At 39.6% G+C, this 461,373-nt stretch carries 423 protein-coding genes, 18 tRNA genes, 3 rRNA genes, 11 pseudogenes and 5 riboswitches (2 of these 460 running past the window's edge); of the genes and pseudogenes, 274 read left to right on the top strand and 181 right to left on the bottom strand.

The annotated features are described in order from the left end of the window. The 3 genes in view from pstB to LG336_RS11875 are tightly spaced (at most 49 nt apart) and all read left to right on the top strand, a layout consistent with a single transcriptional unit that may run on beyond the window. Positions 1-457, top strand: partial view of a phosphate ABC transporter ATP-binding protein PstB gene (gene pstB / locus LG336_RS11865; RefSeq protein ID WP_404332731.1) — the 3' portion only. The gene continues 374 nt to the left of window position 1, outside the view; 457 of the gene's 831 nt are visible here — the last part of the coding sequence; the start codon falls outside the window, past its left edge; it ends in the stop codon at positions 455-457. Between the two features lie 17 nt (positions 458-474). Continuing rightward, on the top strand, positions 475-1,134 hold the full coding sequence (phoU, locus tag LG336_RS11870; RefSeq protein ID WP_404332732.1) for a phosphate signaling complex protein PhoU: 660 nt from the start codon (positions 475-477) through the stop codon (positions 1,132-1,134). Between the two features lie 49 nt (positions 1,135-1,183). Beyond that, complete coding sequence (locus LG336_RS11875; RefSeq protein WP_404332733.1) at positions 1,184-1,342, top strand: hypothetical protein; 159 nt, start codon at positions 1,184-1,186, stop codon at positions 1,340-1,342. Positions 1,343-1,449: 107 nt separating this feature from the next. Here LG336_RS11875 and LG336_RS11880 read toward each other — a convergent pair whose 3' ends face one another. Then, positions 1,450-2,268, bottom strand: a complete 819-nt coding sequence (locus tag LG336_RS11880) for a GDSL-type esterase/lipase family protein (protein WP_404332734.1) — start codon at positions 2,266-2,268, stop codon at positions 1,450-1,452. A gap of 408 nt (positions 2,269-2,676) precedes the next feature. Between LG336_RS11880 and LG336_RS11885 the strand changes: the two genes are divergently transcribed. Further along, positions 2,677-3,090 carry an acyl-CoA thioesterase gene (locus LG336_RS11885; protein ID WP_404332735.1) on the top strand — a complete coding sequence of 138 codons (414 nt, stop codon included), beginning with the start codon at positions 2,677-2,679 and terminating at the stop codon, positions 3,088-3,090. A gap of 259 nt (positions 3,091-3,349) precedes the next feature. Continuing rightward, entirely contained in the window at positions 3,350-4,063 is a 714-nt protein-coding gene (sigH, locus tag LG336_RS11890; RefSeq protein WP_404332736.1) for an RNA polymerase sporulation sigma factor SigH, read from the top strand. A gap of 71 nt (positions 4,064-4,134) precedes the next feature. Here sigH and LG336_RS11895 read toward each other — a convergent pair whose 3' ends face one another. The 4 genes from LG336_RS11895 to LG336_RS11910 all read right to left on the bottom strand — a co-directional run bounded on the left by LG336_RS11895 (position 4,135) and on the right by LG336_RS11910 (position 7,848). Further along, positions 4,135-4,371, bottom strand: coding sequence for a helix-turn-helix domain-containing protein (locus LG336_RS11895; RefSeq protein WP_404332737.1), 237 nt, complete (start codon positions 4,369-4,371; stop codon positions 4,135-4,137). A 269-nt stretch (positions 4,372-4,640) separates the two neighbouring features. Further along, entirely contained in the window at positions 4,641-6,311 is a 1,671-nt protein-coding gene (locus LG336_RS11900) for a glycosyl hydrolase family 28-related protein (RefSeq protein WP_404332738.1), read from the bottom strand. A gap of 313 nt (positions 6,312-6,624) precedes the next feature. Beyond that, positions 6,625-6,738: a protein YhfH gene (gene yhfH / locus LG336_RS11905; protein WP_404332739.1), complete on the bottom strand. Its 114-nt coding sequence runs from the start codon at positions 6,736-6,738 to the stop codon at positions 6,625-6,627. 225 nt (positions 6,739-6,963) lie between these two features. Further along, positions 6,964-7,848 (bottom strand): YitT family protein, encoded by an 885-nt coding sequence (locus LG336_RS11910; RefSeq protein WP_404332740.1) that lies wholly within the window; start codon positions 7,846-7,848, stop codon positions 6,964-6,966. Positions 7,849-8,107: 259 nt separating this feature from the next. On the opposite strand from LG336_RS11910, the gene LG336_RS11915 reads away from it, so the two are divergent. The 3 genes from LG336_RS11915 to ppc all read left to right on the top strand — a co-directional run bounded on the left by LG336_RS11915 (position 8,108) and on the right by ppc (position 13,397). After that, entirely contained in the window at positions 8,108-9,859 is a 1,752-nt protein-coding gene (locus tag LG336_RS11915) for a SulP family inorganic anion transporter (protein ID WP_404332741.1), read from the top strand. 233 nt (positions 9,860-10,092) lie between these two features. Continuing rightward, on the top strand, positions 10,093-10,431 hold the full coding sequence (locus LG336_RS11920; protein WP_404332742.1) for an ArsR/SmtB family transcription factor: 339 nt from the start codon (positions 10,093-10,095) through the stop codon (positions 10,429-10,431). 203 nt (positions 10,432-10,634) lie between these two features. Continuing rightward, the gene (gene ppc, locus LG336_RS11925) at positions 10,635-13,397 is read left to right on the top strand and encodes a phosphoenolpyruvate carboxylase (RefSeq protein WP_404332743.1); all 2,763 of its coding nucleotides are present in this window, start codon (positions 10,635-10,637) and stop codon (positions 13,395-13,397) included. 66 nt (positions 13,398-13,463) lie between these two features. On the opposite strand, the gene LG336_RS11930 is transcribed toward ppc, so the two are convergent. The 4 genes from LG336_RS11930 to LG336_RS11945 all read right to left on the bottom strand — a co-directional run bounded on the left by LG336_RS11930 (position 13,464) and on the right by LG336_RS11945 (position 16,446). Further along, positions 13,464-14,420, bottom strand: coding sequence for a multidrug resistance efflux transporter family protein (locus tag LG336_RS11930; protein ID WP_404332744.1), 957 nt, complete (start codon positions 14,418-14,420; stop codon positions 13,464-13,466). A 140-nt stretch (positions 14,421-14,560) separates the two neighbouring features. After that, positions 14,561-14,695: a DUF6254 family protein gene (locus LG336_RS11935; protein ID WP_404332745.1), complete on the bottom strand. Its 135-nt coding sequence runs from the start codon at positions 14,693-14,695 to the stop codon at positions 14,561-14,563. A gap of 116 nt (positions 14,696-14,811) precedes the next feature. After that, positions 14,812-15,339: a UGSC family (seleno)protein gene (locus tag LG336_RS11940; protein ID WP_404332746.1), complete on the bottom strand. Its 528-nt coding sequence runs from the start codon at positions 15,337-15,339 to the stop codon at positions 14,812-14,814. Between the two features lie 60 nt (positions 15,340-15,399). Further along, positions 15,400-16,446 (bottom strand): hypothetical protein, encoded by a 1,047-nt coding sequence (locus LG336_RS11945; protein ID WP_404332747.1) that lies wholly within the window; start codon positions 16,444-16,446, stop codon positions 15,400-15,402. A 182-nt stretch (positions 16,447-16,628) separates the two neighbouring features. Between LG336_RS11945 and LG336_RS11950 the strand changes: the two genes are divergently transcribed. From LG336_RS11950 to LG336_RS11960, 3 genes are read left to right on the top strand one after another with little or no spacing between them, the layout of a single operon-like run. Continuing rightward, on the top strand, positions 16,629-16,877 hold the full coding sequence (locus LG336_RS11950) for a spore coat associated protein CotJA (RefSeq protein WP_404332748.1): 249 nt from the start codon (positions 16,629-16,631) through the stop codon (positions 16,875-16,877). Further along, positions 16,877-17,143 (top strand): spore coat protein CotJB, encoded by a 267-nt coding sequence (locus LG336_RS11955; protein ID WP_404332749.1) that lies wholly within the window; start codon positions 16,877-16,879, stop codon positions 17,141-17,143. Before LG336_RS11950 ends, LG336_RS11955 begins: the two co-directional genes overlap by 1 nt. Before the next feature lie 53 nt (positions 17,144-17,196). Then, on the top strand, positions 17,197-17,766 hold the full coding sequence (locus LG336_RS11960; protein ID WP_404332750.1) for a manganese catalase family protein: 570 nt from the start codon (positions 17,197-17,199) through the stop codon (positions 17,764-17,766). Between the two features lie 50 nt (positions 17,767-17,816). Here the strand turns inward: LG336_RS11960 and LG336_RS11965 are convergent, their stop codons facing one another. Then, the gene (locus LG336_RS11965) at positions 17,817-18,104 is read right to left on the bottom strand and encodes a hypothetical protein (RefSeq protein ID WP_404332751.1); all 288 of its coding nucleotides are present in this window, start codon (positions 18,102-18,104) and stop codon (positions 17,817-17,819) included. A gap of 154 nt (positions 18,105-18,258) precedes the next feature. Between LG336_RS11965 and LG336_RS11970 the strand changes: the two genes are divergently transcribed. After that, complete coding sequence (locus LG336_RS11970; protein WP_404332752.1) at positions 18,259-19,368, top strand: CAP domain-containing protein; 1,110 nt, start codon at positions 18,259-18,261, stop codon at positions 19,366-19,368. A 53-nt stretch (positions 19,369-19,421) separates the two neighbouring features. On the opposite strand, the gene LG336_RS11975 is transcribed toward LG336_RS11970, so the two are convergent. The 3 genes and pseudogenes from LG336_RS11975 to LG336_RS11985 form a co-directional block, all read right to left on the bottom strand. Further along, complete coding sequence (locus LG336_RS11975) at positions 19,422-19,616, bottom strand: hypothetical protein (RefSeq protein ID WP_404332753.1); 195 nt, start codon at positions 19,614-19,616, stop codon at positions 19,422-19,424. Between the two features lie 118 nt (positions 19,617-19,734). Continuing rightward, positions 19,735-20,648 (bottom strand): annotated as a pseudogene (locus tag LG336_RS11980) (aldo/keto reductase). Positions 20,649-20,771: 123 nt separating this feature from the next. Then, positions 20,772-22,256: a potassium/proton antiporter gene (locus tag LG336_RS11985; RefSeq protein ID WP_404332754.1), complete on the bottom strand. Its 1,485-nt coding sequence runs from the start codon at positions 22,254-22,256 to the stop codon at positions 20,772-20,774. Between the two features lie 582 nt (positions 22,257-22,838). On the opposite strand from LG336_RS11985, the gene LG336_RS11990 reads away from it, so the two are divergent. The 36 genes from LG336_RS11990 to LG336_RS12165 all read left to right on the top strand — a co-directional run bounded on the left by LG336_RS11990 (position 22,839) and on the right by LG336_RS12165 (position 44,917). Next, positions 22,839-24,418, top strand: a 16S ribosomal RNA gene (locus tag LG336_RS11990). Between the two features lie 259 nt (positions 24,419-24,677). Further along, positions 24,678-27,634, top strand: a 23S ribosomal RNA gene (locus tag LG336_RS11995). 100 nt (positions 27,635-27,734) lie between these two features. Next, positions 27,735-27,850: ribosomal RNA gene (gene rrf / locus LG336_RS12000) — 5S ribosomal RNA — on the top strand. The 16S, 23S and 5S rRNA genes sit together here with 18 tRNA genes alongside, the layout of an rRNA operon. Positions 27,851-27,886: 36 nt before the next feature. After that, positions 27,887-27,961: transfer RNA gene (locus tag LG336_RS12005), tRNA-Glu, on the top strand. Positions 27,962-28,030: 69 nt separating this feature from the next. Continuing rightward, positions 28,031-28,106 (top strand) — tRNA-Val (locus LG336_RS12010). Between the two features lie 37 nt (positions 28,107-28,143). Next, positions 28,144-28,219, top strand: a tRNA-Thr gene (locus LG336_RS12015). Between the two features lie 22 nt (positions 28,220-28,241). Continuing rightward, a tRNA-Lys gene (locus LG336_RS12020) sits at positions 28,242-28,314 on the top strand. A gap of 38 nt (positions 28,315-28,352) precedes the next feature. Next, positions 28,353-28,437 (top strand) — tRNA-Leu (locus LG336_RS12025). A gap of 28 nt (positions 28,438-28,465) precedes the next feature. Further along, positions 28,466-28,540 (top strand) — tRNA-Gly (locus tag LG336_RS12030). An 18-nt stretch (positions 28,541-28,558) separates the two neighbouring features. Beyond that, positions 28,559-28,635 (top strand) — tRNA-Arg (locus LG336_RS12035). Between the two features lie 17 nt (positions 28,636-28,652). Continuing rightward, positions 28,653-28,728, top strand: a tRNA-Ala gene (locus tag LG336_RS12040). A gap of 22 nt (positions 28,729-28,750) precedes the next feature. Next, a tRNA-Met gene (locus tag LG336_RS12045) sits at positions 28,751-28,824 on the top strand. A 10-nt stretch (positions 28,825-28,834) separates the two neighbouring features. Then, a tRNA-Ser gene (locus LG336_RS12050) sits at positions 28,835-28,927 on the top strand. Positions 28,928-28,948: 21 nt separating this feature from the next. Beyond that, positions 28,949-29,025, top strand: a tRNA-Met gene (locus LG336_RS12055). A gap of 23 nt (positions 29,026-29,048) precedes the next feature. Then, a tRNA-Asp gene (locus LG336_RS12060) sits at positions 29,049-29,125 on the top strand. 25 nt (positions 29,126-29,150) lie between these two features. Further along, positions 29,151-29,223 (top strand) — tRNA-Phe (locus LG336_RS12065). A gap of 9 nt (positions 29,224-29,232) precedes the next feature. Further along, a tRNA-Tyr gene (locus tag LG336_RS12070) sits at positions 29,233-29,316 on the top strand. 24 nt (positions 29,317-29,340) lie between these two features. Further along, positions 29,341-29,416: transfer RNA gene (locus tag LG336_RS12075), tRNA-His, on the top strand. A 14-nt stretch (positions 29,417-29,430) separates the two neighbouring features. Further along, positions 29,431-29,505, top strand: a tRNA-Gln gene (locus LG336_RS12080). 18 nt (positions 29,506-29,523) lie between these two features. Further along, a tRNA-Gly gene (locus tag LG336_RS12085) sits at positions 29,524-29,597 on the top strand. A 20-nt stretch (positions 29,598-29,617) separates the two neighbouring features. Continuing rightward, a tRNA-Ile gene (locus LG336_RS12090) sits at positions 29,618-29,691 on the top strand. A 170-nt stretch (positions 29,692-29,861) separates the two neighbouring features. Continuing rightward, positions 29,862-30,060, top strand: a riboswitch (cobalamin riboswitch). A 146-nt stretch (positions 30,061-30,206) separates the two neighbouring features. After that, positions 30,207-31,184: an ABC transporter substrate-binding protein gene (locus LG336_RS12095; RefSeq protein WP_404332755.1), complete on the top strand. Its 978-nt coding sequence runs from the start codon at positions 30,207-30,209 to the stop codon at positions 31,182-31,184. Next, positions 31,147-32,205 (top strand): FecCD family ABC transporter permease, encoded by a 1,059-nt coding sequence (locus tag LG336_RS12100; protein ID WP_404332756.1) that lies wholly within the window; start codon positions 31,147-31,149, stop codon positions 32,203-32,205. The genes LG336_RS12095 and LG336_RS12100 overlap by 38 nt, the downstream gene beginning before the upstream one ends. A 3-nt stretch (positions 32,206-32,208) precedes the next feature. Next, the gene (locus LG336_RS12105; RefSeq protein WP_404332757.1) at positions 32,209-33,678 is read left to right on the top strand and encodes an adenosylcobinamide amidohydrolase; all 1,470 of its coding nucleotides are present in this window, start codon (positions 32,209-32,211) and stop codon (positions 33,676-33,678) included. After that, on the top strand, positions 33,675-34,658 hold the full coding sequence (gene cbiB, locus LG336_RS12110; RefSeq protein ID WP_404332758.1) for an adenosylcobinamide-phosphate synthase CbiB: 984 nt from the start codon (positions 33,675-33,677) through the stop codon (positions 34,656-34,658). Before LG336_RS12105 ends, cbiB begins: the two co-directional genes overlap by 4 nt. Then, positions 34,615-35,703: a threonine-phosphate decarboxylase CobD gene (gene cobD, locus LG336_RS12115; protein WP_404332759.1), complete on the top strand. Its 1,089-nt coding sequence runs from the start codon at positions 34,615-34,617 to the stop codon at positions 35,701-35,703. The genes cbiB and cobD overlap by 44 nt, the downstream gene beginning before the upstream one ends. Further along, positions 35,673-36,275: a bifunctional adenosylcobinamide kinase/adenosylcobinamide-phosphate guanylyltransferase gene (locus LG336_RS12120; protein WP_404332760.1), complete on the top strand. Its 603-nt coding sequence runs from the start codon at positions 35,673-35,675 to the stop codon at positions 36,273-36,275. Before cobD ends, LG336_RS12120 begins: the two co-directional genes overlap by 31 nt. A 1-nt stretch (position 36,276) precedes the next feature. Continuing rightward, a complete protein-coding gene (locus LG336_RS12125) occupies positions 36,277-37,770 on the top strand; it encodes a cobyric acid synthase (protein WP_404333144.1) in 1,494 nt (497 codons plus the stop codon). Next, positions 37,767-38,561: an adenosylcobinamide-GDP ribazoletransferase gene (cobS, locus tag LG336_RS12130; RefSeq protein WP_404332761.1), complete on the top strand. Its 795-nt coding sequence runs from the start codon at positions 37,767-37,769 to the stop codon at positions 38,559-38,561. Before LG336_RS12125 ends, cobS begins: the two co-directional genes overlap by 4 nt. Then, the gene (locus LG336_RS12135) at positions 38,531-39,136 is read left to right on the top strand and encodes a histidine phosphatase family protein (RefSeq protein WP_404332762.1); all 606 of its coding nucleotides are present in this window, start codon (positions 38,531-38,533) and stop codon (positions 39,134-39,136) included. The genes cobS and LG336_RS12135 overlap by 31 nt, the downstream gene beginning before the upstream one ends. After that, positions 39,088-39,534, top strand: a complete 447-nt coding sequence (locus LG336_RS12140; protein WP_404332763.1) for a bifunctional adenosylcobinamide kinase/adenosylcobinamide-phosphate guanylyltransferase — start codon at positions 39,088-39,090, stop codon at positions 39,532-39,534. The genes LG336_RS12135 and LG336_RS12140 overlap by 49 nt, the downstream gene beginning before the upstream one ends. Positions 39,535-39,576: 42 nt before the next feature. Continuing rightward, positions 39,577-40,161 carry a cob(I)yrinic acid a,c-diamide adenosyltransferase gene (locus LG336_RS12145; protein ID WP_404332764.1) on the top strand — a complete coding sequence of 195 codons (585 nt, stop codon included), beginning with the start codon at positions 39,577-39,579 and terminating at the stop codon, positions 40,159-40,161. A gap of 1 nt (position 40,162) precedes the next feature. Beyond that, positions 40,163-40,654: an ECF transporter S component gene (locus tag LG336_RS12150; RefSeq protein ID WP_404332765.1), complete on the top strand. Its 492-nt coding sequence runs from the start codon at positions 40,163-40,165 to the stop codon at positions 40,652-40,654. Beyond that, positions 40,651-41,382, top strand: coding sequence for an ATP-binding protein (locus LG336_RS12155; RefSeq protein ID WP_404332766.1), 732 nt, complete (start codon positions 40,651-40,653; stop codon positions 41,380-41,382). The genes LG336_RS12150 and LG336_RS12155 overlap by 4 nt, the downstream gene beginning before the upstream one ends. Continuing rightward, positions 41,375-41,983 (top strand): histidine phosphatase family protein, encoded by a 609-nt coding sequence (locus tag LG336_RS12160; RefSeq protein WP_404332767.1) that lies wholly within the window; start codon positions 41,375-41,377, stop codon positions 41,981-41,983. Before LG336_RS12155 ends, LG336_RS12160 begins: the two co-directional genes overlap by 8 nt. Before the next feature lie 201 nt (positions 41,984-42,184). Further along, on the top strand, positions 42,185-44,917 hold the full coding sequence (locus LG336_RS12165; protein ID WP_404332768.1) for a PAS domain S-box protein: 2,733 nt from the start codon (positions 42,185-42,187) through the stop codon (positions 44,915-44,917). A gap of 121 nt (positions 44,918-45,038) precedes the next feature. Here LG336_RS12165 and LG336_RS12170 read toward each other — a convergent pair whose 3' ends face one another. Continuing rightward, the gene (locus LG336_RS12170) at positions 45,039-45,620 is read right to left on the bottom strand and encodes a hypothetical protein (protein ID WP_404332769.1); all 582 of its coding nucleotides are present in this window, start codon (positions 45,618-45,620) and stop codon (positions 45,039-45,041) included. A gap of 112 nt (positions 45,621-45,732) precedes the next feature. Between LG336_RS12170 and LG336_RS12175 the strand changes: the two genes are divergently transcribed. Both LG336_RS12175 and LG336_RS12180 read left to right on the top strand, forming a co-directional pair. Next, a complete protein-coding gene (locus tag LG336_RS12175; RefSeq protein ID WP_404332770.1) occupies positions 45,733-46,275 on the top strand; it encodes an HD domain-containing protein in 543 nt (180 codons plus the stop codon). 9 nt (positions 46,276-46,284) lie between these two features. Next, positions 46,285-47,310: an ADP-ribosylglycohydrolase family protein gene (locus LG336_RS12180; RefSeq protein WP_404332771.1), complete on the top strand. Its 1,026-nt coding sequence runs from the start codon at positions 46,285-46,287 to the stop codon at positions 47,308-47,310. Between the two features lie 87 nt (positions 47,311-47,397). On the opposite strand, the gene LG336_RS12185 is transcribed toward LG336_RS12180, so the two are convergent. The 7 genes from LG336_RS12185 to LG336_RS12215 all read right to left on the bottom strand — a co-directional run bounded on the left by LG336_RS12185 (position 47,398) and on the right by LG336_RS12215 (position 50,857). Beyond that, the gene (locus tag LG336_RS12185) at positions 47,398-47,577 is read right to left on the bottom strand and encodes an H-type small acid-soluble spore protein (RefSeq protein ID WP_404332772.1); all 180 of its coding nucleotides are present in this window, start codon (positions 47,575-47,577) and stop codon (positions 47,398-47,400) included. A 175-nt stretch (positions 47,578-47,752) separates the two neighbouring features. Then, positions 47,753-48,193 carry a hypothetical protein gene (locus LG336_RS12190; protein ID WP_404332773.1) on the bottom strand — a complete coding sequence of 147 codons (441 nt, stop codon included), beginning with the start codon at positions 48,191-48,193 and terminating at the stop codon, positions 47,753-47,755. Between the two features lie 11 nt (positions 48,194-48,204). Next, on the bottom strand, positions 48,205-48,558 hold the full coding sequence (locus LG336_RS12195; RefSeq protein WP_404332774.1) for an ASCH domain-containing protein: 354 nt from the start codon (positions 48,556-48,558) through the stop codon (positions 48,205-48,207). A gap of 174 nt (positions 48,559-48,732) precedes the next feature. Then, a complete protein-coding gene (locus LG336_RS12200) occupies positions 48,733-49,578 on the bottom strand; it encodes a manganese catalase family protein (RefSeq protein ID WP_404332775.1) in 846 nt (281 codons plus the stop codon). Between the two features lie 158 nt (positions 49,579-49,736). Next, the gene (locus tag LG336_RS12205) at positions 49,737-50,036 is read right to left on the bottom strand and encodes a YetF domain-containing protein (protein WP_404332776.1); all 300 of its coding nucleotides are present in this window, start codon (positions 50,034-50,036) and stop codon (positions 49,737-49,739) included. 169 nt (positions 50,037-50,205) lie between these two features. Continuing rightward, positions 50,206-50,553: a spore coat protein gene (locus tag LG336_RS12210; RefSeq protein ID WP_404332777.1), complete on the bottom strand. Its 348-nt coding sequence runs from the start codon at positions 50,551-50,553 to the stop codon at positions 50,206-50,208. 19 nt (positions 50,554-50,572) lie between these two features. After that, positions 50,573-50,857 carry a ferritin-like domain-containing protein gene (locus tag LG336_RS12215; protein WP_404333145.1) on the bottom strand — a complete coding sequence of 95 codons (285 nt, stop codon included), beginning with the start codon at positions 50,855-50,857 and terminating at the stop codon, positions 50,573-50,575. Between the two features lie 302 nt (positions 50,858-51,159). On the opposite strand from LG336_RS12215, the gene LG336_RS12220 reads away from it, so the two are divergent. From LG336_RS12220 to LG336_RS12235, 4 genes are all read left to right on the top strand, one after another. Further along, on the top strand, positions 51,160-51,444 hold the full coding sequence (locus LG336_RS12220) for a YhdT family protein (RefSeq protein WP_404332778.1): 285 nt from the start codon (positions 51,160-51,162) through the stop codon (positions 51,442-51,444). Then, positions 51,441-52,886, top strand: coding sequence for a sodium/pantothenate symporter (gene panF, locus LG336_RS12225; RefSeq protein WP_404332779.1), 1,446 nt, complete (start codon positions 51,441-51,443; stop codon positions 52,884-52,886). The genes LG336_RS12220 and panF overlap by 4 nt, the downstream gene beginning before the upstream one ends. A gap of 85 nt (positions 52,887-52,971) precedes the next feature. Continuing rightward, the gene (locus LG336_RS12230; protein WP_404332780.1) at positions 52,972-53,349 is read left to right on the top strand and encodes a hypothetical protein; all 378 of its coding nucleotides are present in this window, start codon (positions 52,972-52,974) and stop codon (positions 53,347-53,349) included. 72 nt (positions 53,350-53,421) lie between these two features. Further along, positions 53,422-53,853, top strand: a complete 432-nt coding sequence (locus tag LG336_RS12235) for a DMT family transporter (protein WP_404332781.1) — start codon at positions 53,422-53,424, stop codon at positions 53,851-53,853. 43 nt (positions 53,854-53,896) lie between these two features. Here the strand turns inward: LG336_RS12235 and LG336_RS12240 are convergent, their stop codons facing one another. Then, on the bottom strand, positions 53,897-54,073 hold the full coding sequence (locus LG336_RS12240; RefSeq protein WP_404332782.1) for an H-type small acid-soluble spore protein: 177 nt from the start codon (positions 54,071-54,073) through the stop codon (positions 53,897-53,899). Positions 54,074-54,323: 250 nt separating this feature from the next. On the opposite strand from LG336_RS12240, the gene LG336_RS12245 reads away from it, so the two are divergent. The 6 genes from LG336_RS12245 (at position 54,324) to LG336_RS12270 (ending at position 62,623) form a co-directional block, all read left to right on the top strand. Next, on the top strand, positions 54,324-56,030 hold the full coding sequence (locus LG336_RS12245) for a PucR family transcriptional regulator (protein WP_404332783.1): 1,707 nt from the start codon (positions 54,324-54,326) through the stop codon (positions 56,028-56,030). Positions 56,031-56,309: 279 nt separating this feature from the next. Continuing rightward, positions 56,310-57,500, top strand: coding sequence for a M24 family metallopeptidase (locus LG336_RS12250; RefSeq protein WP_404332784.1), 1,191 nt, complete (start codon positions 56,310-56,312; stop codon positions 57,498-57,500). A 61-nt stretch (positions 57,501-57,561) separates the two neighbouring features. Further along, entirely contained in the window at positions 57,562-58,746 is a 1,185-nt protein-coding gene (locus tag LG336_RS12255) for a cystathionine gamma-synthase family protein (protein ID WP_404333146.1), read from the top strand. A gap of 130 nt (positions 58,747-58,876) precedes the next feature. Continuing rightward, positions 58,877-60,085, top strand: coding sequence for a M20 family metallopeptidase (locus LG336_RS12260; RefSeq protein ID WP_404332785.1), 1,209 nt, complete (start codon positions 58,877-58,879; stop codon positions 60,083-60,085). A gap of 27 nt (positions 60,086-60,112) precedes the next feature. Continuing rightward, positions 60,113-61,159, top strand: coding sequence for a homoserine dehydrogenase (locus LG336_RS12265; protein WP_404332786.1), 1,047 nt, complete (start codon positions 60,113-60,115; stop codon positions 61,157-61,159). A 30-nt stretch (positions 61,160-61,189) separates the two neighbouring features. Next, the gene (locus LG336_RS12270) at positions 61,190-62,623 is read left to right on the top strand and encodes an aldehyde dehydrogenase family protein (RefSeq protein ID WP_404332787.1); all 1,434 of its coding nucleotides are present in this window, start codon (positions 61,190-61,192) and stop codon (positions 62,621-62,623) included. A gap of 36 nt (positions 62,624-62,659) precedes the next feature. Here LG336_RS12270 and LG336_RS12275 read toward each other — a convergent pair whose 3' ends face one another. Together LG336_RS12275 and LG336_RS12280 are read right to left on the bottom strand one after the other, a co-directional pair. Then, positions 62,660-62,965 (bottom strand): spore coat protein, encoded by a 306-nt coding sequence (locus LG336_RS12275; protein ID WP_404332788.1) that lies wholly within the window; start codon positions 62,963-62,965, stop codon positions 62,660-62,662. Next, on the bottom strand, positions 62,962-63,168 hold the full coding sequence (locus LG336_RS12280) for a hypothetical protein (RefSeq protein WP_404332789.1): 207 nt from the start codon (positions 63,166-63,168) through the stop codon (positions 62,962-62,964). Before LG336_RS12280 ends, LG336_RS12275 begins: the two co-directional genes overlap by 4 nt. 150 nt (positions 63,169-63,318) lie before the next feature. Here LG336_RS12280 and LG336_RS12285 point away from each other — a divergent pair, with 150 nt between their 5' ends. The 4 genes from LG336_RS12285 to LG336_RS12300 all read left to right on the top strand — a co-directional run bounded on the left by LG336_RS12285 (position 63,319) and on the right by LG336_RS12300 (position 65,373). Then, complete coding sequence (locus LG336_RS12285) at positions 63,319-63,528, top strand: spore coat protein (protein ID WP_404332790.1); 210 nt, start codon at positions 63,319-63,321, stop codon at positions 63,526-63,528. A 15-nt stretch (positions 63,529-63,543) separates the two neighbouring features. Next, entirely contained in the window at positions 63,544-63,903 is a 360-nt protein-coding gene (locus LG336_RS12290; RefSeq protein ID WP_404332791.1) for a spore coat protein, read from the top strand. Between the two features lie 19 nt (positions 63,904-63,922). Next, on the top strand, positions 63,923-65,062 hold the full coding sequence (locus LG336_RS12295; protein WP_404332792.1) for a zinc-dependent alcohol dehydrogenase: 1,140 nt from the start codon (positions 63,923-63,925) through the stop codon (positions 65,060-65,062). A 191-nt stretch (positions 65,063-65,253) separates the two neighbouring features. Next, positions 65,254-65,373 (top strand): YjcZ family sporulation protein, encoded by a 120-nt coding sequence (locus LG336_RS12300; protein WP_404332793.1) that lies wholly within the window; start codon positions 65,254-65,256, stop codon positions 65,371-65,373. Between the two features lie 65 nt (positions 65,374-65,438). Here LG336_RS12300 and LG336_RS12305 read toward each other — a convergent pair whose 3' ends face one another. From LG336_RS12305 to LG336_RS12340, 8 genes are all read right to left on the bottom strand, one after another. Next, positions 65,439-66,134, bottom strand: a complete 696-nt coding sequence (locus LG336_RS12305) for a YetF domain-containing protein (protein ID WP_404332794.1) — start codon at positions 66,132-66,134, stop codon at positions 65,439-65,441. 104 nt (positions 66,135-66,238) lie between these two features. Then, a complete protein-coding gene (locus LG336_RS12310; RefSeq protein WP_404332795.1) occupies positions 66,239-66,535 on the bottom strand; it encodes a hypothetical protein in 297 nt (98 codons plus the stop codon). Positions 66,536-66,556: 21 nt separating this feature from the next. Next, positions 66,557-66,973, bottom strand: coding sequence for a hypothetical protein (locus LG336_RS12315; RefSeq protein ID WP_404332797.1), 417 nt, complete (start codon positions 66,971-66,973; stop codon positions 66,557-66,559). 59 nt (positions 66,974-67,032) lie between these two features. Then, positions 67,033-67,218, bottom strand: a complete 186-nt coding sequence (locus LG336_RS12320; RefSeq protein ID WP_404332798.1) for a hypothetical protein — start codon at positions 67,216-67,218, stop codon at positions 67,033-67,035. A 16-nt stretch (positions 67,219-67,234) separates the two neighbouring features. Continuing rightward, complete coding sequence (locus LG336_RS12325) at positions 67,235-67,669, bottom strand: Hsp20/alpha crystallin family protein (RefSeq protein WP_404332799.1); 435 nt, start codon at positions 67,667-67,669, stop codon at positions 67,235-67,237. Between the two features lie 190 nt (positions 67,670-67,859). Further along, positions 67,860-68,078 carry a hypothetical protein gene (locus LG336_RS12330; protein WP_404332800.1) on the bottom strand — a complete coding sequence of 73 codons (219 nt, stop codon included), beginning with the start codon at positions 68,076-68,078 and terminating at the stop codon, positions 67,860-67,862. A 12-nt stretch (positions 68,079-68,090) separates the two neighbouring features. Further along, on the bottom strand, positions 68,091-68,336 hold the full coding sequence (locus tag LG336_RS12335; RefSeq protein WP_404332801.1) for a hypothetical protein: 246 nt from the start codon (positions 68,334-68,336) through the stop codon (positions 68,091-68,093). Between the two features lie 85 nt (positions 68,337-68,421). Further along, positions 68,422-69,270, bottom strand: coding sequence for an STAS domain-containing protein (locus tag LG336_RS12340; RefSeq protein ID WP_404332802.1), 849 nt, complete (start codon positions 69,268-69,270; stop codon positions 68,422-68,424). A 375-nt stretch (positions 69,271-69,645) separates the two neighbouring features. On the opposite strand from LG336_RS12340, the gene LG336_RS12345 reads away from it, so the two are divergent. After that, a complete protein-coding gene (locus LG336_RS12345; RefSeq protein WP_404332803.1) occupies positions 69,646-70,218 on the top strand; it encodes a TetR/AcrR family transcriptional regulator in 573 nt (190 codons plus the stop codon). Between the two features lie 95 nt (positions 70,219-70,313). Continuing rightward, positions 70,314-72,803, top strand: a pseudogene (locus LG336_RS12350) (cytochrome P450); the annotation flags it as partial. Positions 72,804-73,161: 358 nt separating this feature from the next. Here LG336_RS12350 and LG336_RS12355 read toward each other — a convergent pair. After that, positions 73,162-74,370 (bottom strand): dicarboxylate/amino acid:cation symporter, encoded by a 1,209-nt coding sequence (locus LG336_RS12355; protein WP_404332804.1) that lies wholly within the window; start codon positions 74,368-74,370, stop codon positions 73,162-73,164. Between the two features lie 12 nt (positions 74,371-74,382). Then, positions 74,383-75,600 (bottom strand): threonine synthase, encoded by a 1,218-nt coding sequence (locus LG336_RS12360; protein WP_404332805.1) that lies wholly within the window; start codon positions 75,598-75,600, stop codon positions 74,383-74,385. Positions 75,601-76,001: 401 nt separating this feature from the next. Between LG336_RS12360 and LG336_RS12365 the strand changes: the two genes are divergently transcribed. The 4 genes from LG336_RS12365 to LG336_RS12380 all read left to right on the top strand — a co-directional run bounded on the left by LG336_RS12365 (position 76,002) and on the right by LG336_RS12380 (position 81,800). Beyond that, entirely contained in the window at positions 76,002-77,852 is a 1,851-nt protein-coding gene (locus tag LG336_RS12365) for an assimilatory sulfite reductase (NADPH) flavoprotein subunit (RefSeq protein WP_404332806.1), read from the top strand. 24 nt (positions 77,853-77,876) lie between these two features. Next, on the top strand, positions 77,877-79,595 hold the full coding sequence (cysI, locus tag LG336_RS12370) for an assimilatory sulfite reductase (NADPH) hemoprotein subunit (protein WP_404332807.1): 1,719 nt from the start codon (positions 77,877-77,879) through the stop codon (positions 79,593-79,595). Between the two features lie 522 nt (positions 79,596-80,117). Beyond that, on the top strand, positions 80,118-80,726 hold the full coding sequence (locus LG336_RS12375) for a polyhydroxyalkanoate biosynthesis repressor PhaR (RefSeq protein WP_404332808.1): 609 nt from the start codon (positions 80,118-80,120) through the stop codon (positions 80,724-80,726). 21 nt (positions 80,727-80,747) lie between these two features. After that, positions 80,748-81,800 (top strand): alpha/beta fold hydrolase, encoded by a 1,053-nt coding sequence (locus tag LG336_RS12380; RefSeq protein ID WP_404332809.1) that lies wholly within the window; start codon positions 80,748-80,750, stop codon positions 81,798-81,800. A gap of 108 nt (positions 81,801-81,908) precedes the next feature. Here LG336_RS12380 and LG336_RS12385 read toward each other — a convergent pair whose 3' ends face one another. Then, a complete protein-coding gene (locus LG336_RS12385; RefSeq protein WP_404332810.1) occupies positions 81,909-82,073 on the bottom strand; it encodes a Spo0E family sporulation regulatory protein-aspartic acid phosphatase in 165 nt (54 codons plus the stop codon). Positions 82,074-82,499: 426 nt separating this feature from the next. On the opposite strand from LG336_RS12385, the gene LG336_RS12390 reads away from it, so the two are divergent. The 4 genes from LG336_RS12390 to LG336_RS12405 all read left to right on the top strand — a co-directional run bounded on the left by LG336_RS12390 (position 82,500) and on the right by LG336_RS12405 (position 83,499). Beyond that, complete coding sequence (locus LG336_RS12390; RefSeq protein ID WP_404332811.1) at positions 82,500-82,688, top strand: DUF2187 family protein; 189 nt, start codon at positions 82,500-82,502, stop codon at positions 82,686-82,688. A gap of 105 nt (positions 82,689-82,793) precedes the next feature. Beyond that, positions 82,794-82,946, top strand: a complete 153-nt coding sequence (locus tag LG336_RS12395; RefSeq protein ID WP_404332812.1) for a hypothetical protein — start codon at positions 82,794-82,796, stop codon at positions 82,944-82,946. 52 nt (positions 82,947-82,998) lie between these two features. Next, positions 82,999-83,169, top strand: a complete 171-nt coding sequence (locus tag LG336_RS12400) for a hypothetical protein (protein WP_404332813.1) — start codon at positions 82,999-83,001, stop codon at positions 83,167-83,169. Between the two features lie 129 nt (positions 83,170-83,298). Further along, a complete protein-coding gene (locus tag LG336_RS12405) occupies positions 83,299-83,499 on the top strand; it encodes a hypothetical protein (protein WP_404332814.1) in 201 nt (66 codons plus the stop codon). A 138-nt stretch (positions 83,500-83,637) separates the two neighbouring features. Here LG336_RS12405 and LG336_RS12410 read toward each other — a convergent pair whose 3' ends face one another. After that, the gene (locus LG336_RS12410; protein ID WP_404332815.1) at positions 83,638-84,126 is read right to left on the bottom strand and encodes an HIT family protein; all 489 of its coding nucleotides are present in this window, start codon (positions 84,124-84,126) and stop codon (positions 83,638-83,640) included. 324 nt (positions 84,127-84,450) lie between these two features. On the opposite strand from LG336_RS12410, the gene LG336_RS12415 reads away from it, so the two are divergent. Further along, complete coding sequence (locus LG336_RS12415; RefSeq protein WP_404332816.1) at positions 84,451-85,494, top strand: hypothetical protein; 1,044 nt, start codon at positions 84,451-84,453, stop codon at positions 85,492-85,494. Positions 85,495-85,594: 100 nt separating this feature from the next. On the opposite strand, the gene LG336_RS12420 is transcribed toward LG336_RS12415, so the two are convergent. The 3 genes from LG336_RS12420 to LG336_RS12430 are packed head-to-tail and all read right to left on the bottom strand — an operon-like array spanning position 85,595 to position 88,872. Next, positions 85,595-86,965: an aldehyde dehydrogenase gene (locus tag LG336_RS12420; RefSeq protein WP_404332817.1), complete on the bottom strand. Its 1,371-nt coding sequence runs from the start codon at positions 86,963-86,965 to the stop codon at positions 85,595-85,597. 50 nt (positions 86,966-87,015) lie between these two features. Next, positions 87,016-88,215, bottom strand: coding sequence for an iron-containing alcohol dehydrogenase (locus LG336_RS12425; RefSeq protein WP_404332818.1), 1,200 nt, complete (start codon positions 88,213-88,215; stop codon positions 87,016-87,018). A gap of 39 nt (positions 88,216-88,254) precedes the next feature. Then, a complete protein-coding gene (locus LG336_RS12430; protein WP_404332819.1) occupies positions 88,255-88,872 on the bottom strand; it encodes a TetR/AcrR family transcriptional regulator in 618 nt (205 codons plus the stop codon). A gap of 184 nt (positions 88,873-89,056) precedes the next feature. Here LG336_RS12430 and pdhA point away from each other — a divergent pair, with 184 nt between their 5' ends. From pdhA to LG336_RS12450, 4 genes are read left to right on the top strand one after another with little or no spacing between them, the layout of a single operon-like run. Continuing rightward, entirely contained in the window at positions 89,057-90,124 is a 1,068-nt protein-coding gene (gene pdhA / locus LG336_RS12435) for a pyruvate dehydrogenase (acetyl-transferring) E1 component subunit alpha (RefSeq protein ID WP_404332820.1), read from the top strand. Continuing rightward, positions 90,121-91,101 carry an alpha-ketoacid dehydrogenase subunit beta gene (locus LG336_RS12440; protein WP_404332821.1) on the top strand — a complete coding sequence of 327 codons (981 nt, stop codon included), beginning with the start codon at positions 90,121-90,123 and terminating at the stop codon, positions 91,099-91,101. The genes pdhA and LG336_RS12440 overlap by 4 nt, the downstream gene beginning before the upstream one ends. A gap of 21 nt (positions 91,102-91,122) precedes the next feature. Next, the gene (locus LG336_RS12445; protein WP_404332822.1) at positions 91,123-92,532 is read left to right on the top strand and encodes a dihydrolipoamide acetyltransferase family protein; all 1,410 of its coding nucleotides are present in this window, start codon (positions 91,123-91,125) and stop codon (positions 92,530-92,532) included. A gap of 57 nt (positions 92,533-92,589) precedes the next feature. Then, the gene (locus tag LG336_RS12450) at positions 92,590-93,954 is read left to right on the top strand and encodes an FAD-binding oxidoreductase (protein WP_404332823.1); all 1,365 of its coding nucleotides are present in this window, start codon (positions 92,590-92,592) and stop codon (positions 93,952-93,954) included. A gap of 117 nt (positions 93,955-94,071) precedes the next feature. Here LG336_RS12450 and LG336_RS12455 read toward each other — a convergent pair whose 3' ends face one another. Further along, positions 94,072-94,329, bottom strand: a complete 258-nt coding sequence (locus tag LG336_RS12455; protein ID WP_404332824.1) for a hypothetical protein — start codon at positions 94,327-94,329, stop codon at positions 94,072-94,074. A gap of 219 nt (positions 94,330-94,548) precedes the next feature. Here LG336_RS12455 and msrA point away from each other — a divergent pair, with 219 nt between their 5' ends. The 5 genes from msrA to LG336_RS12480 all read left to right on the top strand — a co-directional run bounded on the left by msrA (position 94,549) and on the right by LG336_RS12480 (position 98,036). Further along, positions 94,549-95,505: a peptide-methionine (S)-S-oxide reductase MsrA gene (gene msrA, locus LG336_RS12460; protein ID WP_404332825.1), complete on the top strand. Its 957-nt coding sequence runs from the start codon at positions 94,549-94,551 to the stop codon at positions 95,503-95,505. 183 nt (positions 95,506-95,688) lie between these two features. Further along, positions 95,689-95,952 carry a hypothetical protein gene (locus LG336_RS12465; RefSeq protein ID WP_404332826.1) on the top strand — a complete coding sequence of 88 codons (264 nt, stop codon included), beginning with the start codon at positions 95,689-95,691 and terminating at the stop codon, positions 95,950-95,952. A gap of 139 nt (positions 95,953-96,091) precedes the next feature. Next, positions 96,092-96,523 (top strand): SRPBCC domain-containing protein, encoded by a 432-nt coding sequence (locus LG336_RS12470; protein ID WP_404332827.1) that lies wholly within the window; start codon positions 96,092-96,094, stop codon positions 96,521-96,523. Further along, positions 96,524-96,880 carry an ArsR/SmtB family transcription factor gene (locus tag LG336_RS12475; protein ID WP_404332828.1) on the top strand — a complete coding sequence of 119 codons (357 nt, stop codon included), beginning with the start codon at positions 96,524-96,526 and terminating at the stop codon, positions 96,878-96,880. 151 nt (positions 96,881-97,031) lie between these two features. Then, positions 97,032-98,036 (top strand): DUF3231 family protein, encoded by a 1,005-nt coding sequence (locus tag LG336_RS12480; RefSeq protein ID WP_404332829.1) that lies wholly within the window; start codon positions 97,032-97,034, stop codon positions 98,034-98,036. Between the two features lie 117 nt (positions 98,037-98,153). On the opposite strand, the gene LG336_RS12485 is transcribed toward LG336_RS12480, so the two are convergent. The 3 genes from LG336_RS12485 to LG336_RS12495 all read right to left on the bottom strand — a co-directional run bounded on the left by LG336_RS12485 (position 98,154) and on the right by LG336_RS12495 (position 100,744). Next, the gene (locus LG336_RS12485) at positions 98,154-99,521 is read right to left on the bottom strand and encodes an MATE family efflux transporter (protein ID WP_404332830.1); all 1,368 of its coding nucleotides are present in this window, start codon (positions 99,519-99,521) and stop codon (positions 98,154-98,156) included. A 376-nt stretch (positions 99,522-99,897) separates the two neighbouring features. Next, on the bottom strand, positions 99,898-100,293 hold the full coding sequence (locus tag LG336_RS12490; RefSeq protein WP_404332831.1) for a GNAT family N-acetyltransferase: 396 nt from the start codon (positions 100,291-100,293) through the stop codon (positions 99,898-99,900). A 265-nt stretch (positions 100,294-100,558) separates the two neighbouring features. After that, positions 100,559-100,744, bottom strand: a complete 186-nt coding sequence (locus LG336_RS12495; RefSeq protein ID WP_404332832.1) for a hypothetical protein — start codon at positions 100,742-100,744, stop codon at positions 100,559-100,561. A gap of 298 nt (positions 100,745-101,042) precedes the next feature. Here LG336_RS12495 and LG336_RS12500 point away from each other — a divergent pair, with 298 nt between their 5' ends. Both LG336_RS12500 and LG336_RS12505 read left to right on the top strand, forming a co-directional pair. Beyond that, positions 101,043-101,435 (top strand): hypothetical protein, encoded by a 393-nt coding sequence (locus LG336_RS12500; RefSeq protein ID WP_404332833.1) that lies wholly within the window; start codon positions 101,043-101,045, stop codon positions 101,433-101,435. Between the two features lie 123 nt (positions 101,436-101,558). Next, entirely contained in the window at positions 101,559-102,569 is a 1,011-nt protein-coding gene (locus LG336_RS12505) for a DUF3231 family protein (RefSeq protein ID WP_404332834.1), read from the top strand. Between the two features lie 358 nt (positions 102,570-102,927). Here LG336_RS12505 and LG336_RS12510 read toward each other — a convergent pair whose 3' ends face one another. Continuing rightward, complete coding sequence (locus LG336_RS12510) at positions 102,928-104,064, bottom strand: S1C family serine protease (protein WP_404332835.1); 1,137 nt, start codon at positions 104,062-104,064, stop codon at positions 102,928-102,930. 16 nt (positions 104,065-104,080) lie between these two features. Then, positions 104,081-105,301 carry a zinc-ribbon domain-containing protein gene (locus LG336_RS12515; protein ID WP_404332836.1) on the bottom strand — a complete coding sequence of 407 codons (1,221 nt, stop codon included), beginning with the start codon at positions 105,299-105,301 and terminating at the stop codon, positions 104,081-104,083. A gap of 302 nt (positions 105,302-105,603) precedes the next feature. Between LG336_RS12515 and LG336_RS12520 the strand changes: the two genes are divergently transcribed. After that, positions 105,604-106,062: a hypothetical protein gene (locus LG336_RS12520; protein WP_404332837.1), complete on the top strand. Its 459-nt coding sequence runs from the start codon at positions 105,604-105,606 to the stop codon at positions 106,060-106,062. 113 nt (positions 106,063-106,175) lie between these two features. Here the strand turns inward: LG336_RS12520 and LG336_RS12525 are convergent, their stop codons facing one another. Then, positions 106,176-106,766, bottom strand: coding sequence for a polysaccharide deacetylase family protein (locus LG336_RS12525; RefSeq protein ID WP_404332838.1), 591 nt, complete (start codon positions 106,764-106,766; stop codon positions 106,176-106,178). Positions 106,767-106,832: 66 nt separating this feature from the next. Further along, positions 106,833-107,840, bottom strand: a complete 1,008-nt coding sequence (locus LG336_RS12530) for a glycosyltransferase family 4 protein (protein WP_404332839.1) — start codon at positions 107,838-107,840, stop codon at positions 106,833-106,835. 454 nt (positions 107,841-108,294) lie between these two features. Here LG336_RS12530 and LG336_RS12535 point away from each other — a divergent pair, with 454 nt between their 5' ends. Next, positions 108,295-109,158, top strand: coding sequence for a mechanosensitive ion channel family protein (locus tag LG336_RS12535; RefSeq protein WP_404332840.1), 864 nt, complete (start codon positions 108,295-108,297; stop codon positions 109,156-109,158). A 73-nt stretch (positions 109,159-109,231) separates the two neighbouring features. Here LG336_RS12535 and LG336_RS12540 read toward each other — a convergent pair whose 3' ends face one another. Beyond that, positions 109,232-110,404: an MFS transporter gene (locus LG336_RS12540; protein WP_404332841.1), complete on the bottom strand. Its 1,173-nt coding sequence runs from the start codon at positions 110,402-110,404 to the stop codon at positions 109,232-109,234. Positions 110,405-110,672: 268 nt separating this feature from the next. On the opposite strand from LG336_RS12540, the gene dacB reads away from it, so the two are divergent. The 3 genes from dacB to LG336_RS12555 all read left to right on the top strand — a co-directional run bounded on the left by dacB (position 110,673) and on the right by LG336_RS12555 (position 113,514). After that, a complete protein-coding gene (dacB, locus tag LG336_RS12545) occupies positions 110,673-112,106 on the top strand; it encodes a D-alanyl-D-alanine carboxypeptidase/D-alanyl-D-alanine-endopeptidase (RefSeq protein WP_404333147.1) in 1,434 nt (477 codons plus the stop codon). Positions 112,107-112,241: 135 nt separating this feature from the next. Next, the gene (locus LG336_RS12550; protein WP_404332842.1) at positions 112,242-112,868 is read left to right on the top strand and encodes a cyclase family protein; all 627 of its coding nucleotides are present in this window, start codon (positions 112,242-112,244) and stop codon (positions 112,866-112,868) included. A 370-nt stretch (positions 112,869-113,238) separates the two neighbouring features. Next, a complete protein-coding gene (locus LG336_RS12555; protein WP_404332843.1) occupies positions 113,239-113,514 on the top strand; it encodes a DUF4282 domain-containing protein in 276 nt (91 codons plus the stop codon). 78 nt (positions 113,515-113,592) lie between these two features. On the opposite strand, the gene LG336_RS12560 is transcribed toward LG336_RS12555, so the two are convergent. Continuing rightward, entirely contained in the window at positions 113,593-114,978 is a 1,386-nt protein-coding gene (locus LG336_RS12560) for a class II fumarate hydratase (protein WP_404332844.1), read from the bottom strand. A 227-nt stretch (positions 114,979-115,205) separates the two neighbouring features. On the opposite strand from LG336_RS12560, the gene LG336_RS12565 reads away from it, so the two are divergent. From LG336_RS12565 to LG336_RS12655, 19 genes are all read left to right on the top strand, one after another. Next, positions 115,206-120,569, top strand: a complete 5,364-nt coding sequence (locus tag LG336_RS12565; RefSeq protein WP_404332845.1) for a LysM peptidoglycan-binding domain-containing protein — start codon at positions 115,206-115,208, stop codon at positions 120,567-120,569. 390 nt (positions 120,570-120,959) lie between these two features. Beyond that, a complete protein-coding gene (locus LG336_RS12570) occupies positions 120,960-122,636 on the top strand; it encodes an ABC1 kinase family protein (RefSeq protein ID WP_404332846.1) in 1,677 nt (558 codons plus the stop codon). 114 nt (positions 122,637-122,750) lie between these two features. Next, the gene (locus tag LG336_RS12575; RefSeq protein ID WP_404332848.1) at positions 122,751-123,176 is read left to right on the top strand and encodes an EamA family transporter; all 426 of its coding nucleotides are present in this window, start codon (positions 122,751-122,753) and stop codon (positions 123,174-123,176) included. Between the two features lie 18 nt (positions 123,177-123,194). After that, the gene (gene glsA / locus LG336_RS12580; protein ID WP_404333148.1) at positions 123,195-124,124 is read left to right on the top strand and encodes a glutaminase A; all 930 of its coding nucleotides are present in this window, start codon (positions 123,195-123,197) and stop codon (positions 124,122-124,124) included. Between the two features lie 206 nt (positions 124,125-124,330). Beyond that, positions 124,331-124,666, top strand: coding sequence for a hypothetical protein (locus tag LG336_RS12585; RefSeq protein ID WP_404332849.1), 336 nt, complete (start codon positions 124,331-124,333; stop codon positions 124,664-124,666). A gap of 350 nt (positions 124,667-125,016) precedes the next feature. Then, a complete protein-coding gene (locus LG336_RS12590; protein ID WP_404332850.1) occupies positions 125,017-125,322 on the top strand; it encodes an iron-sulfur cluster assembly accessory protein in 306 nt (101 codons plus the stop codon). A gap of 131 nt (positions 125,323-125,453) precedes the next feature. Further along, the gene (locus tag LG336_RS12595; protein ID WP_404332851.1) at positions 125,454-127,052 is read left to right on the top strand and encodes a DEAD/DEAH box helicase; all 1,599 of its coding nucleotides are present in this window, start codon (positions 125,454-125,456) and stop codon (positions 127,050-127,052) included. A 2-nt stretch (positions 127,053-127,054) separates the two neighbouring features. After that, positions 127,055-127,648, top strand: coding sequence for a branched-chain amino acid aminotransferase (locus tag LG336_RS12600; RefSeq protein WP_404332852.1), 594 nt, complete (start codon positions 127,055-127,057; stop codon positions 127,646-127,648). Positions 127,649-127,786: 138 nt separating this feature from the next. Next, the gene (locus LG336_RS12605; RefSeq protein WP_404333149.1) at positions 127,787-128,182 is read left to right on the top strand and encodes an acyl-CoA thioesterase; all 396 of its coding nucleotides are present in this window, start codon (positions 127,787-127,789) and stop codon (positions 128,180-128,182) included. 93 nt (positions 128,183-128,275) lie between these two features. Further along, a complete protein-coding gene (locus LG336_RS12610) occupies positions 128,276-129,028 on the top strand; it encodes an SDR family NAD(P)-dependent oxidoreductase (RefSeq protein ID WP_404332853.1) in 753 nt (250 codons plus the stop codon). Positions 129,029-129,275: 247 nt separating this feature from the next. Continuing rightward, a complete protein-coding gene (gene hutP, locus LG336_RS12615) occupies positions 129,276-129,713 on the top strand; it encodes a hut operon transcriptional regulator HutP (RefSeq protein ID WP_404332854.1) in 438 nt (145 codons plus the stop codon). Positions 129,714-129,816: 103 nt separating this feature from the next. Then, positions 129,817-131,352, top strand: coding sequence for a histidine ammonia-lyase (hutH, locus tag LG336_RS12620; RefSeq protein ID WP_404332855.1), 1,536 nt, complete (start codon positions 129,817-129,819; stop codon positions 131,350-131,352). Between the two features lie 28 nt (positions 131,353-131,380). Then, positions 131,381-133,045 (top strand): urocanate hydratase, encoded by a 1,665-nt coding sequence (gene hutU / locus LG336_RS12625; protein ID WP_404332856.1) that lies wholly within the window; start codon positions 131,381-131,383, stop codon positions 133,043-133,045. Positions 133,046-133,166: 121 nt separating this feature from the next. Continuing rightward, positions 133,167-134,435 (top strand): imidazolonepropionase, encoded by a 1,269-nt coding sequence (gene hutI / locus LG336_RS12630; RefSeq protein WP_404332857.1) that lies wholly within the window; start codon positions 133,167-133,169, stop codon positions 134,433-134,435. Between the two features lie 450 nt (positions 134,436-134,885). Then, positions 134,886-135,971 (top strand): glutamate 5-kinase, encoded by a 1,086-nt coding sequence (gene proB / locus LG336_RS12635; RefSeq protein WP_404332858.1) that lies wholly within the window; start codon positions 134,886-134,888, stop codon positions 135,969-135,971. 16 nt (positions 135,972-135,987) lie between these two features. Next, a complete protein-coding gene (locus LG336_RS12640) occupies positions 135,988-137,235 on the top strand; it encodes a glutamate-5-semialdehyde dehydrogenase (RefSeq protein ID WP_404332859.1) in 1,248 nt (415 codons plus the stop codon). Between the two features lie 49 nt (positions 137,236-137,284). Then, positions 137,285-138,382, top strand: coding sequence for a branched-chain amino acid aminotransferase (locus tag LG336_RS12645; protein WP_404332860.1), 1,098 nt, complete (start codon positions 137,285-137,287; stop codon positions 138,380-138,382). Positions 138,383-138,473: 91 nt separating this feature from the next. After that, positions 138,474-138,734: a hypothetical protein gene (locus LG336_RS12650; RefSeq protein ID WP_404332861.1), complete on the top strand. Its 261-nt coding sequence runs from the start codon at positions 138,474-138,476 to the stop codon at positions 138,732-138,734. Between the two features lie 89 nt (positions 138,735-138,823). After that, positions 138,824-139,735 (top strand): CBASS cGAMP-activated phospholipase, encoded by a 912-nt coding sequence (locus LG336_RS12655; protein WP_404332862.1) that lies wholly within the window; start codon positions 138,824-138,826, stop codon positions 139,733-139,735. A gap of 107 nt (positions 139,736-139,842) precedes the next feature. Here the strand turns inward: LG336_RS12655 and LG336_RS12660 are convergent, their stop codons facing one another. Then, on the bottom strand, positions 139,843-140,658 hold the full coding sequence (locus LG336_RS12660) for an aminoglycoside N(3)-acetyltransferase (RefSeq protein WP_404332863.1): 816 nt from the start codon (positions 140,656-140,658) through the stop codon (positions 139,843-139,845). Positions 140,659-140,854: 196 nt separating this feature from the next. On the opposite strand from LG336_RS12660, the gene LG336_RS12665 reads away from it, so the two are divergent. The 6 genes from LG336_RS12665 to LG336_RS12690 all read left to right on the top strand — a co-directional run bounded on the left by LG336_RS12665 (position 140,855) and on the right by LG336_RS12690 (position 146,632). Next, entirely contained in the window at positions 140,855-142,054 is a 1,200-nt protein-coding gene (locus LG336_RS12665; protein ID WP_404332864.1) for an iron-containing alcohol dehydrogenase, read from the top strand. Between the two features lie 34 nt (positions 142,055-142,088). Beyond that, positions 142,089-143,546 carry a CoA-acylating methylmalonate-semialdehyde dehydrogenase gene (locus LG336_RS12670; RefSeq protein WP_404332865.1) on the top strand — a complete coding sequence of 486 codons (1,458 nt, stop codon included), beginning with the start codon at positions 142,089-142,091 and terminating at the stop codon, positions 143,544-143,546. A 184-nt stretch (positions 143,547-143,730) separates the two neighbouring features. Next, positions 143,731-144,594, top strand: a complete 864-nt coding sequence (locus LG336_RS12675; RefSeq protein ID WP_404332866.1) for a dimethylarginine dimethylaminohydrolase family protein — start codon at positions 143,731-143,733, stop codon at positions 144,592-144,594. A 219-nt stretch (positions 144,595-144,813) separates the two neighbouring features. After that, positions 144,814-145,410 (top strand): class I SAM-dependent methyltransferase, encoded by a 597-nt coding sequence (locus tag LG336_RS12680; RefSeq protein ID WP_404332867.1) that lies wholly within the window; start codon positions 144,814-144,816, stop codon positions 145,408-145,410. 56 nt (positions 145,411-145,466) lie between these two features. Next, positions 145,467-146,240 carry a class I SAM-dependent methyltransferase gene (locus LG336_RS12685; protein WP_404332868.1) on the top strand — a complete coding sequence of 258 codons (774 nt, stop codon included), beginning with the start codon at positions 145,467-145,469 and terminating at the stop codon, positions 146,238-146,240. Positions 146,241-146,326: 86 nt separating this feature from the next. Continuing rightward, positions 146,327-146,632, top strand: a complete 306-nt coding sequence (locus tag LG336_RS12690) for a hypothetical protein (RefSeq protein ID WP_404332869.1) — start codon at positions 146,327-146,329, stop codon at positions 146,630-146,632. A 79-nt stretch (positions 146,633-146,711) separates the two neighbouring features. On the opposite strand, the gene LG336_RS12695 is transcribed toward LG336_RS12690, so the two are convergent. After that, the gene (locus tag LG336_RS12695; protein ID WP_404332870.1) at positions 146,712-147,869 is read right to left on the bottom strand and encodes a glycoside hydrolase family 18 protein; all 1,158 of its coding nucleotides are present in this window, start codon (positions 147,867-147,869) and stop codon (positions 146,712-146,714) included. A 256-nt stretch (positions 147,870-148,125) separates the two neighbouring features. Between LG336_RS12695 and LG336_RS12700 the strand changes: the two genes are divergently transcribed. The 9 genes and pseudogenes from LG336_RS12700 (at position 148,126) to LG336_RS12740 (ending at position 156,757) form a co-directional block, all read left to right on the top strand. Continuing rightward, positions 148,126-148,980: a MurR/RpiR family transcriptional regulator gene (locus LG336_RS12700; RefSeq protein ID WP_404332871.1), complete on the top strand. Its 855-nt coding sequence runs from the start codon at positions 148,126-148,128 to the stop codon at positions 148,978-148,980. A gap of 39 nt (positions 148,981-149,019) precedes the next feature. Beyond that, a complete protein-coding gene (locus LG336_RS12705; RefSeq protein WP_404332872.1) occupies positions 149,020-150,405 on the top strand; it encodes a YjiH family protein in 1,386 nt (461 codons plus the stop codon). A 36-nt stretch (positions 150,406-150,441) separates the two neighbouring features. Next, a complete protein-coding gene (locus tag LG336_RS12710) occupies positions 150,442-151,578 on the top strand; it encodes an amidohydrolase (protein WP_404332873.1) in 1,137 nt (378 codons plus the stop codon). 22 nt (positions 151,579-151,600) lie between these two features. Continuing rightward, positions 151,601-152,431: a GNAT family N-acetyltransferase gene (locus LG336_RS12715; RefSeq protein ID WP_404332874.1), complete on the top strand. Its 831-nt coding sequence runs from the start codon at positions 151,601-151,603 to the stop codon at positions 152,429-152,431. Between the two features lie 2 nt (positions 152,432-152,433). Beyond that, positions 152,434-153,543, top strand: coding sequence for an o-succinylbenzoate synthase (gene menC, locus LG336_RS12720; RefSeq protein ID WP_404332875.1), 1,110 nt, complete (start codon positions 152,434-152,436; stop codon positions 153,541-153,543). A gap of 236 nt (positions 153,544-153,779) precedes the next feature. Beyond that, positions 153,780-154,673, top strand: coding sequence for an MBL fold metallo-hydrolase (locus tag LG336_RS12725; RefSeq protein ID WP_404332876.1), 894 nt, complete (start codon positions 153,780-153,782; stop codon positions 154,671-154,673). A 102-nt stretch (positions 154,674-154,775) separates the two neighbouring features. Continuing rightward, entirely contained in the window at positions 154,776-155,621 is an 846-nt protein-coding gene (locus tag LG336_RS12730) for an MBL fold metallo-hydrolase (protein ID WP_404332877.1), read from the top strand. A gap of 588 nt (positions 155,622-156,209) precedes the next feature. Beyond that, positions 156,210-156,341 (top strand): hypothetical protein, encoded by a 132-nt coding sequence (locus LG336_RS12735; RefSeq protein ID WP_404333302.1) that lies wholly within the window; start codon positions 156,210-156,212, stop codon positions 156,339-156,341. Then, a pseudogene (locus LG336_RS12740) lies at positions 156,316-156,757 on the top strand (nuclease-related domain-containing protein). Before LG336_RS12735 ends, LG336_RS12740 begins: the two are co-directional and overlap by 26 nt. 402 nt (positions 156,758-157,159) lie before the next feature. Here LG336_RS12740 and LG336_RS12745 read toward each other — a convergent pair. Continuing rightward, a complete protein-coding gene (locus tag LG336_RS12745; RefSeq protein WP_404332878.1) occupies positions 157,160-157,651 on the bottom strand; it encodes a CBO0543 family protein in 492 nt (163 codons plus the stop codon). Continuing rightward, entirely contained in the window at positions 157,533-158,678 is a 1,146-nt protein-coding gene (locus LG336_RS12750; RefSeq protein WP_404332879.1) for a DUF2515 domain-containing protein, read from the bottom strand. The genes LG336_RS12745 and LG336_RS12750 overlap by 119 nt, the downstream gene beginning before the upstream one ends. Positions 158,679-158,758: 80 nt before the next feature. Here LG336_RS12750 and shc point away from each other — a divergent pair, with 80 nt between their 5' ends. Continuing rightward, the gene (shc, locus tag LG336_RS12755; RefSeq protein WP_404333150.1) at positions 158,759-160,639 is read left to right on the top strand and encodes a squalene--hopene cyclase; all 1,881 of its coding nucleotides are present in this window, start codon (positions 158,759-158,761) and stop codon (positions 160,637-160,639) included. Between the two features lie 83 nt (positions 160,640-160,722). After that, the gene (trpB, locus tag LG336_RS12760; protein ID WP_404332880.1) at positions 160,723-161,892 is read left to right on the top strand and encodes a tryptophan synthase subunit beta; all 1,170 of its coding nucleotides are present in this window, start codon (positions 160,723-160,725) and stop codon (positions 161,890-161,892) included. Positions 161,893-161,953: 61 nt separating this feature from the next. Here trpB and LG336_RS12765 read toward each other — a convergent pair whose 3' ends face one another. The 3 genes from LG336_RS12765 to LG336_RS12775 all read right to left on the bottom strand — a co-directional run bounded on the left by LG336_RS12765 (position 161,954) and on the right by LG336_RS12775 (position 165,043). Next, positions 161,954-162,424, bottom strand: coding sequence for a YndM family protein (locus LG336_RS12765; protein ID WP_404332881.1), 471 nt, complete (start codon positions 162,422-162,424; stop codon positions 161,954-161,956). Positions 162,425-162,549: 125 nt separating this feature from the next. Then, a complete protein-coding gene (locus LG336_RS12770) occupies positions 162,550-163,986 on the bottom strand; it encodes a carbon starvation protein A (protein ID WP_404332882.1) in 1,437 nt (478 codons plus the stop codon). Between the two features lie 268 nt (positions 163,987-164,254). Beyond that, positions 164,255-165,043, bottom strand: a complete 789-nt coding sequence (locus LG336_RS12775) for a hypothetical protein (RefSeq protein ID WP_404332883.1) — start codon at positions 165,041-165,043, stop codon at positions 164,255-164,257. A gap of 120 nt (positions 165,044-165,163) precedes the next feature. Here LG336_RS12775 and pepF point away from each other — a divergent pair, with 120 nt between their 5' ends. Continuing rightward, positions 165,164-166,951, top strand: coding sequence for an oligoendopeptidase F (gene pepF / locus LG336_RS12780; RefSeq protein ID WP_404332884.1), 1,788 nt, complete (start codon positions 165,164-165,166; stop codon positions 166,949-166,951). Positions 166,952-167,134: 183 nt separating this feature from the next. On the opposite strand, the gene LG336_RS12785 is transcribed toward pepF, so the two are convergent. Next, a complete protein-coding gene (locus tag LG336_RS12785) occupies positions 167,135-167,272 on the bottom strand; it encodes a hypothetical protein (protein ID WP_404332885.1) in 138 nt (45 codons plus the stop codon). Positions 167,273-167,401: 129 nt separating this feature from the next. Then, a riboswitch (cyclic di-GMP riboswitch) is annotated at positions 167,402-167,487 on the bottom strand. 171 nt (positions 167,488-167,658) lie between these two features. Between LG336_RS12785 and LG336_RS12790 the strand changes: the two genes are divergently transcribed. From LG336_RS12790 to LG336_RS12800, 3 genes are all read left to right on the top strand, one after another. Beyond that, positions 167,659-168,666 (top strand): NADP-dependent oxidoreductase, encoded by a 1,008-nt coding sequence (locus LG336_RS12790; protein ID WP_404332886.1) that lies wholly within the window; start codon positions 167,659-167,661, stop codon positions 168,664-168,666. A gap of 158 nt (positions 168,667-168,824) precedes the next feature. Next, positions 168,825-171,182 carry a penicillin acylase family protein gene (locus LG336_RS12795; RefSeq protein WP_404333151.1) on the top strand — a complete coding sequence of 786 codons (2,358 nt, stop codon included), beginning with the start codon at positions 168,825-168,827 and terminating at the stop codon, positions 171,180-171,182. 177 nt (positions 171,183-171,359) lie between these two features. Beyond that, positions 171,360-171,983 carry a DUF421 domain-containing protein gene (locus LG336_RS12800; RefSeq protein WP_404333152.1) on the top strand — a complete coding sequence of 208 codons (624 nt, stop codon included), beginning with the start codon at positions 171,360-171,362 and terminating at the stop codon, positions 171,981-171,983. A gap of 62 nt (positions 171,984-172,045) precedes the next feature. Here the strand turns inward: LG336_RS12800 and LG336_RS12805 are convergent, their stop codons facing one another. Continuing rightward, a complete protein-coding gene (locus LG336_RS12805) occupies positions 172,046-173,515 on the bottom strand; it encodes a c-type cytochrome (protein ID WP_404332887.1) in 1,470 nt (489 codons plus the stop codon). 149 nt (positions 173,516-173,664) lie between these two features. Between LG336_RS12805 and LG336_RS12810 the strand changes: the two genes are divergently transcribed. Beyond that, positions 173,665-174,219, top strand: a complete 555-nt coding sequence (locus tag LG336_RS12810) for a TVP38/TMEM64 family protein (RefSeq protein WP_404332888.1) — start codon at positions 173,665-173,667, stop codon at positions 174,217-174,219. Positions 174,220-174,302: 83 nt separating this feature from the next. On the opposite strand, the gene LG336_RS12815 is transcribed toward LG336_RS12810, so the two are convergent. Beyond that, complete coding sequence (locus tag LG336_RS12815; RefSeq protein WP_404332889.1) at positions 174,303-174,824, bottom strand: hypothetical protein; 522 nt, start codon at positions 174,822-174,824, stop codon at positions 174,303-174,305. Positions 174,825-175,031: 207 nt separating this feature from the next. Between LG336_RS12815 and LG336_RS12820 the strand changes: the two genes are divergently transcribed. The 7 genes from LG336_RS12820 to LG336_RS12850 all read left to right on the top strand — a co-directional run bounded on the left by LG336_RS12820 (position 175,032) and on the right by LG336_RS12850 (position 181,011). Then, positions 175,032-175,295, top strand: a complete 264-nt coding sequence (locus tag LG336_RS12820) for a hypothetical protein (RefSeq protein ID WP_404332890.1) — start codon at positions 175,032-175,034, stop codon at positions 175,293-175,295. 182 nt (positions 175,296-175,477) lie between these two features. Beyond that, entirely contained in the window at positions 175,478-175,825 is a 348-nt protein-coding gene (locus LG336_RS12825; RefSeq protein ID WP_404332891.1) for a metal-sensitive transcriptional regulator, read from the top strand. A gap of 22 nt (positions 175,826-175,847) precedes the next feature. Then, entirely contained in the window at positions 175,848-176,054 is a 207-nt protein-coding gene (copZ, locus tag LG336_RS12830) for a copper chaperone CopZ (RefSeq protein ID WP_404332892.1), read from the top strand. 88 nt (positions 176,055-176,142) lie between these two features. Continuing rightward, on the top strand, positions 176,143-178,563 hold the full coding sequence (locus LG336_RS12835) for a heavy metal translocating P-type ATPase (RefSeq protein ID WP_404333153.1): 2,421 nt from the start codon (positions 176,143-176,145) through the stop codon (positions 178,561-178,563). 12 nt (positions 178,564-178,575) lie between these two features. Continuing rightward, a complete protein-coding gene (locus LG336_RS12840; RefSeq protein ID WP_404332893.1) occupies positions 178,576-178,701 on the top strand; it encodes a hypothetical protein in 126 nt (41 codons plus the stop codon). A 233-nt stretch (positions 178,702-178,934) separates the two neighbouring features. Then, positions 178,935-180,302: a sensor histidine kinase gene (locus LG336_RS12845; protein ID WP_404332894.1), complete on the top strand. Its 1,368-nt coding sequence runs from the start codon at positions 178,935-178,937 to the stop codon at positions 180,300-180,302. 22 nt (positions 180,303-180,324) lie between these two features. Further along, positions 180,325-181,011: a response regulator transcription factor gene (locus LG336_RS12850; protein WP_404332895.1), complete on the top strand. Its 687-nt coding sequence runs from the start codon at positions 180,325-180,327 to the stop codon at positions 181,009-181,011. Positions 181,012-181,284: 273 nt separating this feature from the next. Here the strand turns inward: LG336_RS12850 and LG336_RS12855 are convergent, their stop codons facing one another. Continuing rightward, a complete protein-coding gene (locus LG336_RS12855; protein ID WP_404332896.1) occupies positions 181,285-181,440 on the bottom strand; it encodes a hypothetical protein in 156 nt (51 codons plus the stop codon). A 228-nt stretch (positions 181,441-181,668) separates the two neighbouring features. On the opposite strand from LG336_RS12855, the gene LG336_RS12860 reads away from it, so the two are divergent. Further along, the gene (locus tag LG336_RS12860) at positions 181,669-182,622 is read left to right on the top strand and encodes a nucleoside hydrolase (protein WP_404332897.1); all 954 of its coding nucleotides are present in this window, start codon (positions 181,669-181,671) and stop codon (positions 182,620-182,622) included. Positions 182,623-182,694: 72 nt separating this feature from the next. Here LG336_RS12860 and LG336_RS12865 read toward each other — a convergent pair whose 3' ends face one another. Further along, positions 182,695-183,333: a hemolysin III family protein gene (locus tag LG336_RS12865; protein WP_404332898.1), complete on the bottom strand. Its 639-nt coding sequence runs from the start codon at positions 183,331-183,333 to the stop codon at positions 182,695-182,697. A gap of 276 nt (positions 183,334-183,609) precedes the next feature. Further along, the gene (gene dapA / locus LG336_RS12870) at positions 183,610-184,506 is read right to left on the bottom strand and encodes a 4-hydroxy-tetrahydrodipicolinate synthase (RefSeq protein WP_404333154.1); all 897 of its coding nucleotides are present in this window, start codon (positions 184,504-184,506) and stop codon (positions 183,610-183,612) included. A gap of 127 nt (positions 184,507-184,633) precedes the next feature. Further along, a riboswitch (Lysine riboswitch) is annotated at positions 184,634-184,813 on the bottom strand. 193 nt (positions 184,814-185,006) lie between these two features. Between dapA and LG336_RS12875 the strand changes: the two genes are divergently transcribed. From LG336_RS12875 to LG336_RS12895, 5 genes are all read left to right on the top strand, one after another. Beyond that, a complete protein-coding gene (locus LG336_RS12875) occupies positions 185,007-186,752 on the top strand; it encodes a sensor histidine kinase (protein ID WP_404332899.1) in 1,746 nt (581 codons plus the stop codon). A gap of 1 nt (position 186,753) precedes the next feature. Continuing rightward, a complete protein-coding gene (locus LG336_RS12880; RefSeq protein WP_404332900.1) occupies positions 186,754-187,539 on the top strand; it encodes a response regulator in 786 nt (261 codons plus the stop codon). Between the two features lie 169 nt (positions 187,540-187,708). Beyond that, entirely contained in the window at positions 187,709-189,031 is a 1,323-nt protein-coding gene (locus LG336_RS12885) for an extracellular solute-binding protein (RefSeq protein WP_404333155.1), read from the top strand. A 66-nt stretch (positions 189,032-189,097) separates the two neighbouring features. Then, entirely contained in the window at positions 189,098-189,979 is an 882-nt protein-coding gene (locus LG336_RS12890) for a carbohydrate ABC transporter permease (protein WP_404332901.1), read from the top strand. 16 nt (positions 189,980-189,995) lie between these two features. Further along, positions 189,996-190,892, top strand: coding sequence for a carbohydrate ABC transporter permease (locus LG336_RS12895; RefSeq protein ID WP_404332902.1), 897 nt, complete (start codon positions 189,996-189,998; stop codon positions 190,890-190,892). A 92-nt stretch (positions 190,893-190,984) separates the two neighbouring features. Here LG336_RS12895 and LG336_RS12900 read toward each other — a convergent pair whose 3' ends face one another. Together LG336_RS12900 and LG336_RS12905 are read right to left on the bottom strand one after the other, a co-directional pair. After that, positions 190,985-191,617, bottom strand: coding sequence for a YesL family protein (locus LG336_RS12900; RefSeq protein ID WP_404332903.1), 633 nt, complete (start codon positions 191,615-191,617; stop codon positions 190,985-190,987). Positions 191,618-191,798: 181 nt separating this feature from the next. Then, entirely contained in the window at positions 191,799-192,134 is a 336-nt protein-coding gene (locus LG336_RS12905) for a hypothetical protein (protein WP_404332904.1), read from the bottom strand. A 618-nt stretch (positions 192,135-192,752) separates the two neighbouring features. Here LG336_RS12905 and LG336_RS12910 point away from each other — a divergent pair. The 4 genes from LG336_RS12910 (at position 192,753) to LG336_RS12925 (ending at position 198,183) form a co-directional block, all read left to right on the top strand. Next, positions 192,753-193,301 (top strand): DJ-1/PfpI family protein, encoded by a 549-nt coding sequence (locus LG336_RS12910; RefSeq protein WP_404332905.1) that lies wholly within the window; start codon positions 192,753-192,755, stop codon positions 193,299-193,301. A 178-nt stretch (positions 193,302-193,479) separates the two neighbouring features. Next, positions 193,480-193,872, top strand: a complete 393-nt coding sequence (locus tag LG336_RS12915) for a globin (protein ID WP_404332906.1) — start codon at positions 193,480-193,482, stop codon at positions 193,870-193,872. Between the two features lie 224 nt (positions 193,873-194,096). Continuing rightward, positions 194,097-195,767, top strand: coding sequence for a ribonuclease J (locus LG336_RS12920; protein ID WP_404332907.1), 1,671 nt, complete (start codon positions 194,097-194,099; stop codon positions 195,765-195,767). Positions 195,768-196,239: 472 nt separating this feature from the next. Continuing rightward, positions 196,240-198,183 carry an LTA synthase family protein gene (locus LG336_RS12925; protein WP_404332908.1) on the top strand — a complete coding sequence of 648 codons (1,944 nt, stop codon included), beginning with the start codon at positions 196,240-196,242 and terminating at the stop codon, positions 198,181-198,183. A 71-nt stretch (positions 198,184-198,254) separates the two neighbouring features. Here the strand turns inward: LG336_RS12925 and LG336_RS12930 are convergent, their stop codons facing one another. Continuing rightward, the gene (locus LG336_RS12930; RefSeq protein ID WP_404332909.1) at positions 198,255-198,476 is read right to left on the bottom strand and encodes a hypothetical protein; all 222 of its coding nucleotides are present in this window, start codon (positions 198,474-198,476) and stop codon (positions 198,255-198,257) included. Between the two features lie 122 nt (positions 198,477-198,598). On the opposite strand from LG336_RS12930, the gene LG336_RS12935 reads away from it, so the two are divergent. From LG336_RS12935 to LG336_RS12955, 5 genes are all read left to right on the top strand, one after another. Next, positions 198,599-200,230: a spore germination protein gene (locus LG336_RS12935; RefSeq protein WP_404333156.1), complete on the top strand. Its 1,632-nt coding sequence runs from the start codon at positions 198,599-198,601 to the stop codon at positions 200,228-200,230. Continuing rightward, on the top strand, positions 200,227-201,435 hold the full coding sequence (locus LG336_RS12940) for a Ger(x)C family spore germination protein (RefSeq protein WP_404332910.1): 1,209 nt from the start codon (positions 200,227-200,229) through the stop codon (positions 201,433-201,435). The genes LG336_RS12935 and LG336_RS12940 overlap by 4 nt, the downstream gene beginning before the upstream one ends. 35 nt (positions 201,436-201,470) lie before the next feature. Then, a complete protein-coding gene (locus tag LG336_RS12945) occupies positions 201,471-202,619 on the top strand; it encodes a GerAB/ArcD/ProY family transporter (protein ID WP_404332911.1) in 1,149 nt (382 codons plus the stop codon). A 30-nt stretch (positions 202,620-202,649) separates the two neighbouring features. Next, the gene (locus tag LG336_RS12950; protein WP_404332912.1) at positions 202,650-203,114 is read left to right on the top strand and encodes a hypothetical protein; all 465 of its coding nucleotides are present in this window, start codon (positions 202,650-202,652) and stop codon (positions 203,112-203,114) included. Between the two features lie 241 nt (positions 203,115-203,355). Next, entirely contained in the window at positions 203,356-204,357 is a 1,002-nt protein-coding gene (locus tag LG336_RS12955) for an LLM class flavin-dependent oxidoreductase (RefSeq protein ID WP_404332913.1), read from the top strand. 101 nt (positions 204,358-204,458) lie between these two features. On the opposite strand, the gene LG336_RS12960 is transcribed toward LG336_RS12955, so the two are convergent. After that, the gene (locus LG336_RS12960) at positions 204,459-204,806 is read right to left on the bottom strand and encodes a lipopolysaccharide assembly LapA domain-containing protein (protein WP_404332914.1); all 348 of its coding nucleotides are present in this window, start codon (positions 204,804-204,806) and stop codon (positions 204,459-204,461) included. A gap of 383 nt (positions 204,807-205,189) precedes the next feature. Between LG336_RS12960 and LG336_RS12965 the strand changes: the two genes are divergently transcribed. The 4 genes from LG336_RS12965 (at position 205,190) to LG336_RS12980 (ending at position 208,090) form a co-directional block, all read left to right on the top strand. Then, the gene (locus LG336_RS12965) at positions 205,190-205,546 is read left to right on the top strand and encodes a cytochrome C oxidase subunit II (protein WP_404332915.1); all 357 of its coding nucleotides are present in this window, start codon (positions 205,190-205,192) and stop codon (positions 205,544-205,546) included. A gap of 278 nt (positions 205,547-205,824) precedes the next feature. Beyond that, positions 205,825-206,445, top strand: a complete 621-nt coding sequence (locus LG336_RS12970; RefSeq protein WP_404332916.1) for a histidine phosphatase family protein — start codon at positions 205,825-205,827, stop codon at positions 206,443-206,445. Between the two features lie 123 nt (positions 206,446-206,568). Then, entirely contained in the window at positions 206,569-207,036 is a 468-nt protein-coding gene (locus tag LG336_RS12975) for a redoxin domain-containing protein (RefSeq protein WP_404332917.1), read from the top strand. Between the two features lie 232 nt (positions 207,037-207,268). Beyond that, on the top strand, positions 207,269-208,090 hold the full coding sequence (locus LG336_RS12980) for a DUF368 domain-containing protein (protein ID WP_404332918.1): 822 nt from the start codon (positions 207,269-207,271) through the stop codon (positions 208,088-208,090). A 102-nt stretch (positions 208,091-208,192) separates the two neighbouring features. On the opposite strand, the gene LG336_RS12985 is transcribed toward LG336_RS12980, so the two are convergent. Next, entirely contained in the window at positions 208,193-208,651 is a 459-nt protein-coding gene (locus LG336_RS12985; RefSeq protein ID WP_404332919.1) for an NUDIX hydrolase, read from the bottom strand. 234 nt (positions 208,652-208,885) lie between these two features. Here LG336_RS12985 and LG336_RS12990 point away from each other — a divergent pair, with 234 nt between their 5' ends. Together LG336_RS12990 and LG336_RS12995 are read left to right on the top strand one after the other, a co-directional pair. Then, a complete protein-coding gene (locus tag LG336_RS12990; RefSeq protein WP_404332920.1) occupies positions 208,886-209,668 on the top strand; it encodes a hydroxypyruvate isomerase family protein in 783 nt (260 codons plus the stop codon). Position 209,669: 1 nt separating this feature from the next. Continuing rightward, complete coding sequence (locus LG336_RS12995) at positions 209,670-210,575, top strand: NAD(P)-dependent oxidoreductase (RefSeq protein WP_404332921.1); 906 nt, start codon at positions 209,670-209,672, stop codon at positions 210,573-210,575. Positions 210,576-210,660: 85 nt separating this feature from the next. Here the strand turns inward: LG336_RS12995 and LG336_RS13000 are convergent, their stop codons facing one another. Then, positions 210,661-211,056, bottom strand: a complete 396-nt coding sequence (locus LG336_RS13000; RefSeq protein ID WP_404332922.1) for a secondary thiamine-phosphate synthase enzyme YjbQ — start codon at positions 211,054-211,056, stop codon at positions 210,661-210,663. Positions 211,057-211,271: 215 nt separating this feature from the next. Between LG336_RS13000 and LG336_RS13005 the strand changes: the two genes are divergently transcribed. Further along, a complete protein-coding gene (locus LG336_RS13005; RefSeq protein WP_404332923.1) occupies positions 211,272-211,763 on the top strand; it encodes an acyl-CoA thioesterase in 492 nt (163 codons plus the stop codon). A gap of 555 nt (positions 211,764-212,318) precedes the next feature. Next, the gene (locus LG336_RS13010) at positions 212,319-213,458 is read left to right on the top strand and encodes a M20 family metallopeptidase (RefSeq protein WP_404332924.1); all 1,140 of its coding nucleotides are present in this window, start codon (positions 212,319-212,321) and stop codon (positions 213,456-213,458) included. A gap of 182 nt (positions 213,459-213,640) precedes the next feature. Here LG336_RS13010 and LG336_RS13015 read toward each other — a convergent pair whose 3' ends face one another. Continuing rightward, positions 213,641-214,012, bottom strand: coding sequence for a hypothetical protein (locus tag LG336_RS13015; protein ID WP_404332925.1), 372 nt, complete (start codon positions 214,010-214,012; stop codon positions 213,641-213,643). A 250-nt stretch (positions 214,013-214,262) separates the two neighbouring features. Further along, entirely contained in the window at positions 214,263-215,171 is a 909-nt protein-coding gene (cidR, locus tag LG336_RS13020; protein ID WP_404332926.1) for a cidABC operon transcriptional activator CidR, read from the bottom strand. 253 nt (positions 215,172-215,424) lie between these two features. Between cidR and LG336_RS13025 the strand changes: the two genes are divergently transcribed. The 7 genes from LG336_RS13025 (at position 215,425) to LG336_RS13055 (ending at position 221,378) form a co-directional block, all read left to right on the top strand. Further along, the gene (locus LG336_RS13025; protein ID WP_404332927.1) at positions 215,425-216,414 is read left to right on the top strand and encodes an NADPH:quinone oxidoreductase family protein; all 990 of its coding nucleotides are present in this window, start codon (positions 215,425-215,427) and stop codon (positions 216,412-216,414) included. 89 nt (positions 216,415-216,503) lie between these two features. Beyond that, entirely contained in the window at positions 216,504-217,277 is a 774-nt protein-coding gene (locus LG336_RS13030; protein ID WP_404332928.1) for an SDR family oxidoreductase, read from the top strand. 112 nt (positions 217,278-217,389) lie between these two features. After that, positions 217,390-218,448, top strand: a complete 1,059-nt coding sequence (locus LG336_RS13035) for a tartrate dehydrogenase (RefSeq protein WP_404332929.1) — start codon at positions 217,390-217,392, stop codon at positions 218,446-218,448. Between the two features lie 84 nt (positions 218,449-218,532). After that, positions 218,533-219,420: a proline iminopeptidase-family hydrolase gene (locus LG336_RS13040; protein WP_404333157.1), complete on the top strand. Its 888-nt coding sequence runs from the start codon at positions 218,533-218,535 to the stop codon at positions 219,418-219,420. 45 nt (positions 219,421-219,465) lie between these two features. Next, a complete protein-coding gene (locus LG336_RS13045; protein WP_404332930.1) occupies positions 219,466-220,281 on the top strand; it encodes a hypothetical protein in 816 nt (271 codons plus the stop codon). A gap of 168 nt (positions 220,282-220,449) precedes the next feature. Beyond that, positions 220,450-221,121 carry a lysozyme family protein gene (locus tag LG336_RS13050; RefSeq protein ID WP_404332931.1) on the top strand — a complete coding sequence of 224 codons (672 nt, stop codon included), beginning with the start codon at positions 220,450-220,452 and terminating at the stop codon, positions 221,119-221,121. Positions 221,122-221,231: 110 nt separating this feature from the next. Continuing rightward, entirely contained in the window at positions 221,232-221,378 is a 147-nt protein-coding gene (locus LG336_RS13055) for a hypothetical protein (RefSeq protein WP_404332932.1), read from the top strand. Positions 221,379-222,114: 736 nt separating this feature from the next. On the opposite strand, the gene LG336_RS13060 is transcribed toward LG336_RS13055, so the two are convergent. Then, complete coding sequence (locus LG336_RS13060) at positions 222,115-222,642, bottom strand: CBO0543 family protein (RefSeq protein ID WP_404332933.1); 528 nt, start codon at positions 222,640-222,642, stop codon at positions 222,115-222,117. Positions 222,643-222,850: 208 nt separating this feature from the next. Here LG336_RS13060 and LG336_RS13065 point away from each other — a divergent pair, with 208 nt between their 5' ends. The 8 genes from LG336_RS13065 to LG336_RS13100 all read left to right on the top strand — a co-directional run bounded on the left by LG336_RS13065 (position 222,851) and on the right by LG336_RS13100 (position 232,004). Then, positions 222,851-223,240: a YidH family protein gene (locus LG336_RS13065; RefSeq protein WP_404332934.1), complete on the top strand. Its 390-nt coding sequence runs from the start codon at positions 222,851-222,853 to the stop codon at positions 223,238-223,240. Positions 223,241-223,374: 134 nt separating this feature from the next. Continuing rightward, positions 223,375-223,881: a hypothetical protein gene (locus LG336_RS13070; RefSeq protein WP_404332935.1), complete on the top strand. Its 507-nt coding sequence runs from the start codon at positions 223,375-223,377 to the stop codon at positions 223,879-223,881. Between the two features lie 305 nt (positions 223,882-224,186). Then, positions 224,187-225,539: a short-chain fatty acid transporter gene (locus LG336_RS13075; RefSeq protein ID WP_404332936.1), complete on the top strand. Its 1,353-nt coding sequence runs from the start codon at positions 224,187-224,189 to the stop codon at positions 225,537-225,539. 328 nt (positions 225,540-225,867) lie between these two features. Next, positions 225,868-227,553, top strand: coding sequence for an ABC transporter substrate-binding protein (locus LG336_RS13080; RefSeq protein ID WP_404332937.1), 1,686 nt, complete (start codon positions 225,868-225,870; stop codon positions 227,551-227,553). A gap of 252 nt (positions 227,554-227,805) precedes the next feature. Next, a complete protein-coding gene (nirB, locus tag LG336_RS13085; RefSeq protein WP_404332938.1) occupies positions 227,806-230,214 on the top strand; it encodes a nitrite reductase large subunit NirB in 2,409 nt (802 codons plus the stop codon). A 20-nt stretch (positions 230,215-230,234) separates the two neighbouring features. Beyond that, a complete protein-coding gene (gene nirD, locus LG336_RS13090) occupies positions 230,235-230,558 on the top strand; it encodes a nitrite reductase small subunit NirD (RefSeq protein WP_404332939.1) in 324 nt (107 codons plus the stop codon). 61 nt (positions 230,559-230,619) lie between these two features. Further along, positions 230,620-231,474, top strand: a complete 855-nt coding sequence (locus tag LG336_RS13095; protein WP_404332940.1) for a formate/nitrite transporter family protein — start codon at positions 230,620-230,622, stop codon at positions 231,472-231,474. A gap of 245 nt (positions 231,475-231,719) precedes the next feature. Next, positions 231,720-232,004: an HNH endonuclease gene (locus LG336_RS13100; protein ID WP_404332941.1), complete on the top strand. Its 285-nt coding sequence runs from the start codon at positions 231,720-231,722 to the stop codon at positions 232,002-232,004. Positions 232,005-232,152: 148 nt separating this feature from the next. Here the strand turns inward: LG336_RS13100 and LG336_RS13105 are convergent, their stop codons facing one another. Then, complete coding sequence (locus LG336_RS13105; RefSeq protein WP_404332942.1) at positions 232,153-232,443, bottom strand: hypothetical protein; 291 nt, start codon at positions 232,441-232,443, stop codon at positions 232,153-232,155. 590 nt (positions 232,444-233,033) lie between these two features. Between LG336_RS13105 and LG336_RS13110 the strand changes: the two genes are divergently transcribed. The 7 genes from LG336_RS13110 to LG336_RS13140 all read left to right on the top strand — a co-directional run bounded on the left by LG336_RS13110 (position 233,034) and on the right by LG336_RS13140 (position 239,608). Next, the gene (locus LG336_RS13110; RefSeq protein ID WP_404332943.1) at positions 233,034-234,194 is read left to right on the top strand and encodes an ABC transporter substrate-binding protein; all 1,161 of its coding nucleotides are present in this window, start codon (positions 233,034-233,036) and stop codon (positions 234,192-234,194) included. Positions 234,195-234,394: 200 nt separating this feature from the next. After that, complete coding sequence (locus LG336_RS13115; RefSeq protein ID WP_404332944.1) at positions 234,395-235,270, top strand: branched-chain amino acid ABC transporter permease; 876 nt, start codon at positions 234,395-234,397, stop codon at positions 235,268-235,270. A 12-nt stretch (positions 235,271-235,282) separates the two neighbouring features. Beyond that, positions 235,283-236,260 carry a branched-chain amino acid ABC transporter permease gene (locus LG336_RS13120; RefSeq protein ID WP_404332945.1) on the top strand — a complete coding sequence of 326 codons (978 nt, stop codon included), beginning with the start codon at positions 235,283-235,285 and terminating at the stop codon, positions 236,258-236,260. Beyond that, positions 236,232-237,005 (top strand): ABC transporter ATP-binding protein, encoded by a 774-nt coding sequence (locus LG336_RS13125; RefSeq protein ID WP_404332946.1) that lies wholly within the window; start codon positions 236,232-236,234, stop codon positions 237,003-237,005. The genes LG336_RS13120 and LG336_RS13125 overlap by 29 nt, the downstream gene beginning before the upstream one ends. Beyond that, positions 236,998-237,708 (top strand): ABC transporter ATP-binding protein, encoded by a 711-nt coding sequence (locus LG336_RS13130; RefSeq protein WP_404332947.1) that lies wholly within the window; start codon positions 236,998-237,000, stop codon positions 237,706-237,708. Before LG336_RS13125 ends, LG336_RS13130 begins: the two co-directional genes overlap by 8 nt. A 71-nt stretch (positions 237,709-237,779) precedes the next feature. Further along, positions 237,780-238,784 (top strand): ABC transporter ATP-binding protein, encoded by a 1,005-nt coding sequence (locus LG336_RS13135; RefSeq protein WP_404332948.1) that lies wholly within the window; start codon positions 237,780-237,782, stop codon positions 238,782-238,784. Then, positions 238,781-239,608 (top strand): ABC transporter permease, encoded by an 828-nt coding sequence (locus LG336_RS13140; RefSeq protein WP_404332949.1) that lies wholly within the window; start codon positions 238,781-238,783, stop codon positions 239,606-239,608. Before LG336_RS13135 ends, LG336_RS13140 begins: the two co-directional genes overlap by 4 nt. A 101-nt stretch (positions 239,609-239,709) precedes the next feature. Here the strand turns inward: LG336_RS13140 and LG336_RS13145 are convergent, their stop codons facing one another. From LG336_RS13145 to LG336_RS13155, 3 genes are all read right to left on the bottom strand, one after another. Beyond that, complete coding sequence (locus LG336_RS13145) at positions 239,710-240,399, bottom strand: LrgB family protein (RefSeq protein WP_404332950.1); 690 nt, start codon at positions 240,397-240,399, stop codon at positions 239,710-239,712. After that, entirely contained in the window at positions 240,396-240,761 is a 366-nt protein-coding gene (locus LG336_RS13150) for a CidA/LrgA family protein (RefSeq protein ID WP_404332951.1), read from the bottom strand. Before LG336_RS13150 ends, LG336_RS13145 begins: the two co-directional genes overlap by 4 nt. 219 nt (positions 240,762-240,980) lie before the next feature. After that, positions 240,981-241,484: a hypothetical protein gene (locus LG336_RS13155; protein WP_404332952.1), complete on the bottom strand. Its 504-nt coding sequence runs from the start codon at positions 241,482-241,484 to the stop codon at positions 240,981-240,983. Between the two features lie 379 nt (positions 241,485-241,863). Here LG336_RS13155 and LG336_RS13160 point away from each other — a divergent pair, with 379 nt between their 5' ends. The 3 genes from LG336_RS13160 (at position 241,864) to LG336_RS13170 (ending at position 244,937) form a co-directional block, all read left to right on the top strand. Further along, positions 241,864-243,231, top strand: a complete 1,368-nt coding sequence (locus LG336_RS13160; RefSeq protein WP_404332953.1) for an MFS transporter — start codon at positions 241,864-241,866, stop codon at positions 243,229-243,231. A 149-nt stretch (positions 243,232-243,380) separates the two neighbouring features. Then, positions 243,381-244,643, top strand: coding sequence for a flavin-dependent oxidoreductase (locus LG336_RS13165; RefSeq protein ID WP_404332954.1), 1,263 nt, complete (start codon positions 243,381-243,383; stop codon positions 244,641-244,643). Beyond that, complete coding sequence (locus LG336_RS13170) at positions 244,644-244,937, top strand: Dabb family protein (protein WP_404332955.1); 294 nt, start codon at positions 244,644-244,646, stop codon at positions 244,935-244,937. Between the two features lie 66 nt (positions 244,938-245,003). Here the strand turns inward: LG336_RS13170 and LG336_RS13175 are convergent, their stop codons facing one another. Beyond that, positions 245,004-247,544: an EAL domain-containing protein gene (locus tag LG336_RS13175; RefSeq protein WP_404332956.1), complete on the bottom strand. Its 2,541-nt coding sequence runs from the start codon at positions 247,542-247,544 to the stop codon at positions 245,004-245,006. Positions 247,545-247,840: 296 nt separating this feature from the next. Between LG336_RS13175 and LG336_RS13180 the strand changes: the two genes are divergently transcribed. Both LG336_RS13180 and LG336_RS13185 read left to right on the top strand, forming a co-directional pair. Continuing rightward, positions 247,841-248,338 carry a DUF2243 domain-containing protein gene (locus tag LG336_RS13180; RefSeq protein WP_404332957.1) on the top strand — a complete coding sequence of 166 codons (498 nt, stop codon included), beginning with the start codon at positions 247,841-247,843 and terminating at the stop codon, positions 248,336-248,338. Then, complete coding sequence (locus LG336_RS13185; protein WP_404332958.1) at positions 248,335-249,105, top strand: cytochrome c oxidase assembly protein; 771 nt, start codon at positions 248,335-248,337, stop codon at positions 249,103-249,105. Before LG336_RS13180 ends, LG336_RS13185 begins: the two co-directional genes overlap by 4 nt. 265 nt (positions 249,106-249,370) lie before the next feature. Here LG336_RS13185 and ade read toward each other — a convergent pair whose 3' ends face one another. Together ade and LG336_RS13195 are read right to left on the bottom strand one after the other, a co-directional pair. Next, positions 249,371-251,134 (bottom strand): adenine deaminase, encoded by a 1,764-nt coding sequence (gene ade, locus LG336_RS13190; RefSeq protein WP_404332959.1) that lies wholly within the window; start codon positions 251,132-251,134, stop codon positions 249,371-249,373. Between the two features lie 21 nt (positions 251,135-251,155). Further along, on the bottom strand, positions 251,156-251,620 hold the full coding sequence (locus LG336_RS13195; protein ID WP_404332960.1) for a nucleoside deaminase: 465 nt from the start codon (positions 251,618-251,620) through the stop codon (positions 251,156-251,158). A gap of 298 nt (positions 251,621-251,918) precedes the next feature. Between LG336_RS13195 and LG336_RS13200 the strand changes: the two genes are divergently transcribed. Continuing rightward, positions 251,919-252,689: an alpha/beta hydrolase gene (locus LG336_RS13200; protein ID WP_404332961.1), complete on the top strand. Its 771-nt coding sequence runs from the start codon at positions 251,919-251,921 to the stop codon at positions 252,687-252,689. Between the two features lie 49 nt (positions 252,690-252,738). On the opposite strand, the gene LG336_RS13205 is transcribed toward LG336_RS13200, so the two are convergent. Both LG336_RS13205 and LG336_RS13210 read right to left on the bottom strand, forming a co-directional pair. Then, positions 252,739-253,644 (bottom strand): AEC family transporter, encoded by a 906-nt coding sequence (locus tag LG336_RS13205; RefSeq protein ID WP_404332962.1) that lies wholly within the window; start codon positions 253,642-253,644, stop codon positions 252,739-252,741. 150 nt (positions 253,645-253,794) lie between these two features. Beyond that, the gene (locus tag LG336_RS13210; RefSeq protein WP_404332963.1) at positions 253,795-254,223 is read right to left on the bottom strand and encodes a cell wall hydrolase; all 429 of its coding nucleotides are present in this window, start codon (positions 254,221-254,223) and stop codon (positions 253,795-253,797) included. Positions 254,224-254,531: 308 nt separating this feature from the next. Between LG336_RS13210 and LG336_RS13215 the strand changes: the two genes are divergently transcribed. Then, positions 254,532-255,866, top strand: coding sequence for a sodium-dependent transporter (locus LG336_RS13215; protein WP_404332964.1), 1,335 nt, complete (start codon positions 254,532-254,534; stop codon positions 255,864-255,866). A gap of 103 nt (positions 255,867-255,969) precedes the next feature. Further along, positions 255,970-256,404, top strand: a complete 435-nt coding sequence (locus LG336_RS13220; RefSeq protein WP_404332965.1) for an SRPBCC domain-containing protein — start codon at positions 255,970-255,972, stop codon at positions 256,402-256,404. 54 nt (positions 256,405-256,458) lie between these two features. On the opposite strand, the gene LG336_RS13225 is transcribed toward LG336_RS13220, so the two are convergent. After that, positions 256,459-257,151 carry a molecular chaperone gene (locus LG336_RS13225; protein ID WP_404332966.1) on the bottom strand — a complete coding sequence of 231 codons (693 nt, stop codon included), beginning with the start codon at positions 257,149-257,151 and terminating at the stop codon, positions 256,459-256,461. A gap of 306 nt (positions 257,152-257,457) precedes the next feature. Between LG336_RS13225 and LG336_RS13230 the strand changes: the two genes are divergently transcribed. The 4 genes from LG336_RS13230 (at position 257,458) to LG336_RS13245 (ending at position 262,315) form a co-directional block, all read left to right on the top strand. After that, a complete protein-coding gene (locus LG336_RS13230) occupies positions 257,458-258,489 on the top strand; it encodes a fatty acid desaturase (RefSeq protein ID WP_404332967.1) in 1,032 nt (343 codons plus the stop codon). A 594-nt stretch (positions 258,490-259,083) separates the two neighbouring features. After that, the gene (gene ltrA / locus LG336_RS13235; RefSeq protein ID WP_404333086.1) at positions 259,084-260,340 is read left to right on the top strand and encodes a group II intron reverse transcriptase/maturase; all 1,257 of its coding nucleotides are present in this window, start codon (positions 259,084-259,086) and stop codon (positions 260,338-260,340) included. 240 nt (positions 260,341-260,580) lie between these two features. Then, positions 260,581-261,702: a histidine kinase gene (locus tag LG336_RS13240; RefSeq protein ID WP_404332968.1), complete on the top strand. Its 1,122-nt coding sequence runs from the start codon at positions 260,581-260,583 to the stop codon at positions 261,700-261,702. A 13-nt stretch (positions 261,703-261,715) separates the two neighbouring features. Further along, positions 261,716-262,315 carry a response regulator gene (locus tag LG336_RS13245; protein ID WP_404332969.1) on the top strand — a complete coding sequence of 200 codons (600 nt, stop codon included), beginning with the start codon at positions 261,716-261,718 and terminating at the stop codon, positions 262,313-262,315. Between the two features lie 46 nt (positions 262,316-262,361). On the opposite strand, the gene LG336_RS13250 is transcribed toward LG336_RS13245, so the two are convergent. Continuing rightward, the gene (locus tag LG336_RS13250; protein WP_404332970.1) at positions 262,362-263,195 is read right to left on the bottom strand and encodes an SDR family oxidoreductase; all 834 of its coding nucleotides are present in this window, start codon (positions 263,193-263,195) and stop codon (positions 262,362-262,364) included. A 227-nt stretch (positions 263,196-263,422) separates the two neighbouring features. Here LG336_RS13250 and LG336_RS13255 point away from each other — a divergent pair, with 227 nt between their 5' ends. The 5 genes from LG336_RS13255 (at position 263,423) to LG336_RS13275 (ending at position 268,247) form a co-directional block, all read left to right on the top strand. Next, on the top strand, positions 263,423-265,084 hold the full coding sequence (locus tag LG336_RS13255; RefSeq protein ID WP_404333158.1) for an AMP-binding protein: 1,662 nt from the start codon (positions 263,423-263,425) through the stop codon (positions 265,082-265,084). Positions 265,085-265,410: 326 nt separating this feature from the next. Further along, entirely contained in the window at positions 265,411-266,154 is a 744-nt protein-coding gene (locus LG336_RS13260; RefSeq protein WP_404333159.1) for an SDR family NAD(P)-dependent oxidoreductase, read from the top strand. Continuing rightward, positions 266,132-267,163 carry an S-adenosylmethionine:tRNA ribosyltransferase-isomerase gene (locus LG336_RS13265; protein WP_404332971.1) on the top strand — a complete coding sequence of 344 codons (1,032 nt, stop codon included), beginning with the start codon at positions 266,132-266,134 and terminating at the stop codon, positions 267,161-267,163. The genes LG336_RS13260 and LG336_RS13265 overlap by 23 nt, the downstream gene beginning before the upstream one ends. Before the next feature lie 11 nt (positions 267,164-267,174). After that, on the top strand, positions 267,175-267,519 hold the full coding sequence (locus LG336_RS13270; protein WP_404332972.1) for a VOC family protein: 345 nt from the start codon (positions 267,175-267,177) through the stop codon (positions 267,517-267,519). Between the two features lie 137 nt (positions 267,520-267,656). Continuing rightward, on the top strand, positions 267,657-268,247 hold the full coding sequence (locus LG336_RS13275; protein ID WP_404332973.1) for a molybdopterin-dependent oxidoreductase: 591 nt from the start codon (positions 267,657-267,659) through the stop codon (positions 268,245-268,247). Positions 268,248-268,362: 115 nt separating this feature from the next. On the opposite strand, the gene LG336_RS13280 is transcribed toward LG336_RS13275, so the two are convergent. After that, positions 268,363-268,518, bottom strand: coding sequence for a hypothetical protein (locus LG336_RS13280; RefSeq protein ID WP_404332974.1), 156 nt, complete (start codon positions 268,516-268,518; stop codon positions 268,363-268,365). 203 nt (positions 268,519-268,721) lie between these two features. On the opposite strand from LG336_RS13280, the gene LG336_RS13285 reads away from it, so the two are divergent. The 3 genes from LG336_RS13285 to LG336_RS13295 all read left to right on the top strand — a co-directional run bounded on the left by LG336_RS13285 (position 268,722) and on the right by LG336_RS13295 (position 271,301). Continuing rightward, the gene (locus LG336_RS13285) at positions 268,722-269,840 is read left to right on the top strand and encodes a GAF domain-containing sensor histidine kinase (protein WP_404332975.1); all 1,119 of its coding nucleotides are present in this window, start codon (positions 268,722-268,724) and stop codon (positions 269,838-269,840) included. A 12-nt stretch (positions 269,841-269,852) separates the two neighbouring features. After that, positions 269,853-270,494, top strand: a complete 642-nt coding sequence (locus tag LG336_RS13290) for a response regulator (RefSeq protein WP_404332976.1) — start codon at positions 269,853-269,855, stop codon at positions 270,492-270,494. Between the two features lie 108 nt (positions 270,495-270,602). Further along, entirely contained in the window at positions 270,603-271,301 is a 699-nt protein-coding gene (locus tag LG336_RS13295) for a thermonuclease family protein (RefSeq protein WP_404332977.1), read from the top strand. 449 nt (positions 271,302-271,750) lie between these two features. On the opposite strand, the gene LG336_RS13300 is transcribed toward LG336_RS13295, so the two are convergent. Beyond that, positions 271,751-271,903, bottom strand: coding sequence for a hypothetical protein (locus tag LG336_RS13300; protein ID WP_404332978.1), 153 nt, complete (start codon positions 271,901-271,903; stop codon positions 271,751-271,753). 260 nt (positions 271,904-272,163) lie between these two features. Here LG336_RS13300 and LG336_RS13305 point away from each other — a divergent pair, with 260 nt between their 5' ends. Together LG336_RS13305 and LG336_RS13310 are read left to right on the top strand one after the other, a co-directional pair. Next, positions 272,164-273,108 carry a dipeptidase gene (locus tag LG336_RS13305; protein ID WP_404332979.1) on the top strand — a complete coding sequence of 315 codons (945 nt, stop codon included), beginning with the start codon at positions 272,164-272,166 and terminating at the stop codon, positions 273,106-273,108. A gap of 266 nt (positions 273,109-273,374) precedes the next feature. After that, positions 273,375-275,024 (top strand): catalase, encoded by a 1,650-nt coding sequence (locus LG336_RS13310; RefSeq protein WP_404332980.1) that lies wholly within the window; start codon positions 273,375-273,377, stop codon positions 275,022-275,024. Between the two features lie 88 nt (positions 275,025-275,112). Here the strand turns inward: LG336_RS13310 and LG336_RS13315 are convergent, their stop codons facing one another. Continuing rightward, the gene (locus LG336_RS13315) at positions 275,113-276,228 is read right to left on the bottom strand and encodes an AbrB family transcriptional regulator (protein WP_404332981.1); all 1,116 of its coding nucleotides are present in this window, start codon (positions 276,226-276,228) and stop codon (positions 275,113-275,115) included. 142 nt (positions 276,229-276,370) lie between these two features. Then, the gene (locus LG336_RS13320; RefSeq protein ID WP_404332982.1) at positions 276,371-277,552 is read right to left on the bottom strand and encodes a MerR family transcriptional regulator; all 1,182 of its coding nucleotides are present in this window, start codon (positions 277,550-277,552) and stop codon (positions 276,371-276,373) included. Between the two features lie 276 nt (positions 277,553-277,828). Between LG336_RS13320 and aspA the strand changes: the two genes are divergently transcribed. Further along, on the top strand, positions 277,829-279,253 hold the full coding sequence (gene aspA, locus LG336_RS13325; protein WP_404332983.1) for an aspartate ammonia-lyase: 1,425 nt from the start codon (positions 277,829-277,831) through the stop codon (positions 279,251-279,253). Between the two features lie 163 nt (positions 279,254-279,416). Continuing rightward, on the top strand, positions 279,417-280,568 hold the full coding sequence (locus LG336_RS13330; protein WP_404332984.1) for a lactate 2-monooxygenase: 1,152 nt from the start codon (positions 279,417-279,419) through the stop codon (positions 280,566-280,568). 100 nt (positions 280,569-280,668) lie between these two features. Here LG336_RS13330 and LG336_RS13335 read toward each other — a convergent pair whose 3' ends face one another. Beyond that, positions 280,669-281,457: an HAD family hydrolase gene (locus LG336_RS13335; RefSeq protein WP_404332985.1), complete on the bottom strand. Its 789-nt coding sequence runs from the start codon at positions 281,455-281,457 to the stop codon at positions 280,669-280,671. Positions 281,458-281,617: 160 nt separating this feature from the next. Between LG336_RS13335 and LG336_RS13340 the strand changes: the two genes are divergently transcribed. Next, positions 281,618-282,238, top strand: a complete 621-nt coding sequence (locus LG336_RS13340; protein ID WP_404332986.1) for an NUDIX hydrolase — start codon at positions 281,618-281,620, stop codon at positions 282,236-282,238. A gap of 218 nt (positions 282,239-282,456) precedes the next feature. Then, positions 282,457-283,818, top strand: coding sequence for an aspartate kinase (locus LG336_RS13345; RefSeq protein ID WP_404332987.1), 1,362 nt, complete (start codon positions 282,457-282,459; stop codon positions 283,816-283,818). 56 nt (positions 283,819-283,874) lie between these two features. Here LG336_RS13345 and LG336_RS13350 read toward each other — a convergent pair whose 3' ends face one another. Continuing rightward, on the bottom strand, positions 283,875-284,177 hold the full coding sequence (locus tag LG336_RS13350) for a hypothetical protein (protein ID WP_404332988.1): 303 nt from the start codon (positions 284,175-284,177) through the stop codon (positions 283,875-283,877). A 514-nt stretch (positions 284,178-284,691) separates the two neighbouring features. Between LG336_RS13350 and LG336_RS13355 the strand changes: the two genes are divergently transcribed. The 5 genes from LG336_RS13355 (at position 284,692) to LG336_RS13375 (ending at position 292,717) form a co-directional block, all read left to right on the top strand. Continuing rightward, positions 284,692-285,591 (top strand): carbon-nitrogen hydrolase family protein, encoded by a 900-nt coding sequence (locus LG336_RS13355; protein ID WP_404332989.1) that lies wholly within the window; start codon positions 284,692-284,694, stop codon positions 285,589-285,591. A gap of 301 nt (positions 285,592-285,892) precedes the next feature. Next, entirely contained in the window at positions 285,893-286,609 is a 717-nt protein-coding gene (locus tag LG336_RS13360; protein ID WP_404332990.1) for a 3-ketoacyl-ACP reductase, read from the top strand. 827 nt (positions 286,610-287,436) lie between these two features. Continuing rightward, positions 287,437-290,850, top strand: coding sequence for a DUF2157 domain-containing protein (locus LG336_RS13365; protein ID WP_404332991.1), 3,414 nt, complete (start codon positions 287,437-287,439; stop codon positions 290,848-290,850). Positions 290,851-291,455: 605 nt separating this feature from the next. Beyond that, positions 291,456-291,995 carry an HD domain-containing protein gene (locus LG336_RS13370; RefSeq protein ID WP_404332992.1) on the top strand — a complete coding sequence of 180 codons (540 nt, stop codon included), beginning with the start codon at positions 291,456-291,458 and terminating at the stop codon, positions 291,993-291,995. A 194-nt stretch (positions 291,996-292,189) separates the two neighbouring features. Beyond that, on the top strand, positions 292,190-292,717 hold the full coding sequence (locus LG336_RS13375; RefSeq protein ID WP_404332993.1) for a nitroreductase family protein: 528 nt from the start codon (positions 292,190-292,192) through the stop codon (positions 292,715-292,717). A gap of 79 nt (positions 292,718-292,796) precedes the next feature. On the opposite strand, the gene LG336_RS13380 is transcribed toward LG336_RS13375, so the two are convergent. From LG336_RS13380 to LG336_RS13400, 5 genes are all read right to left on the bottom strand, one after another. Continuing rightward, the gene (locus tag LG336_RS13380) at positions 292,797-293,633 is read right to left on the bottom strand and encodes a PhnE/PtxC family ABC transporter permease (RefSeq protein WP_404332994.1); all 837 of its coding nucleotides are present in this window, start codon (positions 293,631-293,633) and stop codon (positions 292,797-292,799) included. Next, positions 293,630-294,418, bottom strand: coding sequence for a PhnE/PtxC family ABC transporter permease (locus LG336_RS13385; RefSeq protein ID WP_404332995.1), 789 nt, complete (start codon positions 294,416-294,418; stop codon positions 293,630-293,632). The genes LG336_RS13380 and LG336_RS13385 overlap by 4 nt, the downstream gene beginning before the upstream one ends. A 2-nt stretch (positions 294,419-294,420) precedes the next feature. Next, positions 294,421-295,173, bottom strand: a complete 753-nt coding sequence (phnC, locus tag LG336_RS13390) for a phosphonate ABC transporter ATP-binding protein (RefSeq protein ID WP_404332996.1) — start codon at positions 295,171-295,173, stop codon at positions 294,421-294,423. A gap of 10 nt (positions 295,174-295,183) precedes the next feature. Continuing rightward, the gene (locus tag LG336_RS13395; RefSeq protein WP_404332997.1) at positions 295,184-296,074 is read right to left on the bottom strand and encodes a putative selenate ABC transporter substrate-binding protein; all 891 of its coding nucleotides are present in this window, start codon (positions 296,072-296,074) and stop codon (positions 295,184-295,186) included. 219 nt (positions 296,075-296,293) lie between these two features. Further along, positions 296,294-297,844, bottom strand: coding sequence for an ABC-F family ATP-binding cassette domain-containing protein (locus LG336_RS13400; protein WP_404332998.1), 1,551 nt, complete (start codon positions 297,842-297,844; stop codon positions 296,294-296,296). Positions 297,845-298,034: 190 nt separating this feature from the next. Between LG336_RS13400 and LG336_RS13405 the strand changes: the two genes are divergently transcribed. The 5 genes from LG336_RS13405 (at position 298,035) to LG336_RS13425 (ending at position 302,636) form a co-directional block, all read left to right on the top strand. Next, entirely contained in the window at positions 298,035-298,322 is a 288-nt protein-coding gene (locus tag LG336_RS13405; RefSeq protein ID WP_404332999.1) for an AbrB/MazE/SpoVT family DNA-binding domain-containing protein, read from the top strand. Between the two features lie 213 nt (positions 298,323-298,535). Beyond that, positions 298,536-299,273 (top strand): CDP-diacylglycerol--serine O-phosphatidyltransferase, encoded by a 738-nt coding sequence (gene pssA, locus LG336_RS13410; protein WP_404333000.1) that lies wholly within the window; start codon positions 298,536-298,538, stop codon positions 299,271-299,273. A 179-nt stretch (positions 299,274-299,452) separates the two neighbouring features. Continuing rightward, positions 299,453-300,643 carry a glycine C-acetyltransferase gene (locus tag LG336_RS13415; protein ID WP_404333001.1) on the top strand — a complete coding sequence of 397 codons (1,191 nt, stop codon included), beginning with the start codon at positions 299,453-299,455 and terminating at the stop codon, positions 300,641-300,643. A 74-nt stretch (positions 300,644-300,717) separates the two neighbouring features. Beyond that, positions 300,718-301,665, top strand: coding sequence for an L-threonine 3-dehydrogenase (locus LG336_RS13420; protein ID WP_404333002.1), 948 nt, complete (start codon positions 300,718-300,720; stop codon positions 301,663-301,665). Positions 301,666-301,823: 158 nt separating this feature from the next. Continuing rightward, positions 301,824-302,636 carry a YitT family protein gene (locus tag LG336_RS13425; RefSeq protein ID WP_404333003.1) on the top strand — a complete coding sequence of 271 codons (813 nt, stop codon included), beginning with the start codon at positions 301,824-301,826 and terminating at the stop codon, positions 302,634-302,636. 73 nt (positions 302,637-302,709) lie between these two features. Here the strand turns inward: LG336_RS13425 and selD are convergent, their stop codons facing one another. After that, on the bottom strand, positions 302,710-303,762 hold the full coding sequence (selD, locus tag LG336_RS13430) for a selenide, water dikinase SelD (RefSeq protein WP_404333004.1): 1,053 nt from the start codon (positions 303,760-303,762) through the stop codon (positions 302,710-302,712). A gap of 190 nt (positions 303,763-303,952) precedes the next feature. Between selD and LG336_RS13435 the strand changes: the two are divergent. Next, positions 303,953-304,135, top strand: a pseudogene (locus tag LG336_RS13435) (Rdx family protein); the annotation flags it as partial. Between the two features lie 36 nt (positions 304,136-304,171). On the opposite strand, the gene LG336_RS13440 reads toward LG336_RS13435, so the two are convergent. Then, complete coding sequence (locus LG336_RS13440; protein ID WP_404333005.1) at positions 304,172-304,675, bottom strand: DUF3231 family protein; 504 nt, start codon at positions 304,673-304,675, stop codon at positions 304,172-304,174. 95 nt (positions 304,676-304,770) lie between these two features. Beyond that, positions 304,771-305,046: a YqhV family protein gene (locus LG336_RS13445; RefSeq protein WP_404333006.1), complete on the bottom strand. Its 276-nt coding sequence runs from the start codon at positions 305,044-305,046 to the stop codon at positions 304,771-304,773. Between the two features lie 142 nt (positions 305,047-305,188). On the opposite strand from LG336_RS13445, the gene selA reads away from it, so the two are divergent. After that, positions 305,189-306,595 carry an L-seryl-tRNA(Sec) selenium transferase gene (gene selA, locus LG336_RS13450; protein WP_404333160.1) on the top strand — a complete coding sequence of 469 codons (1,407 nt, stop codon included), beginning with the start codon at positions 305,189-305,191 and terminating at the stop codon, positions 306,593-306,595. 62 nt (positions 306,596-306,657) lie between these two features. Here selA and LG336_RS13455 read toward each other — a convergent pair whose 3' ends face one another. Further along, positions 306,658-306,804: a small acid-soluble spore protein P gene (locus LG336_RS13455; RefSeq protein ID WP_404333007.1), complete on the bottom strand. Its 147-nt coding sequence runs from the start codon at positions 306,802-306,804 to the stop codon at positions 306,658-306,660. Between the two features lie 142 nt (positions 306,805-306,946). Between LG336_RS13455 and LG336_RS13460 the strand changes: the two genes are divergently transcribed. After that, positions 306,947-307,204 (top strand): hypothetical protein, encoded by a 258-nt coding sequence (locus tag LG336_RS13460; RefSeq protein WP_404333008.1) that lies wholly within the window; start codon positions 306,947-306,949, stop codon positions 307,202-307,204. Positions 307,205-307,264: 60 nt separating this feature from the next. Here LG336_RS13460 and sspO read toward each other — a convergent pair whose 3' ends face one another. Next, positions 307,265-307,414 carry a small acid-soluble spore protein O gene (sspO, locus tag LG336_RS13465; RefSeq protein WP_404333009.1) on the bottom strand — a complete coding sequence of 50 codons (150 nt, stop codon included), beginning with the start codon at positions 307,412-307,414 and terminating at the stop codon, positions 307,265-307,267. 332 nt (positions 307,415-307,746) lie between these two features. Between sspO and acnA the strand changes: the two genes are divergently transcribed. Both acnA and LG336_RS13475 read left to right on the top strand, forming a co-directional pair. Continuing rightward, on the top strand, positions 307,747-310,467 hold the full coding sequence (gene acnA, locus LG336_RS13470) for an aconitate hydratase AcnA (RefSeq protein ID WP_404333010.1): 2,721 nt from the start codon (positions 307,747-307,749) through the stop codon (positions 310,465-310,467). Between the two features lie 151 nt (positions 310,468-310,618). Then, positions 310,619-311,182 (top strand): hypothetical protein, encoded by a 564-nt coding sequence (locus LG336_RS13475; protein ID WP_404333011.1) that lies wholly within the window; start codon positions 310,619-310,621, stop codon positions 311,180-311,182. A 78-nt stretch (positions 311,183-311,260) separates the two neighbouring features. Here the strand turns inward: LG336_RS13475 and LG336_RS13480 are convergent, their stop codons facing one another. Next, positions 311,261-312,547, bottom strand: coding sequence for an NCS2 family permease (locus LG336_RS13480; RefSeq protein ID WP_404333012.1), 1,287 nt, complete (start codon positions 312,545-312,547; stop codon positions 311,261-311,263). 125 nt (positions 312,548-312,672) lie between these two features. On the opposite strand from LG336_RS13480, the gene LG336_RS13485 reads away from it, so the two are divergent. From LG336_RS13485 to LG336_RS13525, 9 genes are all read left to right on the top strand, one after another. Then, a complete protein-coding gene (locus tag LG336_RS13485; RefSeq protein ID WP_404333013.1) occupies positions 312,673-313,545 on the top strand; it encodes a LysR family transcriptional regulator in 873 nt (290 codons plus the stop codon). Positions 313,546-313,627: 82 nt separating this feature from the next. Continuing rightward, entirely contained in the window at positions 313,628-314,044 is a 417-nt protein-coding gene (locus LG336_RS13490; RefSeq protein ID WP_404333014.1) for a hypothetical protein, read from the top strand. Between the two features lie 40 nt (positions 314,045-314,084). Next, complete coding sequence (locus LG336_RS13495) at positions 314,085-314,612, top strand: redoxin domain-containing protein (protein ID WP_404333015.1); 528 nt, start codon at positions 314,085-314,087, stop codon at positions 314,610-314,612. Between the two features lie 212 nt (positions 314,613-314,824). Beyond that, the gene (locus tag LG336_RS13500) at positions 314,825-314,956 is read left to right on the top strand and encodes an FbpB family small basic protein (RefSeq protein ID WP_221871904.1); all 132 of its coding nucleotides are present in this window, start codon (positions 314,825-314,827) and stop codon (positions 314,954-314,956) included. A gap of 68 nt (positions 314,957-315,024) precedes the next feature. After that, positions 315,025-315,168, top strand: coding sequence for an acid-soluble spore protein N (locus tag LG336_RS13505; RefSeq protein ID WP_404333016.1), 144 nt, complete (start codon positions 315,025-315,027; stop codon positions 315,166-315,168). A 143-nt stretch (positions 315,169-315,311) separates the two neighbouring features. Then, positions 315,312-315,539, top strand: coding sequence for a small acid-soluble spore protein Tlp (gene tlp / locus LG336_RS13510; protein ID WP_221871629.1), 228 nt, complete (start codon positions 315,312-315,314; stop codon positions 315,537-315,539). A 101-nt stretch (positions 315,540-315,640) separates the two neighbouring features. Further along, positions 315,641-317,962, top strand: coding sequence for an AAA family ATPase (locus LG336_RS13515; protein ID WP_404333017.1), 2,322 nt, complete (start codon positions 315,641-315,643; stop codon positions 317,960-317,962). Positions 317,963-317,965: 3 nt separating this feature from the next. Continuing rightward, positions 317,966-318,406 carry an acyl-CoA thioesterase gene (locus LG336_RS13520; protein ID WP_404333018.1) on the top strand — a complete coding sequence of 147 codons (441 nt, stop codon included), beginning with the start codon at positions 317,966-317,968 and terminating at the stop codon, positions 318,404-318,406. Between the two features lie 4 nt (positions 318,407-318,410). Then, a complete protein-coding gene (locus tag LG336_RS13525) occupies positions 318,411-318,701 on the top strand; it encodes a hypothetical protein (protein ID WP_404333019.1) in 291 nt (96 codons plus the stop codon). Positions 318,702-319,334: 633 nt separating this feature from the next. Here the strand turns inward: LG336_RS13525 and LG336_RS13530 are convergent. Continuing rightward, positions 319,335-319,625: a HesB/YadR/YfhF family protein gene (locus tag LG336_RS13530; protein ID WP_404333020.1), complete on the bottom strand. Its 291-nt coding sequence runs from the start codon at positions 319,623-319,625 to the stop codon at positions 319,335-319,337. Between the two features lie 138 nt (positions 319,626-319,763). Beyond that, a complete protein-coding gene (locus tag LG336_RS13535) occupies positions 319,764-320,927 on the bottom strand; it encodes a CapA family protein (RefSeq protein WP_404333021.1) in 1,164 nt (387 codons plus the stop codon). A 298-nt stretch (positions 320,928-321,225) separates the two neighbouring features. Here LG336_RS13535 and LG336_RS13540 point away from each other — a divergent pair, with 298 nt between their 5' ends. After that, positions 321,226-321,387, top strand: coding sequence for a hypothetical protein (locus tag LG336_RS13540; RefSeq protein ID WP_404333022.1), 162 nt, complete (start codon positions 321,226-321,228; stop codon positions 321,385-321,387). Between the two features lie 116 nt (positions 321,388-321,503). Here the strand turns inward: LG336_RS13540 and plsY are convergent, their stop codons facing one another. Beyond that, positions 321,504-322,100, bottom strand: coding sequence for a glycerol-3-phosphate 1-O-acyltransferase PlsY (gene plsY, locus LG336_RS13545; RefSeq protein ID WP_404333023.1), 597 nt, complete (start codon positions 322,098-322,100; stop codon positions 321,504-321,506). Between the two features lie 195 nt (positions 322,101-322,295). Between plsY and LG336_RS13550 the strand changes: the two genes are divergently transcribed. Both LG336_RS13550 and helD read left to right on the top strand, forming a co-directional pair. Beyond that, entirely contained in the window at positions 322,296-322,709 is a 414-nt protein-coding gene (locus tag LG336_RS13550) for a CoA-binding protein (RefSeq protein ID WP_404333024.1), read from the top strand. 323 nt (positions 322,710-323,032) lie between these two features. Continuing rightward, positions 323,033-325,351 carry an RNA polymerase recycling motor HelD gene (gene helD / locus LG336_RS13555; RefSeq protein WP_404333025.1) on the top strand — a complete coding sequence of 773 codons (2,319 nt, stop codon included), beginning with the start codon at positions 323,033-323,035 and terminating at the stop codon, positions 325,349-325,351. A gap of 77 nt (positions 325,352-325,428) precedes the next feature. Here the strand turns inward: helD and LG336_RS13560 are convergent, their stop codons facing one another. Next, positions 325,429-326,847 (bottom strand): S8 family peptidase, encoded by a 1,419-nt coding sequence (locus tag LG336_RS13560; RefSeq protein ID WP_404333026.1) that lies wholly within the window; start codon positions 326,845-326,847, stop codon positions 325,429-325,431. Positions 326,848-327,232: 385 nt separating this feature from the next. On the opposite strand from LG336_RS13560, the gene parE reads away from it, so the two are divergent. The 5 genes from parE (at position 327,233) to LG336_RS13585 (ending at position 334,737) form a co-directional block, all read left to right on the top strand. Beyond that, positions 327,233-329,212, top strand: a complete 1,980-nt coding sequence (gene parE, locus LG336_RS13565; protein ID WP_404333027.1) for a DNA topoisomerase IV subunit B — start codon at positions 327,233-327,235, stop codon at positions 329,210-329,212. Continuing rightward, positions 329,209-331,656, top strand: coding sequence for a DNA topoisomerase IV subunit A (gene parC, locus LG336_RS13570; protein ID WP_404333028.1), 2,448 nt, complete (start codon positions 329,209-329,211; stop codon positions 331,654-331,656). Before parE ends, parC begins: the two co-directional genes overlap by 4 nt. 201 nt (positions 331,657-331,857) lie before the next feature. Further along, complete coding sequence (locus LG336_RS13575; RefSeq protein ID WP_404333029.1) at positions 331,858-333,291, top strand: alanine/glycine:cation symporter family protein; 1,434 nt, start codon at positions 331,858-331,860, stop codon at positions 333,289-333,291. A gap of 110 nt (positions 333,292-333,401) precedes the next feature. Then, positions 333,402-334,166 carry a hypothetical protein gene (locus LG336_RS13580; protein ID WP_404333030.1) on the top strand — a complete coding sequence of 255 codons (765 nt, stop codon included), beginning with the start codon at positions 333,402-333,404 and terminating at the stop codon, positions 334,164-334,166. 79 nt (positions 334,167-334,245) lie between these two features. Further along, on the top strand, positions 334,246-334,737 hold the full coding sequence (locus LG336_RS13585; protein WP_404333031.1) for a staygreen family protein: 492 nt from the start codon (positions 334,246-334,248) through the stop codon (positions 334,735-334,737). A 657-nt stretch (positions 334,738-335,394) separates the two neighbouring features. Here the strand turns inward: LG336_RS13585 and LG336_RS13590 are convergent. The 5 genes from LG336_RS13590 to LG336_RS13610 form a co-directional block, all read right to left on the bottom strand. Then, positions 335,395-335,763: a hypothetical protein gene (locus LG336_RS13590; protein ID WP_404333032.1), complete on the bottom strand. Its 369-nt coding sequence runs from the start codon at positions 335,761-335,763 to the stop codon at positions 335,395-335,397. A gap of 413 nt (positions 335,764-336,176) precedes the next feature. Then, the gene (locus tag LG336_RS13595; protein ID WP_404333033.1) at positions 336,177-336,884 is read right to left on the bottom strand and encodes an isochorismatase family protein; all 708 of its coding nucleotides are present in this window, start codon (positions 336,882-336,884) and stop codon (positions 336,177-336,179) included. 59 nt (positions 336,885-336,943) lie between these two features. Next, positions 336,944-338,713, bottom strand: coding sequence for a hydantoinase B/oxoprolinase family protein (locus LG336_RS13600; RefSeq protein ID WP_404333034.1), 1,770 nt, complete (start codon positions 338,711-338,713; stop codon positions 336,944-336,946). Beyond that, complete coding sequence (locus tag LG336_RS13605; RefSeq protein ID WP_404333035.1) at positions 338,706-340,856, bottom strand: hydantoinase/oxoprolinase family protein; 2,151 nt, start codon at positions 340,854-340,856, stop codon at positions 338,706-338,708. Before LG336_RS13605 ends, LG336_RS13600 begins: the two co-directional genes overlap by 8 nt. A 258-nt stretch (positions 340,857-341,114) precedes the next feature. Continuing rightward, entirely contained in the window at positions 341,115-342,605 is a 1,491-nt protein-coding gene (locus LG336_RS13610) for an NCS1 family transporter (RefSeq protein WP_404333036.1), read from the bottom strand. 295 nt (positions 342,606-342,900) lie between these two features. On the opposite strand from LG336_RS13610, the gene LG336_RS13615 reads away from it, so the two are divergent. From LG336_RS13615 to codB, 3 genes are all read left to right on the top strand, one after another. After that, positions 342,901-343,794, top strand: a complete 894-nt coding sequence (locus tag LG336_RS13615; RefSeq protein WP_404333037.1) for a LysR family transcriptional regulator — start codon at positions 342,901-342,903, stop codon at positions 343,792-343,794. Positions 343,795-343,915: 121 nt separating this feature from the next. Next, the gene (gene solA / locus LG336_RS13620) at positions 343,916-345,073 is read left to right on the top strand and encodes an N-methyl-L-tryptophan oxidase (protein WP_404333038.1); all 1,158 of its coding nucleotides are present in this window, start codon (positions 343,916-343,918) and stop codon (positions 345,071-345,073) included. A gap of 287 nt (positions 345,074-345,360) precedes the next feature. Continuing rightward, positions 345,361-346,629, top strand: coding sequence for a cytosine permease (gene codB, locus LG336_RS13625; protein ID WP_404333039.1), 1,269 nt, complete (start codon positions 345,361-345,363; stop codon positions 346,627-346,629). A 53-nt stretch (positions 346,630-346,682) separates the two neighbouring features. Here codB and LG336_RS13630 read toward each other — a convergent pair whose 3' ends face one another. Beyond that, positions 346,683-347,339, bottom strand: coding sequence for a transcriptional regulator (locus LG336_RS13630; protein ID WP_404333040.1), 657 nt, complete (start codon positions 347,337-347,339; stop codon positions 346,683-346,685). Between the two features lie 313 nt (positions 347,340-347,652). Here LG336_RS13630 and codA point away from each other — a divergent pair, with 313 nt between their 5' ends. Next, positions 347,653-348,930 carry a cytosine deaminase gene (gene codA / locus LG336_RS13635; RefSeq protein ID WP_404333041.1) on the top strand — a complete coding sequence of 426 codons (1,278 nt, stop codon included), beginning with the start codon at positions 347,653-347,655 and terminating at the stop codon, positions 348,928-348,930. A gap of 192 nt (positions 348,931-349,122) precedes the next feature. Here codA and LG336_RS13640 read toward each other — a convergent pair whose 3' ends face one another. From LG336_RS13640 to LG336_RS13665, 6 genes are all read right to left on the bottom strand, one after another. Further along, positions 349,123-349,752 (bottom strand): YdhK family protein, encoded by a 630-nt coding sequence (locus LG336_RS13640; protein WP_404333042.1) that lies wholly within the window; start codon positions 349,750-349,752, stop codon positions 349,123-349,125. 180 nt (positions 349,753-349,932) lie between these two features. Continuing rightward, entirely contained in the window at positions 349,933-351,030 is a 1,098-nt protein-coding gene (locus LG336_RS13645) for a YncE family protein (RefSeq protein ID WP_404333043.1), read from the bottom strand. Positions 351,031-351,371: 341 nt separating this feature from the next. After that, the gene (gene tatC / locus LG336_RS13650) at positions 351,372-352,088 is read right to left on the bottom strand and encodes a twin-arginine translocase subunit TatC (protein WP_404333044.1); all 717 of its coding nucleotides are present in this window, start codon (positions 352,086-352,088) and stop codon (positions 351,372-351,374) included. Positions 352,089-352,157: 69 nt separating this feature from the next. Then, on the bottom strand, positions 352,158-352,349 hold the full coding sequence (locus tag LG336_RS13655) for a twin-arginine translocase TatA/TatE family subunit (protein ID WP_404333045.1): 192 nt from the start codon (positions 352,347-352,349) through the stop codon (positions 352,158-352,160). A gap of 18 nt (positions 352,350-352,367) precedes the next feature. After that, positions 352,368-352,892 (bottom strand): Rid family hydrolase, encoded by a 525-nt coding sequence (locus LG336_RS13660; RefSeq protein ID WP_404333046.1) that lies wholly within the window; start codon positions 352,890-352,892, stop codon positions 352,368-352,370. Positions 352,893-352,918: 26 nt separating this feature from the next. Then, entirely contained in the window at positions 352,919-354,550 is a 1,632-nt protein-coding gene (locus LG336_RS13665; protein ID WP_404333047.1) for a flavin monoamine oxidase family protein, read from the bottom strand. A gap of 445 nt (positions 354,551-354,995) precedes the next feature. Here LG336_RS13665 and LG336_RS13670 point away from each other — a divergent pair, with 445 nt between their 5' ends. Beyond that, the gene (locus LG336_RS13670; RefSeq protein WP_404333048.1) at positions 354,996-356,303 is read left to right on the top strand and encodes a M14 family zinc carboxypeptidase; all 1,308 of its coding nucleotides are present in this window, start codon (positions 354,996-354,998) and stop codon (positions 356,301-356,303) included. A gap of 139 nt (positions 356,304-356,442) precedes the next feature. Here the strand turns inward: LG336_RS13670 and LG336_RS13675 are convergent, their stop codons facing one another. The 7 genes from LG336_RS13675 to LG336_RS13705 all read right to left on the bottom strand — a co-directional run bounded on the left by LG336_RS13675 (position 356,443) and on the right by LG336_RS13705 (position 363,418). After that, positions 356,443-357,123, bottom strand: coding sequence for an LrgB family protein (locus tag LG336_RS13675; RefSeq protein ID WP_404333049.1), 681 nt, complete (start codon positions 357,121-357,123; stop codon positions 356,443-356,445). Next, positions 357,101-357,499: a CidA/LrgA family protein gene (locus LG336_RS13680; protein ID WP_404333050.1), complete on the bottom strand. Its 399-nt coding sequence runs from the start codon at positions 357,497-357,499 to the stop codon at positions 357,101-357,103. The genes LG336_RS13675 and LG336_RS13680 overlap by 23 nt, the downstream gene beginning before the upstream one ends. 220 nt (positions 357,500-357,719) lie before the next feature. Further along, positions 357,720-359,231 (bottom strand): tripartite tricarboxylate transporter permease, encoded by a 1,512-nt coding sequence (locus LG336_RS13685; RefSeq protein ID WP_404333051.1) that lies wholly within the window; start codon positions 359,229-359,231, stop codon positions 357,720-357,722. Between the two features lie 15 nt (positions 359,232-359,246). Then, positions 359,247-359,705, bottom strand: coding sequence for a tripartite tricarboxylate transporter TctB family protein (locus LG336_RS13690; protein WP_404333052.1), 459 nt, complete (start codon positions 359,703-359,705; stop codon positions 359,247-359,249). Positions 359,706-359,788: 83 nt separating this feature from the next. Further along, positions 359,789-360,796 (bottom strand): tripartite tricarboxylate transporter substrate binding protein, encoded by a 1,008-nt coding sequence (locus tag LG336_RS13695; protein WP_404333053.1) that lies wholly within the window; start codon positions 360,794-360,796, stop codon positions 359,789-359,791. A gap of 331 nt (positions 360,797-361,127) precedes the next feature. Continuing rightward, entirely contained in the window at positions 361,128-361,799 is a 672-nt protein-coding gene (locus LG336_RS13700; protein WP_404333054.1) for a response regulator, read from the bottom strand. Between the two features lie 32 nt (positions 361,800-361,831). Continuing rightward, a complete protein-coding gene (locus LG336_RS13705; protein ID WP_404333055.1) occupies positions 361,832-363,418 on the bottom strand; it encodes an ATP-binding protein in 1,587 nt (528 codons plus the stop codon). A gap of 662 nt (positions 363,419-364,080) precedes the next feature. Here LG336_RS13705 and LG336_RS13710 point away from each other — a divergent pair. Further along, positions 364,081-365,535, top strand: coding sequence for a multicopper oxidase family protein (locus tag LG336_RS13710; RefSeq protein WP_404333161.1), 1,455 nt, complete (start codon positions 364,081-364,083; stop codon positions 365,533-365,535). A gap of 200 nt (positions 365,536-365,735) precedes the next feature. Here LG336_RS13710 and LG336_RS13715 read toward each other — a convergent pair whose 3' ends face one another. From LG336_RS13715 to LG336_RS13735, 5 genes are all read right to left on the bottom strand, one after another. Beyond that, positions 365,736-370,202, bottom strand: coding sequence for a hypothetical protein (locus LG336_RS13715; RefSeq protein ID WP_404333056.1), 4,467 nt, complete (start codon positions 370,200-370,202; stop codon positions 365,736-365,738). After that, positions 370,180-370,926 carry a DUF6063 family protein gene (locus tag LG336_RS13720; RefSeq protein ID WP_404333057.1) on the bottom strand — a complete coding sequence of 249 codons (747 nt, stop codon included), beginning with the start codon at positions 370,924-370,926 and terminating at the stop codon, positions 370,180-370,182. Before LG336_RS13720 ends, LG336_RS13715 begins: the two co-directional genes overlap by 23 nt. Then, positions 370,923-372,431, bottom strand: coding sequence for a hypothetical protein (locus tag LG336_RS13725; RefSeq protein ID WP_404333058.1), 1,509 nt, complete (start codon positions 372,429-372,431; stop codon positions 370,923-370,925). Before LG336_RS13725 ends, LG336_RS13720 begins: the two co-directional genes overlap by 4 nt. Beyond that, positions 372,424-373,503 carry a Wadjet anti-phage system protein JetD domain-containing protein gene (locus tag LG336_RS13730; RefSeq protein WP_404328080.1) on the bottom strand — a complete coding sequence of 360 codons (1,080 nt, stop codon included), beginning with the start codon at positions 373,501-373,503 and terminating at the stop codon, positions 372,424-372,426. Before LG336_RS13730 ends, LG336_RS13725 begins: the two co-directional genes overlap by 8 nt. A gap of 402 nt (positions 373,504-373,905) precedes the next feature. Beyond that, positions 373,906-374,586, bottom strand: a complete 681-nt coding sequence (locus LG336_RS13735) for a hypothetical protein (protein ID WP_404328081.1) — start codon at positions 374,584-374,586, stop codon at positions 373,906-373,908. A gap of 91 nt (positions 374,587-374,677) precedes the next feature. Here LG336_RS13735 and LG336_RS13740 point away from each other — a divergent pair. Continuing rightward, positions 374,678-375,836, top strand: a pseudogene (locus LG336_RS13740) (IS3 family transposase). Between the two features lie 349 nt (positions 375,837-376,185). Here the strand turns inward: LG336_RS13740 and LG336_RS13745 are convergent. From LG336_RS13745 to LG336_RS13775, 7 genes and pseudogenes are all read right to left on the bottom strand, one after another. Next, entirely contained in the window at positions 376,186-376,500 is a 315-nt protein-coding gene (locus tag LG336_RS13745) for a hypothetical protein (RefSeq protein WP_404328082.1), read from the bottom strand. A gap of 192 nt (positions 376,501-376,692) precedes the next feature. Beyond that, positions 376,693-376,971: a hypothetical protein gene (locus tag LG336_RS13750; RefSeq protein WP_404328083.1), complete on the bottom strand. Its 279-nt coding sequence runs from the start codon at positions 376,969-376,971 to the stop codon at positions 376,693-376,695. Positions 376,972-377,074: 103 nt separating this feature from the next. Beyond that, a complete protein-coding gene (locus tag LG336_RS13755; RefSeq protein ID WP_404328084.1) occupies positions 377,075-377,926 on the bottom strand; it encodes a hypothetical protein in 852 nt (283 codons plus the stop codon). 241 nt (positions 377,927-378,167) lie between these two features. After that, positions 378,168-378,899 (bottom strand): FAD-dependent oxidoreductase, encoded by a 732-nt coding sequence (locus LG336_RS13760; RefSeq protein ID WP_404328085.1) that lies wholly within the window; start codon positions 378,897-378,899, stop codon positions 378,168-378,170. A 39-nt stretch (positions 378,900-378,938) separates the two neighbouring features. After that, complete coding sequence (locus LG336_RS13765) at positions 378,939-379,220, bottom strand: DUF4062 domain-containing protein (RefSeq protein ID WP_404328086.1); 282 nt, start codon at positions 379,218-379,220, stop codon at positions 378,939-378,941. A gap of 504 nt (positions 379,221-379,724) precedes the next feature. Then, on the bottom strand, positions 379,725-381,170 hold the full coding sequence (locus tag LG336_RS13770) for a beta-propeller fold lactonase family protein (protein ID WP_404328087.1): 1,446 nt from the start codon (positions 381,168-381,170) through the stop codon (positions 379,725-379,727). Positions 381,171-381,540: 370 nt separating this feature from the next. Then, a pseudogene (locus LG336_RS13775) lies at positions 381,541-382,812 on the bottom strand (mechanosensitive ion channel family protein). A gap of 447 nt (positions 382,813-383,259) precedes the next feature. Here LG336_RS13775 and LG336_RS13780 point away from each other — a divergent pair. Continuing rightward, positions 383,260-383,928 (top strand): hypothetical protein, encoded by a 669-nt coding sequence (locus LG336_RS13780; RefSeq protein ID WP_404328089.1) that lies wholly within the window; start codon positions 383,260-383,262, stop codon positions 383,926-383,928. Between the two features lie 114 nt (positions 383,929-384,042). Here the strand turns inward: LG336_RS13780 and LG336_RS13785 are convergent, their stop codons facing one another. The 3 genes from LG336_RS13785 to LG336_RS13795 all read right to left on the bottom strand — a co-directional run bounded on the left by LG336_RS13785 (position 384,043) and on the right by LG336_RS13795 (position 386,523). Next, entirely contained in the window at positions 384,043-385,164 is a 1,122-nt protein-coding gene (locus LG336_RS13785) for an alpha/beta hydrolase (protein WP_404328090.1), read from the bottom strand. Positions 385,165-385,512: 348 nt separating this feature from the next. Further along, entirely contained in the window at positions 385,513-386,268 is a 756-nt protein-coding gene (locus LG336_RS13790; protein ID WP_404328091.1) for a GTP cyclohydrolase II, read from the bottom strand. Positions 386,269-386,373: 105 nt separating this feature from the next. Continuing rightward, positions 386,374-386,523, bottom strand: coding sequence for a hypothetical protein (locus LG336_RS13795; RefSeq protein ID WP_404328092.1), 150 nt, complete (start codon positions 386,521-386,523; stop codon positions 386,374-386,376). A 570-nt stretch (positions 386,524-387,093) separates the two neighbouring features. Here LG336_RS13795 and LG336_RS13800 point away from each other — a divergent pair. Next, a complete protein-coding gene (locus LG336_RS13800) occupies positions 387,094-387,738 on the top strand; it encodes a glycosyltransferase (protein WP_404328093.1) in 645 nt (214 codons plus the stop codon). 191 nt (positions 387,739-387,929) lie between these two features. Here the strand turns inward: LG336_RS13800 and LG336_RS13805 are convergent, their stop codons facing one another. Then, a complete protein-coding gene (locus LG336_RS13805; protein WP_404328094.1) occupies positions 387,930-388,523 on the bottom strand; it encodes a peroxiredoxin in 594 nt (197 codons plus the stop codon). Between the two features lie 355 nt (positions 388,524-388,878). On the opposite strand from LG336_RS13805, the gene LG336_RS13810 reads away from it, so the two are divergent. The 3 genes from LG336_RS13810 (at position 388,879) to LG336_RS13820 (ending at position 390,809) form a co-directional block, all read left to right on the top strand. Next, positions 388,879-389,610, top strand: coding sequence for a TIGR02206 family membrane protein (locus LG336_RS13810; RefSeq protein WP_404328095.1), 732 nt, complete (start codon positions 388,879-388,881; stop codon positions 389,608-389,610). 450 nt (positions 389,611-390,060) lie between these two features. After that, entirely contained in the window at positions 390,061-390,315 is a 255-nt protein-coding gene (locus LG336_RS13815; RefSeq protein ID WP_404328096.1) for a hypothetical protein, read from the top strand. Positions 390,316-390,662: 347 nt separating this feature from the next. Further along, the gene (locus LG336_RS13820) at positions 390,663-390,809 is read left to right on the top strand and encodes a LysM peptidoglycan-binding domain-containing protein (RefSeq protein ID WP_404333162.1); all 147 of its coding nucleotides are present in this window, start codon (positions 390,663-390,665) and stop codon (positions 390,807-390,809) included. A 293-nt stretch (positions 390,810-391,102) separates the two neighbouring features. Here the strand turns inward: LG336_RS13820 and LG336_RS13825 are convergent, their stop codons facing one another. The 3 genes from LG336_RS13825 to LG336_RS13835 all read right to left on the bottom strand — a co-directional run bounded on the left by LG336_RS13825 (position 391,103) and on the right by LG336_RS13835 (position 394,285). Then, complete coding sequence (locus LG336_RS13825; protein ID WP_404328097.1) at positions 391,103-391,651, bottom strand: hypothetical protein; 549 nt, start codon at positions 391,649-391,651, stop codon at positions 391,103-391,105. Between the two features lie 263 nt (positions 391,652-391,914). Next, a complete protein-coding gene (locus LG336_RS13830; protein ID WP_404328098.1) occupies positions 391,915-392,889 on the bottom strand; it encodes a bile acid:sodium symporter family protein in 975 nt (324 codons plus the stop codon). A gap of 4 nt (positions 392,890-392,893) precedes the next feature. Further along, on the bottom strand, positions 392,894-394,285 hold the full coding sequence (locus tag LG336_RS13835; RefSeq protein ID WP_404328099.1) for an FAD-binding oxidoreductase: 1,392 nt from the start codon (positions 394,283-394,285) through the stop codon (positions 392,894-392,896). Positions 394,286-394,487: 202 nt separating this feature from the next. Here LG336_RS13835 and LG336_RS13840 point away from each other — a divergent pair, with 202 nt between their 5' ends. Next, positions 394,488-395,210 (top strand): FadR/GntR family transcriptional regulator, encoded by a 723-nt coding sequence (locus LG336_RS13840; RefSeq protein WP_404328100.1) that lies wholly within the window; start codon positions 394,488-394,490, stop codon positions 395,208-395,210. Between the two features lie 196 nt (positions 395,211-395,406). Here LG336_RS13840 and LG336_RS13845 read toward each other — a convergent pair whose 3' ends face one another. The 3 genes from LG336_RS13845 to LG336_RS13855 form a co-directional block, all read right to left on the bottom strand. Beyond that, entirely contained in the window at positions 395,407-396,351 is a 945-nt protein-coding gene (locus LG336_RS13845; protein ID WP_404328101.1) for an SDR family NAD(P)-dependent oxidoreductase, read from the bottom strand. Positions 396,352-396,389: 38 nt separating this feature from the next. Continuing rightward, positions 396,390-396,737 carry a DUF4260 domain-containing protein gene (locus tag LG336_RS13850; protein WP_404328102.1) on the bottom strand — a complete coding sequence of 116 codons (348 nt, stop codon included), beginning with the start codon at positions 396,735-396,737 and terminating at the stop codon, positions 396,390-396,392. A gap of 539 nt (positions 396,738-397,276) precedes the next feature. Continuing rightward, a complete protein-coding gene (locus LG336_RS13855; RefSeq protein ID WP_404328103.1) occupies positions 397,277-398,317 on the bottom strand; it encodes an NAD(P)-dependent alcohol dehydrogenase in 1,041 nt (346 codons plus the stop codon). A gap of 342 nt (positions 398,318-398,659) precedes the next feature. Here LG336_RS13855 and LG336_RS13860 point away from each other — a divergent pair, with 342 nt between their 5' ends. The 9 genes and pseudogenes from LG336_RS13860 (at position 398,660) to LG336_RS13900 (ending at position 409,419) form a co-directional block, all read left to right on the top strand. Then, the gene (locus LG336_RS13860) at positions 398,660-399,070 is read left to right on the top strand and encodes a MerR family transcriptional regulator (RefSeq protein ID WP_404328104.1); all 411 of its coding nucleotides are present in this window, start codon (positions 398,660-398,662) and stop codon (positions 399,068-399,070) included. Between the two features lie 215 nt (positions 399,071-399,285). After that, a pseudogene (locus LG336_RS13865) lies at positions 399,286-399,540 on the top strand (MFS transporter); the annotation flags it as partial. A 336-nt stretch (positions 399,541-399,876) separates the two neighbouring features. Continuing rightward, on the top strand, positions 399,877-400,698 hold the full coding sequence (locus tag LG336_RS13870; protein WP_404328105.1) for a 5'-methylthioadenosine/adenosylhomocysteine nucleosidase: 822 nt from the start codon (positions 399,877-399,879) through the stop codon (positions 400,696-400,698). A 640-nt stretch (positions 400,699-401,338) separates the two neighbouring features. Next, positions 401,339-402,331: a thiamine pyrophosphate-dependent dehydrogenase E1 component subunit alpha gene (locus LG336_RS13875; RefSeq protein WP_404328106.1), complete on the top strand. Its 993-nt coding sequence runs from the start codon at positions 401,339-401,341 to the stop codon at positions 402,329-402,331. A 65-nt stretch (positions 402,332-402,396) separates the two neighbouring features. After that, positions 402,397-403,428: an alpha-ketoacid dehydrogenase subunit beta gene (locus tag LG336_RS13880; RefSeq protein WP_404333163.1), complete on the top strand. Its 1,032-nt coding sequence runs from the start codon at positions 402,397-402,399 to the stop codon at positions 403,426-403,428. A 158-nt stretch (positions 403,429-403,586) separates the two neighbouring features. Continuing rightward, positions 403,587-404,855, top strand: a complete 1,269-nt coding sequence (locus LG336_RS13885) for a dihydrolipoamide acetyltransferase family protein (protein ID WP_404328107.1) — start codon at positions 403,587-403,589, stop codon at positions 404,853-404,855. 15 nt (positions 404,856-404,870) lie between these two features. Further along, complete coding sequence (gene lpdA / locus LG336_RS13890) at positions 404,871-406,250, top strand: dihydrolipoyl dehydrogenase (RefSeq protein WP_404328108.1); 1,380 nt, start codon at positions 404,871-404,873, stop codon at positions 406,248-406,250. A 17-nt stretch (positions 406,251-406,267) separates the two neighbouring features. After that, positions 406,268-407,320 carry a 2,3-butanediol dehydrogenase gene (locus LG336_RS13895; protein ID WP_404328109.1) on the top strand — a complete coding sequence of 351 codons (1,053 nt, stop codon included), beginning with the start codon at positions 406,268-406,270 and terminating at the stop codon, positions 407,318-407,320. A gap of 236 nt (positions 407,321-407,556) precedes the next feature. Further along, complete coding sequence (locus LG336_RS13900; RefSeq protein WP_404328110.1) at positions 407,557-409,419, top strand: sigma-54-dependent Fis family transcriptional regulator; 1,863 nt, start codon at positions 407,557-407,559, stop codon at positions 409,417-409,419. A gap of 99 nt (positions 409,420-409,518) precedes the next feature. On the opposite strand, the gene LG336_RS13905 is transcribed toward LG336_RS13900, so the two are convergent. Further along, positions 409,519-409,722 (bottom strand): hypothetical protein, encoded by a 204-nt coding sequence (locus LG336_RS13905; RefSeq protein ID WP_404328111.1) that lies wholly within the window; start codon positions 409,720-409,722, stop codon positions 409,519-409,521. Between the two features lie 41 nt (positions 409,723-409,763). Next, positions 409,764-410,132, bottom strand: coding sequence for a DnaD domain protein (locus LG336_RS13910; protein ID WP_404328112.1), 369 nt, complete (start codon positions 410,130-410,132; stop codon positions 409,764-409,766). A gap of 268 nt (positions 410,133-410,400) precedes the next feature. Here LG336_RS13910 and LG336_RS13915 point away from each other — a divergent pair. From LG336_RS13915 to LG336_RS13925, 3 genes and pseudogenes are all read left to right on the top strand, one after another. Further along, positions 410,401-411,945: pseudogene (locus tag LG336_RS13915) on the top strand (spore germination protein). Between the two features lie 25 nt (positions 411,946-411,970). Next, positions 411,971-412,833 (top strand): annotated as a pseudogene (locus tag LG336_RS13920) (GerAB/ArcD/ProY family transporter). A gap of 164 nt (positions 412,834-412,997) precedes the next feature. After that, complete coding sequence (locus LG336_RS13925; protein ID WP_404328113.1) at positions 412,998-413,675, top strand: hypothetical protein; 678 nt, start codon at positions 412,998-413,000, stop codon at positions 413,673-413,675. 191 nt (positions 413,676-413,866) lie between these two features. Here LG336_RS13925 and LG336_RS13930 read toward each other — a convergent pair whose 3' ends face one another. The 3 genes from LG336_RS13930 to LG336_RS13940 form a co-directional block, all read right to left on the bottom strand. Beyond that, complete coding sequence (locus tag LG336_RS13930; protein WP_404328114.1) at positions 413,867-414,268, bottom strand: hypothetical protein; 402 nt, start codon at positions 414,266-414,268, stop codon at positions 413,867-413,869. Positions 414,269-414,310: 42 nt separating this feature from the next. After that, positions 414,311-415,093, bottom strand: coding sequence for a PD-(D/E)XK nuclease family protein (locus LG336_RS13935; protein ID WP_404328115.1), 783 nt, complete (start codon positions 415,091-415,093; stop codon positions 414,311-414,313). Between the two features lie 85 nt (positions 415,094-415,178). After that, on the bottom strand, positions 415,179-415,457 hold the full coding sequence (locus LG336_RS13940) for a DUF2325 domain-containing protein (protein ID WP_404328116.1): 279 nt from the start codon (positions 415,455-415,457) through the stop codon (positions 415,179-415,181). A gap of 358 nt (positions 415,458-415,815) precedes the next feature. Here LG336_RS13940 and LG336_RS13945 point away from each other — a divergent pair, with 358 nt between their 5' ends. Continuing rightward, complete coding sequence (locus LG336_RS13945) at positions 415,816-416,613, top strand: LysM peptidoglycan-binding domain-containing protein (RefSeq protein ID WP_404328117.1); 798 nt, start codon at positions 415,816-415,818, stop codon at positions 416,611-416,613. Between the two features lie 480 nt (positions 416,614-417,093). On the opposite strand, the gene LG336_RS13950 is transcribed toward LG336_RS13945, so the two are convergent. From LG336_RS13950 to LG336_RS13965, 4 genes are all read right to left on the bottom strand, one after another. Beyond that, complete coding sequence (locus LG336_RS13950; RefSeq protein ID WP_404328118.1) at positions 417,094-421,614, bottom strand: pectinesterase family protein; 4,521 nt, start codon at positions 421,612-421,614, stop codon at positions 417,094-417,096. A gap of 577 nt (positions 421,615-422,191) precedes the next feature. Continuing rightward, positions 422,192-422,953, bottom strand: a complete 762-nt coding sequence (locus LG336_RS13955) for a polysaccharide deacetylase family protein (protein ID WP_404328119.1) — start codon at positions 422,951-422,953, stop codon at positions 422,192-422,194. A 112-nt stretch (positions 422,954-423,065) separates the two neighbouring features. After that, on the bottom strand, positions 423,066-423,545 hold the full coding sequence (locus LG336_RS13960; RefSeq protein WP_404333164.1) for a GDSL-type esterase/lipase family protein: 480 nt from the start codon (positions 423,543-423,545) through the stop codon (positions 423,066-423,068). Further along, positions 423,546-424,346, bottom strand: a complete 801-nt coding sequence (locus LG336_RS13965) for a hypothetical protein (protein WP_404328120.1) — start codon at positions 424,344-424,346, stop codon at positions 423,546-423,548. A 383-nt stretch (positions 424,347-424,729) separates the two neighbouring features. Between LG336_RS13965 and LG336_RS13970 the strand changes: the two genes are divergently transcribed. Continuing rightward, positions 424,730-425,596, top strand: a complete 867-nt coding sequence (locus LG336_RS13970) for a metal-dependent hydrolase (protein ID WP_404328121.1) — start codon at positions 424,730-424,732, stop codon at positions 425,594-425,596. A 61-nt stretch (positions 425,597-425,657) separates the two neighbouring features. Here the strand turns inward: LG336_RS13970 and LG336_RS13975 are convergent, their stop codons facing one another. Then, complete coding sequence (locus LG336_RS13975) at positions 425,658-426,542, bottom strand: peptidylprolyl isomerase (RefSeq protein ID WP_404328122.1); 885 nt, start codon at positions 426,540-426,542, stop codon at positions 425,658-425,660. Positions 426,543-426,800: 258 nt separating this feature from the next. Here LG336_RS13975 and LG336_RS13980 point away from each other — a divergent pair, with 258 nt between their 5' ends. After that, complete coding sequence (locus LG336_RS13980; RefSeq protein WP_404328123.1) at positions 426,801-427,457, top strand: YitT family protein; 657 nt, start codon at positions 426,801-426,803, stop codon at positions 427,455-427,457. 164 nt (positions 427,458-427,621) lie between these two features. Here LG336_RS13980 and LG336_RS13985 read toward each other — a convergent pair whose 3' ends face one another. The 4 genes and pseudogenes from LG336_RS13985 to LG336_RS14000 form a co-directional block, all read right to left on the bottom strand. After that, positions 427,622-429,037 carry a hypothetical protein gene (locus LG336_RS13985; protein ID WP_404328124.1) on the bottom strand — a complete coding sequence of 472 codons (1,416 nt, stop codon included), beginning with the start codon at positions 429,035-429,037 and terminating at the stop codon, positions 427,622-427,624. Positions 429,038-429,086: 49 nt separating this feature from the next. Then, on the bottom strand, positions 429,087-429,431 hold the full coding sequence (locus tag LG336_RS13990) for a LysM peptidoglycan-binding domain-containing protein (RefSeq protein ID WP_404328125.1): 345 nt from the start codon (positions 429,429-429,431) through the stop codon (positions 429,087-429,089). 263 nt (positions 429,432-429,694) lie between these two features. Continuing rightward, positions 429,695-430,105, bottom strand: coding sequence for a DoxX family protein (locus tag LG336_RS13995; protein ID WP_404328126.1), 411 nt, complete (start codon positions 430,103-430,105; stop codon positions 429,695-429,697). A gap of 41 nt (positions 430,106-430,146) precedes the next feature. Then, positions 430,147-430,927: pseudogene (locus LG336_RS14000) on the bottom strand (DODA-type extradiol aromatic ring-opening family dioxygenase). 285 nt (positions 430,928-431,212) lie between these two features. Here LG336_RS14000 and LG336_RS14005 point away from each other — a divergent pair. Further along, on the top strand, positions 431,213-431,755 hold the full coding sequence (locus tag LG336_RS14005) for a helix-turn-helix domain-containing protein (protein WP_404328127.1): 543 nt from the start codon (positions 431,213-431,215) through the stop codon (positions 431,753-431,755). Positions 431,756-432,003: 248 nt separating this feature from the next. On the opposite strand, the gene LG336_RS14010 is transcribed toward LG336_RS14005, so the two are convergent. The 7 genes from LG336_RS14010 to LG336_RS14040 all read right to left on the bottom strand — a co-directional run bounded on the left by LG336_RS14010 (position 432,004) and on the right by LG336_RS14040 (position 438,929). Continuing rightward, positions 432,004-432,546 (bottom strand): hypothetical protein, encoded by a 543-nt coding sequence (locus LG336_RS14010; RefSeq protein ID WP_404328128.1) that lies wholly within the window; start codon positions 432,544-432,546, stop codon positions 432,004-432,006. Between the two features lie 232 nt (positions 432,547-432,778). Continuing rightward, the gene (locus LG336_RS14015; protein ID WP_404328129.1) at positions 432,779-435,205 is read right to left on the bottom strand and encodes a heavy metal translocating P-type ATPase; all 2,427 of its coding nucleotides are present in this window, start codon (positions 435,203-435,205) and stop codon (positions 432,779-432,781) included. 132 nt (positions 435,206-435,337) lie between these two features. Then, positions 435,338-435,544 (bottom strand): copper chaperone CopZ, encoded by a 207-nt coding sequence (gene copZ, locus LG336_RS14020; protein WP_404328130.1) that lies wholly within the window; start codon positions 435,542-435,544, stop codon positions 435,338-435,340. A gap of 16 nt (positions 435,545-435,560) precedes the next feature. Then, positions 435,561-435,902 carry a metal-sensitive transcriptional regulator gene (locus LG336_RS14025; RefSeq protein WP_404328131.1) on the bottom strand — a complete coding sequence of 114 codons (342 nt, stop codon included), beginning with the start codon at positions 435,900-435,902 and terminating at the stop codon, positions 435,561-435,563. Between the two features lie 132 nt (positions 435,903-436,034). Beyond that, a complete protein-coding gene (locus LG336_RS14030) occupies positions 436,035-437,045 on the bottom strand; it encodes a cytochrome D1 domain-containing protein (RefSeq protein ID WP_404328132.1) in 1,011 nt (336 codons plus the stop codon). Positions 437,046-437,154: 109 nt separating this feature from the next. Next, positions 437,155-437,982, bottom strand: coding sequence for a prolipoprotein diacylglyceryl transferase (gene lgt, locus LG336_RS14035; RefSeq protein ID WP_404328133.1), 828 nt, complete (start codon positions 437,980-437,982; stop codon positions 437,155-437,157). A 596-nt stretch (positions 437,983-438,578) separates the two neighbouring features. Continuing rightward, positions 438,579-438,929, bottom strand: coding sequence for a hypothetical protein (locus LG336_RS14040; RefSeq protein WP_404328134.1), 351 nt, complete (start codon positions 438,927-438,929; stop codon positions 438,579-438,581). Positions 438,930-439,413: 484 nt separating this feature from the next. On the opposite strand from LG336_RS14040, the gene LG336_RS14045 reads away from it, so the two are divergent. Next, positions 439,414-440,517: an NAD(P)-binding protein gene (locus LG336_RS14045; RefSeq protein WP_404328135.1), complete on the top strand. Its 1,104-nt coding sequence runs from the start codon at positions 439,414-439,416 to the stop codon at positions 440,515-440,517. Then, positions 440,517-441,509 (top strand): DUF3231 family protein, encoded by a 993-nt coding sequence (locus LG336_RS14050; RefSeq protein ID WP_404328136.1) that lies wholly within the window; start codon positions 440,517-440,519, stop codon positions 441,507-441,509. The genes LG336_RS14045 and LG336_RS14050 overlap by 1 nt, the downstream gene beginning before the upstream one ends. A gap of 129 nt (positions 441,510-441,638) precedes the next feature. Here the strand turns inward: LG336_RS14050 and hprK are convergent, their stop codons facing one another. From hprK to LG336_RS14130, 16 genes and pseudogenes are all read right to left on the bottom strand, one after another. Next, the gene (hprK, locus tag LG336_RS14055; protein WP_404328137.1) at positions 441,639-442,559 is read right to left on the bottom strand and encodes an HPr(Ser) kinase/phosphatase; all 921 of its coding nucleotides are present in this window, start codon (positions 442,557-442,559) and stop codon (positions 441,639-441,641) included. 395 nt (positions 442,560-442,954) lie between these two features. Continuing rightward, a complete protein-coding gene (locus tag LG336_RS14060) occupies positions 442,955-444,130 on the bottom strand; it encodes a M20 family metallopeptidase (RefSeq protein ID WP_404328138.1) in 1,176 nt (391 codons plus the stop codon). Beyond that, positions 444,130-445,362: a Zn-dependent hydrolase gene (locus LG336_RS14065; protein WP_404328139.1), complete on the bottom strand. Its 1,233-nt coding sequence runs from the start codon at positions 445,360-445,362 to the stop codon at positions 444,130-444,132. The genes LG336_RS14060 and LG336_RS14065 overlap by 1 nt, the downstream gene beginning before the upstream one ends. A gap of 77 nt (positions 445,363-445,439) precedes the next feature. Beyond that, a complete protein-coding gene (locus tag LG336_RS14070) occupies positions 445,440-446,636 on the bottom strand; it encodes a hypothetical protein (RefSeq protein WP_404328140.1) in 1,197 nt (398 codons plus the stop codon). A 507-nt stretch (positions 446,637-447,143) separates the two neighbouring features. Next, positions 447,144-447,291, bottom strand: a riboswitch (cyclic di-AMP (ydaO/yuaA leader). A gap of 51 nt (positions 447,292-447,342) precedes the next feature. After that, positions 447,343-447,525, bottom strand: a complete 183-nt coding sequence (locus tag LG336_RS14075) for a hypothetical protein (protein WP_404328141.1) — start codon at positions 447,523-447,525, stop codon at positions 447,343-447,345. A gap of 446 nt (positions 447,526-447,971) precedes the next feature. Further along, positions 447,972-448,709 carry an ABC transporter ATP-binding protein gene (locus LG336_RS14080; RefSeq protein ID WP_404328142.1) on the bottom strand — a complete coding sequence of 246 codons (738 nt, stop codon included), beginning with the start codon at positions 448,707-448,709 and terminating at the stop codon, positions 447,972-447,974. Then, complete coding sequence (locus LG336_RS14085; RefSeq protein WP_404328143.1) at positions 448,706-449,476, bottom strand: ABC transporter permease; 771 nt, start codon at positions 449,474-449,476, stop codon at positions 448,706-448,708. The genes LG336_RS14080 and LG336_RS14085 overlap by 4 nt, the downstream gene beginning before the upstream one ends. Further along, positions 449,476-449,766 carry an MTH1187 family thiamine-binding protein gene (locus LG336_RS14090; protein ID WP_404328144.1) on the bottom strand — a complete coding sequence of 97 codons (291 nt, stop codon included), beginning with the start codon at positions 449,764-449,766 and terminating at the stop codon, positions 449,476-449,478. Before LG336_RS14090 ends, LG336_RS14085 begins: the two co-directional genes overlap by 1 nt. A gap of 12 nt (positions 449,767-449,778) precedes the next feature. Beyond that, positions 449,779-450,783 (bottom strand): ABC transporter substrate-binding protein, encoded by a 1,005-nt coding sequence (locus LG336_RS14095; protein ID WP_404328145.1) that lies wholly within the window; start codon positions 450,781-450,783, stop codon positions 449,779-449,781. A 145-nt stretch (positions 450,784-450,928) separates the two neighbouring features. Continuing rightward, positions 450,929-451,038: riboswitch (TPP riboswitch) on the bottom strand. Positions 451,039-451,409: 371 nt separating this feature from the next. Then, positions 451,410-452,423, bottom strand: a complete 1,014-nt coding sequence (locus LG336_RS14100; protein ID WP_404328146.1) for a DUF3231 family protein — start codon at positions 452,421-452,423, stop codon at positions 451,410-451,412. A gap of 100 nt (positions 452,424-452,523) precedes the next feature. Beyond that, positions 452,524-453,667 (bottom strand): annotated as a pseudogene (locus LG336_RS14105) (NAD(P)/FAD-dependent oxidoreductase). A 369-nt stretch (positions 453,668-454,036) separates the two neighbouring features. Beyond that, complete coding sequence (locus tag LG336_RS14110; RefSeq protein WP_404328147.1) at positions 454,037-456,637, bottom strand: Ig-like domain-containing protein; 2,601 nt, start codon at positions 456,635-456,637, stop codon at positions 454,037-454,039. An 806-nt stretch (positions 456,638-457,443) separates the two neighbouring features. Continuing rightward, entirely contained in the window at positions 457,444-458,139 is a 696-nt protein-coding gene (locus tag LG336_RS14115) for an ABC transporter ATP-binding protein (RefSeq protein ID WP_404328148.1), read from the bottom strand. Next, a complete protein-coding gene (locus LG336_RS14120) occupies positions 458,136-458,948 on the bottom strand; it encodes an ABC transporter permease (RefSeq protein ID WP_404328149.1) in 813 nt (270 codons plus the stop codon). Before LG336_RS14120 ends, LG336_RS14115 begins: the two co-directional genes overlap by 4 nt. 99 nt (positions 458,949-459,047) lie before the next feature. After that, positions 459,048-459,635, bottom strand: coding sequence for a nitrous oxide reductase accessory protein NosL (locus tag LG336_RS14125; RefSeq protein ID WP_404328150.1), 588 nt, complete (start codon positions 459,633-459,635; stop codon positions 459,048-459,050). Beyond that, positions 459,632-460,909: a nitrous oxide reductase family maturation protein NosD gene (locus LG336_RS14130; protein ID WP_404328151.1), complete on the bottom strand. Its 1,278-nt coding sequence runs from the start codon at positions 460,907-460,909 to the stop codon at positions 459,632-459,634. Before LG336_RS14130 ends, LG336_RS14125 begins: the two co-directional genes overlap by 4 nt. 256 nt (positions 460,910-461,165) lie before the next feature. Between LG336_RS14130 and LG336_RS14135 the strand changes: the two genes are divergently transcribed. After that, on the top strand, positions 461,166-461,373 hold the 5' end (the start) of the coding sequence (locus tag LG336_RS14135) for a sensor histidine kinase (RefSeq protein WP_404328152.1). It continues 620 nt past the right edge of the window; only the first 208 of its 828 coding nucleotides appear in the window; it begins with the start codon at positions 461,166-461,168; its stop codon lies beyond the right edge, outside the window.

Raw genomic sequence — 461,373 nt, forward strand, 5'->3', positions numbered from 1 at the left:
GATTTATGATAATATCGCCTATGGTCCGAGAGTGCATGGAATTCGTGATAAAAAAATTTTAGATGAAATTGTGGAAAAAAGTTTGCGTGGGGCCGCTATTTGGAATGAAGTCAAAGATCGTTTGAAGGAAAATGCTTACGGGATGTCGGGGGGGCAACAGCAACGTCTATGTATTGCAAGATGTTTAGCAATCGAACCTGATGTTATTTTAATGGATGAACCAACCTCAGCACTTGATCCGATTTCGACCTTAAAGGTTGAGGAACTCATTCAAGAATTAAAGAAAAATTACAGTATCATCATTGTGACCCATAATATGCAACAGGCAGCGAGAATCTCAGACAAAACAGCTTTTTTCTTAAGTGGAGAAGTCATTGAGTTTACCAATACTAGCAAGATGTTTTCAAATCCAGACAAAAAGGAAACAGAAGATTATATTACAGGTCGATTCGGGTAGAAGAGGGGGCGTTAAAGATGTCAATACGAGCAACATTTCAAGGAGAGCTTAACCAGCTTAAACAAATGATTTTGGAATTAGGAGATAAAGCGCTAGAGGCAGTAGAACGGTCCATTGATGCATTAAAAAACCAAGATGTGGATAAGGCATTAAAAATCATTGAAGATGACGGTCAAATTAATTTAATGGAAGAAGAAATCAATGACAAAGCGATTTTATTAATTGCCCAGCAAGCCCCGGTTGCCATTGACTTAAGAAGAGTCATCGTCGCCATTAAAATTTCTTCAGACCTAGAACGAGTAGGGGATTTAGCCGTAAACATCGCAAAATCCGTCATCCGGATTGGATCAAATCAACTCATCAAACCAATTGAGGAAATTCCACGAATGGCAGAAATGGCGAACAAGATGGTTGCTGATTCTCTTAAAGCTTACGACGATGAGGATGTGAGCTTCGCAAAAAAGGTAGCCCAGCTTGATGACCAAGTCGATGAAACTTATGGTCGATTGATTCAAGAACTACTAGAGTTGATGACACAAAAACCAGAGTATACTGCACAAATTACCCAATTGTCTTTTATTTGCAGACATGTTGAAAGAGTGGCAGACCACTCGACAAACATCTCCGAACACCTCCTTTATCTAGTAAAAGGGAGAAGATATGACTTAAATGACTAGTTCTAGGACCAACCAATAACCGGTGGAAACTAACATAGGAGGATCAAGTATGGAAGACAAGAAATCAGAAGCCGAAGCCGCAAATATAAAAATAAATCAAATTCTTAATGGAGAAAGCGATCAAAATGAATTTGATGTCGACCCACTCATAAATAACAATAACATTTCACTTGTCATTAAAGAAAAACAAACAAAGGACAAAACTTGAGAAATGCTCGTGTTTTACAAAACCATTTTCTAAATAGTTCCCCAAACTAATAATAAAGAACCTCTATAAAAAAACACAGCCCAACTATCCTTGGGCTGTGTTTTTTCCTATACTGCTTCCTTTCGATACTCTCTCGAAAACTGTTTAAGTATCTGTGCAGTAATGGCAGTATATCCATTGGAGTTGGGGTGTACGCCATCTGGAGATAGGTTCTGTGGATTATCACTATTAATTACTTTTGTGGTCTGAACAACAATTGAAGCTGGTATTTGATGTGCCACCTCATAAATGTTCACATTCCATTTCGGAAGCAAACTGTCAGCTAGCTCTGAAAACTGATGATCAGCCGGCAGTGGATTGTATAATTCCAAGAATACAATGGTGGCATCTGGGTTAATTTCCTTTATTTTTGATGAAATCTCACCCAGGTTTTTGGTGAAGGTTGCCTGTAGCGAATCAAAGGACTTAACAGCACCATAATAATCCTGCTTTTTTGCTGTTTTAAGAACATCATTGCCCCCAATATTAACCGTTATTATATCGGACTTCCTTATCGCATCATCTAATAAACCAGCTTTAATCATTTCATTCAATTCAGTGCTGGTCATGCCGTTTTTTCCTTTATTTGTATAGTGCACGGTTTTATTAATCACTTGACCTAATTGATCGGAAAATTTGTACACTAAATTCTCCGTTTCATCGACACCGAAACCATGAATAATGGAATCTCCAATTGCAAGATGTTGGATATCTTTTTTATTAGATTGACGGTAATAATCCAAATAGGTCTCTCTGCTCGTATCCTTTCCTACCTCCGTGGCTTCATTTTTCATTTTATGGATTTGGTATTGTGGATAATAAATCCAAGCAGTAGCCCCCACACCTAGGAACAGGGTTAGAGTTAAAAAGTACTTTAATATCTTCATGATGAAATCTCTCCTTCAGACTTCAATATTATATCAAGAGAAAATTTATAAATACCTAGGTAGTATTTTCCTTACATAGCTAATTATGCAGGAATATTTTAATTTTTGGCGAAATGAATATAGAGCAAAGATGATTTTCTTTAAAAAAGCTGTTTTCGTAAGGATTGTTGTTAAAATCCTAAAGCCGATTTTAACGCAAGATAAGCGATTTTGAACGTTATAGTAAGTTTGCAAGCTCTTTTCTCATGGTTAAAAGCTATTTGCAACGAACAAAGCTTAATCGATTCTATTTTGTATCCAAAAAGCAACAAAGTTTGAGAAAAGAGCCTTAAAAAAAGAAAAAAGAAGGTTTTTAAATATAAATTATGGAATAAAAATATATAGAAAAATTAACATGGGGGAAACGCAGTGGCTTATACCGAAATGAAAATTGTCGCAGAAACGGGCAAAGCGCATGTTAACAATGTTGCCTTATTTGGGTACTTAGACCAAGCGAGGCAAGAATGGTACCACTATAGTATTATGAATGGTGTGGAATCTGTCGTCGTACATGTTGGAGTAAGTTATAAAAAAGAAGTGTTCAACCAAAATAAACTGAGTATCCTAACAACATTAGAACGTATTGGAAACACCAGCTATACATTAAAACAGGACATTGTGAATCACTTAGAGGAGCTAGTGGTTTCTGCGGAGGTTGTTTTAACGACCATTAACCGTCAGACGAGAATGAAGGTGCCTGTCCCAGAAGCAATCCGTAAACTACTAGAAAAAGATATGATATTAAATGCGAGCCGAATAAAAGAAAATAACCAAGCGAAATAGCTCTCGTCTACAACAGAATTCCCTATTCTTTGTTACCAAAACTAACAATAACCTAGTTTATATGCGAAAAAATAAAAAAACTTTTTTATAATACATAAAGAAAATTCGACAAAATGAATAATAACCTTACAGGCAAATGTAGCTTTTTTGCCTGTTTTCTGCGTTTCTTTCTTGTTACTACCGATTTCGTGTAAGAAAAAGTCGATAAGTTTAAATTTCTTTTATGTCCACACTAGGTTACTATTAAAATATATGTCAGGTGTTCATACTTTTAGGAATAGTTTGGAACATCAAATCTAATAATATTGTCGGAGGTAACAGTGTGAATGTGCTCATCAAAGATAAGCTGATGCAAAATTATGCCGAAATGAATGATGAATTTCTAGTCCAACTGTTCCAAGACGGTGATGGGGAGGCCTCAGAATTTCTAATGAGGAAATACCGAAGCTTTGTCCGTGCTAAGGCAAGTCGATATTTTTTAATTGGCGGCGAAAGAGAAGATATTGTTCAAGAAGGAATGATAGGGCTCTACAAAGCAATTAGAGACTTCAGGGTGGACAAGTTGTCTTCTTTTAAGGCTTTTGCTGAACTGTGTATTACTAGACAAATTATTACTGCTGTTAAATCAGCAACACGGCAAAAGCATGGGCCATTAAATTCCTATGTATCTCTGAACAAACCTATTTATGAAGAGGAATCAAATCACACATTGATGGATGTAATTACTGGTCCAACCAATATGGATCCAATCCAAATGCTAATTGATCAGGAAAAGGCAAGTGATTTGGAACGTAAAATGTCAGAAAAGTTGAGTGATTTAGAAAAAAGAGTTTTAGAATTGCATATCGCTGGTCATTCTTACGTGGAAATCTCCCAAAATGTAAATACTCATGTCAAATCAATCGACAATGCCTTACAACGGATTAAAAGAAAAATGGAACGGTACTTAGAAAGAAAAGAAGCGGTGCTCTAGTAGCATGGTTGACAGAGGCGAAGGGTTGCTTACATGCAGCTCCTTTTTTTTGCATAAAAAATACCGCTGCATCACATAAATGGCGGTACACCTTCTCCGAAGCTTTTGACAATTGCCGTAATGGATTGGATCTGGCTTTCATCTAAATCAAAAGCATCTTTTACCTTCTTCTCGAGATCTTCGGTCACTCTACGTTTTCCGACCTCTACTAAGGCAATCAAGGCAAAGCTACAATTTACTATCCTAGCAAAGTCGCGTTGATTTAAGTTATGACTTTTCCTTAGGAATTTAATGATTTCCTTGTTCAAGCATACCCCCCCTTTATAATATATTAAAAGTAACGTATAGAAGCGAGGTTGTCAAAGTGTTTTTAGTAGAAATAGAGATTAGAACGAAACGAGTTATAGGCTCCGACCGTTCCTAGAGAACGACTAATAAATGGTCCGCTTTAAAAATCAACCGCCCGGACCTCAGGTGTTTTTTCCCACTGCGAGAAATATAAAAGAGTCAATCTATTTATATGAAACACTTCAATGGTCTTAAATAGGTGCCCATATATGGACACCTACTTGTTACTTTAACTTTTTATCTTAATAGGAGGGGAATAACCTTTAATCTCTAGCTCAGTATATTTTAAAGATTTTTTATCTGATTTTATGCCGAATTTCCCATTCTTTGATAATGCTTTGAGGGTATGAATACTCACATCTGTTACATTCTTACCGATATCAATAGCAACTGGTGAGGAGTGCTCGACTTTTATGTTTTGTAACGTAATTTGGTCTGCGTGTTGTTCACCCCCATAAATTCGAATGTCAGTACTAGCGGTTTGAAAGTCTCGAATATAGACGTTTTTAAACCATATACTACGAGCTTTATACTGTATGGCAATCACAGGATTATTGCGGTATGGATAATTTGGATCTCCAATTAAAGTAAAATGGTTTACAGCCACATGAACATAAGCAGAAATAACCATTCCTCTAGGTGTGGAGCCTTCGTATAAATCAGTAAAAACTGGGGCAATGGAAATAATGTTCGTTGCCTGGATATGATAGGCCGTTTTTGAATTAGGGTCGGTATTTTTATGGTGGCCAATATGACGGAAGTTGTAACTGCGGTTATCATTTACAGATAAATGGCCAAGGATATGAACATTGTTGCCAGCAGAAGAGTTATGGTGAGCTTTAACTTCTACGCCGCCAAAGCATCTTGTTGTCGAATTGTTTTTCAACCAGACATTTCTTGAACCATCATCCACTTCTATCCCGTTCGAATTGGAAACCCCCTTTTTATGGGCACGGCCACTCGGATCTGAAAGATGGCAGTTCGATATGAATATATTCTCACTATGATGAGTAGTGATTCCATCGTCACCAAATCCATAGGCGTTTAACTGGTCGAGCCATATAAATCGACTGCTACCACGAGCTTTATTTCCGTCACCTGAATAATCATAAAATGAAGCAGAAACATCAAAACCATGTAAACCAGCATTAATCGCTTCTACATTTTTCATCCAACCGAAGGTGACGTTTGCAAATGTTAAACAACTAGAATGATTTCCCCATGTACAGGTTTTGGCTACATCCCCTAGGCGCTCAACATTCCAATCTAGGCTCAGTCCTTCAACAAGGATATGATGATTTCCTAGCCAGTGGTTTGAATTGGTCACTAGCCTAGTTCCTTTAGATGAGCAGTCACTCAGCTTTACAATCGATTTTCCTTTTCCAAAACCGATTAGACACGTCCAGGATGGAAGTCTTATGCCCTTTGTTATAAAGACCCCTTCAGGAACAAGTACCTTTACCTGGCCATTACCAATCGCTTTTTTAAATGCTTCAGTGTTATCTGTTATCCCATCCCCAATGGCACCGAAGTCAGTGAGGTTTACTACTCTTTTAATTTGGTTAGATAAAGCTTGGTATTCTTTATCAAGGTTTTTTTTCCATTCTGGAGAACCCAGCATTTCATCATTCTCAATAAGTGTCTTATATTCGGAAATATTTGCGTCGGTCTTTGTTGCAAGACAACTAAGGCGTACCAAGGCTGAGCCTAGCTTTTTCATATAAGAAAAAGTAGATGGTTTTGGTTCAGAGCGAGGAACTATATCTGATTGTTTGAGTAGTCTTTGGTGAATTTCGATTGTTTCTTTTATTGCTGAATTGAGTTTGGGTTTGTAATGGGAGAATCTGTCAATTAAAGAACTATTTTTTAGTGGATTGTGCTTGTTGCTTAAATAAAGCATTCATCATCCCCCTTTATACACTGTATTAAACATTGACTCCATCTTACAGATACGTTGTTTATAGCTATGATAAAATAAAATCAATAAGAACACTACTGAAGGCAGGGTACCAAAATGGACTCTAGCTTTACATATGTAACAACCGAACGTTATAAGAAGAAAGAATAGGTGGCCATGCTCGAAAGAAATAAGGGGAGTTAATTGTATGCAAAGGCTACATAATATAATTCTTGTAAACTAATATAAAATCTATATAAATAGCCTAACAACAGTAGAAGACCTTCTCGAATGAGAAGGTCTTCTTGACATATTTTTAATCGTCATGGCTGCAGATACAACGCTCACATTCATAAAGATAAGACTCTTGTTTCTCTTCGAATTTACAACCACATTCACGGCATTCTTTTACAGTTGGATTCATCATCATTTTTTAATTCCCCCAGTCGGTTTGTTGTTAAATTCATTGTACTATAACAGAGTGGTAAAAATCAACACTGTTATATAATTATTTTTCAAAAAAATTCAGAAACTTTTCTTATCCCTTCCTGGAGGTTTTACATTAAGAATTAAAAAGCAGTATTCCCCTCAGAAGGGACACTGCTGTTGGTTTAAAGATATTTTTTAATCTATGTTCAATCCCTGTGCCTACTCATTAGTGAATATCCTTCTTTTTGAATTGACCTCCACGCACTTCCGCAATATCCCCGATTGCAAGAAATGCATTTGGATCCCAGTATTGGACAATTCGAGTAAGTTTTGATTCCTCAATCCGGTTAATTACGACAAAGATGACGCGTTTGTCATCACCTGTATAGGCTCCTGCTCCGTGTAAAAACGTGACTCCGCGACCTAGGCGGGCATTGATACTGTCGGCAATTTCTTTTGAAAAATCACTAATAATCCAGACTGATTTCGTCTGTTCAAATCCTTCGACAACAGCGTCAATTGCTTTTGAGGCAATATAATATGTAAGCAGGGAGTACATCGCTCTGTCCCAAGTAAAGACAAAACCTGCTGTACCCAAGATAAAAAAATTAAAGAACATGACGATATTCCCCACTGTAAGGGGAACTTTTTTACTAATCAGGATGGCAAGAATCTCCGTTCCATCTAAAGCACCACCACTACGAATAACAATCCCAACACCAATTCCGAGGAGCATCCCACCAAATACGGTTGCGAGTAACACATCATCTGTGAACGCTTCAGCATGATGCAAAAGCACAGTGAAAATAGATAACAAGGTGATCCCGTATATGGTTGATAAAGCAAAGGTTTTTCCGATTTGTTTATATCCTAAATAAACGAATGGAAGGTTTAATAGGAAGAGGAACACACCGAGACGCCATCCTGTTATATGGGCAAGCATAATCGAAATACCAGTAATCCCACCATCGACAACGTTATTTGGCACTAGAAAGATTTCTAACCCTATGGCCATTAACAAGGCTCCTAAAGTAATTAAAAAAGTACGGGCTATGATTGTAATGACGGATAATCTAGGATGGTCAATTTTTCCTTCAATACTGTTTGTCATAATATTCCTCCCAGATGCTCAGTATTGACAAAATGGGTAACAATCATAACTGTTAAAGGGGAACTCAAGTACTAATATTGTTAAGTCTATAATGAGGGGAAGAGGGGTTCATTTATTGGAAGGATGACAAAGCGAATACAAAATTTTTACGAATAACCCTTTGACATAAGCCGAAAATAGGTGTAGATTCATATAATAGTATATTCAAATAATCAGATATACGAATACTAAGCAATAAGGAGAAACGGAGGCCATTTCAGTGTTACCAAAAGGTTTTTTTCGTGGGAGGTATCAAGGTTACTCCCTTCAGGCGCTTCAAAAGGATTTGATTTCTGGAATTGTTGTTGGTGTTATTGCGATTCCTTTAGGAATGGCATTTGCCATTGCTTCAGGTGTTAAACCGGAGTATGGAATTTACACGACGATTATCGCGGGGATTCTAATTTCTTTATTCGGTGGTTCCAAATACCAAATAGGGGGACCGACAGGAGCGTTTATTCCAATCTTATTTGGTATCGTTATGACTTACGGGTTTGAAAACCTCTTAATTGCAGGGTTTTTAGCAGGAATTATCCTTGTTTTAATGGGACTTTTTAAACTAGGGTCTTTAATAAAGTTTATTCCAAGGCCGGTTACAATTGGATTTACAGCTGGAATTGCGGTCATTATTTTTACAGGTCAGATTCCGAATTTTCTCGGACTATCAGGAGTCGAAAAACACGAGCTATTTATTGATAATATGAAAGAAATTTCTTTCCATATTGATACCATTAATGTTTACAGTATTTTGACTGCAATTATTTGTTTGATCACTGTAATTCTAACACCTAAATTCTTTCCAAAGGTTCCTGGCCCATTAATTGGGTTAATTGTTTCAACTTTACTAGCTACTTTATTGTATCCAAATCAAGTTGCGACAATTGGTTCGACATATGGGGAAATCAGCAACACCTTACCTCAATTTTCATTCCCGGATATTACGCTGGATAAAATCCAACAGTTAATTCGCCCAGCTTTTGTCATTGCGATTCTTGGAGCGATTGAATCCTTACTATCCGCAGTTGTTGCAGATGGAATGTCAAATAGCAAGCACAATAGCAATCGAGAGCTAATCGGGCAGGGGATTGCTAATATGGTAACACCTTTATTTGGGGGGATTCCAGCAACTGGGGCAATTGCTAGAACGGCGACCAATATTAAAAACGGGGCTGTATCTCCCTTGTCTGGAATCATCCATGGTGTGGTCGTCTTACTGGTTTTGTTACTGTTCGCTCCATATGCATCGAAAATTCCACTTGCTAGCATGGCGCCAATACTTATGGTTGTCGCATGGAATATGAGTGAAAGACATGTTTTTTATCATTTATTAAAAACAAAAACAGCTGACTCTCTTATTCTCAGTGTTACCTTTTTACTTACAGTGTTTGTGAATTTAACAGCCGCAGTGGAAGTAGGATTAGTGCTAGCTGTTATCTTATTCACCAAACGAATGAGTGATATAATGGTCACCACAAAGGTCTTACCGAACCCAAAACATAAAAAAGTTGAAAGTCAGATGGTTTCCCATAACCACGATTGTCCACAAATTAGCATTTATAATGTTGCAGGCCCCTTATTTTTTGGAGTAGCTCAAACGTTTGAACATTCGATTATGAATACCATTCACCTTCGCCCCAAGGTCTTACTGTTAAGAATGGGTAAGGTACCTTTTATGGATATGACAGGGGAGTCAAACTTTGCGAGCATTGTCAACCATTTTTCTCAGCATGGGATTGTGATCATTTCGGGTATTCAACAGCAACCTAAGGAATTGCTACAAAAAACAGGGTTGTATGCTACTATAGGAGAAGATCACTTTTTTGAACATACAGGAGAAGCTATCAACTATGCACTTAATGAAATCAATCAGAATAAATGCTTAGGCTGTAAGCATTTTGCTTTTAGAGAATGCGGTAGGCTTTCAGGAGCAAAGCATGATGAGATTGAGAAACGACCAGCTTTTTCTAGTTAATAGTTGAAGGCTGTTTTCTAAAGATTGTTGTTAAAATTGTAAAAATCTTAAAGCCCATTTTTACTACCTAAAGCCGATTTTAACGAGGAAAGCTATTCTGTACGTTAAAAGTAAATTTGCAAGCTCTTTTCTCATAATGGGGCTGTTTACAGTATAAAGATAGCCCCCTTAGTTTCTTCCTAAAAAGCAACTAAGTGCGAGAAAAGAGTCTAGTTGAAAGAGAGGAAGAAAGATTGGATCTTGAAATGCAGCGGTTTAAAGCGGATTTTTTTAAAGCACTTGCCCATCCTCTCCGTATTCGGATTCTTGAATTACTTTCAGAAGGGGATAAAAATGTAAATGAGATGAAGCTCCTTATTGGTAGTGAGGGGTCAGCCGTTTCCCAGCAGCTTACCGTTCTACGAAATAAAAATATTGTGACAGGGAGAAAAGAGGGCAATCAAGTCATCTATTCTTTAAGAGATCCGATGATTGTAGAATTATTAAAGGTAGCCAAACAAATTTTTAATAATCATTTAGTTAATACCATTTCTATGCTTGACAAAATGAATGATAAACAAGAGGATGAATAAAAAGCGGAACTCTCAAGAGTGCCGCTTTTTTACACTTGCTTTAACAAAAAAGGTAATCAAAATTTATAGGGAAAAAGACTTGTTTTTGACCTATTCAAAGAAAAAATTACTATCGAAATAATACTTTTTTCTACACCTTTTTTGAAAGTTATGTTATATTATTTAAAAATTCGAAGAACTGTAACAGTAGGAAGGTGAAGATAATGACAACAGGATTAGTGACAAATGATAGTAGTCTTCCATTGCGCCGTGACGTGAAAATGTTAGGTGGAATGCTTGGTGAAATCTTAGTCTACCAAGGCGGGATTGAACTTTTAGAAAAGGTAGAAAAGATACGAACAATGTGTAAGGACCTTCGGAATGATTTTAAAACAGAAATTTATGATGCAATAAAACAGGAAATTGCAGAACTTACACCCTCGATGAGGAAGCAAGTAATTCGTGCTTTTGCAGTATACTTTCATCTCGTTAATATTGCTGAGCAAAATCACCGGATAAGAAGACGACGCGAATACCAACTTCAAGCTGATGTTCAAGCACAGCCAGGTTCTATAGACCATGCGATTCAAGCACTAAAGGATAATCAAATTAGCTCAGAAATTATTCAAAATGTTCTTGAGAAAATTTCTTTGGAATTAATCATAACGGCCCATCCTACAGAGGCAACCAAAAGGTCAATTTTAGAGCTTCAAAAACGGATTGCTGATATTTTAAAAACGTTCGAAAACCCGATGCTCTCTGCAAAGGAGCGCAAAAAATTAAAAGAAAGCCTTTATAATGAAATGATGGCTCTCTGGCAAACTGATGAGCTTCGTCATCGTAAACCAACGGTTATTGATGAAGTACGCAATGGGTTATATTATTTCGACCAAACTCTATTTGATGTGCTTCCAGAAATCCATCAAGAAGTAGAAGAGAGCTTAGAGGAACATTTCCCTCAACAGAAGTGGGATGTACCAAATTTCTTACATTTCGGCTCCTGGATTGGTGGGGACCGAGATGGAAATCCTCATGTTACGCCTGATGTTACCTGGGAAACATTAAATAAGCAAAAACGGCTTGTATTGAAAAAGTATAAAAACGTGCTTATTGAATTAATGAAAAGAATGAGTCATTCAACAACAAGAGTGAAAGTAAGTAATGAATTATTAGAATCCCTTCCGCAAGATGAGGAGACATATTTAGAAGAGAACAGAAGATGGCCAATTGAAAATGAGGTTTATCGTCGTAAATTTGCAGTTATTTTGCAACGATTAAAGGAAGTTGGCGAGTCTGAAATTGGTTACAAATCTGCAGAAGAATTTCTAGAAGATTTAAACCAGGTTAAGCGGAGTATTTACCAGCATCATCCAACGAATCATGAATTGAAAATGCTTCAAAAGCTAATTCGCCAGGTACAACTATTTGGCTTTCACCTTGCCACACTTGATATCCGGAACCATAGTGGGGAACATGAAGCGGCAATTACTGAAATTCTCCGGAAAGCAAGGCTCTCTGAAAATTATCAAGCATTATCAGAAGAGAAAAAAATCGAAATACTACAAGGAATTCTTGGTGATCCTCGTTCACTCTTATTGTTGCATGAGGATTATTCACAAGAAACCCAACAAATGCTTGATGTGTTTAACCTAGTTAAAAAAGCCCATAAAACATTTGGGAAAAGATCCATATCAGTTTATCTGATTTCGATGACCCAATCACCTAGCGATATTCTCGAGGTTCTTGTATTAGCTAAAGAAGCGGGGATTTATCGCTTACATGCAGATGGAACGGTGGAGAGTGACTTAAATGTGGCTCCATTGTTAGAGACCATTGATGACTTAACTGCCGGTCGAGAAATTATGGAGACACTGTTCCAAATGCCTCTATATCGAGAACATTTGCAAAAATTGAATAACCAACAAGAAATCATGCTGGGATATTCAGATGGAAGTAAAGACGGTGGAACCTTAACGGCAAACTGGAAACTATATAAAGCGCAGGTTGAAATCCATGAAATGGCGAAAAAATATCAGATTGGCTTAAAGTTTTTCCATGGTCGTGGTGGTTCACTTGGACGTGGAGGCGGCCCATTGCATCGCAGTCTAATGTCGCAGCCGTTAGAGACTCTTGGCGAAGGCATTAAAATTACAGAGCAAGGAGAAGTTCTTTCTTCTAGATACTTAATTAAAGATATTGCCTACCGCAGTCTTGAGCAAGCCACTTCAACATTGGTGCGTGCAGCTGCCCATGTCTTAAAAGAGTCTGAACAGGCGCATCACCGTGATGCAAGGTGGGTAGAGGCAATTGAGAAAATGTCTGAGGTTTCATTAAGAAAATATCAGGATCTTGTATTTGCGGATTCCGACTTTATTACCTACTTTAATGAAGCGACGCCATTACAAGAAATCGGTGGTTTAAATATTGGCTCCCGTCCGATGAGTCGGAAAAATAGCGCTCAGTTTGAAAATCTAAGGGCCATTCCATGGGTATTTGCATGGACACAAAGTCGTCAGCTTTTACCTGGTTGGTATGCAGCAGGTTCTGGCCTTGAAAGCTTCGCTAGAGAAAGTGAAGAGAACTTAAAACTTCTGCAAGAAATGTATGAGGAGTGGCCATTCTTCCGCTCGACCATTGACAACTTGCAAATGGCTTTAATGAAGGCCGACATTACCACGGCCAAAGAGTATAGCCAATTAGTGAAGGATAAAGAAGTAGCCGACCGGATTTTCTCTAATATTGTTGAAGAGTATAACAAAACAAAAGCTATCCTTTTGAAAATCGTTGAGGATGAAGAGTTGCTTGATCATACTCCAAACATTAAAGAATCTGTCCATCGAAGAAATCCGTATGTTGATCCACTGAACTTTATTCAAGTGGAACTAATTAAAGAAATTCGTGAAACTGAAGAACCTGATGAAGAACTCGTAACACAAGTATTGTTAACCATCAGCGGTGTAGCTGCTGGTTTAAGAAATACTGGGTGATGGAGTAAAGAATATCCAATTAACAGTAAGAGGCCTACTTCAATGTAGGCCTCTTTTGATGTTAAACTAGGCATTAATTGTTGAGGTTACAGGCTCTTTTTTATTTCTAGAGAAATAGCTATGAATGACCATACCTAGAATCACCACTATCATACCCACCCAGGAAAGTGGAGTAGGAATCGGAAGGGAAAGAATGATGATTTCCCCAGCTAGTGCAAATAGGACTTCGATGGATTGTGTTGCTTCTACGGCAGCTAACTTCTGCATATTTCCTCTTACCAAATCAGTAGCCATAAAGAATAGTATGGTTGCAATAACCCCAGAGGAAATCGCAACAATTAGTGACTGTATGCTTTGTTGCAGTGAAGGAGCTCCAACGGTAAATAACCCATAAATTGATAATAGAAACCAAAACGGCAGGCTAGCTAGGGTCATCCCAAGAACACGTTGATAGGCATCCAAACGACCATCACAAATTTCCATCATTTTTCGATTTCCTAGTGGATAAGCAAAGGAAGCGATGAGAACTGGCAGTATTCCCATAATTACAATAGCGATAGGAATGGATTGAGCATGTTCAATTTGCATGAGGATGATTCCAAGAAGGATGATCATCGACATCAATAGCCCTTTAAGGGGAATTTTCCCTTTTACCCTTTTGCCCCCAATGCTGACCCAAAAGAGTGGGGCAAGGAGTGAGCCTGAAATGATTGTGATTTGCCACGTTCCTGCAATCAACCAGCCAGGAGAATAAGCAGCTGCAAAGCACAAGGGAGCATAAAATAACACAAATCCAACAAAGCTCCATACTAACCAGCTTTTAGGTTGTTCTTTCATAACCGATAACAGCTGCCGAAGGTTTTTACGTACTAATACAATGATGATTAGAAAAGGAACCATAAATATGTATCGGAGAGAAGCGCTCCAAATCCAACTACCTCCAGCCAGATCCATCGCCCGGTTTACAACAAACGTGACAGCAAAAAATAACGCTGCTAAGATTCCTAATAATATTGGCCGCATCAAGTCCACCTCACCCAGTTGAAAAGTCATATGGATACTATATCTAAGTTTGTGTGAATGTTCAATAAATTCTAGAAATAATTCTTCATAAAAATAACCCACCAAACTGGCGGGTTATAACTTCAGTGTTTAATTTTTCCTTATGACCGTTTGCTTTTTTCAGTTTTCCCTACTTCTTCTGCAAGCTGTTCAAAGGATTTTACTTTTCCATGCGGATTTTGTTCTTGTTTTCGTTCTCTCCAAAATCTTTCTCGCTGGCTTTGAGATTGAGTCATGTTGTAATCTCCTTTACTTAAAGTTTTTCACTACTAGATTATCCACGGTGCAGATTTTAATCCTTAGACTGATGAACAATAAACTGGCATTAATATCCTATGAGTTGTTAATTTAACTATCCATTTAAAAGAATCTTCTCAATTTCATCGGTTATTTTGTCAACCCACTCATGTAAGACAGTTACTTCAGTTGCTGCAATAGGATGAGGAATCGTTGTAAAAGGATAATCAGGGATTCCTTGAGAGACTGCCATTGCTTTACTTGAGGCAATGAATGGTGTAGTGACGATAACAGCTGTTGGGATACCGAGTTCCTCCATAATAATTCCGTCGAGCAAACTGCCCGAGCTACATGACCCTCAATCCCCAACCCCAGTGATGATAAAATCACATTTTTCGGCCAGCATCTTTGCTTCCTCTTGATTCAGTCCATGTGAGAAGGATTTTTTATTATGGATGTAAATATCTTTAACCTTATATTTTCTTTTTAATCCGAAAGCCGCTCGTTCAACAACAACATTAGAATTTTTTTTACCATTATCAATTAATCCAATCACACTGTTTTCTAAAGAATGGAGCCGCTTCGCCATGTTTTTACTCTTTACACTAGGGCCATTTGTAGGGTTATACACGATAATGCTCAATGTTTATATCTCCCTTCTCTTTTTAAAATCAATCACACGGATTGATTATTAACATTCACTTCAAGTGAATCCAGTTGCCGCTTTAATGGATTTTGTAACCGCTTTCGACTGTTTGTAACTAAACCATCCTGGCATGCAGGCGGAAAATCTCCCAGCTTCACCCCCAGCAACCATCAGCAAAATATGGTCAGGAGAGGGGACTGCATGTTTGTATACATTATCATCATTAGGTAAAATGGCTTCTTCAATGATTCCGCCTTTCTTCATTTCACTTACAGTTTTTACAGCATGTTCAAATAGAAATTGCTGGACGGTTTCTTTTGTCCATCCTTCTTTGTTTAGGTGCTGGTAATGTTCTGGACAAAGAATGACAGCCATTTCTGTTTCACTTGCAATATTAAAGCTACCTAGAGGCGACATTCGATCAGCCATCGTCCTTAGGATGCTTTGCCCTTTAAGAGCACTGTGATTTTGAATTTGATTTGGTCCTTCACAAGCAAAAACGGTCACCGTGCTTTCGTTTCTTTTATATCCTCGTTGTACATGAAGTGGTTCCCAATCGGTGTCTTTTTCCGCAAAACAGAAACTAAATTTTGCAGGTGTTCCAAGTGTCGACCTGTCGAAGTCGGGGGAGCCACCGGCATTGATCATTAAAAGTCGGAGGGCGCGACCTATTGTTGCGTTTGCGCGGTTACCTGGTCCTAGTGCATTTGCGCCGTCGTTTAAGCCAATTTGCTTGGCGATAGGACCATTCACAACAATCATAATAGCTGCGCCATGCGTACTCGCACTTGGTCCATGTAAACCAAAATCTGGTTCTGATATGGCTTGTGCGGCAGCCATGACTACTGGAAAGTATCCTGGTAAACAACCGGCCATGACAGCATTAATGGCAACCAGTTCAGCGGTGAAAACACGACCACGCTCTGGTATCGAACCCACGATGATATCGGGATCCATGTTTACGCTTGCTAACATTTCATAAATTCTTTCCTCAGTTGGGGGAACAATCGGAAGGCCATCTGTCCAACCTTTTTGAAAATAAAACTCTATGGCATCTAGCGGATTATTCCGCTCAATTTTCTCAGCCTGAAGCATCTGTTTCATCCACCTCCATAATCAGATTAAGGTTGTTATTTCATCTTATATTCGCTGAACCTTCCTTCTTTTCCTTTTGATTTCTGATTTTTCAAATAAAATAATAGTTGCTTCTTTTTTTATTTGGTCATATAGACAATCTGTCTGTGTGTATAATGCATTGATTGAGAAATAGGAAGGGGTGCCGCTTCGTGTCCGAGCAACAACCGAAGGCTCAGTTTACTAACATTAAGGCATATCAGCCTTTTCACAGCCCATTTGATCCTTGTCGACCGATTGGGGTTAAGTACTATTGGACACCACCGCAACTTTATATCGGATTTCAACCACCAAATATGCAGCAATTTTCTCCAAGAGAAGCGCTATATCGCGGAACGTTATGGCCAGCTTTTTATGAATATTACGAAAATCCATATGAAGCGAAAAGAGGGGGAAATTGATGAAACAAAAACAGCTTCCACAAGATTACTATCAGCGGCTAGAGGAAATTCAGGCCGTTGACTTTGCGATTCTTGAGTTGAATCTTTACTTAGACACCCATCCCCAAGACCAGGCAGCCATGCAGCAATTTAATCAATATACACAGTATTCAAAAAAGCTAAAATCGGAATTTGAAGCAAGATATGGCCCCCTTCAGCACTTCGGGAATAGTTATACTGATGCGAATTGGAGCTGGGGCTCAGCGCCGTGGCCATGGCAAATTTGAGGTAAATTTTATCGCAGGAATACTTAACACTTAATAGGTAAGGAGGCCATTCAATGTGGATTTATGAAAAAAAGTTACAATACCCCGTAAAAGTCAGTACATGTAATCCAACGCTTGCGAAATATTTGATTGAGCAATATGGAGGGGCAGACGGGGAATTGGCTGCTGCTTTAAGGTATCTAAATCAACGATACACGATACCAGATAAGGTCATTGGGCTCCTTAATGATATTGGGACAGAGGAGTTTGCTCATCTTGAGATGATTGCCACGATGATTTATAAATTAACGAAAGATGCAACTCCGGAACAGATGAAAGCAGCCGGTTTAGCTGAACACTATGTGAATCATGATAGTGCTTTATTTTATCAAAATGCCGGGGGGAATCCTTTTACGGCAGAGTATATCCAGGCTAAAGGCGACCCAATAGCGGATTTGTATGAGGATATTGCTGCAGAGGAGAAGGCGAGAGCAACCTATCAATGGATTATCGATATGTCAGATGATCCAGATTTAAATGATGGATTAAGATTCCTACGCGAACGAGAAATAGTTCACTCACAAAGGTTCCGTGAAGCAGTTGAGATTTTAAAGGAAGACAGAGGAAAAAAAAGGTTTTTTTAAATACTAACCACCCCATTCCATTGTGGAATGGGGTATTTATTTTCACGGAGTTAGCCCAATCCATGCTCTTTTAAATTTTTATAAGTATGGATAAAATTTTGGGGATTAGACTTAGTGTGAAAAGGGAAGACACCCCTAGTTGTATGGAGATATAAAAATCCACTATTGGTAGTTATTGATTTAAATGAAATATCTAAAATATCACAAAGACGGAAATAGTCTGATTCGCTTTCAACACTATCGTAATAAAGCGTTAAGTATTCTTCTGTTTCGATAAGGTGTTGAGCATTGTCCATGATTTTTCGTTGTATTTTTATATAGGGATGTGAGATGAGCAAGGACCGATCCACCTTTCAACAGTAATATGTATAATGTACAGGAAAAATAGTTCGAATAGCAATTATTAGTGCGCCTTTCATTATATTCCCACCTATATTTTCGGCGATATAAAGAAAAATAAGAGGGATAAATGTAAAAGGGGGTAAGACCAATTTGAAAAGTAAAAAGCTTGGACTAATAGCAACGAGTGTTTTGATGTTAGGTCTTGTTGGTTGTGGTGCTAATGATGCTAATCAGTCAACAGGAAACAATCAAAACAATCAAGTAGGAACATCGGGTACAGGAAGTCAGATGGGGATTCTGGGGAATAATGGGCGTGTCGATAACAGAAATTTTGGACAAGACCGAGATGGCATTGATAATAATGGTCCGCTAACAGAGGACTACGAAAAGGAACCGGGAGATTTAAATTTTACCGGAACGAGACGAAATGGGAATACAATTCAGTCAAATAACCGTGGAAATGGTATCGATAATTATCGAGCCGACGGGGAAAATGATGTTAATTTATATGGGGGAAACTCAAATAACAAGCCTAATAACAAGAATAACGAGATGAACATCTCCAGCTATAAGACAAATAAAACGAGTAAAAATTATCCTCATACAAGAGCCATCTTAGTAAGAGAGGCTAAGTATCAATATGTACCGATTGGTCGAGGTGAACGTCACCATGCCCATGGCGGTGATGAGAGAGCACAAAGAAACGACACTCAGCAGCAGCCGGCTACACCAAATAATGCGCAACAAGGGCAAACTGGGCAACAGGCTCCAATTAATCAACCGGAACCTGCTCAACCAGCACAACCAAAACAAGAACAACAAAATCAACCGGAACCAGCTCAACCAAAACAAGAACAACAACAACAGCAGGCGCCAGCAGGTATTAGTCAGGCTGCTCAACAGGTTATTGATTTAACAAATGAGCAGCGTAAACAAAATGGTTTGCCAGCTTTACAAGCAGATACTCAATTAAGTGGAGTAGCCCAAATGAAGTCGGAAGACATGCGCCAAAACGGATATTTTTCACACACAAGTCCAACGCATGGATCACCATTTGATATGATGCGTGACCAAGGTGTTAGCTATAAGACAGCGGGAGAAAATATTGCTCAAGGACAGCCAACTCCACAGGAGGTTGTCAAGGCTTGGATGGATAGCCCAGGACACCGTAAGAATATTCTTAGTTCAGACTTTACCCATATTGGGGTAGGATATGACTCTTCAGGACATCACTGGACGCAAATGTTTATAGGGAAATAACAAAATCCAAAAGCCGCAATCCAAATGGAATGCGGCCTCTTACTCGTCTTTTTTTAAAATCGAAAGGATAACCAATTCAAGAGTGGGTGTTTATTTTTATCAATGACCTTTACATCTTTCATTGATAGTCTATGCTCATGCTCAGCTAACCACTGTTTAACTTCTGCTTTATCTTTGCAATGGGTATAGTAGGTTTCTCCACCTTTGCCTAAAGCGTTAATTACATACCTACAAGTAGTCTTTCCCATAATGCCCACCTTTTACAATGAATTATTCAGTAAATCTTAAATCATTATAACAAGGATTTAAAAGAATACTAGTGGTTTTTTTTGTCGAAAAAAATTTTGTTTTATTTTATTGATATACCTAGAGATTTTGTGGATGCTCACTTGACACTAAATCTGCAGCTTTGGCATTAGCTATGACTTGCTCTGGGTTTTTACATCCAGGTATTACGCTAGTAACTGCAGGGTGTTTTAAGCACCACGCCAGAGCCCAGGCTGCCATCGGAACATCTTTTGGCACCTCAGTTTGAGAAATCTCCAGAACTTCCTTTAAGATTGCTTGTATTTTCGCATCCTCTTCTCTTGAACGGACATCATTTTTTTCAAAGGACGCTCCTGGCTTATATTTGCCACTTAGAAACCCACTCGCTAACGGGACGCGAGAAAGGACGCCTAAATCCTGAGCCTTAGCAGAAGGAAAGATTCCTTCCTCCGGCGCCTTGTCTAAACGGTTATAAACCACTTGAAGGGCCTTTATATTATATTCTGTGGCACGCTCCGTTTGAAAGGTCTCATGATTTGTTTTAAGAGATAACCCGAGATGACGAATTTTCCTGCTTGAATCTGTTTATCTAGCATTGTCCACAGGTCATCATTGTTAAATTCTTCATCGGAGCACGAGTGAGCTTGGTAAAGATCTATGTATTCAGTTTTCAATGCCATTAGAGAAGAGTCTAGCTGTTTGATTACCTCGTCTGGTTGCCAATGTCTTGAGCGATCTAAGTGCCCATGGAATTGGTGACCGAACTTTGTGGCTATAATCCAATCTTCGCGTTTTCTTCGACTAAGAAATTCGCCGATAAAACGCTCAGAAAGGTGATCCCCATAACATTCAGCGGTATCAATAAAGTTAATTCCTGATTCTTGTGCCTGATCTAAAATTTGATTCACTTCATTTTGTGTAAAATCTTTGCCCCATTCACCACCATATTGCCATGTCCCTATGCCCACTACTGAGACCTTCAAGCTAGTTTTACCTAATCTCCGATACTTCACCTTATCACCTCAACAATGTTTTCTATATTTTATCATTTTAAAGAATAGAAATAAAAAGGCCGACTAGTAATGGATAGCTATAATAAAAAACCAGCAACACTTTGGAAGTGTTACTGGCTTTAATTAACCAACTTGTTCTGTACTCACGTCTTTCTTTTTTGAAAGAAGTTCTTTAATGACTTTTTTCTGCTTTCGAGGGGCAAGGATATACAGAAAATCGCCACCCTCTAAAACTGTATTCCCGGTCGGGGGGATTAGCTTATCCTTTCTAATAATGGCATTGACAAGTGAGCCAGCTGGGAAAGGAATATCCAACAAACTCATGCCAACAATTTCAGCGTCTGTTTCCATTCGATATTCGAGCATTTCAGCGTCTGCTTTGCCTAATGAGATCAACTCTAAGGAATGTGTTGGCTCTGACAACTTTGGTCCAACTAAATGAAGTTTCTCTGCTAATTGAGTGATTGTGGATCCTTGAATTAAACAACTGATTAAGACAACGAAAAAGACGACATTAAAAATTTCGGAGCTTCCATCAATGTTGGCTAGTAACGGGAAAGTTGCCAACACAATTGGGACAGCACCTTTTAACCCAGCCCACGATAGAAAAATGCGTTCTCTATGATTGTAGTTCATCTTAATAGTTGAGAGATAAACAGCAACAGGTCTTGCTACAAGGATAAGGATTACAGAAATTAGAATGCCATTAAGTAAATTCCCGGCAGTAAATAATTCGTTTGGAAATACGAGTAGCCCTAGAATCACGAACATCGTAATTTGCATCATCCAAGCTAAACCCTCTGAAAAACGGAAAATGGAATGTCGAAATGCAATATCTGAATTTCCGATGATTATTGCAGAAATGTAGACGGCTAGTAAACCGCTTCCCTGGAAAAAGGCAGTAATTCCATAGGTGAGGAGGGCAAAGGCTGTCGCAAATACAGGATAAAGACCTCCAGCATCAAGATTAATACGATTCAATCCCCATACGGCTAATTTTCCGAAGGTTAAACCTAAAATGACACCGACAAACATCTGGACGAAAAATGATCCAATTAAAGAAAAAATGCTTAAGTCTGGGCTGGTAATCAACTCAATCATCGCGACAGTTAAAAATACTGCCATAGGATCGTTTGATCCAGATTCAGCTTCCAATGTTGCACCCAATCTTGGCTTAATATTTTGTCCTTTAAGGACCGCAAAAACTGCGGCGGCATCCGTTGAACCAATAATAGCACCAAAGAGAATCGATTCAAGCCATCCAAACCCAAGTATAAATTTCACTGCGATTGCTACAATACCTGAAGTAATTAAGACGCCAAATGTCGCTAATGAGAGAGAAGGGAAAATTACCGGTCGTAGGGAGGACCAGTTAGTTTGAATTCCACCTTCGAACAGGATAATAACTAGTGCTAGTACCCCAATCATTTGTGCTATTTTAGCGTTATCAAAATAAATAAAGCTTCCCATCGCCATACCAACCATCATGAAGAGAACAAGAGAGGGCACGCCGAGGCGTGAAGAAAATTTCGTGGTTAAGACGCCAACAATTAAAAGGATACCGGCAAGTAAAACAATCACATCTGTTGTAACAGCATTATCAATCAATAAGATCGTCCTCCATCTATATATTAAAATTAGGGCAATTTAATGTAACTAAACTAATTATATCATTTAATTATGTAACATAATAATGAAAAGTCTTATAATTTCAATATATGTGGTAGTGGTATAAAGGTTGGCTGCAATTTTCTTTTAACAATAAATAGTTTCCGATTATATCGAAAATGTATGTGTTAAATAAAAATATAAATGAACTTAGTTGCTTATATAAATTACCGATTATTTTACCGGTTATTCTATTGAAATAATTTATTCGGATAGTATTGACTGTTGCTGTTCTCGTGTTGTATATTAAATACCTCGTTGTTACCGACAACGGAACAGATAATGGTTAAAAAAGGGTTTCATCACTTGAAAAATTGGTCACTGAATTTTTTTAAATAAGTTGTTGATTTAATTTTGTGAGCATGGTAATATAACAAATGTCGCTTCTGAGTAGCGATATAAAGAATTGTTCTTTGAAAACTAAACAAACAAGCGTCAACAAACAATATTTATTATGTTTCTTCTATTAATATAGAAAAACATGAGCCAACGTTTTATTTTAAGAGCTAATCACTCTACATTTTATTGGAGAGTTTGATCCTGGCTCAGGACGAACGCTGGCGGCGTGCCTAATACATGCAAGTCGAGCGAATCTGAGGGAGCTTGCTCCCAAAGATTAGCGGCGGACGGGTGAGTAACACGTGGGCAACCTGCCTGTAAGACTGGGATAACTCCGGGAAACCGGGGCTAATACCGGATAATTCATTCCCCCGCGTGGGGGAATGCTGAAAGACGGTTTCGGCTGTCACTTACAGATGGGCCCGCGGCGCATTAGCTAGTTGGTGAGGTAACGGCTCACCAAGGCCACGATGCGTAGCCGACCTGAGAGGGTGATCGGCCACACTGGGACTGAGACACGGCCCAGACTCCTACGGGAGGCAGCAGTAGGGAATCTTCCGCAATGGACGAAAGTCTGACGGAGCAACGCCGCGTGAGCGATGAAGGCCTTCGGGTCGTAAAGCTCTGTTGTTAGGGAAGAACAAGTATCGGAGTAACTGCCGGTACCTTGACGGTACCTAACCAGAAAGCCACGGCTAACTACGTGCCAGCAGCCGCGGTAATACGTAGGTGGCAAGCGTTGTCCGGAATTATTGGGCGTAAAGCGCGCGCAGGCGGTCCTTTAAGTCTGATGTGAAAGCCCACGGCTCAACCGTGGAGGGTCATTGGAAACTGGGGGACTTGAGTGCAGAAGAGGAGAGTGGAATTCCACGTGTAGCGGTGAAATGCGTAGAGATGTGGAGGAACACCAGTGGCGAAGGCGACTCTCTGGTCTGTAACTGACGCTGAGGCGCGAAAGCGTGGGGAGCGAACAGGATTAGATACCCTGGTAGTCCACGCCGTAAACGATGAGTGCTAAGTGTTAGAGGGTTTCCGCCCTTTAGTGCTGCAGCAAACGCATTAAGCACTCCGCCTGGGGAGTACGGCCGCAAGGCTGAAACTCAAAGGAATTGACGGGGGCCCGCACAAGCGGTGGAGCATGTGGTTTAATTCGAAGCAACGCGAAGAACCTTACCAGGTCTTGACATCCTCTGACAACTCTGGAGACAGAGCGTTCCCCTTCGGGGGACAGAGTGACAGGTGGTGCATGGTTGTCGTCAGCTCGTGTCGTGAGATGTTGGGTTAAGTCCCGCAACGAGCGCAACCCTTGTCCTTAGTTGCCAGCATTCAGTTGGGCACTCTAAGGAGACTGCCGGTGACAAACCGGAGGAAGGTGGGGATGACGTCAAATCATCATGCCCCTTATGACCTGGGCTACACACGTGCTACAATGGATAGAACAAAGGGCAGCGAAGCCGCGAGGTCAAGCAAATCCCATAAATCTATTCTCAGTTCGGATTGCAGGCTGCAACTCGCCTGCATGAAGCCGGAATCGCTAGTAATCGCGGATCAGCATGCCGCGGTGAATACGTTCCCGGGCCTTGTACACACCGCCCGTCACACCACGAGAGTTTGTAACACCCGAAGTCGGTGGGGTAACTAAGAGTTTGCGGAGCAAACTTGCTTCGTAAGCATAGAGCCAGCCGCCTAAGGTGGGACAGATGATTGGGGTGAAGTCGTAACAAGGTAGCCGTATCGGAAGGTGCGGCTGGATCACCTCCTTTCTAAGGATAATGCCGTAAGGGCATTCGGAATGCGAATCTTACGATTCGTACTAAGCGGATTTAAAATCCGCACTGTTGAACGCTTGTTTGTTTAGTTTTGAGGGAGCAATACACCTCAAAACATTGTTCCTTGAAAACTAGATAATCGTAAGTAAGAAGGCAAAAGTAAAACACACATTTGTATCGCTTTTTTCTCTCTTTTATTAAAAAGAGAAACCATAGACTTTATGTCTAATAGAGACGAATAAATTCGTCCATAGGTTAAGTTAGAAAGGGCGCACGGTGGATGCCTTGGCACTAGGAGCCGATGAAGGACGGGACTAACACCGATATGCTTCGGGGAGCTGTAAGTAAGCTTTGATCCGGAGATTTCCGAATGGGGAAACCCACTGTTCGTAATGGAACAGTATCTTTACCTGAATCCATAGGGTATTGAAGGCAGACCCGGGGAACTGAAACATCTAAGTACCCGGAGGAAGAGAAAGCAAATGCGATTCCCTGAGTAGCGGCGAGCGAAACGGGATTAGCCCAAACCAGAAGGCTTGCCTTCTGGGGTTGTAGGACACTCAACATGGAGTTACAAAGGAACGGGGTAAATGAAGTGGTCTGGAAAGGCCCGTCAGAGAAGGTAAAAACCCTGTAGTTGAAACTTCGTTCCCTCCTGAGTGGATCCTGAGTACGGCGGGACACGTGAAATCCCGTCGGAAGCTGGGAGGACCATCTCCCAAGGCTAAATACTCCCTAGTGACCGATAGTGAACCAGTACCGTGAGGGAAAGGTGAAAAGCACCCCGGAAGGGGAGTGAAAGAGATCCTGAAACCGTGTGCCTACAAGTAGTTAGAGCCCTGTGCATATTTCCTTCGGAAAATGCCGGGTGATAGCGTGCCTTTTGTAGAATGAACCGGCGAGTTACGATTACATGCAAGGTTAAGTCGAGAAGACGGAGCCGCAGCGAAAGCGAGTCTGAATAGGGCGAATAAGTATGTGGTTGTAGACCCGAAACCAGGTGATCTACCCATGTCCAGGGTGAAGGTAGGGTAACACCTACTGGAGGCCCGAACCCACGCACGTTGAAAAGTGCGGGGATGAGGTGTGGGTAGCGGAGAAATTCCAATCGAACCTGGAGATAGCTGGTTCTCTCCGAAATAGCTTTAGGGCTAGCCTCACGAAGTGAGAGTCTTGGAGGTAGAGCACTGTTTGGACTAGGGGCCCTCATCGGGTTACCGAATTCAGACAAACTCCGAATGCCAATGACTTATCCGTGGGAGTCAGACTGCGAGTGATAAGATCCGTAGTCAAGAGGGAAACAGCCCAGACCACCAGCTAAGGTCCCAAAGTATACGTTAAGTGGAAAAGGATGTGGAGTTGCTTAGACAACCAGGATGTTGGCTTAGAAGCAGCCACCATTTAAAGAGTGCGTAATAGCTCACTGGTCGAGTGACTCTGCGCCGAAAATGTACCGGGGCTAAACGTATCACCGAAGCTGTGGGTGGACATCTTACGATGTCCGCGGTAGGAGAGCGTTCTAAGGGCGTTGAAGCTAGACCGTAAGGACTGGTGGAGCGCTTAGAAGTGAGAATGCCGGTATGAGTAGCGAAAGATGGGTGAGAATCCCATCCACCGTATGCCTAAGGTTTCCTGAGGAAGGCTCGTCCTCTCAGGGTTAGTCGGGACCTAAGCCGAGGCCGAAAGGCGTAGGCGATGGACAACAGGTTGATATTCCTGTACCACCTCTTTATCGTTTGAGCAATGGGGGGACGCAGGAGGATAGGGTAAGCGCACTGCTGGATATGTGCGTCTAAGCAGTTAGGCTGGTAACGAGGCAAATCCCGTTACCGTGAAGGCTGAGCTGTGATAGCGAGGGAAATATAGTACCGAAGTTCCTGATTCCACACTGCCAAGAAAAGCCTCTAGCGAGATAAAAGGTGCCCGTACCGCAAACCGACACAGGTAGGCGAGGAGAGAATCCTAAGGTGAGCGAGAGAACTCTCGTTAAGGAACTCGGCAAAATGACCCCGTAACTTCGGGAGAAGGGGTGCTTTTTAGGGTGTTAAAGCCTTGAAAAGCCGCAGTGAATAGGCCCAGGCGACTGTTTAGCAAAAACACAGGTCTCTGCGAAGCCGCAAGGCGAAGTATAGGGGCTGACGCCTGCCCGGTGCTGGAAGGTTAAGAGGAGAGGTTAGCTCACGCGAAGCTTTGAATCGAAGCCCCAGTAAACGGCGGCCGTAACTATAACGGTCCTAAGGTAGCGAAATTCCTTGTCGGGTAAGTTCCGACCCGCACGAAAGGCGTAACGATCTGGGCACTGTCTCAACGAGAGACTCGGTGAAATTATAGTACCTGTGAAGATGCAGGTTACCCGCGACAGGACGGAAAGACCCCGTGGAGCTTTACTGCAGCCTGATATTGAATTTTGGTACAGCTTGTACAGGATAGGTAGGAGCCTTGGAAGCCGGAGCGCCAGCTTCGGTGGAGGCGTCGGTGGGATACTACCCTGGCTGTATTGAAATTCTAACCCGCACCCCTGATCGGGGTGGGAGACAGTGTCAGGTGGGCAGTTTGACTGGGGCGGTCGCCTCCTAAAATGTAACGGAGGCGCCCAAAGGTTCCCTCAGAATGGTTGGAAATCATTCGCAGAGTGTAAAGGCACAAGGGAGCTTGACTGCGAGACCTACAAGTCGAGCAGGGACGAAAGTCGGGCTTAGTGATCCGGTGGTTCCGCATGGAAGGGCCATCGCTCAACGGATAAAAGCTACCCCGGGGATAACAGGCTTATCTCCCCCAAGAGTCCACATCGACGGGGAGGTTTGGCACCTCGATGTCGGCTCATCGCATCCTGGGGCTGTAGTCGGTCCCAAGGGTTGGGCTGTTCGCCCATTAAAGCGGTACGCGAGCTGGGTTCAGAACGTCGTGAGACAGTTCGGTCCCTATCCGTCGTGGGCGCAGGAAATTTGAGAGGAGCTGTCCTTAGTACGAGAGGACCGGGATGGACGCACCGCTGGTGTACCAGTTGTCTTGCCAAAGGCATCGCTGGGTAGCTATGTGCGGACGGGATAAGTGCTGAAAGCATCTAAGCATGAAGCCCCCCTCAAGATGAGATTTCCCATAGCGTCAAGCTAGTAAGATCCCTGAAAGATGATCAGGTTGATAGGTCAGAGGTGGAAGCGCGGTGACGTGTGGAGCTGACTGATACTAATCGATCGAGGACTTAACCAATTTATTGATACAAATAGTGTTGCTTTTACTTCTTACACATTATCTAGTTTTGAGGGAATAAAGTTTTGCGTAAGCAAAATATCTTTCCTTAATTAAATAGTCTGGTGGCGATAGCGAGAAGGTCACACCCGTTCCCATGCCGAACACGGAAGTTAAGCTTCTCAGCGCCGATGGTAGTTGGGGGATTCCCCCTGTGAGAGTAGGACGTTGCCAGGCTAGCCTGAAAAGGCTTATAGATTAATTAATAAATATGGCCCCTTGGTCAAGCGGTTAAGACACCGCCCTTTCACGGCGGTAACACGGGTTCGAATCCCGTAGGGGTCACCATAGTTTTTTCTCGATAGAGAAAATAACTTTCCTTATTATTAAACAAGTCAAAACCATTTACCTTATTTCGGAGGATTAGCTCAGCTGGGAGAGCATCTGCCTTACAAGCAGAGGGTCGGCGGTTCGATCCCGTCATCCTCCACCATAATTTTTTCGCGACAGCGAAAATAATTTACCATTATGCCGGCCTAGCTCAATTGGTAGAGCAACTGACTTGTAATCAGTAGGTTGGGGGTTCAAGTCCTCTGGCCGGCACCACTTTTCAATGAACAAATTTGAAGAGCCATTAGCTCAGTTGGTAGAGCATCTGACTTTTAATCAGAGGGTCGAAGGTTCGAGTCCTTCATGGCTCATAAAAGTTTTTCTCCCCTGGGAAAATAACTTTCAATATGCGGGTGTGGCGGAATTGGCAGACGCACTAGACTTAGGATCTAGCGCCGCAAGGCGTGGGGGTTCGACTCCCTTCACCCGCACCAAGTTCTTACTATTATGAAGTTCCTATTTGCGGAAGTAGTTCAGTGGTAGAATACAACCTTGCCAAGGTTGGGGTCGCGGGTTCGAATCCCGTCTTCCGCTCCATTGTAAGATATCATAGATGCGCCCGTAGCTCAATTGGATAGAGCGTTTGACTACGGATCAAAAGGTTAGGGGTTCGACTCCTCTCGGGCGCGCCATTTTTTAAACAATATTTGGGGCCTTAGCTCAGCTGGGAGAGCGCCTGCTTTGCACGCAGGAGGTCAGCGGTTCGATCCCGCTAGGCTCCACCAATTACTAAAATAATCAAAATATGGCGGTGTAGCTCAGCTGGCTAGAGCATTCGGTTCATACCCGAAAGGTCGTGGGTTCGACTCCCTCCGCCGCTATTGCATTTTTGGAGGAATACCCAAGTCCGGCTGAAGGGATCGGTCTTGAAAACCGACAGGCGGGTCAGACCGCGCAGGGGTTCGAATCCCCTTTCCTCCTCCATTATTTCATCTATACTATTATCGCGGGGTGGAGCAGTCCGGTAGCTCGTCGGGCTCATAACCCGAAGGTCGCAGGTTCAAATCCTGCCCCCGCAACCAATTTTTTTGTAAACAATTAATATGGTCCGGTAGTTCAGTTGGTTAGAATGCCTGCCTGTCACGCAGGAGGTCGCGGGTTCGAGTCCCGTCCGGACCGCCATTTATAATTATTTGTATGATATTAAGGCTCAGTAGCTCAGTCGGTAGAGCAATGGACTGAAAATCCATGTGTCGGCGGTTCGATTCCGTCCTGAGCCACCTTTATGCGGAGGGGTAGCGAAGTGGCTAAACGCGGCGGACTGTAAATCCGCTCCTTCGGGTTCGGCGGTTCGAATCCGTCCCCCTCCACCATTAATAACTAATAAAATGATTATGGCGGTTGTGGCGAAGTGGTTAACGCATCGGATTGTGGTTCCGACACTCGTGGGTTCGATTCCCATCAATCGCCCCATACATAATGATGATTGGGCTATAGCCAAGCGGTAAGGCAACGGACTTTGACTCCGTCATTCGTAGGTTCGAATCCTGCTAGCCCAGCCATTCATATATATATAAAATGCGGGTGTAGTTTACTGGTAAAACCTCAGCCTTCCAAGCTGATGTAGTGGGTTCGATTCCCATCACCCGCTCCATAGCCGAAGCTAGACATTAGGGGCCTATAGCTCAGCTGGTTAGAGCGCACGCCTGATAAGCGTGAGGTCGGTGGTTCGAGTCCACTTAGGCCCATTAAAATAACTACACTAAAACCTTAGGGTGATTGCTTTATTGCAATCACCCTATTTGTTTTAAATGCTGATTTTAGGTGTTTTTGAGGAATAATTAGGCACTTTTATATAAAAATAAAAAAAGTCTGTCCATTAAAGTCCTTATAGGTGTATAATTCTTTTTAGCGGAAAATTTCATATTGAAGAATGGGTGTCTTTCAAAAAGATTGTATCTTTTTAAGACTTAATAGGGAAGTTGGTGAAATTCCAACGCGGTCCCGCCACTGTAAATGGGAGCTTATTGCATTAGCCACTGTACCATTAAGTATGGGAAGGCGCAAACGAGCGATGACCATGAGCCAGGAGACCTGCCTGATTCTTTGCACCACAAACCTACGAGGATAGGAGGTGTTTGGCAGGATTACATACAAACGTAAGTACCTATACAAACATCTCCATGTCTCTAGTGGAGATGTTTTTTTTTTGTAAAAAGGGAAGAAATAGAGATTTCCCGACTACCAAATGGAGGAATGACAGATGAAGAAGCTTTACACATTATTATTTGCCTTATTATTGGCGGTGGGAATCCTCACTGGCTGCGGGGACAGCGCTGAGGAGCCAACAATCGAAACCCCAAATGAAGAGAATCAAGCTAGCGAACAAGAGGAAGCAACCTTTCCTCTTACAATAGCGGATGCCCTCGATAATGAGGTTGTAATTGAAGCGAAGCCAGAGAAAATTGTGTCTTTAATCCCTAGTAATACAGAGATTACATACGCTTTAGGTTTGGGAGAGAAAATTGTCGGGGTTACTGACTTTGATAATTTCCCTGTAGAAACGGCGGAAAAAGAAAAGATTGGCGGAATGGAGTTTAACATTGAAAAAATTATATCTTTATCCCCGGATCTTGTTCTTGCTCATGCATCGAGTGCTCATAACTCTGAAGCTGGTCTACAGCAGCTAAAAGATGCAGGAATTGCTGTTTTGGTTGTAAACGATGCACAAAACTTAGAGGATGTGTATGAAGGAATTCTGATGGTAGGAAGAGCGACAGGCGAGTTAGATAAGGCAGAAACACTCATTGCTGATATGAAGGAAAAGATAGAAGAAATTCAAACAAAAGTCCAAGATATAAAAGAAACAGATCGTAAGACAGTGTTTGTGGAAGTGTCACCAGCTCCTGAAATTTATTCAGTTGGCGCTAATACCTTTATGAATGAAATGCTCCAAATCATTAACGCTAAGAACGTAGTAAGCGAAGACGGCTGGCCCAAAATGGATCCAGAAGCAGTAATCGAAAGAAATCCGGATGTCATTATTACGACTCATGGATATTACACAGGAGATCCTGTAAGTGATGTAGTAAGTCGAGACGGCTGGCAGGATATTACAGCAGTTAAAAACGAGCAGGTTGTGGATGTCGATTCAGACATGGTTACCCGTACTGGGCCAAGGATTGCTCAAGGAGTAGAGGAAATTGCAAAAGCTGTTTACCCGGAAATTTTCAACCAATAAATATTTAGCTTATCTACTGGCTTCCGTATTTCTTTTGATCGCAATGTTAATGGGAATATCCATAGGGACGGTTTCTGTGCCTGCCTTGGATATTATCGGAATCATCGGTGCTGAAATTTTCCGCTACTCACTGAATGATAGTATTGATCCTATGCATAGCAATATCGTCATGAATATCCGGTTGCCACGGGTGATTTTGGCTGGGTTAGTAGGGGCGTCTCTCGCAATTGCGGGAGCCGCCTTTCAAGGTTTATTGAGAAACCCGCTAGCGGATCCCTATACCCTTGGAGTTTCCTCTGGTGCATCAGTTGGTGCGGTTATTACACTTTTCTTTGGAGTGACCATCCCATTCGCGGGAATGTTTACCCTACCAATACTAAGTATTGCTTTCGCCTTTTTAACGATTATGATGGTATTATTTTTTGCTCGTAGAATTGACAGAGGAATGAAGGTAGAAACAATTATTTTAACCGGAATTATTTTTAGCTCGTTTTTAGGGGCATTTATTTCCTTGATGATCGCGCTGACCGGCGATGAATTAAGACAGATTATTGGCTGGCTCATGGGGAGTGTCTCGATGCGAGGGTGGGAATACATTAACATCATCTTCCCATTCTTCTTAATTGGCTCATTCATTTTATTAATGAATGCTAAAGAAATAAATGCTATGTCTTTTGGAGAGGAAAGGGCCCAGCACATTGGTGTAAATGTCCAGAGGAGAAAAATGCTTGTCCTTATCGCGGGTTCCATATTAACTGGGGCTGCTGTTGCTGTTTCTGGGACGATCGGGTTTGTTGGACTCGTCATCCCACATTTAACACGGCTATTATGGGGACCAGACCATCGTCATTTATTACCGCTGTCTATTTTTACGGGAAGTGGATTTCTCATTTTAGCAGATTTAGTGGCTCGCACGATTATATCGCCAACGGAACTCCCAATTGGTGTGATTACATCAATGATAGGGGCTCCTGTTTTTGCGCTCATCTTAATGAATAGACGTAAGGAAAGAAGAGGATAAAGGATGCTTAAAATTCAACAACTAACAGGCGGTTATACTGGAGAGGCTATCCTAAAAAATATCTCTTTCGAAGTCGAAAAAGGAGAATTATTTGGGATTCTGGGGCCGAATGGGAGCGGGAAAACCACCTTGTTAAAAATGTTAAGCGGGGTGCTCCCTTTCTCTGATGGAAATATTCTTTTAAAAGATAAACCACTAAAACAGTATAGTGCAAGGGAACTAGCGAAAATTATTGCTGTCCTTCCACAACATTCTAGTCAGGCCTTTTCTTATACCGTCAAAGAAACGGTGTCCCTTGGAAGATATGCGCATCAACAAGGTTGGTTTCAAACATGGTCAGAAATGGATGAACAAATCGTTCGGCAGGTAATGGAACAAACGGGAGTTGCCCAGTTTGAAAATCAGGACATTCAACAGCTTTCAGGTGGGGAGAGGCAACGCGTTTTTCTTGCGCAGGCTCTTGCTCAAGAACCGGAGATTTTATTGTTGGATGAACCAACGAATCATCTTGACCTTTCGTTTCAAAAGGATTTACTTGACCGATTAAAAGGATGGACAAATGCACGCAACTTGACGGTGATTTCGATTTTTCATGATTTAAACTTGGCGGGGTTATATTGTGATCGTCTGCTTCTAATGGAAAACGGGAAAATTAACCTGGACGACCTCCCAAATGAAGTGCTTCGTGAAGAAAGGATTCGAACGGTTTATAAAACGAATATACAAAAGCACCCACATCCAAAAGTACCTGCTCCACAAATGGTGTTGTTACCTGAAATAACAGATAATCAAAATGACGAGGTCTCAATCGATGAATCGTTCTTACAAGCTTCAGGAGAGTACCTCACTCTAAAGTCCCCAATTCCTCTTCGGACGATGTCATCCGGGGTAGTTGGCTCTGGGACTGGTTGGCATAAAGTGTTTATCAACCGTCATGTCGACAAGAATTATCATTGTGATGATTATCGTGGTGAAATGGTTGCATTTTTAAAACAAAAGGGTTTCGAACCGGGAGAAACGGTCGGAATGATGACAGCGGTCATGATAGAGGATGCATACTATCAGTTATTATGTGAGGTAGACTTTTCCGTTTTAATTGTCGTAACGGCAGGGGTTGGCAATGCCATCGATGCTTCAAGAAGTATCGAACATGCCTTTCAGTTGTCCCCTGGGACAATCAATACGTGGGTGTTTGTTAACGGTCATTTGACCGAGGAAGCTTTTATCCAAAGTATTATGACTGCTACTGAAGCAAAAGCAAAAGCTCTACATGAGCTTGAAGTAAGAGATAAGGTTACAGGCTCAATTGCTACTGGTACTTCAACGGACAGCATTTCGATTGCGGCTACGCAAAGGGGGCGTCACCTTGAGTTTGCTGGTACAATTACTCCTCTAGGTAAGTTGATAGGCAAAGGCGTTTATGACTGTACGATTGAAGCCATTAAGAAAAGCCGAAAAAGGGTGAAGATATGATTCTATATCATTTGATTGCTCTTACTTGTGCCGTTTTAATTGATCTTGTAGTGGGGGATCCGCCAAATTGGCCTCATCCTGTAAAATGGTTTGGTTCCTTGATTGGTAAATTAGAGAATAGATGGAATAAAGGATTGTATCAAAAAGAAAAAGGCCTCATGATGGTGCTAACGGTTTTAGTTGTAGTAGGAGGTACGTCGTTCCTACTCGTGGTTGGTTCTTATTATATACATCCTTTGGTTGGGATAGGTATTGAAGCGATTTTAATTGCGACAACCATTGCACAAAAAGGTTTGAAAGAAGCGGCGTTAACCATCTATTGGCCACTGGAAAGAAACGACCTTGAGGAGGCACGCATGAAGCTTTCTTACATTGTTGGTCGAGATACACAACATTTAGTGGAAGAGGAAATCACAAGGGGTGCTGTTGAAACGGTTGCTGAAAATACGAGTGACGGAATTACCGCTCCTTTGTTTTGGGCGCTAATAGGTGGGGCTCCCTTTGCAATGATGTACCGAGTAATCAATACATGCGATTCGATGGTGGGCTATAAGAATGAAAGATTTCGTGATTTTGGCTGGGCGTCAGCAAGGTTTGATGATATCGTGAACTGGATTCCTAGCCGCCTGACATCCATAAGTATGCTAATAACCAATCGACCAGAGTTTATATCCCGCACGAGGGCTAGAAAAATAGTATGGCGGGATGCGAAAAAGCATCCTAGTCCCAATAGTGGTTGGGGAGAAGCAGCGGTTGCCGCGATTCTTGGGGTCCAGCTTGGGGGGATTAACTATTACAAAGGAGTCATTTCTAATCGAGCAATGATGGGCGATCCGCTAGTCCCATTAGAAAAGAATCATATTTTAAAAACCAACCAAATTGTGACAAAAACTTTACCATTCTATTTACTATTAATATGGACAGGAGGGGTATTGATTGAATTGGCCCGAACATGGATCAAATCCGCATTATTTATTTGAAGCATTAAACAAAGAGATTCCAGATAATAAGGTTGATTTCAGTGCCAACATTAACCCGCTTGGACCTCCACCACTAATCAAAGAAAATTGGAATTCTATGTTGAGCACCATTAGTGATTATCCTGATCCAAATGGAATCGAGCTAAAAAAAAGGATTGCAAAAACGGAAGGGTTGGATGAAAACCAGGTCCTTATTGGGAATGGTGGTGCCGAAATGATTTCACTTATTGGCCGGCTTCTTACTGGGAAACGAGCAATGATTGTGCAGCCCGCCTTTTCTGAATACGAGCAAGCCTGTCGGGTGAATGGGGCCATTGTAAATTATCACCAGTTAACACCAGGAAGCTGGGAACTAGATTTAGATAGTTTAAACAAAAAGCTGAGGGACACGGATGCAGTATTTTTTTGTAATCCTAGCAATCCAACAGGGGTTTATTATTCCAAACCAGTTTTGATGGAATTACTTTTCGCCTGTAGAGAAAATGATTGTCTCCTTATAATTGACGAGGCGTTTTACGATTTTATTTATTATTATGAATCTTTGGTTGAATACATAAAAGAGTTTCCTAACTTACTTATTATCCGTTCGATGACGAAAATGTTTGCTATGCCTGGTTTGAGACTTGGCTATTTGCTAGCAGATGTAAGAGTGATTGAGAGGATTGCGGAATTTCAGCCGCAATGGAGTATGAATGCGATTGCGCTGAAAGCAGGGGAATGGTGCCTAGAAAGTGAACTTTATAGAATGGAAACAATAAATCTTATCATACAGGAAAGAAAGCGACTTTTTGCTTTCTACCACGATTTACAATTCAATGTCTCACCGTCTGAGACAAATTTTTATTTGCTAAAGGATCCTGCTCTCGATAACCAGTTCCCCTTATTTCGATTTCTACTTGATAACGGAATTATTCCTAGACATACAATGAATTTCCCTGGCCTTGAGGGTAAATGGCTTCGGTTTGCGATTAAATCTCCGGTCGAAAATGACCGATTGATGGAGGCGATTGTAGAGTGGCGGAACAATCATCCCTCATCTTTATAAGCGGTGGCGTTCGGAGTGGGAAAAGTCAGTTTGCGGAAAAGCTTGCGGTTGATTTATCAGAATTAACTCGAGAACATGGAACCAGTGATTCTCCTTATCAGCTACATTACATCGCTGCAGGGCAGGCGAGTGATGAAGAAATGAAAACTAGGATCTTTCGACATCAAACAGATCGTCAACTTAGTGGTTTAAATTGGAAAACATGGGAACAGCCTATTAGGCTAACAGAGCTTTCAGATGTGTTTGGTGAAGATGATGTTGTGCTATTAGATTGTTTAACGACCTTATTAAACAATGAATTTTTTAAAGAGGAAAATCTGTGGAAAAACATCCGATTTCAAGAGCAGATAATGGCAGAGATTCTCGAAGCCATTGAAAAAATTACGAATTCATGCCGTGCTTTGATTGTTGTTAGCAATGAGGTTTTCTATGATACAAGCGGCGGGGGTCAAGAGCTCATTTATACATATAAAAAAATACTGGGAAAGCTTCATCAAAATGTGGTAGCAAGGGCAAGAACGGCCTATCTTGTTGAGTCCGGGATTCCTCTTTTAATGAAAGGGGGAGAGTGAAATAAAAGGTATTATGATACAAGGGACATCTTCTGACGTTGGTAAAAGCTTAATTGTGACAGCGATTTGTCGGGCATTTGCGAATGAAGGGGTTCGGGTTACCCCGTTCAAGTCCCAAAATATGTCTAATAACTCCTACGTAACTTATGACGGAAAAGAGATTGGCAGGGCACAAGGGATTCAAGCGGAAGCGGCGAAAACACCGGCGACTGTTTGGATGAATCCAATCCTCTTAAAGCCTAGGTCCAATCAGCAGTCCGAAATCGTGATGATGGGTAAAGCAGTTGAGACAATGTCAGGGCGTGGATACCGGGATTCTTTCTATAACAAGGGTCTTTTAACTATTTCCGGCGCCCTCGGAAAGCTAAAAGAAACTTTTGAAGTCGTCATCATGGAGGGGGCAGGAAGTCCAGTTGAAATCAATTTAAAGGATAGAGAATTGGTCAACATGAAGGTCGCGGAGTTGGCTGATGTTCCAGTACTTTTAGTTGCTGATATTGATAGAGGGGGCGTGTTTGCTAGTATTGTCGGCACGTTAGAACTATTAGCCGCAGAGGAGAGAAGCAGAGTTCAGGGAATCATCATTAATAAGTTTCGCGGCGACATAACGTTATTTGAAGACGGAATTGGTTGGTTGGAGCAGAAAACAGGTATTCCGGTACTCGGAGTCCTTCCTTTTTTAGAAAACCATATGATTGATGGTGAGGATTCGTTATCACTCCCTGCTTCTACCTATAAAAAAGGGATTGACCTGGTCGTTCTTAAACCTCCTTATATATCGAATTACAGCGACATCGAGCCTTTTTATTATGAACCAGATGTTTCGGTGCGTTGGGTAAGTGCGCTACAAGACATAGGAAATCCGGATGCTGTGATCTTACCTGGAACAAAAAGTACGATTCGCGACTTGCATTTTTTTAAAAAAGCAGGCTTCGATGAGTGGCTAAAGAATTTTGCTGATGAAGGCGGATATATTGTTGGTCTTTGTGGGGGCTATCAGATGCTAGGGAATCAGTTACTAGATATGACTGGCTCCGACACGGGTGCAGCTTTTACTGAAGAATCTGGGATTGGATTGATTCCTGCAGATACGACCTTTTTAAAAACGAAAAAAACCGTCAGTGTAGCGGGTAAGCTACATCCTAGGACAGGAAATAATCTGCCTGTCCATGGCTATGAAATTCACTTAGGGGTTACTAAAGTAGCAGAGGGAGACTCCCCTTTTTTACAATTAAATGATGGACAGGACGAAGGTTATTACGGCAAAGATGGTCGAATCATTGGTACGTATCTGCATCATTTGTTTCATAATGATGACTGGAGACACCATTGGCTAACTGGTTTACGGAATGCAAAAGGGATTAAGGAGCGAGAAATATTAATGCTCAGCAAGCTCAAAGAGCAAAAATATGATGAACTTGCTGCACATTTATGTAACCATTTGGATTGGAGTAAGTTAAAAGAGATTATATATAGTTGGAGAAACTCATCATGAAATGGCTTAAGGGTTTGTTAATTAATTTTCAGTTTTTTACAAGCATTCCAGTATCTTTTACGCTACCTATGGACCGTGAGCATTTGGAGAAGGCGATTAAAACCTTTCCTTTGCTTGGGTTGGTGCAGGGGGGGATTTATGCAGGTATTCTCTTTGCCCTGACCGAATGGACAATGTTTTCTAGTTTAACCGTGGCAATTGTACTTTGGTTAGCCGGAATTATTTTCACGGGTGGCATTCACCTTGATGGTTGGATGGATGCTAGCGATGCCTTTTTCTCGTACCGTGATCAAGAAAAACGATTAGAAATAATGTCTGATCCAAGGTCTGGTGCCTTTGCGGTCTTGTCGGTCATTGTCTTGCTAAGTACGAGGTTCTTTTTTATATATGAAATTGTTTTAATGCATGAGCCGTTAACTTATATATTAGTAGCATTCATTCCTATTTTAAGCAAAATGGTCATGGGGATTCTTTTATTAACGTTACCTTCAGTGAAAAAGGAAGGACTGGGGACGCTTTTTAAAGATGCAGCAACCGATAGGACGTTGCTTGTTTACCCCATTTATTTGGTTATATTTATTGCTGCTACTATCGGATTCATTGGTGATGGGGCCTTGTTTGGAATCTGTGCTATGATACTAGCCGCATTTCTACTTATTATCTATTTAAAGAAGAAAACAATCAGCTGGTTCGGAGGTATGACAGGGGATGTACTTGGAGCCAGTGTGGAAGGGACAGAACAGCTTTTATGGATGACATTGTGGTTATTACATTATTTCGCCATGGGTTAACCGAGGAAAATAAACGTCAAGCCTATTTAGGCTGGAATGATTCTCCGCTTCTCTTCGAAGAAAAGGAGAGGTTATCTAAATTGCAACTTAGAGATGAAATGGTTTTTTCAAGTGATTTAGGTAGATGCTTGACGACCGCTGCCATCCTATTTCCACGTAAAACACCAGAAATAATAACAGAATTGCGTGAACTGCATTTTGGGGAATGGGAAGGGAAGACCTATTCAGAGTTAGTTCAGGATGTTCTCTATGAACAATGGCTGAACGATTTTTATTCCGTAAGGCCACCTGAGGGTGAATCATTTCAGGAATTTGCTCAACGAGTAAATGATGGTTGGGAGAAGGTAAAGAACGCCTTGGAAGAGAATAATCAGATTAGAGCCACAATCATTACCCATGGGGGAGTAATTAAATATTTATTGTCGCAATTTGCTCCAGAAGAGAAGGAGTTTCACGATTGGAAGGTTCCCCATGGAAATGGATTTGAACTTATATGGAACAAAGACCGATGGAGGAGGGGAGAGCGTTGCATTTCGTTACAGGAGGTGCCTTTAATGGCAAATCCAAATGGGTGAAGGAATATTATCAATTAAACGATACACCTTATGAGTGGATTTCTGCCTATCAACGAAAGGCTGTTCCCGAAAACTTAGAGAAAACTGGGACCGGTGGCCTAAGCCTGATTGTTTTAGAGGGAATTGAGATGTGGATAAAGGTATGGGTGGAAATATTAGAGGTTCATGAAATCCGTGAAAAATGGCAGGATCTTTTAAGTCAATGGTTAGAGTGGGAACAGCAACACCCCTTGTGTAAGGTTGTTTTAATTGGAAATGACCTTTCCAAAGGGATTGTTCCAATTGATGCCAAACAACGGAAATGGCGGGATGTAACGGGATGGATTTACCAAGATACGGTATCTGCATCACAGCGTGTCGATTTGGTATGGTACGGGATCAATCAACAAATTGGATAGGCAAAAATAGCATCACAAATTTTAGGAAAAGGGGAGAATGGAATGAAATTATATACAAGAACAGGGGATAAAGGAAAAACGAGCTTGATTGGGGGCCGAGTCGATAAGGATGATGTTCGTGTTGAGGCCTATGGAACAGTGGATGAAGTGAATTGCTTTGTTGGCCAGGCTGTGACACAACTGAACTCGGATATTTTTCAAGATGTGTTAGCAGACCTTGAAAAAATTCAACATGAGCTTTTTGATTGCGGTGGGGATTTGGCCAATGTATCGAGTAAGCGTGAACTAAAACTGACAACAGAATCAATTGACTATCTTGAAAAACGGATTGATGAATTGATTGTTGAAGCCCCTGAACTTGAACGGTTTATTTTACCTGGCGGTGCTCCAGCAGCTGCATCCATTCATATTGCAAGAACAGTCACGCGAAGAGCCGAGAGATTAGTTGTTACATTAAGTAAGACAGATAGTGAAGTTCCTGATACAGCGCTCAAGTACTTAAATCGTTTATCTGATTATTTCTTTGCCTTAGCAAGGGTGATTAATTTTAGGTTGAATCAGAAGGATGTAGAGTATGTCCGTAGTGCGAAGGTTTTTCGTGATGGAAAGCGTAAGGAGGAAAAATAAAGTGAGTAAAAAAATCACTCTGACTTCCGTTCTTATCGCGCTAACGGTGGTCGGAGCAACAATCAAGGTTCCAGCCATTATTGGGAGCGTGGCTTTCGACTCGTTTCCCGCTCTCCTTGCCGCTGCACTGTTGGGTGGTCCTGCCGGCGCTGTCGTGGCTGGTATGGGACATTTGCTCTCCGCTTTGATGGGAGGGTTCCCTCTTGGTGGACTTCATGGACTGGTTGCCATTGAAATGGCCTTGCTCGCTTTTATCTTTTCGTTTTTTTACAGATCAGGGAGAAGTTGGGTTGCAGCGATTTTTTTTGTATTAGGTAACACCTTTGTTGCCCCGCTTCCCTTTATGTTTTTAATGGGAGAAGCCTTTTACTTAGCGTTACTACCAAGTCTTTTTGTAGGTTCCGTATTAAACATGGCTATTGCTTTGGTGGCAATTCCTAGGTTAATAAGTATTCTTGGTCCGAGGCTTTCGGAAGGTAAGGTTAACTTATGAGGGATGTTTTGTTTATTCCGTTTAATCAGGAAGAAGAACTTGTCATCGCTAGTGACAACAGTGGCGCAATCGGGATGAAAGTAGACGACCAAGTCAAGGTCCCATACGAAACGGTTGCTTATTTCTCGTTTCGGGTGGCGGCAATGGAGTGTATCTCAGCTGGAGGGGAACCATTTGCTGTAACGCTACAAAACTTTTGTGGGGAATTTGCATGGGAACATCTGAGGTCCGGAATTGAAGAAGGCCTAGAAGAGCTGGGACTAACCGAAGTGGAAATCACAGGTAGCACGGAAAGTAATTTTAGCTTAAAGCAGTCTGCGATAGGTGTAACAATCCTTGGAAAAAAGAAAATAAGCAAGCTAGACAAACGACTTAGTTATTCACCTCAATTAGAAATAGCCGTCATTGGCTCACCGCTAGTGGGCCATGAGGTGATTGAAAAGGGGGCGGAAGTTGTCCCATTATCGATGTTTAATGAGATCAACTCTCTAGCGAACGTGAGCACATTGCCTGTAGGTTCAAAAGGAATCCTGTTCGAACTTAATCAATTGTTTAGCAATCTGAAATTTTCCGAGTCTGATATAAACTCGAACATGGACCTTATGAAATCATCGGGACCATCGACGTGTTTTATCGCTGTTTATCCTATGGATAAACATGACAAGATTGAAGGGATAGCTGGCAGTCTATTTCATAAAGTTGTAGGAAGGGGGACCTCTCATGCTTAAGGTTTACGTAGTTCGTCACGGTGAGACAGAGTGGAATGCAGAGAAACGAACCCAAGGACGGTTGGATTCAAAGCTAACCGAAAAAGGGAAGAGAGATGCCGATTTATTAGGGGAGCGTTTAAAGGGGATCAACTTTACTCGGATATTCAGCTCCCCCAGTAAACGGACCATGGAAACAGCAAAACGTGTCAAAGGTACGCGGTCAACTCCAATTGAAACAGATGAAAGATTATATGAAATCGATTTAGGAGCCTGGCAAGGAAAAACAGAAGAAGAGATAAAAACACAGTTTCCGGAGCAGTTTCATTTTTATTGGAACGAGCCACAGCGGTTTGAAAATATCCACGGAGAAAACTTCTTGGACGTAACAAAAAGAATTAAGGACTTTTTTAATGAACTGGAGAGAAAGACCCCAACTGGTGATGTACTTGTAATCACCCATGGAGTAGTCATTAAGTCTTTATATAGCCTATGCCGAAATGCTGGTGTGGAAAAAATATGGGACCCGCCCTTTATTCATGGGACTAGTATGACAATTATAGAGATTCAAGATGGCATTCAAAAATTGGTGCTTGAAGGATGTATAGACCACTGTAACTAGACTTATTTTAAGTCTAGTTTTATTCATATTAAGAACCAAAATTATGCCTAATTAAGGTAGGTTTTACCATTATACGTTCTATAATTCTAATCAGAATCTCCTGAGAAAATGGTATAATATTTTAATAACATTAAAATAAGTCTATGTATTTAAATAAAATTAATAAACTTATAGATGAAAATCTTCCTGGAGAGAGGTACTATGGGAATCTTTAATGAGACAGCGTATGACGGTGTGCCGACAGATACCGTATCAAAAGATGAAATGAAGTCGATTTTAGAGTTGCAGTCATTTTTTATAGATAAAATTACCGCAGGGGATTCATTAGCAAACATTCTGGAGAACTTATCCACATCACTTGAAGAATATTTTCAACGGAAAATGTACTGTTCAATTCTGCTTCTTTCGAAAGAGAATACCCTTACCGTTGGAGCAGCGCCTAACGTTCCCGAGGGATTTATTAAGGCGATTCACCCTTTAAAAGTTGGACCGATGGCTGGATCATGTGGGACAGCGGTTTATCGAAATGAACCCGTTATTACCCCAGATATAGTGAGGGACTCTTTGTGGGGGGACCTTGCTGAAGTTGCCATTCGGTATGATATACAAGCTTGTTGGTCAATCCCCATTAAGAGTAGTGATGAAATCCTGGGTAGTTTCGCTATTTACCATACAAAAATTTGTGAACCAACTGCATTCGAGCTTGAAATATTGAAAACCTGTGCGAACTTGGCAGGGTTTGCGATTGAAAGGGATAAACGGGTAAGACTGGAGAAACAGCTTATCGAAAGTGAACAGCGCTTTAAGTCACTCTTTGATCATTTTCCAGAACCCATCCAGATTCTTTCGTTAGAAGGTGACTTTTCTGGGTTCAACAACAAGAATGAATCTGTATTTGGGTATAAGCAGGAGGAATTACTAGGTAGAAACTTTCTTCCATGCATCATTTCTGACAATAACGCGGAGGTTGAATTATATTTTAAAAAGGCGAGAGACCAGGGAACCGTTCAGCATATTGAATGCCAAGTTTACCACAAGAATGGAAATGAGCTTACTGTCAATCTAACCTTCCTGCCAATGGTAGTAAAAGGTAAGGTGGCGGGAATATACGTTATCTCACGGGACATAACTTATGAAAAACAGCTTGAAGAGGAGCTACGTGTTAGCCATAAAGAAATCGACCATATCTTAAATAATCATCAAGGGATGATTTTTAAATTTATAAAAACGGATGGCCAATTCATTCATACCTACGGAGCCGGTCAATTATTTGAACGCTTGGGCATGCCTCTACATGACTTTGTTGGAAAATCATTATATGATATCTTACCTGTGTCCGAAGCAAATCGAAAGGTTTTTCATTACCAACAAGCATGGGAGGGAAAACATAGTAGCTATGAGGCTAATGTGAATGGCATCGATTATGTAGCAACACTCCAGCCCATTTATGAAGACGGCCAAGTTGTAGAAGTTATCGTTTCATGTAGTGATATAACCGAACTAAAGAAAACGCATGATGATTTAAGGGAAATGCAAGAATTGCTTGAATCTTTTGTTCATAATACGGTTGATGCGATTGCGACTATGGATTATGAGGGAAACCTTACCTTTGTCAACAAAGCCTATGTAGACATGTTTGGAAGCCCAGAAGAAGAGTTAATTGGGAAAAAAGTTCAGAGCATCCCCGAGGGTTATGAAGAAGAGTTTTGGGGATTAGTCGATATGGTTTATTCAGGTGTTGAGGTAAAAGGCTTTGAGACGTATCGTAAGAGGGAGGATGGGAGCTTAATTCCAGTCAGTGTGACACACGCCCCACTTAAAGATAAATATGGAGTTATTAACGGATTCTCGGCGATTATCCGCGACATTACGAAACAAAAGCAAATAGAACAGGAGCTTGAAGAAAATAAACAGCGTTACCAATCACTTTTTTATTTTAATCCGGATTTAGTGTATAGTCTTGACTTAAATGGAGTCTTGACGAATATCAACCCATCTGTCCAAAGATTACTTGGGTACACGCCAGAACAAATTATTGGTAAGAGGTATACTGAATATATAGAGGATCAACATTTTTGTCATACAAAGAAAAGTTTTCAAAAGTCAATTCAAGGCATTCCGCAAACCTATGAAACGGGACTAAACCATAAAAATAACCATCCTGTAATTTTCCATGTAACGAATATCCCCATTATCGTAAATGGAGAAATTGTAGGGATTTACGGGATTGCCAAGGATGTTTCTGAGTTAAAAAGGGCAGAGGAATTTTTGCGGAAGTCTGATCGAATCTCTGCAATCGGACAGCTTGCAGCGGGAATTGCTCATGAAATTAGAAATCCACTTACTTCTGTTAAGGGCTTTTTACAGTTTATGCAGGAGCAAAGTACGGACCAGGATTACTTTGAAATTATGCGCCGTGAAATAGAGCGGATTGAATTAATAACGAATGAATTTCTTATCCTTGCTAAGCCACAAGCAAAGAGCTACAGTTATATATCAATTGAATCCATCCTTAGCGGGTTTATTCCTCTCGTAGAAACACAGGCCAAGATGAGTAATATCGATATTATTATGGAAATCGAGGAAGATCTCCCAGACATTTATTGTGATGGGAACCAGATTAAGCAGGTTTTTTTAAATGTGATAAAGAATGCAATGGAATCGATGCCTTCGGGTGGCCAAATTACATTTACCATTAAGAAAAATGAAGATCATGTTCAAATCTTAATTAAGGACCAGGGGTGTGGAATCCCTCCTGAGCGCCTCAAGAGAATTGGTGAACCATTCTATAGTACGAAAGAAAAGGGTACTGGCTTAGGGCTAATGATTATTTTTAATCTAATTAAAGAGCATAAAGGAAGCATAGATATACAAAGCGAGTTAAATAAGGGAACACAGGTTGAAATCTGTCTACCGTTGAAGCCTTCTAATTAAGAAGTTCCGTCCTAGGATGTATAGCCTAGGATTTTTTTATTACCTCTTTTTAAGGGTGCATAATATTCTTATGTAAACTTAGTTAAAGCAAATAAAAAAGGGGAATCAAAGATTCCCTAATCTAACGTGTACCTTTGCCACCTAAACTTACTGTTACACTAACTTCTCCTTGCTCGTTTTTATTTAGAAGGACAACAAAATTCCCAGGTTCGTCTCTTCTAAAGCTTTGAGAGGAAACGCTATTCCTTAATGAAGCACTATAATATTGGATAACTTCTTGGTCAGTATCCGCATTTGTTCGTTTTATTTCAACGGCGTCGATAGGAATACGATCTCTTATGTAAGCATCCATTTCTTCTTCACTCATGGATTCGCCAGGTTTATAAGCGAATTGATACTGGACGTTTACCGCGCGATGAGACTCAAAGGATACAATCATAAATTCTCCCTGGTACCTGGCAATCTCGAAATCGCCATCGTTTCTTCCATATGCCTGTTCAAATTGTTTACGCACTGCCCCAATTCCAACTTCTTTTGAAATAAGAGTAGCTGTCTCTGGTTGGTCTTGTGTCTTTGCTCTAATTTCTTCTCTTGAGGGATTATTTAAGTCTTCAAGTATGACAATTTCCTCATCATCTGCATTGCATGCCGTTAAAATACTGAAAAGGATGAACGAAATAGCCACGGGTAACATTCTTTTCATGCATCGATCTTCCTTTCTAAATATTGTATTTTCTATCATTCCCCAACCAAACAATTAGTATGAAAAGGTGATAAAATAAAGGGAGTAAGCTTTTTCAGAGGGGGCAAAATCAATGGATGTAATTGAAAAGGCAGTTCAAGTTGCTACTTTAGCGCACGATGGTCAATATAGGAAAAACTCGAAAATACCTTATATCTCCCACCCGGTCGCAGTTGGAATGATTTTAATGAAGGCAGGTTATCCTGATGAGTTAGTTGCTGCTGGAATTCTTCATGATACAGTCGAAGATACAACTTTAACATTAATTGAAATTAAGCAATGGTTTGGTGGCAATATAGCTGGAATTGTCGAAGGCTGTTCAGAACCAGACAAATCGTTATCTTGGGAAGAAAGAAAGGAACATTCTATTCAGTTTCTCAAAAATGCACCTGAAGATATTCGTATCGTTAGTTGTGCAGATAAATTACATAATATTCGTTCAATCTTAGACCGTTTTGTTCTCGAGGGAGAAGAGGTATGGTCCATTTTTAAGCGGGGCAGAGAGAAACAGGAGTGGTATTATCGAAGCATTCTCGATAGTCTAAGCCATCATTCAGATTTTGCTTTGCTGAAGGAACTACGTACGGAGATTGATAATTTATTCGGTTTGGAGTGAGTAAAGCCTATGATTAATTATTATCGTGGCTGTTTAATTGGCGGTGCGGTTGGTGATGCGCTTGGATGGCCAGTTGAGTTTATGCATATGAATGACATTAAGAGAAACTTTGGTAAACACGGGATAACTAATCTTGTGATTGCTAATAACGGTTATTCTGAAATTACGGATGACACGCAAATGACCATTTTTACAATAGAGGGTCTGTTAAGGGCAGAGAATCGCGGAAGGAGTCGAGGCGTTGTTCATACCCCATCCATGGTTCACAAGAGTTATTTACGATGGCTTGCTACACAGGGAGTAGAGAATCCGGTGAATCGGGATGGTTGGGTTTACGGTTTAGCTGAGCTCCACACAAGACGAGCACCCGGCAATACATGCTTAAGTGCGTTAGCAAGTGGTCAAATAGGAGAGGTCTCAAAGCCAATTAACGAAAGCAAAGGCTGTGGCGGCGTAATGAGAACGGCACCTGTCGGTTTATTTTATGATAAGAAAACAGCATTTCAATTTGGTTGTGACATTGCAGCGATTACTCACGGACATCCAAGTGGCTATTTATCCTCTGGTGCATTAAGTTATCTTATTGCTGCTGTTCTTGAAACATCGGATCTTAGCAATGCGGTTGAGTTGATGTTAGAAGAACTGAAAGCATGGCCTAATCATGAAGAGTGTAGTGAGGTCATTTCCAAGGCTGTTCAGTTGGCAGCAGAAAATCACCCTGATTCAAAAGCTATTGAAATATTGGGTGAGGGATGGGTCGGAGAGGAAGCTCTGGCAATCAGTATCTACTGTGCGTTAAAATATCAAAATGACTTTCGGGCAGCTTTAATTGCAGCTGTTAATCATAATGGGGATAGCGATAGTACTGGAGCCATTACAGGAAACATTTTAGGAGCTTTGTTAGGAATTGAATCCATTCCAGAGCAATGGGTTAAAGGAATGGAGCTTTCTAGAGAACTATTACAGCTAGCTGATGATTTGTTTCACCGTTATGATGAGACTGAAGCTTGGCAAAAAAAGTATCCAGGTTGGTAATGAATGGATGATGGAAAGGCACTTGAGCTGTTTGAAAGGCTCAGTGTGCCTTTATTTTTTAGAGAAGTTCTTAAATAAAAATCGAATTCATTCCTCAACCAACTCATCAATTGGTACAGGCATCGGTTCATCCCGAGTATCCCTACCAGTTACAGTTGCCATGTTGGTTGATTCGTCGACGGTTTCAATCCAGATTGGAACTCCATTATAATTCACTGGAATATCCGCACTTGAAGAAAGAATCTGTTTAGCACGATTTAAATCCATTATGTTCACCTCAGTTCATTATTTCATTTTACATTACAAAGGATTACCTTATTATTTGTTTTCTATGTAACCTTTAAAGCTCTGCTCGACAATGGAAAAGATACATCTTCTAAATCTATAAAAATAAGGTGCTGTCCCTATCCAGACCTGAATAGGGACAATCACCTAACTGTTTTTACCATAATACTGGTTTGACGACCATAAACCAAAGCATTGCTAATAAGAGCAGTATGTAATTCCATAGAGTTCGTTTTAGCTTTTCTGATAATTTGATCTTATCGTGACCTTCTTCCTCAAACTTTTTTAGTGTTGGAGAAAACGCCCGTGCGAGGAAAAAGATTGATAAGATCATTACTGCAAGCGTCATGATAATCCAAGGGGTTCTCCAAGTCCAAGGACCAAAGATGATTAACAAAACCCCAGACCCAACAAGGATGTGGCCCATATGTTTTGTAAGGCGAACAACGAACCGAAAAATACTTAAATAGGCAGCCAAAGCCTCTTCCGATGATTTTGGTAGTTGTTTAATGATCGGCAATAGAATGAAGAAAGGTCCAATTGAACCGATTGCACTAAAAACGTGAATAAAAATTAGTATGCGGTAGGGGCTATCCATTCTTATTCAATCTACTCATTTACTGAGCTGAATTCATGGACCCATACACGCATTTGTGGTAGCCAGGGCATACCAGGGTGGTAGGATAGAATAGAGTCGCGGTATTCTTCCACTGTATTGAACCCTTCTTGGCGAGCATGTTCGTCTGTTAATTCTCCTAATGACTGGGAATAGACACGGTTGACAACAAATTTCTTTCCTTCTAGGGTCATAACCTCGCCTACGTCAGCATACCGACCATTTCGACGAGTTGCTGTCTTTTTACCCTCAAGTACTTTTTGTACGTCACTCGGCATCGTTACGAGTCGTTCAATTGAACATGTTTTTGGGGGAAGTTGATTATTTTGCTCTTCTTGTTTTGTCATTTGTTTAACTCCTTTCAAATCGTAAATACTTTACTAATGTAACATATTATCTGGATATAGTTTGTACATATTTTTGTTTTGTTTACGGAAAGTAAAATGGAATGGTAAAAACGAATGCGAATTTGCAATAAAAAGGAAAGAAGTTTGCAGCATTTTGCAAACTTCTTTTCTTTATTATTGTGTCGGAGGTGGTGGTGGCATGTCGCCTGGTAACGTACCATGTACATACAATGGGGCTGGATTAAGGAAAGGAATTTGTCCCATTGCCTCAGGATTGGAAATATATTCAAAATCTCCTTTTCCATCAAAGGCCGGTCCAGATGCCCAACGGCCTTCCTTGCTCTCGGTACCCTTAGAGAAATCCAAGAATGAATGAGAGACCTCTAGCTTTTCATATTCCTGATTAAAAGTACTTGGTACGACAATACCTTCACGCTCTTCTAATTCATGAATGGCAGCTATCCATTGGTTCTGATGCATCGTGTCTCGAGCGATTAAGAAGGAAAGCATGTCACGAACCCCCGGGTCATCTGTAATTTCATAGAGGCGGACTGCTTGTAGTCTACCTTGAGATTCAGCATTGAGGTTGGCTCTAAAATCAGCTAGTAAATTCCCGCTAGCAATGGTATAACGTGCCGTCCAAGGATAACCGACACTATCATCTGGCTTTGCTCCTAGGCCACCAACAATCGCATGCTGAGGGTTCATTCCACCCATGACCGCACCAATAATAGGGTCTTTTGCTGCTTGTTCCTGCTCTTCAATTGGGGCATTATCAAGAAGTTGAGCAATCATGGTAGCAAGCATTTCAACATGAGCAATTTCCTCTGTTCCAATATCAAGAAGCATATCACGGTATTTTTGATCTGCACGGCAGTTCCAGCCTTGAAATAAATATTGCATCATGACAGAAATCTCACCAAACTGCCCGCCGAGAATTTCTTGTAGTTTTTTTGCGTAAACCGGATCTGGACGTTCGGGTTTAGCATTGTATTGTAGTTCCTTTATGTGATAGAACATGATATCCCTCCATTCAATTCCTTCGAAACTATTATTCCGTTAGATGGATGGAAATATGTAAAAAGCCCCTTGGAAAAGGAGGTAGAGGGAATTTATTCCGCCTCTGACTCTTTTCGATAAGGGGGTTGTTTTATTCATTCTCGAAGTAAAATTGTTGTCTAATGGACGAAATCATCATTATTCTGATTAATGTACAATGAGCCATCCTGTTGAACCTCGGCATATAGCACGTCTGAAGCCGAATGGACTCCTAGTTGTTGCAATTGTTGATGAAGCCAAGAATGGTCCAGTTTTAACTTTTCAAGGTTATTGGAATTTATCACACCATTTGAAATAACCTCGGTCCGGACTGGGTAATGGATGCTATCAAAATGACTCATATCCACCAAATGTTCTTCGTCGATTTTTGGTTGTAGCAAAGACTTTACCACTTGAAGGAATACATGTTGTAGCCCCACCCTAATTACCACCTTTAGTTTGTTCTTGATTAAAATATGTAAATATTTGTTTTGTCTACTGTATTATAAGGAGATTTTATAAAAATGCAAGTGGAATTTTATAATGGAATTATTTGGGTATGCAAAAAGGCTAAAGGATTGTTCTTTAGCCTTTTAGAATCTAATTTTTTTATTGATAAGGGAATTGAGAAGAATAGTTGCTAAACTGCTGATAGGCTTGATCAATTTTTTGTTGTTCTTCTGCTTCAAGCTTATAGACCCCATTTTTAAACATTAAGTTAAAAAGGACACGACAGCTATCATGGGTTTCCTGGAGAATTTGCGCCATATCGTTATATAGCTGTTCGTGACTCGCTTCGCGAACTGCTATGTTTAAACTATCTGTTAAATACTTGCAGGTACTTAGTCCGTCATTAATAAAATCACGATCATTCATTTCCGGACCTTTAACCTGTGGCAAATCAAGACCTTTCGGGTTCTTGATTGTATTGCCGTTTTGTGATTGTTGGTTTTGCATTCATTTCACCTCGTATTTTTTAATGCTGTTGGTTTTGACTTTGATTTGGACTAGGAACATTTGCCATTGCCGTATTATTGTTCACTTGGAGATGTGATAGTAGGCGCTGATAATGGTTCTGATGCATTTTCCCCGCATTATCAAGCGCTTGTTTCATTTCTGGATCATTTACCTGTTGAGCTAGGTGGTGAAACTTTTTTAACGCAAGAAGTTCCCAAGATAAAGCATCCTTCAAATAAAGCATATCCTTTGTCGTAATGACTTGGGGAGGTGTCGGCATCGGTGATTGTTGTGTATTATTCATCATTCCGCTCCTAACTTTAAGTTTTTCATCGGTTAGAATGAGCTAAACGTGAGATATTTATTCTAAGAAAAGCACTTATTAATCACGAGCGACAATGAAATTCTTTAATTAGAGGGAACGGATGGTGCGCTGTTCAAACTTTTACGTTAAATTTGAAGGCTGCAACAGTACTTAATTGGAATGTTTTGAAAAAAATATTACTATAATATGTAGGTTTATATTAAAATACAAGGGTGAACTGCTAGATTTGTTATGGGGATGCAATTTTAGTAGACGGTTGATTATCTGAAAGGAGACAAAGTATGAAACACGGAATCGACGAGCATGATTCGCGCTTTAAAATAGCCCGTAAAGAAGCTTGGATTGGAATTATTCTTGTCATTATTAACTTTGTTTGGTGGTATGGTTTTGCCTATGGGTTGGGTTCCGAATCCGTTGAAGGATACGGCTATGTTTTTGGTCTGCCAGCTTGGTTTTTCTACAGCTGTGTCGGCGGGTTTGTTTTAATGGTGATCCTGGTAATACTGGCCGTCAAATACCTCTTTAAAGAGGTCCCATTTGAGGATGAACAGGGGGATACGAAATGAACTGGTCAGTCATTTTCCCGTTAATTCTCTTTTTAGCCATTATTTTTATCATCGGATTTTGGGCAAGTACCTATTTGAAGTCCTCTGATTCTTTTTTACAAGAATATTTTCTTGGAGGACGTCAACTGGGTGGCTTTATTTTAGCGATGACGATGACCGCTACCTATGGGAGTGCGAGTAGCTTTATCGGTGGACCAGGCGCAGCATATACTCAAGGATTGGGATGGGTTTTGCTTTCTATGGCACAGCTTGCAACGGGGTACTTTGTCTTAATGGTCCTTGGTAAGAAGTTCGCCATCGTCACACGAAAATATAAAGCGGTCACATTGGTGGACTTTTTAAAAGAAAGGTATGAAAGCAAATGGGTCGTGCTATTATCGGCAGCTAGTATTATCATATTTTTGTTTTCGGCCATGGCGGCCCAATGGGTTGGTGGTGCTAGATTAATTGAATCGGTTACAGGTCTATCTTATACGAGTGCGCTGTTTCTCTTTGCCGCTTCTGTCATGATTTATGTCGTTATTGGTGGATTTAGAGCAGTTGCGCTTACAGATGCAGTTCAGGGAACGGTTATGTTTATTGGAACACTTATTTTGCTAATTGCCACAGTCATTGCTGGTGGAGGGATTCCGAATATCATTTCTGATTTAACTGCTGAAAACCCAAACCTGATCACTCCTTATGGATTTGACGGTGGATTAACTCCTTTATATGTATCATCCTTTTGGATATTAGTAGGTGTAGGAGTTGTCGGCTTACCACAAATCACTGTCAGGGCCATGTCTTATAAAAATGCAAAATCCTTGCATCGGGCGATTATTATCGGAACCATTGTGATTGGGTTTATTATGTTAGGAATGCATTTAATTGGTGTATTTGCTCGGTCGGTTCTTCCAGGGATAGAAGTAGCGGATACAGTGATGCCACTTTTAGCGATGGAAGTTCTTCCTGCGTGGCTAGCTGGACTCGTTCTTGCTGCCCCAATGGCGGCTATTATGTCGACGGTTGACTCGCTTTTACTCCTTGTTAGTTCTGCAGTTGTTAAGGATGTATATTTAAATTACATCCAGCCAAATGCAAGCAATCAGAGAGTCAAAAACTTAAGCTTTGGGGTAACAACGGTTCTAGGAGTTTTAGTGTTTCTTATTGCTCTGAGTCCTCCGGATTTGATTATTTGGCTGAACCTGTTTTCCTTTGGCGGCCTTGAAGCAGCCTTTATTTGGCCAGTTGTGATGGGACTTTATTGGCGAACAGGCAACAAATATGGAGCTATATCTTCAATGGTAGTAGGGGTAGGTTCTTATATGATTATTCACCTCTACTTTCCAAATCCTTTTGGGATTCATACCGTCGTTCTTCCAATATTATTGTCGTTGGTGGCTTTTGTCATTGGGAGCCTTATTGGGAAACAGCGTTTACAAGAATCAGTTCATATTGCTTAAATGATTAACCGGTAAAGTATGTCAAAGGGATGTCCTGAAAAGGATGTCCCTTTTCAGCAAATCTTTGATGTTGGAGGTTATTGAAATGAAAAAAGTACAAACGTTTTCTAAGGAATTTCAAGAAGAAATGGGTTGGGTAATAAGTGATGAATCATTTGAAAAAAGCAGGGCGTCATTATTAAACAACTATATGCTTTTGTCCACTGAGGTTGCCGAGGTTGCTGAAGAATTACGTAAAATGTTCAATCTTACTTACCGTTCGATTCAAGAGGGAGTAGAAGAGGATATCGCCTTTGAGCAAGCAAAGGCTCAGGTAAAAGAAGAGATTGGGAAAGAGCTTGCCGACTGCTTCGCTTATTTAATGAAGTTTTACAACTACTTTGAACTTGATGCGGAAGAAAGCTTCTATAAAAAAATGGATGAGGTTAAAAATCGTAAAAATAAAGATGCGACCAAAAGGTAGCAGGGTCACCTATTGTTTGATGGTTCCATTATTTCAAACAATGGAGACTTCCATGAGAAGGAGTTGTCGAAGGTGAAGTTGATATTTTCTCTACTAGCGTTAACTGGTGGGTTAGCAATGGGGATTCAAGCCGTTGTAAACGGTGGGTTAGGGAAAAGAGTTGGGGCAATTGAAGCGTCGTTTATATCGTTTCTAGTCGGAACGGCAGCTCTGTTTTTTCTTGTTCTCTTCTTTGGGAAAGGAAATATGCTAGCCATCTCGGAAGTTCCAAAAGGGCAATTGATTGGTGGGTTGTTAGGTGCTTTCTTTGTACTCGTGCTTGTGTTGGCGACACCTAAGATTGGTGTAACGGCAACTCTTATTTCCGTAATCGTAGGGCAACTACTTATTGGGTCCTTAATTGATCATTTTGGCTTGTTTGGCGGTGAGAGGTTTCCTTTAGATACGAAAAAAATACTTGCATTATTAATGATGCTAGCCTCCATTTACATATTCCAAAAATAGCAAAGAGCCAGTCACTTAACTTGTTGGGACTGGCTCCTCTTCATTATTCTTCTAGTCCGTCGATGCTGACGAGTTGTTTTTCTTCGTGGCTTCCTCTTGCTGTAATGATAGCCATGCTGGAAGTCTGGTCAACACTTTCAATCCAGACAGGGACTCCGTGGAAATGGACGGCAATTTCTTCTTCTGAAGTTAGAATTTCCTTTACCCGTTCTAAGTCCATATGTATCTCACCTCGCTAGTATTATTCCCGAAGTGAATGTTCGTTATGAGGCGATAGCACCTCTTTTGTGGAACCCTATAATCATATAGCTTTTAATGCTTTCGGTGAAAACAATGTCATTTGGTGTGCTTAGTGTAAAATTCATATTATATGCTCATAAATAATACATATGTACTATAGTCAATGTTTATAGGGGGAAAAGGCTACAAGGAATCTTCTGCATAGGGATCGTAGATCAAGGGGGGATCGTATGAGTTTGCAAATTGGTGATGTGTTAAACCTGGAGATTATGAAAAATGCGAGGTTACGTACAGGTGAAGAGCACATCAATAACCGTCATGTTCAGTGGATTTCCGTGATCGAGATGCCAGTGGAGAACTTTGTACGTAAAAGCGAGCTAGTATTAAGTACAGCCATAGGCTGTGGTCAAGATGTGAATATATTAAAAAAATTCGTTCAAGATATTATTGCCTCGGAGGCCTCTGCATTGATTATTGCATTAGGCAGACATCTTTTTGATATCCCCAAAGAGGTATTAGAGCTAGCTGAAAGGGAGAAATTTATTTTAATTGAAGTTCCTTGGGAAGTTCGTTTTGCTAATATTATTGAAGAGGTGATGGGGCAAATCAACCATCACCAATTTAAAGAACGAGAACAATCTGAAAAGGTTCAACAAGAGTTATTAAAATTAATCTTACAAGAGAAAGACCTTAGCTTTATATTACAATACATCGAAAGAAAAATTGGCTATCCGCTTGTGATAACAGACCGTGCTGGGAATATACAGGAAAAGCGTAATCAATCTAACGGTCTGATAAAAAACTGGGAACGGTATGTGACACAAGGAGTCATCCCCGCTAAGCAAGCTAGTTCACTACTGCCGCATGACCCTATGTTTAGGAAATTTCAATTTATAGAAATTGGAAATGTTTCGGTTCTACAACTTCCTATTATTCAAGTGTCTGGAGATGTCCAAGGATATCTCTTCCTAATTACGACGCAGCATATATCCAAAGATTCCTTCTTAACAAACTACGTTGTTGCTGTATTAGAGCACGCCACAACGACCATATCCCTTTGGTATTCTCGTAAAAATGCGATCGAGGAAACGAAAATGCGCCTTCGTAGTGATTTTGTCCTAGAGCTAGCAGAGGGAAACATACTGTCATGGGACCAAGCAAATTCAAGGGCAAGATTATTAGGATACAATTTAAGATTGCCATATTTTTGTATAGTAGGTTATCCAGAAAATTTACGAAAAGTTTTTGAGAAAAGAAAGAAACAGACGGGATCCTTTGAAGATTGGCTAGAGAGCATGATCCGCTATATTGAAGAAGAAATACTATATGCAGCCCAGTCGTTAAAACGGGAAATTATGATGACCTATCATGAAGGGCATTTGATTCTATTTATTGAGAATGCTCCAGGGCAAAAAAACGAGAATCCAACCGCATTCCTAGACCTTATTGAACGGCGTTTAAGGAATTTGCTTCCAGATGTTGTCCTTTCTTGGGGAATTGGAAACTATCATGAAAATCTAGGTGGATTTAAGCAAAGCTATTACAATGCAAACTTAGCCTTAAAGCTAGGAAGACAAAAAAATGGTCCAGGGAATCGGACGTTTCATGAACACACGCGCATCGACAGGATTCTTTTAAGCATTGCAAATAATCCTGAAATGAAAGAAATCATTTTTGCAACGATTGATCCACTGATCCAGTATGATAAGCAACGAAGCATGGATTTAATAGGGACGTTAAATATGTATAACCGCTGTCACGGAAATGTCAGTCAAACAGCCAGATTTTTAAATCTGCATAGACAGTCTTTACTATACCGGTTAAGAAAAATTGAATCTCTAACAGGTTTATCGATTGTTGACCCGGATGATTTATTTTTATTAGATTTGTGCATTAAAATTTGGAAACTAGGATATTTTGTGAAAACGGACGTTTGAATGAGTTTGATATTTTAATAAAATACCAGTTTAGTACGGTTCCCTTGAAGAGTTTCGAAGGACCGTTTTTTTGTGTGGGAAATGAACCACAAACCGCAAAGTTTTTCTTGATAGTAGGCGTCATTGGGGGCATTCCTTTTCAGATACTTTGACAAGAGTAGCGATTAAAACTTCATACATTTTGATGAATGACCAAACCTGTGCTTTTTCATTACGATAGGAGTAAGGAGATTGGTTCTTTTAGGTAGATACTTGGAGAAGGGTAGGAGGAATGTTCCTATGGAGTTTGGAACAGCGGAGTACCAGGAAAGAATTCGCAAGACAAAAGCGAAAATGACGGAAAAGGGAATAGAAGTTTTGCTCATTACGGACCCGGCAAATATGAATTATCTATCAGGTTATGATGCGTGGTCGTTCTATGTACATCAAATGCTTGTCATTATTGATGATGAGGATCAACCACTATGGATTGGGCGAGCTCAGGATGCAAATGGTGCGAAGTTAACAACATGGCTTTTTCATGAAAATATTTTTCCTTATCCAGATGATTATGTACAATCCACGACCAAACATCCAATGGATTATGTGGCCGAAATTTTAGAACAGATAGGTCAGGAAAAACGATCAATTGGGGTGGAAATGGAAAACTATTATTTTACTGCGAAATGCTATGAACGGTTACAAAAAGGATTACCAAATTCCACCTTTAAGGATGCCTCCCTACTCGTAAACTGGGTTCGTCTGATTAAATCTGATAAAGAGATAAAAATGATGAAACGGGCCGCTAAAATTGCAGAGCTGTCAATGATGAAAGGAATTGAACTTATCGATGTAGGAATTAGAGAATGTGACGTCGCCGCTGAAATTTTTCATACACAAATTAAGGGGACAAATGAATTTGGAGGAGATTATCCAGCGATTGTGCCATTATTACCTTCTGGCGAACGAACATCGACACCACATCTTACCTGGACGGACGATACCTATGAAACAGGAGATATTGTCACCCTTGAGCTTGCTGGCTGCTATAAGCGCTATCATTCACCATTAGCCCGTACAGTTAGCATTGGAAAACCAGCAGAAAAGGTTCAAACTCTTTCGGATATTGTTGTGGAAGGACTTAATAATTGTCTAAGTATGATCAAACCAGGCATTGCCTGTGAGGAAATTGAAGAGACCTTTAGAAAAACGATTGCTAAAATTGGAGCAACAAAGGAATCTCGTCTTGGGTATGCGATGGGTTTGAATTATCCGCCTGATTGGGGAGAGCATACGGCAAGTATCCGTAAAGGAGATAAAACCATTCTCCAGCCAAATATGACCTTCCACCTTATTCCGGGGATTTGGTTAGATCAATATGGGTTTGAAGCGAGTGAATCAATCGTTATTACCGAAAATGGCTGTGAAACATTGGCGTCACTACCTAGAGAATTATTTATAAAAGATGGGTTTGTAAAAATTATTAGTTAGCTTTTATAGAATTTCAATCGAACTGAAACAAAATGTGAGGAGTGATCTTGTGAAAAAAAATATGAACGCAGGAACACAGGCAGTATGGGCAGGAGAAAAGGATTATTTAGTTCATAGTGCCACGCAGGTACCTGTCGTACTTAGCGTTGCCTATGGCTATGATGATATGGATGAATGGTATGACGTAGCAACTGGAAAGAAGCAGGGGCATATTTATGGACGTAATACGAATCCAACCGTTCAATCCTTTGAAGATAAAGTGAAAATACTTGAGGGAGCCGAAGCGGCGACAAGCTTTTCTACCGGAATGGCAGCAGTCAGTAACACACTTGCAACCTTTTTAGTTCCAGGAGACCGAATCGTTTCAATCAAGGATACCTATGGTGGAACGAATAAAATTTTTACTGAGTTTCTTCCACGCCAACAGATAGAAGTTGTCCTATGTGATACTGGTGACCATGGGCAAATAGAGAAGGAAGTGGCAAAAGGCTGTAACATTCTTTACCTAGAATCACCGACAAATCCAACGGTAAAAATTACGGATATTGAAAGGATGGCGAAGGCTGGAAAAGAGGCAGGAGCACTAGTGGTTGTTGACAATACTTTTGCCACACCTTTGCTTCAAAATCCACTTTCCTTAGGGGCTGATTTAGTTATCCATAGTGCGACCAAGTTTTTAGGCGGGCATGCAGATGCCTTAGGTGGAGTGGTTTGCGGGTCTGAGGATTTGGTTGGGAAAATATATCATTTCCGAGAAATTAATGGGGCAACAATGGATCCAATGGCTGCTTATCTTATGCTACGGGGAATGAAAACGCTACATCTCCGAGTCCGTCAACAGTGTGAAAATGCGATGGCTCTTTCAAAGTATTTGCAAACAGAGGATTTGGTGGAAGGGGTCTATTATCCCGGGCTAATAACCCACCCAAACCATGAGATTGCCATAAAACAAATGAAGGATTTTGGCGGAATGTTGAGCTTTGCCGTCAAAGGTGGCATTGACACTGTAAGAGTTTTGCTTCCAAAACTAGAATTTGCGAACCGTGCTGCGAACCTTGGAGCTGTTGAAACAACGGTAGGTCCTGCACGCACGACGAGTCATATTGAATGCACCCCAGAAGAGCGTGCCGCAATGGGAATACCAGAAGGTCTCATTCGCGTCTCGTGTGGGATTGAAGAAATAGAGGACATTATTGCTGACTTTAAGCAAGCGTTTCTACATGTTAAGGATGTGTTAAAAGTTTAATAGCATTTATTCGATAGGGGGCCGTATTAGACATTATGATTTTATCAAATGGTTGATTGAGCAAAGTGCCAGGACATAAATTAACCATTACGTTTAAAGCAGACATTCTAAACAAGGTGGCGAGCGGTTGATGACTCAACATGAATCTGTGGTTGAAAAAGCAAATAAACTAGTAGATCAACTAGTTGAATGGCGTCGTTTGTTTCATCAATACCCTGAACTCAGTTTTCAAGAGTTCAGGACCTCCCGTTTTGTCGCAGAAGCATTAAGGGATATCGCAGGGGTAAAGGTTGAAGTCGGAATTGGTGTCGATACGAGTGTCATCGGAACTTTATCCTCAGGTGAAGGACCCACCATTGCGCTTCGAGCTGATATGGACGCTCTTCCGATAAAAGAAGAAAATTTGGTCCCCTATGCCTCTAAGAATGCTGGTGTGATGCATGCATGTGGGCATGATGCTCATACGTCCATACTGCTAGGAGTAGCTCATGTCCTAGGTGAAATGTTTCAAAAGGGAGATTTGCAGGGAACGGTTAAATTTATTTTTCAACCAGCAGAGGAAAATACCGATCAGCATGGTTTGACTGGATCACCGTATATGATTCAAGCAGGCGCTTATGAAGGCGTTGATGCAGCAATTGCCCTTCATATGTGTCCTTGGCTTCATGTAGGGGCTGTTCAAATCAATGACGGCTTTAGTATGGCAAATATTGATGTATTCCAAGGGAAAATTCAAGGAACCGGTGGGCATGCTGCTTATCCTGAGCTCGGTACTGACCCAGTATGGATGCTAGCCCCAGTCCTGCAAGCACTTTATGGAATGGTGTCGCGGAGAGTATCCGCCCTAGATGCAGGAGTTGTGAGCGTAGGGCAAGTCCATGCAGGAACTGCAAGCAATATTCTTCCTTCTGAGGTTTTAATTGAAGGGACGATTCGTAGTTATACTCCAGAAGTTCGCGAGTTGCTTTCCGTTGAATTAAATACGGCGTTTTCGATTGTAGAAAATTTTGGGGGCGGCTATTCACTCAATATTGAAAAAGGAGAACCGGCATTAAAGAATAGTCCAGTTATTAATACGTGGATCTCTCAAACGATTCAGGAGGAATTTTCAGACTTTTCAATCATTAAACGTCCCTTTGGCATGGGAGGAGAAGACTTTGGCTATGTAACCGCAAAGCTTCCGGGTGCGATGTTTTTCCTTGGGTGTGGTCAAAAAGACGGAGGCCGACGGGATTTGCATACTCCTATCTTTGACCTTGATGAAAACTGTCTGCCTACAGGGGTTGCAATTCTTTCGAAGACCGCAATGAAATTTCTAAAGGGGGAAGTTACGCTATAAAAGCCTTTTTTGGGGGTGCAACTAGATTTGAAACAGAAACTAGCGTTTATAGGTTTTGGCGTTGTCGGTCAAGGCTTGGCGGAAATTTTACGAGATAAGAAAGAGCTATTACAAAAAGAGGAAGATTTTGAAGCTGAGATTGTTGCGATTTCCGATTTAATGAAGGGTTCTATTTATCATCCAGACGGTCTAGATATTGATACATTGTTAACTGTGATAAGGGAAACGGGGGACTTAGAGAACTATCCGGAAACGACTGGCTTAGTAAAAGGATGGGATAGTCTTAGGACAATTCGAGAATCCAATGCTGACACTATTGTTGAAGTTTCATATACAGATGTAAAGACTGGTCAACCGGCGATTTCTCATTGTAAAGCTGCGTTTGAGAGTGGGAAAAATGTCGTTATGACGAATAAGGGACCTATCGCGCTTGCCTATAAAGAGTTAACTGAACTAGCAAAGAAACACAAGGTTAGCTGGGGCTTTGAGGGGACAGTGATGAGCGGTACACCTGCGTTGAGAATGCCGAAGACCACACTTGCAGGGAATGAAATTACTGAAGTTCGTGGGATATTAAATGGCACGACAAATTTCATCTTAACGAAGATGGAAGAAGATGGAGTTACGTATGAGGACGCCTTAAAGCAGGCACAAGAATTAGGGTATGCTGAGGCTAATCCGACTAGCGATGTGGAAGGCTATGATGCCCGGTATAAAATCGTTATCTTATCTAATTATGTCATGAATACCCCTTTAAAAGTAGAGGAAGTATCTTGTACGGGGATTTCAGGGATTACCTTGGAAGACATCCAAGAGGCAAAAGCCGAAGGAAAGCGTTGGAAGCTTTTGGCCACAGCCTATAAAGAAGGAGGGAAGGTAACCGCTTCAATATCCCCGGAAAAAGTAGAACTAACGGACCCACTTGCATCTATTAGCGGTCCGACGAACGCCATTAGCTATGAATGTGATCTATTAGGAACCGTAACCTTAAGTGGTGCAGGAGCAGGGAAAGTCGAAACGGGTTTTTCCTTGTTAATAGACCTTATTAGCATCCAGCGGGAGACGAAGCCATGAACGATCCAATCATTGAAGGGCGGGAAAGTGATGAGAGCGAAAGTGACTGGAAGAAGGATGTTTTTAGCTGGGAAGTGGGTAGCTCGGAGTAGAACCATCAATGTATACGACCCACAAGATAACAGCCTTATAGATACTGTACCGGCTGCTACTGTTGAAGATACTCTGCATTGTATCGATGAGGCAAAAGAAGGAGCAAAAATTGCTGCTAGTTTGCCAGTTCATCAACGGATGTCTATTCTTCAAAAGGCTGCAAGTTATATAGAGGGTAACCAAAAGACCTATGCCAATACAATTGCACGTGAGGGGAGCAAAACCATTCGCGAAGCAACAAAAGAGGTGGTTAGATGCATTGAAACGCTTAGAATTAGTGCAGAAGAGGCACGAAGGATACACGGAGAAACCATAACCTTTGACCAAATGCCAGGAAGTGAAAACCGATATGGGTATTATCAGCGTGTTCCCATTGGCATTGTCGGTGCGATTACCCCATTTAATGATCCACTTAATCTTGTAGCTCATAAAGTCGGCCCGGCAATTGCGGCTGGAAATGCAATCATTGTAAAACCTGCTACGGTTACGCCAATAAGTGCTTTGTTGCTTGCAGAAGCATTCGCGGAAGCAGGTCTCCCTGAGAAGGTTTTATCAGTAATCACCGGATACGGCAATGAAATTGGCGATGTACTTGTCACCCATCCTGCTGTAAGAATGATTTCCTTTACCGGAGGACTTAATGCGGGTGAAGAGATTGTACGAAAAGCAGGCTTGAAAAAGGTCAGTATGGAGCTTGGTTCAAATTCTCCTGTCATTGTGTTAGAAGATGCTAACCTAGAGGAAGCGGTTGAGGCTACCGTTTCTGGGGCTTTTTGGGCTGCAGGTCAAAATTGCCTCGGGGTTCAACGAGTGTTTATTCAAGAAGGAATAATGGGTCCGTTTCAAAAGGCATTTGTTCAGCTAACACGTCAATATCACATTGGGGATAAACTCTCTCAGCAAACGGATATGGGACCACTTATCAGTGAGCGGGAAGCCATTCGAGTTGAAACCATGGTGAACGAAGCAGTTGAAAAAGGAGCTTTGCTGTTAACTGGTGGAGTTCGTGACGGAGCGTATTATTTGCCTACTGTGTTAACGAATGTTCCTAAGGGATGCACGATTGCGAAAGAAGAAATCTTCGGACCAGTGGTTCTCCTATATTCTGTGAGAGACTTAGATATGGCCATTCAGAAAGCGAATGATGTGGATTATGGGTTACAAGCTGGGATCTTTACACAAGATATCCGCAAGGCACATGAAGCCATTGCACGCATGGATGTTGGGGGAATCATGATAAATGATAGTAGTGACTATCGGATTGATGCCATGCCATTCGGAGGTGTAAAAAATTCAGGTGTAGGGCGCGAGGGGATTAAATTTGCCATCCAGGAAATGACTGAGCCAAAGGTGGTATGCTTTAAAATATAGGGAGATAAGGCACCAGTGATGGTGCCTAATTTATTGTTAATCCATTTTCTCTGCAAGGTTTAGCGCGGTGTCTGATGCGGTCAAATCGACATTTAGTTGTTCTCCTAATAAGTGAGGATGGTAGTAGCCTTTTTCAATCATATAATTGGTCATTTTTTCATGTGTATCGATTGCAGCTCTTAGTTGTTCTCTTAGCGCTGCTCTAAGTTCTGGAGTGGCTGTTTCGGTAATCGCCGCTGAGTAATCCTTTATAGAAGCTTTTACTGATATTAAGAAATCCGTTGCGATAACTTGATCGGTCATGCCTCCCATTCCCATTAGGTTCTGGATTAAATGATTCATTGTAGTTCCTCCCGTTTCGTCAAAAACTGCTGTAACTCTTTTATATGCTGAGAACAGGTATGGGCATCTTGCTCAAGAATCGCCTTTAGTTCAGTGTCTTGTGCCAATTTGCTCATTGTACTTGTTTTTGTTAAGCTCAGGTTTTTTAATGTTAATATCTCATGGACATCCAGTGTCTCATGCAGACCCAAATATTTGACCATACACTTCACTCCATTATCGCTTTTTGCTCTTTTATCATCTCTATACAAGTAAAAATTATGCTAGACAAGAGATGTCAGAATCTCCCACGCCAAAGATAATAGATGTTGGGGAAAATAGGAATGTCGATAACTGAAACTGGAGGTAGTTGTATGACGAAAGAAACATTGGCACTACATGAAACCCTAGAAACCCATGAAATCCTAAACTTTAAAACAGTTTGTTTACTAAGATCAAAGTTAATGCAGGGGCTATGCTTTGATAATGAGTTAAAGCAATTAATGGAAAAGGATGTTCAACAATCCATTACAGCGATTAAGGAGCTTTCTGGATACTATAAACATAACGAATTATTACATTAATTCGGAGGTGAAAAGATGAAAGACTATTTAGATCCAAGAAATGCAGAGGGGATGCCCAATTTAGCTGATTCTGCATTTGCGATGGACTTTTTATTATCAGTGAAAAATGGCATTCGTAATTATGGATTTGCGATTGCGGAGACCGCTAGTCCAGAGCTTAGAACTATTTTAACTAAACAGATGGATACAGCGATGGATTTGCATGCTGAAATTGCTGACTTTATGATAAAAAAAGGTTGGCTGAATCCAAGTGATTTTAAAACGCAATATGAGGTAGATTTAAAAGCTGCAGAAACCGCCGTGCAGATTGCCCAAATGAATTTATTCCCAATCGATACAGACCGAAGAGGGATGTTCGCAACACCTAATAAATAAGGAAGGAGGGATAACTCCAATGAAAGCCGTAACATACCAGGGCATTAAAAACGTAGAAGTAAGAGAAGTCAAAACCCCAGATATTAAAAATTCAGATGACATCATCGTAAAAGTGACGACTTCGGCAATTTGCGGATCTGATTTACATTTAATCCATGGCATGATTCCGAATTCTCCAACAGACTTTGTCATTGGGCACGAACCACTTGGCATTGTCGAGGAGGTTGGTCCTGAAGTAACGAAGGTCAAAAAAGGAGACCGGGTTGTTATTCCATTCCAAGCTGCCTGTGGTCATTGTTGGTATTGTAATCATGACTTAACTAGCCAATGTGATAACTCGAATCCTCATGGCGAAATGGGTGGATTTTTTGGTTATTCAGAATTAACAGGCGGAATCGCAGGTGGACAAGCTGAGTATTTGCGTGTTCCTTATGGCAATTTCACTCCTTTTAAGATACCAGAGGATTGCGAAGTAGAGGATGAGAAATTAGTTTTACTTGCAGATGCTGCAGGCACCGCTTACTGGAGTGTTGATCATTCTGGGGTCAAAGAAGGAGACACTGTGGTGATTCTAGGTTGTGGACCTGTCGGGCTATTAGCCCAAAAGTTTGCTTGGTTAAAAGGGGCAAGCAGAGTCATCGCGGTAGATTACATTGATTATCGCCTCCAGCATGCAAAAAGAACTAATAAAGTAGAGACGATTAATTTTGAGCAACATCAAAACACTGGTGAGTATATTAAGGAAATTACTCAGGGCGGTGCGGACGTTGTCATTGATGCTGTTGGAATGGATGGGAAATTCACGCCAATGGAGTTTTTAGCAACTGGTTTGAAAATGCAAGGTGGGGCGATGGGCGCGTTAGTTATCGCTAGCCAAGCTGTCCGCAAGGGGGGAACTATCCAGGTAACAGGTGTTTATGGTGGTAGATACAATGCCTTCCCACTCGGAGATATTTTTCAGCGCAATGTCGACTTGAAAACAGGACAAGCACCCGTTATCCCTTATATGCCATTTCTTTACGATTTAGCCAATAAGGGAAAGGTGGACATGGCCGATATCATTACCCATGTTCTACCGCTTGAACAAGCAAAGCATGGTTATGAAGTGTTTGATACAAAGACCGATAATTGCATCAAGGTGGTTTTGAAACCTCATTAAAATAGGAACTGCTGACTAATTTTCATTAGTTTGGCAGTTTTTTTGTTGTCATTTGCTATAGGAAATATGTGCGCTCGAATTTGATTTGGAACATGGAGGAGGGAATCACCACTTATCCAATATAAAAGCCCAAACATAAAGAAGCTCCCGTGCATATTTTAGTACTGACCGAAAAAACTGGAGGTGGAAAAATGAGCGGTAAAGGCGGATATGGTGCAGGGTTTGCTTTGCTTGTCGTACTGTTTATCCTTTTGATTATTGTTGGTGCTGGTGGATACGGAAGAGGTTACGGTGGCGGATACGGTTGGTAATCCTCTAGCAGGAAAAAAGCAAGCTTTTAGGAAGCTTGCTTTTTTATTTGAAATTGCCTTTACAATTAATGGAGCATATTGTTCTTGCTGTCAATAAACAGGGTACCGTCCTGTTGGACTTGAGCGTAAAAAACATCAGAAGCGCTAGCTACTCCGGCATTTTGCAATTGCTGTTCTAACCACTTTTCATCAAGATTCAGTTTTGATAAGTTGTTCGTTAGAATTCTTCCATCGGTGATAACTTCAGTTGGCAGTGGAAATTGTTTTGTTTGAGTCATTATGTTCATGTCACTCTTAGTTAAAGGTTGTTTTGTTTCCTTAGGCATAACCGAAAGTTTCCCGTTGGATTCAAAAATTGCGTAATCTACATCGGCTAGAGAGAAGATATTTTTCTGTCTAAGCATCGCATTTAGAGCATCTACATCTAACCGACTCTTACGAAGCGCTCTTTCAACAATTTTCCCTTCTTTGATGACGATAATAGGGTCACCTGTTGTAACCTTCCTTCCTTCCTTTGACTTAATATCAATAAAATCCATAATTAGGGTAAACACAGTCCAACCAGCAAGTGCTAAAACCCCATTTATAATACTTGTATTTGGACTAACGACAAGGTTTGCTGCTATCGACCCAATGGCAATTGCTGAAGTGAAATTAAAGAACGTCATTTGACTTACTTCTTTTCGCCCCATAATTCTAGTCATTGTGAATAAAACAACAAAACCTATAGCAATCCGTAAAACTAATTCCAAAATGTTCATTATTCACCAGTCCTTTTTACTACTAATATGGGTTCATTATTTGCAATCACATTCTTATTTATGCAATCCCATATTAGTGAAACAAGAGGTGGTGAGTTAGGGCTCTAAGAGTCTTGCTGGATATCCACTTGCTGGTTTTTGATCATTTCTTCTAGCCATTCTGGGTTAGAATCAGTGGGGCTTTCTGTAAAGATTTCTGTTTTATCTTTCTCGGTTAAACGTGACAAAATATCATGAATATCGTTATGATCTCCACTAATATTCCCGAAGCCTTGATTTTGCTTTTTCTGACTAGTTAAGTCAGTAGGGAAGTTGTTTCCGAAGTTAACACATGATGCATCCTGAATCGTCCCAATTCGAATAGAGCCGATGAAAAAAGTAGGGCTTAAGGATTTCATCATTTCCCCCCTTTGTCGTCATTTTTAGGTTCCTATCGAGTAGTCTATATCCTTATCGCCAATTCGAACTGTTATGGAATCAACCGTCCTTAGTGATTCTGGAGTTTGTTTTTGATTAAGACCTTCTTTTTTTATTTCTTCTTGTTCTGTTTTTTTTACTTTAGTGGAGTCTTCACTTTTAAAGCTAGATTGATTTTTGGAGGATTGAATTTTGGGTGAAAAGGAGTTTCCTAAATTCAGCATTCCACTAAGCTCTTTTATGTCGATATTATCCAGATGATAACTTAGCTCATCTAAAGTTAATGAGTCAATTTGGACGTTGTGAATATGGAGGTGGATTTCATTTTCCACTTTCTTTTGGTGTCTTATCTCCTTTTCGTTTAATTGATTGAGTTTTTGTTGGATTTCGTCAATAATTCCCTTTAGTTCATCAACAGTCATATTATCTCCTCATAAAAAGTCGTGCATGAGATAGGGGGGTTAACTAAATCCAATCCAACCTACTTTCGTTTGTCAATCAGTGACACATTATTTCTCACCGTATTTGAATCACCATCAATTGTTCCAAAACCTGAAGAGGTTGTAGATTTCCGAATCCACTTATGTTGGACATTAACACCATAATAGATTCCCGAATTTGATTGAATAATATTGGCTTTCAATTTTTTTAAATGAATATTTGTCATTAGTCTCACCCTTTCTCTAGGAGTGAAAATGAATCTGAACTTTTTCATTTTGGCGGATTGTTTGATTTGTAAGAAATGGTACACGAACAATGAGTACCCCATTATAATAATCGGCTCTTATTGTATCAACCGCACAGTCTTTGGGGATACTTATGCTCCTCTTGAACGGGCCACTGAATCTCTCGTTTATTAGAAGCTTCTCTTCATTTTGAACATATTGTCGCTCGATATGACCTTCAACAATTAATGTGTAGCTTTGTATGGATAAATTCACAGCTTCTGCTGAGGTAATTCCGGGAAGTTCAATTACAACAATTAATTCTTTCTCATCACGATACATATCTACTCGTGGACCAACAAGAGGAAAAAGATCTGACATAATATCCCAGAAACCATCTCCTAACAGCCTACGCGCTTCTTCCATTGAATTAAAACTTTTATATGGTTTCATTATTTTCCCATGAACCCCCATTATGCTAATATTTCTTATATATATTTCTAGTACACCACAATTATTACAGGCATTATTTCATGATCAGTAAGGGTAACGTTAACCGAATTATAAATTACAATTATGGGTTTCGCAGATACCATTAGGGACGCAGATAAAACAAAAAGCACGCTCCTTTAGGGGAGCATGCTTAATTGGATTGTGTAGAAGTAATCTCTAATCCGTCATCATCTTTAACGATGTCGATATTGTTAATTAACTTATTCTCATGTCCGTTAATGGAGATACCATTATTTGCTTTACTCGCAGAGTGGAAATGAATTTGAACGTTTGAACCAAAAAAAACGCCTGACGAACCATTAATGGAGTTAACCTCTAAATGACCAAAATGGATGTGAATATTTTTCATGCTATGACCAACCTATATCGCTTGAGATTGATTTGTTGGTTGAACATCTGGATCAATATTAGGTTGATCGACGCCATCATTATCGCTAATCAAATGTAAATTTCCCAGATATAAATTTCCTTGTCCTGTCCCGAAAATGCCATTGTTTTGTTTAGTGGGTGAATTCCATCCTGTTTGAACATTCCCACCTATAAAAACGCCTGCATTACTTTGCATTGAATTAGAGTTAATTGCATTGAAAAAAAAGTTGATTGCCAATTGGATACCCCCTGTCAATACTACTGTATTCTGCCTTTAAAAATAGGTGAATAAATAGACATTTTAGAGGATGTAACGGTTCTGTCTACAATAATATATTTTCTGTGGACTCTAAGTTCAAATACTTTTTTAAGGTTTGCTGTAACGTGCCTCTAGTGTCTGCCTTGTCAAAGGAAATTCCAGAATGAATCATATTACGGACCAATTCTGGGCGAATACCTGTTATAACAGCTTCACAACCCATTAATGAAATACCGCTTAATACTTTTTGAAAATGATCGAGGATATCTTTTTCCATATTAACGATTCCTGAGAGATCAATAATCAATGTCTGTACTTTAAGGTCGGCAATATCAATCAAAACCTTTTCCTCAATCGTCTTGATTCGATAGGAATCAATCATCCCAATCAATGGTAAAACAGCTACCGTCGGGCTAACAGGAATAATCGGTACAGATAAATGCTCAACCAACATCCTTTGAGAACTAATCAACTCATCTTTATAGTTCGAATAGCTGAGAAAAAAACTATTTAGAAATTGATCTATCTGATCATTCATTTGCTTTTCTAAATCGTAGAATCGGTCTAGATCATTTGTGTTGTTACCCAACTGATCATATTTATAGAGAAAATGCCAAAGAGTTCGCCTAATTGCCTGTACCCATTCCAACTTAAAGGCCAAAGTTAAAGAATGCTTAGCCCAAACAACTCCTTCTTCCCTCGCAAAGTTAACAAGATCATCTTCTCTTTGATTAACAACATATAACACTAGCCTTTGGGCATTAACTAAAAGATCAATATTTCCCTTTTGCAAAATATCCTTTATCTTTGAAGCTACAGTAACAGCTTCTGATAAGAGTTTCTTTTCAAATTGTGGTTTATTCTCTGTTATAAAGTCAGCAATTGAGGTTCTTTCATTAAAAGTTAATTCCATAGTGATGCAACTCCTTTAATTCATGGTGATCTATTTGTCCTGATTTAAGAGTATTTCGACATAGTTCATGAAAAACCCTTTATAAAAAATGTGTTTTTTTACCACGACGGCAGTGTAAACATATATTGGAAAAAGTGATTAAAGAAAGGTATGCACGGAATCAATTCTTCTTGCCTGTCCAACCTTTATTGGAAGGTAATTCCTGTAACTAAAAAGCGAGCTTCCAATTAAAGGATTTAGGTGAATAAAAATGATTTGAGAGAAATTGTCGGAATTTGTAGACAATCTTTGTATGGGAAAGTATTGTTTTAATTTTTCTAATAATGTATAAATTTAGTTAGTAAGTATTTACTAACCATAGGTGAAAGTGGGGAAATGATGGGGGCTAAATCGGACACAAAGAAAAAAATCATTGAGAAAGCACGCAAATTATTTGCTGAACGTGGTTTTAACGGTGCTACAACTGCTGAGATTGCTCGACATGTGGGGGTATCGGAAGCAGCATTATATAAGCATTTTAAAAGTAAAAAGGAAATCTTTCTTGCTTGTATTACGCCATCTGTTGTTGTGAATATAAAAAATAACGAGGACCCAGATGTTCACGACATTATCCAAGCAAGAATGGAGTTAGTTCGAAGTAATCTTGACAGTTTTAATATCCTATTTCGGGAATATCCCTATCACCCAGAACTAGCAAAAATGTTTTTAGATCAAGTCTATACACAGGATAAACATATGAAACATCTAATGAAAAAGGTCTCAAATGAAAAACTTACCCCTGCTCAGTCCTTGATGTATGAAATTGGTATTACGAGTGCAATCTGGGCCATTCTCAATTTTGAAAAGGTTCAGGAGCAGGTTTTATTAGAGAAGATGCCTTTAGGAAATGTGGCGGATGAAATTGCTAAGTTTGTATTAAGTGGTGTATCGGGAAAAAAAGAGAATTAAACGATATCCTTGTTTGGCACACCATCAAAATCATAGATAGAGAGAGTCGTGGGCAAGTCAAACTTAAAAATTAATATTGTTTGGGGGAAAAATTTATGGAAAAGCTCGCTCAAATACCACAACCGAAAACTTATGGTCCACTAGGGAATGTTCCATTGATGGACAAAGATGCGCCAACCTTATCATTGATGAAAATGGCCGATGAGTATGGTCCAATTTTTAAAATGGAGTTTTTCGGTGGGTTTTCTACCATTGTTCTTTCCGGTCATGAATGGGTAGCAGAAGTATGTAATGATGCTAAGTTCGATAAGAGCCTAGCAGGGGGGCTGCATTTTGTTCGGGCATTTGCTGGAGATGGGTTATTTACTGGGAAAACACAGGAACCAAACTGGCAAAAAGCCCACAATATTCTCGTTCCTTCGTTTAGTCAACAAGCAATGAAGGGATACCACTCAATGATGGTAGATATTGCCCTCCAACTTGTGCAAAAATGGGCACGTCAAAATCCAAATGAGGGTATTGATGTACCAGATAATATGACAAGACTTACTCTTGATACAATCGGTTTATGTGGGTTTAACTATCGTTTTAATAGTTTTTATCAGAGGGAGCATAATCCGTTTATTATCAGTATGGTGAATTCTCTTGATGAGGCGATGCACCAAAGTATTCGCCTACCAATTCAGAACAAATTGGCAATTTCAAAGAAAAAGCAATTCGAAGCCGACATTAAATCGATGTTTTCGCTTGTAGACGAACTAGTTGCCGAACGTAGGGAACAGGGTGACCAAGGGGAGACCGATTTACTTGCGCGCATGTTAACTGCAAAGGATCCGCAAACAGGAGAACAGCTAGATGATGAAAATATTCGTTTTCAAATTATTACCTTCTTAATTGCCGGACATGAAACAACGAGTGGGCTACTCTCATTTGCTCTATACTTGTTACTAAAAAATCCTGATGTACTAAAAAAGGCTTACGAAGAAGTAGACCAAGTTTTAACTAGCCCAATTCCTTCTTATAAACAAGTTACTCAACTTAAATATATACGTATGATTTTAAATGAAGCATTGCGACTATATCCAACAGCACCGCAGTTTACCCTGTATGCTAAGGAAGATATGATGCTTGGTGGGAAATATCCAATTAAAAAGCGTCAAAATGTTGTGGTTCTTCTACCACAGCTTCATCGGGATAAAACTGCTTGGGGAGAAGATGCCGAGGAGTTCCGTCCAGAACGATTTGAAGATCCAAAAAAAGTTCCACATGATGCTTATAAACCATTTGGAAATGGACAGAGGGCATGTATCGGCATGCAGTTTGCCCTCCATGAAGCCACTTTGGTGTTAGGAATGATTTTGCAGCATTTTGATTTGGTTGACCATACCAATTATCAATTAAAAATTAAGCAAACGATGACGTTAAAACCGGATAATTTTACCATGAAGGTAAAATTAAGAGATAAGAAGATACTTGATCCATTTTTCGCTTCAACTATCGAAACAAAGGGAAGCAATTCGAAACCAGTGGCTACAAAGGGTACCCTTAGTGGCGTAAATAATCGTCCGCTTCTTGTTCTTTATGGTTCAAATATGGGAACAGCAGAGGGAGTAGCTAGGGAAATTGCTGATCTCGCAAGTTCTTATGGAGTTACAAGTGAAGTGGGTACTCTTGACGACCATGTGGGTAAATTGCCTACTGAGGGTGCTATTATTATTGTTACATCTTCTTATAATGGAAAGCCACCGAAGAATGCCCGTAAGTTTGTAAAATGGCTTGATACTGTTGAGGAAGGTCAGTTAGAAGGTGTTCATTATGCGGTGTTTGGCTGTGGAGATAAGAACTGGTCGAATACGTACCAAAATGTACCTACATTCATTGATGAACAACTTGCCCTTAAGGGTGCGACTCGTTTCTCAGCACGAGGTGAGGCGGATGCGAGTGGAGAATTTGAAAAACAGCTTGAGGATTGGAAGAGTCGATTGTTGTCTGAAGCGTTGAACGCCTTTGGATTAACACTTGAAGGTACAGATGATCACGAGGGAAGCGGACTAAGTCTTCAATATGTAACTGACTCTGTCAATGTAGAACAAGAAGAAAAGATGCATTTTACCGAGGAGGAACTAGATGCATCTAAGCTTTCATTCCCTGAAGGTGTGACGTATAAGGAGGGAGATAAGATTGGGGTGTTCCCAATCAATGACGCAGAATTGGTAAACCGTCTACTAGGGCGTTTTAAATTAAACGGAGATGATGTAGTTGTTCTAAATGGGCATAAAAACCGTGTGAACCTTCCCCTAAATCAACCAATCACTCTATTAAATCTTCTTACAAATTACGTGGATGTAAAGCAGCCTGTTACGCGTGAGCAACTAAAAGAACTCGCTGTGAATACTGTATGTCCTCCGCATAAATTCGAATTAGACGCGATGGCAGAAGAGGGGATTTACGAGCATCGAGTCTTGGAAAAGGGGATTACCATCGTTGACCTACTAGAAAAATATGAGGCATGTGAAATGTCGTTTGAGCGCTTTCTGGAGATTGTACCCACCCTAAAGCCCAAGTTTTATTCCGTTTCAAGTACCAAAGAATCAATCATAATTTAAAACTAAAACCATATCAAAAATGTCCCATGAGCCTTCATGGGACATTTTATTTTCTACAGGAAACCCCCGCTATGAATGAAGGTGTGAAATCTTCAGAAGGTGGTTCTGAAAACATGCACTACAGGTTGGCGAGTGGTTCGGAAGGAAATTCCGAACATTGATGTTCTTACGAGGGAAAGAAACTTTGTATCAATGGTTCCGAAGGCTTCGGAAGGGGTTCTGAAAACTTGAGGTTCCGAACGCCTCGAGTGGTATTCCGAATGAATGCGAAACTAGCTTGGAAAGTAATAAAGGACGAATCCTTTCGTACATAAGTACACAGGATTCGTCCTTTATTTTATGCAGCTTTCCTAAGATTTTTCTTATTCTCTGATTCTTGAACGACTACAGCAGCTGACGCATCACCCATGACATTAATGCTTGTTCTAAACATATCAAGTATCCGATCAATGGCCGCTACTAATGCAATTCCCTCAAGGGGGAGGTTCACAGATTGAAGGACCATCGTAAGCATGATTAGTCCTGCACCTGGTACGCCGGCAGCCCCGATAGAAACCAGCATTGCCATCACCATTACTGTAATAATCTGAGAGAATGATAGATCAACATTAAAGAATTGAGCGATAAAGATAACTGCAATCCCTTGGTAAATCGCGCCACCGTCCATATTAACGGTTGAGCCTAATGGTAGAACAAATGAGCTAATTTCCTTCGAAACCCCTAAGTTTTCTTCCGTGTTTTTTATCGAAACTGGTAAAGTGGCAGAACTACTTGCAGTCGTAAAAGCAACTAACCCTGCAGGTAGAATTCCTTTTATAAACTGAAATGGGCTCATTTTACCCAAAGTGCGCACGGCAATCGAATAAGTAACCAAAAGCTGAATGGCACAGGCAATCGCAACGGCAAGAATTACTTTTAAAAGTGGTAAGATAATCGCCAGACCATAATTCCCAACAATCGGTGCCATGATTCCGAATACCCCGATAGGGGCTAATTTCATGATGAAACCAGTAATTTTATACATGACTTGAGCAAGACTATCGAAAAAGTCAGCTAAGGGCTTTGCTTTTTCTCCTACAGCCGTTATCGCCATGCCAATGGCTATCGCAATAAAAATAATTTGTAGGATATTACCAGTACTTAGCGATTCAAATGGATTTGTCGGGATAATGTTTAAAAATGTATCGACGACGCTTGGCATCTCTTTTTGTTCTGCATTTTCTGTAGGTATGGCAATATCGAGGCCCTTTCCGGGTGCAATAACAGTACCAACTAACAACCCGATTGAAACAGCCATTAATGTGGTAACCATGAAATAAGCGATGGTTTTTCCACCAACAGATAAAAGTTTCTTAACATTGTTTAAGCTAGTAATTCCGGTAATTAATGAGGCCAACACTAATGGAACGACAATAAATTTAATTAAACGAAGAAATAAATCTCCTAACGGTTGGACTACCTCCATTTTGGGACCTAATACTGCTCCTAAAATGACCGCTAGTATAAAACCGATGAAGATTTGTGCAAGCATGCCAATTTTTTTCACGGTAAGCCTCCTCTATTGTTTAATCACATCTTCGGGCTGTAATAATGGAACATTTGAAAGGTCAACTGATTCCGGGTATTTAATTCCTTGCCCCGTATTTAAGCAGATGACTTTGTCATTTTCGTTAATCCAATTTTGTTTACGTAAGGTTCGTGCTGCTGCAAATGTGGCTGCTCCTTCAGGGCAGATGAAATTTCCTTCTAATTTAGCAACTTCTTTTTGCGCCTGTGAAAGATCGGCTTCTGAAACAGCAATTGCACAGCCATTTGTTTGGTAGATTGCTTCAAGGACTAGGAAATCTCCAAGTGCTTTTGGCACATTGATTCCAAAGGCACTTGTTTCTGAGTTTTCCCAGAACTCCGACTCAGTCTTTCCTTCTTGCCATGCCTTGACTATAGGGGCACAACCTTCTGCTTGAACGGCTACTAATCTAGGCAATTTTTCAGTTGAAATCCAGCCTAACTCCTGCAACTCGAGAAGAGCTTTATAGATGCCGATTAATCCAACACCACCACCTGTTGGATATAAAATGACATCTGGAACTTCCCAATTCAATTGCTCTAAAATTTCATAGCCCATTGTTTTCTTTCCTTCAATTCGATAAGGCTCTTTCAATGTGGATGCATCATAAATGCCTTTTTCCTTGACCAGTTTTCCAACGATTTGCCCCGCATCGCTTATTAATCCATTTACTAAATGAAGGTCACCCCCAGAGATGGCAACTTCCTTTCGAGTGATTGTTGGGGCATCCTCGGGCATTACAATGGTCGCTTTAATTCCTGCTTTAGCAGCATAAAGGGCCCATGCTGCACCAGCATTCCCGTTTGTTGGCATTGCTAGTTGATCTACACCTAGTTCTTTTGCTTTTGAAACTCCAACGCTAGCTCCACGTGTCTTAAAGGACCCTGTTGGAATAATGCCTTCATCCTTAATATACAAGTTTGGGATATTCATATTTAGCCCTAATTGCTTCATATGTACAAAAGGAGTCATTCCTTCTCCTAAGGAAATAACGTTTTGTTCCTGAGAAACCGGAAGTACCTCATGATATCTCCATAAGCTACTTTCACGTTTAGTTAAATCTTCTTTTTTCAGATTTTTTTTAACCTCATTTAGGTTATAGCGTACCAATAATGGCGATCCACACTGACAAAGTTGTTGGACTTCATGATTGGGATAAACCTCATGGCATTTTGGACATTCAAGATGGGAAACATAACTATAAGACATAATTTAATTCCTCCTAGGATAGCTGCTGGCGAATAGGGTATTTATGCCTTTGGCAACGTTCTAAAAACAAACGACATAAATTCTAACCACCATTTTTTGTATGGTGAATAACCTATGTTAAGATTAAATAATAGTATTCCTACTTGTCAACTTGTATTTATCATGAATATGGGGTTTAATTGGGATATAAAGGATAAGAAGGTGGGAACTCGATTCAATAAATCCCTGTTACGAACGGCTTTATGAAAATATTCTAATAAAACCGACTTGACTTATAGGAATAGTAAAATTATGATAAAACTAAATCATTTTTATCATTAAAATGTGGAAAGAAATTATGAATCTATTATTTATAATGACAAAATATGACAAGGTTAAATTCCTTTGTGAGGTGGATATTGTTGCAACTTCAGGTATTGAACAGTCCGTTTAATCAGGAGCAAGTAGAGCTCTTAAATCGTTTATTGCCAACCTTGACTGAATCACAAAAGGTTTGGTTGAGTGGCTTTCTGGCTGCATCTCAGTCAGTTTCACAAACATCTGTGCCGTTAGAAACGCCAATGGCACAAACCGCAGAAACTCCTATTCCTAACGCAGTCAAAAGTGTCCCTAAAGATGTAACCATTCTTTATGGTTCACAGACAGGAAATGCTCAAGGTATTGCCAAAAAAGCAGGAGAGACTCTTGAAGGAAGCGGTTTTCAAGTTACAGTCTCAGCGATGAGCGATTTTAAACCAAATAATCTAAAAAAGGTAAACAATCTCCTTATTATTGTGAGCACACATGGAGAAGGTGAACCACCGGATAATGCCTTATCTTTCCATGAATTTCTTCATGGAAGAAGAGCACCAAAGTTGGAAGAACTGCATTTTTCAGTGTTGTCACTGGGTGATAGTTCGTATGAATTTTTCTGTGAAACTGGCAAACAGTTTGATAAAAAGTTGGAAGAACTCGGTGGTACAAGACTTTATCCTCGTTTTGACTGTGATCTTGATTTTGATGAACCAGCCGCTGAATGGCTTGATGGTGTGCTAGCAAGCCTTAATGAGAATCAAGCGGGAAGCGAAGAACAAGATGAAGGTAGTCTCGGTTCTATGATTCCGACACCTCAAAAAGTGGAATCTGTGTATTCAAGAACCAATCCATTTAAAGCAGAGGTGCTTGAAAATATTAATCTAAATGGTCGTGGCTCAAATAAAGAAACACGTCATCTGGAATTATCGCTTGAAGGTTCTGGTCTTTCCTTTAAACCTGGGGATAGTTTAGGAATTTATCCTGAAAATGACCCTGCTTTAGTTGAAATGCTTCTTGAACACCTTAACTGGAGTCCAGATCAGACGGTAACGATTAATAAACAAGGGGATATTCGATCTCTTAAAGAGGCACTTGTTTCTTACTATGAAATTACCGTCTTAACAAAGCCGCTACTTCAGAAAGTTGCCGATCTTTCTAATCAAGAAGACTTAAGGAAGCTTTTAGTGCCTGGAAATGAAGAACAACTGAAAACGTATATAAATGGTCGTGATTTACTTGATTTAGTTCGAGACTTTGGTCCATGGGGTAACTCGGCTCAGGAGTTTGTATCAATTTTACGAAAAATGCCAGCGCGCTTATACTCGATTGCAAGCAGCTTAACAGCTAATCCCGATGAAGTTCATTTGACAATTGGTGCTGTCCGTTATGATGCCCATGGAAGAGAACGTAAAGGAGTAGCCTCTATTCTCTGTGCAGAGCGTTTGCAACCAGGTGACACTATACCTGTATACGTTCAACATAATGATAATTTTGCCCTTCCAGAAAACCCAGACACACCTATAATTATGGTAGGACCTGGAACTGGAGTAGCACCGTTCCGTTCGTTCATGCAAGAGCGTGAAGAAACTGGTGCCGCAGGAAAATCATGGATGTTCTTCGGGGATCAACACTTTGTGACGGATTTCCTCTACCAGACGGAGTGGCAACAATGGCTTAAGGACGGGGTCCTAACGAAAATGGATGTTGCGTTCTCACGTGATACTGACCAAAAAGTCTATGTACAGCACCGCATGCTTGAGCAAAGTAAAGAATTGTTTGCTTGGCTTCAAGAAGGGGCTGTGGTTTACATCTGTGGTGATGAAAAAAATATGGCCCACGATGTTCATCACACATTACTAAAAATTATCGAAACAGAAGGCGGTATGGACCACGAACAAGCGAAAGCATACTTAGCCGATATGCAACAGCAAAAACGATATCAGCGTGATGTATACTGATTGGATTGAAAGGAGTTTATCAACATGGTGAAACAAATGCTAAAGGCACCAGAAGGACCGCCAAGCGATGTTGAGGATATAAAAGAACGAAGTAATTTTCTGCGCGGGACATTGAAGGAAGTAATGCTTGATCGAATTAGCGCTGGAATTCCTGATGATGACAATCGTTTAATGAAGCATCATGGGAGCTATTTGCAGGATGACCGTGATCTTCGTAATGAGCGTCAAAAGCAGAAATTAGAGCCTGCCTATCAATTCATGTTACGTGTACGCATGCCAGGGGGAGTTTCAACCCCTTCGCAATGGCTTGTAATGGATGAATTAGCAGATAAATACGGGAACGGTACGTTGAAGCTAACAACCCGTGAGACGTTTCAGATGCATGGAATTTTGAAGTGGAATATGAAAAGCACCATCCAAGAAATAAATGGGGCGCTCTTAGATACAATCGCCGCTTGTGGAGATGTAAACCGGAATGTGATGTGTACTTCAAATCCATATCAATCTGAAATTCATGAAGAGGTTTATGAATGGTCAAAAAAACTTAGTGATGACTTACTCCCACGAACACGTGCCTATCATGAGGTTTGGCTAGATGAAGAAATGGTAGCAGGCACACCTGACGTGGAAGATGTGGAACCGATGTACGGACCACTGTATTTACCACGAAAATTTAAGATTGGGATCGCCGTCCCACCATCAAATGATATTGATGTGTTTTCACAAGACCTCGGTTTTATTGCTATTGTGGAAGAAGATAAACTAGTAGGATTTAATGTTGCTATTGGTGGTGGCATGGGGATGAGTCACGGTGATACAGCAACTTACCCTCAACTAGCCAAAGTGATTGGTTTCTGTACGCCAGATAAACTGTATGAAGTGGCTGAGAAAACCATTACGATTCAACGGGACTATGGGAACCGTTCTGTACGGAAAAATGCTCGTTTTAAATATACGGTGGACCGCCTTGGTCTTGACGCTGTGAAGGAAGAATTGGAAAATCGCCTTGGATGGAAATTGGATGAAGCGAGGCCATATCATTTCGACCATAATGGTGACCGCTATGGATGGGTAAAGGGTGTAAAAGGAAAGTGGCATTTAACGCTCTTTATTGAAGGTGGTAGGGTTGCCGATTTTGAAGATTACAAACTGAAGACTGGATTACGAGAGATTGCCAAAATTCATACTGGTGATTTCCGATTAACGGCCAATCAAAATTTAATTATTGGGAATGTGTCCAGTCAGAAAAAGAAGAAAATTACTGAATTGATTGAGCAATTTGGCTTAACCGAGGGCAATCACTATACCGCTCTCCGACGTAGTTCAATGGCTTGTGTTGCCCTTCCAACCTGCGGTTTGGCTATGGCAGAAGCGGAACGTTATTTGCCAGGGTTAATTGATAAAATCGATGAAATCGTTGAGGAAAACGGTTTGCGCAATAAAGAAATCACCATCCGTATGACTGGTTGTCCAAATGGATGTGCCCGCCACGCGCTAGGTGAAATTGGATTTATTGGGAAAGCCCCAGGGAAATACAATATGTATTTAGGTGCAGCATTTGACGGCAGTCGTTTAAGTAAAATGTACCGTGAAAACATTGGGGAAGAAGAAATCTTAAATGAGCTTCGTTCTATACTTCCGCGCTACGCGAAGGAACGAAAAGAAGGCGAACATTTTGGTGATTTTGTCATTCGAGCTGGGATTATTGGAGAAACAACGGATGGAACCAACTTCCACTCATAATATTTATTAAAGAGACAGGAAATTCCTGTCTCTTTTCTATTGTCTCTTTTCTCAACATTGTTGCTTTCGGAGCTTAAATAGAACTTTAATGCCATGATTTTCATTGAAAAATAGTTTAAACATATGAGAAAAGAGCAGCAAACTTAGTTATGACGTACTAATTAGCTTTTTCTGCGTTAAAATCGGCTTTAGGATTTTAACAACAATCTTTACGAAACCAGCCTTTCTATTAAAAACAAGGTTGGAAGCTGTTTAGGATATGAATATCTTCTTCAAAAATAGTTTGTTCAATGTTTTCAAAATATTCATATTTACAATAGAAAGGTTATTGTTTCATCGCGATTCTAGGTGTAAAATATTGGAGAAATGATAATTCTAGCAGTGTTTTTGGAATCTACGAAGAGGGTTGGTGGTCTCGGGTAATTAGATGGATTTATGTCAGGACTTTTATTTTTTTCAACAAATGAATGAGTATTCATTCAACCTATTAATACATTAAACTTCAATACAGGGGTGAAGGACATGTCAGAAGAACAAACATATAATCCTTATGATTCATTTAGACGTCTTAGCGAGATGTGGGAAAAAGGATTAAACGATATATTGCTAACATCAATCGATAATAAGGAATTGATCCGTATGACAAGTCTTGGAGTAGGGATGCATTCAAGGTATGTCCAAAGGCTTAAGCGAAATCAAGAATTGATGGCAACCATGATGAATATCCCGACGAAACATGATGTTGCCAATGTAGCGAAATTAACCGTGCAAGCGGAAGAAAAAGTCGATACACTCCAGCAGCAAATATGGGCTTTACAAGATAGTTTCGCATTAGCGAATACAGAGCAACAACAATTTATTAAAGAAATCATGAATTTTAATCAAAAGCTCAATAAAGAGTGGGAAAAATTATCGATTGACATAACTGAAACTAAGAAACTTAGTGGAGAGCTAAAGAAGCTAAAACAAGAGTTGGAGGCATCGCAAGAAATAAAGGCAACTCTAGAAGAGGTTAAAAACGAGTTGGTTCATTTAAGAGAAACAAAAGCTGAGGTAGAACAGTTAAAAGAGCTTTTAAAGAGAGAAGAAAAAGAGGAAGCAGCGCTTACCACTGCTGGTCTAGCAAAATAAGGTTGAAGGGAAGTAGGACAGATGGCAACAAAATTAAGATTACCAATAACGAATTTGGAAACTGAGAGGGACCGTTGGTGTAACCTTTATAAAGTTCTAAACGAACCAAAGCCTGAGATTGTTCCATCACCTAGACAAGCTGTTTGGAAGAAAAATAAATCCGTATTATGGTATTACCCTGCACAGGAAAAAAAGTATGATATCCCGCTTTTTTTGGTGTATTCGCTTTTAAATAAACCATATATCCTCGACATTTCGGAAAAAAACAGTGTTGTTGGCAACCTCAATAAACAAGGGTACGATGTTTATATGTATGATTGGGGTTCTCCAGGTTTAGAAGATAAAGATTTGACCTTGGATAATTATTTGTTGGATTATTTGGAAATGGCAATAAGAGTAGCGTTAAGACATGCAAATGCACCAGAAATCTCCTTAGTAGGTTACTGTATTGGTGGAACGTTATCAGCAATGTTAGCCTCGATTACAGATCTTCCAATAAAAAACCTAGTGCTAGCTGCTGTTCCTATTGATTATAGTAACTTTATTTTACCTGATAAATGGGTAGAGGCGATGCAAAATGGGAGTTTGAACCTTGACCGAATGATTGATGCGTATGAAGTCATCCCATCTGAATTTTTATATGCAACATTTTTAGCTTTACAAGGGTTCAATATTGGACCAAACGTCAATCTTGTGACACGAGGCCATGATTATACCTATGTGGATAAATGGCGCAGAATGGATAAATGGACGAAGGATGCAGTCACGTTTTCGGGTGCTGCATTTAAACAAATGCTAAATGATTTATACAAGGATAACAAGCTAGTAAAAGGTGAAATGGTCATTGGGGGCAAAAAAGTAGACTTAAGTAAAATTAAATGCAGTCTATTGGTCATTACTTCAACGAGGGATGAATTAGTTCTAGAAAGCCAGAGCCTCCCTGTTATGGATCTTGTTTCTAGTGAAGATAAGACATACCAGTTAGAAGAAGCAGGGCATGTCTCAATTTGCTTAACAGGGCAGTTTGCATTTGCGGTTGCACCATGGCTCGCAACCCGTTCTAATTTGGATTAAAAAAAACAGTAAAAAAAAGCGGGAGCATTGCTCTCGCTTTTTTACTAATTGCATGTGTAAAAGTTCCGTTAGATTTTTGACCCTGACTAATTTATCGTAGTAAAAAGCTTAGTGCTTAATTTTATATATCATTGCAAGCATGATCAATTTATCTAGATCCTGGCTTACCTTTACCGTTTCATCTGATGAAATTCCCGTTATCGAGGCTATATTGGTCATTTGAATTCTTTTCGCTTCAATGGTGTGTTGTAAGTTTTCATACATGGTTATCATTTTGAGACCACCTCCGAGTAATAATGCAAAAAATATTATAAACACTGTATAAAACTATACTACTAGGTAATTATGTGAAACTTTACCTTAATTATGAACGAATTATGACAGTTTGAGTATCACCAGAGTAGCATGTACAAAGAGATTGGTTTGTTGAACCCCTTCGATATCTGTGAGACCCCCATAAAATAATTCATAGGGCTGACGATTTCCTCTATTTACAATGAGTTCCCTTCTTTCACCTGAAAAATGCAACTTAAGAAATAGTGTGTGAGAAAAATTTACAAGAGTGATGAACAATGTAGGGGATTACTCTATATTTAAAATTAATCAGAATAAACAAAAGTATCTATAAAACCAGTCTAACTAGGCTAGATAGTGAGGAACTAGATGTTCTATAATTTTCTTAGATAAGGAGAGAGCGGTATGGGAACAAGAATAGCGGCTGTGGGGGATAAAATTATTTCAATCAAAGGTATAAAGGGAAAAGTAGAGAAGGTTAAGGAAAACTCCGTGATTGTTGAGATTATCGAGAATCTCTCCGAATCAGAATTTTTAAACAATCGAACGGTAGTATCTCATAAAAATTATAAGGTTATTAATTCTGTGCAGTAGTTCTCCCTTCCGAGGACTATTTAGTTAATTCCTCTGCTTGCTCATAAATTTTGTCCTTTGTGGAAAACTTTATGTATGGCGAATGAATTTATGTGGGGGGACGATATGGATAAAAAGGAAAAGTTAACTCAATTATTACAGGAGTACGGGTATCCTCAAGAAGCTATTCATCGATTTATGATGGATACAGAGGAGCTAAATTATGAAGAGGCAAGGAAACGTATCATGCCTTATAAAGATATCACGGCGGAAAGATAGTGCCCTTTTACAATCTTGGCCAGTATATTTTTATTGGGGAGGTCTCCTATGTATGAAAGAAGTAGGTATAAACAATAAACAGGACAGACAACACAAGGATAAAAAGAAACTAGAAAACGGTCAATACGGTATAGAAGCGGAAATGAGTCTGCAGTCGGTTAATTTTGCAACAACGGAAAATCCATATTTAAATGAACATTTTCAAGAGGAAGCTGATGAGTAAAATTAGATAACAATGAGCTTCTTAAGCGGTAGCTTGTAAGTTAAACTTGCAAGCTTTTTGTATTTTTACCATATTTATGACATTTTTGGTAGTGAAAGTGTTACAATGGAAGGAAAGAGGGGGGATTGTATGGTTATTCATTCGAATATGTCTTCAAAGGCGATTATCGAGATTTGGGGTAATACGCTAGATGTGTTTAAAAATTATTCTGTACCCATCTCTGGAAATCCATTAAATAGATTGGTCCATGAAGAAACGTTGCCGCAATTATTAAAGGAATTAAATCAAACAATAGGTAGCCCAGTCACAGCGCGTATGGAGGGCAACTAAATGATTATAAGTGGGGTCATGTCCGCTTTTAGGTATTAAAATAACGATATATTGGTGGAGGAAATTTAACACCCATCCATCTTACAGATAATATAAAGAAAGAAGCTTGAAAAAACTCAAGCTTCTTTTTTATGCGAATTAATCATGATTAACGGCCTGTGTTAGAGATGCAACGGCCTGCATTACAATTTTTTTATTTTCAGGTGTATTCATTTTTTCTCTAGCATGAAGGAGGACGGGACGAACAGATTCAATCGATCGTCCAAATTGATACATCCAATCGTATCGAGGAACCATCCATGTATGAAAGTGATGAGTTGTGTCTTCGTTGTAAAAATAATAAACATGTTTTATACCTAATATCTCTCTTTGAGCCCTACGAAGTTTTTGGAGGAGATTCATATAGTCCTTCATTTCGTAATCTGTTAATTCATCCAAACAGGCAAAATGTCGCTTTGAAGTGCGGATAATTAACCCTTCTATGGGGTAAGCAACATCTAGATGGGCATGGAAATAATCAGTTTCGATTATGGTACCTCCTTCTGGTTCAATGATCCCGCCTGTTATTGCACAGCTTAAACATTCAACCTCAATAGTTTCCCCATTGGCTAGTTTAATCGTTGGCATACAATCTTTCTCCTTAATTCACTTAAACTAGTTGTTACCTTTACACTATACCCAAGAAAAAGCATAGTGTTCTCTTAATTATTCAAGTGAAAATCGTTGCTTTAAAACATTCATAAAGACATTATTGTTAAATTTATCAGGAGATGGTAAAAAAATGTCAATCTAATAATAAGACCCCATTGGGTACTAGGTGTTATTCATATTCTGGATGGTGTATTTATTTGTGAAAATTCACACTTGCGTAAAAATATTTACTCTAAAACGTAATTAATAATTGCATTATGAAGTAAAACATATTACCTTTAAAAGTAAGGAGGGGATAAATTGGAAAATTTGAGATTAAATGTACCTCTATTACGAAAAAGGGTACCAAATCTAACGAGTGCGGCTCGGTCAGTAGGATTACGTCCGGCGACAGTTTCAAATCTATGTACGGGTAAAATACCTGTTGGTCGGTCAGAGGTACGTACTCTAGTTGCCCTTGCCTCATTGGCCCAATGTACTTTGGATGAGTTGATCTTAAGAGGGGAGACGGTCGAAATGATTGAAACGAAAATTAAAACGTTGGATTTGTTTGCACCTATTGTAAAAGGGGGAACGGTGGGGCTTGTTGCGCGACCAGGTATGGGTCAATTAGTGGTACTGGCTGAGTTGTTTTATAGATTAAAAAAAGTTGGATATAAAACCATAATGATTATGCCCGGGGAAAATCATCCAGAATTAAATGATCTGACTGGGGAATTAGATGTAGTAGTAGACTCCATTGACAAGGCGTATGAGGAAATGAAAACACTTGGTCCCACAACGGATGTGATTTTCACAGCAGATCGTACGCATGTTTTAACTGGAGAGATTTATGAGTTACAACAAAGGCTTGAGGTAACAGACGTGCAATCAGTAACGACGTTGCTTCTTGATTTAAAGGGAGCATCTGTGGATGAAGATTTACCTTATGGCCCACTTGAAACCTTATGGCAATTTGATGCCGATCTTGCTGCTAGGCATAAATTTCCTGCTGTTAATCCTATTTACTCGACATCATCCGTTCTTGAGGGTGCTCATCTGGAACAACCCCACCTCACAATCCAACAAAGAGCTCAAAAACTATTGCGTCGTTATCGTGAATTACGCTCGTTAGTAAATGTAAAAGGGATAGATGGAATCCCAACTTCTGAACTTCAGGTGTATAACAGAGGGGAACGTTTAGAAGCTTATCTTACACAACCGTTTTTCGTTGCGGAAGACTTTACGGGAATCAAGGGAGAAGATGTTGCCCTTGAAACGACCTTAAATGATATCCGGAAAATTATTGATGGTGGAGCAGACTCACTGTCAGTTGATTCACTAAACTTTATTGGTAAATTATAATTTTAGTGTTAGTAAAAAACCATTTTGATTGAATGTTGGCTCCAGTTATAAATGAACTAGGAGGATGGCTAGGCACCCTCAAAAATGAGCGTACCTAGCCTTATTTTATAAACTTTTTTATTTTGTTTAGACCGTCTTTTAAATTAGGATAACGAAAGGGAAGGTCAAATCGGGTTGTTTGCTTTAAAATGCTCTTTTCATGGGAGAAGGTGTCAAAGCTCCCTTTTCCATGATAAGATCCGATCCCGCTCGTCCCGACGCCTCCAAAGGGAAGGTGGGGGGATCCAAGATGATAGACCGTATCATTGATACATCCCCCTCCAAACGTAATCTGATTTAACACCTTTTTCTGAATGCTTTCACTTTCCGAGAACAGATAGAGAGCAAGGGGTTTTGGATGATTGTCAATTCCCACAATCGCATCTTCTATGGACTCGTATTCTAATACAGGGAGAATGGGACCAAAAATTTCATCCTGCATAATCGGATGCTCCCAGGTAATTTCGGTTAAGACTGTCGGTTCGATTATTAATCTTTCTTGATTCGTGTTGCCTCCAATTAAAAGCTCGCCATTATCAAGGAAAGAGCAAAGTCTTTGAAAGTGTCTTTCACTCACGATTCTCGTGAAATTTTGATTTTCGAGAGGTTTTTCTCCATATAATTCTTTTATTGCTTTTTGAAAAAACTGTAAAAACCGGGCTTTAATTCCTTTATGAAGATAAAGATAGTCAGGTGCGACACAGGTTTGACCAGCGTTGACAAATTTCCCCCAGGCAATCCGTTTTGCAGCCAATTTGAGATTAGCATCTTCGTGAACAATACAGGGACTTTTCCCACCTAATTCTAAGGTAACCGGTGTTAAATTTTTGGCTGCAGCTTCCATAATGACCTTTCCAACAGGAACGCTTCCTGTAAAAAAGATATAATCAAATTTTTCTTCTAATAGAGCCTGGCTAGTTTCCACGCCACCTTGAACAACGGCAATATACTCTTCAGGAAATATTTCCGGTATGAGCTTTGCAAACACTTCTGAAGTCGTTGGTGTTAACTCAGACGGCTTGATGACCGCACAGTTTCCTGCTGCAATGGCACCAATTAGGGGAGCAACAGCCAGTTGAAAAGGATAATTCCATGGAGCGATTATCAGAGTTACACCATATGGTTCAGGGTAAATATAACTTGAGGAACCTATATGAGTAATGGGTGTTTTGACTTTTCTTGGCTTGGCCCAAGACTGCAGGTGGTTGATGGTGAACTTAATTTCCTCTAAAACAATCATGATTTCGGTTGTATAGGCATCGAATTCAGATTTATTCAAGTCAGTCCTCAGGGCATCCATGAGTGGTTGTTCATTAGCTTTGATTTTACTCCGTAATTTCTCGAGCGCATCAATTCGAAAGCTTAGGTCCTTCGTCTTTTCTGTCCGAAAAAAAGACTGTTGCTTTTTTAGTATTGGGCTGTAGGTGACCATCTAATGAACGACTCCAATCTATTTAAAATATTTTAGTATACTAAATATACTTATTCTTTGATGATTTGGTAAAGAGTAAACAACTCTTTTTTCGATAAGATTTTTGGAACAGGATAGAGTGGGTTTGCTTCTCGGTAAGCTCTATCTACCATAAGTGGGAGATCATCCTCGTTGATACGAGTGACCTTTGGCGGAATATCCATCTCTTTATTTAGATTTTTAATGGCTTCAATAAATTTCTGAGCCTTCGTCTCAATAGGTTCTGTAGCGTTGCTTATATTAATCAAATCTGCTAGCTCAGCTAATGGTTCATGTACACTCTCCCCATAGTACTCAAGTACATGAGGCAAGATAATCGCATTTGCAAGCCCATGAGGAATAGAGTAAAATCCCCCTAGGGTATGGGCAATGGCATGAACATAGCCAACATAGGCACGGGTAAAAGCAACGCCAGCTAAATAGGCGGCTTTTTGCATATTCGTTCGTGCTTCGAGGTTTTTTCCATTACGATAGGCCTCCGGAAGGTAGTCAAATATCAATTTTACAGCATCCCGACTGCACTGTCTTGTTTCATCTGTATTGCTTTTCCCGATGTAGGCTTCAACAGCGTGGGTTAAAGCATCCATTCCCGTTGCGGCTGTAAGGTGTGGGGGGAGGTTGATGGTCAGATTCGGGTCTAAAACGGCATAATGGGGAATAAGGGCCATATCATTAATGGCATACTTTTCATGGGTTACATTGTTTGATATCACCGCCGCAACCGTTGCTTCACTTCCAGTACCTGCTGTCGTTGGAATGGCAAAGAGGGGTGGTATTTTTTTTCGTACCTTTAATTCACCTTTCATCTGAAGAATTATTTTTTCAGGTCTTGCTATGCGTGCTCCGACTCCTTTGGCACAATCCATTGGTGAACCTCCGCCAAAAGCGATAATTCCTTCACAATGTTTTGCGTGATATAGCTGAAGTGCATCCTCGATGTTGTCTATCGTTGGGTTCGGAACCGTCTTATCATAAATGGCAACGTCAAGGTTTTCTTCTTTTAGGTTTTCGAGCAAGCCGTTCATTAGTCCAATGGAAGTAATCCCCTCATCTGTAACAATTAAAACCCTTTCAATACCCAGGTCCTTAATCACTTTAGGAAGTTTATAAACAGCATTTTCTCCCTCAATTAATTGTGGTTTCCTCCAGGGGAGTAAGGGTGAGACAAGTTTGAAAGTTTGTTGATATAACCTGCAATAGGCTTTATACATTGATTTTCCTCACTTTCATAAAGAGTAGGATGGGGAGATTCACTTATATAATCCATTCACATACATTTGAGCGAGGCTTTTGCTAATCGTCCGGTAATCTTTATCAGTTTTATTTAAGGCGATTTTCCACAGGTATTTTTCTCCTGTGTAAAAAAGAACCCCAGCAACCACTTCAGGATCGAAGTCCCTATGATGAGTCAACCCCTTATCCATAGCTTGTTGAACATTTTCGGAAATGCGTTTAATGAATTTTTCGATGAAACTCTCCCATTTTTGATTGATTATATGCGAGACCCCTATTGCTTCATGAAAAACTTTCAGTTCTTGCTGATGTTTTATCGCTAGCTTGAGAAACCTTTCAATGTTCCCTTGAGTGAGAATAAGTGAGTCTTCCTTTGAATTTACCTTATAAGCAACACTAGCAATCTGATAAAATTGCTTCAAGATTTCGTCGATGATGATTTGGAAGATTTCTTCCTTTCCTCCGGGGAAATGTGTGTAGGCGGTTCCATATCCGGTTTTAGCATTTTTTGAAATCATCGATATCGTTGTTTCCTTATAGCCGTTTTCGATAAATAAAGTTTTGGATGCTTCAATAATCTTGGTCTTTGAACTTTCTCCTCTTATTTTTCTTTTATCTGTTTGCTTGGACTCCATGTTCATACACTCCTCAAAGTACTCAATTGAAGAAACCCATATTCTTTAATACCAAATAACCTGAAAAGTTTAAACTTTTAAAAAATAAATTGACTTGATCATAACATGAATACTATACTAAAATCAAAAGAAATTGACATCATATCAACTTCTTTTAAAAAGATTGCTTGAATGGAGGATGTTTATGTGGGGAGAGCCTAATGAAACAGTTGTGAATAGGGTTCAGGTTCTTAATGAAGCAGGAAAACTAGTAAGTACATACCCTGAAATTCACGATGAAGAGCTTTTAGGACTTTATAAATGGATGGTCCAAGCAAGGACGTTTGACCAACGTGCCTTAAAGCTTCAGCGCCAAGGAAGAATAGGTACTTATGCACCAATGATTGGGCAAGAGGCTGCACAAGTTGGAAGCGCTTACGCATTAAAAGAACAAGATTGGATTTACCCTAGCTATCGAGAAGTTGGTGCTTCCTTAGTTCATGGGGTGTCGATGGAAAACTTTTTCTTATATACAATGGGCAATCTTCTAGGTGGGACTTCTGCGCAAAATGCGAATGTTTTCCCAGTACAAATCATTATTGGTGCACAGTGTCTTCATGCAGTTGGCGGTGCATGGGCTGCAAAGTTACAACATGAAAATAGTGTAAGTGTTGCTTATATTGGGGATGGTGGGACATCACAAGGAGATTTCCATGAGGCATTAAACTTTGCAGGCGTTTATAAACTGCCGGTTGTCTTCTTTGTCCAAAATAACCAGTGGGCCATTAGTGTACCAAGATCAAAACAAACAGCAAGTAACACAATTGCACAAAAAGCTGCTGCCTATGGGATCACAGGGGTTCAAGTGGATGGGAACGATGTTCTGGCAGTTTATTCAACGATGCAAGAGGCTTTAAAGCGTGCACGTGAAGGGAAACCAGTACTGGTTGAGGCCGTAACCTATCGCCAAGGACCTCATACCACTGCAGATGATCCAACAAAATACCGTGAAAATACTGAGGTAGAAGCATGGCTTGAAAAAGATCCTCTTAAGCGGATGAAAGCTTTTATGATTGACCGCAACATCTGGGATGAGGAATTAGACCAGAGAGAATTTGAGATTGCTAACGAAAATGTTTCAAAGGCCTTTAAGCGTGCTGAGAATACTCCGAGTAGCAAAACCGAAGAGGTGTTTGATTTCGTTTTTGAACAAAAACCAAAACACTTAAAGGAGCAACAAAGTTCACTTGGGACAGAGGGGGTTTTGAAATGACGTCTATGACAATGATTGAAGCGATAAATCTAACACTAAGGAAAGAAATGGAACGAGAAAGCAAAGTGATTTGTTTAGGAGAAGATATTGGGAAAAACGGTGGTGTTTTCCGGGCAACCGATGGATTGCAAGCTATATTTGGCGAGGAACGAGTAGTTGATACGCCAATCGCCGAATCTGCGATTGTTGGTGCAGCAGTTGGCCTGGCCACACGAGGATTGCGGCCTGTTGCTGAAATTCAGTTTCTCGGCTTTATCTATGAGGCGATGGATCAGATGGCAGCGCAAGCAGCACGTATTCGTTTCAGATCAGCGGGAACCCTACAGGCGCCGATGGTTGTTCGTGCACCTTTTGGGGGTGGGGTAAGAACCCCTGAGTTACACTCTGATAGTTTAGAAGGGTTGTTTTTACATTCTCCAGGAATGAAGGTTGTAATGCCAAGCTCTCCTTACGACGCTAAAGGATTGCTCGCGGCTGCAATTCGCGACAATGATCCTGTGCTGTTCCTTGAACCAATGAAACTATATCGAGCGTTCAAGGAAGATGTCCCAGAAGAGGATTACCTTCTAGAAATCGGAAAGGCCAATGTTTTAAAAAAGGGGGAAGATTTGACGATTATTACCTATGGACCGACCGTTCCTCTTGTGAAAAATGTCGTAGAGCAAATTGAAACTTCTCAAAATCTATCAATCGAAATTATTGATTTACGGACCATATCACCAATAGATGAAGAAACGATTCTTGCTTCCGTCCAGAAAACAGGACGTGCGGTCATTGTGCATGAAGCCGTTAAAACGGGCGGACCAGGTGCAGAGATTTCAGCACTTATTAATGAAAAAGCCTTGTTCCATCTAACCGCACCGATTATTCGCGTCACAGGTTTTGACACCCCATATCCTGTTCCATCGGTTGAGGACGATTGGTTGCCAAATGCGACTAGAATTGGCGAGGGAATTAAAGAAGTATTATCCCATTAATTTTAAAAGGAGCTGCAGCAGATGGCATACGAATTTAAGCTTCCTGACATTGGGGAAGGATTACATGAAGCAGAGGTTGTTAGTTGGTTTGTTAAGGTTGGTGACTACGTAAAGGAAAATGACAATGTCGTTGAGGTTCAAACGGACAAAGCGGTAGTTGAAATTTCTTCACCAGTAACAGGGACCATTCATTCTTTAGGAGCTGAAGAGGGAGAGGTGGTAAAGGTAGGAAACACGTTAATCACCGTCCTTGAGGAACAAAAGTTGCAGAATGAACCACTGTCGAGTCAACAATATCAAGAATCAATACCTAATGCCTCTCAACAATCACATCAGAGATCCCTACAAAATGAAACAATAACTATGCAAAACCAGGAACCTTCAAAAACTACCCAAACGGAACCAGTAGAACAAAATACCGGAACTCAATTTAAGCAGCAAAGTATATCCATTCAAACCACTAGCTCAGCAAAACGACCACTTAAAAAGAGAGTGATTGCTGCTCCATCTGTTCGAAAACTTGCTCGAGAATTAGGAATTGATATTACAGAGGTAACTCCTACTGGAAAAGCAGGCAAGGTAACCGATGAAGATGTAAGAAACTTTCACAGGCAATCGCAAAATGAAGCAGCCGTTGCCCTCGCAACTGAAGTCGAGGAAGACGTTGACAAGGATAAGGCAAAAGAAACTCAGTTAGCGATTGAGATTAAACTAGATGACGACATTCATGGAGACCGCAGAGAGTCTATCCAAGGAATTAGACGGGTTATCTACGATAATATGAAAAAATCAACATCAACCGCCATTCACTGCACAGGGATGGACGAGGTGGTTATCACCAAACTCGTTGAAGTGAAAAAACAGCTGCAACCTTATGCTGAAACTATGGGCGTCAAACTTACTTATTTGCCGTTTTTTGTAAAGGCGTTGGCGAAGGCTTTAAAACATCACCCGATATTTAATGCATGTGTTGATGATGAAAGAATGGAGATTGTTTACAAAAAAGATATCCATATTGGGATTGCTACAGCAACGAACGAAGGACTTATCGTCCCAGTAATAAAGCATGCAGACCAGAAAACAGTGTTGGAAATTGCTCATGAAATTCAGGATCTTTCCAAACGGGCACGGGAACGTAAGCTAAAACCGGCAGAGCTGACAGGTAGTACGTTTACGATTTCGAATACAGGTGCTAGCGGGGGGTGGTTTGCAACACCAATCATCAATTATCCTGAGGTGGCGATTCTAGGTGTACATTCCATCAAAAAACGCCCAATTGTTGTGAATGATGAAATTGTCATCGGACATGTAATGGGAACGTCGTTAACCTTTGACCATCGCGTCATTGATGGGGAGCCTGCTAATAGCTTTATGGCGCGGGTCCATACGTATATCGAAAACCCTGAAAGGTTGATCTTAGAGAGCTATTAAAATGACCGTGGAAAGATGGGCTAGGAAACCTATTTAATAGATTCGGAGGTTGCCTTCATGACATTGATGTATGATCAATTATTAAACATCATCCAAGATGCGGACAGAATCTCTCGTAATGAAACTATTCTGGAGCAGCATAGCAAAGGAATGACCTACCATACTCCGCAAGTACCGGAACTAGTGGTGTATCCAAAATCGAAAGAGGAAGCAAGCCAAATTCTTACTTATGCAAATGAAAGGGAAATTCCAGTCACTCCATTTGGTGTGGGAAGCAGTCTAGAGGGGCACATCATCCCTGCTCTAGGTGGGATTACAGTCAATCTGTCGCTAATGAATAAGGTATTGGAAATTCGCCCAGAAGACTTTTTGGTGAAAGTTCAACCGGGTGTAACAAGAAGTCAGTTAAATAAGGAATTAAAAAAATATGGGCTATTCTTTCCGGTGGACCCTGGTGCCGATGCAACGATTGGTGGAATGGTTTCGACTAATGCGAGTGGCACAAATAGCGTAAAATATGGAACAATGAAGGATCAAGTATTAGGACTTGAAGCTGTTTTGGCCGATGGTCGTGTCGTGAGGACCGGTGGAATGGCGGTGAAATCATCTGCTGGATATAACTTGACTAGTTTGTTTGTCGGGTCTGAGGGGACATTAGGAATTTTTACGGAGATCACGTTACGCTTGCAAGGCATCCCTGAAGTAACATTGGCCGGCAGAGCCCTCTTTTCTTCCATTGATGAGACGGGTAGTGCTGCAGCCGCTATGTTGAAATCGGGCTTAGACTTAGGGAAGATTGAGTTAGTCGACCAAGCAACAATTCAGGCAGTAAATGCTTATAAAAACACGGATTATCAAGAGGTGCCAACCTTATTTATTGAAATAAGTGGCAGTGAGCATACAGTTAAAAAGGATATGGAGCTTGCTCAAGAAATAGCTATAGAGGAAGGCTGTCAATTGTTTGAATTCGAAAGTGACTCTTTAGCAAGAGCGAAACTTTGGGAGGCAAGACACCATGTGGCATTCGCCATTCAGGCGGCTAATCCTGGGAAAGGATTGTTATCAACTGATGTCTGTGTCCCGATTTCTGAACTTCCTAATGCCATCAAGGAAACAAGGAAATTGATTGAATTACACGGAGTGAAAGCTGCGATCTTCGGTCATGTTGGGGATGGGAATTATCATGCGGTGCTTTCGATTGATGCAGAGAATCCGGAACATGTAAAAAAGATTGAAGAAATTAACCAGCAGATTGTCGCCTATGCCTTAGAAAAAGGTGGGACTTGTACAGGAGAGCACGGAATCGGAAAGGGAAAAAAACAGTTTTTACGGTTAGAGCATGGTGGGACTGTTGACTTAATGAAAGAAATTAAGATGACATTGGATCCGAAGGGGATTTTGAATCCTGGAAAAATCTTTTGAGTACGGTTCTTGTTCCTATAAATATGGAATGGAGGGACCTTTCAATAGAGGAGGGCTCACACTGCAGACATACTCGATCAATCGAGCGTGCCTGCAGTCTTTTTTAATTTTTTCTTGTCAATCGATACTGTTGATTTCTCTTTCGCATTCAAGGTCAACATCATTAGCAAAAATGATTCCATCAATTTTATCACATTCTATCGAAATTATATTGTCATTTTCAGAGAAATAAACAAGTTGTTCATTATCTTCGTAATGAAGAAAAAATGATACATAGATCTCTGTTCCATTTGTAAGAATGGATTTTACGGGGTAGTTTGAAGAAAGTGATTTAAATAAACTAATAAAAACACGTTTTTCCTCTATAGTCTCCACTGAGTAACCCTCCTCCGTTTTTTTTATTAATATATGTGTTTAGGCAAATGACGTGATTTTTCTTTATAGAGGAAACTGTTTTATCCTCCTCATTACTTGCAGAATAGTTGCGAGAACAGGTGGAAAGGTGTAGCCTTTATAATTAATAGCATCTTCATGGTGTAATCCATCTGTTTTATTTTAAAATAAAAGTGACTTTATTATAAGGAGTGGGCGTTTATGTCTGAACATTTAGAGAAGGCGACATTTGCCGGGGGCTGTTTCTGGTGCATGGTCCAGCCGTTTGACGAACAGCCAGGGATTAAAGAAATCGTTTCAGGTTATACAGGGGGACATAAGGAAAACCCTACATACGAGGAGGTATGTTCCGATACAACAGGTCATTATGAAGCTGTTCAAATCACGTTTGATCCTGAAGTGTTTCCTTATAAAAAATTGCTAGAACTGTTCTGGCAGCAGATTGATCCAACTGATGAAGGTGGCCAATTTAATGATCGTGGACTTTCGTATCGGACAGCGATTTTTTACCACAATGAAACACAAAAAGAAATGGCAGAAGAATCTAAAGTCCAAGTAGCGTCAAGCGCGCGTTTCAGAAAACCAATTGTCACAGAGATTTTACCTGCGTCTACTTTTTATCGTGCAGAGGAAAAGCATCAAGATTATTATAAAAAGAATTCATTTCATTACAACCTGTACAAAGAAGGATCTGGGAGAGCGCGGTTTATCCGTGAGAATTGGAAAAAAACAAAAGGCGATGAGGAGCTGCGCAAGGAGTTGACCCCGATTCAATATGAGGTGACTCGAAATAATGCGACAGAACCTCCTTTCCGCAACGAATTTTGGAATCATACAGAAGAAGGAATTTATGTGGATATTATTTCAGGAGAGCCTCTGTTTAGTTCCAAGGATAAATATGATGCGGGTTGTGGCTGGCCGAGCTTTACTAAACCAATTCGTCGATCCGAAATTGACGAAAAGTTAGATACCTCACATGGAATGAGAAGAATAGAAGTTAGGGGGAAATCAGGAGATACCCACCTTGGTCATGTTTTCGATGATGGCCCCGGACCTGATGGGGCGAGGTACTGCATTAACTCTGCTGCCTTGAGATTTGTCCCGGTGGATAAATTAGAAGAAGAAGGGTACGGAGAATTTCTAGCGTTGTTTAGATAAGCTGACTTACTCCACTGGCAAGCCCACTTGGTTTTACGGGCAAAATCTATAACTAAGGTGAGAAGTACTATCCAAAAAGTGGATGTACTTCTTTTTTTATACATTAGAAACTTGTCACTTTAGTGATGAGAGGTTCATGAAGGGGAGAAATAAGGAAATACTGTATTCAGAGGTGATGAAGGAATGCAATCTATAGTAGGTGAGATTTTATCAGGTGAGTTTGATGACGCTGATAATATGTTTACACTTCAAACAATAAAAAGCTTCCAAACGGAAACAACCTTGAAGAAAAATCAGTTAGAAAGTTTGTATGGGTATTTAATAAAACATCAAGATGAAGATGGTCAAATAATCTCGCTTTTTGACCAAATGCTAATCAGGTTGTCCCAAGAGGAAGTAAAAACATTGTTAGCTGATTTAGAGAGTATTTCAAGGATGTATCATTAATATTGAATGCTTATCAAACACCAGAATGCATAACATTAATGTATTGACGTGATACCTAAAGGTGTTATATAGTAGGCTTTGTGATATGAAACCTATAGGTGTCATATTTGCAATAAAATATACATAAAGGAGTATTCTAATGGAAGATAGAAATCAAACTACAGTACCAGATATTAAGCAAACTATTATCATAAAAGCGCCAATTCAAAAGGTTTGGGAAGTGGTTTCAACTTCAAAAGGAATTGAAGCTTGGTTTATGCCCAATAATTTTGAGCCAAAGGTTGGATATGAATTTGAGATTCAATCACCCTTTGGTCCATCCCCATGCAAGGTATTGGAAATTGATGAACCGAATCACCTTTCGTTTTCTTGGGATACAGATGGCTGGGTTGTCTCGTTTATTTTAAAAGAGCTGGATAATAAGACTGAATTTACGCTTATACATGGTGGCTGGAAGCATCCTGATGAAATCATAGGAAAAGCTAATGAGACAAGTACTGTGATTCGTGATCGTATGGCACATGGTTGGGTAGGTATTGTCGAGAATCTTAAGAAGGTTGTTGAGGTGTAAGTGACGGCGGCGAAGCATGATGTTTTTCAGGCAATTGCGGACCCTACCCGTAGAGAGGTACTTAGGATACTTGCAAATGAAGAAATGCCTATTTCAAAAATAACCTCTTATTTTCCAATTAGCCGCACAGCAATTGTGAAGCATCTCCATATTCTTGCTGAAGCAGATTTAGTTCGGTCAACAAAACAAGGCAGGGAAAAACTATTTAGGCTACAACCAGATTCTCTTAAAGAAGTGAGAGAATGGCTTTCTTATTATGAAAAGTTTTGGAATAATAAACTGTCTGTGCTAAAACACCTTGTTGAAGAGGGAGAGATACAAGGTTTGTCTCTTATTGATACAAATAAAAAGAAATGAAAAAGTGCATCACTGTAAGACCGACAGAGTACTCTGTCGGTCTTTTTTGACGATAATAATTAGTCAAAGGCAAAGGAGCCACCGTATATTGAATAGTTAGGGAAGGGCGGGAAACGCTATAAGTAAAAAAATAATCTGAAGGAGTACTGTTATGGAAAAAAACAGCATCCGGTTAACTGCTACGGAGCTAGCTAGCCTTTGGACTCAGTTTATGTTTGATACGATGTCGATTGGCTTTATAAAATACGCCCTGGAACATATGGAAGATAACGATATCATTGAGGTTTATAGAGACGCCCTACAATATTCAGAATCTCATGTTGTGAAAATTAAGGAATTTTTTAAAGGTGAGGAGTATCCATTGCCTAAGGCATTTACCGAAGAAGATGTAAATGTCGAGGGTCCGAGATTGTTTCAAGATCCTTTCTACTTGAATTATATGTATATCATGTCCATACAAGGAATAACAGGTTATGCACTATCAGTTGGAACATCAATTCGTTCGGACCTTCGAAAATATTACATAGATTGTAATAATGAAGTCATGACTCTGTTTAATAAAACGATTGAAGTAATGCTTAGCAAAGGTCTTTATTCTCGTCCCCCTGTTCTCTCGCCCCCAAAATCAATTGATTTTGTTCAACAACAAAGCTTTTTAACAGGATGGTTTGGAGAACGACGACCATTAACAGCCATGGAAATTGGGGATATTACTTTTAACATGAACAAAATGCATTTGCATGTGGCGTTGAAGGTCGGCTTTAGCCAAGTAGCTGCCTCAGAGAAAGTGCGCAAATATATTCAAAGAGGAACTCAAATTTCTACTAAACATATAGGGGCATTTGATGCAATTTTTCGGGAAGAGAAGTTAAATTCGCCAATATCCTGGTCATCTTATGTTACAGACTCGAAAACTTCGCCATTTTCAGATAAGTTTATGATGTATCAAGTGCAATTATCTTCACAAATTGCCGTTGCCTTCTATGGTACAGCTTTGAGTGTAACATCAAGGAGAGATTTAGCACTTCAATACGTGATGTTTACTACAGAACTTGCAAAATATGCAGAGGATGGCGCAAATTTAATGATTGAAAACGGCTGGTTAGAGGAGCCACCTTTAGCACCTGACCGGAGAACCCTTACAAAAGGAGAATAGTGGTAGATGCTTTACTCTCCTATAGGGTAAGGCATTTTTTTCATTTGGTACTTGTTGGGGAATATTTAAAAAGGTGATGAGAGTACCCCATCACCTCTGAAAAATTATGTTGAAACTTTATACGATTCCTGATTGCTCCTTGACAATTCTACGCTGAACAAATCGTAGTCGAATTAAGAAACCAATGGCTGCGAAGGTAAGACCTAAAGAGATTCCAACCCAAAACCCAATCGGGCCTAGCTTTGTAAAGGCGGCAAGGAAATATCCAGATGGGATACCAATAATCCAGTAAGCAATAAACGTAATTAGGAAGGGAAGTCTCACATCTTTATAACCGCGCAATACTCCTTGCAGGCCAGCCTGGGCAGCATCAGAAAGCTGATAAATAATAGCAATCAAGAAGATTTGGCTAGCAAGCAGAACGACTTCACGATCCTGAGTATAAAGATAGGCAATCGGTTCTCTAAGATAATAGAGGAACACAGCTCCGACTGCTAAGAAAGCAATCCCACCCAAAACGCCCAAATAGGCATACTGTTTTGCTGTCTGGAACTTTTTTCCGCCAACTGAAAAACCAACGACAATGGTTAGTGCCATAGAGATACTAAGAGGAATCATGAACATCAAGGAAGTAAAGCTAAGAACAATTTGATTGGCCGCTATAGTTATCGTCGAGAACATTGTACCTATTAGCAATGTTACTACAGCAAAGATGCTTGCTTCGAAGAAAATCGATAGCCCAATCGGAATACCTATTGAAAGCTGTTCCTTCCAAGCCGTCCAAGAGGGCTTTACCCATTTTACAAAGAGAAGATAATTTCGTACAGTTTCCAATTTAAAAGTCATGACGATACTAAAAATAAGGATAATCCAGTATGTTAACGCAGTTGCATAACCAGCACCAACTCCACCTAGAGCTGGCAATCCAAAGTTCCCAAAAATAAATCCATAGTTTAGTAGAATATTAAAGGGAACAGCCAAGACAGTTATAAACATTGTAATTTGCGTATAACCTTGGCCGTCGAAAAAGTTCCTAAGGACGTTCGATAAAAATAGTGGGACAACCCCTATGGACAACCCGATCAAATAATGGAAGGCAATTCGATGAACTTCTGGATCCAAATTCATTAAAGTTAAGATTGGATCTAGCGCAAAAAAACCAGCAACAACGACCATAAAAGAAAGGATGATAGCTAAATAAAAAGCCTGTGTGACAGAGTAGTGTATTTTATCTTGTTGTTTATTCCCTATAAAATGGGCGACTATGGGGGTAACAGCTAGCAATATGCCATTTATCCCTGTAAACACTGGCATCCACAAGCTTGACCCCATTGCGACACCAGCTAGGTCATCTGTTCCAACACGACCAGACATCATCGTATCGACTAAATTCATCGCATATAAACTTATCTGCGTAACCATGATTGGCCAGAGTATGGAGACAAATAAGCTCAGTTTTTCCTTAGTTGTATTTGCATGATACATAAATGCCACCCCTAATATATCTAAAAATAATCTTTTTATTGTACGTAGTTTGATAAAAACAACTTGGCAACATCGGTAGCCAGGGTTATAGCCGGATTTATAAAAAAAGTATCAACAAGCAATTCTATCAAATGAGTTTCCTTCCATCAAGTTTAAGTAAAGCAGGGGGAGTTGTTGTCGTAAAGATGTAGAGTGTGGAGGGGAATAGGAGGCATCACTTACAGAACTGTAGAAAAACAAATAAGATATTGGCAGTGTATTTTAAAGAGGTATTGGATTATTTAGCATTTGTACAAGCTAAAAGGCAGTGAAGTTTTGACTTCAACTGCCTCAATTAAAAAATTTGAAAACGACCTTCTACGGATATAAGGGGAAATTAATAAACAGAAAGAGGGTGTTCTTTTTTATTTTCGTCTTCTAGAGATTGTTCCGTATCAAATTTTTCAACGAACGCTTCTGTTGTTTCAGTTGCTGTCAACTTCTTGTTTGGATAGAGTTCTAACAATTCCTTAATCATTAGTTTACCAAATCCTTTATCACGGTGGGACGGATTAACGGATAGATGTTGCAATTGAATTTCTAGGTCATCAATCTTCACACCAATCACACCAATCATTCCTTCTTCTTCTTTCCAGAGATACAGCTGACGGTTTGGTTCGGTTACATATTCATTTATCGTTTGTAAAAGCTTTTGCAGATCCTTTTCATCCGGATTAAATGATAAAAGCCCCATGGCGATTTTTTCGTGATTTTTATTATAACGAATCAACATCGATTTACCCCTCCCAGTAGCCCTTATCATACAGGGCGATTGAAACCTAACTGTTCGTAATAAAATATCGAACTTTCTCTCTACAGCAAATCCACACCGATACTTACATTATGACAGAAAATATAATGTATGTGCACCCATTTTGTTACAAACTTTATTCCAGTAAATGTAACTTTAGATAAAGAACTGTAATAAATTGGATTTTTCAAAGCGTTTGTGGCAAAACAAAAGGAAGGTGAAGGTTCACCTCCCATAATAATGAAGATTAAGAGCGTTGTATTTGAGATGAGGAGAAGTTCTTAATCATAACCTGTAAATTTCTTTGCCCCTCTCTTAATCTAATGGTTTCTTCAATGATTTTTTGGAAACCTTCCAATTCACGATCAGATGCGTTTAACAAGGATTTTGGTATGCCTTCGACGATCTGTTGTAGGGTTAAATCCATTGCCATGATTATAACCACCTTTCGATTTTTCGTTAGACATAACTTTCTCTTAGTTATTATTTTTTAACGAAGTAGGTTTTTCCTGCATACACAGTAAAAAACTTCTCAACAATTCTCCTCATTTTAAGGTAAATGTGGAGAAATTCTGGCTTTATCCACCAAATAACGACGGTATTCTGGGTAAATTCCTAATTATAGAAGAAAATAGAGAGTATAACTCCTAGGTGACATACCTTTATGAAGGTCTATTGTTATTAAGGATTTAAATGCTGTGTTCTACTCAAAATGAAAAGAAAGGGATTTGATGATGGATAAAAAGATTGTAGCAATAATGATGGCTCTCTTTTGTAGTTTTACCCTAAGTTGGGGAAATGCAAGTGCTTATGAACCCGAGAAGGAAGAATTAGAACATGTAGCCATGATTTTACTGCATCAGAAAATTGTTGATGCGATGAAAGAGCATTATGGGGGATTTACTCAATTCCAAGATTTAGAGATTGTTAAAATTGTCTCGAGGAACTTACCAGCTGATTTAAAGGATGATTCTGCATTTAAATCTCCTGGAACCGTCTATGATCTTATTGTCCAACTCCAAGCAATTATAGGGGAAGGAAAGAAAGAAAAGGTCACCATTGTACTTAGCAATGAATTTGCCAGTAGTGGGTTTGATGTTGTTTCTTTTGAAGTAGACAAATGAGTTATTAAGGAATGGGGGTCCTTTGAGGAAGGTGATGTAACCACTCCCTGAATAATTTCTGGTAATTTCTTTAAACTATTACCGATGTAATTTTTTGATGAAAATTTTGTTGGGGGGCCTTATATGGAGGAGATTAGCCATAAAGTTCGATTAACTTCTGCAGAGATTGCGAATTTATGGTCACAGTATGTAAACGACAGTATGTCATTGTGTGTGTTGAAATATTATTTAAAAACTGTTGAGGATAAAGATATAAAGGCTATCTTAGAATATGCAAAGAGCTTATCCGAGACTCATCTTAAGCAGATAGAGGATTTCTTGAAAAATGAACATTATCCTGTTCCGAAAGGCTTTACTAATGAAGATGTAAACTTGGAGGCTCCCAAATTATTTTCAGATATCTTTATTCTTGTTTATATGCAGATTATGACCATACACGGTTTAACTGGTTATGCTGGAGCTGTTAGCACCTCAATAAGAGAAGATCAGGTCAACTATTTTATAAAATGTAACACAGAAGCAATGGAATTATATAGAAGAATTCTTCATGTTATGGTTCATAAGGGGATAGTTAGTAGACCACCTAACCTGACTGCACCAGAGACCATCGATTTTGTCAAAAAGCAAAGCTTTTTGACGGGGTGGTTTGGTGACCGCAGACCTTTAAATGCAGTTGAATTTAGTGGGTTATTCTTTAATATGAAAAAAAATGTTGTGAAAATTGTTTTGGAAATTGGTTTTAGTCAGGTTGCTCAATCACAGGAGCTTCGCGAATATTTCCAAAGAGGAGAAAAACTTTGTAATAAGCACTATGATATTTTTAGCACGATTTTAGATGAGAGCAATTTGCCTGCACCTCCAAAATACGATGCAGAAATTTCAAGCTCGACTGTATCGCCTTTTTCTGACAAGCTTTTGTTATTCCATATTGTCGCGCTAATTTCAACGGCATCAGGTTATTATGGAGCGGCTTTTTCCTTATCGCAAAGGCGTGATTTGGCAACAAAATATGCCATCCTGATAGCTGAAATAACGAAATACGCTGAAGATGGGGTAAATATCATGATTGATAAAGGCTGGATGGAGCAGCCTCCTACATTCGTTGACAGAAAAGAGCTGGCGTCAGAAAAATAACTTAATAAATTGAATACAAAAAAGGAAGCACGCTAGGTGCTTCCTTTTTCATACATCAATGAGTTTAGAGACATTACTTAAAACATTCCCATTTTACACTAAAGCTGGCACCCTGATCAAACCTAGAACTTTGGAGAAAAAGTTTCTAATTGTGAATGATCCTCTTAATACCCTAAAAAATAGGGTCGGCAACAAGCGGAAAAGAATATTCAAAGTAAATCCCCCCACATTGAGTTTAGTGTTTAATTGAAAACACTAAGGCTATTTTGTCCCAAAGACTAAGGGATTATTAATCATAGACAACCGGAGGGTAACATAACAGGATGGTATTTGTATCCTATTCCGGGAGATAATAACCTTACTTTATTTCTTCTCCTTTTCCACTGAGAAGTTTTAATTGGTCGTTTTCATAGCCTAATTCATAAGTTACTTTATATCTTGCGGTTTTATTAGCTCCGTTATTTCTTTCATCGGCAACGATTGTGGCAACGGCTGTTACGGCCTCTTCCTCATTTGAGAGGATAATTTCCTCTACATAGACTGAAGTTGTATCAAGGTAGCCTTTACGGAAATCTGTGTAATTTGTTTTTGACTGCCAGGAACTTCCAAGCAGGGAATAGGCTGTAACATAGTCACCGAAATTAAGTGATTCATAAAAATAATTTACGACATACTGTGCATATTCCTCAATTGATCCACCGCCATCAAATAACGGTTGCTCACTTTGAAAAGACACATTGGGTAGTGAGGTCATCGGTGTTTCTGACCAACCTTCTATAAGTGGAAGAACATCCGTAATGGGAATGCTAAATCCAATCGTTCCTTGGTTGGACGCAGCCGAGTTAATGCCTAATACTTCACCTGTTTTTCTGTCAACAAGTGGACCGCCACTATTTCCAGGTGCTATCGGCGCGGAGATTTGATAAACATCCTCGTATTTAAAGTTGTCTATATTCAAATCTCGCTCAAGGCCACTGATAATTCCGGTTGTTACAGTATTTTGGAATCCTAATGGACTACCTAATGCTAATACCTCATCACCAATCTCCGCTGTTCGTGTCCGGGCAATTTTAAGAGGGGCTACCTCTTTTAAACCTTCTACACGGACTACCGCAATGTCCGTGTCATTGCTTATTCCAATAACCTCACCGGTGAACTCTTTTGAATCAGTGGTATTGACCTTAACTTCTTTCGCATTAGCCACTACATGAGCATTCGTAACAATATCGCCTTTATCGTTATAGAGAAAACCGGAGCCTAGTGAACCGTCCTCTAATTCAATTTTTACAACAAGCTTTTGAGTTTCATGAATGACTTCCTTTAAATCTTTTAGCTCTACCTGTGGTTCGGAAACATCTTCATCTGTAGCTTTTATTAGGTTTGAGCTTGCAGTCAACTGCATCGGTATGTTTTCCTTCATATATAAAAAATAGTAAGTACCGCCTCCTAGAATAAGGAAGGTCAGAACCCCGCTAATGATCCATTTATTTTTCATGAATTCTTAACCTCCTTTAATTGAGGTACCAAGTAATGTTATCAATTTCTACCGAAATATTTTGGTTAACTCCATAATAAGTATCTTCAAATGACCCAACAGCACTTGGGGCCAATTCGTATGGATATACGGAGGCATCGGCCGTATCTATAGCCACATCATTTTCGTCGAATATCGTATAGTAAACCGTAACCCCTGTAATGCCTTTTGTAGCCACATTTTTCACAGAGCCAGTTAAATAAAGATCGCCATATTCATCAACCTCAACTGAAAAGTCAGATACCTCTACTGCAGCGGTTCGATTCTTTAAGTCTTCTTGGGCCGCTGCCTCCATTGCTTGTTCAATTCTTTGCTGTTCTGCTAATTCAAATGCTGCTTTTTCTTGGCTAACACGTTCTTTCAAAGATAATAATTTTTCATTATTAATTGCGTATTGAAGTCCTTTATCGATAATTTTAACTGCGTCAGAGAATTGCTTATTGGCTAATTCAGCTTCAGCCTCATCAATGCTAAATTGGACGATTTTATTAATGATTTCTTCTTTAACTGCGCTAGCTTCTTTTTTAGGCATAGAAGCGAGAATGGAAAGCTTACTCGCTAATTGATCAACGGAATTTAAATTAGCAAGCTCTTGTTTAACTGTACCGACGGTAATGCCGATGTTTCTTTCGTCAAGTTGTTGGTAAAAGGGTGTAAATAACGGTCCGTGCTGACGATTCAACTTATCTTTCAAACTCGCTAGTTCTTTTGAAGCTTGGCTGAATTGAGTTTTTTTTATTTGCTCACTGATTAAGCTAAGTGTCTGCTCATATTGAATTGCCTCATTAATAGCGTTTAAATCTGTTTCAAGTACTGAGTAGTTTGGACGCTTAGTCTGCGCCTTTAGTAAATATTCTTTTGCTTTTTGATAGTTTCCTGAAAGAGCAGCTTCATCAGCTGAGTTTTTCAAATCAACAACTTCTTCATTTATTCTTGTACCCTGGAAGTAATAGGTAGTGAGGATAACGGAAACTATTATGAGGCTAAAAAACGGAAGAAGAACCGGTAAATAGTGCATAAGTGGGTTCCGTCTTTCTTCATATTCTACCTCTATTCCAGCAGCCGTTTCATCTGTTAAAAGTGTATCAACATTGTTTGAATCCTGTGTTTTTTTCGGTTGATTCTGCACCTTTGCACCACATTGTGAGCAAAAATGGGAGTTCTCAGCTAGCTGCTCCCCACATTGGTGGCAATACATTCCGAATTCCCCCTTGAAGCTTTCTATTAAATCATTTTATCATAGATTCTACACAGTAACCCCCGAGAATAATTACCTATAAAAAGCGGTCCCGATATACTATAAAGTTTTCGGAGGTTATCTAAAAAGATAAGTATAATCGTATAATGCTAACTTTGCTAGTACATTCTTAAGAAATCCTTTGTTAGTCGTATTTGATTAAAAGTGAGCTGAAACCGGGCGTATGTCCATTACAAATTCGTTTTTGGGGGAATACGATGTTAACGTATTCTAAAAAAATAAATGAATGAAGTATGGAGGGAATGCTCACCATATACGGACAACAACCATTTTACATGATAGATCAACGAACTTCTGGAATAGGACCATTGACTGCAGGATTAATTGGAGCTGGACTAGGATACCTTGGTGGTGAAATATTAGATGGACCAGATCGCCCAGGCTTCGGTGGAGGATACGGTCCAGGCTTTGGCGGCGGTTATGGAGTACCAGGATATGGCCCAGGCTTCGGTGGTGGTTATGGAGCACCAGGATATGGCTCAGGCTTTGGCGGCGGTTATGGAGCACCGGGATATGGCCCAGGCTTTGGTGGAGGTTTTGGGACACCGGGATATGGCCCAGGCTTCGGTGGAGGTTTTGGGACACCAGGATATGGCTCAGGCTTTGGCGGCGGTTATGGAGCACCGGGATATGGCCCAGGCTTCGGTGGAGGCTTTGGGACACCGGGATATGGCTCAGGTGGTTTTGGTTTCGGTAGATAAGTCCAATAAAAGACGATTCATTTTTTGAAAATAAATGACTGATTTAAAGTATAAAAAACACATGAGCACTTTTTTAAAAAAAGTGCTCATGTGTTTTTAGGTTGGATATCAATTTACAATGTACTGAATTGATAACCCAGGTGCTTAATTTCTTTTATCAGAATAGGGAGAACTTCAAGTGTTTGATGTAATTCATGTAGAAGAATAATGGCTCCATCCTCTAAATGATTGATGACATGAGAGATAATCTGTTCAGGATTGTCCTCCAACTCCCAATCCATTGAAGCAATTCGCCATAGGACGGGGATCAAACCTAAGGCATGTGCGGCTGAGATGGTGTGGTCATTATATTGACCAAAAGGTGGACGGAAAAATACGACCTTCGTTCCAGTAATACCTTCAATCTTTGCAACACTTTGTTCAAGGTCTTTGTATTGCTCTTCAAAACTTAACTTCGTCATATTCAAATGCTTCGTAGAGTGCGTTCCAATTTGATGACCTTCCTCAAGTACTCGCTTCCATGGTCGTGATTCATACATAAGTCTAGATTGCCAGAAAAAGGTGGCGGGGATGTTTTCATTTTTTAGGACGTCTAGGATGGGCAACAGTACCGAGCTAGGTCCATCATCAAAAGTCAAAACAACAGATTTTTGAGGTGAAGATTTTATTGATGTTAAGACATTTGAATCCTTTGAGTCGTACACGACCCTAGAGTTGGTTACTACTCATGGACTTTTCATTTTGAATCATAACCTCCAATAATTGTATAGTTACTTACTTTCATTATAAATATGATTATATATTTCCAATAAGGACATTGCTTCATTTGAATTGGTATGATGTTTCGTTATATACTGCTTGGCTGCTTTTCCGAGTTCCCTTCGTTTGTTTGGATTTAGGATTAGTTGTTTAGCATAATCATAGAAGTCAAAAATGTTCTCATAAACAAACCCGGTCAAACCATTTGAAACTAAGCTGCGATTTCCATTGTTGTTGGAAACCAAAACTGGAAGTTCTGAAGCCATTCCTTCCATTATGGCTGTTGATTGTCCCTCCGTATAGGAGGTGTTTAAGAGGACATCTGCTTGGTGATAAATTGTGCCCATTTTCTGATGGGGGACCTCACCAATATATTGAACCCATTGCTGGTTTTCATCAATAAGTGTTTTAACTTTCTGCCATTCCTTGTCTTCAAGAATTGGCCCTACAAGTAACAGCCTAATAAAAGGAAATTCCTCATGTAATCTCTTTAAACCGTTAATTGCAAACGGTATGTTCTTAACCTGCCTTATTCCAGCGGGAAGGACAAATAAAGAGGTCTTTTCTTCTTTTTTGAAAGGGGATGACGTGTCTACAACAAACTCATCAGTGTCCTGTGGAATGATGACCACTTTCTTAGAAACAGAAGGTACTTCACGGATTAATAGTTGCTTTGCTTCGTCACTAAAAACATGAACGAACTCCGCCTTAATCACGGATTGAACGACATCTGACCTTTTATTTTGATCAAATAAATCATGGTTCAAATCAGTACCCGTTATGGTAACAACATATTGATTTATTTCAGTTGCAAGTTCTTCCTTAAATTTATAAAAGCGATAAGCATTAAAACCATGGATAATGTCACCATGTGGGAGGGTTTTAATGTTATTCTCTTCGGTGATTGAGACCACTTCTGTACGTATCTTTAGCTCTGATAATTTATCTGCTATTCGCTGTACGGTTATAGTGTTTCCACGTTGCTGGTGGAAATTGGGGGTTACCAGGATTACTTTCATATTGCACACATCCTAAAACGTTTTACTCGTTGTGAAATTAAGCCCCGAGTGTTCGTTAATCATAGCAAAAATTTATAGTATCGACCAATTTTTACTACGAAAAAATGAAGGATAATGGAAAAATAATTGAGTTACATAATCTGTGAATTTATTTTTCTGTTAAAGAGCATCCTTCTTTTATTAGAAACTTCATAGCGGGAATAAATATAAGTACAATGTATTTCCAGGGAAAGGAAAAAGTTCGACAAACATTAGGCTATTCATGCCTTTTGCAACCCCTTTAATATTTCTTATTCGACTTTCTATGGCAAAACTTTAGCTTTTTAGATTATTTTTGCATAAAAATGTTTATTAAATCTATAGCGGGGAATAAACTAGTGGACTTATCTCTTAATGACCATTAGAATAGAGATTTCTAAAAAAGACTTATTTTGTAAAAGAAAGGATGTTTGTTTTGATTGACTTAGGAAGTTTTGATTGGGAAGTTTTACTGATTAATACCGGTATTTTAATTTTAAAGGTTATTGGAATTTTTATTGCTTTTGCGGTCGTTAAGGCAATAGGGAATAAAGTGCTACAACGTACTTTTACAAGATTGATGAATAGAGAAGATATTACTGAAGGACGTGCCCTGACTTTGCAAAGGTTAGCAGAGAATATTTTATCTTATGTTCTTATCTTTATTCTTGTTGCATCTTTGTTTAGTATATTTGGTTTATCGGTCGCAAGTCTTATTGCTGGGGCAGGGATTGTAGGTTTGGCAATTGGTTTTGGTGCTCAAGGACTGGTTAGTGACGTCGTGACTGGATTTTTTCTACTGTTGGAGAAACAACTTGATGTAAATGATTATGTTACAGTCGGAACCGTGGATGGAGTCGTAGAGTCTGTAGGCTTAAGAACTACCCAGATACGAAGCTTTGACGGAACTTTAAATTATCTCCCTAATCGTGAAATTACGAGTGTTAGCAATCATTCACGTGGAAACATGCGTGCACTAGTCGATATAGGCATTTCTTACGATGATAACATTGACCATGCTGTTGAAGTGATGCAGAGGGCATGTGATGTTGTTGCCTCACAAAACCCTATGATTGCAGAAGGTCCTAATGTAATTGGTGTCCAAGCGTTCGGTTCATCTGAAGTGGTATTAAGAGTTATTGCAAAAACACAAAATGGAGAACAGTGGGCTGTAGAACGCCAACTACGTAAAGCTATAAAGGAAGCTTTTGATACAAATGGAATTGAAATCCCGTTCCCACACCAAGTTCTGATTCAAAAGAATGGGGAAAACCCAAGCAACTCCTTAGGACAGGCATAATATATACTAGTTAGGCACCATCCACATTGGATGGTGCCTTTTAGGTCTCTGGCGCAACTAGTTATATTTTGAATTACTGGGCAATTTTTTGCTTTTGATCCAAGGAGACGACACGGCTTCGTATAGATAATCCTGCTGTTAAAAGGGAAAGGATAATAAACACTCCCCCTATTGTGGGCGTTTGGATAATAGAAGCACGTTCAATCACGATACCACCAACCACTGCTCCAAAAGCAATTCCAAAATGAAGCGAGGAATTGCTTAGGCTTTGTTGAATTTCTGAAGTTTCTGGTGATGTTTCAATCAGATAGCTTTGCATCGCAGGAGATATTAACCAGCTCAGCATTCCCCATATCATTAATCCTATTAAAAATAATGCTAATACGGGGGTTGTGAATGGGAGGGTTAGGAGAACCACGCCTAGCCCGATAATAGCTATAATAATGGTCCGTCTCGCCCCCAATATATCAGCCATTGTTCCACCAATTCCTCCACCGCAAACAGCTGCAATTCCAAATAGGAAATAGACAACTCCAATCCATGAGCTCTCCATTCCTGTGGTTGTTTGAATATAGGGTTTTAAATAGGCATACAAAACAGTATGACCGGTCATATATAAAAACGTTGTTGCATGTGCGAAGGAGACTTTTTGACTTTTTAACGTTGCAAGCTGTATCCGCAGTGGAACCGCTGGTTTAGGGTCTATTTTATCCATAAGATAATAAACGCCAATTATCGAGAGAACAGTTAGAAGAGTGATGAGAACAAAGGGAGCTCGCCAGCCGTAAATGTTTCCTAGAAACAGACCCAAGGGGACCCCTAAAACAAGAGAACCACTAACACCCATTGAGACAATTCCAATTGCCCGCCCACGATATTTTGGTTCGACCAGGCTAGGGGCCATAACCAAGCATAAAATAATCAATAATGCGCCACTAATTGCTGTTATGATTCTTCCGGTAAACAGAATACTGTAGTTCGCTGCAAATACTGTCGTGATATTCCCGAACAAAAAGACCAATAAAGAAATAAGAGTTAATTTCTTTCGTTCAATTTTTGCGGTCATCATTAAAAGAATTGGAGACGCAACCGCAAATATTAAGGAGAAAATGGTTATTAAATGTCCAGCTTGACCAAGCGAGATATGTAAATCTTCGGCAATTAAATCTAAGATTCCGCTTATAATCAACTCGACCATTCCAATTACAAAGGAAACAATCATTAAAAAAAATACTCGCTTATCCACAATTACCGCCCTTTCTATGAAGCTACGAAACTAATAGTAACGCTGGAAAAGGGAGAAAACAAGAAAGAATTTAAAATGAATCATTATAAGCTTTTTGCTTGAAAGATGCAAAATCATGTTGTAAGACTTACGAAAGAACCATGAAACACCTTTGTGAAAATTTTCGATTTAGTAATAGGATGAATTGAACAGGAGATGATATTTATTAAAAATAGTATGGAAGTGGAATCTTTTGAAATTTATCCAAAAAAGTCCTATACATATATTGATGCTTTCGTTTATGGTGGCAGTCTTTTTCCTTCCTTCTCATCCTTCCTATGCAAAGGAACCCAATCACAGTTTTCAAGCAGAAATAAAACAACTACTGCGGGAAGAACCAATTTTAAAGGGTGGACTTGCGGGAATAAGCATTCGATCTGGAAGTACTGGGGAAATCCTATACGAGTATAATGGAGACGTCCGTATGAGGCCAGCTTCAAATATGAAGCTCTTTACCTCAGCTGCAGCCTTATCAGTGTTAGGCGAAAAGCATCGATTTGAGACTGAAGTTAGACACAAAGGAAAGATAAAAGGAAATATCCTAAAGGGGAACTTGTATATAAAAGGTTATGGCGATCCAACGCTTTTAAGAGAAGATCTCACTCAAATGGCGAAGGAGATTGCTAAAACTGGCATCACCACCATCAAAGGAGACCTCATAGCGGATGATAGTTGGTTTGATGACGTTCGTTTATCTAAGGATTTAGTTTGGAGCGATGAGTACGCCTATTATGGACCGCAAATATCGGCGCTCACGGTTTCTCCTAATAAGGAGTATGATACTGGTACTGTCATCGTAGAGGTTTCTCCAGGTTTAAAAGTAGGGGCTTCTGCACAAATAAAGCTCTCGCACAAATCAAATTATTTAAACATCATAAATCAGTCAATAACTATAGCTCCAGATGGTAAAACAGACCTTTCAGTTGAACGAAAACATGGTACAAATACCATTTACGTTAAGGGGTTTGTTCCTATCGGAGCAAAAATTGAAAAGGAATGGATATCCGTTTGGGAACCAACTAAATATGTTCTAGATCTTTTTAAGCAAGAATTAGCAAAACAAGGGATCAGTGTTAAAGGAAACGCCAAAATTGGAGAGACACCCAAGGATGCCGAAATCATAACCAGTCATCTGTCTATACCATTGTCGGAACTGCTTATACCCTTTATGAAGCTTAGCAATAATGGACACGCAGAAATCTTAGTTAAGGAATTGGGGAAAATAAGGAAAGGGGAAGGTAGCTGGGAAAAAGGATTAGAAGTCCTAATTGAGCAGATGCCAAGATTAGGTGTGAATCCTACTACAATGGTGATTAGAGACGGTTCAGGTATATCACATGTTAACTCAATCCCAGCTAATGAAATATCGGGTCTTTTGTTTCAAGTTCAAAAGGAAAAATGGTTTCCATCTTTTCTAAAAGCTCTGCCCCGCACTGGGAATAAAGACAAGATGACCGGAGGAACCTTGAGAAATAGAATGGAAACCCTGAATGTAAAAGCTAAAACAGGGACCATTGCGACGGTCACTTCGTTATCTGGGTATGTGGAAACGAAAAAAGGCGAAACACTAATTTTTTCCATTCTCTTAAATAATTTACTTGATGAAGAAAAAGGAAAAGAAATAGAGGATGAAATTGTTGAACTAATCGCAAATCATTTATAGGTAGAAAGGTATTTTTGGACCGTAAATGCAAACGATTTTTTGAAGTTAACTCAATCTAGTTATGGCCCCAGGCTAGCTAGTTGGGAAAGAATCATATATAAAGAATTGCCATCAATCCATAATGGAGGAAACCAGATGAAAATCATTGATATCAGTATACAGATATTTGAAGGTATGCCGACTTACATGAATAATCAGGACAACCAACCGAAAATTAAGACTGAAACACATGGGTATATCACGGATACAACAATTCAAATGAATATACATACAGGGACACATCTGGATGCTCCCCTTCACATGATCGAGGAAGGAGAAAACATCGAAACAATTCCACTAGAAAGGCTCGTACGTCCTTGTAAGGTTCTTGACTTAACTAACGTGAACGACCGGATTACGGCAGCAGATTTAAAGGACCAACCCATTATGAAAGATGATTTTCTGTTATTTAAAACCAAGAACTCTTTTGACGAAACCTCTGCGATGGAATTTATTTTTTTAGCAGAGGACGGTGCACAGTTTTTAATTGAGAAAGGCATTGAAGGAGTTGGAATTGATACTTTAGGAATAGAAAGAAGTCAAACAGGACACCCGACACATAAAGCTTTGTTCTCAAATGATGTACTGATTGTGGAAGGACTAAATTTAAAGGAAGTATCTGAGGGAGAGTATACGATGGTTTGCGCTCCGATTAAATTACTGAGCACTGAGGCGGCTCCGGCAAGAGTGTTATTAATTGAAGGAACGAATCTTTCTTTTTAGAGTAGTTGTCTATTCGTATACTTGTGGTGATTATCTAAGACCTTTAAAGATTTTAAGGCGCAGGTGATATCAGAAAATACGCTATCTTTGCGCTTTTGTTGGCTTTCTTTCTGTTATTTGATTTCATAATATAACTATTTTAAATTTCTCTTAATCTTATGATGAATACAGCATTAGCACGGGGTATATCGATTAGCTATAATTTAGCTACTATTTGCTAGCTTTTAGATGCCATTTTGACAAGTATCTGAATCGTTGTTTTAAAAAGGGAATTCAATTTGGCGTTAAAAGGTTAAACGGTATGAAAAAAAGAATCATAAAATTTTAAGGTATTCATAGTGTAGAGAGGAGGTCAAAGGAGGGATTTTTAATGAAGGAATTTTTGCAGTTTGACAAGATGATTACACCATCTATTATTAAATTTGTCTTTTGGATTGGTGCAGGTCTTTCAGTTTTATTTGGACTCATTCAAATATTTGCTGGTATTGCAAGTTCATTCGGAGGAGGCCTTCAAGTTGTCTCCGGTCTTTTAACCATGGTGTTTGGGCCAGTGCTAATAAGGATTTATTGCGAATTGCTTATTGTGTTTTTTAAGGTCCAAGAAACCTTACAAGAAATTAAAAATAAAGGTAACCATCCAATGTGATCATAATAAAAGTTTATTAAGAGCGTTTTAAGTTAAACGCTCTTTTTATATTGCTTAGCCGCAACATCCCATTGTTTTTTACACCATTCCTCTTGGATCCAATAATTTTTCAACTTCCTCAGTAAGCATTCCTCGCTCCTGTAAGACTTGTTTAATCGTTTTATTTTGTTCGTCAGCTTGTTTTCCAATCTGCGAAGCGAGATCGTATCCTATCTTAGGGCTTAAGGCCGTTACCAAAGCCAAACTAGATTCCATAAACTTAGTACATGTCTCCTCATTTACCCCAATCCCACTAATGCACTTTGTGACGAGGGTTGGAAGGGCATTAGACATGATCTCAATGGATTGAAGCAAGGTATGTGCAATCACTGGCATCATCACATTGATCTCCAACTGACCAGCCATTCCTGCTGTAGCAATAGCCGTTTCAAAGCCAATGACTTGGCAACAAACCATATGTGTCATCTCTAATATTGCAGGATTGACCTTCCCTGGCATAATCGTAGAACCTGGTTGAACTGAAGGGAGTGTAATTTCTGATAATCCTGTTCTAGGCCCGGAGCTAAGTAAGCGTAAATCACTAGTGATTTTTATCAAGTGTATAGACAGTTCCTTCAATGCGAGCATCGTCCTAATCGGTGCACTAGTATTTTGCATGTATTTAAATAGATTGGTTGGCTCACGGAAGGGTAGCCCTGTCCGACGACGAACTTCTTCCATCACCTTTGGCGTATAATTTGAATCGGTGTTCATTTTCGTACCGATTGCACTTCCGCCTAAGCCGATTTCGTACAAGGAATCTAAGCAATGTTCAATTTGTTGATAAGAAGACCGTACGGTTTCAGCGAACCCGGAGAACTCTTGCCCTAGACGAATTGGCACAGCATCGTGCAAGTGAGTTCGTCCTGATTTGAGAATCGGCATAAATTCTTCTGCCTTTTTCTCAAGCTCTGTCTGGAGTAGTAAAAGCGATGGGAGTAAACCATTTGTTAAATTTTCCGCAGCGGAAAGATTGATTGCTGCAGGGAAAGTGTCGTTGGTTGATTGGCTCATATTAACATGATCATTTGGGTGTACTCGATTATTATCGGATGTAATCCCTAATAGTTCTGATGCGCGATTAGCGATAATTTCATTCGCATTCATATTTTGTGATGTACCTGCGCCAGCCTGGTAGACATCGACCACAAAGTGGTTATCCCATTTTCCCTCAATCACTTCCTCAGAAGCTTTAATAATGGCGCTGCCCATTTCCTTCGTAAGCTTTCCTAATTCCATATTGGCAGCAGCTGCTGAGGCTTTTATAATTCCCTGTGCCTTAATAAAGGACCTTGGAAGTGTTGTTCCGCTAATTTGAAAATTATCCACAGCACGTTGGGTTTGCGAGCCATAATACCTATCAGCAGGCACCATAATTTTACCTAATGAATCATACTCCTCACGAAACTGATTGGAAGAACTCATTTTAATCTCCTTTGAAGTAATTTTTATAAATCTTATGTACCTATTGTTTCCATTTAGGAAGGAAATACACAATCTTTACCATTATGGAATTAACGAGGGTGTTTGGGGAGACAACGACGGTAGATACATGAACATAAGGATTAAACATGAGGATAAAACGGATAAGGTTGAGGAACGATTCAAATATGGAAATTCTAGAAATAAATATTGCAAGTAAGAGGTGACGCATGGTGGAAATCAATCATTATGAATTAGTGCATCAAGAACATGGGAATTTTACATTATTCATTTATTTGGATCCACAGTTAAGTGAATTTTCAAGTGAGTTCGGCCAGGGGTCTAAGAATGTTAAAGCGTTAAAAGACCAAATCGGGGATTTAATAAAAAAAGAGCTTCCTCACGTGCGGATTACTGCAGCAAAAGTAATGGTGGGTACCATGCTTGTCACAACGTTGTACCTCAGTGGAGGTACTCCAACTGCACTTGCAGAAATGGGATCCCCCACACAGCAGGTTAATCCAAATGATATATATACTGTTCAACCCGGGGATAGTTTATCGGTAATAGCAAAGAGGTTTAATGTATCTGTCACTTCAATAATGGAACTAAACGGGTTGAGTACAAGTACTATCTTTGTTGGTCAAAACTTGCGACTTCCTTTCTTTACCTACAAAGTGGTATCAGGCGATAGCCTTTCAGTGATTGCAAAACGATTTAACACAACCATTGCAGAAATACGAACACTTAATCAACTGCAAAGTGATCAAATTTTTGTCGGTCAACAGATGCGGATTCCTCAATTGTTAACTAAGCCTACACCGGTTCAAGAAGTATCGAATCCAGAACCAGAACCACCTACTGGTACAGATAACTTAACAAAATACACAGTAGTTTCAGGTGACTCGTTGTCTGTAATTGCCAAAAAACATAATACTACAGTTGAACAAATCCGTTCTTTAAACGGTTTAACCTCTGATATTATTTTAGTTGGCCAAATCTTAACCGTTCCAACAACGGAAACCACTAATCCACCAGCGGAGGAACCCGTTCAAACACAACCTGTCACAGAAGAACCACTCAGTGAACAGGTCGATGGTTCAACGGTTCCTGATCCTGTGGGGGATACTACGGACTATAGGGTTGTTTCGGGTGACTCTTTATCGTTGATTGCAAAAAAGTTCAATACCTCTGTATTAAAAATAAAAGAGGCAAATAATTTAACTTCCGATGTTATTTTTATTGGTCAGAAATTGGTGATTCCAATTCCAAAGGAAGAAGCAATTATAGAGGAGCACATAAAAGAACCAGTCAACCAAGAGGTCCCAGCTTATACCGTCGTTTCAGGTGACTCATTGTCGGTAATTGCAAAACGTTTTCATGTAACGGTAGACAGCATAAAAACAGCTAATCATTTAACTAGTGATATTATTTTTATCGGTCAAAAACTCGTTATCCCAATCGAGGACCCATTGGTTATTAAAGCACCTGTTTTTTTAGATAATGATCCAATCAATAAAAGTAATTCCTTAGCTTATCCTGTTAAAGGCACTGTCAATCCTGGTTCAAAAGTGGAAATTGTCGCTACGGATAGAGAAAACCACGAGGTGAAGATTGTTTCATTAGCAAATGAACATGGTGAATTTTTGACTTACATGAATCTTACCACTTTGAAGGATGGGGAGATTACTATCACTGCTAAGGCGGTAGATTCATCTGGAAATGCCAGTGGCCTTACTGAAATCGTTGTACCCAAGGATACGATGATTCAGCAGCCAACTATTGATGAACCACTCGTTATAAATAGTGAAAATGCTCAGAACTATAATATAAGTGGGGTGGCGAAGCCAGGGGCATCGGTTTTCATTTCTGTATCTGATGGAGTAAGTTCCGAGATTAAAGCTGAGCTATTGAGTAATGAAGTGGGTGATTATAAGGCGAATCTTGACTTGTCTTCATTAAATGATGGGAAGATGAAGATAACCGTTATGGCAGTCGATGCCTTTGGAAACGAAAGTACAACAACAGAATACTCCGTATCAAAAGACACAAGTACTAGAGAACCACTTTTAAATTTTGTCGAACAAGTTACGAATCAAAATGTTGATGCCTATCAAATTTTTGGGGTTGCTGAACCGGGGGCAGATATAGAAATAACAGTCTCTGATGGAGTGAATCCGGAAATGGTTGCTACAGCCTTAGTGAATGAACATGGTGAATTTAAAACCACTATGGATTTACGTGATTTAAATGATGGGGAATTAACAGTTTCCACTCGTGCACTGGATCAGTATAAAAACCGTAGTGAAGGCCAGAAGACTTCTTTAATAAAAGAGACCAGCATTGAAGCCCCAGCACTGGAGAATACCGAGCTTGTAAATCGACAAAATCAATTGGATTACCATATCTTTGGTAGGGCTCAGCCTAATGCAACTGTGGATATCGTTGTGTCAGATGGACAAAACCAAGATGTATTAGCGAGCACGGTAGCGAATGCTAATGGGGAGTACTTTCTGAAGTTGGATCTGAGTTCTTTAGAGGATACTGAGTTATTGATTATGGCTGTGCAAACAAGTAAGTCAGGTGTGACAAGTGAGACTAGTCAGGTTATTCTCTTAAAAGACACGATTGCTCCAAAGGTTCCCGTTCTTCATAATAACCACTTTATTAATAAAGAGAATCAGTCTAACTATTTGTTATCAGGATTGGCTGAAGCACAAGCACAAATTAAAATTTTGATTACAAATGCTAATGGGCAACAACAGGAAATGAACGTACAGGCAGATGCTGAGGGGAACTATCAGATTCCTGTAGATTTAACTAATTTTAATGATGGGGACATCTCCTTTGAACTCACTCAACAGGACGGTGCAGGAAACATCAGTCCCATTAGTAAAAAAACTTTAAGCAAGGATACAGTTGCACCCAATAAGATTATTTTGGATTCATTGCCAACAGTATATAGTGGAAATTACTCAGACTATACAATAAGTGGTAAGACAGAGCCTAATAGTACACTCGATTTGTCATTGACTGATGGTGTTTCGGAATTAACTTATACGGTCAAAGTTGATGCAAAGGGGAATTTTGAAATCCCTATAGATACTGATCAACTAAGGGATGGAGAATTGGAGCTTAGTTTAATTTCGACAGATGAGGCAGGCAATAAGCGTGAACCGTTACAAGAAACGCTCGTAAAAGACACAACAGGTCCAACTGAAGTAGATGTTGCACCATTCGAATATGTTAACAGTATGAATTCAATGGAGTTTCCTATTCGTGGTTCGAGTGATGAAGAAGGAGCGACTGTTGCTATCAGCATAACTGATGGCGAGACGACAATAACGAAAAAATCTCAAGTCCTTAATGGTGGTTTTAACACACTGATGGACTTATCCTTGTTCGAGGATGGCCGCTTATCGATTGAAATTATCCAAACAGATTCTGCAGGGAATAAGGGGATTGTCCAAGTCGGTTCGATTGAAAAAGACACAATAGCCGAAACTCCTACCGTATCCAAAAATGGCTTTAGATACAGTAATCAACAATCTATTTATACTGTTGTTGGGACTGCTGAGGCAAACGCTACGGTTGAGTTAATCTTAAGTTCCCAAAATCAGCAGATTGCAAGGCAAACAACAAAAGCTGACGCAAAAGGGTTTTATATAATAGACGTGAACTTAGAAACAGAAAACACGACAACAGAAATGGATGCAACCATAACCCAAACGGATGTTGCCGGAAATACGAGTGAAGGAACGTCTGTATCCTTCTCCCATCACACAGTTTCCGAGGGAGAATCTCTTTATACCATTGCAAAACGTTACAACACAACAGTTGAGGCAATAAAGACATTGAATCAATTAACCAATGATGTGATTCAGCCAAATCAAACTCTTCGTCTTCCTGTTACTGCAAGCGAAGTCATAAATCTAGGTTATATGTATTTTGGGAACACAAAGGAATATATTAATACCGTTAATCAAACAGGGCATTCAATGAACATTGTTTCACCAAGTTATTTTGATATTAATCCAAATGGAACGTTAAAGCTTACGTACCAAGTGGACCCTGAGTTTATTGAAACAATGCATCAACAAGGAATACGGGTTGTTCCATTTTTAAGCAATCATTGGAACCGCGAAGTTGGGCGGGCCATGCTGGCCAATAAGGAATTGGCTGCACAGCAAATTGCCGATGCGATTGAACGTTACCATTTAGATGGTGTTAATATCGATATTGAAAATGTCACCGATGCGGACCGAGACGACTATACTGAGTTTGTTCGCCTATTACGGCAACTGATTCCGGCGGAAAAGGAAGTCTCCGTAGCAGTTGCAGCAAATCCGAATGGCTGGGAAACTGGTTGGCACGGTTCGTATGATTATACAAACCTTGCCAAGTATGCAGATTATCTCATGATTATGAGCTATGACGAGAGCTTTCCAGGTGGCGAAGCAGGCCCCGTTGCAAGTGCAGGATGGGTTGAAAAATCGATTCAATATGCTTTGGACGAAGGCGTTCCAAACGAAAAAGTTGTCCTAGGAATCGCCCATTATGGACGATATTGGATGGAAGGTTCTAGCTATGGTGGATTTGGAATCTCAAATTGGCAAGTAGAACAAATGATTAAGACTTATGATGGTACCGTTGTGTTTGATGAGGCAAGCAAAACACCGAAGGCAATCGTTACGATTGAAAAAGGTGACCCAGTGATGTTTGTTGGTGGAGCAAGCTTGTCACCAGGAACCTATGAAATCTGGTATGAGAACGAAGAGTCCATTCGCCAAAAGCTTTCCTTAGTAGGCCAATACAATATTCGTGGTGTCGGAAACTGGAGTGTTGGTCAAGAGGATCCAAGTGTTTGGAACAGTTATTCCACTACGTTGCCAACGACTGTTCCAGTGAGCAGTACATTACCAGGGAATGAACAATCTCAGCCAATCTACACGAACTATAGAGTAGTAGCAGGGGATAATTTATGGGGGATTGCCCAGCGAAATCAAACAACGATTCCTGCTATCAAAGAGCTGAATAACCTCACTTCGGACATGCTTTATGTGGGACAGCTTTTGAAGATACCAGTACCTGTTGTCGATAATCCAGTCGAGGAAGAACTCCAAGACACAGCCGAATCACCAAAGGCCCCAGATGAGGATGAGACAACCACTGAGGAGGCAATAGTAGATCAAATCGAACCTGAGACAAACGATGAACCACTAGTCGAGCCGATAAAAGAATCGACACCAGAACCGAAAACCCAGACTACCTATACAGTTGCGGCTGGTGATTCGTTATCTGTAATCGCCGTACGTTTTAATACAACAGTTACAGGAATTAAACAGGCGAATAACCTAGAAAAAGATACTATCTTTGTTGGTCAAACTTTACTCATACCAACAACGAGCCTTGTGGAAAATAATGAGCAACAAAAACAAGAACCTGTCGCTGCTCCGACCACGTATATCGTTGTTTCTGGGGATTCTTTGTCAGTGATCGCAAAACGTTTCAATACGACGGTAACTGCAATCAAACAAGCGAATCATTTAACACAAGATATTATTTACATCGGGCAAAAATTAGTCATTCCATAAAACTCAAAAAAACAGGCTTAAACTTTTCAACTAGTTTAAGCCCAGTTTTATTTTAGAAGGCTCTTTTCTCAAACTTTGTTGCTCTTGGATACAAAATAGGTTGGATTAAGCTTTTTTTCACTACAAAGTAGCCTTTTATTTGTGAGAAAAGAGCGTGCAAACTTCCTATAACGTACGAAATAGCTTATCTTGCGTTAAAATCGGCTTTAGGTAGTAAAAATCGGCTTTAAGATTTTTACAATTTTAACAACAATCTTTACAAAACAGCCTTTTACAAAATCTCTCCTTGGATATCATCGGTCTTCTGTCACGTAATTGTTCTACCAAAGTTCATGAAGCTGTAATCAAGGATGATATAATTTTAAGAAAAGAGATTAAATAGGTGATGGGATGATTACCAGTCGTTTACGCCAATTAAATCGATACCGCGAGATTGTATCGTTAATTGCGAAATATGGATATGGATATATTATTGAAGAAATTGGTCTGCGGCATTTGCTAACAACGAAGGACAAAGTGATATTGGACTTCAAGGAAGGGAATGTGAAGGACTATGGAAGTCGACTTCGAAGCCTTATCGAAGAGCTAGGTCCAACATTTATTAAGATTGGCCAACTTTTAAGCATTCGCAGTGACTTTCTCCCTGCTGAGATGCTCCTAGAGCTAGAGGACCTACAGGATCGTGTTGCAACCGTTCCAATCTCAGAAATTAAAGAGACGATAATAAGGGAATTAGGGTATCCTGTTGAAGAAATTTTTCAGGAATTTAATGATGATTGTGTCGCTGCAGCCTCGATTGGTCAAGTCCATTCAGCGGTATTAAAGACTGGTGAGAAAGTAATGGTGAAGGTGCAGCGCTCGGGCATTCACAAAGTTATTTTAACAGACTTGGAAATCTTAAAGGATTTGTCTGTTCTTCTTGAAAAACGTTATAAAATAGCGAAAGATTACCATTTGTCAGCGGTTGTAAATGAAATCTCTAAATCAATAAAAAAAGAACTAGATTATATGCAGGAAGCACGTAATACCGAAACCGTTAAGACTCAGTTTGAAGGTCATAATCGGATTAAGGTACCGACTGTTTACTGGGATTATACGACCTCCAAAATTTTAACCATTGATGCGATGCCTGGCGTAAAGATTACTGACCGCCAGATCACTTCAATGCCAATCGAAAGGAAAAGTAAGGTTGCAGATTTACTTGTGGAAGCGTTTGTTAGGCAAATCTTTGTTGAGGGCTTTTTCCATGCGGACCCCCATCCAGGGAATCTCCTTTATGATTGTGATCGGGAAGAGCTAGCTCTTATTGACTTTGGACAGATTGGGCGGCTAACAGCAAGAATGCGCTTTGATGCGACGACGCTATTAATTGGGTTAATGAAAGAAGATAGTTCGACGATTGTAAAAGCGATTTATCGGTTAGCTGAGGTTCCACCAACCCTAGATGAATCCCAATTTTATGACGACATTGAGCGAATTAGAAAGAAATATATTCATATTCCTTTGGGGGAATTAAATCTAGGAATTGCCGTTCAAGAAGTTTTTTCAGCGGCTCAACACCATAATATCATTATTAACAGCGATCTCACGATGACTGCAAAAACCCTTATCACGGTGGAAGGAATTGTGAAAGAGATAGACCCAGAGATAAATTTGCTTACGCTAGCAAAGCCATATGGCGAAAAGCTATTGATCGATCGGTATAATCCTGCAAACATGGGGAAACGAATTTTGGAGAACGCTGAAACCTTCTCTGACTCTTTGACAACGATACCGGGAAGAATGGAAAGGCTGATTGATAAACTTGTTGAAGGCGAGATGAAGGTTGATATTCGTCTTCTTGAAATGAAAGAGCTATTAAGAAAGTTCGACCGGAGTGCTAATTTGGTTAGTTTTAGTTTAAGTTTGGTTGCTCTTAGTATTATTCTCCTAGGGATGATAATCGGGAAATCTTTTGGTGAAGAGACGTTTTTAACTAAAATTCCTATTATCGAAATAGGATTAGCTGTAGCCGTAGTTATGTTTCTGCGGATTTTGTATTCAATCATTAGGTCAGGGAGATTTTAATATACACAGAGAACGATGTTCCCACATTGTTCTCTATTTTTTTGCATGTTTATAGGAAAAGTTAGAAACGCTATTAGATAGGAACCGACTCCTTATACAGAGGGTGAACAATTAATGTCATGGCTTATTTACGCAATTTTATCGGCCGTTTTTGCTGCACTTGTATCCATTTTTGGGAAAATAGGCTTGCAGGACGTGGATTCTAACACTGCAACAGCCATAAGAGCTGTCATTATGACGATTTTTTTATTTGGAGTTGTCCTCTTCCAAGGAAATCTAGGGAAGGTACCAGAAATTTTGGAGGACCGAAAAGCGCTCCTGTTCATCGTTCTTAGTGGTGTTGCCGGGGCAACGTCGTGGATTTTCTACTTTTTAGCTTTGAAATTTGGAGAAGTATCACAGGTAGCACCCATTGACAAACTAAGTGTAGTGATCGCTGCCGTCTTGGCTATGTTTTTCCTTGGTGAGAAAATTAGCCTTCTCAACGGTTTTGGTATTGCGCTTATTACCATTGGAGTTATTTTAACCGCATTAAGCTAGGGGAAGGGGTGGATGATTGTGCCTTGTCAATCAAATGAAGAATTAAATAGGTTAGTTTCTGAAGCGAAAAAGCATACGAAGCATGGGGAGGTTGCTGATTATATTCCAGCCTTGAAAAAGGCAAATCGAGATGATTTATCTGTTGCCGTATACCATAGCGACGGGAATTGCTATTCAGCAGGAGATATAGAACAAAAACTCACCTTGCAAAGCATATCAAAAGTGTTGACGTTAGCTTTAGCACTAATAGACTGTGGCGAAGAATGTGTGTTCAACAAGGTCGGCTATGAGCCAACTGGAGATCCATTTAATTCAATCATAAAGCTTGAAACCAGTCGTTCTGCAAAACCGTTGAATCCAATGATTAATGCAGGTGCATTAGCCGTTACCCATTTAATTAAGGGGGAATCAGTGGCTGATAGGTTAGAAAGGATTATTGCTTTTATAAGGGACATTGCTGGGCACGAGTCTATCACTTATTCGGAAGAAGTAGCGAAATCGGAATTTGATACGGCCTATCTCAACAGATCCTTATGTTATTACATGAAACAGGATGGAATTATAAATGAGAATGTAGAAGAGCTTCTTGAGCTTTACACAAAGCAATGTGCAATTGAGATGGATTGTTTAGATCTTTCTAGAATCGGGCTAGTGTTTGCCATGGATGGGTTGGATCCAGTCAGGGAGAAACAGATTATTCCCGTCGAAGTGGCCAGGCTTTGTAAAACATTTATGGTTACCTGCGGCATGTATAATGCCTCAGGTGAATTTGCTGTCAGAGTTGGAATCCCTGCCAAGAGTGGGGTATCTGGAGGGATTATGGGGTCCATCCGGAACCGCTACGGAATTGGCATTTTTGGCCCAGCCCTTGATGAAAGAGGCAACAGCATTGGAGGCATCAAACTTCTAGAAATGATGTCTAAACAATATGAGTTGAGTATTTTTTAAAGAAAACACTTTGTTTTTGGTCATAAACGATGTTTATATACGGTAGGTTGGAGCGGAAATCAACAAAACCCTTTAAAACAATACGTATTTAATATGTGTTGTTTTCGTGCTCGAAAGAATTTTGTAACCTTATAGAAACATAAATGAAAATAAAGTTTGTTAAAGTTAGAGGCATACAGCAAACTAAAGCTACAAGGGAGAGAATTATGGAGCCTCATGTAAAAAAATCATTAGAAGAATGGAAAGAAGAAATTGATGAGTTGTTAACAGAGATTGATAAAGAATATGAACAGGTTAAACAGGAGCTTCAAGTATATTCCTATAAGTTTAGTATCACCAAGCAGGTGGTTCAGTCGACGGTTAACGAAGAAATTATCCGAAATATCCGTGCACTTTATCATCAACCATTTGAGCAAAAGTTTAACCAACTTAAGTCTGAGATTAAAGACTTAGAAGAAAAGAAAAAGGTTTTCCAAATGTTCGTTGATAAAATTGAGAAAGTAAAAGGCAATGACGAACCTCAAAGTGTGGTTTCCAATTGACGGTTTCTTCCATTCATTTTAGTTCAATTTATAACGATTTTCTGACATCTTAATGATCCACCCTGTTTGATGTCCAATCATCTGTTAAACTTAAATTGGATTAGTAAGCAGTTTCCATCATTTAACTTAGTTATAAGGGGATCATAAAATGGCGATTAAGCGAATGATAAAGAATTATATTAAAAAAGAAGGGGTACGGTTTCTAAAAGAAAAAGGCGTTCCACTCCTTAAAAAACAAGTAAAGCGCCGTTTAGCAAAAAAACTTTAAAATCCGTATTGGATGAATTTTGTACATATGGAGCTTTTATGCTATTGTATTTACGATGACGAGTATGAAAGAAGGAATAAGGGTGAAATGCAAGATTAATCGAAATGCAGCTAAAGTTTTAAAGGAAATGTTAAACACTGAGGAAGCAGAAGGAAAGATGATTCGCGTAGTGATTGATTATATGCATGGTGATCATGCTCATTATAAAATCGTATACGATACACCAACGGAACATGATGAAATTGTCAAAACGGATAAAGGGATTGACATTCTTCTGGATAAACGCGAAGAATTTCTTGACGGAGTTTGGCTTCAGTATTTTTATGTGCCACAAGAGGATTTTGTAATTACCAATCCTTCCAAAAGTCCACATGTACATAACCATTAATTTTGCTAAAAGCAACGTGATTGGTCACGTTGTTTTTTTGTGAGTGAATATTTACTTATAATGGGATAAACACTCATTATATACAGTGAATCATTCTTGATAAGAACAAGAAAAGAAAGTAGGGAATGTTATTGCCTGATTTTACATCGTTAGGAATTTCAGATGTTTTTATAAACAAGCTTAAAGAGGTTGGGATTATTCACCCAACACCTATTCAGGAGCGAGCACTTCCAGTAGTAATGGCTGGGAAAGATTTGATTGGTCAAGCACAAACCGGGACTGGGAAAACCTTAGGATTTGTCTTACCTATTCTTGAAAAAATGGACCCAACAGCTTCTACAATTCAAGCATTAATTGTTACACCAACAAGAGAGCTTGCCTTGCAAATTACGGAGGAAGTCAAAAAGCTTATTGCGGACCATGATAATCTTGATGTATTAGCTGTTTATGGTGGACAAGATGTTGAAAAGCAGTTAAAGAAGTTGAATAAAAATGTTCAAATCGTTGTTGGTACACCTGGACGGTTATTGGACCACATTAGACGAGGTACCATTGATTTGTCAGAGGTATCCTTTCTTGTTCTGGATGAGGCCGATCAAATGCTGCATATTGGGTTCTTGGATGAAGTTGAAAAAATTATTCACGAAACTCCGAGTAGCCGTCAAACGATGTTGTTTTCGGCTACCATGCCTCCAGAGATAAGGAAATTAGCGAAAAAACATATGCATGAGCCAGAATATGTTCAGGTTGAAAAAACGCAGGGACCTGCTGAAAATGTAAAACAGATTGCGATACACACTGTGGATCGAGCAAAGCAAACAACGTTAATACAATTAGTTGAAACGCATCGACCTTTCTTAGCTGTTATTTTCTGTCGAACAAAGCGGAGAGTAAGTAAACTGTATGATGCACTAAAAGCAAACGGTTTTTCATGTGATGAATTGCATGGGGATCTTTCGCAGGCAAAAAGGGAAAGAGTGATGAAGAAGTTCCGTGATGCCGAGATTCAATTGCTGGTTGCAACAGATGTTGCTGCAAGAGGACTAGATGTTGAAGGGGTTACCCATGTTTTTAACTATGATATTCCTCTAGATGCTGAGAGTTATGTTCATAGAATTGGTAGAACCGGTCGGGCTGGCATGAAAGGGTTAGCGATTACGCTTTATACCTCTAATGATCGTCCGCTTTTAGATGAGATTGAAGGAACATTACAAATTCAAATTGATAAGAAGAATCTCGGCAATCTAAATGGTGAGAACTCTGATGCAAGTGGACAGGAGGAAACACAGCCCCGAAGGGATAGGCATGAACGTAAAGGCTTAGGTACCAATACAAGGAAGCCAAAGCCCAGACGGTCTGGTACACATGAGCGAAGCAAGAATAGAAGCGAACGCAGTCAGAGTCAAGAGGACCGAAGTGGCAGCAAGCGGGGACAAGGGCTAAAAAAGAAAGAAATTGGTGAAAAAGTAGAAACTAGAAACCGAAAGAGGAATGAACGGAGTGGAGACCCCAATTATCGTGGGACAAGGAGCAAACAGGATGAAAAGGGTCAAGGACGATGGAAAGTAAAAACGAATGTAAGAGAAGGTATATCAGAAGGTGGACAAAGAAGCCGGACTTCCGCTCAGCAACCCGATAGAAGGGAAGGAAGTTCCCGTAGGAACGTAAGCGGAAGAACAGAGAGGCCGAGAAAGATGACCGATGGGAGACCACGGAAAGGGAGGCAATAAAGATGATTACAAGAGTAAAAAAACTAATGAATGATTCCATTCAGACAGTTGGTGGAGAGAAAATTATTGAGCTCTATCCAGAAACAAAGGAGTTCGCTGAGAAAAACAGTCTTTTAGAAGATGGTATTAAATTGGTTGAGAAAAATGCAAATGAACGGTTCGCTGGTGCATACATTGAACGCAGCGATAAAGAAACCGAAGAATTCCTTGGTGAGGAAAACTCATCATTCCTTGATCAACCGATTACTTATTTTAAAAACCATAAAAATGAATTTATGTATATGGAAGATCCGTCCTTTGAGTTAGTGTCTGTTGATGCAGTATCGTTTGAAGTGGATGATGTCTTTGGTACCTATAATGTGATGCATGGTTTGAAGCTTCAAAAAAAATATGGCGAGGCAATAAAGTCCTTTTTTGCAAGCGAAATGAAAGCCGAAAATTCAAGGGTGGATTTAATGTTTGATGCAAATGAAGGCTTATGGAACGTTAATTTCGCATTGAATAACGTAGAAGGTTTCAGCGAAGACATGACAATCCGGGCTGCCTATGATTCAATCTATCGTTTTCTATTTAAGCTGGTTGTTTCCGTACTATAAATAACTTTCACTGCCCCTTAAATTAAGGGGCTATTATATTTTAAGAGGAATTTTTGCAGACATTAGCGAATAGGATGGTATGTCTTTTTCAGTGGAAAACTTTTTTGTTTTTAATCGTTCATGAATAGGGGGATTATGATGTTTGAAAAGGTAATTGAACCTAGAATGTCTGAGACGGACAGGGCGGGGCATATCAATAATACAGTCATTCCTGTCTGGTTTGAGTCAGGGAGAGATGAGATTTTTAAACTTTTTACACCTGATTTAGGGGCTGACGATTGGAAAATGGTGATCATCAACTTTCATGTTGACTTTGTTCATCAGCTTTTTTATGGAAAACCAGTGATTGTGAAAACGTGGATAAAAGAAATAGGCAATACAAGTTTAAAGATTTACGAGGAAATTCATCAAGAAGGGAATCTTTGTGCAAAGGGAGAAGCGGTTTATGTCAATTTTGATTTACATGAACAAAAGACAGAGAAAATCCCTGATGATATACGAGAGACTTTAAGTATGCATATGGTCGGAAGTTAGTAGTTTTTAGAAAAGATTGAAAATTCTTAATTAAAACGATATAATTGCTTTATGTTTGTACATAGTGATGATTTTATGGGGGAGGAATAGTTTATGAGATTACAAGGAAGAGTGGCAATTGTTACAGGTGGTGGCGGTGGAATTGGACGTGCTACTTCTTGTTTATTTGCGAAAGAAGGCGCGAAGGTGGTTGTTTCTGATATCAACGAGGAAAGCGCTTCTGTAACCGTTGGCTTAATTAAAGAAGCAGGTGGAGATGCCATTTGTGTGCCTGCGAATATGGTCAATCCTGAAGAAGTTGCGCAATTAATTAGTAAAACGGTCGATGCTTTTGGCGGACTTGATATTTTATTCAATAATGCTGGCGTCGGAAATGAAGAGGTAAAACTTGCCGATATATCTGTTGAGGAATGGGACCGCGTTGTTGATATCAATTTAAAAGGTGTATTCCTTGGAATGAAATTTGCTATTCCGAAAATAGAAGAACGTGGTGGTGGAGCAATCATTAATACATCTAGTGTTCTAGGGCATAAAGGGAAGAAATATGTCGGTCCATACAATGCTTCAAAGGGTGGAGTTGTGCTCTTGACCCAAAATGCAGCCTTAGAATATGGCGGGAAAAATATTCGAGTTAATGCAGTGGCTCCAGGGGTCATTGATACGGATATTATCCAAGGCTGGAAGGACGATGAGCGAAAATGGCCAATCATTTCTAGAGCAAATGCACTTCGCAGGATTGGTCAACCGGAGGAAGTGGCAAAAGTCGTCCTTTTCTTAGCATCTGATGACGCCTCCTTTGTAACAGGATCAACTATTTTTGCAGATGGCGGCGGGATGGTATTTTAAGTATATTTCCACCATGAATACACACTGGTTAAATTGCCAGTGTGTTTTTTGATTTGTTCTTTATATTAGGTGGTCTGTTTCGGGTAACTCATAGTAGGGAAAGTTCACCTACAGTCTTTAGTCCATTAGTAAGGTAATCTATTAGATTACTAAAATTTTCCATTTTTATTGACATTTTTAGTGGTGGACAAATACAATATAAGTAGTTACTAGTGAATAGTCAAAATTCTAAAAAATAGAGGTTAGTATGAGTCAAAAATTGGAAATTGGAAAAATGGCAATATTGTTGGCATCCTTGTCTGAAGAGGAATTATATTCTTTTCGGCCATCATTAGATGAGGTCAGCTACTGCCAAGGAAAAGTCGGCAGCATGAACATGCAGAAAGTTATTGCGGCAGTTGAAACAGCTGCGAAGCGAAATGGACTCATTCAAGAGCATTTATACCGTGAAACACATGCTTTGTATCATGCCATCTTAGAAGGGATTGAGGGAGTCACAAGAGGAAAGCCTGTCATTGGTGAAATGAGTAGGACAGTCGGACTTCGCTTTTCTGTTGTTCGTGGCAAACCTTATCATGATCCCAAAGAAGGGGAATGGCTAGCTGTAGCATTTTACGGAACAATTGGGGCGCCTGTCAAAGGAGCTGAGCATGAAACGATTGGGTTAGGAATTAATCATATATAAGGACATTGCCTATAGTCTATTAGTCATTAGGAGGCGATGATGGTATCTCTATGCCATTGTCGCCTCTTTTTATTTGTCCAGAATAGTTTTGGAGGGATTGTTTATGGTGGAACTTACAGGCAATCAATTAACCTTAGAGCAGGTTAAACAGGTTTGCTATGAAGGGGAGCTTGTTACGATATCCCCGAAAAGTATGCAAAAAGTCAAGGAAAGTAGAAAAGCTGTTGAACGGATTGTAGCCAATAACAAGACGGTGTACGGCATTAATACAGGGTTTGGGAAATTTAGCGATGTGATGATTGCTGAGGACGATGTCAATGACTTGCAAATGAATTTAATTCGCTCCCATGCATGTGGTGTGGGAGAGCCCTTTCCAGAAACCGTTTCAAGAGCAATGGTTCTGTTACGGTTAAATGCATTGTTAAAAGGATTTTCTGGGATAAGACCGATTATTGCGGAACGTCTTGTGGAGTTGTTAAATCTGCAAATCCATCCGGTCATTCCACAACAAGGTTCACTTGGGGCCTCTGGTGACCTTGCTCCACTTTCTCATCTCGCACTCGTGTTACTCGGTGAGGGAAAGGTTTATTATGCAGGGAAGATTTTTCCGACTGTCGAAGTCTACCAAATTGAAAAACTAGAGCCAATTGAGTTGCATGCTAAAGAGGGGCTGGCTTTAATTAATGGGACCCAGGCAATGACGGCCATGGGCGTCATCAATTGGCTAGAAGCAGTGGACTTGGCACATCAAACCGAATGGATTGCTGCGATGACTATCGAGGGGCTGGAGGGAATCATTGATGCTTTTCACCCCGCTATCCATGAAGCCCGAGGATATCCCCAACAAATTGCCGTAGCTGAACGCATTCGCAAGTTGCTTTCAGGCAGTAATCTAATCACTGGACAAGGGGAAAAACGGGTTCAGGATGCCTATTCCTTGCGCTGTATTCCCCAAGTTCATGGAGCTTCCTGGCAGGCATTGGATTATGTGAAAGAAAAACTTGAAATTGAAATAAATGCAGCTACAGACAATCCATTGATCTTTGATGATGGTGAAACCGTGATTTCAGGTGGGAACTTCCATGGCCAACCGATTGCAATTGCAATGGATTTTATGAAAATTGCCGTTGCCGAGTTCGCAAGTATTTCAGAGCGAAGAATTGAGCGGCTCGTGAATCCACAATTAAATGATTTACCGCCATTTTTAAGTGCGCAGCCAGGACTACAGTCAGGAGCGATGATTATGCAATATGTTGCGGCATCGCTCGTGTCTGAAAATAAGACGCTCGCACATCCAGCAAGTGTTGACTCGATTCCATCTTCAGCAAATCAAGAGGACCATGTGAGCATGGGGACTATTGCAGCACGCCATGCTTATACGATAATTCAAAACGTCCGGCGAGTTCTCGCGATTGAATGCATCTGTGCTCTCCAGGCAGTCGAGTACCGTGGGGTGGAAAAAATGGCACCACAAACTAAAGTATTTTACGAGGCAGCTAGGAAAGTTGTATCTTCCATTACCAAGGATCGGGTGTTTTCTGAGGATATTGAAAACATGACTGATTATCTTAAAAAAAATAAGGGCAGATGGACAGCTTTCAAGTTGAAGGAAGAGGAAGATCAAATTTCAATAGACTAATATTTTATAAAGGGAGAGGGGATTTAAGATGGAGGCAAAGACAAATCGCGTGGTAAAGGCTAAAAAGGGACTCAAGCTTGAGTGTAAAGGTTGGGAGCAGGAAGCAGCACTAAGGATGCTATATAACAATCTAGACCCTGAGGTTGCGGAAAAGCCTGAGGAATTAGTTGTCTATGGCGGAATTGGGAAAGCGGCTAGAAACTGGGAGTCGTTTGATGCGATTGTGAATACACTAAGGAGGCTTGAAAATGATGAAACGATGCTCGTTCAATCAGGAAAACCAGTCGCGGTATTTAAAACACATAAAGCGGCTCCTAGAGTTTTATTGTCCAATTCAGTTCTAGTTCCAAAGTGGGCGAACTGGGAGCACTTCCATGAACTTGATCAAAAGGGCCTTATGATGTATGGGCAAATGACGGCTGGAAGCTGGATTTATATTGGTACGCAAGGGATTTTGCAGGGGACGTATGAGACCTTTGCGGAAGTGGCGCGGCAGCATTTTGATGGTTCTCTTAAGGGCACGCTGACGTTAACTGCTGGACTTGGCGGTATGGGTGGGGCTCAGCCATTAGCTGTAACAATGAATGGTGGGGTTTGTATTGCCGTGGAAGTAGATTCAAAGCGGATTAAAAAACGAATTGACACCCGGTATTGTGATGTTATGACTGATTCCCTCGATGAGGCGTTAGAATGGGCAAAAGAAGCAAAGGAAAAAGGGAGGGCATTGTCCATTGGACTTGTTGGTAATGCAGCAGAGGTTCACCATGAAATCCTTCAGCGTAACGTTACGGTTGAGATTGTCACCGATCAAACCTCTGCGCATGATCCATTAAATGGATATGTTCCAATAGGGTTAACAGTTAAGGGGGCAACTGAACTTCGCAACCATGATGGTGATCGCTACGTTCGGTGTGCTAAGGAATCGATGGCGTGTCATGTGGCAGCGATGCTGGAATTTCAGCGAAAAGGCTCCATTGTGTTTGATTATGGCAATAATATTCGCCAGGTGGCCAAGGATGAAGGTGTGAAAGATGCCTTTGATTTTCCGGGGTTTGTTCCGGCATATATTCGCCCCTTGTTCTGTGAGGGAAAAGGACCGTTCCGTTGGGCGGCGTTATCGGGGGACCCAGAAGATATTTACCGAACAGATCAATTAATCAAAGAGTTGTTCCCAGATAATAAACCTTTACTTCGTTGGATTGAAATGGCAGAAGAAAAGGTAGAGTTTCAGGGGCTACCAGCACGTATTTGCTGGCTTGGTTACGGGGAACGAGTTAAGATGGGGCTTGCCATAAATGAGCTTGTGAGAAAAGGAGAATTAAAGGCTCCAATTGTAATTGGGCGTGACCATCTTGATTGTGGCTCGGTCGCCTCTCCGAATCGTGAGACCGAAGCGATGAAGGATGGAAGTGACGCTGTAGGTGACTGGGCAATTTTAAATGCATTGGTTAATGTGGCCGCAGGAGGGTCTTGGATTTCTGTTCATCATGGTGGTGGTGTTGGTATGGGGTATTCGCTACATGCAGGTATGGTCGTGGTCGCAGATGGGACGGAGCTTGCTGACGAGCGTTTGGAAAGAGTGTTGACCACTGACCCTGGCATGGGGGTCGTTCGTCATGTTGATGCAGGATATGATCGAGCCGTCGAGGTTGCGAAGGAAAAGGGTGTAGACATCCCAATGCTAGATAAATAGGATGTTAAATTACCAAAAAGGGAAACTATCGTTTGGTGTATCATAGGCCCTTATCGAACGGTTTCGAACTACAGTCATCGTTTTTTGATAAGAAGTGCAAGGGAATGGGAGGAGAATTACAGTGTTCTACGATTTACTCGTATATAATATCGGCCAATTGCTTTTACCGAGGAATAGCTTAAAGCCTTTGAAAGGGAAAGAAATGAGCGTGCTACCTGTTGAGGAGAACGCTGCTTTTGCAGTGAAGGATGGAAGAATCGCCTGGATAGGAACTTCGGCAAAGGCGGCATCTGTTCAGGCGAAGGAGAAACTTGATGCCTATCAAAAGGTGGTTTCTCCTGGACTTGTTGACCCGCATACCCATTTGGTGTTCGGTGGTTCACGGGAAAACGAACTAGCTTTAAAGCAAAAGGGCGTACCTTATTTAAAGATATTAGCGAATGGAGGAGGAATTCTTTCAACGGTTGCAGCCACAAGACAATCTACAGAAAAGGAGCTAGTAGAACGAGCTAGTTTCCATCTAGAGAGAATGGTTACGCATGGTGTCACCACAATCGAAGCGAAAAGCGGTTATGGGTTAGACCGAGAAACGGAACTAAAACAATTACGAGTTACAAAGACAATTGCTGACAAATATCCTATATCCATTGTTTCGACGTTTCTCGGACCACATGCGATCCCACCAACATATAAGGCTAATCCTGATTTCTTTCTTGCGGGTATGATAGGGTTACTCGATGTAATAAAAAAAGACAATTTAGCTGAGTTTGTAGATATTTTTTGTGAAACAGGGGTCTTTACAATTGAACAGTCTCGTGAATTTTTACAAAAGGCGAAGGAAAAAGGGTTTGGTTTAAAAATTCATGCCGATGAAATTGACTCATTAGGTGGAGCAGAATTGGCCACTAGTCTTGGTGCAGTAAGCGCGGATCACTTAGTGGCGGTGTCAGAGAATGGCATTAAAAACCTAGCCGAAAGGGATACGATTGCCGTTTTACTACCTGGCACGACGTTTTATTTAGGCAAAGACCAATATGCACCTGCGCGTAAAATGATCAACGAAGGAGTAGCCATTGCCCTAGCAACAGACTTTAATCCAGGCAGTTGTGTAACCGAAAACCTCCAGCTTATTATGTCACTTGCAGCATTAAAGTTGAAAATGACGACGGAGGAAATCTGGAATGCTGTTACCGTCAATGCTGCTTATGCGATTGGAAGGGGAACCGAAGCAGGGACCCTTGATCTTGGCAAATGGGCAGATTTCGTTATTTGGGATATCCCTAATTATCAATATTTGCCGTACCATTTTGGTGTGAATCATGCTGCGAGTGTATATAGTAAGGGAATTAAGCTCTGGGAGAGACCTAAATTAACAATATTTGAAGGATGAAACATTATTCTCTTTTGCGGGAATAAAAATGATTAATGAATTGATTGGTTTTTGACAAATTTGGCCTATTTCATATCTTGACTTTTCTCGGTGGTCGGCATAATATTTATTAAAACAGCTGAACGTTAACGGAGGATTAGTACGCGGGTCCTTATGTGACAAGAGAGTGGGATTTGAAGCTGGGAGATCCTACCACATTAAGCCGCCGAACCTGCCTTCTGAGTCCCATGAAAACATGGGCGCCCGCCAGGCGTTATCTGGAAGAGTGGGATGTAACCTTACATCCAATATAGGTGGTACCGCGGAAGAAAGCCCTTTCGTCCTTTATGTAGAGGATGAATGGGCTTTTTTTATTGCGCTGAGTTGTACATTGTTGACTATTCACACGTTGATTTGAACGGATATCAACGCCCACTTATTAACGTATTCAGTTTAGAGGAGTTATTGTAAATGGAGAAAAAACGTATTGTTGTAAAAATTGGTAGCAGTTCATTAACCAATGAAAAAGGGGAAATCGATCAAGAGAAATTGAGTGACCACGTCCGAGCAGTAGCTGGACTTCGGAAAGAAGGGCATGAAGTCTTAATGGTTTCTTCTGGGGCGGTTGCCGCCGGTTTTAGTCGGTTAGGCTATCCGACAAGACCTGTGACATTGAAGGGAAAGCAAGCAGCTGCGGCTGTTGGTCAAAGCCTACTCATTCAATCTTATATTGAACAGTTTAGCGCTTTTTCGATTATTCCTGCGCAAATCTTACTAACCCGGACGGATTTTTCGAACCGAGATCGTTATAAAAATGCCTATGCAACGATTATGGAGCTCCTTGAACGGAGATTGTTGCCGGTTATCAATGAAAATGACACGGTTTCCGTTGAGGAATTGACGTTCGGTGATAATGATATGCTTTCTGCCCTTGTGAGCGGGCTTATACATGCGGACCAGTTGATTATTTTAACGGATATTAATGGGCTTTATGATTCTGATCCTAGATCCAATCCGGATGCTAAAAGACTTGATGTTTTAGAAACCATTACAGATGAAATGGTGGGGTTTGCCGAAGGAGCAGGCTCAAAGGTTGGGACAGGTGGAATGAAATCGAAGCTGATGGCGGCAAAAACAGCGCTTTCCTTAGGAGTCCCAGTTTTTATTGGACAGGGAAAAGGCAGCGATAAATTAAATGCAATTCTAAATGGTTCTGGAGACGGAACTTATATCCAAAATAAAAGCATTACTTATATTAATACTAGGAGGCAATGGATTGCTGTCCACTCTGAAGTTTCAGGATCGATTTACGTTGACCAAGGCGCAGAAGACGCGATTATATCCAATGGAAAGAGCTTACTTCCGGCAGGTGTTACGGGGATTAGAGGAACCTTTCAAACAGGCGACGTTGTTGAAGTCTTTGGTCCTAGTGGATTATTAGGAAAAGGGGAGGTAACGTATTCGGCTGAGGTCTTAGAATCTGTTATAGGAAAAAGTAGTGCCAGTGAAAAGCCATTAATGGAAGTTATCCATCGCAATAAATGGGTTAAAGTATAGATTGGAGGAAAAAAAGATGAGCGAGGTTAAAACAAAAGGGCTGGTAGCGAAAAAGGCTAGTCAGGTATTAGTTGGGGCAACAACAGAGGAGAAAAATAGTGCACTTCAGCTGATTGCTGCACAGCTTATTTCAGACCAAGAGACTATCCTTATAGAAAATCAAAAGGATTTGGAAGATGGAAGGGAGAAGGGTCTCTCAGAATCCGTTCTTGACCGAATCATGTTAAACGAAAAGCGAATTCATGATATGGCTGATGCGATTCGTCTGTTAGTAAACTTAAAGGATCCAATTGGAGATAACCTTGAAACCATCCATAAGGATAACGGATTGTTAATCAAAAAAAATCGAGTGCCTATAGGCGTTATCGGAATGATTTATGAGGCAAGACCAAATGTGACAATCGATGCGGCGACGCTTTCATTGAAAACAGGGAACGCGGTTATTTTACGAGGCAGTTCTTCGGCACGATATTCAAATATGGCACTAATTCAATCGATTCATACGGCACTTGGAAAAAGTACACTTCCTGTTGAAGCAGTCCAGTTAATTGAAGACACGAGCAGGGAGACCGCGAAAGAGCTCTTTCATCTAAATGAATACTTAGATGTTCTAATTCCAAGGGGGGGGAAAAACCTGATTGATACGGTAGTTCGTGAGTCTACGGTGCCTGTGCTAGAAACTGGAGCGGGAAATTGTCATATCTTCATTGATGAAAGTGCAGAAGTAGAAATGGCTGAGCAAATCGTGATAAACGGGAAAACGCAACGACCTTCAGTCTGCAATGCAATCGAAACGGTGTTAATCCAGCAGACTTGGTTTAATCAGCATGGAGAAAAACTATTGAAGGTATTGGCCGAACATGGGGTTGAAGTTTACGGCGATGAAAAGGTTTGTGCTATGTCCCAAGGGGCAAAACCTGCAACAGAAGAGGATTGGTATACGGAGTATCTAGCTTTATCTGTAAGTGTAAAAGTAGTTGAAAACGTGGACGAAGCGATTCACCATATAAACAAGTATGGGACAAAACATTCTGAAGCGATTATAACAAGGGATGAACAGAATGCTTCATCTTTTCTAACGAGGGTTGATGCAGCAGCTGTTTATCATAATGCCTCGACAAGATTCACAGATGGATTTGAGTTTGGGTATGGTGCAGAAATTGGGATTAGTACTCAAAAACTCCATGCCAGAGGCCCTATGGGCTTAGAAGCACTAACTTCCAGCAAATTTTTTGTGCAGGGGAATGGTCAAATTCGAAAATAAGTGTCATAATATTATCAAAATATAGTTTATTAAGACAGGGGTATGCAAAATGACTGAATTAAAAATCGATATCACTCTTGCTTCATCTAGAAAACAAAAGCCGGATTTTGATCATCTTGAATTTGGTAAGAATTTTACGGATCATATGTTTATTGTCGATTATACGGAAGGTCAAGGCTGGCATGATGCTAGAATCGTTCCTTATCAGCCACTTACCTTAGATCCTGCTTCAATGGTTTTCCATTATGGGCAGACTGTGTTTGAAGGGTTAAAGGCGTATCTTACGAAAGACAATGAAGTATTATTATTTAGACCAGATATGAATATGAAACGATTGAATCGCTCGAACGACCGCCTTTGTATTCCAAAGGTTGATGAAGAATTGGCTTTAAGTGCATTGAAACAGCTGATCAATGTGGACCGGGAGTGGGTTCCTACTTCAGAAGGTACTTCTCTTTATATCCGTCCGTTTATCATTGCAACTGAACCTTATTTAGGTGTTTCACCATCTAAGCGGTATAAGTTTATCATCATCTTATCGCCAGTAGGGGCTTATTATAAAGAAGGCATTAACCCTGTGAAAATTGCCGTGGAACGTGAATATGTACGTGCTACAATTGGCGGTACTGGAAATGCGAAAACTGCCGGCAACTATGCGGGAAGTTTAAAGGCACAAGAAGTAGCTGAAAAGGATGGATATTCCCAAGTCTTATGGTTAGATGGACGAGAAAATAAATATATTGAAGAAGTTGGCAGCATGAATATCTTCTTTAAAATAAACGGAGAGGTTGTCACTCCTATCCTAAATGGTAGCATTCTCGAAGGAGTGACAAGGGATTCCATTCTGCAACTATTGAAATATTGGAATATCCCAGTCTCAGAGCGCAGACTTTCAATGGAGGATCTTTATCAAGCCTATAAAGATGGTCAACTAGAGGAAGCTTTTGGTACAGGTACAGCTGCGGTTATTTCTCCAGTAGGTGAATTAGCTTGGCAGGGAGAAAAAATGGTTATTAACAACGGTCAAACTGGGGAGTTAGCGAAAAAGTTATATGACACTTTAACAGGAATTCAGCTTGGAACCGAACCGGACCCATTTGGTTGGACGGTAAAAGTTGCAAAACAAGAGTCAGCAAATCTGCTGTAACCCTTTTTAGTCTTTTGTCATTCTCTGAACAGAAAATGGCAGGAAAACATCTCCTTAAGTCGAATACTTTTCATGTAAGGAGATGAGACAATTGGATACAGTCATAATCGTAACGATCAAGGTTAAAGGATTACCTGTCCCAATAAAGATAGCATCACAATCAGAGCCAACCATTAGTCAAATTTATAAAATGATTGCAGACCTTGCCAAGAAGCATGACATAACAGGGGATATTCAGTTTATGAAAATCCTTCAAGAAAATGAGCAAAAGATGTATATCTATGAGATAGGAAATCAAAAGTGCGTAGTCTTAATCGAGAAGTTAGAAAAAGTCATCGAGTTTGAGAATTAATTTAACCTGTTTTCCTTTTAAGGAATTCAACAACATAAGGTTGAGAAGAAAGGGCAAGCTATTTCATATCGCAAACTTAGGTGATGACAATGAAAATATTAGGTATTGATGGTGGCGGAATTCGTGGGGTCTTTGCAATTTCAATTTTAAAAGCGATGGAAGAAGCGTACCAGACAAGGGTTGGTGACCATTTCAATTTAATTGCCGGAACAAGCACTGGATCCATTATAGCAGCAGCAACGGCTTTGGATTCGGACATGGATACTTTGTTAGAACAATACCTTCGATACGGTGAAAAGATATTTATTAAAGAGGCCAAGGTTGGCCTCTTTAAAAGTATTTACAGTGACCGCGCTTTACGTTCGCTGCTAAAAAAGTCGTTTGGTGATCGAGAACTTAAAGAAGTTTCAAAGCCATTATTAATTCCGACCGTCGATTTGACTCATGGGAAACCATATGTTCATCGTTCACATGTACCAGATGAATTAGGTAATATATCAATCAAAGTTTGGGATGCTGTACTTTCGTCTTGTTCGGCACCTATCTATTTTCCCCCAAACAATATAGGGAACAAATACTTATCCATAGACGGGGGCTTATGGGCTAATAATCCTTCTCTCGTTTGTTTGACAGATGCTTTGCATTATTTTAATGAGAAGCTCGAATCGGTCCATATTTTATCGCTTGGGACAGGAAAACAGAATATTGATTTCTCTATTGATGGTGGCGAAAAGGAATGGGGAATTAAACATTGGTTACCATTCCAATTACCATCGTTAAAAGTTACCCCGAAGCTGTTAGATTTAGCTTTGGATATTTCGTCAGAATCGGTTTCTTATCACTGCAAATTGTTACTTGGAAATAACTATTTCCGCATTAACAAGGAGCTTGGTGAAGAAATGCCTTTTGATGATGTGGCTTATATGGATAAATTAATCCAGTTAGGGAAAGAGGCATTCGAGGAAAACTGCGAAGAAATTGAAAGGTTTTTGGAGATTTAAAATGGATGATAAGCTCATTTAACTATCACTATACTTTTTGCTATAGCTAAAAGAGATAAAAACGGAAAAGACCCGGAAGCCTGAATGATGGTTTCTGGGTCTTTTATTTATTCTTCAGGAGCAGGATGAATTTTTAGCCACAGGATACCAAATTCTACTAGTGGTCGCATTTCAACGACAAGCGTTTTTGCCATTCCTAGCTTGCCTTCAAAGATTTCACCGTCGAAATCTTGAACTATCTCCGGAAAACGATCTGAGTCCATTTCGACACAATCATAGGGCTGCCAAACTCGCTTCCCATCTATCATCACGGCGGCTCCTTGTGGAAGAGTTTTACGATCTTTCTGCATAAACTCTGCATAATGGAGAGGAGTGCAGGAGTCAAACCCTGTGCCGATAAGAACAATTTTCACTTCTGCCTTCATCATTTTACCTAATGGTGAACCTTCGCCAAAAGAGTCCTCAAGTGGTTGGTCCTTCATCCATTCAGCCGCATTCTTCCCCCAGGCAATAAAGGAATGTGCTGGATGAGGACTTCGCACTGTATGGGGATGGCGGTGGAGGCACTCAGCAATTTTCCCCATTTCACGGAGTGGACTTAAGTGAGGGTCGTAGGCTGGAAAATGATCACGAATAGGTTGATGCCATTCCTTTGGAACAGGTGGTAGCATCCAATAAGATGGATCTGAATTGTCTGCAGATTGGGCAGGCATCACAATCGTACCAGTTTCTGTCACCGTTTCAAGTAGTGCTTCCACTACCGCCTGTGGTCCTCCAGCTATCCACCCCATGCTACTAAGTGAGGAATGGACCATAATATGGTCACCAGCGTATATTCCTAGCTCTGTAAGTTGTTTTTTTAATGTATCTTTGGATTGAAATTCTTTTGTGTTTAAAATTCGATTCAATTCATGCATGCTCATTTACCCCCCTATAAAAATATATCATATTATAAGTGCAGGAAAAGATTTCTTTTTGTAGAAAGATAGTACATAGACGCTCATTTGTCTGTATAGGTATTTTATAAGGTTAGTAGCAATAAAATAGTTTGAATAGTGCTACTACTTGTTGGTGTACAGTTGGTACGAAATAATGCTGGATATGGTGGGAGGAAGCTGAATGGAGAATTACGCGCAATTTAGATCCCCGCAAACAATCCTTTATGGGCGAAATTCGTATGAAAAAATTGCCTCAGAGGCTAGTTTGCTAGGGAAAAAAGCACTGATTATTAGTGATCAGGTGATAGAAAGTTTAGGGTTTTTAAGGAAGTGTGATGACCTGCTAGAGGAGAGTGGGATTCAGCGTTGCTTTTATATAGGAGTCCAATCAGAGCCAACTGATAATTTTGTGTCAGAAGCTTTGGAGCTGTTTAAAGATGAAAACTGTGATTTCATCATCTCAATTGGGGGTGGCAGCTGCATCGATACGGCAAAGGCCATTTCAATTGTGGCCAGCAATGGTGGGTATATTGGCGATTATATGGGGATGAAGAAAATCGCCAAGAACAAACCAATTCCTCATATCGCAGTACCAACGACAGCAGGAACAGGCTCAGAGGCAACGGATGTAACCATTATTACCAATACAACAACAGATGTGAAAATGATGATTAAGCAACCAGCGCTCATGCCAACTGTTGCAATCGTTGATCCACTTCTAACTATCTCTTCTCCTCAACATGTAACCGCAGCAACAGGTGTAGATGCCCTGAGCCACGCGATTGAAGCATATATATCAAAAAAATCCCACCCAATGACCGACACCTTAGCCTTATCGGCAATGAAGTTGATTGTGAATAATCTTTTAACTGCTTACGAAGATGGAGAAAGCTTGGATGCTCGTGAAGCTATGTCTCTAGGCTCGATGCAAGCAGGAATGGCGTTTAGCAATGCTTCAGTATGTCTTGTCCACGGAATGTCGCGGCCGATTGGTGCCCTCTTTCATGTTCCGCATGGTTATTCAAATGCCATGCTGCTAACAGCCGTTTTAGAGTTTAGCAAGGACGCTTGTATAGAAAGGCTTGCTGATTTAGGAAGAATTTTTGATGGTGACTATATCAAGAAATCGGACGAGGAAGCAGCGGAAAAAGCAGTTCAAGCCGTTAAAAGCCTGTGTATGACGCTAAAAATACCTAATCTTCAAGGCTGGGGAATTGATAGCGAGCAGTTTACTAGTGCTGTTCCTAAAATGGCCAATGATGCGCTAGCTAGCGGCAGTCCCGCAAACAATCCAAGAGTACCTACTCAGGCTGAAATTGAGGAATTGTACCGAGTTTGTTATCACTATGAATTCAAGGGTGAATCCACGATAAAGTATTAGTATATAAAATTGAACATAAAGGAGAAATTGAACAATGACAACAACATCCACTAAACTTTTAAAAAACTACATAAACGGTCAATGGGTTGAAGCGAAAACGGATCGTTACCAGGCTGTACCAAACCCAGCAACGGGGAAAACCATTGCTGAGGTGCCAATTTCGTCAAAAGAGGATGTCGAGGATGCGGTACAATCAGCGAAAAAGGCGTTTCAAACCTGGAGCAAAACACCGGTTCCAAAACGGGCACGCATCCTGTTCAAATACCAACAGCTACTAGTTGAAAACTGGGATGAATTGGCGAGCTTGATTACTCAAGAAAACGGCAAAAGCTTTAATGAAGCATATGGAGAAGTACAGCGTGGAATTGAATGCGTAGAGTTTGCTGCTGGTGCGCCCACGTTAATGATGGGAAAACAGCTCCCCGATATTGCAACCGATATGGAGTCGGGGATGTATCGTTATCCGGTTGGGGTAATTGGGGGAATCACTCCATTTAATTTCCCGATGATGGTTCCTTGTTGGATGTTTCCACTTGCGATAGCAGTAGGCAACACCTTTGTATTAAAACCTTCTGAGCGGACACCGATTCTAGCAAATCGGTTGGCAGAGCTGTTTTCAGAAGCTGGACTTCCAGAGGGAGTATTAAATATTGTTCATGGTGCCCATGATGTGGTTAATTCATTACTTGAACATAAAGATGTCCCAGCGATTTCATTTGTCGGCTCCCAGCCAGTTGCCGAGTATGTTTATAAAACAGCTGCTTCACATGGAAAGAGAGTTCAAGCCTTGGCTGGTGCAAAGAATCATTCGATTGTGATGCCAGATGCAGACTTAAAAGGGGCTGTTAAGGAAATTATTGCTGCTTCTTATGGCTCAGCAGGTGAACGTTGTATGGCTTGTTCCGTGGTAGTAGCCGTTGGCGAAGTAGCTGAACCGTTATTAGCTCGATTGCAGGAAAAAGCAGATGAAATTAAAATCGGCAATGGGCTAGAAGAAGGGGTATTTTTAGGACCTGTTATTCGGCAAGAGCATAAAGAGCGAACGGCGAGCTATATTGAAAGTGGCGAAGCAGAAGGTGCAATTTTAGTTAGGGATGGTCGTAATGACGAGAGCTATCATCAAGATGGATATTTTATTGGACCGACCATTTTCGATAAGGTAAACCCTTCAATGAAAATTTGGAAGGAGGAAATCTTCGCACCGGTATTATCGATTATTCGGGTGAACAATTTAGAAGAAGCAATTGAGGTAGCAAATGAATCCGATTTCGGCAACGGTGCTTGTTTGTTTACGCAAAACGGGAGCCACGTACGGTATTTTAGAGAGAATATTGAAGCTGGGATGCTTGGTGTTAATATTGGCGTACCTGCCCCGATGGCATTTTTCCCATTCTCAGGATGGAAAAATTCATTCTATGGGGATCTTCATGCAAATGGGTCAGATGGAGTTGAATTTTATACGAGGCGGAAGATGCTGACAGCACGTTGGTAGGCTATTCGGCTTAAAACTTGGACCAGTTGATTCTCTTCAACTGGTCTTTAGTAAAATTTATTTTTCACCTGATGATTGGAGCGGAAAACCAACAACTATATTTTAAAAAATCCTCTTTGTAATTAATTCTGATATGTACAGGGCATATTAATAGCAAAGTTTATTTAAAGGGGAGGCCTTCTACATGACAATAAGTTCTGAAATGGAGCATAAAACTGTCTGTTTTACTGAGTATGATACATTGAAAAGGGTAATTCTCTGTCAACCCCAATACATGACCATTCGTGATGTGATAAATGAAACACAAAAACATTTTAAAAACGAAGGCATACATATTGAGCGAGCTCTTGAACAGCATGAGAATTTTGTACAAACTTTGCGTAGCCATGGGATTGAAGTCATTTTACTCCCTTACCATAAAAAATACCCAGAGCAAGTCTTTACCCGTGATATCGGGTTTACGCTAGGAGAAACGGTTTTTGTTGCAGATATGGCTAGTGATGTTCGCCAGGGGGAAGAAAACGTTTTACGGCAATGGCTCGAAGACGAAGGCTTCTCTTATTATAATATCATTGGAGACCATATCGAAGGTGGCGATGTCATCATTGATGGCAAAACTATTTATGTTGGTTTAAGCAACCGGACAAACCAAATGGCGGCAGACCACTTACAAAGGTTATTGAGTAGTTTCGAGGTAAAAGCAATTCCTTTTAAAGAAAGATATCTTCATTTGGATTGTGTGTTTAATGTGGTATCACCTGAGGTTGCTTTAATCTATCCGGAAGCGTTAACAGAAGAGGATATGAAGTTATTCGGTTCTAGATATGAACTCATTGAAGTATCGAAAGAAGAACAATTTACGCTTGGGACAAATGTATTATCGATTGGTAATAAGCGAGTCTTGAGCTTACCGGTTAATAAAGAAGTGAATAAGCAGCTACGTGAACGAGGTTTTGAAGTGATTGAGGTCGATATTACCGAGATTATCAAATCAGGTGGCTCCTTCCGTTGCTGTACATTACCAATACTAAGAACAAAAGAACAGTAAACGAATGGTGAGGAATCTTGCCCTTAAATGGGGAAGGTTCTTTTGTGTATCGCTGCTAAAATACTTATTTACATAATGTAATTATAATAAACAATAATTTTACTTAATCAGTGATGTGCTTTTTGCTTCAAGATGTTTTTTCGTGTAGGAAAGTACCTACCAAGCTATAATGAAAGTAATAGCAAATAAAATTAGCAGAACTGGAGTGGGAATGTAACAGTGAGTAAAACGTTTTCGGAATGGTACGATTTTTTTATGAGCCCGTTAGAGAGGGGACGCTTTAAGAATATTCGTTTGGAGTTATTAAAAAATGCTAGCGGAACGGTGTTGGAGCTTGGTTCGGGTACTGGCGTGAATTTTCCCTTTTATCGTGGTGTGGAGGTGACGGCCATTGATCCTAGTCCCTTTATGGTCACACGTTCCATAAAACGCAAGAAACTATCACGGGTGCCAATCGAATTGATTCAAGCAGGTGCAGAACGACTTCCATTTCCCGACAATACTTTTGACACGGTGGTTGCGACTCTAGTCTTTTGCACGATCCCAAATGCAGAAGATGCAATGGATGAAATCAAACGAGTTTGCAAGCCAAATGGCAAGATTTTAATGTTTGAGCACGTAAAGATGACGCAACCATCTCTAGCTAAGTTGCAACAACTCCTAACACCGTATTGGAAAAAAGTCTGCGATGGATGCTGTTTAGATAGAGATACTCATCTGTTAGTAGAAAAGAAAGGATTTATTGTAGAGGAAACAAAGGATTATTATAAGAGCCTTTTTAAAACGATGGTTCTAAAAAATGAAAAAAGGGGTTAAGGTCAGCTTTCCATCATAAGCTTTATTATAGAGGCAAATGGATAAGAGGTGGGATATTGAAAGGAAAAGACCGAGTGATCCAACAGTTTGGAAAGAATGCGGGGCATTATGTGACAAGCCAATCACATGCAAAAGGAGAAGACCTCCGAAAATTGGTTGAAATTATTGCAGCGAAACAGCCTTCTGGAGAGCTCTTGGATATAGCAACAGGTGGTGGACATGTTGCAAACGCATTAGCTCCTTATTTTAAACAGGTCGTTGCATTGGATTTAACTGCTGAAATGTTGGAGAAGGCGAAAGGGTTTATTGAGTCAAAAGGGATTAAAAATGCGGCTTTTGTTCAAGGAGATGCCGAAAATTTACCCTTTCCTAATGAATCCGTTGGGTCTGTGACATGTAGGATTGCTGCGCATCATTTCACAGATGTACGGAAATTTGTCAAAGAAGTACAGCGAATTTTAAAAGAAAAAGGGCTGTTTATTTTAATCGATAATGTAGCTCCAGAGATTCGCGAATATGATTTGTTTTATAACACAATCGAAAAGAAACGCGACCCAAGTCATGTTCGGGCCTATAAGAAATCTGAATGGGTTTCGATTCTTGAACATGAAGGAATCCTTGTTGAGGAAATGATTCGTTTTAAAAAGAAGTTCTCTTTCGATACTTGGTGCGAAATGATGGATGTACCTGAACGAGAGAAACAAAAATTGAATGACTTTATGACCCATGCTTCACAGCCTTTCATTGATTTTTTCTCTGTGGAAATCGAAGAAGGGAAGGTACAATCTTTCCAGGGTCAATCTGTACTTATCGTAGCTACAAAAATTTAAGGTGAAAGAAAACAGCTTTTGTGTAATCATCTAAACACCTAAACATATAATGATGAAGGATTCTAGATTATATGGAGGATACGTTGATGAAGGTGATAATATTATCCTTATTAACTACTTTATTAGGTGTTTTAATCTTTCTAAATATCTCCTTGAACAACGCGAAAACAGTTTCGAACCAGATAGAAAAGGAATATCTAACCTATCAATATACGATTACGAAAATTGATCAATCTGGTTACTATGGTGAAGGGAAAGATGGGCGACGCATTTATATAAAAAAGGAAAATGTGAATGTTGATGACAATCTAAAGGAAAATGACACCATCATCGTCTATTTTGAAAAGGACAATCGAAAGGATGGTCTGGTAAAGGTAGAGAAGGATTTCTAGTGTTTAAGGAGCTTGCGCAATTAGAAGGTAAAAAACACGATTCTCATTGAGAACCGTGTTTTTTATTATGTGTGATAGATTACTGTTTCGTATAAAGCTTTTGCGAAGGGGCTTGTAATGTGTCCGAAATAGATGCTGTGAGACTGTATGGGCCTTGTGCATCGTGCCCCGCTTCCCACAACATCATACCACCAAAGCCATAATCCAGTGCTAGCTTTGTTTTTCTTTCCATTGTTTTCATTCCATTAAAATGGTATATCGTACCATTCATTGTGATTTTATCATGAGCGGAACTTGTGGCATCATGCTTGATAATAGTTGCATAGGATATTTGCTTTGCCTGAGGATCCTCTGGCTGTGCATAAAAAGGTACGCCCAAAACAAGTTTTTCAGTTGGAATCTGCTGGTCTATAAAAAGCTCGCTCCAATAGGTTACGATATTTTCAGTATAGGAGAATGGTGATAAATTAGCGGCATTATAACCACCATCCCATTGACCGTCATAAGCCATAATGTTGACATAGTCTACATACTTAAACATGTCCGGTTCATAGATGACAGAAGTGATTTCTGTACCAGCAACACTGTGCACTTTTGCATTTACGGCGATGGATAATTGTTTGTTCCTGTTTTTAAGCTGCCTGCTTAATTCTTCCGTGAATCCAGCTAAATACTTTGCATCCTCCTCTGAACGTGGATGTTCAAAGTCAATATCAATGCCGTCGAGATTTTCGCGTTCTACTAAGCTAATAAGTTCGTTTACTAATTTAGTACGGGTTTTCTGGTCTTGAATAGCCGTTTTAAAATAATCATACGATTCACCACCATCAAGGTGAAACCACCCTCCGACAGCGAGCATTACTTTTTTATCTTGATTATGTGCTTTTTGAACCAAAGTTTGGAGGTTCTTTAATGCTGTTTCTCCACCAAGTATTAGACCACCATCCTTTGTTGGATGAGCAAAAGAGAAAATGATATGAGTCAATTCCGATAGATTAATTGTGTCAGGATCACGAAAATCTTGAACGTAACCAATTAGCACTTTAGAATTGGGAGTTTGTATATTTGGCATTTGCTTAGGTTCAGCTATTTTCCCTGATTGAGCAATCTCTTCATGATACCTAGGAGATGCAGCTTCCTTGCTTAATTGATTCGAGTACAACATTCCTGATAGAAAACCGATGGCTGTAAAAAAAACAGCGATAATGAGGGGAACTAGAAATTTCCGTTTAGTCATGCAGATTCCTCCCAAGATTGATTTTTAAATTGTAACAAAAAAACAACAGCCTGAGGATGGTAGAATCTAACAAACAACAGGGGCTATCCACTTTATAGGAGTTAATAGAATTATATAGCATCATTCAATTATATTTTTTTGCATAAATATCATAAAATATGATTTTTTATTCAATTTTCACTTGCGCCGAAGGATTTCATGCTTTATATTATAGAAAGAAGTTTTTCCTTCACCATTTTTTTGAAAGGGGATTGGAATGGGAGAGAAACAGTTTAATCAAATTATTAAAGAAGGCTTTTCTTCCTTGTCTCCTGGACAGAAAAGAGTGGCTGAGTATATCAAAGGACATATGGATGAGGGTGCTCTACATACTGCTTATCAAATTGGCAAAAAAGCAGGTGTGAGTGAAACAACCGTGATACGGTTGGCTTATGCATTAGGCTTTTCCGGCTTTTCAGATTTGCAGGAAAAGGTTCGCCGAGATTGGTTGGAAAATAAACAAGCGTCTCAGACTGAAGTTTCGGCTGCAATCGACACAACAGAGGAAAGTCAATTATTTGAGACAGTCATCCAACGGGAAAAGTCGATTCTAGAGCAATTGCTAAATCAAGGAAGTTCAGAAGATTTATGGGTAGCAGTTGATAAGATTGTGCAGGCAGATCGTATATTTATCGGAGGATTTGGAAGCTCTTTTGCAGCAGCGTATTGGTTCTACTATTCTCTAAGGCAATTACGAGAAAATGTCAGCATCTCAACACCAACTGGTTTCATGCCTGAAGATGTTAGTGAGTTTACAGAGAAGTCCTTGGTTATCGTCTTTTCTTTCCCTCGGTATCGAAATGATTCTTTAAAACTTGTAAACTCGGCGAAACAACAAAAGGCTGGAGTGCTGGCGATTACTAACAGACAGTTATCCCCAGTTGGGCAGATTGCAGAATTGACATTAACAACAGAGGAACAAATCGAATCAAGTCACAACTCGATTTCTTCTGCGATTACTTTATTAGAGGTGTTGATTGCTGGGATTCATCATAAAGATGAGGAACGCATTAGTAGCAGACAGCAAAAATTAGAACGAATTTATGCTAATCATGGCTTATTTATAGAATAGAAAGACTTTCATACTACTAAATAATTAGAGGTGTTATCAATGACAACAAATACAGCATCAAAAGTAGAAAAACAAACGGAAACGAAATCGTTTCCTATTAGTGATTATTTAAAGTTCATCCTTCCTTCATTAATCGGTATTCTATTGTTTATTACTCCAATTAAAACAGAGGATGGAATTACGATTCCTGTTGCATTTTTATCGAATCAAATTAATGGGGCAATTGGTGATTTCATTCCAGCAATAGTGGTCTTGGTCATGGCGATATCAACCGTTGGGTCTATAATTGCCACAGTAGTTAAACCGAATTTTATAACGCAAAATAAAACAATGAATACACTATTTAGTGTAAGCAAGTTCTGGGTCGTGGCACGTCTTTTGGGTACAATTTTTGCAGCAATGACTTTATACAAAATAGGTCCAGAAATGATTCATTCCGAGAATACGGGTACTCTTTTGCTTTACGATTTGATCCCAATTCTATTTACAACCTTCTTACTAGCGGGAATTCTTTTACCATTATTATTAAATTTTGGTCTACTGGAGTTCATTGGTGCTTTATTCATGAAGGTGATGAGACCTATTTTTACTTTGCCAGGGCGTTCGTCTTTAGATTGTTTAGCTTCTTGGGTTGGTGACGGTACGATTGGTGTTCTATTAACGTCAAAGCAATATGAGGAAGGTTATTATACAAAGCGTGAAGCGGCGGTTATCGCCACGACTTTCTCTGTGGTATCCATTACGTTTTCAATTGTTATTCTTCAATATTTAGAGCTTGAACAGTATTTTGTGCCATACTACTTAACTATTATCTTTGCTGGTCTTGTGGCCGCTGTTATTATGCCACGAATCCGTCCACTCTCCAAAAAAACGGATACTGGTTATGAACTAACTGAATTAAAAGCAGAAGAAATGATCCCAGAAGGGGTTTCCCAGGTTAAATGGGGGTTAAATAACGCAGTAAACAAAGCAAGAAAAAATGATTCAGTTGCAAATATTTTCACAGAAGGCTTCAAAAACGTCTTAGATATGTGGCTAGGTGTGCTGCCAATTGTAATGGCAATTGGAACTGTAGCTCTGGTCATTGCCGAGTTCACTCCTGTATTTACTATCCTTGGAAAGCCGTTTGAACCAATCTTGACCCTTATGCAGGTTCCTGAAGCTGCTGAAGCTGCTCAAACAATGGTTATCGGATTTGCTGACATGCTTTTACCAGCGATTATCGGAAGTGGAATTGAAAGTGAGTTAACGCGATTTGTCATTGCGTGTGTCTCTGTTACGCAGTTAGTATACTTGTCCGAAATGGGTGGCTTACTTCTAGGATCAAAACTTCCTGTAAGCTTCAAAGATTTAGTGCTTATTTTTATCCTTCGTACTGTGATTACATTGCCAATCGTGGTACTTGTGGCTCATATTATTTTCTAATTATATTTGACTGTAAGTCGGGAGGGAGCTATTTCCGTGGATCCAATAGAATTTATTGAGGCTCAGAGAAATACTATTTTCAAAACCTATCATGATTTGCATCAACTTGCAGAGCCGAGCTGGAAGGAAGAGAAAACCTCCCGCTACCTACAAAAGAAATTGAGTGATGCAGGTTATATGGTCCAGACCTTCTCTGGCCATTATGGGTTTGTTGCGGATCTTCCAGGAGAAAATCCGGAGGTCATTGCGCTTCGTGCTGACATGGATGCATTAGTTCAAGAGGTGGGTGGAGTCGTTCGACCGAACCACTCCTGTGGGCATGATGCGCATAGTACGATGGTGCTTATGGCGGCTCTTTCTCTATATAAAAGCAATATAAAACTCAAGCATAGTGTTCGGTTTATTTTTCAACCAGCTGAAGAAGTAGCTGGTGGTGCACTGAAAATGATGGAAGATGGTGCTCTCAAGAATGTTAAATTTCTTGGTGGAGTCCATCTCCGTCCTTCGTTTGAGGTTCAATATGGCAAAGCTGCTCCGGTGATCTTACATGGATCTACGACAACACTAAAGGGTGTCATCAAAGGAATTCCAGCACATGCGGCGAGACCAGAAGAAGGGAATAACCCTATAGAGGCGGCATCACTTCTAATCCAGGCAATGAAGCAAATAAAGCTTGGGGGGGTAGGACGTTATTCGATTAAAATAACGCAACTGCATAGTGGAGAAGCGTCTAATGCGATTCCAGAGAATGCTCGTTTTACCTTTGATTTACGCTCGGAAACAAATGAGGGAATGGAGTTATTGATCTCGAAAGCCAAACATACGGTTCATAAAATCGCTGAGTTGACAGAAACAAAGATTGATATCGTTATGGATGAATATTCTCCAGCAGCTGTGAAGCATCCTGAGGGTATCCGATTGGCAGAATCTGCAATTAGCTCAATTCTTGGGAATGAGAATCTAGTATCAAAGTGCGTATCCCCAGGAGCGGAGGACTTTCATTTTTACACACTAAAAAATCAAGAGATTCATGCAACAATGATTGGTTTAGGATGTGATTTGACTCCGGGTTTACATCATCCTAATATGAAGTTTAATCATGAAGCGCTCGTGTATGGAACAAAGATTTTAACAAAACTACTAATAGAAGCAGATCAGCATAATTGGGATTGATGTGGAATGGAGGAGTTGGGAGTTGAACCAACCTGTTTTAGAAGAAATTGAAATTCGAAACCTGCAAACCGTCGAGGAGTTAGAGCTAGTACGCCAGCTTGAAGCGATTGTTTGGAGTTTCGAGGATTCGGTACCAGTGAACCAAACCATTACAGTTGTAAAAAATGGTGGGTTCATCTTAGGTGCCTTTTTATATAATGAATTAATTGGTTTTCAATATAGTTTCCCCGGATTCGATGGGAAGAAAGTGTATCTTTGCTCGCATTCGCTAGGTATTCATCCTAATTTTCGTAAATATGGAATTGGTGAAAAGTTGAAATGGGCTCAAAAAGAACTGGCCGTGGCTAAGGGCTATAAGTTGATTTCATGGACATATGACCCGTTAGAAACGGTGAATGGGAACTTGAATTTACATAAACTGGGCGCTGTTTGTTCTACCTATTTGGAAGATGCGTACGGGGAAATGGATGATGGCCTAAACTCTGGAATCACGACTGACCGATTTTTAGTTGAATGGCGATTGGACGAAGTGCAGAACAATGTTGGGGAATTACAAAGGAATGACACTAGACATGTTGACGGTCAGAACATTGTATTGGAAACCTCCAAGAAGGGTAGTTTTTTCGTACCGAGTGAAATAAATTTAGAGTTGGAGTCTGACTTGTTATTTGTGCCCGTACCGGGAAATTTTCAAGAAATTAAAAATGATGATTTTGCACTTGCAGTTGAATGGAGAAATGTAACACGTAAGATTTTTACTTACTTTTTACGCAGTGGGTGGCAAGTCACGGACCTAATTAAATGCGAAAAACATCAGTATTTATATCTGTATGTATTGGAAAAGAGGGGTTAAGGATGGAGATAGAGAAGATTATCCTACGTCAGATTAAAATGGACCTGCTTACGCCTTTTACGACTAGTGTAGGGACGGAAGTGGACAAAGATATCATTTTGGTTGAGGTGGTAGGGAAAAACGGATTATCAGGATGGGGTGAATCTGTTTCAATTGTCCAGCCGATGTACAACGAAGAAACGGTAAAAACGAATTGGCATATGATGACAGACTTTCTAATCCCTCTATTAATAAAAGAGCCCTTTGAGCATCCTGATATGGTTTTAAGCCACTTCCAATATGTTCGCGGTAATTTTAATGCTAAAGCTGCAATTGAAGGGGCAGTTTGGGATCTCTATGCAAAAGAGCAAAATCTTCCTTTAGCGAAAGCTCTGGGTGGGGTGAAAGATAAAATTGAAGTGGGTGTTAGTGTTGGCATTCAACATTCAGAACAACAACTACTTCAGCAAATTGAGGGGTATTTGCAGGAAGGCTATAAACGCATAAAAGTAAAAATCAAGCCTGACTGGGATGTGTCAGTTCTTGCGTTAATTAGAAGGCATTTTCCTCACATTCCGTTAATGGCCGATGCTAATTGTGCTTATACTTTAGAGGATATCGATCATCTACGGAGATTAGATGAGTTTAATTTAATGATGATTGAGCAACCATTGGCACATGATGATATTATTGATCACGCGATGCTGCAGGCAAACTTAGAAACACCAATATGTCTGGATGAAAGTATTCATTCTGCTGAAGATGCCCGAAAAGCCATAGAATTGGGAAGTTGTCGGATTATTAATCTTAAAATTGGCCGGGTCGGCGGCTTGACAGAATCCAAAAAAATTCATGATCTTTGTGTAAAACATGATATTCCCCTTTGGTGTGGGGGCATGCTCGAGGCAGGTATAGGTAGAGCTCATAATATAGCGATTACATCATTAGCAAATTTTACGATTCCTGGAGATACTGCACCATCTTCACATTATTGGAAACAGGATATCATTGAACCTGAGGTAAAAATGGATAATGGATATATATCTGTTCCAGATGGGCCGGGCATTGGCTTTGAGCCTAATCTTGAGATGATTGAAAGATTGACGTTAAAACAAAGTACCATTCAGTTTTAAGTTTTTTATTATTTTTAGTCTAAATAGGATGTTTGGTTAATACAAATCTATAAAAAATGAAATAGTTTCCAAATGCTTCGATGGTGGATTGTTTTATGCCCCCATTGAAGCATTTTTAAATTTTAGGAGAATAGCAGTTGATGGATGGAACGGGTTTGTTTTATAATGAATGAATATTCAATCATTTATCTTATTGGTGGTTATTAAATTCATTCTTGTGATATGAGGTGACAAATATGGATCGTATTGGTCCGATAAACATTATAGAAGGGCCGAATAATAGCAGCAAGGTGCCTTTCTCACGAAGTTTGTATATTGATTGCTCTGAACGGGTATTGATTGACTCTGGTGCCGATCCGGAAAGCTTGGTGAAGCTTGATAAGGAATATGGGATTGGACTCATCATGAATACACATTACCATCCCGACCATACCACACATAATTATTTGTTTCCGGAGGCAACAAAGTTAATTAATCCAATTGAGTATGAAACTGCACAATCGATTGATGGAGTCGCTAGGGCGAATGGGGTATTTCAAGAGTGGGGTCCTAAAGGAGTCGAGGAGTGGAAGAAGAACCTCCCGGCAAGATGGATAAAAAGTCTAGGTCAGCTGACTGGTACGTATGATTACGATAAGGAATATAACTTTGGTGGGGTAAAAGTTCAATTTTTACACTCCCCAGGACATACAAGTGGGTTATCTTGCCCGTATTTCCCAGAACTAGGCGTAGTGTTTGCTGGCGATTATGATATGACCTCATTTGGTCCTTGGTATAACGGAACTGATGGGGATATTGATGATTTCATCCGCTCAGGGAAAAGGCTTCTTGAGCTTGATGCAGAGACGTACATTACTGGGCACCAAAAGGGTGTTTTTACAAAGGAAGAATTTACAAACGCGATGGAAACCTATTTAGCAATTATTGATAAACGTGATGAGAAAGTTGAGCACTATGTTCGTCAAGGATTGACTTTCGAGGAACTAACGAGTATTGGTATATTCTATCCAAAACGAACCTTAGAGAATGGGATACTTAAAACTTGGGAACGGACCGGCATCCGAAAACACTTGAATCGACTAGGTTTAACGGTACCTGAAGAGGATAAGGTTTATTCAACTGTAAAATAAGGGAAGGCAATAGCTTTTGAGCTATTGCTTTTCTTTTGAATAATAAATGGGCTACAGAGAAAACTATGGTCGGTTCACATGCATTTAAAAGGGGGTTGTTAAATGGATAAAGATATGTCTTATGGCAGTGATTATAAATTCATTCCAGCTACCTCAATCAGCAGTGGGATTGGGATTGAGGTTTTGCCGGATATATATTCGCATACCATTCAAATTGTTAATATATGTTTGGTGGGAAATCCTGAAAATAAAGATTTTGTTTTGGTTGATGCTGGAATGCCGGAATCAGCAGATGAGATTATTGCTGTTACGGAAGAGCGTTTTGGAAAATATAATCCACCTAAAGCCATAGTACTCACACATGGTCATTTCGATCATGTTGGGGCAATTGTTGAATTGATTAAGTATTGGAATGTTCCTGTTTATGCACATGAGATGGAACTACCTTATCTAACAGGGAAAAAGAGTTATCCAGAACCGGATCCAACCGTGGAGGGTGGAATGGTTTCGAAAATGTCTCCAATGTTCCCAAATGAGCCTATCCAGCTTGGTGAAAACGTTGAGGCACTTCCGAGTGATGGATCTATTCCACATATGCCAGAATTCCGTTGGATTCACACACCTGGACATTCTGAAGGGCATGTATCGCTTTTTAGGGAAAACGACCGCGCCCTAATAGTTGGTGATGCATTTGTTACGGTAAAACAAGAATATCTATATAAAGTGTTGACCCAAGAGCAGGAAATAAGTGGTCCACCACGGTATCTCACTACTGATTGGAAGGCAGCGAAAGAGTCGGTGAAAACGTTGGAGGCGTTGAAACCTTCAGTTGCAGTAACCGGGCATGGGTTGCCAATGGCAGGGGAGTTGTTGGCTAAGAACCTGCGGAAGCTTGTTGACGAGTTTGATCAAATTGCTGTTCCGGATTATGGGAAGTATTTGAATTAGATTAAAATGGAAGGACAGATGGAGGATTCAATGTCTGTCCTTTTTGTATGGTTTGTCGATAGGACATGAAAACGTATAGATAGAACCTGAAAATGTGTAGATAGAACCGCTTAGTTTGTAGATAGAGTGCTTAGTTTTGTGGATAGAATGAGGATTTGTGTAGTATGGGGTTTAGATATTGGCAGTTTGTAGATAGAAATTGAAAACGTGTAGATAGAACCGCTTAGTATGTAGATAGAGTGCTTAGTTTTGTAGATAGAATGAGGATTTGTGTAGTAAGGGGTTTAGATATTGGCAGGTTTGTAGATAAAAATTGAAAACGTGTAGATAGAACCTGAAAATGTGTAGATAGAACCGTTTAGTTTGTAAATAGATTGCTTAGTTTTGTAGATAGCAACCTGGGTTTGGTAAAAAGAAAGAGAGATTATGAAAAAAGGGTTACTAATTTACGAATCCACACATAATGCTCCAACCAAGCGCAGGGTTCTAGACAAAAAATGTTCAATAATATTTGAGATGTACTAAAGGAGTATGAGGAATCATAACGAATTAATGTTACTGAAACAGATAAAGAGGGAGGAATGTTAATTGTTCGATAAAAATATCACGGTTCCAACAGCATTGTTACAGGCAGAGGCATTACTGGGTAGAATTAGCTGTGAGTCATCCGAAAAGATCAGACGTAGAATCCTATATGAAGATTCTGAGGTCTGGATATAATGGAGAAAAAACCATTAATTATTACTTACGCTTGTTGCCTGAGAAACAGTTTTTTATCTTTCATGACTTACGGCTGGCAATAAGGGATAGTTTTTTCCAAATCGATGCTTTGCTTCTACCCAAAAGGGATTCTAATTATTGAAGGAAAGAATCATTCAGGAAAACTTATTTTCGAAAGGAAACAAATGCTTCAAGAAATTAACGGTTCAAAAGAGATTTATGAAAATCCATTAGCACAAGTGGCTCGGCATAAAACTCTATTAAAGTCCTTTCTTAAAAAACATCATATTTCGGACGTAGCGATTGACGATTTAGTGGTTGTTTGCAAGTCATCAACAGAAATAGTCATTAGCTCTGATTATAGCGAAGCTGAAGAGAAGATTTTTAGAGGTTATGAACTGGTAAATGTTAATTGAAATGATGGAAAGCGTAAGAACGAGAACTTTTTTTGACGATAAAACTGTAAATAAAATCAGGAAACTACTATTAAGTAAACATACCCCAAAACAAACCGACATTTTAAAAATGTTTGAAATACCCCTTGATGACCTCCTTACAGGCGTTCATTGTTTGAATTGTTTTACCATCCCGATGATCTATAAAAAAGGAAAATGGTTCTGCCCATCATGTAAGATTGTATCTAAAGATGGTATTCCTAAAGCTATAGATGATTATTTTCTCCTCATCAAACCTTCTTTTCCAAACAAAGAGTTATGCAATTTTCTTCAGCTCCCAACTGCTCGTGCTACATCGTATTTATTGACCTCATTACCTCTATCACACAAAGGGAAAAAGCGACATCGAGTTTACTCAAAAAATTAATCTGAATTAGTCCAGGTATAAAACTGATAAATAATCGTTAAAAAAACAAAGTAGCCGAAAAAGGAATTATAATGTTTCCATACTTCAGCGTGGACAAAGTAACCGAAGGACTCGGCTAGTTTTTCAAATACAGACATCATTATACTCAATAGGAGAATGAAAGCTACCCTTTTTTGTGTGGTCAGTCTTGTACAAATGAACAGAAACGCAGCAACCATAACTGGAATCCCGACTAAAGTAAACCCAATATGAATTGAAAATATATCTGGGAAGGGCCTCATCGGAAAGGAATAATAGTCTTTTCCTTCAAAATAAAGGTCAAGATACGTTCCGAATAAGCAAGCTAATAATAGTGAGGGTGCTAGTTTTCTAATCCAGGATCGAGATAGCTTTTTTTGCGTAGGTGGCGAGCTCGAGTTTTTCGATTGTTCGGCAATAGTCATACTGTATCTCCCCGCTAATTTTTTCTTTTGTTTCCTGTAAATCATATACAATCTTCCAATCTCGAAACCAATCCCCAATTTCTACGCTTTCATGCTCTTGATTCTTCCAAGCAAGCTCAAGCTGAGGACTATAAATCCGAGGTGAGCCACTTGTCAGCTTACAAGCCACAATCCGGGGTTTCCATTGTAAACCAGGTACTCCTTCGTCCACATAATGAAAAAGCTGAGGCCAGTAATCCATTCGGGATCCAGTATGGGGATTATAAGAAGCCCAATTTACAATTTCATTGAAGAGCTGGGAATCGTTAAAGAGTATCTTATATAGCCTTTTTCCTAAGAGAATTCGCTCTTTTAAGCTCTCAAAATGATGAAGAGTTTCGCCAATAAGTTTTACCTTACCACCATTTTCATAGGGAAAGAGAATATGATTCATAGAGAGCAAATCTTGTAATTTAAACTCTAAACTGTCAAGCACGTTCTTTTTATAGCGAGGATTCTTTATGACTCTAGATTCTAAATAATTTTGTTCATTGATGATTAACGCTAGAGTTAAAACCGACGAATCTCGATGTTGCCAAAAATAGTTCCATATTGTCTCCATAAATGTTGAGACATGCAATTGGGACAAAAGGTGAAAAAGATTCTTACCCGTCTTTATGCTTTCTTCATAAAGCAAAAGTTGCGGATAAGCGTCTTGAAAAATCAACCAGTTTCCCCGTTCTAAAAATGCAAAGAACCGCTCTCTTTCCTTTCGCGTCATCAGTTTAGAAAGAAAACCGCCCTTTAGATCAGTCATATTATAACCGCCATTCCGAGACACCATATGTCCTAAAAAAGCCCAATGAATTTCGGGGAATTTTTTATAAAAATCGAGATAGGCTTTCGTTCTGGTCACATTGTTTTTATTTAGATTTCTTGTACGTGCTTTGATGGTTTGAACAAGTAAAGCCTCTTTAGGAAGTAGCTCGAGTGGACTGTCTGTATTTTTGCTTTTTCTCTTGAGCTCTTTTTTTATTTTTAATAGTGAGGGGGAAAGTGGTTTTGTTTTTATTTTATTAAAAAGTGACAACATGTTTTTCCCCTCCAATGAATGCTCCTTTTGTCCAATGAATATGTATGGTTGAACGTCACTTTTGGGAGAGGAGGGAAATGATGGAACGTAAAGTAGTTGAAGGGTTGGAATGGATTATTGAGACGTTTAAACAAGATCAATCTCCCAATGGTTCGTGGAATTATCCGTTTGAAACAGGTATTTCAACCGATTGCTATATGATTATTTTATTAAGGTCGTTAGAAATAAATGAAGAAAACTTGATAAAAGCTTTAACAAAGCGGATTTTGAGCAAGCAAGAAGACAATGGGGCTTGGAAGCTTTTTTATGATGAGGGAGAAGGGAACTTGACGTCAACAGTGGAGGCTTACTATGCACTCCTGTATTCTGGTTATTACCATAATAATGACCTGAGGTTGAGAAATGCGAAAAAGTTTATTCTTAAAAATGGCGGATTGGAAAATGCGCATATGTTTACGAAGATTATGCTAGCGGTGACCGGTCAACAAACGTGGCCAAAGTTTTTCCCGATTCCAGTCGAAATGATCCTCCTTCCACAGAGCTTTCCGATAAATTTTTATAGTTTTTCTGAATATGGGAGAACCAATCTTACGCCAATAATGATTCTTGCTGACAAGAAGTTTAGCTTAAAGACATTAAAAAGCCCTGATTTGTCAGATTTGAATAATCAAAGAGATGACTTCTTTACTGATAGGGAGCTAGACGAATGGCGGTCGCTACATTCAACATTTAAGAAACTGATAAAAAAACTAATTGGTTTCCCGAGCGAACTCCATCGACTAGCAACAGAACAGGCGAAGCAATATATGCTCCATCGTGTTGAACCTGATGGCACGTTTTATGGCTACTTTAGTTCTACTTTTTTAATGATTTTTGCGTTGCTATCGCTAGGATATTCGAAAAACAATCCGAAGATTACAAACGCAGTCGCAGGTTTAATATCGATGCAAACAGAAATAAACGGTTTTCCTCATATGCAATATACAACGGCAACTGTGTGGAATACTTCATTAATTAGTTATGCTCTTCAAGAAGCGAGAGTTTCTCAATCAAATCCAATGGTAAAAAAGGCGAACGATTACTTAATTAGTCGCCAGCATTACAAATACGGGGATTGGGCGGTCCATAACCCGAATGCCTTTCCTGGGGGGTGGGGGTTTGCCGATAAAAATACGATTCATCCTGATGTTGACGATACAACGGCATCGTTAAGAGCCATTTCCAGAGAGGCTCAGATGAGTTCAGAATATCTACACTCATGGCAAAGAGGAACTCAATGGGTATTATCAATGCAGAATGATGACGGAGGCTGGCCAGCGTTTGAGAAAAACACTGATAGCAAATTGCTGAAGCTTTTGCCAATCGAAAAAGCAGAATATATTTTAACCGATCCCTCCTCAGCAGATTTAACTGGTAGAACTTTAGAGTACCTTGGATTGATGACAAACCTAAATAAAAATCATCACGCTATAAAGGCTGCTATCAGGTGGCTAAAAGCGAACCAAGAACAAAATGGCTCATGGTACGGAAGATGGGGGATTTGCTACATTTATGGAACATGGGCGGCTGTAACAGCTCTGATGGCAGTTGGTGTGTTGCCATCACAGACCTCGATAACGAAAGCCGTAAACTGGTTAAAAACCATTCAAAATCCCGATGGTGGTTGGGGTGAATCATGTAAGAGTGATGAAAAAGGGGAATACGTTCCTTTAAATTCAAGTACATTAACCCATACAGCCTGGGCAGTGGATACATTAATTTCGGTAGCTGAAAAGCCATCCTATACCATCAATAAAGGGATTCAATTTATCTTAAACCACTTGGAACGAGATGACTGGACAACTGATTATCCTAAGGGGCAGGGAATGGCTGGTGATTTTTATATCCATTATCATAGCTACCGTTATATATTCCCGTTGCTAGCCTTGGCTCATTACCGAAATAAATTTATAGGAAAATAATGTTATATTATTAGAATATTTGTTAAATTTATATTATACTAGTTTTATGTAAGTGAAATTAGTCGAGAGGAGTCGAGTTGAGTATGAAGAGTGTGAGCGAAGAAGTTAAGGGATTTTACGGAGAATTTGGAGGAAGCTTTGTTCCTGAAAGTCTTCAGGAAGTCATGAATATACTCGAGGAGCAATTTTTACAGTATAAAGATGATCCTGAATTTCAAAGAGAATTCAAATTTTATTTGAAAGAATATGTCGGTCGCGAAAATCCACTTACCTATGCAGAAAATTTAACCAAACAGTTAGGTGGAGCAAAGATCTACTTGAAACGCGAAGATTTAAATCACACAGGGTCTCATAAAATTAATAATGTCCTAGGTCAGATTTTACTCGCAAAAAGAATGGGTGCCAAAAGGGTGATTGCAGAAACAGGAGCAGGCCAGCATGGGGTCGCCACCGCAACAGTCTGTGCCATGTTCGGGATGGAATGCGTGATTTATATGGGGAAACTTGATACAGAACGGCAGGCACTTAATGTGTTCCGAATGGAATTATTAGGAGCAAAAGTCGTTCCTGTCGAAGCCGGGCAGGGACGTTTAAAGGATGCCGTGGATGCTGCTCTTGGTGACCTTGTTGAAAATTATCAAAATACGTTTTATCTTTTAGGTTCTGCTGTTGGTCCACACCCATATCCAGCAATGGTAAAGCATTTTCAATCGGTTATTAGTGAAGAATCTAAGCGACAAATTTTAGAAAAAGAAGGCAAGTTGCCTACTGCCGTCCTTGCTTGTACTGGAGGAGGAAGCAATGCGATTGGAGCATTTGCTCATTATATTGATGAACCTAATGTTCGCTTAATCGGAGTTGAGCCATTTGAAGCAGCTACAATGGCCGAAGGGGTACCGGCCGTGATACATGGCTTTAAATGTTTGACGTTAATAGATGAACAAGGACAACCAAAACCAACCTATTCGATTGCGGCTGGGTTAGATTATCCAGGGGTTGGTCCTGAGCATAGTCACTTGAAGGTGAGTGGCAGAGCGGAGTACGTTACTGCTAGTGGACAGGAGGCATTGGAAGCATTTCAGTTATTATCCAGAACGGAAGGAATTATTCCTGCACTCGAAAGCTCACATGCAGTTGCACATGCTGTGAAATTGGCAAAGGAGCTTACGCCCGAAGACATTTTAATCGTGAACGTATCAGGCCGCGGTGACAAAGATGTCGAACAAGTATATAAAATGCTAAATGAGAAGTAAATGAAAGTAACTAAATGTAAGCAGCCTTTTCCATAAGGCTGCTTATATTTTTTATTGTGATTTATTCTTTGGTATTGTCTTCTTCTTGGCTTCTTACATCGGGTTTAACCGGGGTAAATTCCTCTGCGTTCTCAGCTGAATATTGTAGTTGAGGTAAACTTCGACGATTGATTTTTACATCATCGTTTGAATCGACAATGTTTCTTTTAAGATATTGATGGAAAAAGACCTCGAATAGAGTAAGACCAATGGCAGCAATCAATGATATTCCAAAGGTCCGGACACCGTAGGTCATATTCAATGTCATCAACCATATAAGTGGAAACGCTAGACCGAAATCGGCAATGGTAGCGATTGTATTATTTGTTTTTGGCAAAATGAGCATGTCCCCTAGTAGATAGGAAATAACACCAAGTACCAAGGTGATGAGGAAGACGTTTATAAACGACATGCCAAAGAATAGACCTAGAATTACATACAATAATACAAGGGTAGACACAAACTTAATTGCCATTGCTGTTAGATGCTTCATATAGAACCCCCTTTACCAATAGCTTGTTTGATTTACTTGTTATTATTCGGATAGAACGTTAGTAGTATCTGGTAGTTGGACCAAAGCAAAAAAAGAACGAGACCGAATGTCTCGTTCTTAGCGAACTATGCAGCTTGCTTGGCAAAATTGCTATTGTTCTTCCGTCGATAGGTAATGATTTGGCGAATATACCACCCGATAACAATGGCTGTTATAATAGAGCCTATAGTCATAGAAGTGCTATAGGCTAAATGGAATCCTTCCGGAGCATAAAAAATATAAGTTGAAACTACAGCTGTCATAAATAATGCTGGAAGTCCGCAAATCCAATGGGATTTTCCATTTTTAAGTAAATATATTGTACCTGTCCAAAGCATGACAGTAGCGACAAGTTGATTCGTCCATCCTACATATCTCCAAAGAAAAGTATAGTCAATGGTAGATAGGTAAAAGGTTGGGAGAGCAACAGCCAACGTGACGATCGAAACCTTCCATTTCCCTTTCATATTCATCACAGACGAAAGCATGTCCGTTAACATCATTCGTGATGACCGAAGTGCGGTGTCACCTGTTGTGATTGGAAGAATAATGACACCTAGAATCGCCAAAACTCCACCTAATGTTCCTAGTAAGCTTTGGGAGATTTCATTGACTGCCCCTGCAGGACCACCAGCGGCGATTGCTTCTTGAAGACCGCCGGTTCCTCCAAAAAAGGTCATTCCAGCAGCGGCCCACACCATGGCGATAATTCCTTCCCCAATCATCGCTCCAAAAAATACTTTCCGACCTTCAGATTCTTTCTTCAATGTTCTCGCCACAATCGGGCTTTGTGTGGAGTGGAAACCAGATATCGCTCCACAAGAGATGGTGACCATTAACAGTGGCCAAACTGGAAGTTCACCAGGATGTAAATTAGCCAAAGTCAAGTTCGGGATTTGTTTACCACTAAACATTAATGCAATCGCAATTGAAACAGCCATAAAGATTAGAATCGCACCAAATACTGGGTAAATTTTCCCGATAATTTTATTTACTGGCAGAACGGCTGCCACCAAAAAATAAATAAATACGACGACTAGTGAACCAATAAAACTCAATGGAGTCAGGCTTGAAATTAACTGTGCTGGACCTGCGGTGAAGGCTGCAGCCACTAAAATCATTAAAATGATTGAAATGAAATTTATGAATTTTTTAACATTTTGTCCTAGATAGCGTCCTACAAGCCCTGGGAATTGCTCGCCATTATGGCGTAAGGACATCATACCGGAAAAGTAATCATGGACAGCACCAGCAAAAATACAGCCAATGACGATCCAAATAAAGGCAACAGGTCCATATAGCGCACCTGAGATGGCCCCAAAAATCGGACCCAAACCAGCAATGTTTAATAACTGGATTAAACTGCCTTTCCACCAGCTCATTGGAACGTAATCCAACCCATCTTGGTTTTTATAAGCAGGAGTTGGTGTTTGGTCATCGATACCAAAAATCCGGTCAACAACCTTCCCATAAATAAAATAACCAGCCACCAATAATAAAATGGCCCCTATAAATGTAATCATGATGTATGTACCCCCTGAAATATTATTATCAGAAAATTTTATAATGAGATAATTTTACGATTTTAAAATAATAAAATCAATATATTTTCAGAAAAAAATTATTTCAAAAAAGTTAAGCGGTTACAATGAGTAAAAATGCTTTTAACGGGTCTACTAGAGAAGTAATGAAATATAAACGAACGTATAGAGAAGATCTCGAATGCGTACTTATTCTATGATGAGGGACAGTAGAAATGAAAAAGCTAGAAAGAACGAGGGATTGTTCTTTCTAGCTTTTTTTAATTTTAGAGGGGTTGTTTACTTTATAAGAAACAGGCTCATTGACGATAAACGCTTCATCTTCAATGTCTTTTCCTTTTGCTAATTTCTTTTTAACGATTTTTCCATCGAACTCGATGGTTTCGCCGGGAGTTAGCTCTTGCTTCTTTAATGTTTTTGAGTGAGCACACCAGGCGAGCCCGACTTTAAGTGGCGGGTCTTGTTGGATGATAACATTCTCCAAAACAACAACTTCATCATTGTCCTCGTTAAAGTGATTCCAAGTAAGGCCAAATTGTTTTACCTTAGCAGTAAAATGAACCTTTTCTTCAGGTAAATCAATTTTTGGAGTTTTTTCTTTAGTATCTTTCTTTTTGGTTTTGTTCGGACTCGCGGGTGGAGTCTTTGCTATAGGTTTCGAAGTTTCTTTTTCCTTTTCGAGAGTTTTATCCTCCACAGGCGTTTTGATAGTAATGTTTGTTATTGAGTTCTTACCAAAACCTGAGGATTGCATTTCCTTTAAATAAGCTGGGTGGATGCAGCTAAGGCTCCCGTCTTGAAACTCAATTATAATTGTATTGAAATCATCTGTTTCTCCGTATACTTGGTAACCCTTGATAGAAACTAATCTTTGATGGTCTTTTTCTTTATACCAAAATTGCCCTTTAGCTGAAGACAATCCCCACTCTTTAAGCTTTAATGCGTAATGTTCGTCATCTGTGAAGGTTTCGTAATCACTTTGCGGAGGGAGATAAGTTGTACGATTAAGATCTTCAATATGTGGCAAAATAATCGCCATATTCACACTTCCTTTCAACCATCTATTCTACACCAATTAATCTTTTTATTTGAAGGTTTTAGCATAGGTTTCTTAGAATATAATCTTGAATATAGTTATTTTACCCAAAGGAGTGTCTTGATGACAACGTTTACAGGAAGAAACGAAGTACCTGAACAGGAAAAATGGAATTTAGCGGATATTTATGGAAATTTAGAGCAATGGGAAGAGGACTATCACAAAATTGAAGCTATGGCTGATTCTTTAAAGAAGTTTGATGGCGATATTAACGATGGTCAGAGTTTGTATCAGTATTTAAAGCTTAGTGAAGAGTTGTCTTTCCTATTTGGAAAGCTTTATGCCTATGCGATGCTGAAAGTGGATGAGAACACGCGGGAAACTGGTCCCCAAGCGTATTTAGATCGTGCCAAGCAATTAAGTGTCAAAATTAGTGCTGCTACTTCGTTTTTTATGCCATTTTTATTAGGGCTGGAAGAAGCAACATTAAAAGGATACATAGAAGCAGAAAAAGGGCTAAAGTACTTTGAGGAAGATTTACTAGAGTCCTTTCGATATAAAGCTCATGTGCTGAGTAAAGAGCAAGAAGCTGTGCTTTCACAGTTAGGAGAGGCACTTTCTGTACCGGGCAATACATTTGGGATGATTAATAATGCAGATATTAAATTTGGTGAAGTGACCAATGAAAATGGCGAGACGGTTGAACTGACAAGGGGAATGTATTCAAAATTGATTGAAGATGAAGACCGAGAAAAGCGGAGGGAGGCTTATAAAGCTTACTACAAGCCTTATGTTCAGTTAAAGAATACGATTGCCTCGACTCTATCAGCCGCCATTAAAAACAATGTGACGACTGCAAGACTTCGGCAATACCCATCTGCGTTGGAAAAGGGACTCTTTGGTGATAAGGTACCGAAAGAAGTATACGAGAATTTAATTCGAACCACAAAAGAAAATATTGCTCCAATGCACCAATATATTAAGATCAGGAAGAAAAAGCTTGGACTTGAAGAACTGCGACAATACGACTTAAGTGTTCCGCTCGTTAGTGGTGTAAAGCAGGTGATTTCCTATGAGGAAGCCTTTGAGACCATGCGCAAAGCCTTAGCGCCACTGGGGGATGAATACATTGAAATCTTAGATACCTTTCAGAAAGGTAGATACCTCGATGTTCGAGAAACGCCTGGTAAGCGCTCCGGTGCTTATAATTTAGGTGTTTATGGAGTCCATCCCTACATCCTGTTAAACCATCAAGATGATTTAGATAGTTTATTTACATTGGTCCATGAATGTGGGCATGGCGTTCATAGCTGGCTTAGTTCTAAACACCAACCGCAAATCACAGCTCGTTACAGTATATTTGTAGCAGAAGTAGCCTCAACGGTAAACGAGGTTTTATTGATTAACTACTTATTAAATACGGAAACGAATCCAGAAATCCGCAAACATTTATTGAATCATTTTATCGACCAGTTTAAAGGGACTTTCTTTACTCAAGTGATGTTTGCTGAATTTGAAAAGACTACACACGAGCTCGCGGAAAAAGGAGTTCCTCTTAACGTGGAAGTGTTTAGTCAAACGTATGAGAAGTTGTTTGAGGAATACAATGGCGATGAGGTAGAGCTTGATGAGGAGGTAAAATACGGTTGGTCAAGGATTCCACATTTTTATCGACCATTTTATGTATATAAATATGCGACAGGATTTGCCTCTGCCATCCATTTAGCTACGAAAATCCTTGATGGCGATGAAGAAACCTTAGCTGCCTACCTTGAATTCTTAAAAAGTGGAAGCTCTGATTATCCACTACAGTTGTTAAAAAAGACCGGTGTTGATTTAACAACTCCTGAACCGATTCAAAATGCATTGAAGCGTTTTAGAGAATTGGTTGATGAGCTGGAGAAACAGTAATAATTAGATACTTGGAAAAATAGTAGGAGGTACGATTAGTCTAGTCATAAGAGACAGCTTCGTGCCTTCCGCTACAATAAACGGTATGTAAAAAATCAGCAACGTATGCTTCTAGAAAAAACAAATAGGAAAGAAGATTAACTCCTTTCCTAAAGATTTCATATCGTATGGTTTTGTAAGATTTCATACATCGATTGCTTTTCCGATTATCTGAATGTCTCGATAGATTTCTTCTTTTACTTTTGGATCCTTACAATTTTTGTAATCTGTAAATAACTGACCAAGTCGCTCAATTAGACTTAAGATTTCCAAATTACTCATGGTTACCTCCTCATTGTAAGGGAAGTATAAGGATTCACCATCGTTACCAATTAGATTCAGTTTTATGTAACCTGGTGTTTACTAATTTAAAAATGACTATTCGGAATCCGTTTAGTCATTTCCATCATAATCGGTAGCTGGCTGGCGTGGTATCTTATACTTTAGCCCCTATAGCTTTGCGTCTCCACTTTTCAATGGATTTGCCTTTATCAATTTATATAGACTATACAATTAATTACATTATAACACTTTAATTATATTAATTTCAATAGTAATCTCTATAACTATGTTTATTTATTTTTTTCAAGGAATATGGGAATGAGTATGGAATATAAGAGAAGAGGCTATTAACTAGTCATTTAATTTTAGTTTATGGGGGGATTTCTATGTCAAACAGAAAAATTTTGTTAGCTAGCCGACCAGTTGGCATGCCAACTGAAGAAAACTTTAAATTTATCGAAACAAGTACTCCGGAAATCGGGGACGGAGAGGTATTAATCCGGACCGTCTATCTTTCTGTCGACCCTTATATGCGTGGACGTATGTCTGATGCGAAATCCTATGCTGAGCCTTATAAAGTAGGCGAACCAATTATTGGAGGAATTGTTGGAAAAGTAACGGCTTCTAAAAACTCCCGATTTGAAGTCAATAGTTTTGTAGAAGGCCGGCTAGAGTGGGCGGAGTATAATGTATCAGATGGTAGCAATATCCGGCACCTCAATCCTGAATTGGCCCCGGTTTCAACCGCTTTACATGTGCTAGGAATGCCTGGGTTGACTGCGTATTTTGGTTTGCTCCATATTGGTCAGCCGAAGGAAGGAGAAACGGTCGTTATTTCGGGAGCTTCTGGGGCTGTCGGGACTATCGTCGGTCAAATTGCTAGATTAAAAGGTTGCAGAGTGGTCGGCATTGCAGGCTCAGATGAGAAATGTGAGTTTCTATCAAATGAATTAGCCTTCGATGCAGCAATCAATTATAAAACGACTCCAGACCTCTTTGAATCACTAAAGGAAGCCTGCCCAAATGGAGTAGATATTTATTTTGATAATGTCGGTGGAAGTGTTTCAGATAATGTGATGAAACTTATAAACTTTCAATCAAGAACGATTATTTGTGGCCAGATTTCTCAATATAACCTTGATAAACCAGAAATGGGTCCTAGAGTGATGGACAAATTACTAAAAACTAGTTCGTTGATGAAGGGGTTCATTGTAAGTGACTTTGCTGAGCATAATAAAGAAGGCTTAACGAATCTATCAAAATGGGTGAAAGAAGGGAAAATCACTTATCGTGAAAATGTTGTTGAAGGCTTCGATAACACGGTAGATGCCTTCCTAGGCTTATTCCGGGGTGAGAATACCGGTAAGCAGTTAGTAAAAGTTTCCGAAGAATAAGGAAAGAAAAACATGATTAAAAGTACCTCCACATCTCTAGTGGGGGTATTTTTATATTGTTCTTAGGTCTGCTGCTTGTCGAAAAAGAGGATATAAAGATGGTGTGCAGAAAATAACTAAGATTCAGAAAAAAGAGGTGGAGAAACTTGGAAACATCTATACCAAAACTAAGTCAACGAAAGACACACCGTTGGAAAAAGATCGCTCTTTGGTCAGGGGCGGTACTAGTGGTACTTTTAGTGGTTGTATTTATCGGCGGAAACTTATTTCTATCAAGAGGATTACCGAAAACGTCAGGCGAAATGACGCTTGCTGGATTGAGTGCGCCTGTACAAGTTATTAGGGACTCTTATGGGGTGCCGCATGTAAAAGCTAAAAATGAGCAGGATCTGTATATAGCTCAAGGCTATATACAAGCTCAGGATCGGTTGTTTCAAATGGATCTAAGTCGAAGGCAAGCATCTGGGCGGTTATCCGAGGTTATCGGGGATTCTACAGTCAACAATGACAAGTTTTTTCGAACATTGGGATTGAGAAGAGCAGCAGAGGCATCCTATGACCAGTATACAGAGTCCGGCAAAGCTGTTCTTGGTTGGTTCGCTGATGGAGTCAATTTATATATGGAAGAATTAAGAAAAAGTAATAAATGGCCGGTCGAGTTTACGCTTCTTGGTTATAAACCTGAGCCGTGGACTCCAGTAGATTCGTTAACGATTGGAAAGTATATGGCCCATGACTTAGGAGGACACTGGGAGAATCAAGCATTTAGACAATACTTACTTCAAAACTTTTCTGAGGTGGAAGCCTATGATTTGTTTCCAACTTACCCCGAAGACGCTCCATTTATTATTAGCAAAGCAGAGTTGGATATTGAAAAAAGTTTTGCGAGTGCAGTGATTCCACATGAATTCAATGGTAGCAATAACTGGGTTGTAAGTGGAGATAAAACAGCTTCGGGGAAACCATTACTTGCTGATGATCCTCATCTTGGTTTAGCGACACCATCGATATGGTATCAAATGCATTTAGAAGCTCCAGAAGTGAATGTAAGCGGTGTTATATTTGCGGGTATCCCGGGAATTATTCTAGGTCATAACGAAAAGATTGCATGGGGTGTGACAAACACGGGTCCAGATGTTCAGGATTTATATATTGAGAAAAGGAATCCTGAAAAAGAGGATGAATTTTTGTATTTGGACGAGTGGGAAGAAGCAACTGTTATCAGTGAGCCAATAAAAGTAAAAGACGGAAAAACCATTGATTATGATGTAACGATTACGCGTCATGGTCCGATATTATCAGAATTTGCAGGAGACATTGGGAACAATACCGTATTGAGCCTAAAATGGACAGCACTAGATCCGTCGGCGGAGCTTGAAGCTGTATTAAATATGAACAAAGCGAGTAATTGGGAGGAGTTTGAAAAAGCTCTTGAAAAATTTGAAACACCCGCACAAAACTTTGTTTTTGCTGCGGAAGATGGAACGATTGCATATAAAGCGAATGGAAAAATTCCAATTCGCAAAGGGAATGGGCTACTCCCTGTCCCAGGATGGAATGATGAGTATGAGTGGACTGGGTATATTCCATTTGATGAACTACCACGTGTTGTGAACCCGAAGGAGGGTTTCATTTCAACAGCAAATAATAAGGTGATTTCTGACGATTATCCTTATCATATTAGCAACCATTGGGCACAACCGTATCGTCAGATGAGGATTCAGGAAGTTTTGAAAATAGATGACAAGTTAAAAGTAGAAGATATGCAATCTCTTCAGATGGACCAAAAAAACCTCCAAGCACAAGAATTTGTACCGGAGTTTCTAAGTGTACTCGAAGGGGTCACAGATGAAAGGCAGAAGCAAGCTTTGGATGTATTAAGAGACTGGGATTATATTGATACAAAGCTTTCAGCTGCACCACTCATTTTTAATATTTGGATGACAAAAATTCCCGAAGTTATTTTCCAAGAAAAGATACCTAAGGAAACTTTGAAATTATTCCAAGGCCAAAAGCAAGTAGTCGATGAGCTAATTAGAGATGCTTTAAGTGGAGAATCTGGTCCTTGGATCAACAAAGCAGATGGTATAGCAATGGTTTTAAAGGAATCGTTGAATCTAACATTAAATGATATTGAACAGACTGCTGGCAATAAATTAGAGAAGTGGAAATGGGGAGATTTCCATCAGGTTCAATTTAATCACCCGCTCTCAAGTGTATCACCTCTGCAATATTTGTTTAATTCTAAGGGAGGAGTGCCTACAGGTGGAAGTAGTGTTACCGTCCAAGCGGCGGCCTTTACAAGGGACGGTACGGTTAACCATGGAGCATCGTGGCGGTTTGTTGTTGATATGAGCGACCTCATGACAAGCTACCATCTTGTAGGACCAGGACAATCTGGTCATGTGAAAAGTAAATGGTACGATAATCAGTTCGAGGAATGGATAGAGGGTCAGTATCATCAAACGACTTTAAGCGTTCCTGAAGGGGAAACATTAACATTAATTCCACAATAAAAACAAAAGCGATGGGGGTCTCCATCGCTTTTTTAGTTTTTGTTATTTCCTTAATGGAAACTCATATTCTGTCTATTTTAGGAAATAATACAAACGGATTTGTAGATAGCTTATTCCTGTCCTTTTTTCCTTGAGGCAACATTAGTAGGATTCGAAAAAAGAAACGAGGTTATGATGATGGATTTAAGTTGGATATGGAAAGCAATCATAATTGTACTTGGAGGAACTGCCTTATTACGAATTGCTGGGAGGAAATCCATTTCGCAGATGACCTTGGCGCAAACTGTGATTATGATTGGTATTGGGTCATTATTAATCCAGCCACTAGCAGGGAAGAGTATCTGGACAACTCTTGGTGTAGGAACGGTTCTTGTTATTACCCTGTTTTTTATGGAAATGGCACAAGTTAAATCAGATACAATTGAGAAACTTATCACAGGGAAGTCTAAGGTAATAATTGAAAACGGGCAAATTAACGAAAAAAACTTACGAAAACTGCGGTTTACGGTAGATCAGATGGAAATGAATTTAAGGCAACAAAACGTGACGAGAATAAGTGACATTGAGTATGCCACATTAGAGCCTAATGGACAGGTTGGGTATACACTAAAACAGGAAGCGCAACCAGTGACCTATAAACAATTCCAAGCGCTTCAGCAAGATATCCAGCAAATAAAGGATTTACTGCTACTTCCAACAATTCCACAACAACAAAGTCAGTCGGGTAATAGTCAAAATCTATTTACTGAGGTTGATCGAAACGCTCATAATGAAGATGTGCCGCCCAAGCATTTGCAATAATAAAAAAAGCTGCCTTCAAGATGCAGCTTTTTTTATTGATTTGTTCAGTTATTCGTTTTCTGTTATTTTTTCTCTCCAAGCCAGTTTGTGAGAATCTTGGCATCTGTTTCTGAAACGAGACCGCTTGGCATCATTCCTTTGCCGTTTTTAATGGTATCTAGAATCTCTTCCTTTGATCTTTGATCACCGATTGTGTTCAATGCTGGACCGCTTCCACCCTCAAGCTTAGATCCGTGGCATGTGATGCAGCTCTCTTTATAAATTTTCTCCCCCGCTTCGGCAATCGAGTGGGTACCATGTGAGTGTACTTCCTCACTCGTAAGAGCGACACCGCCGCCAAGTGCTGAGTATGGAATGAATTGAATTTCATGCGGAACCCCTTCAGCAGGGATCTCTGTAATCAATTCGCCATTTTCTGTATCCCATACTTGTACACCACTGACAACTTCACCCCCCAACTGGTAATTATAGCGTTGGTCCATTCCGTGATTTAGTGTCCATAGCTCACCACCATCTGGACTAATACCGGTATGTGCAGGTATGGTCGTTCCAGTTGAATTCCAGATGATCTCATGTGTTGTTGTATCTACCTTATAAATTTGGTTTTTCCCAGTGGTTAAATATCCAAATTTTCCATCGGGACTAAAAGAGATATGGGTTGGTCCTTCTTCAAACTGAATTTTATCGGTAATTTCTAATGTTTCAACATCGATTATAACTATGCTTTTAACATCTCCTCTGACAGCCGCCCAAACTTGTTTTCCATCTGGAGTTAAGTTAACTCCGTGTAGGCTAGCTCCCACGGGGATATCCTTAACAACCTCATTCTTTTTCCAGTCAATGACGGTCACCTTATCTTCTTGGTCAACACTCACAAACAGGTAAGGCGAGTCAATAGCCTTCCCGTCCCAATACATCGAAGGGGAAATATAGTCAGTCCCCTTCCCGGTCGGAAGGTCTTTGATTTTCTTTTTTGCTTCAATGTCTATAACTGACACAGTATCGCCATATTGGTTTGCGACATATAGGTATTTATCATCCGGTGATAGGGCTGAGTGATGACCACCTTTTCCAGCTGGAACTCTCCAAAGTTCTTTAAAGGTAGTAGGGTCATATGCAATGACGTAAGAAGGATCATCGTAATTGAACCAATCCACCGTGAACATTAGCTTGAAATCTTTCGTAAAGGTGATAGCATGGGTATCATGCAGGTTCGGATATCTTTGTTCCGTCCGTTCAAGCTTCGGACCACCAGCATCGATTGTTGTGACTAGTTTATGATATTTAGCATCGATGACCCATAATTTATTGCTCGAACCACCTCCTACAAAGGCAATGCTTTCACTACCGAGCTTACCGCCTGCTAATTTTACTTCAAAATCTTCTGCAGAAGTGGTTGTTTCTTTTGTTTCAGCCGACACTTCTTTTGGCTTTTCGGTTGTTTGACCCGGCTGAGAACAGCCACTAAATAATAATAAAGAAGCAATTGCAAGTGGGACAGAATAGGTTAATAATTTCAGTTTATTGGGCATATGTGATTCTCCTTAACATCATTTAATAATTAAATCATGCTGGAAAAATATGCAGAGAATATCGAGAAACGTTTACCTAATCATGAACACGGTGAAAAAGTTTTATTCTATGGCAAATATGTGAATATGAAGTAAATTGGGGGGGCGAAATGGAATCCTTTTTTCCTGATCTTCTTTTATTAGCAATCATTTTAAGTCTTTTACTAAATATCTTCATCGCAATCGCTGGAGTAGTACCAAGTACCTTTCTTACAGCTGCCAATATTCTTTATTTTGGTTTTAAATATGGTTTAGTTATTTCGATTATTGGCGAGGCTCTGGGAGCGGTGATTAGTTTCTTTTTATATCGAAAAGGGGTGAAGATACTTGAGGAAAAAGTCAGACTAAAACGAAGCAGTCGGTTGATTGAGAGGCTGAAGAAAACGAACGGTGCTGAAGGAGTCCTGCTTGTGCTTGGTTTAAGAATTTTTCCTTTTGTACCTTCAGGGCTTGTAACCCTTGCTGCCTCCATAAGTCAAATGAAGTTGGGCACTTTTGCAATAGTAAGCACACTGGGGAAAGTTCCGGCTTTGTTTATTGAGGCCTATTCGATTCACACTGTGATTAATATGAAAACAGAATTCCAAATAGGACTTGCTTTATCTGCAATTTTATTAGTTTTTATTTATTATTTAATGAAAAAAGCAAAGAATATGATTAGTTGATGATGAATTAAAACTGAAGTATTTATCATTTCGTAGCTTAAAAAATCTAACAGCATGATTACTGTTAGATTTTTTAGTTTTTACTATAGCCTTGAAAACATTTGTTTTAACAATTGGAGTGTATTTAATTGTTCGTGCAAGGAGCTCTTAGGGGCAACATCTTTCATATTTTGGTCGATAAAGTGATTATAACGATGCTGCAAGGAGGCTTGTTGTGAAGCCATGTGAAAATGAATGTTTCGCACATTATCTGCTTTCATTCGTAATGCGGAACTGAAATTATCGTGTGCCATTGTTTTTGCTGTGTTACTTAACTCCAACGCGATGTTGATATCCTTATTTGCTAAATTAGTTTCTGAACATTGGATGGATACAGGTTCAAGATTATTAAGATCTCCTACCGTGATATTTTCATTATAGTTTGGATCGATTAGTAAAAGCATAATTTTTACATGATTTCTCATGATAACAATTTGTTCATAAATAATTTGTTTCAATATGTGGCTATCAACTGTACAAAAGGCAGACTCAAGTCTTGCTAGTACTCCTTTATGAATATTTAAATGTTCTACCATTAGGCTTAGATCAATTGATTTTAAAATCATTTTTACATCCATCCTTTCAAAACTATGTTTATTTTTAGTAAAAGGTAAACATGACACAGAAAAGAAAGGATTCCATAAATAAAATAGTGACAAAAAAATGACAATGGGTAATTTTAAAGCATTTTTGAAATATCTCCATACTTTCTTCATGAATCCCTTTTATAGTTAGTAACAGAAGGAAATTTAATAAAAAAGGAGATAAATAATATGAAAAAAACAGTTGGTACGTTTATGTTAACAGCAGCTTTATTAGTAGGGGGAGGTACAGGTCTTGCTTCAGCAAGTGAAACTCAAGATGTTCAGTCTGATATACAAGTGGAACCAAAGTGTGAAGGTTCGAATTTTGGTCAGATGAAGCAGCATATTGAGGAGATGCACCCTGACCTTACAAATAAGGAAGTAATTGAACATTATAAAAACATGCACGGCACAGGTGGATCTTCAAAAAGTAATAACTTTCAAATGATGTAAGGAAAAGCAGCTGAGAAATCAGCTGTTTTTTTTGTACGCTGAAGAGTGCCTTTAGCTTTTTACAGAATAGGCAAAAGGTAAATAAAAGAAATTACATGTGAACAATTTTTGAATAACAGTTTTAACTACTTTACATACTATAGAGGGGTATAGTAAGATTGCTTTATCAAGGAGGTGGTGTAATGGAGATCATTGAGCCTAAAGTTGTTCTGGATTCTTGTGATGGAGGCTGTCATTCCGAACATTCTGAACGTAAGAGTCACCATTCGGATAAGTTAAAAACCAATATGGTCACAAGACTTAATCGTATTGAAGGACAGATTCGGGGAATAAAAGGAATGATTGAAAAGGATACTTACTGTGATGATGTCATTACACAGATTTCCGCAACGCAAGCAGCACTAAACAGTGTTGCAAAGATTCTTTTGGAGGGTCATATGAAAAGTTGTGTGGTTGAACGTATCCAAGAGGGTGACGATGAGGTTGTGGATGAACTTCTAGTTACAATTCAAAAATTAATGAAAAAATAATCGGTTGAGAGGGGATTTTCTCATGGAAAAAGTAACTTTAAATGTAACAGGAATGTCTTGTGGTCATTGTGTTAAAGCGGTAGAAGGCAGTGTAGGTGCTCTTGAAGGTGTTAATTCTGTTCAGGTAAATCTTGATGCAGCAACAGTGGAAGTTGAGTTTAACAGCGGAGTTGTGACTATTGAAAAAATCAAAGAAACAATTGATGACCAAGGGTATGATGTAGCTTAAATCTAATGGAATAGAAAGCGTGCTAATTTTTTAGCACGTTCCTTTTTATAAATCTATATACCCTGCATAGGTATAGGGGGATAAAATGATGAGTCAAAATGCAAAGGAAACTACCTTACAAATTTCAGGTATGACATGTGCGGCTTGTGCGGTCAGAATTGAAAAGGGATTAAAAAAATTGGATGGGGTGGAAGACGCCTCGGTCAACTTAGCTTTGGAACGTTCCTCAATCAAATATGATCCATCCGTGACGAATGTTGCTGCTTTGGAAAAAAAGGTGAAGGATCTTGGTTATGATGTAGTTACCGAAAAATCAGAGTTTGAAATTACAGGTATGACATGTGCCGCCTGCTCAACTAGAGTTGAAAAGGGGTTAAATAAGTTGCCAGGAGTTTCAATCGCAAATGTCAATCTTGCCCTTGAACGGGCAACGGTTGAGTTTAATCCTTCGCTTGTCTCAAAAGCGGATATTATTAAAAAGGTAGAGTCATTAGGGTATGGAGCACATATAAAGGAAGAAGAAAAAAGCCAGGAGACCGCAGATTATCGCCAGTTGGAAATTGAAAAACAAACGGGTAAATTTATTTTTTCAGCGATTTTATCGCTACCCTTGCTATGGGCCATGGTTGGACATTTTTCGTTTACGTCCTTTATTTATGTACCCGACATGTTCTTAAATCCATGGGTACAGTTTGCCCTTGCAACACCTGTCCAATTTGTAATAGGGAAGCAGTTTTATATTGGAGCATATAAAGCATTGAAAAATAAAAGTGCAAACATGGATGTCCTAGTGGCACTGGGGACTTCTGCAGCCTATTTTTACAGTCTTTATTTGTCCAATGCTTCCATCGGAACAAATGCCCACATGGTTGAGCTTTATTATGAAACTAGTGCTATTCTAATAACGTTGATCATATTGGGAAAATTATTTGAAGCTAAAGCTAAAGGGCGTTCTTCAGAAGCAATTAAAAAGTTAATGGGATTGCAGGCGAAAACAGCCATTATCGAAAGAAATGGAATCGAACAAGAGGTATCACTTGAAGAAGTAGTCGTTGGGGATGTTGTTCATGTTAAGCCAGGTGAAAAAATCCCAGTTGATGGAGTGATTGTCGAGGGACAATCAGCCATTGATGAATCAATGTTAACAGGGGAAAGTGTTCCTGTTGATAAAAAATCAGGCGATGAAGTAATTGGTTCAACGATTAATAAGAATGGGTTTTTAAAGATTGAAGCCACGAAGGTGGGAAGAGATACTGCACTAGCACAAATCATTAAAGTGGTTGAAGAGGCGCAGGGTTCAAAGGCACCCATTCAGCGACTTGCGGACCAAATATCAGGCGTGTTCGTTCCAATTGTTGTTGGGATTGCCGTGATTACCTTTTTGGTTTGGTACCTCTGGATGGTACCTGGAGATTTTGCTGAGGCATTAGAAAAAATGATTGCTGTATTGGTTATTGCTTGCCCGTGTGCATTGGGACTTGCGACACCAACCTCGATTATGGCAGGATCTGGTCGTGCCGCGGAATTCGGCATTCTATTTAAAGGTGGAGAGCATTTGGAAATGACTCACCGAATTGAAGCCGTTATTTTAGATAAAACGGGAACCGTGACAAACGGAAAACCAGTTTTAACGGATATACATGTAGCGGGTCCGTTTGCAGAAGAAGATTTCCTTGCTCTCGTTGGCTCTGCAGAAAAGCAATCTGAGCACCCACTTGCAGAAGCGATTGTTGTAGGAATTAAAGAAAAGGGAATCACCTTAAGAGATGTGGAGTCATTCGAGGCGATACCTGGTTTTGGAATAAAAGCTAGTATTGAAGGCAAAGAGCTATTAGTTGGCACAAGAAAACTCATGAATAAGTATCAAGTAGAGATTACAAAGGTCCTAGGGAACATGGAGGCCCTTGAACGGGAAGGAAAAACAGCCATGTTGGTGGCCATTGATGGCGAGTTTGCTGGTATCGTTGCCGTAGCCGACACAATTAAAGAAACGTCAAAAGCTGCTGTAAAGCGAATGAAAGAGATGGGTCTTGACGTCATCATGATTACAGGGGATAATCAGCAAACTGCAAAAGCGATAGCTGCTGAGGTTGGCATTGACCATGTTATTGCTGAGGTCCTTCCTGAAGGGAAAGCAGAAGAAGTGAAGAAGTTGCAGGCACAAGGGAAAAAGGTTGCTATGGTCGGCGATGGAATCAATGATGCTCCTGCCCTCGCTGTAGCCGATATCGGGATGGCAATAGGAACAGGTACGGATGTTGCCATGGAGGCTGCTGATATTACGCTGATTCGTGGTGATCTAAACAGTATTGCTGATGCGATATTCATGAGCAAAAAGACAATTCAAAATATCAGACAAAACTTATTTTGGGCCTTTGGATATAACACCCTAGGTATTCCTATTGCCGCATTAGGCTTCCTAGCACCATGGCTCGCTGGTGCCGCGATGGCATTCAGTTCTGTTTCAGTTGTCTTGAATGCCTTACGGTTACAGAAAGTAAAATTATAAGGAGAGTCCAAGATGGTAAAAAAATGGACGATTGCAGCAATTGTATATTTGTTAGTAGTCATGGGTGGATATGGGATTTATTCCAAAGCGTTGGAGCCAGATACTCCACAACATCCAAGTGAGGAAATCGGACATTAGGTGTTCGAGATTTTAAACGATTAATGATTGAGTCTCTGGAGTTCTACTTAATTTATTGAAATAGCAAAGGCCAAACCGAATAGCAGGTTTGGCCTTTGAAAATTTTTGATAACCAATAACAATAAAGAAAGGTTTATTGTTATTGGTTATTTTTAAATTTCTTCATACAATCTCAATATTTTTGATTTATGATATAAATAGTTGGGCTGGTAAATTTGTTTAGGAGAATGTGGATGAAAAGACGTTTTAAAATGAACAGCATTTCAATAAAGCTTGGAATTCTTTTTAGTGGAATATTTATTGGATTATTTTTTATTTTAGGATTCATTTTATATAGTGCGTTTACGAATTTATTTATTGATTATATCAAGCAGGATTTGGTTGTTCGGGGTAATAACCATGCAAATGTTCTGGAGAAACAGTTTCATCAAGAGACCATTGAGCATGTAGTGAAAATGGAAACCGATGTTACAACCGATGTCTTGATTGCTGATTCTAATCAAAATATTCTTGCATCTTCTGTTGTGCCTGATGAGGATATGAAAGAACATATGCTTCATAGTGATGAAATACATAAGGGGGGACTCATTGAAGAGGATTGGCGAGAGCATGATTATCTAATATCCATTTCTCCAATTGGAAATTATCAAGGTTATGTTTATATGTATTACCCGACGAGTTTACTACGTGAAATTGTTGTGGTGCTTAATATTGTGATGATTGTTACCAGTTTTGGGATTGTTCTATTAGCTTTAGCGCTAATTGGATTTATGTCACGGATGTTAACAAAGCCACTGATTACGATGAAGGAAGCAACCAATAAAATGGCCCTAGGGAAATATAAACAAATAATTCCAGTCAGTGGCAATGATGAATTAGCTCAACTTGGGGAATCGATTCAATCTCTAGGGGAACAGCTGCAAGAATTTGACGATAGCCGAAATGAATTTCTTGCAACAGTTTCTCATGAACTCCGTACCCCTTTAACGTATATCAAAGGGTACAGTGATATTTTAACGAAAGGGATTATCACAAAACCGGAAGAGCAAGAAGAGTATTTAAACATCATTAATAAAGAAGCAAAAAGAATTACCTTTCTTGTCAATGACTTATTAGATGTGAGCAAGCTACAGGTAGGGAAATTTGAATTGAATAAAGAAACAGCAAATATAAATCCCGTTATCCAAAAAGTGATTATAAACCTTAAGCCAGAGGCGGAAGAGAAGGGGGTTGCTCTATCAGCTGAGCTTTTAGATGTCCCAGATACTTCTATTGATGTCCAAAGAATGGAACAAGTGATCTACAATCTTGTCGAAAATGCAATCAAATATACAATTGAAGGTGGAATTACGGTTCTTACTTATACAACGAACGATTTTGTAGCAATTGAAATTAGCGATACAGGTATTGGGATTCCAGCGGACCATCTTGAACAAATCTGGGACCGTTTTTATCGTGTTGACAGTTCCAGGACACGGAAAACTGGGGGAAGTGGATTGGGTCTGTATGTCGTGAAGAATATCATTCAATCACATGGTGGTGATATCAGAGTAGAAAGTACGGAAAATAGCGGGACAACTTTTACAATTTACCATAAATAATCAAAACTGGAGAAAAAAGAAGATGAAAAAAATTCTGGTAGTTGACGATGAATTTCCAATGAGACAGCTGTTAAGGCTGTATTTGCAGCAAGAAAATTATTTGGTGAAGGAAGCGGAAAATGGCAAAGAAGCTTACAATCAGATTGTTAGAAATGACTATGATTTGATGATCCTTGATGTGATGATGCCTGTGTTGGATGGCTGGGAAACGATAGAGAAAGTCCGACAAATATCAGATATCCCTGTTATCATGCTGACTGCAAAAGGATCAATTCAAGACAAAGTAACCGGTTTATCGAGTGGGGCCGATGATTATTTGGTTAAGCCCTTTGATGAAGCAGAATTGATGGCAAGGGTTCAAGCATTATTGCGTAGGTCTAAACAAAACCAAGTTCAACCTGAAACTGAGTCTGAAACGATTCACTACCTAGGGGTAAAATTAAACCTTGCCGCTAGGGATGTTTCCTTTGATCATAACAAAATTAATTTGACTCAAACTGAATTTGATCTCCTTCGTTCTTTGCTTGAACATAAGGGCAAGGCGCTATCCAGAGAGCAACTGGTAGAACTAGTGTGGGGGATTGAATTTATGGGAGAAGATCGAACGGTCGACTCTCATATTCGGAATTTACGGGATAAATTGAAGGCAGCAGGAGTCGATAAGTCATTTATTAAAACGGTTTGGGGAATCGGCTATAAAATAGAATAAAGGTGATCATATGAGACGGCATTTACCGATGATGATTCTAATCTTTTCTGCTGCATTTGGGATTTCCTTTCTACTTTCTGTTTTTAGAATGGTTTGGTTTCCTCCAGTATCCATGGGGATGATGATGGGGAAAAGTATGATGTTTCACCACTTATCCTATTGGTTAAGGCAAACTTTTTTATTCGCGTCCTTAATTGCACTCATCGTGTCAATGATATGGGTCTGGCTAAAAACTAAACAAAACAAGTGAACAAAAAATAACCTCGAATGAGGTTATTTTTTGTTCACTTGACGCCCACTTTTTTTCTGACTTTGTGATTGAGTATTTCCAACTTGAAATTCAGTTCCTAATTCAATATCATTTCGATTATCTTGTTTCTCGATTTGTTCTCTCGTTTGATTTTGATGTTGTCTGCCTTGTTTTGACATGTACATTCAACTCCCTTTTTGAAAGTATCAATTTTAGTATGCTCTAGTGGAAAGAAATTAACTTATTCCGTTGCTCAAAATAATATTCCTTAAAATGTTGGTTACAGGGTATACCTTTTAACCTTTCCTATATGAATTTTTAGTAAATAGGCATTGGACATTCACCTAGTCTGTCTGCACAAATAATATATTCATACAAAGGCTAAATACGTTTTAAGGAGAGAAAGTATGAAAAAGGTATTGCTTTTCAGTGACCCAGGAATTGATGATGCAATTGGGATTATTTACGCATTATTACATCCGCAAATTGATTTAGTTGGAATCGTAACTGGTTATGGAAATGTTGACGAAAAACAAGCGACAGCCAATGCATCCTATCTACTACAATTGGCCGGGAGACCAGATATTCCCGTTATTAGAGGAGCCACAGGCCCATTTTCTGGGGAGGTGGTCACCTATTATCCAGAAATCCACGGGGAAGACGGCTTGGGGCCAATCCGTCCGCCCGAAAACCTAGTCACAAATGTACACCGGTTTGGTGCCGTGCATGAATTAATAAGTAAAAACAAAGGGGATTTGAGTATTGTTGATACGGGAAGGTCAACTTCCTTAGCCGCCTCATTCATCTTGTCTGGTACGGAACTGCTTCACTCAGTGAAGGAGATTTACTTGATGGGTGGTGCGTTTAACTACCCTGGAAATGTAACAGCGGTGGCAGAGGCAAATTTTCATGGAGATCCTATTGCGACGGATCTTGTATTGGAGAAGGGGAGAAATATAACCATTATCCCACTTAATGTAACCAATCGCGCTACAGTGACCACACAAATGCTTGATACCATTGCTGTTTATCAATCCAACCCTTTTTCGTCTCTAATGAAACCGATTATTGAATTTTATATTGATGCCTACAAGAATTTGATTCCTGGTCTTAATGGCGCACCGATGCATGATTCAGTTACACTCTTTGCACTTGTAAATCCTCAATATTTTCACTATATTCCGCGTCGAGTTAGAGTCGATACATCCGAGCTTTCAAGGGGGAGAACGATTGCGGATTTTCGAGCAAAACCTGATGATGAACCACCCGAGACACTCGAACGGATTGCGATAGACTTTAATTACCAAGCTTTTGCAAATGACTTTATGAATATCATGACGAGGAGAGTTACAAGGTATTAATAAAATAAAAACTGCCCCGAGACAACTAGCTCAGGGCAGTTTAATCTATAAATTGATAGTAGGAAGCCCTTTTTAGGGGAGAAGATAAAGTACGGAAAAGAAGTGACAAATCGTCCCACCTAATACGAACAAATGCCATACCGCATGATGGTGTTTGAATAGCTTCCACATATAGAAAATCGCACCGACTGTATAAAGAATTCCCCCGATGGCTAATAGTAGCAAAGCACTGGGGTGAAGATTGGCAGCTAAATCATTCCAAGCAAAGACGATTAACCACCCCATCACGACATAAAGAATTGTAGAAGTAAATAGGTATTTTTTTACGAAAAACGATTTAAAGATGGTCCCACCGACGGCCATACCCCAGACAATCCCGAATAATGTCCATCCTATCCAACCTTGCACTGCAAGGAACAAAAATGGAGTATAGGTTCCAGCAATAAAGAAGTAAATGGAAGAATGGTCCATAATTTCAAAAATATCTTTGGCGCGGCCGGGACGTAGCGCATGAACTAGGGTGGAAGAGGTATATAAAAGAACCATCGTCACCCCAAATAAGGTAAAACTGACAACATGCCAGGCTGTCCCATAAAGAGAGGCAAAAACGATTAATATTACAAGCGCCGCAACGCTAAGCAAGGCACCGATGCCATGTGTAATTGAATTTGATATTTCTTCTTCTTTTGTAAATACATGTGTAGTTGCCAAGAGTTATCAATCCTTTCATAACCATGCTAAGCATAAATTAAGGATATTTAGCATTTGTTGTTTGAACGTTTATGACCATCAACTAATTAAAAGTTAATGAATGGTCTCATTATATTCCTTTTCTATAGCCTTTGCTAGTGACGTCTGTCATGGTTAGCCCGCTCACAACCGTCAGAATCTTAAAAGAAACTCTGAAAGAAGGAATGGAGGCTAAACAAGAAAATAGCCTGTTACACAGGTCTTTGAAGACAGTGTAACAGGCTATTTGTTCTTAAATCATGAAGTAAACATGCCTTCTTGATTCCTAACGGGTCCGACAAATTCTTTTAATACTCTTTGTTGTTCATCTGTAAGTGGAATCATCGGCAAGCGAACTCCGCCAACGTCAACCCCATTCATATTCAAGGCAGCTTTTACTGGAGCCGGACTAGGTGCCGTAAACAAGGCTTTGATTGTTGGAAGAAGTGTACGATGCGTGAAAGCAGCTGATTGAATTTTTCCGTTTTTAAAATTCGTAATCATTTCCTGCATCTCATTGCCAATGATGTGGGAGGCAACGGAAACGACACCAGCACCGCCGATGGATAACACTGGTAACGTCATACTATCATCGCCGCTATACAAAGTGAAATCGCTAGATGTCCTGCTGATAATTTCTGCCATCGCATCTAAATCTCCGCTTGCCTCTTTAATGCAAACAATATTATTAATCTGTGAAAGTTGAACAACCGTATCAACAGATAGATTAACAACACTTCGACCAGGAATATTGTAAAGCATAACAGGTAGGGGAGTGGCATCTGCTATGGTTTTAAAATGTTGATATAAACCTTCTTGTGAGGGCTTATTATAGTAGGGAGCTACGAGCATAATCCCATCAACACCGGCTTTTTCAGCTTCCTTTGTTAAGGAAATTGAGGCCCTAGTATTGTTCGATCCAGTTCCCGCGATGACAGGGATTCTTCCTTCGACCACTTCGACAACGAATTTAAATAACGAGATTTTTTCCTCTGTTGTTAAAGTAGGGGATTCTCCAGTTGTCCCAGCGACCACAATTCCATCAGTTCCATTTTGAATTAAATGATTCACTAAATTTCTAGTTGCATCAAAATCAATATCCCCATTTGCATCGAATGGAGTCACCATTGCTGTTAATACTTGGCCTAAATTTATCATTTTTCTCCTCATCCTTTTCATTAAATTTTCTATTCGTGGAGAAGGACCTCAATGGTAAACGCAAAAAAGCAACAACGAGGGTACGCTGTTGCAGTAGAAACAATCTAATAGATATCGCTTCTGCGCGTAAGATAGCCCTCCATATAGTCTCCTATATGACAGTCCTGCATTTATTAAATGACAGAACCAACTTCAAGAAAAATGAGATTCTTGAAGCTTCGGCAAATCCCCCTTTCGGCAATTATCATCGGACCTCATTATCCTCAAATTGCTTACTAATGGTCTATGCACCTCTATCCTCACTTCAAAATGATTGAAATAAGAAAGTATGTAGTTATCTGTAATATAACAGAAATAGACATGAATATCAAGGTGAAATTTCCAGAATTCTTATACATATGAGGAAATAAAAAATATACAAACGCTTTCATAAAAAGAGTTATACTATTATTAGAAATTATAATTCTATAACCTTTATATAGAAAGGCGATAACGGTATGTTCAGTAAAATTAGAAAATGGAATACGTTACGAAACCAGATTTTATTTATCTTTATACTTGTGATGGTGATTGTTTTATTGATTGTGAGTCTTTTAACTTTAAACCAAGTTTCCTCACTATTGAAAAATAATGCTGAAAAACAAATACAACAAGTAGCAATAGAAGCAAACGGTAGATTTGAATCGTTGTATGAGCAAATAAACATGGCATCTAAGCTTGTGATTACAAATACTGGAGTTCAAGAACTGTTAACGAAGGAATATGACGGAAAAGAAATAACTTTTCATGATCGGCAAAGCTTAATGGGGTTTACAAATATTATTACAGCAAACACAGACGGAGTTTTTTCTTTTCAGCTATTTTCAAATAATCAAAATCGAGTGCTTCCTTTAGACGAGGAAAGTCTATTAAATAGAATTGATGAAAACTGGATTGAACAAGCAAACAAGGCAAAAGGTCGCTTAGTTTGGGTAGGTCTAGATCCAAATGACAAAAATAATTTTCTTGCGCTTCGAAGAGTAAATTTAATGGAAAGACAATATCGGAATGGTGGTTACCTCCTAATTAGTATTTACCGTGAACATTTTCAATTTACAAATAAGGACTTAACGGATGAAACTAACCAGTACTCTATCCTTTTAAACCAAGAAAATCAGCCTATCGTATCCAACTTTCAGGGCGATATTAGCCCAATTATTAATAGTGGACAATCAATTGTTCAACTAAATGGTAAAGATTATATAGTTACCAAACAATCCTCTAAGGTTACAGGATGGACAGTTCTAATTTTAACGCCCGTTAGCGTACTCACAGACGGAATTTCAGGAATCCGTACAGGGATTATATTATCTGGGATTGCGGGCTTGATTATTTTTACAATTAGTTCCTTTTTCCTTTCAACGGTCATCACGAGTCCAATCGTCAAACTAACGAAAACGATGCAACGTGCCGGAGATGGGTCTTTACAATCAAATCCTAGCACAACTTCTGTTTATGAGGTGAATGAACTAAATAGTACTTATAATCAGCTCGTGAAGGAAACGAATCATTTAATTCAAATGGTCTATCAAAAAGAAATCCTAAGAAATAGAAGTGAACTCAAAGCACTTCAAGCGCAGATAAATCCGCATTTTCTGTTTAACACTCTGGATGCTCTTCATTGGTCACTTGTAGAAAAGAATGAAGATGAATTATCTGAACGAGTACTCGCGATGTCTGATTTATTTCGCTACACAATTACAAAGGAAACAGACGACGAATGGGTTTTTATAAAAGATGAAATGAAGCATATTGAAGACTATATGGATATTATGACAATGCGTTTTGGCGATCGATTACAGTGTAAGATTGAAGTTCCGCAAGAGTATCAGTTTGTGAGAATTCCTAAACTGATTATTCAACCATTAGTTGAGAATGCTATCCTACACGGTGCTGGAAATAAACTTGGCCAATGTCAAATCTCCGTATCCGTTGAAAAGGCTGATGTTGAAACTATCAAGATTTCTGTCACGGATGATGGTCCAGGGATGGACAAAGAAAAACTAAATTCTATTTTAAAGTTAATGAAAACTGGGGAGGCCCCTCCGATAAATGGGAATGGGAAAGGGATGGCTATTTCCAATGTCTATAAGCGCCTTAAACTTTATTATCAAGAAAATAAAGAAACAGAACTTTCAGTCAGTAGTGCAATAAAAAACGGAACGCAAATTTCATTTATAATACCTACAGATGGGGGAGAATAGCTTGGTCGCGAAAAATATCTTGATTGTCGATGATGAACATAGAACAAGACAAGGCCTTCAAAAAACCTTGGAAAACTGGAATGATGGTTCCTATTCAATTCTCGCTGCAGCTAACGGCGAAGAGGCTCTTGCGCTGATTGAGAAAAGAAGAATACATATTATGATTACGGATATCAGAATGCCTGAAATCACTGGGTTAAAACTCGTTAATTTACTCAAAGAAAAAGACATGTCTCCTGTGGTAATTGTAATATCTGCCTATTCAGAGTTTGAATATGCGCAGGAGGCTTTAAGGTTAGGGGTAGTCAACTATCTCCTGAAGCCTATAGGCAAAAAGAAGTTAATCGAAGCAGTGGAGGAAGCCGTTGCTGTTCTGGCGAAACAAGAAAGGGCAGGAATTATTGAAAGGGTTGTGGATGATAAAATTGTCCATGCGACAACGAAGAGGGATTCGACTCGAGATACAATACGAGAGGCAATGGTTTATATTGGTCAGCATTTAAAAGATGATATCAACCAAAAGGATGTTGCCGCTCACGTTCATTTGAATCCAAGTTATTTTAGTGTTTTATTCAAGGAGCAAGTAGAGCTGACTTTTAGTGAGTATTTGACGAGACGACGGATTCAACGTGCCAAGGAATTAGTCATCTCAACCACCCTTCCAATCAATGAAATTGCAGAGGAATCCGGCTATAAAACCGCAAAGTATTTTATAAAGATCTTTAAGGAACTGGAGGGGATAACCCCTAGTGCCTATAGAAAGTTAAATCGTGAACCATCTTTATGAATGACGAAGAAAATCACTCATTCAGATTAGGGAAGTGGAAATTTATTCACAAACCTAAAAAAAATGGTATTTCTCCTAATCGTTGTTGCCTTTTTAGATGAGAACTAGGGTGATAGACTTTAAGTTGTAAGGAATTACTGATAAATAGAAAAAAGGGGGTTTCGAATTGATGAAAAAGAAAGCGTTTTCTGTAGCGATGTCTCTTGCTTTACTAGGCGGTCTAGTATTAGGCGGATGTTCATCATCAAGTTCGTCTGAAAATGAAGGAGAGTCATCATCATCAAGTGGTGATAAAACAGTTGTGAAAATGATGCATCTATGGCCGGAAGGAAGTTCGAAGGCGCAGTTTACCATTGTGGACGATATCATTAAAGCTTATGAGAATGAGAATCCTGATGTAGACATTCAAACTGAAATCTTAGCAAACGAGCAATACAAGGAAAAAATCAAAGTTCTGTCTGCTTCTAATGAGCTTCCAGATGTAGGGATTACTTGGGCAGCGGGGTATATGCAACCATTCGTTGAGGGGAATATGTTTGCGCCTTTAGATGATGTACTTGATGCCGGGCTTAAAGATCAATTTGTACCAGGTACAGTTGAAGCATTCGCACTTGATAATAAAACGTATGGTTTACCTCTTGAATTAAATATTGCGCCAGTCTACTACAATAAGGAGATCTTCGCAAAATATAATTTAGAGGTTCCAACTACTTATGATGAATTTTTAAATGTAGTTAAAACATTAGCTGATAATGGGGTTACTCCAGCAACAGTAGGTAACAAAGATCGTTGGACTGGTTCAATGTGGTATATGTATCTTGCAGACCGCATCGGGGGACCTGAAGCCTTAAACAATGCCATCAATCGCACAGGAAGCTTTGAAGATCCAGCTTTAGTAAAAGCTGCTGAAGAGCTAGAAAAGCTTGTAGAGATGGGTGCTTTTGTTAAAGGATATAACGGATTATCAAATGATGAAGCGAAAGGTCACTTTATGAATGAACAAGCAGGAATGTATATCATGGGCACTTGGGAGTTGCCAAACTACACAACTAGCCCTGATGTTCCACAGGAGTTCAAAGACAAAATTGGTTACTTTAAGTTCCCTACCTATGAAGGTGGAAAAGGGGATATTGATAGTTTTGTAGGTGGTCCTGGTGTTGGACTGTTTGTATCTGAAGAATCTAAAGTTAAAGATGTAGCAAAAGATTTTGTTTCTTACCTAGTTGAAGAATGGGGTAAGCGTTCGGTAACAGAAGCAGGTGTTATTCCTGCTACAAAGGTTGATACATCAGGTGCAGACCTTGCACAATTGTACATTGACATTCTTGATGACTTAGGTAGTGCATCGAACATTACCTTATACGCGGATGTTCAAATGTCAGCTGGCGTTGCAGATGTTCACTTGAACATGATTCAGGCATTGTTTGGTGGAGAAGTAAGCCCTGAAGAGTTCGCTAAAACACAAGAGGATGCACTTGCTGCGGAAGAATAAGAAAAGCATAAAAAGAGGGCATATTGCTTAATATGTCCTCTTCTTCATAGAAAGGAAGGGCAAAACATGAGAAATGTAATGTCTAATAAATTTGTCATTACCCTTTATACGCTTCCGGCATTACTCCTTATTCTTGTTCTTATCTATATCCCGATTGTATTAACAGGCTATTATGGTCTAATGGATTGGAACGGAATAGGTGAAATGACCTTTATCGGTTTGGATAACTATATAAAGTTGATGCAAGATGGAAAGTTCTGGACTAGTGCCGGCCATTCTTTTCTACTGGCTCTTTTCTCAACACTTAGTCTACTCATTTATTTAGCTATTTCACTAGTTTTAGCAAGTAAAATAAAAGGAGCTGACATCTTAAGAAAAATTTACTTAATCCCAATGTTATTATCATCTGTTGCCATTGCCCAACTTTGGTTGAAAATTTTTGATCCATCGAACGGAATGGCAAATCGTTTGCTAGAGTTTTTTGGAGTGCAAAATACTCCAATATGGCTTGCCGATCCAAACATTGCGTTGTATGCGATTTTTATTCCAATAGTTTGGCAGTATGCAGGGTTTTATATCCTGATTTATTATGCAGCGTTAAAAAATGTTCCAGAAGAGATTGTTGAAGCAGCAAAAATTGATGGTGCAACCCCATTACAGATTGCTTTTAAAATCAAAATCCCACTGATTTCTGGGGTATTTAAGGTAACGATTATGCTTGCAATTGTTGGGTCACTCAAATATTTTGATTTAATTTACGTTATGACAGGTGGCGGACCGAACGGGGCAAGTGAAGTAATGGCCTCGTATATGTACAAAGAAGCGTTTAAGTTGAATAATTTTGGTTATGCGAGTGCAATTGGTTTTGGTTTACTTGTCATTTGTCTTGGTATGACATGGTTAACTTCGAGATTAACGAAATCTAAAAATGACGATGTTCAATATTAAGGGGGAGTGAAACAAGATGAGTCAGCTCGCGACTGAAAAACAAACAACACCGAACCTTTCTATTCCCAAAGAACCTAAGAAATCTTATTGGAACAAGATAGGTTATAGCCTTCTTTATGTAATATTAGGAGGGTTCGCAATCGTTCAGATTTACCCATTGGTTTGGTTGGTCATTTTCTCATTAAAAACCAATTCAGAAGTTTTTGGAATGTCACCATTCGCCTTACCACAGGACCCACAATGGGGAAATTATACGAAGGCATGGACTCAAGGAAACATTGGGCTCTATTTTTTCAACAGTGTATGGATGACGTTACTTGCAGTGTTTCTAACTGTAATCTTTGCTAGTTTTGTAACATTTGCGATTACCAGAATGCATTGGAAACTTAGTGGACTTGTGCTTGGACTATTCATGGTGGGGTATATGATTCCGTTGCATTCAACATTGATTCCATTGTTTAATTTTTATAACAACTTAAATTTAATCGATAATCCAGTTTCGATTATCTTGTCTTACACGGCATTTAATTTACCGTTAACAATCATGATTTTACTTGGATTTTATAAGACCCTTCCAAGGGAAATTGAAGAGGCGGCAGTGATGGACGGATGTTCGATTCACCGAATCTTTTTCCAAGTGACGCTTCCAATGACAATCCCTGTTTTATCAACTACGGTTATCATTAATATGATTTACAATTGGAATGAATTTGTGTTCGTGAATACCTTTATTAGCTCTGATAAATGGAAAACATTGACGGTTGGAATCAATAACTTTGTTGGACAGTATTTAACCGATTGGGGTGCAATAGGAGCAACACTTGTCATTAGTATCGTTCCCATTTTAATTGCATTCTTATTATTAAGTGACAAAATCGTTGAGGGGATTTCCTCAGGATCTATCAAGGGATGATTTTATGAGGAAAACATTCCCGAAATTCAATAACTAAGGCAGATAAGAAGGTTTCCACTAAAACTAGAGGAACTTTCCTATCTGCCTTATTTTTATATAGATTCTGAGGTTTGTTTTTTTTGATCAACCCTATTAAAAGAGACATAGCATGCGGCCATTATAATCATCGAGGTTATACTGCCACCAAAGAAAAAGCCGATGCCAGGAAAGGTTTTCACGACAAAGTATACTGCAACAATCCCACTAATCATGACGAGGTTAGCAAGAGGGTTAATCAACATGATTAAAAAAGAATTCTTGAAAATTGCAAAAAACTTTACATTATAATGGACATAAACCGGGAACAGATAGAACAACGTCATGACACAAGTGAAAATAAACAAGTATAAAAGAATATGTATAATGCTAGTAAAACTAGTACCATTGTTTTTCATAAAAACTAAGTCAAGAACAATTAAGCCAGCAACAGCCAGAACAATCAGACCTAAACCATTGCTTTTTACAAATTCCTTTTTATAAGTAGTCCAGTAGGTTTGAAACACTGGGATATCTGTTTCACCGATAAGCCATTTACGAATCACGGTAAACATCGAAATGGTTGCAGGAAAAAAACCAAAGATGCCAAGACCTAATAAGGAAAATCCTATCCATAGTAAGTTAACATAGGCCAGCCTGGTGATCCATTCTGTCACGGCAAAGAGCCCGTTGATTGAAAAGCGATTCATTATTTCCTCCTTATATTCTACAATTGAGTCAACTCTTAAGTTGAAAGGGCTTTCTTTTAAACTAGTTTCATTATATAGTAATTCTGGTTTTTCCGATAGATAGGGAGGATTCAATGAATGAAAAACCGTTCCTTGGTCGGTGTCTAGTGGAACCATCCAAGGAACGGGATTTCTAAAAAGTTTATTTGGTTTCCTCATCCGAAAGGTCACTTTCTGTTTCAAGTTCTGCGTCAATCTCTGCGTCAAGTTCACTTTCGTTTCCTTCTGGATTCACTTCAGTTTCCAGTGATCCGTCTCCCTCCACTTCACTTGATGGGGAATCTTCTGTGTTCATTTCACCTTCAATAGATCCTTCTGTTTCGATTTCACCATTTTGTTCTTCTTGGTTTACATTACCATTAACTGGTTCTTCCTGAGGAGATATCTCGCCTTCTATGTCTTGAGTATTGCCACAAGCCGCTAGTACCATAAATGTAACGAATACAACTGCTAATTTCCAACTCTTATTTGCTATCATGATTATTCCTCCTATTATGATTTATTTAAGGATTGTAAACCTAAATGAAACTAGCCGTTTTTCAACTCCCTTCCATCAAAACTAAAGCCAAGTATAAACAAGCCTTTTTAAAAATCATGTCGATTCATCTACATTACAGGCGGTTTAAACAACTTGATAACTGCTGTTAATGTCTGAAAAATTCCCCGTGGTATAGAATTTAAGACAAAAGATGTGGTTGTTTCTTAACACTAAATTTCAAACTTAGTCCAACGTTAAAGAAGAGTGAATTTTTTCTAGGATCCATTTAAAAATAGATCTTTTTACAAGCCATCAAGACTTTTCCTTACTTTGACAGAAGAGTTTTACATTTCTAATGTTACATCAAATTTACAAAGGAATAATCCAAATTAAACCTGAATTCCGATATGGATATATGACTAGAAAAACAGGGTTTATTGGACGAGTGAGTGAGGAGTAGCAACAAAATAACACGTTGTCCCTGACGGCAGAATGTGTGTGAATGACAAAAAGAGTTTGAAGATTTTGTTAACATTTCAAAACATTAGAGGAAACTAGTGGAAAAGCTTTGAATATATACTAAAGGAATTACTCTGATTTTAAGAGGAGGAATAGGTGATGGCGAAGAAAGTGTTACTATTAGCGGGAGATGCGGTTGAGGCATTAGAAATCTATTATCCTTATTTTAGGTGCTTGGAGGAAGGCTATGATGTCCAAATTGCCGCTCCATCAAAAAAGAAGCTCCAAACTGTAGTACATGATTTTATTGGCTGGGATACTTATACGGAAAGTAAAGGCTACTTAATCGATGCACATCTCTCGTTTGATGAGGTAAATCCTGAAGAATACGATGGACTAATCATACCAGGCGGCAGAGCACCTGAATATATTCGATTGAATGAGCATGTCCCGAAAATAGTTGCCCATTTCTTTGAAGCAAATAAACCGGTAGCTGCTATTTGTCACGCTACATTAGTATTATCAACAGTTCACCAATATATAAAGGGGCGAGAGCTGACAGCTTATATCGCTTGTAAGCCAGATGTTGAAGCTGCAGGTGCAACCTATGTAAATGAACCCCTTCATGTTCAAGGTAACCTTGTATCCGGACATGCATGGCCTGATTTACCAGGGTTTATGAAAGAGTTTATTAAGATGTTGGGTTAACATTGCTAATTGTATTTCGATAGGTCTACTAAATATGTTAAGGTGACCTCCCACCCAAAGTGTGGGGGGGATTTTTTATCTACACTACAATTTGCATAAAATCCATTTTCAAGGTTGATGGAGTACTAAATTTGATAATCAATTATAATAAGAAGAAAAACCAAAAGGAAGTGGTCCTTTGGATTATAAATTTACCTCTTTATATTCAGAAATTGGTGGGCAAGAGACTCTGGATAAGTTAGTTCATGCTTTTTATCCACGTGTATATGCTGACGAGGAGCTCAAACCGTTGTTTGAAGGAGACATGGAAGAAATTCAGCGAAAGCAAAGAATGTTTTTATCTCAATTTCTTGGAGGACCAGCTTTGTATAGCGAAGAGTTTGGGCCCCCTGCAATGCGGCAACGTCATCTACCATTTGAAATCACACCGAAAAGAGCAGAACGTTGGTTATATTGTATGAAGGGAGCGTTTGATGAAATTGGTCTTTCTGACAAGCCGGCTGGTAATGCTTTTTACGATCGCTTAACACAAGTAGCGAAAATAATGGTTAATAGTCCGGATAAGGATTAATAGGGAATGATTATAATCGGACAATTAAGTATGTTTGTTTACAGTGATCTAATAATTAAGCCAATCATTCTAGTGAATGGTTGGTTTTTTTTGTGTCCGAAATTTCTAGGCAGTTATATTTAGTAGAACTTTGAAAAAAGTATTGCGATTATTCATCCTTTTTTCATAAAGAAAATAACAAACGTGCATAATAACATCAGTATAAAAAGTAGGAGGACCTCGATGTGAGTACAAAATATAGCTTGTCGTTTTTTGCCTTAGGTGGTTTGAATGAAGTAGGGAAAAATATGTACGCCATCCAATATGGTGACGATATTGTGATTATTGATTGCGGGAATAAGTTTCCTGATGAAAGTCTTCTTGGTATCGATTTGATAATTCCTGATGTTAGCTATTTGCAAGAAAATAGTGAAAAAATAAAGGCATTAATTTTAACACACGGACATGAAGATCATATTGGTGCAATCCCATTCTTTTTAAAGAAGTTAAATGTCCCTGTTTATGCCACTCGCTTTACGCTGGGATTAATTGAATTAAAACTAAAAGAACATAAGCTCTTAAGAGAAACGGAATTAAACGAAATTGATTCAAACTCAAGTTTAAGTTTCGATAAGATGAAAGTGAATTTCTTCAAGGTGAATCACAGTATTCCAGATTGTTTGGGTATCGTTTTTCACACACCAGAGGGGACCGTTGTACATACCGGGGATTTTAAGTTTGATTTAACACCCGTAAATAAACAATACGCTGACCTCCATAAAATGGCGAAAATCGGTAGTGAAGGAGTATTGCTTCTTATTTCCGAAAGTACAAATGCCGAACGTCCTGGCTTTACTCCATCAGAACAAATGGTTGGGGAGCATGTGACTGAAGCTTTTATGAAGGCGCAGGGGAAGGTAATTATTAGCACCTTTGCTTCGAATATTAATCGTGTTCAGCAAGTGGTCGAAGCTGCAATTGCTACCGACCGTAAGCTCGCCTTACTTGGAAGAAGTATGGTAAATGTCGTTGAGGTTGCGATGGAACGAGGGTATTTAGATATGCCCGAAGGAATGCTCATTGAACCTGATGAAATTGATGACTTGCCCCCAGAAAAGGTGGTCATCCTTTGCACAGGGAGCCAAGGGGAGCCAAATGCAGCGTTAGCACGTCTTTCCACTGGAAATTTCCGTGGTGTTGAAATTTACCCAGGGGATACGGTCATCTTTGCAGCAGGCCCAATACCAGGAAATGAAAAAAACGTAACAAAGATTGTCGATAATTTATATGCTTTAGGTGCAAAGGTCATTTATGGTTCCGGTAGCACGACCGGCATGCATGTATCTGGTCACGGGTATCAGGAAGACTTGAAGTTGATGATTAGCTTAATGAAACCAACCTATTTTATCCCAATTCATGGGGAACTAAGAATGCTTCATCATCACAGAATGCTTGCTGAGTCTGTCGGAGTTGAACCAGGAAATTCGTTTGTTCTAAATAATGGCGATGTTGTTGATATTGAGGACTCAATTGCTAGGCAAACTCGAAGTGTTCAAGCAGGAAATATTTACGTAGATGGCATTGGTGTTGGAGATGTGGGCGATGTTGTATTACGGGACCGCAAGCAACTTTCAGAGGACGGAATGCTAGTGATTATTTTATCGATGGGGAAGAGGGATGGAAAGCTTGTCTCAGAACCAGACACAATCACCCGTGGATTTGTTTATGCTCGAAATAATGAGGAATTATTAAAAGATGTGAACCGGTTAGTAAGCAAAACCGTTCACGAACAATCTGGACGTAACAAGAATGATTGGGGAAGTATAAAACAACAAATCAAGAAATCTGTAGGACAATATTTGTTTGCACAGACGAAGCGTAAACCGATGATTCTCCCGATTATCATTGAAGTGTGACTGAATAAAACAAGCTATAGAAAAACCTGCCCTTGTGGTGGGTTTTTTTCGTTTAAGTGCTGGTAAGGTCTTTCGCTTTAAAAAAGTTGGTATTAATCCCTTGTTGCTCAAATACCTTAAAACTGATGGATTTTTCGGAAATAGATGTAAAAATGGCTATTAGGCAGTTAAACTGCTCATAGGTGATTCGGTTTAAATGTGGTCTAAATTTTCAATATTTTTTTATTATGGATAATATTTCCGAGAAAAAGAAACTTTTTGGGATTGGTTACGTCTAATATATAGTACAAGTTTGATAGATTTGGTAATTCTTGTTACTAGGTTTAGTGCAAGCTTTTTTAGTGTAATTGATACATACGATGAACCTATATGCATTAGGTTTTTTAAAAGCGGCAAATAATTTTTACAGTGAGTGTAAGTACAGGAAGGTGCTGCCTTGCTAGTAAAAATGGTATAAGAAAGAAGGGTATTTATGAAGGATTGGTTGTTTGCGAAAGATAAGTTGTTAAACCGTTTCTTGGGGTTTTTCTTTTTTGCGGTTTTTCTATTGTGGATGAAAACTTACATCGTCCAAATTTCACAGTTTCAATTAGGTATTGAAAATTTCATCCAACATTTTTTGTTGTTTTTCAATCCACTAGGGTCAAGCATTTTATTCTTGGGATTTGTGTTTTTCTTTAAGGGGAAGAAGAGATATAAGTGGTTAATGGTTTTGTACTTTTTAATGTCAACACTTATGTATGCAAATGTTTTATATTATCGTTTTTTTAATGATTTTATTACGCTACCAACATTGACGCAGACTCAAAATTTTGGAGATGTTAGTAGTAGCATTGCGACTCTCTTAAAACCCTATGATCTCTTGTTTTTTGTAGATTGGTTTTTGCTACTAGGTCTTCTTGTTTTTAAAAAGGTTCGTTTAGAGGTTAGAAATCTGACGAGCAGAAAAGTTGCCGCAGTCTTTTTGTTGGCATTAGGTATTTCTTCGCTTAATCTTGCCATTGCAGAAGCAGACCGCCCTGAGTTGTTAACAAGAGGATTTGACCGAAATTACATTGTTAAATATTTAGGAATGTACAACTACACGATTTATGATACCGTCCAAAGCACAAAAGCATCGGCACAAAGGGTTTTGGCAAAAAGTGATGACGTTACAGAAGTTATTAACTATACAAGGTCTAATCAGGCTTCTCCTAACTCAGAATATTTTGGTGTTGGAAAGGATATGAATGTGATTTATGTTCATATGGAATCGATTCAAAATTTTCTCATTGATTATAAACTCCATGGGGAAGAAGTAACGCCTTTCTTAAATTCCTTGACTAGAGAAGCAAATATGCTGTACTTTGATAATTTCTTCCATCAAACAGCTCAAGGCAAAACATCGGATGCTGAATTTATGATTGCCAATTCATTGTATGGGTTGGCGCAAGGGTCCGCTTTTACAACGAAAGGGTTGAACACGTATCACAGTGCTCCAGCAATACTTGGTCAACAAGGATATACTTCCGCTGTTTTCCATGGAAACAACGGAACCTTTTGGAACCGAGACGAAATCTATAAATCAATGGGATATGATCATTTCTTCGATTCTAGTTATTATGAAATGAATGAAGTAGACATGGCAGAATATGGCTTGATGGATAAGCCATTTTTCGAGCAATCTATCCCTTACTTAGAGTCCTTGGCACAGCCATTCTATGCAAATTTCATTACTGTTACGCACCATTATCCTTTTAAATTAGCTGAAGAAGAAGCGACAATTGCCCCTCATACAACAGGGAATAAAACGGTTGATAACTATTTTCAAACAGCTCGATATGCAGATGAGGCTTTAGAGCAATTCTTTGCTTATTTGAAGGAATCAGGCTTATATGATAATAGCATTATTATCATGTACGGGGATCATTATGGGATATCCAATAATCATAATAAAGCAATGGAGCAGGTTATTGGGAAAGAAGTAACACCATTTGAAAGTGCTGGATTGCAACGTACCCCGTTGCTTATACATGTACCAGGCATTGAGGGCAAGGTTATTCATGAATATAGCGGGCAAATTGATCTTCTTCCTACACTCCTGCATCTTCTAGGATTGGATTCCAAAAAATACGTTCATTTTGGAACAGACTTATTATCTGAGGAGCATGATGACTTGATTCCCTTCCGCAATGGTGATTTTGTTAGTCCAAAGTATACTCTAGCAGATGGAAAGTTCTATGATTCAACTACTGGAGAGTTCATTGATGAAAATCAAATAAATGAAGCGAAAAAATACCAGGATATGGTGAAACGGAAATTAGACCTTTCTGATAAGGTTGTAAATGGAGACTTGCTTCGTTTTTATACTCCTAGAGGTTTTGAACTTGTCGACAGAGAAAAATATAACTACCAAAAACCAGAGGAACAACAATAGCATAAACAAAAAAGTGAGTACCTACCCAGGTACTCACTTTTTTTAGTGAACAATGGTTGTAGGGTTGTTTCTTAAGATTGTTTTTGCGTTTGATAGTACTCGTACATAGTCTTCCCAATATATATAAAAATGAGCGATAGAAAGATTACATATTCTACAGGCTCCATAACAGCTAATGGACTAACAGCATTCCGCAGGGATGTTATTAATTCAAACCCCATAAGAAGGTCTATCCCAAAAGAAAGACCAATAAGAAATACTAAAATAAGTAAAGTACTACCCCATATTTTCATCTTTATCACCTTTCATATGGTTTCCCTTTTATGAGAAGGATATCCGGACATTTGTGGTATGGGAGGAATATTTAGGCACAGTTTAGGAAAAATTGTAAAAAACAGAAAGGTCCTGAATGAACATGCCTTCATTTTTTAAACTAAATCAACGCAAAAAAATTAGGTCAAAACTTAAAAAACAAAAAGATCCAATGAAGGTGGATGAATTAAAGGAACCCCTCTGTCCTTTATTGGAAGAGCAATTGTCATTTATAAAAAGAAAAACGGGAAACAGTGCAGATGTCATAATACGTAAGGCATCCTTCGATGAAAAGCTGGGGATAAAAACAGCTGTTGTATATGTGGAAGGGATCTCTAATAGTCATTCAATCAACGACTTTTTAATTCAGTCTATAATAAAAAATCGCGAGTTGCACAGGAAGTCTCCTGATAAAGAACCCTTTGATATTTTAAAAGAAGAAATTGTAGCGTTGGGAGATGTCAATATTCGCCTTGATTGGAACGAAGTATTTCAATCATTGATGTCAGGTGAAACGATTGTATTAGTTGATGGTTGTTCGAAAGCCTTAAGTGCTAGTACAAGAGGTGGGGAGCAAAGATCAATCGAGGAGCCAGGAAGTCAGGTAACGGTTCGGGGGCCAAGAGATGGGTTCACGGAGTCAATAGGGACCAATATTGCATTAGTTCGTCGAAGAATTCAAAACCCAAATCTTTGGGTGGAGACAATGAAGATTGGAACAGTAACCAAGACGGACGTTTCCATGGTTTACATCAAAGGGATTGCAAAAGAAGAAATTGTTAATGAAGTTCGTAGTCGTTTAAATCGGATTGAAATTGATAGTATCCTTGAATCAGGGTATATTGAACAATTAATCGAGGATGAAAGCTTTACCACCTTTCCGACCTTTTATTATACAGAAAGACCGGATATGGTAGCGGGGAATTTATTAGAAGGACGCGTTTCTATCCTGGTTAATGGAACACCTTTTGCCTTGATTGCTCCGACTCTGTTTATTCAATTCTTCCAATCGGTTGAGGATTATTATAGTCGTGCCTACCTTGCAACTGCGTTACGGTTTTTGCGAATATTAATCTTTTTTATTTCGATTATTGCTCCAGCCAGTTATATAGCAGGTACGACATTCCATCAAGAAATGATTCCAACTCAATTGTTGATTGCGATTGCGGCTCAACGTGAAACTGTGCCTTTTCCGGCCTTTGTCGAAGCACTGATTATGGAAGTGGCTTTTGAGATTCTAAGGGAGGCAGGGGTTCGAATGCCTAGAGCTGTTGGATCTGCTATTTCGATTGTGGGTGCTCTTGTAATCGGACAAGCAGCCGTACAGGCGGGTATCGTGTCGCCGGCAATGGTTATTATCGTGGCCATCACAGCCATAGCAAACTTTGCCACGCCATCATTTGCAGTCGCGATATCGGCAAGAATCATTCGATTTCTCTTCATGGTTGTCGCGGCTACATTTGGATTTTATGGGATTATTCTAGGCCTTTTAGTCCTCACTATCCATTTAACGAGTCTTCGCTCCTTTGGAGTACCATATTTTGCACCGTTGGCCCCTTTAGTTCCTTCAGGCCTTGGGGATTCCATCGTTCGGTTACCTATGTGGGCATTGAAAAAGAGACCGTCGTTTATTGCGAACAAAGAAAACCAAACACGAATGGGGGAGAATCAGCATCCTAGACCAAATAAAAGTCGTGGAATGATTCCCCGTAATCCACAGGAGGATCAGGAATGAAACGGAAAACTCTCATTCTTACTTTACACCTCACATTATGTGTGCTTCTTGCTGGCTGCTGGAGCCAAAAAGAGCTAACCGATTTAGCGATTATCTCTGCTATGGGCCTTGATCTAAACGACAAGGGGGAATATGTTTCCACCCTGCAGGTCATCAATCCTGCCAATGTCGCAGGAGGCTTGCAAGGAGGAGGAGGAAGTGAAGGCCCCCCTGTCACGGTCTATACAGCAACGGGTGACAATATCATTGAAGTGAATCAACGTGCATCCAACCAATTGCCGAGAAGACGCTACTATGCTCACACGAATCTTTTGGTGATAGGAGAAGAGCTCGCTAGAAAAGAAGGGATTGACCTCATTTTGGATGCATTTGAACGAAATCCTGAATTTCGGATGACAGCTGTACTAATTATTGCACAGGATGCTAAGGCTGCAGATTTATTGAGGGTCATGACCCCAGTGGATAAAATCCCCGCTAATAAAATCATTAAAAACTTAAGGTTTACCGAGGAGCAGTGGGGTGAATTTTTTACACTAAACCTACAAAATGCCATAAAGGATTATACAACTACAGGGAAATCCCCAGTCATTACAGGATTTTCCATTCAAGGGTCTCCGGAGCAAGGGAAAAAGCTAGAAAACATTCAAGACAGTGATCCTGAGACAACTTTAAGTGCGAGTAGCCTTGGTATTTTCAAAGATGGTAAACTAATCAACTGGTTGGAAGGGAAAACAGCAAGGGGGACAGGGTGGATTCTCAATAAGGTAAAAAATACAGGGGTTAGTTTTAATTGGGAGGATAAAATGGATGCTGCTGTATATCAACTCATCCGCGAGCAAACCAAGAGTATTCCAAAAATAAAAAAGGGGAAACCACAGATTACGATTGAAGTCAAAGCAGAAGGCAACATTATGGAGTTAAGAGTGCCATCAGATTTAACGGACCCACTTTTGCTTCTTAAAATGGAAAAAGAGATAGAAAAGACAATAAGAGAAGAACTTACATTAGCTGTTGAGGAAGCCAAAAAGAGTAAATCGGATATTTTTGGCTTTGGGGAAGCCATTCACCAATCCTACCCCAAAGAATGGAAAAAACTGAAGGAAGAATGGCATGATGTGCATTTCCCCGAACTAGCTGTCGATGTAAAGGTAGATGCCTATATTCGAAGAACAGGTTTACGAAACAATGTTAATGAGTTGCCATAGGAAGATTATTTGCTCATGAAGGATGTTGAAAGGATATGGAAAAGGCAAAAATAAGCGCATATCAGCTCTTTGTCCTGATATTATTGTTTGAACTTGGTAGTGCGGTATTAGTGCCAATTGCTATCGATGCAAAACGAGATGCCTGGCTTGCCATCCTTTTAGGGATGGTAGGTGGGATTCTTCTGTTTTTTGTATATTATCGGTTGTATCGATTTTATCCAAAGCTTGTCCTTACAGAATATATGGAAAAGCTTGTTGGGAAAATTTTAGGGAAGATTTTATCCTTCTGCTATATCCTTTTCTTTGTATATTTGGCTGCAAGGGTACTGCGTGATTTTGGCGAGATGCTTATCACCTATGCTTATGTTAATACCCCATTGTTCATAGTGAATACCTTATTAATTTTAATTATTATTTATGCCGTTCAAAAGGGGATAGAGGTATTGGCAAGAACGGGGGAGCTTTTTTTTATGCTTTTATATCTCCTAGCAATTATCGGTTTTATTTTAATGGTCTTTTCAGGTCTTTTTGAACTTAAACAATTAAAACCTTTTTTGGAGAATGGGTGGGGACCGATTTTTAAAGTAGTCGCTACCCAAACATTATATGTCCCTTTTGGGGAGGCACTAGTTTTTTCTATGATTCTTCCGTATCTACAAAACACCAAAAAGATCAAAATTGCAGGGGTCGCTGGAATCCTATTAAGCGGAATTAATTTGGCGTTGGTGATGGCAATCAATATCAGTGTACTTGGGATTGATTTAGCAACACGTTCCCAGTTTCCGTTGTTAACTACAGTTCAAAGCATTCAGATAGCTGAATTTTTGGAACGTCTGGATGTCTTTTTTATGGTTTCGATGGTTATTGGAATCTTTTTTAAAGTAAGCATTTATTTTTACGCGGCTGTATCTGCTACGACTATCTTATTTAAGATTAAGGAACCATCAAAACTGGTTTATCCCATGGGACTTGTCATCCTTTTTATGTCAATAACGATTGCAAATAGCTACTCAGAGCACATAAAAGAAGGTCTTGAAGTAACCACGAGGTTTTTACACCCATTCTTTTTGGTGGTGATTCCAGTGGTTCTTTTGGGAATAGCTTATTTGAAAAATTGGGGTCAAAAACGAAAATCCCAAAGTGGAACTAAAAATACTAGTATGAGCCAAAAAGAACAGTTGTAACAAACTGTTCTTTTTTTGGTTTATTTTACGATGTCTTTCATCGAAGAGGAAAAAGCGCGTAGACAACTTACTGTTAATCGGCCAGGGGAACTGTTTTTCTTTTATAAAGACAAGCACATCATTGTAACAGAAGAGCTTTCTAAGGTTCCACTCACTTCAGGAGGATTTATCCGTGGTGAGAGTGTCCCTTCCATTTGGAAAGAGGCGCTAACATGGATTGAAGCTCAAGACCTCCACCTCCATAAACTTGTCAAAGAGGGCATCATTCTTGGCTCAACAGATAACGGAAACCGTTATGCAATTGCTCTTAAACCAGTGCATAAAAATAACCGTACTTTTGCACAGATGCATACCTATGAATCTAGTTTAACTGGAGAAACTTATTATCTTGAGACAAAAATCAATCCTCGCTCAGGGTTAGAGACATTAAAAAAAATCTTCGCCATGCTAGGGGTGCAGGTAAGTATTCCATTGTTAGAGGAAGTGCCTGAATAATTTAAGAAACAATGTGAAAAAAAAACACGGAATGATTTCTGCCTGCTTTTATGAGGAAGCCATATTGATAAATGTGGGAGAAATATCTTGTTTAGGGAAAACTAATTAAGGATTGTAACCATTGAGGGAGGTTGGAGTTCATGCAACCAGCCTCTATTCCCAGTTTAAGCATTTAAGTTTGTTTCCACTAAAGCAATTGTTATGATAGTTATTGACTTTTATACAGAAAGGATTTTTCTCATTGGCAAATATTCAGATACCTGTTTCTGTTTTAAATTTAGCTCCCATCCGTGAAGGTCAAGGACCGAAAGATGCTATCGACGCAATGGTGGACCTTGCACAGGCTACGGAAAAAATGGGCTATAACCGATATTGGATTGCAGAACACCATAACACCCCGACACTTGTAAGTTCAGCGACATCAATCCTAATTAAACATACTTTAGAACATACTGAATCCATTCGTGTTGGTTCAGGGGGAGTGATGCTCCCAAATCACTCACCTCTAGTTGTTGCTGAGCAATTTGGGACAATGGCGACAATTTATCCGAACCGATTAGACCTTGGGCTTGGGCGTGCTCCTGGAACAGATATGATGACGGCAAGTGCATTAAGACGCTCTCAAAATGACTCGGTTTATACTTTTCCGGAGGATGTTAATGCGTTACTTACTTACTTTGGGTCAGAAGATCAGCAGAATTACGTTAAAGCGTATCCTGGAGTCGGGACAAATGTTCCACTCTATATCCTTGGTTCCTCTACAGATTCTGCTTATTTAGCAGCAAGCCTTGGCCTGCCGTATGTGTTTGCGTCACATTTTGCGCCAAAATATATGGATCAAGCGATTTCGATTTATCGGAGTCGATTTAAGCCGTCAGAGTACTTGGATAAACCTTATATGATGGTCTGCTTGAATGTAATTGCGGCAGATAGTGATCAAGAAGCTAAATTCCAATCCACTACGATGCAACAATTTTTCCTTAATGTTGTCCGTGGTTCGCAGATGTTCTTAAAACCACCTGTTGAGAATATGGATTCGATTTGGAACCCAATGGAAAAAGAAATGGCTACTTCAATGTCGAGTGTCACTTTAATGGGAAGTAAGGAAACCGTCCGTGAGCAATTAACAGGTTTCCAAGAAAACTACAATGTTGATGAACTCATGGCTGTTTCGTATATTTACGATCAAGAAAAGCAAATACATTCCTATCAAATCCTTAAAGATATCGTAGAAGGAAAGTAACTTAGAGGCTCTTTTTATAGATAAATTAAATGAAGAAAAGGAAGCCATGGGTTTGGCTTCCCTTTTGTTATTGGTTGGTAAATGATCCTTAATGGTGTCGCTTAACTTGGTTCAGGTTGATTTTGATTGTTAGAATCATCGTCTGATCCCGTTCCAGTCTTTTCTGATGAACTCTGTTTCTCTTCTAATTCCTCCATTTTCCCTTCAAGGTGAGCTTTTTCCTTAGTAAGCTGCTTTACTTGACGTTGCAACATAAAATTTCTGAAAAGGCCGATGGAACCTACAATTAATCCACCTAATAAAGCAGAGCCAAGGACAATTAAGATAAGAGGCAAATAAGTAGTACCAAATACATAATCAACTTTTACTGATTCAACATTTACGACCGCAAATATTGCGACAATAAGGGCAAAAATCAACGCTAATATTAAATTCCACTGTACTTTCAAGTTTCTGACCTCCATTTCTCTTCACATATTGAATTAAGGATTTCCCTATAGGAGCCAAACTCCTTAAAGCATCATACTAAAGAAATCGTTCTATGTACCTTCAATAATAAACCAACATGAAAAAAGAGTTACTCTATATAATTTCACAATAAAGATTGAATCAAACATTATTCAATACAAAATCAATTATTTCTAGATATAGGAGAACCGTCATGAGATTAGAATCTGTTACAAAAAAGTGTCGAACAGTGATATTTCTCACTACGATATATCCAGTATATTTTTAAAATATAGATATGAAATCAAATAAGAAAGGGAGGGAAGAAGGAGCCATCTGTAAAAAAAATAATAATTATACTAAAAAAACAAAGGAAGTGCATAGTATGAAAAAGTTTTTATTATCTTCATTCATCATCGTTGCCATTTTAGCGCTAGGAGCATGTGGCGGACAAGAAAGTAGTGGAAGTGAAAGTAATGGTGGAACACAAAGTACAGTTGACCTAAATGCGAAAAACTGGGCATTTGACCAAGATACATACACTGTACCTGCTGGAAAAGTTACTTTTAACTTAAAAAATGAAGAAGGCTATCACGGAATTGAAATAGAAGGAACAGACGTAAAAATTGATGGAGACGGTTCTGCAACAGCTACCCTTGAACCAGGAGAGTATACCGTCAAGTGTAATATCCAGTGTGGTACAGGACATGAAGAAATGAAAGCAACGATTGTAGTGGAATAGGAACAAATAAATCATAAAATAATGTGGAGACACCGGAATACTCGGTGTTTCTTTTGTGTGGGTAAATGAGTCTACGAAAGAGTGTCAACAGGTACTATGGGTTTAGGCTAACCAACAAGTTTGTTTTCAGAATATTGATATAATTACTTTACCAATAGATAAATCCTTGTTAAAGTATAGAAAAGGAATAGTTTAAGACTAAATTTGACACTTGTCTTGGGTGTCCATTTTTTATATTACTATGAAAATCTCAAAATATATAAGGAGTGGAGAAATCGTTGAATATTTATGTAATCCGGCACGGGGAATCAGAACATAATGTAGATCGCAGCGTTATGGCGCATACTCATGATTCCAATCATAGTTTGACCCCACTTGGTGAAAAGCAAGTGAAAAAAACCGGAGAGTTTATGAAAACAATGGTGAACGAGAGTACGGTTTTATATACTTCCCCATATTTACGAACAAAACAAACGGCGAAAGCAATCTACTCCCAGTTACCAGGACAGGTTTCTTTTTATGAGAGTCCATTAATTAGAGAATGGGAACTAGGAAATCTGTATGATTTTACCGACCGAAGCCCCCAAGCGAAGAGAGAATTTAAAGCTGCTGGTCAGTTTTATTTTCGCTATCAAAATGGGGAATCCTTGGCCGATGTTTATTTGCGGGCAACCATGTTTATGAATACTGTTGTTGATCGATTGAACCAACAACAGCGGTATGAAAATCTCATCATTGTCACCCATGCTGCTTTTATGCAAATGCTTATTGCATTTCTAATGAAATGGCCAGTGGAAGATTTAGCAGGTTTTAAACCGATTGAGAATGCATCGGTAATTAAAATCAATGAGATAGATGGCGATTATCAATATGAGAAAATTTTTGTTCCAATTGTGTAATAGTGCATTCATTAGTGTCTAGTGGTAAAGATGTATTTTTAATTCTTAGGCTATTAAAAGGAATTTTGGGGAGAATATCTAGATAGGTAATATATTCTTATTCTTTCTAGAGGAGGGTTTACCTTGGAAATTTCTCTGCAAATTGGAGATCAAGCCCCTGACTTTTCCTTGCCAGCGACGAAAAAAGAAAAAATTGCTCTGGCTGATTATCGTGGAAAAATGAATATCGTCGTGGCTTTTTATGGAATGGATTTTACACCGGGCTGAATTAAAGAAATAGCCTCTTGGAAAGAGGACTACAAACGCTTTGAAACTTTGAATGCGGATGTGCTAGCAATTAGTGCCGACCACATCCATTCACATCGGGTTTTTGAGGCGAGTATGGGGACACTTCCATATCCATTATTGTCTGATTGGCATAAAGAAGTGATAAATAGATATTATGTTTATAATGAAAAAGGAGGTACTGCGATTCGCTCTGTGTTTGTGGTGAACAGGGAAGGGATGATCACATACATAAACACCTCATTCAAGGCAGATAAAAAAGAAGACTATGAAGCAGTGTTTAAGGAGCTTGGAAAGTTAAACTAATGAAAAAAATTCCGCACATAGTTGTGGAATTTTTTTTGATTTTGCTTTGTTACAATAAATAGGATAAATATAATTGCCCAAATAGAAAAAGCAGAATATGGCTATATCGATTATTAATATATATCAAGTTTAGCTGCAAATTATGGTAAAATACAAAAGTCGGTACAGAACAAACAAAAAAATAAATTGAAAATTTACTATCGTTCAGGGGTAAACAGAAAGGAATGAAAGTGTGTTTGAATGGAAGAATCTCTTTAAAGGGATGATGATGGGTGCTAGTGACGTTGTTCCAGGTGTTAGTGGAGGAACGGTTGCTTTGCTAGTGGGTATTTATGAAAGATTAATTGCAGCGATTAACGGTCTGACAACAAAGGATTGGAAAAAGCATGTTATATTCTTAATTCCAGTGGGATTAGGAATGGGAATTTCTATCTTAACTTTAAGTCATCTTATTAGTTGGTTACTAGAAGAATTCCCTGTGCCTACATTTTTCTTTTTTCTAGGACTTGTCTTTGCAATTATTCCGCTATTATTACGTGAGGCCGAATCTAAACAAACATTTAGAGGCGGTCATTACTTGTTGCTCGCCCTAGCGGCAGTAGCTGTTGCTTTGACTGGCTTTGTCGGGCAGGACCAAGGAGCGGTGATGGGTTCACTTTCTTTGTATGATTACATCTTCCTCTTTTTTGCGGGATGGTTAGCAAGTTCGGCAATGATCCTGCCGGGCATCAGTGGCTCTTTGGTGCTTCTTCTTTTGGGTGCATATGAAACAGTGATTGAAGCGATTAAATCCATTAATCTTCCGGTGATTATTGTTGTTGGTCTTGGAATTGTTGTCGGTCTTTTATTAACAAGTAAGCTAATCCAATATGTCTTTCAGCATTACCGTGTTGCTACTTATGCAATTATAACCGGTTTTGTTGTAGGGTCTATTTTTGTGATTTATCCAGGCTGGCCGGGGGATATTCTTTTGTTAGTCATCAGTTTTCTATGCTTTATCATTGGATTTTTCCTCGCTTTTCGTCTGGGCAAAGCTGGAGAAAGTATAAACTAGTTTTATGAATAGATACATTTACTTGTAAAAGAGGTGCCACCTGACAATAGTCGGTGTCACCTCTTTTGTTTGAACAAAGAAGATACAGCACACAGATCTTGGTTACCTAATAATGATATGTTGTGTACATGCTGGAAGGTTTTTCAGATCGGTCTTTAAAAAATCAGGGTATAGGGTGATTTCATCAAGCTTATTTATCGGGAACCACTGATAGAGAAGTCTTTCCCCCTCGAGGCCATAGAAGGCTTCATCATGATTCATCATCTTTTCAGATGAAACCCGGTAATAGAACCCTAGCTCATGGAAGTTTGAACCATTATATGTAAAAAAGTTTTCCGTCACCCACAATAAATGTTCTATCTTCACAGGTACACCAAGTTCTTCCATGAATTCTCTCTTTATCCCAGCAACTGAATCTTCTAAAACTTTCACTCTGCCTCCAGGAAGCGCCCAATGTTTGTCGTTCACTTGTTTGTGGAGGAGCACATGTCCATTTTCAATCATTACCCCAGCCACTCGGTAATTAAATACCCCATTTTCTACCTTAAAAACAGCATCCATCGTTCTCCTCCTATTCCTGTTTTAAAAATAACGCGCAGGCTTAATAGTATCATGTTTTCCAAGTTAGATGGACAATAAGTAAAACGTTTTATGGAGCAAAAGTGAATGGTAAAACCGATGATGTAACATGCAAAACCTAGCTAGTTCGCTATAGTTTTATAAATTTAAAAAGGAAAACCACTTTTTTAGTAGAATTTTATCATAACCGTATTGATCTCTAGTTAGGAGGTACCCATGAATAAATTTGCTGTAAATCTTTCTACAATTTTTACTGAAGTGCCTTTTATGGGGCGTTTTAAGAAAGCTCGAGAGTGTGGGTTTTCTTATGTTGAGTGTCAATTCCCCTATGAATATTGTATTGATGAGATTGAAAAAGAGCTAGAACAGAATCATTTAAAAATGGTTTTACTTAACTTGCCTCCTGGAGATTGGCAGATGGGGGATCGTGGTCTTGCAGTGGACCCAAGCAGAATAGATGAGTTTCGTCAGTCTGTTGGCAATGCTATCCAATACGCAAAAGCATTAAAAGTATCAAAAGTTCATTGTATGGCAGGTATTGTAAGTAACATTGAGCCTGAATTAGCACGCGAAACCTTCATTAGTAATATTCGCTATGCTGCTACTCAACTTGGTAAGCACAGTATCACTTTACTAATTGAACCGATTAATTCCTTTGATATACCAGGGTATTTTTTAAATAATTTTCACCTAGCAGTTGAGATTCTCCAGGAAATCAATCTGCCAAACGCAAAAATGCAATTTGATTTTTATCATATACAAAGAATACATGGAAACTCGCTCTCATTGTTTAAAAAATACGCTGATGTAATTGGCCATATACAAATCGCAGATGTTCCGGGACGGCATGAACCAGGGACAGGAGAAATGAATTATCAAGCAATCTTTAACCATTTGAGAGGGTGCTATCAAGGAGATATTGGATTGGAATATATCCCACTAACCAAAAGTGAAGACAGTTTTGGGTGGCTAACGCAAAAAAGAACGGAGGAAGATTGAGATGAAAATTGGATTTATCGGCACAGGCGTTATGGGTTCACGGATGGTAAAGCGCCTACTCAACCAGGGCAATAATGTATATGTTTACACCCGGACAAAGGAGAAAGCAAGACCATTACAAGAAGTTGGTGCCGGCTATTTAGAGTCAATCCCTGAGCTAGCACGCGAATGCGATGTCATCTGTACTTGTTTATCGATGCCGGCCGATGTGATAGAGGTGTATAGTGGCTCCAAAGGTATTCTTGAACACGCACGCCATGGTACGATTTGTGTTGATTTTACAACTGTTGGACCAGAAACGAGCAAACTCATTTTCGAACAAACGACGAAGGGTGGAATTAGCTATCTAGATGCACCTGTAAGTGGTGGACCTGAAGGGGTAGAAAACGGAACCTTAACGATTATGGTTGGGGGAGAGGAGCATGTTTTTGAAAGAGTGTTGCCAATTCTTAAGGTTATTGGAGGAACCATTGAATTTTTAGGTCCGGCCGGTTCTGGAAGCATTGCGAAGCTCATCAATCAATATCTCGTTGCCGTACACTCACTCGCTGCGTCCGAGGCGATGGTGGCAGGTGCTGCCTATGGACTTGATTCAGAGCAGCTTCTTAATTTGTTAAAAGTTAGCTATGGAGACAGCAAAATCTTGCGGAGACATATGGAGGAATATGTGCTTGACCGTCAATTTGAGCCAGGTGGAGCCGTTAAATATGTTCACAAAGATGTCCGGTTAGCCAATCAATTGTTTGAGGAAGCGGGTATGGGAGAGTTTACAGGGCAACTGGCACAACAAGCTTTCCAACAAGCTGAAGAAAAAGGGTTAAAAGATTTAGATATGTCAGCTGTCATATTACCATTGGAAAATGCTTGTGATGTTGTGGTGATGAAAAAAGCAAAGTCCAAACACTAAAAAAATCAAGAAAACATAACCGCTCTGTTCTGGGCGGTTATGTTTTTATGCCCATAAAGACTAATTACATGTGAGTACACCCATTCTAAAGTGCTTTCACATAAAAAGTACGAGTTCGTGGTCCATCAAATTCACAAAAGTAAATTCCCTGCCATGTACCAAGGAGAAGCTTTCCATTATTTACGATAATTTGCTGGGAAGGTCCGACTGTACTCGCCTTCATATGTGCCGCTGTATTTCCTTCCAGGTGCCGATCCAAACTATGATGCCATGGGTAGACTTCATCAAAGCGGCGAATCATATCCCGCTTTACATCAGGGTCGGCGTTTTCATTAATCGTAACACCTGCAGTGGTGTGAGGACAATAAACAATCAGTGCTCCATCCTTTATGTTATTTTTACTAACAAAATCCTGAACCAGTGAAGTCACCTCAACCATTTCATCACGAGTATTTGTTTCAATCGTAAAACTTTTAAGCATAATCGACATCCTTTCTAGTCAACAGTATTAGTCTACGTTCCATTTTAAAGAAGTGGCGGGAATAGATAAAGCAAGCCTATGTGTAGAGGTATGAAATTTTTAATAGCTTACATATTTTAGTTATCACAATGATTTGACTAGAGTGTAGGGGGGAGGAGAATATAAAGAGGTAGCGTGCAGGCCCTAAAAAGTATTAATAAAATGGAGGTTAACATATGGATTTAGCTTACCCTGTTGAACGGTCAAAAACAACGCAAACAAGATTGGTCCTACCCCCGGATACCAATCATTTACAAACCATATTTGGAGGAAAGGTTCTTGCCTATATTGATGAAATTGCCGCACTTACCGCAATGAAACATTGTAACCATGCAGTGGTAACAGCGTCGATTGATTCTGTTGATTTCTTATCTTCAGCCACAGTTGGAGATGCGCTGTACTTAGAGGCTTTCGTTGCTTCCACAGGAAGAACATCGATGGAAATTTATGTGAAGGTACATTCGAATAATCTCCTAACTGGAGAAGAAAAATTAACAACGGAATCCTTTCTAACGATGGTTGCAGTCGATGAATACGGGAAGCCAGTACCTGTCCCTAAAATCATTCCTGGTTCAGAAGAGGAAAAGAGACTATTTGAAGCAGCTTCTGCTCGAAAAGCGAATCGAAAAGACCGGGGATTGATTGGGAGAGGAAAATCTAAAAAATGAGGGAAAAATTAAGGGGATTCTTAACAAATGAATTTCGTGTAAGCTGAGTATGAAATTAAATGGTATGAGTAAAAACCTAACAGATAATGAGGATTGGGATATCCATCAGTTCAAAGTTTGTAAAAGACACTGAGCTAAGGGATTATCCCTTTTTTATTTGCATAAAATGAACATGATAGATGTTCCGGTAATGGAGGGGCTTCCTAATGAAAACCATTCAGTTGATTTTTGAGCATCTTCATTGGGCGAATCAGCGGTTGCTTAAGGACTTGCCAAGTATCATCAGGTCCTAGTTTATAATTTCTTTCGAAGATAACTAGATTATAAGAGTCAATGCCTGAGGATGTTAGGATATCTACAACCAAATGCGCTAATCCACTGATTTTAATGTATAATGATATTATTAACCGTGTCAGTGACACTGTCCGGATAAGGAACATAGTTTGAACACTTCAGCAAACCATACTCGCTAACGGACATAAAAAGTCTTTAACGGTTATCGTTAAAGACTTTTCTTAGTGAATAAATTTAATTAAAGTCTAGGAGATTGGAAAAATGGAAGAATTTATTAACCAGAAAAAAGCAGAAATGCTCGAATTAATTGAGCAGCTTGTCAATATAGATAGTGGGTCTTATGATAAAAAAGGCGTCGATCGGATAGGGGCTATTTTAACGCCAAAATTTGAAGAGCTGGGCTTTGTCGTTGAAGTGAACGAAGAAGAAGAGTATGGGAATAACTTGGTCATTCGTCATAAAAACGCAAAGGAACCGAAGATCATCCTTCTTGCTCATATGGATACTGTTTTTCCAGAGGGGACCGTGGTCGAGCGTCCTTTCCGAATTGAAGGAAACCGTGCATATGGCCCTGGGGTGGTCGATATGAAATCAAGCTTAGTTGAACTTTTATTTGCGATTAAGGCGTTAGATCATTCTGGGTCAAACAGTGGTGAAAATATCGAAATTATTTTAAATGGTGATGAAGAAATTGGCTCTCCATCCTCCCGCGCATTAATTGAGGAGCGAGCCGTGGGGAAGGAATATGCACTTGTGATGGAACCGGCGCGAAAAGATGGTTCCCTTGTCATGGCAAGACGTGGTGGTGGGAGGTATACCCTACTGGTGGAAGGAAAGGCAGCTCATTCTGGAATTGAACCTGAAAAGGGACGAAGTGCAATCGAAGAGCTCGCCTATAAAATCATTCAATTACATGATTTAACCGACCACGAAAAAGGAATGAGTGTGAATGTCGGACTAATCGAAGGCGGCACGGCAGTCAATACCGTATCTGATAGTGCGGTAGCACATGTCGATGTGCGTATTTCTGAAATGGAGCAAGGGGAATTTTTGGAAGGAAAAATGAAAGAAATCTGCGCTACTACGGATGTCCCAGGGACAAATGTTGTGTTAGAGGGTGAAATCGGACGGCCACCGATGGAACATAATGAGCAAACAAAATCTTTATTCCATATTATCAAGGATGTTGGCGAGGAGATTGGGGTGAAAATTTCGGGTACTGCCACTGGTGGCGGTGGGGATGCTTCCTTTACTGCCGCAAACGGTGTAGCCACAGTAGATGGCCTTGGCCCAGTTGGTGGAAACGCACATAGTGACAAAGAATACTTGGAAATTGATACCCTCCCTGAGCGGACCTTATTATTGGCTATGACGATTGACAGGCTTTCGATGAAGGATTAATAAAAATCAAGGTAGGCTTAGATAAGCTACTTTTAACTATTTAAAGAAACTGCCCGGAACATCCAACACACTGGATACTCCCGGGCAGTTTTTAGTTTATCCGATTTACAATTTCTTTCATATTTTTACGCGTTTTCGGACGAGGTTCTTGACCACGATAACCAAAGGCGGAGCTTAACCTTTTATTTGATACTAGTAGGTCCAACTAACGAAGTAGGAGTTCGATCAAGGATGAGCAGACAGATTTTTGCGTAGCCAATACTTTCGTAATTTGAAAACAGTTGTTTTACCAGGTAAAATTGAGAGTCCTTTTTCAAAGCATCTAATTCTCTTTTATACATATTAAGGATTGAATCTGAGACAAAAGTGGGTGTTTCCTCCTTACAATCGACATCAAGTAGCGAACAGCCTAGATAGTGGTATTTAAACTGTAAAGCCCTAGTCAAATGGACGGCATGTAAAAGCTTTTCATGTAAGTATGAAGCGTCTTTTTTAATTCTTTCAAGTTTTTGCAAAGCTTCTTGTAGGTTTTCGATACTAGATAAGGTAATCATTTAATCTCCTCCTCGTTTCCGCTGGCAATATCATAAGAAACATACGCTTCCTTTCCATTACAATCTGATATGTTCATCTGTCTCCCGTTTTAGACCATTTCCATACTAGCAATGAGCCTAAGTTATTACTTCAAAGTGTAAGCCGAACTTCTATTCATGTAAAATGGTTATTTTTCATCTGTAAGATAGCTGTTGTCTATGTAACTGCTTACATTATAGTAAAAACCTTTTTCTACATAACAATAGGAGCTCATTCATGATGAGCTCCTTGATTATTCTCGGTTTCAAGTTGGTTCCTTGTAAAATTAAGCCATTCTTTCGCTGCTAAGGAAAGATATTGATTCTTTCTCCAAATCACTGCCAAATTCCAGTTGATTGTAGGGTTCACTATTTTTACGGAGCTTACATCTTCATGAAGCTTATCACACACACTTTCTGGAAGCAGTGCAACACCTAGCTTATTTGCAACCATTTCAACAATATTTGTTTGTTGAGTACTCTCAGAAATAATGGTTGGATTAAAACCAGCAGCATTACATGATAGAATGATTCGGTCATTCAAAACAAAGTCTTTATTAAATAAAATAAAAGATTCATTGACTAAGTCGCTTAAATCTACTTTCTCTTTTTTGGCAAATGGGTGCGAGGTATGTAGAACGAGCCTAAGGTCTTCTGCCAATAGTGAAAAATATTCGAAGAGGTTCTTCTTGGTTGGCAGGACAATCACACCAACATCAAGTTCGTTGTTTTCCACAGCCTCCTCGATTTTCTTGCTTCCATGCTCGACTAGTTGAAAGGTGATGCCCGGATGTTTCTCATGAAAGTACCCAATAATCTTCAGGAAATTTTGCGCATCAAAGATTGGAGGGAGACCAATTCGAATATGGCCCTTTTTAAGACCAGATAGCTGCTCTAGCTCTGTTCCAAGGTTTTTGAAGGCTTGGTCAATAAGCTTTGATTGCTCGTAGATTATTTTTCCGGCGTCTGTTAAGACTAGTTGTTTTCGTGATCGTTCAAATAGAGTAACCTCCAACTCTAGTTCAAGGTTTTTAATCATTTTACTGATTGTCGGCTGGGTAATATACAAATGATCGGCTGCCCGAGAAAAACTATTAAATTCTACGACTTCAAGAAAATACTGTAAATGTTTAATATCCATTCCATCCACCTGCTTCTATTTACAACCTACTATGACAATATTATTTTAACATACTACCGTAATCTTCAAAATAAACAGTCATATTCTGTTGAATGGGAGTGGAAACATTCTCTTAAAAAGCTTTTTGATCAGTGAAATTTAGAAGATTAAATAAATTTAAAAAAATAGGCAGGATTCGACTTTACCTTAGAGAAAGTAAACCTATAGGAAGTTTTTCACTGTAGAATTATATGATGAAAAAGGAGAATGAAACATGAAAGTATGGCAAGTAAAAGAATTGGGAGACCCACAAGATGTATTGAGTATTACAGAAGTTGAAAAACCAGAATGGAAAGAGAACGAAGTACTAGTTGAAGTGAAAGCGGTTGCGCTTAACTTTTTCGATATTCTTCTCTGTCAAGGAACCTATCAGGAAAAACCACCTCTACCATTTACATTTGGTTCGGAAATTTCAGGTGTTGTGCTGAAATGTAGTGAAGGTAGCAGATTTAAGGTTGGACAAAAGGTAATGGCTCAACCAGCAGCACCACATGGCGGTTTGGCTGAATATGTATCAGTGGATGAAAGTAGAGTGTACCCGATTCCCGAACAAATGCCTTGGGACGAAGCGGCAGGATTATTCATTACTTATCACACTTCTTACTATGCCTTATTCAATAGAGCAAATATCCAAAAAGGCGAGGTCCTTCTTGTGCATGCTGGTGCTGGTGGGGTTGGCTCTGCAGCCATCCAATTAGGAAAAGCTGCGGGTGCCTATGTCATTGCCACGGCAGGTGGAAGTGAAAAGACGCAGATCTGTAAGGAGTTAGGTGCAGATGTTGTGATTGATTATTTAACAGAAGATTTTGTTGAGGTTGTTAAAAAGGAAACAGGAGGAAAAGGCGCAGATGTGATTTACGATTCGGTTGGCGGAGATGTATTTGAACGTTCAAAAAAATGTATCGCCTTTGACGGACGCCTTCTTGTAATTGGATTTGCTGGGGGCACGATTCCTTCTATTGCTACCAACCATGTTCTCGTAAAAAATTATTCCGTCGTTGGTGTCCATTGGGGATATTTCAATCGACTCTATCCTGAAAAAGTAATCAAGGAGCATGACGAAATCATGGCTCTTTATGAAGCTGGAAAAGTAAAACCTCTTTTATACAAACATTTTAAGTTTGACCAAGTACCTGAAGCGCTAGAGCTTTTAGGTGGAAGAAAGACTTGGGGAAAAGTCGTTATTAACATGGAAAGTAAGTAATACAAATGTTTTCTATGAAAATGACGATGTGAAAATTTTCTAACAAGTGTGCGTAAAGACTACAACTACAAAAGAGAGAGGAATTCAAAATGAAAGTTCTAGAGTTATTTGATTTAAAGGATCAGGTCGCCGTGATTACTGGTGGTGGCCGGGGGTTAGGGGAACAAATTGCTGAAGTTTATGCGGAAATGGGCTGCCATCTTGCTTTGTGCTCTCGGAAAAAGGAAAACTGTGAGGAAGTAGCGGAAAGACTTGCTAAAGAATATGGAATAAGAGCCAATAGCTATGCGCTCGACGTCACAAATGAAACACAGGTAGAGGAAGTAGTCGAGCAAGTGATAACTGATTTTGGGAAAATTGATATTTTAGTGAATAATAGTGGGGCCACATGGGGTGCTCCCGTTGAAGAGATGCCACTTGATGCGTGGAATAAGGTGATGAACGTCAATGTAACGGGAACTTTTTTAATGAGTAAGGCCGTTGGCAAGCATATGATTGAACAAAGAAACGGAAAAATCATTAATATCGCCTCTGCAGCAGGCTTGACTGTCAGACCGCCTGAAGTGACCAATACAATTGGCTATACAACTAGCAAAGCAGCGGTCATTCATTTTACAAAGGATCTGGCGATAAAATGGGCAAGACATAATATTTATGTAAATGCCATTGCTCCTGGAATGTTCCTTACCAAGATGACCGCAGGCACCTTAGCTCAAAAGGAAGAGGATGTACTAGAAACGATTCCCTTAAAGAAGATTGGGGACGAAAACATGTTGAAAGGGGCGGCCATCTATTTGGCGACAAAAGCTAGTGACTTTGTCACAGGGACCGTCTTAAGTGTGGATGGTGGGAGCACCTTGTAAGAGTAACTTTGGAGGATCAGTGGCAATATTGGCACGTTCCTCCAAGGTTTTTTATTTTAATAGGTTAATATATACTTATACAAAAGGAACTGAAAAGTGGGTGTAACTTGAAATGAAAACATTGAAAATTGCTAGTATTCCAGGGGATGGGATAGGAAAGGAAGTGGTCCCAGCCTCCATTGATGTATTGAAAACAATCGCAGATGTTCATGGCGGGTTGAAGTTTGAGTTTGTTGATTTTCCTTGGAGCTGTGAATATTATCTTGAGCATGGAACGATGATCCCCGAGGATGGTTTAAAGAGATTAACCGATTTTGATGGTATTTTCTTAGGAGCCGTTGGAAACCCCAAGTTAGTAGCAGACCATATATCACTCTGGGGGTTACTGATAAAAATTCGTCGTGAGTTTGAACAAACCATTAATCTACGTCCTGCTAAGGGTATGAGGGGGATTCAATCCCCACTTTTAAACCCAAAGGATTTCGATATCATGGTAGTCCGGGAAAATAGTGAGGGCGAGTATAGTTCGGTTGGCGGCACAATCTACCAGGGTGAAGATGAAATCGCTATCCAAAATGCTGTATTTTCAAGAAAGGCAACAGAACGTGCCATGCGCTTTGCCTTTGATTTATCGACTAAACGTAAGAAGCATGTGACAAGTGCAACTAAATCGAACGGAATTGTTTATTCCATGCCGTTTTGGGACAAGGTTTTCAAAGATGTATCGAAAGAATATCCTGAGATTAAAACCGAATCTCAGCATATTGATGCGCTAGCAGCTTTCTTTGTTACCAAACCACATCGCTTTGATGTCATTGTCGCCAGTAATTTATTTGGTGATATTCTCACAGATATTGGTGCAGCGATTATGGGTAGCATCGGCATTGCGCCAGCGGCAAACATCAATGTTAACGGCAAATACCCGTCCATGTTTGAACCTGTACACGGAAGTGCACCTGATATCGAAGGCAAAGGCATTGCCAACCCAATTGGTCAAATTTGGACAGCGAAAATGATGTTAGACCATTTCGGCGAAGAAGAACTTGGTGCTAAACTGTTGGATTGCATTGAAAATGTAACAGGTGCTGGATATTTAACACCAGATTTAGGTGGCAATAGCACGACAAGTGATGTTACGATCGCGATTATTAACCAATTGAAAACGATTTAAAGAGTATTTCAGTAGTGCCATTCATTAATGGGGCATAATCAGACTCTGATTTAGAAAATTCTTTACAAAGATAAAGGAGAAAGTATCATGCAAACTGAAGGATTTATTGAGGTTCCTGGCGGAAAGGTCTGGTACCAACTATATAATAAAGATTCGACAGAAACACCACTACTCATTTTACATGGAGGACCGGGTTCCTCTTGTTATTCCCTACAAGGATTAAAGGCACTTTCAGACAATCGTCCTGTCATCTTTTATGATCAATTAGGTTGTGGTCGTTCGGACAGGCCTTTCGATTCTTCTTTATGGAAGATTGAAAGATTTGTTCAAGAATTAACAGATATTCGCCAGGCACTTAACTTAGATGAAGTACATATCCTTGGACACTCCTGGGGAACAACTTTAGCAGCTGCTTATTGCTTAACAAAGCCAAGCGGGGTTAAAAGTGTAATTTTCTCAAGCTCTTGTTTAAGTGCGCCATTATGGGAGCAAGACCAACAGCGGAACCTAAAAAAATTACCGGGAGAAATTCAAGAAATCATTAAAACAAGTGAAGCCAATGGGACAACAGATTCAACGGAATATAAAGAAGCAACAAAGGTATTCAATCAACACTTTGTTTGTCGCTTAGATCCTTTACCTGAATTCTTAAAAGAAGGAGCCCATTTAAAGAATTCTGAAGTCTACAATATGATGTGGGGACCTTCAGAGTTTACAGTGACCGGCAACTTAAAAAGCTTTGACTGTACCTCTAAACTAAACGAAATTACTTGTCCCGTGCTGTACACTTGTGGTCGTTATGATGAAGCAACACCGGAAACAACGGAGTATTATAGAAGCTTAACTCCGAATTCTAGTATGCATGTATTTGAACAAAGTGCTCATATGCCATATTTGGAGGAGACCGAGGAATATTTACAAGTTATCGGGGACTTCTTAAAAGCAGTAGACCAAGATAATGAGAATGTATAGTCTTCGACGGAACATGCTGAAATAGAATGAAAGGATGGGGAAACCGTGAACCTTCCTTCGTTTTTAACCCTCGTTTTAACAAGTTTTTTTCAGCTACTTTCACTTGTAGGATCGTTAATCGCAGTTGGTTTTATTTTGGGAATCCTCGAGCGCTATGCAAATATCTATCAGACAAAGGCATTTGGGCAGAAGGGCGTTCTGTTAACTGCTTGGATCGGGACTCCGATTCATGAAATCGGGCATCTCCTGATGTGTTTCATCTGGGGACATAGGGTCACAAGAGTAAAACTTTTGCAATTGAATCCTAAAAATGGTGTCCTCGGCTATGTTGAGCATCAATATAATCAAAGTAGTATGTACCAGCAAATTGGACTGTTTTTTATTGGTCTAGGTCCTATTTTCAGTGGGATTGGTTCTCTGATTTTAGGAATGTACTTCCTGGTTCCAGGGTTGTATGCAGCCTTAAATAACTATATTTTTTATGAGCTTAACTTTATTGAAGCGACTGTAGTGGAAGTAGTAGTCGAAATCTTTTCTATCATGGCTAAAAGCTTTTTTACTGTCGAAAATTTTATTAATCCGCTGTTCTGGCTTTATATCGTGTTAGCCATTTGTATTTCGTCGCACATCGCGCTTAGTAAGGCGGACGTCGAGGGGGCGTCACGAGGATTGATTGCCCTGTTTATTGCCCTAATTATATTTAATTTAGTCGCTAGTTTTCTAGGGGTGGATTCCCAACAACTGATTGCTAAAATCGCACAGTATAATATATATGTTCTAGCTTTTTCAAGTATTGCCCTGTTATTTTCGCTCTTAACGTTGCTGTTTAGTTATCTGGTTTATAGGTGGAGAATTTCGTAGTTTGGTTATCTATTGAAATACATTTTGCATATGTTACTATATTCTAAGAAGTTTATTCTATAGAATATACGAATTTCTTGACATCTATAAAGGAATTTTTACTAGAGTAATTATTCTTCTAGAATATGTATTTTAGATAATCAAGAGATTTTAGGAGCGTTTAGATAGATGGCAGGTATCGCAAAGAAGAAAAAGGTACAAAGAAATTTTAATGTTGTTCTGATTTTGTTTGCTTTTCTGTTCTTCACTGTGTTGATTCAACAATTTTTTCAGCTTCAAAATCAGCCTAAGAAAGTGACTTCTGTCGAAACAATCATTTCTGATGACGTGGCCAAGTACACTCCTGTTCTCCGACAAGAATTAGAAAAGGTTAATCTTGAAGAATACACAGTGGTATTAGCCGCGATTATGCAGCAGGAAAGCAGGGGAAAAGGTGGAGACCCAATGCAAGCTTCTGAGTCAGCAGGGCTTGCGCCAAACACCATTTCTGATCCTCAGCAAAGCATCAGACAAGGAGTGAAGCACTTCCAAAACACACTATCCTACGGCACTAAGAAAAAGGTTGATTTCCCAACAATTATCCAGGCTTATAATATGGGCATTGGTTATATTGACTTTGTTGCTCAAAATGGAGGCAAGCATAGCGAGGATGTAGCGAAGCAATTTTCTTCAATTCAAGTAGATAAAAATCCTGCAGTCTATAATTGCGGCGGAGATCAAAACAATTTCCGTTATCCTTTTTGTTATGGGGATTTTTCATACACTTCGAAGGTAACACGAAATATCGAAAGTCTTACTGCGAGCAATCCAGAATTGCCTGGTTTGCTCGTGGATTTATAAAGTTTTCGCCTGCTAAAAAAGCTGTATTTGTTTCGAAATGAAATTCTTTGAATTTTATGGAGGATTTTCCCTCATCTCCACGAATTATGTAACAAAAAGGAGATGAGGGCATGGAGCAGGTTGCCAATCAACAGTGGATTTGCTCTGAATGTAATAAAGTCATTACCGATGAAGTCGAATATACCGATAACAACGGGGTTTGTGATGAATGCTACAGTATCCCTATCAAGAAGAGAATAGGTAAGGTAAGAATTTAACTAGTAAGCAATGCGATGACACCCCATTTAATCGCATTGCTTTTTTGTATCTTTTAAAAATTTATTAAGCATCTCTGCATGGAAATACGCAACATGGAGATAATAGGGGTAAGGACTTGTAGCTCAACGGTCAGAGCAGTCAGCAATTTCTATACAAATTGTTGTTCTTCTTGTGGGTTCGACTCCCGCCAAGTCCGTCTCCTAGACATTTTTTAAAATGAAAGGTCATACACCCAGTCACTGGGTCTGTATGGCCTTTTTATTATTATGATTCCTTGCCTGGAGGAAACACTTAGAGTGAATGGGAAGACAACCCTAGTTAAAGATCAAGATTTGCTAGAACAATGGCTGTGAAAGGAAAAACGCCAGCACTTGCCATTGGTGTTGGTCGAGGAATGTTTTATCCATTGTGCAAAGGCGTTTAAGCGATCTAAAATGTGGGAACCGACTTCATGGGAGAATAAAGAAAACTTGCCAAATGCCGCAAAAATTCTATATGAACATGCTAGGCTCCCTGACAGTAGTGTTGAATCAATAGCATGAAGGCTAGACGAAAGCTATAAAAATCGACTCTATTGAACAGAGAACAGTGACCATCTATCCTCATTCTGGAAATGCAAAAAAGATTTACAATCCATTTTGGAAGTCTTAAGTTGACAAGATCTTTTAAAATAAGTGAAAAACTTTAGTGTGCGTTCCATCGCTTTAATAGTTCCCTGATATTTCTCTTAATGTGCTACCTATTTTCAATCGGAACATGTACAGGTATATCAAATAACCATAATAAAAAGATGGCGAACGGGACACTGATGACTAATGCTAATAAAGGCTTCTTATGATGCAAACGCAAGAACGGGAACATGATACAATCGAATGCTGTGGACCAAAGCAAACTCCAACCATATCCATAGAGAATACTATCTCTTTTTAGTAAGATGATCTCGGCAACAACATATAATCCAATCCAAAAAGCATAATGACGAACGACTCTCCATTTCCCTCTGCCCTCAGGATATCGAGACAAAAACATAAGAGCAGTTGCAGGGAAAGTAATAAATGTATAGGACATTTCAAGTAAGGTATGATTGAACCAGTTGATAAAGTCAGGGGATAATCTCCATAACCAATGTGAAGCACATAAAAAATTATAGGTTAGGTTGCCAATCGCGATATATTGCATCGTTGTGTAATACTTCCCCCAGTTACGGTAGTCCCCCCTGTACCAAACAGCTATAATACTGATCAGTGCTAGGATAAGATGCATACATTGTTTCCCCTCAGCATTTTTTTGCTTATTTTGTCCAATTTAAGAATTATCATTATGGCTCAGGCAGACTTTGTACTTTGAACAGAATAATTGAATCCTCAAGATTCTCTAATTAAAAACAATCTTATATACGTGATACATGATTTGTTTTTGGGACACCTTAACCGTAAGGAAAGCAAATGGTTTAATTTAGCGAGGGAGCGATATGATGGGCAGTGAGCGGGTGAAAACGATTGAGAACCCTCCTTCTGAGGAATCAAAATATATTCAACAGCATTTAGCAAATGAACGGACGTTTTTGGCTTGGGTGCGCACGGCGATTGCCATTATGGGTGTTGGTTTCTTAGTAACCAATTTGCACTTTAGTATGATTGATAACTTAACTGCAGGAGGAGATATGCTGGCCACGATTATTGGTTTAGCCTCCGTCGGACTCGGTGTGCTCACAGTCTTGATGTCGATGATTGTTTATTTTAAAAAGATCCATTCGATTAATAACCAATCATTCGTTTCTTCAAAAACATATATTGTCACTTTGAGTACCATTATTATCATCATTGCGATATTACTAGCCGTATATTTTGTCATTGTCTAACCGACACTTCAGAATAACTTCATTTAGGTTAGTGTTTGAAGATGCTTCTAGTATAGCGTTTCTTGTGAAAGGAATTTGTTTTATAAAAAACGAATACCTATGATAAGGGACTTTTTTACTAGGAGGGGATGTCGATGGAGAAAAAGAAATGGAACATGGTTAAAGGCAAGGAAGGAAAAGGAGGATTAATGGTATTGGGAGAGAAACCAGATATCCTTCCGAAGCAAGCTTTTATTTCTTTGACAAGAGGAGAAGGATTGAATTTTGCACAGCTGGTCATTAACCAAGTGTTTACGTTTCTTGTGATGAATCAAATGAAAAAAATTCCTGGACTTCTCTATGCAGAGGTAGAGGGTGAGCTGATACGAGGAAAAGGCAACGGTCAAACGATAACCGTTTGGGACGGCAAAACCATGCCGCAACTAAGAAACCGTGGCTCACATGGGTTTGCGATGAAGTTTCTTGGCTGGGTTATTCACCGCAAAAATACTCAAACGTATTATCTCACCTACAAAACTAATGGGAGTATCCCAACAAAAGAACAAGCAACTGATATTCTAAAAAAATCCGGGAAGTTTTATGATCGAGGATTATTAGTTCGAAAAGCAACTCCACCAAACCTGGATGAAATCATATCCTAGGGTTCAGGGTCAGAGGGATAGGATTATTCAGTATAGGAGCCACTGACCTTTGTCAAAAATACTATCTATTTTTGTTAATCTCACAAACTCGTGCCCTCGTTCTTCCAAATAGACTTGTTATGAACAAGACCTGGCTTTTCAAGGTCTGTTTTTTTTGCTCAAATTTCGATTAGACAGAACAATGGTCGTCTTGTATATTCCGAATAATTTGTAATATAAACATAGGACTGACTATAAAATGGTGGTAGAGTTGTTATTTTATTACGAGCCAAATGTACAAAGAAAAAAGGGAGGAGGAGAAAGCAATGCTTAAATCTGTCACCTTATTTTTTGATCGTTTAGTTCAACGATATTTGCCTGATGCCTTTTTATTTGCGATTATTTTGACGATTGCCGTTTTTTTATTAGGGATTGGTCTAACGGATAGTTCTCCAATGGAAATGGTCCAATTTTGGGGCACTGGTTTTTGGGATCTATTAGCCTTCGCGATGCAAATGGCCCTCATTGTTGTCACTGGATATGTGCTAGCGAATAGTCCATTTTTTGAGTCAGTGTTGGCGAAATTAGCGAGACTTGCGAAAACACCTGGGAAAGCGATTTTACTCGTATCGTTTATCACGATGATTGCTTGTTTGATTAACTATGGGTTTGGCTTAGTGATTGGTGCTTTATTTGCCCGTCATTTGATTCGGCAAGTCCCGACGGTTAGTTACCGATTATTGGTAGCTAGTGCCTATACGGGGATGTTGGTCTGGCATGGTGGGTTATCTGGTTCGATTCCGTTAACGATTGCGACACCTGGTCATTTTTTAGAAGAAACTTTAAGTGTTATCCCGATTACGGAAACCTTGTTTTCAAGCCTAAATATTTTTATCGTCCTGGCATTATTGATAACGCTTCCAATTTTAAACTTCTTTTTATTAAAAGTAATTGAGGATACAGAAAAGACTGATTTGCGTCGGGCTCAAAATCAGATGGCTGCTGCCGCAAAACCAACAACTGATTCCGCTGTGGAGCAAACAGATGAAGCAATAACTACCCCTGCGGATCGTCTCGAAAATAGTAGAGTTCTTTCTATTGTTATCGGTGTATTAGGGTTAATTTTTATCATTTATCATTTCGTCCAAAATGGATTAGATTTAAATATTAACATTGTCAACTTTATCTTTTTGTTTCTAGGGATTCTCTTCCATCAGACGCCACGTCGTTTCTTGAACAGTGTAACCGATGCTGTTAAAAACTCTGGGGGCATTATTATTCAATTTCCTTTTTATGCTGGGATTATGGGAATGATGGTGACTTCAGGTCTTTCCGAACAAATGTCTCTTTGGTTTGTTGGTATTTCCAATGAATTTACCTTCCCACTATTTACCTTCATTAGTGCGGGAATTGTTAATTTCTTTGTTCCTTCTGGAGGAGGTCAATGGGCGGTACAAGGTCCAATTATGATACCGGCTGCGATGGAGCTTGGTGTTGATACAGCGAAGACAGCAATGGCTGTTGCGTGGGGGGATGCTTGGACCAATATGATTCAACCGTTCTGGACACTGCCTTTGCTTGCTATTGCTGGTTTAAAAGTGAAAGATATCATCGGCTTTTGTGTGATTGCCATGCTATGGGCTTTTATCCCGATTTCTATTGGATTGTTGTTTCTATAATTCTATGAATTCAATTCACTGTTAACAGAAAAATATTTGAAAAGAGCGGACTTTGGGTCTGCTCTTTTCTAATGGTGCGATTTATACACTGTTTATTTGAGGAGTATCACCTTCCAAATATAACAGCTTTTCTTCTATACTACTGGTTTTGGTTTATATAGCGAATCTTTTGATCAAACACTTAATTGTAAAATTTATGTAAAATGCACCTTTAGACTTAGTCCTCCTATGTTAAAATATGTATATAGATGGAAATTCAGAATAATCAACCCAGTCATCGTAAATCTTTTACATAGAGTATATAGATAAAGAATTGGGGGAGATATGATTGAAAAAAACAGTTTATCTTTGGGTTTTGGTAATACTACTATTCCTGTCGGCTTGCTCTAGTTCAGCTAGCACATCTGGTGAAAAAGAAGTCAAACTTCCGGTAACAGCAGATTTACCTAAGGATCGAAAGGTTGGCGAAATCATATTGAATGTCCCTACTAAAGAAGAAGATTTCGTTCAACATGAATATGGCTTCCTTCTTGCAGAGGAATGGAAAAAACTAGGTTTAGATGTCATTGTTGAACCCCTAAACGAAGATAGCTTATCAAGACTTACCGAAAACGAATCAGATTTTGATGCCATGACAGGTATTTGGCATGGACAAGCTGAAAAATTTGACCCTGATTTTTTTATCTACCGAACTTTGCACTCTACTCTTACTGCAACGAATGGAGACAACAAAACTGGATATAAAAATCCCGATTATGATGTCTTAGCAGAAGGTCAAAGAACGACCCTAAATCAAACAGAACGGAAAGAAATTGTAACAAAAGCGGAGGATTTATTTCTCGAAGACATTCCCTATGCCCCTGTTATCCACCGAGCATTATTAATGGCATACAATGAAGAAAAATTCACGAATTTCCAATATGGTAGTGAGGAGGGCTTAAATAGTTTTTGGACCTTTATGGCTATTGAGCCTACAGGTTTAAATAAATATGTGCGTTGGGCTTACCCACGCGAAATTGAGTCGTTAAATCCCCTTGCCTCTACAAGTATGCAAGACTTTCAGGTTACAAGACTTATTTATGATACCTTGGTAAAGATTACTGATTCAGGCGAACCCGAAAACTGGGGTGCAAAATCAGTGGAAGATGCGAATGGAGATGGATTAACCTATCTCATCACGCTCAGAGAAGGAATGAAGTTTCATGATGGCAAAAAGGTCACAGCTAAAGATGTCCAATTTTCTTTTAATCTAGTGAAAGAGGTTGATTCGGCTGCCTTTAGCCACTTGGTCGAGGTTGTTGATAAAGTGGAGGTAGTGGACGAGTTATCGGTCCAAATTACCCTTAAAGAAGCTTTTGCGCCGTTTGTGAATCAAACACTCTCACAACTGTATATTTTCCCTCAGCATTATTGGGGGCCAATCCTAGAGAAAGAAGGGCCAAAAGGGGTAATTGAAAATAAAAACGAACAACCAATTGGCAGTGGTCCTTTTAAACTAGCTTATTGGGAGCATGGGAAAGAGCTTAAGCTTGATGCCGATAACGGTCACTTTTCACCAGCAAAAGTGAATGGAATTCTTCGTATCCTCTATAGTGATACCGAGGCGATGCTTTCGGCAGTTAAAAATGGACAAGCGGAAATTGGTGGAGTTAGTCTTTTACCAGAACAGGCAGAGCGAATAAAGGATGCTCAAACTCTTCAAATTGCTCATGTGCCAACCATTGGCTTAGACCATATTATTTATAATAATAGAATAAAGCCATTCGACGATAAAGCCCTTCGTAAAGCTTTGACACTTTCGATTCCAAAGGAAACAATTGTTGAAGAAATCCTACAAGGAGCAGGGAAACCTGCCAATTCACTCATATCGCCAGCTAACGGGAAATGGCATAGTCCGGATCTTAACGGATATGAATATAACCTCACATCTGCGGTTGATACCCTAAAAGAAGCAGGCTACAAGTGGGACGAGAAAGGGAAATTGTATTACCCTGAGGGGAAAGCAAAAAACTAGAGAAAGGAAGGCTGCTCTTAATTCAGTTTTTAGCTATTTGTTCAGGTTACTGCTAACTTTTCTAACTTCATTTAATTTTTGTTAATGAAACCATTCAGTAAATAAAACTGGGTGGTTTTTTCTATCTAAAAAAATCTATATAAGTTTATGCAAGGAAAACTATGTTAGGTTTTGTGACATGAATGTGTTATTGAAATTTTCAAAATGTTATAAAGTACTAGAGGAATCCAAACCGAAAAGGAGGATTAACATATGGAAAAGCAAAAGCTAGTACTAATAGGAAATGGAATGGCCGGAATAAGGTCATTAGAAGAAGTGCTTAAAATAAACCCTAATGAATTTGATATGACTGTTTTTGGCGCAGAGCCATATCCAAACTATAACCGCATTCAATTATCAAAGGTGCTACAAGGAGATACAACGTTAAAGGATATCACTTTAAATGAATGGCAGTGGTATGAAGATAACAATATTCGTCTGTATCCCGGAGAAACCGTTACGCGCATCGATAAGGAACGACAAATTGTCTATACGGATAAGGGAAAGGCACAGTTCTATGACAAACTCATTATTGCAACAGGCTCTAACCCTTTCATGCTACCGTTGCCGGGAGCGGATAAAGAAGGGGTGATTGCATTTCGTAACATTAAGGATACCGAGACAATCGTTGAGTATGCGAATAAATACAAAAAGGCTGCCGTCATTGGTGGTGGGTTATTAGGGCTAGAAGCGGCACGTGGATTATTAAACCTAGGGATGGAAGTAGACGTTATTCATATTCAGGACTTCTTAATGGAACGCCAGTTGGACCGGACTGCGGGGAAGCTTTTACAAGCTGAATTGGAAAAGCAAGGGATGAACTTCCTACTGCAGAAGTCTACGACCGAAATACTTGGAAAGAAACAAGTGACAGGCCTTCGGTTTAAAGATGGCAGTAGGATCAAAGCTGATTTAGTAGTAATGGCGGTCGGGATTAAACCCAATGTAACACTTGCCACAGAAGCAGGTATTCCTGTCAGTCGTGGCATTCTTGTTAATGATTATTTAGAAACGGAAATTCCCAATATTTATGCTGTAGGGGAATGTGCCGAACACCGGGGGATGGTGTACGGATTAGTTGCCCCTTTATACCAACAAGGTGAGGTCCTTGCAAAACGTATCTGCGAGGTTGAAGCAGAAGGCTATAAAGGATCTGTACTTTCAACCCAATTGAAGGTATCTGGAGTTGATGTATTTTCTACTGGTAAAATCAATGAAGACGAGAGTTCTAAAGTATCAAAAATGCATGATGACTTGCGTGGTGTATACCAGAAAATTATCTTCGAAGAGGGGAAAATGGCCGGGGCAGTCTTGTTTGGGAATACAAAGGATGGCAATAAATTGCTAAACTTTATTAAAAAAGGAACCACGATAGAAGAGTATTTAGAGGCCACGCAAAATGCTGAAACAGAAATGAGTTCGGTCGCTGATATGTCAGACGAAGAAATGATTTGTGGTTGTAATGGCGTTACAAAGGGAGCGATTGTTGAAGCCATCCGCACACAAGGGTTAACAACCGTTGACCAAGTCAAAGGCTGTACAAGTGCTTCTCGTTCCTGTGGAGGGTGTAAATCACTTGTTTCTGAATTGCTTCAATGTACACTTGGTGATTCGTATGATGTAAATCAGAAAGAAGCGATTTGCGGCTGTACGACACTTTCACGAGACGAGGTTGTTCAAGAAATTCGTGAGAAAGGCCTAACTCATATTCGTGAAGTCATGAATGTTCTTGGCTGGAAAACAGACGGTTGTTCGAAGTGTAAACCAGCACTCAACTACTACTTAGGGATGATTGACCCACTTAAATACAAAGATGAAAAAGAAGCACGCTATGTGAATGAACGTCTTCATGCCAATATTCAAAAGGATGGAACCTACTCTGTCGTCCCAAGAATGTATGGTGGAGTAACGACATCAGAAGATCTTCGGAAAATTGCCGACGTGGCTGATAAATATCAAGTCGGAATCATTAAGGTAACGGGTGGGCAGCGTATTGATTTGCTAGGAGTTAAGAAAGACGATCTTCCTAAAATTTGGGCTGAGCTTGATATGCCGTCAGGTTCCGCGTATGCAAAAGGACTTCGTACCGTGAAGACTTGCGTTGGTGAGAGTTATTGTCGATTCGGTACTCAAGATTCTATCGGAATGGGCATCACACTTGAAAAGAAGTTTGAAGGCTTAAACACTCCTCATAAATTTAAAATGGCTGTCTCCGCTTGTCCGCGTAATTGTGCCGAAAGTGGCATCAAGGATGTTGGAATTGTTGGCGTTGAAGGCGCATGGGAAATGTATGTTGGTGGGAACGGAGGAACCCATCTTCGCCAAGGGGACTTATTATTCAAGTTTAAATCTGGGGAAGATTTAATTGAAATGATTGGGGCGTTTCTACAGTATTACCGCGAAACAGCCAATTATTTAGAAAGAACATCAGCGTGGGTGGAACGTGTAGGTCTTGACCATATAAAAGAGGTCCTTTCGGTGGAGTCAATGGTGAAAGACTTAAACGCTCGGATGGATGAGGCATTATCGATTGTTCAAGATCCATGGAAGGAAGCCCTAGGGAATAAAACGTTGTTAAGAGACCTGTATCAAACAGTGAAGATACCGACTGAATTGAAATAAAGCAATTGGAGGTTTTAAAAATGGAAAATACGCTTCGTCCTGTATTAGTTGGAAATGTTGCTGATTTACCAGAAAAGCTTGGGAAAACGGTGAAGGTCGGTACAAAAGAGATTGCTGTTTTTAGACTTGAAAATGGTCAGATTCGAGCCATTGAAAATCGTTGTCCCCATAAAGGCGGAGTCCTAGCCGAAGGAATTGTGAGTGGAGAATATGTCTTTTGTCCAATGCACGACTGGAAAATTAGCGTCATCGACGGTAAGGTTCAAGACCCTGATGTTGGTTGTGTCCAGTCCTTCCCTATTGAGATTAAGAATGAACAAGTATTTATTTTACTAGAAGAATGAAAGATATGGCTCTGATTGAATCTAAACAGAATTTATTACAATATTCATTCTAAGGAGTGGAATGATGGCATTTGTTAGTCCGCAGCAAGTAATTGAAAATATGGTTCAAGCAGGGGAGACAAAGGCAAAATTGCCAACAAAAGATCTACTAATACGAGGGGGGCTAGCGGGTGCCCTTCTCGGGTTTGGTACGACTTTGGCCTATACTGCTGAGGTACAGACAGGGCTAGGAATCATTGGGGCCTTACTTTTTCCAACTGCCTTTGTCATTATTATTTTACTAGGACTTGAATTGGTAACGGGAAGTTTTGCTTTAATCCCAGTAGCTGTGATGGAAAAGCGGGCATCCATAGGACAAATGCTCAAAAATTGGTTTTGGGTCATTATTGGACATTTAATTGGAGGAGCTCTGTATGCCTCCCTCTACCTCTTAGCGATTACCCAGCTTGGCCATGTAACAGACCATGCAATGATTACGAAAATATATGCTGTTGCTGAAGCGAAAACATTAGGGTACAAGAGCCTTGGGAGTGATGGTCTTATCGTTGTTTTTGTGAAAGCAATGTTGTGTAATTGGATGGTTACTCTTGGTGCGGTCATGGCAATGACGGCTAAGTCTGTAATCGGTAAAATTGTCGCAATGTGGCTCCCAATTTTAATGTTCTTTGCCCAAGGGTTTGAACATGCTGTAGTGAATATGTTTGTCATCCCTGCTGGAATGATGCTCGGTGCGAATATCACGATTGCGGATTGGTGGCTTTGGAATCAACTCCCTGTTTTAGTGGGCAATTTGGTTAGTGGCTTTCTATTTACTGGTTTAGCCTTATATATAACTCACCAACATTCGTCAGATGTTTTAGGTTTATTTAAAAAATCAAAAGCTCCGCTGACAAGTACCGAGCGGGAATCATTTTAGAGATGCGATGACCTGGGGAAAGAATTTATCGTCATTGTTTGTTGTAGGTGAGAGTGTTGCGTTTTTAGAAAAGAATTTCGTTAAACCATACTTCTTTATGGAAAACGGTACGGGACTACTTTGTTTTCTAAAAGTTTAAAAGACGTCATAAACAGAGACTGTTTGTGGCGTTTTTATTTTTAATTACCATCATATTTCAAGCTGTAGTGCAAATAATGAAATATAAACACTTGGGAGGGAAAGGCATGAGTACATGTGAGCTTTGTGGAAGGAAAGAAGTTGAGACGACTGTACATCACTTACTCCCAAAGGAGATGGGTGGGACTTTTGGAGAAACAGCAGACCTGTGCATCCCATGTCATAAGCAAATTCATGCTTTGTACACCAACCAAGAAATCGCTGCCCGACTTACTACCATAAAAGAATTACGCCAAGATGATAAGCTTTCTAGCTTTATAAAATGGATTCGAAAACAACCTGCAACGAAAATTATGAAAAACAGAAAGTCGAAAGAACGGAGAAGAAAGTAGGGTTGCATACCATGTACCATACTTCCATTTAGTGGTGAGGAAGCCTTCATGTACATTACTGCTTTTCATCGTAAGTCATTTCGGGGCACTAGTTAGATTTTTAATCCATAAAAATACCCTGGGAGTTCCCAGGGGTGTGATACATCGATTATACCGGATCATTGTCCACATCTACATAGGATTTCAAGGCATGGTCAAGGGCATTAAAGGCTTGGCCGAACGCTGCAGAAGATGAGACATCTCCTGCATTTTCTAATGCAGGCATTGCATGTTTAGCCTGAGTTAACGCTGTAATAGCATCTTCTAGCATGGTTCCTTTATCTCCATATTGCTCTCTGGCTGATTGAAGTTGTTGAATGCCTTGGTCTAAATCAATAGTACCGGGGTTGCTATATGCCTTTTCTACATCTTCTTTCACTTGCTGTAGGATTTCTTTCATCTTACACCCTCATTTCGTTTTCATTTTCCCCAATGTATTTTGACCTGAGACTCCAATTGCTATTCACCTACTGGATATAACTAGAATTATATGTAGAAGAGAAAAAGGATGTTTGTAGATAGAGTGCAGTGGTTTGTTGATAGAACGATGTAATGTGTAGATAGAGTGCCGAGATTTGTAGATAGAACTGAATATCGTGTAGATAGAGGGTTGGTTTGTAGATAGAATGTGTAATCGTGTTGATAGAATGTGCAGTTTTGTAGATAGAATGGAAAATCGTGTTGATAGAAAAGTAACTTATGGAGATAGAAGAACTATTCGTGTACATAGATTACTAAACGGTGTAGCTAGGCACCTAAATGTGAATTTCATACAACTGCGGTCCTTTTAACTACTTTTATTAGCATTCTATAAGGGTTCCTTCATACCGGATAGGACTTTTACACTATTTACCGTTCGGTTATCCATAAAATATTTTTCGGATTTTTATCAGAATATTATTTCAATATGGTAGACAATCTCACAATTTTGTATTTTAATAAGGTTAAGCTTTTAAATATTAAGATAATTTTAACAATGGGGGTAAGGAAATGAAAAGGACGTTTAAACGGGTTGCTCAGTTTTCTGCGTTGGCGAGCTTGTTAGCTTTAGCTGCCTGCGGTGGAGGCGGAGAGCAAGCAACTGGGGAAAAAGAAGGACAAGATAGTGGTGGGGAAGTTGTAAAAGCTGATATCGGTGTTGTTTCCTTCCTTAGTGGATCAGGGGCTGCATACGGAGAAGCGATTACAAGCGGACTTGAACTAGCGCTTGAAGAGATCAATGCAAAAGGCGAAGTCGAAATCAACCTCATTATCGAAGATTCTGCAGGTAAACAAGACCAGGCCTTGAATGCAGCACAAAAATTAATGAACTCTGAAAATGTTACAGCTCTAATTGGACCAACATTAAGTACTGAAATGAATGTTGTTGGACCTGAAGCAGACTTAAATGGAGTCCCAACAATCGGAACTTCGACAACAGCTGAAGGAATTCCACAACTTGGAGAGTACATCTTCCGTAACTCATTGCCTGAAGCATTAGCGATTCCAGCATCCATCGACAAAGCGATTGAAAAATACGATGCGAAAAAGGTTGCCATTATTTATGGAAATGATGACGTGTTTACAAAATCCGGATTTGACACAATGAAAGCAGCAGCTGAAGAAAAAGGGTTAGAAATTTTAACCATTGAGACATTCCAAAAAGGTCAATCTGACTACAATGCACAGCTTACAAAAATCAAAGGTCTAAACCCAGATTTAATTCTCGCTTCTGCTCTATATAATGAAGGAGCAGTTATTATGGACCAAGCCCGTAAAATGGGAATCGATGTTCCATTTGTTGGCGGTAACGGCTTTAACTCTCCAGAAGTTATTCAAATTGCCGGTGATGCTGCGGATGGCCTGATTGTTGCAACACCTTGGTACGCTGAAAAAGAAGATTCAAAGGTACAAGATTTCGTTAGCAAGTTTGAAGAAAAGTATGGCAAAAAGCCAGACCAGTTTGCAGCGCAAGCATATGACGCACTTTACATTTATGCTGAAGCATTGAAAAATGCTGGTTCTGATGACCGTGATGCTTTCCGTGATGCTCTAGCAGAAGTGAAAATCAATGGAATCCTTGGTGACTTTGCGTTTGACTCTGAAGGGGACGTTATCATGGAACCAACAGTATTGGTCATTGAAGATGGTGCATTTAAAGTTTTTGAATAATTTAGACACTTAAACAATATGGTTCGAACATAATGAAATTCATCAAGAGTGAAGACAATTTTTTAAAATTTTGATTCATGAATGAAATGCATTTTCGGGCAGTGTTATCCCAAAGCTTATGTGCTTAATATGGGTTATGCTGCCTTTTCTTTCATAACGACTCAGTTTTCCTTAAAAATTACGTAAGTAGGTGAGATGCCTTGTTAATAGAACAACTCATTAATGGATTAACATTAGGAAGTATATACGCAATTGTTGCCCTAGGTTTTACACTGGTTTTCGGGGTTCTGGGCATCATCAACATGGCACACGGAGAAATCTTCATGTTCGGTGCCTTTATCGGGGTCATGATCACTTCGATATTCGACGCTCCTCTGTGGGTGGCCTTCGGAGTAGCGATTCTTGTTACGGCGGTTTTAGGGTTTTTCCTTGAATCCTTTGCGTTAAGACCACTTCGAAGCAAACAAGGGGTGTCCCATCTAGCGCCATTGATTAGTACGATTGGCGTTTCAATCTTTCTTGAAAACCTTTCACACCATTTATTTGGTGCTGGGAACAAGCCATTTGAAGCACCTTTTGCAGAAATAAGTATTCAGTTCGGGTCCGTTACCGTTTATCTTGTGCAAATCGTTATTTTTATCATTTCTGTTATCTTAATGGTCGCTCTTTCATTCTGGTTAGGAAAAACAAAGGCAGGAAAGGCGTTACGAGCCACAGCGGAAAATCTTGAAACAGCCAGCCTTCTTGGCATCAATACAAAACGAATTATTACCATGACCGTTATCATTGCTTCGGCAATGGGAGGAATTGCCGGAATTCTTGTCGGAATGGCTTTTAACTCAGTTAACCCACAAATGGGATTATCAATGGGATTAAAAGGATTAGCCATCATCATTCTCGGTGGTATGGGCAATGTAAGGGGAGCTATGGCAGGTGGTCTTATTCTTGGATTGGCAGAAACATTCGTCGTTGTATACGGAGATTCTGGGTACAAGGATGCCATTGCTTTCTTGGCAATTATCGTTATTCTCCTTATCAGACCACAAGGATTATTTGGTAAAAAAATCACAACGTAAGAAGGTGTACCAATGCTAGCTGAATTAATCAATCCATATTATTTGCAAATTGGCTGTTTTGTTTTAATTAATATTATTCTCGCACTTAGCGTATACGTACCGCTCTCTACAGGGCAGTTATCATTAGCTAGTGCTGGTTTTATGGGCTTGGGAGCTTATACTTCTGCTCTATTAACGATTCATTTTGAATTACCTATTTTAGTTGGAATTATTGCGGGTACTTTAATGGCAGGACTTTTTGGAATCATCATTGGTCTTCCAACGTTAAGGCTTCAAGGTGTATATTTAGCCATTGTTACCCTTGGGTTCGGTGAAGTTATCCGGGTGGTGTTCGTAAACTGGGAATCATTAACGAAAGGATCTGTCGGAATCTCAGGTATTCCCCATATTGGGCGTGAGATTCTTAAAACGGTAAAAGAGTTTGGATTTAACCCGCAAAACATTGGGCTACAAAACAATCAATTTATCTTTCTAAGTATCTTTTTGCTCCTATTGGCTATTGCTATTTTCTTAGTTTGGTTCTTTAGAAGACAAAGTCGTTCTCGTGTTGGACGTGCCTATGCGGCAATCAACCTTGATGAAAAAGCAGCGGAATCAATGGGAATCAACATCACGTATTACAAGGTTTTGGCATTCACACAAGGGGCGTTACTCGCAGGATTTGCTGGTAGTTTATATGCTCATGTTCTTGCGTACATCAGTCCAGCGGATTTCTCTTATCATCGAGCGGTTGATATCCTCGTATTTACAATTTTCGGTGGTAGTGAAGTGATCTGGGGACCTGTTTTTGGTGCAATATTCCTAACCTTCTTACCAGAGGTTTTACGTTTTATTAGTGAATATCGATATATGATCTATGGTTTAATGATTATTATTCTGATGGCTGTTCGACCACAAGGGTTGATTGACGTAAATCTAATCAACTGGATTAAATCTAAAGTTTCGAAAAGGGGTGTCAAGCATGGTTCTAGCAGTGGAAAAAGCATGTAAAAACTTCGGTGGTCTAGCAGCCGTATCTGATGTCTCATTTTCGTTACAAAAGGGTGAAATCTTTGGCTTAATCGGACCAAATGGAGCAGGGAAAACGACGATGTTTAATTTAATAACGTCAATGTTCCCGTTGACATCAGGAGAAATTATTTTTAGAGATGAAAATATTAGTGGTCTAAAACCGAATAAGATTACCGAGAAGGGCATTTGTCGTACGTTCCAAAATATTCGTCTGTTCCCAAAAATGTCAGCAGAAGAGAATGTGATGGTAGGTGTCCATTGTCGTAGTAAATCTGGTGTTTTAAGTAGTGTTTTTCGTACTAAATCGCAGCGTAAGGAGGAAGAACAAATCCGGAAACGCGCCAATGAATTGCTTGAATTTGTTGGGCTCGATGGGTTTGCAGATGTAACCGCAGAGAACCTCGCTTATGGACAACAAAGGCGGCTTGAAATCGCTCGTGCAATGGCAAGTGATCCGGAACTTCTACTATTAGATGAACCGGCTGCAGGGATGAATGAGACGGAAACGAGTGATCTCTTTCAACTAATTAAAAAGATTCAAACTCGAGGCATTACCGTACTATTAATTGAGCACGATATGCCCCTTGTAATGAATTTATGTGACCGAATCGCGGTTCTTAATTTTGGTAAGAAAATTGCAGAAGGGACACCAGAAGAGATTCAAAATAATCCAGATGTCATCGAGGCCTACCTCGGCAGTGAGGAGGAGGAAGAATATGCTTAAGGTTAGTGGAATTAATGCTTCTTATGGAAAGATACAAGTCTTAAAAAATATTTCTCTTGAAGTAGAGGAAGGAAGTATTGTCACAATTCTTGGTGCGAACGGTGCCGGGAAAACGACGACGATGAAGTCCATTTCTGGTCTACTAAAACCACAGGAGGGAAAAATTGAATTCCTTGGGGAGAACGTAACCGGCTTAAGACCTGATCAACTGTTAAAGAAAGGAATTGCTCTTGTTCCTGAAGGTAGGCAGATTCTTGCTGGAATGACTGTTCTGGAAAATCTAGAAATGGGAGCGTATCATCGAAAGGACAACGATATCGGTCAAGACCTCGAGAAAATGTTTGCTCGTTTTCCGATTTTAAAAGAAAGAGAAAAACAACTTGGTGGTACTCTTTCCGGTGGTCAGCAACAGATGCTTGCGATTGCTCGAGCGATTATGAGTCGTCCAAAGCTCTTGCTTCTAGATGAACCATCAATGGGACTTGCTCCCCTAGTTGTAGCTGATATTTTTAAAATTATTAAAGAAATCAACCAAACCGGTACAACGGTTCTACTAGTTGAACAGAATGCAAGACAAGCATTGAAGGTTTCCGATTATGGGTACGTTTTAGAAACGGGAAAAATGATTGCGGACGGAAAATCAACGGACCTTCTGAATGACCCACGGATTATGGAAGCATATCTTGGACGTAAATCAAGTTAAATTCTATTTACAACCTGGCTGGCATCGTAGATGTCAGCCGTTTCATTTTTTAAAAAGAAGATCATTAGAAATTGGAAAAAATTGTTTCAAAAGAGTCGAATGTCATTTATAGTATTTCTAGGTGGTCATTCATCTGGAATTTATGGTATTTAGATAAAGGGGGAGCATTGGTGCACGCGATGATTGAGGTTAAAGGGGTATCAAAATCATTTGGTGATCAGCTGGTTTTGAAGGATGTCAACTTTACTGTTGAACCTGGACAAATTGTGGGACTTTTAGGTCCAAACGGAGCAGGGAAGACGACTATTATCCGAATTTTAAATGGTGTTATTAAAGCAGAAGCAGGAACAATCTCAATCATGGGGTTAAGTCCAAATCATCATGGAGATGAAATTCGCGCTTTATCAGGAATCGTGACCGAAAGCGCAGGGTTGTATCATCAAATGACTGGTAAAGAGAACTTAGACTTCTTTGCTGATTTATATGGTGTGACCGATGCAAATCAAATACCGAAACTATTAAAATTGTTTGAACTGAGCGGACATGAAGAAAAACCGGTTGGCACTTACAGTACGGGAATGAAGAAAAGGCTTGCTTTGTGCAAAGCGCTTTTACATAACCCGAAAATCTTATTTTTAGATGAACCAACAAACGGACTAGACCCTGATGGGATCAAAATGGTCCTCTCCTATTTGAAAAAATACAATGAAGAAACAGGGACTACAATCATTATTTGTTCTCATCTGTTGCATCAGCTTGAGCCAATCTGTGATTCGTTTGCCTTCCTAGAGAACAGAACCATCATTGAACAAGGCTCTATTTCAGAACTAGAGAAAACCTATTTAACAGATATTATCGTACGAGTCGGAACGAATTTTACTCCAATAGGAAACACGATAGTAGGATACCCTTGTGAGCACATCCCAGGAGAAATTCTGGTAACTCTCCCTTCAAAGGAAGAAATCTCGACAATATTAAGAGAGCTATTAAAAAATCATCAAGTTTATTCAGTCGACATTGTAAATAATGACCTCGAATCCATTTATTTTAAAGTAAGGGAGAGTGTTAATCGATGAACAAGCGAATGATGAAGGCGATTATTAAAAAAGATTTAAGAGATATATTCCGGACGAAAAGTTTATTGACTACAATTATCATCATCCCGATTATGTTTTCACTCGTATTTCCCACCGTGTTAATAGGCGCAGCTCTGTTATTTGATCTTGAAAAAGCAATGGGTGCGGATATGCAGAAAATGATTGGAATGTTTTTAGCAGAAACAAAGAATGGTACAGTTCCCCTCGAAACAACGGAACAACAGATTGTCTATCTTTTTATCAACTATTTGTTACCGTCCTTGTTTTTACTTGTTCCGATTATTACAGCAAGTGTCGTCGCGGCAAACAGCTTTGTAGGCGAAAAAGAGCGTAGAACACTTGAGAGCCTCTTGTTTTCACCTGTTTCGATAAAAACGTTATTTATTAGTAAAACACTAGCTTCGTTTATTCCATCCTTCCTAGTTTCAGTCATTAGTTTTATCCTCTGTGGCTTCATCATTAACGGGCTAGGATACCAATTGTTTGGGGAAATCATATTTCCATCAAGTAACTGGATTGCCTTAATTGCCTGTCTATCTCCGATGGTTACATTAATGACGGTTTTATTAAATATCTTTATCTCTTCAAGAGTGAAAACCTATCAAGAGGCACAAAACATTGGTGGGATAATTGTTCTTCCTGTTATCGGCTTAATCGTTGGCCAAGCAAGTGGGCTGTTCTTAGTGGGAGCACAGCTAACCTTAATCATCTCTGCTGCGATTTTGCTGATTAATCTTGTATTGCTTCAACGAATGACAAAACTAAATGATCGCCATGTTTTGTTTGAGAAGCAGATACATTGATATTAAAGGGGAAAGGCACATCATACAATCTGTGTGTAAATCCAAAACCAAATAGCAAGGAAATGAAATAGTCCAATCCTCAAAGGTTGGACTATTTGTTTTTAGGAAAAAATAAATGAAATAAATGGTACCACTAACGTAAGCAACAAAGCAGAGGTCGTCATTGCGATACTTCCCATGGCACCTTCTTCCTCTCCCCAAACGAGTGAAGTGTTTGCTCCAATCATTTGTGCCGAGGTCCCCATTGCCAAGCCTTTTGCAGATTTACTTTTAATCCCGAATCGTTTAAATAACCTTGGTCCCATCCACACCGATAGTAAGGCGGAAATAATGACGGAAAGGATCGTCGTTGATCCAATTCCTCCGAGGTCATCTGAGATTGTTAAAGCTATCGGAAGAGTAACCGATCGTGGAATAAGGGAGGCGAGTAACTGGTCCTGTAGGTGGAAAATCTGTGACATGATTACAACAGCTATCACTCCCATAGATGTCCCAGACACAACACCAGCTATAATCTTTTTATAATTCCTTTTTAAAAACGCCCATTGTTTATATAACGGTACGGCTAATGAAACAACCGCTAGCTGTAGGAGTTGGCTAAATACTGAGCTAGCCTGTTGGTATGTTTCCTCATTCACATGAAAAACAAGTAGCAAGAATACTAATAAGAGTGATCCGATGAACAGCGGATTTAACCATGCTTTTTTATATTTAAGATAAAGTTTTAGACTTAGAAGATAACAACAAAGAGTAAGTAAGATACAAACCAGGGTACTAAAGATAAGGGTCATTTGGTTTTCCTCCTTTTTCGTTTTTCATACCATTCAACCGTTAAAGCGGTGCCCAACAAACAGCTCACACTGCTCACCATTAAAATGATCATAATTTCCCACTGTAACACTCTAAAAAAACTAGAAGAAACTATCAAGGTAGCAATTGGAGGAATAAATAATAATGGAAGATGTTTTAATTGAAACGAAGAAACCTTTTCAATCCATTCTAGTTTAATCATCCCAGTTAAAAGGAACAGAAATAACAGAATCATTCCCAAAACACTAGCAGGAACGGGTATTGGAAAAACATTCACAATACCATAGCCAAGGAGAAGGAATCCAATGAGAATGAAAAGCTGAAAAAACCAACTTATTTTCATAATTAATCTCCTCCAATCGCTAAATTCTATTTTTAGCTTAGACTAGAAAAAGTGCTTTGTCAGCAAACTCGTTAGGAAAGTTAACGTGACTTTGAAGTTTTGGAAGGAATCCTGACAAAAGGTGATGAAGGCATATTAAAAAGGGGGGGCAGGAGGGAAGTCCTTGTAAATCACGGAAGACCCGCTACTCAATGAGAGGCAGGTCGTTACTTCAAATGTTTAGTGTGCCATATCATATACACTTACAAAAGTAGCCATGTAACGCACAAATCCATGAAGGGCAATTAATTCAGCGATGCCTTCCTTTGTCACTCCATGATATTCTTCAAGGTTTTTAAGTACATTTCTATCCACATTTATCGGATTAACTGCTAATGATTTTGCTAATTGTGCGACAAGAATCTGTCTTTCGTTCATTCGCTGAGGATAATTTTCTTGTAGGAGCTCTTCAAATTGTTGGCGATTCCAGCCCATTTCTTTTTTTAAAATCATTAGATGTGCAACGAGTAATTCCTGAACTCCGAGGGTATGAGCGATAACAGCAGCACAAATTCTTTTATCTTCATGTTCGGCTTTCCCTGTTTTAAATGTGACTCCTGCTAGGGCCCAGAGTCTTGGTAAAACACCTGCATCTGCAGCTGCATAATAGGTGTTTGGAATCGAGCCATAATACTTTTGTACTTCATGGAGCACCTTCTTTGTTCTATCATCATATTGGTTCATGCAATCCATCCTCCTTTTGGAATATTCAGAATAATAGTACCATACTTTATATCCTTTTAGCCTAAATCGTGTAAAAATAAGAAGAGAGTTCATTTTTCTCTTGCTATATATCTCATTTGTGGGATAATTTAAAAAAGTTAAAAAGATTTGTAGAAATAATAGCTTGGATATCAGGGGGAGGGATAATGATTATTACTTTTTATCAAGCAAGAATACCTAATTGGTTGTTTTATTAAACTCGCAATGTTTTCTAAGTGAATAGGTTTTTAGATGTTTATTTTTTTGGCCTAATGCTTTTGTGCAGTAACGCGGTTATGCGTTTAGCCGTTACAATCTTCTGATCAGGTAAGTCATATACATAATTGATGGGGTGGGTTTAGTGAAAGTAGTCAGTACTAGTCAAATAATCGACAATAGTCGTTTTAACAGGTTCCATTTATCACTAATCTTTTGGTGTTTTTTCATTATTATTATTGACGGCTATGATGTTGTTATATATGGTTCGGTTGTGCCCTCATTGATTGACGAATGGTCAATCAGTTCAGTAACAGCAGGGGCAATTGGTAGTTATGCGGCAGCTGGAACCGCTATAGGAGCTGTAATATTCGGGCTATGGGCTGACAAAATTGGTCGGAAAAAGGTCATTTTGCTCTGTACGACACTGTTCAGTGTTTTTACTCCATTAGCAGGATTCGCCAATGACCCGGTAACCTTTTCGATTTTCCGAGTGATTGCGGGGCTAGGGCTTGGTGGTGTGATGCCAAACGTTATTGCGTTAACGACAGAATATGCACCAAAACGGATGAGAAGTGCAATCGTTTCTTTTGTATTTTGTGGCTATTCTCTCGGGGCCATCGCTGCTGCTCTCATCAGTAAAAGTTTGCTACCGACGATGGGGTGGAAACCGATTTTCTGGATTGCCAGTGTGCCATTACTGTTACTTCCGGTTATCGCAAAAGCGATTCCCGAATCCACCAACTTTCTATTAACAAACGGGAGAGAAAAACAAATTAAGAGTATTCTAAAAGAAGTGGATCCTCAGCTCGAATTAGGGAAGCAGGTACATTTCGAAAAGATAAAATCGAAAGAAAAAGGGTCTCCGCTAGTCAAATTATTTGAGCAGAAGCGAGCAATGAGCACAATCATGTTCTGGATTTCTTGTTTTTGTTGTTTTGTCCTCATTTATGCGATGAATACATGGTTGCCAAAACTCCTTCTCCAAGCAGGATATAGTTTAAGCTCAAGTCTAGTGTTTGTGGCGGTTATGAATGTGGGGGCAATTGTTGGAACCATCGTTTTCGGGCGGCTAACCGATAAATGGGGCTTTAAAAAGGTGATGATCCCTCTTTATGTCTTAGGTGGTGTCGCTCTCTCTGCTATTGGTCTCACTAAAAATCCGATTTTTGCCTACGCTTTAATTGGAATCATCGGGGCAGCCTCTGTGGGGGTTCAAAATATCAGCAATGCTTTTGTCTCCCAATATTACCCACCATCCATGCGATCAACGGGTGTTGGTGCAACAATGGCTTTTGGACGGGTGGGGGGAATATTCGCCCCAACCTTTGTAGGGGTTTTGCTAACAATGAACTTGCCAGCTGAGATGAATTTTACGGTGATTGCCATGGCGTCGGTTGTAGGTGGAATTGCGATATTCTTTGTCCAAGAACAATACGCACACTATAGCCATGAATTGAATGGCCATACGGAGTCTTATCCGAAGAATAAAAAGGTTGCACATGGTTCATAATTTGTATAAACCTACTAATCTATTAAAGATTAATTACTGTAGTGTAGAACTGAATGAGAATATTCGAAATAAACTTGAAATGATTTCTATATATGCAATAATTGTTGAATAGTTAGAAAAGACGTTATCATCAACTAGGGGGGATTGTTTTGTCTAAGGTTAAATCAGCAATTGTGGTAGGTGGAGGAATTGGCGGGCTTGTCACTGCGCTTAAACTTCACCGCGTTGGTGTGTCAGTACGTGTGTTTGAAAGTGTAGAGAACATTCAAGCACTGGGGGTCGGGATTAATCTACTTCCTCATGCTGTACGTGTTCTCACTGAACTCGGGCTGGCCGGGGAGCTAGAGAAAACAGGGATCCCAACGGCAGAACTCATTTATTTTAACAAATATGGCAAAAAAATATGGCAGGAAGCACGGGGAAGGGATGCAGGGTATCACTGGCCGCAATATTCCATTCACCGTGGGAAGCTGCAAATGCTTTTATTAGAAGCAGTAAAAGAACAATTGGGTGAAAAAGCTGTTTTCACTGGTCATCATTTAAAATCCTTTCAAATGTTTGGGGATGTGGTGGTTGCTCAGTTTGAAGATAGGAAAACAGGAACACAACTCGGCTCCTTCAGAGCGGATATGCTAATAGCAGCAGATGGTATTCACTCAACAGTTCGTAAATTTTATTACCCCGATGAAGGACAACCAAAGTTTAGCGGTCGAATATTGTGGAGGGGAATTACGGAGTCCACACCGTTTTTAACTGGGAAATCTATGATTATGGCAGGTTATCAAGACCAGAAGTTTGTCGCCTACCCTGTCTGTCCTGATACAGCGGCAAAAGGGCGATCTCTCGTTAACTGGATAGCGGAGCTGACAGTTGGAGATGAAATGCCTTCCCGTGCAGACTGGAATAAGAAAATCGATAAAGAAAAATTTGGCCCAGCGTTTGCCTCATGGAATTTTGGCTGGTTGAATGTACCGAAATTAATAGAAGAAACGGAAGCTGTATATGAATTTCCAATGGTGGATCGGGACCCACTACCGCAATGGACATTTGGTCGTGTCACTTTATTAGGTGATGCTGCCCATCCGATGTATCCTATCGGCTCGAACGGTGCCTCACAAGCCATTTTGGATGCCGATGCATTAGCTAATGCTGTAAAAGCACAACGAACTGCCGAACAAGCCTTACGTGCCTATGAAGAAGCACGGTTAAAACCGACGGCGAATATCGTTTATAGCAACCGCGGAAATGGACCGGAGCAAGTCATGCAAATAGTTGAGGATCGTGCGCCAAAGGGATTTGAACAGTTACATGATGTCATTTCCCAGCAGGAGTTAGAGGAGATTACCAATAAGTACAAACAAATCGCTGGCTTTGACCAAAAATCACTAAATGCGAAGCAAGGAGCACTGTAAATGGTTGAACATATTGTTTTAATAAAACTAGCCAAAAGTGTGAGCCAAGAACAAAAAGAAGAGTTAATTTCTAAGACTTGTAAATTAAAAGATTTGATCCCAGGAATAATAGACCTCCAACAAGGGATCAATTTTTCACCTCGTAGCCAGGGTTATGAAATTGGCTTAACGGTCCGATTTGAAAATCAAGAGGCATTAGAAAATTATCTGCCTCACCCTGACCATCAAGAAATTCTTGCTTATTTAAAAGAAATTGGCCTGGAGGATCTCTTGGTTGTTGATTTTACTATTTAAATAGAAATAACAAAATTATAATAGACCGTCTCAGGTAGACAATTAACCTAGACGGTCTTTCCTTGATTATTTTATAAAATAATCAGTGATATTTGTTTCAATAAAACTGGTATCCAGAACTAATGTATTTTCTAGTAATTTTTTATCAAGCGCGTTTAATAGTCGGGTCATTTCCTCACTTTTTTCCTCATTTTGTATAAATTCAACCCCGTATCGGAACAAGTCTTGCTGTTCTTGCTGGTAAATGAGTTTCCCTAAAGTAGTAATTTCTTGCCCTAAGATCTGTGTCGTAAACTGAATGGTCATCTTTGTTTCTAGTGAGAGTTTGATATCAGAGATAAACCTTAAGCCGTTGGCGCCAATATCTTCAATGAGAACATTGGTTTTCCCTAGATTAATATCTTTGCCATTCAGTTCAACAATCGTCATATCTGCTTCTAAATAGCAGGGAAACGCAATCCGAGCCTCGTTGCGTTTGTCAGGGAGTAGGTTTGTTTGATCATCGTATGAAACAGATTTTTCAATAAGAAAACGTTCAAATTCGTTTACAGGTTTAGGTCGACTGAATAAATATCCTTGAACCTCATTGCAGTCTAAATGGCGTAGGAGGGTGAGCTGTTCTTCGTGCTCGACACCTTCAGCAACAACATTGATGTTCAATTGTTTTGCTAAATTGATAATAAATTGGATAATCGCTCTACTCTCTGAATTTACATGTATATCTCGGATAAAAGCTTTATCCAATTTTATCGTCTCAAACGAGAAATTTCTTAAAGAAGCCAATGAGGAAAAGCCTGTGCCGAAGTCATCAAGCGCCACTCCTACACCTAAATTTTGAATTTTATCAATTGTTTCTGCTACTTCTGTTTCCTTCTCTAAAATCATACTTTCTGTAATTTCAATTTCAATTAAGTTCCCATCAATTTCAGTTTGTTCTAAGATAGATGAAATGCTGTGAACGATGTCAGACTGTAAAATTTGAAGGACTGAAAAATTTAACGAAACCTTAATAGGTTCATAGCCTTTTTTCTCCCAAGACTTAATCTGTCTACAAACGGTTTTAAGAACCCATTTACCAATCGGAATAACTAATCCTGATTCCTCTGCTAAAAAGATAAATTCCGCTGGAGAGACCATTCCCCATTCAGGATGATGCCAGCGAATAAGCGCTTCTGCTCCCAAAATTATATTCGTTTTCACACAAACCTTTGGTTGATAATACAATTCAAACTGATTCTCATTAATGGCTTTTCTTAAATCGTTTTGGAGGGCAAACGTCTTGTAGGTTTTGATGTTCATTGTGGGTGTGAACATTTGGAACCCATTTTTTCCATTTTCCTTAACTAAGTACATCGCCAAGTCTGCATTTTTCATCAACGATTTACTATCGGTACCCGAATCAGGGAAAAGGCTAATTCCGATACTTGCGGTGATAAATAGCTCTAACTGCTCAATCATAACAGGCTGTTCAAATCTAGTCTTAATACGGTTGGCAATTGCTTCGACACAGGCATTACTTGTTTGATCTGTTACTAAAATGATAAATTCATCGCCTGCCAATCTAGCAACAACATCATTTTCCCAAACACAACTTTTTAATGCCTTTGCAATCTCGATTAATACTTTATCCCCAATATCATGACCAAGAGTATCATTGATAAATTTAAACTGATCCAAGTCGATAAACATAACAGCAAGCCTGGAGTCGTTTTCTTTTGCTCTTTCTAATTCTGACTCTAGTTTTTGTTCCAAGTATCTTCGATTGGGTAGGTCTGTTAGGTAGTCATGGAAGGCCATATAATGAACTTCTTCTTGAGCCTTTTTAATTTCACTAATATCTTGATAGTTTACAACAATGCCTTGTACATTAGGGTCATCTAATAAATTGGTGCCAATAACATTAAAGGACCGCCATTCACCGTTTTTGTGCTTAAATCTTATATCGGTTGTGACTTTTTCACCAGGGTTTATGAACAGACCAGTTAGTATCTTTTTAGCGTGATCAATATCATTTGGATTGGTGATAGCAAACAGGTCATGCTTTAGGACCTCGCATATTTCTTCATATTTATATCCCAAAGCATTTTCAATGGAAGGACTTTGATATAACAAGTCCATATCTTTTCCGATAACACTAATGAAATCAAATGAATTTTGAATTAATGAGCGAAATCGCTCTTCTTGTTGCTCCTTAATCGCCCGTAATTCATTTTCTTCTGTGATATCTTTCCCAATGACAAAAATCCCCAATGTTTCCCCATCCTCAGATGAAAATGGAACTGCATCCGTACAGACATTTTTTACTTTACCACTCTTATGAACGATTCTAAATTTTCTTCTTTTTGGATGACCAGAAAGTGTTTCCTCAAAATAACCAGTAACCATTGGCTGGTCATCCGGATGAATGAGAAATTGAAATTTTTCACCAATACATTCATTAAGCTGATAGCCGGTTAAGTCTGTATAGCCTTTGTTACATTCAATTAAATACCCCTCTATATCAATCACGTAGATTGCATCTGGATGAAGGTCAAATAGTGTTTGATAAAGATGTTGTTCTAATTTTAAATAAGATCTTAATTTTGTTATGTTTTCAGCCAATGTCAAAAGATGACCACCTTTATTCCTACAGGTTTCTTCTTTGTATTATACAAGTGAATTCTACACAATACATTAAAATTCAGCCTGTTTAGGTATAATAATATTTACCATTTGAGTACCATTTTAGCTAGGTCGAAACGTAACGATTATTTCGGGTGAAGCTGCAGCCTCCAAAGGTGGCTAACCTCCCTCGTTAAGTTTTTGAAGGGTGGAGCCACCTTTTGCTATGTTTTTTGGAGGGGATTTATGGTTAAACTGGTAGTCATCATTACTTTTACATTTTTCAAAGGGATGACAATCAAATGGGTATAACAAATGCTCATCCAGAGCCCGATAGACAATTGAATCACAGAAACATATGGGCTGGTGTTTTATTTGGGATTGGTCTTGTTACGTTTATAGATGAAATGGTTTTCCATCAACTTTTACACTGGCATCATTTTTATGATAAATCGACAACGAGTGTGGGACTGGTTTCTGATGGATTTTTTCATGCATTGAGTTGGTTAACGACTGTAGGTGGGTTGTTTGTAGTTGCGGATCTTCGCCGCAGAAATGCTTGGAATCGGGAAAAATGGCTAGGAAGCGTTTTATTGGGTGCGGGGGTGTTTCAGTTTTATGATGGGACAGTTCAACATAAACTGATAATGCTTCACCAAATTCGTTATAATGTGGTGATTCTTCCGTATGATTTGATTTGGAATCTTACTGCGATTGCAATGATTGTCATTGGATATTACTTAGTGAAAAAATCTAAGGACTCGCAAGAACAAATGAACGTTTCTGGTTCAAACTCATGACTTCCGATGTAATTAACCTATCCTTGATCGGAATAGGTGTGATGGCTATTATCCTTTATCTCATTGGAGTTAGGACAACGAATCAACGCTACAAAAAATGGCCCTACTTCCGAACACTTCTATGGATTACGGGTGTTATTTCTGCGGAGTCAGCCCTAGTTGGACCAATCGCTGCTCGAGCTCATCATGATTTCACAGCACATATGATGGGGCATTTATTGCTTGGCATGCTAGCTCCCCTCCTATTGGTTCTGAGTGCGCCTGTCACGTTAATCTTACGGAGTTTATCGATTTCGAATGGACGGCGTTTAACGAAAGTGCTAAGAAGTCGGTTGGGAGGATTTTTTAGTGACCCCTTGGTTGCTTCCGTTCTAAATATTGGTGGCCTTTGGCTTTTATACACAACTGAATTATATTCAGCCATGCACCATCATGTTTCACTCCATCTTTTGGTCCATATTCATGTGTTTTTAGCGGGTTATCTTTTTACCGTTTCGATGATTTATATTGACCCAATTCCCCATAGCAGGAGCTATCTTTATCGAGGAATTGTATTGGTGATTGCGCTCGCTGGTCATGGTATTTTATCAAAATACATCTACGCCATTCCACCTGTTGGAGTGCCGTCACTCCAGGCGGAGCAGGGGGGAGTGCTTATGTACTATGGTGGGGATGCGATTGACCTAGTCCTAATTATTGTTTTTTGGCTTCAGTGGTTTAAGTCTAGTCGACCACGAGAATCTCGGACTTTAAGCGGGTCATTTTGAAATATCAAATTGTTGAGGCTGGGGATGGGGGCATAACGTGCCCGAAAAGCCGTCGAGTTCTTGTGGAAGGTCACGCTGGAGGTTTCAACGTGACCAAAAGGCTGTCGAAATTATGGTAAAGGTCACGCTGGAGGGTTCAACGTGACCAAAAAGCTGTCGAGCTCATGGAAAAGGTCATGCTGGAGGTTTCAACGCGACCAAAAGACTGTCGAAATCATGGTAAAGGTAACGATGGAGGTTTCACGATTAAAAGTATTTATCACTCCTAAGGCATCCTTACATCCAACACTTGTTCAGGCAAAGCAGTCGATAAATGCTGAAATTTGCCAACATGGAACAATCCTTGAACGGTCAGCTTTAGCTCCGGAATAACTGGCAATGCAAGAAAAGAGAGGGTTAAGAAGGGATTAAACTCCCCAGAAACACCAAGTTCCGTCAATGCCTCATTTAATTTCTGAAGCTTCCTGTATACCTCTTGAAAGGGAAGAGGGGAGATTAGCCCACTAACCGGTAGGTCCATTGAAGCAAGTATTGCACCGTTTTTGACCACGATTAACCCTCCTTGCCTTTTCTTTAGCTCTGAGGCGGCCAATAAGATATCATCATCGTTCTCTCCACATAGGATGAGATTATGAGAATCATGAGAAACTGTAGATGCAATTGCCCCTGATTTTAAACCAAGACCTTTCACAATCCCTAATCCAATTTGACCGGTCATTTTGTGCCGCTCTACTAGCACGAGTTTTAACAAATCATCCCGAACAGAGGTCAGAAATAAGTTACCGTTATCGAGATTCACTTCCTCAATGCAATGTCGTGTTACAAGGCTATTAGGAACCACCTCAATAATGTTGGCGTATTTCCCCGTAACAGGAATATCTAAATCTCCAACTGTTAAGTCAAAGAATCTTACACTCTCTGATAACTTAGCATTATGCCTTACGGTGCTTGGAACCACTGACTTCGTAAATACCCCATTAAGGACAACCTCGGTTCCATCTTTCATCACCCGATGAATCTTCATTTCTGTTAGGTTTTCAATGATAAGAAGGTCAGCCTTGTAGCCTGGTGCGATTGCGCCCCGATCATGAAGCCCAAAGCACTCGGCGGCATTTAAGGTAGCCATTTGAATGGCCGTTATTGGATCGACTCCAGATTGGATTGCGAGTTTAATATTAAAATCAATGCTCCCCTCGTCAATCAAATCATCAAGATGTTTATCATCTGTAACGAATAGACAGCGACGTGAGTTCTTTTCATTCACAATCCCAATAATATTCTTTAAATCCTTTGCCACTGTGCCTTCACGAATCATTAGATACATCCCTTTTTGCAAGCGATTCTTCGCTTCAGTGAGTGTAGTGCATTCATGGTCGGTCCTAATCCCGGCTGCCATATAAATATTCAACTCATCTGGCTGAAGGCCGGCGGCATGACCATCTATTTTTTTACCAAAAGATGATGTTAGATTAAGCTTTTCGAGCATTTGTTCCTCACCATATTTAACCGCGGGGAAATTCATAACCTCTGCCAGTCCCAGTACCATTGGGTGTTGAAGAAAGGGTTTTAAGTCTGCCATAGTAAGCTTTGCGCCAGCATATTCAAAGTCGGTTGCAGGGACGCACGAGGGGAGCATGACAAAAAGGTCAAGGATTGAGTTTTCTGATTGATCGAGGATGTACTTTATTCCCTCGATACCTGAGACGTTCGCGATTTCATGAGGATCGGTGATGGCGGTCGTGACCCCGTGCATGAGGAGGACCTTTGCAAATTCTTGTGGAGTGACCATGGAAGACTCAACGTGCACATGGCCATCAATTAATCCGGGCGAGATATAGCTACCCTTGGCGTCAATCTCTTCTTTTCCTTTGTAACGTCCAATTCCAGCGATATAGCCATCAACAATAGCAATATCATTTTCTATGATTTCGCTATTAAAAACATCGATGATTTTTCCGTTTTTTATCACGAGGTCGGCTTGTTCACGACCGGCAGCGACCGCGATTCTCCTAGCTAACGTCCTATCCATTCTCGTCACTCCTTTTTTAGTTTAATATATGACTTTTTCACTTGATTGTGTCCAGGCCTTAAAGGCTGAATCTGCATGTTTAGGGTATAGTTTCATCATTGGAATTTGCCGTTCCTCATGGGGTACCTCCAGTTGTTCATAGATAAATTTGTCATCAAAGCCAATATTTGCAGCATCTTCCTTTGTACAAGCAAAATATACAGCTTTTGGGCGTGCCCAAAAAATAGCACCAAGGCACATCGGGCAAGGTTCGCAGCTCGTATAAAGTTCACAATCGTCTAGCTGATAAGAGTTTAAAAACTGACATGCCGCGCGTATCGCTTGTACTTCAGCGTGAGCAGTGGGATCATTTAATCTGGTTACATGATTTTGCCCAATGCCGACAATTTCACCATCCTTCACGACAACGGCACCAAAGGGACCTCCAGTTTTATCTATTACATTATCTAATGCAAGCTGAACAGCTATCTCTATAAACTTATCCATTTATCATTCACTCACTTTCTTTATAAAAAAAATTAGTTCCAGTTTCCTATGCTCTTAGAAAGGAACAAAGTTTCTAACATCGTATATGAACTTTCCATCCTTTTATATAAACTTGGAAGGAAATGTAACATAGTTTTATTATAAGTAGTGCCTAACTATAAAACAGAGAGGAATAAACGAAAATGTTCTAGTTCATATTTAATTCACACTTTACAACTCGGAATACTAAGGTTATGATATGGATAAGAATTTAAACGAAATGATGAGCAATTGTAAAGGACAAAAGGAGGTCATTGTTATGAAGGAAAAATACCCTGTTATCGATGGTGCTGAGACGTTTTTTTATAAAGGAAATGAAGTAGGGATACTCCTTTCGCATGGATTTGTTGGGACACCACAGAGTGTTCAGTTCATTGGAGAGCAACTTGCGGAGTACGGCTATACCGTTTTGGCACCACGTTTACCAGGGCATGGGACCCATTATCATGACCTAGAAAATTGTACTTATGAAGATTGGTTTGAAGCATTGGAAAAGGGCTACAAATTCTTAGTACAAAAGTGCTCAACTGTATTTGTCATCGGGCAATCGATGGGAGGGACCTTGACTCTTAAGTTGGCACATAAATATCCTGAGATTCAGGGGATTGCTACGATAAATGCAGCATTAACGCTTCCTTCTTTTGACTATTTAAAAAATAGTCAGGGGCCACAATATCTTCCTGAAGGAGATCCTGATATTAAGGCTAAGGGAGTTTATGAGATTACTTACGAGCAAACGCCTTTGAAAGCAATTCATCAACTCCAAGCATTAATGACAAGTACGCCAAGGATACTTGCTGATATTACGCCGCCAATTTTATGTATAAAATCATCTGTTGACCATGTCGTACCACCAGAAAACACAACCTTCATTTATAAAAAAGTTGGCTCAAAGGTAAAGAATCTCGTCACTTTGGACAATTCTTACCATGTTGCATCAATGGACAATGATAAACAGAAAATCGTAGAGCATGTTTATTCTTTTGTTCAACAGCAGCTTACAGAAAAACTAGTAGCTTCATATTCATAAATAAAAAAGTGACTTCTCCCAATGGGCAGTCACTTTTTCGCATGTTTTTTTACAATACAAAATTTGAAAGGACAAATAAAATCACAATACTTATTAAAATACATAAGTTCGAAATGGTGCCGATTAACCGAGGTGTGGAATATTTGAATTCATGTGAGTAGGGAATAACAGCTAGTCCAATTGGCAATAGAAAGCCGATTAAAATCGTCAGTCTGAACATGTGATTGACCGGTAGCAAAAAGTAAAAAGCTAACCCAAATAGCAACCCGAAACCGTAGCGAAAGAGCAAGTACTTAAAGATTGGCCGAACATATTGTTTTTCAAAAGTGAAATTCATATACACCCCTAAAAGGATTAAGGATAATGGCATATTAGCCTTTGAAATTATCGTCGCAACATCAATGAATTCAGTGGGGAGCTTGATATTCACGAAGTTCAAAATGGTCATGATGATATAGCTCATGAACGGAATCGATTTGCTAAATTTCTTGACAATCCCGGTAGTGTTAAGACTTAGCCCATCTTTAGAATAATAACTTCCTAGGATATAGGATAGTCCAAAGACGAGAAAGGCATTTCCTCCATCAAACATCCCAAAATACAAAAGACCTTCTGCACCCCAAAAAGCCTCTACGAGCGGAAAGGCAAATAATCCTACATTGTAACCGGTAGAAAGCATCATCATGGTTCCCTTAAGTTCTTTTTCTTCGTTTTTAAAGACGAAATAAGCTAATAAAACGGAAATCACCCCATAGCTTATCACGATAATAGGCAGGAGCATCAACGATAGTTCAATTTGGACGGAGTTGAGGGAGATAATAACAAGGGCTGGTAACGTAATGTTAAAAATAATTCTTGAAATGACCTCACCATCAGATTCTTTTAAGATATTAAGCTTTTTAAATAGATATCCAACACCAATTAATAGCAATATATTTAAAAATTCCTGGTTCATACTGATACTCCTCTTATGTCCGCCGCATCTGTTGAGATGTTGCTTTAATTAATATTGCGTATACCAATTCACAAACTATTATATTATAACACTGATTTAAAAGCTGGGGTAATAGAAAAAGACCTGCTCCCTGAGGGGCAGGTCCAACGGTTAAAACGTGTTATAAATATTATCACACTCGCCACTTCGCGGTTCAAAAAAGCAGTGTAGTTTGTAACGTCCAACAAGTGGTTGATTGTACCAGATTGCCGGACAATCACCAGCTGGTCGGAAGTACCAAAGACTGTATTTTGCTGGCCACTCTCGAATACCCCTTACCGCTTTACGTGCAAGCTTTTTTTCAGCTTCTCTAGCTCTTTGATAAAAATATCCTTTTTGCGTAGCCTCAAACGCATGCTCTTGGTAGATCATTTGGGGAATTGTCCTAATCCCTTTAAAGTCGGAGCAATTCCCACGAATCCGGTTGATGCCAACAGATCCGACATGCATCATGCCCTGAGTGCCTTCCCCTTCAGCTTCCGCCCTTAGCAACCTTGCTAACAGATCAATATCTGCTTCAGTGTGTTTCACTACGGCCATAAAGCCCACCTCCAATATACCTTATCATATTGCATAGAGTTTAAGATGGTTACCTACTACCCAAGGCTTATCCTAAAAATGACTTTGCAGGCACTTATGAAAAGAGGTGTAGAACGGTACAGGTTACTTGCCGATTTTAGTTTTACAACAATTTAATTACTTTAATAATGTCTAATTGTTAGTATTGTTTTAAAGCAATTTATAGAGTTTATGGATTGTTTTACATGAAATAACTATCATTTTTTCAGATAAAATAGTATTATTTAAAAATATTCAGCTTGAAGGCGCAGAAGGAGATTTATTTTATTATGAAGACACATGAACAATGGACATCCAAGCTTGGGTTCATTCTAGCAGCGGCTGGCTCCGCAATAGGATTAGGAGCCATTTGGAAGTTTCCTTATATGGCAGGAACAAATGGAGGAGCGATATTTTTCTTGCTTTTTATCTTGTTAACATTATTTGTAGGTGCCCCGATATTAATTGCCGAATTTTTAATTGGTCGGAATAGTCAAAAGGATGCAATCAGGGCTTATCAAAAGCTTGCTCCTGGAACTAAATGGCATTATATTGGCGGCGCGGGTGTTGTTTTTTCTTTTATCTTGCTCTCATTTTACAGTGTTGTCGGTGGGTGGATTCTATCGTATTTAGGAAGAAGCATCACCGGTTCTTTATCGAATGCCAACTACGGGGAATTATTTAATGAAATTATTGCTAACCCAGTAGAAGTGGTACTTTGTCAGTTTATTTTTATGATTATGACGATTATGGTTGTTAAAGGTGGCGTCCAGAAGGGGATTGAACGAGCAAGTAAATATATGATGCCTGCACTTTTTCTTTTATTTATTATCCTTGCGATTCGTTCGTTAACCCTAGAAGGCGCCGGAGCTGGTATCGAGTTTTTACTCAAACCGGATTTCTCGGCAATGACGGCAGAAACGGTCCTTTTGGCATTAGGGCAGGCTTTTTTTACTTTAAGTGTCGGGATATCCGTCATGGTAACTTATGCTTCCTATTTGTCTAAATCAGAGAATATTGTTAAATCTGCATTTTCTGTTGCTGGATTAAATATCCTAATTTGTTTCCTAGCAGGAATTGTTATATTCCCAGCTGTTTTTGCACTCGGTTTTGAGCCGGGGCAGGGACCTGGATTGGTGTTTGTTGTATTGCCGGCGGTTTTCAATGAAATGGCCTTTGGTAGTGTCTTTTTATTTATATTTCTTGTCTTGCTTTTATTTGCAACGCTTACCTCTGCCTTTTCAATCTTGGAAATTGTCGTGGCTGTACTTGTAAAAGATGAAAAAGAAAAGCGGAGCAAACTAGCTTGGATCAGTGGCTTATTGATTTTTATTGTTGGAGTACCTAGTGCACTTTCGTTCGGTGTCCTATCAGAAGTGCAGGTCTTTGGAAAGTCCGTTTTTGATGCAGCTGATTTCCTTGTTAGTAATTTAGGATTACCGCTGGGAGCTTTGTTCATCTCAGTATTTGTTGGTTACAGGCTCCCGCGTAAATTGGTGAAGGAAGAATTATCACTTGGAACAAATGGTTTAGGTTTCTTCTACGACATTTGGTATTTTTCCATCCGCTTTGTTGCGCCAATTGCCATTACTGTTGTATTTTTGCAATCTATCGGACTTCTATAAAGTTTCATAAAAGATGAATCATGCAAAGGGCTGTCTTATTGATGGCTCTTTTTGCATACCTATAATCAAGTGGATTCGGTTAGAAAAATAGGAGGGAGATATCATGCAAAAACAAGCGCACTTGCCCGATCTACAAAAGAAGGCTTTTATCGATGCTCCAATTGAAACAGTATGGGAAGCTGTTGCAACCTCTGAAGCTCTTGCAAACTGGTTTATGCTAAATGATTTTAAACCAGTGGAGGGGCATAAATTCGAACTGAATCGAGGTCAGTTTGGAGTTTCGCCCTGTTATGTCAAGAAAGTGATCCCGACACAGCATCTATCTTTTACATGGGGGAAAGATTGGACCGTTACATTTGATTTGAAAAAACATGGTGACTTAACGGAATTCACGGTAACACATTCCGGTTGGGATTCTGAAAAGATAACTGAATTTCGTGCCGCACACCCAGTGGTGCATGAGAACATGAATGTTGGATGGTCGAATTTAATTAAGAAACTTTACGACTACGTAGAAGGAATTAAAGGTTCTCATTAGCAATAAAAAGACGACTCATTTAATTGAGCCGTCTTTTTAGTATATTTTACTATTTTATACAGTAGTCTCAACGGGTTCAGTTTGTGTTATGACTTCACTTAAAAAATTGGCAACTTCCTGTTCAAGTTCGATATACTCTTTTAACAAGAGAGCAGCAGCTTGATAAAGCGGGATTTCTGTTGATTTTATCAGTTTCTCACAGAACTGTGGTGCCCATCGCCCCAAATGTTCGTTTAAGAAGTGGGTTTGTTCCTCGATTAGTTTCTTTGTATATGCATCCTCTTCACTTTCAAAAATCTCTTGTGTCAGGTAGCTCATAAACTCCAATTCAATCACAATATGGTCTTCTGGTTCATTATTTTCTTTGATAAAATGCAACCCATGCTGTTGATAACATTTCCGTACTTGTAGAGTCTGATCATCAAATAATAAGTGTTCCCTTCCAAGATAGACCGATTCCCATAAAGGTGCTGGTAAAGAGTGTGGACCAACAAATAAACGGTTATATTCGTCCTTTGTTTCTTGCATTGACTGTGTTTCGAACAGTAAACAGTCAATGGACTTGTTAATTTTCTTAGCGTTATCACTAATCTCACATAGAGATTGGAAAATTTGATCATTTTTAAGCACATACAATGAATCTTTTGTAGGTGAAAGATCCAAAATAAAACGGACCACTTCGTTCATGACAAATCTTGTTTGAAATAGGATGCCGAAAGTACGTTCTTTTTCTATGATAGCCGTCATGTCTTTTCCCTCTTTCTAGTATAGGAATAAAGTATATAAGGAAATTGTATCGGAGAGTGGGAACTTTTTATTACATAAAGATAAGTTGTCATACAATTGTCTAAGTTATATTAAAAAATTATGAACATTTCGGTCATCTCATAGTAAAAGAAAGGTATTAAAGCACCGTTACATAAGGGGAGGGAGAACTTTTTTGGACAAACATGACATTTATCATATATAACCTATGACACCTGGTACTACAATTGCATTTTTTCCTTACTTATAATTAAGTTAACAACATAACGGAAGGGGAAATTGTAAATTATGAAAGATCCAAAACAACGCGCTTTGAGGAAGCAGGTTGCCCCTTATGAAAAATCTGAATTACACAATAGTATCCTACAGATTATTAATACATTGGGGCCATTTTTTATCCTTTGGTTTTTAGCCTATAAAAGCCTATCGATTTCTTATTTCCTCACTCTAGGGATATGTATCGTGGCATCAGGCTTTCTAGTGCGCACCTTCATCATATTCCATGACTGTACACACTATTCATTTTTCAAGAGCAGAAAAGCCAATCGAGTACTTGGAACGATTACAGGAATCTTAACGCTGTTTCCATTTGAAAAGTGGGGGCATGACCATGCCATCCATCATGCAACAAGCAGTAATTTAGATAAGCGTGGAACTGGTGACCTATGGATGCTTACAGTTGAGGAATACATGGAAGCATCAACTTGGACGAAAATTCAATATCGTTTTTATCGAAATCCCTTTGTGATGTTCATTTTAGGACCCATTTATGTGTTTGGCATTGAAAACCGTTTTAATCACCGAGGTGCAAGACGAAAAGAACGCATGAATACGTATCTAACGAATGTGTTACTTGTTGTAGTAATCACTCTACTTTGCATGCTAATCGGTTGGAAGAACTTCCTACTAATTCAGGGACCAATTTTTATGATTTCGGGTGCCCTTGGAATCTGGTTATTCTATATCCAGCATACATTTGAAGATTCTTATTTCGAGGAAGATGAACACTGGGAATATGTCAGAGCAGCCGTAGAGGGAAGTTCTTTTTACAAACTCCCGAAAATTCTTCAATGGTTAACAGGGAATATTGGTTACCACCATGTGCATCATCTAAGTCCGAGAGTACCGAACTATAAGCTTGAGGAAGCGCATGAGAATACAAAACCACTACAAAATGTACCAACAATCACACTTGCAACAAGCTTGGGTTCATTGAAATTCCGACTGTGGGACGAAGAAAGCAAAAAATTTGTTCCCTTTAGTCACTTGAAAAAAGTTGCAAAAAGGCGAGTTTCGGTAGAGGCAAAGCCAGAAATATAAGTCATAAAGACTCTCCTTGATATTTAAGGAGGGTCTTTTAGTGCGCCCAGCATGGGTCCAGTCTATAGGGTGCAAGTCCCGAACTGTGAAGGCAGAAGTAGCAGTAGCTTAACGCAAGGGTGTCCGTGGTGACGCGGAATCTGAAGGAAGCGAGCGGCAAACCTCCGGTCTGAGGAACACGAACTTCATATAAGGCTAGGTATCATTGGATGAGTTTGCTAAACAAAACAAAGTCCTTTCTGCCGAAGGTGATACAGAGTAAATGGAGCAGATAGATGGAGGGAAAGACTGTACTCTTACCTGGGGAGGTCTGGCTGGAAAGCCGAGCACACTCGGTAAACTACTCTGAGAAGAGTAGCTGAGCAGTCAGAAGTCAGCAGAGGTCATAGTACTTGACTAGCTATAGATAGTTAAGGAAGGACTGAACATTTAGGAAGAATATACACTAGGCGTTCACTGGTTATGATGATACAGACAATCCATTAATGGACTTACTTGAAGGAGGACGTGGTGAATTCCACTGGGGACTTTAAGAGGGTGGAATAAGCAGTGGCACAATCAGAACGTATATTCACGAGAAAGGATTGTATCGGAATGATGGAACGACTACTGTCGCGGGAAAATCTACTTTCGGCATTAAAACGAGTCGAAAAGAATAAGGGTAGCCACGGTGTAGATGAAATGCCTGTAAAATCCCTACGAGCGCATCTTCTACAAAACTGGCAAGAAATCCGAAATTCAATAGAGACTGGAACTTATGAGCCTATGCCAGTCAGACGTGTCGAAATCCCGAAACCGAATGGCGGCATACGTTTATTAGGAATTCCTACCGTGACAGATCGTTTGATTCAACAAGCGATAGCCCAAATATTAACCCCAATCTATGACCCATCCTTTTCCGAAAATAGCTACGGGTTCAGACCTAGAAGAAGAGCACATGACGCTGTTAGGAAAGCAAGGACATATATAGAAGAGGGCTATAGATGGGTAATAGATATGGATTTAGAAAAGTTCTTCGACAAAGTAAATCACGATATGCTTATGGGACTCTTGGCGAAAAGAGTTAAAGATAAGACGCTTCTAAAGTTAATTAGAAAATACTTAGAATCGGGAATTATGATAAACGGAGTGGAGATTATCAGTGAAGAAGGAGTTCCTCAAGGTGGACCACTTAGTCCACTATTGTCCAATATTATGCTAGATGAACTCGACAAGGAACTAGAGAGAAGGGGACATAAATTTGTCCGTTACGCAGATGACTGTAATATCTACGTTAAAACCAAGAAAGCAGGTTTACGTGTTAAAAGCTCTATAACTGCCTTCATTGAGAAGAAACTCAAGCTAAAAGTGAATGAGGGGAAAAGTGCAGTAGAACGACCGTGGAAACGAAAGTTTCTTGGATTTAGCTTCACATCACACCGGAATCCTAAAATCCGTATCGCAAAAGAGAGTATAAAGAGAGCTAAAAATAAAATAAAAGAACTGACATCAAGGTCGAAATCCATCTCAATAGAATTACGCATTGAGAAATTAAATGAATACCTTGTAGGTTGGTGCGGATATTTTGCGTTGGCCGATACGCCAACTCCCTTTAAACAACTAGATGAAACAATTCGAAGAAGACTTCGGATGTGCCTGTGGAAACAATGGAAACTACCTAAAACCAAAGTAAAAAGGCTCATTTCTTTAGGAGTTCCAAAAGAAAAAGCCTTTGAATGGGGAAATTCACGTAAGAAATACTGGCGCATTTCTAATAGTCCTATTTTAAACACAACGCTTAATTTAGAATTTTGGCGAAAACATAAGCTGAAAAGTCTAGTAAATAGATACAATTACTTACGTCATACTTAAGTGAACCGCCGTATACCGAACGGTACGTACGGTGGTGTGAGAGGTCGGGGGTTAGTCACCCCCTCCTACTCGATTTAAAATCAAGGTAGGTCGAAATATTGCGAATGTTTTATATGCGTAGGTATGGACGCCCTAAGGGTGTGCGAAGTCCTGGAGCGAAAATCAACAAACCATGATTATAACAGCTTAACAAGAAATATGGTAAAATATAGAGAATAATAGAAGGTTTGAGGGTGCTGAATGCTTAAACAATATTGGAAATTATTAAAAACCACAGGGATATCCCCTTATATATGGACGATTCTTGGCATATTGCCATTCTATTTTATTTTCTCACAGTCTGCCTCTACAGCAGAGATTGTCATTGGAATCATTCTAACATTAGCATTTTTTCTCTTTTATCGCTTGGCCTTTGCGGCAAAATCCTGGACGGTTTATCTATGGAGCAGTATTCTGATTGGTATTTCCGTCGTATTAACTTTGTTCTTCAGTTACGTTTATTTTGCCTTTTTTATTGCCTATTTGGTAGGTCGAATTCAAAATCGCATTCCTTTTTTTGTCTTATACTTTATCCATCTTGTCTGCATGTCGGTTGCGATTAATCTTGAGCTTATTTTTAAAGAGGCTCTATTTTTAAGGCAACTGCCATTTATCATCATTGTTTGGCTTAGTATTATTTTCTTGCCATTAAGCATGCGCACAAAAAAAGTAACGGGACGTTTAGAAGAAAAGCTTGAAGATGCGAATAAGCGAATTGCCGAGCTCGTAAAAGCAGAGGAGCGTCAACGGATTGCTCGTGACCTCCACGATACATTAGGACAAAAGCTGTCACTGATTGGATTAAAAAGTGATCTTGCAGGTAAATTGGTTTATAAAGATCCAGAGCAGGCTCGAGCGGAATTGAAGGATGTTCAAAGCACCGCAAGAACGGCTTTAAATGAAGTTCGGAAAATGGTATCTGAGATGCGGGGGATTCGCTTAAAAGATGAACTTCATCGTGTTGAACAGATCCTAAATGCGGCAGAAATTAACCTTGAGTTGGAGGTTGATGTATCTTCGAAAACGATATCTCCATTCATCGAAAATATTTTAAGCATGTGTCTAAAAGAAGCTGTAACAAATGTAGTCAAGCATAGCCAAGCATCAAACTGTCTCGTTACAATCGAACAATCTGATAAAGCAATCACTCTAAAAATAAAAGATGATGGAATTGGAGAGGTCACCGAATCAGATTTTTCAAAGGGTAGCGGTTTAAATGGCATGAGAGAACGTCTTGAATTTGTAAATGGAACGCTTGAAGTGGTGAGTGAGAATGGAAATGTCCTTATTATAAAAGTGCCGAGAGTCATTAAACAGTCTTAAAGGAGGGAGCGAATTGATTCGCATTGTCATTGCTGAAGATCAGCGAATGCTGCTAGGAGCATTAGGTTCCTTGCTTAGTTTGGAAGAGGATTTGGAAGTGGTAGGAAAAGCGAATAATGGAGAAGAAGCAGTTGAATTGGTTAAAAAGCATCAACCCGATATTTGCATAATGGATATTGAAATGCCAGGAAAAACGGGGCTGGAAGCCGCAGAAGAGTTAAAAACAACAGACTGCAAGGTCATTATTTTAACTACATTTGCTCGTTCAGGTTATTTCCAACGAGCAATCAAAGCAGGAGTAAAAGGCTATTTGTTGAAGGATAGCCCAAGCGAGGAGTTAGCTAGCTCCATTCGCAATGTGATGGCTGGGCGAAGAGTGTACGCACCTGAGCTTATGGATGATCTTTATAGCGAGGAAAACCCTTTGACAGAAAGGGAAATGGAGGTCCTCGGCTTAGTTGCAGATGGAAAAAACACAAAAGACATCGCATCAGAGCTAACAATTACGACGGGAACGGTTCGCAATTATATTTCTACTATCCTAGATAAATTAGAAGTTACCAACCGCATAGAAGCGATTCGACAATCGAAGGAAAAAGGTTGGTTTAAATAAAAAGAGCCTTACCCTAGTCATGTTAAGGCTTAGGGGCGGGCTCTTTTCACTTTAGCCTTTTTAAAATGGCGGACTCAAAGGTCTTCCAAGGGAAAAGCATTTTGAGGAATAGATTTGTTTTGACTCCTTTGCCAATCGGATACCGCAAGTCTGGTGAAGGTGTTTGGCTAGCGACTTGAGCAACCAATCTTGCCACATCTTCCGGTTGACCATGGTCCTCTTTACCTGACTCAATTTCATTCTTTAATGCAAGCATATAAGAATGATAGGCCGATTCTTCACGAACTTTAACCCCATCCATACTTGTCCAAATATTTGTCTTATAGGAACCTGGTTCAACGAGCACGACATCAATGCCAAATGGCTTTAGCTCTAATCTCAAACTTTCACTAAAGCCTTCGAGCGCATGCTTTGAGGCAGTATAGGGAGATAATCCTGGGAATCCGATTCGACCACTAATGCTACTAATATTAATAATTCTACCTTGGCCACGGGCTCGCATAAAGGGTAAAACGGCCTTGGTCACCGCGATGACACCAAAGAAATTCGTTTCGAACTGCAAGCGATAGTCATCAACAGAAAGTTCCTCGCAAAACCCCCCAACAGCTAAACCTGCATTGTTTACGAGGACGTCTACATACTCTAATTGAGAAAGGAATCGTTCAAATTGGGCAATTGAATCTGCTGATGTTACATCAAGTGATTCAATTTGAATGTTTTCGGTCAGATTTTGTTCTTTTGCGATTGATAATAGGGAAGCGGCTTTGTTACAATCTCTCATCGTGGCAATTACATGAAAACCATTTCTCGCTAGTTCAATGACACATAATAACCCAAAGCCACTAGATGATCCCGTGACAATTGCTGTTTTTTGTTTCATGATTTCTCCTTAAGATTTGGCGTTTACTTCATTTTAATGGATTCGGTGGGGATTATCTCCTCTTTTAGGTTATTTGAAAAAATATTAGAATATTCTCTTTTTAATAGATGGAAAGTTTTGAATTATGTATAATTATAGGTGATGGTAAGCTTGTTTCACGCCTTTGGTTTTGTATCCGCTTTCATCAAAAGACGGAGAAGTATGTAGGAAACTTTTTGAAAAGGATGATGACTGTGAAGGAGATTTTACAAAAAAGTTGGCCGGCTGATATAGCGAAAACGTTAGAATACCGTCTAGGAGAAAAATCTTTACATGAATATTTAAAAGAAAACGCAAGAAGGACTCCAGAAAAGGTGGCCTATTCTTTTTATGGCAAAGAGCTTACTTGGGAAGAAATGGATGAGGATGTCGACCGTTTTGCGGCTTTTTTAGCTGGGAAAGGCGTGGAAAAAGGGGATTGTGTAGGACTTTATTTGCAAAATTGTCCGCAATACATTATTGCGCACTATGCGATTCAGCGTTTAGGGGGCATTGTTGTTCCATTAAATCCGATGTACAAAGAAGCTGAACTTGTGTATTTGCTGAATGAAGCTAAATTGAAGGGTGTTGTTTCTGGACAGGAACTCTACGGCCAACTTCACGCAGCAGCGAAAAAGACCCCTTCAGTGGAGTTCGTTGTCACGACCAATTACGCAGACTATTTGCCATGTCAAGCAACGCTACCATTACCGGAAGAGTTGAAAATGGAGAAAGTGTTGATTGCAGAAGCTGTTGATTTTATTGAAGCAATTAAAACGAATGAGCCTTTTTCAGGGAAGGTCGACATTGATCTCAAGAATGATATCGGGCTCATGGTGTTTACTTCAGGAACGACGGGTCGACCAAAAGCAGCGATGCTCCCTTATATTAGTGCGTTGTTTAAGACGGCAGCAACTGTTCAAGCCAATCAGGTTCAAGAGTATGACCGGTCGCTAGCTGTGGCACCGTTATGTCATATTGCGGGAATGGTCATGGGCGTCAATACGCCGGTTTATAGTGGATGCACAAGTGTGCTTCTGACAAGATTTGACCCTGGTGCTGCAATTGAAGCCATTGAAAAATATCAGGTAACCGTATGGTATAGCGTGGCACCGATGAATGTAGCGATTTTACATACCCCAGGAATCGAGAAGCGAAACTTAACGTCTTTACGTCGAAATATGGCCACGAGCTTTGGCATTCCTGTAACGGAGCAATTAGCACAACAATGGAAATCCTTGACGAATGGATGTTTAATGTATGAGGCTGCATATGGCCTTAGTGAAACCCATACTTGTGATACTTTTATGCCCGCAGATAAGATCAAATGGGGAAGCTGCGGAATTCCGACCTTTGAAACAGAAGTGAAAATTCTTGAAATGGAAAGCGGGGAGCTTCTTCCGTACAATGAAAAAGGCGAAATTGTGCTAAAAAATCCAGGTGTGTTTAAAGGCTATTTGAATCGTCCAGATGCGACTGCCGAAACACTACGGGACGGCTGGGTTCATACAGGTGATATCGGGAGCATCGATGAGGATGGCTATTTATTTTTCCATGGCCGGTTAAAAGAAATGATTAAATGCTCTGGGTACAGTGTGTTCCCAGAGGATGTTGAAGCGTTGTTGAATGTGCATCCTGCGATTTTACAAAGTGCCGCGATCGGTGTACCAGATCCAGTTCGTGGAGAAAGTGTCAAAGCGTTTGTTGTCTTGAAACCAGATCAAAAAGGCAAAGTGACCGAAGCAGAAATCATCGAGTGGGCCAAGGAAAAAATGGCCGCCTATAAATATCCAAGGGTGATTGAGTTTATCGATCAACTACCGGCAACAAGTTCTGGAAAGGTGTTGCGGAGACTTTTGAAAGAAAAATAGTAATAGTTTTTTAGGTTGGAATAAGCCATTATTTTGTATGCCTGACCCAGGGGGTGTTTTCTTGTGCACCAGGGGTCAGGTTATTTGTTGTTAAGAATCTTTAAAATTGAGGTTATCAATAATCCTATGCGTTGTTTGCATCCATCTCCAGCGCCCAGTGACCAGTGTACTTAGCTAGATGGGCGCTTGCTTTTCGCATTTGTTCTTTTCTCCTCCTAAAGATGTAGAAAAAGTTGACGCTTTTTTACGAGGAAGAATATGTCAAAACCATATAAGCTAAAAGCATAAAGGAATGAAGCATAAAGGGGAGATTCTAAATGAATTCAATGAAAGAGAAAGTTGTGATGATCACAGGAGCATCAAAAGGATTAGGGCGGGCATTGGCCATCGCGTTTGCAAAGGAAGGTGCGCGCTTGGCGATATGTGCGAGGACAGCAGCAGAAATACTCAAGGTAAAAACAGAGCTGGAATCTTTAGGCGGTGAAGTCCTAGCGGTCAGTGCTGATATCTCACTGCAACGAGATGTTGAACGGTTTGTTGCAATGACAGAGGAAGCTTATGGGCGAATACATGTGTTAATCAATAATGCCTCCATGTTGGGACCAAGTCCGATGCCGTTACTGCTTGATTATCCAGCTGAAGATTATGCTGAGGTGTTGCGTGTGAATGCGGTTTCACCATTTTTATTGTCAAGAAGAGTGCTTCCAGGAATGCTCCAGCGAAACGAGGGCTCAATCATTAATGTTACTTCTGAAGCCGGTCATACTGGATATGCAGGATGGGGAGCATATGGGATTTCTAAGTTTGCCGTTGAAGGCTTAACTCAGACATGGGCAGATGAGTTAAGTGAGACGAACATTCGCATCAATATGGTGGACCCAGGTGAAATGGATACAGAAATGCATGCTTTAGCTGTCCCGGATTGTGACTATCCATTGGCTAAACCTGAGGATGTAATTGATGTGTTCCTTTACTTGGCATCAGAAACTTCAACTGGAATTAACGGACAGCGATTTGAAGCACAAGGTTTTAAGGAGGTGAAAAAAGATGACAGCAGCAACTGCGTTTGAGTTTGACCTACCGAATGAATTAAACGCTACCCATCCTCCTGAACGGCGAGGGATACGACGTGATCATGTGAGAATGATGGTTCTCGATAAAACAACTGGGAATGTTGCTCACAACCATTTCAATGAACTTGCAGAGTTTCTTCGACCAGATGATTTGGTGATATTAAATAATAGCCGAACGCTTCCGGGAATTCTCACTGCAAATCTGGAAAGAGAAGGGATTGTTATTACAGCGGAGATTGAAGTACGTTTGGCACGACGAATCGGAGACGCAGTATGGGAGGCCTTGATTATTTCGGACTCGATAAAAGTAGGTGATAGTCTCCTTTTTTCACCGGAATTAGAAGCCATTGTGACTGGTGAAAACGGGAAAACTCCCATCAAAACGATTGAGTTTTCTCAAAAAGGCATTGAGCTTTTGAACAGCATCTATGCACTCGGAGAACCCGTGCGTTACGAATATATCCACGAGGCTTGGGATTTGGATTATTACCAAACCGTCTTCGCTAGCCAGCCAGGATCCGTGGAAATGCCATCAGCAGGAAGAGCCTTCAGCTGGGAGCTCTTGTTTAAGCTGCAACGCAAAGGTGTCCAGCTTGATTTTATCCAACTTCATACTGGGTTGAGTTATCTGCTCGATGATGACTATGACCATTCTCCTGAAGATAATTATGAGGAGTATACGGTTTCAACGTCGACATTGGAAAGGATTCGACAGACAAAAGCCAGGGGTGGAAGAGTTATTGCCGTGGGGACAACGGTCGTTCGAGCGTTGGAGAGTGCTTCCAAAACAGGGACGCTTTCAGGTTGGACGAATTTATATATTCATCGTGAAGTTCCCTTACAACTAGTCGATGGGATTGTAACAGGTTTTCATGAACCAAAAGCAAGTCATCTTGATATGCTTACTGCTTTTATTAAAGAAGAGTTTCTATTTGCAGCTTATCATCAGGCAATTCAGCATCAGTATTTATGGCATGAATTTGGCGATATGAATCTAATTTTATAGGGATGTCCACTATGCGATTTCATCATTATGCTATAGAAGTGAAGGATATGGAGGCTTCCATTCTTTTCTACCAAAACTATCTGGGGTTTAAAATTGAGCAAACACTTCAATTCATGGGAGAAGAGATTGTTTTTCTAAGCTTAGTGGATCTTAAACTTGAATTATATTTGAAACAAGATAAAGCTAGCCATACTCAAGGAATTCACCTATGCTTTGAGGTAGAGGATATTAACGAAATAATGAAGGATTTACCAATTCTAGAAGGTCCTTGTCAGCTAGAGAATGGTTGGAAAACTGTGTTTGTTGAAGGGCCAAATCATGAAGTGCTTGAATTTTTGCAAATACATTCAGAGTAAATAAGTAGTGTTGATGCTGCCTATCTTAATTTAAGGAAAGGCAGCTGATTTTTCGAGAAGCGCAACTACTTGCATCTTCTTTTTAAAAGCGTCTATCATAAAGGATAAGAGACTTGAGCGTTGAAAGGATGAAAGGGATGTTAAAAAAACTACCACCCGGTCAATTTGAGACGGAAAAGTGGCCAATTCTCCATGTTGGAGATATCTATGAGTTTGATGAAGAAACATGGGATTTTCAGCTGTTTGGCGATGTGAAGGAAGTCGTAACATTAACCTATCAAGATTTCATGAAGTTACCGAAATGTGTTCAGACGGTGAATATGCACTGTGTTACAACATGGTCAAAATTTGGGACGACCTTTAAGGGAATTCCGTTACGTGAGTTGATTAAGCTTGTGGATTTAGAGGATGATGTTAAATATGTTCAAATCTACGGCTATTATGAAGGTGATCGCTTCGGCTATTGTGCCAATATGCCGCTGGATGCTCTTTTAGGCGATGATTCATTATTTGTGTACCGCTGGAAGGATGAACACCATGATTGGCAGGACCTTGACCCTAAGCATGGCTATCCTGTTCGCTTTATTCCACCTGAGAGCTTTTATTTGTGGAAAGGAACAAAATGGGCATCCGGCATTCGCTTTATGAGAGATGATGAAGCTGGATTCTGGGAGGAATTGGGTTACTCGATGACTGCTAATCCTTTTAAAGAAGAACGATATCGATAGTTCAACGCATTCCTTGGATAAAGCTTAAGTTTAATGCTAGCAAATTTAATCCTAGTACTAGTATGATTAATTTCAGTACTAGGATTAAGTTTCGTTTAACTAGGATTATAAGCATCTAAATGCATACCTCAAACCCAAACACTCGCACACAATAATTCTTCCTCTGTTCATTCTTATGCAGATTATAGATCTCACCGACACTCATGTTTTCTTCAACCTTATCTTTTCTCGCATGTATCATATATTCTACTTCCAATAGATTCATATCCATATCAATCACCTCCTTTGTTATCTATGAAAAGGATAATACACTTGGTATAACATTCCATTAAACGGATGGATGATTCTCTCTACACCTGTTGGTGGATTTTTAGATTACAACCAAAGTCTTAAATAGCCTCCATCATTTTGGTGAAGTCGATTTACGCTAAACACGATATAATGGAAAAAGAATCAGGATACGGAGGGAACTGTATGTACGAGAACGCAAGATATAAGGAAATAGCGGTCTTGAAAGAAATTGCAGAGTTATTAAATGAAGGAACAGAAACGAAGACTGTGCTGGCAGAAGTGTTATCGAAGTTGCTTCATGTCACTGGACTACATACAGGGTGGATCTTTCTCATTGATGAAAAAGGAAGTCATCAACTGGTTGCGCATGAATCCCTACCGCCCGCTTTGGCAAATAACAATCATCGTCGTATGTGTAACGGGGATTGCTGGTGTGTGAACCGCTACTATAATCGGAAATTGACCAAGGCAACGAATATTATTGAATGTAAACGAATTGAGGAAGCCATTGAAGAAAAGGCCGGAGCAACGTTTGACTTAACTCATCATGCCACCGTGCCACTCAGGGCTGGAGACGAAAGGTTTGGACTGTTAAATGTCGGTTCTCCAAACAAGACTCATTTTCAGCAAGAGGAACTGGACTTACTTGAGGCCATTGCCTTCCAAATCGGAACGGCCCTGAAACGAATAAAATTAACACAACGAGAACAGGAAATGGTGCTTATTGCCGAGAGGAATCGTTTAGCAAGGGATTTACATGATTCCGTCAACCAGTTGTTATTCTCGCTTAGCTTAACAGCAAGAGCCGGTATCGAAATGTCGGAAGCGAATGATGTCAAACAAACGTTTAGTTATCTTCAAGATATGGCTCAAGAGGCACTGGGGGAAATGAAGGCATTGATTTGGCAAATGAAACCACAGGGATTGGAAAATGGAATTGCTAGTGCGATAACAGGGTATGCTGAAATGCTTGGTCTAGAGATTGAAACGAAGGTAACAGGAATTGTTTGTTTACCAGGGAAAGTGGAGGAAGCGTTATGGCGAATTGGCCAGGAAGCTCTAGCTAATTGTAAAAAACATGCGGAGACAAAGGAAGTCTTACTTACTTTTACTGGAAGCAAAGAATCTGTCATCATGAGCATCGAGGATAACGGCTGTGGTTTTCACTATGACAATAATCTTGAAATCCCATCATTAGGATTGAAAAGCATGAAAGCTCGGACGGATGCTTTGAATGGAACATTTTTTTTAACGAGTACTCCGGGGATTGGGACAAAAATCGAAATACATATTCCGATATAGGGGGGAGAAACAATGGGGATTTCCGTGTTGATTGCTGATGACCATCATGTAGTCCGAAGGGGGCTTGCCTTTTTCCTTCGTACGCAACAGGATATAGTAATCATAGGGGAGGCAGAGAATGGGCAGGAAGCTGTTAATCTTGCAAAATCGTTAAAGCCAGATGTTATTTTAATGGACCTGGTGATGCCGGAAATGGATGGCATTGAAGCGACAAAACATATTAAAGTAGCACATCCCGACATCAAAGTTATCATTCTGACTAGTTTTTCTGATCAAGATCATGTCATTCCTGCGCTTGAGGCCGGAGCTTCTGGCTATCAATTGAAAGATATTCAGCCAGATGATTTGGTCAACTGTATAAAAAAAGTGATGGACGGTGAAAGTCAACTGCATCCTAAAGCTACTTCACAGTTGCTTGCTAACTTGTCAACAAAAGGTAATCAGGGAAAAAATCGGGTCGAGGAGTTAACGAAGCGTGAGCTAGAGGTTCTTCAGGAGATTGCTCGGGGAAAAAGCAACAAGGAAATCGCCAGTTCTTTGTTTATTACCGAAAAAACGGTAAAAACCCATGTGTCGAATCTATTGGCCAAGTTGGAACTAGCCGACCGTACCCAAGCGGCTCTTTACGCTGTGAAAAATAAGTTAGTAGAATAATGGATCGAAAGGCGTTTGAGGGTACCATACCTACATCGGGCGTCAGGCACCTGTTCATGTAATAAAATAACAATCGGAATTCGGATGGGAAATGAAGGAGTAGCAGCAATGAAAAAATTTCTATTTATGATAATGATGATAGTATCCTTGTTCATCACGGGTTGTGCTTCTAAAGCCACGGAGGGACTATCAGCGAAGGTTCTCTCGGTAACCGATGGTGACACGATTAAGGTACAATTAGGAAATGGTAGTGAAGAACGAGTCCGGATGACGCTAATCGATACTCCGGAAACGAAACATCCAAGAGTTGGAGTACAGCCGTTTGGGAAGGAAGCGTCTGAATACACGACCTCTCAATTGACAGGGAAGAATGTCGTTCTTGAGCTAGATGTTCAAGAAAGAGACCAATATGGCCGCATGCTGGCCTATGTTTGGGTAGGAGACACGCTTTTCAATGAAGTATTAATTCAGAAAGGCTTTGCAAGAGTGGCTGTTTTCCCACCAAATACGAAATATGTAGACCAATTCCGTAGCATCGAGGAACAAGCCAAAGTAGACGCTGTCGGAATCTGGAGTATTGAAAATTATGCTGAAGAAGATGGCTATAACACTGGGGCTACTGAGAAAGAAGACGTGGCGTCCCCTGCGAATACTGATTGTAACGGCCAAATAAAAGGGAATAAGAACTCGAACATCTATCATCTACCTAGTGGAGCCCACTATGATACCGTCAGCGAACAAAACATCGTTTGGTTCTGTAGCGAAGATGAAGCCAAAATTGCAGGATACCGAGCTGCGAAAAGGTAGTGGGTGGGACATAGGGAGTCAAAATGCACCTCAATTGTCGACAGTACTAACATTAAGAGAGTTTAACATTGTTACTTGGCTAATATAAAAGAACCTTTAATCCTTGGATTAAAGGTTTTTTTACTCAAAGGGTCAATCTTTTTTTCTTCAAAGCAAAAGCTTAAAAAAAATGCCATTCTGCATATTTTTTAATAGTTACTAACTACACTATGTGCTAATTACAAAACGAAATATATAGTCCTCGCTCGATGCTTGTGGTTTGTTCCTTGGTTCCAACACGTTTCAGACAGTTAAATGACGACAAGGTCACCTTGGAAATAAATGTATAGCTATTAGCTTTGCAGCAGTCGGGATGCTTGTGGATGCATATTTTAGAATCCTATTTACCGATTGCAAAATACAGCTCTTAAATTAGTCAAAAAAAGAAGCTCACCATAAATGATAAGCTCCTACTCCCGGCACTTCTCCGCCAATTCCTTTAATTCAAGATCATCTAATTTTAAGATTTCTGCTTCTGATATTCCTTTTTTTGCGTTTATGACCAATTCTTCTAGTTTAAAACGTTCTAATTCACTTAGGAAATAAGATTTCGTTATAAGCATATTGTTTACCTCGCTTAGTAAATTTACTTTGGTAATCCCAAAGTATAATAATGAATAGTAATTCATTTTTTTCTAAGTTTATTTTAATACAAGCAAAAGGGATTCGCAATCTTTTTGCTTTATTAGTCTGAATATTTAAAAACTAAATATTCATAAAATGAGTAATTATAAAGATAAACAACCAAATAGTGATAGAATAAGCTTGAACGAGAATTCCCTCAAGCCGTAAAGGGATATTTTATAATAAAGGGTGAAAGAACATGAAAATCATCGATTTACATTGTGATGCGTTATTAAAGCTTCAAGAGGCTAAAGGGGAATTGAGTTTTTTAGACGCCCCTGAACTCGATGCAAACAAGGAGAGATTGAAGTCTGGGGACGTTGCTGTGCAATGCTTTGCGATTTTTATCGACCCTGATATTAAACAAGAGCAGAAATTTGATGCTGCCCTTGGGCAAATAGATTTATTTTACCGAGAGGTGTTGGGGAATAATCCAGACATGGTCCATATTAAGGAGTGGAGCGACTTTGATGGCTTAGTGGGTGGCCAGATTGGAGCGATGCTCACGCTTGAGGGTGTTGATGCGATTGGGAATGATTTAAGCAAATTACATATTCTTTATCAGCTAGGTGTTCGTTCGGTCGGTCTTACTTGGAATAACGCAAACCTGGCTGCGGATGGAGCAGGGGAGCCTAGAGGGGCAGGGCTGACTCTTTTCGGTAAGGAAATTGTTGAGTTTAATAACGAACATCAAATTTTGACTGATGTCTCCCATTTATGTGAAAAGGCGTTCTGGGATGTTATGGAGACGGCGAGTTATCCAATCGCTAGCCATTCGAATGCTCGACATCTCTGCAATCATCCTCGGAACTTATATGGGAATCAAGCCCGAGCCCTCTTTCAAAGGAACGGGATGCTCCACGTTGTCTTTGCGCCACAATTCGTAACTGAAGATGCGAATGCCACTATTCAGGATGTTGTGAAGCATATTGATTATTTTTGTTCTTTAGGTGGAGAAAAGCACATTGGCTTGGGTTCTGACTTTGATGGAATTTCTTCGCACGTAAAAGGGCTTGAGCATGCGGGGAAATATCAGGACTTGATCAATGAGTTGCTAAAACATTTCTCTGAAGAGCAGGTCCGAGGCTTTGCTTTTCAGAACTTCTTGGATCACCGACCAACGAAGTATGTCGCTACTAGCTAAATGGTTTATAAAAAATTGTACTCAAAACTTTTGAGTGCCATTTTCTTTTGTGTAAAAATGGTAATAAATTCAATTTTAGCAAAAAATCTGGAATAGTTTAGCTATTAATTGGAAAAATAGGATGGTTCTACAAAAATGGAAAAGTAGGGCTTGAGTGGTGAGGGTCCGTTTCAATGATTAGCACTTTAAGAGGATGGGACAATGGACTCAATACTATTCTACATAAATAGGAAAAGGAAAATGTCGCCTAAAAGGAGGGCTTACAGATGAATGAAGAAAATGAAAATTTGAATGCCGGAGACGGACAAGATGAGAATAAAGAGACGTTAACAACGCGTCAGGGCCATCAAGTTTCAGATAATCAAAACATCCGTACCATTGGGAATCGTGGTCCGGCAACCCTCGAGAATTATCACTTTATTGAAAAAATCTCGCATTTTGATCGCGAAGAAGTACCTGAGCGTGTGGTACATGCACGAGGATCTGGAGCGTTTGGCTATTTTGAAACATATGGGAAAGTGGGCGATGAACCGGTAGAAAAGTATACGCGTGCAAAGGTATTTTCTGGGGCTGGGAAGAAAACTCCGTTAATGGTTCGTTTTTCAACAGTGGCAGGTGCAAAGGATTCGCCGGAAACTGCTCGTGATCCGCGCGGCTTCGCGGTAAAAATGTATACGGAGGATGGAAACTGGGATTTAGTTGGAAACAACCTGAAAATTTTCTTTATTCGTGATGCGATGAAGTTCCCTGATATGATTCATGCATTTAAAGCCGATCCAGCTTCAAATGTTTCACATCCACAACGTATGTTTGATTTTGTTTCCCGTACACCAGAGGCTACACATATGATTACATTTCTCTTCTCTCCATGGGGAATTCCTGCTACATACCGTCATATGCAGGGTTCGGGTGTAAACACGTATAAATGGGTGAATGCCAAGGGCGAGGCTGTGTTGGTTAAATACCACTGGGAGCCGAAGCAAGGGATTCGTAATTTGACTCAAGAAGAAGCTGACGAGATTCAAGCGAAGAACGTGGGTCATGCAACACAAGATTTATATGAAGCGATTGAACGAGGAGATTATCCAGAATGGGAGCTCTTTGTTCAAATCATGGAGGATGACTATCATCCGGAACTTGATTTTGATCCTCTCGATGATACAAAACTTTGGCCGGAGGATAAGTTCCCGTGGTTACCAGTGGGAAGGATGGTCCTAGATCGTAATCCAGACGATTTCCATGCGGAGATTGAGCAAGCTGCTTTCGGTACAGGGGTTTTAGTAGATGGAATGGACTTTTCAGATGATAAAATGTTGCAAGGACGTACCTTTTCTTACTCCGATACGCAGCGCTATCGTGTTGGTTCAAACTATCTGAAATTGCCGGTGAATGCGCCAAAAGCCCCTGTTCGTACAAACCAACAACGAGGCCAAATGGATACACGTGACCCGAAAGAATCCGGAAGTAATCCACATATTAACTATGAGCCGTCCATGCTCGGTGGTCTTAAGGAAGCAAATACAGAAGGACGTGCTCCGCATCAGCCAACGTATAATGCAGCAGCAATGAGTGCACCAATTGATCGGCCTAATAATTACGGTCAAGCTGGTCACACATATCGAAGCTTTGAGGATTGGGAGCGCGAGGAATTAATCAAAAACCTATCAGAAGCACTTGCTGTTTGTGACAAAAAAATCCAAGATGCTATGATTGAACATTTCACACAAGCAGATGAAGACTATGGTCGTCGTGTAAAGGAAGGCATTGAGATGAAAATGAAAGAAATAAAAGTGATGGGGACGGAACAACTTCCAGGTCGTGAAGCAGGGCAATCCAAATATGGAGAAGGTTCAATAGCTGCGAATGAAGCAGCTAAAGATGCTGTTAAGAAAAGCCACGAAGCTGATCCTTATTAATGATTAATGTTTTAGGCGGAGTCGGAAGGAAGAAATTAATGATTAGTCTTACAAAAAAACAGGCCAAGCCTGTTTTTTTGTTACCTCTTTACCCTGATTTTTGTTTGGTCGTCTCAGTTACCTTAGTAATTGAATTACGGAAAACCCATCTAAGAAAGGGTGGGACAGCAAAAAAGATAAAGAGAAGACGAAAAATCTGAAACGCTGTAACCATTGAAACATCAGCATTTGTTTCATGAGCAAGTATTCCCATTTGGTCCATCCCACCGGGTGCTAGGCTAAGGAAACTTGTCGAAATCGAAACTCCATAAAAGTGTACAAGCAGCAGACTTAATAGCATTGACCCAAAAATCAACACAATCCCACTTAAAACCGCAAGAACCATCATTTTCCCTTTTGCTTTTAGTCTATCTGGTTTTAACATAAGTCCTATATAAACACCAATCATCACTTGGGAGAAATCTAGTATATAGGTTGGTAGAGAGGGAGCATGTAAATCTGTAAGATTAAGAATAGTCGTACCTATAATCGGTCCTAGTAGGTAAGGAGTCGGCGCATTAACCTTTTGCCCGATAACGGACATCACGACACAGATGACTGCATAAATAATCGCATTGAGAAAAATTGGAGCGGACTGTGTTGGATTCATATTCACGAGGTTCGACAGGTTATTAACCTCTGAAAAAGGGCCAATCACTACTATAAAAGGAACGATAAACACAATCATCAATAAACGAGTTACTTGCAGAAAGCTAACGGTTGTAATGTCAATCCCTTTTGCTTCCTCCGCAAAAAGGATCATTTGCGATAAGCCTCCAGGAATACTTCCTGTAAGAATTGTCGGGTAATCAACACCTGTCCATCTAGAGATAAAATAAGCAATTGCCGCACAAAAACCAATTAAAGCAACAGTTAGAATGAGCATTGACGGCAATTTTGCACTAATTTCGATAAGAGCTTCCTTTGTTAGTGATAAACCAAAAGAGTACCCGATGATAAGCATTCCTGTATTCCTAATGCTGCTTGGCCAGTAGAGCTCTTTTTTTATAAATTTCGAGGTAAGCATCACCGCAGCGATTGGCCCTAACAGCCAGGGGACGGGAGCACCGATTGAAGTGAAAATTCCTCCACCAATCATAGCAGCAATGAAAGCCGTTAGGACAGGGGAGTGTTGGATTATGTAATGATGCCATATTTTCCTCATCTGAACCCTTCTTCTCAATAAAATACATGACATCTTTGATTTTACTACACATTTCATTCATTGAGAGCATTGAAATGGAAAATCTCTCATCACACGCGTAAAAGCAGTGGGTTAAAAGTTCCACTGCTTAAAATCAAGAAGCTTATTTCCAAAGCTTCCACCATTTTTTCGATGGATCCTTTGCAGCTGCTGCTTCGCGGTAGCTGACAACCATATTTTGAAAAATTTCATCCCGCTTATTAATCTCACTTCTAAATTGTTCTCTTTCTAATTTTAGTGTTTCAAGATAATATTCTCTATCCATAGCTAATTGCTCATTCATCGTGCTTAATTCCGTTGTCGTCATTTCATTATTTTTTGAAAGATATTCAGTAAGGATCTTAAATTCCTCGGAGGATTCATCGAATTTGGCTGCTAGAGTTCGAATCTCTTCGGAAGTCCCCTTTGAAACCTTCGAAAGGGCCTCCGTCAGCGAAGACATTTCTTTCGAAGTTCCTTTTGAAAGTTTCGCAACGGATTCCGAAAGGTGAGTTATATTTTTTGTGGTTCCTTTTGATAACTTCGATAAATTATCCTTTATCGCCGCCACTTCTTTCTTCGTTCCATTTGAAATCTTTGTAACGTTAGAAGTTAAATTGGATATCTCCTTCGAGGTTCCCTTCGAAAGCTTCGTAACGTCCTCCGAAATGGTCGACACCTTTTCTGCTGTCCCTAATGAGACCTCGGAAAGGGTTGCGAAGGATTCGGAGGTTTTCTCCGAAGATTCCGTAACATGCTGTGAAAGCTCGTTAAGGTCTGCTTTCATGCGTTCCTTTGACCGTTGAATGGATAGAGACAGGGCTTTGATGGTTTGCAGGGAATTAGTAGCGATGTCCTTTTTAACCTCTTCAACAATTTCGGTTCGAAGTTCATTGCGAATTTCACTTCGTACATCTTTTATTAAATCCTGTTTATAAGTTTCAAGCGCATTAAAAAAGCCCTCAACATCGAATTCTGGTGCCTGTTCAGCAGGTGGGGCTGCCTCCTGGACGGCAGGAAGAGTCGTTTCTATTGGTTCTTCCGCAACATCATTATCCGCAACCATACTCATATGTTTTTGCATAAGCTGACGAATCATATCCTTGCTCAGATTTTTACTGCGCATTTGCTTGATGTTATCTAAAAGCTCAATTTCTTTATCTGTATAAAATCTTGCTCCTTGTCTAGTTCGTGGAATCACGAGTAATCCGTCCAAGTCCTTTTCCCATTGACGGATGGTACCAGATGGAACATTGATTTTTTTAGAAACCTCTTTAATTGTGTACGCCTTCATAAATTGATTCATTTTTGCCAACCCTTTCTATATTTAAAATTTGTTCGTTGTAGAGATGGAACCAATTTTGTATGTAAATCAATTCAGCATGAGGGTGGTCGTTTTCCTGCTAGATGACAAAAGCTATCAAAAGAAGTGTGGATTCTTCAAAGGTTCGCAAAAACCAACAATTACACAGTGGTTTTGACAAAAACAAAAAGAAAGGCATACAAAAGATGAAATACTTGTTATAGAGGCAATTTCGGTTACACTAAACTTATTATGAAAACCATTTGGAGGGATACTGACTTGTCGGAGGCAAACATTAGAATTGAAAAGGACTTTCTTGGGGAAAAGAATGTACCAGCAGATGCATATTATGGAATTCAAACGCTTAGAGCAGTTGAAAATTTTCCTATCACAGGCTATCGCATTCATGGCGAGTTAATCAAAGCCTTAGCTTTGGTCAAAAAGGCAGCGGCTCTTGCGAATATGGAAGTAGGTAGGCTTTATAAAGGACTTGGGGAAGTCATTGTAAAAGCTGCTGATGAAATTATTGATGGGGAGTGGCACGATCAATTCATCGTGGATCCGATTCAAGGTGGCGCAGGAACGTCTATCAATATGAATGCAAACGAAGTCATTGCCAATCGTGCCTTGGAGATACTTGGGGAACAAAAAGGTGATTATTTTAAGTTAAGCCCTAATACTCATGTGAACATGGCGCAATCAACGAATGATGCCTTCCCAACAGCGATGCATATCTCAGTGCTATCACTTTTAGAACAACTGCTGGAAACGATGAGGGTAATGCACCAAGTGTTTGAGGATAAAGCGGAGGAATTTGATTCTTTTATAAAAATGGGCAGGACTCATTTGCAAGATGCCGTTCCGATTAGGCTAGGTCAGGAATTCAAAGCTTATAGCAGGGTGATAGCAAGAGATATCAAAAGGATAAAGAACACAAAAACCAGCTTATATGAGGTAAATATGGGAGCAACAGCAGTTGGTACCGGCTTAAATGCGAACCCGAAATATATCAAACGAGTGGTGGAACATCTTGCTGAAATAAGTGGGCTTCCGCTAGTGAATGCTGAACATCTTGTCGATGCAACGCAAAATACGGACGCTTACACGGAGGTATCGGCAGCTTTAAAAGTCTGCATGATGAATATGTCGAAAATCGCAAATGATTTACGATTAATGGCATCAGGTCCACGTGTTGGGTTTAATGAAATTTCTTTACCAGCCAGGCAGCCAGGATCATCGATTATGCCTGGCAAGGTGAATCCCGTCATGGCCGAGGTCATCAATCAAGTTGCTTTTCAAGTAATCGGCAATGATAACACGGTTTGTCTTGCTTCAGAGGCGGGTCAATTAGAATTAAATGTGATGGAGCCAGTGCTCATCTTTAATTTGATTCAGTCGATATCAATCATGAACAATGCATTCCAAGTGTTTACCGAGTACTGTGTTAAAGGGATTGAAGCAAATAAAGAAAAGTTGCAGCAAGATGTTGACCAGAGCGTCGGAATTATTACAGCCGTTAACCCTCATCTTGGATATGAAGTAGTTGCTAGAATTGCTAGAGAAGCGATCCTGACAGGCAAATCTGTTCGCGAGCTTTGTCTTGCTTACGATGTGCTGACAGAAGAAGAGCTGGATTTAATTTTGAACCCATACGAAATGACGAATCCAGGGATTGCGGCAGAAGAGCTTTTGAATAAGGACTAACAGATGTAGAAAAGCCACCTTTTTTCTAGTAAAAAGGTGGCTTTTTATGTTCGTACTTCAAAATATTCAATTCTGAAAATTCAGTTGACTAGTCCGTCCCTGCCCGGTATGCTATATCTATAATACATAATGTAAGCGTTTTAAAAGTAGGAGGGGACGTTAGATGAGTTATGGGAATCAGGTTCAGTTTAAAGTGTACAAGGAGCAGGAGCATGCGGTCGTACCGGTTTCTTATGAGGAGCTAGAAGCGGCTGCTAGGAAAAAGCTTGAAAATGCCCCTTATCATTATGTAGCGGCATCGGCTGGTGGGGAAGAAACAGCAAAAGCAAACAGAGATGGCTTTTATCAGTGGAAAATCATTCCACGCATGCTACGTGATACGACAAAAAGGGATTTAAGTGTTGAATTGTTCGGGCAAACGCTTCCGTACCCGGTTCTTTGTGCACCAGTGGGGGTTCAATCAATTGTCCATCCCGAAGGAGAAATTGCTTCTGCCCGTGCTGCTGCATCAATGGGTGTGCCATTTATCTCAAGCACTGCCTCTACCCATAGCCTTGAAAAAGTCGCAGCGGCCGCGGAGGATGGTTTAAAATGGTACCAACTGTATTGGAGTTCGGACCGCGAAATTGCTGCCTCAATGGTGCAAAGAGCTGAAAAAGCAGGCTACAAGGCGATTGTGATTACCCTCGATACACCAATGATGGCGTGGCGTGAGAAAGATATTGAAAATGCCTATCTCCCGTTTTTAATGGGACAAGGGATTGGAAATTACCTTGAAGACCCTGTGTTCTGCTCGCGACTTGCTAAACCACCGCAGGAAGACCTTGTTGGAGCGGTGACATACTGGTCGCGGGTGTTTGGGAATCCTGGTTTGACATGGGAAGACTTGCAGTTTATTAGAATGCAGACATCTCTTCCTATTTTATTAAAAGGAATTTTACATCCTGATGACGCAAAGCTTGCGTTGGAGCACGGAATGGATGGAATCATTGTCAGCAATCATGGTGGTCGGCAGGTAGATGGGGCGATTTCTACGATTGAGGCCTTACCTGAGATTTGTGAGGTCGTAAATGGTGAGATTCCAGTGTTGATGGATAGTGGCATTCGGAGGGGAGCGGATATTGTCAAGGCACTTGCACTTGGGGCAAAGGCGATTCTAGTTGGTAGACCGTATATTTATGGGCTTGCCCTTGCTGGAGATGCAGGTGTGAAGCAAGTACTGCGAAATCTGATTGCGGACTTGGATTTAACCATGGCCCTGTCCGGAAAAACATCAATCAAGGAGCTCGACAGATCTCTTTTAAAAAGAATGTAGTAGATTGTTAGAAGCGGAAGAGAGATGTTTGGTGATTTTAACCATCGATTAAAGGATTCAACTAATAAATGGCAGCCGTATTAATGACGGCTGCCATCGCCTAATCTAGTAAACCTAATGATTTTAACCCATTATATACGCCAGATTCGGTGACTGAAGTTGTTTTATGTTTTGCATATTGAAACAAATCTTCATGAGCATTACCCATCGCAAAGCCCTCTCCAACCGTACTTAGCATTTCTTTATCGTTCATGCCATCCCCAAAGGCAATTGCGCTCTCCTTTGAAATGTTGAGATGATTGAGCAAGAACTGAATGCTGACACCCTTATTAACTTTATCTCGAATCACGTCAAAGCAATTGCGCATTCCGTTCACATGCACTTGAGAAAAATGAATACCATCTTCAAGAGAGTATATAGTATCATCGTTTTCGCTATTTGTCATAATGGTAATCCCGAGAATATTTGCAATGCTTTCCTTCGTGAAGATTTCGTTGTTTTGCAAATCAAACGTCTCGATAAACTTCTTTACTCTAGGACCTTCCAAGGAAGTGAAGAAGTTTGTCGTATTCGAATATAAAACCACGTCATGGTTGTTTTGTGCTGCCACCTCAAGGATATATTCGACATTTTTAACGCTCATTGGTTCCGCAATAATTTTCTCGCCTTTGTACAGGGCCAGTGCTCCATTGTAGCCAATATACGATTGAATATTTAACTTATCGCCAAGAGCAGTAATTTCGTGGATGGGTCGGCCTGTGGCAAGTACAGTTTCGATTCCTTGCTCTTGTACTATATGGATGGCCCTTTTAGTCGAGTCTTCCAAGGTGTGGTCCGGACGAAGGATGGTCCCGTCAATATCAAGAAATAATACTTTGTAAGGTTTCATTATATTCTCCTTATGGGCATAGATTCTTTCCTTATTTTATCGTTAAGAGCAGTTTGACTCAAATCACGAGTTTATATGAGTGAAAGTCATTTATAAACATGCATGGACTTGATAAGTTGTATAATAAAAGAATCAATGCTTTTAAAGAGGTGAAAAAAAGATGGGAGCTGAACATATTTTTAACAAACTAAAAGGGAGAAACCCCAAAATTCTCGGCCAAGAGGATTTTTTTCGAGTTTCCGTCCTATTGCCACTCGTTGAAAAAGATGGGGAAACCCATGTTTTATTTGAGGTACGAGCAAGTCATATGCGGAGGCAACCGAATGAGGTTTGTTTTCCTGGTGGGAAATTGGATAAAAATGATCAGAGCGAAATGCATTGCGCTATCCGTGAAACAACGGAAGAGCTTGGTATCCAGGAGCAGGATATCACGGATGTAATTCCACTCGATTACTTGGTTTCCGCATTTGGAACGATTATTTACCCGTTTGTCGGTTTCATTGATGATTTGACGAAACTGCGCCCAAATCCAGATGAGGTGGGGAATGTTTTTACCGTACCACTTTCTTATCTTCAGCAAACAGAGCCCGACCGATATAAAATAAATTTCGAGGTTAAGCCCGAAGATGGGTTTCCTTTTAATCTAATTGTGGGTGGAGAGAATTATAATTGGCAAACAAGACATGTGGATGAACTCTTTTACACGTATGAGGGAAATGTAATTTGGGGGCTAACGGCAAGAATTTTAACTCATTTTCTTGAGTTAACCGAAAAAGAATAGCTTTTATATTCCACTTGAACGGGCAGATAAAATCCTCAGTTTCATGATTCTAAGTACAAAGAATTATGAAATTGGGGATTAGTCTTGTTTAGAGACACTATGTTTCTATAAAGGAATATTTTCTCGATAAAGTAATTCTTCAAATAAAAGAGAAAATTCTTGCATCTTTCACTTGAAACAGGGATAATGAAAAACAAACTTATAGCGGAGGATGAAAAATGAAAGTCGTTAAATTTGGAGGCTCTTCTTTAGCCTCCGGCCAGCAGGTAGAGAAAGTATTTAATATCGTTGTTTCAGACAAAAATCGAAAAGTAGTCGTGGTGTCTGCACCGGGGAAGAGGTATTCGGATGACATTAAAGTGACCGACCTTCTTATTGCCTGTGCCGAGCATGTACTTGAAACAGGGGATGGCGGCGAGTTCTTTGACGCGGTCATTCAAAGATATACTTCGATTGCGACTGAACTTGGCTTGGGCGAGGAAATTATCGAGATTATCACCGATGATCTGTCGAAGTTATTGGCTGATCGCTCAAAGAGTCAGGAGCGTTTTATGGAATCGATAAAAGCTAGTGGCGAAGACAATAATGCTAAGCTTATTGCTGCGTACTTCCAATCACAAGGGGTAGAAGCTCATTATGTGAACCCGAAGGATGCGGGGCTCCTAGTCAGTGATGAACCTGGACATGCACAGGTTTTACCGCAAACCTACGAAAATTTATATGAACTTCGGAATAAATCTGGTATTTTAGTGATTCCTGGATTCTTTGGTTACACGAAGGAAGGGGAAATTGTGACCTTCTCTCGAAGTGGATCTGATATCACAGGATCGATTTTAGCAAATGGCGTGAAAGCAGAAGTCTATGAAAATTTCACCGATGTTGACGCGGTTTGCTCGGTTAACCCAGGGATTGTGAACAATCCTAAGGAGATTAGAGAACTAACGTATCGTGAAATGCGTGAGCTTTCTTATGCAGGCTTTTCTGTTTTCCACGATGAAGCGCTTATGCCAGCTTTCCATGCAGGAATTCCGGTTCATGTTCGAAATACGAATAACCCATCTGCACAGGGCACACGCATTGTGAGCGAGCGACAGAATCAAAATGGCCCAGTTATTGGAATTGCCAGTGACAAAGGATTCTGTAGCATTTATGTAAGAAAATACTTAATGAACCGAGAAATTGGTTTTGGACGTAAGTTGCTCCAGATTTTAGAGGAATATGGACTTTCCTATGAGCATTTACCATCAGGGATTGATGATATCTCAATCATTCTACGTCAAGACCAGATGAATTTGGCGTTTGAAAAAGATATGTTGCAACGAATTAAATCGGAATTAGGAGCCGATGAGGTTAAAATTCAGCATAATCTCAGTTTGATTATGGTCGTTGGCGAAGGCATGCGCTGCAATATCGGGACGATGTCACGAGCGGCTAAAGCACTTTCCGATATCGGCGTTAATATTGAAATGATCAATCAAGGCTCCTCCGAGGTCAGTATGATGTTTGGAGTGAAGGAATCTGATGAAAAACGGGCGGTCCAAGCCCTATATAATGAATTCTTTGCTAGTGTCATTGCCTAGAAATTCATAAAAAAACACTGCTTCAGTTTCGATTGAGGCAGTGTTTTTTACGTAAATTATTTTTTATAGCGGATATACTCATAATGCTCGGTCGGCTCCTTCGTTACGATATCACCATTTTCATCATAAATAACCTCGTATTCTCGAAACGTTTCCACAACTTCTCCGTCTACTTCTTCTTGGCTAACGAGGAACATTTCTAAGACAGGGATATTCTGTTTTTGTAAGTCTGCCTCGGATTTGAAAGAACTCACCGTTACGGCGTTTTCCGATGGATTCTTGATGATTGCATTTAACGTTAACTGAATAACTCCTAATAATAAAATGACAAATAGTCCGTATGGAATGAGTTTCCGCACTTTCTCAGCCTCCTGTTTTTCTTTTCAACTACGAAAAGTCCTCTACTTAGACTATATGCTTGTACTTAGCTGTTATTACATTTTTGCCTAGAGTTTCAACTTTGTGAAATTCTCAATAGATATTTCTCGGGTAAGCGCATAAGGCGACACATTCCTGATAATTACGACCTGGAATCGTTGTTAAATGGCGAAATCAAGCAACACACGAAAAATCATTCTTATAAAAATAATTTCAGTTATAAAAATGCTATCGATAGCTAGATATTTGATAGCTATCTGATATATTTATGCTGTTGGAGAGATTTTCTTATTTCTAGGAGGCGTCAGAGATGCCTAACATTATTTAACTGACTAGTAACTATTCAGGTTATGTTTATTTTGAATATATAGGGAAAGCGCACATTTTTCATTTTCTTTAAACAAAATGGTATCCATTCAGGCAAAGATGTTTTATAATGATGTTCGATGTTTTCACTATGTTTAACTTACTTTATATGCTTGGGGGGATTCCGGTATGAAAATGAGGGTTTCTGCAGTCCAATATCATCTTCATACAATTAAGTCGTTTGAAGAATTTGCAGCCCAATGTGAACATTATATAAAAACAGCACAAGAGTACGGGTCCGAGTTTGTCCTTTTTCCAGAGTTTTTTACAACTCAACTGCTCTCAATTGGCAGTGAGCATGAAACTAGTTTGACAATCAATGAATTACCAGGGTTTACGGATCAATATTTAGATCTATTTCAAACCTTTGCGATAAAAACTGGCATGCACATTATTGGCGGCACACACATCATTTCTCGTAATGGGAAACTTTACAATGTAGCTCATTTATTCTATCCAAATGGACGGATTGAGGAGCAGGCAAAGCTTCATATCACTCCTAGCGAGATTCAAGAGTGGAATATGTCTGCTGGCGATGATTTTAGAGTGTTTGATACGGAAAAGGGCAGAATCGCGTTGCTGACCTGCTATGATATCGAGTTTCCGGAAATAGTCCGCATGGCCAAGGCAAAAGGAGCAAATGTGATTTTCTGTCCATCTTGTACCGATGAACGCCATGGGTTCCATCGTGTCCGCTATACGAGTCATGCCCGCGCGATTGAGAATCAGGTCTACGTTGTCTTAACCGGTACTGTTGGGAGCTTGCCAACAGTAGATTTTATGCGTGCGAATTTCGGGCAGGCAGCGGTTATTACTCCAAACGACATTCCGTTCCCTCCTAAAGGCTTAATGGTCGAAGGGGAACTGAATAACGATATGGTCGTTACAGCTGATCTGGACCTTAATCTTTTATACGAAGTACGTGAACGAGGGTCTGTCACAACCTGGCGTGATCGCCGCACCGATTTATATACCGATTGGGAAGAGGTTGAGAGAGCGAAGCAAAGTAAAATTGCTTGGAATGATTAGTAGACTAGAATTAAGCTTTTAAGCGAATCTGAATATTGATTGACTAGAGGACCAACTTTTGTTGGTCCTTTTATTGTGGAGTGAATTTTTATTGTGAAAAAATCGGTCTGTTGGGATAGAAAGAGGGTCACTTGAGGATAAACCGCCTGTCGCGTCACAAGAAAGTGTCATAAGGTTTTGAGAACGTTTGTCACTGACCAATGCTTGTGCATTTCATTTTTGGGGCAAGCTAAAGTTTGCTATACTAAAGTTTCACCTAAATATATTTGGTCCTTAATAGGAATTGAAAGGAGTAGTTTCAATGCAAGACTTAAAAGGCAAAACTGCTATTATCACTGGAGCAGGGCGAGGGATTGGCCGTGCAGCCGCTATTGCCCTTGCCAAAGAGGGCGTAAACATCGGTCTCCTTGGAAGGACGTTATCGAATCTAGAAAAAGTAACGGATGAACTTGAGCAGTTTGGTGTCAATGTATCAGGTGCTGCAGCTGATGTGGCTAATATGGAATCTGTTCAGCATGCTGTCGAGCATATTAAATCCGAGCTTGGACCTATCGATATTTTAATTAATAATGCAGGAATTGCTAAGTTTGGCGGGTTTCTTGAGCTAGAGCCCAAAGAATGGGAGCAGATCATTCAAGTAAACCTAATGGGTACATACTATGTAACGCGAGCGGTTCTTCCTGAGATGATTGAGAGAAAGACAGGTGATATCATCAACGTCTCTTCCACTGCAGGACAGAAGGGAGCACCGGTGACAAGTGCCTATAGTGCTTCGAAATTCGGTGTTCTGGGACTTACTGAATCACTATTGATGGAAGTACGCAAGCATAACATTCGAGTCACGGCGTTAACACCAAGCACGGTGGCAACCGATCTTGCTGTCGAAAATAATCTCGTAGGCGAGAATACCGAGCGAGTCATGCAAGCAGAAGACCTCTCAGAAATGATTGTTGCTCAATTAAAACTACATCCGCGTGTGTTTGTTAAATCGGTTGGACTATGGTCGACAAATCCATAAATTTAGATGACTGTCATGCATTTCGCGTGACAGTTTTTTCTTTTGTAAAGGCTCTTTTCTCAAACTTTGTTGCTTTGGAGGTCAAAAACATTTGTTTAAGCTCATTTCTGACCAGAAAAGAAACTTTAATTATGAGAAAAGAGCTTGCAAACCTTATTTAAAACCTCTTAACTAGCTGTCCTTACGCTAAAATCGGCTCTTGGATTTTAGCAACAATCTTTACAAAAACAGCCTTTGTAAATAACTATATTTGCAAAAGAAAATAGGGTCATTTTTTATAGGATTTACTAGTAATAGAATGAAAGGCTGGACTGCCGGTTTATTGATAATGTACTCCAGTTATGTCCAATGCGCTATCAATTAAGAAAATCTGTTTATGCCCTTACAGTAGGGGAGGGGAGGCTAAAAGCCTTATATATCAACGGTGTCCACCTGACGCGGACACGCAACGTCACTCCTAGTACCTGGTGCTAATACAGATTTGAAACAGATTTACCTTACCACTAACACACAGGTTGTTGTTCATTATTGCTAAATACCAACGTTCTTAATGGAGTATAGCAATATAATTATCTCCTTTTCTGTGGATAACTCGAAATTAGGTCAAAAGTCCTTGTGGATAAAGGTGGTTTGTGAATAAGTTTTTCGAAATGTGGATAACAAAGATGGATATGGATGATAGGCTGTGGATTGTTTACATCTCCCTTTTCAATCTAATAAGAGTTGTCGAATAATATCTATTGAACAAATCTTAGAAAATGGTACAAACTTGTTTGTTATTCAGGTAACATTTAAGTGTAGAAATTTTCCAATAACGGGAGGGGAGAATGGAAACGAACAGAGAAGAACAGAGAAGGATTTTTCGAAATGAACTGTTTACGTTAAAACAACTAGAATACCTCAGTCCTAAGGAAGTTGATCGAGTCATCTCAGCCCATAACCAATATTCTCTTGACTTACTAAAAGCGGAGGAAGAATCAAGGAAATCGGTGGCTGAACCATTAGAGAAGATTGCCAAGAAGAAAGCAGTTTCATTAAAAAAACGCCCTGAAAAGAAGAAGCTAAGCAAAGAGGAGATTAGAGAGCGAAATATCTCATGGTTACTAAATCTTGGGGTGATTCTCCTTCTAATTGGCGGCCTTTTCGTTGCGACAAGCAATTGGGCGAATATGTCCGATTTTATGAAGGTTGGTTCGATTGGGATTGTGTCGCTGCTTTTTTATGGAATTGCTTGGATTGCTATAAGGCTATTAAAAATTGAGAAAACGGCTTTTGCTTTTATCGTCCTCGGCAGTTTGTTTATTCCAATCTTTATTCTTTCATTAGGCTGGTTTAAATTACTGGGAGAGTATCTCTCTTTTGAAGGGGAAGGAAAGTATCTTTTAGGGGTCATTGGTAGCTTGATCGTTTGTCCTATCTACGCGTTTATTGCGCGGAGACTGTCTTCGCGGCTTTTTGTTTGGTTTGCTCTCGTTACGTTAACAGCAGGTGCAGGATTTTTACTCAAATCAGTTGGGTTTGAGATTGATGCTTTTTACTTAGGAATCATGGTGTATAATGCCGGACTTGCTATCGGATTCCGCTATTTGAAAAAACGTGACATTCACCCGCTTTTTACGAAGGAACTAGCTCCTTTTGTACAGGTGAATTTAGTTCTTTCGACTTTACTGCTGGTGTTTTTCTTTGAGAATCAAGTTTTTAATGGCTTTAACCTGCTTTTAACAGCTTGCATTTACTTAGCAATGATTTATGTAAGTAGGAGGAAAGAGTACCATTTTGTTTTTAGCATTATGCTCGTTTATGGTGCCTTTCAAATCTTAGAGAACTGTCCATTTGAAGCAATCAATCCACTTGGGTTCGCAGCTATAGGGATACTCTTTTTATTTGTCCCACGACTAGTCCATGATGAGTTTGGATTACAGAAGGTGTTTAGATGGACAAGTGCACTCGTATCATTCTTGGCGTTTTTATACATAAGCGTTGAAGGAATGCTCTTAAGGGCTAATGAGCCGTCTCTAACTCTTTTGCTTGCTTACGTAGTGATTGCAGGCAATTTTCTTTATCTGGCCAACATTGAAAATACTCGGTTATTTCGTTACTTGAGCCCGGTATTCCTCGCCACGGCTTTATTTGAAGGGGTTAGGATTCTTGATCAGTGGCTTGAGTTTTCAACCTTTAGCTTACCTGTGTTTTTTATCGGTCTCATCTTGTTCTTGATTGGTTGGACTGTACAGCATAAGTGGCTACAGGTCATCAATCAAGGTATGCGGGATGTAGGGTTTGCCATTATGCTGATTCCAATCATGGCTGGTAGCCTTTTATCGCAATGGTGGGAGCTAGGATTTATGCTTCTGCTTTTGGCTCTTGTCTTTTATGTGATGCTTAAAATAGACCAGCGCAAGCCAGTTCGCCTCAGTGTGCCATGGTTGATTCCAATATCCATGGGATTTGCCTTTGTTTGTTTTGGGGAAGAGCTTCTGCAAACTTCCTTCTTTTATAGTATGGAGCTTGGGGTTCCATTCCATTTTGCTGCTGCTGGGATTATGGTCCTTATCACTGCATGGCTCTTTCATAAGTTAAAAATGAACAACCTTGCAACTAGTTCATTCTTTTCTGGGGAAGGTTTTTATACACTAGCCTTGCTTTATTCGGTAACCTTGCCAATGGATGACATGATTGTCAGGCCAATCCTATGGTTGGTCGGGATTTTCCTTTATTATCTTCTATACCGATTTACCAATTTTAAATGGGTTCGATTTGTAGTTGCTGGGATCACCTTGGCGTTTTATTTTATGATCCAAATTCCGCTTCACGAACAGCTTCTTTTCACTAAAACAATGGAGTCATTCGTGCTTGAAGGCGGGGGAGTTCTCGTGCTGCTTATAGCTATGTTATTGGTGAAAAAAGACCGAGAATTAGCGCATGGCTTTGCCTGGATTGGGCATGTGTATTTAATCCCGGCATTATTGCTAACTTACTTTGCATTTGGGTCGGACACAACCTGGCCGATGCTCATTGCAGTCGCAATTTATGCCATCTCAATACGGTTTGTTCAAATAGAGTGGACAATAAAATTCCTTCTCTATGCTGCATTTACGGCATTATTCCTGACCATGAATGCGGGGCTGCATTTGTTTGTCGGGGGGAATCTTAGTCATTACGCTTTTTTAACAACGAGCATTCTCGGCGGATTCTACTGGTTGTTCACAAACAACCAATTTAAGAAGCGAACCTATTATTATCTCGTTCCGTTTTCATTGCTCGGTTTGATGGACTTTCTCAGCGTATATCCTTTTAGTTGGACGCATTATTTTGTCTTCCTAGGTTACGCAACTGGGTTGCTTGCTTTGCTTCATCGTGGAAACTGGGGGAATATCGCGATTTTACCATTATTCCTTGTTTTTACGGGAACGATGAACAGCATCTATGGAGCGGATGCGGATGTATGGAGGGCTATTCTTTTGCTAGCTGGGATTGGCACCATTCTTTTATTGATTGGAAGAGTGGTGTACCAGCGATTATGGGAGCCTGGGGAAAAGTGGACCGACATCAAAGTAGATGGCTATACATTTGCGGCGTTTTTCTTTTTTAGCGCTCTTTATTTCTTTCAGTCAGAAACCTTTTGGGCAGGGATTGTCCACGGGATTCTGATATCGCTGGCACTATCGATTCAGCGACATAGAGTTTCAAGTAAGATTCGCTTTGCCTTCACGTTTCTAGCTGGTGCCTACCTATTGGTTCCGTATTATACGATGCTCAACGAATTAGAAATTCATCCTCTATGGGAACGTGAGGCGTTGGTGCTGCCGTGGATTGTGCTGGTAATTTTTTTACAAATCATCTTAAAAGGAAGATGGAAACAAACGACGAACTATATTCAATGGGCCGTGCTTCTCATTGTATCCTTGCTACTAGTGCAAGACGGTCTCGCAAGTTCAACCATTTATGACGCACTTATTTTAGGCTCCCTTTCGCTAATAGCGATGCTTGCAGGGATGTGGCTGCGTGTAAAAGCATTCTTTTTTGTCGGCTCCGGCGTCCTCCTCTTGAATGTATTCTTGCAGACAAGACCGTTTTGGGGCAATTTACCTTGGTGGGGCTACTTGCTGATCGTAGGAACACTGTTAATCACTGTGGCAAGCTTCAACGAGTGGAACAAGCAAAAGGCGGCAAAAGGGGAAAAGACTTTTATTGTTAAAATAGGAGAAAAGATATTGGAAAAACTAAAACAGTGGAATTGAGCTGATTTAGTTATCGTTGCTGTACTCTGAGTTAAGAAATTTTAAAGTGAAGTCAGCTGGATTTAATTGAAATCCATGCGACTTCACTTTTATTTTTTTCATCGCTTTACTCTCAAGGACAAAAATCCTTTTTAGCATCGCGAAAATATACGTGAGACAGGTTTTCAAGGATAAAACCCTTATCAAGCCCGTCAAAATGTCCGTTAGACAAGCCCACAAAGACTAACCCACTGAAATAACGATCTAAATGCGCTTAATAAGTTTAAATTGATTGGTTCTCCGCGTACACTTACTAATCCAATTAAAGACCCCATTCTATGTTCACAGTTTATAAGAGTAGGATCGTTTTTATATTCAAATGAATAAGCTATTATATCGGTTAAGTATCCTAGGGAGAAGACGTCTTCCAAATTCTGATAATTGTAAATTTTTCTAACGAAACTCTTGTGAACAAGGATAATTTGTGTTATCCTCACAAAAATCATTTAAAAATGAGCGGAGGGCAATCTAGAAAAGAGCTACTTTTTTAACCGATTTCTCCAAGCCATGAATGGACAGATAACCATAACTAGTACTTAAATAGAAGACCAAAGGAGGAAGAATCGATGCGGGATGTCACTCTATTAGATATATTTGAGCACCATATCACCCAGAAATACGTAAAGCGATCTGGCTTTGCCCATGCCATTGCGGTCGCGTATCATGCTTTTCACCTTGCTAAACAATATAATGAAGATGTCGATATAGCTACGAAAGCAGGATTTCTCCATGATATCGGTCATTTCACCTGGTATCGAAATGGGAAATGGGATTATGAATTGTACCGGCAAAACGATATTCATCCAATCAAGGGGGCGGAAAGGGCGCATAAGCTGCTGATTCGACTAGGGGAAAATCCAATCCTAGCAAAGGCAACCGCGCTGGCGATTTTGTTTCACACCGATTCCTTTTTGCCTTCGAACGATATCGAACGGACAACGCTTCAGAAGATCGTTAAATGGGCGGATGAGAAAGATGAAGAAGAAGGAGGGGCCCACCATTATCGTACCATTTCAGAAGAGCGGGCAAGAGAAAGCATTATTCGATTAGATCAAATGATTGATGAGGAGCTAGAATCCGCTCAAGACAAACGAATGACAAACTGATCTAAAATGAAAAAACGAGCTATATGACGGCTCGTTTTTTTTATTTTAGATATTCATCTAGTGTTTCAGTCTTCCAAAACTCTCAGAACCAACTCTTTCCGTGACGGCGAGTTGGTGAGAATTCAGAAAATTTATTGTATTCCTATCAGGTTAGGTGTATTTTAAAATAAAAGCCATTTGTTAGGAGGGCTAACATGAATGTGATGGATGCTATACAAAATCGGAGGGAAATCACTCATTATCAGGATAAAAAAGTACCCCCTGAGGACTTAGAACTTATCATAAATGCAGGTTATTTAGCTCCTTCAGGAAATAACCTTCCGTCAAAGGAGTTTGTCCTTGTAACGAACCCTAACATGCTTATTCATTTATCCCAAACAACGTCATATGTCCCATGGTTATCAACCGCAACGGCGGCCATTGTCGTGTTAGGTAGACCTGATGTGAGTAAATATTGGCTTCAAGATACCTCTATTGCCTGTGGTTTTGTTTGGCTTGAGGCGGTGGAACGGGGAGTGGGTGCTGCCTTTGGAGCCGTTTATCATGCCGAAGATGCTAGGGAATCAACGCGACGTGAAGAGTATGTTCGAAAAGCACTAGGCATCCCTCACGACCGTTGTGTCGTTGCTATTTTGGGATTAGGTTATCCTGCGAAGGAACCTGAAGCGAAGGTATTACTTCCTCGAGAGACAATCGTTCATTATGAAAGCTTTAAGGGATGAACAGTTCGTTAAATACGATTGCCTAATAAGTTTCTAGACGAAAAAAGTGGAGATGAAAAGATATTCATCCCCACTTTTCTTATTTTACAAAGAATCTCGATTTCTCTGAAATAAAGTCTGCAATGATTACCAAAATGAGGTAACAGATCAACAACAGCGTTATTTCTGTGTAATGGAAGAAGCTCATGCTTAACTTAAATTCTTGACCAAGTCCTCCTGCTCCAACGAATCCGACCACAATGGTCGTCCGCATGATAACCTCCCAGCGGTACAGGATATAGGTCAGGAATTGTGGTAGAACCGTGGGAAACACACCGTACAAGAGAATTTGTGCTCGCCCAGCGCCTGCAGAGGCAAGGTTTCGGATTGGACGAGAATCCGTATCCTCAATGACTTCCGCACATAATTTTCCCAGTATCCCGAAGTTATGAAGCGCTAAGGCAATGGCACCTGGGAGGATTCCAGGTTTAAAAATAAAGATAATAATCATCGCCCAAACAAGCTCTGGAATCGCTCGGCTAAAAATATAGCTGATTCGGATCAACCCAAACACAAACCAGCGATACCATTTTCGCGACAGTGTTAAGGTCCCATCAGCAACATTGCGAGCGGCTGGAATGACGGTTAAAAACATGACGATAGTCGAAAAGCCAATCGCCATAATGCTCATTTGCAACGTTTCAATTGTTAGTGTAAAGGCATAAGACCAGCTATCCTGATTCAAAAAGGCTATTTCTTCTTGGCCAACGCCAAATAACCCTTTAAAAAACTTACTTGCATACGCAACATTTTCCTTTGAGAACAATTCCATTAAGCTTGCGTTTTTTACCCCAATGACAAAATACCAGGAAGCAACGATTAAAAGAAGGAAGGCATAGAAAGAAAAGGTAAGAAATGTGAATTTTCGTTTTTTCATTGCAGCATCCTCTTTCTAAGCATATTACTCCAGCCGTCAATCACAATAACTAGGATGATGAGGAAATACAGAAATGTCCAAACTTCATCATAATGCAAGTCATCTAATGACAGTTGTATTTGATAGCCTAAGCCACCTAGACCGACAAAACTCATGATTGCCGAAGATCTGACCGCACATTCATATCGATACATCGTGTAGCTAATCATACTGTTTTTAACGCTTGGAAGATATCCATAAAAGAGACATTGAAGCCTAGACGCTCCGGTAGCTCTAAGTGCTAGGATTGGCTCCTCGGGAACGTCATTGATCATGTCAGCAAAGATTCGACCAAGAATTCCGCCATATGGAATCGCTAGGGCAAAAATCGCGGCATATGGGGAAAGTCCAAAGGAAGCAACAAACAACCAAGCCCAAACAAGCTCGTGAATGGCTCGCATGAACCCAAGGACTCCACGGAAAGAGCCTTTCATGAGCGTTCGTGAGCGTTTCCCAGAAGCTAACACACCAGAAGCAAGGATCCCGATAATTAAAGCAAGAATCAACGCGAGACTCATCCCTGCGGTAGCATAAGCAAGTGTAAGCCAGGAGGATTCAACAGCTAGTGCGAGGATACCCAAGGATAGGTCTGGAGTAAACATCGCAGCGAAGATCTCAGCAGCAGTACCGAGCCCACTTGAATGCATGACACCTTCTTGCCAGTTTACCCCCAGTAAACTCCATGCGAATAAAAGCAGCAGAATGAGGGTAAGAACCTTTCGTTTATGAAGATCAAAGGAGAGCATCGTTAGTTCAGCTCCTTTAGCTGATAAAGCTCCTGGAGCTGCTGGTCGGTCACTTGTTCAGCTGGAAGGTCAAAGAATATTTCACCATTTTTAAGGGCGATCAGCCTTGTAAAATATTTACGAGCATACTCAACAGAATGAAGGCTGGCAATAACAGTTTGATGTTCTTCCTTCGCAATTTTCGTCAACATATTGAGGATGTCCTCGGCTCTTGCTGGATCAAGGGATGCCACGGGTTCATCGGCGAGGATAATCTCAGGTTTTTGCATGAGCAATCTTGCAAGGGCTACCCGCTGCTGTTCTCCGCCTGATAGGTTTGAAGTACGCTCATATAGCTTATCAGGAAGTCCAACTCGCTCTAAAGCTTGCAAAGCTGCTTGTTTTTCTTGTGGGATAAACAGGCTGAAAAGGGATTTAAACAAACCCCAGTCCGCCAATCTCCCAGCAAGCACATTATGAACGACCGCGAGTTGGCCAACTAAGTCAAACTGTTGCCGGATGATGCCGATTTTTTTGGCCCGTTTCTTCTGATCAGAGTAATGGGATATTGGCTTACTATCTACAAATAACTCACCGCTGTCTGGTTGAAGAATGGTCGCGAGTAAATTCAGTAGAGTCGTTTTACCAGCCCCGCTTGGCCCGATTAAAGCTACTAATTCGCCTTTTTCTACAACAAAAGAAAGGGAAGATAAGGCTATCTTCCGCTCGTAGTTTTTCGATATTTGATTGATTTCTATTATATTCTGAATAGACACGCTGTGTCACCTACTTGATAATCTCTAGTTCTTTCGCTACTTTCTCGATGGCTGAGTAATTTTCATTGTTTGTTTCAATAAATTGTTCGGCAGATAAAAGCTCCATGACTTCATTGTCACCAGGCTTCATGGAAAGGATGGCTTCTTTTAGCTTTGCCTTTGTATCCTCATCCATCTTATTGACTGTCCAGTTATAGTCATAATAATGTGGAGTGGTATAGAAAACCTTTACCTTGCTAGTATCCACTTTGCCTTCTTCAACCGCTGCTTCCCAAACAGAAATATTTAGAGCACCGGTTTGGAATGCACCAGATTCAACTAGTTTATAGGTTTTATCATGAGATCCAGAATAGTTTGGAGTACCATCTAGGTCCGCATTAGGATCAATCCCAGCTTCCATCATAAAATAACGAGGCATTAAATGTCCAGAAGTTGAGCTTTCGCTACCAAATGTGAAGGTTTTTCCTTTCAGTTCTTCTAGAGAAGTAATCTCTAAATCTGCTTGAGCAATAAAGACGGATTCAAATTTTTCATCGATTGGGCGCTGAGCAATTGCTTCGGCTTCAGGAACAAGATTTCTTGCCTGTACGCCCGTTAAACCACCAAACCAAGCTAATTGAATCTCGCCTCTTTCAAATGCCGTTACTAGCGCAGCGTAATCAACGGATGGAACAAATTCTACATCAAACCCAGTTTTCTCAGCTAGGTCGGCTGCGAAATCACCCATACTGCGGTTAAGGTCCGCTGTATTTTGATCGGGAATCATCCCGATTTTAATCAGTTCAATCTTTTCAGATTCTGAGCCATTATCAGATTCTGCTGCATTATCGTCTGAGTTGCCGCAGGCTGCTAGGAAAAGAACCATCATTACTCCTAATAAAATTGCAAGTTGTTTTTTCATCTTGTAGTCTCCTTGTCTAAAAAATTCCTTCTTTACTATACCATTGAATACTAGTGTGCTTACAATTCATAATATCGATAGATTAGATATTTATGTATTGAATTTATAAATACAAGAGACCGTAGTAATAACTTGATATTTATTTTAATATAAATGGTATTTTATAAATCAAAAGAGAACAAAAAAGCCCTAATCATTAGGACTTTTTTGTCATTTTTATTAAGCTTTTTCAGCCCATTCCTCTACATTCCAGACTTTTGTTACCCAATCTTCATAGAAATCAGGTTCATGACTTACGAGGATGATGGTTCCTTTAAATTCCTTCATGGCTTTTTTAAGCTCTGCTTTTGCGGTTACATCCAAGTGATTGGTTGGCTCGTCAAAAAGAAGCCAGTTGCTTTCCTCCATCATGAGCTTACAAAGGCGGACCTTTGCTTGCTCGCCACCGCTTAACTGATTGAGAGGGCGGGAGATATGTTCGTTTTTCAACCCACAACGAGCAAGCGCTGCTCTGACCTGGTGTTGATCAAGGCTTGGGTAAGCACTCCAAACATCATCAATCGGTGTAATATCCTTCGCTTTTACTTCTTGTTCGAAATAAGAAGGAAAGAGGAAATCACCGCGCTCAATTTTTCCACTAAGTGCAGGGATTTTTCCAAGGATTGTTTTAAGCAAGGTGGATTTTCCGACCCCATTCATTCCAACAAGAGCGATTTTCTCCCCGCGTTCAATCGTCATCGTCAACTTTGGTAAAAGAGGATGGGTATAACCAATTTCCACATCCTTGCCTTCAAATACATAACGGCTAGAGCTTCGAGACTCTTTAAATTCAAAGGTTGGTTTCACTGCCGTCTCTGGGCGATCAATTCGTTCCATTCTGTCCAGTTGTTTCTGGCGGCTTTTCGCACGACCAGTGGTAGAGTAGCGCGCCTTATTTTTAGCAATAAAGTCTTCTTGCTTTTTAATGAATTCCTTTTGCTTTTCATAGGCGTTAATATGTTGGTTTTTATTGATTTCCGCTAGCTCTAAGAATTTTTCATATGTGGCAGTATAGCGGGAAAGCTTTGAGAATTCTAAGTGAAAAATCACGTTTGATACGGAGTTCATAAATTCGGTATCATGTGAAATCAATAGGAAAGCATAGGGGTACTCCTTTAGATAACCAGATAACCAACGAATATGCTCGACATCTAAATAGTTGGTCGGCTCATCAAGAAGGAGAACCTTGGGTTGCTCTAGCAGTAACTTTGCAAGGAGGACTTTTGTTCGCTGCCCACCACTTAACGCTGATACATCGCGGTCAAGTCCAATCGCATCAATCCCAAGGCCGCGCGCTGCTTCCTCTACCTTAATGTCTAATGTGTAAAAGCCACCTGCATCCAGTTCATCCTGAATCTCTGCCATTTTTTCAAGCAGCAGCTCGAGTTCTTCTGGAGAAGCATCTGCCATTTTAGCCGTTACTTCATTTAGTTCTTCTTCTCTTTTAAATAGAGGAAGAAAGGCATCGTTCAACACGTCACGAATCGTTTTTCCAGGTGTTAAAATTGTGTGCTGGTCTAAATATCCATAATGGGTTCCGGGAGTCCACTCCACTTTCCCAGAGTCATGAATTAACTGATTGGTAATGATATTCATCAGTGTTGATTTTCCAACGCCATTTGCACCAACAAGGCCTGCGTGGTCTTCTGCAAGAAGACGGAAGGAAACGTCTTTAAAAAGGGTGCGGTCACCAAAAGTGTGACTTAATTTATCTACTGTTAATAAACTCATATTATAAATCCTCGCTTCTTTTCTTTATATATCTTATACACTCATTATTCGATGATACTAAATTCTGGACGTTTCGGAAAGTTCTTTTCACTGGAAGTCTATCAAAAATCATTTTGAATGGTCTCAGAAGATCTTGATGGAAAATTATGCCTGTCTTTGCTATAATTGTGATATAAGGGAGGGGAAAACCATGAAAGCGACAGGTATTGTTCGTAAAACAGACCAACTAGGCCGAATCGTTATTCCGATGGAATTGCGGAAAAAGATGGACATTCATGATAATGACCCGCTTGAGATCTTCGTCGATGAAGATACAATTATTCTCCAAAAGTACTGCCCAAATAAAACCTGTATGGTCACAGGTCAAGTAAGCTCCAAAAACCTAGAACTTGCTGGTGGAAAAATTATTCTTAGCCCTGAGGGTGCAGAAATATTAATGAAAGAACTTGAAACCTATTTGTTAAATCCGGCTAAGTAACATTTGGATAGATTCATGCGGCGTGACAAACGCTGCTATTTTTTTTCTGTATTTTTTGATATGATTTAATACGTGGCTTTTGAATATACTGGATGAAATGGAACAAATTATTAAGATTGGCCAAATGCCATTATTTATTAACATTTTTATCATTAATTTAGGCAATAACAGGTTAAGATGGGGTTATAGTCTTACATGAGAAAGGCGTGCGACATGAAAAAACACATACCAAATTTACTTACATTTGGAAACTTATTTTGTGGGTTTCTAGCCATTATTTATATCATTAATGGTGATATGCGAAACGCCCCGATTTTGATTTTTATCGCGATTATGTTGGATGCTGTGGACGGTAGAGTTGCGAGGATTCTTGGGGTTTCCAATGAAATGGGAAAGGAACTCGATTCACTTGCCGATATCGTTTCTTTCGGCGTCGTCCCTGCTCTGTTGGTAGTCTACACGTATTTTAGCGATTTTGGCATGGTGGGCATTGTGTTTGCAGGACTGTTCCCATTATTTGGGGCGTACAGACTTGCAAGGTTTAATATCTCCGATCAATCCGAGTCACTAAAATTTTTCAAGGGAATCCCGATTACATTGGCGGGTGGGATTGTTACATTTTTAGTTTTGTTTAGTAAAACCATTCCTGTTTGGTTATTTGCCATCATCTTTTATTTATTAGCCATTTTAATGGTGAGCAGAATGAGAATTCCTAGTTTTAAGAAAATCGGTTTGCCTAAGTACAGCATTCTCATTACTCTATTTTTATTTTACATGGTGTATTTGTTTGCGAGGACACGATTTGAACAAGTACCTGTCTTCTTTTATGTAGCACTTGCAACATATATCCTGTATGTTGTTGTGCGCTTCTTTAAAGAAAAAGAGCCAAGATTTCCAATGCGGAGAAGAAAGCTTCCAAAGCGTTTTAAATGGAAACTTCGTAAAAAGTAAGTAAGGGGTTATGCCTCCTATCTGTTCTAAAGACACAAGAAAAAATTCATATGAATTTAGATGGGAAGAAGGAAGCTAAAAGTTTCCTTCTTTTTTCTTTTTTACATGTCTTTCTATACCTTCTGGAAATAGAATAATGGTGGATGAACGTCAAAAAAATAGCTAAGAGGGGGAGTAGAATGTCTACTAAAGGTTTGAAGGAATTTCTAACAGATAACTTAAATGAGTTAAAAGGAAAAGGCTTGTACAACACAATTGATCCTTTAGAAAGTGCCAACGGGCCTGTTATTACGATTAATGGGAAGAAACTCATTAATCTATCTTCAAATAATTATCTTGGATTAGCAACGGATACGCGGCTAAAAGAAGCTGCCATCAAAGCAATTCGTACTTATGGAGTGGGGGCAGGTGCCGTAAGAACCATCAATGGCACCTTTGACATTCACCTTGAACTCGAAGAAAAGCTTGCGGATTTTAAACAAACAGAAGCAGCAATCGCTTACCAGTCTGGCTTTAATTGCAATATGGCCGCTATTTCTGCGGTGATGGATCAGTGTGATGCCATCCTCTCCGACGAATTAAATCACGCCTCAATCATTGACGGATGTCGCCTCTCGAAAGCGACCGTCATCCGTTATGCTCACTCGGACATGGAGGATTTACGAGTCAAAGCCAAACAAGCGATATCTTCGGGACAATATGACAAAATCATGGTTATTACAGACGGAGTATTTTCCATGGACGGAGATATTGCCAAATTGCCTGAAATCGTTAAAATTGCCGACGAAATGGGGTTGATTACTTATGTAGACGATGCGCATGGGTCAGGTGTTCTTGGTAATGGTGCGGGTACAGTTAAGCATTTTGGCTTATCTGATAAAATTGATTTTCAAATTGGCACATTATCCAAAGCCATTGGTGTGGTCGGTGGCTATGTGGCCGGAAGGCGTGAGTTAATTGAGTGGTTAAAAGTACGCAGCCGGCCCTTCTTATTTTCCACCTCGCTAACCCCAGCTGATGTGGCAGGATCTATTAAGGCGATTGAATTATTAACTGAAAGTACAGCGTTGAATAAAAAGCTATGGGAAAATGCGGATTATTTAAAAGCAGGTTTAACAAAATTAGGATTTAATATCGGAGCCAGTGAAACACCGATTACACCATGCATCATTGGGGAGGAAACGAAGACTCAGGCTTTCAGTACACGGTTATATGAAGAAGGAGTCTACGCTAAATCCATTGTCTTTCCTACTGTCCCCAAGGGAACGGGTAGAGTGCGTAATATGCCTACTGCCGCTCATACGAAGGAGATGTTAGATGAGGCGTTGGCCATTTATGAGAAAGTCGGGAAGGAGCTTGGGATTACCTGAAATAATAATCCCTTTATAACACAATTGAATAGTATATCTTAGCTACTCGTGATGGATCGGAGGTATGCTATTCAATGAAACGGATGATGATTACAGGTGCGCTCGGTCAAATAGGGTCAGAATTGACGGTTAAGCTTAGGGAAACTTACGGGAAAGAAAACGTCCTGGCAACGGATATAAAAATGGATGACCGTGAAATATCAACAGATGGTCCCTTTCAAATTTTAGATGTGATGGACGGGAAAACGATGCTTGAAGTAGCAAAAAAATTCCGTGCAGATACGATTTTACATCTTGCAGCCTTATTATCAGCGACTGCTGAAAACAACCCAGTGTTCGCGTGGAATTTGAATATGGGTGGTCTCTTGAATGCCCTAGAAACAGCAAAGGAACTCGGCGCACAGTTTTTTACACCTAGTTCAATTGGTGCCTTCGGACCTAGTACGCCAAAGGATGGTACGCCTCAAGACACCATTCAACGCCCGACAACGATGTACGGAGTAAATAAGGTAGCGGGGGAATTGTTAGCGGACTATTACTTCCATCGTTATGGTGTGGACACGAGAGGGTTGCGTTTCCCTGGGCTCATTTCCTATCAAACCCCACCAGGCGGCGGTACGACGGATTACGCTGTTGAAATTTATTATGAGGCCGTTAAGTATGGAACCTATACTTCATACATTGATAAGGGAACCTATCTAGATATGATGTATATGCCAGATGCCCTTGATAGCATCATTAGGTTAATGGAAGCGGATGGAGGAAAATTAAAGCACCGAAATGCTTTTAATGTCACCGCGATGAGTGTGGCCCCAGAAGAAATGGCCAGTGCAATCCAAAAAGAACTACCCGATTTTAAGATGCACTACCAGGTAGACCCATTGCGTCAGCAAATAGCCGAAAGCTGGCCCAATCGATTGGATGCAACTGCAGCAAAAGAGGAATGGGGCTTTAACCCGAAGTTTAATCTCGAAGCAATGACAAAGGATATGATAATGAAATTGAAGCAAAAACGGATTTGATGGAACAGTTGCATTTACGTTGCAATCTCTAAATTAATTAGGGTAACGAAAGAATCGACAGATTAGTTAAAATAATAATAAAAAACTATTAAGTTTACATGATAGGATTTGCTTATGTATCCTCTATATAGGTAGCTAGAAGGACAGGAGGGAAATACATGCAAATCCTTGGAATCATCCTTGGTTCAGTCATTGTTGCGATGGCGTTTAACTTATTTTTAATCCCACATGAAATTTTAAGCAGTGGGATAACAGGTATTTCGATGATTTTCGGAATCTTGACACCGATTAATACAGGGATTGCAAACTTCCTATTGAATTTTCCATTATTAATACTCGGATATATGAAACTGGGAAGAAAATTTATTATCCATACTATCCTGTCTGTAACGGTCATATCTATGGGGCTCTATATTATACCGGTAATGAAGATGGCTAATGATATTATCTTGTCTTCGATATTTGGTGGAGTAGTAGCAGGAATTGGTATTGGAATCATTTTTCGTTGTTCAGGTTCATCAGGCGGGTTAGATGTGATAGGCATGCTAATAGCGAGGAAAAAAGACTTCCCAATTGGCACAATGTTAACGGTGATGAATGCAGCTATTATTCTGATCAGTGGCTTGCTCTTCAATTGGGATTCGGCCTTGTATACAATGGTTTCTATTTTTGTCACAGGAAAAGTCGTTGATGCCGTTTACACTCATCATGAAAAATTAACATTAATGATTGTTACGCAGAAGGGCGAAGAAATGCGCGAACATTTACTACAAAATGTCTACCGTGGCGTAACGGTATTCGATGGCATGGGTGGGTATACGAATGAAAAGCGAAAGATCCTAATGACCGTCATCTCTCGATATGAATTAGGCGAAGTTAAAACGTTAATTTCGCAAATTGATTCATCTGCATTTGTGAATATTACCGAAACCGTTGAAGTGATGGGGTTGTTCCATAAACCACGAGTGTAATTGAACTTTGATAAGAAAGAAAAGCAGTGTGCCTAGAGGCATACTGCTTTTCTTTTTGACTTTTTTGCAATTTTTATCTTACAACATTGATAAGCTTTTCACTTTTTGGCATTACTTGACCGATGATTGTTGCTTGAGCTAAACCTGCCTTATGTAATTCCTCTACATATTGACCGGCTTCTGCTGCTGCAAGGGCAACCAGTAATCCTCCTGAAGTGATAGCATCACAAAGAACAAGTTGTTCTGACTCGGTGATATGATCATATGCCACATCGTTTTCGAGCCATTTATGGTTTGCTTTGGATCCGCCAGGCACAACTCCTTCGGCAGCAAGCTCAAACGTTCCATCTAGAACAGGAACTTTTGATAAGGAGAACTCAAGAGTTACATCGCTCCCACGTGCCATTTCGCTCCCGTGGCCAAGAAGTCCAAAACCAGTTACATCGGTTACCGCACTAGGATGGAATGGTTTTAACGCTTCAGCTGCTGATTTGTTTAAGAGTGCCATTGTTTCGGTAACGGCTTGTTCCTGTTCAGGGGTGACTCTGTTGCGTTTAATCCCGGTCGTTACAATTCCCACGCCTAATGGTTTTGTTAAAACCAAAACATCACCAGGTTTTGCTCCAACATTTTTCCAAATGGCATCTGGATGAGCAATTCCAGTAACGGATAACCCGAACTTCGGCTCTTGGTCATCTACCGAGTGTCCACCAATTGTAATTGCACCAGCTTCTTTGACTTTATCGCCAGCACCCCTCATAATTTCAGCCAAAATATCAGGTCCCAATTTTTTAACTGGATACCCCACGATATTTAAAACGGTCTTAGGTTCGCCACCCATCGCATAGACATCACTCAATGAGTTCGCAGCCGCAATTTGGCCAAACATATATGGGTCATCCACTACAGGAGTGAAATAATCTACCGTTTGGATCAAGGCAATGGAATCAGTGAGTTTGTATACTCCAGCATCATCTGACGTTTCATTGCCAACCAGTAATTCAGGAACTGGTTCTTGCTTTGGTAATAGACGCAAAACTTGCGTCAAGTCCTCAGGACTGATTTTGCAGCCTCAGCCAGCTTTAGAGGACAAGGTTGTAAGACGTATTTTTTCTTGTTCACTCAAAACTCAACACCTCCAGACTCTAGTATACAGAAGCTTTTTTTAAAAATCACTTTTCTAATCCAATCGTTTGCGAAATATGTCTATTTTTACTACAATGATGATACAAACTAGCATTGCTTCTATGGGGGTATAAAGAATGGAAAAGCTTCAAATTAAAGTTGAATTCTGCATGATGTGAAACTTCGCACCAAAAGCTGCGAGTTTCGCAGAAGATTTATTTACACACTTTCGTGGACAGATTGAAAAGATGGAATTGGTTCCTGCTTCAGGTGGCGTCTTTGAAGTCACTGTAAATGGGGAGAAAATCTATTCAAAGGATGAGACGGGGATGTTCCCTTCCTCTGAGGAGATTATTGCTAAGTTAGAAAACTAAAAATAGGCGTCTGGTCTGTCCAGGCGCCTTTTCATTTTAATTCTTCGTATTTAGTGGTGGTGGAATCAACCAACCTTTTTCCTTATTCATTTTCAATAGCTTATCTTGTTGCTCGACGCGGTTGGTGTAATATTCATTGAACATCTTCGCAACATCCTCGCGTATCGCAATACTACTCACATAACTACAAATCATTTTTCCAGCTATGAGTTCTTTGCCAATTAAAGCCGCTACCTCTGGATCATTAAATCTTGCACCCGCAGGTATGTCTTCAAGATTCACCTTTGGTCGATCCGGTGGTGCTGGTGGAAGTCTGAGTCCATTTTCTTTCAGTATTTCTTCAACCTGTTCTTCCTCTTCTTGGATACAGTCTTGAGTAAACTCGTCAATAAATGTTTTTAAATCTTCATCACCAGTATGACTCTTTAACACCTGTAAATTGACAAGTAGTGTCTTTGTTTCCAACAAATGTGTCCATAAATGGTACACCTCTCCGGCATGCAACGGCTCTTCCTTTGGATCACCACTTAGAATCCCCATAATATCCTATCCCTCCTGAAATTCTCTTACCGCTAGTTTTTCAAGAAAGGAAAGGTTTCATACTTGGAAAACATCTTATAAGGGAGACAATCAAATTAGTTGCTCCTAACACCATATAAAATGCAGCCAACTCCTAATAAGACCCAAAATATTTTTGTGAATGAAATTTTATCGGCAAGGCCAAGCAATCCAATTGTGGTTGTTAAAATCAGGATGACTGGACCTACTAAAGCCAAGGAACTGTTCACGACCAGGGCTTTGCCGACATCATTTAGCTTCAGCATAAGAATCGCCGCAAAAATTTCAACGCTTCCCGAAAACAACCTTAACGCTGCCATTCCTAGAACTGCTTTTTCAATTAAATTAAACATCTCTTCCTCCTGCAGACAAGTCTTTTGTGAACAATATATGCACGTAAAACAGGAAGAAGGACAAGGAATCTATTTTAACCAATGGATTTCTTGGAAAAAATGCTATAATGAACGGGCAATTGTAAATCTGGAGGGAACTATGGTGAAGCAATTATTGAGGCAAATGCCGCCAGTCCACGAGCTTCAAAAGGATGCTCGTTTTAATTTAATCGCTGAACAACTGGAATTCGATTTTAGTATCCTGACAAATCACCTAAAACAGGTGGTTGCGGAGATACGTCAAGAAATCATTCATAATAGTTGGAACGGACCTAAGCCTGGGGAAGCAGCCTTTATCGATCACTTATTCAATCAACTTGCCCAAAAAGTAACTAATCAACAAGGCTATACGCTTAAACCTGTTATCAATGCAACGGGGACGATTTTACATACAAATTTAGGACGTGCGCGTTTAAGTGATCGAGCTACGGCTCATGTGCTTGAAACAGCCCAAAACTATTCGAATCTTGAATATAAGCTTGAAGAGGGTGAGCGTGGCTCACGACATAGCCATGCGGAAGCGCTCCTAAAGGAGATTACTGGGGCAGAAGCTGCAATGGTTGTCAATAATAACGCTGCAGCAGTCTTCTTAATTCTCCGCGCTTTGGCTCAAGACAAGGAAGTGGTCGTTTCCAGAGGGCAATTAGTCGAAATTGGGGGTTCATTTAGAATCTCTTCTATCATGGAAGAAAGTGGCGCGAAATTAGTGGAAGTTGGTACGACGAACAAAACGCATGTATACGATTATGAACGGGCGATTGGTGAAGATACGCGAATGATTTTAAAGGTACATACAAGTAATTTCAAAATCATGGGCTTTACCAAATCCGTTGAAACAGAAGAGCTTGCAACGGTAGCCGCACAACACGAAAATGTGATTTTCTATGAAGATTTGGGCAGTGGGGTCTTGTATGATTTCCGTCAACATGGCATCGGTGATGAGCCTGTCGTAAGTGAAGTGTTAAAGATGGGGGCCGATATCGTTTCCTTTAGTGGCGATAAGCTGCTAGGAGGTCCGCAGGCAGGCTTAATAGCAGGGAAGAAGGAACTCATTGAGAAATTGAAAAAACATCAATTGGCGCGGGTACTTCGTGTGGATAAGATGACGTTGGCTGCCCTTGAAGGGACCTTAACGGATTATCTTAAAGGGCAAAAAGGAATTGAACAGATTCCAACCATTCGTAATTTACTATTGTCTCCTGATGAAATCTACAACCGAACTCAACAATTTATCGATAAGCTAAAAAGTTTAAAAGCTAATTATACGGTGAAGCTTATAGAGGGAACCAGTCAAGTTGGAGGAGGCACGATGCCTGACGTAGAATTACCAACACACCTGGTTTCACTAACACATAATGCATTCTCAGCAGAACAACTTGCACGAAAGCTTAGAACCGAGACCAATCCTGCAATAGTGGTTCGAATTCAAAAAGATGAAATTCAGTTCGACCTTCGCACAGTTAGTGTAGAAGAAGAAGACTTGGTAATTAAAGCATTAACTAGCTTATAAAAACAAAACAGGTCCCTACCAATCAAATGGAGGGACCTGTTTTTTACAAACGAGGGGAAGTATTACATATCGTGATTATGTCCGTGCTTTTGTCGAGAATGGTTACGGTTTTTCACCTTTTTCGAACCACTTAAAGGCTCTGGTTGTCCCTCATTGTGTCCCTTTGGTGCATTTTTGCGCATATCTTTGCCATCATTTTTGTTCATCATTCATCCCTCCTAAGTATAGATTGCAAACCAGAAACTGAATTTATACTGAATATTTTCATTCGCTCCTGCGCAATTTACGAATACTCGAGGAGGAAGTCAAGCTTCGATATGGAAAATTCACTATAAATTAGGAGGTAAGATCATGCCTTATCATAAAAATAAACAACAAGCGTATCAAGCAGCACAACAAGGATTTGAAGAAGTACAAGATTTTTACCATGATATTGTTCAGGACAGTGCCAGTTATGGCCATCAGCTAAAGCATTTAAAAAATGAGGTCAATGAGGCGTATCAGCAAATCGAGAATGCCCTTGAAGTGGCATCTGAAACACAGCGCCCTCAATTAGAACGCTTTATGAGTGATCTGGAGAGAATTGTCGAAGAGGTTAACCTGCAATAAAACGAAAAGCGGAAGGGAGAGTAAATCCTTCCGCTTTCTACATTCAGTCAAACCAGAGTTTTACTGGTTTTTCTTGCGTTTTTTATTGTTTTGCTTTTGCAATTCTGTTAATGGTTCGTTCGAGAATTCCTCATTAAATCCAGCACCTTTTCCTTGGGCACTTGCCGCATTCATTCCAGGGATGACATGATTCGCTTTGCGTTTTCCCATTATTTCACCTCATTTCTAGTAATTTTCATGGTTATTTTGCCCGCAATCCACTAATTGATACTTTTTTGAAATAGTAACGATGCTACAAGGATGGATTATAAATGCCTTTTATTTCCGACCAATTACCCTTATAATCAGGTTTGCACTGTATTAAACTACATTTCTATAAGTTTTTCTTATCAAAAACAATAACAATCTTGTTATTTACTTATACTTAGAGTTATATTAAGATTAGAATTGTGAGAAAAGTTAGGATGTCGAAGAATATTCTAACTTTTCGACAATTGCATTTATTTAGTGTATGATTGTTACTGATCAAAGGGGGTAGTCAGATGACTAAACAATTAACTGACCTAGATGTTTTTAAAGCCCGCAGTACATTTGAATCCAGCGGGAAACGCTACCATTATTACCGTCTTGCTGCACTAGAAGAAGCAGGACTAGGGAATGTATCGAAGCTTCCTTATTCTATTAAGGTACTTCTTGAGTCTGTTCTTCGCCAGTATGATGGCCGCGTCATTACAAAAGAGCATGTTGAAAATCTAGTAAAATGGGGAACAAGTGAAGTGAAAGAGGTAGATGTACCTTTCAAACCTTCTCGTGTTATCCTACAAGACTTCACTGGTGTACCAGCAGTTGTTGACCTTGCTTCTTTAAGAAAAGCAATGGCTGACCTTGGTGGCGACCCAGATAAAATCAATCCTGAAAAGCCGGTTGATCTTGTTATTGACCACTCTGTACAGGTTGATAAATACGGAACACAAAGTGCATTACAAGCGAATATGGATCTTGAATTCGAACGTAATGCCGAGCGTTATCAATTCTTAAGCTGGGCACAAAAGGCATTCGACAATTATCGTGCTGTTCCACCAGCAACTGGTATCGTTCACCAAGTAAACCTTGAGTATCTTGCAAGCGTTGTCCATGCTGTACAAAATGAAGATGGCGAATTCGAAGCATTCCCAGATTCACTAGTTGGTACAGACTCCCATACAACCATGATCAACGGTATCGGTGTTCTTGGATGGGGCGTAGGTGGTATTGAAGCTGAAGCAGGTATGCTAGGTCAGCCTTCTTACTTCCCAGTACCAGAAGTAGTAGGGGTTAAACTGGTTGGTGATATGCCAAACGGTACTACAGCAACTGACCTTGCATTAAAAGTAACACAGGTTCTTCGTAGCCATGGTGTAGTTGGAAAATTCGTTGAGTTCTTCGGTCCTGGTGTGGTAACTCTTCCATTAGCAGACCGTGCAACAGTTGCCAACATGGCTCCTGAATATGGTGCAACTTGTGGATTCTTCCCAGTTGACTCTGAATCTCTTGATTACATGCGTTTAACTGGGCGTACTGATGAGCAAGTTGAGTTGGTTGAAAAGTATAGTAAAGAAAACGGATTATTCTTTGATCCAGCTCTTGAGCCTGTTTATACAGACGTTATTGAAATCGATCTTTCTGAGATTGAAGCAAATCTTTCTGGTCCTAAACGCCCACAAGATTTAATTCCTCTTTCTCAAATGAAGAAGAGCTTTAATGATGCCCTTACTGCTCCAGCTGGAAACCAAGGATTTGGCTTAGAAGCTTCTGAAATCGAAAAAGAAGCTGTCGTTGAATTTGAAAATGGCGAAAAAGCAACCATGAAAACTGGTGCAATTGCGATCGCTTCAATTACTAGCTGTACAAACACTTCTAACCCATATGTACTAGTGGGTGCAGGTCTAGTAGCGAAAAAAGCAGTTGAACTTGGAATGGAAGTTCCGAAGTTTGTTAAAACATCTTTAGCTCCTGGTTCTAAGGTTGTAACAGGATACCTTCGTGATTCTGGATTACTACCATACTTAGAATCTATCGGCTTTAACCTAGTAGGTTATGGATGTACAACATGTATCGGGAACTCTGGTCCACTTCTTCCAGAAATCGAAAAGACTGTTGCAGATTCTGATCTTCTTGTTACTTCTGTACTTTCTGGTAACCGTAACTTTGAAGGACGTATTCATCCACTTGTAAAAGCAAACTACCTAGCATCTCCACCGCTTGTAGTTGCGTATGCATTAGCTGGAACGGTTAATGTCGATCTTCAAAATGATGCAATCGGTAAAGACAAAGATGGCAATGATGTATTCTTCAAGGATATCTGGCCATCAACTGCAGAAGTAAACGAAGTTGTAAACAAAGTCGTTACACCTGAGTTATTCCGTAGCGAATACGAAAATGTATTCAGCGATAACGAGCGTTGGAACGAAATCCAAACAAATAATGATGCACTTTATAGCTTTGATGAGGATTCAACTTATATTGCGAACCCTCCATTCTTCGAAGGTTTAAGCCCTGAACCAGGTACAGTTGAACCATTAACTGGACTACGCGTAGTTGGGAAGTTCGGTGATTCTGTCACAACTGACCATATTTCTCCTGCTGGTGCAATCGGTAAAGATACACCTGCTGGTCAATACCTACGTTCAAAAGGTGTAGAGGTACGCGACTTCAACTCTTACGGTTCTCGTCGTGGTAACCACGAAGTGATGATGCGTGGAACATTCGCAAACATCCGCATCAAAAACCAAATCGCTCCTGGAACAGAAGGTGGCTACACTACTTACTGGCCAACAGGCGAAGTAACTTCTATCTATGATGCTTGCATGAAGTACAAAGAAAACGGAACAGGCTTAATGGTTATTGCTGGTAAAGACTATGGAATGGGATCTTCCCGTGACTGGGCAGCAAAAGGAACAAACCTACTTGGTATTAAGACTGTTATCGCAGAAAGCTTCGAGCGTATTCACCGTTCAAACCTTGTGTTAATGGGTGTTCTTCCACTTCAATTTAAAGATGGAGAAAGCGCTGAAACACTTGGCTTAACTGGTAAAGAAAGTTTTAATGTTGAAGTTGGCGAAAACGTACGTCCACGTGACCTTATAAAGGTAACTGCGACAGACGAAGCTGGCAACCAAAAAACATTCGAAGCAGTCGTTCGTTTCGATTCTGAAGTTGAAATCGACTACTACCGTCATGGTGGAATTCTACAAATGGTTCTTCGTGACAAACTAAAAGCATAAATTTTTAAACAAAAACCTCCATGTGCCCTTGAGCATATGGAGGTTTTTTATCTGATTTCACTAAATTCTCGATATTTTCTCTCTTTTACTATTGCAATCGTTCTCAATCCTTTCTATTGTTAAACTAGGGATGCCGAAAGGAGAGAGTTCGATGAGTCTTTTTTCTATTGTGGCAAGAGAAGATTTCATTTCTATCGTATTAGATTGCGAAGAGAGCTATGATACCAAAATGCTAGAACGTACCATTTTTCGTGAAATCTTTCCTAATCAATCCTTTTTCATTTTTAATGGCCAAGGAGATCTTGGAATAGAAACTTGGGAGCTAGCAAAAACATTATCTTTTCAAAAACTAAATTTCAAAGAAATTGCTCTCATCATTCAACAGCAGTGGCAATTGAAAACAAATTTAACAATAAACACCGAAGCTGTTATCGGCGGCATTTCTGAAAATGAAGAAATCCAATATCATATTATTACGGCTGAAGACGAAGTTCAGTCTTTTTATCCAAAACCAGGTGAGAGTTTGTATTACGCCAATGATTTGCCTTTCCAACAAGATTCAATGGAGGAATTAGCTAAAACCTTAATGATGAAAGGAATGAGCTCGATTCCACAGGCTCAAAAGGCTCAGTATAAGCTGTATGAAAAATTTGCAGGAGTCACCCCTGGTACAAGCTCTCAGGCCTATTGTATGGTCGTAGAAAAGCAGCATTGACTACTTAGTCCATGCATATAAACAATCCATAAAAAGAGCGATGACCCAAGTTTTATAGGGCCATCGCTCTTTTTTAGATTAAAACGCATACTGTAATACGAAATTACTGATAAATAGGATCGCAATCATATAAAGGGCGGGGTGAATTTCTTTTCCTTTCCCCATAAAAAGCTTCATTAATGGGTATAAAATGAACCCAATTGCCATTCCATCAGCGATGCTATATGTTAGTGGAATAAGTACAATAATTAACAACGCCGGGAAGCTCTCGGTTAAATCATCCATTTTAATATGAACAATGTTTTGGAGCATTAACACACCAATTAAGATCAATACCGGTGAAACTGCACTTGGTGGAACCACTTTGATAACCGGGATAAATAATAAAGAAACCAAGAATAGCAGACCCGTTACAATACTTGTTAACCCTGTACGTCCTCCTGCCGTAATACCAGCAGCACTTTCGACAGATGCAACTGTCGGGCTTGTTCCAAAAACGCCTGAAGATAGAACGGAAACAGCCGTCGCTTGGAGAGATTTTTTACTACTTTCCGTACGATTCAACATTTTGGTGTGTCCATGAATCAATCCAATATTCTCAAAGACAAGGACCATGGCTAATGAGATTGACGTAAGCCAAAAGATGAAATTCCCTGCTTGTGCGAAAGATAGCTGCCCAAACACGGAAGAATAATCGCTAAATGAAGGGGCTGAAAGTGTTATTCCCTCAAATTGGGAGCCTCCAAATAAAATCGCTAGTACCGAGGTAATGATAATACTTAACAACAAATTCCCAGGTACATTTCTCATAAATAATAAAAATGTAATAAATAGTCCAATAAACGTAATAATCGCAGTGCTACTGCTTAAATCGCCGATGGCAAGAAGCGTATGGTCTGAGCTTGTAATGATACCGGCATTATCGAATCCAATTAAAATTAATAAGATTCCAATTCCAACGGTAATGGCTTCCTTCAAAGAATCTGGAATCGATGAAGTGATGACTCTTGCCATTGGTGTAAAAGCAATGATGATAAATATAATTCCTGCGGTAAAGACCATCGCTAACGCTTCTTGCCAGGAAAATCCACCTGATTGAACAATCGTATAGGTGAACATAGCGTTCAACCCCATCCCGGGAATAAGCAAAATAGGCGTATTGCTCCATAACCCAATGATTAAACACCCAAAAAAGCTTGTTAGGATTGTCGCAATGATCCCTGCTTCCATTGGTATTCCTGCAACCGCTAATATCGTGGCATTTACTATAATGATATAGACAACGGTTATGTAAGAAATAAAACCGGCAGAAAGTTCCTTTCCAATCGTAGTGCCATTTTGTTTTAAGTTAAAAAAACGTTCCAATTCAATCACCTTTCTAATACAGATATAGGTTAAAAGACAAAAATAATCGTATCATAGACAATATCTATTCGAAAAATATATAATTTATATAGAAACCATACTTTTTTTATATAGAAAGGAAACCTATGGACTTTAAACAATTACGTTATTTTATCGCGATTGCGGAGGAAAAGAACATTACTGCGGCTGCTAACCGGCTTCATATGTCACAGCCTCCCCTAAGCATGCAGCTAAAGCAATTGGAGGAGGAACTAGGGGTCCGGTTAGTAGAACGGAACGGTAAGAAGATGGAGTTAACCGATAAGGGAACTTTGCTCTACCAGCATGCTCTTCATCTTGTAAATAGCATGGAAGAAGTGAAAAACGAACTGCAGGAAACAGAAGAAGGGAAAAAAGGTACCCTATCGGTTGGCATTAATACTTTATCTGTCCCTGATTTTTCGCAATTGCTGCAATCCTTTCACGAACTGTACCCGCTCGTTTCGTTAAAAATTGTTCAGAATGATTCGTTTTACCTAACAGAAATGGTAAAATCTCGGGCAATTGAGCTGGCTTTTGTACGTCTACCGCTTGAACATCGAGGTCTAGCTTATCATCAGTTATTTAACGAACATTTTGTGTTTGTCAGTCGGGAACCGAGGGGGACAATTACACTGGAGGAAATCTCAAATATCCCGTTAATCATCCCGAGTACAGAGGGGTTAGGGAGTTACAACACCATCCTTGAGGCCTTTTCAAAGGAACAGCTTCAGCTAAAAAGGATCGCTGAATGTTCTGATATGCATATCCTTATAGAATTGGTAACAGCAGGGATGGGAGCGACGATTATTCCTAAGTCTGTCTTTAGTGAATATGGAAACGAGCAAATCTATTCCTCTACTATTAGCAATGCGGATTTATTTTCTTCGTTAGGCATCATTTGGTTAGAGCATCATTTTGTCTCAGCGCCCGCTCGAAACTTTTTGAAGCTGGTTAAAGAGAACAGAGATTTTCGTTGAGAACGGTGACCTATATCATAGGTAATGGCGATAGTCTTAGCTTTTAATAATGGATAGAAATACATATAGGGAGTGTAACGTGTTGAATGCTTTTCAGCTTGGACCATTTATTATTAAACACACTTGGCTCTATGCCATACTTGCGTTGGTGATTACTTATTTTTTGCTTAAAAAGTTACTGAATGAAAACCAAGATTTTCTAGGGGAATTTCTGGACGCTTTAGTGAATTCTTTGTTTATTGGTGTTTTATCATTTAAAGCCAGCATCCTCTTATATCGACCGGAATTGTTAACTACTAACCCATTAGGAGCTTTATATTTATCAGGTGGGCTTAAGGAGTGGTTGACAGCTATTTCTTTAGCCCTCCTTTACATGTACTGGAAAGCTAAAAAGAATAAATGGCCTGCTCGTTTAACCATGAGAGGGATTGTTTATGGAATTGTCACATTTATAACCGCTTTTTGGCTTCTTCGCACCTTATTTTTACTAGTCATTTAGGATAAAATACATCTACATTGGATGATTATGAGGTGGATGTATGATAAAAAAAGGACTAACGGTTCTACTCTTATTGCTACTTTTTGCGGTCGCATTATCGCAAGCAATGGGCAATGAAGACCAAAATACAAACGTCGCCACACAAGAAGCAATTACAGCCACGGTGGAAGTTGCCGGGCAGGCACCTAATTTTACTTTAAGTACTTTAAAAGGGAAAGAGGTCAAGCTTTCCGATTTTAAGGGACGAAAAGTCATGATTAATTTTTGGGCTACGTGGTGTCCACCATGTAAAGCGGAAATGCCGGCCATGCAGCAATTATATGATCATGCTAATGGCTATATGGACATCCTTGCGATTAATATTGACCCAAAGAATGATGTATCAGGATTTGTTCGTGAAAACCAACTTACTTTTCCAATTCTTCTTGATGAATCAGGAAAAGTAAACGAAGATTATTCGATTATATCCATTCCAACAACTTTTCTAATCAATGAAGAAGGCATGATTGAGAAAAAACATATCGGTGCGATGACATTGGAACAAATGGAAGAGTTTATTATAGAGTAGGACAATTGGTCTTCCAATTGTCTTATTTATTTTTAATCAAAGCTACAATCAGAGATGATTTTAATCTTGTTAAGAAAAGCACAAACCAATAGGTTTCTACATAAAATTATTGGGTATTTAAAAAAGGTATTAAATTTTCAAAAAGTTGTAATAATTGCAACCGTTTCCGGGCATAATAACTGTTACAATGATAACAAAGGAAGGTGAGCACAATGAGAAAGCCTAGAAAACGTTCTTTTGAAGAACTTGTTTTAGAAAATAAACGCCAAATCCTTAACGATCGCGATGCAATGGAAAAGCTTGAGGCTAAATTAGAGCAAAAGCGTCTTAGCAAAGCGGAGTAAAAGCATTCTTTTTCCATAAATGAAACCCCCTCCTTCAGGAGAAACTGAAGACAGAGGAGGGGATTTAAATGGGTAACCCAAAACGCAAAAGCAAATACTTTGTCCCAAGCCATCTAGGCACACAGCCAAGACAGGCTGGTGGAAATAAAGGGAAAAAAATGCAGGATACATCTGGTGAACACGCTCAGGTCATTCAGACTAAAGGCGAATAATAATGCAAAACCCGTCTGTTTTTTGGACGGGTTTTATTTTTTTAAACACCCCGACCGTTATTTTCGATTGACACTCTTTTCCTTTATATTATCAAACCTTGATACACATACTAAACTCGGTCGCAAAAAGGGGGTAGAAACGAATGGCTCATAATAAACCAAATCCAGATGATCGCAGTGATAATGTTGAAAAGTTACAATCCATGATTCATCATACAATTGAGAATATGGAAGAAGCTGAAGCAGCGATGGAATTCTCATCTGCTGAAGACAGAGCACAGATTGAGGCAAAGAATGAACGCCGCCGTGATGCAATTGATGGGTTCCGTTCAGAAATCAAAGATGAGGCCCATTCCCGCAAGGATTCTTAAGATAGCGACCTAAAGACTTGTCCAATGGGCAGGTCTTTTCCTTTTTGGAACAAAAATATGGTAAGATACGGTTTAATCCTATATTAAAAGAAGTGGTGTAAATGGAACAGCAAAGAAGGAAATCAGAACATAAAGCTCAAGTAGATAAATGGGAGCAAGAATTTAATAAACAAGGCTTCATTCATGATGAAGGTGCGCTATTAACGTACATAAAAACCCTCTCGGATGAGGCAAATCAGCATGAGAAAGCGGATTTACTTGCCATAGCTGCGCTTTCACGTTCAAAACAAACTGGGAATGACGCAGTTGTCCTCACCTGGATGGAAAGAGTTTTACATATCGATCCAACAAATCAACGAGCAAAGCAATATCTCGCTTCGCATAAATGGAAAGGGATGGAGGGAGCGTTTACCGAACTCACCTTTCCACCATTAAGGGAAACAGATAATCGAGCAGCAAAAAGAAAAACGGCCGAGCAATTTATTGATATTTGTCGAAGGTTCTTAGATAATACCGAAAAACAACTAGAACAACTTCAAGGACTTCATGCTAAAGAAATTCGCGGTTTTGAGGAGCAATACGAGGTAATAAGCGGTCTTTTAGAGGAGGCTGTAAAAGAAGCGGCAGCTCTTTTAAAAGCCTCTGAGGAATATGAACAGTCGATATCAGGAGTTTTCCATACTTCAGTCCATTATGAAGAAATGAAGCTCCGGTTAAAACGCCTTGGCGAACTCAAAGCGTTATGGGAAAAAGAATTTATTCAAGAAGCAAAAACGGATGAAGAAGACGATCCCTTAACTGAATTGAAAAATCTGATAGGACTTGAATCGGTTAAAGAGCGTGTCAATCGGTATTATCAGTTTCTTAAGTATCAAAAAAAGCGGAAAGACCTTGGTTTTCAAACCAAGGATGCATTAAGTTTAAATATGATTTTAACAGGAAATCCAGGTACGGGTAAAACGACTATAGCTCGATTATTGGCTAAAATTTACTACCAGCTTGGTGTACTTCCAAGGTCAGAGGTCATTGAAGCGGACCGCTCACAGCTCGTTGGAGCGTATGTGGGACAAACAGAGGAGAATGTCCGTAAGTTTGTAGAAACGGCCCTTGGTGGTGTTTTATTTATCGATGAGGCCTATAGTTTAAAGCGAGAAGGTCAAACGGGGAATGACTATGGACAAACTGCCGTTGATACGCTTGTATCGCTTATGACAGGTAGCGAATACGGAGATAAATTTGCCGTCATTCTTGCAGGTTATCCCGAGGAAATGCGACAGTTCCTTGACGCTAACCCAGGACTGAGAAGCCGTTTCCCAAATTCGAATATCATTCACTTGCCAGACTACAACGATGACGAATTACTACAAATCGGCGAACAAGCGGCCTTTGACAATGACTATGTATTATCAGAGGAAGCCAAAATAGAGCTTTTAAATCGAATTGAACGAGAACGGGTGGATGATACCTTCGGAAATGCACGCACTGTTAGAAACATCGTTCAAGATGCGATTTTCAAAAAAGGCTCAAAAGCAGTGGAGGAAGAAGATCTCTTCAGCTATTCATTGTTAGAAAAAGAAGATTTCGTCAGTGAAGATGCCAAAACAAATGAAGATGCAAAGGAACAACTTAACAGTCTGATTGGTCTAGAAAATGTGAAGCAAGAAGTTCGTTCCCTTATCTCTTTTGTGAAAATGCAACAATTACGACAAGAAAAAGGCTTACAGGCTGTACCTATCCAACTCCACTCTGTGTTTACCGGGAATCCTGGGACAGGGAAAACAACGGTGGCAAAGATCTATGCAGAATTGCTTAAAGAATGTGGAATTTTAAAACGTGGCCATCTGATGGTTGGCAGTCGAGCCGATTTTGTTGCCGGTTATGTAGGTCAAACGGCGATTAAAACCAAAAAGAAAATTCGCGAAGCGCTTGGTGGGGTGCTCTTCATCGATGAAGCCTACTCGCTACTTAGTCAAGGGAATGGAGATTTTGGTAAAGAGGTAATAGATACATTAGTCGATGAAATGACTCGTCATAATGAAAATTTAGTCGTAATCCTAGCAGGCTATCCAAATGAAATGAATGAGTTACTGGAAAGCAATCCCGGACTTCGGTCGCGATTTAAAAAGTTTTTCCATTTTCCAGATTATACCGCTGCTGAACTTTTAGAAATTATGGATGGATATGCAGCAAACTATCAATATCAGCTGACAGAAGAGGCTAGTAGCTTTATCCTCCATCACTTACAAGCAGAACCTATGGGTGGAAATGGTCGATTAGCCGCAAATCTTATTAATGAAGCCATACAATCTCAGGCTTTTAGGTTGATGGAGTCAGATCCATTGCTGGAGTTGACAGAAGAGGCTATGAGCCTAGACAAAGAGGATTTTGTAAAAGCATTAGATAAAGTAAAAAAAGGGGAATAGTAAATGCATATTTCAACGAAGGAAATTGAGGTTCGATACGCAGAAACAGATCAAATGGGAGTCGTTTATCACTCAAATTATTTAATCTGGATGGAGTTAGGGAGAACGAAGTTAATTGAGGATTTAGGCTTTAATTATGCTGAGATGGAGAAGGAGGGAGTGATTTCGCCTGTTATCGATATCCAAGCTTCCTACAAAACGCCTGTTCGCTACGGTGAAAAAGCGTTAATTAAAACATGGGTGTCTGAATATGATGGTTTGCGCGTGACCTATAGTTATGAAGTATATACAGGTTCTGGGGAACTTTCTTTGACTGGCACTTCACGTCATGTGTGCGTCAAAAAAGATTCATTTCGCCCTATTTCCATTAAACGTTCGTACCCTGATTGGCATGAGGCTTATATGAAAGCAAAAGGCCAGCCCGAACCTTCAAAAGGATCTTAAATTTATGGCATTTGGGATTAAGCGTGAGGAATTGATAGAATGGAAAGCGAAGGTCGCCCGTGGAGAAATTGCCTTTATTACTCATTACTGGTTGGACGACCGCTTTCCAGGAACCAAAAGTGTAACAAAGGTCGGGTGTAGGGATATAGAAAAGTTAGCGGCTTGGGGAAAGCAGTACGGACTTGAACCACAGTGGATTGATAAACGAAAAGCCACCATGCCTCATTTTGATTTGTTCGGCGAACGACGCGATGCTATTTTAAAAAAGGAAGGGCTAGAGCATCTGATTTGGTAGAATGATTGGCAGGGAGTGTATCCACGGTAAGAATTAATATTGAAAAAAGTTTGGGTATAAATGAACCCAAGCTTTTTCGTTTATGTGTTATTAAGAGGAGACTTACAAGGAAATTCTTTTCAGATAATAGCATGTAGGTATTAAGGAGACGGGCTGAGTCAAGGACAGAATGCTGTTAAAAAAGTGAGAAAGTGTCCATGAGAGGGGCTTTCAAGGACAGAATGCTGTTAAAAAAGTGAGAAAGTGTCCATGAGAGGGGCTCTCAAGGACAGAATGCTGTTAAAAAAGTGAGGAAGTGTCCATGAAAGGGGCTCTCAAGGACAGAATGCTGTTAAAAAAGTGAGGAAGTGTCCATGAGAGGGGCTCTCAAGGACAGAATGCTGTTAAAAAAGCGGAAAAGTGTCCATGAGAGGGGCTCTCAAGGTCAAAATGCTGTTAAAAAAGCAAAAAAGTGTCCATGAGACGAGCTCTCATGGACAAAAATCTTCTAAATAGCCTTCTAAGTGTCCTTAAGAAAGTACTCATGGACTAAACAACTGTAAATATCATTAAAGCGGTCATGAGACAACCGACACATGGAAAACCCTCATACTAAAAACCTCAATATGTACCTAATTAAAGAGCTTTTCCACATTAAATATATTTATATTCAGGTTCTTGAGCATTCTGGTTAAACTCGACCTTTAAGTCATGTCCATCAAAATACCATAAATCCTTCTCAAGAATATAATAGGTAATCCCGTTTATCTTCACGCTAGGCCCTACGGTTGTTTCTGGCTCATCATTTGACATTCCGAGAGAAAACCCTTGCTGGACCGGGCTAGCCCCACCATAGCGGGCAAAAAAGCGGATATATCCCCCATCAGTAAGATCTAGTTCATCTTGAAACCATTTAGCAGCCTCATCGCTAATTGTGATATTCATAATCAAACTCCTTCCATGATGCATCTGTCTATTATAAGGTTTATTAAAATAGCCTGTCTAAGTATTTGCTTTCACACCTTCATTATTATGGCAAAAAACAGATAAAAAACTCCCATTTACGTATGGGAGATAAAATTCTTAATCAGCTTTTTTTAGTGGTTCTGTCATATGCCCCATAATTTCCTCGTACTTGCTCTGTGCATGTTCTAAACCGTATTTTCCTGCCTGTTCTAACGGCACCACTTGATAATTTCGTTGACCACTACTAGATACATAAGTCGGATTAAACTCCGGGTTGGCAAGTTCAATGGTTGATCCAGTAGGTGTTATTTTTTTAATAATATCAAGTGAAACCATGCCGCCAATATCCTTGAAATCCCACATTTGTCCTGATAAAAAATTACCTAGTGAATAAACCACAAAAGCCTTGCGACCATCGTCAGCCTGTATCCACTCCATCGGCTGAAGCACATGGGGATGATGACCAAAAACAATATCGACGCCCTCATTTACAATAAAGTGAGCTATTTCTTCTTGAATGCTATCAGGAAAGCGCTGATACTCATTTCCCCAATGAATACTCATCACTACGACATCGGCTACGTCTTTGGCACGGTGTATTTCTTCTTTCATCGCTGCTTTATCGATTAAGTTGACGAGAAAATCTTTTCCTTCAGGTACTGGTATTCCGTTCGTGCCGTATGTATAGGAAAGATAGGCAATATTTATTCCGTTATGATTAAGAATTCTTAGGCGTTGTTGATCCTCAGCATTTTTAAATGAACCAACATAAGGCAATCCTACCTCGCTTAAATAACTCATCGAGCTTTGTATTCCTTTTTCACCCTTGTCGAGAGTATGGTTATTGGCCGTTGAGACAATATCCACTCCTGCATCAATCAATGCATCGCCAACTTCTCGTGGACTATTAAAGGTAGGGTAACCCGATAACCCTAATTCCACGCCGCCTAGAATCGTTTCTTGATTCGCCAAAAGAATATCAGGCTTTGTGAGGGTATCCTTTACATGGGAAAACATTGGTTTAAAATCAAAACCATCGGCCGTTGCTGCGTCTAGAAAAACGGTATCATGGATAAGAATGTCACCAATCGCAGCAATGTTAACACTTTCTTGATAGGTTTTCCCTGCAACTGAAAGGTCACGTTTAATATGGTCTTCTTTTGATAAAACTACGTTTTCTTGTGTTGTACTTTGTACCGTTTGTCGATAAAAGATTCCCGTAGCTACTGATATCAGTACCAGAATCCCGATAGTCAAAATCCATCTGTTTTTCTTTTTCATGATAAACGCTTCTCCCTTTGGCCCTAATGGAGCATATTTATTTTCCATTCACTATGGATAATATAATATGGATGTTGAGATTTGATTAAATTTGACGAAAAAGTTCACAAAATGTTCACAAATCGTCATAAATATGAAATTATTTACAAATTCAGTGAGTTGGGGTGAAAAAATGTTCACTATCACGGATCGTGCCTACACTGCACTCAAAGAAGCTGTCGACAATGAACAAAATGAAAATGAAAAGCTCTTTATTCGGGTATCCATGGGTATTGGTTGAGGAGGTCCAAAGCTACGGTTGTCTCTGGAAGAGCGACCTTTAACAGATGATCGCACGTATACCTTCGAGGAGCTTAAAGTTCTTATACACGAGCAAGACTTTATTTATTTTGACCATACAAGGCTAGATTATGTTACCGATTCACGAGGTATTGCTCGTTTTCAACTACTACAAGTGTAAGAGTCCTTTTTATCCATTAAGTAATTCTATGGCTAAAACATTCATTTTTAAACCCATGAAAAAGAGGAAAGGCTGATAAGATTTGCCATTCCTCTTTTTGTGGACATGTTTACGACTTAATTGCGTTTTTTAAATAAATTTACTTTCGGCTCTGTCTTTTCTTTAATTCTACTAATGTTCGCTCTATGCCGATAGATGACAAAGGCCATTAAGCAAAATACGACGATGATTAAGGCAATATCCCCGGTAGAGAGCGCATAAATGAATGTCGCAATCGCTGTTAAGATGGAAGATAATGATACATATTTAGTCAGTAGAAGGCTCCCGATAAAAAAGATAAGCATAAACAAAAATAAAAACGGTGCATAGGCAAGCAAGATTCCCCCGGAGGTTGCCACCGCTTTTCCACCCCTAAACCCAGCGAAAATGGGATACATATGGCCAATAACAGCGAAAATCCCGACCAAAAGCATATGTAAATTTACATCGAAGATAAGCGGTAAACTCGCTGCAAGTGTCCCTTTAAGAATATCTCCAAGGGTTACGGCAATCCCTGCTTTTACCCCTAATGTTCGGAACGTATTGGTTCCACCTAAATTTCCGCTCCCATGCTCTCGAATATCCTTTTTGTAAAAGAGCTTGCCCACAATGAGCCCGGATGGTATTGATCCTAGCAAGTAAGCTAATAAAAGAATAAGACCATTTACTGCCATTCAAATTTCCCCTTTAAAAATAATATAGTTATTGTACCACGTTCTTAAGAAATATCTGCTATTTTTTCACCCAAGCCTATCTTCCTTTTTCTAATATCCCAAAAATCAATCTTCTTTGAGTGCATTTCTAGACAAACCTAGGTTAAAATGAAAAGGAGAACAAAGAATAGAAAAGAAAGGTAGCGGTGGTACATAATGGCAATTGAAAATCCTAGTCGTGAAGAAATCGGAAGCATGTTAAAAAAATCAAAGCGGATTGCTGTGGTTGGCTTAAGTGAAAATCCTGAACGAACTTCGTATATGGTTTCAAAGGCGATGCAGGATGCAGGGTATGAAATCATCCCTGTTAATCCAAAGGCTGATGAGATTTTAGGAGAAAAGGCGGTTTCGTCGTTAAAAGATATTGAGGGACATGTTGATATTGTTAATATATTCCGTCGTTCTGAGTTCTTGCCTGAAATCGCTCGTGAATTCGCTGAAATCGACGCTGAGATCTTTTGGGCTCAGTTAGGGGTGGCAAATGAGGACGCCTATCATTTTTTAAAGGAAAAGGGATATACTGTCATCATGGACCGTTGTATAAAAGTCGAGCATGCGATGACCAAGTAATCATCTATTCTGCGCGGGACCAATTTGGTTCCGCGTTTTCCGTCGATACTTAGAGGGAAAAAAGTAAAAATGAACAATGAAACTCAGGCATACTATACATATTGCACCGAAATTTTTGGTCTTTAAGGACCTGTTTGGGTAAAGGGGTGTTAAAATCCAAGAGCCAATTTTAACGTAAGAACAGCTAGTTATTAGGTTTTAAATATGTTTGTAGCTCTTTTCTCATAATTGCAGTTTTTGCAGATTAGAATTAACTCTGCTCAATAGTCTTTATCTTCAAAAGCAACAAAGTTTGAGAAAAGAGCCTTTCAAGGAGTGAGAGGATGAGCGAAAACGAGAAAGAACTACAGAAAGAACAGGAAAGAGTAAAATGGATTACCTCCCAAATTAAAAAGAAGTTCCAAAAACTCCAAAAGCATACAGGGAAAATTGGATCTGAAGCGCTCCATATCCGTAGCACTTTCTGGGAAGACGTAACTGTTAATTTTGATGAACCAGATGATATAGGTGAAACATATACAAGTATCAAACAACAGGTTGAGCTCTTATCTGAACGGGAGCGTAGCCAAACCCAAATCGATAATCAACTAAAAACCTTAACCAGACTGCAAAACTCTCCATACTTTGGACGAATCGATTTTAAAGAAGAAGGAATAGGTGCGCAAGAGTCGATTTATATTGGTGTGGCTTCGTTCATGGATGATAAAGAAGAGGAGTTTTTGATTTATGACTGGCGGGCGCCTATCTCAAGTCTATATTATGATTACGCACCTGGGCCAGCGCAATATGAAACTAGCCTTGAAAAGGTTACGGGCGTCATTGAGTTAAAGCGGCAGTTTGTGATTAGAGAAGCGGAAATTAAAGCGATGTTTGATACGGGCGTGACAATCGGTGATGAAATGCTCCAAGAGGTTCTCGGGAATAATGCCGATACGCAAATGAAGAGCATTGTTGCCACGATTCAGAAAGAACAAAATCAAATTATTCGCAATGAAGATAGTAGGCTTTTAATTGTGAAAGGCGTTGCCGGCAGTGGGAAAACATCGGCAGCGATGCAGCGAATTGCCTATTTACTTTATCGCTATCGAACTATCATAAAATCAGAAAACATTATGCTTTTTTCACCAAACCCAATGTTTAATAGCTATGTTGCAACCGTCCTTCCTGAACTAGGGGAAGAAAATATGCAACAAGCCACCTTCCAAGAGTACTTACTTTCAAGAATCGGCAGAGAATATGAATTAGAAGACATTTTTAGTCAAATGGAGTACCTACTAAGTCAAAGCGAGGATCACGACTATCCTGTACGGCTCGAAGCGATTCGGTTCAAATCAAGCTTACAATTCAAAGGTCTCATTGACTCATATGTAAATGAATTAAAGGATAAAGGGTTACTGTTTCGTGATATAACCTTCCGTAAACAAGTCTTGTTTACAAAGGAACAGTTAGCTGAGTATTTTTATTCTCTAGACCGAAATGTCTCTATTCCAAACCGAATCCAATTGTTGAAGGAATATCTTCTAAAGGATTTGAAGAGAAAAGCGAGACAAGAGCAGAAGAAAGAGTGGGTAGAGGAAGAGATACAATTTCTCGATAAGTCAGAGTTTCTGGATGCGTATAAACAACTGCAAGAAAAAAAGAAATTTGACGAAGATACTTTTGATGATTATGAGCGTGAGCAAAAGGTACTTGCGAGAATGCTCGTGACAAAGCGCATGAAACCAGTATTCAACATGGTGAAAAAGTTGAAATTCATAAATTTGAAGGGGATATATGGCCAATTATTTCGCCCACAAGATCACCAGTCGGAACATCCAGAAACCTGGGGGAAGATTTCAGAGCTAACCTTAAAGTCGTTAAAGCAATCACGCATGTATTATGAGGATTCTACTCCATACCTATATTTACAAGATAAAATTGAAGGACGAAAGTCGAATACCGGTATTCGCCATGTGTTTATTGATGAAGCCCAGGATTACACTCCGTTTCAATTTGCTTTTATCACCCAATTGTTTCCGTATAGCAAGGTAACTCTGCTTGGAGACTTGAATCAAGCGGTCTATGCGGGCCCTACAGATTCGGAAACGGTGTTAGCGGAGGACGCGCTAGGGATTGACGAAAAAGAAGTGATAACTTTGTCTAGAACCTATCGATCCACAAGACAAATTGTAGAGTTTACCCGGGAATTACTTGAAGATGGGGATAAAATTGAACCGTTTAATCGGAATGGCAACTTACCAGTGATAACAATTCATCAAAACCATGATAAGCTTCTTATGGCCATTATAAAAAGAATGCAGGAGTGGAAAACAGAGGGTCATAAAACGATTGCTGTTATTTGTCGAACAGAGCAAGAAAGTAAAACTGTTTTTGAAGCGCTCGCCCCTCATTTAGATGCCAGATTGATTGAGAAAGGTACGATTGCTTACGAACGGGGGATTAGTATTATCCCAGCATATTTGGCAAAAGGAATTGAATTTGATGCCGTGGCGATTCATGATGCTTCTACGTACAAAGAAGAGGGAGAACGCAAACTCTTTTATACAGCTTGCACGAGGGCCATGCATGAATTAGACTTATTTGCGACAGAAACCCCACCTTTTCTTAACGGGATAAGGAAAGAGCTATACCAACTTAATTAAGAATAGGGAAGGCCTTTAAAAGGTCCTTCCCCTTTTTTATAAATCACTGTGGACGTGGTATCTGTTCTAAGCCTTTTTTAACGAAAGAAGTTTCGTCTTTCATTTGCTTTCTTTCGTGTGGAATGAGCATTTTCTGCCGCTATCAGTGCTTTGTTTACATCTATTAAGCCACTACCGAATTGGATATCTTTTCCCTTTGCTCCAAGATCTCTTGCAGAGCTTTGAATTATAGTAATGACTTCGTTATTGGTCAGTTCTGGGTTTGCTGATTTAATTAACCCAGCAAGTCCAGCAACATGTGGAGCCGCCATTGATGTGCCTGAAAGAGACGCATATTGTTCGTTAAAGTACGTACTAGGGATATATACACCGGGTGCAGAGATATTGATATAACTTCCATAGTTAGAGAACTCTGCTAGCTTTCCATCATAATTAACAGCTGATACACTTAATACTTCTGGGTAAGCGGCTGGATAGGATGGTTGTCTTGTGCTATCATTTCCGGCAGCGGCAATCATGACAACATCGTTATTGTAGGCATACCGGATTGCTCTTTTTAACACATTCGACTCCTTATAGTTCCCAAGGCTAAGATTGATGACGTCAGCACCACTGTCAACCGCCCAGATGATTCCCTTAGCAATATCAAAGGTGGTCCCATACCCTTCGGCACTCATCGCCTTAATTGGCATGATCTTATTAAACCAAGTTAACCCTGCTATTCCTTCACGATTATTGGTTTCAGAGGCAATGATCCCAGCTACATGGGTTCCATGGCCATTATCATCATCAGGATTTGAATTATCACCTAGGATATTGTATCCTTCAACAAGTCTGTTAACCAAATCAGGGTGATCCAAATCCACACCTGTGTCAATGACAGCAATCGTGATGTCTTCATCACCTCTAGAGATATTCCAGCCTTGCTCTGTCCCAATAACAGGAAGGTTCCATTGGTATTCTTCTTGGTAAAATTGGTCATTTGGCAAATTGAGGGTTTTTGTTCCGGTAACGTCATTTTGCATTAATAAATAATGCAATTCAACAAAGTCCACATTCGATTTGCCTTTAAAATAATTTAGTACGGTTGGAGCTTCCATACTTCTTGAACGGAAAAGGAACAACAAGCCGTCTTTTTTTATTACACGACCATCGATATCCTTTTCTATATGTTCTAGTTCATCGTCAGAAGGTAAGCTTTTAAAATTTACGGCTACCTCATGATCTAGATAGTGACTGGTATCTTTTTTATTATGATGAAAGTGGGTAACTTCATCACGTTGATCAAGAAATTGTTTAAGATTATTGCCTCGGCCAACGTTGTTAATTTCCATTATCCGTGGGTGATTATGCTCTTCATCAAGAACAACGGGTGGGTTGTCATCAGCTGTTTGTTGGATTGTATTCATTCTACGAGGTTGCAAAATCGTGCTTGAAGCAATTAGCAACAGCACAGCGCAAATCGCAGTAAGTAAAATCATTCTAGATCGATTCAAGGAACAACACTCCTAGAAAAAGTACTTATTACCTTTAGGTTGGTTCATTGACACTAAAATTAATGGCGGGAATCATTGGCATGTCCGTCCTTTAGAGACTTCAACTAGGCTAAAAATTTTTCCGAATTTGTGCCCAAAAAGACAAATTTTATGAATAAAAAATCCAACAATAAGTGAAATCAGTTTGCCAAATCAAGATAAATCGCTAAAATAAAGCATATGAGACTTTAGAAAGTATGGTAAAATATGACCAAGAGCGAACGTGTGTTAGTTCTTTTTTATTTTTATAAAGAGGAAGATTTTTCTAAAGTTATTTTGTTAGATCATTGACAATAGATAAACAAACAGTCAATGTTGTTTTGTTCGTTATGAAAGGGGTATTTTAGTGGCTAGAAACCAGCAAGCTTTTGATTACAACGATGACGCGATACAGGTACTAGAAGGTCTCGAGGCTGTCAGAAAACGTCCAGGGATGTATATTGGTAGTACCGACACTAGAGGCCTTCACCATCTAGTCTACGAAATCGTTGACAACTCTGTTGACGAGGTACTTGCAGGATATGGCGACCATATCATTGTGAAAATACACAAAGATAACTCCATCACAGTTCAGGATAAAGGCCGAGGCATGCCAACAGGGATGCATAAACTAGGAAAGCCAACTCCTGAGGTCATCCTAACCGTCCTACATGCGGGCGGGAAATTCGGTCAAGGTGGTTATAAAACGAGTGGAGGCCTTCACGGAGTAGGTGCCTCTGTTGTTAACGCACTTTCTGAAAAGCTCGTTGTCACCATCAGACGTGATGGATTCGTTTACGAACAAAAGTTCGCAGATGGTGGGAAACCTATCACGACACTTGAAAAAGTCGGCAAGACCAACCAAAGCGGAACAACCATCCACTTTAAACCAGATCCTAAAATTTTTTCCACGATTACTTATAATTACAATACCTTATGCGAACGACTTCGTGAGTCCGCATTTTTACTTAAAGGTCTCAAAATTGAAATCATTGACGAACGAAATGATGTTCGGGAGTTATTTCACTATGAAACGGGGATTCAGGCATTTGTTGAATATCTAAACGAAGAAAAGGATTCTCTTCATCCTGTTGTAAGTTTTGAGGGAGAAAATAGCGGAATTGAAGTCGACTTCTCCTTCCAATTCAATGATGGTTATTCTGAGAATATCCTTAGCTTTGTTAACAATGTCCGTACGAAGGATGGCGGAACGCACGAGGTCGGTGCCAAAACTGCTATGACCCGAGCCTTTAATGACTATGCGCGCAAAGCAGGTTTGTTAAAGGAAAAGGATAAAAATCTAGATGGAGCGGATATCCGCGAAGGACTATCTGCGATTATTTCCGTTCGTATTCCTGAAGAGTTGCTTCAGTTTGAAGGTCAAACAAAGGGAAAGCTAGGGACGAGTGAAGCTCGTTCAGCGGTTGATTCTGTTGTTTCTGAACACCTCTCGTATTTCTTAGAGGAAAACCCTGAAACAAGTTCACTTTTAATCAAAAAATCCATTAGGGCCTACCAAGCACGAGAAGCTGCTAGGAAAGCAAGAGAAGATGCCCGCAGTGGTAAAAAACGAAAAAAATCAGAGGCAATGCTGTCTGGTAAACTAACACCAGCACAAAGTAAAAACGCAGCTAAAAATGAACTTTATCTTGTTGAGGGGGATTCTGCCGGTGGTTCGGCAAAGCAGGGACGCGATCGTAAATTCCAAGCTGTTCTTCCTTTGCGTGGTAAAGTAATTAATACTGAAAAAGCTAAGCTTCAGGATATCTTTAAGAATGAAGAGATCAACACGATGATTCATGCGATTGGAGCGGGTGTTGGAGCTGATTTTAATCTTGAAGATGTGAACTACGATAAAGTTGTCATCATGACCGATGCCGATACAGATGGAGCCCATATTCAGGTTCTGCTTTTAACATTCTTTTACCGCTATATGAAACCATTGATTGAAGGTGGGAAGGTATTCATTGCGTTGCCACCCCTGTATAAGGTCAGCAAAGGCAGCGGCAAAAAGGAAATTATCGAGTATGCTTGGAGCGATGACGAACTAGCAGGCGCCATCAAAAAGATTGGAAAAGGCTATATCATTCAGCGCTATAAAGGTCTAGGCGAAATGAATGCCGATCAGTTATGGGATACAACCATGAACCCGGAATCTAGAACTTTAATTCGCGTTAAAATTGATGATGCTGCACGTGCTGAGCGTAGAGTTACTACGTTAATGGGTGACAAAGTTGAACCGCGTCGAAAGTGGATTGAATCGAATGTTGCGTTTACATTAGACGAAGGCGACACCATCTTAGAAAATGAAAACATTACCGTTATTGAGGAGGGTTCAGAAGAATGAGCTCGGTAGAAAAATTTCGCGACCTCCCTCTTGAAGAAGTCATTGGCGACCGTTTTGGTCGCTATAGTAAATACATTATACAAGAGCGGGCATTACCAGATGCCCGTGATGGTTTAAAACCTGTTCAACGCCGAATTTTGTATGCGATGTATGCTGAGGGAAACACTCATGAAAAAGGATTTAGAAAATCGGCCAAAACGGTCGGGAACGTCATTGGTAATTACCATCCGCATGGTGATTCATCGGTTTATGAAGCGATGGTCCGACTGAGTCAGGATTGGAAAGTTCGAAATGTTTTAATCCAAATGCATGGAAACAATGGTAGTAATGATGGTGACCCACCTGCAGCGATGAGGTATACAGAGGCTAGACTTTCGGCAATTTCCGCTGAATTATTACGAGATATTGATAAAAACACCGTTGAGTTCATTCCGAATTTCGACGACACTTCGAAGGAACCAACTGTTTTACCATCCATGTTTCCTAATTTACTTGTCAATGGGTCGACAGGGATTTCCGCGGGGTATGCAACCGATATTCCTCCACATTCTTTAGATGAAATTATTGAAGGCGTCATTATGCGCATGGATAAACCTGATTGCTCTGTAGAGGAGTTAATGACGGTCATTAAGGGACCAGATTTCCCAACGGGAGGTATTATTCAGGGAGTAGAAGGGATTCTAAAAGCCTATAAAACAGGTAAGGGAAAAGTGATTGTTCGCGGGAAAACCGAGATTGAAACCATCCGTGGTGGGAGACAACAAATCGTCATTACGGAAATACCTTTCGAGGTGAATAAAGCGAACCTTGTAAAACGAATGGATGAGCTGCGGATTGACCGCAAAGTAGAAGGAATCTCTGAAGTTCGCGATGAAACAGACCGTACTGGTCTTCGGATTGTTGTTGAGCTCAAGAAAGATGCCGATGCAAACGGAGTCTTGCACTATTTTTACAAAAATACTGATCTACAAATTACTTATAATTTTAATATGGTCGCGATATATAATAAACGTCCTAAACAAATGGGACTACATGACTTATTAGATGCCTATATTGCTCATCAACGTGAAGTGGTCACGAGGCGTTCTGAGTTTGACCTCCAAAAGGCTAGGGAGCGTCAGCATATTGTGGAGGGTTTAATCAAAGCTCTATCGATTCTCGATGAAGTCATTGCGACAATTCGTGCGTCTAAGGACAAGCGTGATGCTAAAAATAACTTAATCGCCAAGTTTGCGTTTACTGAGGCACAGGCGGAAGCCATTGTGTCCCTACAACTTTATCGTTTAACCAATACGGATGTAACCGCTCTACAAGCAGAGCAGGAAGAGCTAGCAAAGAAAATTGAAGAGCTCGTAGCCATTTTGGAAAGTGAGAAAAAATTGTTGTCTGTTATCAAAAAGGAACTGAAAGATGTTAAAAAACGCTTTGCTGATGGGCGAAGGACCAAAATTGAGGATGAAATTGAAGAAATCAAAATCAACTTAGAGGTCCTGATTGCCAGTGAGGATGTCATTGTGACCGTTACGAAAGATGGTTACATCAAACGCACAAGTCAGCGTTCCTATGCCGCTTCCAATGGTAAAGACTTTGCCATGAAGGATACCGACAGACTTTTGGCCCAGCTAGACATGAACACGAAAGAGGTATTGCTTCTTTTCACAAATAAAGGAAGCTATCTCTACCTACCAGTTCACGAGTTGCCTGATATCCGTTGGAAGGATCTAGGACAGCATATTGCAAATATTGTTCCGCTTGAACGTGATGAACACATCATTAAGGCGATTCCTGTTAAAGATTTCGAACAAGAGGTTTTCCTTCTGTTTGTCACGAAGAACGGCATGGTTAAGAAAACCGAATTAAAACAATATAAAGCACAACGATATTCCAAAACGTTAACGGCAATGAATTTGAAAGGTGACGATGAAACGATTGAAGTTCACCTTACAGATGGAAAAAATAGCTTATTCCTTGTTACTCAGCTTGGCTATGCTCTCTGGTTCTCGGAGGAAGAAATTAGTCCAATTGGAATTAGAGCAGCAGGTGTAAAGGGAATCAACTTGAAGGATGGAGACATTGTGATTGGTGGTAAAATCATTGAAGCTGCCAAAGACCAATCGATAATCCTTGCCACGCAGCGTGGAGCAGTTAAAAAGATGAAGCTAAGTGAGTTTGAATTAGGTTCCCGAGCAAAACGCGGTGTCATTATGCTTCGCGAACTTAAAAGCAATCCACATCGAGTAGCAGGGTTTGAAGTGGCGAAAAATCAAGATGAAATTTTCTTGTTCACGGAAAAACAACAAACCTTCTCATTAAAACCAGAATCGCTTCGATTTAATGATCGTTATTCAAATGGTTCATTTGTTTTTGATGAAAATGAGAGTGGGAAGCTACAAGAGTTGTGGAAACAAGAAGTGATAGAGGAAAAAGCTAAGAGCGAAGAATAATAACTCTTTTGTCAAAAACATGTGCCCTGGTTCATGAAACTGGGGTGCTTTTTATGTGAAAATTTGCCTGCTAGGATTATTGGGTGATCATATACTCTACATAGGGATGTTTTTGATACTTATTTTTTAATTTTAAGGAACAATAATTGAAATAGGGCAACAAATTGGGCAATTTAGATTTACATTCAAAGGAGTCTTTAAATGGAAAAACTACTAGAACTACTAAATGAAAACGTTAATTTTTTAAATAATTTAATGTGGAGTTATATCCTTATTGCAGCACTCATTATTTTAGGTTTATATTTTTCAATTCGAACAAACTTTGTCCAAGTCCGTTTATTCGGTGAGATGTTTCGCATCCTTGGTGATAAAAGGGTCATCAGCAGCAATGGAGGTAAGATAGGGCTTTCCTCGTTTCAAGCATTCACTATTTCTGCTGCCTCTCGTGTAGGAACAGGGAACCTGGCTGGGGTTGCAACTGCGATTTCCGCAGGTGGTCCGGGTGCTGTGTTCTGGATGTGGTTGATTGCTTTTATTGGAGCTGCTTCTAGCTTTGTTGAAAGTACGCTTGCTCAGATTTACAAGGTGAAAGATAAAGATGGCTTCCGTGGTGGTCCTGCTTACTATATGGAAAAGGGCTTAAACAAGCGGTGGATGGGGATTATCTTTGCTGTCATTATCACCTTCTGCTTTGGGCTTGTGTTTAACTCTGTTCAATCCAATACGATTTCACTTGCGGTTAACAAAGCATTCGGGATTGACCGAGTTTGGATTGGAACGGTGCTTGCCATTTTAACTGCGGTTATTATTTTTGGTGGAGTCAAAAGAATTGCCCATGTTTCGCAAATCATTGTTCCTATAATGGCGGTTCTTTATTTGATATTGGCATTGTTTGTGGTCATTACCAATTTTACAGAAATCCCAATGATGCTTTCGCTTATCGTAAAAGAAGCGTTTGGACTTCAGGAAGCAGTTGGCGGTGGAATGGGTGCGGCTGTTATGATGGGGATTAAACGTGGCTTATTCTCGAACGAAGCTGGTATGGGTAGTGCTCCTAATGCTGCGGCAACAGCTGCGGTTACACACCCTGCTAAACAAGGCTTGATCCAAACTTTGGGGGTATTTGTTGATACCATCCTGATTTGTTCCGCTACTGCTTTTATCATTATTCTTTCAGGAGCTTACTCAAATCCTGATTTAACAGGAATTGAACTTACCCAAGTAGCACTTAGTAGTCATGTTGGCTCATGGGCGCCTGCTTTTATCAGTATTGCTATTTTCCTGTTTGCCTTTTCATCGATTATCGGGAATTATTATTATGGAGAAACCAATATTGAGTTTATCAAAGATAATAAACCAGCGTTATTTATCTACCGAATTGCTGTTGTAGGTATGGTTGTCTTTGGTTCTATGGCAGACTTAGCGATTGTCTGGAATCTTGCAGATCTGTTTATGGGTATTATGGCCATCATTAACCTGATTGCTATTACCTTGCTAGGGAAAATTGCCTTTGCTGCCTTAAAGGACTATCAGGCTCAGCGAAAAGAGCACAAAGATCCCACTTTCTATGCTGACACTATTCCTGGATTGCAAGGAGTGGAGACCTGGGAAACACGAGAAAAACAGACAAAATAATTGTTATTGAAGGACCCTCTGGTTGAATCCAGGGGGTCTTTATTTATGAGTATATCTCTACCAAAAAATGGACAGTTTAACTGATAAAAGGAAAAAGAGGTGGGGAGATTTTGAAAAGAATCATCATACTACCAACAATTTTCATTCTTTCACTGGTAGCTGTAACCGTATATGCAGCGGAAAAGCACTCTCAGACCGACATTTATCAGGAACAAGTTGATGTAACTGGAGATGGAAAAGAGGATGTTATCAAGATAACAGGTGTTCCCTTTGAAAAAGGAAGCTTATTTTTAAAAGAAATCTCGATGCACGTAAAGACATCTGAAGGAAAGGGCTTTCAAAGTGAGCTTGAGGGGGGATATGAACCTACTCTAGCCTTTAAAGATTTTAATCATGATGGTGTACAGGACGTACTTGTCACTGTTGAAACAGGAGGGAGTGGGGGGCTAGCAAATTATTATCTCTATTCCATTAAAGATGGTAAGCAAGTCGAATTAAGCACCCCTGAGCCATTAACGATTATTAGCCAGTTTGAGGAAGGGTATAAAGCTGCTATTAGAATTGAAGAAACTGATAAATCTTATACCTTTGATTTAAAGGACAGAAAAGCGAAGTACATTCGCTTAGGATTATATAATAATGGCAAATTAAATGAGCCAATGGAATTAATGGTATTTCCGTATAGTACCTTAAAACCAGTGATCATACGCGAAAATCAAATCGGTTTTAAAGGGGTACAACGAATTAGCGGAGTGGCCAATGCTGATACGATTGGGTTTGTAGAATCTTCTTGGATCCTTGAAAATGGTGAATGGAGACTAATCGAAACCACTGTGCAAAAAGCCCTGAAATCAAAGAAGAAAAAGAAAAAATAGGCATATGTAACGAATCTCGTACTGCTAACATAGGCTATGGTAAGTATAGGTAATATTTCCTGAAAGGGGTTTTCTTCCCATGACCACATTCAATCCAGATCGATTGAATACAACATATATTCCTCCGGTTAGCACCTTTGGCCCATTAGGTGGTCGGAAATATACGTTGACCCACTCTGATGAGACAGGAGAGCTCTTTCTAACAATCGGAAAAAAATATGATTTGGGAGCGATTGATCCTAATCTCCGGGATGAAGTACTTGCAGAATGGCAAACAAGAAACGGAGAATATTTATTATTAGCAAAGGTCTATGTTAGTGGGGGGGAGTACGATAAAAAATTCTCCCAGGTTCGCTACATGATTTTTAAGAAGGAACTCACATTGGCGCTAACAGGAATCGTCTATGGCGATCAGCAGTCCTACATCAACAATCCATGGCTATTGGATTGTCCAATCTTAGTGCATTTTGAATCCATCTATCCAGAGTTCAATGAAGTTCTATATTATGGAACACCAAGGCAGTATTTAACCGCTGCGAGAAATCAACGTATAAGCCAAACACAGGCATGAGCTTGTGTTTTTTGTTTTTTTGGTGTGGAGAGCATACAATGGGTAACGAGATATAAGGCTAAAATTCAATAATAATATTATGTTAACTAAAGAAGAGGATAGAAAAAACAAGTTTATTTAATAGGAATTTGACATGATCACTTAATTTCGAACTAATATTGATTTAATTTAGTGATCAAATATCATTGAAATGATATTTCAGTCTGGTTGCTGATTCATGAAAGAATGGGTTGTTTAACATGCATGAGAGTTCACACAAACGAATTAGATTTGTTATTTTTTTGGTGACAGGAAGTTTGAATGCAATGAAGCGGATTTTTTTAGCGAAAACAATTATTTCTGTACAAGTGAGTTTTAAGTGAAAATTTCATTTCTTGTCTCACTATCTTAAGTATACTTAGGTATTGAGACCGGTGATTGCTTTTGAATTATAACTACCGAGAATATATATTATGTAAACTAGAAAAAATAAATTCAAGATTATTAGACGGTGGTCGTTTTGCATACTCTCCTCTACATCAAAAACCGTCCATAGAATAATTAAAGAACGTAAAAGGAATCAGTCGAGAAACCTTTTACGTTCTTTTTAAGTTTTCTTACATTAACTTTGTTTCATCAATCGTTCGATATTTGCTTCATTTGCAAATACTCGTTTATTTAATGCAGCAGTCTGGGCATCAAAGTGTTCTGTAACCCGATCTGTAAACTCTCCGATACTAGTAATGATGTTTTTTGAATTTGTTCTTGATTGGTCATAAGGTTTACTATTTCTTGTTGAAGTTGTTCTTGACCGGTTTTAAGGTGCTTAATTTCGTGATCAAGCCCATCAAACCGGTTATCCATTTGGTCTAGCCTGGTGTCAATCCCATCAAAACGTGAATCCATTTGGTCTAGCCTGGTGTCGATCCCATCAAAACGTGAATCCATTTTATCCAGCCTGCTGTCAATTCCATCTAACCGGGTATATACTGGATTTATTTCATCCTTTAACATAGAACGGATTTGTTCGACTAATTCATTTGTCATCGCCTATACCCCCAATTTCTTAAATTATAGCATGTCTAACATCGTGAAACATTATTATTTTCAGCAATTGTTCCACAGGGTAATAAAACTGTTTTGTATAATAATGAGATTTAGCCCAAAATATAGTGTAAGACACGTTTGTTTTCATGAAATCAGCTTGATATCACCTTACCTTCTTTATTGATTTTCTCAGGTTATTGGATGGTTGTTTCTATCATGTTTGGAATGTGGAAACATGGTGTGTGCTGGAGAATAAGTTCAGTAAGAGATTCTTTCGTGTTGTAAGTTCATTATAACACAGAAAGGAACGTCTGTTCTGTTTTTGTATAAAGATTTATGTGTTTGTGTCTAATTTGTGTAACAACAACGAAGGCAATGATTAATTTAATCATTGCCTTCGTTAGATCTATTTTTTATAGGACTGTACTTTCACTCTCCCTCTTTTCAAAAGCCTCAATAGTACTAAAATAGTTGATGACAGTTTCTAATGGTTCAACATCTCCGAATTTTGCATCGATGTCAAACAGATTCCATTCAACCGCTCCTGGGATACGATCCGCGATTGTACCCTCTGGAACAATCGTTCGGAATCCGAGTTCTGTTGAATCCATACAAGTGTGACGGACACAGGCACCCGCTGTTGCCCCCATGACAATCAATGTATCGATACCATGCGTTGTCAGCCAATATTGAAGAGGTGTTCCATTAAAACAACTGGCCATTTTTTTCACGAAAACAGTTTCTTCCGGCTGAGGATTCAATCGAGTATCAATGTCAATCCAGTCTTCTCCCATTTTCAACGTTTCCAATGGAATCTTATCTGCCCAACGGCCGATATCTGAATATCCGTTTGGATTATAGGCAGTTGTACTATGAAAAATTGGAACATTTTTTGCCCGGGCAGCATCTAGCACACTAAGAACAGCTGGAAGCACTTCCTCCATATTGTCACAAGAAAAGGTATGGCCAGGTCTAGTCCAGGCGTTTGCTAGATCCACTGTAATAATCCCTGGTCTTTTTCCATAACCAACACGTTTTTGGAACCCACGGCTCATATGAATTTCTCTTGCCTTCTTGAACGCCTCATTTAATAATCCTAAATCAAAGATTTCTTTTTCCATTCTAAACATCCTCTCCATTTAGTATTGTTATATTTTATAAGCATTTAGCTTTTAGCTAACTAATGTGAAAAAATCGGTCGTTCAGTACGTTGTTCACGCATTTCTTTCCGTCTTTGTTCGGAAGCCTCTAATCGTAAGTCGCCACCTTCGATTACAACCCCATAATCGCGGTAAGCTGTTTCTACCGAGATGATTTCATCCAATACATCTTCATAGACCTTAGCGATTGAACGCTCAAGGGGGTCTCCATATCCTCCTGACGATGGAACCATAATTTTGATCGATTCACCTGCTTTGAACCGATACCCATTTAGTTTTGATGGTAATTCTTCCGGTGCGGTATCTGGATTTTTAATTAAACTTGCTTCTGTTCCTGGCAAGCCACCTTTAAATCCCCACGGTTTTACCGAGTGCTTATCGCCTTCCATGGTCATTAACCCGTCTGTTAAAAAGCGATTCCAACGCACAATCCCCAGGCCGCCACGAGTTTTACCAGCTCCTCCTGTATCCTCACGCAATTCATATTGCTCACAAACCATTGGAGTGTGCATATCCAAATCCTCAATTGGGTTGTTTCGAGTATTCCAAGAACTAAAATCCATTGCGTCCATGCCATCTTTCTCAGGACGGCCACCATACGATCCTTCATTCACTTCAATATAGACCCAATAGTCGTTGTTCTCATCTAGACCAGAATAAGAAGCAAACTGGATATTTGCTGAGCTACCGGCACATACCTGTTCTGGGATGACTGTAGCTAGTGCTTTAATGATTAAATCTGCAACTGTATTGACCTGATTGGCTCGGCTAAAGGTTGCGGCAGGCTTAATCGGATTAAAAATACTTCCTTTTCTTGCGGTAACTTTAATCGGTCGAAAAGCTCCTTGATTGGCCGGAACAAATTCTTCATGTGTGTAAGTGTCTAAGAAGATCGAGCGGATCACGCTATACACACTGACACATAAAGCACCAGAATAGGAGACATTAAAGGCGGTTGCCACTTGGTCTGCTGATTTAGAGACATCAACCTCAAGTTCATCGCCTTTTTTTATGACATTGACATGCACGCGCAATTTGTCACCTAGATGAAGCCCATCATCATCCAACCATGATTCTGCTTCGTATTCCCCATCTGGAATTTTCGAAATTTCACGGCGCATCATAAGCTCTGAATAATTCATTAACTGCTCACAAGCGGCCAAGACCGTTTCTTTTCCATATTTATCAAGAAGGTCAATGAACCGCTTTGTTCCCAAGCGACATGCAGCCACTTGTGCTTGTAGGTCACCTATGACTTTTTCAGATGTACGCACTTTTTGGCGGATAACTTCAAACAGCGTTTCATTAGGCAACCCTTTTTCATAAAGCTTGACGCCGTTTAGAATTAAACCTTCCGCATAAACATCTGGAACATCTACCATTAAACCAGGCTGCGCTCCTCCCATATCCAAGTGATGAGCCGTTGTCCCTGCATAGGCAATCAATTCTCCTTCATAAAAAATCGGTTGACATAAGGCAACATCGGGAGAATGTGATGCACCTGCATAAGGATCATTGTTCCAAATAATGTCCTCTGGGTGTTGATTCTCCCCTAACTTTTCTTGAAAGCCTTTAATATAGCCAGGAAGACACCCCAACTGCATAGGCGTCGAGTCTGATTCTGCAAGGGTCTCTCCGAATCGACTGAAAATACCCGCACCGAGATCCTCCGATTCCCTAATTAATGAGGAGTAAGCCATGCGTTGCATTAAATGGGACATTTCTTTTGCAATCGTATCAAGTGCTCCTCCAATCACCTGCATCGTCACAGGATCATTTGATTTACTCATTTTCAACACCTACCTTTGATAAATGCATCCTATCAACTAAGAATTTTGATGATTCAGTTTTTTTAGTTGCCAACAAAGTACCATTTTTAGATACTTTCATTTCCCAATTTGGAGGAATCACAGTCGTTGAATCGCGTTGAATAATTGCAGCAGGTCCTTCAATGACATCATTTGCTAACAGGTTTTCTCGCTTGTACCTTGGTGTTGGGATCTCTTGAATTTCTCCATCTACCTCAAAGAACGTATTTCGTTCATATAAAAAAGCGGCTTCAGGATTTAAACTTCCTCCCTCTTCTAAATCTGGTAACATAAGTGAGGGGGTCAGGCCAGTTGCGACAATATCCAAGGAGATCAACTCTACCGTGTTTCCTGGAAAATAATGCCCATATTCTTGTTTGTGAGTCAGATGAAATCCTTCAATCAGATTCTGTATACTATGTTTGGTTAACGTTCCATCTGGAATCGGTACTCGAAGCTCAAAGCCTTGACCAATATATCTGCATTCGGCGATACGTTCTAAGACAATATCTTTTTCAAGAATTCCATCTTGCTTGAGCTGATCCATTGCTTGTTCCTCTAGTGTCAATAGTTCCTTATTTACATTCACCACTGACTCTTGTGTTAATCCTTGCAATGAAGTGATGTAAGAACTATTAAAATGGTATTTCAAATCACTCACCAACAAACCAGAGGAAGCGGTAATTCCTGGGTAGTTTGGGATCATGACCATTTTGCTTTCAATCGTTTCAGCTAAATCAATGGAATGCAATGGGCCCGCACCCCCTGAGGCAAATAAAGCAAAATCACGTGGATCAATTCCTTTGCGAACAGAGTTTTCTCGAATCGACAAAGCCATATTATTATTGATGATTTTAAGAATCCCAAGAGCTGCTTCTTCGACACTCATGTTTAATGGTTTAGCGATTTTCTCCTTAATTGCTTGAGCGCTTTTTTCAGGATGCAAAGGGAGATCGCCACCAAGGAATTGCTCTGGATCCAATCTACCTAACACCACATTTGCATCTGTGACACATGGATCTAGGCCACCTTGACCATAACAAGCAGGTCCAGGAGTGGAGCCAGCACTTTTTGGTCCTACGCGAAAGGCTCCTCCTGCATCCACATAAGCAATCGAACCACCACCGGCACCAATCGTATCCACCTCAATCATCGGGGTGACAACAGGATAGCCGTTTACTTCCGCATCACGTGGGTTCACAACTCTAGGAATATTATCCGGAATAATCGAGATGTCAGCTGATGTCCCACCGATATCGACACTGATGATATTGTCAATTCCATCTAGTGTCCCCCACCAAGCTGCCGCCAACACACCCCCTGCTGGTCCCGATTTTAATAGATTCATAGGGGCTGTTGTCGCTTGTTCTGCAGAAGCCATCCCTCCGGAAGATTGCATAATTTGAAGGTTCCCTTTTGCTTGAGAATCTTCTAGTGTTGATACAAGGTTGGTAATATATTGATTCACCTTTGGCGCCACGTAGGCATTCATCGCAGTTGTACTAAATCGTTCATACTCGCGGATTCTTGGGGCCACCTCACTAGAAGTAAACACTTGGATTTCTGGCCAACATTCTTGAACAATCTCTTTTGCACGTTTTTCGTGTACATCGTTCAGGAAGGAAAATAGGAAACAGATAATCACGACATCTACGTTTTCTGCTTTTAATTGTTCAACCGCCATCCGAACTTCTTCTTCATTTAACGGTGTACGTATCCGTCCGTCTGGAGCTGCGAGTTTCTCTGTAATGGGTAAGCGATGTCTACGTAATACAAGTGGGTGATCTTGCCAAGGAAGGCTTTGTTGTATGGAAAAGTTCTCAACTTTTTTGTGGCGGGCAATATGAAGAATATCTCGGTAGTTTTTGGTTGTAAGCATCCCTACTTTGGCACCATCTCCTTCAATAGTGATATTCGTGGCAACCGTTGTACCATGTAAGATGTAATCAATCTCTGATAGAGCTACATTGCTGAGCTCACATAACTCTTTAATGCCCTTAATGACGCCTATTGATTGATCCTGGGTTGTACTGGGCACTTTATGGACCTTAATCTCTTTTGTTGTGTCATTTACTAAAATTAAATCAGTAAATGTACCACCAACATCCACTCCAATTCGAATCATTTCCACTACTCCTCTCTATTAATCACTGAATGTTGTTCTTGTTTTATAGTTTTACATAGGCAAATCTCTATTTCTATTGTCTTGTCACGTTTTCTACCCAACTATTTTAAAAATAGTTAAAAAACACGGATGGATTTTTAAAATGATTAAATTTTTACGTTCTATTTTTAAAAATAATCAAAATGAGGAAGTAAAAACATAATGTTCCATGAAACACATAGAAAGGGAACCGTAATGATTTCGATTCCCTTCAAAAGTTTATATGGTCATTTTCGTATTTTCCTTTTCCTCAAAAGAATTGTTCGGTCTCTCCTGATAATTTGTGACGATGAACTCATTTTTTTCATATACCCAATCCTGGCTTATACTGGTTGATAAATATCGATCACTAAAGTTTGATTCAACCTCAACTTGAGGATATTTTTTTATAATCCAGAATTTCATTAATACATAATAGAGGCAAAATCCAACCGGAAAACCTACTAAATAGGCGGCTGATAGAAAGACCATTGCGAGTCCTGATGCAACGGCTAAAGCAATTAATCCTGCTGGATTAAATCCTGATTGATACTGGAATTGTCCATCCTTTCTAAAAAGATCACCTATGTTCAATCTCCTGTGACGAATTACATAGTAATCACAGATCATAATTCCGGCCACTGCAGATAAGGCCGCACCTGCATAGCTTAAGAAAACACTTAAAGAATCGAGGATAAGCCAAGGCATTCCTAGTGTGCCAACCACACCAACTAAGACGAGTGCCATTTTAAAATTAAGTTTGGGGGCACCTGCATTCACAAATGCTAACGCAGCTGGAATCAAATTTGCTGCATTATTCGTTGACCATTGAGCTAGCGTAACAAGTCCTAATAAAACAAGTAAGGAGATGCCGGTCTCGTTCGCCTGAATAATCGTAATCGGATTCCATTCTCCAGTAGCAACAAATGCAAGTGCGCCAATTAGCGCCATCCCTGTAGAAAAGATTGGGAGTGCCAGCATTTGAGCAGCAAAGATATTTTTATTTCTTTTGAAGAAGTTTTTCGTACCTGATTGAACTTTTAAATGACGAGAGATATTTGGAACATCAATCGCTAATGCTGCCCAAAGCATGAAATTCCCCATAAAAATCGAATACAAAGGGGTACTGCCTTCGCCAACAAATGTCCAGATATTCTTTCCACTCACTACTGATAAATCATCTAAATAAAAATACATCCAAATGGAAATACCAATTAAAATAGGTGCTGCAAAATCCGCGAACCTCTCCACCGCTTTAATGCCCATTGCCGTATTAATAATCTGGATAGCAGCAAAAATGATATACCAAAAAATCCAGTTATTAAATCCAAATAGATACTCAAATATCCCATTTAATGCGAGTGCTCCTAAGTATGTTTGAATTCCAAACCATAATGAAGCAACAATTCCTCTTGTTACAACTGGTAAATGTGTTCCATATACACCAAATGGAGCTCGAAGATAAACGGCAAAGGAAAGCCCATGTTCCGTCCCGATGTCTGCTGATAGTAACATGACAATTCCAATGGCTAAATAAGCGAGAAAAATGATTAAAAGGCTAATCGCAATCGGATGTGAATGGATGGCATCCCCGCCAAATTGGTAAGCGGCAATCATCACCACCATCCCCACCCACATCATGAAGTATCCCAACATACTGATATTTCGCTTGGCATTCGTAATTGGTAAAATCGACTTTTCTAGCAAAGAATTATTTTTGTTTGCGTTCAATAAAACCGCCTCCGTTTTTAAATTTTTCATTACTTACCGGCTTAATGTTCGGTTTTTCACAAGACATCCTATAAATCTTTTGGCAGATACTGTCCCATTGTCCTTTGCTAAACGAATCCAACCATTTACTATGAAGCTATAAAAGGTGTTTCACCTCCTCTCTTAAATTTTTTAATAATTGTGACTAATTATAGAAAAGACTTTTTAAAAAAGATAATAGTTATAAATGATAGCCTTAATCACTTAAGCTGATAGCAAGACAATAAGAAATAAGAATAGAAATGGAGGAATCGTAATGGAAATCAAAGATTTACAAATTTTTCGAAGTGTCGCCTATCATGGAAGCATTAGTAAGGCCGCATTGGAGCTTAACCATGTCCAGTCACATGTGACGGCAAGAATTAAACTATTGGAAGTGGAAATGAACACAAAATTGTTCCATCGGCATAGTCGGGGAACCACTTTAAATGCTGAAGGTAAGAAATTTTTATCGTACGCAGAGAGGATTTTACTCACATTGGATGACATGAAGAAGGATTTCCAAGATGCCAATAACCCCATTGGAAAATTATCCATCGGGACTGTTGAAACGGTGTTTAAATTACCCATGATTCTATCAAACTACCATCAAAACTTCCCGATGGTGGACCTTTCCTTAACAACCGGTGTAACAGAGGAATTAATTGATAAAGTAGGAAAACGAGAATTAGATGGGGCGTTTATTACAAAAGCAGCAGAACTTCCTAATATAGAACAGTATGAGGTATTCAACGAACGGTTGGTACTCATTTCAAATCAAGATGACACTGATATTGACCATCTAATGAGAAAACCGCTATTGGTCTTTAAATCAGGCTGTAGCTATCGGAATCGTTTGGAAAGATGGCTAGAGGATGAAGGAATATTTTCAGCAAAAGTAATGGAATTCGGTACACTTGAAACGATTCTTGGGAGTGTCATTTCTGGTTTAGGAATTAGTTTTGTCCCTAAATCGACGATTCAACAATTAGAGAAAAACGGACTGATAAAAAGTCATCCCGTTCCCCCTCAATACAGCAACATTTCAACGGTATTTATTACGAATTCTGACTCATATGCATCAAACTCTTTAAAGAAATTAGTAGAAACGATTGACCAGTTAAAAAATGAAATGGCTCCCCATGACCCTGTTAATGTCTATTCTTTTTGATTTATCTCTTAAATACTTACCTATCTGCATTCATGATAGCTTCCATCAGAATAAATCATTTTACCAGATAGCTCCTCCCATTTATGAAAAAAATTAAAATAACATTGTTGAGGTGAAAGGAATGAAAACACATTATGAAGTGATCATTGTTGGTGCTGGATCGATGGGAATGGCTGCCGGCTATTATCTTGCCAGGCAAGGAACTGAAGTATTATTAATTGATGCCTTCGATCCACCCCATTCCTTCGGTAGTCACGCCGGTGAAACGAGGTTAATTCGCCATGCGTACGGCGAAGGTCGAGAATATGTGCCACTTGCCATCCGCTCACAACAATTATGGGATGATCTTCAACAGCAAACGGATGAAACCATCTTTGCCCAAACCGGAGTCCTTGGATTTGGTCTTACAGGTTCAAAGTTTATTACCGAAGCGGTTGAAAGTGCGAAGGAATTCGATTTGCCCTTAGAAATCTTAAATGGCGAGCAAATCAGTGCGCGTTGGCCGGGCATTACCCTCCCTAGTGGGTATTCAGGTTGCTATGAGCCAACTTCAGGGGTACTGTTCAGTGAAAATGGTATCCGAACCTATCGTAAATTAGCATTGGAAAACGGGGCCTCCCTACTGACCAATACCCCGGTTACCGATTTAGAAATCAGTGAAACGATCAATCAAATATACACGAAAGAACAAACGTTCACTTCTAATAAATTGATCATTTCTGCAGGCGCTTGGAACCCAGAGATGGCAGCAAAACTCGGGCTAAATTTACCACTTCAGCCGATGCGACAAGTGGTGGGTTGGTTTGAAGCTCCTGATTCTTTATATAGTGAAGATGTCTTTCCAGGATTTTTTGTTGACATGCCTACAGGTACTTATTACGGATTTCCTAGCTTTCAAGGCAGCGGCTTAAAACTAGGTCGACACGATTTTGGCCAAGAAGTGGATCCAAATAGGATTAATCGAGAATTCGGCATCTATCCCCAAGACGAGGACAATATCCGTAAATTTCTATCTATGTACATGCCACATGCCGCCGGTGAATTGTTGGAAGGAAAAGTTTGTATGTATACAAAGACTCCAGATGAACATTTTATTATTGATCAGCATCCCCAACATAAAAATGTGGTGATTGCAGCTGGTTTTTCCGGACATGGGTTTAAATTTGCTAGCGGTGTTGGCGAAGCTTTAGCTCAATTAGTGACAAAGGGAAAGGCAGAACATGATCTTTCGCTCTTCTCTATTACTCGCCCTGCTTTGCTCAGCAAAAGTTCAATTTAAGTACAAATACATCAATGTTCATTATAAAAAGGAATCATTCTACTGGAATTCATCCCAGGAATGATTCCTTTTTCTTTTACCGGCTTAACCTCCCTACTTCCCCTCAAAGCTAGTTTCATTCAAATGATTTTTTATTAAAATCAAAACTTATTTTAAAAATATTCCAAAATATCATGTTAGGTTTCTTAACAAGGTCGTAGTTGCAAAAAATATATTCCCTTATAGTTTACCTATAAAACAAACAAATTGATTCGTGACTGTGAAAACAAATAGAGGAGGAAGTTGTAATGGCACAAACTGATAAGGATTATTCATTAACCCCAGTTCCAAAAGATAAACGTAAAGGTTTTATTCCGATGTTTTTCGTCATGTTAGGTTTTACCTTTTTCTCATCCAGTATGGTAGCTGGTGGGACATTAGGACAGGGATTAAACATGAAGCAATTTATCATCACGGTTCTGATTGGTAACTTAATTCTTGGGATCTATGCTAGTTTATTAGGGTTAGTTGGTGCAAAATCGGGCTTGACCACTCACCTGCTAACCAGTCACTCTTTTGGTAAAAAAGGATCTTATCTAACCTCCTTTTTATTAAGTGCCATCCAAGTCGGATGGTTCGGTGTTGGGGTTGCCACCTTTGCCATTATGGTGAACAAAGCCACGGGTATTAACTTAATCCTACTAATCATTATTTCTGGAATTTTAATGACATCAACTGCTTACTGGGGAATGAAAGCTTTAACGATATTAAGTATGGTTGCTGTTCCGGCCATTGCCATCCTCGGAAGTTTTTCTATCTTCCAAGCAACCGATGAAGTGGGTGGATTTGCTTCGTTAATGCAATTAGAACCGTCTGATACCATGACCTATACGCTAGCCCTTTCGATTTGTATTGGTTCGTTTATTGGTGGGGCTACCTTAACAGCAGATTTCACGAGGTTTTCTAAAACTAAATTGAATGGGTTTTTTACTACTTTTATCGCTTACTTTATCGGAAACTCACTCATGTTTGCCTTCGGTATGGTGGGTACACTTGCCTTAGGTTTAGCCGATATCTCCGACGTGATGTTTGCCCAGGGGTTATTGATTCCCGCCATTATCGTTTTAGGTTTAAATATTTGGTCAACGAATGACAATTCCTTATACACCTCTGGTTTAGGGTTCTCACACATTACAAAGCTCCCTAAAAACAAAATTGTTATTTTTAATGGTCTAGTTGGTACCATTCTTTCCCTTGTGGTTTATAACAACTTTATTAGTTGGTTAACCTTGCTCGGCTCTACCATCCCTTCGATTGGGGCTATCATCTTAGCTGATTATTTCTTGCTTCGTAGAAAGAATGGGTATCAAGAAAAAGAAATCAAAAACGTTCATATCAGCGCGATTATTGCCTGGGTGTTCGGTATCATCGCAGCAAACTTGCTCCCAGGGATCCCGCCGGTGAATGCCATCATCACATCGGTTGTCGTCTATTCCATTGCCACTGCCGTTGAATACGGGGTGTTGGCAAGAAAAAAAGAAACAGATCCATCTTATCCTCAAATGGAAAAAATATAAAAAAAGACAAATCCTCTATCCTTGATTGGGTAGAGGATTTGTTTGTTCATTTTCTATTTCCCTCGAATCTCATCTAAATAGTTGTAAATCGTTTGTTTCGAAACTTTCAATGTATCACTAATTCGATCAATCGCTCCGTTGATTAAAAAGACACCTTTTTCATCAACGGAGCGAACAAAAGAGAGTTTATCACTTCGACTCATTTCTTCTATTGGAATCCCCAGTTCTGTGTGGGTATTTTCAATAATGTCCTCAAAAATTTCACCTATATCTTTCGGATAGATTTGAGTCATTGGCTCCAAACTGCTTATATCATTGGTCATCGACAAATCATAAAGCATTTGGGTCGCTGACAGAATCGCGGTAATATCAAAATTGATCCCAATGCAACCAATCACTTTCACACTCTCATCTCTGATGAAGGATAGCGAGGCCTTAATTAGTTTTCCATCCTTTGATCGCGTCGTAAAGCCTAGCATATCTTCGATTTCATTGCCTTGTTTATAAAGTTGTTTTAACATCACGTCCGTCACTGGAGCACCCGGTTTTCTCTCTGTCACATTCCCCTTTACATAAACTAACGAGGATTGATAATTTCTCAAGTCATGAATCATGACTTCACAATTTTTTCCGAAATTGGCTACAATCATATCGGCTATTGGGATATATCTTTCTAACAAAGGATGAATTTCTCTTTCTAAAATAGTCATCAACTCTCCTCTCAATGTCTAACCTACCATGTTTAATTTTTAGGATAACCAACTATTTTTTTGATACATTCAACAAAATAATAAAAAAACCTTTAATAAAGTTAAAATCTAATTTGAGAATTTATAAAAATAGTACGGTAGATTTCCTTACATAATTTAAGTATAGCGGAAAATTTTGATTTATATTGTAACCATGTTAGGGAAAGTTACATGAAATTTAAGTGGATTAGCAGCTAGTTCAAGCTCATCACAGAGATTAGGTTTATTTTTAAAATATAGCCTTTTAAAACTTTTAAAGGAGATGGGATTATAAATGTTACTACAAAATGCAAAGTTATATGGACAAGAAGGAATGTGGGATATACATATAAAGGAAAGTGAAATCTTCAGTATTACACCGGCGCAACAATCAACAGTTACATCGGAAGAAAAGTTCATTGATGTTAACGGAAAAATCGTCCTTCCTCCATTTGTGGAACCTCATATTCATTTGGATTATGTGTTAACAGCGGGAACGCCGAGATGGAATCAATCAGGAACCTTATTTGAAGGAATCCAAATCTGGTCAGAACGAAAAAAAGTGGTGAAAGAAACAAAAGAAGAGATTAAAAATCGCGCTCTAAAAGCACTACAAATGCAAATGAAACACGGTGTTCAGCATGTAAGAACACATGTTGATATCACCGATCCAAGTTTAACAGGATTAGAGGCTTTATTAGAATTAAAGCAAGAAATCAAACCTTATGTAGATGTGCAAATTGTCGCATTCCCACAGGAAGGAATCTATTCTTATCCAAAAGGAGATGAATTATTAGAAGAAGCCTTAAAAATGGGGGCGGATGTCGTCGGTGGTATTCCCCATTATGAATTTACACGAGAAGATGGTGTTCGTTCCGTTCAAAAATCAATTGAGTTAGCTTATCGCTATGGGAAAATGGTTGATATTCATTGTGATGAAATTGACGACGAACAATCACGATTTGTCGAAGTGGTCGCAGCAGAAGCCTATAAATTGGGGATGGGCGAATTAGTGACGGCTAGTCATACAACAGCAATGGGTTCTTATAATGACGCTTATACTTATAAACTCTTCAAGCTGTTAAAGCAATCAAAAATTAACTTTGTTTCCCTTCCTAAAGCCAACTTACATTTACAAGGTAGATTTGATAGCTTTCCAAAACGCCGTGGTTTAACGCGAGTAAAAGAGCTTTTAGAAGCTGATATTAATGTATGTTTTGGATTAGATTCCATCATGGATCCTTGGTATCCGCTAGGTGATGGAAATCTAATGACGGTTGTCGATACAGGATTACATGCATGCCATATGACAGGCTATAACGATATTGTCACTGCATTAAATCTTATTACAACGAATGGCGCAAAAACTTTAAATCTACTAGATACGTATGGAATCAAAGAAGGAAATCCAGCAAACCTAGTGGTCATTGACTCAAATTCGGAATACGATGCCGTGCGGTGCCAAGCCCCTGTCCTCTATTCGATTCGAAACGGAGAAGTACTTGTTGAAACAAAACCGGCAGAAACTAAGATGAATATCCCATTACTTTCAAATGAATTTTCGACCTTATAACCAACGGGACCGTTCACTGTCCTGACTGTTTTTTTAAAATGGTATGGGTGACTTTACTGATGGATAAATTGGAAAAGCTATAAAAAGTTTGGGCTACCTAAATAAACTTAATGCTGGAATGAGCATAGGTAAAGAGCTATCCCTTTATAACTAGGGATAGCTCTTTACCGATCAACTTTAAAATTGAACCCTTTATTCTACAGGAGATAATTCACTTTCAGTTACCCATTTATGATTTGTAACTTTTTCCCCACCAGTTGTTGGAGTAAAATCAATCATATAAACGATTGTTTGTTCAGCTGAATCAATTTCAAGTGTAGCACCTTCCATCCCTTTCATATGAGATGCTTCAGTTTTTATTTCTGTGCCAGGTTCTAGGGGGGCTTCACCTGGGTCGATCAACTCTTCATGAATGACCCATTTATGATTTTCTACTCTTTCTCCGCCATTTGTTGGAGTGTATGAAACAGTATAAACGGTCGTATCATATGCACCTGAAATGGTTGCTTCAGCGCCTTTCATGCCTTCCATGTGGGCGTCTGTGATAATTGCTTTACTTCCAACTGGGTATTTTGGATTCTCAGCTTCTTTTAAGCCTTCTGGTACTTCACCTGAACCGGAATGATCCATCCCAGAGTGATCAGAGCCTTCTTCAGAACCGGAATCATCCATGTTTTCTCCGTTACTTTCCTGACTTGTATTCTCTGTCTTTTCATTGGTTTGTTGCTCTGTTTCATCCGTATCGTTCCCACAAGCCCCTAACACTAAAAACAATGATGTAAGAATGGATAATAAAACTACTTTTCTACATTTTAACTGCATTTCTATAATCCTCCTTTATTGCTTTTAGTATATCCAATAAATTTGCAGATTTTGTGCAATTTCTTCAAATTCAAGGTATAAAAGTTAAAAACCAGTTGGTACGAAAAGTTCAGCTTCCTTAATTGAAACGGCAATTCGAACTTTAGGATTTTAACAACTATTCTTACGAAAACAGCCTTATTAATTCATAATGCTAATCCCATTTGGAATTTTGCCAACCTTAATCGTATCAATCACTTCATTTTGTTCGGTTTCAATCACTGTAACCGTATTTTCAAACATATTGGTTACATAAAGACGTTTACTATCTGAACTTGTTACCACTCCATGAGCACCTTTACCTGTTTCAATTGTAGTGGTTGCTTTTTTAGCAGTTAAATCGACAACCGTCACAGTATTAGACGGATTTTCTTCGGTTCCTTGGTTGGCAATATAAGCATATTGATCATTCTGATCGATATAGACTTGCGCTGGGCCATTGCCAACCTCCACTTTTTCTACTATTCCGGATTCCAAATCTACAATCGCAAGGCTATTCTCTGTATTTAAGGTTGCTACCATCGTCTTGCCATCGGAAGTAACACCTGTGGTCACTGGGTTTGCACCAACTGTAATTCTGCTTTCTTCTTTCATGGTTTCTAGATTTAGTACACTTATTGAATCTTCCCCCATATTGGCAATATAAACCTTTTGACTGTCTGCAGAAATTCTAAACCCATGCGGACCTTTCCCAGTTTCAACCGTATCTATCACAGAAAAGGTGTCTACATCGATGATTGAAACATTATTGTCTTCAGTATTCGTAACTAAAGCATATTTTCCATCTTCAGTGAAAACAAAGTGAGCAGGATGATTCCCAACTTCAACTGTCTTAATGAGTTCATTTGTTTCTATATCAAAAAATAAAGCTTTTCCTTTCTCTGAATGATCGCCGTGGGAATCTTCTCCATGTGAGTCTTCCCCGTGAGGAACAACCGTTACTCCAAGCAGTTTCCCATCTGGAGAAACCTGTACATTGTGGGCTATCCCCTCAACTTCAATGATTTCTACTAGCTCATTTGTCGAAGCATTTACTTTGGAAATACTCCCTCCCTCATCCGCTGTGAAGAAAAATTTAGTGGTTTCGACAGAAGGTGCACTCTCCTTCGGTTGGTTTGTTTGTGTTTCTGCCTGCACCTCTTCTACAGGTGCTTCGCTCTGATTCGTATCTGCTCCACAACCAGCGAGGACAGCCCCAGAAATTATTATTGTCACTAAACCTACTTTTATTTTGTTCATCACGTTTTCCTCCTTTTATCTACTGAATACACCGTTATAATAATCTCTACACCTTATTCGAAATGTGACGTACTTCACATTATTAAAAAAAGCAAGTCGACTTCTAAACGTTTTGTGAAATCCATAGAAACTGCAAACTTTGCTATTAAAATAAGTCAGTTGCAGATGGATTTACTTAAGGGTTTTTGGGGGGGAATAAGCTTGGAGAACGTTTGTTCTATTTTGTGAAAATAATATGTGGAGGTTCTTCTATGTGTCTAATTGGTATAAAGAAAAGACTCCTACCTCAACCGGAACAAAATAAAAAGGCAATGATTAAATCAATCGTTGCCTTGGTTACTTTAGTTTGTGATGACAATTTTTTGCTTCTTTCTATACACCATTTTAGATAGCGTGATACCAAGTTCGTAGAGAAGAGCAAGTGGAATCGCCATGAGAACAGCGGATATCAAATCGGGAGGAGTAACCAAAGTGGACAGAATCGTTAATAAAAAATAGGCGACTTTTCTCGCTTTTGTAAGCTGAACCGGATTAATGATTCCAATCCGAGTTAGAAACATCACAACAATGGGAAGTTCAAAAAGAAAACCGATTGGGAGCGTAAGGTTCATTAAAAAGCGGAAGTATTTTTCTGCTGTAAACATCGTGTTCATTTGATCTCCAGCAAGACTAGTTAGGAAAGTAAGAACATTTGGGAATAAAATATAAAAGCCGAACAAGACTCCTACTACAAAGGAAAAAAGAAGCGCCGGAAGATAAAGCAAAAAGCCCTTTCTTTCCTCTTCGCTTAATGCGGGAGAGATAAATCTCCAAAAATGAAACAATGCAATTGGAAATGTGCCGACTAAGGCAAAGGTTCCAGCAAGGACAAAGTAAACCCAAAGAATATCTGTAGGACCAAGAACCGTCAGTTTTACATTCGACAAATCGACTAACCACTTGTAAATATGCTCAACAATTGAGAAAGCAGCCACGAAAAACGTAAAAAATAGAACCAAAACAATCAATAACCGATTTCTGAATTCAGTAGCGTGTTCAAGCATCCTCATTTCCATCATACAATCACTTCCTTTTAAAAATAAGGAGATGTAAACCATAGCGGTCTACATCCCCCCTCCCTTACCCTCCTATGAATTTTCTACCTCTTTCGTCTTTTGTTCCTCCGAGTCACCAGATACAAGTTCTCGTGTTGAATTTTTGAATTCTGTTAATGTTCGACCAAACGCTCGACCAATTTCCGGAAGCTTAGATGGACCAAAGATTACCAATGCAATGACAAGGATTAAAATTAATCCTGGAACTCCTATGTTCTGTAACACGTTTCATCACTCCAATCCTTATTTATAAGCAACAAAAGCTTCAATCTCAATCAACCATTCCGGATTCACAAGGCTATCTACACCGACCGTAGAACGGGCCGTTTTTACTGGATTTTCATTTGTATTAAAGTATTTTCCATAGGCGTTAAAAAAGCCGGTATAGTCAGGTTTATCTCCTTTCGCTGGGTCGGAGACCACATACACCCGAAGGTAGACAACATCCTCGAGTGAAAGACCTTTTGCTTCGAGTTGAGATTTCATATTTTCAAAGATTCCCTCCGCCTGCTTCTGCGTATCGCCATATTTCTCGTAAATGGTACTTCCTTTTGAATTTAGCGTAGGCGGTACAGTTCCACTTATCCATAGCTGGTTGTATTGTTTGGGGATGGATACTGAGCTAGAAATCGAAGACGCAGGACTCCCGAAAAACGCAACCTCATTCGTTTTTAAATCTTGTTTTTCAGAGCCAGCAAATGCATAAGCACCGACAAATAAGCTTGTCCCAAACACAACTGAGGCAACCACCGATTTTGCTTTTCTCATACAACACTCTCCTTTATAGTAATATATCAACTAACTTTTGCTGGTTTATTGCTGTCCTTCATGGTTCGTTCATGAATCTCACTGACGGCAACACGCGCTGATTCAAATGCGCCTGACATCCAACCGGTCATGTAGCTCAGGTGCTCTCCCGCTAAATAGATGCGCCCTTGCGGCTGATTTAAAATTGGATAATAGTTTTGACGGTCAGACGCAGAATACGATGCCCAGCCCCCTTCGTTATAGTTAATTTTGTGCCAAGCAACAGAGAAGGAATGTTCCATCTCTTTGGTATACTGCGGGTGAATTTTCGTTCCCTGTGCTAAAGCCGCTGCTTCCCGTTGTTTCAGCGACATGTCTCCATATTTAACGGCATCCTGGCCAAAGTTGTAATAACCAATGACAACACCCTTTTGGGATAAGTACCCGTATGATGGATACCAAATTTGATTAATATCCATATTGGTTGTTGTCATCCCGCCTATGATTCGGTCCTCTGTCTCCCAGAACCGGTTTTTAAATTGGAACCCAATTTTCCCTGTTTGCGCATAATTAATTTTATTGATTGCAGTTTTCATATCTGGGGTAAAATCAGCAGGAATGTTTTTAAGGACAGATAATGGAATGGTACAAATGCAATAGTCACCAGTGACTTCTTTTACTGGGCCCTTTCCTTTTCCATTTTTATAAACAATTCGAACACCATCTGTTGTTTGACGGATTTCTTGTACCTCCACACCAAAGGTAATTTTCCCTGGAAGCTTTGCTGCCAATGCTTTAGGAATGGCATCCATCCCGCCCACAGGCTGGAACACCAACATCTGCTGATCAAAGGAGTATTCGGAGCTGAAGTTATTCATCATGCCTGATTGAAGGATTTGGCTGAATGGATAAGGGGTCCCCACTGTTCCTGGTTTCAAGCCTGCCCCTGGAAGGTCATTTTCTACATAACCGCGATAGCTTGTCCCGGTATATTTTCCGTTCGTTAACGAACCATCACGCGTTAAGAAGGCCATTAATTTTTCTATATCTTCCGAACTGAGGGATTGGTCTAAGGCTGAGGGGGGTGCTTTTGATAACAATTCGGCGACATATCCACGAGTGTCTGCTTTAATCTCTCTTTTTCTGATCTTTTTGCCAGATAATGGACCTGCATTCTCATGATAATAGTAGGCAGCGTCATTTACATTCGTAAAAACTTCTAGTTCAACCCCAAGTTCGCGGCAATAATCTATGGTTACATGATGTTGCGGAATTCGCGCGGGACCTGCATTCATGTATTGACCTTTGTCAAACCTCGCTACTTGCTTGACGCCGCCAATTTCCGTTTCTTCTGTTCCATTTCGAACGGTCCAGTTTCGACCGCCAACACGATCGCGAGCCTCTAGTAAGACGCAGTCATAGCCTGCTTTCCCTAGTTCATAGGCCGAAGCTAAACCGGCTATGCCCGCTCCAATGATGATTACTTTCTTGCCTGTTTTATTGGCCATCACCAAATCGCTTTTCTTTGGAGCATGAAATTCCGCCGCACTGGCAAACATAGAGGATCCTAGTAATCCTAGCGAATCCATTGCTCCATAAACCGCAATCGCTCCACCTACCTTTCCTACTTGATTCAAAAAGTCCCTTCTACTAATTGTTTTCTCTGGTTTGCTTGCCATCAGCCTCAACTCCTTCAAATTCTTCCTACAAGACAAAGAATATAATAGAGTCTTAGATTAAACTATAAACTTGGAAGTGTATCTGACATGGATTTTCAGGGACACAGGGACAGGTTCATTGGCCAGTTCCCAATATTCCTATCTGCCTATTTTTACTATCTATTCTTTTAAGCGATAAAGATGAGGCTCTATTACTTCAAATTCCTTTATGAACGACTAGGCCCAACGAAATAGAGGAATACACCTACTTATCGTTCAAATCTACTAGTTACCACTACTATTGACATATTGATAGATAACAGAAAATGAGGGATTTATTACCATTTTTACCGGTTATTAAAATTTTCTGTTAATTATTTGTTCTAGCGCTGTTAAAATCTTAGTTAACACAAGATTTCTACTATTCATTAATAGTAAATACCAATTTTAGAAAGAAGGTTTTAACATGAAAAAAATATCAAAAGTGGTGATCCCAACTGCAATGGCATTATCGATGGTCCTATCGTCGACTGCCTTAGCTAACCCTCAATCAAACCCAAATGGGCCGTACATCGAAAATGAGCAAAATATTTCCTTATCTAGCTATTTGTCAAATGAGGATTTAGCCAAGACACTCACAAAGCTAGAGGCGTCTTCTAAAGGGAAAATGAAATTAGAGGTTGTAGGGTATTCTAATCATACTTTAGATGGGTATAAGACAGATGTGGATAAAGGAGATCCTCTTTATCTCGTAAAATTTGGGGATGCTGATCCAAACAAAAAGAGAGTGTTAATCACTACACAAATTCATGGCAATGAGCAACTTGGAACTGAAGCAGCTATTGATATTATCCAAAAGCTTTCGAGTGGTGGAAAAGAAGTAGATGAAATTCTTGATAAAGTATCCATTTGGATCATGCCAAGGATTAATCCAGAAGGGTCAGATAACCAGTATGAAGGCAAATGGTACCCTACCCGATATACGCACCAAGCATGGCTTCCAGAGAATATTGACTTGCCTGCTGGTACATTAGCTCCGTGGTACTATAACGCAGATGGCAGTGAGCGCGCTCAAAATAATAATGGCCGTATTGTGTACGGCATCCCTGGTTACGACCAAAACAGAGACTACAATCCAAACCTAGATTTCAGGGTGGAAAATGAAGATAAGGAAGAAATAGCAAAATTCCTAAATAGTAGAACTACCAATAACAGCAATTACGGTGGCTTCTATGTAACAGCCGAAGCAAGAACTGTGACTGGCGTGTTCAAAGAATTTAAACCTGATGTATTTGTCGATGTCCACCATCGCGGATTTAACACAGTATCGGATGAAGATAATCGATCTGTACCTGTTCAATTTGCTGCAGTCGTTGCTGATCCTTACACAGATCCATTTACAGGTGATAAATATGAAGTGGATGAGGATGTATTAAAACTTGGTAAACAAGTCAATGCCCTTTCTGCTCAAGCTCTACAAAGAGGGAACTCCCATTTTGGAGCTATTCAAAAATATCCTGATGTCAACCTTCCTGGTACAGCTCTAGGAGCATTTGCCTTAAATGATTCAGCGATCATGTTGATTGAGATTAAAGGACAAAGCCAAACCCTTGGACAAAAACAAGCCGGAATGTTGAAAGAAACAGTAAAGGTTCCATTATATGAGGTATTTAAAGGCTTAGCGGACGGATCCATTCACGACGTAGACCCTGCCCTTTATGATGCAATCCCAGAGTCTACAAACAGAATATCCGATCCTACGACAAGGGATTAGGGACACAGGGACAGGTTCACTGTCCCGGTCCCAGTCTAGTAGACTACTTCCCAACAAAAATCCCACTTTCCAAAATAGAAAGTGGGATTTTTGCATATATGTGTATCCATCAAACCTCGGAGTATCCTCTGTCTTCCCCTTACAAAAACCGATATAACACCGCAAGAATAACTGGTGTGATGATAGCGGCTGTGCCCATTGCCACGCTTGAGACTCCGCCTTGGATTGGTCCTTCCCCCATTATTTGACTAGTACCAATCGCGTGAGAAACGGTTCCGATACTAAGCCCCCGCGAAAATGGATCTGAGATGTTCATCATGGTTAATAGAATGGGTCCAAATATTGCGCCAAATAGGCCAGAGGCAACAACTAAAGCAGCGGTTAGTGTAGTGTCACCGCCAAGCATCTGAACCGTCTCAATCGCAACGGGGGTCGTTACAGCCTTTACCGCAGAAGCGGCTTGTAAACTTTCAGACAAATGTAATGCCTTGGCTAACCATATAGCAGAAACAATGGTTGACAGTGTACCGATAAACAGTCCAAGGATAGCAGGCATTAATTTTTCCTTGATAATTTCTCTATTTTTATACAAAGGAACGGCAAGAGCAACGGTGGCAGGACCAAGCAAAGAGGTAATCCAGTCTTTCGCCTGTGCGTATTCATCAAAACTTATACCCGAAAAACGAAGAATGCAAATGATGATAATCGTTGTGGTCAAAATCGGGATTGTGAACGGAGATGGGACACGATGCGCAAATTTTCTTGCCCCCATATACACAACAATGGTTAATAAGATACTAATGAGAGTGAGACTGTTCATGATAGCGTTCTTCCTTTTGTACTTTCTTCCTTGCTAATAATTGGGTTAAGCCCCCTGTGACAAATAATCCGATCATGCTACTAACAGCAATCACCACGATTAATTGAATTCCACTCGTTTGGATCAATCCACCGTAATCCATTAAACCGACCGCAATAGGAATAAAAAACAAAGAGAGATGTTTCAACAAAAATGATGCAGCGACCTCAATATACTTCAACTTAACGATTCCATTACTCATTAAAAGATATAAAAGAATCATCCCCAAGACACTAGCAGGTACAGGAAGCTCTAGGAAGCTCACAATATAGTTTGAAACTTGATAGATGGCAATAAGAAAAAACAACTGAGCGAAAAAAATCAAAGCATGTTTCATAAGATCATTCCTTTCGAGAACCAAAATAAAATTATATCAGGAAAGGAAGAACAGGTCTAGGGACAAAGGGACAGTTCACTGTCTCAGTCTAGTGGACTGAGACCAAAATAAAAATCCCACTTTCCAAAAATAGAAAGTGGGATTTTTATAGGTAGATTCTTATTTCGTAACAGCGACTTCCTCTCCCTGATAAATCCGAAACGCCGGTATAATGCCCGAACTATGCATTCTTGTCGATTCCCTTATCCACTTTTACTTTTCCCTTTTTGGTGAACAGAGGTATTAAAAGAGTAATCGCACTTATGATAATAAGAGTTAATGCAATCGGTTTATCTAAGAAGATACCAAAACTTCCATTGGAAATGGTTAATGTTTGTCGCAATGCTTGTTCCATCATTCCTCCAAGGATAAATGCAAGGATGAACGGGGCTGGAGGAAATGAAAACATTCTCATTAGAAACCCGAGGATTCCAAATGCGACCAATAGATACAAATCCAATATGTTAAAACTAATCGCATAAACCCCAATTAAACTAAAGATGATGACCAGTGAGATTAGTAAAGGTCTTGGGATTCTTAACACTTTTGCGATATATGGAATTAACGGTAAGTTTAAAATTAATAAAAAGATATTGCCGACATACATACTGGCAATGATTCCCCAGAAAATTTCTGGTCGGTCTTGAATTAATAATGGACCTGGCTGGACACCTAAAACCAAGAAAGCACCTAATAAGACAGCGGTCGTTCCTGAACCCGGAATCCCTAAACTAAGCAGTGGTACAAAGGCTCCGCTAGTCGCTGCATTATTCGCAGTTTCAGGAGCAGCTAATCCTTTTATGGAGCCCTTCCCAAACTCTTCTGGATTTTTGGCTAGTTTCTTTTCCGTGATATAAGCGATAAAAGAGGCAATCGTGGCCCCAGCGCCCGGCAAGACACCAATGATAAATCCTAAAAAGGACTGTCTAGTCATCGGCCCGCTCATTTCCTTCATATCCTGCCTAGTTAAACGTAAACTACCTAAATCCTTATTATTATTCATGCTATCGTCTTTTCGATTCAAAATGAGCGTGCAAACTTCAGCTAAAGCAAATAAACCAAGTGCAATCACTAAAAAGTCAATTCCCTCTAGCAAGTTAGCATTCCCAAACGTAAACCTACTCGTTCCTGTTTGGCTATCAATCCCGATTGTTACAACAATAAATCCTAGCGTCGCCGAGATAAATGCTTTTATTGTTGAACCGTCCGATAAACTTGAAATGGCCGTTAGACCCATAAACATTAATGCGAAGTATTCAGCTGGTCCAAATGAAACGGCCACTGCCGATAAGACAGGAGTAAAGAGCATTAATAGAATAACACTGACTGTACCGCCTGTGAACGAAGCGATTGCCGCGATGGCTAGCGCTTTTCCTGCTTTCCCTTGCTGCGCCATCGGATAGCCATCAAATGCCGTCGCAACTGTTCCAGCTACACCAGGGGCATTTAGAAGAATTGAAGAACTAGAGCCACCAAATATAGCCCCATAATAAACACCTGCCATCATTACTAAAGCAACGGTTGGATCCATGGTGTAGGTAATGGGTATCATAATCGCAATGGCACTAATCGGACCTAAACCAGGCATCATCCCAATAAAAGTACCAACAAATACACCTATAAATATAAACAGGATTCCTTGCAAGCTAAATGCGACCTGAAATCCCGACATTAATCCTTGAAATGCTTCCATTCTCTTCCCTCCCTATTAAAATGGAATAATTCCTGATGGTAGATTGATTCTTAGTAAATAATTAAATAGAGCATAGATTGCAAAAGAGAAAACAATGGAAACAATTCCATTAGTGATATGCTTTTTATAACCTAGGAATAAGGAACAACCAAAAATAAATATGGATGTCATGAGTAAAAACCCTAATATTTCAAGAAAGGAAATATAGATTAAAATAAAACCAAATACAGCACCTAACACCAATAGATTCTTCTTAGAAATTTTTCTTTTTTGCTTTTCTGCCTCTGATTCAACGGTTTTATCAAGAAATAAAAGTATAGCTAAAAACAATAAAAGATAACCAAGACCAATTGGAACTACATCGGCATCGATGATTGCGTTTGGGTATTTCGGTAAGTTATAGCTTAAAAACAGATAAATTCCTGCTATAACTGCTAGTATAAGAGCAATTTTTTGATTGATCCTTTTCAGCATTTTATTTCACCTCTTATTAATAGAATGAAAGATAGAACATGTTATTGTTCTATCTTTCGTTTCTGCTTATATTTCAATAGAACCTATCGAGCTAGCCCTAATTCATCAAGGAGCGCTTTCATGCTTTCAGCTTCTTGATTTAAGAATTCAGCATACTCTTCACTATTCATATAAAGCTCTCCCCAGCCATATTTTTTGCGGATTTCGTCCCATGCTGGTGACTCACTTAACTCTTGAAACTTTTCTTCATAGTATTTTACGGCAGCAGAATCCATATCGGCAGGGCCAAAGAAACCTCTCCAGTTTACGAACGTTTCATCAATTCCTTGTTCCTTAGCTGTTGGGAAGTCTTCTAAAACCTCTCCTTCTAATCTCTCTTCGGAAGTAATCCCAAGGACTTTTATTTTGCCTGCTTTAACTTGTTCAATTGTTTCAGCTACTCCAGTTGTATAAACATCTACACTTCCGTTTAGAACAGCTGTTAATCCGCCTGCATCTGGATCGGAAATATACTTAATCTTTGTTACATCTACACCTGCTGCTTTCGCAATCTTTACAAATTGCATATGGTCCATGCTTCCAGGAGATGAAGTACCAATGACACTCACACTAGCTGGATCCTTTTTCATGTCTTCAAATAACTCGTTTAAGTTATTCCATTTTGCATCCGCTTTGACCACGAATGCACCGTAATCAGCAATCACATTAGCAAGTGGCGTAAAGTCTTCGTGGCTATATTCAGACTGACCATTCAATGGAACCAATACTAATGGTGGTGAAGCAACAAATAAATGATATGGACTTTCCTTTTTACCAGCGATATAAGCCCAACCAATGGCTCCTCCTCCACCAGCTTTATTTACTACTGGTAAGCGTTGGTCAATGATTTTTTCCTGTTCAAATACCTGTGATACCATACGTGCTGTTGTATCCCATCCGCCACCCGGACCTGCAGGTGCTGTAATTTCAATTGGTTGGGTTGGTGTCCATTCTCCGTTTTCGTTTGTCTCTCCTCCACTAGATGACTGGCTTGAGCATCCAACTGCTAAAAGGAGCATTAATATTGAAGCAATGCCAAATCTTTTTTTCATTTTGTTTCCCCCTTTGTTTACTTATCACTTGTCCATATATTCAAAATAAATGAAAATTACGAAAATGTAACCGTTTACAATTTAAATACTATAGAAAACTTTCTGTTTATTTTGTTCATTTTGTTCACAACTTTGACACAAACCAGCCTATCTAAATACAAAGCCAAAAAAAACACCCTCTAGGTTAAAGAGGATGCTTCTGTTACGTTGCCTTCTTCCAGTTAAACTCATTTATTGCTTTCCGCTACAGGTGTTAGCCTCCGTGGGCGTCCCTTCTGTTCCAGCAACTTTTTTAGTTAAGTGCACCAATTTACTTAATATAGCCATTAAGTCAAATTAAATAATATTTCCGCTCTGGTCTGCCTACAATCCCATACTCGAGCTCCGCTTTTGCCTTTCCAACTGAAATTAAATACTCTAGATACCTTCTTGCGGTCGTTCTGGAGGCACCTAAATACTCACTTAAATCCTCTGCATTTATCCCATGCTCAAGGGATTCTAACGTTTCTTCCACTTTTGAAAGTGTCAAAGGGTCAATCCCCTTTGGGAGTAAAACTGAGTTCGATTTCGTTGGACTACTAGCAAAAATCTGATCAATTGCAGATTGATTGAACTCATCATTTGATTCAAACAATTGCCTCCGATTTACTACCTTATTTAAAGCCAGTTTGAACCGATTAAACGTAACTGGTTTAACGATATAATCTAGAACCCCATTCCGAATCGACGATTCTACCACAGCCCCTTCTGTGGATGCCGTAATGAAAATAATATCAAGTTTAGGGTGATTCCTCCTTAGCTCAGGAAGAAGTAAAGTCCCACTTTGGTCCGGTAGGTAGTTATCTAGTAACAAAACATCTACCATTTCGTTTTCTAGAAGACGAAACGTTTCTCGGGCATTTAGCGCTTTCCCAACAACCTTGAATCCACCCAATTTTTCTAAAAATTGCTCATGAATCGAAGCAACGCGAAAATCGTCCTCTGCAATCGCTACATTTATCATATCCAATCCCCTCTCTATAAAATGCTATATACCTAGATTGTTTTTGGCAGATAGATGGATATAATGGTCCCATCCCCACTTTTAGACTGCACTTCAATAGAGCCATTCAGATTATTTACAACCTGGTTCACAATGGCTAAACCATAACCTCGATCCTTTCCTTCCTTCGTGGAGTAACCGATTTCAAAGATCTTATCTGTTTCCTGTTCTGAAACTCCATGACCGTTATCATCTACTTCAATAATCAGATCGTCTCCAACATCAATCGCAAAGAAAGTCACCCTGCCCTCTTTTTTTCCTTCAATTGCATCAAATGCATTATCAATTAGGTTTCCGATAATAGACGTGATATCCGCAAAGGATAAATGGCTTGGAAGTTCATTGATGCTACAATTATCATCTATGATAAACTGAATTTTTTTCTCTGAAGCCTTTCCTAGTTTCCCTAGGAGTAAGGCCTGAATTTTAGGATCATGGATTTGCTCAAAAATAATCTTATTTTGACTCTCATGTGCGGAAGATTCCGCTTGAATCATCTCAATCGCTTCATCATACTTCCCCAGTTGTAATAAACCGGAAAGGACATATAATTTGTTTGAAAATTCATGGGTCTGCGCTCGTAAATCCTCCGAATATCTTCGTACTTCAGACAGGGTTTCTAGCATCTTATTAATCTCTGTCTTATCTCGAAAGGTTGAAACGGCTCCAATCACCTGGTCATTTTCAATAATAGGAGTTTGATTTAAAATGATACTTTTGTTACTTAATGTGATTTCATGGTCGCGGTCTGGACTTCCTGTTTCTAATACTTTGTATACCTCGGTATTGGGAAGAATGGTTTCAATTTTTTTATGAACAACATCCTCCTCCACATTTAACAGATTTTTAGCGGATTGGTTAATCATCGTTATATAACCATGTTTATCTACTGAGATGATTCCTTCCTTTATGGAGTAAAGAATTGCATTCCTTTCTAAAAATAATGAAGTCACTTCATGTGGCTCTAATCCTAAAGTGGTCTTACGGATATTTCTAGCAAGGAAATAACTTGCAAACACGCCAATGACCACAACAAAAAACGCAATAATCCCTATTTCTCCCCAACGTTTGATGGCATTTTCCTTTAAATCTGATTTTAAATATCCTACAGAGACAACCCCAATGATCCTACCGTCCTCGTTTATAATAGGGCCTTTCCCTCTAATCGACATACCGAGCGAACCCTGTGCTTTAGAAACATAAAATTGTCCCTGTAACGCCCTGGTGTTATCTCCACCAACCATATGTAAGCCAATTTTTTTGGGGTCGGGATGGGCATATCGAACTCCATCCGTATTTCCTATGACGATGAATTCTGCGCCCGTCTGCTTTCTAATATTCTCCATGATGGGTTGTAACGTTTGAGATGGGTCTTGTTCCTCAAATGCATGCCTAACAGATGGCATTGATGAAACCGCAATCGCCAACTGCAGAGCTTGATTGCCCATTTGTTTTTCTACTTGCCTATATTCAATGACAATCGAAATGGTTGTGAATATTAAAATAATAAATAACGCGTTTAAAATATTTGAGCCAATGATCTTGGTTTCTAGTGACATTGGAAGTTTATTTAATTTCATGATCCACCTCATATTCGATCAGTCCTGATGTCCTAGTCTTTCTATTATTCTAGTCATTTTTCGTGCTTTTGTCACTAGGGGACGGTCTCCTACTTCCTACAGGCTATTTTTATTTATGATGAAAAAAAACGGGTCATTCAATAAGAAATTCTTGTTCCAGTTAAATCAATCAGGGCCTTTTCCCTGTTCGGATCTTTAACAAGATGGACTTCACCATATTGGACATTCTTCTGCGAAATAAACTCTTGCGCTGCTTGGCGGTCCTGTCAGGAAGGCCTTGTGAAGAGAGTAAGGGTGGATTTCATCTAATTATTTGTGCGATTCCTAAAAAACCTCACCGGACTGGACTGAGGCTTTCCAAAATAATAGCCTTGAACTTGTTTAATGTTTTGTTCGACAATGCAATGAAAACTACGGATAAGATGACGATCATATATAGAGCGCAAAATGATGCATACAAAAATTTTTCCTATAAAGTAATACGAAATGGTGGAAATCCATTAAAAATGCATATTTTTAAGGTAGATTGGAATTAAATAAGCTTTGAGGTTAGCTATGTCGATCTAAATACCTATATAGGTATCTAGGTTCGCACGAATTATGGAAGGTCGCTATACGAATAATTAGCCACTTTCTACATTTAAAGGGAGAGAGGAAGAATGATGAGAAAAGGAATAGGTCTAGCGCTAGCTTTAGTAGCTATCACTGTCGTTAGCCTAACTTTATTTATAAGTAACATGGGAATGGATCCTATAAACCATACTGAAAATGAATCGGAGGCGATCACGCCAAGTGAAAAACCTTTACCGATTCCCCCACTGCTAGAGGATAAGAATCCAAATCCAGATGAAGCTGAATTTCACCTGACTGCACAGAGTTCAACAAGTGAATTTTTACCTGGGCAAGTAACAGATACACTAGGGTATAACGGAAGTTACCTCGGACCTGTTATTCGAGTTAAGAAAAACGAAAAGGTCACCGTCAAAGTAAAAAATGAACTCGCTGAAGCAACCACTGTCCATTGGCATGGCCTTGAAGTGGATGGAGAACGAGATGGTGGACCACATACAGGAATTCTTCCAGGTGAAACGTGGGAGCCAAATTTTACGATAAACCAGCCAGCTGCAACCCTTTGGTATCATCCTCACCTCCTTCATAAAACGGGAGAACAAGTATACAAAGGTCTTGCCGGTTTATTTTATATCGATGATGAAGTATCGGAAAACATGCCTATTCCAAAAGAGTATGGAGTAAACGATTTCCCATTAGTGATTCAAGATAAAAATTTGAGTTCTAATGGGAAAGTCGAGTACGATTTAAGCATGCACGATGTCATGATGGGACTTCAAGGAAATACAGTTCTAGTAAATGGAGCCATAAATCCCTATTTAGAAGTACCTAAAGGAAAGGTGCGTCTTCGTTTATTAAACGGTTCAAATGCTAGAATTTATCAGTTCAGCTTGAGCAATAGTCAAGGTTTTGTTCAAATTGCTAGTGATGGCGGCTTCCTTGAAAAACCTGTTGAGATGTCAAATATTGTTTTAAGTTCAGCTGAGCGAGCGGAAATCATTGTTGATTTTTCAGATTATCAACTAGGTGAAAGGATTACTTTAACAGACCAGGTTACTGGAGCAAAACTAATGGAGTTTGTCGTATCAACCGAAGCGAAAGAAACATTCAACATCCCTGAAAAATTAACAGATATCCAAAAAATTGACCCGTCAAGCGCCGTCAGGACAAGAGAATTTGTTATGCAAGGGATGGGACCCAATGTCAATATTAACGGGAAGCAAATGGCAATGGATCGAATTGATGAGCATTTAAATGTTCATGACACCGAAATATGGGAAATCTCGAACGAGAACTCCGGAATGGGCGGAATGATGGGTGGCATGGCACATCCATTCCATGCGCATGGTGTCCAATTTCAAATTTTAGATCGAAACGGAAATCCCCCACCCGCTAACGAGACTGGCTGGAAGGATACCATTCTGATTTATCCAGATGAAACCGTTCGAGTCATTGCTACCTTTAACCATAAAGGGATCTTTATGTATCATTGCCATATACTTGAACATGAAGATGCCGGGATGATGGGACAGTTCGAGGTTAAATAATTTGGGATTTTTATATAAACTGGGTCGTTCAATAACTTTGACCCGGTTTTTTGATTTTATACAAAGGTTGTCATATTATTATTATTAGGGTAGGCCGAAGGGGCTCTAGGGACAGGTTCACTGTCCCAGTCAAATAAACCATCACCAAAGAAAAATCCCACTTTCCAAAATAGAAAGTGGGATTTTCCCTATTTAACACTTTATTGAGTAACAACTTCTTCCCCTTGATAAATCCGAAACGCGGGAACAATCGTATCCGAAACAATTTCTTTCCCTTTTTCACGAATAAAGTCCAATTTATAATACGCATCAAAGCGTTGACTGATTTCGGTTTTCACCAGTTCAGGCGGCGTCACGACGATGAATTGGAATTTCAGTTTCTCAGCTACCGCGAAGATTGGGTCAAGTACGTGCGCCGATGCGGCTTGTCCGAATGGATTATCAACGACTAGTGGAACCCAACTTTGGTCGGTTTCACCCTTAACGGATAATAGCATCATCATCATGACCATACGAGCGGATAGTTTTTGTCCGCCACTACCGTCTGATTTTGTCTTCGAACCTTGGTTAATCGTCTGCCAGGTTGAATAATGCTCACGTTGCGGTTTTCCGTACATAAAGGCATTATCTGTTCGCATGTTATAAACGAGAAGTTCAGGGTATCGGTTTCGAAGCGAAACAAATAGAATTTGCTCATCGCTAATCAGTTGTTTGATTTCCTGATCTAATTCACGATTCCCATCATCGATTCGATCAAATTGCTTCGTGATTTTGTTGATTGCTGACACGAAATGCTGTTTTAGAAGGGGCTCAATTTCTTCCGCTTTTTTCGGTAAAATGTCTTCTTTTAGCTGAACAAGTGGGAACGAACCTCGTTCATTCTTCAGCTTCATTTTGCTAATCATCGAGCGAATCGATTCAGAAATACCCATCACTTTCATGCTCGCACGGCTTGCCCAGAAGCTTTGTGCCTTTTCTGCTCTTTCTTTATCGCGTTCTAATTGCTCCAAACCACTTTGTGAAAAACGCTTCATGTTTTTCACGACACTTTGAATATGGTGATAATGTCTTGTATCCATATGGTCCAGTGTGGTTAAGACTTCATTTTTAAACCGAATCTCCCAATCCTTGCCTTCAATCGCAAGCTTAAGATTACGTAGTGACTGTTCGATTTTCGCATGCTTCTCTTTGCCTTCTTCTTGGATGTTTTGATGATCATCACACCAGGCTAAGATGCATTTCTTTCCTTGAGCCTTAATTTTTTCTACATCCTCATCGGTAAAGCTAGCTGCGTCCTCTTTTAGAACAACCGATAACGTAAACAAATCACCTTCATAATTGGTGATATTTGTTTCTGTCTCTTTTTGCTGCTTCTCTGTGTCCTTGATGTCTTTTTTGGTGAGCTTTGTTTGGTCTTTGATTTCAACTTCTTTGACCTCTAAATCATGCTCTTCCCATTCTTCCGGCTGCTTCTCGTGCTTGGCAACTTTCTTCCCTGCCTTTTCACGCTGTTCGGTCGAATGCTTTAGAGATGTTTCAGCAACGGTTACCGCTGTTCCTTGCTCACGTTCTTCTTTCTCCGCTGCCTTAACTTCCTTACTTGCAGTTTGCAGCATATTTTCTAGAATGCTAATCGGCTCATCTGGCTCAGCAGCATCTTTCCATTCCTCATTAATCGCCTTCAGTTTTTTCTCAAGTTTCTTTTGCTGCTTTTGTTCCGAATCTTTTGTTGCTTGAATCTTGATTAATTCGCTCGCCTGCTCTTCTTTTGATTTATGGAGTTGTTTCAGCTCATCAATGCTTCCATTGATTTCTTCTAAAACATGAGAAGATAAACGAGGTACTTCTTCAGTCGCTTCCGCTTTTTCCTCAACAGGGAACGCCGCTTCTTCAATAAAGAACGCGATCTGCTTAATACTTTGTTCAGTAGTGAGCTTCCATTCTACATATGTTTGATTCCACTCGTTTTGTCGGTTCACGACACTTTCATACTCGCTACCAAGTTCCTCCTGCTGCTTGACCAATGCTTCTTGTTGTTTCTCTTTCTCTTGCTTGACACGTTTATTTTCTTGATGCAGCTCTTTCTCACCTTCAAACGCAGTTAAGGTTTCCACATCTTTTGTCAGCTTTTCGACCTTTTGCTTCGCCTTTTTTCGTTGCTCTTTAAGCTGAAGCTGTAATTCCTTTTCTTTCTCTTGTTGCGTTGTGATTTCCTGTAACTTTGTCTTCTTCGCGGCGAGTGCATTTTGTTCTTGACCAAGCGTCCTTTCAATTTCACTCGAAAGGTCATTAGCTAAAAATCGATCGATCTCCTTTAAAATCCCACGCAAAGACGCTTCTGTTTTCTCAATCTCTACCAGTGTTTCTTTCTTTTCATCTAGTTCTTTCGCAATCTGGATTTTCCAGTTGGTAAACTGATTTTTATCGGATAAAAGCTCATGTTCGGTTCCATTGACCATCACAAATGCGGACTCTTGCTTTTCCCCGTTCATTTCCTCACGCATAAAAATCGGAACTGGACTCTTATACATTCTCCCTGTAAGAACCTGCTGATTGATTTTTTGCCATTGCTGTCCGCTTACGACTAAACCAAATGGCAGAAGCGGATACGTCATAAGCGATTTCGCCATCTCTTCTGGACTTAGCGACTGAAGGAATTGCGTTCCATAAAAGACATCGATGCCCGTTTTTTCATCGATCCATTCCTTCAATTCTTTGACGTCTTTATTGGCAACCCAAAATGGCTCATCATTTAACGAATGATCAAGCTGGGTTTCCCAAAGCTCTTTCTTCAATTCTTCCGCTTGTTGACGATTCTCAGCAAGAAGGTCCTCGATTTGTAGACTATATTTCGATAACAGTGCATTGGTTAAAGGTGCGGTCACTTCAGCTAGTAAACCATGAAGCTTATCAACTAGTTTCACTTCTTTTTGCTTTTGCTGCTCATTGGCTTCCTTCAATTCCTCGCATTTTTCTTCCGAGAACTCAACCGATTGCACAAGTGTCCCATGTTGGGTAGCCAATTCATTTTGCTTTTCATTCGAAGCCTTCTCTTTCGCTTGCAAGTCGGTTAACTGCTTCTCTTTATCCTCAATTTGTTTCGAAAGGTTCTCAATAAAGCCTTTTAAATCATAAGTTAAACGGTCACCAAATTCCTTGATGAGCGTTGCTTCCTTCGATTCAAAGGTATGGATTTGCGTGTAGAGAAAATCAATCTCGGTTTTAAGCTTAGCAATCTCCGTTGTCTTTTGTTTATCCTGTTTCGACAGCTCGGTTGCTTTTTTCTTTAAAAACTTTTGATAGCCAAAATACTGCTTAATCGCTTCTTTTATGGCTAATGAGGATTCTTCCCATTGCTTTGCTGCTTCTGCTTTGATTTCTTCCATGCGTTGGTTTACTTGCTCTAAGCCACTATTTTGCTCCAACTTCGCAATCTGTTGCGATAGGGCACGAATGCTTTGCTCGTTTTCACTCCACTCTTTTAATAAAACTAGAAACGCGAGCTCGTCTTTACGGTCCTGTTTTGCTTGCACAACCTCTTGTAATGCTTCATGCTTCTTCTGTTCTTCACCTAACTTTTTCTCCCAATCGCGGACCTCTCTGTGAGCCTTGGCGTATTCTAAGTTGTCTTTTTGAAAGCGTAAATCGTCTTGCTTCACCATTAATTTCTCAAGGTCTTTCTCTAGCGTAACCAGCGTTTCTCGTTCCGCTTGCAGCAAATGCTCTAGCGCCCCAAGCAATTGTCGTCCAACCTTGATGCTTTCATCGACGACTTCTTTATGCTGAATCCCAGTTACTAAATGGTCTTCAAACGGAACAATGTCTTCTAAAAACTCTTTATGAGCTTGCTCCCGTTTTAACAGCACAGGCAGGTCCTTTGCAATACTTGCCTGACTTTTAAAAATCTCCACAAGATCGTTCTTTTGATGCTCAGTTCGATGCAACACTTTGCTAACCGTCGGGATGATTCGTTTTTGGAACAACGAATGATCATCTTCCGCACCTTCAAAGTATTTGCCAACGCCACCTTCATCCTTATTGATGTCCTTTAAAATATCCCAGTCTTTTCGGTCAATTCCATACGTATCAAGGATGCGATAATGCTTTTTCATGTCACGGTAAACGTCATAGCCATTCCATTTTAAATAGTCCTTCAAGCCGTCGATATCAGCAGTTTCTTCATTTTCAAAGAGGGGGATATGCTCTAGGCCTGCCTCTTCTTGGCGCTCAAATTCTCTTGTGTAAAAAGTAATGTTCGGAAGAATTTTCGCTTCTTGTTCCAAGGTTTTCTTTTCAGTTTCACTTTCCTCACTCATCGAAATCCGCTGCTCGGCTGAGAACATTCCTCCAGTGATGAGATGCCTATGGTCGGCACCGTCCAATTCCCACTGAATCACCACATGAAAGGTATAAGGAATAAACTGCTCTTTATGATTAAAAAAGAACTGCTGATAATAACGGTTATTTTGTTTTCCCCACGATGTTCCTGGCTTAAGGATTTGGAAGATGGTTTGCAAAAATACTCCTTTTCCGCCGCCATTCATCATTGAGATTAACCCATTGGTTGAAGTTGTCTCATTATGGAAGTTAAAAGTTGTGTCTTTGTATTGCTTTTGCATGCCATCATACTTGAGGCCAACAATTCTAATTCGATTGATTTTCGGCATGCTCTTCCTCCTCAGTTGTGACTAATTTCTTAAACATTTCGTACCGGTCATAATCATGGTATAAGTATTCAATCCGCTCAAAAAGCTCTTGCTTTGGAATCCCTTTTGGAATCTCGTCACGGTCAAGCACAACGATCAATCCCTCGGTCTCTAACAAGCGCATCGCTGTCGTAATCAACCCAATTCTCGTACGGCGATTCGCTTTTTTGACGCCAAAGTCATCGGTGTCCACTTCCATGTACTTCCACGTGGTTACGACTTCCTTCATATCGATTTTCTCCGCTTCACCAAAAGAAGGGTTCATTTTCAGCATAGTATCCCAATTCATGATGAGCTCGTTCACTTGCCGTTCCAATGCGTAAAAGCTAATTCCTTCCCGTTGCGAACGTATTTTCGCAGCCTGGTTGCGGTCGATGCTTGCTAAAAACGACATGATCACAACACTAATCAGATGAAAGTGTTTTTTCGTTTCAATTTGCTTGTGTTTATCTTTCATATGAGTAAAATTCGTCGCAAACACGGAGCCGGTTGGCTGGACGACTAATTGAATTCGTTTCGCTGATTCGATGATATATGTACCTGATTCATCTGCTAATAACAGAACCGTCTGTCTGACTTCCGGGTCGAAATACGTCTGGAAGTGCTCACTATTTTCATCGATGACTTTCTCTTTTAAAAGCGTAAAGTAGACAGCAGACGCTTTTTTGATGGTTTCAGCACTCATGCTTTCTCCTCCTCTACACAAATTTTAAATGGGGTGATTTTCATGCGATGCCAGACGAAGGGCTTTGCACGATGATCAAATTTTGTAAAAATCTTCGAGCCTTCAAACACTTGAAATTGCGGATATTCCTGCATCAGTTTATAAAGCAAGATTTCGCGCTCATCGTTGATCGTTTCTTCCTGTCGATGCAACACCTGCACCTTAAGCGGCTTTCGATCAAACATCATCCATAAATCTATTGTTTCTGATTCTTCAAACCATAGGTCCTGGACTTCTAATGGCATAGTCGCTAAATCGGCTAACGAAAACTCTCCATACGTTTGTAAAAACTGAAACACATAACTCCAGGCTTTGATGACCGAATTCCAGTCAGTCACACGTTGACGAGTCGTGTTTTCTTCCGTTTCTTCCTCAACGACCACATCGGTTTCCTGAGTTTCATCGTATTCTTGTTCTCCCCAGATCCAATCAAGCGGCAAGATAAATTCGTTCTTTGGTGAAAAGATCGGTCCCAACACACGCTCAATCGTGTCGAAACTTTCCACGCCTTCTTTCATGAACCAGTTTTCATAAAAATGCTCTTTAAACGAAACAAGGCTCGTCTCCCAGAACAATGAAGGGTTTTCCACTTTTAATTTCATCTCATAGGAAATGTTTTGAATCACAAGTTTCGCAAGCCGGTCATGCAACTGTCTTGTATGGCCGATTTTTTCTTTGAGAAGAGTTAATTCTTTTTGAATCGAATCTTCTTCGTCATTTGTCCGGATTGTTTTTTCAATCATGGTTGTAATCGTCCGGAAATGAGTTTTCTCCTCATCAAATTGCTTTTCAATTTCTTCACGACTGTCGGCTCGTTGCCATTCTTCTTCTATAATTAAGATTTTCGGATTATTAACCATTTCCTTTTGAAAGGTGAATTCTTTTGCCAATAAGCGGTTCACGCGTGAAATGAGGTGATCGAGGTTTCGCGTTGCTTTGCGGAAATTCCCATTTTTAATCAACTGCATGCTATAAAGCTGTTCAATCGTAATCGAGAATTCTTCAGCCATTTCCCGGCTCATAAAAATCATTTCCTGAGCGACATCGGTGAGCTTGTAAATAATCGAGCCACCTAATTCTAGGTTTGTATACGATTCATCCATGGTGACATAGCGAAACGTTTGCGTTTCCCATGATTGTCTAATTTCATCGTAATAAAGGGTCTCAAACGGCTTACTATATTCTTCTTTTCCCTGATACAGAAGCCCGCTGGTAATCCGATCAATTTGCTTATCTTCCGTTAACAGCTTCATTTGCTTCACCGCATCTTCGACCATATAGCGGATATCAGACTTTCTCCGACCATCATCATCATTCAATTCTTTATAAAAAATCGTCAGCAGCACCTGCATGAGAATCGTTTGGAGATAGGGTTTCATCTCGCCCACTTCCATGCCTCTCCCAAGCTCGAACAAGGGATTTAATCGCTGCATCCGCTGGGCAAATCCTTCCCATGACTCATTCATGTGTCCACCTCCTCCATGTTTCAATGGTTAATACTTCTTGCGGGATGCGCTTATTTTCTTCCCATAATTGCATTAAAAGTACTTGTTCTTCTTCTGTAAAATAGTGAAAGAATTCATCACGGTACTTGAGGTTTTGTGTTTGACCGGTTTTCTGGTCATTCTTTTGATCGATGAATTCAAGCATTTTACGGTAAATTTTCAAGGCTGGCTCAATATAGCAATCCGGATACTTTTCCATCAAGCGGATGAGAATCCCGTATCCAGCGGCATCCAAGTCTCCTGCATAATAGAAAAGATAGTTTTTCGGCGGAAACATCCGAAAGAAAAACGAAAAACTCCGCTCAATCTTCGTCCCTTCCCCATAAATAATCAGTTCCGGTTCATAATCAAGTTGGTTGCTTTCCAATAATTGAATCGCAGTATGAAAGAATGATAGATTCTCAACAATCAGCACACGCTGAACATCCTTAATCTCTTTCCCCTGCTTCATCCAAAACACAAACGGCTCCCCGTAGTTCACGACTTTCAGCTGTTCTTCGTTTACGCCAATTCGAGTTAAAAAGCCTTTGCCTTCAGGGAATTGATCGCTGTCTAGTAAAAACTTTTCATGACCAAAAAGCTCCAGACTTCTTTCTTCTAACGAGACAATCTCCCGTATCTGACTAGATTGCAGAAACGTATATAAATTCTTGATTCGACTCAATTCCGCTTCCGTCTGCCACTCCGGATGATTTTCATAGTATGTAAAATCAAACCGATCACTCAATTTCATCATCTCAAGACGATCCCATTTCGTGTCCTGAACTTTGATATTGACCCAGTAATACAAAGACAGAGCCGGCGTTCTACCATTGTATTGATTGTTTTTAAGTGGAGCCAGCTGACCTTCCTCTTGTAAGGTCTGAATGGCTTGATAAAACAACGAATATCCGTCCATATCAAAATAATCATCCAGAAGCCTGCGTAGCTGCAGTTCTAGATCATTTATATTAATCTTCTTTTTTTGTTTTGGGTGTTGGATGTCGGCGATAAAGCCGCGAACCCGGGTTTCAATTACGTTTATTTTACTCACCTACTTGCTGTTGCATAAATGTTATAGATAATATCCTAATAAAACAAAATTCGACATCCTTATATTATAAACTAGATAGGTGGATGGAGGGAAAGGAATTTTTCTTGAGAGTTTAATGCAGTGCAGTACAGATTTTTTTCTTATTTCATAAAAAGTTGTCCTGTGTCTTTAAGGGAGAATAATAAAAACCGTACAGTTTTAACATTTACTGTACGGTTAGATTTAAGGCAATTGCAGTTCATTGAATGGGAACCCAAATCTCTTACATTCAGGAATCGGATACATAATAACTTCTGTAATGTTTCCACACTCTACGTGTGTTAAGTGCTAACTGTAGACAAACCATAGCAAATTTTCTGGAGCAGCGGAATTCACCTTTAGTAAAGATTTACAAATGAGGTTTTAGATAAAATGATTCATTAGAATCTCCAAATACCTCTTATCATTTGTGTTTTTAATTCTCTCTTTTAGTACTTCAATTACATGATGATTCAAATGTTTATTGCCAGCGATTTCACTAAGTAATTTATCATTGTAATTTTTTAGCGAAGATGGTATAAACTTTTGATAATCAAAATTCTCTGGATCCACAAAAAAATCATACTCATCATTTATTCCGATAAAACCTTTCATTTTTGAATTATTTATTTCTTTTAAAAAATACCAAACACCAAAGGTACTCATATAGTTGTTAGAAGTAAAAGATTGTATTCCCTTTTCCTTTTGAACAAAATAATCTAACTTTTGTTTCTCCAGATATTCAATAATTAATTCTTCATGCTCTAAACTAAAACCTTCAATTAAGCCTATCCTAATTCCGTTCATTAAGTCATGTATGTTTACAACTTTTTTAAAATCAAGTATATGGCTTTTTGCATTAGTAGAAAGTAGAGGAAATAATTTAAACAAAAAATCAATTTGATTTTGCTTATCTTGTGTTAAATAAAAAGCGATTTCGGAAAGTTTATTTGAAATAAAATTCTTCTCAAAGTGCTTAATTAGAGCACCATAGTTACTGGAATACAAATTATTTGATGATACCTCTGAAAAGTTTGGATCATTATGTTTTTCTACCTGTGACACTAAAAATTCTTCAATTATGGGTATGATGCTAGACTAAAAAGTAGACACAGATTGTTATAATAAATATATCAACAATAACGAGGTGTGTCTGATGGCAAGAGGTAATGGCAAACGATACGATGAAGCTTTTAAAATTGAAACGGTAAAGTATATCAGCGAAAATCATAAGTCTATAGCTCAAGTGGCTAGAGAAGTGGGTGTGAATACAAATACTTTACATGGGTGGGTGAAGAAATATGGCCAACAGCCAGAGATTAAGGCTGTACAATCTTTCTCTTCAGAAGGGGCTGAATTAAGAGCACTTCAGAAAGAAATTCGTGATCTAAAAGAGGAAAATGAAATCCTAAAAAAGGCGATGCACTACTTCGCAAAAAGCCCTCGGTAAAATATGAATTCATTCATGAAAATCGCTCCCAATTCCGAGTGGAGAAGATGTGCAGCATTCTGGGAGTTTCCAAAAGTGGTTACTTCAAATGGTTAAACCGACCGAAAAGTGATAGGCAGAAGCAACACGAGAAATTATCACAAAAGATTCTTCAGACCCATTTAGAATTTAAGCAACGTTACGGCAGTGTAAAAATTTCTAAAACCCTAAATAAACGGGGCGTGAAGGTTAGTGAGCGAACGGTTTCTCGCATAATGACGAAGAACCAATGGAAGTCTTGTACCGTCAAGAAATACAAGGCTACAACAATTCGAAGCATCAACATCCAGTGTGTGAAAACGTTTTAAATCGTCAGTTTATAGCAAATAAACCAAACCAATTTTGGGTAACGGATATCACTTATATTCCGACCAACGAGGGCTGGTTGTATTTGGCAACCGTAATGGACTTATATTCTCGTAAAATAGTAGGTTGGGCCATGGACAGAACCATGACAAAGGAATTGGTTATCTCTGCTTTAAAGATGGCTTACAAGCGTCAAAGGCCGGGAAAAGGCGTTATTCATCACTCAGACCGAGGAGTACAATATGCCTCCTCCGAATATCAGAAACTAGTAAAAAAGTACAATATGATAGGAAGCATGAGCCGAAAAGGAAACTGTTATGACAACGCTTGTATTGAGTCTTTTCACGGCATCCTTAAACGCGAACTAGTGTATCAGACCAAGTATAAAACTAGGGCAGAAGCGAAGAAATCATTGTTTGAATACATCGAGTTCTTTTACAACTCCAAGCGGATCCATTCGACTTTGGGCTACTATACACCCAATGAATTTGAGCAAATGTATGGGAATTCCGCAGCCTGATTTTACCTTTATAAAAAAGTTTAAACTGTCCTTTATTTAAACTTTTTTATGAAGGTCACCAAGCGAAAGCGCGGTAGAAAAATCTGTGTCTATTTTCTTGACGTAGTATCACTACTCTACTAACTAGAAACCCTCCAATAATCGCAACTAATGCTGCTGTTGAAGTAATTATGGTCGCAATTAAATTGTTTAAATCCATGTTTCCCTCCAAACCCGTTAAATTAACTTGTTTTTTAAAACATCATTACTTGATAAAAACGACATATACCTTATCCAACTTCAATTGAATATGGTTTGCATATAATTCGACTTTACTCTTATATTCAGTAGGGATGTTCTTGATTAAGTGCTATGTAGCTTTTAACGTATGATCACCAAAATCATAGATTACAAGAAATTTATAAGCATTTGTCGGGTCAAAGTTTACCTTTGACTTACCTTCAAGCAAACCTTGAATGTACTTAATAATACTGTTCCTCTGTGCAGAACCAAACTTAAATCCATTGTTAATCGGCTTATTACACTTGATTTCAGCTAAAATATTAACGTCACCAGTCACCATAATCTCGTAACCATTACCACTTGGCTTCGCTCCCAATACCTCATCCAAATAAATCTGATAGTTTTTATCTACATAAGAACAGTGTTTTCTTAACCACCCCATAAAACGGATTGTCGTTTTTATGTGATAATATTGTTAATAACACTTAATGTGGTTTTTATATCCACAAAATCTTCTATTGATAGTTTTGAATAATAGTCTTATTTTCCCTAGTAACTTTGGATGAGATGAATTGGTTAAATCGTTCCTTCAATTTATCCTCCTATTATACTTTTGAACCATTTTAAACCTCCTCTACCCCAACTGACCTTTCCTCACTTCAAGTTCACGCTTACGTCCCTCTAGAACCTGTTCCACAGTTAAATCCTTCTCCACTAAAGAAAAACCCTGCTGTTTCTTACGCTTCCTCGTATTGTTAATATCAAACAATTTATACTCACGCTTTTGCTCAGGGTATGATACCAACGCTACATGTTCTGAGGTTGGTGCTAATCCCATTCTGTTTAACTTGTTTTGAGTGAATAGGTTGTCAGGAACATTTTCTGGTAAATAACGTTTTAATTTATCGGTCATATTAATTCACCCCTCTTTACGCATTTTTAAAATAATCCAGACAAAGTTCACAAAAACTAGGTTCATATTCGTCCTCAATACTTTGCCTTCTGTATACAATCTTTTATGCACATACTGGTCCTGAGCAAGTTGTTAAATCATCTTGAGTCGGTTTTACCCCACAAGATAGACATACATACTGATACCCATCAAGACATATGAAAGTTTCATAATCACAACTAGGACATTCCATTAACGGGTCTTCTCCACCATCTTTTATAGAACTGTATCTATCTACAAAATGGTAAATGTATTCATCTACAAAATTTTCGATTTGTTCATCACAGAAATGACAGAATGCATCTGTCTCGTCAATAAAGTCTACAGTCTCTTGAGAACATGCTGGACATTGCAAAGGAACATCAATCTCATCTACCTCATCTACAATTAATTTTAGTCGTTCATTTACATAGGCATCAAATGTATGTAAATAATCTTTAATTTGGGAAAACCTATCATCATCAGAGCCGAAATACCCCTTCTCAATCATATCTGTCTTTAGGAACGGTATTAGATACGTTAATAGCTGTACAATATTAGACTTAAGTACATCAGAGGAAACTACAAATTGATAATGCTCCGCTTTATTTCTTTCTTTTTTTAGCCAATTCAATTTATCGCTCAATTTCTTATCGAGTTCTAAATTACATTCATCTTTTAGCCTTTTGACTAACTTTTTATAGTTAACGCTACTAAAATCCCCGTTTCTTAACTTATCTATGTCAGTATCCGCTATCTTTTGAAAGATAAGTGCCCAATCTTTCTGATAAAGTATCTCTTTTAACATTAATTGAATTCCTGCATGTAAATTAAGAAGTGAATACTTTAAATCTTCATCAGATTTATCAATAGTATCAAGGGATTTCAAGATGAAATCTAACCCGTTATCAACCATTTTTAAATTTATATCTTCCATTAAACTCACCCTTACATAAGACAACTCTATCAACACCATACTTCTATGGTTTCAAAATTTGGAGTGCCTGTGTCACTACCCGAATAATCTTGTTTCACATAAATGTTCCACAAAACAAAAAACATACCGCTTAACAGCCACTGTGCGGCAAAACTGCAGCCGTTCAAGTTAGCGGGAAAATTTTGGGTCTGACCCCAAGCCCCTAATGCTCCTTCTTCATAGACTTGTTCAATGCAACCGGTTAACACAAATTCATTATGGGAACGGCACCAGTTGCAACGATAATTTGATCAGCTTCTTCAAGTGCTGGATCATCTTCCTGGATCATTGTATTCAATTTAATTTCTACACCCAACTTATCAAGTTGAATCCCGTACCAATCAATAAGTTCACGAAGCTTATTTTTAAACGTAGGCGTTGCAGCACTCGTTACCTGACCACCTAAAGTGTGAAGCTTTTCGTATAGAGTGACAGAGTGCCCTTTAAGAGCTGCGACTCTAGCTGCTTTCATTCCAGCAGGACCTCCACCAACAACTACAACGTTTTTCGTTGTGGTTGCTCGTTTAATTTCATATCGAGCCTCATTACAGGCTTGAATGTTTACCGCACAGCTGAGCTTCGTCAGACGACCAGCAATTCTGCCAATACACTCTTCGTTACAACGAATGCATGGACGAACATCTTCGCGCATATCTGCTAGAAGTTTTATCGGGAGATCAGGGTCGGCAATGAGCGGACGCCCAAACATGACAAAGTCCGCATTTTTAGATTCAATCAGGCTAACTGCTGACTCCGGGGTATGATTTCCCGAATTTAAAATCGGAATACCTACCGCATTTCGTGCTGGGTCACACACATATTCCATGCAAGCATCCCCTAAATAGGACGGCGGGAAGATATAATCAATCGTTTCATAGGATCCAGCATCAATATCTAGCGCATCCACGCCTGCTGCTTCAAGAATCTTTAACATCTCCATGCTTTCTTCAAGACCTCTGCCACCCTTGACAAGTCACTGTGACTTGTCAATAGCAAACTCATATACAAGATGGGTATAACTCTTTCCACTTTCTGGTTCACAAGAACCGTACCTACCACCTAAAATTAATATTAATATATCAGAGTCTCTAATCCATTCTTTAATTATTTCCCATTGAGTTTTATCACTTGGTATAAATAATTCCATTCCAGCAGGTATATGCTTAGACCTTAAAATCCCTTCAACAGCTTTTTGTCTTTCATTCTTTAAGTCTAGATAGGTTGAAGATACAAATACATCTAACTTTTTATTCAAATTTGCCCCACCCACTCATTTTGTAATAGTCTACTACAATTAGACCAAAACCATATTATGTAAATGTATAAAAAAGAAAATTGTTATTTTAAAGAAAATAGGGTCAGTCCCTCAAAAAAGTAACGCATACTCTATCGAGAATTGCTTCTACTCCCTTTCTGATTCCAGCTTCGACAAATTTCGGGTCGTTCTGGTCGTCACTGTGACGAATATCAGGAAATACATAGAAATATAATAATAAAGTATGCTATATAAGATAACTACTTCGTAAGCGTAAAATAATGCCCACCTTCACATAAGATAATTATTATTTTACGCTTACGTTAGTATTTCAAATCCCCTGATTTAATTAATGCAACGCTAGTGATATTGTAATTATCCTTGTAAGAGTGAAAAAGGATCTTCAACTGAAAGATCCTTTTATACTGATTAATTTATTTTCTTATCTTATCCTTTTTCAGTACCCCTTCCTCCTATGGAGAGTATCTTACGGAACACTGTAAATTAAGGGACGTTGGGCGTTATGTTTGGAATAGTAACTAAATCCGAAGCAAGTATTGGTTCGGCATTAATAGGATTTTGGAAACTATCTAGAGGCCAGATAGATACGAGAACGTAATCTGGGTTTACTATTCCTATTCCAAACTGAAATTCTACAAAATCACTTGGAATAAAATACAGTTTGGAAAAAGATTCATTCGGAGCAAGGCTAAATAGTTCATGAACATATGCTTGTTTGCTACCTCCTTGGGGTAAAAAGAAGCCTTGTACTTCAATAATGGCACTCTCAGTTGGATGATTATTTAAATACTTGACCGTATAATATGTTGTTGAAGGAGTTTGCCGATAAATAGCCCCAGTACTCAACGTAATAGTGGGAAGCGGCGGTGGGGGCGTTTGCATAATAGCAATTCCGTAGGGGCTACTTCCACTTAGTGGGATACTATCAATCTCAGTATTGTAAGTGGGACTTGCCGGATTACTATCGACTACAGAAACATTATTCGTGCTTTGATTGGTTATATAAATTCTTGCTCCATCTGGAGTTATCGCAACATCATTAGGCCTGACTCCAGTTAGCGGGATTAAACCTATTTGAGTATTATAGGTAATGCTGGTCGGATCCGTATCAATAAGGGAAATATTGTTTGATGAATTGTTAGCAATATAAGCACGTGTGCCATCTGGGGTGATGACTATACCAGCTGGTCTATTTCCTGTCAAAGGGATTAAAGCTATCTCTGTATTATATGTTGGGCTCGCAGGATTCGTATCGATCACGGAAACGTTGTTAGAGGTGATATTTGTTACATAAGCACGAGTACCATCAGGGGTTATATCAATAAATAAAGGATCCACTCCAGACAACGGTATAATATCAAGCACTGTATTGTAAGTGGGGCTTGCTGGATTTGTATCAATCACGGATACACTATTTGGGGAAAAAGTAGAACCACTTGGGCCATTATTGACAGCATAAACTCGGGTCCCATCTGGTGTAACAGTCAGATTAAAAGGTCCAGTGTTAGGTGGTAACGGTATAAGCTCAATCTCTGTGTTGTAAGTGGGGCTTGCTGGATCTGTATCTATTACGGAAACGTTGCTAGATAAATTATTTGAAATATAAGCACGAGTCCCATCTGGTGTAATTGTAACACCTACAGGACCATTCCCTGACGAAGGTATAACATCAATCTCCGTGTTAAAAGTCGGACTGGTCGGGTTAATGTCGATAACAGAAACGTTATCTGCGTCAATATTTGCTATATATGCACGGGTACTGTCTGGAGTAATTGCGATCGCAAGGGGGGCAAAATCTCCTCCTAACGGCACAACATCAACCTCTGTGTTAAAAGTCGGACTTGATGCATCAGTGTCTATGACCGAAACATTATTTGAAATTAAATTTGTAACATACCCAAACATATGCATATTACCATATCCTTTCATTAAAATTGATCACATGATATATTTTTTAGACATCCACGGCAGTCTACATCTTATATATAATAGGGTATGTTGATGATATATATATGATTGGACAAAGTAATTAAACATCCTAATTTTGGACAAAAGTTTATTGATAATTTGAAAAAAGTCACTGTGACAACCCGACATTTCTTGTTTCACATTGATGTTCCACAACATTGCAGCATAGCGACGGATCATTAGCTTCGCCCTAGGCCATAAATTTTCTAAAAAAAGGGGCAGACCCTCACTTGAGTAACGCTTTACTGCACCGGGGGACTGACCCCAGAACCCGCAGAAAAAACCGACTGTGTTATTTAAACAGTCGGTTTTGTTACGGTGATTGATTATTTCAATAACTTCTTTGGCCAATCAAGGCTTTGTTGCTTGATTCTTCTACCATATTTCTTAAATCAGTCCCAGATGGATTCTGGAATACTCTAAGTCCAAACTCTTGTGCAACTGAAAATAGATGGTCAAAGATATCAGATTGTACAGATTCATACGCTGCCCACTGTACGTCATTGGTAAATGCATAAATTTCTAGAGGCAATCCGTGTTCACTATGTCCCAGCTGTCTAACCATTAAAGTCATATTTTGATTGATTCTGGGGTGATTCTTGAGGTAATTGCTGATATAATCCCTAAAAACACCGATATTTGTTAGGGCCCTTCCATTCACTGGATTGTTTCGATCGATTGCATTTATCGCATTGTACTCAGCAATTTCCATTTCTTTTTGAATAATGAAGTCTGAAAGGTAATGAACTTTTACAAATTCTTCAATCATTTCCTCGGTGCAAAACCTGATACTACTGGTATCTATATACAAAGAGCGCTTGATTCGTCGGCCGCCTGAGCTTTGCATCCCTCTCCAGTTTATAAATGAATCAGAAATAAGGGCATAACTCGGTATCATCGTAATCGTTTTGTCAAAATTTTGAACCATTACGGTATTTAATGAAATATCAATTACATCACCATCTGCTCCATACTTTGGCATTTCAATTCAATCTCCAAGCCGAACCATATCATTGGCCGTCAACTGAATTCCTGCCACTAGTCCTAGCAACGAATCTTTAAATACTAACATCAAAACGGCCGAGAGAGCACCAATACCACTTAATAGGATAAGAGGACTCTTTCCTATTAGGTTCGAGACAATTAAAATGAAACCGAGAGTCATGATAATAATGCTAACCACCTGAATATATCCTTTAATAGGCTTCACCTTGGATATATCAAAGGTTTGATATATATCATTAAATGCATTTAGTAAGCTTTGTTGTATAAACACTAACCCTACGATGATCGTATAGGCAATGGCAAACTTCTCGATGATTGCTTGATGGGTTGGAAAAGGTGAAGAAAATGAATAAATAATGATCGCAGGAACAAAGTGGGATAACTTTCGAAAAACCTTTCTCTCCAAAATGATTGGACCCCACTTAACTTTGGAGTTTGTCACGATACGAGTAATGATCCTGATTACGATTTTCTTCGAAATAAAATTTGCTACGAAACAGAAAATCCCTATTAGTAGTATCTTGATTGCAACCGAAAGATATTCTACTACTCTAGGATCTAGTCCCATATCCAGAAGTAGATTATTAATGAATTGCATCTCTTCTCCCCCGTTTTATTTACACAACATAAGCAACTTTAGTTTCAGTTCCTGTCACTAATTAAGTACAAGTATTTATATATAGGTATATGTAATTTATCTATGTTCATTACCAGAAATGAAATTAACGACTTCAGATAATGTTATTTAATTGATCATTGAATATTGAGTCAATGTTGAATTGGATCATCACATAAAAATTGGAGTGCCTGGCACCACCCGAATACTCTCGTTCATAGTATATTCACAAAAACAACCTATAAGTAGGTCAGTCCCCAAAAATCACCTCTAATCAAATTAAATATAAAAACCAAAGAAAATTTTGGAAAGTAGTAAAAAAGCTGGTAATAATCATCCCAATTCAGGGGAAAGTTATCCAATGTCAGGTATTATTTAATGAATTTACTTAGCATTTTAAAAGTTGAACGATCTGAAGGAGAGGTATTAATGAAACTGTACCAAGTAAGAAAGGGACAATTTGTTTATTTTAACAACGAGTTACACAGGGTATATTCTGTGAAGCCCATATACAAACAGTCCGTACATCTTGTCAGGTTGAAGGACTTAACGCAGCATTTAACCAATGCCTCAAAAGTGGAAATATATAAACCCCAACATCTTGACAGCTTTATTTTCAACCATAAGGCCTATACACTTAACAAGGATAAAAAAGCTGAAGAAGGGGATCATATCTTAATTACGAATCCAAGTCCCGATTACATGGATCACTATTCATTAAACGAAATTGAGATTGTATCGTCTGTTGAACCCAAAGGCGTTATCACAAATAAGTCTAATGGGGTTAAACATAGCGAATATATTTTAATGGTCCTGGGTCGCGATCAGGATAGTCACCCTATAGATTATTTTGATAGCAATCTGGCAGTGGATGATTTATCGGGCAACGAGTCTGATCAACCTGCAAAAAGTATCCAAGGTGAAATGCCGAATATTGGTGATGTATATAAAAAGCGAGGTGGCGATCATACCAATGAGGCGATGGTAGTCGCTATCAACGGAGAAACGATTTTTCTGGGAAACAATTTAGAACTCTCCTTGAATGAATTAAACAATAGTGAAATATGGGAGTTTCAATATAGTCTACTAGGTGAATGATTATGGAGTAAACACCGGACGGTTCCGGTGATTCTCCGAAATGAATTAAATAACTCAAATGCAAGAAGTTCAGCAAACACACCGAACAACAGAAACGCAGGTATCGTACCTATGTTATCTTACTTTTCTAACCGAATCATCAAGGACGGACCACCATGGTGGACCAGCGTTTTCTGTCGTTCTATCTAATAGAAATCTTGTAATCAACGTTTGGACTCTCCCATCATTCAAGAATAGAGCGTGCATAGCTAGGTTACTCCATTTCTTCCTGACAGCAAGTGTTAGGATGTCATTTTTATAGGTGGCAGCGCTTGCTAGTGGAATAGTCCCATCACCATCACCCTCTACATCTGAGTGCTCAAAATCAAAGAAATTGGTTGCCCGTCGGTCAGGGCTATATGGTCTTACAATGACCTTCTCTTTTGTTTCTTCTCCTACTCCTGCAAGGATTAGGAATTTTTCTCTGATTTCTTCCGGCAGACTGCTTAAATTCACCATCTCGGGCTTTTGTCTATCCCAAAATGTTTTGATATGATTCACCCGATCTAGGAACAATGCTCTGTCATCCTTCCCGATATTCGATTGCCAATGGTCTGGATTAAATAAATTAAAATCTGTTCCATTCTCAAATATAATGGCATGCTTATAGGTAGGACATAACTCAAAAACGGAAGGAAACGTTCGGGCAACCTTGCGGAATTCATCATTTGAATTAAATAGTGGAAACGGAATCCCCCCTTCTCCAACTGTTAGAGCATACAAAGCCTTGACTGTTCCTTTAAATGGGCAAGCAACCATAACGGCATGGTCGATAACATCATAGTTCCCTCTTAAACTCTTTAAATAACAGTTAAATATCATTCCTCCAAAGCTATGCGTAATAAAATTGAACCGGTTGACCGACAGTTTTTCCTTGAGATACTCAATAAAAGCAGTTAACTCCTTGGCCGTTTCTGCTGATGATTTTCTCCAATCATAACCAAAAATATAAACAGGCATTTTCGTTTTATTCTCAAGGATGTATATCGCTTCTCGATAAGGCAAATCCTCTATATCACTTCGTTCAACAATCCATTTTGGGTTGACTTCAAAACGACTATCCTGCTTTAAAGCAAGATCATAAATTGTTTCATATTTGCTCTGAAAAGTTGACCAGATTGTATCAAAATTCAGTGTGTTTGCATTGACGAGTTTCGTTCCCTGTATTCCAGGGATTAAAATAGTTGGAACTGTCAAATCCATATCCTCCCTTATACATTACTGGAATTTCTTTTAATTTCATGATATACCATATTATTCCAAAATGGTTGAAAAGTCTTCATTATGTACTAAGATCTTTGTTATAAAAGAATCTGTATTTTTACATATGAAAAACATCTAGACTGATCCGGCGTTTCTCCCAAAGAGAAGAGTAACTCAAATATCCCGAAATTCAGCAAAGGACCATAAATTAGGTACCATATACAACAAACACACAAAAAAAGAGTGTCAGTCTCTTGACGAAGTTAAGCGTTACTTCGTCAAGAGACTGACCCAAAATATACCTACGATAAATTATTGAACTAACGAATCGAACCCTTGAGATTAGTCATTGCAACAGGTATCCTCATCTCTAATGTGTCCTGAACGATTAATTTTTGTTTCAAGATATCTTTCATTATACTCTGATACATCGCCCCATAACGGTTCTCTTCCTGATACAGGTAAGCCCGAGTTCTTTAAAGCTTCCACCTTCTTGGGGTTGTTGGTAATGAGAGTAACCGGTTTCCCTCTCAATGCTTTTAATACCTGTACAGTATCACTGTAATTCCTTGAATCATCGACAAAACCAAGTGCTTGATTTGCTTCCACTGTGTCAAAGCCATTTTCCTGAAGGATATAAGCCATTGCTTTACTGAATAAGCCAATGCCTCTTCCTTCATGATTAGCTAAATAAAATAATGCCCCGGTACCATGTTCAACAATCATTTTCATAGATTGTTTTAATTGAAACCCACAGTCACATCGTTTACTACCAAAAATATCACCTGTATGACAAATCGAATGCATACGAATAATCGCATCATCTCCATATTCAAAGTCGCCATAAGTGAGAACACTCGATTGTTGAAGTTCAGCTAAATTGACAGAGGATAACTTATTTATAATCCTTTCAAAATCCTCCGTTACTTCGTCACAATTTAGCCAGCAATACCATTTAAATTCTGCGGTTTCTCCATACAAATTAACAGGTAGCTTAATTGGACCTACTAAATAAATTGCCCCCTTTTCAGTTTTTATTAGTTGAATTTTATCTTCTAAGATAGGAAGAACGTTGGAATCGAATTTTGTCTTTGCCATCAAATCACTCCCTTTTGTATATTTTGGAGTTTTTACATAAAATTAGATAAATAATTTTAAATTGATGTGAAAAGGTGGGTACATTTCTTTCACTTCTTTTTAACCCTACCTACTAAACCTTTTTCCAGCCTCCAGTGCCGTCTGATTAGCTGTTTCTTGGATTGCTTCATCCTGATCTGCATTCGTATTCTTAATTGCTGTTTCTTCACTTATAATCCGTTTATTTTTTGAGGTAGAGTTCCTATTCTGTCTCATATTGAAACATCTCCTTTAGCAAATTAAATAAGCACTCACAAGTACATTACTGGAACGAGTCCAAGCAGTTACTTGCCTTCATAGATAGGGCTTTTTAAGGATAATGAACTTTTTCATTTTCAGAGCACTGTATGGCTTATCAAATCTAAATATAAACAGGTGTAGTTTTTCCTTATGCATCGTTTCTAATCCACAGTATGAATAATTTAAAGAAGAGCTGGAACAAAGTCACTGTGACAACCTGAAAAATCTCGTTTCAAGAGTGTTCCACAGAAGGAAGTTGATTTTGGACATTTAATAAGGCTAGAAAATATAAAAGAACAAAAGTGTCAAATGTATTTAGAACCCTGTATGTATTGAAGTAACAAATCTGAGATAACAGCCCTGCTGGGACGGGCGCTTAAACTAGATAGGAAGTACCATAATGGGTGTCAGGCACCATCCAATTATCTCGAAGGTACCTGACACCAGTAATTTCCTAAAATAATAACTCTTACAGTTCAAGGAATGAAATAATCCCCTATACCAATAATAAAAAGGAAACTTTTCATTATGGAAGGAGAAGGCTTGATGAAAAAAGGATTGATATCGGGAATGACGTTGATATTTCTAATAACTATGTTAGCAGGGTCATTTAGTGCCGAAGCCGAAACACAAGAACAATGTATCAGCCAATCAGAGGTAAAGTTTAAAAATGAATTCAGGAGACTTTGGATTGATCATGTATTGTGGACAAGTAATTATATCACCAGTTCAACAACAGCAGGAGCAGAGGATCAAATGCAGGTTCTAGCAAGGCTTCTAAAAAATCAGGAGGATATTGGTAATGCTATAAAGCCGTTATACGGTGAGAAAGCCGGGAACAAACTTACGGATTTGCTTAAGGAGCATATTGTTATTGCCGGAAAGATTGTAGATGCAGCTAAAAACGGGAAAGAAAACATAGTAAATCAACTAAACAAAGAATGGTATAGAAATGCAGATGATATAGCGGCGTTCCTTAGTGGTGCTAATCCTCATTTAAAAAATGAAGATCTAAAAGAATCTTTATATATGCATCTGGAATTAGTAACAAATGATTTATCAGCAAGCTTAGAAAAAGATTGGGAAGCAAGAATTGTTTCGATTGATGAAGGGGTTACACATATAATCTTAATGGCCGATGCTATTTCTTCTGGAGTTGTGAAGCAGTTTCCGGAGAAGTTTAACAAATAATCTTAAGAAGCTCCGGCAATGTGCTGAAGCTTCTTTTAGTGTTGCTATGGGACATTATAAGTTGAAGTACCTGTCACACCCCGAATAATCTTGTTTCACATAAATGTTACGCAATACAGAACACACACTGGTTAATTACCACTGTGTGCCAAGAGTTACTATTTATTTAAAATTCGATTATTAGATAGCCCTCAAATTTTACCAATGTACTTTGGATCCCTAATAATTCCGGGTTGACCTGGTACCCAATTAGCAGGGACTCCTTCCCCGGTCTTTCTGCCATATTGTATTCCTTGAATTATTCTTAAAATCTCGTAAACATTTCGACCAACTTCCGGTGGATTTACGAACCTGGTAACAATTGTACCCTCTGGATCGATTATAATGGTTGCTCTAAATGTAGCCCCAGTTTTTTCATTAAACACTCTGTATGCTTTACTAATCTTCTGAGTTCGGTCACTTAATAGTGGAAACGTCACCTGAGAGGCGGAAGGAGACACCTCCGTAAAAACTTTATGAGAATAGACACTGTCAGTACTTATAGCAAGTACTTCGGTATTTAGGGCCCTCAGTTTAGGATTAATAGCAGCGACCGCTGCCAATTCTGTCGGTCAAACAAAAGTAAAATCACTCGAATAAAAAAATAGAATCACCCATTTTCCACGATAGCTTTCTAGGCGAATTTCTTTCATTTTCTTTTCTACATTGTCGTAAGCTTCCGCCACAAACATGGGTGCTTTATCAGTTGTTTGTGCACAAAATGGTTGTACGCAGTCTTCATACATTTGGCATGACCTCCTTATCAAAAAGTTCAACTCATTTATCCTTATGTATCAGACAAATTTTTGGTGTTTTTACCTTTTTGAACACAAACCATCTCTAATGATTGCAGTACATGTCACAACCCGAGAAACGGGAACTTCGAATCTTTTTTGCTATAAATTACGGGATCCGGCTTGACACAGAACGTCTACCACCAACAGACTCCAATAAGAACAATTTCAGATAAATACCCCTCAAAAAAATCATAATTAGGAATTTAAAGGAAATAATATAACCACTAATTCTTGTAATGGTTTCTTTTTTTTCGATTCATTCTTCATTGTTTTGATATAAAAAATTTACTAGGGGTTGAAAATATTGGGCTGGTTTGGCCGGAGTAATAAGTTTTTTGAATTTAATATGTATGCTCAAAGCCATTTGGTTATATTAGCCATTTATATTTTAATGACAGTTGTTATTTTCATTCGTTCTAAAAAATGGAATGATAAGGAATGGAGAAGGACAGAAATTGGAGTAGCCATTTCGTTGATTTTGTTCGAAATAACAAATCAACTATGGATGTATGTGAATGGTGTGTGGAAAATAGGTCGTTCCTTACCCTTGGAATTGTGTAATATCGGTCTAATATTGTGCGTCATTTTACTATTGACCAAGAAAAAAGTGATTTTTGAACTATTATTTTTTATTGCTATATTGGGTGCAAACCAAGCAATATTTACTCCTGCTTTAACCTATGACTTTCCACATTTTCGATTTTTTCACTTTTTCTATACGCATTTGGTGATTGTGTGGGTGAGCTTATATTTTATGTGGGCCAAAAGGTATTCCCCAACACTCGGAACTACCATAAAACAGATCATTTTTATTAATTTACTTCTGCCAATTATTATGTTTGTTAATAAACATGCAAACGGAAATTACTGGTTTCTACGCCATAAACCTAAAAGCCCAAGTCTATTTGATTTGCTTGGTCCCTATCCTTGGTACATTTTTTCATTAGAAAGTTTATTAATTCTTTTAAGCTTAATTACATGGGCGATCTTACGTAAATGGGGTACAAACAAAGGGGATCGCTCACATACTCAATAGGTTCAGTCGTTATATTTTCTTTAATTTCCCTGATTCATCTCTCATTAAAATAGGATTATCTGCCAGAGAGAATGGATGATTACGGTCAGTTCCACTACACGATTACCTGGGACTGACCTCTCCAGCTAAGATTTTCCCCTTACTAAGGTTAATCAGTTCCACACCGGTTAAGTTCCCGTTGCTCGCAAAAAAGTGTTTCTGCTCATCCATTAGGCCACTCCCCGGCAAGGTGATTCATTTTCATTCCATATTTTACTATATTTTATAAAACTTTATAAATAAGAAATAAGCTCCGTCTAATCGACAGCGTATGTAAATCTCTTAGTTTCCTATTTTTAGCATGTTTCCTTTTGCAGGAAACAAGTTCACTGATCCTAAGTTTCTCAGCCTAAACACATTCACCCGTTTTAACATAGGCTAGTATTGTAAAGGAAAGGAGGTTGATGCCCATTGCCTAAGTATAGAAAAAAACCCATTATTGTTGAAGCTGTTAAGCTCACAAGATCTATTACAGTTGAAACATCCAATGGTACAATGAAGGGGCTCCCAGGAGATTATCTAATTACAGATGAAAACGGAGAACAATACCCTTGTGATAGAGATCAATTTGAAGCCGATTATGAGCTAGTTAAAGGACAAATTCATTTAAAAGAACTTTTTCAAAAATCCTTTATGTTTCTAAAAACAAAGATTTATAAAACATAACTGAATACAGTCAAAACTCAAATAATCATGTTTCACATTATTGTTCCACAACAACACTTCCTACCAACGGCTCCCCCCTATAATCAAAAGAAGCAAAGCTTAGTCACTTTGCTTCTTAATTTATTCCTCTAATGTTCAGTTTCGGCCAAACAATATTTCACCAAGCTACCGCAAACATGAGTCAGACCTACGAAGAGATTGGTCCCATATGAATCGAACGGCAAACAGTCTTGCAGGAAAAACCTTCTAAAGTGGACGGCAACATATATTTTTTTTATTGAAAAATACATATAAACAGATTCAGTATAACCATCCCATTAAATGGAGTGATTACTGTGCCAGTCATCATGAGGAAAACTTACATCTATACTGTCCGCCCAGGAGATACTGTGTATTCCATCGCGCAACGGTATCGGAGTTCGGTTCAAGAGATCCTACGAATCAATTATGATGGTAGCATACAAGACCTCATAAGAACCGGAGTGTATTTTTAAAAGGAAGGTTTTATACTATCCTTGATAAGCATATCCTATCTTTTGCTCCCATTTGCTTATATGTTTCGCCCCTGCTTGGCCGTACGGTCTGACCCTTAATCCAAAAAAATCAGCAGATTTTCCTCTGCTGATTCTTTTCATTATTTATTTTATAAAAATCGGTCTCTAACTCTATTCAACCTGAAGTGTTACTTAAAAATATCAAGCCTTACTTTTTCCACTTCTGGGCCAATTGGTCTTAATTTTTCCAACTCCCAGTTATCAACAAGGAGCGGAGGGTACGTCCCTTTGCTTTAGTTCTCCACTTCCTTCTTGAGACCTTTAAATCCAAGCCAGGCAAAGCTTAAACCGAATAAGAACAAGCTAAGAGGAATTCCGATTGGTAGCAAATCAATGATTGCTGCAACAGCTAATATTAATGATGGGATTCTTGCTAACACACCTTTAATTACAGACAAGATTCCAAACAATACAGCACTAATGGATAACAGCAAAAATGTAATCATATACCCTTCGCGAATTGGTGAGGGTGGTTCTGACTCCAACATTTCTGGAGCGATATTTTCAATTACCGGCATCACAAACGTTGCCATCCATTCGACACCAACTACTAAAGCCAACGCTACAAAGAAGAGGAAAAAGCTAATAAATCCAAAAACACCTGTTTCTTTTGCTTGTAATAGGTATAAGCCTACCAAGCCTAGTAAAGTAAATAGGGTCCCAGTTAGATTGAATATTGCCCCAAATTGTTCTTGGTCAAGCTGAAAAAGAATTCCACTTACAAACACAAGAAGGCCACCGAGAATGGCAAAATACAAAAGCCGATTCACAACATTGTTCATGTTCCTTTACCCCCTTCAATATTGAATTGTAAGCAAAACACTATCCATCTATAAATATTACAGAAATTCCCTTTTGAGTACAGTGCTCAAAAATATTTAGTTGCATTGCCTAACACAACCCTAAGAGTTTAAAAAAAACCTCCATTAATTGACAAAACTATAAAAAACAAAACCCATACTTTCTAAACACTTCCAGAATGGAAAGTGCAAAAAGCATGGGTTCGTTTCTCCACCATAGTAAACTTGTAAGGTCTTAATAGGTTTTATATTTTCACTTCAACCGAACGATCCACCGTCTCTTCCTCCCTGCTAACGGCAGGTTTTTTCGACCAATATGTCGCAAGAATCGGCCCGGAAATATTATGCCATGCAGCAGCGAGTACGCTTGGAAGTGCTGCCAATGGTCCAAAGTGTGCCGTTGCGAGCGCAACGCCTAAACCGGAGTTCTGCATACCAACTTCAATGGCAATGGCTCTTCGATTGACTTCATCCTGTCCAAGCGCTTTTCCTGCAAAATAGCCTAGCAAAAGTCCGAATCCATTGTGAAGCATGACAGCAGTAAAAATCAGCAGTCCGGATGTGGCAATGGTTGCTGAATTACCTGATACGACTGCGGCTACAATCGTGATAATAGCCGTTACCGAAATGAGCGGTAAAACCGATAAGCTCTTTTCCACTGCCACCGGGAAAAATTTCTTGATTATCAGACCCAAAACAATGGGAACGATGATGACCTGTACAATAGACTTAAACATGGCAACCGCATCAACCGGCATCCATTGTCCTGCCAACAAAAGGAGAATGAGCGGTGTCATAATCGGTGCCAATAGAGTTGAAATGGAAGTCATGGCTATGGACAGTGGTACATTTCCCTTTGCCAGAAATACCATAACGTTAGAGGCTGTTCCCCCTGGTACACAGCCAAGCAAAACCAAGCCGGCTGCTAATTCTGCAGGCAAGTTCAAAAGTTTCGCAATCGAGAAAGCAACAAGCGGCATGATTAAGAATTGTGCACAAACACCGATAAAAACAGGCAGCGGTTTGGTAAAGACGATTTTAAAATCGACCGCCTTCAATGTAAGCCCCATACCAAACATAACGACACCAAGGAGGATGGTGATATAACCCCCTAACCCCAAAAATGGGTCTGGAATCATGAAGGCAATAGCTGATACTAAGATCACCCAAACGGCAAAATATTTTCCTGCAAGGGTACTGATTGCTTCTAATACCTTCATATCTTCACCCTCTTTCTTTTGTCTTTAAAATTTTATTTGGATTAAAAAGATTGTCTGGATCAAGCGCCTGTTTGATTTTTTCCATTACCTGAAGAGCCTGTCCATGTTCTTGTTGCTGATATTTCTGCTTGCCAACCCCTACGCCATGCTCACCCGTGCAGGTTCCGTCTCTCTCTAGGGCATAAAGGACAATTTGTTCATTGAACTTTTCAGCACTAGCAATTTCTTCCGGGTTACTCATATCAATCATCAGGAGAACATGATAATTCCCATCCCCCACATGCCCCACGATTCCTCCAGGAAGTCCCAGCGAATCGACTGCTTCCCTTGCATGGCTTATCGCGCCAGAAAGTTCTGAAATTGGTAAGCAGACATCCGTCACCATCATTTTCTTCCCTGGGTGGCCGTGAATATAAGCATAAGCAAGATTATGCCTGGCCTCCCACAAACGATTTCTCGCTGCATTATCTGTTTCGAATTCAATATCAAGACAATGATGCTCTTCGACAATTTCTCTTGTGAACGCTACATCCTGCTTCAAGCCTGCTTCATTGCCGTGAAACTCCAAAAATAGGGTTGGGCTTTCTTTATAGCTTGTGCCGCTAAACAGGTTCACCTGCTTCATAGAGGTTTCATCAACTAGCTCCACCCTAGCAATCGGAACACCTGCCTGTAAAATGGAAACAACTGCTTCCACTGCATCGTTCAATGAAGGGAAAGAAGCTCTCGCCGCCATTACATGTTCTGGTATTCCGTATACTCTTAACGTCAGTTCCGTAAAGCAGCCAAGCGTCCCCTCTGAACCAACGAATAACCCATTCAAATGGTATCCCGATGAAGACTTAGCGGCTAAATTGCCTGTATGGATGATGGACCCATCTGCCACAACCACTTCGAGATCCCGCACCTGATCACGCATGACTCCATATTTGACCGAAGTCGTTCCACTTGCATTGGTTGCCGCCATTCCTCCAAGCGTAGCATCAGCCCCAGGGTCCACAGAGAAAAATAGCCCATATTTTTTTAATTCTTTGTTCAGCTGCGTGCGAGTCACACCAGGCTGGACTCTTACAAGGAAATCATTCTCGCGTACTTCCAGGATTTTATTCATTAATGAAAAATCAATCGTAATGCCATTTTCGTATGGGATGACATGTCCCTCAAGACTGGATCCCAATCCAAAAGGAACGACTGGAACCTTATATTTGTTTGCCAGCTGCACAATTTCACTGACCTGCTGTGCTGTTTCTGGAAAAACAACAAGATCGGGAAGACTCTCCCTATGGTAGGATTCGTCCCTTCCATGCAATTCTCTTACTGTCTGATTTTCTGTTATCTGCTCCTCAGACAGAACCCCTTTTAAAGCATTTACGATGTTGGCGCTAGTTGTTTCCATCCTCTACTCCTACTTTCTTCTACTAAAAAATTTGGTCAAACCAATGATGCAATTGGTCCAACAAGTTAAGTTAATTATACTAACTTATCAGAAGAATTCAATTATTTATTTTATTCTTTTTTTAAGTCTTGCTTAATAGATTTAATATTTGTTACATTTAGAACAGTTTAATAAGGCCTATTTTGAAAAGAGGTTACGGTGAATGGTGGAGAGGAAAAAGACCTATCTAGTCCTAGTAGATAAAATGACAGAATGCTATTTGGCAGGAAATCTTAAACCGGGTGAAAGGCTGCCCTCAGAAAGAGAATTGGCAGGCCAATTCAATGTCAGTCGGACAACCATAAGGGAAGCCTTAAGGGCTATGGAATTGAACGGGCTGATTGAAATCCGGCATGGAGGCGGAAGCTATGTTAAAGTCCCTGCATTCCAATCTAGAAAAGAAGAGATCATTACAGCCGTGAAATCAGAAAACCCACTAGTCTATGAAATGCTCGAACTCAGGCGTGCATTAGAAGTGGAAGCCGCCTATCTTGCAGCAAAGAGAGTCACATCAACTGACCTAGAAAAACTTAGTACAGCTTTGAATGATATGGCTCTGTCCAAACAGAATCCAGAGCTTGGTCTAAAAGCGGACCTCGATTTTCACATTGGAATTGCAGAGGCCACCCATAATTCGATTTTCATAGAATTGATGGATACCCTAAGGGGACATATGGAGGATACGATTAAAGCGACTCAGAATCATCGCTTTATGGATCCGTCTCGTTACGTAGATACGATGGAGGAACATAAGGAAATCTATCTTACCATTGCTTCAGGTCATGCGAGTAGAGCGAAGGAATTGATGGAGGAGCATATTACGAAGGTTAGAGAAGAATTGGTGGAATCGATGGTGGTTGGGATAGGGAGATCGGATGTTGAGTAATTATTTCCGTAAATGAGCACATAGAAGCATGGGGCAGTTCTCCTGCTTCAATTTTGCTTCCAACTGATAAAACCTTTTTGCTTTTATCAGGTTAATTTTTATTTTGACTTATCTTGGAAGTTCATAACATAAGAAAAAGCACCACGAAGGATGCTGAGTGGTTAATCTCGTTGGTCAATGGTAATTGATCCTCTAATCACACCTCAACGGCGGTTAATTTTGAACATAACTCCCATACCAGCTCCATGTTTCGTTCGCTGGCTGCGTATTTTGGATAGACAGTCTGGTCGAAAAATTGCTTCATTTGTTCTCTTGGGGTGTCAGGATAATGTGATGGCTGCATGATGGTTCGCTTGGCGTTGATCAGTTTACCGGTGATTCCTTTGAATTCATTTGATGTGCAAAGATGGAAATAGGTGTCGGCCATTGTTTCCTGTGGGGCACTGAACAGGTTCTGGACTCTTGCGGCGACTTTCCAGCCTGATTCCATCTTTTGGATGGTCTCCTTCGAGAGTTTGATAGCCGAAATCTGAATGGCGTTGACAGATATGTGTCTGTCTTTCAGTTCTTCCGCCAGCTTGAATGTAAGCATCACCAAAGCCATCTTGGAGTCGCCATACATCTTATAGGTGCTATAGGGGCGGTTGTCCTCGAATTCTCCCTGGAGGTTGTCGAATTCTATTTTTCGTTTCGGGTCAAAGAAATGTCGGATATTGGTCGTGCAGGCATGGAGAATCCGCGCATCGTCCGAGTTCGCCAGCTGGTCCGCCAGCAATTTTGTCAGCAAGAAAGGACCGACGACGTTGGTGGCGAAAGACAATTCAATTCCATCACCGCTCAGCTGGTAGTTTTTATTGCCATGATTCAGAAAGGCTGCATTATGGATGAGAATGTCGAGCTTTGGATAGGTTTCCTTCACGGAAGAATGAAATTGGTGTATGGACACAATCGAAGAGATGTCCAGCTGCAGAAGGTCAATTTGTGGATTATTAGTTGCTTCGATGATTTCCTGCTGGACATTTTTGCTTTTTTCAAGATTGCGGCAAGCCATGACGACCCTGTATCCCTCTTCCGCAAACCTGTAGGCCGCTGCCTTGCCAATCCCAGAGTTGGCACCTGTGATAATGACGACTTTATCCATTTCCCCATTCCCCCATTTAAATGAATTGAAGCAATTAGTCACACCCTATTTAAATGTGTATCTTTAAAATGTGTTGGGTATTTCAGTCCATAGCCCAGCATTCTGTCCATTCCTATATGGGCGGTCCAGATCAAACCTATGGCGATAATGATTGAGTTTGATAATAATAGTCCCGATATCACGAGAATGATGGATATACTATATGTATGGAATAAGTTGTAGACCTTGGCTCCCGTTTTGTGATTGAATGCATAACCAGCCATTGAAATGTCCGGGAGAAACAGCAAAACCAAAAACAATGCCCAGCTGAATTGAAAGTATGCATAGAGATAAAGGCATAATGCTAGCACTGCCATTCCCTCCGTATGCAAAAGTTTCTTATTCATACGATTTCCCCCTATCTAAAGAACTATATTCTTCATCATTCAGGAAATTCCTTTTAAATAGAAGACGGTCTTTTGCTTTCGTTAAAAGTCACTGGGACAACCCGATATTTCTTATTACACGAAAATGTTCCACAACATTCGGTGTCGTTTATACGTAAAACCGGGAACCATCCCATATATTCAAAACTGCACGATACTGTTTCCTACTTTATTCTTATAGACCATAAAAATAAAAGCCCCGCAGAAATTAACTCCTGTGGGGATACGATCAAATTAAGTCGTTAGATTTCTTTTATTGTACGATTGACTATATGTTCATATTTTTGAGTTGGAGTGCCTGTCACCCCTCGAAGAAACTTGTTTCACAACAATCTTCCACAAAACAAAAAACTAGAAAAAAAGGGGTCAGTCCCCTAGCGATGTAAAGCGTTACTTTATTGGGGGACTGACCCCGAAAACAGAAAGCCAAGCAAGTTGCCCCAAAAACCTAGACTTTTAGGACATCTTATCCATTCCATTAAAACATAGAATGAGGCTCCTTACATTGTACTCGTATCGATTACAAATCGATACTTCACATCTGAAGCTAGAACGCGTTTATAGGCTTCGTCAATTTGGTCGGCCGAAATCACTTCAATTTTAGGAGCAATGTTATGTTTCGCACAGAAATCCAACATTTCTTGAGTCTCACGGATACCGCCAATCATTGAGCCTGCAAAGGAACGCCGATGACCGATAAGTGAGAACACATTTACTGGCAACGGCTCTGCAGGCGCACCAACATTTACTAGAGTTCCATCGAGCGTTAATAACGAGAGATAAGCACTAATATCGAGTTTTGCACTTACCGTGTTAATGATTAGGTCAAAAGCATCTTGAAGTTTTTCGAATGTTTCTGGATCGCTTGTGGCATAGTAGTGGTCTGCACCCATTTGTAAGCCGTCGTCCTTTTTTTTCAATGTTTGGGACAGCACAGTCACCTCAGCACCCATGGCATGTGCAATTTGGACAGCCATATGACCGAGACCGCCCAACCCAACAACGGCAACTTTCTTACCTGGTCCTGCATTCCAATGATTTAGTGGAGAATAGGTCGTAATGCCCGCGCAAAGTAATGGTGCTGCGACATCAAGCCCAATGTTATCAGGTATTCTGACTGCGAAGTCCTCCGTTACGACAATATGGGTAGAATAGCCACCCTGAGTTGGCTCGCCGTATTTGTCTACACCTGCGTATGTAGGGACATTGCCTTTTAGACAGTATTGTTCTTCTCCTTTACGGCAGTTCTCACATTCGCCGCAGGAGTCCACCATACATCCGACCCCTACACGGTCGCCGACCTTGTACTTTGTTACCTCTGCTCCTACATCCGTAACAATCCCCGCAATCTCGTGCCCAGGTACGAGTGGATAGTTCACCGGACCCCATTCGCCATGAGCAGTATGGATGTCAGAATGACAGATTCCTGCGAATTTAATTTCAATTAAAACATCATGTAAATCAAGATCGCGTCGTTTAATTTCAGCAGCTCGAAAGGATTTGTCTGGACCATCGATAGCTCGTGCTTTAGCCATTACCATAAAAAAACCTCCAATAATTGATCATTTTTAAGAGAAAAAGTTAGTACGGGTAAATATGGACAATTCAGGATGAGATTCATTTCTATCCCCGTCTTTCTTTTACAAAAACAATCGTAAACCTTATAGTTAACTCTAGGTCAAGTGGTTCACTTGGATTTTTTTGAGGAATTCCCCTATTATCTATTGAGCTGGCCGAGAGCTATTATTTGAGATAAGTACTTCTTTAATAATCAGAGGTAAACTCTCCTATCCTATAACATGACTTTGACTTTTCAGCAAATACCGTGATAAAATCCATAAATTCATAGAGTGAAACGATGTTATTAAAAAAGGAGATAAACGATGAAGACCTATTCAATCAGTGAAGTGGCAAAGGAATTAAATCTAACAGTTTATACCTTGCGTTATTACGATAAAGAGGGCCTTATGCCTTTTGTTGAACGGACAACCAGTGGAACACGTTTGTTTAAAGAATCCGATATCGGCGCTTTAAAAATAATAGAATGTCTGAAATCCACTGGAATGCCCATTAAGGAAATCAAACATTTTATCGATTGGTGTTCTGATGGGGATTCCACGCTGCAGCAAAGATATGACATGTTTATGGAACGAAGAGCTACTGTAGAAGCACAGATGGAAGAACTAAAAAAAACAATGGAACTCATTGAGCATAAATGCTTCTATTACAAGACTGCTTTGGATGCCGGAACGGAAGATATTCATAAAAACGATAAAATAGTGATCAATAATTAACAAAAAAACCACCTGTATTTCAATGTGTATTTGAAATACAGGTGGTTTTCTATTTTAAAATTCACCTCCAAAATGTCAACGAGTTACATTCATTTCACTTTTTTAGAATTTTTCACCAGGCACTAGACATCCCAATGATCCATACTCGGATAATAATTTAGATAATTCTGGGGTTAGTCCTAAAAAAAAACTTACTGCCTAATTGGAGATAGGAGATGTTTTTTTTTGCTAAACGAAATAATTTATCGATCTTCCTATTGACCATAGGAGTTTTCGGCATCTTAAATATCGAAATGGGAGTTATTGGGATGTTGTCTGACCTGGCTGAACACTAAAATGTCGGTGTATCGCAAGTAGAGTTGCTGGTCAGTCTTTTTGCCCTAGGAATTGCCATATCTGGTCGAACGATGCCGTTATTGTTTTCCGGTATCGCCCGCAAGAAGGTGATGTTACTCGTATTTCGTGTCTTCAAAATTCATTATGGAAGCAATGGCTGGTATGAAAAGCTTAAACAAGCTGACGTATGCACAATTGCAATTTCAGAACCACTCTTAAGTAACGCATTACCCCGCCGACAACCCAAATATTCACCCTAAAAACACTGCATTGGAAAAATGGGACAGGTAACTATCTCCTGATCCTTTTTTACCATATTCTATTAATTCCATAAAACATATTGATAAGGTAGCAGGTCTTGTTGTAGACTAAAACACGAACGTTAAATAAAATTTATTTTATAAACGTTCGTTTTTTTTTTTTTTTTGACTTGAAAACCATATTTATTACATCTGAGGGGGAAAATAATCATGAAAATCTTTAAAAACACAAAAATTCTTTTCGTGCTTGTCCTATTGAGTGGGTTATTAATAGGGTACTCACAACAAAGTGAGCAAAACGCATTAGCAAAATCAGCAAACAAAAAAGATAAAAGTATTGTTGGGATTATCGGACCGATGGCAGAAGAAATTGAAATCCTGCATTCTCATATGGATGTAAAGAAAACGGAAGAGATTGCTGGAATGACATTCTATGAAGGTACATTAAAAGGACAGAAGATTGTTCTTGTTCAATCAGGAATTGGGAAAGTAAATGCAACGATGGCAGCGCAACTTTTGGTGGATCATTTTGATGTAGATAAACTGATTAATTCTGGAATTGCTGGAGCCATTCATCCAGATGTAAACCTTGGGGATATTGTCATTTCCACCGATACCGTTCAGCATGATATGGATGAAACGGCAAAAGGTTACGAACCTGGTCTTATACCAGGATTCAAAACGGCATATTATCAGGCTGATGCTGAACTTATTTCTTTGGCAGAGGAAGCAGCAAATAATCTTCCAAACGGCACCAATGTGTTTAAAGGTAGAATTGCAACAGGTGACCAATTTATTGCTAGTGCGGAAAAAAGCCAGTGGATCCTTGATACATTCAATGCCTATGTAGTCGAAATGGAAGGTGGCGCTGTTGGACAGGTAGCGTATTTAAACAACATCCCTTACGTGGTCATCCGCTCAGCCTCAGATGATGCAGGTGAAGAAGCAGTTATGAAATGGGAAGACTTCAAACAAATGGCCGTAACAAACTCTTCTTCGATTATTGAAAATATGCTAGAGAATATGGAATAATAGCCAAAAAAGGGGTGTCCTAAAATTCTACTTTTGGGATACCTCTTTCTTTTGTCCATTGGAGCAGTGAATACCGGAGTTGGGGTGCCTGGTGTAGTTAATTGATAAAAACACCATAAAAAGGACCACCATTTTCATAGTAATATGGAAGTAACTTTAAGCTTTGTTAAACAGTCTGTTGATTTCCGCTTTAGGTGCTCAGCGAACAGCGGGACACTGAATGACATCATCGAATCTTCCCACGCACGAAAGAAATGCGATAGCATTTTTTGAGGAGTCAAGTGCCTTCCGCTCCACTCAACAGTTAGCAAAACAACACTGTCCTTTAACACATCCTTAAATTAAAATAACAAATTCTATTCAATCCTTTTTTATAATTGTTGGAGTGCCTGTCACCCCTCGAAGAATCTTGTTTCACAACAATCTTCCACAAAACAAAAAACTAGGAAAAAGGGGTCAGTCCCCTTCTTCCTGTCCAAAAAGAAGACGAAACGAGACACCAGTCTCATTTTGTCTCTTTTTTTATAACAAATTCCCTCACTAGTTTTCTTCAAAGTCTTCTACACCGGGTTTTTATAAAATGGCACAACTCTTGCATGATTGATAGGTGTAAAAATTTTTATCCAGGGAGGCTAAAACAATGGAAACATTGGAAAACAAAGCAGTCGCATTAACCGAGGATAAGGCACGTTGGATGTTCAAAAAGATGCTGGAGATTCGAAAATTTGAAGACAAGGTTCATGAGGTATTTGCGACAGGTGTCCTGCCAGGCTTTGTCCATCTGTATGCTGGTGAAGAAGCCGTTGCAGTTGGTGTTTGTGCCCATCTAACTGACAAGGACAGCATTACAAGCACCCATCGAGGACATGGACATTGTATTGCCAAAGGTTGTGATTTAAATGGAATGATGGCTGAAATATATGGAAAAGCGACAGGCTTATGCAAAGGCAAAGGTGGTTCGATGCATATTGCCGACCTTAACAAAGGCATGCTCGGCGCAAATGGAATCGTTGGCGGTGGCTTCCCGCTCGCTTGCGGTGCAGCGTTAACGGCTAAGTATAAAAAGACTGATAATGTAAGCGTTTGCTTCTTTGGAGATGGGGCTAATAACCATGGCACCTTCCATGAAGGGATTAACCTAGCAGCCATTTGGAAGCTTCCGGTCATATTTATAGCTGAAAATAACGGTTATGCCGAGGCTACACCTTTCTCCTATTCATCCAGCTGTAAGTCCATTGTGGATCGTGCCATTGGCTACAACATTCCAGGCATTAAAGTGGATGGCAAGGATGTACTTCAAGTGTATCAAGCTGCAGAAGAAGCGGTTCAAAGGGCACGCCGTGGCGAAGGTCCAACTTTGATTGAATGTGTTACTTACAGGAACTATGGCCATTTCGAAGGAGATGCCCAGACTTATAAAACGAACGAAGATAAAGTGGAACATAAAAATGAGAAAGATGCCATTGCCCTATTTAAACAACATCTATTAACAGAAGGTCTGCTAGCGGAAGAAGAATTGGTTGCGTTAGAAGAAGCGGTCAATCAAGCGGTTAAGGAAGCTGTAACGTTTAGCGAAAAGAGTCAATACCCTGATGCCTCCGAATTGTTAACCGATGTTTACGTGTCATATTAATCTATTCGATGACTAACCCACTCTTTTTACGTATTCTATTAATCCATTAAAAGGAGGAACGAATGATGGCTAGAGAATTAAGTATGTCTGCTGCGATTAATGAAGCAATTACGCTTGCAATGAGAAAAGATGAGGACGTTATTTTAATGGGAGAAGACGTCGCCGGCGGTGCTGAAGTGGATCATTTGCAAAATGAGGATGCATGGGGCGGTGTGCTGGGTGTCACAAAAGGATTGGTACAAGAATTTGGCCGCGAACGTATTCTTGATACCCCTATTGCTGAAGCGGGCTATATGGGAGCAGCGATGGCTGCAGCATCAACTGGTTTAAGACCAATTGCCGAACTCATGTTTAATGATTTTATTGGCAGCTGTCTAGATGAAGTCCTAAATCAAGGAGCGAAATTCCGCTATATGTTTGGAGGAAAAGCACAGGTTCCGGTGACAATCAGAACTATGCATGGTGCTGGATTTAGAGCGGCAGCCCAACATTCACAAAGCTTATATGCCTTATTTACCGCTATTCCTGGCTTAAAGGTTGTAGTCCCTTCTACCCCATACGAAGCTAAAGGCTTGCTTCTTGCTGCTATTGAAGATAATGACCCAGTTATCTTTTTTGAAGATAAGACCCTATATAATATGACCGGAGAAGTTCCTGAAGGATATTATACGATTCCGATTGGCAAAGCAGATATTAAGCGAGAAGGTTCTGATTTGACGATTGTCGCCATTGGTAAACAGGTTCAAACGGCCTTACAGGCAGCAGAACAACTTTCTGCAAAAGGAATTGAAGCTGAAGTCGTTGACCCTCGCAGCCTCTCTCCATTGGATGAAGAAACGATTCTTGAATCAGTGGCAAAAACCAATCGGCTGATTGTGATTGATGAAGCCAATCCACGGTGCAGTATTGCAACCGATATCGCGGCACTTGTTGCAGATAAAGGGTTTGACACACTAGATGCGCCAATTAAACGGATTACCGCTCCGCATACACCTGTACCGTTTTCACCTGTTTTGGAAGACCTATACCTTCCATCACCAGAAAAGGTAGTCGAAGTGGTTGCCGAGCTTTTAGGTGAGGCTGCCCTACAGAACTAGCTAACGCTAACGATCATTCACGAGCAAACCAAACCAAATTTTTTTAACTAAAGGTGGGAGTTTAAAACGGCGCAATCACTCTCAGAATAGCATCTTATCAAACTTAGAGATGTGCTCATGCTCCCCTTTTTTTCAAAAAAAAGAATGGAGAGAGATATATGGCAGTAGAAGTAGTAATGCCAAAGTTAGGAATGGCAATGAAAGAAGGAATCGTTTCAATCTGGAATAAAGAGATCGGCGATACAGTTTCCAAAGGCGAGCCCATTGCAAGCGTAAATTCGGAAAAAATTGAAATTGATTTAGAATCCCCTGCAGAGGGCACGCTTTTAAAAATTGCCGTCCCAGAAGGAGAAGGGGTCCCTCCTGGTACCGTTATTTGTTATATCGGAAACCAAGGGGAAGAAATCATGGCAGACACTAGTAAACCAGAGCTTCAAAAGCCAATAGAAGCAAACAACACCGACACTAATGTGAAAATAGAGCAGCATGTGAACCAACCTAATTTGACATCAAATCGTTTAAAAATTTCACCAGTTGCCCGAAAAATAGCTGAAGCTGCAAACCTTGATCTTGAAACCATTCAAGGTACAGGACCAGGAGGGAGAATTACAAAAGAAGATGTTCAGGAGGCAATCAAAAAACTTCAGACAACAAAAGATCAGCCTGAACCAATTAAAACGCAAATCCAGCAGGAGCCAGAACGTGAAAACGGTCTTTCAGATTCTCCTCCAGCTGAAGAAGTAAAACAGGTTCCAGTGAATGGAATGCGTAAAGTAATCGCAAGACGCATGTTCGACAGTATCCAAAATAGTGCACAGCTTACGATGACGATGAAAGCGGATGTAACGAAATTGCTTGACCTACAAAAACAATCTAATGAAGCGATTCAAAACCAGGAACAAATTAAGCTAACGATAACAGATTTTATTACTCGTGCCGTTGTACTAAGCCTAAAAAAGCATCCTCAAATGAACAGCGCTTATATTGACGAACAAATTCACTTATATCAAACTGTTCATCTAGGTTTGGCGGTTGCACTCGACAAAGGTCTAGTTGTACCGGTGATTCGCAATGCGGATGCATGCTCCCTTTTAGAACTCTCGAAAAATAGTAAAAGCCTTGCGAAACGGGCAAAAGACGGTCAGCTTACTAATGAAGAAATGCAGGGATCCACTTTTACGATTAGCAACCTTGGTGCATACGGGATTGAACACTTTACACCCATCTTAAATCCTCCGGAAACAGGCATTCTTGGTGTCAACTCCGTTACCGACACCCCTGTTTACATCGGTGAAAAATTAGAGCGGAGAACCATTTTGCCTCTCAGCCTGACATTTGACCACCGCGTCGTGGATGGAGCACCGGCTGCATTATTTTTACAAACAGTAAAGCAGTATTTAGAAGAACCCATTATGATGCTGTTATAGAAGGAAGTGATACTTTTGACATCGATTGCAATTGTTGGCGGTGGACCCGCTGGTTATGTGGCGGCTATTACCGCCGCCCAGCTGGGCAAGGTAGTCACCCTAATCGACAAGGGACCGTTAGGAGGAACCTGTTTAAATGAAGGCTGTATGCCGACGAAGGCCCTGCTCGAGAGTGCCCAAGTCTTCAGTCTTGTTAAACAAGCAAACAAATTTGGGGTTGATCTTCCTTCTGATCAAGCAGAGGTAAATTGGAATATTGTCCAGCAGCGAAAAAATGGAATTGTCTCCTCCCTGGTCCAAGGAATCGAATATTTAATGAAGAAAAATAAAATAAAGGTCATAAAAGGAGCAGCTTCTTTCCTTACAAATCAGGTTTTACTTGTTGAGTCAGATGGAAAACAACAAGAGCTTGCAGCAGACAAAATCATCATTGCTTCCGGTTCCAAACCTGTATCATTGCCATTTGCACCGTTTGACGGCAACTGGATCATCGACAGTAGCCAAGCGATGTCGCTTCCTTCCCTCCCCTCTTCCCTGCTGGTCATTGGCGGAGGTGTCATAGGCTGCGAATTTGCTAGTATTTATAGCAGGATGGGCACAAAGGTCACGATCGTAGAAATGGCTGATCAGCTGCTACCTGGCGAAGACGGAGATATTGCTTCTGTCCTCCATACCCAGTTAAAAAAAGACAAGGTAAAGGTGCTGACCTCGTCTACAGTGAAAGAATTAAATACAGTGGAAAAGAAAGCAACTGTAGAACTGGATGGATCTATGCATGATATTCACCCAGATCTAGTACTCGTCTCGATCGGCCGAAAGCCTGCAGTGAATCACTTAGGGTTAGAGAAGGTTGGCTTGGATTTTTCGAATCAGGGAATCTATGTTAACAATCACATGCAAACAAGCGTCCCGAATATATACGCCTGTGGAGATGTCATTGGCGGAATTCAGCTTGCCCATGTGGCATTTCATGAAGGAACCGTTGCAGCTCAGCATGCCTGTGGAATTGAGTCACACGTCAATTATCATGCTGTTCCCCGCTGTATTTATACCACTCCCGAGATTGCCAGTGTCGGGTTGACGGAAAAACAGGCTCGGGAACAACATGGCGATATACGGATTGGAGAATTTCCATTTTCCGCAAACGGGAAAGCACTGATTTCAAATGAGCGAATTGGGAAAGTAAAAGTGATCATTGAACCGGAATATAATGAAATTCTTGGTCTATCGATTGTTGGACCACATGCTACCGAATTAATTGGACAAGGGACCGTTATGCTGCATACCGAAATGACAGCAGACCTCTTAGAAAATTTGATTGCAGCTCACCCTACCTTATCTGAAGCGATTCATGAGGCATTGCTGAGTGCTGTAAGCCATGCGGTTCATGTGTAAAAAAAGGAGGAATAAAATTGAAAGCAGCCCTTTGGTATGATGCAAAGGATATTCGAGTTGAACAAATTACGGAGCCTATTGTTGATAAAGACCAAGTAAAAATAAAAGTAGAGTATTGTGGAATATGTGGTTCAGACTTACACGAATATGCTGCGGGTCCCATCTTTATTCCTGTAGGTGAACCCCATCCCATTTCTAACGACAAAGCACCCATTGTCATGGGACATGAGTATGCCGGTGAAGTGGTAGAGATTGGAGCGAACGTTACAGATATCAGCATCGGAGATCGAGTGTGTGTTGAACCAATCTACAATTGTGGCAAGTGTGCTTCCTGCCTAAAAGGTCATTATAATGTTTGTGAACAATTGGGATTCATCGGTTTATCAGGAGGTTTTGGAGGCTTTTCCGAATACAGTGTTCTCCCCTCTAAGATGGTCCACAAAATCCCAGAAAATATGACCTGGGAACAAGCAGCACTGGTTGAACCGACCGCGGTTGCAGTTCATGCGGTTCGTCAAAGTGAATTAAGAATCGGTGACTCTGTTGCGGTTTTTGGCACTGGACCCATTGGATTATTAGTGATTCAAGCTGCTAAAGCAGCAGGAGCAAGCCGAATAATTGCGGTAGAAGTTTCACCGGAACGGCGAGAAATTGCCAAACAACTCGGCGCAGATGTAATCATCAACCCTATAGAAGTGAATCCGGTTGAAGCAATAAAGCAAATTACGAATGGATTGGGAGTGGATGTTGCATTTGAGGTTGCTGGTATTGAAGTAACAATAAATACGGCAATAGAATCGACCCGTTCAGAGGGGAATGTTGTCAACATCAGTATTTGGGAAAAACCAGCGAGCATTCCAATGAACAATTTTATTTTAACGGAACGGAAAATGACAAGTATTATTGCCTATCGAAATATTTTTCCACAAGTTATTCAGCTGATTGCTAACGGCCGGATTCAGGCGGCAGAATTAATTACTAAGAAAATAAGTCTTGAAAACATTGTTTCTGAGGGATTTGAAGCCTTAATCAAAAATAAAGCACAAATTAAGATTTTAGTGAAACCATAAAAGAGTCAGGATAGGCGGCTTCGCGTAGATCATTTACGCGAAGTTTTTTATTTCGCTTTTAAACTTTTGAATTTTCTGTTAAATATCCCAGGATTGATTGAAAGCGTATTCTAAACCAAATATAATGGATATTGAGACTAAAGGAAAATCTTGTTTGACTCTCCTGGTATAACTCCCTTCCCTTCATGAACTTAATTAGATCGAATTTTGAAATTCTAGAACAAGAGGAGGATTTCATGGCGGTAGATACTATATATTTAGATACGTGGAAACGTTTTGTTAAAGAAGGTGTTATGGACTCGACTCGTCTTAATAACAGAATTATTGAATCGTGGCACCGCTGTAAAAAGAATGACGTCAATCCTTATTTAAATAAAGGACTTCATATATTATCAGATTATCAGTTTGCTCTTCAAAAAGAGAAAAATTCCCTCCTATTAAAATTAGTATCACCACATCTTGCAGACATAAATCAAATGTTAGTTGCTTCAGGAATGATGGGCCTGTTAATCGACCCTGATGGATATGTCTTATCCGTAACTGGAAATGAGAAAACAGTTCATTATGCCCAAAGTATAAATTTTGTGGAAGGTGTCCGCTGGACAGAATGTGAAGTTGGAACAAATGCCATTGGAACCTCCTTAGCAGCTCGGGAACCTGTAATCATCAACGGAGCGGAACATTATTCAGTTGCATCCCATACATGGAGCTGTGCTGCTGCCCCTATTTTTAATGCTAACGGGAATTTGTTTGGAATCCTTGATGTTTCCTGTCCTGTTGAGCAATCACATCCTTTTATGCTTGGAATCGTGACATCGATTGCCTATGCAATTGAGAGTGAGTTGGGTAAATATACTTACCAACAAGAAGTATCTCTCCTTCAGCAAGCGATTGAATTAGCAGAAATCCATCCGAATCGCCATTTTATCGTATGTAACCTTGAGGAAAGAATTATTTTTTCAAATAAGCTGGTACGTGAAAAAATCCAACAATCAGTAGATATGAATCTTCAAGACTTTTTGTTAAGTGGGTTTCGAATAAACCAAGAAATTCCGATTCGCTCAAAACCTAGTAAGCACTTAATTGGAACAGGCTTCATTTTATCAGATTCATTTTCTGGTTATAAAAAACTGGCGGGTTTTACGCCTAGTTCATTTATGTTTAAAGGAGAAATGGGTACAAGTAAAACCTTTCAGTACACCTTAAAAAAAGCACAACTAGTTGCACCTAAGGATACAACGGTTTTTATAACAGGTGAAACAGGAACGGGTAAAGAACTCATTGCACAGGCCATCCATGATAACAGCCCCCGTAAGGAAGGACCGTTTATCTCGGTCAACTGCGGTGCGATTCCAAAAGATTTAATGGAAAGTGAATTGTTCGGCTACGTTGCAGGCTCATTTACTGGGGCAAAACGCAACGGATACAAGGGAAAATTTGAACAGGCCAATGGAGGAACACTTTTTCTCGATGAAATCGGGGAAATTCCGCCTTCCATGCAGATCGCTTTACTGCGTGTACTTCAGGAAAGAAAAGTTGTTCCAATTGGAGGCTACAAAGAAATTCCTCTCGACATTCGAATCATTGCAGCTACCCATCGCGATCTTGCCGAATTAGTTGCAGAAGGATCTTTTCGACAGGATTTATTTTACCGGCTAAATGTATACCCAATCGATGTCCCTTCATTACGCGACAGACGGGAAGATATTTCAAATCTAGTTTGTTTTATTTGTGAAAAAAACAGCTGGGACATTCCCATTACGGACAAATTATTAATGAAATTAACGAACTATGAATGGCCGGGCAATATTCGAGAATTACATAACTTCCTAGAGCGTCTGCATATTCTGGCCTCGGATGGTTCGTTTGATTCAGATGAAATTTTGCCTCTTCTTCCCCCGCTTCATTCGCCTGCTTTAACTGGTCGACGGGAAGAAGAGAAAAAAACCGCAGGAAACATGACAGCCCGTGAAAAAATCCAACACGATTTAATGCTCGATGCCTTACAAAAAACAAAAGGAAATGTTACAGCAGCTGCAAAATTACTTGATATCCCTAGGAGCACTTTTTACAAAAGGCTACAAAGGTTTGGAATCTGAGGAAAATGAAATCCCCGCAGAAATTAATTCCTGTGGGGATCCTATCAAATTATGTCGTTAGATTTCTTTTAATATACGATTACCTATATGTTCATATTTTTATTCTAATGTAAGACCCGCAAAGAATCCGGAGCGGACTGCATTTCCGACTTTGCCAATGCTGACACAATCTTTTACATGGCGAGTTTTTGTATGGAATTTATCAGAAATTGCTTTACCTACTGTTGTATTTGGCTTCATTCCGAATGCATTGATGACCGTGTCTGCCTCGATGAATACCCCGGTTCCATCTGATTTTTCCACAATAAGTCTATTCTCTTCAAAGGAAAGAACCTTTTGTTCCGTTAACTTAGATTGACAGTGTGCCCTTTAAGAGCGGCTACTCTAGCTGCTTCTATGCCTGTAGGACCCCCACCAACAACCACACCCTTCTTTGGTGATGCTGACCGTTTAATTTTGTATTGAGCCTCATTGCAAGCTTGAATGTTTACTGCACAGCCGAGCTTCGTTAGTCGACTAGCAATTCTACCAATACACTCTTCGTTACAAAGAATCCATGGGCAAACATCTTCGCGCATATCTGTTCTTGTCAGTAAGGATTCATTTTCCCAGGGTCTCAGAATTCCAACAATATAATTCAGCCTTCGTTTGTTATCGGCACACGCAATCTTCATCGCATTTAACATCACAGCTTTTGGCTGGAAGATTCTCACTTTTCATGATTCCGGTAGACATTCACCTTGTTCGGATTCGTCTCTAAATTAAGATTCAACGTATGTTGTTGTTTTTCTTTCTCCTTTCACCCTTTAGTTCGACGAAAAGTTGTCTTGTTTTATTTAGAAAATGGAACCATAGGTACGTCTCTAGCTTCTTACCATGTTGTGACGAGGATGGTCAGCTAAATTTATAATGATTACTCTGCACATAGTTATACAAATATTGGGGAAATTAATGGAAAGATTATGAAAATGGAGTAAAAAAATGAAATTAACTTCCTTTATTTTTAAAAGGTCCAGGAAAAGGGATTTCAAACAGAAAACTTCAAACAAGGACACTCAACAGTTTAATAAGGTATCCGACTCAATAGATCACAATATTTGCTTCATAAAACATGCTTTTTCCGATTCAGATGATTTAAAAATAAACGACCTTAATATAAAAAATAACCGTGGAATTCTTGTTTTTCTTGAAACAATGGCAGATATGGAAAAAATTCAAAAGTACATACTAAAACCGATGATGGAGGCAGACGGTGCTCTTTTCGAAGATATATTAAAGTCTACTTTTCAGGAAACCGATAACCTAATTAATGCTCAAGAAGGCCTTTTGAATGGGTGGTGTCTGATGTCCTTCGAAGGTGTCCAAAAATTGTACATGTTGGATGTTGTCATCTCCAAGGACCGGGCTGTAGAGGAACCTAATAATGAACAAGTTATTCAAGGATCCCATGAAGGTTTTGTCGAAAATCTTCTGACCAATCTCCATTTAATTAGGAAAGCAATAAAAACCCCAAACCTGCATTTGGAACATTTACCGGTGGGTGACCAGATTCAATCCAGAATATCCCTGGTTTGCAGGAAAGACCTTGCAAATAAAGAATTAATAGAAGAATTCAAAATGAGGATTAATAGAGTTTCTATCGACCATATACCAAGTTTTGGGTATCTACAGTAATTGATTGAAGATTCCACATGGTCACCCTTTCCACAGATTTTATATACAGAGAGAGTAGATCGAGTTATCGGTCATTTAAATGAAGGAAGAGTGGCGGTTTTCATTGATGGAAGTCCTGCCTGTTTACTGATACCAGTCACGTTTTTCGCTTTCCTCCATTCACCTGATGATTATAACTCAAGATGGATGATTGGATCGTTTATTCGTTCCTTGAGGTTCCTAAGCATTATCATTTCAGTAAATTTGCCGGCCCTATATATCGCGGTCATCGCTTTTCATTTCGAGGTCCTCCCAGATGATCTCGTCCTCCCAGTAATAAGTTCGATTAGAAATATTCCATTTCCACCTTTAATCGAAGCACTTGTTATGGAGCTGACGATTGAACTCATCCGGGAGGCTGGGGTACGTCTTCCATCACGTATAGGACAAACCATTGGTATTGTTGGAGGCCTTGTTATTGGGGACGCGGTAGTCCGGGCAGGTCTAATCTCTAATACGATGATTGTTGTTGTTGCCATTACTGCTGTTGCAGCCTACAGCATTCCTACAACGGCAATGAGCGATGCTATTCGATTATTGCGATTTCCGCTTATGCTCCTTGCTTCAACCTTTGGATTTGTGGGGATTACCTTTGGAACGATTATGATTTTGGCACATTTATGTAGACTCGAGTCATTCGGATCCCCCTATTTTGCACCTTGGGCTCCCTTTCGTTTAAAAGATTTGAAAGATACTTTTATCCGTCTACCAGTCATGAAGTTCAATACACGTCCACTCGATTCAAAACAGAACACGATTGATCGACAATCTTTGTCAAGGGGGTGGCAGTTTAATGAAAAAAAACAAAAATAACATCACCCCCAACCAACTTGTCTTTATGATCATCCAAGCTCAAATCGGTGTTGGGATTTTGTCTTTGCCACATGACGTCGCATTGGTAGCCAAACAAGACAGCTGGATTTCCACTCTGTTGGCAGGAGTGTTTACACAGGTGATTATTTTGGTCGTTTGGGGTCTTAGCAGAAGATTTCCTTCCCTGTCCCTCTACCAAATACTCCCGAATTTATTAGGAAGCTTCCTAGGGAAATTATTCACTCTCGGTTATGGACTGTATTTCATGGTAACAGGGAGCTTGGTTTTAGCAAGATATACTGATATCTTGGATAAATGGATTTTGCCACGAACGCCTAATTGGATAACAATGGTTTTAGTATTGATAACCTGTATTTACATCGTCAGTGCTGGGTTGACCAGTATAGCAAGGTTCTATGTTCTGGTTTCACCAATTCTAATTCTATTAATCCTGCTGATTTCCTGTATCTTTTTCCAATAGGGGATACTGGGATTACAACGATATTTAAAGGGGCAACAGAAGCAGCCTTCGCCATGCTAGGCTTTGAACTATTTATATTTGTTCATCCATTTGTCCAATCTTCCGGGAAGGAGAAACTCAAAGCAATTTCAATAGCAAACATTTTTGTCACTCTTTATTATTCTTTTATGGTGTTCGCTGCCCTGGTCTACTTCGAAACCAATACGGATATCGCCCTGACTCCAGAGCCATTATTGTATATGATTAAAGCCTATTCGTTTCAGATTATAGAAAGGACTGACCTATTTTTCTTATCGCTTTGGCTGATTGTCGTGCAACTTCCATTGCTAACTGGCTATTATTATCCGCAATGGGTTTCGCCAGCCTTCTCAAGAAAAAACACTATGCCTCTTTTCTGCCATATGTAGCAGGAACATACCTGTTTTTGGCTATGCTTGCTGACCAGCAAAGGGACTTTGAAAAATTCAATGATTTTCTTGGGCCCACACATTATATTTTTATTGTAATCATCCCTGTCCTTCTCTTTATCCTGTCACTTTTTTTATCAAGAAAAGAAGAGGTGAATAAAGGTATGAATAGAAAGCATTCTATTCTTTTGCTTCTTTGTGTATTATTGGCTGGATGCTGGGACCAACATATGATGAATAACGCTGTATTGGTACAGGTTTTGAGTTTTGATTTATTATCGGATGAAGAAATGCAATTAGCGGTCTCCATCCCTATCATCGAAGAGCCATCCGGTGGACCACAGGGGTTAGTAAAAAGTGAAACATTTTCTGAAAAAGGCCACACACCAAGGGATATCCGAAGAAAAATAGACAATGAAATAGCGGGAATACTGGATACATCTAAGAATAAATTAATCCTGTTTGGGGAAAAGATGGCTTCAACCGACATTTCTCCTTCATTAGACGTATTTTGGAGGGATCCCCGTAATTCACTAGGGGCTACAATAGGGGTGGTGGAGGAAAAAGCTGTTGATCTGCTTAACATCAAACCGAACCACGAGACAAACGTAAGTGAATATATCCATGAAGCTTTGACCAGTGCACAAGAACAGTCGATTATCGCAAATGAAACCATCCAGACACTTGCTTCGGAGATGCTAGACCCTGGAGAAGATATTGTTCTCCCTCACTTAAAAATGAATGACAAAAAAAGTGCTGTAGTGGTCGGTCTAGCTCTAATGAATGAAAGAAAATATGCAGGAAATCTATCACCACAAGATTCCACCCTAAAAGTATACTGATCACAATCACCGTTTGGTTGGTTTTAACGAGCGGCCTTGGAATTGAACGCTGAATCTTACTCATCTATAATCCCGACTTTTCACATATGTTTTGTTGTATTGGTATAGGTTTATGCTTTTTTCCTGTCTTTGTATAGGGAAAAGCTTAATAAGGTGAGAACTCTTTGCACACCTGAAGAGTTCCCACCTTATTAAGTCTCCCTTTGATACAAATGTTTTTCTATCTTTTCTTTAAGCAGCTTAGATTCTTTCAACTCACATGTAAAAACCATAAAAGTATCCTCGTCTCCTGTATCTAGAGCTGCATTAATTTTATACTTACTATAGTTTTCTTTTAAATCAAGGTCTACTAAAGAGACGAGCTCACCACTGTCATAATAGTTATCCAAATCTTTAAGAGCGATGTAAAAATGACGTTCATTATTCATATTAATTAAAGAATACCATCCTCGGTCAGGTATGAATTGCCGTTCGTTCGTAAGTTCAATGATATCCCCTCTATGAATGGTAATAGGACCAGCATGATGACGATCTGGGCAAAAACATTCAATCTGATGTTTAAAGGACTTCTTCGCAATTAAATGTCGAAACATTTGCTTCTCTCCCATTGTAATTTTATCGATATTAACTTTACCCTAGTGGAGCAGATTTTCATTTGACTTTGTCATTGCTTTATCGTGATGCTCATTACATTTATCTGTAAAGGGGCAGCTGCTACATTCAGCCATCGAGCTCGTTTTTAAATAAGTGATAGGTTGTTTTATGGTCCTCTTCATCTTGTTTAAATACACAATTCCCTGTTCAACATTGCTCATTGTTGGTGAAAAGCCGTATTTTTTTCCGTCCAATAGTGTGATGATTTCAATTTTTTCGGGGAGTTTCCCAAACGCTTTATCCGAGAATACCACGAGCATATGAAGATATAGTTGAACCATTTCCTCGTCCGCTTCCACAAGGAATTTTTTCACCATAAACGATTTTTTTGTCCATTCCACTAGCTCAAAGGTTAAAGAAAGGTCAATTTCCAGTTCCTCAACATATGTATTCATTTTTTCATATAAAAAGAGTGGAGGATGCTGTTCAGTCTTTGGCACTAAGAATTGCAACAACTGTTCGGTTGTCTTCGCTAACACCATATAATAGTGGACTTTTGACTCGAATGCTTTTGGATTCACGTTTTTCCAATATCGATCAACTAGTTTTAATACATGCAATTTATTTTGCTCATTTCGTGAAAGCTGGTAAAAGCTATAAACGACATGGTTAATGATGGATTGGACGAGCTGACGCCATTTAACTTGGCTAGAATCTAAGGACAAGATATGTTGATAATAAAATCGATAAGGACATCGAAGAAACGATTCTAAATGATAATCTGTGATGGTTTTGATTGTGACCTGTGTCTGACTCCCTTTCATTTAATGGTCCTCCTCTTCCATATGAATCTGAGAATATTCAATTTTAGTGAGAGTTATTCTCAATATTGAGCAAAAAAATAAGGAACTAACTGCCCTTTAACACTTCATAGATTGAACACCAAGAACGCTTGGCAAAATAAATTGGAATCGATTGGCTTTTCGCTCGCTTTTTTATCACAGTAGATAGATTATGATTCACATAGTCCGTTAAAACAAGAATGCAACTTACCCTTTCAGGAATCTCCATATTTACCATTTTTCCTTTTCTTCCATTCAAATGATAAACATCATCAAAACCAACAGATGATAGTTTATCTAGGATACTTCCTAAACGATCAGCACCAACAACCATTAATGAACTCATTAGAAGTCCCTCCCTAGGCTAGATATTTATATAGGTAAAAACAGGTGTAATTAAGCTTCCATTTATTATTTAATTGATAATGGTTATCATTTATTATTCATATTTTAAATGATAATGATTTTCATTGTCAATAATATTCACAAAAATTACAAAAATGACTTCTACTCGATTGTTTATTCTAATCTAAACCCACGATAGTTAGACCTACGAAGAGATTGGTGTCGAATGAATCAAACGGGAAACAGTATAACAGGAAAAACCTTCTATAGTGGACGGCAACATATAATTTCTATTTATTAATACATATAAAATTAAAGCAGATTGAATATCACCATCCCTGTTAAATGGAGTGATTACTGTGCCAATCATCATGAGGAAAACTTACATCTATACAGTACGGCCAGGAGAAACCGTGTATTCCATCGCGCAACGATATCGTAGTTCGGTACAAGAAATCCTACGAATCAATTATCTAATCCCACCTGTTTCTGATCATGGATTGATTTACCCAGGGAATGTTCTAATCGTTCCTGATTTATCTACCGCAGGGAGAGTATCCTATATTGTAAATTGGGGAGAAGTATTTAATAAAATCGCGTTTCGATTTAGTACCCCACTTGAATTACTCTCGGGAATCAATTCAATAGCAAATCCAAATGTGATTAATCCGAATCAGCAGATAAACGTCCCAGCGTTTATCTATGAAATTGAACTAGGCGATACTTTAGCCGGAATTGCGAATCGATTTGATCTATCCTTAGTGAATCTCATTAGGGCCAATCAAGGTCGACCTGGTTTTTCCGTCGATGTGATTTGGCCGGGATACCAATTAGTTCTTCCTCTACCAACGACAAGAAATATCGTCGTTTGGAATCCGCTTCCGGGTACAAGAGTCGTAAACGGTCAAAGAATAACTGGCCAAGCAAGAGCATTTGAGGCAACAATTTTACACCAATTGAGGGATATGAATGGAGTCATCGTTTCGAATGAACGATTTACATCAGCAGATGCAGGTGCTCCTGCTTATGGGAATTTCTATAGTAGCATTCCTTTCGATCGATTTCCAACAACCAGTAGAGGTGAACTTTGGGTTTATACGAGAAGTGCAAACGATGGTAGCATACAAGATCTCATAAGGACCGTAGTTTATTTTTAAAAGGCAGTTTTTATTCTATCCTTAATTCAACTAGCCTCCTTAGTTTAATATTAACTAAAAATAAAGGTACAACATTAAGTTGTACCTTTCACTTTGTAGCCGAATAAATTAATTTCGTCGCTTTTTTAGATAGTATTGTTCTTATCAACGCCCCAGGGTGTTATATTCTTCTTCAATATCTGTTACGTTCTTTTCAGGAAACAACATCCGCCTTCCATATGAGAACTAGTAATTCTATTATTGGACGACTGACCCCGAAAATTGATTTATTAAGGCATTTCAGCGGTGCAATTATGAAAAGTCTTCGTTTTTTTACAATCCCCACTTGTTCTACCTTTTACATCTAGCGGTACTCCGATTGCCATTAACGCCTAAGTATCTATCATCTTTATCCGCCAATAGCTAACATAAGTCTTTAAGCTACTTTCCATATACCTCATAATTCGGCGTACTGATAGTTTATAATTTTCAACCCCATAATTATCTACCCTGAATTAAATGCCCTGCTCCTGCATTAGCCTTCACAATTTCCGGTACATCTTCCGTTTGATTCATTGAAGTATATAACAATGGTGTCCAGTCTACAGGACTTAAGGTTGTGCCTGCTGTGAGTTCAACCTTCTCGCCGTTAAGGATGGTGCCTATATCCGTAAACTGTGTTCCGCCCCACACTTGAATCACATCACCTGTAGCCGCTCCTTCATCCATTGTAAAATAATTGTTTTGAGCGTAAATCTGTGATTTAAACCCGATTCCTAATGAGTAGGAATGAGAGTAGCTTGCATGGTTATTCGTTCCTTCATAATAGTTGTTATACACATGAACCTGGCCGTACCTGACCCTCGGCGCGCGTTCCGTTACATTCTGATAGTAATTGTGATGGAACGTAACCCGTTCTTTGCCCTCATCTTCTGTATAGCTGTCACTGCCGCCGACAAGGGTCGTTTTGTCGTGGTCGTGGAAGTGGTTGTACGATACCGTAATTAGATCAGACGCATTCGTGATATCCATCAAGCCGTCATGCTGCTGATACTGGCGGCCAAAATAAGTGTTCGCCTGGTCATCCGGCATGCTTCCATCGCTAAAAGTGTTATGATCAAGCCAAACGTGTGTGGCATTCTTGATCGTAAGGGTGTCAAATGCCGAGTTCCAGTTTCCCATGCTGCCGTCAGTTGGATCCCACTGCGGGAAGTAGTCGAACGTATTCTCGAATCCAATATTTCGAATAATGACGTTATCGACATTTTGAACTATCAGATTTCCGCCAAGGATTTTGGCGTTTGTGCCTGGTAATCCGACGATTGTAGTATTCGAACCAATTTTAATCTGAATATTGTTTGCCTGGTTTTGCTCTGATTTTTTACGAGCATCCTCTAACTCACCAGATGGTACAGAGTCTCTTCCCCAGGAATCCGGATTATAAGCCTCTAAATATTTTTCGAAATCATAAGCAGGGTCTTTGTAGAATTCCATTCCAACCGGTTTATTGTTTTCATCTACGTTCATATCAATCGTGCCTTTAACATAGATAATTTTTGGTGTGGAATTTGTGTCATTCGTGCTGTTATTTCCACCTAAGGCTTCAATAAGTTCGCTACGGTTAGAAACTGTAAAGATATGTGACGAATCCGCTTTGGAACCGCCTGTTGTACCAGTCGTGAAGGAACCCCAACCATCATTGACCGGCAATGTCTCTTTACCAAGGTTAATCGTGCTGTTGATTACATTAATCGTCAAAGGGACAGCAACATTGGCAAAATGAACCTCAAGTGTCGTGCGTCCATCTGCCAAACCTGCAAGGTAGGATTTGTTGATCGTCAGGACATTTCCTTCAACAGTATAGTCGGACTTCTTTAATACCGCTTTCCCATTGGTAATCTTCGTAACTTTTTTACCGTTTCCTTGGACAAGCGCATGGATGTCTCCTTGTTTTTCTGCATTTTGGTCAAAAGTCGTGTTCGTAGCTTCAACCGCTGGTTGATATTTTACATGTGGCATAACTACTTGTACTGTTGGATCCCAGCCGTCAAAAATTTGCGGAATCGTCATGCTTGCTTCTGCCCCAGTAAGCTGAGTAGAAATGATCCGCGATGAAGCATCAGCTCCTGGACCGTAACTGTTATATTCAAAGAAATAGCTTTGTTTACAGCTGCCCGCACAGGATGTCGACCAGCCGTTACGATCGAAGTTATTTGAATCAATCAATGTATTAATATAACTGACACGTGCATAATCTTTCCAGGCACGCCCTAAGTCGTATGTTCCCTTTGCAGATGAACCGTCGACAATTTGTGAATTTAAAATCACGTAGCCATTGTCGGTTACTTTCGCTTGAGCAGCTGCTGTAATGTGACCTCCAGCACTTGTCCCTTCAGGAACGTTGCTGACTAAAACTAGTCGATTGTTATTCAAAACGACCGCTGAAGCCTCGCCGAAAATAAAGTCGACATCGCCTTCAATTATGCTGTTGTTGAAGTATTGTCGTCCTTGCTGGTTTGATCCGTTGCCATTATATAACGTATCTTGATATCCCTTTAATTTAACCGATTCAAAGGAAGCTTTATCACTTTTTATGTTAAGGGCAACAGCCTGTACGACTTCGTTCCGAGGGCCTGCACTATTTTCGATCGTCAAGTTGGATGCATTAAAATGGTCAGCTTCAACCTTCACTGTCTGACTTAGGAACGTATTTCCAGTATATCCAGGCTTTCCTTGTGTTGAGGGACTTCCTGCATAGTCACCATAGGTGATCACCGTTTTATCGATTCCATCACCAACAAGACTGACATATGGACTTTTAATCTCTAGCTTTTCCTTGTAGGTTCCCTCAGCAATATAAACGATGATCCGTTGGTTGTTATTTGCAGGAATTGTATCAACCGCGCTTTGAATGCTGTTGAACACAGTTACTCCGTCTGCTGCAGCATTCTTATCCACTGTAAGTACTTTAGCAGGCTGTACAGCCATTTCATCCGTACTTTGACTTTCGCCGTTCTTATTCACTGCAGTAATGACATAATAGTAGGTTGTTCCGTCCGTTACAGCGACATCCTCAAACGAATTTTCGGAGGTGGTTTTAATGTTAGTATACGGTCCACCACTTTTTTCAGAGCGCTTCACATTGTAAGATGCAGCATCCGAAGTTGGCTCCCAGGATAAGCTTACCTTTCCTTGATACGCCACTGCTTCGAATTGTTTTGGCTGTTTCCGTGTACCAGATACTTGTTCATACGGTCTGGCTTTCACTTGATTGGAAATCATACTTGTAACATTTTCATTGCTAGCAGTGACCACATAATAATAGATTTGGCCATTTTTTGCAGAATCATCTGAATAACTAGTTCCTCTTACAGTAGCAATGAACTCATAAGGTCCGCCGCTTACCGTACTGCGACTAACATTGTAATGATCGGCACCCTTGACAGTAGTCCAATGTAAATCCACTTGATTGCTAAGCGATTTTGGGCTGTATACTACTGGTGCATTTAAGGGAGAAGAGGATGTAACTTTTTCAAGCAATTTCTTTGACCCTGCACCTCCTGGGTTCCAAGCAGTTAACTTATAATAATAGGCCACACCGTTACGCAAATGAGTATCAAGATAGGATGTAGCTTCGATTTTTTCTGAGTTTCCTTCCAACAATTGCACAAAAGGACCTTCCGAAGTTGTACTTCTTTCTAATGTATAGTAGGTAGCCTCCGAAACTGGATCCCAAGACAGGCTAAACTGGCTATCTCGAGCTTCGGCCTTGAAATTCGTAATCTCCGCTGATGGTGGAGGAACATTATTTACATAGGCCTTGCCAATATTAGAGAAAGCGCTTTCTGCATTTTGATGAACGGATGTTACCATATAAAAATATTCCTTATCATTAATTAGGTTTTGTTCATCAAAATTTGAATAACTATTAGTTTTAACGTCTGAGGCGATTTTTTCATAGACTCCATTGGGTTTATCACTGCGATAAACATTATAGGAATCTACACCGCTTGCGGCATTCCAAGTGAGTTCCGCCTTATGATTTGAGCCGACGGCCGTCAAATTTTGCGGTGTTGTAACCTCTTGGATGGCTACGGCTACGTTGTCTTCATAGGAGCTTCCCGTCGAAGTTCCAGGTGTCCTCACGTTAATAGAAGCAATATCAGTAACCGGTGAAGCGAAAGGAAAGTTACCGTAATATTCCCCGTTGATGAATAGATCGGCAGTATTCGCTTTTACATCTGCAACATATTTGACATTGTACCAGGTATTTGGACTAATGGATCGAGGTGAATTCCCAACTCTAAAGGACAGAGCTGTTTTATTATTACTATCTAGCAATTCCAAAACATAGGAATCTCCCATTACTTTCGGCTGCATAAAATCAGCAGATGCAGTAAGTCCTTTTTCACTCTCAGCTGTCACTGGTGTAAACGCTTTATTGAAGCCTCCACGCCTTGCATTGCTGTCATTGACCCATAGTACATTGCTGTCATTCTCTGCTATAGCTCCGGAAGAATTGCCGAAGCTATTTGCGAGCTTAGTGTTATTAATCACCGTCGCGTTATTATCGCTCTCGAACGAGCTAGGCGTATTGGAACCGATAGGCGCCTTGTATCCCTCAGGCACATCTCCAACTGAACTATTTTCATAGTTGTCATAGATAAGGTATTCTCCCGGTGTCCCTGCTGCTACTATAGAATTTTCACTTTCACCCGCCGTTGAGACAGCGCTTACAACATAATAATAGGTATTGCCGTTTGTAACATTAGTGTCTTCAAAATCGGTTGTGGAAACGTTCTCAATTTTGGTATAAGGCCCCCCTGGAGCTAAGCTGCGTTTCACGTTATATGAATCAGCACCGCCCACTGAACCCCATTTGAGATCGACTTTTCCGGAACTGCCCACAGCTGTAACACCAGTTGGTACCAAAGAGGAAGCTTCTGCTTTCCAAGGACCATTATTGGGAACATATACTGTCAACATGAGCACACAAAGTATTAGTCGAAAAACTTTCATCATAATATTCCTTACCTCCTAGTTTTTGATCCCTTACATAGATATTGTTTTTTCCCTCCTTTACTTAAACTGAGCATAGCTACTTAGGTGCCTCATTTGCATGTGCATAGCTGTATCATTGACCACTCATGATCATTAGTACTGAGGTGAAGGAGATTGATAGTTTCTCCTTCCTTTCAATTTTCTCCACCTCTTCTATTAGCCTAAGGGTTATTATATAAGAATGTTTCGTCGGAAAATGTATAAAATATTTGGAATATTGTTTTGTTTTTTAAGTGTTTTTTCCATCGAGCTTTACTTTGTATAAAAATTAGGTCATTTTTACTGTATCTCTGTTATATTACGTTCGGCTAAAATACCTACTAGTATTTTTTCATAACTTTTCAGACAACCATTTTCATAGTAGTGCCTGTCCAACTAAAAAACTTGTTTCACAAAACAAACCTAACAGGTGAACCAAGTAATGCAAATGTCAGCAAGTTCAGCAAAAAAAGCACCGAAGAATTCGGTGCCGTATACAACGGAAACGCAGGAACTGTCCGAGACAACTGTAAAAGTCACGGTGTTTTCCACATATTTTCTATTTTCCAGTATTAACCATTCTGACAAAATCATCTAACGTGTGGTTTTGAAGCATCATAATACGAGGTAATTCATATCGGTCACTTTGATCTGTACTAATCCCGCCGCCTACTTTGAAGGCGCCTTTAAACCCTAATTCTTCTAAAACGGAAATGGTATCTGCATTATAGTTTCCGTAAGGATAAGCAAATACATTTGTCTTCCTGCCAGTTAACTCTTTTAGAGCAATCGTTGCATCATTAATTTCTGCGTATTGTTGCTCTCTGCTCAAATTAGCGAGGAAGGGATGTGTGACTGAATGATTATGGATGTCAATTCCATTTTCCATTACCGTTAAGACCTCGTTCGATGTCATGTTCCAGCTGCCATTCACCCAATCTGAAACAGTAAATTGAGTTGCCTTCATCCCATACTTCTGTAAGACAGGAAAAACATAAGGATAAAAATCATTCGAGTTATCATCGAAAGTCAGCAGGATAGGCTTTTCAGGCATTGCTGCTTTTTTATCAAGAATATTGAAATATTGTTTCATCGTTAATGTCCTATAGCCATTTTCATGAAGGTAAGCCATATGTTTTTCAAATTCTTCGAGTTTGAATTGATAGGGATTATCAGAATCTGGATTGGGTTTCACGACATGATAAAGCAAGACAGGAATTTCAACATCTTCTGATTGTTTTGCGCTCGCTGTAGACAATGAATTAGTTTGTGAAACTAATAAAACCACGACAGCTAGAAACAGACTCATTATTTTTTTCATCAACAACATCCTCTCGAACATAAAATACTACCTCGACATATGGCCCACTTTGTTAAACCAAACTAAGTGGGTGCAATCAATGACAATACTAGTAATCTACTGCCGTACACCTCTATTTAAATGGCTTCTCAAAAATGGAAAGATCGATGGATTCAGCCATTACTCGTAACCCGAGGTCATTTGGATGCAAGGCATCTCCACTATCATAGGTGGGTAAAAGTTTCTCAGGATTACTTGGGTCAGCTAGTACCCGGTCAAAATCAATAACTCCGTCAAACACATGATTGTTGCGGATCCATTTATTCACTTCCTGGCGAGTTTGTTCTCCTTCTGCTGTATAGTAATTCCCAGAATCATAGGCATTGAATGGTGTCAATGTTCCTGCATAAATTCTGAGCCCGCGTTCATGAGCCTGTTCAGCAATTTCTTTCATCCCGTCGATGATCTTATTTGCATTATGGACATGAGGATCATGGCCAATATCATTGATTCCTTCTAAAAGAATAATATCCGTTACACCAGTTTGCGAGAAAACATCTCTTTCTAGTCTTGAAAGGGCTTTTTCCCCAAAGATCGGCGAATCAGTTAAAATTCAATTACCAGAAATCCCCTGGTTGAGGACGGAAAAGGTTTGATTTTTAATTTCTTGATCAAGGCGGTCGTTTAAAACATCCGTCCAACGACGGTTTTCATTCAAAGTTGATAAATATCCATCCGTAATCGAATCTCCTAACGCCACGATTACCCGTGATTTCTTATTCGTTTCAGTCAATACATCAACACCAGATAACCAGAACCATGCATTAAAACTTTGAGTGAAGGAACTTCCGCTAACTTCCCTTGAATAATCGCCTTCTGCGGAAATATACGTTGTTTGATTGGAGGTGTTGTGCCAGGTGGTGGGTCCGCTATAACCCTGAAGATGTACACTAACTGTTAAGTCAGTACCGTCTGTTACGTCAAATGGGATTGGATCACTATAAACCACTTCTCCTTTTGGAATGGTGACGGCGTCCTTTTTATTAAAAGTAAGAGGTGTCACTGATCCAGCAATTACTTCCGCACCCTCTTTTGTTTCAGCAATTGTTACCTTTCCAAAGGTTAGCGGTTTTGTTCCATATTCGTTGGATAGCCGAATTCTTACGGCAGAACCAGATGCATTCGGATGGACAATCATCCTAATGGTTTGGTTGCTATAACCTTCACGTGAAACTCCGCCATCCCAGTCAACCGTTTCCCAAGCAGCCGTTTGGCTGGCAGACCACGCACCTATCCAATGACCTCCATTTCCAAGCGTTTCAGCCCCTGCGGATTCCCCCTTAAAAGAGGGAATCAAGCCGGTGCCAATAATTAAGACGACAATAAGAATGAAAGCAATCTTTCTCCTAATCAAGTCTGTTTCCTCCTTAACCCACACCAAAATAGGCATGGTTTCACATTTGATTCATTATTTGTAAAGCGAGTGAATTGATTTTTAGAATCCTATTTCCATGTTGTTCTCGGATTTTCTTAAACTACAAAAACTCATACCTCCCCCCCTCTAGTCGTTTACTAGGCAGGCAATAAAAGTAAGGGCTTTCATGGAGGTGTAAAAATTTTTTGTAACTGTGTCCTTACGCAATTGATTATAACAGCAAGAAACTTTGTTTATCTACTAAATAAACAAAGATATTTGACTATTTTGAAAAATGGTAAAATTGAACTAATCGCTTGGGGCATTTTAAATACCTCTGTTATAATAAAGAAACACTCTTCAAAGTAACGGAGGACACAGCTGTGGATACAATTACCCATACACTTTTTGGACTTTCTTTATACGGTTCTACTAATAAAGATAAAATGGATCGCAGAACAAAGATGGCTTATTTATTCACGGCCGTTGGAGCAAGTCAAATTCCTGATATTGATGTCATCTCGCAAACTTGGGATACAGAGGGACTTTATCAAATGTGGCATCGAGGGATTACCCACTCAATTTTTCTTACTCCTCTATGGGCGTTACTCATTTATGTTCTCTGCTTAGTTTTCTTTAAGGTCAAAGATCGACGATTGTTTTTTCTAGGATGGCTTGCAGCCGTAATTCATGTGACCAGCGATCTCTTTAATGCTTGGGGTACTGGCTATCTTGAGCCTTTTTCGCAAATGCGCATTACGTTTGGTACCATCCCTATCATTGATTTTGTTTTCTGGCTGATAATTGGCGGTGCTTTTTTTTTATCCAAAAAGAAACCTGTTGCCAACAGACCTTTTTATTTCCGAGCAGCCTGGCTGGTCATCGCTCTTCACGTTGGACTTCAAAGCTTGCAAGGGTATTACTTTTATCAAAAATACAGTCAAGAATATGGACAAGTTGCATTATCAGCAGGGTTTGTTCCGACTACCTTTCAGGTGATTACTAAACAAGAAGGGCATGTCACCATCTTTGAAGATGGGCTTTTCCAACCTAAACAAACCTTGTATGCACTTGAATCCAAAGAGGATGCGGACTTAGAGTACTTATTTTCAAATAATCCTGCTGCCAAAACTCTTCAGCAGTGGTCTCCTTTTGTTGTAATCGTTGAGGATGATAAACAAATCGGAATTTATGACCCAAGATTTTATCGGAATGGACAATCTTTTCTTTTTGAATCTATCGAACACTAAAAAACGCTTGGATTTCCAAGCGTTTTTTTCATACCTATTAGTTAACATGCTAGCTTCAAATTTATTCTAATGTATTTTTAATTGTATATTCTTCCTTTTTCTCTTCCAACCAAGTTGTGTATTCGCTCTGAATTTTTTCGTTAAATAAAATTTCATTAATTTCCTCTTTATGATCTTCAAATACAGCTTCTTTTGCTTCTTTTTTATCTGTAACTTTAATAATATGATAGCCATAATCTGTTTTCACTGGATCGCTAATTGTACCAACTTCCATGGAAAAAGCAGTATTTTCAAATTCCTCTACCATATCTCCTTTTGCAAAGTATCCTAGCTCTCCGCCACTTTCCGCATTTGCTGTATCCGTTGAATATTCTGCTGCTAATTCAGCAAAATCTCCACCTGATGCGAGCTTTTCAGTTACTTCAGTTGCAGTCGCTTCGTCCTCTACAAGAATATGACTTGCTTCGACCTGCTCTAGTTCATCAAAGGACTCTTTATTCTCATCAAAATACGTTTTCAGCTCTTCCTCGGTAATTTCAACACGAGGTTCCAATAGTTTTTCTAGTTTAAAATAATTTTCTATGTCCACCTTAAGGTCATCTTCTGATATTCCACTTTGCTTTAATGCTGCTGAAAGGGCTTCTTCTCCACCATAAGAATCTACATATGCATTGTATTCATCTTCAATTTCTTTATCGGATACTGTTATTTTTTCTTTATCTGCTTCCATCTCGATAATTTTATTATCAATAAGTGCCGAAAGAGCAGTTGCGCCATACTGTCCGACTAACACATCATATAACTCGTCCTTCGTAATCTTTTCCCCGTCAATACTCGCGATCGTCTCTTGTTTTGAAAAGCCTAACCCAACTACCAGTGCAACAACCACAAGGATTATTCCTCCGATTGTAAATTGAACCTTATTATTTCTAAGTATTTTAATCATATTTTCCCTCCAAAATCATTGTCCTTTAAGGCATGTTCATAGCGTAACGAATAAATGTGAACAAACTATGACCAAGTTATTAATAGGAAATGAATTGTCAGGATTCGGATAAATTAGTACCAGTAACTTCTTTATCAAAGAAGCACATTTTCTGTTATAATAGTCTAATTGATTAAAAGGCGGATTGATGAATGTAAAGGCCATCTATGTTTATATAGGGTGGGCTTTTCTGCTTTTATTAGAGAAAGAAGGGTTTGTATGAGAAAGGAATATACTTTTAGGTGGCTAGTCTTTTTTGTTGGTCTTATGATTATGGGACTTGGGGTGGCTCTAACCGTTAAAGGTCAACGTCTTGGGGTAGGATCTTGGGATGTACTGCACATTGGTTTGTTTAAGAACTTGGGCCTATCGATTGGGCTTTGGTCTATTATTGTTGGAATTGTAATTGTCGTTACCTCCTCAATAGGGTTACGCGAGATTCCAAGACTAGGAACCTTTATGAATATGATTTTTATTGGTTTATTTATCGACTTTTTTAACTGGGTATTACCAGACCCACATACTTTTCCGATGCAATTCATTGATTTTATCCTTGGCATCGTATTGATGGGGATTGGCGGTGGCCTCTATCTTTCCGCTAATTTAGGTTCAGGCCCAAGGGATAGTTTAATGCTGTTAGCAGTGAAAAAATTCGGTTGCAGCATTACAGTTGCACGTACCGTCATGGAAGTTGTTGTGGCGATAGCGGGGTTTTTGTTAGGTGGGCCTATTGGAATAGGAACTGTGATTATGGCCTTTGCACTTGGTCCAATTATTCAAGCATCCCTTGCGTACAACAAGAAAATAGTAGATAAGTGGTTAAGCGGCATGAATGTGGTAAGCGAGAGTTTTCTTGGTTTAACTAAGGAACAATGAACATAGTACTTCTACCATGGGGGTGTTTTTTATCCCCACTGATGGGTAGTTCCGTGATACCCGATTGAGTTTTTTAGGGGCTTGAGAGACTACCCCCAAAACCCCGTTTCAGCATTTTTACAGCAAACAAAAATTATGGCTGATTGATTTCATAAAAACAAAAGCTATAATAACACCAATGATCCCCCTATTTCTGTTATATGCCCCTGATCCGCCCACAAGATAAAGTATTGGTACCTGGTTCCACCAATCACAACTGGCGTTGGATAGCGAACGATAAGAGCTGCTTGATTGTTCATTTCAGGAGGTTGGTCTTCTGATGGAAAGATATAGCATACATCTTGGTTTTGGATATTCGTTGTTACGATACGTGGCTGTGTGCCGTATGGCAAGAGTTGGTGAAAGGCTTCATTGTGGCACACGGTGTCAATGTTGTCCCCTGATGCGATTGCTCCGATTTGAAAGAAGCCATCACTGCCTTCATAGCGTTCGTCCGTTATTCTTACCCAATGAGCTGGGTATTGGAAACTTACTTTAAAAATAGGATTCGTGTATCGATTTAAATTAGCGGACGGTGCTGGTGACCATTCCAGTGCTGTGATGGTTCCTCCAGCTACTAATCGGATTGGAACTGGATGAGTAAGATTTAGCATCAAAATCTCACTTGCCTGCCCTTGTGCTTTACAGCCTGAAAGATAAGCTAGTTTCCCCCCATCTGGGGACCATGTAACAGGAGTCGCAAAGCAATTAGAGATCGCTCTTGTTCGCTCGTTGTCTCCATGCCTTCCGGTGGTTCTAATTAAAGAGAAATTGCCTCTGTCTTCAAATGCGGTTGCACTAAAAGCAATATCCTGTGAATTCGGCGACCATGTTGGAAAATAATTTTTCGCAAGTGGTCCGCCCCTCACTTCAAAGAGATCTCCGGTTGAAAGATTGATGGTGAATATAAGCGAGATACTTGCTCCTGGGGTGGTGAATAACACATAGTTCCCATCAGGGCTAAGACGAACATGGTTATGACGCCCACCTGTGTTATGCGTGATTTGTACCTTCTCACTTCCATCGATTCGAATCCGGAATAGCTGGCTGACTCCATTTTGATCTGGTGCTTGATAGAGCAATTCTACTCCATTTGGGAACCATTGGACATCAGTCGCATTAGGTTGGGAGATGGTTTGTGCTTGATGTGTAACGGTATTATAGAGGATGATTGTATTGCGGTTATTGTAAACAAGTTTCTGGCTGTCAGGGGACCAATCTAGGAAAACACCGAGCCCCTCTGAAAACTGGTCGATTTGGGCAACCTTATTGGTACCAAGTGAAAATACATAAAGAATCCCGTTTTTTCCAACAAAAGCTATCTTACTAGAATCAGGTGACCAAAAGGGAACAGAATAACTTTCACCTAAAGTAGATGTAATTTGTCGATTTACGCCATTTCCCAGGTTATATAACCATAAGTCAAACTCTCCCCCACGATTGGAAATATAGGCAATCGACCCGCTTTCCCCCGGCGGAGCATATGGAATCCTCAGTCTCATACCCGGATAAATTGTATAAGATGTCAGGCCATTGGTCACACGAATCAACTCAAAATTACTTTGTCCGCCAGTTGTGACATTAAATCTTCTAGCGATTTGAAATAAGGTATCCCCTGGTTGGACGACATAATAAGGGATACCAGGAGGAACAGTTAAAAGCTGTCCGATTTGTAATACATATGGGCTGAAGCTGATTTGCTTGAATGATTACGGATGGTGGGACACCATAAGCCTGTGCAATTTTATAAACCGTGTCCCCTGCCTTTACGTTTATGACATCAATCCCAATAGGTACTGAAAGCTGTTGACCGACATAAAGCGTATAAGGCGGGGCTAAATTGTTCGCCGCAATCAAGGACTCTACCGGCAGCTCCCAGCGTTTGGCAATCTGAGAAACTGTGTCGCCTTGACGGACAGTATAAAAGAACTGCATGAAGAAACCTCCGATCTAAATTTTAAAAAAACCTATCCACAACATATAATATAGGCCATCTCAACTCCTGCCTATATGCTATTCAACAGAACCGTTAAAGTATCTTGTCCGATTTTTACCTGTGGCAGGACATATTGGATCTATTCATGTCCCTACTAGTTTCACACGAATATAAGTACCCGTAACTTCATGAATGGTACTGGCACTTTTTGCAAACGTGGGAAAATAAAAAAGCACCCAAATAATTGGATGCTGATGATGTATTAAGCTGCTGTTGAATGGTTTTGGTCTTTTTTGCCTGCAATCACTGAATCGATTGCCAACATTTTACTTCCGTTAACAGCGATAAATAATGCCGTTGCAAATAATACGATATCTAACTCATAGCCATTTAAGAAGCCCATTGATAATTTTGCAGTAAAAATCGCTCCAACCATGATGACCGCTAATAATGCCGCTACAATTTTTGTACCTAAACCAACTATTACTAATAATCCGCCAACCAGTTCAATCACGGCTACAGCGTATGCTAAGCCCCCTGGAAGACCAATGCTTTCAAACCATCCTACTGTGTTTCCGATTCCTGAATTAAATTTATCTAAACCATGTAGGAAAAATGTAATTCCTAATACAACTCGTAAAATTAAAGTACTCCAAGCCAGTTTGTTATTCATTCTTCATTACCTCCAAATATTTTTTATAATAACTTTATTAATCAACCAAATTGCCAAATACTATGACTTAAACTTCCATATCGATAACTGCGGTGCAGCAAAGTTGCTTTCTTCTGATCATCCGCTGCCCCCATTGCATAAAAAATCGGGATAAAATGCTCACTTCCGTATGGAGGAACTGCCAACTGTGCAGAAGGAGCAAGCGAATCATAATGAAATAAAGATTCTGTATCCCAAGCTTTTAAATGTTCTTCCAGCCACTCATCAAATTGCAATGCCCAAGGAGTTACTTCCCCATTGTCGCGCCAGTCCAATGCACGTAGATTATGAACCGTTCCCCCACTGGCAATAATCATGACATCCTTTTTCCTCAGCTCTGATAGTGACTTCCCAATTTTATACTGCTCCTCAGGTGATATCCCCGGGTTCACTGACATCGAAATGACAGAAATATCCGCATTCGGATAAAGCATCCTGAGTACAACCCAAGCTCCATGATCCAAGCCACGACTGGTATCTGTTTGATAAGAAATCCCTTTCTTTAGTGAATAATGCTGTGATTTCTTCACTCACATCATTATTTCTTATCGCAGGGTATTCAATTTGATACAGGGCTTCTGGAAACCCACCAAAGTCATAAACCGTAGAATATTGGTCGACTTCACTCACATTTTGCATCGGTGAGACCCAGTGGGCAGAAAACAGAACAATCGCCTTTGGTTTAGGAACATCTTGCCCTAATTGCTTTAAAAAGCTAGTATAATCATTTTCCTCAATGGCCAAAAGCGGAGAACCATGAGCAATAAAATAGGACGGAATCATCTACAACAACCTCCCCTCTCATTTGATGTATTTTAGACTGGCTTTACCTTCCGCCAACAAGACGAACCGTTAACGAAGGACTTTTAGTCTAGGTATATTTTCATAAGAATAAAATATTCATATAGGTAAACTTCGCTACAAAAATAAAGACCTCTTTCGAGGGAGTTTGTTTCCTAATATGAATATTTGTTATCTATAAAGTAACAAGATGTGTATAGATTGTCAACGGTTTTTTTGCTAATATAGATATATGTTTTTTATTTGAAAACATTCGAGGTGATTAATATGGAAATTGGTTCCAAGATTCGCGACATCCGTAAACGAAAAAAAATTACCATTGCCCAAATGTGCGATGCAACAGGGCTTTCAAAAGGATTCATCAGCAATGTTGAGAACAATAATACTTCCCCATCAATCAGCACTTTGCAAACAATCGCAAGTTTTTTAAAAGTTCCTTTGCCTTATTTATTGTTAGAAAAGGACCAACAAATGCAAGTTGTTAAGAATGATGCAAGAACAACAACCTCCTTTAACGGTTTGAAGGTTGAGCATTTAGCTTCAAAAGAAGGGTTGCATTTGAGAATGGTAGAATTCCCTCCAGGAGCTTCAATGGGAGAACCAAACGCCCATCAAGGGGTCGAAACCCATCTTGTACTTGAAGGAAAACTTCTCGCAGAGCAAGGAGAAGATCGTTACATTGTGGAAGAAGGAGATTCTTTTAGTTGGAACGCATGTGTCCCTCACTATGTAAAAAATATTGGGGACGGGAAAGCCGTCGTGTTAATTGCCGTATATTCAGATGCGGAATTAAAGGATATTTTAGGATAAAAAAAATTCTCCAAGAAAAAAGGGGTCAGTCCCCTAGGGAAGGAACGTAATCCCTTACTAGGGGACTGACCCTAAGTATTATTTAATGCTTATTTCCTCCCTTCACCCGACGCTCTGCCGTCTTTTCATCCTGGCCATTCGCTTTCCTTCAAAATTGCCAAGCAGAAGTTCGACTCGGTTTGAAGCATGACAGCAGTAATAAACAGCAGTCTGAATGTGGCAATGGTAGCGGAATTGCCTGATCTGCATTAATTAATGTTGACCCCGTCTAGATCTTCCTCATCCCAACTGAATATCCTTGATGTAATTTGATCGATGTCCTTGAGTATAAGGGTCAAATTCTCAGGTATTTCTTCTAATTCCTCCTGCCATGTAAGGGTGCCCATGATATGATGACTGTCATTGTTCAATATTTCCCATTTAAAGTTTGGGTTTTGCCCTTTCTCCCCAAATGAAATTTCTGCTAATCTAGCTAAATCGTATTGAGATAAGTCCACAGAGTGAGTATTCATCGCTATCTCAAAAATAAGCTGATTCCTATTACTTTCCTCGGGTAGTAAAGTTACTTGTACGATGACGGCACCTTGAGAATCCGTTTTTGTTAAAAGATTTTGGGTACGTTCAACATCGGAACCATCTTGTTCATCTGAAGAAACTTTCACTTCCTCAGTGACAGATTTTTCAGTACCTACTTTCTCACTAGAATCCGTTTTGTTTACAAAATAGCTTCCAAGGGCAATGACTGCTACAACTACTATAATCAAAGATAAAATCAAGTATATTTTTCTCATACTCTCCACCTCTTTTCCTTTTGTATAGAATCCCATAAAAATTTGCAGATTCTATTGATATTTCTAGGAGTCTTTTTGAATTTTGATATAGGAGTGTCCAAGTTTTAAAAAAAAGGAGCGGAATCTCGTGCTCACGTTTTCTTTTGTTATTAATTTTCTAGGTGTTTCGCAACAAAAAACCTAACCTAGAGAGCACTAGGTTAGGTTTAAATTAGACAATATGGAATCTTTACTATCTTACTGGACTCCATTTACGTAAAAATAAGGTATTTCCCACAACTGATACAGAACTAAACGCCATTGCTGCACCAGCGAGGATCGGATTCAAAAGACCGAAAGCTGCAACAGGAATAAGGATGACATTGTAAGCAAATGCCCAAAAAAGATTCTGACGGATTTTCCGCATCGTTGCTTTCGAAAGTCGGAAAGTATCAACAATTCCCATTAAATCGCCTCGCATTAAGGTAATATCTGCTGCCTCAATCGCAACATCTGTACCCGTACCAATCGCGATTCCAACGTCTGCGGCAGCTAATGCAGGAGCATCATTGATTCCATCTCCAACCATCGCAACCACTTTTCCTGATTTCTTTAATTTTTCAACTTCTGCCGACTTATCCTCTGGCAGAACTTCTGCCAGTACCCGGTCTACCCCCACTTCTTTCGCTATCGCTTCTGCTGTAAGACGATTATCACCGGTAATCATAATCACTTCAATCCCCAATTGCTTCATTTGTTTTATCGCTGCTGCGGAAGTTTCTTTTACCGTATCGGCGACGGCAATGATTCCGGCAAGTTTCCCGTTTATCGCCATCAACATCGCTGTCTTACCTTCACCTTCGAGCTTTTCCATCTTACTTAAGGCATCACTTATTTCCACTTGATTTTTAACCATTAATTTTTTATTCCCTATTAGGACAAAATGGTGATCAATTTCCACTTGGATTCCATGACCTGGAACGGCAGCAAAGTTTTTCCCTTCCATGAGCTGGAGCCCTTTCTCTTTGGCACTATTGACAATGGCTTCTCCTAGTGGGTGTTCAGAACCTTTTTCTGAGGAAGCGGCAATCTTTAATAATTCCTCCGCTGACACATCGCTATATGTCACGATATCTGTTACATCAGGTTCTCCCTTCGTAATCGTTCCAGTCTTATCTAATACAACAGTGGTAACACGCTGTGCTTTTTGAAGGTGCTCAGCTCCCTTAATAAGAAGCCCATTTTCAGCTCCTTTACCAGTACCAACCATAACTGCTGTTGGTGTTGCTAATCCTAATGCACATGGGCAGGCAATGACTAGGACAGCGATGGTACTCACTAATGCGGGTGTAAATCCTACTAAGAAATAGGTAATAGCAAACGTAACTAAGGCAATCAAAATGACGATTGGAACAAAGATTCCTGAAATTTTATCTGCAAGGTGTTGAATCGGTGCTTTTGAACCTTGAGCTTCTTCAACAAGCTTGATGATTTGCGCCAATGCTGTATCCTTGCCGACCTTCGTTGCTTTAAATTTGAAGGAACCATGTTTATTTACCGTTGCCCCGATGACGGCGTCACCCGCTTTTTTCGTAACTGGCATACTTTCACCGGTTAACATTGATTCATCAACAGTAGTATTTCCCTCCATAATTTCGCCGTCAACCGGTATTTTTTCACCTGCACGAACGAAAATCATATCATTTAGTTGAACGTCCTCAATTGGGATATCCATTTCGACTCCATTACGAATCACTCTAGCGGTTTTCGCTTGCAATCCCATTAACTTTTTAATTGCTTCAGAGGTTTGCCCTTTTGCCCTTGTTTCAAGCAGTTTTCCTAAAACAATCAACGTCATGACAATAACCGCAGCTTCATAGTATAAAAATTGACCTGTACCTAAAATTGTCACGATTAAACTGTAAAAATAAGCAGCCGATGTTCCAAGCGCAACAAGCACAGCCATATTGGCACTGCCGCCGCGGACCGCGTTAAAGGCATCGCGGTAGTAATGGCCTCCGACATAAAACTGGACGGGAGTAGCAAGGAAGAATTGGAGCCATGGATTCATATGGAAGAATCCACCGTTTCCATATTCCATCGTAAAGTCGGAGATCATCATGATTAAAAACGGAATCGAAATAATGGCACCGAGGGCAAATTTAATTTTTTGTGTTTTATATGCTTTTTCACGGGCAGTCCGTTCGTAGTCCCCATCAGCTTCCCCAATCACTTTAGCATCATATCCTGCTTTTTTCACAGCAGCAGTGAATTGCTCAACATTTGCATTTCCTGGAATGAACTCGACACTAGCCTTTTCCGTCGCCAAATTGACAGTGGCACTTGTGACCCCTTCTACCTTATTCAGCACTTTTTCAATCCGAGTTGCACACGCTGCGCATGTCATACCAGTAATAGTTAGTTGAACCTTTTCTTCCTGAACGTCATAACCAGTCTTTTTCACCTTAGCAATCAGATCTTCAACCGAAGCTTCAGAAGGATTAAACGTAACCGAAGCTTTTTCCGTCGCCAGGTTCACATTCGCTTTTTCGACTCCAGGAACTTTTGATAAATTTTTTTCAATCCGAGTTGCACACGCCGCGCATGTCATACCGGTTATATTCAAAGTGACATTTTCAGCTGCATGAGTCTGTAACTGTGTATTTACTTGACTTGTCATAATTTTGTTCCCTCCTAACATAGGGTCCACCTATTCTGATTTCTTTAAAAAGATAATACCAATACCTACACAGGGTATGTTTTTTCGGAAAAATAGAGAGCGTGCTATCTCTAGCACATCTCTATTTATTCTCTAATTTACATCGTAACCTTGATCATCAATCGTTTCTTTTATAGATGCTAATGTGGTTTCATTCGCATGGTATTCAACATCCACCGTTCCATTTTCAAGATGGACTTTGACATTGGATACTCCTTTTAGTTCACCCACACTACCCTCAATCGATTTAACGCAGTGATTGCAAGACATTCCTTCTACATGAAGAGTTATTTTTTCCATTTCAAATCGTCTCCTTTTATTTTTTCATTAATTTTTGAATCGTGATCAATACTTTATCTAAAACTTCCCTATCGCCTTCTTGAATTCTTCCGACAACACCATATCTCATATGCCCTTCGAGAAGAATTTTAGCGACACTATTTAAAGCGGCTTGAGTCGCAGAAATTTGAGTGATGACATCATCGCAGTAAGTATCTTTTTCAATTAATCCTTTTATGCCCCGAATCTGGCCTTCAATTCGATTTAGACGACAACCAAGATTTTGTTTTACTAATACAGAATCATGACTTTTCCGTTCACTTGAAATGGCACAACAATTCTCCTCTTTAAGGGGATCGTTCAATAGTTCGGGTGCCATTTACTTCACCTCCTAATTTTATTATAGGATACCCCAGTACCCTATGTAAAGTATATTTTATTTGTTTGAAAAATGTTCATAAATTAAAATCTTTTTTCCATTTTAAACGTTTAATGATAGCCGGTCCCTATTTTATGGTTGTTTATAATAATCTTCTAAAGTAATTTCATGAGGTCCTGCACCAACTGGTATCTTCGCTGTCACTTCTTTATCTACTGCGTTGATTTTAACAATATCGTTGGAATCCCGGTTCGTCACATATGCCCATTCTCCGTCTTGTGAGAACGCTACATGGTTCGCATATGATCCTGTAGGAATCGTTGCTTTTACCTCGAAAGTATCAATATCAATAACGGATACGTCATTTGAGTCATTGTTTGCTATCCACGCTTCTGTACCGTCGGGTGATACAGTGACTCCATGTGGCGCATCCCCTGCTTGGATCGTTTTAATGATTTCCATTTGGTTAGTATCAATCACACTGACAAAATCTGATTCCACGTTGGCAACGAAAGCTAGTTTCCCATCAGGAGAAAGCGCAACTTCATTAGGAACTTTTCCAACATCAATGGTCTTAATGATTTGATTTTCTTTGCTATCCATGACAGCGATTGTATCCCCGTTCACGTTTGCAATCCACACTTGTGAACCATCGGGCTTCACGGCAATATGTGCAGGACCCCCGCCTGTTTTTACCTCTGCGATTTTTTTCATATTTTCTACAGTAAAAATCGCAACAGTTCCTTCCTCTTTTCCGAGTCCGTTCATCAACGTGACATAGAGGGATTGGCCGTCATTACTTATGTCAATTCCATGTACCCCTGCATCAAAGGGAATCTCCTTCTCTACTTCTTTTGTCTCTGTATCAATGACAACAAGTGATTTCCCATCAAAGCCAGTTCCTGTAAAAAGTTTTTTCCCATCTAAGGATAAAGCAATTCCATGTGAAGCCTGACTTGTTCCAAGCGAAATCGTCACAACTGTTTCTTCTTTCATTGGATCAACCACTGAAATGGTTCCGTCACCCGCATTAGGTACATAAAAAACGGATGCTTCTGGCTCTTCTGTACTATTAAAATTCCAAACTATAAAAATTCCAGTGATTAAGATTAAACCTAAAATCGATACCCAAATATTTCTCACAGTTCTCTCACTCCTTTGCAATGATTATCTGTTTATTCATTCTCATTTGAAAAGTAACATCAGTTGATTCAATCAGAAAAGCCAAGTAAAGCGGTTTACCGATTCTTTTCTACCCTTGAACCAAATAATAAATAATCAATGAAGCCACTATTAACGCGCTGACACCCCCTCCGGTTTGAATATAATCACTCTTTTTACTCACATTACTTTTGTTGGTTGGTTCTTTTTGTTTTCGATAGTTGATTAGGATCATCCCGGTAATAATCCCAATTAAACTCATAACATGGCTCACACTAAATGGACCAAAAATCATCGGGTTTAATCTAGTAAATTCTACAATCCCACGAATAACCATGAAGCCAATGAGGTAATGAATAAAAATTTGTCCAGTATAAGAAGGTTTTTTTAGTCTCAACCATAAATATCCAAATAATAGATAATCCAATAAAAATTCATATGCTTGAGCAGGATGGAGGTACTCCCCATTCACCTCTACTCCCCAGGGCAAGGCACTTGAAATCGGTCCTCCAAATACATCACAACCAATCCTGCTAATTCCTTGGGCGATGATTAATGCCGGCGCTGCGATATCTAGCGTTTTCCAAATTGGCATTTTATGCTTTTTCAAAAACCAATATCCAATAATTAATCCGCCAATAATCCCACCGTGAATGGAAAGCCCACCCTCATGAATGGAAAAAATTTTGAGTGGATTTGAAAAATAATAATCAGGATTATAGACAAGGATATAAATCAGTCTTGCTCCAATAATTCCACCGATTACGGAATACATGGCTCCATCCATTAACAACTTATGGTCAAGCCCTTGTCTTTTAGCTTCTCTCGTAAAGATAAAAAGTCCTACTGATGCACCAATGGCAATCATAAAGCCAAAAAAGTAAATGGTCAGTGGCCCAATACTAAAGATAGGGATCATCTGTATGCCCTCATTTCGTTTGAATCTTTCAATAATACCTCTAAAAATAAAGCACCCATTCTGTTAACATCACTCCTAACTTTTTACCTATCTTAAGCTTTAAAAATGCATTTTCCATCAAGAAAAAATGAATAATTTTCAAAAGTACGACAAGAAATGTAAGGCTAGCATTCTAAATGGGAACGACTTAACTTCCTGAGCCTACTTCCATTCATTGGCATGGGATTCCCTAGAGAATGAAATGGATGGCATTCCTGGCGTCACGCAGGACGCAGCCCAACCGGGGAAATTGCTGCATCACATCCAGGACATCTATGTAGCACTCCACTAACAGAGGGTAAATCAGATGGATAATAGGCTATACGGTAGTTCTGTAATTGTTGAGGCAAAAGAAAAAACGTATGATCGAGTTTCGAATCATACGCTAGATGAATAAATGAGCATTCCAGATAGATTGGATTATATGAATAAAAATATCACAGAAATGGATCGTGGCAACATGAGTGGAATGGGTACATTGAGTTTACTTCCAATCAGCCTGATGAATGGTATCTTTTCATAGCCTTCAATGATCTCCACAAAAATCGAATATATTTTTAGGTGAAAACCTTTATAAGTGTTGCCATACCTCCTCCAAAGCTAACTAGTATGATCATAAAAAGGGATAATGCATTTCGTGTCTCTTTCTTTTCTAATCTTTTGTATTCTTTATAAGTCAACTCCTGTTTTGCGAATTTCAACCCATTAGAGTTAGGTGTAACATGATAGAAATTCCCATGATTATCCTCAAGAACAACTTTTGAAATCAGGGGGCATCTATCCCCATGTTCATCATTAAAATGGTTTTCCGATAGTTCTGTCCTGACAAATTTATATAGAGATTGTTTGCGAATCTTTTCACTGAAATCATAAGCTTCCTGGTGGATAAATTGATAGGAGACACACATGGTGAAAGCTCCACTCCTTCTTTTGTTTTGCATTATTATTGTACTTAGATTCTTTAGATTCAATCTATTGTTAAGTATATTTTAGCTTAGCGCTAATATTTTGCATTAAACCAACTTTTATTTTAAAGTATGAATATTTTTTAAAAATTGTCAATAAGTCTAGAGAAAAATTTATACATTTTGTTGTAATAATTAGATTCTTCCAAAATTCAGTATGTACCATTCGATACTTGCCTCTTAAACACTTTATAAAAGTACCTTTCATGGTTTATATGCGGGTTATAAGGGATAGTGGCAGGATGTGTTTAGTGGGATTGTGATGTTTATGACCAGGCAGAGTTAGGGGACGTCCCTCTTGTTCCGAGAATGCTAGGGACCTATCTCCACAACACGCAGTTTCCAGTTATTTGGTAAAAATGGATGCATTTATTAAATTCCGTAAGGGAATGCTCGTACTGTAGCCATTTAGGAGGACGTTTTTATTATGGAAATTGCGATTATGGGCGCGGGACTTTCTGGTTTAGCGTGTGCCATAACCCTTGAAAAGCACGGCATCACTCCTACTATTTTTGAAAAAAGAAACAAAGTGGGAGATAGATTTGTCAATGGGGAGGCTTTGCTTGATATCTTTACACGCCCCGTTCAGGATTGCATTGCCTCCTTGTCAGACGAGTATGGAATATTTCTTAAACCCACATCAGCAATTCAAAGGATGGAGCTTTTTTCGAAAAAGGAACATTCAGTAATTGAAGGGCATCTTGGATTCACAAACATCCGTGGCAGGGACCATGATTCTTTTGAATCACAATTAGAACGGCAAACAAAGGCAACCATTCATTACCACTCTGAGAAAACCTATGAACAGTTGCTTAGTGAATATACTCACGTAGTGATGGCCACTGGTGATGGCGCTTATGCAAAGGAGACTCATAATTTTAGAGAAGATTTATCCGTTTCGATAAAAGGTGCTACCGTTGAGGGGACTTTTGACCAATATACAGTGATGGCCTGGATGGATTACGACATTTCGCCATACGGGTATTGCTTCCTTATCCCATACTCTGAAAAAGAGGCTAGTATTTCGATAGCAATTCCAGAACTACCTGAAAACGTAGATGTAGAACTCAGCGATCTCTGGGATTCATTTTATTCAATGATTCAATCTCAGTTAAAACAGGAATTACCATTTACGGATCAGTTTCAAATTTCCCGTTATCTCATGGGAATCTGCCATTCAGCGCGAATCGGAAATACTTTTTATGTTGGGAATAATTTTGGCACCATGATGCCTTTCATGGGATTTGGTCAATATGCCTCTATTGTAAGTGGCGTTTATGCTGCATACGATCTATGCGGCCTAGGTTCCTATGAGGAATTAACTAAGCCTCTTCGCCAAAGTTATGAAGATGCGCTCGTGTTGAGGCGTGCGATGGAGCAATTATCAAATGAAGGTTTGGACCGGGTTATACACTCACTTAAAGGAAACTGGGGTGAAAAATTGTTTTTGACAAAAACAATAAACCCATTAAGGGTAGCAAGCTATTTCCTACGACCATATATCAAAATGAAGAAAGGAGTGATCTCCTAATGAGTAACCTTAATTCAATTCCCCTTACATCCTCTGAGCTCGGCTATCTTTGGACAGGTTATTCGATAAATGAAATGTCAAAGTGGTATTTATCCGTTTTCCGGGAGCAGTCAAGTGACGAAGAGATTAAGAATGTATATAGTTTTGCTATACAAAACACTTCCGAAATGCTTTTGACTAGAAAAGAAATTCTTACTAACGATAGATTTCCAATCCCGGTTGGTTTTTCTAATACAGATATTGATGAAAGTTCACCCCCTCTGTTTTCAAATCGGTTTATGCTTTATTACCTGCATACAGCAGCTCAGCTTGGCCTTGAATTTCATTCAAGATCGGTAGCTTTAGCCACGAGAGAGGATGTCCGTAAATACAACAAGAGTTGTTTAACTTCTGCTATTCAGTTAAATGAAAGGGTGGTAGATCTCCTTCTAAACAAAGGAACCTATTGGCGGACACCACCCTTGCCTACACCGTCAGAGCCTGAAGACATTCAAAGGACCAGCTATCTAAATGGATGGTTTGGCGTTACTCGTCCAATGAACAGTATGGAAATGGGCAATCTTTATTCAATACTAAATCTCCTTATTATGATGGAAACACTTTTTATGGGTTTTGCCCAAACCTCCAATCATGAGGAAATAACCGAATTATTCCATGAAGGAGTTAAAGTTGTAAAAAAACAATATAATGTATTGGCTGAATTATTAAAGGAAGAGCACTTACCCATTCCACCTACTTATTCAGCCGAAATTACAGATACAAAAAAGAGAGTTTTCTCAGACCGAATCATGGTCTCTCATATGGCTGGATTATTTGGGTCCTTGGTGTCACAATATGGTTTCTCACTTGGCTCGGTTATGAAACATGATCTACTTGCTACCTATACATTGCAAATTGGTAAAGCTGGCGTCTTCTCGGAAAAGGTGACGAAAGTTCTTATTGAAAGAGAGTGGTTGGAAAAAGTACCTGGAGCCATATCAAGAAAATTGTAAAGGAAACACTACCCACATAACGGTCCCAGTCCTTATTGGTGAAGCAAGCATGGGACGTACCCTTTGTTCCCTCCTTTTACGTGTCTAGGTTACGTCCGCATGCCTCTTCATTTAGCTTTTCTACTCCAGTCAAGAAAATTCAGATTCAAGGCGACTGAGGAAGTCTTCTGCGGCGCTGTAGCCCTGTTGTCTTAGGTACCAGTTGTTGGCGGCAGCTTCAATTAGACCGGCTACGTCACGACCAGGTTGAAGTTGAATTTCAATCGAAGAGATTTTTATGCCCATATAATCGGTATAGGTTGGTTCTTGTTCCAAGTCATTGTTCAAAGCATCTTTCTCCCATTTTGTTAACTTGATATCAAGTGATATGCGGGTTTCGTTTTGAAATGCTTTTTGTCCATAGGAGCGAACCACATTCAACAGGCCAATACTGCGAAGAGCCAAAAATTCTTTTGTTTTTTCATCGTTTGTACCTAAAAGAGTTTGCGCACTAAGCTTTTTTAACACCACGATATCATCTGCAACTAATCGGTGACCTCTGCCGATTAAGGTGTGAGCCGTTTCACTTTTACCAACACCTGAGTCCCCGCGAATCAAAATACCAATCCCAAACACATTCATACATACACCATGGACGGTCATTTCTGGTGCCAACTCTTTGACCATATACGAATCGAGTTTAATGATGAAATCAGTCGTAACAGTAGGCTCACTCGTCACGAGCAATGGAATCTTTTCTTCAGTACAATATTGAGTCAAATAAGTCAATCCTTCCTCACCTGCCGTTACAATGAAACACGGCGGATGATATTGAACAATATTTCCAATACGCAATTTCCGCTCCTCATGACTTAACTTATGTAAATAAGTGATTTCCTTTCTACCAAGAATTTGAATTCGTTCGGTAGGAAAGAAGTCAAAATGACCAACAAATTCCAAGCCAGGTCGATGTGCTCTCGGTTGTTTAATTTTTGTCTGAAGCTGATCTTCTCCCACTAAAACTTTTAATGAAAAATGTTTAACTAACTGTTCAATAGATAATGCTTTCACTTTTTTTAATCAACACCGTTTCTTTTTATCTTTTTATATGGCTCTTTTCTCATACTTTTTTGCTCTTGGATACAAATTCGGTTGAATTAAGCTTTGTTTCCCTTCAAAGTACCCTTTTATTAATGAGAAAAGAGCGCGCAAACTTCTTATCACGTACCAAATAGCTTATCTTGCGTTAAAATCGGCTTTAGGTAGTAAAAATCGGCTTTAAGATTTTTACAATTTTAACAACAATCTTTACGAAAACAGCCTTTTATATTTAAATTATACAAATTATACAGGCAAAAAGCATGTGGACCTACCTTTTTTTAAAATAAAATTTCAGGTTAAAATGCAAGGTGCCGGGAACTATCCTATATTTGGATGGTCCCCGGCACCTGACTTTCTTTATAGTTTTATTCGTTCAAATACACCCAGGCGTATTGGGCATACAATTCCGCTCCTGTGGCGAGAGCGTCTTCGTCAATATTGAAACGTCCGTGATGATGTGCCCATCCCGTATCTTTTTCTGGGTTACCGCTACCAACAAGCGCAAAGCTTCCAGGAACTTTGTCAAGATAGAAGCTGAAGTCTTCCCCACCCATTGTTGGTTTTTCTTGGTATAACACGTCTTCGCCAAAGGTTTCTGCTGCTACCTTTTGAACAAGATTCGCACTGTATTCATCATTGATTACAGCCTGTGTTCCGCGGATGTATTCGACCTTCACCGTCGCCCCGTATAGAGCCGCCACTTGATTCGCGTAATGCGTAAGCTGTTTTTCAATATGATCTCGCGTACTTGGGTCAAAGCAACGTACGGTCCCTTCGATCACCGCATTTTCCGCAATGACATTGAAACGAGTGCCCACAGTCATTTTCCCAACGGTTAAAACCGCTGGTTGCTGCGGGTCAATTGTCCGTGAAATCACCGGCTGGACATTCATAACAAACGCTGAGGCAACAATCGCTGCGTCAATGCAATCTTGTGGCATCGCACCGTGACCACCTCTCCCTTTAAACGTTACAGTAAAAAGATCGGCTGAAGCGAAGGAAGGTCCAGGCATACAACTTACCTTATGTGTTGGCATTTGAGACCAAATATGAATTCCAAACACATTGTCAACGCCCTCCACTGCCCCTTGCTCGACGAGTGCCTTTGCTCCTTCCGCCACTTCTTCAGCAGGTTGAAAAATCAATCGAACGTTACCAGGTAAATCTGCTTTAATCTCGTTCAAAGCCTTTGCTGCAATTAATAACATGGCGGTATGGGCATCGTGGCCACAAGCATGCATTTTGCCATCCTCTTTTGAAGCATAAGGCAATTCCTTGTTCAACTGTTCTACTGATAAAGCATCCATATCCCCACGAAGGGCCACGGTTTTGCCTGGCTTTTCTCCTTTAATCTCAGCGATCACTCCCGTTGGCTCTGTCCGCCGGAAAGCGATTCCTAGATTCTCAAGATACTCACAGATAAACTTGGTTGTGTTTTCTTCCTGCCAAGATAGCTCAGGTTCACTATGGAGCTTTCTCCGTAAGGCTGTTAATTCTTCGCTATACTGGTTAATGGCTTCTTTTAATCTTTGATGAATCATTAGGATTCGACCTCCGTTAACTTCTTTGCTACTTCATAGAAAATTCCAACCGCTTGGGCGATATGGCTGGCATCTGACCATTCTTCCGGACAATGGCTAAGACCCGCTTTGCTTGGGATAAACAGCATTCCCACATCTGTATAATCAGAAAAGACCATCGCATCGTGACCAGCACCGCTATTGATGGAGCAGTAGGGAATATCAATCTGATTGCTCATTTCTTTTAAAAGCTGGCGAATGCCAGGATTTAACTCTTTTGGTGGGATGTATAAAAGCTGCTCAGCTACAATCTCGGAGCCCGGTTTATTGTGGGCATGCAGTAATTCCTGCATGTTTTTGATCACGTTCTGAACATTATCTTCCTTGCCAGAGCGGATGTCCACAGTAAACACGACTTTATCTGGAATGACATTGGCACCGTTTGGATACACATTCAAGCGACCTGTCGTTAGGACCGTTCCGTTGCCTTCTTTTATTGCGAGTTCTGGCAATTGGCTAATGATTTTCGCGGCAGCTACCAAGGCATCAGTGCGTCTGTCCATTGGGGTTGTGCCTGCATGACCCGCTTTACCTTTAACCGTAACTTGATATTGGGTTAAGCCAACAATCGCTTCAACGACACCGATTGGAATGTTTTTCTCTTCTAAAATTGGGCCTTGCTCAATATGCAATTCCAGAAAGGCTTTCATTGTCTTTGGGTCTCTTCGCTTTGGCAGCGAAGAATCTAAGCCAATTTTCCGCATTGCTTCTTCTGGTGAAACCCCATCTTTGTCTGTTAAACGATTAAACTCCTCTTCACTAAGTAAGCCTGTCATCCCCCTTGACCCCATGAGCCCGCCGCCAAACCGAGAGCCTTCTTCTTCGACAAGCGCGACTATTTCAAGCGGATATTTCGGTTTCAGGTTATGTTTATGAAAAAGTTCTGCGACTGTGAGCGCAGCAACAACTCCAGCAGGCCCGTCATACGACCCTCCGTTTGGTACAGAGTCAAAGTGGGAGCCAACCATCACACTTGGCGCTCCTTGAATGGTGCCTTCCAGTTTCCCAAATATGTTCCCCAATCCGTCCTCATGAACAGTCAGTCCTGAAGCCTGCATTTGTTGCTTGATGTAATTTCGTGCCTGCAAGTCCTCCTGACTATAAGAAAGTCGAGTGGTTCCATTTCCAGGTGTTGCTGTATATTTGCTCAATTCTTCAATATGCTGTTCAATCCGTTCTTTTACTTCCTTCATTTGAATCCCCTCCGTTTTTCATCTCATTTTTCACTAACTACCAGTGGGATGAGCGCCTCACTGATAGAAGTTTCCTTTTACAAGAAGCTAACGAAGGTTCCTGCTAAGATAACTGATACAATTGTTACCGTAATGAATCCTCCGACAAGCATTGGCGGTAACATATGACTTGTTAACACTTCTCTTTCCTTTTCGTCTTCTGTTAATGAATTGATGACCTCATTCGTAATGATGTAATCTGCTGGGAAGCCGTATAACGCGGTTAGTGAAACCGCAAACGCCATATCCTTGCTCATTTTTAAGATTTTCCCTGCAATGAACGAAAAGATATACATCCCGATGATTCCGATGATGATTGTTCCTATTAGTGGATACAGTATTTCTAACATCATACTTGGTGTTGCTTTATTCAAGCCGTCAAAGATAAACAGCATTAATGCTAAGAGGGCAAATCCAAACCCATTGGCTTTTTGCAATACCTGCTTTTCAAGGAATCCAATACTCGAGGCAATGACACCGAACAATAAGCAAAGGATGAATGGACTGACATTGACAACCGGTGCTAATGCTGTTGAAGCGAGATAAGCAAGATAAGACACAAGAGCAAGTTTGAAAAACTTATAAAAATCAGTGTTGTACTTTTCAGGCATTTTCCATCTTACTGCCCCAGCTTCTACTGTAGCAGCCACTTCTTCTTTGGCACCCTGATATGATTCTTTCCTTTCAAGTTGTCCGTTACGATAAAGCTTCAACAGACGTTTTCCTTCTTTTTTTAGAACAATCGAGGTAATTGGGTATCCAGCAAATCCTTGGATCACGTAGATGACAATCGCAAATACCGATAAAGTGGTAAGTCCCGCTGCATTTGCTGCCTCTGACATGATTAATGAGGAAACAACACCACCGACTAAAGGCGGAATCGCTACAATCATCGTCTCAAAGCCAAATAGAAGCGTTCCAATTGTCATTAATATTGCGATGATTCCTAAAATTCCAGAGATGGCAATCACAATCGTCTTCCACTGATTCTTCAATTCTTTAAGGGAAAGCAATGTTCCCATATTAGTAATTAATAAGTACATCACCATTACAGCCACCACCGGTGGAACGCCTGCTAGCGCCACGATATCTTGCGGGAAGAAGGTCCAGTAGCCTAAGAGAAACAGCACGGCACATACGAATATCGATGGCACCCAGGCTTTTGTACGGACTGCGACCAGATCTCCAATGAATAAAATAAGGGTAAGAATAACTAAAGCTAACATCTGCGACATAATTGTCACCTTACTTTCTATTTAATTTATATCAGATAAACCCGTTGGATATATTAGAATAGTAATATAACTATACTATTCAGTCAATTCAAATTTATCATATTTTTCATAAAAGCGTTTACAAATAGGTATTTTCTATTTCTGTTATTTTTTTCATATGGTAAAAATGTTATTAACAAATAATATTTTTACCATGTTTAAAAGGTGTATCCTTTTTACAATTTCGACAATTGGCCTGGGACGGACCCTTAGCTCCCTACTTTAAAAAATTCTTTTTTCTTGGTCATTGGAGAATTAGCTGGAATAAATCGTTTCGAATTGTTGGGCCAAAGAGGATTGGGACAGGGGGAATATTTCGAAGTCATTAAACTTTACTTTAAATTCCAAATTTGGTGGGAGATTTGTACTACTGGGTTCGTCCCTATGCTTCTCTTCACAACAAAAAGTGTCTACAAGTTCATTTATCATGACTTGTAGACACATTCTTTTGGATGCCATAAGCTCCACCTTCTTTCTCTATAACGCTTACGAGGTTAGCTGTCGGATTCGGGCCATGAGTAGCCCTACCTATAGAAAGGATTCACCCCTTGGATCCTAATGAATCCAGATGGTTCGATGGTTCCCCCGCACACTGAGGTTTCGGCGATTTAGAAACTGGAAACTATTTTTAGTTGGTATTAGGGTAAGAAAAAAAGGTTTGTCTCTTTTAAGATACTCTTGAATTAAGATAAGCTTCTTCAATAAGATTGGAATCAAAGTCGTTGTAATAGATGACCTCACTAAGAACTTTGTTTCCTTTTAATTTCTTAAAAGATTCTTTTGCCTCTTCTTGATTATCAAATTCATACATTTGAATATCGTTTTTTGCATACACAGTAATAACCCACATGAAAGTTCCCTCGCTTTTGTTAATTATTTCACATAATAAAATTCCAAAAATCCCAATGCCTACACTCAATTATCAAGAGTATTTCTTTAGCTAAACCGTTGCCTCATTCACCACTTCCTTTCGCTGGATCAAGACAAATATCTTAAAGCCAGCTTGCAAGAGGTTGCCCATTCAAAAGGGCAATTCTCTATGTGTGAAATAAGTTAACTTATTCACATGTACTATTGTACCTCATTCTTATGGTTAATTTGTAAAAACCTTATGACAAATTTATTTCAGTTCTGGAAAAACTAGAAATCTTAAGCGGCAGAATAAGAGTACAATCCTAAATCCTATATTCTTCCCCTGTTTTCCAAAAGTGTCTTAAACGAAAAGGGGGTCCGAAACAAGGGTGAGTTCCCCAATCGAGTAAGGGTCTACTCCACTTAGGGACTAACCCCATATCTTCACTGCAATACTCTTAATTCCTGATAGATCTCCTTTTTCCATCTTAAAAACTCTTCTGTTAAATGCATAGCCTCTTCTCGTGGTCGTGGAAAGGGGATGTTAAATTCTCGCTTCACGGTCGCTGGGTTACTTGAAAGGACGATAATTCGATCTGAAAGGTAGATTGCCTCTTCAATATTATGCGTTACAAACAGGACAGAGCGACGGTTTTGTCCCCAAATATCCAATAACCATTTTTGCATTTCTAACCGTGTAAACTCGTCCAGGGCCGAAAACGGCTCATCGAGGCAAATAAACGATTGTGGACTGAGGAGACTTCGAACAAAGGCAACCCGCTGGCGCATTCCACCTGAAAGTTGATGCGGGTAGGCATGTTCGTATCCTGCCAACCCTGCCTTTTCCAGCATGGTCTGTGCCTTTTGTTCATCCGGTTTCCCGTATAGCTCGCTTCCAAGCACGACATTTTTTATAACTGTTCGCCAGGGAAACAAGGACGGGCTCTGTGGCGTATAGCTAATGGATCCGCGTTTTCCAGTGATTTTTTCCCCATCTAAATAAAAATCTCCTGAATCTGGTGAATACATGCCCCCAATTAAATGAAACAACGTACTTTTCCCACTTCCAGATGGACCAAGTAAGGAAACAAATTCCCCGTCTTCAATTGTAAAGGAGAGGTCTTCAAGCACAACCTTTTTATTAAACGACTTCGTGATGTTCTTGACAATGAGCTGGCTCATTTGCTGCTTTCCTCTCCCTTCGGTCGCCATTTAATGAATAGTTTTTTTAAACTAATAATGATTGCGAAAAACAACATACATAATATCATGATGATGAGAATGGCCACAAAAACGCGATCCGTTCGGAACGATGAGGATGCGAGGGTCATATAAACTCCAATTCCCTGATTTCCACCAAGCCACTCCGATATGACGGCACCCATTACACTATACGTTGCTGATATCTTCAATCCTGAAAACAACGATGGCAATGCATGTGGCAGTTCAAGCTTAAAGAAAATTTGCTTTTTCGATGCTCCAGCCATTTTCATATAGTGGATGAGCTCTTGACTTGTTTGTCTGAAGCCATCTAACGCTGATACGGCTATTGGGAAAAAACAGACCAGTGTGATGACGATGATTTTCGGCATCATCCCGAATCCAAACCAGATCACAAGCAACGGTGCTAGGACGATTATTGGAATATTTTGCGATAAGATCATTAAGGGATAAAAGGCTTCTCTCACACTAGGCATCAGGTGTAAAGCTATAGCCACGAGCAAGCCAACACTACACCCAATGCTAAATCCAATCACGGTTAACTGAATCGTTGACCCTATATGATGGTAATAATTTGGCCAGCCAGAAAGGGCCTCCTGCCAAATTTCCGATGGTGCAGGAAGCAGCCACTTAGGAATTTCAAAGAAAGTGGTCGATAGTTCCCACATGATGAATAAAAGGATGAGGACCAAGGTTGGCCGCCATCCTGCTTTTAGCGTTTTTTGCATTAACGATATTTCTCCGTCAATTTATCCATTGAGGCACCGCTCGGATTGTAAAGCACCTTCACTTGTGAAATGATGCTACGACTCCCTAGTGCCACCATTTTTTCATTCATCTTTTCTACGATTGCAAACAGCTCTGAAAGCTCCCCTTCCATCGTCGTTTCTAATGGATGAACTTCATACTTTACACCCGCTTCTTCAATTACACCAATTGCTGCATCCACGAATGGAATCACATCTTCGCCATTTTTCGTTTTCGGGATAATTTGTATACTAAGTAAGGAATTTGCCATGTCACACACCTCTTATTCTGGTAAAAATTCATTTGTAAATGCTTTTTCCACGTCTAACTCTGATTCTAATAAACCATTTTCATACATCCAGCTTGCGTAGTTTTCCCAAACCTCTTGAGATTGAATCCCCCACCGCTCAGCATCATCTTGATATTTCGGCGATAACCACTCTTGACTTGCTTTAACAAGATCTGAGTCTAAATCTGGTACGGCTTCAATCAGGATATCCGCAGCTTCAGTTGGATGTTCAATTGCATATTCATACCCTTGGCTAACTGCGGCCATAAACGCTTTCACTGTTTCAGGGTCATTGGCAATATTCTTTTCATTTGTACAAATGACTGGCGTATAGTAGTCAAGCTTCTCGGAATAATCAGTCAAGTAGACCATATCCAATTCCATGTCACGAAGTTCGGCTTCGACACCCGTCCAACCATAGTAGATCCAGGCAAAGTCAATGTCGCCTCGTTCAACGGCTGTAAAGAAATCAGAATTCCCCATGTTAATAATCTCTACTTTGCTCACATCAGCATCTTCTTGCTTCATAAGAGAATCCATAACAGCTTCTTCAACGGGTGCACCCCAACCACCGTAGGTCTTCCCTTCAAAGTCAGCAGGTGATTGAATTCCACGATCTGCCGGTGCAGCAAATCCAGATGTATTGTGTTGAATCACCGCTCCAATCGATACAATCGGAATATCCTGTACACGTGCTTCCGTAATGCTTTCTTGATAACTTATCCCAAAATCAGCTTGTCCAGACGCAACGAGTTGGTCTGCTCCTGCTTCTCCTGGTAAGAGAATTTCGACGTCTAAGCCTTGCTCTTCAAAAAAGCCTTGATTCTTTGCTACATATAAGCCTGTGTGGTTCGTATTGGGTGTCCAGTCTAATACAATGGATACTTCTTTTAATTTTTCTCCATTTTCAGCCGCGTTCGAATCTTCATTGTCTGAATTACATGCTGCTAATACGGTGATAAAAACAACTACAAGTAATGCCCATACACCTTTTTTCACTTTTGCTTCCTCCTTGATAGAAAGTAGATTATCTCTAGCAAGTATTGACATGGAAGACTTGGAACCTAACATTTTAAGATGATTTTTCTGTTGATCAAAATAAAAGCGCCCTAGGTGTTTTCCTAGGGCGCATACTATCAACTTCAAAAAGTTTTAATATGTTCCCTACGCTGGTACTAACCAGATCAGGTTCCAAGGGTCTGCATCTTATAGACGCGATCTCAACCAGTAACACTGGTCCCCCCACATTCAATTGCTATTCAATTAATCTAGTATTTACAATGACATAAATGGAAAGTATTATCAAGTACTTTATTTTAGGCTCTTTTCTAAAACTTTGTTGTTTTTCAATACAAAATAGGATGGATGAAGCTTCTTTTCACTGCAAAATTGGTTTTTATTATGAGAAAAGAGCTTGCAAACTTACTATAACGTACAAAATCCCTTACCTTACGTTAAAATCGGCTTTAGGTAGTAAAAATCGGCTTTAAGATTTTTACAATTTTAACAACAATCTTTACGAAAGCAGCCTTATTTTAAAAGGAAGCGTAGGGATGGCGTACGCTACTCTTTCACCAGAACCATGGGGTAGTGTAACAAAAAAAGCACCGAGTACGTCCCGATGCTTACTCTGACCCCTTCGCTAGGCCTTTTCGATCAATCGATTCAGGAATTTTCTCCAACCAACCATGCTTCACCATGAGATGGTATACTAGCGCTCCAGCTTCCATCGCATGGGTAAAGACTTGTCGGTAATTTAGAATAATATCGGTCCTTAGGCTTGAGCCTAAGCCGGCGCCATAATAGGAGAGGGCGGCATTCACCAAAAAGGCTGCATGAAACATCAACAATTTATCAGAGAACGGACTAATGGTTGAATCAGTGATTTCAGCATCCCATTTCTCAGGAATCGGGAGATTGTCTTTCTGTAGGATTTTATCGAAGCTATCCGCATCCTTCCCAGCCAATTTCACATTCTTCATCATAAAATTTCGAACTTCTTCAGACTTCGCAACCTGACTAAATCCTAAACTTAATGAACGAATAAATCCAGTTTTACGTGAGTTAAAAAATAAGTTGCTTATTTCAGAACTGTTGAGTGGCCGTTTGTCGCCAATCAAATTGTCAATTATGCCGGTCGATTCCGTGAATTCCACTTCTGGTGGGGATGGGACTGTAGGAACAACTGAGAAAAATGGTTTTGTTTTAGCCAAACTCACAATCTGTTGAAACAGTTCTTTTGCAGACACCGTACATTCAAAAAAGTAATCTTGTATGTCTTGGCGCTCTGAATTTGTAATTGCTAAGCTATAAGCAGTTATCCCATGGATGGTCATAATGTAAGTATAAAAAAGCGTGAAGTGATCCGAAAAAAGCCTTGGTGCCTTAAGGTTTATATCCTTTTCAGTAAAACCTTTTGGAATTTGAAAATTGGCATCTTCCAAAAATCTTGTAATCTTACCAATATGCGTTTCCGCTAAATGGAGTGCCATTTCTAAAATTGGTTTGATTTTTTTATCTTCTACATTCTTTAAAAAATGTTTATACACGCAGATTGCCATGCTATCGCCCTGATACTGAAACCATAGCCCAGAAACTTCCGCAGAGGTTAAGGTGTTTCCCTTTGTTTTCCCAAACATCCTTAAACATCCCCCATAATTAAGACTTCATTCAAATTTTTCATCTTATTTTGTGGTTTATTTTTGTAAATATACATTCAATCAAGATTCAGTAGAAAGATTACAATCGCTCCTTACGATATAAGGTCACCGCTGGATGGGACCCTTTAGTGATTACATCTCTTAAAATTTTTGCAAGGGCCCCACTATATACAAGGCCATTGTCTCCATAACCAAATAAGAAGAAGCAATTAGGATATTCCTCATATTCCCCAATAAGTGTCAATCCGTCATGGGTCCCTCCATAAAAAGCGCCTAGATAGTATTCGGGATGAACATGAATAGATGGAAAGAGCTTATTAAATTCCTCGATCAACTTGTCTTTTTTATGAAGAATTTTTGAATCTCTGTCATCAGGATAAGTCGTACTATCGTCTAACCCACCAATGATAATCCGATTATCCTTTGTTGTACGCATATAAATATAGGGGCGTGCGGTTTCCCAAATCAATGTGCGGTTATACCAATCTTTGAAATCATCCACAGGATTGGTGATGACTGCATAGGAGCTTGTTATCAACCCATTTTTTTCTTTTTTCAATTCCAAACCTTCATATCCAGCAGCTATAATTACATATCGTGCTCTAATTGAATGACCAGTATCGGTAAAAAATATTGCCTCTTTGCCCTCAAATTTCTGCCCAGAAATTCTCGTCTGTTCAAAAATGGTAACTCCTTTTTTATTGGCCTCGTTTAACAGTCCATGATTGTATTTAAAAGGGTTCAGCTCTGCATCATCATATGTATATAGAGCCAACTCCTTCTTAAAAGAGTATCTTTCACTGATTTGGTTTTCTGTAAGTAGATCCGCTTTAAACCCATGTTTATCAAGATAAAAATAGTCTTTTTTAAGCTTTTCTACTCCTGCTTTGTCGCTTGCATAATAGAGTGTGTTCCCTTCTGGTGAATTCCGCATCAATTTCCATGGAAAGAGCTGTTTTTTCGATATCATTTATAGCCTCTTCACATAATTTCGTATGTGAAATTGCTGCCTCTTCCCCAAAGCCATTTACTAATTCAAAGAGCATTTTATCTCCTAAATACTGAATGAGTGCCGTGTTCGTACTCGTACTCCCTGTTCCTATTTTCCGTTTATTTACGACAATCACATTAAGATCCGTATCGCTTAAATAATGGGCACATTGAGCACCAGAACTGCCACCGCCAATAATTAAAACATCACAGTTTACATTATCCTCTAAAATAGGGTAGGTGGGTGTGCTTGGAAAAGTCGTCGGCCAATAAAACCTGCCACTTTGCTAGTCCAATTCCATCAGCTCCTTCTAGTTGGTTCCTTTGTAGTATTGCCCAATGAACTAGTAATATCTAGGATTCAAAGTCTTATTAATAAGTCGTCGTCCCCTCCACGATAAAAATAGACTGATCGTAAACGGACCAGTATAAAAAAGTTAAGTTATTTTACCATACTAAAGATCAAGCAATATTATTGGAGAATGAATGAATTTATTGGAAAGACATCCGACAGAATGAATTATTACAACCGTTGCATTTGATCCATAAAAAAGAAATGGCTACTCATTAAGCAGCCATTTCCTTGTGTGATATTGTATCTACTATTTCTTTTTTAGCCCTGAAGGCATCTTTTGAACATGAATATCTAAGGTCGTCTCAAGACCATTATAGGAAATGGACACAGTCACTTTTCCTTTTTCACCTGCTTTAATTTGTCCTGCTTTATTTACAGATACAATCGAGTCATCACTACTAGAGTATTTCACTCCGGATGCAAGTGTCTTTTCTGATCCATCAAAGTAGACTCCTGTAACCACAAGTTGGTGGTTTTCTCCTTCTTTCATGAATTTCGGGCTTTCTACCTTAAGTGAAACAGGGTTCGCAGCCAGAACTCCTACACGGCTGTTATCAGTGCCAGCGGTATTCAACACACTTTGCGGAGTGATCCGTAGGAAATTCCCGTAAAGAATGTTCCCTTCTGCGTCTCTTTCAAATTTCGCTGGAATGTCGAGACTCACAAAGTCTTCTGCTGAAATGGCTGTACCTTTGCTATTCATTGTTTTTGTTCCATCAAAGAAGAAGTTGGTTTCGTCTTTATTGCCAGAAACAAAATCTTCAATTGCCCCTTCAGTTGTTCGAATCGAGAGGTTATTTTTAAATGTACCCTGCTCTTCAGCAGTGAAGTATGGGTTGATTCTAAATACATAATTAAAGCGTTTGTTATCAAAAGACGTATTGTTTTCAACAATCATCTTCCCTGGGTTAAAGTTGTCTGTAAATCCATCCATATTATTATCAAAGGCGATATTATTACGGAGAATATGCGCTACAGGCAAACCTTCGCCACCTACTTTAAAGCCACTACCAGAGGTTCCTTCTTCATTATAGCCATCACTTAGTTTTCCATTGGAATAAGCTATATTTCCTTCCAATGTGATTGGCATATTGGCTCCTTCATTGGTACGGTTGTATAAATCCCAGCCATCATCAATATTATGGTGGGCGATATTGCCTCTAAATACATTGCCGACACCTACGCCAAGTTTAGCGGCAAAGCCGTCTGCATTGATATTAGATGTGTCACGATTATCATGCGATTCTGAGTTTAAAATCAGATTGTATTTTGGCCATAAATCAGGGTTAGAACCGCTTCCGCTGAGATGAAGACCTGTATCGCCGTTATAGTTAAAGAGCATTTGTTCAACAATATTATGATTTCCACTTATTCTCATACCAGTTGATGCTGCTTTGGTAATTTGAATCCCGGCAATTCGCCAGAAGTCCCCATTCAATTGCAGGACATTCCCCAATTTTCCTTGCCCGTCAATCACGACTTTTTCGCCATTATAAGCAGCTAAAGTCTTCATGTTATCTTTAGTACCGCTATATTCCTTCTTTATATTAATAACGGAATTTGGGGTATACGTACCCTCACGCATAAAAATGGTTTCACCTGGAAGCACATACTTAATGGCTGTTTCTAAATCTACTGGATCTTCAATGCTTCCTTGTGCTGTGCTTGAGCCTTCTGGAGAGACAAACAAGCCTTCACCGCTATTGTATATATTCTTTGTTACAGAAATATTTTTCGTGATTGGGTTTGTAGATGGGCCCTCTGTTGGTGTGTACACGACCTTGAAAGCTGTATTATCTTGTTCAAGTCCTGTATTCAATGCAAATACTTCGTCTTTTTTAACTGAAGCATTGCTTACTACTGTTTCGCCTTCTTTTTCAACTGAAACGGTACCTTTATAGTTTGCTAGTATCTTAAGATCATAGTCAGCAGAACCAGATTCCTGAGCCGAGACAATGTTCATCGATGGATTCACAGGTGACGGCTCTACCGGAGGGGTTGGCACTGTATTCGCTTCGCTAAGAGTTAGGTTTGCATTTTCAATCGTCATTTTCGCATTTCTAGACGCATAAAAGCCTACATACATGCGATCCTTGTCCATTACCTGAACAAAATCTGCACCTTCGACACGTTGTTCAAATGTTTTTTCTTCTGCCAAGTGGGTAAATGTTGCTGTCATAATAAATTCTTTGTCTGTTCTTTCTAGTTTTACTTTTACAGGTGTTCCAATAGGAAGCTGGTATTTGGAGTCATTAGTAAAACCAGAAGCTTTGAGCTGGCTTCCAAGATTGCCCCATGGATAGATAACACCTGTACGATAAATCGGAGACACGCCATGCCGCATCATACCAACTCCGAACATATTAGAAGCAGCTGGTACTTCTTCATAACCGAGAATCATTGGATCTTGCCGTGGGGCCCCAATGGTGTCTCTTACCATAATCCCTGCACTTTCCTGGCCATTCGGATTCGCACCTGTTTCAGGTCCAAAATGGTCAATGATCATATCTGCTTCTAGAACGAAATTGTCCACATTTGGATCAAGCTCTGTATAATAAAACGTCAACCCATCATGTCCTGGTGCTAGTTTTCCTCCTCTACTTTCCAAGGTGATTTTCCCTTCAATGGTGCCAGGAACTTCTGGATCTGCATAGTTGGTTCCTACCTTTTCAGGCAACACATTTGAGGAAAAGTTTAAATCCGTTGACTGCCCAAAGGTCACGCTTTGCCATTGTAAGTTTTCCGTGGATTTCCCTGCTGCTGTATCAGCCGCAAATGCTGCTGGCGCAGAGCTGCAAACTAACAATAGTGCAAGAGAAATGCTGCGAAATTTTTTTAATTTTTTCAAATACCTCACTCCTAACTTGTTTTTGTTTGTAGATGTGAATGACTTGATGAATGGATAGAGTTGGCTCCACTCTTCTCGTAATTAGACCAAGTTGAAGGTTTTGAACAAGTGTTTACATTAGGAAGCGCTTTCAAATTCTGGTAAAAAAAATCTGCCCTGTAACATCATATTAACTTCTGATACTCTTCCACTTTAATTGCTTTCCCGTCCCCTAGCTACTTCATATGTAAGCCACTGATTAAATCATTTATAAACAATTTTAATATAGCCGAAGTAGATTCTATGAAGGTAAACGGAATTAAACTAGAGGATCTATTGCCTGAAATATCAGGAGATTGCTAGCTAATTTACACTGGTTCTAGAGCATTTTAAGTTGCAACCACTTCCTCCCGTTTCCTTTAATTTTCTCATTTCCATAACCTTCCTTTCTAAAGTATTAGGGTTATTATATAAAAGAGGGTGTTTTAAACAATGAAATATTTTAAGAAAAATGTTTAATGTTTTAAACAAAGTAAGGTACCTTTTTTGAAGGTTTTACTCGGTCAATAAAGATTTTTAAGAGAGTTGTTTAGTATTTTACTTGATTTTATAAAAATAGTTCTATCGTTATAGTGTACCAATAGGTCTATTTACTCACTACAGTAGGATCTCAGAATGGAATAAAAACTCTCAAAACCTTTAAGAATCTCACAGAAACCAGGGTGTATAGCAACGAAAAAATGGGTCAGTCCTTCAGTAAAGTAACGCTTTACTTTACTGGGAGACTGACCCCAAAACATAAACCGAACAAGGTGCCCTTGTCCCGTTTATTGGCGGTGAAGCTTGAGCAATTTCATGGTTGTTTCTTCGACGTTGTTCTCGTGTTGGATGGTTTGGATGACTTTTCCCTGCTTCATAAAGAGAACGGTGTCTCCTGTTTCGGCGGCTACATCCATCATATGGGTAGAAAAAACGATAATGGTCCCATTTTTTTTGATCTCCTTTAAAATCGTAACAAACTGATTGACCCAGTAAGGGTCTAAACCGTTAGTTGGCTCATCTAGTAACAATACCATCGGTCTTGCTAAAATCGATTGCCCAAATAAAAGGCGTTGCCTCATTCCCTTTGACAAACTTTTGACTAGCTCACCTTTTTTACCTTCAAGACCAATCAATCTCATCACTTCGTTGATTCGCTCACTTTTCACTTTCCGTAACGAACCATAAAAACGGAGAAACTCTTCCACTGTCATCATTTCCTGAGCATGGAAATCATCTGGCATGAAGCCGATTTCTTCTAAATATTTCTCTCGTGCATATTTTATTTCTTGCTCATTTATCGAGGTTTTCCCAGAAGATGGATCAAGAATCCCAGCAATGATTTGGAGTAGTGTACTTTTTCCAGCTCCGTTTCCACCGCATAAAACCACGCATGTGCCTTCGTTTGCTTCAAATGAGCATGGGTGTAATGCTGTCTTCTTTTTATAAACCTTTGAAACACCATCTACGATTAAATTGGTCATCGCCTTTTCCTCCATTCCAGCATACTCATTGAAACTAGTAACATTAGCGTCATAAATCCAATGAAATAGATGATTTTGATTAGGACACCAGATGGAGAAGCTAAGAATTTCATGAGTGAATCATATGCTTGCCCAAAGACGGCTCCAGCATCAAGGGAAAGAACAAACGACACGCGGATAAATTCAGCAGGATTTGCGAATAAAGCAAATTCCATCAATGGGGCAATCCAGGGGTATGGAACTAAGCCTAATAATGCAATTAATGCAGTCGGCCAAATCATAATGAGGAAGAACCAGATGCTCACTGAAATAGATAACGCCTGCCATCTACTCGAAACCATACAGCCGACTACGATTCCGATTACAAGAAAGAAAAATAGTAGAGTAATTGAAAAAAAGTAGATTGATAAGAGCCAGTCACTGGAGAATCCATTGCTACTAAGTAAACCGACTGCCAAGCTAATCCCGTAACTGAAGGTGAACACAATAAGTTGTGCCGTAAATTGGCCCCCTATTTTTCCGACAATGTACGATAATGAAGATAAAGGATAAGTGCTTAACAATCGCCACTGACCATTTTCCATCTCATTGGCGATCGAAAAGGAACCGATAATTAACATAAATAGCGGAATGATGTACAAGGCAATATTCACGACGGTACCTGTCATATTGGTGTACCCAGATAACGAAGGTGCACTTGCTTGCAATAAAAATAATAGTGAGATGACAGCGACCCATAAAACAATAAAAGAATAATAGGAGCGTTGTCGTAAGGTCATGCGCAGTTCAGAGCGCCATATATTCCACATGTTCATTCCTCTTTTCCAACATTTTTATACGAAAAGGAAACTATTAAATTTCCCTCTATAAAACTTAGGGGCCGGCTCGAAATAGAACCGACCCTCATTTTATTCGTGAGACTCATCATCATGGTTATTTTCGTCTGAGTCGGAAGGGTTTTCGGACTCCTCACTAGGATTCTTTTCCATTTCCTCTGAATGGGAATGGCTATCCATTTTATGTTTTTTCATCATGTCTTGGTTTCGTTCCCAGCTATGTTCAGCCAATTCACTAGCTGTCATGACGGTACTGCCTTCATTTTCTGCTGCAAAGCTTTCAGCAGAAGTTTTATCTTTAAAGGAAACGACATTATACGCCATTGGGGTTTTCACTGATTGATTGTATACAAAAGTGGCATCGTCCACTAAAATCCATTCTTTATCATCGTAATCGCGAACAAATTTACCAGCAATTTCTTCATTTGTATGGCTTTCAATCCAGTCGTACATGCAGCCTACATCGTCAAACACCATCGATTTTCCATTTTCCAACACAATTTGTGTGGCATGCTGATTATTTGCAACCATCATATTACAAACTTCACAAGTATCAGTTGCTTCATTGATATCCACTGGTTGAACCTCATCGTTTCCACATGCGGCGAGCAGCAATAACAATCCTGCCAATCCCATAAAATGAATTAATTTTTTTCTCATATTCTTTTCCTCCCTAAAATAAATACGCTTGAGCTGACAACAATCATCATGATACTAATCGTCCATAAACCTGCATGTGACGAAGTTTCTTTTTCAACGTCGATGGTCATCTCCATAAAAGGAGATGAATCAGTTAACAGCTGATCAGGCGGACTTTTTAACAGGTTTTGCAGTAAAATAAGTCCTGGTGCTTGGAAAAATAATTGATATTCCGGTACATAATTCGCTAATGTTAGGAAATAGGGATCAGCTGTAAAGCTAATTTCACTCGCACCGTCCACGTTAATATCCACCTTGCTGGCTGCATCCCAATAATTGTGATTCACGTCATTATTGGCGCTCTCTATTGCTTGAGCCTCATTGACATTTCCAATGAATGTATTTTTTGAAATTTCATTATCATTAGCGTTTTTCATCTGGACACCAATAAAGTTGTCCATGATTTTATTAGACTCTACCTGGTTGTTAGCAGCCTTTTCAATGTAAACACCAATTCGATTGGAAAAGAACTCATTTTCAATCACATCCGTCTCGTAAGCCTCATAAAGCAGTAACCCTTGCGCATTTACACTTTTTTTATTGGCATAAAAAGCATTTCCATCAACAGATGTCCGCTCTGTTTCCATTAGCATCGCACCGGTTACATTCGAGCTAGACAGATTATGACGAAGAGCATTATCGTTTGAGTACATTAAATGCATTCCGTAACGAGAATTTTCAATGGTATTTTTTAAGATAAGATTTTCATTGCTTTGCTCTAAGTAGAATCCATCAGATACACTGGAAATCTTAACGTTTTCAAGCTGATTTCGATTCGATTTCCACAAGTCAATCCCATTTCCTTGTTTCCTGCCAACAATTTCACTGTCTCTTATGATTACCTCATTTGCATCCTCGAGTTTAATGCCAAAACGCCTTGTATCAATCTTAATTCCCTGTAGTACATGTTGTGAGCCGGTAATTGAAATTGCCGTTTCTTCTTTTTCTGCTCCACAGTGTTCGATTTGAAGGTTTTTTAGCGTAACACCTACCCCACTTATTGCAACGACAGGCTCGGCATCACAAGAACGCAGGAGAACTTCTTCATTTCCCACGATTGTAATGGGCTTTGAAATCACCAATGGCCCTTCATACTCGCCTGCTTGTATTTCAACGATTGAACCCTCGGGAGCTTCATTAATTTTAGCTTGTAATGACGAAGTGGAGGCTTCGGATAAAGACGGTATGGACATAAGGAATAGTAAGAGTAGTAGCACCGATATGTGCAATTTCATTATGTGCAGCTCACCTCCCTCTCTAAATTCTCAATCCTTAATCTGGCCCTGTTATAGGAGGAATCTAGTAGCTTATTACTAGATAAAAGTGCCTTGTGGAGTAGTTTAATATGTACTTGCATACTTTAAAACATTATACCTACATGGGAAATTTTAATTAATAACCCGAAAGAGGGATATAACAACAAAATGATAAAAAATCTTGTCCATGATGTTAAAATATAGACATATTTACTCGCAGAGAAGAGGAACCATCTTGAAATATAAACAAATTAAATGGCTAATTTTAATTACGCCAACGGTTACGATTGCCTTATGGGAATACATTCGACATGCATTTCTCCTCCCTTATATCTCAATGGATCTGGGGAATATCCTTTCCCCGATGTTGGTTTTTCTAGTTACGCTCCTCTTTTTACGGCATTTGTTTAATGTTTTAGAAAGAATGCAAGAAGAGCTTCGAA

The sequence above is a fragment of the Mesobacillus maritimus genome (genome assembly GCF_044803185.1).
Taxonomy (GTDB): domain Bacteria; phylum Bacillota; class Bacilli; order Bacillales; family Cytobacillaceae; genus Mesobacillus_B; species Mesobacillus_B maritimus_B.

Bases quoted from the DNA above. Each gene is read 5' to 3' on its own strand.
- phoU (WP_404332732.1), top strand. From the start codon at position 475: ATGTCAATACGAGCAACATTTCAAGGAGAGCTTAACCAGCTTAAACAA.
- LG336_RS11875 (WP_404332733.1), top strand. From the start codon at position 1,184: ATGGAAGACAAGAAATCAGAAGCCGAAGCCGCAAATATAAAAATAAAT.
- LG336_RS11880 (WP_404332734.1), bottom strand. From the start codon at position 2,268: ATGAAGATATTAAAGTACTTTTTAACTCTAACCCTGTTCCTAGGTGTG.
- LG336_RS11900 (WP_404332738.1), bottom strand. From the start codon at position 6,311: ATGCTTTATTTAAGCAACAAGCACAATCCACTAAAAAATAGTTCTTTA.
- yhfH (WP_404332739.1), bottom strand. From the start codon at position 6,738: ATGATGATGAATCCAACTGTAAAAGAATGCCGTGAATGTGGTTGTAAA.
- LG336_RS11910 (WP_404332740.1), bottom strand. From the start codon at position 7,848: ATGACAAACAGTATTGAAGGAAAAATTGACCATCCTAGATTATCCGTC.
- ppc (WP_404332743.1), top strand. From the start codon at position 10,635: ATGACAACAGGATTAGTGACAAATGATAGTAGTCTTCCATTGCGCCGT.
- LG336_RS11930 (WP_404332744.1), bottom strand. From the start codon at position 14,420: ATGCGGCCAATATTATTAGGAATCTTAGCAGCGTTATTTTTTGCTGTC.
- LG336_RS11935 (WP_404332745.1), bottom strand. From the start codon at position 14,695: ATGACTCAATCTCAAAGCCAGCGAGAAAGATTTTGGAGAGAACGAAAA.
- LG336_RS11945 (WP_404332747.1), bottom strand. From the start codon at position 16,446: ATGAAACAGATGCTTCAGGCTGAGAAAATTGAGCGGAATAATCCGCTA.
- LG336_RS11955 (WP_404332749.1), top strand. From the start codon at position 16,877: ATGAAACAAAAACAGCTTCCACAAGATTACTATCAGCGGCTAGAGGAA.
- LG336_RS11960 (WP_404332750.1), top strand. From the start codon at position 17,197: ATGTGGATTTATGAAAAAAAGTTACAATACCCCGTAAAAGTCAGTACA.
- LG336_RS11975 (WP_404332753.1), bottom strand. From the start codon at position 19,616: ATGGGAAAGACTACTTGTAGGTATGTAATTAACGCTTTAGGCAAAGGT.
- LG336_RS12095 (WP_404332755.1), top strand. From the start codon at position 30,207: ATGAAGAAGCTTTACACATTATTATTTGCCTTATTATTGGCGGTGGGA.
- LG336_RS12105 (WP_404332757.1), top strand. From the start codon at position 32,209: ATGCTTAAAATTCAACAACTAACAGGCGGTTATACTGGAGAGGCTATC.
- cbiB (WP_404332758.1), top strand. From the start codon at position 33,675: ATGATTCTATATCATTTGATTGCTCTTACTTGTGCCGTTTTAATTGAT.
- cobS (WP_404332761.1), top strand. From the start codon at position 37,767: ATGAAATGGCTTAAGGGTTTGTTAATTAATTTTCAGTTTTTTACAAGC.
- LG336_RS12145 (WP_404332764.1), top strand. From the start codon at position 39,577: ATGAAATTATATACAAGAACAGGGGATAAAGGAAAAACGAGCTTGATT.
- LG336_RS12155 (WP_404332766.1), top strand. From the start codon at position 40,651: ATGAGGGATGTTTTGTTTATTCCGTTTAATCAGGAAGAAGAACTTGTC.
- LG336_RS12160 (WP_404332767.1), top strand. From the start codon at position 41,375: ATGCTTAAGGTTTACGTAGTTCGTCACGGTGAGACAGAGTGGAATGCA.
- LG336_RS12165 (WP_404332768.1), top strand. From the start codon at position 42,185: ATGGGAATCTTTAATGAGACAGCGTATGACGGTGTGCCGACAGATACC.
- LG336_RS12170 (WP_404332769.1), bottom strand. From the start codon at position 45,620: ATGAAAAGAATGTTACCCGTGGCTATTTCGTTCATCCTTTTCAGTATT.
- LG336_RS12175 (WP_404332770.1), top strand. From the start codon at position 45,733: ATGGATGTAATTGAAAAGGCAGTTCAAGTTGCTACTTTAGCGCACGAT.
- LG336_RS12180 (WP_404332771.1), top strand. From the start codon at position 46,285: ATGATTAATTATTATCGTGGCTGTTTAATTGGCGGTGCGGTTGGTGAT.
- LG336_RS12185 (WP_404332772.1), bottom strand. From the start codon at position 47,577: ATGGATTTAAATCGTGCTAAACAGATTCTTTCTTCAAGTGCGGATATT.
- LG336_RS12190 (WP_404332773.1), bottom strand. From the start codon at position 48,193: ATGGATAGCCCCTACCGCATACTAATTTTTATTCACGTTTTTAGTGCA.
- LG336_RS12195 (WP_404332774.1), bottom strand. From the start codon at position 48,558: ATGACAAAACAAGAAGAGCAAAATAATCAACTTCCCCCAAAAACATGT.
- LG336_RS12200 (WP_404332775.1), bottom strand. From the start codon at position 49,578: ATGTTCTATCACATAAAGGAACTACAATACAATGCTAAACCCGAACGT.
- LG336_RS12210 (WP_404332777.1), bottom strand. From the start codon at position 50,553: ATGCAAAACCAACAATCACAAAACGGCAATACAATCAAGAACCCGAAA.
- LG336_RS12215 (WP_404333145.1), bottom strand. From the start codon at position 50,857: ATGAATAATACACAACAATCACCGATGCCGACACCTCCCCAAGTCATT.
- LG336_RS12220 (WP_404332778.1), top strand. From the start codon at position 51,160: ATGAAACACGGAATCGACGAGCATGATTCGCGCTTTAAAATAGCCCGT.
- panF (WP_404332779.1), top strand. From the start codon at position 51,441: ATGAACTGGTCAGTCATTTTCCCGTTAATTCTCTTTTTAGCCATTATT.
- LG336_RS12230 (WP_404332780.1), top strand. From the start codon at position 52,972: ATGAAAAAAGTACAAACGTTTTCTAAGGAATTTCAAGAAGAAATGGGT.
- LG336_RS12240 (WP_404332782.1), bottom strand. From the start codon at position 54,073: ATGGACTTAGAACGGGTAAAGGAAATTCTAACTTCAGAAGAAGAAATT.
- LG336_RS12245 (WP_404332783.1), top strand. From the start codon at position 54,324: ATGAGTTTGCAAATTGGTGATGTGTTAAACCTGGAGATTATGAAAAAT.
- LG336_RS12250 (WP_404332784.1), top strand. From the start codon at position 56,310: ATGGAGTTTGGAACAGCGGAGTACCAGGAAAGAATTCGCAAGACAAAA.
- LG336_RS12255 (WP_404333146.1), top strand. From the start codon at position 57,562: ATGAACGCAGGAACACAGGCAGTATGGGCAGGAGAAAAGGATTATTTA.
- LG336_RS12260 (WP_404332785.1), top strand. From the start codon at position 58,877: ATGACTCAACATGAATCTGTGGTTGAAAAAGCAAATAAACTAGTAGAT.
- LG336_RS12270 (WP_404332787.1), top strand. From the start codon at position 61,190: ATGAGAGCGAAAGTGACTGGAAGAAGGATGTTTTTAGCTGGGAAGTGG.
- LG336_RS12275 (WP_404332788.1), bottom strand. From the start codon at position 62,965: ATGAATCATTTAATCCAGAACCTAATGGGAATGGGAGGCATGACCGAT.
- LG336_RS12280 (WP_404332789.1), bottom strand. From the start codon at position 63,168: ATGGTCAAATATTTGGGTCTGCATGAGACACTGGATGTCCATGAGATA.
- LG336_RS12285 (WP_404332790.1), top strand. From the start codon at position 63,319: ATGACGAAAGAAACATTGGCACTACATGAAACCCTAGAAACCCATGAA.
- LG336_RS12290 (WP_404332791.1), top strand. From the start codon at position 63,544: ATGAAAGACTATTTAGATCCAAGAAATGCAGAGGGGATGCCCAATTTA.
- LG336_RS12295 (WP_404332792.1), top strand. From the start codon at position 63,923: ATGAAAGCCGTAACATACCAGGGCATTAAAAACGTAGAAGTAAGAGAA.
- LG336_RS12300 (WP_404332793.1), top strand. From the start codon at position 65,254: ATGAGCGGTAAAGGCGGATATGGTGCAGGGTTTGCTTTGCTTGTCGTA.
- LG336_RS12305 (WP_404332794.1), bottom strand. From the start codon at position 66,134: ATGAACATTTTGGAATTAGTTTTACGGATTGCTATAGGTTTTGTTGTT.
- LG336_RS12310 (WP_404332795.1), bottom strand. From the start codon at position 66,535: ATGATGAAATCCTTAAGCCCTACTTTTTTCATCGGCTCTATTCGAATT.
- LG336_RS12315 (WP_404332797.1), bottom strand. From the start codon at position 66,973: ATGACTGTTGATGAACTAAAGGGAATTATTGACGAAATCCAACAAAAA.
- LG336_RS12320 (WP_404332798.1), bottom strand. From the start codon at position 67,218: ATGACAAATATTCATTTAAAAAAATTGAAAGCCAATATTATTCAATCA.
- LG336_RS12325 (WP_404332799.1), bottom strand. From the start codon at position 67,669: ATGAAACCATATAAAAGTTTTAATTCAATGGAAGAAGCGCGTAGGCTG.
- LG336_RS12330 (WP_404332800.1), bottom strand. From the start codon at position 68,078: ATGAAAAATATTCACATCCATTTTGGTCATTTAGAGGTTAACTCCATT.
- LG336_RS12340 (WP_404332802.1), bottom strand. From the start codon at position 69,270: ATGGAATTAACTTTTAATGAAAGAACCTCAATTGCTGACTTTATAACA.
- LG336_RS12345 (WP_404332803.1), top strand. From the start codon at position 69,646: ATGATGGGGGCTAAATCGGACACAAAGAAAAAAATCATTGAGAAAGCA.
- LG336_RS12360 (WP_404332805.1), bottom strand. From the start codon at position 75,600: ATGTCTTATAGTTATGTTTCCCATCTTGAATGTCCAAAATGCCATGAG.
- cysI (WP_404332807.1), top strand. From the start codon at position 77,877: ATGGTGAAACAAATGCTAAAGGCACCAGAAGGACCGCCAAGCGATGTT.
- LG336_RS12375 (WP_404332808.1), top strand. From the start codon at position 80,118: ATGTCAGAAGAACAAACATATAATCCTTATGATTCATTTAGACGTCTT.
- LG336_RS12380 (WP_404332809.1), top strand. From the start codon at position 80,748: ATGGCAACAAAATTAAGATTACCAATAACGAATTTGGAAACTGAGAGG.
- LG336_RS12385 (WP_404332810.1), bottom strand. From the start codon at position 82,073: ATGATAACCATGTATGAAAACTTACAACACACCATTGAAGCGAAAAGA.
- LG336_RS12390 (WP_404332811.1), top strand. From the start codon at position 82,500: ATGGGAACAAGAATAGCGGCTGTGGGGGATAAAATTATTTCAATCAAA.
- LG336_RS12395 (WP_404332812.1), top strand. From the start codon at position 82,794: ATGGATAAAAAGGAAAAGTTAACTCAATTATTACAGGAGTACGGGTAT.
- LG336_RS12400 (WP_404332813.1), top strand. From the start codon at position 82,999: ATGAAAGAAGTAGGTATAAACAATAAACAGGACAGACAACACAAGGAT.
- LG336_RS12405 (WP_404332814.1), top strand. From the start codon at position 83,299: ATGGTTATTCATTCGAATATGTCTTCAAAGGCGATTATCGAGATTTGG.
- LG336_RS12410 (WP_404332815.1), bottom strand. From the start codon at position 84,126: ATGCCAACGATTAAACTAGCCAATGGGGAAACTATTGAGGTTGAATGT.
- LG336_RS12420 (WP_404332817.1), bottom strand. From the start codon at position 86,965: ATGGTCACCTACAGCCCAATACTAAAAAAGCAACAGTCTTTTTTTCGG.
- LG336_RS12425 (WP_404332818.1), bottom strand. From the start codon at position 88,215: ATGTATAAAGCCTATTGCAGGTTATATCAACAAACTTTCAAACTTGTC.
- LG336_RS12430 (WP_404332819.1), bottom strand. From the start codon at position 88,872: ATGGAGTCCAAGCAAACAGATAAAAGAAAAATAAGAGGAGAAAGTTCA.
- pdhA (WP_404332820.1), top strand. From the start codon at position 89,057: ATGTGGGGAGAGCCTAATGAAACAGTTGTGAATAGGGTTCAGGTTCTT.
- LG336_RS12440 (WP_404332821.1), top strand. From the start codon at position 90,121: ATGACGTCTATGACAATGATTGAAGCGATAAATCTAACACTAAGGAAA.
- LG336_RS12445 (WP_404332822.1), top strand. From the start codon at position 91,123: ATGGCATACGAATTTAAGCTTCCTGACATTGGGGAAGGATTACATGAA.
- LG336_RS12450 (WP_404332823.1), top strand. From the start codon at position 92,590: ATGACATTGATGTATGATCAATTATTAAACATCATCCAAGATGCGGAC.
- msrA (WP_404332825.1), top strand. From the start codon at position 94,549: ATGTCTGAACATTTAGAGAAGGCGACATTTGCCGGGGGCTGTTTCTGG.
- LG336_RS12465 (WP_404332826.1), top strand. From the start codon at position 95,689: ATGCAATCTATAGTAGGTGAGATTTTATCAGGTGAGTTTGATGACGCT.
- LG336_RS12470 (WP_404332827.1), top strand. From the start codon at position 96,092: ATGGAAGATAGAAATCAAACTACAGTACCAGATATTAAGCAAACTATT.
- LG336_RS12480 (WP_404332829.1), top strand. From the start codon at position 97,032: ATGGAAAAAAACAGCATCCGGTTAACTGCTACGGAGCTAGCTAGCCTT.
- LG336_RS12485 (WP_404332830.1), bottom strand. From the start codon at position 99,521: ATGTATCATGCAAATACAACTAAGGAAAAACTGAGCTTATTTGTCTCC.
- LG336_RS12490 (WP_404332831.1), bottom strand. From the start codon at position 100,293: ATGTTGATTCGTTATAATAAAAATCACGAAAAAATCGCCATGGGGCTT.
- LG336_RS12495 (WP_404332832.1), bottom strand. From the start codon at position 100,744: ATGGCAATGGATTTAACCCTACAACAGATCGTCGAAGGCATACCAAAA.
- LG336_RS12500 (WP_404332833.1), top strand. From the start codon at position 101,043: ATGATGGATAAAAAGATTGTAGCAATAATGATGGCTCTCTTTTGTAGT.
- LG336_RS12505 (WP_404332834.1), top strand. From the start codon at position 101,559: ATGGAGGAGATTAGCCATAAAGTTCGATTAACTTCTGCAGAGATTGCG.
- LG336_RS12510 (WP_404332835.1), bottom strand. From the start codon at position 104,064: ATGAAAAATAAATGGATCATTAGCGGGGTTCTGACCTTCCTTATTCTA.
- LG336_RS12515 (WP_404332836.1), bottom strand. From the start codon at position 105,301: ATGTATTGCCACCAATGTGGGGAGCAGCTAGCTGAGAACTCCCATTTT.
- LG336_RS12520 (WP_404332837.1), top strand. From the start codon at position 105,604: ATGCTCACCATATACGGACAACAACCATTTTACATGATAGATCAACGA.
- LG336_RS12530 (WP_404332839.1), bottom strand. From the start codon at position 107,840: ATGAAAGTAATCCTGGTAACCCCCAATTTCCACCAGCAACGTGGAAAC.
- dacB (WP_404333147.1), top strand. From the start codon at position 110,673: ATGCTTTCGTTTATGGTGGCAGTCTTTTTCCTTCCTTCTCATCCTTCC.
- LG336_RS12550 (WP_404332842.1), top strand. From the start codon at position 112,242: ATGAAAATCATTGATATCAGTATACAGATATTTGAAGGTATGCCGACT.
- LG336_RS12555 (WP_404332843.1), top strand. From the start codon at position 113,239: ATGAAGGAATTTTTGCAGTTTGACAAGATGATTACACCATCTATTATT.
- LG336_RS12560 (WP_404332844.1), bottom strand. From the start codon at position 114,978: ATGAGTTCTTCCAATCAGTTTCGTGAGGAGTATGATTCATTAGGTAAA.
- LG336_RS12565 (WP_404332845.1), top strand. From the start codon at position 115,206: ATGGTGGAAATCAATCATTATGAATTAGTGCATCAAGAACATGGGAAT.
- LG336_RS12570 (WP_404332846.1), top strand. From the start codon at position 120,960: ATGATTACCAGTCGTTTACGCCAATTAAATCGATACCGCGAGATTGTA.
- LG336_RS12575 (WP_404332848.1), top strand. From the start codon at position 122,751: ATGTCATGGCTTATTTACGCAATTTTATCGGCCGTTTTTGCTGCACTT.
- LG336_RS12585 (WP_404332849.1), top strand. From the start codon at position 124,331: ATGGAGCCTCATGTAAAAAAATCATTAGAAGAATGGAAAGAAGAAATT.
- LG336_RS12600 (WP_404332852.1), top strand. From the start codon at position 127,055: ATGATTACAAGAGTAAAAAAACTAATGAATGATTCCATTCAGACAGTT.
- LG336_RS12605 (WP_404333149.1), top strand. From the start codon at position 127,787: ATGTTTGAAAAGGTAATTGAACCTAGAATGTCTGAGACGGACAGGGCG.
- LG336_RS12610 (WP_404332853.1), top strand. From the start codon at position 128,276: ATGAGATTACAAGGAAGAGTGGCAATTGTTACAGGTGGTGGCGGTGGA.
- hutP (WP_404332854.1), top strand. From the start codon at position 129,276: ATGAGTCAAAAATTGGAAATTGGAAAAATGGCAATATTGTTGGCATCC.
- hutH (WP_404332855.1), top strand. From the start codon at position 129,817: ATGGTGGAACTTACAGGCAATCAATTAACCTTAGAGCAGGTTAAACAG.
- hutU (WP_404332856.1), top strand. From the start codon at position 131,381: ATGGAGGCAAAGACAAATCGCGTGGTAAAGGCTAAAAAGGGACTCAAG.
- proB (WP_404332858.1), top strand. From the start codon at position 134,886: ATGGAGAAAAAACGTATTGTTGTAAAAATTGGTAGCAGTTCATTAACC.
- LG336_RS12640 (WP_404332859.1), top strand. From the start codon at position 135,988: ATGAGCGAGGTTAAAACAAAAGGGCTGGTAGCGAAAAAGGCTAGTCAG.
- LG336_RS12645 (WP_404332860.1), top strand. From the start codon at position 137,285: ATGACTGAATTAAAAATCGATATCACTCTTGCTTCATCTAGAAAACAA.
- LG336_RS12655 (WP_404332862.1), top strand. From the start codon at position 138,824: ATGAAAATATTAGGTATTGATGGTGGCGGAATTCGTGGGGTCTTTGCA.
- LG336_RS12660 (WP_404332863.1), bottom strand. From the start codon at position 140,658: ATGAGCATGCATGAATTGAATCGAATTTTAAACACAAAAGAATTTCAA.
- LG336_RS12665 (WP_404332864.1), top strand. From the start codon at position 140,855: ATGGAGAATTACGCGCAATTTAGATCCCCGCAAACAATCCTTTATGGG.
- LG336_RS12670 (WP_404332865.1), top strand. From the start codon at position 142,089: ATGACAACAACATCCACTAAACTTTTAAAAAACTACATAAACGGTCAA.
- LG336_RS12675 (WP_404332866.1), top strand. From the start codon at position 143,731: ATGACAATAAGTTCTGAAATGGAGCATAAAACTGTCTGTTTTACTGAG.
- LG336_RS12690 (WP_404332869.1), top strand. From the start codon at position 146,327: ATGAAGGTGATAATATTATCCTTATTAACTACTTTATTAGGTGTTTTA.
- LG336_RS12695 (WP_404332870.1), bottom strand. From the start codon at position 147,869: ATGACTAAACGGAAATTTCTAGTTCCCCTCATTATCGCTGTTTTTTTT.
- LG336_RS12700 (WP_404332871.1), top strand. From the start codon at position 148,126: ATGGGAGAGAAACAGTTTAATCAAATTATTAAAGAAGGCTTTTCTTCC.
- LG336_RS12705 (WP_404332872.1), top strand. From the start codon at position 149,020: ATGACAACAAATACAGCATCAAAAGTAGAAAAACAAACGGAAACGAAA.
- menC (WP_404332875.1), top strand. From the start codon at position 152,434: ATGGAGATAGAGAAGATTATCCTACGTCAGATTAAAATGGACCTGCTT.
- LG336_RS12725 (WP_404332876.1), top strand. From the start codon at position 153,780: ATGGATCGTATTGGTCCGATAAACATTATAGAAGGGCCGAATAATAGC.
- LG336_RS12730 (WP_404332877.1), top strand. From the start codon at position 154,776: ATGGATAAAGATATGTCTTATGGCAGTGATTATAAATTCATTCCAGCT.
- LG336_RS12745 (WP_404332878.1), bottom strand. From the start codon at position 157,651: ATGATTTACAGGAAACAAAAGAAAAAATTAGCGGGGAGATACAGTATG.
- LG336_RS12750 (WP_404332879.1), bottom strand. From the start codon at position 158,678: ATGTTGTCACTTTTTAATAAAATAAAAACAAAACCACTTTCCCCCTCA.
- shc (WP_404333150.1), top strand. From the start codon at position 158,759: ATGGAACGTAAAGTAGTTGAAGGGTTGGAATGGATTATTGAGACGTTT.
- trpB (WP_404332880.1), top strand. From the start codon at position 160,723: ATGAAGAGTGTGAGCGAAGAAGTTAAGGGATTTTACGGAGAATTTGGA.
- LG336_RS12765 (WP_404332881.1), bottom strand. From the start codon at position 162,424: ATGAAGCATCTAACAGCAATGGCAATTAAGTTTGTGTCTACCCTTGTA.
- LG336_RS12770 (WP_404332882.1), bottom strand. From the start codon at position 163,986: ATGATTACATTTATAGGGGCCATTTTATTATTGGTGGCTGGTTATTTT.
- LG336_RS12775 (WP_404332883.1), bottom strand. From the start codon at position 165,043: ATGGCGATTATTTTGCCACATATTGAAGATCTTAATCGTACAACTTAT.
- pepF (WP_404332884.1), top strand. From the start codon at position 165,164: ATGACAACGTTTACAGGAAGAAACGAAGTACCTGAACAGGAAAAATGG.
- LG336_RS12785 (WP_404332885.1), bottom strand. From the start codon at position 167,272: ATGAGTAATTTGGAAATCTTAAGTCTAATTGAGCGACTTGGTCAGTTA.
- LG336_RS12790 (WP_404332886.1), top strand. From the start codon at position 167,659: ATGTCAAACAGAAAAATTTTGTTAGCTAGCCGACCAGTTGGCATGCCA.
- LG336_RS12800 (WP_404333152.1), top strand. From the start codon at position 171,360: ATGGATTTAAGTTGGATATGGAAAGCAATCATAATTGTACTTGGAGGA.
- LG336_RS12805 (WP_404332887.1), bottom strand. From the start codon at position 173,515: ATGCCCAATAAACTGAAATTATTAACCTATTCTGTCCCACTTGCAATT.
- LG336_RS12810 (WP_404332888.1), top strand. From the start codon at position 173,665: ATGGAATCCTTTTTTCCTGATCTTCTTTTATTAGCAATCATTTTAAGT.
- LG336_RS12815 (WP_404332889.1), bottom strand. From the start codon at position 174,824: ATGATTTTAAAATCAATTGATCTAAGCCTAATGGTAGAACATTTAAAT.
- LG336_RS12820 (WP_404332890.1), top strand. From the start codon at position 175,032: ATGAAAAAAACAGTTGGTACGTTTATGTTAACAGCAGCTTTATTAGTA.
- LG336_RS12825 (WP_404332891.1), top strand. From the start codon at position 175,478: ATGGAGATCATTGAGCCTAAAGTTGTTCTGGATTCTTGTGATGGAGGC.
- copZ (WP_404332892.1), top strand. From the start codon at position 175,848: ATGGAAAAAGTAACTTTAAATGTAACAGGAATGTCTTGTGGTCATTGT.
- LG336_RS12835 (WP_404333153.1), top strand. From the start codon at position 176,143: ATGAGTCAAAATGCAAAGGAAACTACCTTACAAATTTCAGGTATGACA.
- LG336_RS12840 (WP_404332893.1), top strand. From the start codon at position 178,576: ATGGTAAAAAAATGGACGATTGCAGCAATTGTATATTTGTTAGTAGTC.
- LG336_RS12845 (WP_404332894.1), top strand. From the start codon at position 178,935: ATGAAAAGACGTTTTAAAATGAACAGCATTTCAATAAAGCTTGGAATT.
- LG336_RS12850 (WP_404332895.1), top strand. From the start codon at position 180,325: ATGAAAAAAATTCTGGTAGTTGACGATGAATTTCCAATGAGACAGCTG.
- LG336_RS12855 (WP_404332896.1), bottom strand. From the start codon at position 181,440: ATGTCAAAACAAGGCAGACAACATCAAAATCAAACGAGAGAACAAATC.
- LG336_RS12860 (WP_404332897.1), top strand. From the start codon at position 181,669: ATGAAAAAGGTATTGCTTTTCAGTGACCCAGGAATTGATGATGCAATT.
- LG336_RS12875 (WP_404332899.1), top strand. From the start codon at position 185,007: ATGTTCAGTAAAATTAGAAAATGGAATACGTTACGAAACCAGATTTTA.
- LG336_RS12885 (WP_404333155.1), top strand. From the start codon at position 187,709: ATGAAAAAGAAAGCGTTTTCTGTAGCGATGTCTCTTGCTTTACTAGGC.
- LG336_RS12890 (WP_404332901.1), top strand. From the start codon at position 189,098: ATGAGAAATGTAATGTCTAATAAATTTGTCATTACCCTTTATACGCTT.
- LG336_RS12895 (WP_404332902.1), top strand. From the start codon at position 189,996: ATGAGTCAGCTCGCGACTGAAAAACAAACAACACCGAACCTTTCTATT.
- LG336_RS12900 (WP_404332903.1), bottom strand. From the start codon at position 191,617: ATGAATCGCTTTTCAATCAACGGGCTCTTTGCCGTGACAGAATGGATC.
- LG336_RS12905 (WP_404332904.1), bottom strand. From the start codon at position 192,134: ATGATAGCAAATAAGAGTTGGAAATTAGCAGTTGTATTCGTTACATTT.
- LG336_RS12910 (WP_404332905.1), top strand. From the start codon at position 192,753: ATGGCGAAGAAAGTGTTACTATTAGCGGGAGATGCGGTTGAGGCATTA.
- LG336_RS12925 (WP_404332908.1), top strand. From the start codon at position 196,240: ATGAAGGATTGGTTGTTTGCGAAAGATAAGTTGTTAAACCGTTTCTTG.
- LG336_RS12930 (WP_404332909.1), bottom strand. From the start codon at position 198,476: ATGAAAATATGGGGTAGTACTTTACTTATTTTAGTATTTCTTATTGGT.
- LG336_RS12935 (WP_404333156.1), top strand. From the start codon at position 198,599: ATGCCTTCATTTTTTAAACTAAATCAACGCAAAAAAATTAGGTCAAAA.
- LG336_RS12940 (WP_404332910.1), top strand. From the start codon at position 200,227: ATGAAACGGAAAACTCTCATTCTTACTTTACACCTCACATTATGTGTG.
- LG336_RS12945 (WP_404332911.1), top strand. From the start codon at position 201,471: ATGGAAAAGGCAAAAATAAGCGCATATCAGCTCTTTGTCCTGATATTA.
- LG336_RS12950 (WP_404332912.1), top strand. From the start codon at position 202,650: ATGTCTTTCATCGAAGAGGAAAAAGCGCGTAGACAACTTACTGTTAAT.
- LG336_RS12965 (WP_404332915.1), top strand. From the start codon at position 205,190: ATGAAAAAGTTTTTATTATCTTCATTCATCATCGTTGCCATTTTAGCG.
- LG336_RS12985 (WP_404332919.1), bottom strand. From the start codon at position 208,651: ATGGATGCTGTTTTTAAGGTAGAAAATGGGGTATTTAATTACCGAGTG.
- LG336_RS12990 (WP_404332920.1), top strand. From the start codon at position 208,886: ATGAATAAATTTGCTGTAAATCTTTCTACAATTTTTACTGAAGTGCCT.
- LG336_RS12995 (WP_404332921.1), top strand. From the start codon at position 209,670: ATGAAAATTGGATTTATCGGCACAGGCGTTATGGGTTCACGGATGGTA.
- LG336_RS13000 (WP_404332922.1), bottom strand. From the start codon at position 211,056: ATGCTTAAAAGTTTTACGATTGAAACAAATACTCGTGATGAAATGGTT.
- LG336_RS13005 (WP_404332923.1), top strand. From the start codon at position 211,272: ATGGATTTAGCTTACCCTGTTGAACGGTCAAAAACAACGCAAACAAGA.
- LG336_RS13010 (WP_404332924.1), top strand. From the start codon at position 212,319: ATGGAAGAATTTATTAACCAGAAAAAAGCAGAAATGCTCGAATTAATT.
- LG336_RS13015 (WP_404332925.1), bottom strand. From the start codon at position 214,012: ATGATTACCTTATCTAGTATCGAAAACCTACAAGAAGCTTTGCAAAAA.
- cidR (WP_404332926.1), bottom strand. From the start codon at position 215,171: ATGGATATTAAACATTTACAGTATTTTCTTGAAGTCGTAGAATTTAAT.
- LG336_RS13025 (WP_404332927.1), top strand. From the start codon at position 215,425: ATGAAAGTATGGCAAGTAAAAGAATTGGGAGACCCACAAGATGTATTG.
- LG336_RS13030 (WP_404332928.1), top strand. From the start codon at position 216,504: ATGAAAGTTCTAGAGTTATTTGATTTAAAGGATCAGGTCGCCGTGATT.
- LG336_RS13035 (WP_404332929.1), top strand. From the start codon at position 217,390: ATGAAAACATTGAAAATTGCTAGTATTCCAGGGGATGGGATAGGAAAG.
- LG336_RS13050 (WP_404332931.1), top strand. From the start codon at position 220,450: ATGGCAGGTATCGCAAAGAAGAAAAAGGTACAAAGAAATTTTAATGTT.
- LG336_RS13055 (WP_404332932.1), top strand. From the start codon at position 221,232: ATGGAGCAGGTTGCCAATCAACAGTGGATTTGCTCTGAATGTAATAAA.
- LG336_RS13060 (WP_404332933.1), bottom strand. From the start codon at position 222,642: ATGCATCTTATCCTAGCACTGATCAGTATTATAGCTGTTTGGTACAGG.
- LG336_RS13065 (WP_404332934.1), top strand. From the start codon at position 222,851: ATGATGGGCAGTGAGCGGGTGAAAACGATTGAGAACCCTCCTTCTGAG.
- LG336_RS13070 (WP_404332935.1), top strand. From the start codon at position 223,375: ATGGAGAAAAAGAAATGGAACATGGTTAAAGGCAAGGAAGGAAAAGGA.
- LG336_RS13075 (WP_404332936.1), top strand. From the start codon at position 224,187: ATGCTTAAATCTGTCACCTTATTTTTTGATCGTTTAGTTCAACGATAT.
- nirB (WP_404332938.1), top strand. From the start codon at position 227,806: ATGGAAAAGCAAAAGCTAGTACTAATAGGAAATGGAATGGCCGGAATA.
- nirD (WP_404332939.1), top strand. From the start codon at position 230,235: ATGGAAAATACGCTTCGTCCTGTATTAGTTGGAAATGTTGCTGATTTA.
- LG336_RS13095 (WP_404332940.1), top strand. From the start codon at position 230,620: ATGATGGCATTTGTTAGTCCGCAGCAAGTAATTGAAAATATGGTTCAA.
- LG336_RS13100 (WP_404332941.1), top strand. From the start codon at position 231,720: ATGAGTACATGTGAGCTTTGTGGAAGGAAAGAAGTTGAGACGACTGTA.
- LG336_RS13105 (WP_404332942.1), bottom strand. From the start codon at position 232,443: ATGAAAGAAATCCTACAGCAAGTGAAAGAAGATGTAGAAAAGGCATAT.
- LG336_RS13110 (WP_404332943.1), top strand. From the start codon at position 233,034: ATGAAAAGGACGTTTAAACGGGTTGCTCAGTTTTCTGCGTTGGCGAGC.
- LG336_RS13120 (WP_404332945.1), top strand. From the start codon at position 235,283: ATGCTAGCTGAATTAATCAATCCATATTATTTGCAAATTGGCTGTTTT.
- LG336_RS13125 (WP_404332946.1), top strand. From the start codon at position 236,232: ATGGTTCTAGCAGTGGAAAAAGCATGTAAAAACTTCGGTGGTCTAGCA.
- LG336_RS13130 (WP_404332947.1), top strand. From the start codon at position 236,998: ATGCTTAAGGTTAGTGGAATTAATGCTTCTTATGGAAAGATACAAGTC.
- LG336_RS13140 (WP_404332949.1), top strand. From the start codon at position 238,781: ATGAACAAGCGAATGATGAAGGCGATTATTAAAAAAGATTTAAGAGAT.
- LG336_RS13145 (WP_404332950.1), bottom strand. From the start codon at position 240,399: ATGACCCTTATCTTTAGTACCCTGGTTTGTATCTTACTTACTCTTTGT.
- LG336_RS13150 (WP_404332951.1), bottom strand. From the start codon at position 240,761: ATGAAAATAAGTTGGTTTTTTCAGCTTTTCATTCTCATTGGATTCCTT.
- LG336_RS13155 (WP_404332952.1), bottom strand. From the start codon at position 241,484: ATGAACCAATATGATGATAGAACAAAGAAGGTGCTCCATGAAGTACAA.
- LG336_RS13170 (WP_404332955.1), top strand. From the start codon at position 244,644: ATGGTTGAACATATTGTTTTAATAAAACTAGCCAAAAGTGTGAGCCAA.
- LG336_RS13180 (WP_404332957.1), top strand. From the start codon at position 247,841: ATGGGTATAACAAATGCTCATCCAGAGCCCGATAGACAATTGAATCAC.
- LG336_RS13185 (WP_404332958.1), top strand. From the start codon at position 248,335: ATGACTTCCGATGTAATTAACCTATCCTTGATCGGAATAGGTGTGATG.
- ade (WP_404332959.1), bottom strand. From the start codon at position 251,134: ATGGATAGGACGTTAGCTAGGAGAATCGCGGTCGCTGCCGGTCGTGAA.
- LG336_RS13195 (WP_404332960.1), bottom strand. From the start codon at position 251,620: ATGGATAAGTTTATAGAGATAGCTGTTCAGCTTGCATTAGATAATGTA.
- LG336_RS13200 (WP_404332961.1), top strand. From the start codon at position 251,919: ATGAAGGAAAAATACCCTGTTATCGATGGTGCTGAGACGTTTTTTTAT.
- LG336_RS13205 (WP_404332962.1), bottom strand. From the start codon at position 253,644: ATGAACCAGGAATTTTTAAATATATTGCTATTAATTGGTGTTGGATAT.
- LG336_RS13210 (WP_404332963.1), bottom strand. From the start codon at position 254,223: ATGGCCGTAGTGAAACACACTGAAGCAGATATTGATCTGTTAGCAAGG.
- LG336_RS13215 (WP_404332964.1), top strand. From the start codon at position 254,532: ATGAAGACACATGAACAATGGACATCCAAGCTTGGGTTCATTCTAGCA.
- LG336_RS13220 (WP_404332965.1), top strand. From the start codon at position 255,970: ATGCAAAAACAAGCGCACTTGCCCGATCTACAAAAGAAGGCTTTTATC.
- LG336_RS13225 (WP_404332966.1), bottom strand. From the start codon at position 257,151: ATGACGGCTATCATAGAAAAAGAACGTACTTTCGGCATCCTATTTCAA.
- LG336_RS13230 (WP_404332967.1), top strand. From the start codon at position 257,458: ATGAAAGATCCAAAACAACGCGCTTTGAGGAAGCAGGTTGCCCCTTAT.
- ltrA (WP_404333086.1), top strand. From the start codon at position 259,084: ATGATGGAACGACTACTGTCGCGGGAAAATCTACTTTCGGCATTAAAA.
- LG336_RS13240 (WP_404332968.1), top strand. From the start codon at position 260,581: ATGCTTAAACAATATTGGAAATTATTAAAAACCACAGGGATATCCCCT.
- LG336_RS13250 (WP_404332970.1), bottom strand. From the start codon at position 263,195: ATGAAACAAAAAACAGCAATTGTCACGGGATCATCTAGTGGCTTTGGG.
- LG336_RS13255 (WP_404333158.1), top strand. From the start codon at position 263,423: ATGACTGTGAAGGAGATTTTACAAAAAAGTTGGCCGGCTGATATAGCG.
- LG336_RS13260 (WP_404333159.1), top strand. From the start codon at position 265,411: ATGAAAGAGAAAGTTGTGATGATCACAGGAGCATCAAAAGGATTAGGG.
- LG336_RS13265 (WP_404332971.1), top strand. From the start codon at position 266,132: ATGACAGCAGCAACTGCGTTTGAGTTTGACCTACCGAATGAATTAAAC.
- LG336_RS13270 (WP_404332972.1), top strand. From the start codon at position 267,175: ATGCGATTTCATCATTATGCTATAGAAGTGAAGGATATGGAGGCTTCC.
- LG336_RS13275 (WP_404332973.1), top strand. From the start codon at position 267,657: ATGTTAAAAAAACTACCACCCGGTCAATTTGAGACGGAAAAGTGGCCA.
- LG336_RS13280 (WP_404332974.1), bottom strand. From the start codon at position 268,518: ATGGATATGAATCTATTGGAAGTAGAATATATGATACATGCGAGAAAA.
- LG336_RS13285 (WP_404332975.1), top strand. From the start codon at position 268,722: ATGTACGAGAACGCAAGATATAAGGAAATAGCGGTCTTGAAAGAAATT.
- LG336_RS13290 (WP_404332976.1), top strand. From the start codon at position 269,853: ATGGGGATTTCCGTGTTGATTGCTGATGACCATCATGTAGTCCGAAGG.
- LG336_RS13295 (WP_404332977.1), top strand. From the start codon at position 270,603: ATGAAAAAATTTCTATTTATGATAATGATGATAGTATCCTTGTTCATC.
- LG336_RS13300 (WP_404332978.1), bottom strand. From the start codon at position 271,903: ATGCTTATAACGAAATCTTATTTCCTAAGTGAATTAGAACGTTTTAAA.
- LG336_RS13305 (WP_404332979.1), top strand. From the start codon at position 272,164: ATGAAAATCATCGATTTACATTGTGATGCGTTATTAAAGCTTCAAGAG.
- LG336_RS13310 (WP_404332980.1), top strand. From the start codon at position 273,375: ATGAATGAAGAAAATGAAAATTTGAATGCCGGAGACGGACAAGATGAG.
- LG336_RS13315 (WP_404332981.1), bottom strand. From the start codon at position 276,228: ATGAGGAAAATATGGCATCATTACATAATCCAACACTCCCCTGTCCTA.
- LG336_RS13320 (WP_404332982.1), bottom strand. From the start codon at position 277,552: ATGAATCAATTTATGAAGGCGTACACAATTAAAGAGGTTTCTAAAAAA.
- LG336_RS13330 (WP_404332984.1), top strand. From the start codon at position 279,417: ATGAGTTATGGGAATCAGGTTCAGTTTAAAGTGTACAAGGAGCAGGAG.
- LG336_RS13335 (WP_404332985.1), bottom strand. From the start codon at position 281,457: ATGAAACCTTACAAAGTATTATTTCTTGATATTGACGGGACCATCCTT.
- LG336_RS13340 (WP_404332986.1), top strand. From the start codon at position 281,618: ATGGGAGCTGAACATATTTTTAACAAACTAAAAGGGAGAAACCCCAAA.
- LG336_RS13345 (WP_404332987.1), top strand. From the start codon at position 282,457: ATGAAAGTCGTTAAATTTGGAGGCTCTTCTTTAGCCTCCGGCCAGCAG.
- LG336_RS13355 (WP_404332989.1), top strand. From the start codon at position 284,692: ATGAAAATGAGGGTTTCTGCAGTCCAATATCATCTTCATACAATTAAG.
- LG336_RS13360 (WP_404332990.1), top strand. From the start codon at position 285,893: ATGCAAGACTTAAAAGGCAAAACTGCTATTATCACTGGAGCAGGGCGA.
- LG336_RS13365 (WP_404332991.1), top strand. From the start codon at position 287,437: ATGGAAACGAACAGAGAAGAACAGAGAAGGATTTTTCGAAATGAACTG.
- LG336_RS13370 (WP_404332992.1), top strand. From the start codon at position 291,456: ATGCGGGATGTCACTCTATTAGATATATTTGAGCACCATATCACCCAG.
- LG336_RS13375 (WP_404332993.1), top strand. From the start codon at position 292,190: ATGAATGTGATGGATGCTATACAAAATCGGAGGGAAATCACTCATTAT.
- LG336_RS13380 (WP_404332994.1), bottom strand. From the start codon at position 293,633: ATGAAAAAACGAAAATTCACATTTCTTACCTTTTCTTTCTATGCCTTC.
- LG336_RS13385 (WP_404332995.1), bottom strand. From the start codon at position 294,418: ATGCTCTCCTTTGATCTTCATAAACGAAAGGTTCTTACCCTCATTCTG.
- LG336_RS13395 (WP_404332997.1), bottom strand. From the start codon at position 296,074: ATGAAAAAACAACTTGCAATTTTATTAGGAGTAATGATGGTTCTTTTC.
- LG336_RS13400 (WP_404332998.1), bottom strand. From the start codon at position 297,844: ATGAGTTTATTAACAGTAGATAAATTAAGTCACACTTTTGGTGACCGC.
- LG336_RS13405 (WP_404332999.1), top strand. From the start codon at position 298,035: ATGAAAGCGACAGGTATTGTTCGTAAAACAGACCAACTAGGCCGAATC.
- pssA (WP_404333000.1), top strand. From the start codon at position 298,536: ATGAAAAAACACATACCAAATTTACTTACATTTGGAAACTTATTTTGT.
- LG336_RS13415 (WP_404333001.1), top strand. From the start codon at position 299,453: ATGTCTACTAAAGGTTTGAAGGAATTTCTAACAGATAACTTAAATGAG.
- LG336_RS13420 (WP_404333002.1), top strand. From the start codon at position 300,718: ATGAAACGGATGATGATTACAGGTGCGCTCGGTCAAATAGGGTCAGAA.
- LG336_RS13425 (WP_404333003.1), top strand. From the start codon at position 301,824: ATGCAAATCCTTGGAATCATCCTTGGTTCAGTCATTGTTGCGATGGCG.
- LG336_RS13440 (WP_404333005.1), bottom strand. From the start codon at position 304,675: ATGGGGATTCTAAGTGGTGATCCAAAGGAAGAGCCGTTGCATGCCGGA.
- LG336_RS13445 (WP_404333006.1), bottom strand. From the start codon at position 305,046: ATGTTTAATTTAATTGAAAAAGCAGTTCTAGGAATGGCAGCGTTAAGG.
- LG336_RS13455 (WP_404333007.1), bottom strand. From the start codon at position 306,804: ATGATGAACAAAAATGATGGCAAAGATATGCGCAAAAATGCACCAAAG.
- LG336_RS13460 (WP_404333008.1), top strand. From the start codon at position 306,947: ATGCCTTATCATAAAAATAAACAACAAGCGTATCAAGCAGCACAACAA.
- sspO (WP_404333009.1), bottom strand. From the start codon at position 307,414: ATGGGAAAACGCAAAGCGAATCATGTCATCCCTGGAATGAATGCGGCA.
- acnA (WP_404333010.1), top strand. From the start codon at position 307,747: ATGACTAAACAATTAACTGACCTAGATGTTTTTAAAGCCCGCAGTACA.
- LG336_RS13475 (WP_404333011.1), top strand. From the start codon at position 310,619: ATGAGTCTTTTTTCTATTGTGGCAAGAGAAGATTTCATTTCTATCGTA.
- LG336_RS13485 (WP_404333013.1), top strand. From the start codon at position 312,673: ATGGACTTTAAACAATTACGTTATTTTATCGCGATTGCGGAGGAAAAG.
- LG336_RS13495 (WP_404333015.1), top strand. From the start codon at position 314,085: ATGATAAAAAAAGGACTAACGGTTCTACTCTTATTGCTACTTTTTGCG.
- LG336_RS13500 (WP_221871904.1), top strand. From the start codon at position 314,825: ATGAGAAAGCCTAGAAAACGTTCTTTTGAAGAACTTGTTTTAGAAAAT.
- LG336_RS13505 (WP_404333016.1), top strand. From the start codon at position 315,025: ATGGGTAACCCAAAACGCAAAAGCAAATACTTTGTCCCAAGCCATCTA.
- tlp (WP_221871629.1), top strand. From the start codon at position 315,312: ATGGCTCATAATAAACCAAATCCAGATGATCGCAGTGATAATGTTGAA.
- LG336_RS13515 (WP_404333017.1), top strand. From the start codon at position 315,641: ATGGAACAGCAAAGAAGGAAATCAGAACATAAAGCTCAAGTAGATAAA.
- LG336_RS13520 (WP_404333018.1), top strand. From the start codon at position 317,966: ATGCATATTTCAACGAAGGAAATTGAGGTTCGATACGCAGAAACAGAT.
- LG336_RS13525 (WP_404333019.1), top strand. From the start codon at position 318,411: ATGGCATTTGGGATTAAGCGTGAGGAATTGATAGAATGGAAAGCGAAG.
- LG336_RS13530 (WP_404333020.1), bottom strand. From the start codon at position 319,625: ATGAATATCACAATTAGCGATGAGGCTGCTAAATGGTTTCAAGATGAA.
- LG336_RS13535 (WP_404333021.1), bottom strand. From the start codon at position 320,927: ATGAAAAAGAAAAACAGATGGATTTTGACTATCGGGATTCTGGTACTG.
- plsY (WP_404333023.1), bottom strand. From the start codon at position 322,100: ATGGCAGTAAATGGTCTTATTCTTTTATTAGCTTACTTGCTAGGATCA.
- LG336_RS13550 (WP_404333024.1), top strand. From the start codon at position 322,296: ATGGCAATTGAAAATCCTAGTCGTGAAGAAATCGGAAGCATGTTAAAA.
- helD (WP_404333025.1), top strand. From the start codon at position 323,033: ATGAGCGAAAACGAGAAAGAACTACAGAAAGAACAGGAAAGAGTAAAA.
- parC (WP_404333028.1), top strand. From the start codon at position 329,209: ATGAGCTCGGTAGAAAAATTTCGCGACCTCCCTCTTGAAGAAGTCATT.
- LG336_RS13575 (WP_404333029.1), top strand. From the start codon at position 331,858: ATGGAAAAACTACTAGAACTACTAAATGAAAACGTTAATTTTTTAAAT.
- LG336_RS13585 (WP_404333031.1), top strand. From the start codon at position 334,246: ATGACCACATTCAATCCAGATCGATTGAATACAACATATATTCCTCCG.
- LG336_RS13590 (WP_404333032.1), bottom strand. From the start codon at position 335,763: ATGACAAATGAATTAGTCGAACAAATCCGTTCTATGTTAAAGGATGAA.
- LG336_RS13595 (WP_404333033.1), bottom strand. From the start codon at position 336,884: ATGGAAAAAGAAATCTTTGATTTAGGATTATTAAATGAGGCGTTCAAG.
- LG336_RS13600 (WP_404333034.1), bottom strand. From the start codon at position 338,713: ATGAGTAAATCAAATGATCCTGTGACGATGCAGGTGATTGGAGGAGCA.
- LG336_RS13605 (WP_404333035.1), bottom strand. From the start codon at position 340,856: ATGATTCGAATTGGAGTGGATGTTGGTGGTACATTTACTGATTTAATT.
- LG336_RS13615 (WP_404333037.1), top strand. From the start codon at position 342,901: ATGGAAATCAAAGATTTACAAATTTTTCGAAGTGTCGCCTATCATGGA.
- solA (WP_404333038.1), top strand. From the start codon at position 343,916: ATGAAAACACATTATGAAGTGATCATTGTTGGTGCTGGATCGATGGGA.
- codB (WP_404333039.1), top strand. From the start codon at position 345,361: ATGGCACAAACTGATAAGGATTATTCATTAACCCCAGTTCCAAAAGAT.
- LG336_RS13630 (WP_404333040.1), bottom strand. From the start codon at position 347,339: ATGACTATTTTAGAAAGAGAAATTCATCCTTTGTTAGAAAGATATATC.
- codA (WP_404333041.1), top strand. From the start codon at position 347,653: ATGTTACTACAAAATGCAAAGTTATATGGACAAGAAGGAATGTGGGAT.
- LG336_RS13640 (WP_404333042.1), bottom strand. From the start codon at position 349,752: ATGCAGTTAAAATGTAGAAAAGTAGTTTTATTATCCATTCTTACATCA.
- LG336_RS13645 (WP_404333043.1), bottom strand. From the start codon at position 351,030: ATGAACAAAATAAAAGTAGGTTTAGTGACAATAATAATTTCTGGGGCT.
- tatC (WP_404333044.1), bottom strand. From the start codon at position 352,088: ATGATGGAAATGAGGATGCTTGAACACGCTACTGAATTCAGAAATCGG.
- LG336_RS13660 (WP_404333046.1), bottom strand. From the start codon at position 352,892: ATGAGAAAAGCAAAATCGGTGGTTGCCTCAGTTGTGTTTGGGACAAGC.
- LG336_RS13665 (WP_404333047.1), bottom strand. From the start codon at position 354,550: ATGGCAAGCAAACCAGAGAAAACAATTAGTAGAAGGGACTTTTTGAAT.
- LG336_RS13670 (WP_404333048.1), top strand. From the start codon at position 354,996: ATGAAAAAAATATCAAAAGTGGTGATCCCAACTGCAATGGCATTATCG.
- LG336_RS13675 (WP_404333049.1), bottom strand. From the start codon at position 357,123: ATGAACAGTCTCACTCTCATTAGTATCTTATTAACCATTGTTGTGTAT.
- LG336_RS13680 (WP_404333050.1), bottom strand. From the start codon at position 357,499: ATGAAACATGCTTTGATTTTTTTCGCTCAGTTGTTTTTTCTTATTGCC.
- LG336_RS13685 (WP_404333051.1), bottom strand. From the start codon at position 359,231: ATGGAAGCATTTCAAGGATTAATGTCGGGATTTCAGGTCGCATTTAGC.
- LG336_RS13690 (WP_404333052.1), bottom strand. From the start codon at position 359,705: ATGCTGAAAAGGATCAATCAAAAAATTGCTCTTATACTAGCAGTTATA.
- LG336_RS13695 (WP_404333053.1), bottom strand. From the start codon at position 360,796: ATGAAAAAAAGATTTGGCATTGCTTCAATATTAATGCTCCTTTTAGCA.
- LG336_RS13700 (WP_404333054.1), bottom strand. From the start codon at position 361,799: ATGATAAATGTAGCGATTGCAGAGGACGATTTTCGCGTTGCTTCGATT.
- LG336_RS13705 (WP_404333055.1), bottom strand. From the start codon at position 363,418: ATGAAATTAAATAAACTTCCAATGTCACTAGAAACCAAGATCATTGGC.
- LG336_RS13710 (WP_404333161.1), top strand. From the start codon at position 364,081: ATGAGAAAAGGAATAGGTCTAGCGCTAGCTTTAGTAGCTATCACTGTC.
- LG336_RS13715 (WP_404333056.1), bottom strand. From the start codon at position 370,202: ATGCCGAAAATCAATCGAATTAGAATTGTTGGCCTCAAGTATGATGGC.
- LG336_RS13720 (WP_404333057.1), bottom strand. From the start codon at position 370,926: ATGAGTGCTGAAACCATCAAAAAAGCGTCTGCTGTCTACTTTACGCTT.
- LG336_RS13725 (WP_404333058.1), bottom strand. From the start codon at position 372,431: ATGAATGAGTCATGGGAAGGATTTGCCCAGCGGATGCAGCGATTAAAT.
- LG336_RS13745 (WP_404328082.1), bottom strand. From the start codon at position 376,500: ATGGGGTGGTTAAGAAAACACTGTTCTTATGTAGATAAAAACTATCAG.
- LG336_RS13750 (WP_404328083.1), bottom strand. From the start codon at position 376,971: ATGACCGATAAATTAAAACGTTATTTACCAGAAAATGTTCCTGACAAC.
- LG336_RS13755 (WP_404328084.1), bottom strand. From the start codon at position 377,926: ATGGAAGATATAAATTTAAAAATGGTTGATAACGGGTTAGATTTCATC.
- LG336_RS13760 (WP_404328085.1), bottom strand. From the start codon at position 378,899: ATGTTAAAGATTCTTGAAGCAGCAGGCGTGGATGCGCTAGATATTGAT.
- LG336_RS13770 (WP_404328087.1), bottom strand. From the start codon at position 381,170: ATGAAAGGATATGGTAATATGCATATGTTTGGGTATGTTACAAATTTA.
- LG336_RS13780 (WP_404328089.1), top strand. From the start codon at position 383,260: ATGAAACTGTACCAAGTAAGAAAGGGACAATTTGTTTATTTTAACAAC.
- LG336_RS13790 (WP_404328091.1), bottom strand. From the start codon at position 386,268: ATGGCAAAGACAAAATTCGATTCCAACGTTCTTCCTATCTTAGAAGAT.
- LG336_RS13795 (WP_404328092.1), bottom strand. From the start codon at position 386,523: ATGAGACAGAATAGGAACTCTACCTCAAAAAATAAACGGATTATAAGT.
- LG336_RS13800 (WP_404328093.1), top strand. From the start codon at position 387,094: ATGAAAAAAGGATTGATATCGGGAATGACGTTGATATTTCTAATAACT.
- LG336_RS13820 (WP_404333162.1), top strand. From the start codon at position 390,663: ATGAGGAAAACTTACATCTATACTGTCCGCCCAGGAGATACTGTGTAT.
- LG336_RS13825 (WP_404328097.1), bottom strand. From the start codon at position 391,651: ATGAACAATGTTGTGAATCGGCTTTTGTATTTTGCCATTCTCGGTGGC.
- LG336_RS13830 (WP_404328098.1), bottom strand. From the start codon at position 392,889: ATGAAGGTATTAGAAGCAATCAGTACCCTTGCAGGAAAATATTTTGCC.
- LG336_RS13835 (WP_404328099.1), bottom strand. From the start codon at position 394,285: ATGGAAACAACTAGCGCCAACATCGTAAATGCTTTAAAAGGGGTTCTG.
- LG336_RS13840 (WP_404328100.1), top strand. From the start codon at position 394,488: ATGGTGGAGAGGAAAAAGACCTATCTAGTCCTAGTAGATAAAATGACA.
- LG336_RS13845 (WP_404328101.1), bottom strand. From the start codon at position 396,351: ATGGATAAAGTCGTCATTATCACAGGTGCCAACTCTGGGATTGGCAAG.
- LG336_RS13850 (WP_404328102.1), bottom strand. From the start codon at position 396,737: ATGAATAAGAAACTTTTGCATACGGAGGGAATGGCAGTGCTAGCATTA.
- LG336_RS13855 (WP_404328103.1), bottom strand. From the start codon at position 398,317: ATGGTAATGGCTAAAGCACGAGCTATCGATGGTCCAGACAAATCCTTT.
- LG336_RS13860 (WP_404328104.1), top strand. From the start codon at position 398,660: ATGAAGACCTATTCAATCAGTGAAGTGGCAAAGGAATTAAATCTAACA.
- LG336_RS13870 (WP_404328105.1), top strand. From the start codon at position 399,877: ATGAAAATCTTTAAAAACACAAAAATTCTTTTCGTGCTTGTCCTATTG.
- LG336_RS13875 (WP_404328106.1), top strand. From the start codon at position 401,339: ATGGAAACATTGGAAAACAAAGCAGTCGCATTAACCGAGGATAAGGCA.
- LG336_RS13880 (WP_404333163.1), top strand. From the start codon at position 402,397: ATGGCTAGAGAATTAAGTATGTCTGCTGCGATTAATGAAGCAATTACG.
- LG336_RS13885 (WP_404328107.1), top strand. From the start codon at position 403,587: ATGGCAGTAGAAGTAGTAATGCCAAAGTTAGGAATGGCAATGAAAGAA.
- LG336_RS13900 (WP_404328110.1), top strand. From the start codon at position 407,557: ATGGCGGTAGATACTATATATTTAGATACGTGGAAACGTTTTGTTAAA.
- LG336_RS13925 (WP_404328113.1), top strand. From the start codon at position 412,998: ATGAATAGAAAGCATTCTATTCTTTTGCTTCTTTGTGTATTATTGGCT.
- LG336_RS13930 (WP_404328114.1), bottom strand. From the start codon at position 414,268: ATGTTTCGACATTTAATTGCGAAGAAGTCCTTTAAACATCAGATTGAA.
- LG336_RS13935 (WP_404328115.1), bottom strand. From the start codon at position 415,093: ATGAAAGGGAGTCAGACACAGGTCACAATCAAAACCATCACAGATTAT.
- LG336_RS13940 (WP_404328116.1), bottom strand. From the start codon at position 415,457: ATGAGTTCATTAATGGTTGTTGGTGCTGATCGTTTAGGAAGTATCCTA.
- LG336_RS13950 (WP_404328118.1), bottom strand. From the start codon at position 421,614: ATGATGAAAGTTTTTCGACTAATACTTTGTGTGCTCATGTTGACAGTA.
- LG336_RS13955 (WP_404328119.1), bottom strand. From the start codon at position 422,953: ATGAAAAAAATAATGAGTCTGTTTCTAGCTGTCGTGGTTTTATTAGTT.
- LG336_RS13975 (WP_404328122.1), bottom strand. From the start codon at position 426,542: ATGATTAAAATACTTAGAAATAATAAGGTTCAATTTACAATCGGAGGA.
- LG336_RS13980 (WP_404328123.1), top strand. From the start codon at position 426,801: ATGAGAAAGGAATATACTTTTAGGTGGCTAGTCTTTTTTGTTGGTCTT.
- LG336_RS13990 (WP_404328125.1), bottom strand. From the start codon at position 429,431: ATGCAGTTCTTTTATACTGTCCGTCAAGGCGACACAGTTTCTCAGATT.
- LG336_RS13995 (WP_404328126.1), bottom strand. From the start codon at position 430,105: ATGAATAACAAACTGGCTTGGAGTACTTTAATTTTACGAGTTGTATTA.
- LG336_RS14005 (WP_404328127.1), top strand. From the start codon at position 431,213: ATGGAAATTGGTTCCAAGATTCGCGACATCCGTAAACGAAAAAAAATT.
- LG336_RS14010 (WP_404328128.1), bottom strand. From the start codon at position 432,546: ATGAGAAAAATATACTTGATTTTATCTTTGATTATAGTAGTTGTAGCA.
- LG336_RS14015 (WP_404328129.1), bottom strand. From the start codon at position 435,205: ATGACAAGTCAAGTAAATACACAGTTACAGACTCATGCAGCTGAAAAT.
- copZ (WP_404328130.1), bottom strand. From the start codon at position 435,544: ATGGAAAAAATAACTCTTCATGTAGAAGGAATGTCTTGCAATCACTGC.
- LG336_RS14025 (WP_404328131.1), bottom strand. From the start codon at position 435,902: ATGGCACCCGAACTATTGAACGATCCCCTTAAAGAGGAGAATTGTTGT.
- lgt (WP_404328133.1), bottom strand. From the start codon at position 437,982: ATGATCCCTATCTTTAGTATTGGGCCACTGACCATTTACTTTTTTGGC.
- LG336_RS14040 (WP_404328134.1), bottom strand. From the start codon at position 438,929: ATGTGTGTCTCCTATCAATTTATCCACCAGGAAGCTTATGATTTCAGT.
- LG336_RS14045 (WP_404328135.1), top strand. From the start codon at position 439,414: ATGGAAATTGCGATTATGGGCGCGGGACTTTCTGGTTTAGCGTGTGCC.
- LG336_RS14050 (WP_404328136.1), top strand. From the start codon at position 440,517: ATGAGTAACCTTAATTCAATTCCCCTTACATCCTCTGAGCTCGGCTAT.
- LG336_RS14060 (WP_404328138.1), bottom strand. From the start codon at position 444,130: ATGATTCATCAAAGATTAAAAGAAGCCATTAACCAGTATAGCGAAGAA.
- LG336_RS14065 (WP_404328139.1), bottom strand. From the start codon at position 445,362: ATGAAGGAAGTAAAAGAACGGATTGAACAGCATATTGAAGAATTGAGC.
- LG336_RS14070 (WP_404328140.1), bottom strand. From the start codon at position 446,636: ATGTCGCAGATGTTAGCTTTAGTTATTCTTACCCTTATTTTATTCATT.
- LG336_RS14075 (WP_404328141.1), bottom strand. From the start codon at position 447,525: ATGTGGGTTATTACTGTGTATGCAAAAAACGATATTCAAATGTATGAA.
- LG336_RS14080 (WP_404328142.1), bottom strand. From the start codon at position 448,709: ATGAGCCAGCTCATTGTCAAGAACATCACGAAGTCGTTTAATAAAAAG.
- LG336_RS14085 (WP_404328143.1), bottom strand. From the start codon at position 449,476: ATGCAAAAAACGCTAAAAGCAGGATGGCGGCCAACCTTGGTCCTCATC.
- LG336_RS14090 (WP_404328144.1), bottom strand. From the start codon at position 449,766: ATGGCAAATTCCTTACTTAGTATACAAATTATCCCGAAAACGAAAAAT.
- LG336_RS14100 (WP_404328146.1), bottom strand. From the start codon at position 452,423: ATGTTTGGGAAAACAAAGGGAAACACCTTAACCTCTGCGGAAGTTTCT.
- LG336_RS14115 (WP_404328148.1), bottom strand. From the start codon at position 458,139: ATGACCAATTTAATCGTAGATGGTGTTTCAAAGGTTTATAAAAAGAAG.
- LG336_RS14120 (WP_404328149.1), bottom strand. From the start codon at position 458,948: ATGTGGAATATATGGCGCTCTGAACTGCGCATGACCTTACGACAACGC.
- LG336_RS14125 (WP_404328150.1), bottom strand. From the start codon at position 459,635: ATGAGAAAAAAATTAATTCATTTTATGGGATTGGCAGGATTGTTATTG.
- LG336_RS14130 (WP_404328151.1), bottom strand. From the start codon at position 460,909: ATGAAATTGCACATATCGGTGCTACTACTCTTACTATTCCTTATGTCC.